General features: G+C 72.5%; 342 protein-coding genes, 5 pseudogenes and 1 riboswitch (1 of these 348 cut by a window edge). Of the genes and pseudogenes, 183 read left to right on the forward strand and 164 right to left on the reverse strand.

Annotation, left to right across the window (positions count from 1 at the left end):
- The first annotated feature begins 514 nt into the window (after positions 1 to 514).
- The 3 genes from O7612_RS10380 to O7612_RS10390 all read left to right on the forward strand — a co-directional run bounded on the left by O7612_RS10380 (position 515) and on the right by O7612_RS10390 (position 6,866).
- On the forward strand, positions 515 to 3,346 hold the full coding sequence (locus O7612_RS10380; RefSeq protein ID WP_348774278.1) for an AAA family ATPase: 2,832 nt from the start codon (positions 515 to 517) through the stop codon (positions 3,344 to 3,346).
- A 146-nt stretch (positions 3,347 to 3,492) separates the two neighbouring features.
- Positions 3,493 to 4,302, forward strand: coding sequence for an ABC transporter ATP-binding protein (locus O7612_RS10385; protein ID WP_282272598.1), 810 nt, complete (start codon positions 3,493 to 3,495; stop codon positions 4,300 to 4,302).
- Entirely contained in the window at positions 4,302 to 6,866 is a 2,565-nt protein-coding gene (locus O7612_RS10390; protein ID WP_282272600.1) for an ABC transporter permease, read from the forward strand. Before O7612_RS10385 ends, O7612_RS10390 begins: the two co-directional genes overlap by 1 nt.
- Positions 6,867 to 6,967: 101 nt before the next feature.
- Here O7612_RS10390 and O7612_RS10395 read toward each other — a convergent pair whose 3' ends face one another.
- The 3 genes from O7612_RS10395 to O7612_RS10405 are packed head-to-tail and all read right to left on the reverse strand — an operon-like array spanning position 6,968 to position 10,449.
- A complete protein-coding gene (locus O7612_RS10395) occupies positions 6,968 to 7,630 on the reverse strand; it encodes a response regulator transcription factor (protein WP_282272602.1) in 663 nt (220 codons plus the stop codon).
- Positions 7,594 to 8,898, reverse strand: coding sequence for a sensor domain-containing protein (locus O7612_RS10400; RefSeq protein ID WP_282272604.1), 1,305 nt, complete (start codon positions 8,896 to 8,898; stop codon positions 7,594 to 7,596). Before O7612_RS10400 ends, O7612_RS10395 begins: the two co-directional genes overlap by 37 nt.
- Positions 8,899 to 8,916: 18 nt before the next feature.
- Entirely contained in the window at positions 8,917 to 10,449 is a 1,533-nt protein-coding gene (locus tag O7612_RS10405; protein WP_282272606.1) for a serine/threonine-protein kinase, read from the reverse strand.
- 396 nt (positions 10,450 to 10,845) lie between these two features.
- Between O7612_RS10405 and O7612_RS10410 the strand changes: the two genes are divergently transcribed.
- Genes O7612_RS10410 through O7612_RS10425 form a run of 4 tightly spaced genes read left to right on the forward strand, consistent with a single transcriptional unit; the run spans position 10,846 to position 15,311 of the window.
- Complete coding sequence (locus O7612_RS10410) at positions 10,846 to 12,747, forward strand: 2-oxoacid:acceptor oxidoreductase subunit alpha (RefSeq protein ID WP_282272608.1); 1,902 nt, start codon at positions 10,846 to 10,848, stop codon at positions 12,745 to 12,747.
- Positions 12,740 to 13,789: a 2-oxoacid:ferredoxin oxidoreductase subunit beta gene (locus tag O7612_RS10415; RefSeq protein WP_282272610.1), complete on the forward strand. Its 1,050-nt coding sequence runs from the start codon at positions 12,740 to 12,742 to the stop codon at positions 13,787 to 13,789. The genes O7612_RS10410 and O7612_RS10415 overlap by 8 nt, the downstream gene beginning before the upstream one ends.
- Positions 13,786 to 14,424 carry a 4'-phosphopantetheinyl transferase superfamily protein gene (locus tag O7612_RS10420; RefSeq protein ID WP_282272612.1) on the forward strand — a complete coding sequence of 213 codons (639 nt, stop codon included), beginning with the start codon at positions 13,786 to 13,788 and terminating at the stop codon, positions 14,422 to 14,424. The genes O7612_RS10415 and O7612_RS10420 overlap by 4 nt, the downstream gene beginning before the upstream one ends.
- Before the next feature lie 47 nt (positions 14,425 to 14,471).
- Positions 14,472 to 15,311, forward strand: coding sequence for a metallophosphoesterase (locus tag O7612_RS10425; protein ID WP_282272613.1), 840 nt, complete (start codon positions 14,472 to 14,474; stop codon positions 15,309 to 15,311).
- Positions 15,312 to 15,315: 4 nt separating this feature from the next.
- On the opposite strand, the gene O7612_RS10430 is transcribed toward O7612_RS10425, so the two are convergent.
- Positions 15,316 to 16,737, reverse strand: coding sequence for an acyl-CoA synthetase (locus O7612_RS10430; RefSeq protein ID WP_282273870.1), 1,422 nt, complete (start codon positions 16,735 to 16,737; stop codon positions 15,316 to 15,318).
- A 252-nt stretch (positions 16,738 to 16,989) separates the two neighbouring features.
- Here O7612_RS10430 and O7612_RS10435 point away from each other — a divergent pair, with 252 nt between their 5' ends.
- Positions 16,990 to 17,496 (forward strand): DinB family protein, encoded by a 507-nt coding sequence (locus tag O7612_RS10435; protein ID WP_282272615.1) that lies wholly within the window; start codon positions 16,990 to 16,992, stop codon positions 17,494 to 17,496.
- Here O7612_RS10435 and O7612_RS10440 read toward each other — a convergent pair.
- Together O7612_RS10440 and O7612_RS10445 are read right to left on the reverse strand one after the other, a co-directional pair.
- Positions 17,469 to 17,669: a hypothetical protein gene (locus O7612_RS10440; protein ID WP_282272616.1), complete on the reverse strand. Its 201-nt coding sequence runs from the start codon at positions 17,667 to 17,669 to the stop codon at positions 17,469 to 17,471. The genes O7612_RS10435 and O7612_RS10440 overlap by 28 nt on opposite strands.
- Before the next feature lie 132 nt (positions 17,670 to 17,801).
- Positions 17,802 to 18,308: a DinB family protein gene (locus O7612_RS10445; protein WP_282272618.1), complete on the reverse strand. Its 507-nt coding sequence runs from the start codon at positions 18,306 to 18,308 to the stop codon at positions 17,802 to 17,804.
- A 114-nt stretch (positions 18,309 to 18,422) separates the two neighbouring features.
- Here O7612_RS10445 and O7612_RS10450 point away from each other — a divergent pair, with 114 nt between their 5' ends.
- On the forward strand, positions 18,423 to 19,316 hold the full coding sequence (locus O7612_RS10450; RefSeq protein ID WP_282272620.1) for a DUF72 domain-containing protein: 894 nt from the start codon (positions 18,423 to 18,425) through the stop codon (positions 19,314 to 19,316).
- Between the two features lie 210 nt (positions 19,317 to 19,526).
- Here the strand turns inward: O7612_RS10450 and O7612_RS10455 are convergent, their stop codons facing one another.
- The 4 genes from O7612_RS10455 to O7612_RS10470 all read right to left on the reverse strand — a co-directional run bounded on the left by O7612_RS10455 (position 19,527) and on the right by O7612_RS10470 (position 23,953).
- The gene (locus O7612_RS10455) at positions 19,527 to 20,150 is read right to left on the reverse strand and encodes a hypothetical protein (RefSeq protein WP_282272622.1); all 624 of its coding nucleotides are present in this window, start codon (positions 20,148 to 20,150) and stop codon (positions 19,527 to 19,529) included.
- A gap of 130 nt (positions 20,151 to 20,280) precedes the next feature.
- Positions 20,281 to 21,144, reverse strand: a complete 864-nt coding sequence (locus tag O7612_RS10460) for an alpha/beta fold hydrolase (protein WP_282272624.1) — start codon at positions 21,142 to 21,144, stop codon at positions 20,281 to 20,283.
- Between the two features lie 75 nt (positions 21,145 to 21,219).
- On the reverse strand, positions 21,220 to 22,461 hold the full coding sequence (locus tag O7612_RS10465; RefSeq protein WP_282272626.1) for a glycosyltransferase: 1,242 nt from the start codon (positions 22,459 to 22,461) through the stop codon (positions 21,220 to 21,222).
- A gap of 271 nt (positions 22,462 to 22,732) precedes the next feature.
- The gene (locus O7612_RS10470; protein ID WP_282272628.1) at positions 22,733 to 23,953 is read right to left on the reverse strand and encodes a globin domain-containing protein; all 1,221 of its coding nucleotides are present in this window, start codon (positions 23,951 to 23,953) and stop codon (positions 22,733 to 22,735) included.
- A 147-nt stretch (positions 23,954 to 24,100) separates the two neighbouring features.
- Between O7612_RS10470 and O7612_RS10475 the strand changes: the two genes are divergently transcribed.
- The gene (locus O7612_RS10475) at positions 24,101 to 24,541 is read left to right on the forward strand and encodes an Rrf2 family transcriptional regulator (protein WP_282272629.1); all 441 of its coding nucleotides are present in this window, start codon (positions 24,101 to 24,103) and stop codon (positions 24,539 to 24,541) included.
- A 201-nt stretch (positions 24,542 to 24,742) separates the two neighbouring features.
- On the opposite strand, the gene O7612_RS10480 is transcribed toward O7612_RS10475, so the two are convergent.
- Entirely contained in the window at positions 24,743 to 25,999 is a 1,257-nt protein-coding gene (locus O7612_RS10480) for a hypothetical protein (RefSeq protein ID WP_282272631.1), read from the reverse strand.
- Between the two features lie 239 nt (positions 26,000 to 26,238).
- Here O7612_RS10480 and O7612_RS10485 point away from each other — a divergent pair, with 239 nt between their 5' ends.
- Together O7612_RS10485 and O7612_RS10490 are read left to right on the forward strand one after the other, a co-directional pair.
- Positions 26,239 to 28,368, forward strand: a complete 2,130-nt coding sequence (locus O7612_RS10485; RefSeq protein ID WP_348774299.1) for a DNA topoisomerase IV subunit B — start codon at positions 26,239 to 26,241, stop codon at positions 28,366 to 28,368.
- Between the two features lie 41 nt (positions 28,369 to 28,409).
- The gene (locus O7612_RS10490) at positions 28,410 to 30,899 is read left to right on the forward strand and encodes a DNA topoisomerase IV subunit A (protein ID WP_282272635.1); all 2,490 of its coding nucleotides are present in this window, start codon (positions 28,410 to 28,412) and stop codon (positions 30,897 to 30,899) included.
- Positions 30,900 to 30,920: 21 nt separating this feature from the next.
- On the opposite strand, the gene O7612_RS10495 is transcribed toward O7612_RS10490, so the two are convergent.
- From O7612_RS10495 to pseB, 7 genes are all read right to left on the reverse strand, one after another.
- A complete protein-coding gene (locus O7612_RS10495; RefSeq protein WP_282272636.1) occupies positions 30,921 to 31,553 on the reverse strand; it encodes an alpha-ketoglutarate-dependent dioxygenase AlkB in 633 nt (210 codons plus the stop codon).
- Between the two features lie 13 nt (positions 31,554 to 31,566).
- A complete protein-coding gene (locus O7612_RS10500) occupies positions 31,567 to 32,718 on the reverse strand; it encodes a spore coat protein (protein WP_282273871.1) in 1,152 nt (383 codons plus the stop codon).
- A complete protein-coding gene (locus tag O7612_RS10505; RefSeq protein ID WP_282273872.1) occupies positions 32,715 to 33,437 on the reverse strand; it encodes a glycosyltransferase family protein in 723 nt (240 codons plus the stop codon). Before O7612_RS10505 ends, O7612_RS10500 begins: the two co-directional genes overlap by 4 nt.
- A 137-nt stretch (positions 33,438 to 33,574) precedes the next feature.
- Positions 33,575 to 35,356, reverse strand: coding sequence for a class I SAM-dependent methyltransferase (locus O7612_RS10510; RefSeq protein ID WP_282273873.1), 1,782 nt, complete (start codon positions 35,354 to 35,356; stop codon positions 33,575 to 33,577).
- A 41-nt stretch (positions 35,357 to 35,397) separates the two neighbouring features.
- Positions 35,398 to 36,234 carry a hypothetical protein gene (locus O7612_RS10515; protein ID WP_282272638.1) on the reverse strand — a complete coding sequence of 279 codons (837 nt, stop codon included), beginning with the start codon at positions 36,232 to 36,234 and terminating at the stop codon, positions 35,398 to 35,400.
- Between the two features lie 11 nt (positions 36,235 to 36,245).
- Complete coding sequence (locus O7612_RS10520; RefSeq protein WP_282272640.1) at positions 36,246 to 37,403, reverse strand: DegT/DnrJ/EryC1/StrS family aminotransferase; 1,158 nt, start codon at positions 37,401 to 37,403, stop codon at positions 36,246 to 36,248.
- Complete coding sequence (pseB, locus tag O7612_RS10525; protein WP_282272642.1) at positions 37,400 to 38,383, reverse strand: UDP-N-acetylglucosamine 4,6-dehydratase (inverting); 984 nt, start codon at positions 38,381 to 38,383, stop codon at positions 37,400 to 37,402. Before pseB ends, O7612_RS10520 begins: the two co-directional genes overlap by 4 nt.
- Before the next feature lie 254 nt (positions 38,384 to 38,637).
- Between pseB and O7612_RS10530 the strand changes: the two genes are divergently transcribed.
- Positions 38,638 to 40,386, forward strand: coding sequence for a hypothetical protein (locus tag O7612_RS10530; protein ID WP_282272644.1), 1,749 nt, complete (start codon positions 38,638 to 38,640; stop codon positions 40,384 to 40,386).
- Between the two features lie 125 nt (positions 40,387 to 40,511).
- On the opposite strand, the gene O7612_RS10535 is transcribed toward O7612_RS10530, so the two are convergent.
- Complete coding sequence (locus O7612_RS10535) at positions 40,512 to 41,021, reverse strand: GNAT family N-acetyltransferase (protein ID WP_282272646.1); 510 nt, start codon at positions 41,019 to 41,021, stop codon at positions 40,512 to 40,514.
- Between the two features lie 89 nt (positions 41,022 to 41,110).
- On the opposite strand from O7612_RS10535, the gene O7612_RS10540 reads away from it, so the two are divergent.
- The 4 genes from O7612_RS10540 (at position 41,111) to O7612_RS10555 (ending at position 44,120) form a co-directional block, all read left to right on the forward strand.
- Entirely contained in the window at positions 41,111 to 41,362 is a 252-nt protein-coding gene (locus tag O7612_RS10540; protein ID WP_282272648.1) for an acyl carrier protein, read from the forward strand.
- Complete coding sequence (locus tag O7612_RS10545; RefSeq protein WP_282272649.1) at positions 41,359 to 42,735, forward strand: AMP-binding protein; 1,377 nt, start codon at positions 41,359 to 41,361, stop codon at positions 42,733 to 42,735. Before O7612_RS10540 ends, O7612_RS10545 begins: the two co-directional genes overlap by 4 nt.
- Complete coding sequence (locus O7612_RS10550; RefSeq protein WP_282272651.1) at positions 42,728 to 43,474, forward strand: SDR family NAD(P)-dependent oxidoreductase; 747 nt, start codon at positions 42,728 to 42,730, stop codon at positions 43,472 to 43,474. Before O7612_RS10545 ends, O7612_RS10550 begins: the two co-directional genes overlap by 8 nt.
- A 79-nt stretch (positions 43,475 to 43,553) precedes the next feature.
- Positions 43,554 to 44,120: a hypothetical protein gene (locus O7612_RS10555; RefSeq protein ID WP_282272652.1), complete on the forward strand. Its 567-nt coding sequence runs from the start codon at positions 43,554 to 43,556 to the stop codon at positions 44,118 to 44,120.
- Between the two features lie 185 nt (positions 44,121 to 44,305).
- On the opposite strand, the gene pseI is transcribed toward O7612_RS10555, so the two are convergent.
- The 3 genes from pseI to O7612_RS10570 form a co-directional block, all read right to left on the reverse strand.
- The gene (gene pseI, locus O7612_RS10560; RefSeq protein WP_282272653.1) at positions 44,306 to 45,358 is read right to left on the reverse strand and encodes a pseudaminic acid synthase; all 1,053 of its coding nucleotides are present in this window, start codon (positions 45,356 to 45,358) and stop codon (positions 44,306 to 44,308) included.
- A 331-nt stretch (positions 45,359 to 45,689) separates the two neighbouring features.
- On the reverse strand, positions 45,690 to 46,919 hold the full coding sequence (locus tag O7612_RS10565; protein ID WP_282272654.1) for a glycosyltransferase: 1,230 nt from the start codon (positions 46,917 to 46,919) through the stop codon (positions 45,690 to 45,692).
- A gap of 65 nt (positions 46,920 to 46,984) precedes the next feature.
- Positions 46,985 to 48,310, reverse strand: coding sequence for a polysaccharide pyruvyl transferase family protein (locus O7612_RS10570; protein WP_282273874.1), 1,326 nt, complete (start codon positions 48,308 to 48,310; stop codon positions 46,985 to 46,987).
- A gap of 184 nt (positions 48,311 to 48,494) precedes the next feature.
- Between O7612_RS10570 and O7612_RS10575 the strand changes: the two genes are divergently transcribed.
- The 4 genes from O7612_RS10575 to O7612_RS10590 all read left to right on the forward strand — a co-directional run bounded on the left by O7612_RS10575 (position 48,495) and on the right by O7612_RS10590 (position 52,846).
- Positions 48,495 to 49,682, forward strand: coding sequence for an acyltransferase (locus tag O7612_RS10575; protein WP_282272655.1), 1,188 nt, complete (start codon positions 48,495 to 48,497; stop codon positions 49,680 to 49,682).
- A gap of 249 nt (positions 49,683 to 49,931) precedes the next feature.
- A complete protein-coding gene (locus O7612_RS10580; protein WP_282272657.1) occupies positions 49,932 to 50,330 on the forward strand; it encodes a hypothetical protein in 399 nt (132 codons plus the stop codon).
- A gap of 138 nt (positions 50,331 to 50,468) precedes the next feature.
- Positions 50,469 to 51,227: a hypothetical protein gene (locus O7612_RS10585; protein ID WP_282272659.1), complete on the forward strand. Its 759-nt coding sequence runs from the start codon at positions 50,469 to 50,471 to the stop codon at positions 51,225 to 51,227.
- A 343-nt stretch (positions 51,228 to 51,570) separates the two neighbouring features.
- A riboswitch (cyclic di-AMP (ydaO/yuaA leader) is annotated at positions 51,571 to 51,714 on the forward strand.
- Between the two features lie 262 nt (positions 51,715 to 51,976).
- The gene (locus tag O7612_RS10590) at positions 51,977 to 52,846 is read left to right on the forward strand and encodes a C39 family peptidase (protein WP_282272661.1); all 870 of its coding nucleotides are present in this window, start codon (positions 51,977 to 51,979) and stop codon (positions 52,844 to 52,846) included.
- 309 nt (positions 52,847 to 53,155) lie between these two features.
- Here the strand turns inward: O7612_RS10590 and O7612_RS10595 are convergent, their stop codons facing one another.
- The 4 genes from O7612_RS10595 to O7612_RS10610 form a co-directional block, all read right to left on the reverse strand.
- Positions 53,156 to 54,856 (reverse strand): CDP-glycerol glycerophosphotransferase family protein, encoded by a 1,701-nt coding sequence (locus tag O7612_RS10595; RefSeq protein ID WP_282272663.1) that lies wholly within the window; start codon positions 54,854 to 54,856, stop codon positions 53,156 to 53,158.
- A 24-nt stretch (positions 54,857 to 54,880) separates the two neighbouring features.
- On the reverse strand, positions 54,881 to 56,389 hold the full coding sequence (locus tag O7612_RS10600) for a bifunctional cytidylyltransferase/SDR family oxidoreductase (RefSeq protein ID WP_282272665.1): 1,509 nt from the start codon (positions 56,387 to 56,389) through the stop codon (positions 54,881 to 54,883).
- Positions 56,390 to 56,556: 167 nt separating this feature from the next.
- Positions 56,557 to 57,375, reverse strand: a complete 819-nt coding sequence (locus O7612_RS10605) for an ABC transporter ATP-binding protein (protein WP_067303417.1) — start codon at positions 57,373 to 57,375, stop codon at positions 56,557 to 56,559.
- Positions 57,368 to 58,261, reverse strand: a complete 894-nt coding sequence (locus tag O7612_RS10610; RefSeq protein WP_067303420.1) for an ABC transporter permease — start codon at positions 58,259 to 58,261, stop codon at positions 57,368 to 57,370. The genes O7612_RS10605 and O7612_RS10610 overlap by 8 nt, the downstream gene beginning before the upstream one ends.
- A 177-nt stretch (positions 58,262 to 58,438) precedes the next feature.
- On the opposite strand from O7612_RS10610, the gene O7612_RS10615 reads away from it, so the two are divergent.
- The 5 genes from O7612_RS10615 to O7612_RS10635 all read left to right on the forward strand — a co-directional run bounded on the left by O7612_RS10615 (position 58,439) and on the right by O7612_RS10635 (position 65,778).
- On the forward strand, positions 58,439 to 59,077 hold the full coding sequence (locus tag O7612_RS10615; RefSeq protein WP_282272669.1) for a TetR/AcrR family transcriptional regulator: 639 nt from the start codon (positions 58,439 to 58,441) through the stop codon (positions 59,075 to 59,077).
- 173 nt (positions 59,078 to 59,250) lie between these two features.
- Complete coding sequence (locus O7612_RS10620; RefSeq protein ID WP_282272670.1) at positions 59,251 to 61,473, forward strand: DUF6077 domain-containing protein; 2,223 nt, start codon at positions 59,251 to 59,253, stop codon at positions 61,471 to 61,473.
- A 214-nt stretch (positions 61,474 to 61,687) separates the two neighbouring features.
- A complete protein-coding gene (locus O7612_RS10625; RefSeq protein WP_282272671.1) occupies positions 61,688 to 63,442 on the forward strand; it encodes a CDP-glycerol glycerophosphotransferase family protein in 1,755 nt (584 codons plus the stop codon).
- 181 nt (positions 63,443 to 63,623) lie between these two features.
- Positions 63,624 to 64,280, forward strand: a complete 657-nt coding sequence (locus O7612_RS10630) for a response regulator transcription factor (protein WP_067303428.1) — start codon at positions 63,624 to 63,626, stop codon at positions 64,278 to 64,280.
- Positions 64,281 to 64,290: 10 nt separating this feature from the next.
- Positions 64,291 to 65,778 (forward strand): HAMP domain-containing sensor histidine kinase, encoded by a 1,488-nt coding sequence (locus tag O7612_RS10635; RefSeq protein WP_282272672.1) that lies wholly within the window; start codon positions 64,291 to 64,293, stop codon positions 65,776 to 65,778.
- Between the two features lie 3 nt (positions 65,779 to 65,781).
- Here O7612_RS10635 and O7612_RS10640 read toward each other — a convergent pair whose 3' ends face one another.
- The 3 genes from O7612_RS10640 to yaaA all read right to left on the reverse strand — a co-directional run bounded on the left by O7612_RS10640 (position 65,782) and on the right by yaaA (position 68,429).
- Positions 65,782 to 66,684, reverse strand: a complete 903-nt coding sequence (locus O7612_RS10640) for a TAXI family TRAP transporter solute-binding subunit (RefSeq protein WP_282273875.1) — start codon at positions 66,682 to 66,684, stop codon at positions 65,782 to 65,784.
- Between the two features lie 167 nt (positions 66,685 to 66,851).
- The gene (locus O7612_RS10645) at positions 66,852 to 67,520 is read right to left on the reverse strand and encodes a hypothetical protein (RefSeq protein ID WP_282272674.1); all 669 of its coding nucleotides are present in this window, start codon (positions 67,518 to 67,520) and stop codon (positions 66,852 to 66,854) included.
- A 96-nt stretch (positions 67,521 to 67,616) separates the two neighbouring features.
- Complete coding sequence (gene yaaA, locus O7612_RS10650) at positions 67,617 to 68,429, reverse strand: peroxide stress protein YaaA (RefSeq protein WP_282272675.1); 813 nt, start codon at positions 68,427 to 68,429, stop codon at positions 67,617 to 67,619.
- A 217-nt stretch (positions 68,430 to 68,646) separates the two neighbouring features.
- Here yaaA and O7612_RS10655 point away from each other — a divergent pair, with 217 nt between their 5' ends.
- Positions 68,647 to 69,687, forward strand: coding sequence for a phosphatase domain-containing protein (locus O7612_RS10655; RefSeq protein ID WP_282272677.1), 1,041 nt, complete (start codon positions 68,647 to 68,649; stop codon positions 69,685 to 69,687).
- Between the two features lie 33 nt (positions 69,688 to 69,720).
- On the opposite strand, the gene glgB is transcribed toward O7612_RS10655, so the two are convergent.
- The 4 genes from glgB to O7612_RS10675 all read right to left on the reverse strand — a co-directional run bounded on the left by glgB (position 69,721) and on the right by O7612_RS10675 (position 74,951).
- Entirely contained in the window at positions 69,721 to 71,823 is a 2,103-nt protein-coding gene (gene glgB, locus O7612_RS10660; protein ID WP_282272679.1) for a 1,4-alpha-glucan branching protein GlgB, read from the reverse strand.
- Complete coding sequence (locus O7612_RS10665; protein ID WP_282272681.1) at positions 71,811 to 74,039, reverse strand: alpha-1,4-glucan--maltose-1-phosphate maltosyltransferase; 2,229 nt, start codon at positions 74,037 to 74,039, stop codon at positions 71,811 to 71,813. Before O7612_RS10665 ends, glgB begins: the two co-directional genes overlap by 13 nt.
- Positions 74,040 to 74,244: 205 nt before the next feature.
- The gene (locus tag O7612_RS10670; RefSeq protein ID WP_282272683.1) at positions 74,245 to 74,559 is read right to left on the reverse strand and encodes a helix-turn-helix transcriptional regulator; all 315 of its coding nucleotides are present in this window, start codon (positions 74,557 to 74,559) and stop codon (positions 74,245 to 74,247) included.
- Positions 74,559 to 74,951: a type II toxin-antitoxin system RelE/ParE family toxin gene (locus O7612_RS10675; protein ID WP_067303446.1), complete on the reverse strand. Its 393-nt coding sequence runs from the start codon at positions 74,949 to 74,951 to the stop codon at positions 74,559 to 74,561. The genes O7612_RS10670 and O7612_RS10675 overlap by 1 nt, the downstream gene beginning before the upstream one ends.
- A 153-nt stretch (positions 74,952 to 75,104) precedes the next feature.
- On the opposite strand from O7612_RS10675, the gene O7612_RS10680 reads away from it, so the two are divergent.
- Together O7612_RS10680 and O7612_RS10685 are read left to right on the forward strand one after the other, a co-directional pair.
- Positions 75,105 to 75,413, forward strand: coding sequence for a hypothetical protein (locus tag O7612_RS10680; RefSeq protein ID WP_282272685.1), 309 nt, complete (start codon positions 75,105 to 75,107; stop codon positions 75,411 to 75,413).
- 67 nt (positions 75,414 to 75,480) lie between these two features.
- Positions 75,481 to 75,792 (forward strand): hypothetical protein, encoded by a 312-nt coding sequence (locus tag O7612_RS10685; protein WP_282272686.1) that lies wholly within the window; start codon positions 75,481 to 75,483, stop codon positions 75,790 to 75,792.
- A gap of 264 nt (positions 75,793 to 76,056) precedes the next feature.
- Here O7612_RS10685 and O7612_RS10690 read toward each other — a convergent pair whose 3' ends face one another.
- Positions 76,057 to 76,284 carry a winged helix-turn-helix domain-containing protein gene (locus tag O7612_RS10690; RefSeq protein ID WP_348774279.1) on the reverse strand — a complete coding sequence of 76 codons (228 nt, stop codon included), beginning with the start codon at positions 76,282 to 76,284 and terminating at the stop codon, positions 76,057 to 76,059.
- 173 nt (positions 76,285 to 76,457) lie between these two features.
- Positions 76,458 to 76,685: a winged helix-turn-helix domain-containing protein gene (locus O7612_RS10695; protein ID WP_282272687.1), complete on the reverse strand. Its 228-nt coding sequence runs from the start codon at positions 76,683 to 76,685 to the stop codon at positions 76,458 to 76,460.
- A 216-nt stretch (positions 76,686 to 76,901) separates the two neighbouring features.
- Between O7612_RS10695 and O7612_RS10700 the strand changes: the two genes are divergently transcribed.
- The 4 genes from O7612_RS10700 to O7612_RS10715 are packed head-to-tail and all read left to right on the forward strand — an operon-like array spanning position 76,902 to position 79,063.
- Entirely contained in the window at positions 76,902 to 77,099 is a 198-nt protein-coding gene (locus tag O7612_RS10700) for a hypothetical protein (RefSeq protein ID WP_282272689.1), read from the forward strand.
- Between the two features lie 16 nt (positions 77,100 to 77,115).
- A complete protein-coding gene (locus tag O7612_RS10705; RefSeq protein WP_282272691.1) occupies positions 77,116 to 78,318 on the forward strand; it encodes a helix-turn-helix domain-containing protein in 1,203 nt (400 codons plus the stop codon).
- 60 nt (positions 78,319 to 78,378) lie between these two features.
- Positions 78,379 to 78,618 carry an AbrB/MazE/SpoVT family DNA-binding domain-containing protein gene (locus O7612_RS10710; RefSeq protein WP_282272693.1) on the forward strand — a complete coding sequence of 80 codons (240 nt, stop codon included), beginning with the start codon at positions 78,379 to 78,381 and terminating at the stop codon, positions 78,616 to 78,618.
- A 25-nt stretch (positions 78,619 to 78,643) separates the two neighbouring features.
- A complete protein-coding gene (locus O7612_RS10715; RefSeq protein WP_282272695.1) occupies positions 78,644 to 79,063 on the forward strand; it encodes a type II toxin-antitoxin system VapC family toxin in 420 nt (139 codons plus the stop codon).
- A 48-nt stretch (positions 79,064 to 79,111) separates the two neighbouring features.
- Here the strand turns inward: O7612_RS10715 and O7612_RS10720 are convergent, their stop codons facing one another.
- The 3 genes from O7612_RS10720 to glgA are packed head-to-tail and all read right to left on the reverse strand — an operon-like array spanning position 79,112 to position 80,887.
- On the reverse strand, positions 79,112 to 79,369 hold the full coding sequence (locus O7612_RS10720; protein WP_067303462.1) for a Txe/YoeB family addiction module toxin: 258 nt from the start codon (positions 79,367 to 79,369) through the stop codon (positions 79,112 to 79,114).
- Entirely contained in the window at positions 79,366 to 79,641 is a 276-nt protein-coding gene (locus O7612_RS10725) for a type II toxin-antitoxin system prevent-host-death family antitoxin (protein ID WP_067303547.1), read from the reverse strand. The genes O7612_RS10720 and O7612_RS10725 overlap by 4 nt, the downstream gene beginning before the upstream one ends.
- A 43-nt stretch (positions 79,642 to 79,684) precedes the next feature.
- Positions 79,685 to 80,887 carry a glycogen synthase gene (gene glgA / locus O7612_RS10730; protein WP_282272699.1) on the reverse strand — a complete coding sequence of 401 codons (1,203 nt, stop codon included), beginning with the start codon at positions 80,885 to 80,887 and terminating at the stop codon, positions 79,685 to 79,687.
- A 95-nt stretch (positions 80,888 to 80,982) separates the two neighbouring features.
- Between glgA and glgC the strand changes: the two genes are divergently transcribed.
- The 5 genes from glgC (at position 80,983) to O7612_RS10755 (ending at position 88,058) form a co-directional block, all read left to right on the forward strand.
- Positions 80,983 to 82,215 carry a glucose-1-phosphate adenylyltransferase gene (gene glgC, locus O7612_RS10735; RefSeq protein WP_282272701.1) on the forward strand — a complete coding sequence of 411 codons (1,233 nt, stop codon included), beginning with the start codon at positions 80,983 to 80,985 and terminating at the stop codon, positions 82,213 to 82,215.
- A gap of 70 nt (positions 82,216 to 82,285) precedes the next feature.
- Positions 82,286 to 83,923 (forward strand): phosphoglucomutase (alpha-D-glucose-1,6-bisphosphate-dependent), encoded by a 1,638-nt coding sequence (gene pgm / locus O7612_RS10740; protein ID WP_282272703.1) that lies wholly within the window; start codon positions 82,286 to 82,288, stop codon positions 83,921 to 83,923.
- Between the two features lie 150 nt (positions 83,924 to 84,073).
- Positions 84,074 to 85,474, forward strand: a complete 1,401-nt coding sequence (locus tag O7612_RS10745) for a hypothetical protein (RefSeq protein WP_282272705.1) — start codon at positions 84,074 to 84,076, stop codon at positions 85,472 to 85,474.
- Positions 85,474 to 86,787 carry a hypothetical protein gene (locus tag O7612_RS10750; protein WP_282272707.1) on the forward strand — a complete coding sequence of 438 codons (1,314 nt, stop codon included), beginning with the start codon at positions 85,474 to 85,476 and terminating at the stop codon, positions 86,785 to 86,787. Before O7612_RS10745 ends, O7612_RS10750 begins: the two co-directional genes overlap by 1 nt.
- A 44-nt stretch (positions 86,788 to 86,831) precedes the next feature.
- Complete coding sequence (locus O7612_RS10755) at positions 86,832 to 88,058, forward strand: hypothetical protein (RefSeq protein WP_282272709.1); 1,227 nt, start codon at positions 86,832 to 86,834, stop codon at positions 88,056 to 88,058.
- Positions 88,059 to 88,165: 107 nt separating this feature from the next.
- Here O7612_RS10755 and O7612_RS10760 read toward each other — a convergent pair whose 3' ends face one another.
- From O7612_RS10760 to gmd, 3 genes are read right to left on the reverse strand one after another with little or no spacing between them, the layout of a single operon-like run.
- Complete coding sequence (locus O7612_RS10760) at positions 88,166 to 89,290, reverse strand: DegT/DnrJ/EryC1/StrS family aminotransferase (protein ID WP_282272711.1); 1,125 nt, start codon at positions 89,288 to 89,290, stop codon at positions 88,166 to 88,168.
- Positions 89,287 to 90,489 carry a glycosyltransferase gene (locus O7612_RS10765; RefSeq protein WP_282272713.1) on the reverse strand — a complete coding sequence of 401 codons (1,203 nt, stop codon included), beginning with the start codon at positions 90,487 to 90,489 and terminating at the stop codon, positions 89,287 to 89,289. Before O7612_RS10765 ends, O7612_RS10760 begins: the two co-directional genes overlap by 4 nt.
- Complete coding sequence (gene gmd, locus O7612_RS10770) at positions 90,486 to 91,499, reverse strand: GDP-mannose 4,6-dehydratase (protein WP_282272715.1); 1,014 nt, start codon at positions 91,497 to 91,499, stop codon at positions 90,486 to 90,488. Before gmd ends, O7612_RS10765 begins: the two co-directional genes overlap by 4 nt.
- A gap of 179 nt (positions 91,500 to 91,678) precedes the next feature.
- Between gmd and O7612_RS10775 the strand changes: the two genes are divergently transcribed.
- The gene (locus tag O7612_RS10775) at positions 91,679 to 92,974 is read left to right on the forward strand and encodes a glycosyltransferase family 4 protein (protein ID WP_282272717.1); all 1,296 of its coding nucleotides are present in this window, start codon (positions 91,679 to 91,681) and stop codon (positions 92,972 to 92,974) included.
- A gap of 10 nt (positions 92,975 to 92,984) precedes the next feature.
- Positions 92,985 to 94,109, forward strand: a complete 1,125-nt coding sequence (wecB, locus tag O7612_RS10780) for a UDP-N-acetylglucosamine 2-epimerase (non-hydrolyzing) (RefSeq protein ID WP_282272719.1) — start codon at positions 92,985 to 92,987, stop codon at positions 94,107 to 94,109.
- Here wecB and O7612_RS10785 read toward each other — a convergent pair.
- Positions 94,038 to 94,766 carry an acetyltransferase gene (locus O7612_RS10785; RefSeq protein WP_282272721.1) on the reverse strand — a complete coding sequence of 243 codons (729 nt, stop codon included), beginning with the start codon at positions 94,764 to 94,766 and terminating at the stop codon, positions 94,038 to 94,040. The genes wecB and O7612_RS10785 overlap by 72 nt on opposite strands.
- 247 nt (positions 94,767 to 95,013) lie before the next feature.
- Between O7612_RS10785 and O7612_RS10790 the strand changes: the two genes are divergently transcribed.
- Together O7612_RS10790 and O7612_RS10795 are read left to right on the forward strand one after the other, a co-directional pair.
- The gene (locus tag O7612_RS10790) at positions 95,014 to 96,228 is read left to right on the forward strand and encodes a glycosyltransferase family 4 protein (protein WP_282272723.1); all 1,215 of its coding nucleotides are present in this window, start codon (positions 95,014 to 95,016) and stop codon (positions 96,226 to 96,228) included.
- A gap of 119 nt (positions 96,229 to 96,347) precedes the next feature.
- Entirely contained in the window at positions 96,348 to 96,887 is a 540-nt protein-coding gene (locus O7612_RS10795; RefSeq protein ID WP_282272725.1) for an acyltransferase, read from the forward strand.
- Between the two features lie 60 nt (positions 96,888 to 96,947).
- On the opposite strand, the gene O7612_RS10800 is transcribed toward O7612_RS10795, so the two are convergent.
- The gene (locus O7612_RS10800) at positions 96,948 to 98,978 is read right to left on the reverse strand and encodes a hypothetical protein (protein ID WP_282272727.1); all 2,031 of its coding nucleotides are present in this window, start codon (positions 98,976 to 98,978) and stop codon (positions 96,948 to 96,950) included.
- Positions 98,979 to 99,217: 239 nt separating this feature from the next.
- Here O7612_RS10800 and O7612_RS10805 point away from each other — a divergent pair, with 239 nt between their 5' ends.
- The 4 genes from O7612_RS10805 to O7612_RS10820 are packed head-to-tail and all read left to right on the forward strand — an operon-like array spanning position 99,218 to position 104,029.
- A complete protein-coding gene (locus O7612_RS10805) occupies positions 99,218 to 100,171 on the forward strand; it encodes an NAD-dependent epimerase/dehydratase family protein (RefSeq protein ID WP_282272729.1) in 954 nt (317 codons plus the stop codon).
- On the forward strand, positions 100,168 to 101,583 hold the full coding sequence (locus tag O7612_RS10810) for a lipopolysaccharide biosynthesis protein (protein ID WP_282272731.1): 1,416 nt from the start codon (positions 100,168 to 100,170) through the stop codon (positions 101,581 to 101,583). Before O7612_RS10805 ends, O7612_RS10810 begins: the two co-directional genes overlap by 4 nt.
- Positions 101,568 to 102,770 carry a glycosyltransferase gene (locus O7612_RS10815; protein WP_282272733.1) on the forward strand — a complete coding sequence of 401 codons (1,203 nt, stop codon included), beginning with the start codon at positions 101,568 to 101,570 and terminating at the stop codon, positions 102,768 to 102,770. Before O7612_RS10810 ends, O7612_RS10815 begins: the two co-directional genes overlap by 16 nt.
- Positions 102,771 to 102,775: 5 nt before the next feature.
- Positions 102,776 to 104,029 (forward strand): glycosyltransferase, encoded by a 1,254-nt coding sequence (locus tag O7612_RS10820; RefSeq protein ID WP_282272735.1) that lies wholly within the window; start codon positions 102,776 to 102,778, stop codon positions 104,027 to 104,029.
- Positions 104,030 to 104,066: 37 nt separating this feature from the next.
- Here the strand turns inward: O7612_RS10820 and O7612_RS10825 are convergent, their stop codons facing one another.
- From O7612_RS10825 to O7612_RS10835, 3 genes are read right to left on the reverse strand one after another with little or no spacing between them, the layout of a single operon-like run.
- Positions 104,067 to 105,524: an O-antigen ligase family protein gene (locus O7612_RS10825; RefSeq protein WP_282272737.1), complete on the reverse strand. Its 1,458-nt coding sequence runs from the start codon at positions 105,522 to 105,524 to the stop codon at positions 104,067 to 104,069.
- Positions 105,525 to 105,578: 54 nt separating this feature from the next.
- Positions 105,579 to 106,583 (reverse strand): SDR family oxidoreductase, encoded by a 1,005-nt coding sequence (locus O7612_RS10830; RefSeq protein ID WP_282272739.1) that lies wholly within the window; start codon positions 106,581 to 106,583, stop codon positions 105,579 to 105,581.
- Positions 106,580 to 107,623, reverse strand: a complete 1,044-nt coding sequence (locus O7612_RS10835) for a polysaccharide biosynthesis protein (protein ID WP_282272741.1) — start codon at positions 107,621 to 107,623, stop codon at positions 106,580 to 106,582. The genes O7612_RS10830 and O7612_RS10835 overlap by 4 nt, the downstream gene beginning before the upstream one ends.
- 222 nt (positions 107,624 to 107,845) lie before the next feature.
- Between O7612_RS10835 and O7612_RS10840 the strand changes: the two genes are divergently transcribed.
- Genes O7612_RS10840 through O7612_RS10850 form a run of 3 tightly spaced genes read left to right on the forward strand, consistent with a single transcriptional unit; the run spans position 107,846 to position 110,897 of the window.
- On the forward strand, positions 107,846 to 108,694 hold the full coding sequence (locus tag O7612_RS10840) for a sugar transferase (protein ID WP_282272743.1): 849 nt from the start codon (positions 107,846 to 107,848) through the stop codon (positions 108,692 to 108,694).
- Positions 108,691 to 109,620 (forward strand): NAD(P)-dependent oxidoreductase, encoded by a 930-nt coding sequence (locus tag O7612_RS10845; protein WP_282272745.1) that lies wholly within the window; start codon positions 108,691 to 108,693, stop codon positions 109,618 to 109,620. Before O7612_RS10840 ends, O7612_RS10845 begins: the two co-directional genes overlap by 4 nt.
- A gap of 5 nt (positions 109,621 to 109,625) precedes the next feature.
- A complete protein-coding gene (locus O7612_RS10850) occupies positions 109,626 to 110,897 on the forward strand; it encodes a glycosyltransferase family 4 protein (protein ID WP_282272747.1) in 1,272 nt (423 codons plus the stop codon).
- On the opposite strand, the gene O7612_RS10855 is transcribed toward O7612_RS10850, so the two are convergent.
- Together O7612_RS10855 and O7612_RS10860 are read right to left on the reverse strand one after the other, a co-directional pair.
- Positions 110,860 to 111,294: a hypothetical protein gene (locus tag O7612_RS10855; protein ID WP_282272749.1), complete on the reverse strand. Its 435-nt coding sequence runs from the start codon at positions 111,292 to 111,294 to the stop codon at positions 110,860 to 110,862. The genes O7612_RS10850 and O7612_RS10855 overlap by 38 nt on opposite strands.
- Positions 111,295 to 111,421: 127 nt before the next feature.
- On the reverse strand, positions 111,422 to 113,866 hold the full coding sequence (locus tag O7612_RS10860; RefSeq protein ID WP_282272750.1) for a Tex family protein: 2,445 nt from the start codon (positions 113,864 to 113,866) through the stop codon (positions 111,422 to 111,424).
- Positions 113,867 to 114,177: 311 nt separating this feature from the next.
- Between O7612_RS10860 and dgt the strand changes: the two genes are divergently transcribed.
- Positions 114,178 to 115,689, forward strand: coding sequence for a dGTP triphosphohydrolase (dgt, locus tag O7612_RS10865; RefSeq protein WP_282272752.1), 1,512 nt, complete (start codon positions 114,178 to 114,180; stop codon positions 115,687 to 115,689).
- Between the two features lie 36 nt (positions 115,690 to 115,725).
- Here dgt and O7612_RS10870 read toward each other — a convergent pair whose 3' ends face one another.
- The 6 genes from O7612_RS10870 to O7612_RS10895 all read right to left on the reverse strand — a co-directional run bounded on the left by O7612_RS10870 (position 115,726) and on the right by O7612_RS10895 (position 123,077).
- Complete coding sequence (locus O7612_RS10870) at positions 115,726 to 116,871, reverse strand: MBL fold metallo-hydrolase (RefSeq protein WP_282273877.1); 1,146 nt, start codon at positions 116,869 to 116,871, stop codon at positions 115,726 to 115,728.
- Between the two features lie 134 nt (positions 116,872 to 117,005).
- A complete protein-coding gene (locus O7612_RS10875; protein WP_282272754.1) occupies positions 117,006 to 117,989 on the reverse strand; it encodes an SDR family NAD(P)-dependent oxidoreductase in 984 nt (327 codons plus the stop codon).
- Positions 117,986 to 119,170 carry a zinc-dependent alcohol dehydrogenase gene (locus tag O7612_RS10880; protein ID WP_282272756.1) on the reverse strand — a complete coding sequence of 395 codons (1,185 nt, stop codon included), beginning with the start codon at positions 119,168 to 119,170 and terminating at the stop codon, positions 117,986 to 117,988. Before O7612_RS10880 ends, O7612_RS10875 begins: the two co-directional genes overlap by 4 nt.
- A gap of 576 nt (positions 119,171 to 119,746) precedes the next feature.
- Complete coding sequence (locus O7612_RS10885; protein ID WP_282272758.1) at positions 119,747 to 120,508, reverse strand: succinate dehydrogenase/fumarate reductase iron-sulfur subunit; 762 nt, start codon at positions 120,506 to 120,508, stop codon at positions 119,747 to 119,749.
- Entirely contained in the window at positions 120,505 to 122,442 is a 1,938-nt protein-coding gene (locus tag O7612_RS10890; RefSeq protein ID WP_282272760.1) for a fumarate reductase/succinate dehydrogenase flavoprotein subunit, read from the reverse strand. The genes O7612_RS10885 and O7612_RS10890 overlap by 4 nt, the downstream gene beginning before the upstream one ends.
- A 2-nt stretch (positions 122,443 to 122,444) precedes the next feature.
- Positions 122,445 to 123,077, reverse strand: coding sequence for a succinate dehydrogenase cytochrome b subunit (locus tag O7612_RS10895; protein ID WP_282272762.1), 633 nt, complete (start codon positions 123,075 to 123,077; stop codon positions 122,445 to 122,447).
- Positions 123,078 to 123,205: 128 nt separating this feature from the next.
- On the opposite strand from O7612_RS10895, the gene O7612_RS10900 reads away from it, so the two are divergent.
- Positions 123,206 to 124,144 (forward strand): LysR family transcriptional regulator, encoded by a 939-nt coding sequence (locus tag O7612_RS10900; protein ID WP_282272764.1) that lies wholly within the window; start codon positions 123,206 to 123,208, stop codon positions 124,142 to 124,144.
- Here O7612_RS10900 and hrpA read toward each other — a convergent pair whose 3' ends face one another.
- Positions 124,145 to 128,200: an ATP-dependent RNA helicase HrpA gene (gene hrpA, locus O7612_RS10905; protein WP_282272766.1), complete on the reverse strand. Its 4,056-nt coding sequence runs from the start codon at positions 128,198 to 128,200 to the stop codon at positions 124,145 to 124,147. It lies immediately after the preceding gene.
- A gap of 388 nt (positions 128,201 to 128,588) precedes the next feature.
- Here hrpA and O7612_RS10910 point away from each other — a divergent pair, with 388 nt between their 5' ends.
- On the forward strand, positions 128,589 to 129,074 hold the full coding sequence (locus tag O7612_RS10910; RefSeq protein ID WP_282272768.1) for a cytidine deaminase: 486 nt from the start codon (positions 128,589 to 128,591) through the stop codon (positions 129,072 to 129,074).
- Between the two features lie 916 nt (positions 129,075 to 129,990).
- Here O7612_RS10910 and O7612_RS10915 read toward each other — a convergent pair.
- From O7612_RS10915 to trmB, 4 genes are all read right to left on the reverse strand, one after another.
- Positions 129,991 to 130,929 carry a hypothetical protein gene (locus O7612_RS10915; RefSeq protein ID WP_282272770.1) on the reverse strand — a complete coding sequence of 313 codons (939 nt, stop codon included), beginning with the start codon at positions 130,927 to 130,929 and terminating at the stop codon, positions 129,991 to 129,993.
- A gap of 643 nt (positions 130,930 to 131,572) precedes the next feature.
- The gene (locus tag O7612_RS10920; RefSeq protein ID WP_282272772.1) at positions 131,573 to 132,217 is read right to left on the reverse strand and encodes a hypothetical protein; all 645 of its coding nucleotides are present in this window, start codon (positions 132,215 to 132,217) and stop codon (positions 131,573 to 131,575) included.
- 120 nt (positions 132,218 to 132,337) lie between these two features.
- On the reverse strand, positions 132,338 to 134,851 hold the full coding sequence (locus O7612_RS10925) for a DEAD/DEAH box helicase (RefSeq protein WP_282272773.1): 2,514 nt from the start codon (positions 134,849 to 134,851) through the stop codon (positions 132,338 to 132,340).
- Between the two features lie 190 nt (positions 134,852 to 135,041).
- Positions 135,042 to 135,668: a tRNA (guanosine(46)-N7)-methyltransferase TrmB gene (gene trmB, locus O7612_RS10930; protein WP_282273878.1), complete on the reverse strand. Its 627-nt coding sequence runs from the start codon at positions 135,666 to 135,668 to the stop codon at positions 135,042 to 135,044.
- A gap of 213 nt (positions 135,669 to 135,881) precedes the next feature.
- Here trmB and O7612_RS10935 point away from each other — a divergent pair, with 213 nt between their 5' ends.
- Complete coding sequence (locus tag O7612_RS10935; protein WP_282272774.1) at positions 135,882 to 136,589, forward strand: hypothetical protein; 708 nt, start codon at positions 135,882 to 135,884, stop codon at positions 136,587 to 136,589.
- A gap of 254 nt (positions 136,590 to 136,843) precedes the next feature.
- A complete protein-coding gene (locus O7612_RS10940) occupies positions 136,844 to 137,455 on the forward strand; it encodes a class F sortase (RefSeq protein ID WP_282272775.1) in 612 nt (203 codons plus the stop codon).
- Positions 137,456 to 137,653: 198 nt separating this feature from the next.
- Here O7612_RS10940 and O7612_RS10945 read toward each other — a convergent pair whose 3' ends face one another.
- The 3 genes and pseudogenes from O7612_RS10945 to O7612_RS10955 form a co-directional block, all read right to left on the reverse strand.
- Positions 137,654 to 137,974, reverse strand: coding sequence for an antibiotic biosynthesis monooxygenase (locus tag O7612_RS10945; protein ID WP_282272776.1), 321 nt, complete (start codon positions 137,972 to 137,974; stop codon positions 137,654 to 137,656).
- Positions 137,975 to 138,144: 170 nt separating this feature from the next.
- On the reverse strand, positions 138,145 to 138,399 hold the full coding sequence (locus tag O7612_RS10950) for a hypothetical protein (RefSeq protein WP_282272777.1): 255 nt from the start codon (positions 138,397 to 138,399) through the stop codon (positions 138,145 to 138,147).
- Between the two features lie 248 nt (positions 138,400 to 138,647).
- A pseudogene (locus tag O7612_RS10955) lies at positions 138,648 to 138,827 on the reverse strand (hypothetical protein); the annotation flags it as partial.
- A 394-nt stretch (positions 138,828 to 139,221) separates the two neighbouring features.
- Here O7612_RS10955 and O7612_RS10960 point away from each other — a divergent pair.
- From O7612_RS10960 to O7612_RS10970, 3 genes are read left to right on the forward strand one after another with little or no spacing between them, the layout of a single operon-like run.
- Positions 139,222 to 139,980, forward strand: a complete 759-nt coding sequence (locus O7612_RS10960) for a helix-turn-helix transcriptional regulator (RefSeq protein WP_282272778.1) — start codon at positions 139,222 to 139,224, stop codon at positions 139,978 to 139,980.
- The gene (locus O7612_RS10965; RefSeq protein ID WP_282272779.1) at positions 139,977 to 140,339 is read left to right on the forward strand and encodes a DUF5753 domain-containing protein; all 363 of its coding nucleotides are present in this window, start codon (positions 139,977 to 139,979) and stop codon (positions 140,337 to 140,339) included. Before O7612_RS10960 ends, O7612_RS10965 begins: the two co-directional genes overlap by 4 nt.
- Positions 140,330 to 140,527, forward strand: a complete 198-nt coding sequence (locus O7612_RS10970; protein ID WP_282272780.1) for a DUF397 domain-containing protein — start codon at positions 140,330 to 140,332, stop codon at positions 140,525 to 140,527. Before O7612_RS10965 ends, O7612_RS10970 begins: the two co-directional genes overlap by 10 nt.
- A gap of 26 nt (positions 140,528 to 140,553) precedes the next feature.
- On the opposite strand, the gene O7612_RS10975 is transcribed toward O7612_RS10970, so the two are convergent.
- Together O7612_RS10975 and O7612_RS10980 are read right to left on the reverse strand one after the other, a co-directional pair.
- The gene (locus O7612_RS10975; protein ID WP_282272781.1) at positions 140,554 to 141,366 is read right to left on the reverse strand and encodes an exodeoxyribonuclease III; all 813 of its coding nucleotides are present in this window, start codon (positions 141,364 to 141,366) and stop codon (positions 140,554 to 140,556) included.
- A gap of 143 nt (positions 141,367 to 141,509) precedes the next feature.
- Complete coding sequence (locus O7612_RS10980) at positions 141,510 to 142,430, reverse strand: PAC2 family protein (protein WP_282272782.1); 921 nt, start codon at positions 142,428 to 142,430, stop codon at positions 141,510 to 141,512.
- A gap of 417 nt (positions 142,431 to 142,847) precedes the next feature.
- Between O7612_RS10980 and O7612_RS10985 the strand changes: the two genes are divergently transcribed.
- From O7612_RS10985 to O7612_RS10995, 3 genes are all read left to right on the forward strand, one after another.
- The gene (locus O7612_RS10985) at positions 142,848 to 143,747 is read left to right on the forward strand and encodes a peptidase M23 (RefSeq protein WP_282272783.1); all 900 of its coding nucleotides are present in this window, start codon (positions 142,848 to 142,850) and stop codon (positions 143,745 to 143,747) included.
- A gap of 251 nt (positions 143,748 to 143,998) precedes the next feature.
- Complete coding sequence (locus tag O7612_RS10990) at positions 143,999 to 144,148, forward strand: hypothetical protein (RefSeq protein ID WP_172898379.1); 150 nt, start codon at positions 143,999 to 144,001, stop codon at positions 144,146 to 144,148.
- 184 nt (positions 144,149 to 144,332) lie between these two features.
- Complete coding sequence (locus O7612_RS10995; protein ID WP_282273879.1) at positions 144,333 to 145,052, forward strand: EcsC family protein; 720 nt, start codon at positions 144,333 to 144,335, stop codon at positions 145,050 to 145,052.
- Between the two features lie 33 nt (positions 145,053 to 145,085).
- On the opposite strand, the gene O7612_RS11000 is transcribed toward O7612_RS10995, so the two are convergent.
- Entirely contained in the window at positions 145,086 to 145,940 is an 855-nt protein-coding gene (locus tag O7612_RS11000; RefSeq protein WP_282272784.1) for a GDSL-type esterase/lipase family protein, read from the reverse strand.
- 198 nt (positions 145,941 to 146,138) lie between these two features.
- On the opposite strand from O7612_RS11000, the gene O7612_RS11005 reads away from it, so the two are divergent.
- The 6 genes from O7612_RS11005 to O7612_RS11030 all read left to right on the forward strand — a co-directional run bounded on the left by O7612_RS11005 (position 146,139) and on the right by O7612_RS11030 (position 151,482).
- Positions 146,139 to 146,402 carry a DUF6343 family protein gene (locus O7612_RS11005; RefSeq protein ID WP_282272785.1) on the forward strand — a complete coding sequence of 88 codons (264 nt, stop codon included), beginning with the start codon at positions 146,139 to 146,141 and terminating at the stop codon, positions 146,400 to 146,402.
- A gap of 12 nt (positions 146,403 to 146,414) precedes the next feature.
- A complete protein-coding gene (locus tag O7612_RS11010; protein WP_282272786.1) occupies positions 146,415 to 147,827 on the forward strand; it encodes an NADP-dependent succinic semialdehyde dehydrogenase in 1,413 nt (470 codons plus the stop codon).
- A gap of 83 nt (positions 147,828 to 147,910) precedes the next feature.
- A complete protein-coding gene (locus O7612_RS11015; RefSeq protein WP_282272787.1) occupies positions 147,911 to 148,876 on the forward strand; it encodes a TIGR03885 family FMN-dependent LLM class oxidoreductase in 966 nt (321 codons plus the stop codon).
- 34 nt (positions 148,877 to 148,910) lie between these two features.
- Complete coding sequence (locus O7612_RS11020) at positions 148,911 to 150,488, forward strand: Na+/H+ antiporter (protein WP_282272788.1); 1,578 nt, start codon at positions 148,911 to 148,913, stop codon at positions 150,486 to 150,488.
- The gene (locus O7612_RS11025; protein ID WP_282272789.1) at positions 150,488 to 150,745 is read left to right on the forward strand and encodes a UBP-type zinc finger domain-containing protein; all 258 of its coding nucleotides are present in this window, start codon (positions 150,488 to 150,490) and stop codon (positions 150,743 to 150,745) included. The genes O7612_RS11020 and O7612_RS11025 overlap by 1 nt, the downstream gene beginning before the upstream one ends.
- A 161-nt stretch (positions 150,746 to 150,906) precedes the next feature.
- Positions 150,907 to 151,482 (forward strand): snapalysin family zinc-dependent metalloprotease, encoded by a 576-nt coding sequence (locus O7612_RS11030; RefSeq protein WP_282272790.1) that lies wholly within the window; start codon positions 150,907 to 150,909, stop codon positions 151,480 to 151,482.
- A gap of 84 nt (positions 151,483 to 151,566) precedes the next feature.
- Here O7612_RS11030 and O7612_RS11035 read toward each other — a convergent pair whose 3' ends face one another.
- A complete protein-coding gene (locus O7612_RS11035) occupies positions 151,567 to 151,977 on the reverse strand; it encodes a hypothetical protein (protein WP_282272791.1) in 411 nt (136 codons plus the stop codon).
- Positions 151,978 to 152,088: 111 nt separating this feature from the next.
- Entirely contained in the window at positions 152,089 to 154,698 is a 2,610-nt protein-coding gene (locus tag O7612_RS11040; RefSeq protein ID WP_282273880.1) for a glycoside hydrolase family 9 protein, read from the reverse strand.
- 253 nt (positions 154,699 to 154,951) lie between these two features.
- Between O7612_RS11040 and O7612_RS11045 the strand changes: the two genes are divergently transcribed.
- Positions 154,952 to 155,677, forward strand: a complete 726-nt coding sequence (locus O7612_RS11045; RefSeq protein WP_282272792.1) for a protein phosphatase 2C domain-containing protein — start codon at positions 154,952 to 154,954, stop codon at positions 155,675 to 155,677.
- Positions 155,678 to 155,827: 150 nt separating this feature from the next.
- On the opposite strand, the gene hrpB is transcribed toward O7612_RS11045, so the two are convergent.
- From hrpB to O7612_RS11060, 3 genes are all read right to left on the reverse strand, one after another.
- Complete coding sequence (gene hrpB / locus O7612_RS11050) at positions 155,828 to 158,353, reverse strand: ATP-dependent helicase HrpB (protein WP_282272793.1); 2,526 nt, start codon at positions 158,351 to 158,353, stop codon at positions 155,828 to 155,830.
- Positions 158,354 to 158,432: 79 nt separating this feature from the next.
- Positions 158,433 to 158,633 carry a DUF397 domain-containing protein gene (locus tag O7612_RS11055; RefSeq protein ID WP_282272794.1) on the reverse strand — a complete coding sequence of 67 codons (201 nt, stop codon included), beginning with the start codon at positions 158,631 to 158,633 and terminating at the stop codon, positions 158,433 to 158,435.
- Positions 158,634 to 158,671: 38 nt separating this feature from the next.
- The gene (locus O7612_RS11060; protein ID WP_282272795.1) at positions 158,672 to 159,517 is read right to left on the reverse strand and encodes a helix-turn-helix transcriptional regulator; all 846 of its coding nucleotides are present in this window, start codon (positions 159,515 to 159,517) and stop codon (positions 158,672 to 158,674) included.
- Positions 159,518 to 159,659: 142 nt separating this feature from the next.
- On the opposite strand from O7612_RS11060, the gene O7612_RS11065 reads away from it, so the two are divergent.
- From O7612_RS11065 to O7612_RS11075, 3 genes are read left to right on the forward strand one after another with little or no spacing between them, the layout of a single operon-like run.
- On the forward strand, positions 159,660 to 160,286 hold the full coding sequence (locus O7612_RS11065) for a GPP34 family phosphoprotein (RefSeq protein ID WP_282272796.1): 627 nt from the start codon (positions 159,660 to 159,662) through the stop codon (positions 160,284 to 160,286).
- A gap of 55 nt (positions 160,287 to 160,341) precedes the next feature.
- Positions 160,342 to 161,859 carry an APC family permease gene (locus O7612_RS11070; RefSeq protein ID WP_282272797.1) on the forward strand — a complete coding sequence of 506 codons (1,518 nt, stop codon included), beginning with the start codon at positions 160,342 to 160,344 and terminating at the stop codon, positions 161,857 to 161,859.
- Positions 161,856 to 162,449, forward strand: coding sequence for a GNAT family N-acetyltransferase (locus O7612_RS11075; RefSeq protein WP_282272798.1), 594 nt, complete (start codon positions 161,856 to 161,858; stop codon positions 162,447 to 162,449). Before O7612_RS11070 ends, O7612_RS11075 begins: the two co-directional genes overlap by 4 nt.
- A gap of 318 nt (positions 162,450 to 162,767) precedes the next feature.
- Here the strand turns inward: O7612_RS11075 and O7612_RS11080 are convergent, their stop codons facing one another.
- A complete protein-coding gene (locus O7612_RS11080; protein ID WP_282272799.1) occupies positions 162,768 to 163,592 on the reverse strand; it encodes a SigB/SigF/SigG family RNA polymerase sigma factor in 825 nt (274 codons plus the stop codon).
- 261 nt (positions 163,593 to 163,853) lie between these two features.
- Positions 163,854 to 165,443, reverse strand: a complete 1,590-nt coding sequence (locus tag O7612_RS11085) for a phospholipase D-like domain-containing protein (protein ID WP_282273881.1) — start codon at positions 165,441 to 165,443, stop codon at positions 163,854 to 163,856.
- Positions 165,444 to 165,579: 136 nt separating this feature from the next.
- Here O7612_RS11085 and O7612_RS11090 point away from each other — a divergent pair, with 136 nt between their 5' ends.
- Positions 165,580 to 165,708: a hypothetical protein gene (locus O7612_RS11090; protein ID WP_269458976.1), complete on the forward strand. Its 129-nt coding sequence runs from the start codon at positions 165,580 to 165,582 to the stop codon at positions 165,706 to 165,708.
- A gap of 217 nt (positions 165,709 to 165,925) precedes the next feature.
- Here O7612_RS11090 and O7612_RS11095 read toward each other — a convergent pair whose 3' ends face one another.
- Both O7612_RS11095 and O7612_RS11100 read right to left on the reverse strand, forming a co-directional pair.
- Complete coding sequence (locus O7612_RS11095; RefSeq protein ID WP_282272800.1) at positions 165,926 to 166,912, reverse strand: pirin family protein; 987 nt, start codon at positions 166,910 to 166,912, stop codon at positions 165,926 to 165,928.
- A gap of 10 nt (positions 166,913 to 166,922) precedes the next feature.
- On the reverse strand, positions 166,923 to 167,405 hold the full coding sequence (locus tag O7612_RS11100; RefSeq protein WP_282272801.1) for a MarR family transcriptional regulator: 483 nt from the start codon (positions 167,403 to 167,405) through the stop codon (positions 166,923 to 166,925).
- Positions 167,406 to 167,551: 146 nt separating this feature from the next.
- Here O7612_RS11100 and O7612_RS11105 point away from each other — a divergent pair, with 146 nt between their 5' ends.
- Complete coding sequence (locus tag O7612_RS11105; protein WP_282272802.1) at positions 167,552 to 168,079, forward strand: GNAT family N-acetyltransferase; 528 nt, start codon at positions 167,552 to 167,554, stop codon at positions 168,077 to 168,079.
- A 315-nt stretch (positions 168,080 to 168,394) separates the two neighbouring features.
- Positions 168,395 to 168,991 (forward strand): DUF1684 domain-containing protein, encoded by a 597-nt coding sequence (locus O7612_RS11110; RefSeq protein WP_282272803.1) that lies wholly within the window; start codon positions 168,395 to 168,397, stop codon positions 168,989 to 168,991.
- A gap of 558 nt (positions 168,992 to 169,549) precedes the next feature.
- On the opposite strand, the gene O7612_RS11115 is transcribed toward O7612_RS11110, so the two are convergent.
- The gene (locus O7612_RS11115) at positions 169,550 to 170,137 is read right to left on the reverse strand and encodes a general stress protein (protein WP_282272804.1); all 588 of its coding nucleotides are present in this window, start codon (positions 170,135 to 170,137) and stop codon (positions 169,550 to 169,552) included.
- 440 nt (positions 170,138 to 170,577) lie between these two features.
- Between O7612_RS11115 and O7612_RS11120 the strand changes: the two are divergent.
- Positions 170,578 to 172,341: pseudogene (locus O7612_RS11120) on the forward strand (glycoside hydrolase family 15 protein); the annotation flags it as partial.
- A 242-nt stretch (positions 172,342 to 172,583) separates the two neighbouring features.
- On the forward strand, positions 172,584 to 173,084 hold the full coding sequence (locus O7612_RS11125) for a metallophosphoesterase (protein WP_282272808.1): 501 nt from the start codon (positions 172,584 to 172,586) through the stop codon (positions 173,082 to 173,084).
- A 2-nt stretch (positions 173,085 to 173,086) separates the two neighbouring features.
- On the opposite strand, the gene O7612_RS11130 is transcribed toward O7612_RS11125, so the two are convergent.
- Complete coding sequence (locus O7612_RS11130) at positions 173,087 to 173,302, reverse strand: DUF3072 domain-containing protein (RefSeq protein ID WP_067308794.1); 216 nt, start codon at positions 173,300 to 173,302, stop codon at positions 173,087 to 173,089.
- A gap of 93 nt (positions 173,303 to 173,395) precedes the next feature.
- Here O7612_RS11130 and O7612_RS11135 point away from each other — a divergent pair, with 93 nt between their 5' ends.
- On the forward strand, positions 173,396 to 174,343 hold the full coding sequence (locus O7612_RS11135; protein ID WP_282273882.1) for an FAD-dependent oxidoreductase: 948 nt from the start codon (positions 173,396 to 173,398) through the stop codon (positions 174,341 to 174,343).
- Positions 174,344 to 174,414: 71 nt separating this feature from the next.
- On the opposite strand, the gene O7612_RS11140 is transcribed toward O7612_RS11135, so the two are convergent.
- Entirely contained in the window at positions 174,415 to 175,710 is a 1,296-nt protein-coding gene (locus tag O7612_RS11140; protein WP_282272811.1) for a cation:proton antiporter, read from the reverse strand.
- A 281-nt stretch (positions 175,711 to 175,991) separates the two neighbouring features.
- Entirely contained in the window at positions 175,992 to 178,112 is a 2,121-nt protein-coding gene (locus O7612_RS11145) for a SpoIIE family protein phosphatase (protein ID WP_282272813.1), read from the reverse strand.
- Between the two features lie 200 nt (positions 178,113 to 178,312).
- On the opposite strand from O7612_RS11145, the gene O7612_RS11150 reads away from it, so the two are divergent.
- Complete coding sequence (locus tag O7612_RS11150) at positions 178,313 to 179,188, forward strand: hypothetical protein (protein WP_282272815.1); 876 nt, start codon at positions 178,313 to 178,315, stop codon at positions 179,186 to 179,188.
- A 78-nt stretch (positions 179,189 to 179,266) separates the two neighbouring features.
- On the opposite strand, the gene O7612_RS11155 is transcribed toward O7612_RS11150, so the two are convergent.
- Both O7612_RS11155 and O7612_RS11160 read right to left on the reverse strand, forming a co-directional pair.
- The gene (locus O7612_RS11155; RefSeq protein WP_282272817.1) at positions 179,267 to 179,632 is read right to left on the reverse strand and encodes a DUF6401 family natural product biosynthesis protein; all 366 of its coding nucleotides are present in this window, start codon (positions 179,630 to 179,632) and stop codon (positions 179,267 to 179,269) included.
- 280 nt (positions 179,633 to 179,912) lie between these two features.
- Positions 179,913 to 180,842 carry a hypothetical protein gene (locus O7612_RS11160; RefSeq protein WP_282272819.1) on the reverse strand — a complete coding sequence of 310 codons (930 nt, stop codon included), beginning with the start codon at positions 180,840 to 180,842 and terminating at the stop codon, positions 179,913 to 179,915.
- A gap of 171 nt (positions 180,843 to 181,013) precedes the next feature.
- Here O7612_RS11160 and O7612_RS11165 point away from each other — a divergent pair, with 171 nt between their 5' ends.
- Positions 181,014 to 181,847 (forward strand): hypothetical protein, encoded by an 834-nt coding sequence (locus O7612_RS11165; protein ID WP_282272821.1) that lies wholly within the window; start codon positions 181,014 to 181,016, stop codon positions 181,845 to 181,847.
- 18 nt (positions 181,848 to 181,865) lie between these two features.
- On the opposite strand, the gene O7612_RS11170 is transcribed toward O7612_RS11165, so the two are convergent.
- Positions 181,866 to 182,078: a hypothetical protein gene (locus O7612_RS11170; protein WP_282272823.1), complete on the reverse strand. Its 213-nt coding sequence runs from the start codon at positions 182,076 to 182,078 to the stop codon at positions 181,866 to 181,868.
- Positions 182,079 to 182,239: 161 nt separating this feature from the next.
- Between O7612_RS11170 and O7612_RS11175 the strand changes: the two genes are divergently transcribed.
- On the forward strand, positions 182,240 to 183,466 hold the full coding sequence (locus O7612_RS11175; RefSeq protein ID WP_282272825.1) for an MFS transporter: 1,227 nt from the start codon (positions 182,240 to 182,242) through the stop codon (positions 183,464 to 183,466).
- 183 nt (positions 183,467 to 183,649) lie between these two features.
- Here O7612_RS11175 and O7612_RS11180 read toward each other — a convergent pair whose 3' ends face one another.
- The 4 genes from O7612_RS11180 to O7612_RS11195 form a co-directional block, all read right to left on the reverse strand.
- Positions 183,650 to 183,913: a hypothetical protein gene (locus tag O7612_RS11180; RefSeq protein ID WP_282272827.1), complete on the reverse strand. Its 264-nt coding sequence runs from the start codon at positions 183,911 to 183,913 to the stop codon at positions 183,650 to 183,652.
- Positions 183,914 to 184,183: 270 nt separating this feature from the next.
- On the reverse strand, positions 184,184 to 184,645 hold the full coding sequence (locus tag O7612_RS11185; protein WP_067313987.1) for an SRPBCC family protein: 462 nt from the start codon (positions 184,643 to 184,645) through the stop codon (positions 184,184 to 184,186).
- Positions 184,646 to 184,697: 52 nt separating this feature from the next.
- Positions 184,698 to 185,114, reverse strand: a complete 417-nt coding sequence (locus O7612_RS11190) for a DUF2795 domain-containing protein (RefSeq protein WP_282272829.1) — start codon at positions 185,112 to 185,114, stop codon at positions 184,698 to 184,700.
- A 65-nt stretch (positions 185,115 to 185,179) separates the two neighbouring features.
- A complete protein-coding gene (locus tag O7612_RS11195; protein ID WP_282272831.1) occupies positions 185,180 to 186,163 on the reverse strand; it encodes a YihY/virulence factor BrkB family protein in 984 nt (327 codons plus the stop codon).
- Positions 186,164 to 186,334: 171 nt separating this feature from the next.
- Between O7612_RS11195 and O7612_RS11200 the strand changes: the two genes are divergently transcribed.
- The gene (locus O7612_RS11200; RefSeq protein ID WP_282272833.1) at positions 186,335 to 186,736 is read left to right on the forward strand and encodes a ChaB family protein; all 402 of its coding nucleotides are present in this window, start codon (positions 186,335 to 186,337) and stop codon (positions 186,734 to 186,736) included.
- Positions 186,737 to 186,808: 72 nt separating this feature from the next.
- Here the strand turns inward: O7612_RS11200 and O7612_RS11205 are convergent, their stop codons facing one another.
- Positions 186,809 to 188,242, reverse strand: coding sequence for an aldehyde dehydrogenase family protein (locus O7612_RS11205; RefSeq protein WP_282272835.1), 1,434 nt, complete (start codon positions 188,240 to 188,242; stop codon positions 186,809 to 186,811).
- A gap of 70 nt (positions 188,243 to 188,312) precedes the next feature.
- Between O7612_RS11205 and O7612_RS11210 the strand changes: the two genes are divergently transcribed.
- The gene (locus O7612_RS11210; protein ID WP_282272837.1) at positions 188,313 to 189,917 is read left to right on the forward strand and encodes an NAD(P)/FAD-dependent oxidoreductase; all 1,605 of its coding nucleotides are present in this window, start codon (positions 188,313 to 188,315) and stop codon (positions 189,915 to 189,917) included.
- A gap of 162 nt (positions 189,918 to 190,079) precedes the next feature.
- Here O7612_RS11210 and O7612_RS11215 read toward each other — a convergent pair whose 3' ends face one another.
- Both O7612_RS11215 and O7612_RS11220 read right to left on the reverse strand, forming a co-directional pair.
- Positions 190,080 to 190,847 (reverse strand): polyprenol monophosphomannose synthase, encoded by a 768-nt coding sequence (locus O7612_RS11215; protein WP_282272839.1) that lies wholly within the window; start codon positions 190,845 to 190,847, stop codon positions 190,080 to 190,082.
- Positions 190,848 to 190,937: 90 nt separating this feature from the next.
- Positions 190,938 to 191,378: an SRPBCC family protein gene (locus tag O7612_RS11220; RefSeq protein WP_348774280.1), complete on the reverse strand. Its 441-nt coding sequence runs from the start codon at positions 191,376 to 191,378 to the stop codon at positions 190,938 to 190,940.
- 308 nt (positions 191,379 to 191,686) lie between these two features.
- Between O7612_RS11220 and O7612_RS11225 the strand changes: the two genes are divergently transcribed.
- The 8 genes and pseudogenes from O7612_RS11225 to O7612_RS11260 all read left to right on the forward strand — a co-directional run bounded on the left by O7612_RS11225 (position 191,687) and on the right by O7612_RS11260 (position 200,558).
- Entirely contained in the window at positions 191,687 to 193,330 is a 1,644-nt protein-coding gene (locus tag O7612_RS11225) for an HAD-IIIA family hydrolase (RefSeq protein ID WP_282272843.1), read from the forward strand.
- Positions 193,327 to 194,301, forward strand: a complete 975-nt coding sequence (locus O7612_RS11230) for a glycosyltransferase (protein WP_282272845.1) — start codon at positions 193,327 to 193,329, stop codon at positions 194,299 to 194,301. Before O7612_RS11225 ends, O7612_RS11230 begins: the two co-directional genes overlap by 4 nt.
- On the forward strand, positions 194,286 to 195,503 hold the full coding sequence (locus O7612_RS11235; RefSeq protein WP_282272847.1) for a glycosyltransferase: 1,218 nt from the start codon (positions 194,286 to 194,288) through the stop codon (positions 195,501 to 195,503). The genes O7612_RS11230 and O7612_RS11235 overlap by 16 nt, the downstream gene beginning before the upstream one ends.
- Positions 195,503 to 196,111 (forward strand): annotated as a pseudogene (locus O7612_RS11240) (SIS domain-containing protein); the annotation flags it as partial. The gene O7612_RS11235 and the pseudogene O7612_RS11240, both read left to right, overlap by 1 nt.
- Before the next feature lie 305 nt (positions 196,112 to 196,416).
- Positions 196,417 to 197,949 (forward strand): PfkB family carbohydrate kinase, encoded by a 1,533-nt coding sequence (locus tag O7612_RS11245; protein WP_282272849.1) that lies wholly within the window; start codon positions 196,417 to 196,419, stop codon positions 197,947 to 197,949.
- Positions 197,946 to 198,647 (forward strand): SDR family oxidoreductase, encoded by a 702-nt coding sequence (locus O7612_RS11250; RefSeq protein WP_282272850.1) that lies wholly within the window; start codon positions 197,946 to 197,948, stop codon positions 198,645 to 198,647. The genes O7612_RS11245 and O7612_RS11250 overlap by 4 nt, the downstream gene beginning before the upstream one ends.
- Positions 198,644 to 199,573: a glycosyltransferase family 9 protein gene (locus tag O7612_RS11255; RefSeq protein WP_282272852.1), complete on the forward strand. Its 930-nt coding sequence runs from the start codon at positions 198,644 to 198,646 to the stop codon at positions 199,571 to 199,573. The genes O7612_RS11250 and O7612_RS11255 overlap by 4 nt, the downstream gene beginning before the upstream one ends.
- Before the next feature lies 1 nt (position 199,574).
- The gene (locus tag O7612_RS11260; protein ID WP_282272854.1) at positions 199,575 to 200,558 is read left to right on the forward strand and encodes a DNA topoisomerase IB; all 984 of its coding nucleotides are present in this window, start codon (positions 199,575 to 199,577) and stop codon (positions 200,556 to 200,558) included.
- A 116-nt stretch (positions 200,559 to 200,674) separates the two neighbouring features.
- Here the strand turns inward: O7612_RS11260 and O7612_RS11265 are convergent, their stop codons facing one another.
- From O7612_RS11265 to O7612_RS11280, 4 genes are all read right to left on the reverse strand, one after another.
- Entirely contained in the window at positions 200,675 to 201,709 is a 1,035-nt protein-coding gene (locus O7612_RS11265) for a helix-turn-helix domain-containing protein (RefSeq protein WP_282272855.1), read from the reverse strand.
- Between the two features lie 261 nt (positions 201,710 to 201,970).
- A complete protein-coding gene (locus O7612_RS11270) occupies positions 201,971 to 203,773 on the reverse strand; it encodes a ribosome-inactivating family protein (protein WP_282272856.1) in 1,803 nt (600 codons plus the stop codon).
- A 173-nt stretch (positions 203,774 to 203,946) separates the two neighbouring features.
- The gene (locus tag O7612_RS11275; protein ID WP_282272857.1) at positions 203,947 to 204,270 is read right to left on the reverse strand and encodes a nuclear transport factor 2 family protein; all 324 of its coding nucleotides are present in this window, start codon (positions 204,268 to 204,270) and stop codon (positions 203,947 to 203,949) included.
- A gap of 153 nt (positions 204,271 to 204,423) precedes the next feature.
- Positions 204,424 to 205,254 (reverse strand): SDR family NAD(P)-dependent oxidoreductase, encoded by an 831-nt coding sequence (locus tag O7612_RS11280; protein WP_282272858.1) that lies wholly within the window; start codon positions 205,252 to 205,254, stop codon positions 204,424 to 204,426.
- Positions 205,255 to 205,312: 58 nt separating this feature from the next.
- Between O7612_RS11280 and O7612_RS11285 the strand changes: the two genes are divergently transcribed.
- Positions 205,313 to 205,969, forward strand: a complete 657-nt coding sequence (locus O7612_RS11285; RefSeq protein WP_282272860.1) for a TetR/AcrR family transcriptional regulator — start codon at positions 205,313 to 205,315, stop codon at positions 205,967 to 205,969.
- A 31-nt stretch (positions 205,970 to 206,000) separates the two neighbouring features.
- Here O7612_RS11285 and O7612_RS11290 read toward each other — a convergent pair whose 3' ends face one another.
- The 5 genes from O7612_RS11290 to O7612_RS11310 are packed head-to-tail and all read right to left on the reverse strand — an operon-like array spanning position 206,001 to position 210,685.
- Positions 206,001 to 206,570, reverse strand: coding sequence for a thiamine pyrophosphate-dependent enzyme (locus tag O7612_RS11290; RefSeq protein ID WP_282272861.1), 570 nt, complete (start codon positions 206,568 to 206,570; stop codon positions 206,001 to 206,003).
- Positions 206,567 to 207,070 carry a thiamine pyrophosphate-binding protein gene (locus O7612_RS11295; protein ID WP_282272863.1) on the reverse strand — a complete coding sequence of 168 codons (504 nt, stop codon included), beginning with the start codon at positions 207,068 to 207,070 and terminating at the stop codon, positions 206,567 to 206,569. Before O7612_RS11295 ends, O7612_RS11290 begins: the two co-directional genes overlap by 4 nt.
- A 9-nt stretch (positions 207,071 to 207,079) precedes the next feature.
- Entirely contained in the window at positions 207,080 to 208,228 is a 1,149-nt protein-coding gene (locus O7612_RS11300; RefSeq protein WP_282272865.1) for a glycine amidinotransferase, read from the reverse strand.
- A gap of 37 nt (positions 208,229 to 208,265) precedes the next feature.
- The gene (locus tag O7612_RS11305; RefSeq protein WP_282272867.1) at positions 208,266 to 209,603 is read right to left on the reverse strand and encodes a DUF6002 family protein; all 1,338 of its coding nucleotides are present in this window, start codon (positions 209,601 to 209,603) and stop codon (positions 208,266 to 208,268) included.
- A gap of 44 nt (positions 209,604 to 209,647) precedes the next feature.
- Complete coding sequence (locus tag O7612_RS11310) at positions 209,648 to 210,685, reverse strand: methyltransferase (protein WP_282272869.1); 1,038 nt, start codon at positions 210,683 to 210,685, stop codon at positions 209,648 to 209,650.
- A gap of 428 nt (positions 210,686 to 211,113) precedes the next feature.
- Here O7612_RS11310 and O7612_RS11315 point away from each other — a divergent pair, with 428 nt between their 5' ends.
- The gene (locus O7612_RS11315) at positions 211,114 to 212,274 is read left to right on the forward strand and encodes a glycine amidinotransferase (protein WP_282272871.1); all 1,161 of its coding nucleotides are present in this window, start codon (positions 211,114 to 211,116) and stop codon (positions 212,272 to 212,274) included.
- A 7-nt stretch (positions 212,275 to 212,281) separates the two neighbouring features.
- Here O7612_RS11315 and dpgD read toward each other — a convergent pair whose 3' ends face one another.
- A complete protein-coding gene (gene dpgD / locus O7612_RS11320) occupies positions 212,282 to 213,079 on the reverse strand; it encodes an enoyl-CoA-hydratase DpgD (RefSeq protein ID WP_282272873.1) in 798 nt (265 codons plus the stop codon).
- Between the two features lie 46 nt (positions 213,080 to 213,125).
- Between dpgD and dpgA the strand changes: the two genes are divergently transcribed.
- From dpgA to asnB, 10 genes are read left to right on the forward strand one after another with little or no spacing between them, the layout of a single operon-like run.
- A complete protein-coding gene (gene dpgA / locus O7612_RS11325; protein ID WP_282272875.1) occupies positions 213,126 to 214,202 on the forward strand; it encodes a 3,5-dihydroxyphenylacetyl-CoA synthase DpgA in 1,077 nt (358 codons plus the stop codon).
- Complete coding sequence (gene dpgB, locus O7612_RS11330; RefSeq protein WP_282272877.1) at positions 214,199 to 214,921, forward strand: enoyl-CoA-hydratase DpgB; 723 nt, start codon at positions 214,199 to 214,201, stop codon at positions 214,919 to 214,921. The genes dpgA and dpgB overlap by 4 nt, the downstream gene beginning before the upstream one ends.
- Positions 214,918 to 216,264: a (3,5-dihydroxyphenyl)acetyl-CoA 1,2-dioxygenase DpgC gene (dpgC, locus tag O7612_RS11335; RefSeq protein WP_282272879.1), complete on the forward strand. Its 1,347-nt coding sequence runs from the start codon at positions 214,918 to 214,920 to the stop codon at positions 216,262 to 216,264. Before dpgB ends, dpgC begins: the two co-directional genes overlap by 4 nt.
- Positions 216,261 to 217,550, forward strand: a complete 1,290-nt coding sequence (locus O7612_RS11340; protein ID WP_282272881.1) for a PLP-dependent aminotransferase family protein — start codon at positions 216,261 to 216,263, stop codon at positions 217,548 to 217,550. Before dpgC ends, O7612_RS11340 begins: the two co-directional genes overlap by 4 nt.
- A complete protein-coding gene (locus tag O7612_RS11345; RefSeq protein WP_282272883.1) occupies positions 217,547 to 218,731 on the forward strand; it encodes a cytochrome P450 in 1,185 nt (394 codons plus the stop codon). The genes O7612_RS11340 and O7612_RS11345 overlap by 4 nt, the downstream gene beginning before the upstream one ends.
- Before the next feature lie 15 nt (positions 218,732 to 218,746).
- Positions 218,747 to 218,938, forward strand: coding sequence for a ferredoxin (locus tag O7612_RS11350; protein WP_282272885.1), 192 nt, complete (start codon positions 218,747 to 218,749; stop codon positions 218,936 to 218,938).
- A gap of 53 nt (positions 218,939 to 218,991) precedes the next feature.
- Positions 218,992 to 220,179: a GNAT family N-acetyltransferase gene (locus O7612_RS11355; protein WP_282272887.1), complete on the forward strand. Its 1,188-nt coding sequence runs from the start codon at positions 218,992 to 218,994 to the stop codon at positions 220,177 to 220,179.
- Positions 220,176 to 221,462 (forward strand): hypothetical protein, encoded by a 1,287-nt coding sequence (locus tag O7612_RS11360; RefSeq protein ID WP_282272889.1) that lies wholly within the window; start codon positions 220,176 to 220,178, stop codon positions 221,460 to 221,462. The genes O7612_RS11355 and O7612_RS11360 overlap by 4 nt, the downstream gene beginning before the upstream one ends.
- 34 nt (positions 221,463 to 221,496) lie before the next feature.
- A complete protein-coding gene (locus O7612_RS11365; protein ID WP_282272891.1) occupies positions 221,497 to 222,756 on the forward strand; it encodes an MFS transporter in 1,260 nt (419 codons plus the stop codon).
- A gap of 18 nt (positions 222,757 to 222,774) precedes the next feature.
- Entirely contained in the window at positions 222,775 to 224,601 is a 1,827-nt protein-coding gene (asnB, locus tag O7612_RS11370) for an asparagine synthase (glutamine-hydrolyzing) (RefSeq protein WP_282272893.1), read from the forward strand.
- Positions 224,602 to 224,631: 30 nt separating this feature from the next.
- Here the strand turns inward: asnB and O7612_RS11375 are convergent, their stop codons facing one another.
- The gene (locus tag O7612_RS11375) at positions 224,632 to 224,964 is read right to left on the reverse strand and encodes a hypothetical protein (RefSeq protein WP_282272895.1); all 333 of its coding nucleotides are present in this window, start codon (positions 224,962 to 224,964) and stop codon (positions 224,632 to 224,634) included.
- Between the two features lie 178 nt (positions 224,965 to 225,142).
- Here O7612_RS11375 and O7612_RS11380 point away from each other — a divergent pair, with 178 nt between their 5' ends.
- The 10 genes from O7612_RS11380 to O7612_RS11425 are packed head-to-tail and all read left to right on the forward strand — an operon-like array spanning position 225,143 to position 236,955.
- Positions 225,143 to 226,471, forward strand: coding sequence for an ATP-grasp domain-containing protein (locus O7612_RS11380; protein ID WP_282272897.1), 1,329 nt, complete (start codon positions 225,143 to 225,145; stop codon positions 226,469 to 226,471).
- Between the two features lie 38 nt (positions 226,472 to 226,509).
- The gene (locus O7612_RS11385; RefSeq protein WP_282272899.1) at positions 226,510 to 227,313 is read left to right on the forward strand and encodes a DUF364 domain-containing protein; all 804 of its coding nucleotides are present in this window, start codon (positions 226,510 to 226,512) and stop codon (positions 227,311 to 227,313) included.
- Positions 227,307 to 228,383: a PLP-dependent cysteine synthase family protein gene (locus tag O7612_RS11390; protein ID WP_282272901.1), complete on the forward strand. Its 1,077-nt coding sequence runs from the start codon at positions 227,307 to 227,309 to the stop codon at positions 228,381 to 228,383. The genes O7612_RS11385 and O7612_RS11390 overlap by 7 nt, the downstream gene beginning before the upstream one ends.
- On the forward strand, positions 228,380 to 229,402 hold the full coding sequence (locus tag O7612_RS11395) for an enolase C-terminal domain-like protein (RefSeq protein WP_282272903.1): 1,023 nt from the start codon (positions 228,380 to 228,382) through the stop codon (positions 229,400 to 229,402). The genes O7612_RS11390 and O7612_RS11395 overlap by 4 nt, the downstream gene beginning before the upstream one ends.
- Complete coding sequence (locus tag O7612_RS11400; protein WP_282272905.1) at positions 229,399 to 230,637, forward strand: MFS transporter; 1,239 nt, start codon at positions 229,399 to 229,401, stop codon at positions 230,635 to 230,637. The genes O7612_RS11395 and O7612_RS11400 overlap by 4 nt, the downstream gene beginning before the upstream one ends.
- Complete coding sequence (locus O7612_RS11405) at positions 230,634 to 231,437, forward strand: class I SAM-dependent methyltransferase (RefSeq protein ID WP_282272907.1); 804 nt, start codon at positions 230,634 to 230,636, stop codon at positions 231,435 to 231,437. The genes O7612_RS11400 and O7612_RS11405 overlap by 4 nt, the downstream gene beginning before the upstream one ends.
- 58 nt (positions 231,438 to 231,495) lie before the next feature.
- Positions 231,496 to 233,064, forward strand: a complete 1,569-nt coding sequence (locus O7612_RS11410) for an ABC transporter substrate-binding protein (RefSeq protein WP_282272909.1) — start codon at positions 231,496 to 231,498, stop codon at positions 233,062 to 233,064.
- Positions 233,061 to 234,005, forward strand: a complete 945-nt coding sequence (locus O7612_RS11415) for an ABC transporter permease (RefSeq protein WP_282272911.1) — start codon at positions 233,061 to 233,063, stop codon at positions 234,003 to 234,005. Before O7612_RS11410 ends, O7612_RS11415 begins: the two co-directional genes overlap by 4 nt.
- Entirely contained in the window at positions 234,002 to 236,389 is a 2,388-nt protein-coding gene (locus O7612_RS11420; RefSeq protein WP_282272913.1) for an ATP-binding cassette domain-containing protein, read from the forward strand. The genes O7612_RS11415 and O7612_RS11420 overlap by 4 nt, the downstream gene beginning before the upstream one ends.
- An 11-nt stretch (positions 236,390 to 236,400) precedes the next feature.
- Positions 236,401 to 236,955 carry a GNAT family N-acetyltransferase gene (locus O7612_RS11425; protein WP_282272915.1) on the forward strand — a complete coding sequence of 185 codons (555 nt, stop codon included), beginning with the start codon at positions 236,401 to 236,403 and terminating at the stop codon, positions 236,953 to 236,955.
- A gap of 401 nt (positions 236,956 to 237,356) precedes the next feature.
- Here the strand turns inward: O7612_RS11425 and O7612_RS11430 are convergent, their stop codons facing one another.
- On the reverse strand, positions 237,357 to 237,722 hold the full coding sequence (locus O7612_RS11430; RefSeq protein WP_282272917.1) for a darcynin family protein: 366 nt from the start codon (positions 237,720 to 237,722) through the stop codon (positions 237,357 to 237,359).
- Complete coding sequence (locus tag O7612_RS11435; RefSeq protein ID WP_282272919.1) at positions 237,712 to 238,629, reverse strand: NAD(P)H-binding protein; 918 nt, start codon at positions 238,627 to 238,629, stop codon at positions 237,712 to 237,714. The genes O7612_RS11430 and O7612_RS11435 overlap by 11 nt, the downstream gene beginning before the upstream one ends.
- Positions 238,630 to 238,738: 109 nt before the next feature.
- On the opposite strand from O7612_RS11435, the gene O7612_RS11440 reads away from it, so the two are divergent.
- The gene (locus O7612_RS11440; RefSeq protein ID WP_282272921.1) at positions 238,739 to 239,677 is read left to right on the forward strand and encodes a LysR family transcriptional regulator; all 939 of its coding nucleotides are present in this window, start codon (positions 238,739 to 238,741) and stop codon (positions 239,675 to 239,677) included.
- Positions 239,678 to 239,870: 193 nt separating this feature from the next.
- Here O7612_RS11440 and O7612_RS11445 read toward each other — a convergent pair whose 3' ends face one another.
- A complete protein-coding gene (locus tag O7612_RS11445; protein WP_282272923.1) occupies positions 239,871 to 241,136 on the reverse strand; it encodes a PHB depolymerase family esterase in 1,266 nt (421 codons plus the stop codon).
- A 182-nt stretch (positions 241,137 to 241,318) separates the two neighbouring features.
- The gene (locus O7612_RS11450; protein WP_282272925.1) at positions 241,319 to 241,696 is read right to left on the reverse strand and encodes a hypothetical protein; all 378 of its coding nucleotides are present in this window, start codon (positions 241,694 to 241,696) and stop codon (positions 241,319 to 241,321) included.
- Between the two features lie 8 nt (positions 241,697 to 241,704).
- On the opposite strand from O7612_RS11450, the gene O7612_RS11455 reads away from it, so the two are divergent.
- Complete coding sequence (locus O7612_RS11455; RefSeq protein WP_282272927.1) at positions 241,705 to 241,896, forward strand: hypothetical protein; 192 nt, start codon at positions 241,705 to 241,707, stop codon at positions 241,894 to 241,896.
- A 142-nt stretch (positions 241,897 to 242,038) separates the two neighbouring features.
- On the opposite strand, the gene O7612_RS11460 is transcribed toward O7612_RS11455, so the two are convergent.
- Complete coding sequence (locus tag O7612_RS11460) at positions 242,039 to 242,596, reverse strand: dihydrofolate reductase family protein (protein WP_282272929.1); 558 nt, start codon at positions 242,594 to 242,596, stop codon at positions 242,039 to 242,041.
- Between the two features lie 304 nt (positions 242,597 to 242,900).
- Positions 242,901 to 243,383, reverse strand: a complete 483-nt coding sequence (locus tag O7612_RS11465) for a hypothetical protein (RefSeq protein ID WP_282272931.1) — start codon at positions 243,381 to 243,383, stop codon at positions 242,901 to 242,903.
- 204 nt (positions 243,384 to 243,587) lie between these two features.
- On the opposite strand from O7612_RS11465, the gene O7612_RS11470 reads away from it, so the two are divergent.
- Positions 243,588 to 243,725, forward strand: coding sequence for a hypothetical protein (locus O7612_RS11470; RefSeq protein ID WP_282272933.1), 138 nt, complete (start codon positions 243,588 to 243,590; stop codon positions 243,723 to 243,725).
- A 96-nt stretch (positions 243,726 to 243,821) separates the two neighbouring features.
- On the opposite strand, the gene O7612_RS11475 is transcribed toward O7612_RS11470, so the two are convergent.
- Both O7612_RS11475 and O7612_RS11480 read right to left on the reverse strand, forming a co-directional pair.
- Positions 243,822 to 244,604: a DUF427 domain-containing protein gene (locus tag O7612_RS11475; RefSeq protein WP_282272935.1), complete on the reverse strand. Its 783-nt coding sequence runs from the start codon at positions 244,602 to 244,604 to the stop codon at positions 243,822 to 243,824.
- Between the two features lie 152 nt (positions 244,605 to 244,756).
- Complete coding sequence (locus O7612_RS11480; RefSeq protein ID WP_282272937.1) at positions 244,757 to 246,403, reverse strand: MFS transporter; 1,647 nt, start codon at positions 246,401 to 246,403, stop codon at positions 244,757 to 244,759.
- 278 nt (positions 246,404 to 246,681) lie between these two features.
- On the opposite strand from O7612_RS11480, the gene O7612_RS11485 reads away from it, so the two are divergent.
- Together O7612_RS11485 and O7612_RS11490 are read left to right on the forward strand one after the other, a co-directional pair.
- The gene (locus tag O7612_RS11485; RefSeq protein ID WP_282272939.1) at positions 246,682 to 248,139 is read left to right on the forward strand and encodes an aldehyde dehydrogenase family protein; all 1,458 of its coding nucleotides are present in this window, start codon (positions 246,682 to 246,684) and stop codon (positions 248,137 to 248,139) included.
- 342 nt (positions 248,140 to 248,481) lie between these two features.
- A complete protein-coding gene (locus O7612_RS11490; RefSeq protein WP_282272941.1) occupies positions 248,482 to 248,868 on the forward strand; it encodes a hypothetical protein in 387 nt (128 codons plus the stop codon).
- Positions 248,869 to 248,883: 15 nt separating this feature from the next.
- Here O7612_RS11490 and O7612_RS11495 read toward each other — a convergent pair whose 3' ends face one another.
- Positions 248,884 to 250,020, reverse strand: coding sequence for an acyl-CoA dehydrogenase family protein (locus tag O7612_RS11495; protein WP_282272943.1), 1,137 nt, complete (start codon positions 250,018 to 250,020; stop codon positions 248,884 to 248,886).
- A gap of 183 nt (positions 250,021 to 250,203) precedes the next feature.
- Here O7612_RS11495 and O7612_RS11500 point away from each other — a divergent pair, with 183 nt between their 5' ends.
- A complete protein-coding gene (locus O7612_RS11500; protein ID WP_282272945.1) occupies positions 250,204 to 251,292 on the forward strand; it encodes a class I SAM-dependent methyltransferase in 1,089 nt (362 codons plus the stop codon).
- Positions 251,293 to 251,540: 248 nt separating this feature from the next.
- Here the strand turns inward: O7612_RS11500 and O7612_RS11505 are convergent, their stop codons facing one another.
- From O7612_RS11505 to O7612_RS11520, 4 genes are all read right to left on the reverse strand, one after another.
- Positions 251,541 to 251,828, reverse strand: a complete 288-nt coding sequence (locus O7612_RS11505; protein WP_282272947.1) for a phosphopantetheine-binding protein — start codon at positions 251,826 to 251,828, stop codon at positions 251,541 to 251,543.
- A gap of 45 nt (positions 251,829 to 251,873) precedes the next feature.
- Positions 251,874 to 252,491 (reverse strand): NAD(P)H-dependent oxidoreductase, encoded by a 618-nt coding sequence (locus O7612_RS11510; protein ID WP_282272949.1) that lies wholly within the window; start codon positions 252,489 to 252,491, stop codon positions 251,874 to 251,876.
- Complete coding sequence (locus O7612_RS11515; RefSeq protein WP_282272951.1) at positions 252,488 to 253,588, reverse strand: LLM class flavin-dependent oxidoreductase; 1,101 nt, start codon at positions 253,586 to 253,588, stop codon at positions 252,488 to 252,490. The genes O7612_RS11510 and O7612_RS11515 overlap by 4 nt, the downstream gene beginning before the upstream one ends.
- Before the next feature lie 157 nt (positions 253,589 to 253,745).
- Positions 253,746 to 255,041, reverse strand: coding sequence for a condensation domain-containing protein (locus tag O7612_RS11520; RefSeq protein WP_282272953.1), 1,296 nt, complete (start codon positions 255,039 to 255,041; stop codon positions 253,746 to 253,748).
- A 60-nt stretch (positions 255,042 to 255,101) separates the two neighbouring features.
- Here O7612_RS11520 and O7612_RS11525 point away from each other — a divergent pair, with 60 nt between their 5' ends.
- Positions 255,102 to 256,058, forward strand: coding sequence for a ferritin-like domain-containing protein (locus tag O7612_RS11525; RefSeq protein ID WP_282272955.1), 957 nt, complete (start codon positions 255,102 to 255,104; stop codon positions 256,056 to 256,058).
- A gap of 28 nt (positions 256,059 to 256,086) precedes the next feature.
- On the forward strand, positions 256,087 to 257,082 hold the full coding sequence (locus tag O7612_RS11530) for a methyltransferase (protein WP_282273883.1): 996 nt from the start codon (positions 256,087 to 256,089) through the stop codon (positions 257,080 to 257,082).
- Positions 257,083 to 257,154: 72 nt separating this feature from the next.
- Here the strand turns inward: O7612_RS11530 and O7612_RS11535 are convergent, their stop codons facing one another.
- The 3 genes from O7612_RS11535 to O7612_RS11545 all read right to left on the reverse strand — a co-directional run bounded on the left by O7612_RS11535 (position 257,155) and on the right by O7612_RS11545 (position 259,618).
- Positions 257,155 to 258,360 (reverse strand): cytochrome P450, encoded by a 1,206-nt coding sequence (locus tag O7612_RS11535; protein ID WP_282272957.1) that lies wholly within the window; start codon positions 258,358 to 258,360, stop codon positions 257,155 to 257,157.
- Positions 258,361 to 258,423: 63 nt separating this feature from the next.
- The gene (locus O7612_RS11540) at positions 258,424 to 258,849 is read right to left on the reverse strand and encodes a VOC family protein (RefSeq protein ID WP_067302551.1); all 426 of its coding nucleotides are present in this window, start codon (positions 258,847 to 258,849) and stop codon (positions 258,424 to 258,426) included.
- A 40-nt stretch (positions 258,850 to 258,889) separates the two neighbouring features.
- Positions 258,890 to 259,618: a 4'-phosphopantetheinyl transferase superfamily protein gene (locus O7612_RS11545; RefSeq protein ID WP_282272959.1), complete on the reverse strand. Its 729-nt coding sequence runs from the start codon at positions 259,616 to 259,618 to the stop codon at positions 258,890 to 258,892.
- A 212-nt stretch (positions 259,619 to 259,830) separates the two neighbouring features.
- Between O7612_RS11545 and O7612_RS11550 the strand changes: the two genes are divergently transcribed.
- From O7612_RS11550 to O7612_RS11570, 5 genes are all read left to right on the forward strand, one after another.
- Positions 259,831 to 266,310 carry a non-ribosomal peptide synthetase gene (locus O7612_RS11550; protein WP_282273884.1) on the forward strand — a complete coding sequence of 2,160 codons (6,480 nt, stop codon included), beginning with the start codon at positions 259,831 to 259,833 and terminating at the stop codon, positions 266,308 to 266,310.
- On the forward strand, positions 266,307 to 271,430 hold the full coding sequence (locus tag O7612_RS11555; RefSeq protein ID WP_282272961.1) for a non-ribosomal peptide synthetase: 5,124 nt from the start codon (positions 266,307 to 266,309) through the stop codon (positions 271,428 to 271,430). Before O7612_RS11550 ends, O7612_RS11555 begins: the two co-directional genes overlap by 4 nt.
- A 94-nt stretch (positions 271,431 to 271,524) precedes the next feature.
- The gene (locus tag O7612_RS11560) at positions 271,525 to 272,637 is read left to right on the forward strand and encodes a saccharopine dehydrogenase NADP-binding domain-containing protein (protein ID WP_282272963.1); all 1,113 of its coding nucleotides are present in this window, start codon (positions 271,525 to 271,527) and stop codon (positions 272,635 to 272,637) included.
- Entirely contained in the window at positions 272,634 to 273,767 is a 1,134-nt protein-coding gene (locus tag O7612_RS11565) for a Gfo/Idh/MocA family oxidoreductase (RefSeq protein ID WP_282272965.1), read from the forward strand. Before O7612_RS11560 ends, O7612_RS11565 begins: the two co-directional genes overlap by 4 nt.
- Positions 273,764 to 274,531 carry an alpha/beta fold hydrolase gene (locus O7612_RS11570; RefSeq protein WP_282272967.1) on the forward strand — a complete coding sequence of 256 codons (768 nt, stop codon included), beginning with the start codon at positions 273,764 to 273,766 and terminating at the stop codon, positions 274,529 to 274,531. Before O7612_RS11565 ends, O7612_RS11570 begins: the two co-directional genes overlap by 4 nt.
- Positions 274,532 to 274,579: 48 nt before the next feature.
- Here O7612_RS11570 and O7612_RS11575 read toward each other — a convergent pair whose 3' ends face one another.
- The 6 genes from O7612_RS11575 to O7612_RS11600 form a co-directional block, all read right to left on the reverse strand.
- Complete coding sequence (locus tag O7612_RS11575; protein WP_282272969.1) at positions 274,580 to 276,184, reverse strand: AMP-binding protein; 1,605 nt, start codon at positions 276,182 to 276,184, stop codon at positions 274,580 to 274,582.
- Entirely contained in the window at positions 276,181 to 277,197 is a 1,017-nt protein-coding gene (locus tag O7612_RS11580; RefSeq protein WP_282272971.1) for a methyltransferase, read from the reverse strand. Before O7612_RS11580 ends, O7612_RS11575 begins: the two co-directional genes overlap by 4 nt.
- A gap of 65 nt (positions 277,198 to 277,262) precedes the next feature.
- The gene (locus O7612_RS11585) at positions 277,263 to 277,640 is read right to left on the reverse strand and encodes an MmcQ/YjbR family DNA-binding protein (protein WP_282272973.1); all 378 of its coding nucleotides are present in this window, start codon (positions 277,638 to 277,640) and stop codon (positions 277,263 to 277,265) included.
- Between the two features lies 1 nt (position 277,641).
- Positions 277,642 to 278,739, reverse strand: a complete 1,098-nt coding sequence (locus O7612_RS11590) for an acyl-CoA dehydrogenase (RefSeq protein WP_282272975.1) — start codon at positions 278,737 to 278,739, stop codon at positions 277,642 to 277,644.
- Positions 278,740 to 278,769: 30 nt separating this feature from the next.
- Positions 278,770 to 279,927: an acyl-CoA dehydrogenase family protein gene (locus O7612_RS11595; RefSeq protein ID WP_282272976.1), complete on the reverse strand. Its 1,158-nt coding sequence runs from the start codon at positions 279,925 to 279,927 to the stop codon at positions 278,770 to 278,772.
- A 50-nt stretch (positions 279,928 to 279,977) separates the two neighbouring features.
- Positions 279,978 to 281,177, reverse strand: coding sequence for a cytochrome P450 (locus O7612_RS11600; RefSeq protein WP_282272977.1), 1,200 nt, complete (start codon positions 281,175 to 281,177; stop codon positions 279,978 to 279,980).
- Between the two features lie 158 nt (positions 281,178 to 281,335).
- Here O7612_RS11600 and O7612_RS11605 point away from each other — a divergent pair, with 158 nt between their 5' ends.
- On the forward strand, positions 281,336 to 282,610 hold the full coding sequence (locus tag O7612_RS11605; RefSeq protein WP_282272978.1) for a condensation domain-containing protein: 1,275 nt from the start codon (positions 281,336 to 281,338) through the stop codon (positions 282,608 to 282,610).
- 166 nt (positions 282,611 to 282,776) lie between these two features.
- Here O7612_RS11605 and O7612_RS11610 read toward each other — a convergent pair whose 3' ends face one another.
- Positions 282,777 to 283,130 (reverse strand): VOC family protein, encoded by a 354-nt coding sequence (locus tag O7612_RS11610; RefSeq protein ID WP_282272980.1) that lies wholly within the window; start codon positions 283,128 to 283,130, stop codon positions 282,777 to 282,779.
- Positions 283,131 to 283,335: 205 nt separating this feature from the next.
- Here O7612_RS11610 and O7612_RS11615 point away from each other — a divergent pair, with 205 nt between their 5' ends.
- A complete protein-coding gene (locus tag O7612_RS11615) occupies positions 283,336 to 284,349 on the forward strand; it encodes an acyl-CoA dehydrogenase family protein (RefSeq protein ID WP_282272981.1) in 1,014 nt (337 codons plus the stop codon).
- Between the two features lie 94 nt (positions 284,350 to 284,443).
- On the opposite strand, the gene O7612_RS11620 is transcribed toward O7612_RS11615, so the two are convergent.
- The 3 genes from O7612_RS11620 to O7612_RS11630 all read right to left on the reverse strand — a co-directional run bounded on the left by O7612_RS11620 (position 284,444) and on the right by O7612_RS11630 (position 290,390).
- Positions 284,444 to 288,454 (reverse strand): amino acid adenylation domain-containing protein, encoded by a 4,011-nt coding sequence (locus tag O7612_RS11620; RefSeq protein WP_282272982.1) that lies wholly within the window; start codon positions 288,452 to 288,454, stop codon positions 284,444 to 284,446.
- Between the two features lie 131 nt (positions 288,455 to 288,585).
- On the reverse strand, positions 288,586 to 288,819 hold the full coding sequence (locus tag O7612_RS11625) for an acyl carrier protein (protein ID WP_089004283.1): 234 nt from the start codon (positions 288,817 to 288,819) through the stop codon (positions 288,586 to 288,588).
- 44 nt (positions 288,820 to 288,863) lie between these two features.
- Positions 288,864 to 290,390: an aldehyde dehydrogenase family protein gene (locus O7612_RS11630; RefSeq protein ID WP_348774281.1), complete on the reverse strand. Its 1,527-nt coding sequence runs from the start codon at positions 290,388 to 290,390 to the stop codon at positions 288,864 to 288,866.
- Positions 290,391 to 290,606: 216 nt separating this feature from the next.
- On the opposite strand from O7612_RS11630, the gene O7612_RS11635 reads away from it, so the two are divergent.
- On the forward strand, positions 290,607 to 291,542 hold the full coding sequence (locus tag O7612_RS11635; protein WP_282272983.1) for an MBL fold metallo-hydrolase: 936 nt from the start codon (positions 290,607 to 290,609) through the stop codon (positions 291,540 to 291,542).
- Positions 291,543 to 291,600: 58 nt separating this feature from the next.
- Here the strand turns inward: O7612_RS11635 and O7612_RS11640 are convergent, their stop codons facing one another.
- The 5 genes from O7612_RS11640 to O7612_RS11660 are packed head-to-tail and all read right to left on the reverse strand — an operon-like array spanning position 291,601 to position 297,810.
- On the reverse strand, positions 291,601 to 293,010 hold the full coding sequence (locus tag O7612_RS11640) for an FAD-dependent oxidoreductase (RefSeq protein ID WP_282272985.1): 1,410 nt from the start codon (positions 293,008 to 293,010) through the stop codon (positions 291,601 to 291,603).
- Positions 293,011 to 293,057: 47 nt separating this feature from the next.
- A complete protein-coding gene (locus O7612_RS11645; protein ID WP_282272986.1) occupies positions 293,058 to 294,266 on the reverse strand; it encodes a cytochrome P450 in 1,209 nt (402 codons plus the stop codon).
- Complete coding sequence (locus O7612_RS11650; RefSeq protein WP_282272988.1) at positions 294,263 to 294,754, reverse strand: VOC family protein; 492 nt, start codon at positions 294,752 to 294,754, stop codon at positions 294,263 to 294,265. Before O7612_RS11650 ends, O7612_RS11645 begins: the two co-directional genes overlap by 4 nt.
- Before the next feature lie 23 nt (positions 294,755 to 294,777).
- A complete protein-coding gene (locus tag O7612_RS11655) occupies positions 294,778 to 296,160 on the reverse strand; it encodes an FAD-dependent oxidoreductase (RefSeq protein ID WP_282272990.1) in 1,383 nt (460 codons plus the stop codon).
- Positions 296,161 to 296,172: 12 nt separating this feature from the next.
- Positions 296,173 to 297,810, reverse strand: coding sequence for an AMP-binding protein (locus O7612_RS11660; RefSeq protein ID WP_282272992.1), 1,638 nt, complete (start codon positions 297,808 to 297,810; stop codon positions 296,173 to 296,175).
- A gap of 162 nt (positions 297,811 to 297,972) precedes the next feature.
- Between O7612_RS11660 and O7612_RS11665 the strand changes: the two genes are divergently transcribed.
- The 22 genes from O7612_RS11665 to O7612_RS11770 all read left to right on the forward strand — a co-directional run bounded on the left by O7612_RS11665 (position 297,973) and on the right by O7612_RS11770 (position 318,591).
- A complete protein-coding gene (locus tag O7612_RS11665; RefSeq protein ID WP_282272994.1) occupies positions 297,973 to 298,167 on the forward strand; it encodes a ferredoxin in 195 nt (64 codons plus the stop codon).
- Entirely contained in the window at positions 298,164 to 299,339 is a 1,176-nt protein-coding gene (locus O7612_RS11670) for a steroid 3-ketoacyl-CoA thiolase (protein ID WP_282272996.1), read from the forward strand. The genes O7612_RS11665 and O7612_RS11670 overlap by 4 nt, the downstream gene beginning before the upstream one ends.
- A gap of 1 nt (position 299,340) precedes the next feature.
- Entirely contained in the window at positions 299,341 to 300,534 is a 1,194-nt protein-coding gene (locus tag O7612_RS11675; RefSeq protein WP_282272998.1) for a CoA transferase, read from the forward strand.
- Positions 300,535 to 300,696: 162 nt separating this feature from the next.
- Positions 300,697 to 301,437, forward strand: coding sequence for a 3-oxoacyl-[acyl-carrier-protein] reductase (gene fabG / locus O7612_RS11680; RefSeq protein WP_282273000.1), 741 nt, complete (start codon positions 300,697 to 300,699; stop codon positions 301,435 to 301,437).
- The gene (locus O7612_RS11685; RefSeq protein ID WP_282273002.1) at positions 301,434 to 301,937 is read left to right on the forward strand and encodes a 3-hydroxyacyl-ACP dehydratase; all 504 of its coding nucleotides are present in this window, start codon (positions 301,434 to 301,436) and stop codon (positions 301,935 to 301,937) included. Before fabG ends, O7612_RS11685 begins: the two co-directional genes overlap by 4 nt.
- On the forward strand, positions 301,934 to 302,482 hold the full coding sequence (locus O7612_RS11690; protein ID WP_282273004.1) for a beta-hydroxyacyl-ACP dehydratase: 549 nt from the start codon (positions 301,934 to 301,936) through the stop codon (positions 302,480 to 302,482). The genes O7612_RS11685 and O7612_RS11690 overlap by 4 nt, the downstream gene beginning before the upstream one ends.
- Complete coding sequence (locus O7612_RS11695; protein WP_067310308.1) at positions 302,472 to 302,726, forward strand: acyl carrier protein; 255 nt, start codon at positions 302,472 to 302,474, stop codon at positions 302,724 to 302,726. The genes O7612_RS11690 and O7612_RS11695 overlap by 11 nt, the downstream gene beginning before the upstream one ends.
- Positions 302,727 to 302,730: 4 nt before the next feature.
- Positions 302,731 to 303,936: a beta-ketoacyl-[acyl-carrier-protein] synthase family protein gene (locus O7612_RS11700; protein WP_282273008.1), complete on the forward strand. Its 1,206-nt coding sequence runs from the start codon at positions 302,731 to 302,733 to the stop codon at positions 303,934 to 303,936.
- On the forward strand, positions 303,933 to 304,991 hold the full coding sequence (locus tag O7612_RS11705; protein ID WP_282273010.1) for a beta-ketoacyl synthase N-terminal-like domain-containing protein: 1,059 nt from the start codon (positions 303,933 to 303,935) through the stop codon (positions 304,989 to 304,991). Before O7612_RS11700 ends, O7612_RS11705 begins: the two co-directional genes overlap by 4 nt.
- A gap of 3 nt (positions 304,992 to 304,994) precedes the next feature.
- A complete protein-coding gene (locus O7612_RS11710; protein ID WP_282273012.1) occupies positions 304,995 to 306,113 on the forward strand; it encodes a beta-ketoacyl synthase N-terminal-like domain-containing protein in 1,119 nt (372 codons plus the stop codon).
- The gene (locus tag O7612_RS11715) at positions 306,110 to 307,024 is read left to right on the forward strand and encodes a beta-ketoacyl synthase N-terminal-like domain-containing protein (protein ID WP_282273014.1); all 915 of its coding nucleotides are present in this window, start codon (positions 306,110 to 306,112) and stop codon (positions 307,022 to 307,024) included. The genes O7612_RS11710 and O7612_RS11715 overlap by 4 nt, the downstream gene beginning before the upstream one ends.
- Positions 307,021 to 307,815 (forward strand): alpha/beta hydrolase, encoded by a 795-nt coding sequence (locus tag O7612_RS11720; protein ID WP_282273016.1) that lies wholly within the window; start codon positions 307,021 to 307,023, stop codon positions 307,813 to 307,815. Before O7612_RS11715 ends, O7612_RS11720 begins: the two co-directional genes overlap by 4 nt.
- Positions 307,812 to 308,750, forward strand: a complete 939-nt coding sequence (locus O7612_RS11725; protein WP_282273018.1) for a thioesterase family protein — start codon at positions 307,812 to 307,814, stop codon at positions 308,748 to 308,750. The genes O7612_RS11720 and O7612_RS11725 overlap by 4 nt, the downstream gene beginning before the upstream one ends.
- Complete coding sequence (locus O7612_RS11730; RefSeq protein WP_282273020.1) at positions 308,747 to 309,535, forward strand: DsbA family protein; 789 nt, start codon at positions 308,747 to 308,749, stop codon at positions 309,533 to 309,535. The genes O7612_RS11725 and O7612_RS11730 overlap by 4 nt, the downstream gene beginning before the upstream one ends.
- On the forward strand, positions 309,532 to 310,269 hold the full coding sequence (locus O7612_RS11735) for a class II aldolase/adducin family protein (RefSeq protein WP_282273022.1): 738 nt from the start codon (positions 309,532 to 309,534) through the stop codon (positions 310,267 to 310,269). The genes O7612_RS11730 and O7612_RS11735 overlap by 4 nt, the downstream gene beginning before the upstream one ends.
- Complete coding sequence (locus O7612_RS11740) at positions 310,269 to 311,834, forward strand: AMP-binding protein (protein ID WP_282273024.1); 1,566 nt, start codon at positions 310,269 to 310,271, stop codon at positions 311,832 to 311,834. The genes O7612_RS11735 and O7612_RS11740 overlap by 1 nt, the downstream gene beginning before the upstream one ends.
- A gap of 5 nt (positions 311,835 to 311,839) precedes the next feature.
- Positions 311,840 to 313,096: a cytochrome P450 gene (locus tag O7612_RS11745; RefSeq protein ID WP_282273026.1), complete on the forward strand. Its 1,257-nt coding sequence runs from the start codon at positions 311,840 to 311,842 to the stop codon at positions 313,094 to 313,096.
- Positions 313,097 to 313,129: 33 nt separating this feature from the next.
- Entirely contained in the window at positions 313,130 to 313,810 is a 681-nt protein-coding gene (locus O7612_RS11750; protein WP_067310278.1) for a peroxiredoxin-like family protein, read from the forward strand.
- 69 nt (positions 313,811 to 313,879) lie between these two features.
- On the forward strand, positions 313,880 to 315,250 hold the full coding sequence (locus O7612_RS11755; RefSeq protein WP_282273030.1) for an LLM class flavin-dependent oxidoreductase: 1,371 nt from the start codon (positions 313,880 to 313,882) through the stop codon (positions 315,248 to 315,250).
- 76 nt (positions 315,251 to 315,326) lie between these two features.
- Positions 315,327 to 315,923 carry a DUF4188 domain-containing protein gene (locus O7612_RS11760; protein ID WP_282273032.1) on the forward strand — a complete coding sequence of 199 codons (597 nt, stop codon included), beginning with the start codon at positions 315,327 to 315,329 and terminating at the stop codon, positions 315,921 to 315,923.
- Positions 315,924 to 316,376: 453 nt separating this feature from the next.
- Positions 316,377 to 317,054 carry a Crp/Fnr family transcriptional regulator gene (locus O7612_RS11765; protein ID WP_282273034.1) on the forward strand — a complete coding sequence of 226 codons (678 nt, stop codon included), beginning with the start codon at positions 316,377 to 316,379 and terminating at the stop codon, positions 317,052 to 317,054.
- 250 nt (positions 317,055 to 317,304) lie between these two features.
- Positions 317,305 to 318,591, forward strand: a complete 1,287-nt coding sequence (locus O7612_RS11770) for a hypothetical protein (protein ID WP_282273036.1) — start codon at positions 317,305 to 317,307, stop codon at positions 318,589 to 318,591.
- 246 nt (positions 318,592 to 318,837) lie between these two features.
- Here O7612_RS11770 and O7612_RS11775 read toward each other — a convergent pair whose 3' ends face one another.
- Positions 318,838 to 319,242 carry an MmcQ/YjbR family DNA-binding protein gene (locus tag O7612_RS11775; protein WP_282273038.1) on the reverse strand — a complete coding sequence of 135 codons (405 nt, stop codon included), beginning with the start codon at positions 319,240 to 319,242 and terminating at the stop codon, positions 318,838 to 318,840.
- A gap of 325 nt (positions 319,243 to 319,567) precedes the next feature.
- Here O7612_RS11775 and O7612_RS11780 point away from each other — a divergent pair, with 325 nt between their 5' ends.
- Entirely contained in the window at positions 319,568 to 319,738 is a 171-nt protein-coding gene (locus tag O7612_RS11780) for a hypothetical protein (RefSeq protein ID WP_282273040.1), read from the forward strand.
- A 170-nt stretch (positions 319,739 to 319,908) separates the two neighbouring features.
- Positions 319,909 to 321,555, forward strand: coding sequence for an ABC-F family ATP-binding cassette domain-containing protein (locus O7612_RS11785; protein ID WP_282273041.1), 1,647 nt, complete (start codon positions 319,909 to 319,911; stop codon positions 321,553 to 321,555).
- A gap of 65 nt (positions 321,556 to 321,620) precedes the next feature.
- On the opposite strand, the gene O7612_RS11790 is transcribed toward O7612_RS11785, so the two are convergent.
- The 7 genes from O7612_RS11790 to O7612_RS11820 form a co-directional block, all read right to left on the reverse strand.
- Entirely contained in the window at positions 321,621 to 322,514 is an 894-nt protein-coding gene (locus O7612_RS11790) for a hypothetical protein (RefSeq protein WP_282273042.1), read from the reverse strand.
- A 325-nt stretch (positions 322,515 to 322,839) separates the two neighbouring features.
- On the reverse strand, positions 322,840 to 326,628 hold the full coding sequence (locus tag O7612_RS11795; protein WP_282273043.1) for a tetratricopeptide repeat protein: 3,789 nt from the start codon (positions 326,626 to 326,628) through the stop codon (positions 322,840 to 322,842).
- Between the two features lie 48 nt (positions 326,629 to 326,676).
- Positions 326,677 to 328,299 carry a hypothetical protein gene (locus O7612_RS11800; RefSeq protein ID WP_282273044.1) on the reverse strand — a complete coding sequence of 541 codons (1,623 nt, stop codon included), beginning with the start codon at positions 328,297 to 328,299 and terminating at the stop codon, positions 326,677 to 326,679.
- A 4-nt stretch (positions 328,300 to 328,303) separates the two neighbouring features.
- Complete coding sequence (locus O7612_RS11805) at positions 328,304 to 328,831, reverse strand: hypothetical protein (protein ID WP_282273045.1); 528 nt, start codon at positions 328,829 to 328,831, stop codon at positions 328,304 to 328,306.
- A 96-nt stretch (positions 328,832 to 328,927) separates the two neighbouring features.
- Entirely contained in the window at positions 328,928 to 330,259 is a 1,332-nt protein-coding gene (locus O7612_RS11810) for a CHAT domain-containing protein (RefSeq protein ID WP_282273046.1), read from the reverse strand.
- 53 nt (positions 330,260 to 330,312) lie between these two features.
- A complete protein-coding gene (locus tag O7612_RS11815) occupies positions 330,313 to 335,301 on the reverse strand; it encodes a tetratricopeptide repeat protein (RefSeq protein ID WP_282273047.1) in 4,989 nt (1,662 codons plus the stop codon).
- A 15-nt stretch (positions 335,302 to 335,316) separates the two neighbouring features.
- Positions 335,317 to 335,628: a trypco2 family protein gene (locus tag O7612_RS11820; protein ID WP_282273048.1), complete on the reverse strand. Its 312-nt coding sequence runs from the start codon at positions 335,626 to 335,628 to the stop codon at positions 335,317 to 335,319.
- Between the two features lie 308 nt (positions 335,629 to 335,936).
- On the opposite strand from O7612_RS11820, the gene O7612_RS11825 reads away from it, so the two are divergent.
- Both O7612_RS11825 and O7612_RS11830 read left to right on the forward strand, forming a co-directional pair.
- On the forward strand, positions 335,937 to 338,219 hold the full coding sequence (locus tag O7612_RS11825; protein ID WP_282273050.1) for an AAA family ATPase: 2,283 nt from the start codon (positions 335,937 to 335,939) through the stop codon (positions 338,217 to 338,219).
- Positions 338,210 to 339,421, forward strand: a complete 1,212-nt coding sequence (locus tag O7612_RS11830; protein ID WP_282273052.1) for a restriction endonuclease — start codon at positions 338,210 to 338,212, stop codon at positions 339,419 to 339,421. The genes O7612_RS11825 and O7612_RS11830 overlap by 10 nt, the downstream gene beginning before the upstream one ends.
- On the opposite strand, the gene O7612_RS11835 is transcribed toward O7612_RS11830, so the two are convergent.
- From O7612_RS11835 to O7612_RS11855, 5 genes are all read right to left on the reverse strand, one after another.
- Complete coding sequence (locus O7612_RS11835; protein ID WP_282273054.1) at positions 339,414 to 340,814, reverse strand: extracellular solute-binding protein; 1,401 nt, start codon at positions 340,812 to 340,814, stop codon at positions 339,414 to 339,416. The genes O7612_RS11830 and O7612_RS11835 overlap by 8 nt on opposite strands.
- Entirely contained in the window at positions 340,757 to 341,797 is a 1,041-nt protein-coding gene (locus O7612_RS11840) for a caspase family protein (protein WP_282273056.1), read from the reverse strand. Before O7612_RS11840 ends, O7612_RS11835 begins: the two co-directional genes overlap by 58 nt.
- Positions 341,784 to 342,230: a hypothetical protein gene (locus tag O7612_RS11845; RefSeq protein WP_282273058.1), complete on the reverse strand. Its 447-nt coding sequence runs from the start codon at positions 342,228 to 342,230 to the stop codon at positions 341,784 to 341,786. Before O7612_RS11845 ends, O7612_RS11840 begins: the two co-directional genes overlap by 14 nt.
- 343 nt (positions 342,231 to 342,573) lie before the next feature.
- Positions 342,574 to 344,160, reverse strand: coding sequence for an MFS transporter (locus O7612_RS11850; protein WP_282273060.1), 1,587 nt, complete (start codon positions 344,158 to 344,160; stop codon positions 342,574 to 342,576).
- A 79-nt stretch (positions 344,161 to 344,239) separates the two neighbouring features.
- A complete protein-coding gene (locus O7612_RS11855; protein ID WP_282273062.1) occupies positions 344,240 to 344,875 on the reverse strand; it encodes a class I SAM-dependent methyltransferase in 636 nt (211 codons plus the stop codon).
- 97 nt (positions 344,876 to 344,972) lie between these two features.
- Here O7612_RS11855 and O7612_RS11860 point away from each other — a divergent pair, with 97 nt between their 5' ends.
- The 4 genes from O7612_RS11860 (at position 344,973) to O7612_RS11875 (ending at position 351,830) form a co-directional block, all read left to right on the forward strand.
- Positions 344,973 to 345,563 (forward strand): XRE family transcriptional regulator, encoded by a 591-nt coding sequence (locus tag O7612_RS11860; RefSeq protein ID WP_282273064.1) that lies wholly within the window; start codon positions 344,973 to 344,975, stop codon positions 345,561 to 345,563.
- Positions 345,564 to 345,728: 165 nt separating this feature from the next.
- Positions 345,729 to 346,061 carry a CU044_2847 family protein gene (locus O7612_RS11865; RefSeq protein ID WP_282273066.1) on the forward strand — a complete coding sequence of 111 codons (333 nt, stop codon included), beginning with the start codon at positions 345,729 to 345,731 and terminating at the stop codon, positions 346,059 to 346,061.
- A gap of 35 nt (positions 346,062 to 346,096) precedes the next feature.
- The gene (locus tag O7612_RS11870) at positions 346,097 to 350,425 is read left to right on the forward strand and encodes a trypsin-like peptidase domain-containing protein (RefSeq protein WP_282273068.1); all 4,329 of its coding nucleotides are present in this window, start codon (positions 346,097 to 346,099) and stop codon (positions 350,423 to 350,425) included.
- Between the two features lie 190 nt (positions 350,426 to 350,615).
- Complete coding sequence (locus tag O7612_RS11875; protein WP_348774282.1) at positions 350,616 to 351,830, forward strand: chitosanase; 1,215 nt, start codon at positions 350,616 to 350,618, stop codon at positions 351,828 to 351,830.
- A 55-nt stretch (positions 351,831 to 351,885) separates the two neighbouring features.
- On the opposite strand, the gene O7612_RS11880 is transcribed toward O7612_RS11875, so the two are convergent.
- Positions 351,886 to 354,240 (reverse strand): AbfB domain-containing protein, encoded by a 2,355-nt coding sequence (locus tag O7612_RS11880; RefSeq protein ID WP_282273070.1) that lies wholly within the window; start codon positions 354,238 to 354,240, stop codon positions 351,886 to 351,888.
- A gap of 1,033 nt (positions 354,241 to 355,273) precedes the next feature.
- On the opposite strand from O7612_RS11880, the pseudogene O7612_RS11885 reads away from it, so the two are divergent.
- The 3 genes and pseudogenes from O7612_RS11885 to O7612_RS11895 form a co-directional block, all read left to right on the forward strand.
- Positions 355,274 to 356,524, forward strand: a pseudogene (locus tag O7612_RS11885) (glycosyl hydrolase family 28 protein); the annotation flags it as partial.
- Positions 356,525 to 356,608: 84 nt separating this feature from the next.
- A pseudogene (locus O7612_RS11890) lies at positions 356,609 to 357,040 on the forward strand (cellulose binding domain-containing protein); the annotation flags it as partial.
- Positions 357,041 to 357,593: 553 nt separating this feature from the next.
- Positions 357,594 to 359,000 carry an NAD(P)/FAD-dependent oxidoreductase gene (locus tag O7612_RS11895; RefSeq protein WP_282273071.1) on the forward strand — a complete coding sequence of 469 codons (1,407 nt, stop codon included), beginning with the start codon at positions 357,594 to 357,596 and terminating at the stop codon, positions 358,998 to 359,000.
- Positions 359,001 to 359,063: 63 nt separating this feature from the next.
- Here the strand turns inward: O7612_RS11895 and O7612_RS11900 are convergent, their stop codons facing one another.
- From O7612_RS11900 to O7612_RS11920, 5 genes are all read right to left on the reverse strand, one after another.
- Entirely contained in the window at positions 359,064 to 360,329 is a 1,266-nt protein-coding gene (locus O7612_RS11900) for a S8 family peptidase (protein ID WP_282273073.1), read from the reverse strand.
- Between the two features lie 225 nt (positions 360,330 to 360,554).
- Positions 360,555 to 363,098, reverse strand: coding sequence for a tetratricopeptide repeat protein (locus O7612_RS11905; protein ID WP_282273076.1), 2,544 nt, complete (start codon positions 363,096 to 363,098; stop codon positions 360,555 to 360,557).
- Between the two features lie 561 nt (positions 363,099 to 363,659).
- Complete coding sequence (locus O7612_RS11910) at positions 363,660 to 364,403, reverse strand: hypothetical protein (protein ID WP_282273078.1); 744 nt, start codon at positions 364,401 to 364,403, stop codon at positions 363,660 to 363,662.
- Positions 364,400 to 366,421 (reverse strand): CHAT domain-containing protein, encoded by a 2,022-nt coding sequence (locus tag O7612_RS11915; RefSeq protein WP_282273080.1) that lies wholly within the window; start codon positions 366,419 to 366,421, stop codon positions 364,400 to 364,402. Before O7612_RS11915 ends, O7612_RS11910 begins: the two co-directional genes overlap by 4 nt.
- Before the next feature lie 3 nt (positions 366,422 to 366,424).
- Positions 366,425 to 368,254 (reverse strand): caspase family protein, encoded by a 1,830-nt coding sequence (locus O7612_RS11920; RefSeq protein ID WP_282273082.1) that lies wholly within the window; start codon positions 368,252 to 368,254, stop codon positions 366,425 to 366,427.
- A 671-nt stretch (positions 368,255 to 368,925) separates the two neighbouring features.
- Between O7612_RS11920 and O7612_RS11925 the strand changes: the two genes are divergently transcribed.
- Positions 368,926 to 373,320: an Hsp70 family protein gene (locus O7612_RS11925; RefSeq protein WP_282273084.1), complete on the forward strand. Its 4,395-nt coding sequence runs from the start codon at positions 368,926 to 368,928 to the stop codon at positions 373,318 to 373,320.
- Positions 373,321 to 373,334: 14 nt separating this feature from the next.
- Here the strand turns inward: O7612_RS11925 and O7612_RS11930 are convergent, their stop codons facing one another.
- Positions 373,335 to 373,700, reverse strand: a complete 366-nt coding sequence (locus tag O7612_RS11930; protein WP_282273086.1) for a hypothetical protein — start codon at positions 373,698 to 373,700, stop codon at positions 373,335 to 373,337.
- Positions 373,701 to 373,720: 20 nt separating this feature from the next.
- On the opposite strand from O7612_RS11930, the gene O7612_RS11935 reads away from it, so the two are divergent.
- Both O7612_RS11935 and O7612_RS11940 read left to right on the forward strand, forming a co-directional pair.
- Positions 373,721 to 374,920, forward strand: coding sequence for a caspase family protein (locus O7612_RS11935; RefSeq protein ID WP_282273088.1), 1,200 nt, complete (start codon positions 373,721 to 373,723; stop codon positions 374,918 to 374,920).
- Positions 374,921 to 375,254: 334 nt separating this feature from the next.
- A complete protein-coding gene (locus O7612_RS11940) occupies positions 375,255 to 376,031 on the forward strand; it encodes a maleylpyruvate isomerase family mycothiol-dependent enzyme (RefSeq protein WP_282273090.1) in 777 nt (258 codons plus the stop codon).
- 59 nt (positions 376,032 to 376,090) lie between these two features.
- Here the strand turns inward: O7612_RS11940 and O7612_RS11945 are convergent, their stop codons facing one another.
- From O7612_RS11945 to O7612_RS11975, 7 genes are all read right to left on the reverse strand, one after another.
- Complete coding sequence (locus tag O7612_RS11945) at positions 376,091 to 377,299, reverse strand: iron-containing alcohol dehydrogenase (RefSeq protein WP_282273091.1); 1,209 nt, start codon at positions 377,297 to 377,299, stop codon at positions 376,091 to 376,093.
- 132 nt (positions 377,300 to 377,431) lie between these two features.
- Complete coding sequence (locus tag O7612_RS11950; protein WP_282273093.1) at positions 377,432 to 378,892, reverse strand: NAD-dependent succinate-semialdehyde dehydrogenase; 1,461 nt, start codon at positions 378,890 to 378,892, stop codon at positions 377,432 to 377,434.
- A gap of 125 nt (positions 378,893 to 379,017) precedes the next feature.
- Positions 379,018 to 380,094 (reverse strand): ABC transporter ATP-binding protein, encoded by a 1,077-nt coding sequence (locus tag O7612_RS11955; RefSeq protein ID WP_282273095.1) that lies wholly within the window; start codon positions 380,092 to 380,094, stop codon positions 379,018 to 379,020.
- A complete protein-coding gene (locus O7612_RS11960) occupies positions 380,094 to 381,161 on the reverse strand; it encodes an ATP-binding cassette domain-containing protein (RefSeq protein ID WP_282273097.1) in 1,068 nt (355 codons plus the stop codon). Before O7612_RS11960 ends, O7612_RS11955 begins: the two co-directional genes overlap by 1 nt.
- Positions 381,161 to 382,075 (reverse strand): carbohydrate ABC transporter permease, encoded by a 915-nt coding sequence (locus O7612_RS11965; RefSeq protein ID WP_282273099.1) that lies wholly within the window; start codon positions 382,073 to 382,075, stop codon positions 381,161 to 381,163. The genes O7612_RS11960 and O7612_RS11965 overlap by 1 nt, the downstream gene beginning before the upstream one ends.
- The gene (locus O7612_RS11970; RefSeq protein ID WP_282273101.1) at positions 382,075 to 383,025 is read right to left on the reverse strand and encodes a sugar ABC transporter permease; all 951 of its coding nucleotides are present in this window, start codon (positions 383,023 to 383,025) and stop codon (positions 382,075 to 382,077) included. The genes O7612_RS11965 and O7612_RS11970 overlap by 1 nt, the downstream gene beginning before the upstream one ends.
- Positions 383,022 to 384,407: an extracellular solute-binding protein gene (locus tag O7612_RS11975; RefSeq protein WP_282273103.1), complete on the reverse strand. Its 1,386-nt coding sequence runs from the start codon at positions 384,405 to 384,407 to the stop codon at positions 383,022 to 383,024. The genes O7612_RS11970 and O7612_RS11975 overlap by 4 nt, the downstream gene beginning before the upstream one ends.
- A gap of 361 nt (positions 384,408 to 384,768) precedes the next feature.
- On the opposite strand from O7612_RS11975, the gene O7612_RS11980 reads away from it, so the two are divergent.
- The 6 genes from O7612_RS11980 (at position 384,769) to O7612_RS12005 (ending at position 389,715) form a co-directional block, all read left to right on the forward strand.
- On the forward strand, positions 384,769 to 385,512 hold the full coding sequence (locus tag O7612_RS11980; RefSeq protein WP_282273105.1) for a GntR family transcriptional regulator: 744 nt from the start codon (positions 384,769 to 384,771) through the stop codon (positions 385,510 to 385,512).
- A gap of 90 nt (positions 385,513 to 385,602) precedes the next feature.
- Entirely contained in the window at positions 385,603 to 386,172 is a 570-nt protein-coding gene (locus O7612_RS11985) for a DJ-1/PfpI family protein (RefSeq protein WP_067304207.1), read from the forward strand.
- 19 nt (positions 386,173 to 386,191) lie between these two features.
- Positions 386,192 to 387,064: an alpha/beta hydrolase gene (locus tag O7612_RS11990; RefSeq protein ID WP_282273108.1), complete on the forward strand. Its 873-nt coding sequence runs from the start codon at positions 386,192 to 386,194 to the stop codon at positions 387,062 to 387,064.
- Between the two features lie 115 nt (positions 387,065 to 387,179).
- The gene (locus tag O7612_RS11995; protein ID WP_282273110.1) at positions 387,180 to 388,034 is read left to right on the forward strand and encodes a helix-turn-helix transcriptional regulator; all 855 of its coding nucleotides are present in this window, start codon (positions 387,180 to 387,182) and stop codon (positions 388,032 to 388,034) included.
- A gap of 187 nt (positions 388,035 to 388,221) precedes the next feature.
- Positions 388,222 to 389,169 (forward strand): NADP-dependent oxidoreductase, encoded by a 948-nt coding sequence (locus O7612_RS12000; RefSeq protein WP_282273112.1) that lies wholly within the window; start codon positions 388,222 to 388,224, stop codon positions 389,167 to 389,169.
- 42 nt (positions 389,170 to 389,211) lie between these two features.
- On the forward strand, positions 389,212 to 389,715 hold the full coding sequence (locus O7612_RS12005; protein WP_282273114.1) for a cupin domain-containing protein: 504 nt from the start codon (positions 389,212 to 389,214) through the stop codon (positions 389,713 to 389,715).
- Positions 389,716 to 389,753: 38 nt separating this feature from the next.
- Here the strand turns inward: O7612_RS12005 and O7612_RS12010 are convergent, their stop codons facing one another.
- The 4 genes from O7612_RS12010 to O7612_RS12025 all read right to left on the reverse strand — a co-directional run bounded on the left by O7612_RS12010 (position 389,754) and on the right by O7612_RS12025 (position 394,922).
- Positions 389,754 to 391,181 carry a glycosyltransferase gene (locus O7612_RS12010; RefSeq protein ID WP_282273115.1) on the reverse strand — a complete coding sequence of 476 codons (1,428 nt, stop codon included), beginning with the start codon at positions 391,179 to 391,181 and terminating at the stop codon, positions 389,754 to 389,756.
- Positions 391,182 to 391,304: 123 nt separating this feature from the next.
- Positions 391,305 to 392,318, reverse strand: coding sequence for a GDP-mannose 4,6-dehydratase (locus tag O7612_RS12015; RefSeq protein ID WP_282273117.1), 1,014 nt, complete (start codon positions 392,316 to 392,318; stop codon positions 391,305 to 391,307).
- A gap of 26 nt (positions 392,319 to 392,344) precedes the next feature.
- Complete coding sequence (locus O7612_RS12020) at positions 392,345 to 393,553, reverse strand: class I SAM-dependent methyltransferase (RefSeq protein WP_282273118.1); 1,209 nt, start codon at positions 393,551 to 393,553, stop codon at positions 392,345 to 392,347.
- Between the two features lie 622 nt (positions 393,554 to 394,175).
- Positions 394,176 to 394,922: an alpha/beta fold hydrolase gene (locus O7612_RS12025; RefSeq protein ID WP_282273120.1), complete on the reverse strand. Its 747-nt coding sequence runs from the start codon at positions 394,920 to 394,922 to the stop codon at positions 394,176 to 394,178.
- 186 nt (positions 394,923 to 395,108) lie between these two features.
- On the opposite strand from O7612_RS12025, the gene O7612_RS12030 reads away from it, so the two are divergent.
- Genes O7612_RS12030 through O7612_RS12045 form a run of 4 tightly spaced genes read left to right on the forward strand, consistent with a single transcriptional unit; the run spans position 395,109 to position 403,755 of the window.
- Complete coding sequence (locus O7612_RS12030; RefSeq protein ID WP_282273122.1) at positions 395,109 to 396,140, forward strand: ketoacyl-ACP synthase III family protein; 1,032 nt, start codon at positions 395,109 to 395,111, stop codon at positions 396,138 to 396,140.
- Positions 396,140 to 401,293: a type I polyketide synthase gene (locus tag O7612_RS12035; RefSeq protein WP_282273123.1), complete on the forward strand. Its 5,154-nt coding sequence runs from the start codon at positions 396,140 to 396,142 to the stop codon at positions 401,291 to 401,293. Before O7612_RS12030 ends, O7612_RS12035 begins: the two co-directional genes overlap by 1 nt.
- Position 401,294: 1 nt before the next feature.
- On the forward strand, positions 401,295 to 402,710 hold the full coding sequence (locus O7612_RS12040) for a glycosyltransferase (protein WP_282273126.1): 1,416 nt from the start codon (positions 401,295 to 401,297) through the stop codon (positions 402,708 to 402,710).
- Between the two features lie 16 nt (positions 402,711 to 402,726).
- Positions 402,727 to 403,755, forward strand: a complete 1,029-nt coding sequence (locus tag O7612_RS12045; RefSeq protein WP_282273128.1) for a GDP-mannose 4,6-dehydratase — start codon at positions 402,727 to 402,729, stop codon at positions 403,753 to 403,755.
- A gap of 79 nt (positions 403,756 to 403,834) precedes the next feature.
- On the opposite strand, the gene O7612_RS12050 is transcribed toward O7612_RS12045, so the two are convergent.
- Both O7612_RS12050 and O7612_RS12055 read right to left on the reverse strand, forming a co-directional pair.
- Entirely contained in the window at positions 403,835 to 405,592 is a 1,758-nt protein-coding gene (locus tag O7612_RS12050) for an MDR family MFS transporter (protein WP_282273129.1), read from the reverse strand.
- Positions 405,589 to 407,940 (reverse strand): UvrD-helicase domain-containing protein, encoded by a 2,352-nt coding sequence (locus tag O7612_RS12055; RefSeq protein WP_282273130.1) that lies wholly within the window; start codon positions 407,938 to 407,940, stop codon positions 405,589 to 405,591. The genes O7612_RS12050 and O7612_RS12055 overlap by 4 nt, the downstream gene beginning before the upstream one ends.
- Positions 407,941 to 408,274: 334 nt before the next feature.
- On the opposite strand from O7612_RS12055, the gene O7612_RS12060 reads away from it, so the two are divergent.
- The 6 genes from O7612_RS12060 to O7612_RS12085 all read left to right on the forward strand — a co-directional run bounded on the left by O7612_RS12060 (position 408,275) and on the right by O7612_RS12085 (position 418,702).
- Positions 408,275 to 409,459 carry a 3-hydroxyacyl-CoA dehydrogenase NAD-binding domain-containing protein gene (locus tag O7612_RS12060; RefSeq protein ID WP_282273134.1) on the forward strand — a complete coding sequence of 395 codons (1,185 nt, stop codon included), beginning with the start codon at positions 408,275 to 408,277 and terminating at the stop codon, positions 409,457 to 409,459.
- The gene (gene ccrA, locus O7612_RS12065; RefSeq protein WP_348774283.1) at positions 409,456 to 410,817 is read left to right on the forward strand and encodes a crotonyl-CoA carboxylase/reductase; all 1,362 of its coding nucleotides are present in this window, start codon (positions 409,456 to 409,458) and stop codon (positions 410,815 to 410,817) included. Before O7612_RS12060 ends, ccrA begins: the two co-directional genes overlap by 4 nt.
- Before the next feature lie 10 nt (positions 410,818 to 410,827).
- Positions 410,828 to 412,258: a carboxyl transferase domain-containing protein gene (locus tag O7612_RS12070; RefSeq protein ID WP_282273136.1), complete on the forward strand. Its 1,431-nt coding sequence runs from the start codon at positions 410,828 to 410,830 to the stop codon at positions 412,256 to 412,258.
- 708 nt (positions 412,259 to 412,966) lie between these two features.
- A complete protein-coding gene (locus O7612_RS12075; RefSeq protein ID WP_282273141.1) occupies positions 412,967 to 414,280 on the forward strand; it encodes a hypothetical protein in 1,314 nt (437 codons plus the stop codon).
- A gap of 67 nt (positions 414,281 to 414,347) precedes the next feature.
- Positions 414,348 to 417,098 carry an AAA family ATPase gene (locus O7612_RS12080; RefSeq protein WP_282273144.1) on the forward strand — a complete coding sequence of 917 codons (2,751 nt, stop codon included), beginning with the start codon at positions 414,348 to 414,350 and terminating at the stop codon, positions 417,096 to 417,098.
- 128 nt (positions 417,099 to 417,226) lie between these two features.
- On the forward strand, positions 417,227 to 418,702 hold the full coding sequence (locus O7612_RS12085) for an NAD(P)/FAD-dependent oxidoreductase (RefSeq protein ID WP_282273146.1): 1,476 nt from the start codon (positions 417,227 to 417,229) through the stop codon (positions 418,700 to 418,702).
- 237 nt (positions 418,703 to 418,939) lie between these two features.
- Here O7612_RS12085 and O7612_RS12090 read toward each other — a convergent pair whose 3' ends face one another.
- The gene (locus O7612_RS12090; protein WP_282273148.1) at positions 418,940 to 420,139 is read right to left on the reverse strand and encodes a cytochrome P450; all 1,200 of its coding nucleotides are present in this window, start codon (positions 420,137 to 420,139) and stop codon (positions 418,940 to 418,942) included.
- Positions 420,140 to 420,323: 184 nt separating this feature from the next.
- Between O7612_RS12090 and O7612_RS12095 the strand changes: the two genes are divergently transcribed.
- The 4 genes in view from O7612_RS12095 to O7612_RS12110 are tightly spaced (at most 38 nt apart) and all read left to right on the forward strand, a layout consistent with a single transcriptional unit that may run on beyond the window.
- The gene (locus O7612_RS12095; RefSeq protein ID WP_282273150.1) at positions 420,324 to 437,099 is read left to right on the forward strand and encodes a type I polyketide synthase; all 16,776 of its coding nucleotides are present in this window, start codon (positions 420,324 to 420,326) and stop codon (positions 437,097 to 437,099) included.
- Between the two features lie 38 nt (positions 437,100 to 437,137).
- Positions 437,138 to 447,322 (forward strand): type I polyketide synthase, encoded by a 10,185-nt coding sequence (locus O7612_RS12100; protein ID WP_282273151.1) that lies wholly within the window; start codon positions 437,138 to 437,140, stop codon positions 447,320 to 447,322.
- Positions 447,323 to 447,347: 25 nt separating this feature from the next.
- Positions 447,348 to 451,901 (forward strand): type I polyketide synthase, encoded by a 4,554-nt coding sequence (locus O7612_RS12105; RefSeq protein ID WP_282273153.1) that lies wholly within the window; start codon positions 447,348 to 447,350, stop codon positions 451,899 to 451,901.
- 23 nt (positions 451,902 to 451,924) lie between these two features.
- Positions 451,925 to 461,373, forward strand: the 5' portion of a protein-coding gene (locus O7612_RS12110) for a type I polyketide synthase (protein WP_348774284.1). It continues 1,609 nt past the right edge of the window; 9,449 of the gene's 11,058 nt are visible here — the first part of the coding sequence; the start codon lies at positions 451,925 to 451,927; its stop codon lies beyond the right edge, outside the window.

Below are 461,373 nucleotides of genomic sequence, written 5' to 3' on the forward strand. Positions count from 1 at the left end.
CTCTGTTCGGTTGGGTGGCGGTGTGTGAATGCCGTTGGTATGGGTGACGATCAGGGGTGACTTGGCCCAAAATTTCCGGTGTGGGACTGCCTGCGGGCTCCTTTTCCAGGTCAGTGCGCTGCGATGAAGTGAATCTTGTGGTCGTTCGCGCAGGTGGGAGGGGTGGGACGTTTTCTGGATCGGGTTGCCGTTACTGATTGGTAATTTGATGGCCGGCACCGAGAACCGACAAAACGACGCCCGGCTACGTAATATCGGTGACGAAGTATCGCCACCCCACTACCGTCTTGTACGGGTGTCTATGTATGCTGTGACCGCCGTCGAGGCGCGGCCAAAGGCGTCATTCAATTGACCATCTTCATTGAAAGACCCGGTTTGCGGGCTGACGTGGTCAGCGGCCGGGTTGGGCCTCGACGGACCGGGTGGCATCGAGCCGATCGGTTTCGTCGGGCGCCTGTCCCGTCAGGCGACAGCGCCCCGTTCGATGCGTCGTCGTTGACCTGGGGGGAGACGGGTGGAATTCGTGGAGAGAAGCCGCGAGCTTGACATCTTGCGGGGCCTTTACTCCGGAAGCGCCACAGGCCGGGGGCGGGTCGCACTGGTCAGCGGCCCCGGTGCCACGGGTAAGACCGAGTTGCTGCGGACCTTCGCCGAGCACGTCGAGGCGGCCGGTGGGCTGGTGCTGAGTGCCGCCTGCTCACGGGCGGAGCGGCTGCTGCCCGCCGCGGTGATGGGACAGCTGTTCCACAGTGTGCCGCTGCCGGCCGAGACCCTGCGGCGTGTCGGCGCGTTCGTCGAGCCCACGACGACCACGGTGGAGGGGGCCGCCGACATCGGCGCGGTCCGCGGGATGTGCGCCGAGCTGCTCGACATCGCCCGGGACCGGCCGCTCGTCCTGCTCGTCGACGACGTCGAGTTCGCCGACGAGACCACCCTGCAGACCCTGCTCTACCTGCAACGCCGGCTCACCGCGGCACAGATCCTGGTGGTGCTCACCGAGTCGCCCCAGCCACAGCCGTTCAACCCGGAGTTCCGCGCCGAACTCACCCGGCACGCCTGCTTCTGCAACATCCAGCTGTCCCCCCTGTCCGAGGAGGGGGTCGCCGAGCTGCTGGCCGGGTGGACCGACCGGGACACCGCCCGGGCGCTCGCCCCGGCGTACCACCGGATCAGCGGCGGCAACCCGCTGCTGCTGCACGCGCTCGGCCAGGACCGGCGCGTCGCCGGCGCGGTGGACGGCACCGAGCCGGTCGTCGGTGACCAGTTCGGTCAGGCGGTCCTGGCCTGCCTGCGACGGTGGGATCCGGCGATCCTGGAGATGGCCCACGGGCTGGCCCTGCTCGGCGACCTCGCCAGCCCGGTGCTGCTGGGTCGGCTGCTGGCCAGCAAGCCGGCCCGGGTCCAGTGGGTGCTCGACGCGCTGACCACCTCCGGTCTGCTGAGCGGGGGCCGGTTCCGCCACCCGGCGGCGCGTACCGCGGTGCTGCACGACCTGGCCCCGGACGCCCTGGCCGAGATGCATGCCCGCGCGGCGGAGCTGCTGCACGCCGAGGGCGCACCGGCCTCGGCCATCGGTGGTCACCTGCTCGCGGCGGGTGGCCTCGCCGAGCCCTGGGCCATCGCCGTGCTCCAGGAGTCGGCGACGCACGCCCTCGCCGAGGACCGGGTCGACGACGCGATGGAGTCGCTGAAGCTGGCCCACGAGATGTGCGACGACGCCCCTCGTCGGGCGGCACTGACCGCGATGCTGGCCGACTGCCAGTGGCGGGTCAACCCGGCGGCGGTGAGCCAGCACCTCCGGTCCCAGCGTGACGCGTTGCGGGCCGGGCACCTCTCCGAGCGGCACGCCGTGGCGCTGCTGCGCTACCAGCTCTGGCACGGCCACCGCCAGGACGCCCAGGAGACGCTGCGGCACCTGCGCGACGAGCGGCAGCGGCTGGACGCCGCCACCACCGCCGAGCTGGCCGGGTGCGCCGAATGGCTGCGGCTGCACTTCCCGGTCGCCTTCGCCGAACTCGACGCCGCCCCGGGCTTCCCGTCCACCGCCACCCCGGTCCGGTCAGACGGCTCCCTCGGGCCGGCCACCCCGTCGCTGACCGCCGTGCTCGCCGACGGGGTCACCGACGAGGTGATCGCCCGTGCCGAGCAGGTGCTCGGCAGCCACCTGCTGGTCGACGTCGGGCTGGAGTCGGCGTTGTGCGCGTTGCAGACGCTGGTCTACGCCGACCGGATGGACCGGGCGGTGCACTGGTGTGACGTCCTCGGTGCCGAGGCCGGGTCGCGCGGTGCCACCACCTGGCACGCCATCCTCTCCGATGTCCGGTCGCACATCGCGCTCCGGCAGGGCGACCTGCCGCTCAGCGAGCGGTTCGCCCGCGAGGCGCTGGACGCGCTGTCACCGCACAACTGGGGTGTCGCGATCGGCTCGCCGCTGTCCAACCTGCTGCTTGCCAAGATCGGCATGGACAAGCTGGACGAGGCCGAGGCACAGCTCAAGCACGTCATCCCGGATGCGATCCGGGACACCTGGTTCTGGCCGTTGTACCTGCGCGCCCGGGGGCACCTGCACCTCGCCGGCGGACGGGTGCACGCCGCCCTGGCGGACTTCGAGACCTGCGGGCAGCTGGCCACCCGGTGGGGGCTGGACCTGCCCACCCTGCTGCCCTGGCGGGGCGACCTGGCCCAGGTCTACCTGCGCTCGGGCCGCCCCGACCGGGCCCGGGGCATGGTGACCGAGCAACTCTCCCGGCCCGGTGCCGCGAACGCCCGGACCAAGGGCATCTCGCTGCGGTTGCTCGGGTCGGCCCTCGACGTCAAGCAACGGGTGGAGACCCTGCGCCAGGCGGCCAACCTGCTCCAGGAGGCCGGTGACCGTTTCCAGCTCTTCCTCGCCCTCGCCGCGCTCAGCAGCGCGCACTACGGGCGTGGGGAGTTCAACACCTCGCGGGTGGTGGCCCGCAGCGCGACGCAGCTGGCCAAGGACATCCAGGCGCAGGCGCTGTGCCGCCGGCTGCTGCCCGGGAACGACCCGGTCGGCGGCGACGAGGCGGACGCCGCGCCGGAGCACGAGGAGCTGTCCCGGCTCAGCGACGCCGAGCAGCGGGTCGCCACGCTGGCCGCGCTCGGTCACACCAACCGGGAGATCGGCAAGAAGCTGTACATCACGGTGAGCACCGTCGAGCAGCATCTCACCCGGGTCTACCGGAAGCTCAACGTCCGGCGGCGCACCGAGCTGTCACTCGGGCTCCCGATGGACGCCACCGGCTCTGGACTGCTGGCGGTGGCCCCGAGCGGGACCGAGCGCTCCTGGCCGCAGTGGGAGTCCACGGCGGTCCAGGCGAGCTGAGCCGCCGGGGCGGGAACCCGACCCCGAGACGTGGGTCTAGGCCTACCTGTCCGGGTCATTAGCTCCATAGAGCGCCGCCCGCCCGATCCATACGGTGAACACATACCCACCGCCAGCTGGCGACGTTCTTCTGCGGGGAGCATGAGGTGAACAGGAACAAGGACAATCGGACGCCGATGAGCGGGTCCGTCGACGCGGTCCGTCTGGGGGACGTCCGTAAGACGTACGGGCGTGGTGAGAACCGGGTCGACGCGCTGCGCGGTGTCACGATGAGCTTTCCGCGGGGCAGCTTCACCGCGGTGATGGGGCCGTCCGGCTCCGGTAAGAGCACCTTCCTGCACTGCGCGGCGGGGCTCGACGTGCCCTCGTCCGGCTCGGTAGTGCTGGACGGCAAGGAACTCAGCGGCATGAACGAGAACCAGCTCACCATCCTGCGCCGCGAGCGGGTGGGCTTCATCTTCCAGGCGTTCAACCTGATGTCGGCGCTCAACGTCGAGCAGAACGTCGGCCTGCCCTACCGGCTCTCCGGCCGCCGGCCCGACCGCCACTCTGTGCTGGAGGTGCTGGGCCGGGTGGGGCTGGCCGAGCGGCGCAAGCACCTGCCGAGCGAGCTCTCCGGCGGTCAGCAGCAGCGGGTCGCGATCGCCCGGGCACTCATCATGCGGCCCGCGGTCATCTTCGCCGACGAGCCGACCGGCGCGCTGGACACCCAGACCACCGTCGAGGTGCTGCAACTGCTCCGCGAGACGGTCTCCAGCGGCGGTCAGACGATCATCATGGTGACCCACGACCCGGTGGCCGCCGCCGCCGCGCACCGGGTGCTGTTCCTCGCCGACGGCCAGTTCATCGGTGAGCTGGAGGCCCCGACCGCCGACGTGGTTGCCGAGCGGATGACCCACCTGACCGCCTGGCAGCAGAACCGGGCGCCGCAGGCCACCGGCAGGGGTGGCTTCTGATGACGTACCTCGCGTGGCGCACCCTGCGCTACCGCAAGCTCGCGTTCATCGCGACGTTCGTCGCGGTGTTCTTCGGCGTGGCGCTGATCGTCGCCTGTGGCGGACTGATGGAGACGGGCATCCGGCTGGCCGTCCCGCCGCAGCGCCTGGCGGCGGCCGACATCGTGGTCAGCGGCAAGCAGACCTACGGGGTGCCCAAGAAGGACCCGCAGGACACCAAGGACATCAAGTCGGTGCCGCTGGCCGAGCGGTACTGGATCGACCCGGGTCTGGTGGGCAGGATCCAGGAGGTGCCCGGGGTCGAACGGGCGGTGGCGGAGGCGTCCTTCGCCGCCACGGTCGTCCGCGACGGCGCACCGGTGATCGTCGGCACCCAGTCACTGGGTCACGGCTGGGACTCGGCCCAGCTCGGGCCGTACCGGCTCGACGGGCAGCCGCCCACCCGGGCCGGTCAGGTCGTGCTGGACCGGGGCGTGGCCCGGCAGGCCCGCGTCAGGGTCGGTGACCGGGTCGACGTGGTGGCCGGCGGCGTCACCTCCTCCTTCCAGGTGAGCGGGATAGCCACGCCGCCCGGTGAGGCGGACCAGACGGCGCTGTTCTTCTCCGCCGACGACGAGCGGCGGCTCAACCCGCACACCGGTAGTGCCGACGCGATCGGCGTGGTGGCCAGGCCGGGCACCGACGTCGACGCCCTGCGCGGCCGGATCGAGCGCGCCCTCGCCGACCGCAAGCTGGTCGTGCTGACCGGCGACGACCGGGGGACGGCCGAGTTCCCCGAGGCGGTCGGCGGGCAGTCCCAGCTCATCCCGCTCTCCGGTGTCTTCGCCGGCATGACGGTCTTCGTGGCGATCTTCGTGGTCGCCAGCACCCTCGGCCTGTCGGTGCAGCAGCGGCAGAAGGAGATCGCGCTGCTGCGCTCCATCGGCGCGACGCCCCGGCAGATCCGCAAGATGGTGCGCCGCGAGGCCCTGGTGGTCGCGGTCGGTGCGGCGATCCTCGGGGTCGTACCCGGCGTGGTGCTGGGGCCGCTGCTGTTCCACATCGTCTCGGAGGCCGGGGTCATCTCGCCGGTGGTCGAGTTCCACCAGGGTTTCCTGCCGTACCTGATCGGTCCGGTCGTCGGGATCTTCGCCGCGCTGATGGCGGCCAACGTCGCCGGTCGGCGTCCGGCCAGGACCCGGCCCACGGCCGGCATCGCCGAGGCCGCCCTCCAGCGCAAGTGGGTGAGCTGGCCCCGGGTGGTGTTCGCCATCCTCTTCTTCGGGGGCGGGTTCGCCCTGCTGCTGGTGACGGCGATCGCGATGCGGGGGGCGGTGGCCTCGGCGACGGCCGGTCCGGCGGTGATGTGCTGGGCGATCGCCATCGCGTTGATCAGCCCGGGGCTGACCCGGCTGCTGGCCGCCATCCTCAGCGTGCCGGCGCGGGCGTTCTTCGGGCTCGCCGGCTACCTGGGCACGATCAACGTGCGGGTCCGCGCGGTCCGGGTGGCCTCCGCGGTCACCCCGATCATGCTGGCGGTGGGCCTGGCCCTGGCCAACTTCTACCTGCAGACCACCCAGAACGAGGCCGCCGAGCGCTACTACTCCGACAACCTGCGCGCCGACGTGGTGCTCAGCTCGACCACCGGCGGATTCCCCGCCGGCACGGTCGAGACGCTCCGCTCCGCGCCGGGGGTGCAGGCGGTGTCCGCGTACGTCACCAGCGCCGGCTGGATCAACAAGCCGTACGACGGGTCGCACGTCGAGTCGCCGTGGCCCCTGCAGGGGGTGAACGGGGCCAGCGCCGCGGACATCACCGGGGTGCGGACGACCGCCGGCAACCTGACCGACCTCACCGGCGCCACGGTGGCGCTGCCCGAGGTCGCCGGGAAGAACCTCGGCGTCGGGGTCGGCGACCAGATCACCCTGCGGCTCGGCGACCGCTCGGCGGTGGACCTGCGGGTGGTCGCGCTCTACCCGGCGAAGGAGGGGTTCGAGACGATCATGCTCCCGGCCGAGCTGCTGGCCGCCCACAGCACCACCGGGCTGGCCCGGCAGATCCTGGTCACCGCGAGGCCCGGCACCGACCGGGACGCCCTCGCGGCCAGTGTCCGGCAGAAGCTCGCCGGCCAGCCGGGCACCCTGATCGAGGACCGTGACGCGATCACCACGTTCGCCGAGCGGACCAAGACCCTGGCCTGGGTCAACTACCTGCTCGTCGCGCTGGTCGCCGGTTACACCATGATCTCGGTGGCGAACACCCTGATCGTGGCGACCGCCGGTCGCCGCCGGGAACTGGGCATGCAGCGGCTCATCGGGGCGACCCGGCAACAGGCCCTGCAGATGCTCGGGGTCGAGGCCGGCATGATCACCATCATCGGGGTCATCCTCGGCACCATCGCCTCCGTCGTCACCCTGCTGCCGTTCAGCGCCGTGGTGCTGGGTCGGCCCGTCCCCTCCGGGTCGATCTTCATCTACATCGCCGTGGTGGCCGGGGCGGCGGGGCTCACCTTCGCCGCCACCCTGCTGCCGGGACGGCGGGCGATGCTCTCCCGGCCGGCGGAGGCGGCGGTCGCCGTCGACTGACGCGGGGAGCACCAACGCGGCAGCGCGCCCGGTCGACCGACCGGGCGCGCTGCGCGTGGTCGGCGGGGTGGGCGCGCTGCGCGTGGTCGGCGGGGTGGGCGTCAGGAGACGTCGGCGCGGGTGCCGTTGAGGTACGCCAGCACGGCCAGCACCCGACGGTTGCTGTCGTCCGCCGGGGTGAGGTCGAGCTTGGTGAAGATGCTGGTCGTGTACTTGGCGACCGCACCCTGGCTGACGATGAGGCGCTGCGCGATGGCCGTATTCGAACATCCTTCGGCCATCAGCTTCAGCACCTCCCGCTCGCGGGGGGTGAGCGTGGACAGTGGTTCCCGGCGGGACCTGCCGGCCAGGAGCTGGGAGATCACCTGCGGGTCCATCGCGGTGCCTCCGTCGGCGACCCGTCGGATGGCGTCCACGAACTGGTCGGTGTTGAGCACCCGGTCCTTCAGCAGGTAACCGATGCCGCCACTGGCGTCGGCGAGCAGCTCCTTGGCGTACAGCTGCTCGACGTGCTGGGAGAGCACCAGGATGGGCAGGCCGGGAACCCGGCGACGGGCCTCCAGTGCGGCCTGCAGGCCCTCGTCGGTGAACGTCGGCGGTAGCCGCACGTCGACCACCGCGACCTCCGGGCGGAGGGTAACCAGGGCATCGAGCAGAGCCGGACCGTTGTCGACCGCCGCGACGATCTCGAAGTCGTAGGATTCGAGGAGCTGGACCATTCCCTGTCTCAGAAGGAAGAGGTCCTCGGCGAGAACAACGCGCACGGCAGCTCCAGGATCGCGACGGTCGGCCCACCTTCGGGACTACTGAGGACGAGCGTCCCGTCGAACGTAGCACAGCGTCGTTCGATGCCCCGGAGACCGGTGCCGAGCGAGGCGTCCGCGCCGCCCTGACCGTTGTCGATCACCACCGCCCGCAGCAGCCCGTCCGTGTGCCGCAGATCGATGCTGGCCCGGTCGGCGTTGGCATGCTTGACGACGTTGTTCAGCAGTTCGGAGAGGGCGAAGTAGACGGCGGACTCGGTCGGGGCGGCCATCCGGCCGGGCACGTCCGTGGTGACCTCGACCTCGATCGGGCTCTCCAACGCGATGGCCCGGATGGCGTCCTCCAGGCCCCGCTCGGCGAGCACCGGTGGATGGATGCCCCGGATCAGGCAGCGCAGTTCCTCCAGCGCGGTGGCGGTGGCGTTGCGCGCGTCGACCAGCAGGGTCTCCGCTGCGTCCGGATTGGTGCGCAACTGCCGGCTGGCCGCACCGAGCTTCATGCCGATCGCCACCAGCCGCGCCTGCGCGCCGTCGTGCAGGTCCCGCTCGATCCGGCGCAGCTCGGTGGCCTGGATGTTGATCACATCCGAGCGGGTCTCGGAGAGGTGCCGCATCCGGGAGGCGATCACCGACCGCTCACTCGGCCCGAGCAGGGACCTGGCGAAATACGCGTGCCCGGCGATCACGTGCGGGGCGGTGGCCGCCCAGATCCCGAACACCGCCAGGCTGACCAGCGCCCCGAGCGCCGCGTGCGGCCAGGAGTCCAGCGCGGTGAAGCCGTACCAGAAGTTCACCCCGGACTCGCGCATCAGCATCCAGAACCCGGTGGAGAGCAGCAGCCCCTCCACCGAGTAGACCAGCAGGGTGAGCGGCAGCAGCCCCAGCGCGAATCCGACCAGCGTGTTGAGCAGCAGGAACAGCAGGTCGCGCCAGGTCGCCGGGTCGGTGAGGATGGCCCGGCAGCGCTGTACCCAGCCGAACATCCCTGGTTCGAGCGGCGGTAGCGGCAGGTAGGGGGCGGCGATCGGCACCCCGCTGCGGGCGGCCACGTTGCGGCACAGCCCGGTCAGCCGGCGGACCAGCGGGGTGACCAGCGGCAGCAGCAGCACCCCGACACCGAGCAGGATGAACGCCGTGGCGAGGGCGGTGGTGATGAAGAGGGCCAGGCTGAGCGCGGCGGTGGCGACGAGCACCACGCCCCGCCCGGTGGCGGACAGGGCACGGGTCAGTGACCGCCCGGTGAGTCCGATGGCGACGGCGACGTCCATGTTCTCCGGCTCTCCCGGTCACGGTAGATCGATGGTGGTGCCCGCACTCAGCGGCGTGTCGTGGACGACGAGCTGACGGAACCCGGTGCCGACCGGCGTGTCGTAGACCAGGGATCCGCTGACCGTCGCGCCGGGCTTGATGTTCTTCGTCAACCGCTGGGTGTCCGGATAGTAGAGCAGGGAGCGGGCGTCCGGTGTGTGACCGTGGCCGTCCGTGTCGACCAGACGTTGGCTGAGCGGCCAGACGATCGCGCCCTTGTCGCCCCGGTTGACCACGTCCACATCGACCATGCAGAACACCCCGTCCGCCTGCTGGGTCAGCGGCCAGAAGCCGATCTCGCGCTGCCCACAGTGCACCCCACGGACGGTGAACTCCAGCGACCCGTCCCGCCCGGTCGCCCGGGCGGGGGTGGGGCTGGGCGTGGGGCTGGGCGTGGGGCTCGGGACGGCCGGCGGGGACGCACGCGGGCCGGCCTCCGGGGCGCTGCGGTCCCCGCCCTGGCGCAGCACGACGACGCCCAGGACCACGGCGGCCACCACCGCCACCACGCCGGTCAGCACCGCCGGCCAGGACGGCGGCGGTCGACGCGGCGGCCCGGAGACGGGCCGGGTCACCGGCCGACCGGCCAGGGGATGCCGCCGGGTCACCGGCTGGCCGGCGACGGGATGCCGCCGGGTGTCGTCGAGCGGCCCACTGGTCGCCACCGGCTCCATCGCCGACCGGATGCTCGCCGTGTCGGCGCTGCCCACCAGGATCAGCATCGCCTCCCGGGCGGTCGGGCGCTGCCGGGGGTCGGCGCGCAGCGCCCGCGCGACCACCGCCGCCAGGCCGGCGGGCAGCCCGCTCAGCTCGGGGTCGCCGAACGGGTGGACCCGGGGGTCGACCGGCAGCCGGCCGGTGGCGGCCCAGCCGACGAGGACACCCCAGGCGTAGACGTCGGCGGGCTGGGCCGGCGGGGAGCCGGCGAGACGTTCCGGGGCCAGCCAGCCCGGGGTGCCGTACGACGGACCGGTGGTCGGGTCGAGGGCTTCGATCAGGCTGGCCAGCCCGAAGTCGATGACCTTCGGCCCGAACGGGGACAGCAGCACGTTGCCGGGGGTCAGGTCGCCGTGGGCCAGCCCGGCGGCATGGATGGCGGTGAGCCCGGCGGCCACGCCGACCGCCAACGCCTCGGCCTGGGGACCGGAGAGCGAGCCGTGCCGGGCCACGTGTTCGTGCAGGGACGACCCGGTGACGTACTCGGTGACGAGGTAGGGGACCGGCCCCTGCGGGTCGGCGTCGAGCACCCGGGCGGTGCAGAAGTCGGCCACCCGGCCGGCGGCGGCGACCTCCCGGGCGAACCGCCGCCGGAACTCCGGCCGGGGCCGCAACTCGTCGTGGACGACCTTGAGCGCCACCCGGTCCCCGTCCGGCGCCTCGGCCAGGAAGACCACCCCCATGCCGCCCGCGCCGAGCAGGCGGCGCAACCGGTAGGGCCCGACCCGTTCCGGATCCCCCGGCCGCAGCGGCGACCCCGGCTCGGCCACTGCGCCGCTGGTCAGCTCGCCCATGTAGACGAGTGTCCCATGTCGGATCGAGGCCTGCGCCCCCTCAGCCGTCCCCGGTGGACACACCCCGTGCGGCGTCGCGCCACGCAGTCGGGTCGGGTCCGGCTAGGGGGTCGCTAAGGGTTGGCACGGCTGGGGGTGGAACTACCGTGCTGAGGGTTGGCACCGCCGGAGGCGGAACCTAACGTGTGGTCGCACGCGCTCACCGGCGCGTGCCGCGGCCGGCGGCCCGCCGGCTGACGACGGGGTCGCCGACCCCGGCGGTACGGGCGTCCGGACGCCGGGCACCGACGGCGCGACGACCGACGGGGCTGCCGCCGGCCGGGCACCGGTCCCGTCGCGTCGAGGTGCCGTGCCGTCGTGGTGCGCGCCGCGCAGGAGAGAGGGACGTGATCGCCCATGACCACAACGGCATGGTACGACGACGGGCAGTCGGCCGGCGACGCCGTGCCCACCACCAAGCAGATCCGTCAGTTGGACCGGGTGGTGATCCGTTTTGCGGGTGACTCGGGTGATGGGATGCAGTTGACGGGGGACAGGTTCACCTCGGAGACGGCGCAGTTGGGTAATGATATTTCGACGTTGCCGAATTTCCCGGCGGAGATCCGGGCGCCGGCGGGGACGTTGCCGGGGGTGTCGAGTTTCCAGGTTCATTTCGCGGATTACGATATTTTGACCCCGGGTGACGCGCCGAACGTGTTGGTCGCGATGAACCCGGCGGCGTTGAAGGCGAACCTGGCTGATCTGCGTCGGGGTGCGGACATCATCGTGAACACCGATGAGTTCACGAAGCGGAACCTGGTCAAGGTCGGGTACACGGTCAGTCCGCTGGAGGATGACTCGTTGGCCGGGTTCGTGGTGCATCCGGTGGCGTTGACGTCGATGACGGTGGGTGCCCTGGCGGCGTTGAACGTGGCGAAGAAGGACGCCGAGCGGGCGAAGAACATGTTCGCGTTGGGGTTGTTGTCGTGGATGTACTCCCGCCCGTACGACTCGACGTTACGGTTCCTGGAGAAGAAGTTCGCCCGGCGTCCGGACCTCGTCGCGGCGAACGTCGCGGCGTTTCGGGCGGGCTGGAACTACGGGGAGACCACCGACTCGTTCGCGGTGCGCTACGAGGTGAAACCCGCGCCGATGCCACCGGGCACCTACCGCAACATCACCGGTAACGCCGCCCTGTCGTTGGGTCTGGTCGCCGCCGGGGTGCGGTCGGGCCTGCCGGTGTTCCTCGGCGCGTACCCGATCACCCCGGCGTCGGACATCCTGCACGAGTTGTCGAAACACAAGAGCCTCGGTGTGGTCACCATGCAGGCCGAAGACGAGATCGCCGCGGCCGGCGCCGCCCTGGGCGCCTCCTACGGCGGCGCGCTCGGGGTCACCACGACCAGCGGCCCGGGTGTGGCGTTGAAATCCGAGACGATCTCCCTGGCCGTCGCTCTGGAGTTGCCCCTGGTCATCGTGGACGTGCAACGCGCCGGCCCGTCGACAGGGCTGCCCACGAAAACCGAACAGGCGGACCTGAACATCGCCCTGCACGGCCGTCACGGGGAGGCCCCGCTCGCGGTCATCGCCGCGAAGTCCCCGTCGGACTGTTTCCACGCCGCCCTCGAAGCCGCCCGTATCGCGGTGACCTACCGCACCCCGGTGATCCTGCTGTCGGACAACTACGTCGCCAACGGCTCCGAACCGTGGCTGCTCCCCGACGTCGCCGACCTGCCCGACCTCCGGGTCGACTTCGCCGCCGCCCCCAACCACGACGACGGCGTCACGTTCCTGCCCTACCTGCGTGACCCCGACACCCTGGCCCGCCCCTGGGCCGTGCCCGGCACCCCCGGCCTGCAACACCGCATCGGCGGCCTGGAGAAAGCCGACAAGACCGGCGACATCTCCTACGACCCCGCCAACCACGACTTCATGGTCCGCACCCGCGCCGCCCGCATCGACGCCATCGACGTCCCCGACATCACCGTCGACGACCCCGACGGCACCGCCCGTGTCCTCGTCCTCGGCTGGGGCTCCACCTACGGCCCCATCGGCGCCGCCTGCCGCGGACTACGCCACCGCGGCCTGCCCATCGCCCAAGCCCACCTGCGCCACCTCAACCCCCTACCCGCCAACCTCGGTGACGTCCTACACGCCTACGACCGGGTCGTCATCCCGGAGATGAACCTCGGCCAACTCGCCCAGGTCATCCGCGCCCGCTACCTGATCGACGCGATCGCCTACAACCAGGTCCGCGGCCTACCCTTCACCGCCGCCGAACTGGAGACGATCCTGGAAGAGGTCTGCAAAAATGCCTGAACCCACCCCGATCAAACTCACCGGCAAAGACTTCAAATCCGACCAGGAAGTCCGCTGGTGCCCCGGCTGCGGCGACTACGCCATCCTCGCCGCCATCCAACAATTCATGCCCGAACTCAACATCCCCCGCGAAAACACCGTCTTCATCTCCGGCATCGGCTGCTCATCCCGCTTCCCCTACTACATGAACACCTACGGGATGCACTCCATCCACGGCCGCGCCCCCGCCATCGCCACCGGCCTCGCCGTCACCCGCCCCGACCTGTCCATCTGGGTCGTCACCGGCGACGGCGACGCCCTGTCCATCGGCGGCAACCACCTCATCCACGCCCTCCGCCGCAACATCAACCTCAAAATCCTGCTCTTCAACAACCGCATCTACGGCCTCACCAAAGGCCAATACTCCCCCACCAGCGAAACCGGCAAAATCACCAAATCCACCCCCACCGGCAGCGCCGACGCCCCCTTCAACCCCCTCTCCCTCGCCCTCGGCGCCGAAGCCACCTTCGTCGCCCGCACCATCGACTCCGACCGCAAACACCTCCAAACCGTCCTCCGCGCCGCCGCCCAACACCACGGCTCCGCCTTCGTCGAGATCTACCAAAACTGCAACATCTTCAACGACGGCGCCTTCGACCCCCTCAAAAACCCCGACACCCGCGACCACCACCTCATCCCCCTCGAACACGGCCAACCCATCACCTTCGGCCCCAACCACCAACACTGCGTCACCCACCCACCCCACACCTTCAGCCTCGAAATCCACGACACCGCCACCACCCCACCCCACAACATCGTCACCCACGACACCACCATCACCGACCCCTCCTACGCCTTCGCCCTCTCCCGACTCCCCACCCCCAACCACCACAACACCCCCATCGGCATCTTCCGCCACATCACCCGCCCCACCTACGACAACCTCGTCCAACAACAAACCACCACCGCCAAAAACACCACCACCCACACCCCCGAACAACAACTCACCAACCTCCTCCACACCGGCGACACCTGGACCATCCGACCGCTGGCCGAGGCATGATCGAGCAACTCGTGCCGTCCGGCGCCGTCGCCGTCGAGGCGTTCGACGACACCGACACCGAACCGCTGCACCCCGAGGAGGCGGCCCTGGTGGCCCGCGCCGTCGAGAAGCGGCGACGGGAGTTCACCACCGCCCGCACCTGTGCCCACCGGGCACTGCGCGCCCTCGGCCAGCCGCCCGCCCCGGTGCTCACCGGGGACCGTGGCGCACCCGTCTGGCCGGCCGGCGTGGTCGGCAGCCTCACCCACTGCGACGGTTACCGGGCTGCCGTGGTCGCCCGCCGGGACGACGTCGAGACCATCGGCATCGACGCCGAACCCGACGCCCCGCTGCCCGACGGGGTGCTCGACGCCGTCGCCCTGCCCGACGAGCGGGCCATGGTGCGCCGGCTGACCGCCGACGCCCCCGGCCCGCACTGGGACCGACTGCTGTTCAGCGCCAAGGAGGCGCTCTACAAGGCGTGGTTTCCGGTGACCGGGGTCTTCCTCGGCTTCGACGAGGCCCGGATCACCCTCCACCCGGCAGACCGCACCTTCACCGCCCGCGTCCTCGTCCCCGGTCGCGGTCGGGACTTCGAAGGCTGCTACCTGCACGACGCCGGCCTGGCCCTGGCCGTCGTCGCCGTACCGAACTGAGCCACCCCAGGACCGGCAACCGACCTGGCTGAACGAGGGGACCACACATGAACGCCGGCATCTACGCGGTCAGCGACCTGCACGTGGCGTACCCGGAGAACCGGAAGATCGTGGAGAGCCTGCGGCCCGCCGCGGCCGGCGACTGGCTGATCGTCGCCGGTGACGTCGCCGAACTCTTCGCCGACGTCACCTGGGCGCTGAAACTGCTCAGCGAACGGTTCGCCAGGGTCATCTGGGCGCCGGGCAACCACGAGCTGTGGACCCACTCGCAGGATCCCGTCCGGCTGCGCGGCGAGGCCCGCTACCAGGCCATCGTGCGGCAGTGCCGGGAGCTGGGCGTGAGCACCCCCGAGGACGACTATCCGGTCTGGACCGGGGCCGGTGGCCCGCTGCTGGTGGCGCCGCTGTTCGTCGGCTACGACTACTCGTTCCGCGAGCCGGGGGTGACCAGCAAGGAGCAGTCCCTGGCCCGCGCCCACGCCGCCGGGGTGGTCTGCGCCGACGAGGTGTTCCTGCACCCCGACCCGTACCCGAGCCGGGACGCCTGGTGCCGGGCGCGGGTGGCCCGCACCGAGGCCCGACTCGCCGACTGCGACCCGGCGGTGCCGAAGGTCCTGGTCAACCACTACCCGCTGGTCCGGATGCCCACCGACATCCTGCGCTATCCCGAGTTCGCCCAGTGGTGCGGGACCGAACTCACCGCCGACTGGCACCGCCGCTTCCACGCCCGCACGGTGATCTACGGCCACCTGCACATCCCCCGGGTCACCTGGCACGACGGGGTCCGGTTCGAGGAGGTCTCCGTCGGCTACCCCCGGGAGTGGCGGCACCGGGCTCGCCACGACTCGTGGCTGCGTCCGGTGCTGCCCGCGCCCGCCCAGGTCTGACCCGTCACCCCTCGACCAGGCGCTTCTTCTGCACCTTGCCCAGTGCGTTGCGGGGCAGCGCGTCGACCAACCGGACCGCCCGGGGTCGCTTGTGCACCGACAGCTGCCGGGCGACGAAGTCCACCAGCTCCGTACCGGTCACCCCGTCGGCGACCACGAACGCGGTGACCTGCTGCCCCAGGTCCGGGTGCGGCAGGCCCACCACGGCCGCCTCGCGCACCGCCGGGTGGGCCAGCAGCGCCTCCTCCACCTCACCGGCCCCGATCCGGTAGCCACCGCTCTTGATCAGGTCGGTGCTCGCCCGACCGACGATCCGGTGCCACCCGTCCGGGCCGATGGTGGCGACGTCACCGGTCCGGAACCAGCCGTCGGCGCTGCGGCTCGCCGCGTCGGCGTCCGGCCGGTTCAGGTAGCCGTCGAAGAGGGTCGGCCCGGTGACCAGCAGCTCACCCATGGCGGCCCCGTCGGCCGGCAGGTCCCGGCCCTGCTCGTCGACGATCCGGGTGCGGACCCCGGGCAGGGCCAGCCCCACGGCACCCGGCCGGCGCGGGCCGTCCGCGCGGGCGCTCACCGTGATCAGGGTCTCCGTCATGCCGTACCGCTCGACCATCCGGTGCCCGGTCAGCGCGGCCAGGCCGTCGAAGACCGCGGTGGGCAGGGCGGCGCTGCCCGACACCAGCAGCCGGGCCGACCGCAGCGCCCGCGCGGCTGCCGGCGTCGCGCCGATCCGCGACCAGATCGTCGGTACGCCGAAGTACAGCGTCCCACCGGCCGCCGCGTACCGTTCCGGCTGCGGCCGGCCCACGTGGTGCAGGCGGCTGCCGACCCGCAGCGCACCGAGCACACCGAGCACCAGCCCGTGTACGTGGAACAGCGGCAGCCCGTGGACCAGCAGATCGTCCGGTGTCCACTGCCAGGCTTCGGCCAGGCCGTCCAGGCAGGTGGCGATCGCTCCCCGGGAGAGCAGCGCCCCCTTCGGGGCGCCGGTGGTCCCGCTGGTGTAGAGGATCAGGGCGGTCCGCTCCGGTCCGGGCTCCGGATACCCGGTCGCCGAGGTCCGCCGCAGGTCGACCGGTACGACCGGCAGCCCGGGTCCGTCCGCCGCCGGGCCACCGCCCGGGACTGCGCCCGCCGGCACGAGCAGCGCCCGCGCCGCCGAGTCGCGCAGGATGTGCTCCCGCTCGCGGGGGCCCGCGTCCGGCGGCACCGGCACCACCGCCGTACCGGCCAGCAGCGCGCCCACCACGCCGACGACGGTCTCCATCGTGGGGGTGGTCTCGATCGCGACCCGGTCCATGCCGTGCAGGTCGTCGGCGACCGCGGCGGCCCACTCCCGCAGCCGGGGCAGGGAGGCCGACCGGTCGCCGATCCGGATCAGATCGGGACGGTCGTCCATCGACGACGACATCGCGGCCAGCAGTGACACGTCCACGCCTCCCGGTCCCTCGGCCGTCCCGCGGGCACGCGGTCCGGTGCCGCCGACGCTAGTGCGGTGGACCGGTCCGCCACCATCCCCGGGGTGGGTCAAGGGTCGGCAGTGCCCGGGGCGGACACCTCCCGGCCTCCCGTCGACCGGGTGGTGGACGGGGCAGGGCGGCACCCCGGTCACCCCCGCGTGGTTTGCCGGGGTCCGTCAGCGGTATCCGGGTACGGTACGCCCCGTGCCGAGGAGGAACCGGTGAACGTCGACGACCTGCTGACCGCAGCCTACGGCCAACTGCCCGATCTGGTCCGCGCCGCGGTGGACGGGCTCAGCCCCGACGAGCTGTGCCGGGCACCCGGTGAGGGTGCCAACCCGGTCGGCTGGCTGGTCTGGCACCTCACCCGGATCCAGGACCAGCAGGTCGCCGAGCTGTCCGGAGCCGACCAGGTCTGGGTCTCCGGCGACTGGGCGGCCCGGTTCGGCCTGCCCGCCGACCCCGCCGACACCGGTTTCGGCCACACCCCGGAGCAGGTCGCCGCGGTTCGCCCCGAGAACGCGGAGGCGCTGGTCGGTTACCACGGGGCGGTGGCGGAGCGTACCGCCGCCTTCCTGGCCGGACTGCGACCGGCGGACCTGGACCGGGTGGTCGACGAGCACTGGGATCCGCCGGTGACGCTCGGGGTCCGGCTGGTCAGCGTGGTCTCCGACGATCTCCAACACGTCGGCCAGGCCGCCTACCTGCGGGGCCTGCTCCGGCCCTGACCGGCCCGGGCGGCCCGGAACGCCGACATCACCGCAGGCTCCCCACGCAGCTCGGCCGGGGTCGCCGCGGCGCGCAGCGCCGCCAGGAGCGCCCCGAGGGCGTCCTCCGGCCCGGCGGCCGGCCCGCTGAGCAGCCGTTCGGCGGTTTCCGGGTCCAGAGGGTGTCGGGTCATCTCGTGTTTCTCAGCGCCACCCCCGGGCGGGACGTCACGTCGGCCCGGCTGCCGGTGGCCCCGGTCACACCGGAGCCGGGATGACGACGGTGAAGACCACCCGGCGACCGCTCCCCGGCGGCCGGCCGGGGATCAGCCCATGGTCTTGGCCCCGTCGATCGACTCGCGGATGATGTCGGCGTGCCCGGCGTGCTGGGCGGTCTCCGCGATCACGTGCAGCAGCGTGCGGCGCACCGACCAGCTCGCGCCCGGCTCGAACCAGGGGGCCACCGGCAACGGGTGGCTCGCGTCCAGGTCGAGGGTGGCGATCAGCTCGTCGGTGCGGGCCGCCGTCCCGGCGTACCGGGCGAGCAGGTCGGTCAGGGTCTCGTCGGCGGACATCCGGAACATGCCGACCCAGTCGACCGGCTCGCTCTCCATCGCCTCGGCCCCGCCGACCATGAACCGCGCCCACCGGTGCTCCACCGAGGTCACGTGCTTGATCAGGCCACCCAGGCACAGCTCGCTGGCGGTGCTGCGGGTCGCCGCCTGCTCGTCGGTCAGCCCCTGCACGGTCTGCCGCAGGAAACCGCGGTGCTTGCCGATGGTCTGCAACAGGTCGGCCCGTTCGCCGGTGAGCACCCGGTCGGTAGTGGTCATCGCGGTAACCCTCCATCGTCGATGTCGTCGGGGACCACGCTAGGCCCACCCTCCGACACTCCCGGTGCCCGCCAGCGGTTGCCGATCCGGCCGCCGGACGGTGCACTGGACCACATGGGAGTGATCAGGGTCGGCACCTCGTCCTGGGCGGATCAGACGCTGCTACGGGCCGGCTGGTATCCCCGGTCGGCGCGCACCCCGGCCCAGCGGCTCGGCTGGTACGCCGGGCGGTTCGGGCTGGTCGAGGTGGACACCTCGTACTACGCCATCCCGGTGCCGGCCACCACCAGCGGCTGGGCGGCGGCCACCCCGCCGGGTTTCACCTTCGACGTCAAGGCGTTCAGCCTCTTCACCGGCCATCCGACCCCGACCCAGGTGCTGCCGAAGGACCTGCGACCGGTCGGCGGGCCGTCCCGGATCCGCCGCCGGGACCTGCCCGAGGCGGCGTACGACGAGCTGTGGAGCCGGTTCCGGGCGGCGCTGGAGCCGCTCGCGGCGGCCGACCGGCTCGGCGCGGTGCTGTTGCAGTTCCCGCCGTGGCTGGTGCGGGGGGAGAACGCCCGACGGCGGATCGTCGAGCTGGCCGACCGGTGCCGGCCGTGGCGGGTCGCGGTGGAGGTGCGGCACGGCTCCTGGTTCGACGGCCCGGCCGCGGCCGAGACGGTGACCTTCCTGCGTGACCACGACCTCAGCCTGGTCTGCGTCGACATGCCGCAGGGACACCCCTCCTCGGTGCCACCGGTGATGGTCGGTACGGCCGAGCCGGTGCTGGTCCGGATGCACGGCCACAGCGCGCACTGGGCGGACGGTTCCAAGGAGGACCGGTTCCGGTACGCCTACGCCGACGACGAGCTGCGCCGGTGGGCCGACCTGCTGGCCGACCTGGCCGACCGGTCCGGGGAACTGCACGTGCTGTTCAACAACTGCTGCTCGGGGCAGGCCCAGCGGGACGCCGCCCGGCTGGCCGAACTGCTCGCGGTGACCCCCACGGCGACGGCGGGCCGGTGAGCGGTCGCCGACGCCTGCCCACCGGTCGGTGACGGGCCACCGCCTTCTGCCGGCCGTCCGGTGACCGGGCCACCGCCCTGCCCACCTGTCGGTGACCGGGCCGGGTGCCCGCTGCCGGCCGCTCGGTGACCGGGTTACCGACGCGCCGGTGCGGGGCCCGCCGTCGTCGGCGCGACGGCAGGTCCCGCACCGGGCGGTCCCGGCCGACGGTCAGCCGGCCATCGCCATCCGGCGCCGCGCGCCGGTCGCGGCCAGGCGGCCCACCGTCACCGGGGCACCCATCAGCCCACCGGCACGACCGAGCATCCCCCGGAACACCTGGCCCGGCTTCTGCTGCTCACCCATGTACGCCGTGACCACCACCAACGCCCCGGTCAACGCGGGGATGGTCCACTGGAGGACCTTCATCTGCCGCTGCCGGTGCGCCACCTCGGCGGGCGTCTGGTAGTTGGGCTCGGTGGTCCCGGACACCGGCGGGTTGCCGGCGTTCTGCAACTTCATGCCGACCAGCCGGCTGTAGCCGGTCACCGCGAGCGCGCCGACGGTCAGCGCCGTCTTCACCGCGCTCATCCGGCCCACCCCGGACTGGGCCATCATCCGGGGGCTCTCGGTGGCCAGTTCGCCCACCGCGCCGGCCAGGTGCGCCCCGATCGCCGCCGCGTTGACCGGGGTCCACCGCGACCAGCCGGCGGAGGCCACCGGGAGCCGCTGGGTCGAGTCGCTGATCCGTGCCGCCGCCCCGTTGACGCCCAGCGCTCCCATCAGGGAGCCACCGAACCAGGCCGCCAGGCCCAGATCGTGCATCGAGCGCAGTGCGGTGTGTCGTTCGGACATCTGATCCCCCTCCACCGTGTTCGGGCGCAGCGGCATACCCGTCCCGGCGGCGGCTACGCGCCCGGCGGCGGGACGGTCGCCAGGGCCGCCGCCCGGCCCACCGGGCACGCCGGGTGGGGGTCGTCCGGGGTCAGCGTCGGGGCAGGCCCGCCGCGAAGTCGGCCACCCGCCGGGTCAACGGCAGCCCGGCCCGGACCCAGCCGAAGTGGTCCAGCGGGGCACCCGCCTCGGCCACCGTGTACCGGTGCCGGGTGACCGGCGCGGCGGTGAGCTTGGCGCAGAGATGGTCGACGGTCGGGTGCGGGGTGTACTGGTCGTCGTCGACACTGACCGCCAGCACCGGGAGGGTCAACCGGCCCACGGCCGCCTCGCCGTCCACCCCGTCCAGGGTGGGGAACCGGCCGGTCCGGCCGGTGCGCGCCCAGTCCCGGATCACCCCGCGCGCCTGCCGCCCGCCGAACCCCCAGCCCGGCCAGACCCCGAGCGCCCCGGCGACCGCCGCGATCCCCTGGGTGTACGGCAGCACGCCGTACCTCCGCCGGCCCGGGTAGGTGCGCCAGTACGGCATCCCGACGGCGAGCAGGGCGAGCCCGTCGACCCGGTCGGCACCGTGCAGGGCGAGGTGCAGCAGGGTCGCCTGACCGCCGAGGGAGTGCCCGAGCAGGAGCCTCGGTCGGCCGTCCAGCCGGGGCTTCAGCGCGTCGAGGACCGTGCCGACGTCGGTGGCCAGCTCGCGGTAGCCGTAGCGGCAGGCACGCGACGGGACAGGCGTGCTGGCGCCGGTGCCCCGCAGGTCGGCGACGACGACGGCCAGGCCGGCGTCGCGCAGTCCGGTGGCGAACGGGCGGTAGTACCGGGCCCGGACCCCCATCGCCGGCCAGATCACCACCGCCGGGGCGTCGGGGGCTCCGTCGGGCTCCGGGTAGACCTGGATGCCGATCCGGGCACCGTCGACGTCGACGAACTCCTGCGTGTACTCCGCGTCCCCACTCACCGGCTCATCCTACCGGTCGGTAATAACCGGGTCTGGTGACTCCCACCGGGCCGGATCCGGTCGTCGCCCGGCCGGTCAGGCCGCCGCGGCGGCCTGACCGGCAGCGTTCACCCCGGCCGCCTGACCGACGCCGCTGACCGCCGCGTAGACGGCGGTGAGCTGCTCCGCCCAGTGCCGCCAGGAGTAGCGGACCCGGATCCGGTCCAGCGCCGCCGTGGCGTACGAGAACCGGCGGACCCGGTCGGCGAGCAGCCGACGGATGGCGGTGCCCAGTGCCCGGGGGTCACGCGGCGGCACCAGGTCGCCGGTCAGCCCGTCGACGACACTGTCCGGGATCCCCCCGACGTCGGTGCCGATCACCGGTACGCCGCACGCCATCGCCTCCAGCGGGGTGCGGCCGAACGGCTCGTACCAGGGGGCGGCGACCAGGACGTCGGCGGAGCGGTACCACGCGGCCAACTCGTTCCGGGGGACCGTCCCGACCAGCCGGACCCGGTCGGCGACCCGGCAGGACCCGGCGAGCGCGGTCAGCCGGCGGGCGACGGCGTCGTCCGGCAGCAGCTCGGCGGGCGGCCCACCGACCACCACGCACTCGGCTCCGGGCACCGTGGGCAGCGCCCGGACGACGTCCTGGAAGCCCTGGCGTTCCCGCATCGGGCCGACGGTGAGGATCCGGGGTCGGTCCGGGTCGCGCGGCGCGACCGGCCCGGTCGGCCCGAACACCGTCTCGTCCACCCCCGCCGGTACCAGGGTCAGCTTCGACCGCGGCACCCCGAGCCGGACCAGTTCCCCCAGCTCGTCGTGCGACTGGACGACGACGCGGTCGGCGGCCCGGCCGAGCGCCCGCTCGTAGCCGATCCGCCCGAGGGGACCGGGGTCGCGGCCCCCGGCCCGGCGTCGGTGCGCGCTGCCCAGGTCGTGGTAGGTCAGCACCACCGGAGTGTCGGTACGGCGACCGGCGTGCAGGGCGGGCAGGCCGCTGAGCCAGAAGTGGGCGTGTGCCACGTCGGGCCGCCAGCCGTCCGGTCGCCACTGCCCGGCCAGCCACCGGCCGAACTCGCCCAGGTGGGGCAGGAGGTCGTCGGGCGACAGTGGTCGGGCGGGACCGGCCGGGACGTGCCACACCTGGTACCCGGCGTCGGTCCGCACGGTGTCGGGCAGCACGGCGGAGTCCCGGCGGGTGTAGATCCGCACCTCGTGCCCCTCGCCGGCCAGCGCGGCCGCCTGCTCCGCGACGTGCAGGTGCTGACCACCGGCGGCCTGCCCGTCGGCAGCGGCGAGCGGGCTGGCGTGCCCCGAGACGATCGCGATGCGCATGCTTTCCTCCTCCGTGGGCCGGTCGCCGGCGGGACCGGTCACTCCGGTCACCGGCCGTCGTCGCCGACCGGGTGCACCGGGCGACCGACGGGCCGACCGGCCACGGTTTCTTCGCGCCGATGCCCGGACGTCACGCGCCGCCTTGCATGCCGAACCAGTTGCCCAGCGGGGGGCCGGTAAACATCAACTTTGCGTGCCCGCCCCGCCGCTCTGCGTGCCCCCGGGTCCGGTAGGGCGAGGCCCGGCCCGACCGTATCGACCCGGTGGACGGTCAGCTCCCCCCGGGCAGCATCCCCGGCCCGAACACTTCGTAGGCGATCCGTTCGGCCGGTACGCCCCGGCGCAGCAGGCCGCCCCGCACCTGGTTCATGAACGGCAGCGGTCCGCAGAGGTGCACGTGCGTGTCCGGGGAGAGCGGGATCAGCTCCGGGTCGATCCGTCCCCGGGTCACCTCGGCGGCCGGGGGCAGGGCGTCGCCGGCGGCGGTGGGGGTCTCGTACCAGAGCCGCAGGCGCAGCCGGGGCAGTCGGGCGTGCAGGTCGACCAGTTGGGTCCGGTGGGCGTGGGCGGCGGCGTCCCGGTCGGCATGGGCCAGCACCACCGGCCGGTCCGGTGCGGTGGCCGCCAGGTGTTGCAGGGCGGACATCGCCGGGGTGAGACCGATCCCAGCGCTGACCAGCAGCAGCGGCCCGGTGCCGGGCACCGCGCTGACCTCGCCGAAGGGTGGGCTCAGCCGCAGGGTGTCGCCGGGGCGGACGTGTTCGTGCAGGGCCGTCGAGACCAGGCCGTCGGGGATTCCGCCGGTGCCCCGTACCCGCTTCACGGTGATCCGCCAGTGGTCGGCGTCGGGGCTTCCGGAGAGGCTGTACTGGCGGATCTGCCGGCCGAGCCCGCCGTCGAGGTCCACCGCGACCGAGACGTACTGCCCGGGGACGAAGCCCGGCACCGGGCCGCCGTCGGTCGGGACGAGGGTGAACGAGACGGTGTCGGTGGCCTCCGGGGTCACCGCGACGACCCGCCAGTCGCGCCACACCGCGCCGTCCCCGGCCACCCCGGCGGTGGTGTAGAGGCGGGCCTCCCGGGCGACGAGTTCGCAGGCCATCAGCCAGTACACCTCGTCCCAGGCGGCGGCGACCTCGGGGGTCACCGCCGCGCCGAGCACCTCGCCGACGGCGGCCATCAGGTGCCGTCCCACCAGCGGGTACTGGCCGGGGGTGATGCCGAGCGAGGCGTGCTTGTGGGCGATCCGTTCCAGGACCGCCGACCACGCCGCCCCGTCGGTGCCGGTGAGGTGCCCGGCGTACGCGACGACGGAGGCGGCCAGGGCGGCCTGTTGCCGGCCGGTCGCCTGGTTGCCCCGGTTGAACAGGTCGAGCAGCTCCGGGTGGGCGGCGAACATCCGGGCGTAGAACCGGCCGGTGATCTGGTCGGCGTGCGCCCGGACCACGGGCAGGGTGGCGGTGACGACGGCGGCTGACGACTCCGAGAGCACGGCTCCTCCTCCTGTTTGGCTACTGGGGACACTCAAACAGGAATCTGATAGTCCTCTTCAGGGCCGAAGGTCCCGGGTCCGTGGTCGTGGTGGTCACCGCCGTACGGCCCCTGTCCGGTGCCGGTGCCGCTGGCTAGGGTCGGGGTCGTGAAGCTCAACCGGTCGACCGACATGGCCCTGCGGATCGCCATGCTCACCGCCCCCGTGTCGCGCCGGACCACCATCGACGAGCTGGCCGACCGGCTCGACCTGCCCCGCAGCCACGTGGCCAAGGTGGTTCAGCGGTTGCAGCGGGTCGGGGTGCTGGTCACCGTCCGGGGTCGCTCGGGCGGGGTGGCCTTCGCCGAGGGGGCGGAGCGGATCACCGTCGGGCGGATCGTGCGGGCCTTCGAGGGGGAGGGCGAGGTGGTCGCCTGCGAGGAGTCCGGCTGTGTCCTGCGGGCCGGCTGCCGCCTGCGGGTGCAGCTCCGCCGCGCCCAGGCCGCCTTCCTGGCCGCGCTCGACGAGGTGCCGGTGGGGGAGCTGGTCGACGACCCGGCGGCCCCGCCGCTGCTCACCCTCGGGCCGACCGTCCCGGTGGCGACCTGACCGGACGTCGGAGGACCAGGGGCCACCCGCGCTGGTTGCGGCAGGAACACCCCCGGGCGGGGCGGCGTGTGCCGCCTGCGCGGTACGCGCGGCCCGCGACCCGGCCGTGGCGGTGGCCGGTGGTGGTCCGGCCGGCGGGAACGGCCCCGGTGGTCCGGCCGGTGGGAGCGACCACCAGGGCCGCTCCCACCGACCGTCGGCTCAGCTGACCCGGACCGTGCCGTCCGTCGAGCGGACGCAGGCGACCGTGCGGGCCGTGGTGGCCGCCGCCCCGGTCAGGCACCGGCCGAGCACCTGGTGCCCGGCGGCGCTCGGGTGCCAGGATTCCTGGCAGGTCTGGAAGTACGTCCCGCAGGTGTTCGCGATCCGCTGGATGTCCAGCTTGTCGTAGCCGGAGAGGCTGGTCACGAAGACACCCGAGGTGCCGTCCTGGAGCCGGATCGGGGTGGCCAGCGCGTTGCCGGGGCTGCCCGCCGACTCGCAGAGCCGGGCACCGTCGAAGGCCCGCTGCACGTTGAGGTAGACCAGGTCGGCGGCGGGGAACTCGGCGGACAGCGTGCTGCGGACCGAGCTGACCAGGGTGCCCAGGCCCTGCGAGAAGCGCTGGCCGGGGGCGAGACTGCCCCGGTGGATCGGGCAGCCGGCGGCGTACCGCTCGGCACCCAGGTCACGGAACTTGTCCCGGGTGTCGTCCCGGCTGTCCTCCTCCCAGTAGGTCGAGGCCAGCTCCGGCGGCAGCGGGTTGGTGTAGTCCTGGAAGACGATCCGGTGCTGGCCGTCGGCGTCGATCTGGTCGAGCGTGGTCAGGATCTGCCGGACCGCCGCGGTGGTCTCCGCCGTCGCGGCGGAGACCTGGGCGGCGGTGGCCAGGTCGGCGTCCGAGCAGGGCTCCTGCTCCACCGGTCCGCCCAGGTACGCCCAGAACTCCCACCACCCGGTCCAGGCGTCGGCGATGAACCGGTTGGCGCACTTCTCGGCCACGCTCCCGAAGGTGAACGAGCTGTTGTTGGAACCGAGGCCGACCAGCACCAGGTCGATGTCGTGGGTCCGCCCGACCGCGCGGAGCTGGTCGAGCTGGGCGGCCACCTGCCGGCCCTTGGCCCGGCTGGCCGAGGCGTTGGCGATGTCGTACGGCTGGCCGCCGGAGCAGGCGAGGTTGAACCGGTCGGTGATCCCCGGCAGGTCCGCCTTGAACAGTGAGGCGTTCGGTGATCGGTGGCAGAAGTAGGCGTTGCTGTTCGACGCCGACCAGCCGGGGAAGGGCTGGGCCACCCCGTTGAGGTCGGGCACCGGCGCGTACGCCCCGGCGCCCTCGCCGCTGATGAAGCTGTCGCCGAGGGCGACCGCGGCGGTGGGCAGGGCGGCGGTGGCCGGTGCGGCGGGGCCGACGGCCACCGGTGTGGCGGCCGCGGCGACGGTGAGGAGCGCCGCGAGGGCGGTCCGACGGAACCTGGACATGACGTCCCCCATCTGTCCATGGAAATGTGAAAGATCCTTTCGGCCGCGATCAGATCACCTGGCGAGATGGGCGTCAATGCCTCTTAACACGATCGTCGAATGGTGGACATGGTCTCCGCCGGCCCGGTGTCGGCCCGACCGGGGAAGTCCCGGCCGGCGGACGTGGTTGACCCGGACGGACGCGCGACCGCGTCCGACGTGGGGCTGCACGTCGCTGTCGGGGCGTACGGCTACGCTCGCTGCGGCACGCCGCGCGTGGAGATCTAGACGGTGAGCGGCACCACACCGCCGAGACCGGGGAGTACGACCAGTTGACCGCACAGCCTGAGACCCTCTACGGGGCCGACGACCTCACCCACCTGGAGGGCCTGGACGCCGTCCGCAAGCGTCCCGGCATGTACATCGGCTCCACCGACAGCCGTGGCGTGGGTCACCTCGTCAACGAGATCCTCGACAACTCCACCGACGAGGGTGTCGCGGGTCACGCCACCACCGTCACGGTGATCCTGCACGCCGACGGCTCGGTGCAGGTCGACGACGACGGCCGGGGCATCCCCACCGACGTGCACGCCAAGTCCGGCATCTCCGGGGTCGAGCTGGTGCTCACCCGGTTGCACGCCGGCGGCAAGTTCGGCGGCTCCGGCTACAAGACCTCCGGTGGTCTGCACGGGGTGGGCGCCTCGGCGGTCAACGCGCTGTCCCGCCGGTTCGACGTCACCGTCCGGCGCGGCGGCAAGGTGCACGCCATGTCGTTCCGGCACGGCGTGCCCGGCGTCTTCGCCGGGGACGGCCCGGACGCCCCGTTCACCCCCGGCCCCGGCCTCCAGGTCGTCGGGACGATGAAGCGGGGGCAGCGCACCGGCACGTCGATCCGCTACTGGCACGACGCCCGGTACTTCGAGACCGGCGCGCGGCTGGACGTCGACGCCGTCCGGATGAAGCTGCGCAACACCGCCTTCCTGGTCCCCGGGGTCGACTACCGGCTGCGTGACGAGACCGCCGAGGAGCCGGTCGAGGAGCGCTTCCACTTCCCCAACGGGCTCACCGACATGGTGGAGTTCCTGGCCCCGGCCGGTGACCGCCCGGTCTCCGGCACCCTGCTGGTCAGCGGTGAGGGGACGTACCGGGAGAACGCCGCCGATGCCAACGGGGTGATGCAGTCCAACGTGCAGCGCCGGGCCGAGGTCGAGATCGCGTTCCGCTGGGGGACCGGCTACGAGCGCACCGTCGAGTGCTTCACCAACACCATCCGTAACGCGCACGGCGGCACCCACCGCAAGGGTTTCGAGCGGGCGCTGAGCCGTACCCTGGCCGACGCCGTCCGCACCACCCGGGGGCTGCTCAAGCCCAAGGAGGACCCGCCCACCCTGGACGACGTCCTGGAGGGGATGACGGCGGTGGTGCACGTCCGCATCCCCGAGCCGCAGTTCACCTCGCAGACCAAGGACGAGCTGTCCACCGCCGGTATCACCAAGGTGCTCCAGACCCTGGTCGAGCAGCACGTCAAGGCCTGGCTGGAGGACAAGCGCAGCAGGGCCGAGGCGCGCACGGTGCTCCAGAAGATCGTCGACGCGGCCCGGGTCCGGCTGACCCAGAAGCAGCAGAAGGACGCGGCCCGGCGCAAGACCGCCCTGGAGGGCGCGTCGATGCCGGCCAAGCTGGTCGACTGCCGCGCCGCAGGCATCGACAGAAGTGAATTGTTCATCGTGGAGGGGGACAGCGCCCTCGGCACGGGGCGACTTGCCCGTTCTGCCGAATACCAGGCGCTGCTGCCGATCCGCGGCAAGATCCTCAACGTGCAGAAGGCCAACCTCCAGCAGGTGCTCGACAACGCCGAGTGCGCGGCGATCGTGCAGGTGCTCGGGGCCGGCTCGGGCCGTACCTTCGACCTGTCCTCGCTGCGCTACGGCCGGGTGCTGATCATGGCGGACGCCGACGTGGACGGCGCGCACATCCGGACCCTGCTGATCACCCTCTTCGCCCGTTACATGCGCCCGCTGATCGAGGCCGGTCGGCTCTACGCCGCGATGCCGCCGCTGCACAAGATCACCACGAAGGGGCGCAGCCCGCAGACCACCTACACCTACACCCAGGCCGAGATGGAGGCGACGGTCCGCAAGCTGGAGAAGGCCGGCCGGCAGATCGTCACCCCTATTCCCCGCTTCAAGGGGCTCGGTGAGATGGACGCCGACGAGTTGTGGGAGACCACGATGAACCCGGCCACCCGGGCGGTCCGCCGGATCACCCTCGACGACGTCGACGCCGCCGAGCGCATCCTCGAGCTGCTGATGGGCGAGAAGGTCGAGCCGCGCCGCAACTGGCTGATCGACTCCTCCGACCGGGTCGACCGGGACGCGATCGACGCATGACGAGCACCGTGGCCGCCGCACACCGGGAAGAGAGCTGAACGATGGCACGCCGTAAGGACGACCGCGCCAAGGTGGACCTGTCCGCCTTCGACCAGGCCGGCGCGCGGGTCTTCGACAACCCGCTGGTCACCGAGGTCTCCGACTCCTACCTGGAGTACGCCTTCTCGGTCATCCACTCCCGCGCCCTGCCCGACGCCCGCGACGGCCTCAAGCCGGTGCACCGCCGCATTCTGTGGTCCATGCACGAGCAGGGCCACCGCCCCGATCGGGGGCACGTGAAGTCGGCCCGGATCGTCGGCGACGTGATGGGCAAGTACCACCCGCACGGCGACACGGCGATCTACGACGCCATGGTTCGGCTCGCCCAGGACTTCTCCCTGAACACCCCGTTGATCGACGGGCACGGCAACTTCGGTTCCCCGGACGACGGACCGGCCGCCGCGCGCTACACCGAGGCCCGGCTCTCCCGGGAGGCGATGCTGCTGGTCGGGGAGCTGGGCGAGGACACCGTCGACGTCGAGCCCAACTACGACGGCTCGCTGACCCAGCCGACCGTGCTGCCGGCGGCCTTCCCCAACCTGCTGGTCAACGGGGCGTCCGGGATCGCGGTCGGGATGGCGACCAACATGATCCCGCACCACCTCGGCGAGGTGGTCTCCGCCGCCCGCTGGCTGATCAACCACCCGGACGCCGACCTCGACAAGCTGATGGAGTTCGTCCCCGGCCCCGACCTGCCCACCGGTGGCCTGCTGCTCGGGCTGGACGAGGTGCGCCGGGCGTACGAGACCGGGCGCGGCGTGGTACGGATGCGCGGCCGGGTCGAGATCGGCCCGCTGGAGGGCAGCCGGGGCCGGCAGGCGATCACCGTGGTCGAGCTGCCCTACGGCGTCGGCGCGGAGAAGGTCATCGCGGCGATCACCAACGAGGTCAACAAGACCAAGCGGCTCACCGGCATCGCCGACGTCAAGGACCTCACCGACCGGGAGAGCGGCACCCGGCTGGTCGTCGAGTGCAAGGTCGGCGTCAACCCGCAGGCGTTGCTGGCCGACCTCTACCGGCTGACCCCGCTGGAGCAGTCCTTCGGCATCAACAACCTGGTGCTGGTCGACGGCCAGCCGCGCACCCTCGGGCTGAAGGCGTTGCTGGAGGTGTTCCTGGCGCACCGCTACGAGGTGGTGACCCGGCGCAGCGCGTACCGGCGGCGCAAGCGCCAGGAGCGGCTGCACCTGGTCGACGGGCTGCTGATCGCCCTGCTCGACATCGACCGGGTGGTCAAGCTGATCCGGGCCAGCGAGGACGCCCAGGCCGCCAAGGACGGCCTGATGCAGAAGTTCAAGCTCTCCGAGATCCAGGCCACCTACATCCTGGACACCCCGCTGCGCCGGTTGACGAAGTACGACCGGATCGAGCTGGAGGCCGAGCAGGAGAAACTGCGCGGGGAGATCGCCGCGCTGTCGAAGATCCTCGACGACCCGAAGGTGCTCCGGAAGGTCGTCTCCGACGAGCTGGCCGCCGTGGTGAAGCAGTTCTCCGGGGCGCGGCGGACCACCCTGGTCGACGGGGACCTCAAGGAGGTGCTCGCCGCGTCCGCGCCGGCCGGGCCGCTGGAGGTGGCCGACGACCCCTGCCAGGTGATCCTCTCGGCGACCGGGCTGGTCGCCCGCACCGCGGCCGAGTCGGAGGAGGCGTCCGAGGGGCGTCGCCGCAACGGCCGGGTCAAGCACGACACGGTACGCGCCGTCGCGCACACCACCGCCCGGGGGCGGGTGCTCCTGGTCACCAGCGCCGGCCGGGCCTTCAAGGTCGACGTGTTGCCGCTACCGGTGCTGCCCGAGCAGGCCGGCACGGTGTCGCTGCGCGGTGGGATGGCCGCCGCCGAGCTGGTGCCGCTGGCGGCGGGGGAGACGGTCATCGGCCTGGCCCCGCTCGGCCCGACCGCGCAGGGCTCCCCGGGCCTGGCGGTGGGCACCCGGCAGGGTGTGGTCAAGGTGTGCACGCCGGAGTGGCCGGTGCGGTCCGACGAGTTCGAGGTGATCTCGCTGCGCGCGGGCGACGAGGTGGTCGGGGCCAGCTGGCTCGACGACGGCGGCGAGACGTTGGCCTTCGTGACCAGCGAGGCGTCCCTGCTGCGGTTCGCGGCGTCCGTGGTCCGCCCGCAGGGGCTCAAGGGTGGCGGGATGGCCGGGGTCAGCCTGCCGGCGGGCGCCCGGGTGGTGTTCTTCGGCGCGGTCCGCACCGACGACGCCGTGCACGGGGAGCCGATGGTGGTCACCTCGACGGGGGCGACGGTCAAGGTGACCCCGTTCGCGTCGTACCCGGCGAAGGGGAGGGCGACCGGCGGGGTGCGGGCGCAGCGCTTCCTCAAGGGCGAGACGGACCTGGTGGTGGCCTGGATCGGCGCGCGGCCGGTCGGGGCGACCGCGACCGGTGACCCGGTGGAGCTGCCGCCGGCCGATCCGCGCCGGGACGGCTCCGGCTTCGCGGTCATGCTCGGCCCCACCGTCGTCGGTCACCTCATCGAGCGCGACTGACCGCCGGCTGCCCCGTCGGTGTCAGGCGACGTCGACGGGGCGGAACTGGACGCTGACCCGGGGGCCGACGGCACGGGCGGTCTTGGGGACGGCGTGCTCCCAGGTGCGTTGGCAGGAGCCGCCCATCACCACCAGGTCGCCGTGGCCCAGCGGGAAGCGCAGCGTGTCGCCGCCGCCCCGGGGGCGCAGCAGCAGCGGGCGGGGTGACCCGAAGGACACGATCGCCACCATCGTGTCGGTGTGCGCGGAGCGGCCGATGGTGTCGCCGTGCCAGGCGACGCTGTCCCGGCCGTCGCGGTAGAGGCACATGCCGGCGGTGACGAACGGTTCGCCCAACTCGGCCGCGTAGTGCCGGCTGAGCGCGGTGCGGGCCGTGCCGAGCAGCGGGTGCGGCAGCGGGCGGTCGGGGCCGTACCAGCAGAGCAGGCGCGGGACGTCGACCTCGGCGTCGTACATGGTGCGGCGTTCGGCCCGCCAGGGGACGCCGGTGCGCAGGGTGTCGAGCACCGCGTCGGAGCCGTGCACCCAGCCGGGCAGGTGGTCGACCCATGCGCCCCGGGTGAGCACCCGGCGGCGCAGCCCGGTCAGCGGAGCCAGCGTCGGGCCGGCGTCGGCGAGGTCGAGCATCGACGGCTGGTAGGCGGCCTGCGGCATGCCCGACACCCTATCAGGGGTTTAGTACACCCGTACGATCGGCGATCCGGGCCAGGAGCGCGTCGGCCACCCGGGTCCGGCCGCGCCCGTCGACGGTGGCCCAGGCGCGGGCCGCGAGCGCCGCCCGTCGGCGCGGGGACGCCAGCAGCGTCCGCAGCGTCCGGGCCGCGTCCGCCCGCGCGGTCCGCCCGGCCAGCCCCGGCACGATGAGGTCCGGCAGCTCACCGAGGCCGGCGGCGAGCCCGTGCGCCACCACCCGGTGGTACGAGTCGCGCTGGTTGTCCACCACGCAGACCAGTGCGGCGGGCGCACCCAGACAGCACAGTTCCCAGGTGGAGGTGCCGGCGGCACTGACCACCAGGTCCGCCGCGCCGATCAGCGTGGGCAGGGCGTCGGTCGGCGCGACGGGGCGCAGCGACTGCCCCCGCCCCGGGACGACCTGCGCCAGCTCGGCCCCGATCTCCGGTCGCCCGACCACCACGGTCAGCTCGAGCGGGTGGCCGGTACCGAACAGCACCCGGGCCAGCACCGGGGCCGCGCCGACGGCGTCGGTGCCGCCGAAGAAGGCCAGCACCCGGGGACGCCGTGTCGGGGTGGCCGGCGGTGGGGCGGTCGGTCGGGCGGCGGTCACCGCGTCGCGCAGCAACGCGTACCGGACGCCGGCCAGCGTCCGCCCGCCGGGCCGGCCGACTGCGCCACCGTCCGGCGACCCGCCGGGGAGCGTGTGCGGCGGTCCGTCGGGGAGCCCGCCCGCAGGCCGGTGGGCCGGGTCGGGGGTGTCCGCGCCGAAGTTCTGGTCCAGGTAGAGGTCGGCGTCCTGCCCCCGGGTGTCGCCGTCGACGATGGCCAGGGTGACCACGCTGGCCGCCCGCAGCGCCCCGGCCCCCGCCGGGTCCAGCTCGTACGAGTCGAGCACCAGCGCGTCCAGGGCGTGCCGGCGGGCCGCCTCGACCAGCCCGTCGGGGGTGTCCGGACCGGGCCGGACCGGGATGCCGCGCGCGGTGAGCTGGGCGCTGGCCCAGCCGACCCGCTCGACGGACCCGAACAGCTCGACCCGGGCGCCCCGGGCCAGGAGTTCCTCGCCCAGGGCCAGGCAGCGGACCAGGTGCCCGACGCCGGTGCGCGGGCCGGCGTCGCAGCGCAACCCGATCCGTGGTGGGTTCAGGACTCCTCCAGCCGCTTCTGGCGTACCGAGGAGTTGAGGGTACGCAGGTCGGGCCGTCCGTCCAGCCAGTCGGCGAGCTTGGCCAGGGGCACGCTGACGTCGCCGAAGTGCTCGACGACCGCGCTGACCAGCGCCCAGTCCTGGTCGGTGTCGAGGGTGAGCCGCAGCGCCGACCGGTCCGGGGCGAGGGTCACCCCGAGTACCCGGAACAGCTCCGGTCGGGTGTACGCGTACGAGGTGACGTGTACCCGGTGGTGCCCGGTGGCGAGCCGGTCCAGGGTACGCAGCGTGTCCGCCCGGATGATCTCCACGTCCAGCCCCCGCGGCAGGGTACGGGCGATCGAGGTGCTGGCGTAGTCGAGCCCGGGGACCGCCCGGTACACCGCCGCCACCAGGCTGACGATCTCCGGGTCGAGCAGCGGGCAGTCCGCGGTGAACCGCATGACGGCGTCGCCGGGACGGCCGTCGAGCGCGCCGACGAACCGGCTCAGCACGTCGTCCACCGGTCCCCGGTGCACGGGTACGTCGAGCCGCGCGCACTCGGTGACCACCGCGTCGTCGGCCGGGTCGACGCTGGTGGCGACCACCAGGTCGGCGAGGACCCCGCTGTCCCGGGCGGCCCGGACCACCCGGCCGAGGACGCTGCGCCCGGCCAGCGGACGCAGCACCTTGCCGGGCAGCCGGGACGAGCCCATCCGGGCCTGCACGATCCCGACGATCCGCGGATCGGAGCCGGTCGGCCCGGCCGTGTCGCGTCCGGCCGTGTCGCGTCCGGCCGTGTCGGCGTTCCCGGGTCGGCCCGTAGCCGGGGTGCCGGCGCTGCCGGGGCGACCCGTCGGCGCGGTGTCCGGGCCGGTCACTGCTGCTCCTCCGCCGGCTTCGGGCCGAGCGCCTCGCGGGCCCGCCGCTTGGCCGCCCGTGCGCCGCGCTTGGCCAGCCGGGCCGGGGTGATGGCGAGCCGGCCCACCCGGTAGCTGAGCGAGCCGCTGAGCAGGTTGATTGTGGCGTCGGCGCGGCGCAGCGCCCGTTCCCGCGAGGTGAGCAGCTCCTCGGTCCACTTCAGCAGGGCGGCGAGCCGGGTCAGCTCCTCCCGCTGGCGTACCCAGGCCTCGCGCATCTGCTGGTAGCTGCGCGGCCCGGCGGGCGGGTCGGTGGCGGTGACCGTGCGCAGCGCGGTGGCGAGCGCCCCCCGCCCGTCGGCGTCCAGGCCGCGCAGCGCGGCGGCCACCGCCGCCTCGGTCTGCACGGCCGCGTCGACGGTGGCCCGGTCCAGGTCGTGCCCGGCGACCCCGCCGAGCACCACGGTCAACCCGGCGACGTCCAGGGTCGACGGCCACGGGTGGGCGTATCCGCCGGTGAGCAGGGCGACCGCGAACCGCCACAGCCCCCGGGCCAGGACCACCTGAGCGGCCAGCGGATCGGTGGCCTGCCAGCTCGGGTCGAGCACCGCGAAGGCGTCCCCGTCGACGACCACGTTGTCCGGATCGGCCAGCGCCGTCGCGCCGGTGATCCGCCTGTCCGGATCGGCCTGCCCGGTGAGCCATCCCGCGTAGCCGCGCAGCAGCCGGCGCAGGGCGTCCAGGTCGCGGCGCAGGCAGCCGTCGAGCAGCAGGGTCCGCAGCAGCCGGCCCGGTGGCACCGGCCCGGTGAGCGCGGCCGGATCCCGGTGGGCCGCCTCCCGGCTGGCGAACGGGGCCGGTCGGCCCCGGGTGTCACTGCCCCCGGTGACCGCCCAGTGCCAGCCGTCCGGACCGTCGGTCACCTCGACCACCCCGACCCCGGGCGGTCCGGTCTGCACCAGCACCACCGGCAGCGGTGCGCCGCCGGGCCGGTCGTGGTCGCCGGGGCGGTCGTCGTCGGTGGGGCGGTGGGCGGTGACCAGCCAGCCCGGGGCCAGCGCCGCGCCGAGCCCGGCGTGCAGCGCGTCGACCGCCAGCCGGGCCGGGTCCTGGAGCACCGTGCCGGCGTCGGAACCACCGGCACAGGCCCCGTGCAGCACCGCGTCGAGCAGCCCCGAGGCGGGTCGCCGCTCCAGGGCTTCGGTGGCGACCAGGGCCGTCGGGGCACCCCGTCCGGGGTACCCGGCGTAGCCGGCGTCGGGGGTCAGCCCCGCCGCGGCGAGCCGGGCCCGTAACTGCTCCCGGTTGGCCGGGCGGTCGGCGTCCAGCACCCCGCCCACGGTCCACGCCGCGTCGGTCCGGTCGGCGTACCAGGGGGAGGTGGCGACCAGCCGGGAGACGCCGAGCGGATTGTCCAGCCACAGCAGCAGCGTGCCGCCGGGACGCAGGGCGGTGGCCAGCCGGGTCAGCACCCCCGTCCAGCCCAGCCGGGTGCCCTCGACCGACTCGACGGCGTCCAGCCCGGCCCCGGCCACCACCACGTCGAAGGCGTCGGCCGGGGCGAGCCCGGCCGGTCCGCCGACGATCACCCGGGCCGCCCGGTCGGCCAGCGCCACCGCGTCGGGGTGGCTGCGCAGCAGGCAGGTCACCTCGGCGTGGGCGAGCCGGTCCAGCAGCGCCGGGTCGTGCGGCCCGGCGAGCAGCACCCGCGCCCCGGCCGGTACGACCCGGGCGGCCAGCGCGCCCAGCGGCCCCCCGTCGGGCAGCCGCTGCTCCGGCAGGTCGGACCAGGCCAGCATCTCCCCACCGGGCAGGACGACGGGGGCGGCGGTTCCAGTGCTCAACTCGGGCCTCCTGCGGGACGTGACCAGCCGAGCAGTTCACGCAGCTCGGCCGGGGTGCAGCGGTGGTCGGTGCCCAGCTCGGCGCGGGCGGTCGCGACGGCGGTCGGCAGGTCCACCGACTCGCCGTGCAGCTCCGGCCACTGCCGGCGGATCCGGGCGGTGCCGCCGAAGGTGGGGTCCTCCTTGGCCAGGATCATCGGGTCGCCGTAGACGGCCGGCTCGCAGCCGGCGGCGATGCCGTAGAAGATGGCGCTGGTCAGCCGGTTGGACGCCACCCGGGCGTGCCGGCGCAGCTCGGTGAGCTGCTTGTCGAGGAAGAGCGGGTCGGTGTCACGCCACCAGTGCCCCCGGTAGCCGTGGCAGATCACCCGGAAGCCGGCGTTCTCGTAGAGCCGGCGGACCCGGCGCATGCCGTACTCGTGCCAGTAGAGGCAGACGGTGACCGGGCCGGGTTCGGTGTCCCGGATCCGGGCGATCAGTTCCCGGTGGTCGCCCTTGACGTGCTGGCCCTCCCAGCCGTGGAAGGGGTACCAGATGGTGCCCTCCCGCACGGCCGGCGGCGGGTCGTCGCGGCGCAGGTCGAGCAGGTACGCGAAGGGCGCACCGGTGACCACCACGTTGCGCCGCCCCACCGACCAGGCCCGTCGCCGGGTCTGCTCCGACCAGAGCAGGCTGGGGGTGCGCTCGGCGTACGGGTGGCCGGGGGCGAGCCCGTCGCCGATGTTCCAGCCGTGCTGGACGTACCCGTTGATCCGGGGCGGGTGGCCGTCGCCCAGCCCGCAGTAGCGGGCCAGCACATGGGCGTGCCCGTAGAAGTGGTTCGCGTGGTGCATCGTTCCCCCGGTCAGGCGGCGGCGGGCGCGGTGACGCCGCGCAGCGCCGCGCCGAGCGCGTCGATCACCCGGTCCTGGTCGGCGTCGGTGAGGCCCGGGTACAGCGGCAGCGAGAGCTGCTGGGTGTAGAACGACTCGGCCACCGGGCAGGACCCGCGCCGGTAACCGAGGTCGGCGAAGACCGGGTGCCAGTGCACCGGCAGGTAATTGACCTGGACGCCGATCCCGGCGGCGCGCATCCGGTCGTAGACCTCCCGGCGGCGGCCGTCGAGGATCCGGACCGGGTAGAGGTGCCAGGCGGGGGCGGCCCACGACCGGCGGGCCGGGGGGAGCACCCCGTCCAGGTCGGCCAGGGCCTCGTCGTAGCGGGCCACCAGCCGGGCGCGGGCGGCGAGGAAGTCGCCGAGTCGGCGTAGCTGGCTGCGGCCCAGCGCGCAGAGCACGTCCGGCAGCCGGTAGTTCAACCCGAACTCGTGCACCTCCTGGTGCCAGCCGCCCTCGTCCGGCGTGCGCAGCTCGGCACGCTCCCGGACCAGGCCGATGTTGCGGAAGCGGCGGGCACGCTTCAGCAGCTCCGGGTCGGCGGTGGCGACCGCGCCGCCCTCGGCGGTGGTGAGGTTCTTGGTGGGGAAGAACGAGAAGGTGGTCAGGTCGGCCAGCGACCCGACCGGCCGCCCCCGGTAGCCGGCCCCGATCGAGTGCGCCGCGTCGGCGAGCAGCAGCGCGTCGGAGCCGGCCAGCGCGGCGCGCAGGGCGTCGTAGTCGGCCGGGTGGCCGGCGTAGTCGACGGCGGCGACCACCTTCGTCCGGGCGGTGGTCGCGGCGGCTGCCGCCGCCGGGTCCAGGGTGAACGTCTCGTCCTCGACGTCGGCGAAGACGATCCGCGCGCCGAGGGCGACCGCGCTGCTGGCGGTCGCCACGAAGGTCATCGGCGGCACCACCACCTCGTCGCCGGGCCCCACCCCGGCCGCCGCGTACGCGACGTGCAGGGCGGCCGTGCCGTTGGCCACGGCCGCGCAGCCGGCCCCGCCGGTCCAGCCCGCGAGGTCCGCCTCGAACGCGTCGACCTGGGGACCGGTGGTGAGCCAGTCGCTGCGCAGGGTGGCGACCACGGCGGCGACGTCGTCGTCGGTGACCGACTGCCGGCCGTACGGGAGCATCGCCGTCACGCCGTGAGGCCCAGCATGTCGCGCAGCTGCCGGACGCTCAACCACTCGTCGTTGCCGTCGGACTGGTAGGCGAAGCCGTCCGGCACCGGTTCGCAGTCGACCGGCGGCCGGTAACCCCAGGTGGCGATCGTCGGCTGGACGATGAAGCGGTCCTTCGCGCGCAGCGTCCGGCGGCTGTCGTCCGGGGCGATCATCTCCTCGTGCAGCTTCTCGCCGGGCCGGATGCCGATCTCGTGCGTGGTGGCCTCCGGGGCGACCGCCTCGACCAGGTCGAGGATGCGCATGCTGGGGATCCGGGGCACGAACAGCTCGCCGCCCTGCATCTGGTCGAAGCTGTCCAGCACGAACTGCACGGCCTGGTCCAGGGTGATCCAGAACCGGGTCATCCGCTTGTCGGTGATCGGCAGGCTCCTGCCCTCGTCGGCGAGCCGCCGGAACAGCGGCACCACCGAGCCCCGGCTGCCGACCACGTTGCCGTAGCGGACCACGGCGAACCGGGTGGGGTGCTGGGCGGCGTAGTGGTTGGCCGAGACGAAGAGCTTGTCGCCGACGAGCTTGGTCGCGCCGTACAGGTTGATCGGGCTGGACGCCTTGTCGGTGGAGAGCGCGATGACCTTCCGGACGCCGGCCTCGATGGCCGCGTCGACCACGTGCTGCGAGCCGGTGATGTTGGTGGCGATGAACTCCGACGGGTTGTACTCGGCGGTGTCCACCTGCTTGAGGGCGGCGGCGTGCACCACGTGGTCCACCCCGTGCATGGCCCGGGTGAGCCGGTGCCGGTCCCGGATGTCGCCGATGAACCAGCGCAGCCGGGGATCGTCGCCGAGTTGCTGGCGCAGCTCGTACTGCTTGAGTTCGTCGCGGGAGAACACCACCACCCGGGCCGGGTCGGCCACGGCGAGGACGTGCCGCAGGAACGCCTTCCCAAAGGACCCCGTACCGCCGGTGATGAGAATGGAGGACCCATTCAGCTCACTCAATTTGGTGCTCCCCAGCTCGTGGTTGGTGCGCCACCGGCTCGGGCCAGGCGACCGGACGGACGCTAGCCACGCCGGGTTAACACCCCGACGCTCCCGGGTGAACCGCCCGCGCTGCTCCCGTGAATGCCGGACCTCCGCCAGGCGAACACTTCCGACCCCGCCGCGAACGGGCTGACCAGCCCGGACGGTGCTGACTACAGTGGCCCGGCGCGACCGGTGGGCAACGGGTGCACCCCGACGGGCAGGAGGCGACGATGGTGTCCGGCACCGAGGTCAGGCGAGAGGCGGTCGTCGGCTCACCCGCGCGGCCGGCGGGCCGACGCCGCTGGCTGGTGCCGGTGCTGCTGACGGTGGGCTGGCTGCTGGGCGTCGGCTGGCGGATGTGGTCGTCCCGGCACGTGCCGCTGCCCATCGCGCACACCGACGAGGACAGCTACCTGCACACCGCCCGTGCGTTGGTCGGTGGGCCGGGCGGATTCAGCAGCGAGAACGGGCCGCTGCGCCGGGTCGGCTACCCGCTGCTGATCTCCCCGGCGTTCCTCGGCGAGCGGGACTTCGTCGACAGTTACCGGCTGGTGCACCTGGTCAACGCGGCGGTGAACGCGACGGTGCTGCCGCTGGCATACCTGCTGGTCCGTCGGCTGGTGCCGGTGCGCCGGGCGGTCGCGCTGGCCGCCGCCGCCGTCGCGGCGACCCTGCCGGCGACCGTCTTCTACGCCGGGGTGGCGATGATCGACGCGGTGCTGGCGCCGCTGGTGCTGGCCTGGCTGCTGGCCGTGCACCACTGGGTACGCCGACCCGGCCCGCTGGTCGCCGCCGGGGCCGGCGCCCTGGTCGGGGCGTTCCACCTGCTGCACTCCCGGGGCCTGGTGATCGTGGGGGTGCACGTCGGTCTGGTGCTGCTGCTGTTCCTGCGCCGGCGGATCGGCCCGCCGCAGGTGCTCGCCGCGGTGCTGCCGGTGCTGGCGGCGGCCCTGCTCAACGAGGCGGTCATCCGGCTGCTCGGCGACCGGGTGTACCTGCTGGGCGATCCCCCCGGTGGCGGCACCGTACGGGCGGTCGCCTCGGGGCAGGGGCTGCTGCGGGTGGGCGCGGCGGTCGCCACCCAGCTCTGGTACCTGGTGGTGATCACCTTCGGGCTGGCCGGCGTCGCCTGGGCCGGTGCCGTCCGCACCCTGCTCCGTCCCGCCTCCACCGGGAGCCGGGACGCCGCCGGGGCGACCCGTTGGACGCTCGGTGTGGCCCTGGTGACCAGCGTCGGGGTGGCGGCCGGCGCATCGGTGATCCTGGCCGGCATCACCACCAAGCCGCTGGACGCGATCTACGGCCGGTACGTGCAGATGCTCGCCCCGTTCTGGCTGCTGGTCGGGGTGGGGATGCTGGTGACCGCGACGCCCCGGGCGCGGTGGCGTCGCGCGGCGGTCGCGGCGGGGGTGCTGCTGGCCGGCGCGACGCTGGTCGCCGGCCGGCTGGCCTGGGTGGCCAGTCGGGGGCACGAGCTGCGCTACGGCGGGTTCGGCGCTCCGGACCTGATGGCGCTGACCGGTGGCTGGCGCGAGTTCCGACCGTTCACCGGGGCGGTGGTCGGGTTGGTCGGCTGCCTGCTGCTGGTCGTCGCGGTAGGGCGGCCCCGGTGGCGGGTGCCGGTGCTCGCCGCGCTGGTGGTGGTGAACCTCGGCACCATGCAGACGATCACCGACCGGCTGGTCCGTCCGATGGTCGCCGCGACCGCACCGACCCCCCGGGTGGCCGACGTCGGGGTACGCCCCGGTGACCGGGTCTGGGCGTCCCTCGGCGTGCAGTGGATCCTGCGGTTCAACCTCAGCCACCAGGTCACCTGGGCCGACGTGCGGTGGTTCGTCGAGAAGCCGCCGGCCGACGCCGACGTGGTCTTCGTCCGGTGGGCGCCCGGCGGGCCGGACGACTGGGACGGCGACCGGTACGGGTTCGTCCGGATGGGCGGCAACGTGGAACAGCACTGGGCCGCCTGGCGTCGCCGCTGAACCGCATGGCTGTATGGCTGTATGGCTGTATGGCTGTATGGCTGTATGGCTGTATGGCTGTGCCGACACGGGCTGGTAAACGTCGGATGGCCGCCCGGTTAATGGTCGTCGGACAATGGGGGAAATTAGCGTCGGCGACGATTCTCGCGGGTCAGTGAAATGGGTACGACCTCGACTTCCCTCCCGTTGTGCGTCACCCGGTGTCCGGTGCCCTCGACGAACCGGAAACGACGGTTCATCTGCCGGACGACCGTGTTGTGCGCCAACACCTCGCCGTCGAGCCGGTCCAGCGCGAGCACGTCGAAGGCGTAGTCCACCGCCGCCCGCATCACGCCCAGCCAGGCGGGCAGGGTGGCACCCCGCCCGGCCAGCCCGTCGGCGTCCAGGTAGAACCCCCAGGAGGCGGTCCGTGGCCTGTCGGGGCGCAGGTCGGAGAAGGTCACCACGCCAGCGGTCAGGCCGTCGTGGACGTACATCAGGATGCGGTGGGCCGGGTCGGCGCGGACCCGCGACCACCAGGCGGCGTGCTCGTCGGCGGTGATCCGGTGACTGGTCTTGCTGACCTGCCGGTTGGTTTCCTGATTACGCCAGGACAACATCAGGTTAACGTCGTCCGTCGTGGCCTCGCGCAGCACCGGTACCCCTTTGTGTTAACCGCATGGATCCCCACGGACCATACCCGGGTAAACGGTCCGGGGAATTGCCGGGCTGTACACTGCGCCGCATGGAAGAATTGAGCCGCGCGCAGATTCGCGACCTCATGGCGCAGGTGTTGCGGAACCAGGGCCGGGCGTTGCCCGACGACGACTCCGCAGACCTGCGGGAGATCGGTTTCCGTTCGCTGGACTTCTCGGAACTCGCCCTGCGGGTGGAGGACGTCACCGGGGAGGAGTTGAACTTCGACGCCCCCGGTCTGCGTCGGATCGCCACCGTCGGGGACGTCCTCGACTTCCTCGCCGAACTCCAGCGGCAGTGACCGTCACGACCGCACCGGCCGGGCTGGGCAACCGGGTCGTCGTCGCCGGGGTGGCCCGGAGCTGGCGGGACCTGCCCACCCCGGGGCTGCCGTCGCCCGGCGCGGTCGTCGCCGGGGCCGCCGACGCGCTCGCCGTCGCCCGGCGACACGCCACGGATGGCACCGAACTGCTGCTCGCCGGCCCCGGCCGGATCGACGCGGCGATGCGGGACGACCTGCGCGCCGCCGGCTTCGCCGTCACCGTGCTCACCGACGGGGTGACCCGGACCGTCGCGCCGACCATGCCCAGGGCGGCGGAGAGCGGCCGGCTCTGGCTGCTCACCTCCGGCTCGACCGGCCGGCCGAAGCGGGTGGGTCACACCCTCGACTCGGTGACCACGGTGCGCGGTGCCCAGCCGGAACGGACCTGGCTCTGCCCGTACGTCCCCGGCAGTTACGCCTGGTGGCAGGTGGTCACCCTGTCGCTGACCCAGCCCGGCCAGCACCTGGTGGTGGTCGACCCGCAGGAGTTGGACGACTGGCCGGCGCTGGCCGCCGCGCACGGGGTCGACGCCGCCTCCGGCACCCCCACCTTCTGGCGTCGCGCCCTGCACCGCGATCCGCGGGCGTTGGCCCGGGTGCCGCTGCGGCAGCTCACGCTCGGCGGCGAACCCGTCGACCAGGCCGTGCTGGACCGGCTCCGGGCGGTCTTCCCGGCCGCCCGGATCTCCTGGATCTACGCCTCCTCCGAGGTGGGCGCGTCGATCGTGGTGCACGACGGCCGGGCCGGCTTTCCGGTCGACTGGCTCGACCGGGTGACCCCCGGCCGCCCCACCCTCTCGGTGCGCGACGACGAACTGGTGATCACCTCCCCCCACCACGGGGTCGGGCTCGACGGACCGGTCCGCACCGGCGACCGGGTGCAGATCGTCGACGACCGGGTCATGATCACCGGTCGACTGGACTCCGACGAGATCAACGTCGGTGGCAGCAAGGTCTCCGCCGGGCTGGTGCGCGACGTGCTCACCGCCCATCCCGGGGTGGCCTGGGCGCGGGTGACCGGCCGGCGGGCCCCGGTACTCGGCCGGATGGTGGTCGCCGAGGTCGTCCCGGCCACCGCGCCGGAGGCCGCTCTGCCCGTCGTTCCGGCCACCGCGCCGGAGGCTGCTCCGCCCGTTGTCCCGGCCACCGCGCCGGAGGCTGCTCCGCCCGTTGTCCCGGCCACCGCGCCGGGTTCCGTCGCGTCGTCCGGTCCGGCGACGGCGGCGGCGTGGCCCGACGAGGGCACGCTGGTGCGGTGGTGCGCCGAGCGGCTGCCCGAGTACGCGGTACCGCGCCGGATCCGGCTGCTGACCGAGATTCCCGTCAAGGAGAGTCTGAAGAGCGATGTCTGACTCCGTACCCGTGCCACCCAGCACCGTCGTCCTCGTCTCCGGCGGGTCTCGGGGGTTGGGCCTGGCCATCGTCACCGACCTGCTCGACGCCGGGCTCACGGTGGCCGCCTTCGCCCGTACCGTCACGCCCGAGCTGGAGAAACTGGCCGTCGAGCAGCCCGACCGGGTGCACGTCGGCGCGGTGGACGTCACCGAACCCGCCGCCGTGCAGGGCTTCGTCCGGGCGGTGGAGGCACGGTTCGGCCCGATCGACGGGCTGGTGAACAACGCCGCCGTCGGGCAGGACTCGATGCACACGCACACCGCCACCGTCGACATCGCCCGGATCGTCGAGACCAACCTGACCGCGCCGTTGCAGCTCACCCGCCTGGTGGTCCGACGGATGTTGGGCCAGGGGCGACGCGGGCGGATCGTCAACGTCACCTCGATCTGCGCGCAGCGGGGCTTCCCCGGCCTGGTGGCCTACTCGGCGACCAAGGGGGGCATGGACGCGGCGACCCGGTCGCTGGCCCGGGAGCTGGGCGGGCGGCTGCTGGTCAACGCGGTGGCCCCGGGCTTCTTCGCCTCGGAGATGTCCGCCGTGCTGGGCAGCACCCAGCTCGACCAGATCGTCCGGCGGACCCCGACCGGGCACCTGACCGAGCCGGCCGAGGTGGTACCGGTGGTGCGGATGCTGCTGCGCGAGCAGACCAACATCAACGGCCAGGTCATCGTGGTCGACGGTGCCGCCTCGATCTGACCGCGCCGGCTCCGGCCGCCGCCCGGTCCACGGCCCGTCCAGGTCCGGGTCTGTCGGTGGCAACCCGCTGGGGTCCGGGGTGATCGGTGGCGTCCTGCCCGGGGCCGGAGCGGTGGGTGGCGTCCTGTCGGGGTCCGGGGCGGTGGGTGGCGTCCTGTCGGGGTCCGGGGCGGTGGGTGGCGGCCTGTCGGGGTCCGGGGCGGTGGGTGGCGGCCTGTCGGGGTCCGGGGCGGTGGGTGGCCACCCGCATTCGGCGGCGGGCACCCGGCCGGTGCCGGCGTTGCTGCGCGCCGCCGAACGGCACCTGCGCGTGGGCACCCCCGCCGAGCTGCGGCACGCGGTGACCCGGAGCCACCTCGACGACGGGCGCTGCGTCGGTTGGTACGGCACGGCCGCCCCCGGCTGGCGGGTGGCGATCGACGCCGAACGGGCTGCCGCCGACGTCCCGCCCGCGCTGGCCGCGCGGTTCGGGCCGGCCGACTTCTGGTCGCGGTGGACCCGGGCGGAGTGCCTGTGCAAGCTGGCCGACGTGCCGGTGGCCGCCTGGTGGCGGCGGCACGGTCTGGCCGTACCCCCGCACACCCGCGCGGTGTGGCGCACGCTGTGCCTGACCGATCTGGTGATCACGATCGCCTTCGCGCCCTGAGTGGCCCGCCCGGGTCAGTGGCACCACCCGGCTCCGGCTCCGGCTCCGCCCCGGCTCCGCCCGCTTCGCGCGCGGTCCGCCTAAGGTGCCGTGCGTGTTCATCATGATCACATTGCATTCACGGAGAGTTTCTCCGGCGTGTCGTGTGCGTGCCGGTCATTTGATCATGGGACGCGGGGATGCGCTCAGACGAGGTCCCAGGTGAGGGGGGTGCCGCGGGGGACGTCGGTGGCGAAGGTGCGGCCGAGCACCCGGTCGGTCTCCACCGGGGGCAGGCCACCGGCCGGCCGGATCGAGCGGACGTTGGCGGCGGTCACCTCGTCACCGGCCCGTACGTCGGCCACCACGAACAGCGAACGGCGGAACCGCAGCCCCTCCCGTTCCGCCGGGGTGGGACCGATGGCGGTGCCGCCGAGCGCGGCGTGTGCCCGCCCGGACTCGACCACCAGGGCGGCCAACTCGTCGGGGTTCAGCGAGAAGTCGGAGTCGACGCCGCCGTCGGTCCGGTCGAGGGTGACGTGCTTCTCGATGAAGCAGGCGCCCAGCGCCACCGAGGCCACCGGCACCCCGATGCCGGGGGTGTGGTCGGAGAGGCCGACCGGCACCCCGAAGGCGTCGGCGAGCACCGGAATCCGGCGCAGGTTGCTGTCCGCCGGTGGGGCCGGGTAGGAGGCGGTGCAGGCCAGCAGCACGATGCCGCCGGCTCCGCCGTCGCGGGCGGTGCGCACCGCCGCGTCGATCTCGGCCACCGTGGCCATCCCGGTGGAGATGACCAGCGGCTTGCCGGTGCCCGCGACCAACCGGATCAGCGGCAGGTCGACCAGCTCCGACGAGGCGATCTTGTACGCCGGGACGTCCAGCCCCTCCAGCAGCTCCACCGCCGACGGGTCGAACGGGGACGAGAAGACCGTCAACCCCCGCTCCCGGGCGCGCGTGAAGATCGGCTCGTGCCACTCGTACGGGGTGTGCGCCCGCTCGTAGAGCCGGTAGAGGTTCTGTCCGCCCCACAGTTCGTGCCCGCCCGAGATGCGGAACGCCGGGGTGTCCATGTCGATGGTGATGGTGTCCGGCCGGTACGTCTGCAACTTCAGCGCGTGCGCCCCGCTGGCCGCCACCGCGTCCACGATCGCCAGCGCCCGGCCCAGGTCACCGTTGTGGTTGCCGGACATCTCCGCCACCACGAACGGCCGTTCCCCGGCCCCGATCACGTGCGGCCCGATCTTCACTGTCATCGTCATATCCGACCCCTGTTCCCTGTGCTCGTTCCTCGTACCCGGTGGTCGTCACCCGGACGCCGGCACCCCGCGCCGCCGTCGACCGCCGGGGTGGACCGCCCGGCGTGTCGGCGGTGCCGGATCGGCCGGCGTGCCGGCGTGCTGGCGGTGGTGGATCGGCCGGCGTGCCGGCGGTGCCGGATCGGCTGGCGTGCCGGCGTGCTGGCGGTGGTGGATCGGCCGGCGTGCCGGCGGTGCCGGATCGGCTGGCGTGCCGGCGTGCCGGCGGTGCCGGATCGGCTGGCGTGCCGGCGTGCTGGCGGTGGTGGATCGGCCGGCGTGCGGCGGTGGGCGGTCACCGGCTGCCGCGACCCGCCAGCGCGTCCGTGCCGGCGGGGGAGTCCGCCGCGCGGGCCGGCTCGTCTGGCGGCGTGGCCGGCTCTGGCTCGTCGACCGGCGTGGCCGGCTCCGGCGGGGTGACCGGTACGGCCGGCTCCGGCTCGTCGAAAGGCACGGCCGGCTCCGGCGCGGTGACCGGGCGGCGCAGCCATCCGGCCAGCCGGTGCGCCTGGCGCAGCACGGCGTACGCGAGATAGTCGTCCCGGCCGACCAGCCGGTGCTTGAGCCCGGCCACGCCGCCCGGACGCGGGTAGCCGCCCGGCGGCAGGTGCCGACGGTAGTGCGCGGCGACCCGGTGGAAGAACCTCCGGCGCAGGTGCGGGTGCAGCCGGCCGTCGTTGCCGACCACCACCAGCATGTGGTTGACCATCAGGGTGAACAGCTCACCGCGCAGCCGCTGGTCCGGATACCGCCGGGCCACCCAGTCGAACAACCGGTCGTACTGGTCGAAGGCGTCGAAGTGGCGACCGCTGCGGGTGGAGGTGATCGCACCCTGCCGGCCCTGCCGGTAGAGGTAGCAGATCCGGTCCAGCACGGAGATCCGTTCCGCGCCGATGAGCAGCGGGTTGCTGAACGGGATGTCCTCGTACCAGCCGGGGTGGAAACGCAGTTCCAGGTCGTCGAGGTAGGCCCGGCGGACCACCTTGTTCCACGCGGTGTGCTGCACCCGCAGCAGCCCGGGGCGGTCGGCGAGGCGGACCACCCCGGGGATGCCGCGCAGCAGGTGACTGCTCGCGTCGACCTCCCGTCGGCCGTCGTCACGCACCCGCAGGTGGTCGAGCATCAGCACGTCGGGGCGGTGCGCCCGGAGCCGGTCCAGCACCGCCGGGACGGTGCCCGGCGGCAACCAGTCGTCGCTGTCGACGAACCAGACGTACTCCCCGGTGGCCACGTCCAGGCCGGCGTTGCGGGCCGGTCCCAGCCCGACGTTGCGGTCCAGGTGCACGACGCGTACGCCCGGATGGGTGGCCGCGTACGCGCGGAGCAGCTCGCCGCACCGGTCCGGTGAGGCGTCGTCGACGGCGACGATCTCGACCGTGCCCGCCGCGTCGGCCGGGACGTCCGTACGCACCGAGTCGAGGCACTGGTGCAGGTACGCCTCCACCCGGTGGACGGGGACGACGACGCTGAGCAGCGGGGCGGGCGCGGGCTGGTTGACCACCCCGCCACCCTGGTGCACGGGCATGGACGGCCACGGAACGTGACGTATCCGGTGGAGATGGAGTTGCTGAACAGCGACCGAGCGGCAGGTTAACGGCTCAGGATCCGCCGTACCGGTGCGGGAACCGCCCGCTTGACCCGCGCCCGCAGCCGCTGCTCCCGCAGCTCGCGCACGTCGTCGCCGAGGGCGGCGTTGCGGTCCCGGAGCCACTGGATGCGGGCCAGCAGCTCCTCGGGCGTGGACGCCACCGCCGGTCGGACGGCCGGCGGGAACCGTGTCTCGCGGACCTGTGCGTCGAAGCGGGCCGCGCTGTCCCCGTCGTCGAAGGCGTTGCCCAGGTCGTGCCGGGCCAGGAAGGCCCGCATCACCTCGTAGCGGGCCCGGTGCCCGGTGTTCAGGGCGGTGTAGTCGGCCTCGGCGTAGAGCTGTGCCGCGTCCACGTCGGCCGGCACCTGGCTCATCAGCCGGTGCGGGATGTCGAAGTAGCGGGCCAGTTCCAGGGTGCGCGAGTCGTGGGCGAACAGGTAGCCGGGGGTGCCGGAGACCAGCGCGGTGATGGTGCCGTGGATCCGGGTGCCGAAGGCGAAGTCGAAGCCGGCGAGGTAGTCCATCCAGGTCCACGGATCGAGGAACATCCGTACCTTGTCCTCGGTGAACAGCGGGTGCGAGGTGTGGATCGGGATGGCGCTGGTCTTGCCCCGGTCCTCGGGGGCGTCGCCGTAGAGCAGGGTGCCCAGCGTCTTGAGGTCCTGGGGGAGGTAGCGCAGGTTCGGGTAGCGGGCCTGGTGCGAGGCGATGATCTTCGCCATCGACTTGACGTACGGGGAGACGGTCAACGCCACCCGGGCGTCGGGCGTCAGGGTCGCCGCGGTCTTCTCCACCCGGAGCCGGTCGCCGTGCAGGAACATCGACGGGCAACCGATCACGTCGACGGCGGAGAAGCCCAGGGTCTTCAGGTACTGCGCGGTGATCTCCCCGCGCACGCCGATGCTCGGCCCCCGGTCCAGCACCGCCCGCACGAAGCGGGTGACCACGTCGTCGATCGGACGCAGGTACTCCCGGTCACCGGTGACGTCGGTCTGTACGCCGACACCGAGGACCACCACCGGGATCTTCAGCCGCTCGACCAGCTTCGTCATCAGCTCGACGCGGTGGGCGTAGCTGCGCCGGAAGGCGTTGGCCAGCGGGATGACGTACACGTCGTGCTGCTCGTTGATCCGGTCGACGTCGCGCAGGTCCACCTTGAACTCGGTGGAGGTGATCCGCGCGGTGGAGGTGCGCAGCAACTTGTGCGCGGCGTGGCTGAAGACCAGGTTGCCGTTGTTCTCCCCGATCCAGTTCCCCTCGTACGCCTCCTCAGGACCGCGTACGTCGAACGGGTCCTTCTTCGCCCGTATCAGGATCCGCTGGTGCACCAGTCTGCTCCGTTCCTCGTCGGTCGGGCGTGCCTCCGACGGGCCGCCGACCCCCACCCACGGGTACGTCGGCACCGGGGGGTTCCGCGATGTTAGGGCAGTGGAGGGATTTCGTACACCTTCCGCACATCCGTACCACCCCGGCGCGTCACCGGGGCCGGGGTGTGCCGGTAGGGTGCCCGGCGTGACCAGCGTGCCCACCACCGCGTCCCCGGCGTCGAGCCGGCTGCCGTCGCTGACCGGCCTACGGTGGATCGCCGCCATGCTGGTCTTCGGCTACCACGTCGGCACCATGCGGATCGTCACCCAGCCGGACGCCAAAGCGGTGGTCGACTGGTTGTTCACCCTCGGCCTGTCCGGGGTGCAGTTCTTCTTCATCCTCAGCGGCTTCGTGCTGGTCTGGTCGACCCGGGACGGCGACCGGCGGCGGGACTTCTGGCGTCGCCGGCTCGCCAAGATCTACCCCAACCACGTGCTGACCTGGGCGGCGGCGCTGCTGGTGATGTGGTGGTTCGCCGACCCGGTGGTGCCCCGCGCCGCGCTGGAGAACCTCTTCCTGGTCCAGGCGTGGGATCCCACCCCGGGCTACTTCTACAGCATCAACAACGTGAGCTGGTCGCTCTCCTGCGAGCTGTTCTTCTACCTCTGCCTGCCGCTGGTGCTGCCGGCGATCCGGCGGGCGCACTCCGGCCTGCTCTGGGCCGTGGTGGTGGCGGTGCCGCTGGTGATCCTGGCACTCTGGCCCGGTCAGGCGTTGCTGCCCGAGGGCACCAACTGGTGGTTCACCCAGGTCTTCCCGCTGGTCCGGTCCACCGAGTTCTGGCTGGGTGTGGCCGCTGCCGAGCTGCTGCGCCGGGGCCACTGGCGGGGCCCCGGCCTGCCGCTGGCCAGCCTGCTGTTCGTGGCCGTCTGGGTGGTGGCGCACTGGATCCCGGCCGAGATGTGGGCGGCGCTGCTGTCGGTGGCGTACATCCTGGTCATCCCGGCGGCGGCCCGCGCGGACGTGCAGGGACACTGGTCCCCGTGGCGGCACCGGACCCTGGTCTGGCTCGGCGAGGTGTCGTTCGCCTTCTACCTGGTGCACGTGCTGGTGATGATGACCGTGCTGCGGCTCACCGGGCACTGGGGGGTGGGGCTGCCCGGCTGGTCGGGGCCGCTGGCCGTGCTCGGCTTCCTGGTGGTGAACCTGGCGTTGGCCGCCGCCGTGCACCGCTGGGTGGAGACCCCGATGATGCGCCGTCTCGCCCCCCGCCGCCGCCCTCCACCCGCTCCCGCCGCCCCCGCTCCCGCCGGACCGGCCATCGTGCCGGGGCCGAGGGCGGCCGACGGCGGACGTCCCGTCGAGTACGTCGGGCCGCGCGACCCGCGCTGACCCCGCCGGCACCCGCCACCCCGCCGGCACCCATCACCCCGCCGGCACCCGCCACCTGATCGGCGCCCGCAACCACCGGCACCCGGCAGCCGCCATCCCACCGGCAGCCGCCACCCCGGGCGGGGGTCGACAGCGGCCGCCCGCAGCGATCGGGCTTCCTCCGGCGGACGCGACCGGGTCCACCATGGTGGGCGCGGCGACACGCCCGGCGATGCTGCGGGCCGGTCACCCCGGCGGTAGCGTGGTCACGTGTCCCCGGTCGCGTCCGTCAGTCCCCTGTGGTGGGTCGCGCGCGGGATGTCCCGGCTCCTGACCAGCCTTGCCGTCGCGCTCGCGTTCGCCGCCGCCGGCCCCGGGCTACCCGGCCCCGCGCTGTTCGAGCCGGCCGCGACCGCCCTGGCGCTCGACGCGTCCCCGTCCTCTCCCGCCGCCCCGACCCCGGCCGCCCCGGTCGGCAGGCCCGACGGCGTCCGCGCCGGTGACCCGGCGGTCGAGTGGACGACTGCGGCAACGGGGGAGCCGGTCGATACCGTGGCACTCACGGTGCCGGTCACCACCGCGCAGAGCCGGCCGGTGGCGGCCCTGGCCACACCGCTAGGGCGGGTGCCCGCCGCCACTGCCGGCCCCCGGGCACCTCCGGCGGGCTGACCCGGCCCGCACGGGGCCGATCCGCCCGTGCCGCACCGACGACGAACCTCACTCCGCACCGCCCGGCCGGTTCTCTCCGCAACGGTCCCGCCGCCGGTACGGCCTCCGCTTCCGCAACCCGCCCACGAGGTGTCGACCGTGAACACCGTGCTCTCCCAGTTCCTGATCGAGGTCCCGACCGCCACCGTGATCTGGTCCCTGCTGCTCGTCCTGGCCCTGACCGGGCTCGCCGTCCTGGTCGCCCGCCCCGAACCGGACCGGACGACCGACCTGGCCGCCGACGGCCCGCCGTCGGACGCCCCGCCTCCGCTCGCCGATCTGCGGCGCTACGCCGAGGAGGTGGCGGTGGCCGCTTCCGGGGCCGCCCAGACCGCCCGCCGTCGCCGGTCCGCGTGGCTGGCCGCGCAGGACGCCCTGGACCGGGCCTGGCAGGCGTACGACGAGGCGGACACGGTGGCCCGTCGGTTCGCCGGTGCCGGCGCACTGCCCCGCCCGCGTACCCCCCGCACCCCGATCGAGTACGCCGACCGGGAGCGGTGGTTGCACCAGGAGGCGGTGGCGGCGCACTGGCGGGGGGAGCTGTCGGTCGAACGGCTGCGGGACGTCTTCGCGCACCGCGACGGGTGGGATCCACGCCGGCACCCGGTGGAACACGAGGTGATGCTCGCCCGCGCCGTCCGCGAGGACCGTCGTACCGCGTACCGGGCCGCGGCCGGGTGGGAGCGGTTGGCGTGGCGGGACGCCGAACTGGCCGCCGAGGCGGCCCGGTCGCTGGCCGTCGAGGCGTACGCGGCGGCGCAGCGGCTGCGACCGGCCCGGATCCCGTCGCCCCGCCCCGTGACGTCGGCGGCCCGGCTGCCCCTCGCCGCCCGCTGGCGACCTGCCCGGGTGAACTGAGGTCGAGCGGTCGCGGGGGATCGACTCGGCCCGGCGACAGGTCGGCGGCCGAATCGTTACCTGTCGGTTGTGGTCGGCGTCACCCCGGGTAGGGATTCGGACACCGGGTCACAGTCGGTGACATCGAGCGTGGCGATCACCGGGGGTTACCGGCGGCCCGTCCGGTTCGCGCCCGGACGGGCCCGGACGCACCATCGGACCCGCTGCGGCAGGTCGGTGCCCGAGTGCCCCGGAAGACAGCTCGCCGGAGGATGTTTACGCAGCTCACAGGGGTTGGCGAGGGGAAAACCGACCAGTAGTGTCGCTGCGGTCCGGTGCGGTTTCCGATCGCCGAAGGTGACGCCGTGCCGACCCGCTCAATCGTGCGAGTCACGAACCGGGGACCCACACGCACCACTGGGGTGAATCGCCGGGCCACGGCCCGGGGTAGGGCGATCTTCCCGCCCGAATCCGTCAGCTAACCCGGTCGGCGGCAGCGGAAGGAGTTCCCTGCTCGTGCAGCATGACCCGACCCCCTCGGTAGTTCCTCCACCTCGGTGCCGGGGCACCGCCGGACCGTCGCGCCCGAAGCGCTGACCCGGCCGTCCGCCCCGCCGCCCGGCCCCTGTCGGGCGGCCTCCGCCGATCCGTCCGGCCCCGTCCGGGCGGTCCCGACCGCACCAGCGGCCCCTCCGACCGATCCGCGCGTGGCGTAGCCCGCCGCGTGCCGGTCCGGCGTGTCGCCGCCTCGCCCCGTGGAGGAACACCCCGTGAAGCATCACATGAAACGTCAGCTACGCCGCCTGACCACCCAGCGTCCGTACCAGGTGGTGGTCGGCTCGGCCGCGGTCCTCGTCCTGACCACCGGTGCCGCCGCGCTGGCGGCCGGTGTCGCCGGCGCCCCGACCGACCAGCCGCGTTCGACCGCCGTCGTCGCCGAGCCCGCCCCCCGTCTCGACGATGTCGCCAGCCGGGCTCAGGCCCGGGTCGCCGTCCCCGTTCCGGCGAGCCCGTCGGTCACCCCCACGACCAGCCCGTCAGCGAGCCCCACGCCGTCGCCGCGGGCCACCCGGGCGAAGGCCCGGCCCACCGCCGACCCGGACCTGGCCCGCCGGGTGGTGGCCCCGAAGCCGCCGTCGTCGAAGCTGCTCCGCTACGACTACCAGGCCCAGACCACCTACTACTACTGCGGCCCGGCTGCGGTGCGCAACGCGCTCAGCGCAGCCGGCATCGAGCGCGGCCAGGACGACCTCGCCGCCCAGTTGGGTACCACCGAGATGGGCACCAACTCGGCCGAGGACACCACCCGGGTGCTCAACGCCGTGGTGAAGGGCGACCCGTACCGGACCCGGATGTTCGCCGGCACCCCGAGCGACGCCCAGGTCGAGCGGCTGCGGGCCGACGTGGTGGAGACGGTCGCCGCCAAGCGGGCCGTGGTCGCCAACGTGGCCGGGGACGTCACCGACCTCGACGGTGGTTGGCACTCCTTCCCCGGCGGCCACTACGTCGCCGTGGTGGGATACCGGGACAACGGTCGCACCGTGCGGATCGCCGACTCGGCCGACCCGTCGCTGCCGGCGTACTGGGTCGGCGTGACCACCCTGGCGAACTGGATCGCCACCCGGGGCTACTCGGCCTGACCGACGCCCCACCCGCGAACCGGACCGCCCCGGCCGCCCGACCCCGGGCGCCGGGGCGGTCCGCTGTCGCAGGCCAATCCCGCCGGCGGACGAACGAGGTCGGATCCATGTTCCAGTGGCATCCGGCGCTCGCGATGCCACTCGACCATGGATCGAGCGTGATCTTGCCGAGGGAGACGCGCGGGGGGCGCGCGGGCGCGGGCGGGGGGTCAGGGGCGGGCGCGGGCGGGCGGGAGGTCAGGGGCGGGCGCGGGCGGGCGCGAGCGGGCGGGCGGGAGTGGGGGCGAGTGGGAGCGGGCGGGATGTGGGTCAGGGGTGGGGGGAGAGGGTGGCGGTGTTCCGGGCGGTACGCGGGGTCGGCGGGTTCCACTCCGGCTCCAGCTCCCGCCGGGCGGCGTCGAGGAAACCGTCGGCGTACGAGTCGGCCGGGAAGTCACCCAGGTAGCGACGGCGGGTCTGCCAGCGGGCCGCCATCAACGGGTCGGTGTCCAGCAGCCCGGCCAGCACCTCGTCGAGGTTGGACATGTCCCGGCGCAGTACGTAGCCGGAGGCGGCCAGCGGGAAGCGGGCCACGAACTCGTCCCCGTCGACACCCAGGTCGGTCACCGCGTACGGCTTGCCCGAATAGAGGTAATCCGAGATCACCCCGGAGACGTCGGAGATCAGGGCGTCGGAGCGGTTGACGCAGTCGGTCAGGCTCAGCTCGCGGCTGGCCGCCGCGCCCCACAGGTGCTCCCGACCGGTGCGGGACCGGTCGGCGGCGAGCAGTTCGGTGAGCCGGGCCAACTGCCGGGCCGAGGCCGGATTCTGCCCGGTGTACGGGTGGGCGCGCAGGATCACCGTGGCGCCCCGGTCGAGCAGCCGGCGCAGCAGCGGCTCGGCCACCGGCAGTGAGCAGTAGTTGGCGTCGGCGTGGTGGCCGGTCCAGGTGGGGGTGTAGAGCACGGTCGGGGCGGTGAGCGGACGGGCTTCCTGGCGTACCTCGATGCCCTCGACCTGGGGTCGACCGACCACGACGAACTTCTCGGCGGGGATCTCCACGCCGGCCCGCGCGTACCGCTCGATCGCCGCCGAACCGGCGACGAAGATCTTGTCGAAGATGGCCGAGACCGGGTTGGCGCTGGGGGCCTTGTCGCTGTCGCCGTGGTGCAGCTGCACGTGGGTGAGCTGGGTGAACCGGATGCAGTGGCTGTTCTTCGCCCCGTGGTTGACGTAGAACGCCACCCGTAGGCTGGGCACCAGCGCCTCGTCCATCGCCTTCAGGGTGGGGCAGTAGACCACCGGGGCGCGGGTGGCGGCGGCGATCGTCGGCAGGAACTCCGGCTCCCGCAGCAGCACCAGGAACGGTCGGCCCAGCCGTTCCAGGTAGGGCAGCCACATGGTGACCTGGTACTCCGAGCCGGGCGGAGCGGAGAAGTAGAGCAGGAACTCCGGCTGGTGCGCCCGCAGCGCCCGGGTCACCGGGCTGCCGCCGCCCGCCGGCCGGAACCGCCGCCGGGCCAGGTCCAGGCCGACCGCGCCGCAACCGACCGCCACCACCAGCACGACGGCCAGCGCGACCACGGCGGGCAGGGCGAGGGCGGCGGCCACCGCCACCACCGCGAGCAGCCCCAGCAGCACGCCGTCGAGCCGGGCGGCGACCAGCGGGGTCCACGTCCGTACCGGCAGGTTCGCCGCCCGGATCTCCAGGTTGCCGGCGTCCCGCAGCGGCCCCACCAGCAGCACCAGGCCCAGCAGCGCCAGCGCGGTCAGCGCCAGCACCGGGTCGAACCCGTCGTCGAGCCGACGGGTGTAGCCGACCAGGACGCCGGCGGCCAGCAGCACCGTCTCGGCGACGATGTCGGCGTCCGGGCGGACCCGGCGTTCGTAGCCGGCGGCGGCCAGCGCGGCCACCGCCAGGGCCAGGCCCCAGCCGGTGGCCCCGGTGAACGCCACCACCAGGAAGGCGACCACGGCCAGGCCGGTGGTCAGGCACCGCGCGATCAGTTTCCTGACCAGGTCACCACGCATGTCACACCGTTTCCGGGGTCGGGGTCAGCCGGCGTCGACGCTGTCGGGCAGCCGGTCGTGCTCGGCGGCGGTCGGCTGGGCCGGCACCGGGGCCGGCTCGCCGGGGGCCCGCCGTACGTCGATCACCTGGCCGGTGAGGTCGGAGATCAGCACGTCGAGCGAGGACTGGGCGACCGCCTCGGCGGCCAGCAGGGTGTGCTCCGGCTCCTCACCGAACGCCTTGGTGCGCATCGGGGTGGCGGTGCGCTCCGGGTTGATGCAGTTGACCCGCACCCCGAACTCGGCCCACTCGTCGGAGAGCGCCTGGGTCAGGTTGACCAGCGCCGCCTTCGTCGACGAGTAGAGCGCGTACTGGGCCCGGCCCCGGGTGTAGGAGCTGGACGTGTAGAGCAGCAGTTGGCCCTTGGTCTGCTGGAGGTACGGCAGGGACTGCCGGGCGGCGATCACCGGCCCGACGAAGTTGACCTGGAGCACCCGGTCCATGGTCTCCTCGTCCATCTCGGCCAGCGCGCCCTTCTCCAGGATGCCGGCGGTGACCACCACGTGGTCGATCCGGCCGGTGGCCTCGAAGGCGGTCTTCAGCGCGGCCTCGACGTCGCTGGTCTGCTCGACGTGGGTGCCGGTGCTGGAGCGGCTGAACGGGAAGACCTGTGCGCCGTACCCCCGGGCCAGCTCGGCCAGGTCGTGCCCGATGCCGTAGCTGCCGCCGAAGATGACGATCGTCCGACCGGCCAGCTCCTCGGTGTAGCTGCGGTGCGACAGCCGGGGGGCCTGGGCGGCGGCGAGCTGGAACAGCTTGTCGGCCAGGTGCACGTCGACCGGGTGGGTGACCTTGATGTTCTCGTCCGACCCGTCGATCACCTTGATCGGGGTGCCGGGCAGGTAACGCAGCACCACGCCGCAGTCGTCGGTGGCGGCGAAGTCCGGGTCGCCCTCGGCCCGCCGGTACGCCTCCCGGATGGTGCCCGAGCGGAACGCCTGCGGGGTCTGCCCCCGGCGCAGCCGGGACCGGACCGGGATGTCGGTGATGCACTCGTCCTCGTCGACCTGGATGATCGTGTCGGCCGAGGGGATGGCCACGTCGACGGCGGAGTAGCTCCACAGCGCGTTCACGCACTCGCGGACGATCCGGGCGCTGACCAGCGGGCGGACCGCGTCGTGGAAGAGGATGTTGACGTCGCCGTCGCCGACCGCGTCCAGCGCGATCCGGGTGGTGGCGTTGCGGGTGTCGCCGCCGGAGATCACCTTGCTGACCTTGCGGAAGCCGGCCTTGTCGACGATCTGCTGGGCGTCGGCGACGTGGCCGGCGGCCATCAGCACGATGATCTCGTCGATCTCCGGGGCGGCCTCGAAGACGGCCAGGGTGTGCTCGATGATCGGTTTGCCGGCGATCTTCAGCAACTGCTTCGGGATGCCCAGGCCCAGCCTGGTCCCGGTGCCTCCGGCCAGCACCACCGCCACCGTCCGCGAGGGCCGCCACGGTGCCGGGGTCTCCGGTGTGGCGTCCGGGCCAGTGGTGTGGTCCTGCGTCATTGCCGATCCTCACTCTCGGGATGTCTGCACCTGTTCCGGGGGTCGCCCTGAACGGAAGGTTGCGCCAGCGTGGCGACGGGATGAACCTTAACGCGCGGACCGCGCCGCCCCACGGGACGACGCGGTCCGTCGGGCACCGGGTCGATGCCGTACGTGCGCCCGGAATACTACTTGCCGTTGGCGAATGCCTCGTACGCCCGGATCACCTCGTCCGTGGGGCCGTCCATCCGGATCAGCCCCGACTCCAACCAGATCGTCCGTTCGCAGGTGTCGCGTACCGAGGAGAGCTGGTGGCTGACCAGGAAGACCGTGCCGGCCCCCTCGCGCAGTTCCCGCACCCGCTGCTCGCTGCGCTTGCGGAAGCCCTTGTCGCCGGTGGCGAGCGCCTCGTCGATCAGCAGCACGTCGTGCTTCTTGGCGGCGGCGATGGAGAACCGCAGCCGGGCCGCCATGCCCGAGGAGTACGTCCGCATCGGCAGGCTGGCGAAGTCGCCCCGCTGGTTGATCCCGGAGAACTCGATGATCTCCGGCGTCATCCGGGCCACGTCGTCGGGCTGCATCCCCATCGCCAGGCAGCCCAGCGTGACGTTCCGCTCCCCCGACAGGTCGTTGAGCAGGGCGGCGTTCACCCCGAGCAGGGACGGCTGGCCCTGGGTGTAGACCGCGCCCCGGTTGACCGGGAGCAGCCCGGCGATGGTCCGCAGCAGGGTGGACTTGCCGGAGCCGTTGCTGCCGATCAGGCCGATCGCCTCACCCCGGTACGCGGTGAAGGAGACCCCCTTGACCGCGTGCACCTCCTGGATGTTGGGCGCGGAGGAGCGCTTGACCAGCCGGCGCAGCGCGGCCACCGGTGTGCTCCCGCCCCCGGCGCCCTTGTGCACCCGGTAGATGACGTGCGCGTCGTCCACCACCACGGTGGGGATCCGCTCGACGACCCGGGGCAGGGTCACGGTGACGTCGTTGGACGTCTCGTACCGGTCATCCACGGCCGTACTCCTGTTCGCCGCGCCAGAAGTAGACGTATCCGGCGATACCGCCCAGCAGCGCCCAGCCCGCCGCCACCAGCCAGAGCTGGGTCAACGACTCGTTGAGCAGTGGCGCCTGCTCCAACAGGGCGTACCGGGCCAGCTCGATGTAGACCAGGATCGGGTTGAACTGGATGAGCGTCGAGGCCCACTCCGGCAGCCGGTCGAACAGCTTGACGCTGTAGAGCACCCCGGAGCCGTACATCCAGGTGCGCAGGATGAACGGCATGACCTGCTTGAGGTCGCTGGCCTTGGAGCCCATCCGGGCGACGACCATCACGACCCCGGCGTTGAAGGCCGCCTGGAGCAGCAGGGCCGGCGGCAGCATCAGCCAGCCCAGGGTGAGTGGCTCGCCGGTCACCAGCACGATGCCGATCAGCACGATCATCGAGGCCAGCAGCTGCTGGAACTGGGTCAGCGTGGCGGCCAGCGGCAGGCAGGCCCGGGGGAAGTGCAGCGCCCGGATCAGTCCCAGGTTGCCGCTGATCGACTGGGTGCCGGCCAGCACCGCGCTCTGGGTGAAGTTGAAGATGAACAGCCCGGTGGTCAGGTACGCGATGAAGTTCGGGATGGTGTTCTGCCCGAGCACCACGCCGAAGATCAGGTAGTAGACGGCGGCGTTGGTCAGCGGGGTGAGCACCTGCCAGATCTGGCCCAGCTTGGCGTTGCTGTACGAAGCGACCAGTTTGGCGTTGGCGTACGCGGCGGTGAAGTGCCGGTAGGCCCACAGTCTGCGGCTGTACTCGGTCAGGGAGGGGCGCTCGCCGGCGACCCGTAGTCCGTGCCGAGCGGCCAGCTGCGCCTGGGTCAGGCCCGTTTCGGGGTCGACCAGCGCGGTGGTGGCCATGGGAAGGGCGCTCCGATCTTTCGTACCAACGGGATGCGCGCGACGATGGATTCGGTGGGCTGGCGCGGTGCCGGGGCAGCCTCGTCGCTGCGTGGACGGTAGTCCATAACACGTCGGGACGCAACCGTACCGTCGTTGCGCTACATTGGCCCACGTGACAGGTGCGAAGAGTCCCCGATGACCAGCGACAAGAGGCGTGCGCCGGCCGGTGCGGCGGTGCTGAGGGGCGACATCACCAGGGCCATCCGTCGTGCGCTGATGCAGGAACTCGCCGCGGTCGGCTACGGGCGGCTCTCCATCGAGGCGGTCGCCCGGCGGGCCGGGGTCGGCAAGACCGCGATCTACCGGCGGTGGAGTTCGAAGCTGGACCTGGTGATCGAGACCGTGGTCGCCGCCGCCGGCAGCAAACTGCCGGCGTTGGACACCGGCAGCCTGCGCGGCGACCTGACGTTGCTGTTCCAGCTGGTCGCCCACGCGCTGAGCCATCCGTTGGCCTCGCAGATCATTCCCGACCTGCTCGCCGAGGCGGCCCGCAACCCGACCATCGACGAGACCCTCCAGCAGCTGCTGCGGGCCAAGCAGCAGGAGATCGGCGGACGGCTGATCAGTCGCGCCGTGGAGCGGGGTGAGCTGCCCGCCGACACCGACGCCGACGCGGCCGTCGACCTGATCGTCGGCCCGCTGTACTGGCGGCTGGCCATCGCCCGCACCCCGCTCACCCCGACCTACCTGGACCTGCTGGTGGAATCGGTGGCCATCGGGCTGACCGCGAACGGCACGGTGCCCCGGCAGCGGGAGGCGCCGGTGCCCCGGTGACCGGTTGCGCACCCCACCAGGTCACCTCCGCGACACCGCCACGCCGCCCACCGGCCGTCCCCGCAGGGCGGTTGCGGTTACCCTGCTTTCCGGACCGCAGCCGGGCGGCCGTCGCGGACCGCCGCCCGCCCGCCGCCCGACCCTCGCGCACCGTACGACGACAAGGACGAACCGTGCCGAACGCCGACCCCGTTGCCGTCGCGCCGCCGCCCCCCGCGCCGCCCTCCGCCGCGCCGGCCGCCGGCCGACCGCAGCCCGCACGTCGACTGCGGTCGGCGCTCGCCGCCGCCCCGGCCGTCGTCACCGACGCCGGGGTGCTGGGCTTCGCGCTGTGGACGGTGCTCTACCACGTGTCGTTCCTGTTCGACCTGCGCCCGTCGGTGACCTTCCTGAGCTGGCTCGCCTGCTGCGTCCTGCTGGCCGGGCTGGCCGGGGTGCGGGCCGTCCGCCGCAGCCGCACCACCGCTCCGGGTGCCCCGACGATGCCGGCCGGCGGCGACACCACCCCGACCGCGCCGGCCGGCGGCGACACCACCCCGACCGTGCCGGCCGGCGGCGACACCACCCCGACCGTGCCGGCCGGCGGCGACACCACCCCGACCGTGCCGGCCGGCGACACCGCGTCGTCCGGTGGGACCGGCCAGCCGCGTCGTTGGCTGCTGCCCGTGATCGCCGCCGGGGTGGTGGCCGCCGTCACCGCCGGCCTTGCCGGCACCCCGGCCGGCGACGTGCTGTCCTGGTGGATCCCGGCCGCCGCCGGTGCCGCCGCCGCCATCGGGACCATGCTGCTCACCCGCCGGGCCTGGCGGGCCGACGAGGCGGCCCCGCCCGCCCCGCCCCGCCCCACCGCCGGCCAGGCCGGGTACGCGCTGCTGGTCTCGGCCGGGGTGGCGATCTCCTCGCTCTACCTGGCCCGCAACACCCCGGACGATGTCTACTACGTCGGCAAGACGGTCTGGGTGGCCGAGCGTGACCTGGTGCCCACCAACGACTTCCTGTTCACCGAGAACGTCGCCCCGGCGATGGGCTCGCTGCCGCCCACCCCGTCGATCGAGGTGTTCGACGGCGCGCTCGCGCACGTGCTCGGCATCCACGGCGCGTCCGCCACCTGGTACCTCGCGCTGCCGGTGATGGCGGTGCTGGCCGTCCTGGCGCTGTGGCGGCTCACCCACCGGTGGGCGCCGCGCCGACCGGTGCTCGCGTTCAGCGTCGCGGTGACCTACCTCTACCTGGTGGCCGGCTCGGACGCCGCGCTCGGCACCTTCCACCTGCCCCGGCTCTACGAGGGCAAGGGGATGTTCGTCTCGGCGGTCATCCCGCTGATGTGGCTCTACCTCACCGAGTGGTTCGACACCCGGTCCCGCCGATCGCTGCTGCTCGTCTTCGCACTCTCGGTCACCGCTGCCGGTCTCACCACCACCTCGGCGATCATCCTGCCGATGCTGGTCGGCGCGGCCGGGCTGGCGATGCTGCTGGTCGGCCGGTGGAAGGACGCGGTGGTCGGCGGGCTGGCCGCGGTGGCGTACCCGGTGGGGGCGATCGTGGTGTCCCGGCTGGTGCTGGGCGGGATGGACGCGGCCGGCGCGGACGACGCCTTCTTCGACGCCGAGTACACCTACCGGCGCACGCTGCTGGTCGGGATCGTCGGGGTGATCAGCGGCCTGGCGCTGTGGTGCGGCCCGCTGCTGGCCCGCCGCCGCACCCCGGCGCTGCTGGCCGCCGGTGCCGCCCTGGTGATGAGCGTGCTGCTGGTGCCGGGCGTGCTGGAGACCCTCGGCGCGCTGACCGGCATCTCCGTGGTGCTCTGGCGGGTGCCGTGGCTGCTCGCCCTGCCGACCCTGATCGGCCTGCTCTGCACGGTGTCCGTCCCGTCGCCGTCGCGGCTGCTGCGCGGTGCGGTCGGTGCCCTGGTCGCCGCGGCGATGGTCACCTCGTTCGCCGTCTGGGCCACCCCGATGTGGTCGCCGGACAGCTGGGTGGAGACGCACACCCGCCCCACCTGGAAGCTGCCCCAGCAGCGGCAGAAGATCGCCTTCTGGATCGCCGGGCAGGACCGGCCGGACGGGCTGGTCCTCGCCCCCTCGACGATCATGCGGACCTCACTGATCGTCACCAGCCGGGTCCGGGTCGTCCTGCCCCGCGACTTCTACCTGGTGGAGTACGACCTGAACTCCGATTTCGCCAAGGACCGGCTGCTGCTGGCCCACTTCGCCGACGGGCGGGAAAAACCCGACCGGGAGCAGGTCGGCGGTGCCGTGGAGCGGCTCGGCGTGGGCACCATCTGCGTCTACGACGGCAACCGGTACGCCCGCGACATGGCCGTCGAGCTGGGCTTCGAGAAGCTGGCCAGCCGCCCCGGGCCGGGCGCGACGACCTGCTACGGCCGGTCGGGCTGAGCGACGGACGTCCGGTGCCGCCCGGGAGGTATCGTCGCGTCTGCCCGAAATGGACCTGGATACCCGAGCGACACCGGGACGTCCGCTCACGTTAAAGTCGCAGTCACCCGCAGGCCGCTCGGTCGGTCGCGGTGCTGCGGTCACGCCCGTCGGACGACGACGACGCAGACCGTCGGGCCCCGCCCGTCATCGATCTCGTAGGGAGCGTCCTCCTTTGTTCGGCACGTTACTGGAACGCACCGGCACCGCCGCCCGAGGCGCCCTGCTGGTGCTGTCCTACCTGGTCATGCTCGTCGCGGGCGGCTTCGGATGGGTGGCCCTGTTCGCCGTGGCCGGGCTGGTCGCGGTGGTCGGCGAGTACGCCGTCACCCGCTGGTCGCCGCCCTCGGAGACGCTGCTGGAGAAGGTCGGCCTCAACCGGGGCTACCGGCAGCTGAGCCGTGACCTGGCGACCGTGCTGCTGGTCGCCACCACGGTCCCGCTCACCCGGGCCGAGCTGACCTGGCTGCTGGTGCTCCCGGCGGCGGTCTGGGTGATCGCCGTCTTCGCGGGCGCCCTGAACACCATGATCGACCGGCGTAACCCGGTCTCCGCGCTGGTCCGCAACATCGAGCTGGGTCCGATCCGCTCGGCCCCCCGCCCGCCGGGCTGGATCGCCGACCTGGCCGGCGTGCAGCTCGCCGTGCTCAACGTGCTGCTGATCCCGGCTGCCGTGGTGTCGGCGGTCCGCGTCGACGCCACCCCCGTGCTCGCGGTCGCCGCGGTGGCCGCCGGGCTCGCCGCGCTGATCGGCGCGGTGGTCGCGGTGACCTGGCTGCGCGGCCGGGGCACCGGCAAGAGCCCGGTGCTGCCGGTGCTCCAGCGCTGGCTCGACGGCTACCGTCCCGAGGTCGCGCTCTACTTCGCCGGCCCGGCCAAGGACGTCTACCAGGCCAACATGTGGCTGGCCCCGACCGAGGCGCTGGACCAGCGGGCGGTCGTGCTGATGCGCAGCAGGGAGGCGTTCTTCGAGCTGGCCGACACCCGGCTGCCGGTGATCTGCGTGCCGACCGGGCCGGACTTCATGAACCTCGAACTGGGCACGGTCCGGGCCGCCCTCTACGCCGCGAACGTCGGCGCGAACATCCACATGCTCCGCGAGCCGGGTATGAAGCACGTCTTCGTCGGCCACGGCGACAGCGACAAGCAGGCCAGCGTCAACCCGTACAGCAAGGTGTACGACGAGGTCTGGGTCGCCGGCCTGGCCGGCCGGGAGCGGTACGCGCGGGCCGCGGTGGGCGTCCGGGACGACGACATCGTGGAGATCGGCCGGCCGCAGCTCGCCGGGGTGCACACCTTCGGCTCGACCGCCCCCGACCGGCCGTTCACCGTCCTCTACGCCCCCACCTGGGAGGGCTGGCTGGACGACGACCCGTACCACACCTCGCTGGTGCTGATGGGGGAGCGGATCGTCCGGGGTGTGCTGGCCTCGCCGCAGGTGCGGCTGGTCTACAAGCCGCACCCGTTGACCGGCTCCCGGTCCAAGGAGGCCAAGGCGGTGCACGAGCGCCTGGTGTCGCTGATCCGGGCCGCCGGTGGCGACCCGGACGCCAGCTCGCTGGACGGCCCCGGACACCGGGTGGTCACCGGCCGGGTGCCCGCGCTGTTCGACTGCTTCAACCAGACCGACCTGCTGGTCAGCGACATCTCCAGCGTGGTGTCCGACTTCGTGCAGAGCCAGCGGCCGTACGTGGTGGCCAACCCGAGCGGGCTGCCCGAGGACGAGTTCCGGCGGGAGTTCCCCACCTCCCGGGGGGCGTACCTGCTCTCCCGGGACTGCGGCGAACTGCCGAAGATCCTGGCGCTGACCCGGGCCGGCGACGACCCGATGACCGAGGCCCGGCGGGAGCTCAAGACCTACCTGCTCGGCCCGGCCGAGGCCAACCCGATGGACCGGTTCCAGGAGGAGATCGGCCGGCTCTGCCGCTGACCACCCGGGGCACGGGACCTGGGACGACCTCTCGTCCCAGGTCCTGTTCGTCGTCCCGGCCGTCCCGGTGGTCGGCCCGGAAGGGCACCCATCGTCCGCTCCGGGGTTCCCACCGTTTCCTCCGGCCCGGCGTTTCTGCCACGATGCGCTCGTCATCACGTACGACGAAGGGGAGTCACCGGTGCGCATCCTGCTGGTCGAGGACGACCGGCGGGTGGCCGCCGCCCTCGCCTCGGCGCTGACCCGACGGGGCTACGAGGTCGAGCACGCGGCCACCGTCGCCGCGGCGCTCTCCGCCGCCCCCTGTGACCTGGTGCTGCTCGACCTCACCCTGCCGGACGGGGACGGCACCGAGGTGTGCCGGGAACTGCGGCGGCGCAGCAGCCAGCTCGGCATCATCGCGGTCACCGCCCGGGGTGAGGAACGCGACCGGGTGCTCGGGTTGCGGCTCGGCGCCGACGACTACGTGGTGAAGCCGTTCTCCATGGTGGAGTTGCAGGCCCGGATCGAGGCGGTGCTGCGGCGGGCGGCCCACGCCCCGCCGGCGCCGGACCTGATCGAGGTCGGCCCGGTCCGCATCGACGTGTCCGCCCGGACGGTCACCGTCGGCGGCCGCCCGGCGGCGCTCACCCGTAAGGAGTTCGACATCCTGCTCTCGCTGGCCCGCCAGCCCGGCACGGCGGTGCCCCGGGACCGGATCCTGCTCGACGTCTGGGGCACCACCTGGGCCGACCGGCACACCGTGGAGGTGCACGTCGGCTCGCTGCGGGGCAAGCTCGGCGACCCCCGGCTGGTGGAGACGGTACGCGGGGTCGGCTACCGGCTCCGGGCCGCGTGAGGGGCAGCCGGTGCGTCGTCGACTGGTGATCAGCTATCTGCTGCTGATGGTGCTGGTGCTCCTGGCGCTGGAGACCCCGCTCGCGGCGACCCTGGCGTCCCGGGAGACCGACCGGGTCCGCGCCGACCGGCTGGCCGACGCGACCCGGTTCGCCTCGCTGGCCGGGCCGGCGTTACGCGGTGGCGGCGCCGGCCCGTTGACCGGGGAGCTGGTCAGCTACGACCAGTTGTACGGCATCGGCGCGGCGGTGGTCGACCGGGACGGCCGGACGCTGGTGGTGTCGGCCAGTTGGAACTCCGGTCGGGACACCCGGGCGGCCCTGGACAGCGCGTTGGCCGGGCAGCAGTTCAACGGACCGGACTCGGTCTGGCCGTGGGTGGACGGTCCGCTGGTGGTGGCGGTGCCGATCAACGACGGCGGTGAGGTGCTCGGCGCGGTGGTCACCGCCACCCCGGTGGCGAAGGTCCGGCGGACGGTGACCGCCTGGTGGCTGCTGCTCGCCGGGATCGGGCTGCTCGCGGTGCTGGCCTGCGTCTCCACCGCGTTCGGGTTGGCCGGTTGGGTGTTGCGTCCGGTGACCGAGCTGGACGCGGTGACCCACGAGATCGCCGAGGGGGACCGGGGCGCCCGGGTGCAGGACCGGTGGGGTCCGCCGGAGCTGCGCCGGCTGGCGGCCAGCTTCAACCACATGGCGGCGGTGGTCGCCGACGTGATGGACCGGCAGCGGGCCTTCGTCGCCCACGCCAGTCACCAGCTCCGCAACCCGCTGACCGCGCTGCGGCTGCGGGTGGAGGAGCTGGGACCGAGCGTGACCGACCAGGACGGCCGGGCCGAGCACCGGCTGGCCCTGGAGGAGACCGACCGGCTGGCGCTGGTCCTCGACGGGCTGCTCACCCTGGCCCGGGCCGAGCGTGAACAGAACGAGCGGGTGACCGTGGACGCGGCGGCGGTGGCCGCGTCCCGGGTCGCCGCGTGGCAGCCGCTGGCCCGGCACCGGTCGGTCACCCTGCGTCTGGCGACCTCCGGCCCGGCGTACGCGCGGACCGTGCCGACCGCCGTCGACCAGGCGTTGGACGCGCTGATCGACAACGCGATCAAGTTCAGCGGCCCCGGCGGGGAGGTGACCGTGGCGGTCCGGGACGCCGACGGGGGCACCGCCCTGGAGGTGCGCGACACCGGCCCGGGGATGACCCCCGGCCAGCTCGACCAGGCCACCGAGCGGTTCTGGCGGGCACCCGACGCGCAGAACATCGACGGTGCCGGCCTCGGCCTGACGATCGTGGCGGTGCTGGTGGACGCGTCCGACGGCCGGCTCACCATGCACCCCGGCGAACCGTGCGGCCTGGTCGCCGAGCTGTGGTTCCCGGCCCCGGCCGGGGGCGAGCCGCCGGCACCGGCCCCCGCTCCGGCCGGGGGTGACCCGCCGGCCCTGCCCGTCGGCCCGTCGGCCGCCACCACGGACGGGCCACCGGCAGCCGCGGGCACCGGGGTGGGCTGACCGTCAGGGTTTGGCGGACCGGTACCAGTCGGCCGCGCCGGGGTGCAGCGGCAACGGGGTGGTGGCGATCGCCGAGCGGGGACTCATCCTCCCGGCCGCCGGATGGGCGGCGGCCAGCTCGGCCCGGCGCTCCATCAGCAGCCGGGTCACCTCCCGCACCAGCGGCTCCGGCAGGTCCGCCCGGACGACCAGGTAGTTGGGGTTGGCGACCGTGGTGACCGGGTCCACCCCGTACACCGAGCGGGGGATGTCCCGGGAGACGTACACCTCCCGGTAGCTGCGGCGCAGCGGTTCGGTCCACTCGCCCAGGTCCACCAGCCGGATCGAGGTGGCGTCGGACAGCGCGGCCACCCCGCGGACCGGCAGGCCGCCGGAGAAGAAGAAGGCGTCGATCCGGCCGGCCCGCAGCGCCGCCACCGAGTCGTCCAGGCCGAGGTGTTCCCGGCGGACCTGGTCACCGCCGAGTCGGGCCACCTCCAGCAGGCGGGTCGCGGTGATCTGGGTGCCGGAGCCGGCGGCGCCCATCGAGACCCGCCGTCCGCGCAGGTCGGCGACGTCGCGGATCGGGCCACCGGCGGTGGTGACCAGGTGGAGCAGGTCGTCGTAGACGCGGGCCACCGCGAGCACCTTCGGTGGGTCGACCGGGCTGGTGTCGAGCACGTCGGCCTGGGTGAAGCCCAGCTCGGCGGTGCCCGAGCCGACGAGCTGGACGTTCTCGGCGGAGGCGGCGGTGACCACCACACTGGCCCGGACGCCGGGCAGCTCCCGGTTGAGGACGGTGGCCAGCGACTGACCGAAGGCGTAGTAGACGGCGGTCGGGCTGCCGGTGGCGATCCGGATCGGGACCGGCTCGTCGGGGGAGTCGCGGCAGGCGGTCAGCCCGCCGGCCGCGACGACCAGCAGCATCAGCAGTACCGCGCCGACGGAGGGGGACCGCCGGCCGCGTCCGGTCCGGCCACGACTCACGCGGTGCACTCTGCGCTGTCACCGCCTCCGGCGCAAGCTCAGCCGGTCGGGACGGTCGGCCCGGGAGTGCGATGGAGGAAGGAACGCGTGCGGCGTGCCGGGCGTCGTCAGGCTCCGCCGGGTAGCCGGGCCGGGGACAGCGCGGCCCGTTCCAGGATCCGCAGCCGGTCCGGGCCGTCGGCGACGCTCACCACCAGGCAGCCGGCCCCCGGCCGCAGCAGCGCCGGCACCTCCAGCAGGGACGCCGACCGGACCAGCACCGCGGCCAGCTCCCGGTCGGTCAACCGGATGCCGAGGATGTGCCGTCGTACGTGCCGGCCGCCGGCCATCAGCGCCGAGCGCCAGGCCGCCGCGGCGAGCCGGGTCCGCCAGGCGGCCCGGGGGGTGGAGGAACCGACGGCCGGGCCGAGCAGCTCCCGCCGTCCCTGCCGCCAACCCGTCTCGCGCAACACCGTGTACCCGGTGCGGCGGTCCGCCGGCACGTGCAACCGGTGCAGCTCGTAGCGGCGGCGCAGGCCACCGGTGACCACCTCGTGCTCGACCGGCACGTCGAGCCGGGTCAGCAGCTGCCGCATCCGTAGCGCGGCGTCCTCCCGGTTGAACTCCACCACGCCCCGCTCCGGTGGCGGGGTCGGGCCGGGGCGGGTGACCGTCGGTGCCGGCGTGCAGCGGACCAGGCAGGCCACCTCGAACGCGTCGGCCAGGGTCATCCAGTCCAGTGGCGGCGGGGTCGACGGGAGGCGCGGCCGGTCGAGCAGGCGGGGTTCGGGGGTCATCGGACCGCTCCTTCTCGGTTTCGGGTTCCCTTACGGTCGCCTGCCGGTCCCGCCGTCTCCAGCCATCCGTACCGGAATTGAGGAAATCTTGCGTTCCTACAGGTCGGTCACCACCACGTCGACCCGCCGGGGGCGGCCCGCCGTCACCGGCTGCTCCTCGACCGGGTACTTCAGGTCACGCAGGGCACCGACCAGAGCGGTCGCGGTGCGCGGCCGGGCGCCGGCCAGCAGCAGGTCACGGACCAGCCGACCCTTGGTCGCCTTGTTGAAGTGGCTCACCACCGTGCGTTCGCCCGGCCGGCGCTCGTGCAGCACCCGCACGGTGACCGTCCGCCCGGCCAGTTCCGCCGGAGGGGTCCAGGTCGCCGCGTAGGCGGCGGAGCGCAGGTCCAGCACCGGACCGCCGCCGGCCGCCGCCGTCAGCACCGGCGACAACACCCCGCGCCAGTACGCCGACAGCGCCCCCACCCCCGGCAACCGCGCCCCGATCGGGCACCGGTACGGCGGGATCCGGTCGGTGAGCCGTACCGCGCCCCACAGTCCCGAGCTGACCAGCACCGAGCGGCGGGCCGCCCGCAGCGCCCCCGGCGGCAGGGTGGCCAGGCCGAGCGCCTCGTAGAGCACCCCGGTGTACACCTGCCCGGCCGGTGCGGTGGCGGCCCGGTCCAGCCGGGCGTTGCGGGCCAGCTCGCCACGCTGGCCGACGGTCAACCCGAGGGCGGCCAGGGCGGCGTCCCCGGCACCGTCGGACCCGTCCGCCCGGCCGGCGGCGGCACTGAACGCCATCAGCGCGGTCAGCACCTCCGCGCGGGCCGGGGTCAGCTCGGGCAGTGAGAGCCGGGACAGGTCGAGCCGACGACCGGTGCCGGTGTCGGCCTTCCCCTCGGAGGGCGGCAGCAGGATGAGCACCCGCAAGAGCGTACGGGCCGGGGCCGGTGGCACGGCCGTATGACGCCCACCGGGTGGCGCACCCGACAACCGGCCGTCCCGTCCCACCGGGAGGCGCACCCGACAACCGGCCGTCCCGTCCTGCCGGGGGCGACCTGGGGCGGCCCGGCCGACCCGCCCCGGTGTGCTCCCTGTCGCTCGCCTGGCCGCTGCCGGAGTCCTGTGGCAGGGTTGCAGCGTGCCCTCCACCACCGCGAGCCAGCTGGCCGTACCCACCCTGCACCGGGCCGCGCGGATCGAGGACGCCCTGCACCAGCTGGTGGAGCGCCGGCTGCGGCGCACCGGCTGGCAGCCCAACATCGTCGCCTACGCCGGTTACGGCGCCCCCGGTTGGGCGCGGGTGCTGTGCCGGGTGCTGCTCAGCCGCCCCGACCGGCGCAGGGGCCGGCTGGAGAAGGTCCGCGGCTGGCGCAGCTTCGCCACCCTGCCCGCCAAGCACGTCGAGGTCACCATCGAGGCCGGGGACGGCGTGCACACCGCCCGCGCCGACCGCAGCGGTTTCGTCGACACCGTGGTCAAGGCCGACTTCACCCCCGGCTGGGCCTCGGTACGGTTGCGGGTCGCCGACGCCGAACCGGTCGAGGCGCTGGTGCGGGTCATCGACCCCAAGGTGCGCCTGGGCATCCTCTCCGACATCGACGACACGGTCATGGTGACCGCGCTGCCCCGGCCCATGCTGGCCGCGTGGAACACGTTCGTCCTCGACGAGCACGCGCGCACGGCGGTGCCGGGCATGGCGGTGCTCTACGAGCGCCTGGTCACCGCCCACCCGGGCAGCCCGGTGTTCTACCTGTCCACCGGCGCGTGGAACGTCGCGCCGACGCTGACCCGGTTCCTGTCCCGGCACCTCTACCCGGCCGGTCCGCTGCTGCTCACCGACTGGGGCCCGACGGCCGACCGCTGGTTCCGCAGCGGCCGGGAGCACAAGCGGGCCACCCTGGCCCGGCTGGCGGCCGAGTTCCCCGACGTCCGCTGGCTGCTGATCGGCGACGACGGGCAGCACGACCAGGAGATCTACCGGGAGTTCGCCGCCGCGCACCCGGAGAACGTCGCCGGGGTGGCGATCCGCCGGCTCTCCCCGACCCAGTCGGTGCTCGCCGGCAGCCTGCCCGTGCCGAACGACCGGCCGTCGTCGGCGGGGCCGGTGGGCCAGAAGTGGCTCTCCGCTCCCGACGGGGCGGGCCTGTGGAAGCTGCTCCGCGACGCCGGCCTGGTCTGATCCCCGGCCCGACCGGCGTCCCGTGCGGTCGGGTCAGTCGCGGCGCAGCCAGAGCACGCCGAGCGGGGGCACCCGCAGTGCCGCCGAGGCGGGCAGACCGTGCCAGGGGACGTCCTGGGCGTGCACCGTGCCGAGGTTGCCCACCCCGGAGCCGCCGTAGTGGTGGGCGTCGGTGTTGATCACCTCGGTCCAGGCGCCGCCGGCCGGCAGGCCGACCCGGTAGTCCTCCAGCGGGGTCGCGGAGAAGTTGGCCACACAGACCAGGGTCGCGCCGTCCGGGGCGATCCGGACGAAGGACGCCGCGTTGTTGGCGACGTCGTCCCCGGCGATCCAGCGGAACCCGGCCGGGTCGGTGTCCTGCGCCCACAGCGCCGGGGTGTCCCGGTAGGCGGCGTTGAGGTCGGCGACCAGCCGCTGCACCCCGGCCCGCGCCGGATCGTGCAGGAGGTACCAGTCCAGCCCGCGTTCCTCGCTCCACTCCCGGTCGTCGCCCAGCTCGCAACCCATGAAGAGCAGCTGCTTGCCCGGGTGCGCCCACATGTACGCCAGCAGCGCCCGGACGTTGGCCAGCCGCTGCCAGGTGTCGCCGGGCATCTTGCCGACCAGTGAGCCCTTGCCGTGCACCACCTCGTCGTGGCTGATCGGCAGCACGTAGTTCTCGCTCCACGCGTACGCCAGGGAGAAGGTGAGCTGGTGATGGTGGTGCTGCCGGTAGATCGGGTCCTTCGCGGTGTAGAGCAGGGTGTCGTGCATCCAGCCCATGTTCCACTTGAAACCGAAGCCGAGCCCGCCGTCGCTGGTGGACCGGGTCACCCCGGGCCAGGCGGTGGACTCCTCGGCGATCATCACCACCCCGGCGTGGTGCTTGTAGACGGTGGCGTTGACCTCCTGCATGAAGGCGATCGCCTCCAGGTTCTCCCGGCCGCCGTGTTGGTTGGGCAGCCACTGCCCCTCGGGGCGGGAGTAGTCCAGGTAGAGCATCGAGGCGACCGCGTCCACCCGCAGGCCGTCGACGTGGAACTCGTCGCACCAGTACAGCGCGTTGGCGACGAGGAAGTTGCGTACCTCCCGGCGACCGAAGTCGAAGACGTAGGTGCCCCAGTCGGGGTGCTCGCCGCGCCGCGGGTCGGGGTGTTCGTAGAGCGGGGTGCCGTCGAAGCGGGCGAGCGCCCACTCGTCCTTGGGGAAGTGCGCGGGCACCCAGTCGAGCAGTACCCCGATGCCGGCGGCGTGCAGCCGGTCCACCAGGTGCCGGAAGTCGTCCGGGTCGCCGAACCGGGAGGTGGGCGCGAAGTAGCCGGTGACCTGGTAGCCCCAGGAACCGCCGAACGGGTGTTCCATCACCGGCAGGAACTCCACGTGGGTGAAGCCCATCTCGGTGACGTACGCGGTGAGCTGTTCGGCCAGTTCCCGGTAGCCGAGGCCGGGCCGCCACGAGCCGAGGTGCACCTCGTACACGCTCATCGGTTCCCGGTGCGGCTGCCGGCGGGCCCGCTGCTCCAGCCACGTCGCGTCGGACCACTGGTAGCGGGACCGGTGCACCACCGAGGCGGTGGCCGGCGGCACCTCCGCGTACGCGGCCAGCGGGTCGGCCTTGTCCCGCCACCGCCCGTCGGCACCGAGCACCCGGTACTTGTACCGCGCCCCCTCCGGCGCCCCGGGCACGAAGACCTCCCAGACGCCGCTGGATCCGAGGCAGCGCATCGGCCAGCCGTCGTCCGGCCCCCAGCCGACGAAGTCGCCGATGACCCGTACCCCCCGGGCGTTCGGCGCCCACACCGCGAAGGCGACGCCGTCGTCGCGGACCCGCGCGCCGAGCGCCTCCCAGAGCCGTTCGTGCCGGCCCTCGCCGATCAGGTGCAGGTCCAGCTCGCCGAGGGTCGGCGGGTGGCGGTACGGGTCGTCGGTGACCGATCCGTCGACCTCGACCCGGTAGTCGAGCACGCTGCCCTCGACGCGGGCCTCGAAGACGCCCACGTCGTGCACCCGCTTCATCGGGTGCCGGTCGTCGCCGACGTGCAGCACCACGTCACCGGCGCCCCGCCGCATGGTACGGATGGTGGTCCACCCGTCGGCGGGGTGCGCGCCGAGCAGGGCGTGCGGATCGTGGGTCGCGCCGGCGATCAGCTGGTCCATCTGGCGTCCTTCGAGGCGGGGTCGGTCGGGGTGCTGCCGGTGGTGGGACGGCCAGCCCTGCGGCTGCCCTTCCCCGTGCGGCGGGCCGTGGTGGGGCGGGCCACGGCGGGGCCGGTTCCCGTCGGGGTGGCCGGCTGGCCGTCCTCCGGGGCGGGGGTGGTCGGCGCGGTGCCGCCGGAGAGTTCGTCGGGGACGTCGGCCACTGTCAGCTCGGCCGGCTCGGCCCCGGCCGGCTCCGGGGTGGGTGGTGCCGGCGGCCGGCGGACCGTGAGCACGTGGGCCGGTTGTAGGTACGGGTCGAGCCGGACCGCGTTGCGCTGGCCCCACTCGTAGCCGGCCCCGGTCAGTTCGTCGTGCACGGTGAACCGCTCGTGCCAGTCGAAGCCGAGGGCCGGCATGTCCAGGGTGGTGTTGCCCCACTGCACGGTGTGCGAGTCGAACGAGCAGACCACGATGATCGTGTCGCCGGTGTCCGGGTCGCGCTTGGACCAGCAGAGCAGTGTCGGGTTGTCGATGTCGTGGAAGACCAGGTTGCGCAGCCGGTGCAGGGCCGGGTGCTCGCGGCGTACCCGGTTGAGGGTGGCCACGAACGGGGCGAGCGAGCGGCCGTTCGCCTGCGCGCCGGCCCAGTCCCGGGGCCGCAGCTCGTACTTCTCGTTGTCGAGGTATTCCTCGGCACCGGGGCGGGCGACGTGCTCGAACAGCTCGAACCCCGCGTAGATCCCCCAGGACGGGCTGAGCAGGGCGGCCAGCACCGCACGGATCTTGAACATCGGCGGCCCGCCGTGTTGCAGGGACTCGTGCAGGATGTCCGGCGTGTTGGGCCAGAAGTTGGGCCGCATCCAGTCGACCGAGGCGACCAGCTCCTCGCAGTACTCCCGCATCTCGGCCGCCGTCGTGCGCCAGGTGAAATAGGTGTACGACTGGGTGAAGCCGATCTTGCCGAGCCCGTGCATGATCGCCGGCCGGGTGAACGCCTCGGCCAGGAAGAGCACGTCCGGGTCGGTGCGCTTGACCTCGGCGATCAGCCAGTGCCAGAAGTCGAACGGCTTGGTGTGCGGGTTGTCCACCCGGAAGATCCGGATGCCCTCACCGATCCAGTGCCGCACCACCCGCAGCACCTCGGCCCGGATGCCCTCGGGGTCGTTGTCGAAGTTGACCGGGTAGATGTCCTGGTATTTCTTGGGCGGGTTCTCCGCGTACGCGATGCTGCCGTCGGCGCGGGTGGTGAACCACTCCGGGTGCTCGGTGACCCACGGGTGGTCGGGGGCGCACTGCAACGCCAGGTCCATCGCCACCTCGAGGCCCTGCTCGGCGGCGGCGGCGACGAAGTCGCGGAAGTCGGCCGGCGTACCCAGGTCGGGGTGGATGGCGTCGTGGCCGCCCTCGGCCGCGCCGATCGCCCACGGCGAGCCGACGTCGTCGGGGCCGGCGGTCAGCGCGTTGTTGCGGCCCTTACGGTTGATCCGGCCGATCGGGTGAATGGGCGGCAGGTAGAGCACGTCGAAGCCCATCGCCGCGACCCCGGGCAGCCGGTCGATGGCGGTGGCGAAGGTGCCCGAGCTGGCCGGCGTGTCGACGGTGGCCGGCACCGCGCCCTCGGAGCGGGGGAAGAACTCGTACCAGGCGGAGAAGAGCGCCCGGGGGCGGTCCACCCAGAGCCGGTGCGGCGTGCCGGTGGTGACCAGTTCCCGCACCGGGTGCGCCCAGAGCAGGTCGGCCAGGTCGAGCGCCGGGGCGACCCGCCGGGCCAGCTCGGCCTCCTTGTCGCCCAGCGCGGCCACCGCCGCCTCGACCCGCCCGACGTCGCCGGCCGGTACGAGTGCCAGGGCGGCGGTCAACACCCGGACGCCCTCGGCCAGGTCGTTGGCCAGCTCGGCCGCCCCCTGCCCGGCGGCGACCTTCTTGGTCACCGCGTTCTGCCAGGTCAGGTAGGGGTCCTGGAACGCCTCGACGGTGAAGGTCCACTCGCCGACGGCGTCCGGCCGGATGGTGGCGTGCCAGCGGTCCTGCCCCGGTTCGCCCGGACGCATCCGGGTGAAGGGCCGGGTCGCGCCGTCCGGGCCGTGCCAGACCACGTTGCAGCCGAGCGCGTCGTGGCCTTCCCGGTAGGCGCGGGCCGACACCGGCACCAGCTCGTCGACCACCGCCTTGGCCGGGTAGCGACCGCAGGCGACGACGGGGGAGACGTCTTCGATCGGGAACCGTCCGCTCACCCGCTCAACCTACTGTGCGAGATCCCCTCGCGCTCGGCCCGGCCGGTCCGCCACCCGCTGGAAGGCCGGGTTTGCGCCTCTGACACGTATCGCCGTCCGGGTCGCCGACGCGGAAACCCGGGGTCAGCGCCTGGTGCGCCACATGCACGGCCGCGGGGGAGCGGGCGCGGTCGAGCCTCTCCGCCGACGACGCGATGGGCCGAGGTCAGGCAATCTGACGGAGGTCGCTGCCGTAGTCGAAGATGATCCGCATCCGGGCGCCCAGGGCTCGTGCGTACCGGCTCAGGGTGGCCACCTCGTTGGCCTCCAGGTCGCCGTTCTCGATCTGGCTCACCCGGCCGGGCGTCACTCCCATCAGTTCGGCCACCTGCCGCTGGGTGAGGCCGAGGCGCTTCCGCTCCTCGGCAAGGTGGAACGCGCTGACCCACGCCTCGGTGCGTGCGCGCTCCACGTCCAGCGCGTCGTCGTCGCCGTCGTGTAGATCGGCGCGGATGTCGTCCCAGTCATGGAAGTCGCTCATCAGCCCTGCCTCCGTTTCCTCTCGACAGCGAGCCAGCCTTCGTACGTGACCTCCGCGACGGGAATCGCCTTCTCGTACCATCGCGTCCAGTCTCCGGCCTTGTTGCCGGCGACCAACAGCACTGCCTGTGACCAGGGATCGAAGACGAACAGGACGCGAATGGCGACTTCCCGCCCAGACCTCGGCCGCAACTCCTTGAGGTTGCTGATGCTCGAACCCTTGAGAGTGTCGACCAAGGGTCGACCCAGACCCGGCCCGCTCTCGGCGAGCATGTCGATCGCCACGTTGACGGACCGGTACGCCCCCGGGTCGGCCCTGCTCAGAGCCCGTAACCAGTCACGGACATCGCCTGTCGTCCTGATCGCCCAGCGGCGGGCGGGCTCGCCGGTCATGGCAAAACTATAGCCCGAGCTATACCAGGCGTGCCGGCCGAACCCGGCTCTCCGGCGGGTACTCGCCCAGCTCCGGACACATGGCGTTGCGAGCTAATCACCGGGTGTGTATGGTCGGCCGGGTCAATCGACTGATCATGATCTGGAGGTCGGATGAATCGGCTCAAATCCCGCGTGGCGGCCCTCATGGCGGGTGCCGCGACCGCCGGCCTCGTCGCGGCCACGGTGCCCGGCACCGCCGCCCAGGCCGGCTACTACCAGTACCGCAAGTGCTCCGACGCGGCCTCGCTCTCCTTCTTCGTCGACAGCACCTCGTCCACCACCAGGTGGCCGCACCAGATCGGCTACAACAACGTGATGTACGCGGCGCAGGAAGCCAACGGCCGCTACCACGTCTCCCTCTGGGACACCTCCGGCAACACCAACGGCTGGGTCAGCACCGCCTGGGTCCGTCCCTGCTGAGCGACCCGACGTCGGCCGCGACATCGGCGCGGCCCGGATCCACCCACCCGACGACCCGGAGGTATCCATGAGCACGATCGGCAAGCGCGCGGCGGCCCTGCTGACGGTGACCGCCCTGACCAGCCTCGGCGCGACCGTGGTGACCGGTGGTGCCGCCCAGGCGGCCTACTACCAGTACAGCAAGTGCTCCACCGCCAGCACCCTGTCCGTCTTCGTGGACAGCACCTCGTCGACCACGAAGTGGCCGCACTCGGTCGGCTACAACACCCGGATGTGGGCGGCGCAGGAGGCCAACGGCCGCTACCACGTCTCGCTGTGGAACGACAGCGGCGACACCAACGGCTGGGTCAGCACCGCCTGGGTCCGGCCCTGCTCGTAGTTCCCCGGGGTTCGCGCAGGCGTCCGACCTGCCCGTAGCTCTCCGGCGGCTGCCGTGTGGCCGGCCGTGCGGTAGGTCCCTGCCCCCTTCAGGCCCCTGCCCCGCGCCGGATCCCCTCCCCGCGTCACTGTCCGGAGACACGCGTGCCCGGCTGGCATCTCTCTGCCGGCCGGGCACGTCGTATGTGCAGAGCGGCGGGGGCGGGGTGCCGTCTCCCGCTGCCGGGTAGCCCGCCGCCTCCGCTGCGCCCGGATGGGGCCCACGCTAGGTGGGGGGAGTCGCGGCGACGTACGGGCCGGCTTCCTGAACGCCGATGATGATCCCGTGGGCCTGTAGCAGCATCACCGCTCGCTGCACGGTCGAGACGCTTGCCGAGTAGAGCCGGGCCAACTCGGCGTAGGTGGGCAGCCGGCTCTCCGGTGGGTACTCGCCCTGCTGGATGCGGGCATGCAGGTCGGCGGCGATCTTCCGATAGCCCATCGGGATGGTCACGGAGCCTGCCTCCGTCCGGCAGTACTTTCGTCGGAGACCCGTATGCCTGTCGGGCATAAATATGCCTCACAGGCATACGACCTTCTGGAGAGTGGTGCGCCTGTCGGGGTTACGCAGCGTGCGGGCGGGCACCGCCATTCCAGGCTGTCGAGTGCCCGACAGTGGTCCACGCGCTACGCGGGGGGCTTCGGTGCCACGAACGAACCCTTGCCCTGGTGCACCTCGATCCAGCCCCGCTCATCCAGAATCCAGAGCGCTCGCTTGATTGGGTTGTCGGACGAGCTGTACTGCTGGGCGAGTTGGGCGATCGTCGGCAGTCTGTCGCCGGGTTTGAGCGTGCCGCTTCGGACTGACGCGATGACGTCGTCAACGACCTGTTCATAGACGGGTTTGCGGGGCATGGGACCACCTCTCGTCAGCCGGTCCAGAATCTCACCAGGCGCGACGCGGTGTGGACTCTGTGTTGACTCAGGCACCTGAGGGTCCTAAGTTGGTCCCTGTGAGGGGGCTTTCTCGTCAGCAGCGGAGTGCCTCCCGGCCGGAATCGGCAAACATGCACAACCAACCCGACCGCCGGCCGTGACCTGCATCTTTGGCGTAATCATGAGGAGGCATGGATGGGTGAGCGTTTACGTCGAGGGCTGCGGGGAGGGGCGTACCCGGTGCCGGGTGGTCCTGCTCCACTGCCCGACGGCGACCGGGTGCCCGTGCCGGTCCGGTCGCGCCACTCGGTGCTGCGTCGGCGGCGGTTCGCCTACGGTGTGGCGGTCGCGGTGTGCGTACTCGTGCTGCTCGTGGTGGGGGTTTCGCGGTGAGCGGGACGGGCCGGCGGTGAACGAGCTGCCGGTGGGTCGCCGGGTCGCCCAGTGGCGGGTGCGGCGCAACATGACGCAACAGCAGTTCGCCGACCATCTCGGCAAGTCGAAGAGCTGGGTCGACAAGGTCGAGCGCGGGGTACGCCGGCTGGAACAGGTGTCCAACCTCCGGATGGTCGCCGAAACGCTCCGGATCGATCTGGAGGTGCTGCTCGCCGGGTCGGCGGGGGAGTCGGCGCGACCGGAAGCCGCCACCACCGGGGTCGACGCGGTGCTGGCCGCGCTGGCCCGCTACCACGTCGAGCCGCCGGCCCGGCCGCCCGACATCGCGGAGCTGCGCACCCGCCTGGCCCACGCGGAGCAGAGCTACCGGCACGCCCGGTACCCGGAACTGCTCGTCCTGGTGCCCGGCCTGGTCGACGCCGTCCGCGCGGCGCGGGCACTGCGGCCCGGTCGGGCTACCGACGGCCTGCTGGCGCGGGGGTACGGCCTGGTCGCGCTGGTGCTGCTGAAGGTCGACCGGCCGGAGGTGGCCTGGCTGGCCGCCGACCGGGCGGTGGCCGCCGCGCAGCTCACGAAAGACCCGTGGGTGGCCGCCGCCGCCACCGTGCCGTTGGCCCAGGCCCTGCGCCACGGCGGTCGGCGGCGGGCCGCGATGGAGGCCGCCGCCGTCGCCGCCCACCGCCTCCTGCCGGGGCGCTCCCCGGGCACGCCACGGCCGACCTCGTCGACGACCGGTGACGACCCGTCAACCGACCCGGCGCTGCTCGCCACGCTGCTGCTCCAGGCCGGCCTGGCCGCCGCCGGGCGGGGTGACGGCCGGGCCGCCCGGGACCTGCTCGGCCGGGCCGGCCGGGCCGCCCGTGATGCCGGGGTCGAGGGCGGCGGTGCGGCGGTCGAGGCCGCGCGGGTGGTCGCCGAGGCCGCCCTCGGCGAGGTCACGGCGGCGACGGTACGCCACGAGCGGCTGGTGGCCGGCGACGAGTGGCGGTGGCTGCCCCCTGAGCACCGAGCCGCGTACCTGCTCGACGCGGCCCGTGCCTACGTGCTCGACGGCAACCTGCTCCGCGCCGGCCGGGCGGTGCTCGAAGCGGAGCGCACCGCCCGCGGCGAGGTGCACGACCGCCCGGCGGTACGCCCCCTGGTCGCCGTGGTGGCCCGGTCCGCCGCCGCCCCGCCCGCCCTGACCCGCCTCGCCGCCACCCTCCACGTCACCTGAGAGCAGCCAGACAGAGAACTGCGACACGTATCATGTGTATTACGTATCTAGGGGGCTGCGGTGAAGTTGAACAGCAAGGGTCAGGTGACGATCCCGGCGGAACTGCGAGTTCGGTACAACCTGCACGAGGGTGATGAGGTCGACGTGATCGAGGAAGGCGGCGCACTGCGCATCGTGCGCGTCAGTGACGCTGAGACCCGTGGTCAGCGTCTGGTCCGGCACATGCGTGGCAGGGGCAACGCCCCGGAGGTGCAGGGCATGTCGACCGAGGACCTGATGGACCTTCTCCGTGGGGAGTGAACGGATCCGGGCTGTTGCCGGTCGGGTGCCGGACACGGTTGCCACGCTGGTCGACACCAACGTCCTGCTGGACGTCTTCACCGAGGACCCGCAATGGGCCGACTGGTCGGGTGAGGCCCTGGCCGCCGCCCGAGACGCCGGCGTTCTGGTGATCAATCCGATCGTGTATGCCGAGGTATCCGTGCGGTTCGACGCTGTCGAGGAACTCGACGCCGCGCTGCCCGCCACGGATTTTCTCCGCGAGGAACTGCCGTACCCGGCGGGCTTCCTGGCCGGCAAGGCGTACGCGCGGTACCGCCGGCAGGGCGGCTCCAAACGTTCGCCGATCGCCGACTTCTACATCGGCGCGCACGCGGCGGTCTGCCGCTACCGTCTGCTCACCCGCGACAGCAGCCGCTACCGCTCGTACTTCCCGACGCTGAAGTTGATCGCGCCCGGCGAGTGACAGCCGTCCGTCGCCTGGCCCGTGCGGCGTTGGCGTAGGGCGGGGTGGCTATCTGTCGCCGTAGTGGTACCGGCAGGCGATGATCTCGACGTCGTCCTTGGTGATCCGGTAGACCAGCCGGTGTTCGCGATCGATCCGGCGGGACCAGAACCCGGAGAGCTCACCCCGGAGGGGCTCCGGCTTGCCGATGCCCTCGTATTCGTTGCGCATGACGTCCGCGATGAGATCGTTGATGCGTTTGACCAGCTTGCGATCCGTGTGGCTGAGGTACTGGCCCCATGCCGTCGCGGTGAAGACCAGCCTCACGCCACGTCCCGTACGGTCGTCGGGTCGACCAGTTCCCGCTCGGTGGCGTCACCCTCGTCGAGCTCCGCGATCGATCGGCGCAGGGCTGCCGCGTTGCCCGGACTGCGCAGCAGGTACTCGGTCTCCTTCATCGACTCGTACTCCGCCAGCGGCACGATCACCACCGGCTCGTGACCCGACCGGGTCACCACCACTTCCTCCGCGTCGTTGATGACGCTGTCGAGTTCGGCGGCCAGGTTCTGCCGTAGCTGGGTGAAGTTCACGGTCCGCATGACCACCTCCGAGGTAGGTACAGAAAACTGTACTTGACCCAGGTTATTCCAGGAGTGAGCGGTACAGCTCCAGGGTCTGGACGGCGATGGCGTCCCAGGAGAAGTGCTCGACGGCCCGCCGCCGGCCGGCGAGACCCAACGCCTCGGTGCGCTTCGGGTCGGCCAGCAGCTCGTTGATCGTCTTGGCGAGGTCGGCGACGAAGCGGTCCGGGTCCAGCGGGTTGCCGCTGCCGTCGCCGGCCTGCTCGATCGGCACCAGCAGCCCGGTCTCGCCGTCGGCGACCACCTCGGGGATGCCGCCGGTGGCGGTCGCCACCACCGCCGTCTCGCAGGCCATCGCCTCCAGGTTGACGATGCCCATCGGCTCGTAGACCGAGGGGCAGACGAAGACGGTGGCGTGGGTGAGGACCTGGATCACCTCGGGCTTGGGCAGCATCTCGGCCACCCAGACCACCCCGGACCGGGTGGCCCGCAGCTCGCTGACCAGCCCTTCCACCTCGGCGGCGATCTCCGGGGTGTCCGGGGCGCCGGCGAGCAGCACCAGCTGGGTGTCGGCGGGGAGTTCCTTCGCCGCGCGCAGCAGGTAGGGCAGGCCCTTCTGCCGGGTGATCCGCCCGACGTACACCACGCTGGGGCGGGCGGGGTCGATACCGAGCCGGTCCAGCACGTCGGTGCCGGGGTCCGGGGCGTACTGGGCGGTGTCGATGCCGTTGTAGACCACCCGGACCCGGTCCGGGTTCACCGCCGGGTAGGCGGTCAGCACGTCCCGGCGCATCCCCGCGCTGACCGCGACGATCGCGTCGGCGGACTCCATCGCCGTCCGCTCGCACCAGGAGGAGAGCGCGTAGCCGCCGCCGAGCTGTTCGGCCTTCCACGGGCGCAGCGGCTCCAGGCTGTGTGCGGTCACCACGTGCGGCACCCCGTACAGCAGCTTGGCGGTGTGCCCGGCCAGGTTGGCGTACCAGGTGTGGCTGTGCACCACGTCGGTGCCGGCACAGCCGGCGGCCATCGCCAGGTCGACGCCCATGGTGCGCAGCGCGGCGTTCGTGCCGCCCAGGTCGGCCGGCTCGGGGTACGCGGTGACGCCCGGCTCGTCGCGCGCCGCGCCGAAGCAGTGCACCCGGACGTCGGCGAGCCGGCGCAGCTCGCGGGCCAGGTACTCGACGTGGACCCCGGCCCCGCCGTACACCTCCGGCGGGTATTCGCGGGTCAGCAGGTCCACGCGCAGCGGGGCGGAGTCGGTCATGACCGGCACCCTAGTGCAGAATCCGGCCGCGCACCGGTCACGGAACTGTGCCCGTACGAGTGGTGAAGTCGCAGCGGTATGGATAGCGTCTGGTCATGGCTGCCAAGGTGCTCGCGATCGTCCTGGCCGGCGGAGAGGGCAAGCGCCTGATGCCGCTCACCGCGGACCGGGCCAAGCCGGCCGTCCCGTTCGGCGGGATGTACCGCATGGTCGATTTCGTCCTGTCCAATCTGGCGAACGCCGGCTTTCTCAAGATCGTCGTTTTGACCCAGTACAAGTCCCACTCGCTGGACCGGCACATCACCAAGACGTGGCGGATGTCGACGCTGCTCGGCAACTACGTCACACCGGTTCCGGCGCAGCAGCGCCGGGGGCCGTGGTGGTTCGCCGGCTCCGCCGACGCGATCTACCAGAGCTTCAACCTGATCAACGACGAGCAGCCGGACTACGTGATCGTCTTCGGCGCCGACCACATCTACCGGATGGACCCCCGGCAGATGGTCGACGACCACATCGCCTCTGGGGCGTCGGTCACCGTCGCCGGTATCCGCCAGCCGCTGTCGACGGCCGACCAGTTCGGCGTGATCGAGGTCGGCGAGGACGGCAAGCGGATCCGCGCCTTCCGGGAGAAGCCCACCGACGCAGTGGGCCTGCCCGACGCCCCCGACCAGATCTACGCCTCGATGGGCAACTACGTCTTCTCCACCAGGGCGCTCTGCGAGGCGGTGGAGCGGGACGCGGCCGACAAGACCAGCAAGCACGACATGGGCGGCAGCATCATCCCGATGATGGTCGAGCGGGGCGAGGCCAACGTCTACGACTTCCAGGACAACGAGGTGCCCGGCAGCACCGACCGGGACCGGGGCTACTGGCGGGACGTGGGGACGCTCGACTCGTTCTACGACGCGCACATGGACCTGATCAACGTGCACCCGGTGTTCAACCTCTACAACTTCGACTGGCCCATCTACACCGACCAGCCGCCGTACCCGCCGGCGAAGTTCGTCCACCAGTGGGGCGAGCGGGTCGGCCGGGCGGTCGGCTCGATGATCTCGCCCGGCGCGGTGATCTCCGGTTCGCTGGTGGAGAACTCGGTCGTCTCACCCAAGGTCAAGGTGCACTCCTGGGCGCAGGTCGACGGCGCGGTGCTGATGGAGGGCGTCGAGGTGGGTCGGCACGCCGTGATCCGCCGGGCCATCCTCGACAAGAACGTCTTCGTGCCCGAGGGCGCCGAGATCGGCGTCGACCTGGAGAAGGACCGGCAGCGCTACACCGTCTCCGACAACGGCGTCGTCGTCATCGGCAAGGGGCAGCGCGTCGAGCCCTGAGCCGGGTGTGACCCGGTCGCCGCCGGGGAAGACAGCGCTCCCGTCCCGTACCACCGAGGAGGTTTCCGCAGTGGCCCACCCCCGTGCCGGACAGCCCGCCGAGCCCGCCGACCTGGTCGACGTGCCCCGGCTGGTGACCGCCTACTACGCCGAGCACCCGGACCCGGACGACCCGGCGCAGCAGGTCTCCTTCGGCACCTCCGGTCACCGGGGGTCCAGCCTGCGCAACGCCTTCAACTCCGACCACATCCTCGCGGTCACCCAGGCGCTCTGCGACTACCGCCGGGAGCAGGGCCTGACCGGGCCGCTCTTCCTGGCCCGGGACACCCACGCGCTGTCCGCCCCCGCCGAGGCCGACGCGCTGGAGGTGCTCGCCGGCAACGGGGTGACCGTGCTGCGGGACAGCCGCGACGGCTACACCCCCACCCCGGCGCTGTCGCACGCCGTGCTCACCCACAACCGGGGGCGCACCGACGGGCTCGCCGACGGCATCGTGATCACCCCCTCGCACAACCCGCCCGACGACGGCGGCTTCAAGTACAACCCGACCAACGGCGGACCCGCCGACACCGACGTCACGAAGTGGATCCAGGACCGGGCGAACGCGATCCTGGCCGCCGGGCTCAAGGAGGTCAGGCGCATCCCGTACGCGCGGGCGCGGGCCGCCGACACCACCGGCACGTACGACTTCCTCGCCGGGTACGTCGACGACCTCCCCTCGGTGCTCGACATCGACGCGATCCGCGACGCCGGGGTGCGGATCGGGGCCGACCCGCTCGGCGGGGCCAGCGTCGGCTACTGGGGCGAGATCGCCGAACGGCACCGCCTCGACCTCACCGTGATCAACCCGCTGGTCGACCCGACCTGGCGGTTCATGACCCTCGACGGCGACGGCAAGATCCGGATGGACTGTTCGTCGCCCAACGCGATGGCGTCGCTGATCGCCGCCCGGGACCGGTTCCAGGTCTCCACCGGCAACGACGCCGACGCCGACCGGCACGGCATCGTCACCCCCGACGGGGGCCTGATGAACCCCAACCACTACCTGGCGGTGGCGATTGGCCACCTGTTCCGTACCCGGTCGCAGTGGGGTCCGGCGGCGGCCGTCGGCAAGACCCTGGTCTCCTCCTCGATGATCGACCGGATCGCCGCCGACCTGGGCCGGCCGCTGCTGGAGGTGCCGGTCGGCTTCAAGTGGTTCGTCCCCGGGCTGCTGGACGGCTCGGTCGGCTTCGGCGGCGAGGAGAGCGCCGGGGCGTCGTTCCTGCGCCGCGACGGCAGCACCTGGACCACCGACAAGGACGGCATCCTGCTCTGCCTGCTCGCCGCCGAGATCATCGCCACCACCGGCCGGACCCCGAGCGAGCACTACGCCACGCTGACCGACCGCTTCGGCGCCCCCGCGTACGCCCGGATCGACGCCCCGGCCGACCGGGAGCAGAAGGCGCTGCTCGGCCGGCTCTCCCCGGAGCAGGTCACCGCCACCGAGCTGGCCGGTGAGCCGATCACCGCGACCCTGACCAGCGCCCCCGGCAACGGTGCCCCGATCGGCGGGCTGAAGGTGACCACCGGGTCCGGGTGGTTCGCGGCCCGGCCGTCGGGCACCGAGGACGTCTACAAGATCTACGCCGAGTCGTTCCAGGGTCCGGAGCACCTGGCCCGCATCCAGGAGGAGGCGAAGTCCCTGGTCGACGGGGTTCTCGGCTAGTCCTCGCCAGCGCCGTCGCGCCCCGCCCAGCCGCCCGGAGCGGCCGGGCGGGGCGTGCCGCGTTTTCCGGCGTTTCCCCTCGGGAGCGTGTCGTGGCCTCGGCTGGCTCGTTGCGCATGAGGCGACCCGAAACAGTGAGGGGAACATCTGATGGTCTGGTCCAGGGTGGTCACCGACCCTGGACCGCGGATCGACGTCATCGACATCCGGGCGGTCCGTCCGTCCCGGGATGCCCGGTCGAGGCGGCAGCGGGAACTGGTCGGCGGGCTGTTGCGGTGCTATCCGGTCAGCTTCCTGGTGCTCGCCCCCTACGTGCTGCTGATCCTGCCGATGGCGGTGGTCAACGGGAACCCGCAGACCGGTTTCATCGTGTTCCTGGTGGGCCTGGCCCTGCTCGGTAGCGTCTCGGTGGAGACGGTGGGTCTGTTCTTCGGGCGTCCCGATCCGCAGTGGCGGCAGGGGATGCGACAGGCGACGGCCCGCTATCCCCGGATCTATCCGGTGGCGCGGCTGGTGACGCTGAGCAGCATCGTGGCCGACCTGCTGGGTGCCTACCTCGGGCGGGGGAGCATCGTCGCGCAGATCTCCGGGGAGTTGTCCGACGCGCCGCTGGTGGCGCTGACCAAGCTGTTCTCCGGGTGGGGCGCACTCGGCTTCGCGCTGCTGGTCGCCAGCCACCTGGGCGGCCGGCTGTCCCGGGCCAGACTGTACGGCTGGCTCGGAGCGCTCGTCACCACCCAGGCGGTCGTCACCATGCTGACCGCCCTCACCGCCCCTCTGATCGCCTTCCTCTTCTTCGTGGTCGCCGCCGGGGTGGTCTGTGGCGTGTTCCGGCTGCGGTACCTGCTGCTCGGCACGGTGGTGATGGTCCTGCTCTGGCCGGCCATCTTCGAGTACCGCAACGAGATCCGGCAGGACCAGGGCATCGCGGTGAGCGACGCCGTGACGGCAGCGGACCGGATCCGCCTGGACCGGCAGTTGACCCTCGTCGCGGGTATCGAGGTCCCCGTCGACCTCGGTCAACCCGGCCTCGTCGACCACCTCCGGTACGGGCTGGTGCCCCGGATCGTCGATCCCGACCGACCGGCCCTGTCCACCGGGCAGCAGATCAACCAGTTCCTCGGTGGCGGCCCGACGTCGGCTTCCAACTTCCTGTTGCTGGGCAACATCTGGTTCTTCGAGGGGCCGGTGGGGGTGCTGGGCGTGCACGCCTTCTGGGCGGGCTTCGTGGCGTTGCTGCTGCGGTGGCGGGCCCGGCCCGGGCCGGCCCGGTTGAGCCTGTTCTGCCTGGTCTTCTCCGACGTGCTGCTGTGGTCCGGCACCTACCCCGAGTCGACGATCGCCTTCCTGCAACACGTGGTGTCGGCCATGACGGTCTTCTTCCTGCTGTGGCTGACCCGCAGCGTCCGGCTGCGGTCGCCGCGCCGGCCGGGCCGCGTCGTGCTGCCTGTCGGTCGACGCCTTCCCCGGGGGGTGCACCGGGCCGATGGTCGCCCTGTCGCTCCCCGGGTCGGCGGCCGGCTCGTCGCGCGCCGTCAGCGGGGTGCCTGATGATCGGGAAGAGCGAGGCTGCCGCCCTGGTGGCCGTCGGCCCCGGAGTCGGGATCGGCAGGGGTGGGCCCGGGCCGGCCCGACAAGGACCCGGCGGATGGTCCCGACGGCAGCGGGAGCTGGTCGGCGGGTTGTTGCGGTGCTATCCGGTCAGCTTCCTGGTGCTCGCCCCCTACGTGCTGCTGATCCTGCCGATGGCGGTGGTCAACGAGAACCCGCAGACCGGTTTCATCGTGTTCCTGGTAGGGCTGGCCCTGCTCGGTAGCATCTCGGTGGAATCGGTCGGTCTGCTCTTCGGGCGTCCCGATCCGCAGTGGCGGCAGGGCATGCGGCAGGCGGCCGGGCGCTACCGCCATGTCTATCCGGTGGCCCGGCTGGTGACCCTGACCGGCATGGTCGCCAACGTCGTCGGAACCCACGTCGGTCGGGGGACCATCGTCACCCAGGTGTCCGGCGAACTGTCCGACACCCCCCTCGCGATGGTGTGCGCCCTCTTCTCGGGCTGGGGCACCCTGGGCTTCGCCCTGTTGATCGGCAGCCGACTCGGCGGTGCGCTCTCGTCAGGAGGGTTGTACTGCTGGGTGGCCGCACTCGTCGGCGTGGAGGCGTACGTCGCGATGCTGACGGCCCGGTCCGCGCCCCTGGTGGCCCTGGTGTTCTTCGTGGCGGCCGCCGGGGCGGTCTGCGGGGTCTTCCGGTTGCGTCACCTCCTGCTCTGGACGGTGGTGCTCCTGCTCGCCTGGCCCGCCATGTTCGCCCAGCGCAACTCGATCCGGGAGGAACGGGGGGTGACGGTGGACAGCCGGGTCACCGCCGCCGACCGGCTCCGCCTGGACAGTCAGCTCACCGCGGTGGCGCCCTTCGCGGTGCCGGTCGAGATCGGCCAGCCCGGTGTCACCGACTACTTCAGGTACGGGCTGGTGCCCCGGGTGCTCGACCCGGACCGGCCGGCGTTGTCCACCGGGCAGCAGATCAACCAGTTCCTCGGTGGGGGGCCGACGTCGTCGTACACCTTCCTGCTGCTGGGCAACGTCTGGTTCTTCGACGGGCCGGTCGGCGTGGTGGTCGTGCATGCCTTCTGGGCGGGCTTCGTGGCGTTGCTGCTGCGCTGGCGGGGTCGACCCGGTCCGGCCAGGTTGACGGTGTTCTGTCTGGTCATTTCCGACGTGCTGCTCTGGTCCGGGACCTATCCCGACTCCACCATCGGGTTCCTGCAACACGTGGTGTCGGCCGTACCGGTCTTTCTGCTGCTGGGGCTGACCCGCGGCACCTCCGCCCACCGGGACACGCTGCCGGTGGGTGCCGTCCGGTGACCGTTCCGGTCCGCTCCCGGGTCGGCCGCCAAGGTCCCCCGGGTGTGCCCCGCACGGGTCGTCGGGCCGTGTCGGCCCTGGTGGTCGGCGGGTTGTCCAGCGGCGGGAACCTGCTGGTGGCGATCACCGTGACCCGGCTGGAGTCGATCGGCGGGGTGGGCCGGTTCGCCCTCGCCTTCTCGTGCTACGTCCTCGTCTCCGGGTTGGTCCGGAGCATGGTGACCGAGGCCGTCCTGGCGGCGGGGACGGGGGTGCGTTCCGCCGCCTCCCGGGTGCTGCTGCTCGGCACGCTCTGCGGTGTGCCGCTCGCCGTCGCGGGTGCGGCGTACGGCTCGGCCTATCTGCTGCTGGTGGGCCTGGCCCTGCCGGGCCTGGTGCTCTACGACTACGCCAAGGCGACCGCCCTGGGCCTGGGCACCCCGGCGGGCGCACTGCTCCAGGAGGCCACCTGGACGGCGGTCACCTGCGCCGCCGCGCTGGGCGCGCTGTTCCGGCTGGTCGACGCGCCCTTCGTGGTCGCCGTCTGGGCGCTCGCCGGTGGCCTGATCGGCGTGCTCGTCGGACTGCGCCGGGGGTACGCCCGACGACCCGGTTGGGGTGCCGGTCGGACGGAGAGCCGCGTCGCGGTGGGGTTCGGCACCCAGTTCCTGCTGACCACCGGGTCGGCGCAGGTGTCGTTGAGCGCGGTGGCCGCCGTCGCGGGTACCTCGGTGGTCGGCGCGTTGAGCGCCGGCCGGACCCTGCTGGGGCCGGTGAACCTGGTCCTGTCCACCGCCGCCACGTTGACCCTGCCCTACCTGGCCCGTGGCCGGACCGGCTCCCGGGCGGCGCGGTCCCGGGCGGCCGTCCGGGTCACCCTGCTCGTGGCCGCCGGCGTCCTGCCGCTGACGGCCGCGATCGCCCTGCTGCCCGACGCGGCCGGCCGGACGCTGCTCGGCGGCAACTGGGACCTGGCCCGTGGTCTGCTGGTGCTGCTGGCCCTGGAGAGCCTGTTCGCGGTGCCGGCGGCCGTCGGCTTCGCCGGGTTACGGGTGGAGCAGGCGGGCCGGCGGGCGATCCTGCTCGGCGTCCTGCTGGGGGGTCTGCGGGTGCCGGTGGTCGTCGTCGCGGCGGTGCTGGGCGGTGCGACCGGCGCGGCGGGCGCGCTCGCGGCGCTCGCGCTGGTCAGCGCGGTCGCCTGGGCCGGCAGCTACCTGGCGCTGCTGCGGCACCGTGGGGCGCACCGCGCGTCGGCGCACCCCCGGCTCCTCCCGGCCCCGCCCGGCGGGTGAACCGGGCGGGCGGGGCCAGGCGTCAGCCCGATCGGGGCGGACCCGGGCGTCAGCCCGACCGGGGCGGACCCGGACGGCGGGTCGGGGCGCGGGGGCGGGGCGGGGGGTCAGGCGAGGGTCGCCAGGGCGGCCCGGACCCGCTCCACCACCGTCTTGAGCCCCGGGCCGGTCAGGTCGGGGTAGGTGGGCAGGTTGATGCCGCGCCTGCTCAGGTCGACGGTCACCGGGCAGTGCGCGGTCGGGTCGCGGTGCGCGGGCAGCTCGGGGATCGGCACGAAGAAGGGCCGGGTCTCCACCCCGAGCCGGTCGAGCGTGCGGGCCACCGTGTCCCGGGAGGTGGCGTCCCCCTGCGGTCCGACCAGGAAGGCGGCCATCCACGGCGCGCGGCGGACACCGGGGACCACCGGCTGCGCCGACAGCGCCGGCTCGTCGGCCAGCTGCGTCTCGTAGCCGGCGACCACCGCGTCCCGCCGGGCGATGATCTCGTCGGCCCGGTCGAGCTGGGCGCAGAGCAGCGCGGCGGCCAGGTTGGTCATCCGGTAGTTGAAGCCCAGCACCGGGAAGTAGTACCGCCGGTGCGGGTCCATGCCCTGGTTACGCAACAACCGCATCCGTTCGGCCAGTGTCGCGTCGGAGGTGGTCACACAGCCGCCCTCGCCCGAGGTGATCACCTTGTTGCCGAAGAACGAGAAGGTGGTGGCGTCGGCCAGCGCCCCGGTCGGACGTCCGTCGACGGTGGCGCCGAAGGACTCCGCCGCGTCGGCGACCAGGAGCAGGCCGTGCCGCTGGCACAGCGCGCGCAGGGCGGGATAGTCGGCGGGGTGGCCGTACAGGTCGACGGCGACGACCGCCCGGGTCCGCGGACCGATCGCGGCCCGGACCGCGGCGGGGTCGACACACCAGCTCCGCGGGAGCACGTCCACGCAGACGGCCCGCGCCCCGCAGTACGCGACGGCGTTCGCGGTCGCCACGTAGGTCAGCGCCGGCACGATGACCTCGTCGCCCGGACCGATCCCGGCGGCGGCGAGGACCAGGTGCAGGGCGACGGTGCCGTTGGCGGTCGCCACCGTCGTGTCGGCGCCGCACCGGCGGGCGAAACGGTCCTCGAAGTCGGTCAGGTAGCGGCCCTGGGAGGAGATCCAGCCGCTGCGCAGGGCGTCCACCACGTACCGCTCCTCCAGGGCGGACAGGCTCGGCCGGGCCACCGGATACCGGTCGTCGACGGTGCTCATGCCGCTCCCTCCCCGGCGAGTTCGGCGGCGAACGCGGATCTCGGCATCGGTCCCGGTCTCCCCTGCGCCACCCAGCGCAGCACGTCGAGGTAGTCGCCGCCGGTCGCCGTCCAGGTGCGGGCGGCCAGCCGGTTGTCGGCGTGCCGGGCGGCGGCGGCGTAGCGCGGCCGGTCGGCCAGCAGCCGCTGGACCGCCTCGGCCAGGGACGCCGGCTCGGTGGCCCGGAAGACGGTCGCCTCGGCTCCGGTGAACTCCAGTTGGGCCAGCAGCGGCTCGGCGTCCGCGCAGGCGACCGGCAGCCCCCAGCTGAACGCCTCCAGCATCGCCCCGCTCGCCGCCTCCCACAGCGACGGGATCACCACCGCGTCGGCGCGGGCGTAGAGGGCGTTCAGCTCGTCGAGGGTGACGAAGCCGGGAAAGGACACCCGGCCCCGCAGGTCGGGCCGCGCGGCGCGGGCGAGCAGGCGGCTGGCGTCCGGCTCGACCAGCGGCCCGGGACAGACCAGCCGGCACTGCGGGAGCAGCGCCATCGCCTCCAGCAGGGTCGCGTGGTTCTTGTGGGACGCGGTGGAGGACGGGTACACCAGCAGGCCCGGTTCGGGTCGGGCGGCGGCGCGGTCGGGCGCGGGCTGGAAGGTCGGGGTCGGGACGAGCGCGGTCCGGTGCGCCGCCTCGGGAAACAGCCGCAGGGCCTCCCGGTACGGGTGGGGCCAGGTGACCACGAGGGCGGACGCGCAGGCCACGTTCTCCCGGACCACGGCGGCGAAGCCGGGGGAGTGGAAGGCGGCCCGCAGGTGCCGCAGGTCGTGCAGGACGACGACGGACGGTCCGGGGCCGATCGGGGCGCCGTGGAACGGGTAGAGCGTGACGTCCGCCCCCCGCTGCCGGGGGACCGCCCGCTGCCGGACCGCGTTGACCGCCCGGCGGACGGCGAGGGAGTTGCGGACCCGGGCCGGGGTCCAGCGGCGCAGCACCCGCCCCGACGCGGTGTCCGAGCGGAGCGGTTGGGCGACCTCGGTCCAGTCCAGCCCGGTGGCGGGCAGCTGGTCGCGCCACCGGGGCAGGGTGCCGCGCAGGACGTTCACCCGCAGCTCGCAGGAGGTGTCGGCGGCCATGCCGGACAGCAGTCCGTAGGTGAACGCCTCGACCCCGGCGGCGTGCCCGGGACGGATCGCGGTGGCGTCGACGGTGACCCTCACCGGTCCACCCGCACCAGGCGTCCCATCCGTTCGTCCTCGAGGAGTTGCCGGTCGGCGTCCACCATCACCCGCACCAGGTCGCCGAAGAGGGTCTTCGGCGCCCACCCCAACCGCCGCCGGGCCTTCGTGTAGTCGCCGATCAGCGCGTCGACCTCGGCCGGTCGGAAGTAGACCGGATCGACCTCCACGTACCGTTGCCAGTCGAGGCCGACCCGGTCGAAGGCGGCCTCGACGAACTCGCGGACCGAGTGCCCCTCGCCGGTGGCCACCACGTAGTCGTCCGGGGTGTCCTGCTGGAGCGCCAGCCACATCGCCTCGACGTACTCCGGGGCGTAGCCCCAGTCCCGCACCGCGTCGAGGTTGCCCAGGTACAGCTTGTCCTGGATGCCGGCCTCGATCCTGGCCACCGCGCGGGTGATCTTGCGGGTCACGAAGTTCTCGCCCCGCCGTGGGCTCTCGTGGTTGAACAGGATGCCGTTGACGCAGAACATGTCCCACGACTCGCGGTAGTTGACCGCCGTCCAGAAGGCGTAGACCTTCGCGCAGGCGTACGGGCTGCGGGGGTGGAACGGCGTCTCCTCACGCTGCGGGGGCGGGGTGGAGCCGAACATCTCCGAGGACGACGCCTGGTAGAAGCGGCAGTCGACGTCGGCCGCCCGGGCCGCTTCCAGCATCCGGAGGGCACCCAGCCCGGTGACGTCCGCGGTGTAGCCCGGGACGTCGAAGGAGACGCGTACGTGGCTCTGCGCGCCGAGGTTGTAGATCTCGTCCGGCCGGATGTCGCGGATCAACGAGGTCAGCGAGGCCGGGTCGGACAGGTCGCTGTAGTGCAGGAAGAGCCGCGCCTCCCCGTGTCGGGGATGAACGTCGACCCGGTCGATGCGTTCGGTGTTGAACGAGGAGGACCTTCGCTTTATCCCGTGCACCGTGTATCCCTTGTCGAGCAGGAACTCGGACAGATAGCTACCGTCCTGACCGGTGGTGCCGGAAATGAGTGCCACTCGCGACATGGGGTTCCTCTCGTGCCGGATCGGATTGTTCGCGCGACTTCCTTATACCGGCTAACGGGCTGCTCACCACGAGTGTTGCGGTTATGCCCGGCACCTTCACGTAAATTGCCGGGCGCAGTTACCGGAATGGTTCTCGCTCGTTGGGCCACCCAGTTCCGTGTCTTCAGCGAGGAGCGAGGATGGCCGGCGACACCAGCTCCGCGACGGACGTCGACGAACGGTCGACCGGTGCCGGCGGAAGGAGTTTCCGGGTCCTCGTCACGGCCGGCTACTTCAGCCCCGGCTGGCGGGCCGGCGGTCCGGTCCGGTCCATCGCCGACGCGCTCGACACGGCCAGCGGCGAGGTCTCCACCATCCTGCTCACCCGCGACCGGGATCTCGGTTCCCGGACGGCCTACCCGGGGCTGTCCGGCACCTGGGTGCGACACGGCCGGACGGACGTCTTCTATCTCGGGGTACGGCGGCCGGCGCAGTGGTGGACGCTCTGGCGTGCGCTGCGCCGGACACGGTACGACCTGCTCTACGTGAACAGCGTCTGGTCGGTCTTCTCGATCCTGCCCATCGCCGCCGCCCGGCTCGGCCTGCTGCGGGCGGACCGCATCCTGGTGGCCCCCCGGGGGGAGTTCGGCGCCGCCGCCCTCGACCTGCACCGGTTCCGTAAGCGGGTGTTCCTGGCCGGCTGGCGGTGGATGCTGCGGGGGCCGCGGGTACTGTGGCACGCCACCGGCCCACACGAGGCCGCCGACATCCGGCGGATCCTGCCCCGGGCACGGATGGCCGTCGTCGCACCCGCCGCCGGCCCCGAGCCCCGCCCCGCCCCCGCCCCGCTGCCGGCCACCGACGAGGTACGCCTGGTCTTCCTCAGCCGGATATCGCCGATGAAGAACCTCGACCTGGTGCTCGCCGCGCTCGCCCACGTCCGGCTCCCGGTGCGGTTGGACATCTACGGGCCGGTGGAGGACGCCAGGTACTGGCAACGGTGTGAGGAGCTGTGGTCGGCCCTGCCGGATCCCTCCGTCGTGCGCTACCGCGGCGAACTCCGCCCCGAGCAGGTCGGCGACACCTTCGCCCGGTACGACGCGTCGGTCCTGCCGACCCGGGGGGAGAACTTCGGCAACGCGATCGCGGAGAGCATGGCGGCGTGCTGCCCGGTCGTCTGTTCCGACCGGACCCCCTGGACGACCGTGCTGCGCGGCGGTGGCGGGCAGGTGCTCACCGAGCTGACCCCGGTGGCGTTGGGCGCGTTGCTCTCCCGGATCGCCGCCGCCACACCCGAGCAACGGCAGGCGGCCCGGCAGGCGGCCGGGGAGGCGTACCGCCGGTGGCGGCTCAGCCGGCCCCGGGTCAGCGTCCTCGACCAGGCCCGGCAGGCGATCGGTGTCGCGGCGTGCCGGGTGCCCCCGCAGGGGCGGCCCCCGCAGGCACCGGCCGAGGCGTCCGTCCGGCGCTGCCCACCGGACCCCGAGCAACCATGAGGAGGCATCCGTGACCCGGGTGATGACCGTCGTCGGGACCAGACCGGAGATCATCCGGCTGGCCCGGGTGATCGACACGCTGGACCGGACCGTGGAGCACACACTGGTGCACACGGGGCAGAACTGGGATCCCGCCCTGTCCGACATCTTCTTCAGCGAGTTGGGCGTACGGCCCCCGGACCGTTTCCTGCGGGCCGACACCCGCTCGCTCGGCAACCTGCTCGGCGCGGTCCTGGTCGGCACCGAGAAGCTCATCGGTGAACTGCGGCCGGACGCGCTGCTGGTGCTCGGCGACACCAACAGCGCCATCGCGGCGCTGATGGCCCGGCGGATGAAGGTGCCCGTCTACCACATGGAGGCGGGCAACCGCTGTTTCGACCTGAACGTCCCGGAGGAGACCAACCGCCGACTGGTCGACCACGTCGCCGACTTCAACCTGGTCTACTCCGAGCACGCCCGGCGCAACCTGCTCGCCGAGGGGCTGCACCCCCGCCGGATCCTGCACACCGGCTCACCCATGCGGGAGGTGCTCGACCACTACCGGCCGCAGATCGACCGGTCCACCGTCCTGGCGCAACTCGCCCTCGAACCGGACGGCTACTTCGTCGTCAGCGCCCACCGGGAGGAGAACGTCGACCACCCGGAGCGGCTCCGCCGGCTGCTCGACTGTCTGTGCGCCGTACGCGACGAGTGGCGGCTGCCGCTGCTGGTCTCCACCCACCCGCGTACCCGCAAGCGCCTGGAGTCGCTCGCCGTCGACGGCACGCTGCTGGACGGGATCACCTTCCACGAGCCGTTCGGCTTCTTCGACTACGTGACCCTGCAACGACACGCCCGGTGCACGCTGTCCGACAGTGGCACGGTCAGTGAGGAGGCGGCGATCCTCGGGTTCCCGGCGGTGACCCTGCGCGAGTCCATCGAGCGCCCCGAGGCGATGGACTCCGGCGCGATCGTGATGACCGGCCTGGATCCGACCGGGGTGGTGGAGGGCGTCCGGGTGGTGGTGGCCCAGGTCGCGGCCGCGCCGGCCGGCTGCCCGGCCGACTACCAGGTGCCGGACACCTCACGCCGGGTGGTCGACTTCATCCTCTCGACCGTGCGTCGGCACCACGACTGGGCCGGTATCCGCCGCTGACCGCTGCACCGGCCGGGCGGGCACGCCGGTGACCACCGTGCCCGCCGGCACGTCCCGGGTCACGCACGCGCCCGCGCCCACCACGGCGTCCCGGCCGACCCGCAGTCCCGGCAGGACGGCGGCGGTGGTGCCGACCAGCACGCCGTCGTCCAGCCGGCAGTAGCCGGAGACCGCGGCGAGCGGGTTGACCGAGACGTGGTCACCGAGAACGGTGTCGTGCCCCACCGTGCAGTTCTGGTTGAGGTGCACCTGCCGGCCCAGCACCACGTTCGTCGTCACCCGGGCGCCACCGGCCGCGAACAGACCCTCCTGGAAGACACAGTCCGGGCCGATCTCCGCCGCCGGGTGCACCACCGTGGCGGCGGGCAGGCCGTACCGGGCGAGGACCTGGTCGGTCTCGCGGCGCAGCCGGGGATGCCCGACGCCCAGCGCCACCCGGGTGGTCGCCGGCTGGCCGGCGAGCCAGCGGGTCGGGCCGAGGAAGGGCACGCCGAGCCGGCGCACCTGCGCCACGTGCGACTCGGTGGGGTAGTCGTCGACGAAGCCGAGGACGCGCCACCGGGGGCCGTCGGTCGGTTGGCCGTTCAACAACCGAATTACCCCGAAAATCTCCCGGCCCATTCCGCCCGCACCTACGATCACTACGTCGGTGGTCACCCGTCGCCCCCTCGGCCGCGGAGAACGCCGGTCGCGTTCCGCCGTCCGCCCCCGCCCGACACCGGTGGTGTCGGCCCCGCGCGGGTGCCGGCAGGGGTCGAGGCCACGGCCCGCGGACGCGTCCGTCCCGCCGGCCCCGGCATCCGGTACCGGCGACGCCCGGTGGATGCCCGCATCGCTGTCCATGCGTTCCAGACGTTCCTGTGGGGTGCCGGTCTCCGGACGGCACGGTGAAGGTGGGCCGGTAGTGCACAAGCTGACAAGGACACCCTCCCTGGACGATGCCCCGGCGTCGCGCCGGTCCGCCGGTGCGGTGCGCACCTACCGGGTGATCGCGACCGCGGGGGTGTTCGAGCCGGGCTTCCGCGGTGGCGGCCCGATCCGTTCCCTGCGGTACATCCTGGACACCCTTCCGGGGGACCTCGACGTCACCCTGATCACCCGGGACCGGGATCTCGGCTCGCCTGCACCGTACCCCGGCCTGTCCGGACGGCTGCTGCGACGCGACGGGCGTTCCGCCGTCTTCTACCTGGACCCGTGGTCGCCGCGGCACTGGGTCCGGATGGTCCGGCACGTCCGTGCCCGGCCGGTCGACCTGCTCTACGTCAACAGCATCTGGTCGCTGTTCTCGGTGCTGTCGATCCTGGCGGTGGCGCTGCGCCTGGTGCGCGTCGGGGCCGTCCTGGTCGCCCCGCGCGGTGAGCTGTCACCCGGCGCCCTCGCCATCAGGACGGCCAAGAAGCGGTTCTTCCTCGCGTTGTGGGCGCCGGTGCTGCGGCGGCTGCGGGTGCGCTGGCAGGCGTGCAGCTGGTTGGAGGAGCGGCAGATCCGGGCGAACCTGCCGTGGGCGCAGGTGATGGTGAACGGCAACGAGAGCCCGATCCCGGCGCACCCGGCCCCACCGGTCGTGCCGCACGACGGGCCGTTGCGGTTGGTCTTCGTCGGCCGGATCTCGCCGATGAAGAACCTGGCCACCGCCCTGGAGGCGGTGGCCGGCACCACCCGTCCGGTGGAGTTCGACATCTTCGGCCCGGCGGAGGACGCGCGGTACTGGTCGCGTTGCCAACGGCTCGTCGCGGCGATGCCGGACCACGTCCGGGTCCGCTACCTCGGCGAACTCGCGGCGGCGGACGTCATGCCGACGTTCAGCCGCTACGACGCGTTCCTCTTCCCCACCCTCGGCGAGAACTTCGGTCACGTGATCCTGGAGAGCCTGGCGGCCGGCTGCCCGGTCGTCTGCTCGGACGACACGCCGTTCAGCGAGCTGATCCGCGACACCGGCGGGACGGTTGTCCGGCCGGCGACCGCCGCCCAGCTCAGCCGGGTGCTCGACACGCTGGCCGACCGGACGCCCGGGGAGCGGGCCGCGGCGAAGGTGACCGCCGGGCAGCGGTACCGGCACTGGCGGCAGGGGCACCGGGAACCCCACGTGCTGGCGCACGCCCGCGAGTTCTGCCGCTGAACCCACCGTCGGGCGGGCACCCCGTCACCGGGGCCGGACCCGGCTCGTTCTCCCCACGTGAGCGGACCGCCCTGCGCGGTCCGTCAGGCCGTAGCCGTACCTGCGATCGAGGACAGTCCGTGCCCAGTCGTGTTCGTGCGATCACCCGGCGCGTGCGGGACCATCTCGCCGCGTCGCGTGACCCGGCGGCGTTCGTCCGGTCCCTGGGGGTCAACCTGACCGGCCGGGTCAGGTTCTACGGGGTCAACCGGGCGATGTTCGGCTCGGAACCGTGGCTGATCACCATCGGCGACAACGTCTACGTCACCTCCGGGGTGCAGTTCGTCACCCACGACGGTGGCACGCTGATCCTGCGGAAGGACCATCCGGACCTCGACTGGACCGCGCCGATCGTGATCGGCGACGACGTCTACATCGGCATGCGCGCGATGATCCTGGCGGGCGTCACCATCGGCAACCGCTGCGTCATCGGGGCGGGCTCGATCGTCACCCGGGACATCCCGGACAACACCGTGGCGGCCGGCGTCCCGGCGCGGCCGTTGCGCAGCACCGACGAGTACCTCGAACGCCTCCAGGCCAAGTCGCTGGGCATCGGGCACCTGCCCGTGCCGGCCAAGCACGAGGCGATCAAGCGGATCTACGGCGTGCCCACCGGCTGAGGTCCCGCGACGGTGCGGCCGTCGGGCGGGTCGAGGTCCCGCGACGGTGCGGCCGTCGGGTCAGGCCCGCCGGTACGCCACCTGCGGCGGGGGGAACTGGTGGACACCGCCGACCGTGATCGCGCCCAGCGCACCGGTCGTGCCGGTCACCTCGTAGCCGAACCGGTCCCCGGCCATCGCCGCCGCCGTGGCACCCAGGTTCAGTACGGTGGCGGCACCGACGCCACCGGTGCGCACCGTGGGCGGGGTGACCTCGCTGACCTGCCACACGTGCCCGTACCAGTGCCAGCCGGCGGGCAGCGTCACCGCCGTGTCCAGCACGGACTCCCGCACCCCGACGGAGGTCACGGCGACGCTGCCGAAGTCGGCGATCGGGCCGAGGACGGCAGGGCGTCCGGTGGCCGGATCGTGGGCGTACACGCCGTGCCGCAGCACCCCGGTGCCGGTCCGGGTGACCTCCACGCAGGCCCGGTCGACCGGGGTCGGCTCGGCCAGGAAGAACGGGTGCAGCAGCAGCCGCTGGTAGGTGCCGGCGCAGCTGCTCTCCGCCGTCGGGCCGGACCGGGCGAGGAAGTACCCTCCCCGGGTCCGGGTGACCCCCGGCAGCGGTTGCGGCGGGGCGGCGTCGGGGTCCGCGCGCCACATCCCGTACCCGGGGGAGACCGGCACGGTGTACGGCACCCCGGCGACGGTGACCCGGTCGGGCACGGTGAGGTTGGTCGGACCCACCGGGACCAGCAGCCGGTGGAACAGCTGCGGGGCGGCCATCTGGGCCTGGGCGACCGCGCCGACCCGTTCGATCAGCACGAAGTCCTGGCCGCCGTCGGAGACCACGAGCTCGGTGGCGGTCGAGGGGGGTGTCAGGTAGCGGCGGTAGGCGGTGCCGGTCACCGACTCGCCGGCGGCCAGGGTGCGCCCCCAGACCAGTTGCGGATAGTTCTTCTTGAGGCTGGCGCTGATGAACCAGCCCTTGGCCGTGGTGTGGCGGGCCCGGATCTCGGGTGTGCCGTCCGCGACCGGCAGCAGCCCGACGGCGATGCCCCACTGCTGGACGCCCCCGCCGTTGACCACCCACTGGGTCATGCTGCTGGCGGGCATCAGCCGGTTGGTGAGGGTCGCCGGGGTGAAGTCGGTGAGGGCGGCGAGGCTGTCGATGTTCGCCCAGGCGGACCAGTTCAGGCCGCCGGCCGCGCCGACGTTCGGCATGGACTGCCGGCGGGTGCCGCCCGGCACCGGGGTCAACGGCGCGCACTGGGTCACCCCCGCGTTCAGGGTGAACCGGGTCAGGGCGGTCACCTGCTGGGTGACGAGCAGGCCGCCGCCGGGCGACCAGCGGTAGACGTTCGAGATCCGGCACAGCGACGGGATCCTCGGCATGATGGTGGCGATCGGGGTGCCGACGTTCGCCCGGGCCGTGTCGATCATCCCCTGGTAGGAGGGGATGACGTAGGACTCCCGGATCACCAGTTCCAGGCCCGTCGACCGGCCGTCGGGCACCGGTCGGCCGTCGAGTTCCACGGCGACCGTGTGGGAGTGGGTGACCGGGCGGATCTGCACGTCCGGGATGAGGCCGGTGATCGGCACGGTGGTCCGGTTGGTCGCCCCCGAGACGTGGGTGAGCGGCGCGGCCGGCTTGACCCGGGCGCCCTGGGCGATGCCGTCCACGATCGTGTACGGGTTGCCGAAGAGCAGGCTGCTGGCGCTGGTGACGGCGAGCAGGGTGAACACGCGTGTCCCGTCGCTCCACTGCGAACCCACGTCGGCGGTGGTCTTGCCATGGTTGGCCACGACAATCTGGTTGCCGACGTTGTAGCCGTGGTTGCCGCCGACGTACGACCAACCGGTGTTGATCGGGCAGTTGTCATCGGAGGTGTCGTGGATCCTGGTGCCGACGGCGGACATGACCGGCCACACCTGGGCGTCGGTCGCGGTGGCGGGCACCAGGCTCACCTGCGGCAGGCCGGAGTGCCACAGGCCGACCATGCTCTCGGCGTAGGCCAGGTTGACGGGCACGACCACGTCCCGGGTGGCGTCGATCCGCGACCTGACGGACATCAGGGCGTTGGACCGGTAGACGATCAGCTCCGCCATCCTGCACACCTCCACCGGGAAATCGCAACGGCCCTGTCACTCTGCGCGTTTGCCCAGGTCGTGGTGGTGGTCGGTCGGTTCCCGGACAGCAGCACCGGCCGTTCGGTGGAGCACGGTGAGACCGGTCCGGGCCGAAAGTCGCGCCCGGTGTCCTGAATGGGATGAATTTCCGGTTGCTGCCGTAACGTGCTGCGAGCCTGCTCGATGAACACGTGATGTGCGTCGTCGGGGGGTAGTTCATGCGCATTCTGATCACGGGTGGGGCCGGTTTCATCGGCGCCAACCTGGCCCGTGCCGCCCTGGCCGAGCCGGCCGTCAAGGAGGTCGGCATCCTGGACGACTTCTCGGTGGGGCTGCGCGGCAACCTCGACGGGCTGGACGTCGACCTCGTCGAGGGGTCGATCCTGGACCCGGCCACCCTGGACGCCGCGATGACGGGCCGGGAGGCGGTCGTCCACCTGGCCGCGCTGCCCAGCGTCCCCCGGTCGTTGCGCGACCCGCTCGCCTCCCACCACGCCAACGCCACCGGCACCCTGATGGTGCTGGAGGCGGCCCGTCGCCACGCCGTCGCGCACGTGCTGGTCGCCTCCTCCTCGTCGGTGTACGGGATGAACCCGGCGCTGCCCAAGGTGGAGCTGACCTGGACCCGTCCGATGAGCCCCTACGCGGCCAGCAAGCTCGCCACCGAGGCGTACGCGCTGGCCCACCAGGCGTCGTTCGGGTTGCCGACACTGGCCCTGCGGTTCTTCAACGTCTTCGGCCCCGGGCAACGGCACGACCACGCGTACGCGGCCGTCATCCCCCGGTTCACGCACGCCGCCCTGCGCGGCGAACCGGTCGTGGTGCACGGCGACGGCACCCAGTCCCGCGACTTCACCTACGTCGGCACGGTCTGCGAGGTCATCCTCGACGCGCTCCGCCGCCGGGTGCACCACCCGCATCCGGTCAACCTCGCCTTCGGCGCGCGGGCCAGCCTGCTCCAGGTCCTCGACGAACTGGAGGGCCTGCTCGGCCGGCCGATCGCCCGGGAGCACGTGGCGCCGCGCACCGGCGACGTGCCGCACTCGCTGGCCGACGACACCACCCTGCGGCGGCTCTTCCCCGACGTCACGCCGGTCGCCCGGGAGCAGGGCCTCAGGGCGACGAGCGAGTGGATGGCCGGGCGGCTGGGCGCAGCCGCCACACCGCGGTGACCCGGGCCGCCAGTCGGGCGGCACCGGAGCCGGCCGCCGTCGCCACCGGGTCGCCGACCGCCGTACCGGCCGCCGTCGCCCCGGTGCCGGCCCCGCCGTCCGGGCGGGACCGGGACCGCGCGGTCACCGTGGGGGTGGCCACCGCCCTGGTGGCGAAGGGGATCGGGCTGGCCGCGCCGCTGGCCGTCACCCCCGCCTGCTTCCGCTACCTCGGTGACCAGCGGTACGGCCTGTGGATGGCGGTCACCGCGCTCACCGGGATGGCCTGGTTCGCCGACCTCGGGCTGGGCAACGGGCTGCTGACCCGGCTCGGCCACCTGACCGACGACCCCCGCCAGCAGGCCCGCGAGATATCCAGCGCCTTCGCCACCCTCGGCGTGGTCGCCGTGCTGCTGCTGGCCGCGCTGGTGGTGGTCACCCCCGTGGTGCCCTGGGTGGAGCTGTTCGACGTGCGCGACCCGACCGTCGCCGCGCAGACCCCCGCCCTGGTCCTGCTCTGCTTCGGCGCGTTCGCGGTCAACATCCCCCTGTCGCTGATCCAACGCGTCCAGTACGCCCGGGGCCAGATGGTGCAGAGCAACGCCTGGCAGTCCGCCGGTGCGCTGGCCGCCATGGCGCTGGTGCTGGTCGCCATCGCCACCGGCCGGGGACCGCTGACCGTCATCGCCGCGGCGGTGCTGGCCGTGCCGGTGACCAACCTGCTCAACACGGTGACCTACTTCTGGTCCTGCGCCCCCGGCCACCGGCCGGCACCGGGTCTGGTGCACCGGGGCACCGTCACCGGTCTGCTCCGGCTGGGCCTGCGCTTCTTCGCGCTCACCACGATGTCGTCGATCGCGCTGAACGTGGACAACCCGCTGGTCGCGAACGTCCTGGGGCTGGCGGTGGCGGCGCACTACGCGGTGGTGGGGAAGCTGTTCGGCGTCCTGTGGATCTTCGTCGGGCTGGTCGGGATGACGATCTGGCCGGTCAACGGCGCGGCCCTCGCCCGGGGGGAGGTGGCCTGGGTCCGCCGCAACACCCGCCGCATGGTCGCGCTCTACGGGGTGATCGTGGGGACGGCGGGGTTGGTGCTGGTCGGCTACGGGCACCGGCTGATCGAACTCTGGATCGGCACCGTCGACCGGTCGACCATCCGGCTCCCCGTCCTCGTCGGGCTGGCGGGCTGGTCCCTGCTGGTCGCGGTCACCTCCCCGCTGATCATGGTGCAGAACAGCATCGGCCTGCTCCGGCCGCAGTTCGTCGGCTGGGCGTCGTTCCTGGTCCTGGCGACCGCGCTCAAACTCTGGGGCCTGCGCCAGTTCGGCCTGGCCGGGCTGCCCGCGGCGGCCTGCGTGGCGTACCTGCTCACGATGGTGCCGGCGGCGCTGGTGGGATACCGCGGCACCCTCGCCCGGTGCGGGCCGTCGTGACCGGCCGGCACCGGGTGCTGCGGGTGGTCGGCGCGCTGAACTTCGGCGGCACCGAGATGCGCACGGCCGAGCTGCTGCCCCGGCTGGCCGTCGCCGGCACCGAGCTGCACCTGGTGACCCTCAGCGACGTGATCGGGCCGGGACCGCTGGCCGACGTGGTCACCCGACACGGCGGCACGGTCACCGCGCTGCCCCTCGACCCGCGCTTCCCCACCCGGTTCCTGCGCCTGCTCGGGCAGCTCCGCCCGGACGTGCTGCACGTCGACTGCGCCAACTTCTCCGGCGTGCTGCTCGCACTGGGCGCGCTGCGCGGCGTGCCCGGCCGGGTCGCGCACTTCCGCGGCGACGACAACCGGCACCGCACCCTGCGGCGACGGGCCTACCGGTGGATCTCGGGGCGGCTGCTGCGGCGCTTCGCCACCGACATCCTGGGCGTCTCGCCCAGCTCGCTGACGTTCGGCTACCACCCGGGCTGGCGCGACGACCCCCGCTGCCGGGTGGTGCTCAACGGGCTCGACCTCGACCGGCTGCGCCGACCCAGCCCCGACGACCTGCGGGCACTGATCGGCGCGGCACCGGCGGACCTGCTCTGCGTGACCGTCGGCCGGGCCTCGCCGGAGAAACGCCGCTGGCTGCTGCCCCCGATCCTGGCCGCGCTGCGGGACCGGGGCGTGCCGGCGCACGCCGTGCTCGTCGGACCGGGCGACCCGGCGGACGACGACCGCGTCCGGACCGCGGCGGCCGAAGCCGGGGTCGCCGACCGGGTGCACCTGCTGGGTCCGCGGGAGGACGTGGGCGGGCTGCTGCGCCAGGCCGACGTCGTCGTCCACCCGTCCTGCCTGGAGGGGCTGCCCGGGGGAGTGCTGGAGCCCGTCGCGTTGGGCGTCGGCACGGTGGCCGCCGACCTGCCGGGGGTGCGCTTCATCGGCGAGCGGCTGCCCGGGGTGACCATCGTGGACGTCGACGCCCCACCGCAGCGGTGGGCGCGGGCGGTGCAGGAGGCGGCGGCGTACACCACGGCGACCGCCGCCGCCGTGGCCGCGGAGCGGTTCACCCGCAGCGCCTTCGCCATCGACACGGCCGCCGCCGTCCACCTGGAGATCTACCGGCGGTGGGCGTCGACGCGCCCGGGGCAGGCCCGGGAGTCACGAACGAGCAGCCGATCACCGGTCGGCTCGGGACGGTGAGCGAGATGACCGATCAGAGCGTGGTCGTCGACCGGCGACCGCAGCCGGACGACACGTCGACCGGGCGGGCCGTCCGGCCCCGTCCACTGCTCGTCGGCGCCTACGCCTTCCCGCACGGCGACGCCACCTCCAACCGCCTGCTGCAACTCGCCCGGTCCGCCGCGCCCGAGGGCACCCGCACACTGGTGGTCAACGACTGGCCCTGCGAGGTCGCCTTCCCGGTCCGGCCGCCCGACGCGGCCGGCGTCGACCTGGTCACCCTGCGGATCCGTGGCCTGCACCGGCTCACCCGGATGCCGGCCCGGCTGGCCCGCCCGGTCCGGGTGCTGCGGGCGGTGCGCAGACGCGGGGTACGCCGTGGTGACGTGAGCGTGGTGCTGCTGCCGATGGCGCTGATGACCCTCGGCAACTGGGCGGTGCTCCGGCTGGCGCTGCGCTGCCCGGTGGTGGTGGACGCCAGCGAACGCCACGACCGGCGGCAGTTCCGGCGCGGGTGGCTCACCCCGTACTACGTCCGGCACCGCTGGTCGACGTTCCTGGCCACCCGGCTCGTGCCCCGGGCCACCGCGGTCTCCACCACGCTGGCCGGTTACCTCGCCGGGCACGGGCTGGAGGTGCTGGTGGTGCCGCCGCAGGTGGACTGCGACGACTTCCCGGTCGGCCGCCCGCCCGCGCTCTCCACCGGGCTGCGCCTGCTGTACGCCGGCACCCCCGGTCGCAAGGACATGCTGGACGTGATCGTGCGGGGGATCAGCCGGCTCACACCGGAGCAGCAGCGCCGGGTCAGCCTGACCATCGCCGGCGTCACCCGTGCGGACGCCGCCGCCCGCTCGGACCTGGACGTCGCCCTGCTCGACGAGGTGTCGGCCGACGTGCGGTTCCTCGGCCGGGTCTCCCGCGACACCGTGTTGACGCTGCTCACGGAGTCGCACTTCTCGATGCTGGTCCGCCCCACCGGGGGATACGCGGCCAACGGCTTTCCGTCCAAGGTGCCGGAGAGCCTGGCCGCCGGTTGTCCGGTGCTGCTCAACCACACCAGCGACCTGGCCAGCTACGTGCACGACGGGGTCGAGGGGCTGGTGCTCGACGGCAACACGCCGGAGGACGTGCGGCAGGCGGTGGTCCGCGCGCTGCGGTTGCGCGACGAGCAGTGGACGGCGATGAGCCAGGCCGCCCGGTCGCGTGCCCGCGAGTCGTTCGACCACCGGGCCTGGCGCGACCGGGTGAGCGCCTTCGTGGCGGCCGGCGACCGGCGCTGACCCAGCGTCGGTCCCCGGGAGCTTCTCCGCCGGGGCCTCAGCGCAGCGCGGGGACCGGCCGACCCAGGGAGTCGTCCACCGGGTGGAGAATCCGGGGCGGCGTCGCCGACGGCCCGGACGCCTCGGCGTCGGCCGTGCCGACGCGGTCACCGGGCATGTGCAGCAGCACACCGGCGACCACGAACCAGAACACGTACGGGTAGGTCTGCCCGGTGCCGAAGATGGCCGACTCGGTGACCTGGATCAGCAGGCCGGTGACGACGAGCCAGACCAGGCCCGAGTCGGCCCGACGCACCGGTGCCCGCAGGGCGACCCGCCCGACGGCCAGCAGCAGCAACGCCAGCGGCGCCACGGCGGCGAGCCCCAGCTCCAACAGCAGTTGCAGATAGCTGTTGTGCACCACGCTCACCCCCGTCCCCAGCGACTCGTCGAGACTGGCGAGCGCGAACAGGTGGTTGCGGGAGGCGTACCCGAAGCCCAGGGTGGGGCGGTTCTGCCACCACAGGTCGACCGTCGCCTGCCACATCTCCGTGCGGCCGTTGGACAGGTCCCCGCCGGTGGGATCGGTGAAGCGCAGCACGAACCGCCGCATCCAGGTGCCCGCGAAGATGACCGGCAACAGGTTGAACAGGTAGGCCACCAGGAGGCCGACGGCCAGCCCCGCGCCCAGCCGGACCATCCGGCCCAGCCCGTGTCGCAGCACGACCCAGAGGGCGCCGACGAGCACGGCGATCAGCCCGGTACGGGACTGGGAGAGCAGCAGGCAGGCGGCGGTCGGCACCACGCCGAGCAGTTCCCACGACCGTCGGGACTGCCGGTAGACCGCCCAGCCCAGTGGGGTGGCCAGGGCGCAGACGATACTCAGCATGTTCGGGTTGTTGTAGATGCCCTCGAACCGGTCGGTCTGCGACAGCGCGGCGAAGAGCGTGCCGTCGGCGAACCCGAAGCCGAGGCTGACCAGGGCGGAACCGCTGAGGACCAGGTAGACCATCCGCAGGTCGGCCAGCATGACCGTCCGGTCCGGCCAGCGGTGCCGGACCAGCGCGTGCACCAGGGCGGCCAGCAGGAGCAGCGCCACCCCCCGTTGCAGGGTCTCCACCGGCACCACCGACCAGGTGAAGCTCACCGTGGCCAGACCCGCCATCGCCCAGAGCGCGGCGACCAGGATCCGGATCCACGGGTCCGCCCGGTCCGCTGCCCGGCGCGGCATCCGTAGCGCCCAGACGACCAGGGCGGCGACCGCCGCGTACCGGGGATAGAAGCTCGCCTCCACCAGGGTCGGCAGCCGGGACGAGGCGCAGACCAGCAGCACCATGGTCAGGCCCAGCAACCACCGCCAGCCGTCCATCTGCTGGGCGACCGCGACCAGCGCGAGCAGCAGCAGCGCCACCGCGCCGACCGCGACCAGGGGGTCGTTGACACTGGCGACGGTGATCGCCACCGCGCCGACGACCGCCCCGATGACCAGGCACAGTTGACCCACTCGGTTCCCCACGTGACGTCCTTTGACTCCGGCAGGCCGGCGGTGCCGGCGTGGTCGTGTGTTCGGTCAGAGCGGTACGCCGGCCAGGCCCGGCCGGGCCAGGTCGCCCGCCCAGCGGTCCCGGGCGGCGTGCATCGCCGCGATCATGTCCGGCCAGCCCGGCGGACGGTAGCCGGTGGCCCGGGCGAGGGCGTCCGCGCACATCGAGCGGTCGCAGACGAACCCGTCGTCCGGCACCAGCTCACCGCGCCACCCGTACACCTCGGCGACCAGCCGTAGCAGGTCGTACTTCGCGATCGGCGCGGCGGCGACGTGGTACAGCCCGGTCAGCTCCGGCCGGGGCAGGACCACCGCGCGCAGCAGCCGGGCGAACTCCACGGTCGTCACCCCGCTGTAGACGGCCCGGGTGAAGCCGCGGACCTGGCCCCGTTGGGCGAGGAACCAGTCCACCAGGGAACGGTGCGTGGTCAGCTCGTGCCCGATGATCGACGTGCGCAGGGTGAGCGCCGGGGCACCGGTCGCCTCGCCGAGGAGTTTGGACCGGCCGTAGAGGTCGGGCGGATCGGGCAGGTCCGCCTCGCGGTAGCCGCCCCGCCGGCCGGAGAACACGCAGTCGGTGCTGACGTGCACGAGCCGGCCGCCGACCTGAGCGCAGGCGTCGGCGAGCTGGTGGGGGAAGAGGGCGTTGAGGGTGACCGTCTGCACCGCGTCCTGCACGTCCGGCCGCTGCTTGATCACGCCGACGCAGTTGACGACGACGTCCGGTCGTAGCTCCCCGACAAGCTGCCGGACGTGACCGAACCGGGTCACGTCGACGTCCGGGACGATGCGGGCGAGCAGGTGCGGTGGAAACCGGTCGGCCCGGTCGGCGAGGTCACGGGCGAGACCGTGGACGTCGAGATCCGGATCGTCGGCCAGTTCCCGCAGGACGGCGTAGCCGAGCATGCCGGTGACGCCGACGACGAGGACCCGTCGGGTCGGGGGCCGGTGGTCGCCGGGCGGATCCGCCGGGTGGTCGCTGCGCCGCCGGGGAACCCGGTCGGGGCGGACGGCGTCGGTGCCCGGACTCACCTGGTCACCACGGCCGCCGTGGCGGCCTCGACCTGCGCGCGTACCTCGGGCAGCGTCAACAGCAGCGCCTCGATCTCGGGTACGGACAGCCGGCGGGCGTTGTGCGAGTGGAAGTCGGCGAGGCCGCCGTGCTCGACGTCCCCCTCCTCGAAGTAGAGGGAGTAGTTGAGGTCCCGGCTGTCCACCGGCACCCGGAGGAACTCACCGAGATCCTCGGCGAACGCGAGTTCCTCGCGGCTGGCCAGGGTCTCGTAGAGCTTCTCCCCGTGCCGGATGCCGAGCACGTTGAACTTCGCCGGCACCCCGAACAGGTTGCACAGCGCGGTGGCCAGGTCGCCGATGGTGCAGGCGTCGGCCTTGCGGATGAAGACGTCCCCCGGCTGGCCGTGGGTGAAGGCGTGCTCCACCAGCTCGACCGATTCGGGCAGCGACATCAGGAAACGCGTCATCGACGGATCGGTGACCGTCGGCAGCCCGCCCCGCAGGATCTGGTCGATGAACAACGGAATCACCGATCCGCGCGAGTACATGACATTGCCGTAGCGCACGCAGCAGACCCGGGTCCGGGCCGCCGCGTTGTTGCGGCAGTGCGCCTGGGCCACCTTTTCCATCAACGCCTTGGTCATGCCCATGGCGTTGACCGGATAGACGGCCTTGTCGGTGCTCAGCAGGACCAGCGTCTCCACGCCCACCCGTTCGCAGGCGTCCACCACGTTCGCGCTGCCGAGCACGTTGGTGCGGACCGCCTCGAGCGGGAAGAACTCGCAGGAGGGCACCTGCTTCAGGGCCGCCGCGTGGAAGACGAACTCCATTCCCCGGGCGGCCTTGAGCACGCTGTCGTAGTCGCGCACGTCACCGACGTAGTAGCGGACCCGGTCGTTGCCGAGGCGGTGCCGCATCGCGTCCTGCTTCGACTCGTCCCGGCTGAGGACCCGGACCTCGGCGGCCCCGGCGGCGAGCAGCCGGGCCACCATCGTCTGGCCGAACGACCCGGTGCCCCCGGTGATCAGGAAACGCCTGTCCGCAAGCGAGGAATTCATATCGCCCCCTGCCTTTTTCCCGGTGGACCATCCTCGGGAATAGCGATCTCGTCAAAGGTGACCATACTGTTGCAATAACGAGACCGGGCGCGCTTTCCGGTAAAGAGAGGAACTGTCACGTCTCACGTCCGCCGGGGGTGGTGCGCCGGCCATTGTCGACCCGCCCGGGGTGGCAAATGTGAAAGCGCCGGTCGGCCGCGGCAAAGGTGATAGATCTGTTCCATGTCCAAAGTTGCTGTCCATGCGGGGCAGTCGCGCGCCGGTGGCTCCGACCCGTCGACCCGCCACCGGGCCGAGCGAGCGACCCGGCGGCCGTACGACCGGTGGAAGCGGCTGTTCGACGTGGTCGGCGCGCTCCTCGTGCTGACCGTCGGCGCTCCCCTGCTCGCCGCCGTCGCCCTGCTGGTGCTGGTGACCCACGGGCGGCCGGTGCTGTTCCGGCACACCCGGCCCGGCCTGCGCGGCGAGCTGTTCGACGTGGTGAAGTTCCGCACCATGCGCCACCCCGACCCGGACCGGGGGCTGGTGACCGACGCGCAGCGCCTCACCCGGGTGGGCCGGTGGCTGCGCGCGAGCAGCCTCGACGAGCTGCCGGAGTTCTGGAACGTACTGCGCGGCGAGATGAGCGTCGTCGGCCCCCGCCCGCACCTGGTGCGCTACCTCGACCTCTACACCGCCGAGCAGGCCCGCCGGCACGAGGTGCGGCCGGGCATCACCGGCCTCGCCCAGGTCCGCGGGCGCAACGCGCTGAGCTGGGCGGCGAAGTTCGCCTCCGACGTCGAGTACGTGGACCGGCGGTCCTTCCTGCTGGACCTGAGGATCCTGCTGGCCACCGTCCGGGTGGTGCTGCTCAGGGAAGGTATCTCGGCCCCCGGCGCGGCCACCTGGCACGAGTTCACCGGCAACGACGACCCGGCTGCCCCGTCGGCCGCCGCCGACCCGGCTGCCCCGTCGGCCGCCGCCGACCCGGCCACTCCGTTGGCCGCCGCCGACCCGGCCACTCCGTTGGCCGCCGCCGACCCGGCCACTCCGTCGGCCGCCGCCGACCGGGATGCCGTGCCCCGCCGATGAGCCGGGTGCTGCTGCTGGGCGCCGGCGGATTCCTGGGCCGGCACATCCGTGCCCTGCTGGCCGAACACACCACCGTCCGGTCGCCGGACCGCACCCGGTGCGACCTGGTCCGGATGGACCTGCCCGAGCTGACCGCGCTGATCGCCCGGGAACGGCCGGACGTGGTGGTGACCGCCGCGGGCCGGATCGTCGGATCCGGGCACGACTTCGTGCAGGCGCACGTGGTGACGACCGCGAAACTGATCGAGGCGGTGGCCGTCGCCGCACCCGGGGCACGGCTGGTCCGGATCGGCTCGGCGGCGGAGTACGGTGTCGTGCCGTACGGCCACCCGGTGCGGGAGGAGCATCCGGGCACACCGGTGAGCGAGTACGGGTTGAGCCACCTCGCCGCGACCCGGCTGGCGGAGCTGGCGGGCGACGCCGGTCGCCTCGACACGATCGTGCTGCGGGTGTTCAACCCGGTCGGGCCGGGGATGCCGCCGGGCAACATGCTGGCCCGGGTGACCGCGATGGTCCGGGCGGCGACGGCCGGTGGGGCGGGCGACATCGCCCTGGGCCTGCACGACACCTACCGGGACCTGGTGGACGTCCGGGACGTCGCGGCGGCGGTGCTGGCCGCGACGCGGTGCGCCGCCGTGGGTGCGGAGCGGGTGGTCAACGTGGGCAGCGGCCGTGCGGTGGCGACCCGGGACGTGGTCCGGCAACTGGCCGACGTGGCGGGCTTCTCCGGCCGGATCCGGGAGGGCGGCTTTCCTCCGGACGCCACCCGCTCGGCGGCGGTGCCCTGGATGTGCGCCGACGTCGACCGCGCCCGCCGGGTGCTCGGCTGGACGCCGACCTACGACCTCGACGCGTCGCTGCGCGCCCTGTGGCAGGCCGACGGCGAACGGCCCGACCGGCCGGTGGCCGGCGTGGCGGCGGGGTGAGGTCGATGCGGATCGGCCTGCTCTCCCAGTGGTTCGACCCGGAACCGGGGCCGGCGGCCCTGCCCGGGATGCTCGCCCGGGCCCTCGCCGACCGGGGACACGACGTGCAGGTGCTCACCGGGTTCCCGAACTACCCGACCGGCCGGCTGGCCCCCGGCTACCGGCTGGCCCGCCGGCTCGACGAAGCCGACGGCCGGACCCGTGTCCGGCGGGTGGCCCTCTATCCCAGCCACGACCGTTCCGCCGCGCGCCGGGTGGCCAACTACGGATCCTTCGCCGTGTCCGCGCTGGTCTCCGGCACCCCGGCGTTGCGGGGCCTGGACGCCCTCTGGGTCGGCAACTCGCCGATCAGCGTCGCCCTGCCGATGTGGTTCGCCCGGTACGTACACCGGGTGCCGGTGCTGCTGCACGTGCTGGACCTGTGGCCGGACAGCGTGGTGGCGAGCGGTTTCCTCGGCACCGGCCGGGTGTCCCGGGCGGTCGAGCGGGGGATGGCCGCCTGGTGCGGGGGGATGTACCGCAGCGCCACCCGGGTCGCCCACGTGTCGCCGGGGGCGGCGGACCTGCTCGCCGGGCGGGGCGTGCCCCGGCACAAGCTCGTGCACATCCCGGTCTGGGCGGACGAGACGCTGGGCGTCCGCGCCGGCGACCTGCGTGCCGAACTCGGGCTCCGCGCCGACCAGGTGGTGCTGGTGTATGCCGGCGCGCTCGGTGAGGCGCAGGGGCTCGACTCGCTGATCGACGCCTGTGCCCGGGTCGGCGACCCCCGGCTGGTGTGCCTGATCGCCGGCTCGGGGACCACCGAGGAGCGGCTGCGCCGCCGGGCCGGTGCGGTCGGGGCGACGAACGTCCGGTTCCTCGGGCAGCTGCCCCGGGACCGGATGCCCGCGCTGATGGCCACCGGGGACGTCCACTACGTGAGCCTGCGGCCCGGCGGCATGTCCGCGTACACGATGCCGAGCAAGGTGCAGGCGACCCTCGCCGCCGGGCGGGCGCTGCTGGTCGCCGCGGAGGGCGACGCCGCCGCCGTGGCCCGCGACAGCGGCGCGGGGATCACCGCCCGGCCGGGCGACGCCGGTTCGATCGCCGACGCCCTGCGGGAGGTCTGCGACCTGGGCCGGGAGAAGCTGGAACTGCTCGGCCGGGCCGGTCGGGCGCACTACGACCGGGTGTTCTCCGTCGCCGCCGGTGCCGACCGGGTCGAGCGGACCCTGCGCGAGATGGTGGAGAACCCCGGGTTCAGGGCCAGTCGTCGCCGGCCGCGAGCCGGCGGGTGAGCAGGTCACCCAGCGGAACCGACTCGCCGTCCCGGCCGCCCCGGCCGATGACCAGGGGCGGCCGGGCCGGCGGCGGATCGACGCCGAACAGTCGGGCCCGCACGCTCGACGGCACGGTGAGCAGGTAGAACCGGCCCTCGACGTCGACCGCGCGCAGGCCGGCCCGGTCCACGTACCACCCGGTCAGTCCGGTCCGGTACCGGCTGCGCCCGTCGTAGCCCTGGGCCGCCAGCCGGGTGGTCCGCAGCCCGCGCCGGGTCGCCTCGGCCGTGAACCGGGCGACCAGCTCCTCCGCCTGCGCGTGTTCGCCGTCGCGCTGGCGGGCGTCGGCCGCCGCGTGCGCCCGCACCGCCCGCCGCTGCTGCTCCCGCCACTCCGGACCGCCGTCAGCACCCATGCCGCGACGGTACGCCCACCGCCGCCGACGACCCACCACCCGGCCCCGCCCGACCGGGGTCCGGACCCGGCACCGGCGGGTCGCCGCCCCGCCCGACCGGTGCCGGGCGGAGCGGCGCAGGCCGGGGTCAGGCCAGGCCGGCCCGGCGCAACGCCTCGGCCATCGCGTCGTTGGCGGGCGCCGGCCCGGAGCCGCCCCGGCCCTGCCGCTGCGCCCCGCCCTGCCGTTGCGCCGCCCCGCCCCGGGAACCACCCCGGTCCCCGCGCTGGCCACCGGCCCCGCCCGCGCCGCCCCGGCGACCGCCCGGGGTGTCGCCGCGCCCGCCCTGGGGGGCACCGCGCTCACGCCGCTCCCCGTCGGCCGGGGGACGGCCGCCGCCCGCCGGCACCTCGTCGTCCAGCCGCAGGGTCAGCGAGATCCGCTTGCGCGGCACGTCGACGTCGAGCACCTTGACCCGGACCACGTCGCCGGACTTCACCACGTCACGCGGATCCTTGACGAAGGTGTGCGACATCGCCGACACGTGCACCAGGCCGTCCTGGTGCACGCCCACGTCGACGAACGCGCCGAACGCGGCCACGTTGGTGACCACTCCCTCCAGCAGCATCCCGGGGGTCAGGTCGCCGATCTTCTCCACCCCCTCGACGAAGGTGGCGGTGCGGAACTCCGGTCGCGGATCCCGGCCGGGCTTCTCCAGCTCGGCGAGGATGTCGGTGACGGTGGGCAGGCCGAAGGTGTCGTCGACGAAGTCGGTGGCCCGCAGCCCGCGCAGGATCGCCGACCTTCCGATCAGCGAGCGGAGGTCCTGCCCGGTGCTGGCCAGGATCCGGCGCACCACCGGGTACGCCTCCGGGTGCACGCTGGACGAGTCGAGCGGGTCGGTGCCGCCGGGGATGCGCAGGAATCCGGCGCACTGCTCGAACGCCTTCGGGCCGAGCCGGGCCACCTTCTTCAGCTCGGCGCGGGTGCGGAACGGCCCGTTGGCGTCCCGGTGCAGCACGATGTTCTCGGCCAGCCCGGCACCGATGCCGGAGACCCGGGTCAGCAGGGGAGCGGACGCGGTGTTGACGTCCACCCCGACCCCGTTGACGCAGTCCTCCACCACCGCGTCCAGCGAGCGGGACAGCTTCACCTCGGACAGGTCGTGCTGGTACTGGCCGACGCCGATCGAGCGCGGGTCGATCTTGACCAGCTCGGCCAGCGGATCCTGGAGTCGGCGGGCGATGGAGACCGCGCCGCGCAGCGACACGTCCAGGGTGGGCAGCTCCTGCGAGGCGTACGCGGAGGCCGAGTAGACCGAGGCGCCGGCCTCGGAGACCATCACCTTGGTCAGGCCGAGCTGGGGATACCGCTTGATCAGGTCGGCGGCCAGCTTGTCGGTCTCCCGGCTGGCGGTGCCGTTGCCGATGGCCACCAGCTCCACCTGGTGCGCCCCGGCCAGCTTCGCCAGCGTCTCGACCGAGGCGTCCCACTGCCGGCGCGGCTCGTGCGGGTAGATCGTGTCGGTGGCGACCACCTTGCCGGTGGCGTCCACCACCGCCACCTTCACCCCCGTCCGCAGTCCCGGGTCGAGGCCCATGGTGGCGCGGCTGCCGGCGGGCGCGGCGAGCAGCAGGTCGCGCAGGTTGGTGGCGAAGACCCGGACCGCCTCCTCCTCGGCGGCCTGCCACAGCCGGGTGCGCAGGTCGGCGGCGAGGTGGATCAGGATCCGGGTACGCCAGGCCCAGCGCACCGTGTCGGCCAGCCACCGGTCGGCGGGCCGACCCGCGTCGGTGACGCCGAACCGGCCGGCGATGGCCGCCTCGTAGCGGGTCGGGCCGGTCGGCGGGGCGTCCGGGTCCTCCTCGGCGTCGGGGGCCATGGTGAGGTCGAGCACGCCCTCCTTCTCGCCCCGGAACATCGCCAGGATCCGGTGCGAGGGCAGCTTCGGGTACGGCTCGGCGAAGTCGAAGTAGTCGGCGAACTTCGCGCCGGTGGCCTGCTGGCCGTCGCGTACCCGGGAGACCAGCCGGCCCCGCGACCACATCTGCTCGCGCAGCGTGCCGATCAGGTCGGCGTCCTCGGCGAACCGCTCGATGAGGATGGCCCGCGCGCCCTCCAGCGCCGCGGCGGCGTCGGCCACCCCGCGCCCGGCGTCGACGAACCCGGCGGCCGTCTCCTTCGGCTCCCGCGCGGGATCGCCGAGCAGCGTGTCGGCCAGCGGCTCCAGCCCGGCCTCCCGGGCGATCTGTGCCCGGGTCCGCCGCTTCGGTTTGTAGGGCAGGTAGATGTCCTCCAGCCGGGACTTGGAGTCGGCCGCCATGATCTGCGCTTCCAACGCCTCGTCCAGCTTGCCCTGACCGCGGATCGACTCCAGCACCGCGGCCCGCCGCTCGTCCAGCTCCCGCAGGTAGCGCAGCCGCTCCTCCAGGGTGCGCAGCTGGGCGTCGTCGAGCAGGCCGGTGGCCTCCTTGCGGTAGCGGGCGATGAACGGCACGGTCGCGCCGCCGTCGAGCAGCTCGACGGCCGCCCGCACCTGGCGTTCGGCGACGCCGAGCTCGTCGGCGATCCGCTGATGGACTGACTGGGTCACGATGTTGATCCGCCTTCGTGTCGGGTTCCCTGCTGCATTCTGCCGCCCGCCCCCGACGCCGCGCGCCACCCCCGCCGGTGCCCGCCCCGCACCACCGTGCCGGTTGCCGAGCCCGCACCACCGTGCCGATTACCGAGCCCGCACCACCGTGCCGGTTGCCGAGCCGCCACCACCGTTCCGGTTGCCGGGTCCGCACCACCGTTCCGGTTGCCGAGCCCGCCACCACCGTTCCGGTTGCCGAGCCCGCACCGGCGTGCCGGTACCGGGCCGAGCCGGCGTGCGGGTCGGCCCGCTGCGCTAGCGTGGCGATCATGGACCAACCTGCGGATCCGCGCGCCCGTCGGCTCTTCGGTGGCAGCGCCCGAGCGCTCGGTGACCTCGCCGCCAGCCCGTTCCGGGCTGACCGGGACCGGATCGTCGCCTCACCGTTCTTCGCCCGGCTCGGCGGGGTGACCCAGGTGATCAGCCCGGTCGGCTCCGGCCTGCTGGTGCACAACCGGCTCACCCACAGTCTCAAGGTCGCCCAGGTGGCCCGCGCCATCGCCGAACGGTTGACCGCCGACCCGGCGCACCGGGACCTGCTGGACAAGCTGGGCGGCTGTGACCCGGACGTGGTGGAGGCCGCCGCCCTCGCCCACGACCTCGGTCACCCGCCGTTCGGGCACCTGGGGGAGCGGGTGCTCGACCGGCTGGCCCGGCAGCGGCTCGGGCTGGCCGACGGGTTCGAGGGCAACGCCCAGTCGTACCGGATCGTCACCAGCACCGAGATCCGTGGCGCGGCCACCACGGGCCTCGACCTGACCGCCGCCGTCCGGGCGGCGATGCTGAAGTACCCGTGGACCCGGCTGGACCATCCCGACCCGCACCCACGGCACCTGCGTCCCGCGCCCCGGGGTGCCGCCGCCCCGCCGGACGACCCGGACAGCGGCTCGCTGAAGTTCGGCGCGTACGGCACCGAGTTGGAGGATCTGCGGCAGGCCCGCGCGCCGTTCGCCGGCCGGATCGCCGACTGGCAGCAGACCGTCGAGGCGTCGGTGATGGACACCGCCGACGACATCGCGTACGCCATCCACGACGTGGAGGACTTCTACCGGGTGGGGGTGCTCCAGCAGGGCACCGTCGCCGCCGAGCTGATGGCCTGGCAGCGCGAGGCCGGGCACCTGCGCGCGGTCACCGACGCGGCGCTGGCCGGTGCCGCCCGCCGCCCCGGCTCGGCGATCGAGGCGCTGCGCCGGCAACTGCACCGCAAGGACACCTGGATCGCCGACGACGACGCGTTCGCCGCCGCCGTCGAGCACGTCCGGGAGGAACTGGTGGACGGGCTGCTGGCGCTCCCCTTCGACGGCTCGATCGAGGCCGAGCAGTACGTGGCCCGGTTCTCGGCCCGGTGGACCACCCGGCTGGTCGACGCGATCACGGTGACCGCCGCCCCGGACGTGCGCTCCGGGCACGTGCTGCTGGCCACGGCGCAGTGGCACGAGGTGCAGGTGCTCAAGTTCGTCCACCACCGGTTCGTGCTGGCCCGCCCCGACCTGGCCCTGCACCAGCGGGGCCAGGCCCGGCTGCTGGACACCCTGGTCGACGCGCTCTGGCAGTGGCTGCTCGACCCCGAGGAGGAGTCCCGGCTGCCCCGCCGGCTGCCCGACCTGGTGGAGCTGGCCGAGGCGGAGCTGCACCCGCGTACCCCGGACCGGATCGGCCGGGCCCGGGGCCGGGCCATCGTCGACTTCGTCGCCCAGCTCACCGACGGTCAGGCGGTGGCGATGCTGGACGTGCTGTCCGGGCGCTCCGGGGCGCTGTGGACCGACGCCTTCGTGCTCTGAGCGGCGGCCCACCGGGCCGCACCGGTCGCCTCCCGGTCAGGCGACCGTCTGCCACCAGCCGTCGACCGGCGGCGGGTCGTCGGCCACCACCCGCTCGCCGGGGCGGGGCACCGCCAGCCGTACGCCCCGCGCCTTGGCCTCGGCCCAGATCCGGTCCACCGGCTCGGACCAGTCGTGCAGGGCCAGGTTGAACGTCGCCCAGTGCACCGGGACGAGCAGGTCACCGCGCAGCTCCAGGTGGGCGGTGACCGCCTCCTCCGGGAACATGTGGATGCCCGGCCAGGCCCGGTCGTACGCGCCGATCTGCATCAGCGTCACGTCGAACGGCCCGTGCTCCGCGCCGATCTCGGCGTACCCGTCGAAGTAGCCCGAGTCGCCGGTGTAGAAGACCTTCCGGTGCGCTCCGGCGACCACCCACGAACTCCACAGCGTGCCGTCGCGCCGCAGCCCCCGACCGGAGAAGTGCTGCGCGGGGGTGGCGGTGATCTCCAGGCCGCCGACCCGGTGCCGCTGCGACCAGTCCAGCTCGATGATCCGGTCGGCCGGCACGCCCCACCGGTCGAGGTGCGCGCCGACGCCGAGCGGGACCAGGAACGGTGCCGACTGCCGCCGGACCAGCTCCCGGACGGTGGCCATGTCGAGGTGGTCGTAGTGGTCGTGGGAGATCAGGACCGCGTCGACGGCGGGCAGCTCGTCGAGGCGGACCGGGGGCGCGTGCAGCCGCTTCGGCCCGACGGCGGCCGACGGCGAGCACCGGTCGCTCCACACCGGGTCGATCAGCACCCGGTGCCCCTCGATCTCGACCAGCGCCGAGGCGTGGCCGTACCAGACGATGTTCAGCTCGCGGTCGACGTCGGTCGTCGGGGCCGGGGCGGGCCGCAGCAGCGGGACCGGGGCGGTCGGCCGGCGACGCTGCTGGCCGAAGAGCAGCTCGCGGAGCAGGCTGCGGTCGGGGTCGCCACCGGGCATGGTCCGCACGGCGGTCCGGTTGTGGAAGGTGCCGTCGCGGAACTGCGCGGAGCGGGCGGCCCGTTCCGCGCGGGCACCGGTCAGCCGGCCGCCCAGCGCCGCGGGCACGTCCCGCGCCGTCCACGCCAGCCCGGCGACCGCGGCCAGTCCCGCGAGCCGCCACAGCCGCCCGCCGAGCGTCCGCTCGACCGTTCGCTCCCCTGGTTCCCGCATGTGGCCGCCCCCCTCGCCGGTGTCCCCGCCGTACACGGTAGCCACCACCGGACCCTTCCGCCCACGCCGGCCCCCGGGGCGGCGCGCGGGTTCCCCCACCGGCCCGCCGATCCCGGGTCAGCCCGTCCCGGCGCTCACCGTCGCCGTCGTGCCGCGGCGAGCACCGTCGCCGTGGCGACGGCACTCCCGGCCGCGAGCGCCGTCGCGGCGGCCGGCGTGCCGACCCGGCGCAGCAGCGCGGACAGCTCCGGCAGCCACCCGCCGCGCACGGCCGCGCCCGCCGGGTCCGGGGCGAACACCACGCCGGCGTGCGGGGCGACCGCCCGCCCGGTCAGCCCGCCGCGTCGCATCAACGGCCCGACGAGCGCGTCGTAGACGCCGGGCAGGACGGTGAAACCGCCCCGCATGAGCAGGTTGACCCGTCCCACCGACACCTCCCGGCGGGGCCGGTCGGCGCAGTGCGCGATGGCGCGGGCCACCCGTTGCGGGGTGGTGACCGGCAGCGGTGGCCGGCCGGCCCGCCCGAGGTAGTTCGCCGCCCGCTGGTAGACCGGCGTGTCGACGCTGCCCGGGGTGACCAGGCAGACGTGCACCCCGGGCAGGTCGCGGGTCTCCTGCCGCACCGTGCGGACGAGCCCGTGCAGGCCCCACTTGCTGGTCACGTAGCCGCTCATGTAGGGCGCGGTGACGTGCCCGAGCACCGAGCCGGTGAGGATCAGGGTGCCCCCGCCGGCCGCCCGGAAGCACCGCAGCGCCACCCGGAGGACACCGGCCGCACCGAGCAGGTCGGTGCGGACCACCTGGTCGAAGACCTCCGCCGGGACGTCCTCGAACCGCCCGTACGCCATTACCGCCGCCGTGTGCACCCAGACGTCGAGCCGGCCGAACTCGCGTACCGCCGTGGTGACGAGGTCGTCGAGCGCGGCCGGGTCGGTGACGTCGGTGGGCACCGTGCGCACCTGGTCCGCCCCGGCGTCGTGGCACTCCCGGCGCACCTCGGCGAGGCTGGTGGGGGAGCGGGCGGCGAGGACCAGCCGGTCCCCGCGCCCGGCGAACTCCCGGGCCGCCGCACGGCCGATGCCGCTGGTGGCCCCGGTGACCACCACCACCCGGGTCACGGTGCGAGCACGACCTTGACGCAGCCGTCCTCCTTCTTCTGGAACATCTCGTACGCCTTCGGCGCGTCGACCAGCGGCATCCGGTGGGTCCGCAGGTCCTCCACACCCAGCGGGTCGTCGTCGCCGGCCAGCAGCGGCAGGATCTCGTCGGTCCACCGGCGCACGTGGCACTGGCCCATCCGTAGTTGGATGCCCCGGTCGAACATCTCCATCAGCGGCATCGGGTCCACCTCGCCGCCGTAGACCCCGGAGATCGAGACGGTGCCGCCGCGCCGGACCGCCTTGAGGGCGGCCTTCAGCACGGTCAACCGGTCCACACCGACCTTGTCGATCATCTTGTCGGCCAGCTTGTCCGGCAGCAGCCCGGCGGCGTGCTGGGCCAGCGTGCCGCTGGTGGAGCCGTGCGCCTCCATCCCGACCGCGTCGATCACCGCGTCCGGGCCGCGCCCGTCGACCAGGTCGATCAGCGTGCCGGGGACGTCGTCGAGCTGGCTGACGTCGAGCGTCTCGATGCCGTGCCGGCGGGCCATCTCCAGCCGCTCGGGCACCAGGTCGAGGCCGATCACCCGGCCCGCGCCGAGGTGCCGGCCGATCCGGGCGCAGAACTGCCCGACCGGGCCGAGCCCGAACACGGCCAGGGTGCCGCCGGGCGGGGTGTCGGCGTACTTCACCGCCTGCCAGGCGGTGGGCAGGATGTCGCTGAGGTAGAGGTAGCGCTCGTCGGTGCCGGTCTGCGGGATGGTGATCGGGCCGAACTGGGCCTGCGGGACGCGCAGGTACTCGGCCTGGCCGCCGGGGACCGAGCCGTAGAGCGAGGTGTAGCCGAACAGCGACGCGCCCTTGCCCTCGCCGGTCACCTGGGTCGTCTCGCACTGGGCGAAGAGTTGCCGCTCGCACATCCAGCAGTGCCCGCAGGCGATGTTGAACGGAACGACCACCCGGTCGCCGGGCTTGAGCCGGGTCACCCCGGAGCCGACCTCCTCGACGATGCCCATCGGCTCGTGCCCGAGGATGTCACCGGGCTTCAGGTACGGCCCGAGCACCTCGTACAGGTGCAGGTCGGAGCCGCAGATCGCGGTCGAGGTGATCCGGACGATCGCGTCGGTCGGCGCTTCGATCCGGGGGTCCGGGACCTCGTCCACCCGGACGTCGCGCGTGCCGTGCCAGGTCAGTGCCTTCATCGCTGCTGTCCCCTCTCGATGCCGTCGAGGGACTGCTACCCGAGCGGGGACGCTTGAACCGGCCACCGGCCGGTCAAGGTCGGCGACCCACCGAGCCGTGACCGTGCTGGATCACCGCCGTGACCCTCCCCGGTCACCGCCGTGACCGTCCCCGGTCACCGCCGTGACCGTCCCCGGTCACCGCCGTGACCGTCCCCGGTCACCGCCGTGACCGTCCCCGGTCACCGCCGTGACCGTCCCCGGTCACCGCCGTGACCGTCCCCGGTCACCGCCGTGACCGTCCCCGGTCACCGCCGTGATCGTGCTGGATCACCGCCGTGACCGTGCTGGATCACCGCCGTGATTGTGCTGGATCCTGGATGTAGTGGCCTCCGCACGCCGCGTGGCCACTACATCCAGGATCCAGCACGCGTGCGCGCGGGGCGCGGGGCGCGGAGGGCGCGGTGCGCGGGGCGCGCGGAGGGCGGGGCGTGGGGTGGGTGGCGTGGGGACGGGGTGGGGGTGACCGCCGCACCCCTCGGGCGGGGGTGCGGCGGTCGGTGGGTCCGGAGGCGGCCGGTCAGACCGTCGGCGGGTTCAGGAGCCGGGAGTGTCGCCGCGCTTGGCGGTGGCGGTGAGGTAGTCCCGGTTGAGCCGGCCGATGGTGTTCAGCGGGATGCCCTTGGGGCAGACCGCGGTGCACTCGCCGGCGTTGGTGCAGCCGCCGAAGCCGGCCTCGTCGTGCGCGTCGACCATGCCGATCACCCGGGTGTAGCGCTCCGGCTGGCCCTGCGGCAGCAGCGAGAGCTGGGTGACCTTGGCGGCGGTGAAGAGCATGCCGGAGCCGTTGGGGCAGGCTGCGACGCACGCCCCGCAGCCGATGCAGGCGGCGGATTCGAAGGCGGCGTCGGCGTCGGCCTTGGCCACCGGCGCGGCGTGCGCCTCGGGGGCGCTGCCGGTGGGCGCGGTGATGTAGCCCCCGGCCGCGATGATCTTGTCGAAGGCGCTCCGGTTGACCACCAGGTCCTTGACCACCGGGAAGGCGCGGGCCCGCCACGGCTCGATGTCGATCGTCTCGCCGTCGGTGAATTGCCGCATGTGCAGCTGGCAGGCGGTGGTGCCGCGCTGCGGGCCGTGCGCGTCCCCGTTGATCATCAGACCGCACATGCCGCAGATGCCCTCACGGCAGTCGTGGTCGAACGCGACCGGCTCCTCCCCGGCGAGGGTCAGCCGCTCGTTGAGCACGTCCAGCATCTCCAGGAACGACATGTCGGGGGAGACGTCGTCGACCGGGTAGGTCACCATCCGTCCCTTGTCCTGGGGGCCGGACTGACGCCAGATGCGCAGGGTCAGGTTCACTTGTAGCTCCGCTGCGTGGGGTGGACGTACTCGAACTTCAGGTCTTCCTTGTGCAGCACGGCCGGTTCACCGGTCGCGGTGAACTCCCAGGCCGCCACGTAGGCGAACCGGTCGTCGTCGCGCTGCGCCTCGCCGTCGGGGGTCTGGTGCTCGGCCCGGAAGTGGCCGCCGCAGGACTCCTCGCGGTGCAGGGCGTCGATGCACATCAGCTCGGCCAGCTCGAAGAAGTCGGCCACCCGGCCGGCCTTCTCCAGCGACTGGTTGAGCCCCTCGCCGTCGCCCGGCACCCGGACCCGCTGCCAGAACTCCTCGCGCAGCGCCCGGATCGCGTCGATCGCCTTGCGCAGCCCGGCCTCGGAGCGCTCCATCCCGCAGTGCTCCCACATGAGGTGACCCAGCTCCCGGTGGAACGAGTCGACCGTCCGGTCGCCGTTCACGGCCAGCAGCCGGGCGATCCGGTCCTCCACCTCGCGCCGGGCCTGCACCGCCGCCGGGTGGCTGGCGTCGACCTTGGCCAGCGGCCCGGACGCCAGGTAGTGGGCGATGGTGGTGGGCAGCACGAAGTAGCCGTCGGCCAGGCCCTGCATCAGCGCCGACGCGCCGAGCCGGTTCGCGCCGTGGTCGGAGAAGTTCGCCTCGCCGATCACGAACAGGCCGGGGATGGTGGACTGGAGGTCGTAGTCGACCCAGAGCCCGCCCATCGTGTAGTGCACGGCCGGGTAGATCCGCATCGGCACCTGGTACGGGTCCTCGCCGGTGATCCGCTCGTACATCTCGAACAGGTTGCCGTACTTGGCCTCGATGGCCTTGCGGCCGAGCCGGTCGATGGCGTCGGCGAAGTCCAGGTAGACCCCGAGCCTGGTCGGCCCGACGCCCCGGCCCTCGTCGCAGACGTTCTTCGCGGCCCGGGAGGCGATGTCCCGGGGGACCAGGTTGCCGAAGGAGGGGTAGATCCGCTCCAGGTAGTAGTCGCGTTCGTCCTCCGGGATGTCCCGGGGGGCGCGGTCGTCGTCCTTGTTCTTCGGCACCCAGACCCGGCCGTCGTTGCGCAGCGACTCGCTCATCAGGGTCAGCTTGGACTGGTGGTCGCCGGAGACCGGGATGCAGGTCGGATGGATCTGGGTGTAGCACGGGTTGGCGAAGTACGCCCCCTTGCGGTGCGCCCGCCAGGAGGCGGTGACGTTGCAGCCCTTGGCGTTGGTGGAGAGGTAGAAGACGTTGCCGTAGCCGCCGGAGGCGAGCACCACCGCGTCGGCCATCTCGGTGCTGATCTCGCCGGTGACCATGTCCCGGACCACGATGCCCCGGGCCCGGCCGTCCACGACGACCAGTTCCAGCATCTCGTGCCGGGTGTGCATCTCCACGTTGCCCAGGCCGATCTGCCGTTCCAGGGCCTGGTACGCGCCGAGCAGCAACTGCTGGCCGGTCTGGCCCCGGGCGTAGAAGGTGCGCTGCACCTGCGCGCCGCCGAAGGAGCGGGTGTCCAGCAGCCCGCCGTACTCGCGGGCGAACGGGACGCCCTGGGCCACGCACTGGTCGATGATGTTGACCGACACCTCGGCGAGCCGGTGCACGTTCGACTCGCGGGAGCGGAAGTCGCCGCCCTTGACGGTGTCGTAGAAGAGCCGGTGCACCGAGTCGCCGTCGTTGCGGTAGTTCTTGGCGGCGTTGATGCCGCCCTGGGCGGCGATCGAGTGTGCCCGGCGCGGGCTGTCCTGGTAGCAGTAGCTGCGTACCCGGTAGCCCTGCTCGGCGAGGGTGGCGGCGGCGGAACCACCGGCCAGGCCGGTGCCCACCACGATCACCGTCATCTTGCGCCGGTTCGCCGGGTTGACCAGCTTGGCCTCGAAGCGCCGGGTCTCCCAGCGCTTCTCGACCGGGCCGTCGGGAGCCTTCGTGTCGGCGATCGGGTCGCCCTCGGTGAAGAGTTCCATGATCAGGACACCAATCCGGTGAGTACGGCGAACGGGACCACCAGGTAGCCGGCGCAGAGCACGACGGCGAAGACCAGCGCGGCGGTACGCGCCCGCCGCTCACCCCGGGGGGTCTGCTGGCCGAGGCTGCGCAACGCGGAGAACACCCCGTGCCGCAGGTGGAAGCCGACGGTGACGATCGCCAGCGTGTAGAACAGCGTCACGTACCAGCGGTCCGGGGCGAAGTCGGCGACCACGTTGCCGTACGGGTTGCTGGCGTCGCCGACCGGGTTCAGGGTGCCGGTGGTCAGGTCCAGGATGTGGTAGATCACGAAGAGCAGGATGATCACTCCGCCCCAGCGCATGGTGCGCGCGGCGTAGCTGCCCTGGACCTTCTTGCGGTGGGCGTAGCGCACCGGGCGGGCGGCACGGGCACGTACGGCCAGCACGGTCGCCGCCCAGATGTGCCCGATCACGGCCACCACCAGCGCGGTGCGCAGGATCCACAGGAACCAGACGCCGGGCAGCAGCGGCTTGCCGACGTCGCGCAGCCAGTGGGCGTAGTGGTCGAACGAGGTCTCGCCGGCGAACACCTTGAGGTTGCCGAGCATGTGGGCGACGAGGAACAGCACCAGCAGGATGCCCGTCACCGCCATGACGGCTTTCAGGCCGACGTTGGATCGGATGGGCGACCGAGTTTTCGTGATGACCACCTGACCGACGCTAGGAGCCCTGCGATCAGTCGTCCAATGCATCGACCTCGCAGTCTCGATAGCCATAAGCTATGAAGATGCAGCTCCATCAGCTGAGGTACTTCGTTGCGGTGGCAGAAGTACGACATTTCACCCAAGCCGCCGACATCGTCGGCATAACCCAGCCGTCGTTGAGTAAGCAAGTTCACGCTCTGGAGACCGACCTCGGTGCCCCGTTGTTCGAGCGGGTACGCGGCAACATCGCGCTCACCGCCGCCGGGGAGGTGCTGCTGCCGTTGGCCAAGCGGATCCTCGCCGACGTCGACACCGCCACCCGGGAGGTGCAGGAGCTGGTCGGCCTGCGCCGGGGCCGGGTCCGGCTCGGGGCCACCCCCAGCCTGGCCACCTCGCTCGCCCCGCCGGTGCTGCGCCGGTTCCGTGACGCCCACCCCGCCGTCGACCTGCGGGTCGAGGAGGGCGGCTCCCAGGACCTGGTCCGTGACCTGCTCCGCGGCGACCTGGACCTGGCTCTGATCATCATGCCGGCCCAGGGGGCCGACCCCGGGCTGCGGGTGGATCCGATCCTGCGGGAGAGCCTGGTGGTCGCCTCGGTGCAGGCGCTGCCGGCGGCCTCGGCACACGGCGAACTGCGCATCACCGACCTGCGCGACCAACCGCTGGTGATGTTCCGCGAGGGCTACGACCTGCGCGACGCCACCATCCAGGCCTGCCGGGAGGCGGGCTTCGAGCCCACCTTCTCGGTCGACGGCGGCGAGATGGACGCGGTGCTCAGCTTCGTCGAGGCCGGACTGGGCATCGCCCTGGTGCCGGGCATCGTGGTCAGCCGCCGCCCCGGCATCCGGGTCACCCGGCTCGCCCCGCCCGGAGTGCGCCGGACCATCGCGGTGGCCCGTCGCCGCGACGTGGTGCCCACCCACGCCGGGCGGGAACTACGCCGCATCCTCCTCGACTACGTGCACGCCGCCACCAGCACCAGCGACCTGCCGCCGGGCGTGGAGCCGCTGCCCTGATCAGCGCCCCTCGGCGTCGTCCATCGCGCGGTAGATGCGCTGCTCGGAGACGGGATAGGGGGTGCCGAGGGCCTGCGCGAAGACGTTCACCCGCAGCTCCTCGATCATCCAGCGGATCTGCCGTACCGGCTCCGAGGCGCGGCGGGCCGGGGGCAGCGCGGCCACCATGTCCCGGTACTCCTGCTGCACGGTGGCGATCCGGTCCTGCTGAGACTTGTCCCGCTGCGGGTTGGCGGTCAGCCGGTCCAGCCGGCGTTCCATCGCGGTCAGGTAGCGCAGCAGGTCGGGCAGCCTGGCGTACCCGGTCTCGGTGACGAAACCGTCGTGCACCAGGCCGCTGAGCTGCTGACGCAGGTCGGCCAGGGCGGCCACCACCGCCAGGTTGCGGGTCGCGCCGAGCCGCTGCTCCACCGCGTACGCGGCGGCGAGCACCTGGCGGACCCGGCCCATCACCTCCACCACCGTGTCGACCAGGTCGGCGCGGACCCGGTCGCGCAGCGCGGCGAAGCCGTCGGCGTCCCAGGCCGGGCCGCCCGCGTCGGCGACCAGCTTGTCGATGGCGGCCCCGGCGGCGTCCGCGATGAGCTGCTGCACCCCGCCGTGCGGATTGCGGCTCAGGGCCAGCTTCGCCTCGTTGCTCAACCGGCCCTGGAGGAACTGCGCCGGGGACGGCACGGTCAGCCGGAGCAGCCGCCGGGTGCCCGCCCAGTGTGCGGCGGCCTGCTCGGCCTCGGAGTCGAAGACCTTCACCCCGACCGTGGCCCCCTCGTCCACCAGCGCCGGGTAGGCGGTCACCGCGTAGCCGGCCCGCACCTGCTCGATCGTGCGGGGCAGGGTGCCGATCGTCCACCCGGTCAGCCCGGTCCGGGCCACCTCGGGCGCGGCGGCGGCCACCACCTGGCGTACCTCCTGGCGGAGCTGGCGTTGCAGGGCCGGCAGGTCCTTGCCCTCGGCGACCGGCTTGTCCCCGTCGCCGATCACCCGGAACGTCACCCGCAGGTGCGCGGGCAGCTTCGCCGGCTCCCACGCCTCGCGGGGGACGGTCACCCCGGTCATCCGGCGCAGTTGCCGGGTCAGCGCGTCGAGCAACGGCTCCTCGCCGGGGGTGATCGCGGCGAGCGCGGCGCGGGCGAAGTCCGGTACCGGGACGAAGTTGCGCCGGACCGGCTTGGGCAGCGACCGGATCAGCGCGATCACCAGTTCCTCGCGCAGCCCCGGCACCTGCCAGTCGAAGCTCTCCGCCGGCACCTGGTTGAGCAGCGGCAGCGGGATGTCGACCGTCACGCCGTCGGTGGGCGCGGTCGGGTCGAAGGTGTACGTCAGCGGCAGGGTCACCCCGTCGGCCCGCCACTCGTCCGGGAAGTCGGCCTCGTCGACCCCGCCGCGCCCCGCGTTGACCAGCAGGTCCCGGGTGAAGGTGAGCAGGTCGGGCCGCTCGCGCCGGGCCTTCTTCCACCAGGAGTCGAAGTGCCGCCCGGATACCACGTCGGCGGGGATGCGCTGGTCGTAGAAGGCGAAGATGCTCTCGTCGTCGACCAGGATGTCCCGGCGGCGGGCCCGGTTCTCCAGCTCCTCGATCTCGGTGCGGAGTTTCTCGTTGTCCCGCCAGAACGGATGGTGGGTCTGCCAGTCCCCCTCGACCAGGGCGTGCCGGATGAACAGCTCCCGGCTCAGCGCCGGGTCGATCCGCCCGAAGTTGACCTTGCGGGAGGTGACCAGCGGGACGCCGTACAGGGTGACCTTCTCGTAGGCCATCACGGCGGCCTGCTTCTTCTCCCAGTGCGGCTCGCTGTAGCTGCGCTTGACCAGGTGCTGGGCCAGCGGCTCCACCCACTCCGGTTCGACCCGCCCGGCGACCCGGCCCCACAGCCGGGAGGTCTCCACCAGCTCGGCGGCCATCACCCAGCGCGGCGGCTTCCTGAACAGCGCCGAGCCAGGGAAGACGGCGAACTTCGCCCCCCGGGCGCCCAGGTACTCGTGCTTCTGGGCGTCCTTGAGCCCGATGTGCGACAGCAGACCGGGCAGCAGCGACTGGTGCACCTTCGGGGTGTCGATCTCCTCCGGCAGGTCGGCGGCGACCCCGCGCCGGCCCCCGTCGGGCGGGGCCTGCGTCGCGCCCCGCCGGCCCCGCCGCCCGTCACCCTGTTCCGGGGTACGCAGCACCTGGCGCAACTGGGCGACGATGTCCTGCCACTCGCGGACCCGCAGGTAGTTCAGGTACTCCGCCCGGCACATCCGGCGGAACGCGCTGGAGGACAGCTCCCGCTGCTGCTCCCGCAGGTACCGCCAGAGGTTGAGGAACGACACGAAGTCGGATTCTTTGTCGGCGAACCGGGCGTGTGCCTGGTCGGCCTGGGCCTGCTTGTCCGCCGGCCGCTCCCGGGGGTCCTGGATCGACAGCGCGGCGGCGATCACCAGCACCTCGGTGGCGCAGCCGTTGCGTTCGCCCTCGATGACCATCCGGGCCAGCCGGGGGTCGACCGGGAGCTGGGCCAGCCGCCGACCCAGCGGGGTGAGCCGCTTGGCCGGGTCGGTCTCGGTCGGGTCCAGCGCGCCCAGTTCGTGCAGCAGGTTGACCCCGTCGGTGACGTTGCGCCGGTCCGGTGGGTCGATGAACGGGAACGCGGCGAGGTCACCGAGGCCGATCGCGGTCATCTGGAGGATGACCGAGGCCAGGTTGGTGCGCAGGATCTCCGGGTCGGTGAACTCCGGCCGGGAGGCGAAGTCCTGCTCGTCGTAGAGCCGGATGCAGATGCCGTCGGAGGTCCGACCGCAGCGGCCCTTGCGCTGGTTGGCCGACGCCTGGGAGACCGGTTCGATGGGCAGCCGCTGCACCTTGAGCCGGCTGGAGTAGCGGGAGATGCGGGCCGAGCCGGGGTCCACCACGTACTTGATGCCGGGGACGGTCAGCGAGGTCTCCGCGACATTCGTGGCCAGCACCACCCGGCGGCCGGCGTGCGGGGCGAAGACCCGGTGCTGCTCGGCGGCCGACAGCCGGGCGTACAGCGGCAGGATCTCGGTGCCCAGCAGCGAGCGTTTCGACTGGGTCAGCTTGCCCAGTGCCTCGGCGGTGTCCCGGATCTCCCGTTCGCCGCTGAGGAAGACCAGGATGTCGCCCGGCCCCTCGGCGGCCAGCTCCTGCACGGCGTCGCCGATCGCCTGGATCTGGTCGCGGACGTTCTCCTCGTCGTCGTCGTTCTCCTCGTCGCCCTCGGCCACCTCGACCAGCGGCCGGTACCGCACCTCGACCGGGTACGTCCGCCCGGACACCTCGACGACCGGCGCGGGCCGCCCGTCGGCGTCGGCGAAGTGCTGGGCGAACCGGTCGGTCTCGATGGTCGCCGAGGTGATGACCACCTTGAGGTCGGGGCGGCGGGGGAGCAGCTGGCGCAGGTAGCCGAGGATGAAGTCGATGTTGAGGCTGCGCTCGTGCGCCTCGTCGATGATCAGGGTGTCGTACTGGCGCAGCATCCGGTCGGTCTGCAACTCGGCGAGCAGGATGCCGTCGGTCATCAGCTTGACCAGGCTGCGGTCGCTCACCTGGTCGGTGAAGCGCACCTTGTAGCCGACCACGTCGCCCAGCTCGGTGCCGAGTTCCTCGGCGATCCGGTCGGCGACCGTGCGGGCGGCCAGCCGGCGGGGCTGGGTGTGCCCGATCAGGCCGGTGATCCCCCGCCCCAGCTCCAGGCAGATCTTGGGTAGCTGGGTCGTCTTGCCGGAGCCGGTCTCGCCGGCCACGATCACCACCTGGTGGTCGCGGATGGCGGCGGCGATGTCGTCGCGGCGTTCGCTGACCGGTAACTGCGCCGGGTACGTGACGGTCGGCACGGCGGCCCGCCGGGTGGCCAGCCGGGCCTCCGCCCGGGACACCTCCCCGGCGATCTCGGCCAGCGCCTCGTCGCGCCGCTGCGGGTCGCGCAGCTTGCGTGCCCCGTCCAGCCGACGCTGGAGGCGACGCTGGTCGCGGAACATCAGCGGGGTGAGTCGGCGGTGCAGCTCACGGACGGTCACGGCGTCGGCGGGTGCGGCGGGGCCGGAGGCGGTTGGATTCTGCATGTCGTCGCCAAGGATAGGCAGCCGGCCGCCGGACCGCCCCCGGGTTACCCCGGCGGGTGCCGCGCGGCACCATGTCGTCCGCTTCCGGTGTGGGTCGGGACGCGTGGTGTCGTCGGCTTCCGGTGTGGGTCGGGACGCGTGGTGTCGTCGGCTTCCGGTGTGGGTCGGGACGCGTGGTGTCGTCGGCTTCCGGTGTGGGTCGGGACGCGTGGTGTTGTCCGCTTCCGGTGTGGGTCGGGGTGCGTGGTGTCGTCGGCTTTCGGTGCAGGTCAGGGTGCCCGCCGTCGGCCGGGTCGGATCCTGTCGCCGCCACCGGAGCGCTGCCCGGGAAACCGGCTGCCGGCGGGCTACGCTGACCGCCGACGACGCGATCGCGGGGGGCTGCCGGATGACGACGACGACCATGCTGCTGGACACCGACCGGGCGCTGGTCCAGGCCGCCACGGCGGTCGCCAAGCTGCGCTGCCGCAGCGCGAACCACACCGTGGCGGCGGCGGCCCGTACCGTCGACGGCCGGGTCTTCACCGGGGTGAACCTCCTGCACCCCACCGGTGGCCCCTGCGCCGAGATCGTGGTTCTCGGAACCGCCGCCACCCAGGGCGTGGGAAAGCTGGAGGCGATCGTCGCGGTGGGCGACCGCGGGCGCGGGGTGGTCCCGCCGTGCGGGCGGTGCCGACAGGTGCTGCTCGACTACCACCCGGGCATCCGGGTCATCGTCGGGCCGCTGGACGCGTTGCGGAAGCTGCCGGTCGCCGACCTGCTGCCGGAGCGGGACACCTGGGCCGACCAGCGGCTGGACGCCTCGGCGATCGTGCGGACCGGCCAGTGGCCGATGCCGACGGTCCCGACCAGCCGGCCCGCCTCGGAGGACTGACCCGGCGTTTCTCCTGCCCCGCACTCTCGGTGTGGAGTCCCCGTTCTCTCTGATCCTCGATCCGCGGTGTCGAACCGTGCGTCTTCGATGTCGGTGCCTCGACCGTCAAGATGGACGTGGCGGTGACCCCATCGTGTTCATGGGCTCGCCGCCATGTCCGTCAGGACGGACGCGGCGCCTGACGTCTCCGACGGTGTCTGAACGATCGGCATCGCCAACGAGCTCCTCCTGGCGACCTGGCCGGTACCTGATGGCCTGATCGACCTCGCCCGCCTCCTGAGAAGGCGGCCCTCCCGACACCCCGAGCGTCCTTCCCGACGGCCGGGAGTCCTCCGCGGAGTTCCGGAAACCAGCAAGATCACGCTCGATCCATGAATTAGCGGTCTCCCCTTCACCGAACACCACTATTTCCATGTTCGTGCATGATCTTCCGACCGTCGTGGGAAGACACGGGCACCATGGTGCGAACAGGGCCGGGGTGGGTGGCAGGTGGGGTGGGGGGTGTCGCTATCGGTTTGGTCAAGCGGGGGCGGGGGTCGTTGGGCGGGCGGCGGGGTGCGAGGGGCACGAGTGGGGCGGCGTGAGCTCACGAGCGGGGGGCATGTGTGGGCGGGTGGGGCGCGGGGCATGTGTGGATGCGCAGGCGGGTGGGCGGCGGGGGCGCGGCATGGTGGCGCATTGTGGCGGCGAAATGCCTGGTCAACGATGAGGCGGATAGGCAGGCGCGAATGGAGCGCAGTGAGGCTGCGGAGAGTGGTCGTGTGATGGGGTGTGTGGCGGAGAGTGCCCAGGCGGTGGGGTGTGTGGCGGAGAGTGGTCGTTTTAGGGCGGTGGGGGTGTGGCGCAGAGTGGTCGTGTCCAGGCGGTGTGAATGTGATGGAGAGCGGTCGTGCGGTGGATGCGGCGTGGTGGGAGATTACGCCCGGGGGCGGTGTCCGCGGCGACGTAGTGCGGCGCGTACCTCGGCGAGGAAGCCGGGAAAATCCTCGCGGAGCCGCCGGGCGGTCAGGTGCAGCACGATCCACTCCCCGCCGAGCAGCTGGTTCAGTCGACGCCGGTCCCGGTGGAACTGGTCGGCGTCGTTGTGCCACAGCCCGTCGTACTCGACGGCGACCTTGAACTGTGGCCAGGCGAGATCGAGCCGGGCAACGAACCGACCGTCGGCCGTGACGACCCACTGGGTTTCGGGTCGGGGCAGACCGGCCAGCACCAGGCGGACCCTCGTCCGTGACTCCTGCGGCGACTCGGCTCCCGGGTCGGCCAGGTCGGCGGCGCGGAGCAGGGCTCGCCACCCGCGTTGCCCGGCCCGCGCGAGGGCATAGTCCCGCAGGGTGGAAACGTCGGTGAGGCGGCCGGCCAACAGCGCGTCGATGACGACGACCGCCTCCACCACATCGCACCACCGGGCCAGGTCCCAGCAGGTACGTTCTGCCGACGTCACCGGCACCCCGGCCTGGTCGATCACGTCTTCGGCCGGGAGGTCACCGTGGTGCACCCGCAGGCCGACCGCCGGCCCGCGTCGCCGCCCGGCGGCCGGCTGCCCGCCCGCGACCGGACGCCGATGGTGTACGAGCACATCGATCGGTTCATCAGCGGACACGCCGGTGACACCGAACAGGGCTGCGGCGGACCGGCCGGCGATGGCGGCACCGGACGGCAGCAGCCAGCGGGTCGCAGCCGTGCACCGGTGGCGGTGGGTGACCCTGAGCTGGGCGTCGGCGTAGACGTCCCGAAACAGCGGTCGCCAGGCGGAGCTGCGCAGGTCGTTGCGGGTGAGCAGGCCGCGCGACACGGCCACCGATCCACGGAAGATGCGCCCCCGCAACTGCGGCGGGCGACGGGGAGTCTTCGGCACACCTCCACCCTGCCCGCCGCGTCCTCTCCAGTCTGTCCCCTGTGGACAACTTCGCTGCCCGCTCCTGCCGTAGTTCCCCTCCCCCCGCTCTCCCTGTGGATAACCCCGGGCCGACGGATGACGCCGTTGCCGCGAGGGGCAGGCGGTCGATGCGGCTGGAGATCACGCTGCAACCAGGATGTAGTGGTCTCCTGCCGTGGGGAGGCCACTACATCCTGGTTCGAGCACGATCTTGCGTAGAGGTAACCCGCCGCCGCGCCTGCGCCGGCGGGACCGGATCGAGGGGATATCCGCAGGGCGGGAACGCCGGCAGCGTCCGAGCCTCGTCGAGGCTCGGACGCTGCCGGGTGGTGCGCTGGGCTGGTTGAGGTCGGTCGTGGTGGGTTGGTGGGCTGCGGGTCGGGCGCTGGTCGGCCGGGGTGGGCTCTGCTCCTTTCCCGCCGGACCGGCCGCTGCCCGGGGTCAGGCTGAGGCCGGTCGCGGTGGGTCGGTGGGCTGCCGGGTGGGTGCCGATCGGTCCGGGTGGGTGCTGGCCGGTCCGGGTGGGTGCTGGCTGGTCCGGGTGGGCGCCGGTCGGTCCGGGTGGGCGCTGGCCGGTCCCGATGGGGGAGCGGAGCCGGCCCGGACCGGCCAGCACCCGCGGTCAGGCGGCGGTCGACCAGATGGCGCGGAAGGCGGCGGCCTCGCCGGCCAGCCACTGCTCGACCTGTGCCGGCTTGACGTGCTCGGGCGTGCGGTGCGCGACACCCCGCCGCACGTCGACCAGGACCGGCTCGGCGTGCGGCAGCACGGCGTCCATGTGCCGGGCCATCAGGTGCAGGGTGGCCAGGGCCGCCTCCTCGCTCGGCGGGGTCTCGTCGAAGTGCAGCCGGACGGCCTCGGCGTGACCGTCGGCGTACCGGATGCCGAAGTGGGGGTTGATCTTGACGGGCAGGTCACCGAGCATCGCGAGGGCGTCGCGGGTCTGCGCCAGGTCGATGCCGGCCGGCTCGCCGAGCGACTCCAGCCAGGCCGTCGCGCCGGGCACCAGGGCCTGGTAGAGCGGACGCCAGCGCGGCTTGACCAGATCGGCCACGCCGGCCAGGTGGCTGCCGCCGGTGTGGAAGGCGATGTCGGCCTTGAGCGCCTTGACGAACTGGCCGTGCGGGTTGAAGCCGTGCCGGCTGGCCCGCTGCCGGCGCAGGCCGCCGACGAAGGTGGCCTTGGTGGGGCCGGTGCGGTCGACGTACCGGGTGAAACCGAGGAGGGTGGCGTACGGCGTGAGGGGGGCATTGATGGGCGCGGTCACGAGCGTCCTCCCAGGTCAGGAACTCGATTAGTACATACATTCTAATCGACGGGGGTGACATCGCCCAGGGCAGAAAAGGGGCCGTCCGGACGCACCGGACGACCCCCTCCGAGAAAAAAATCAGAGCTGCCCGACGTCGGTCACCCGGACCACGGCGGCCCCCACCTCGTCCGAGGCGGCCAGGTCGACCTCGGCGCTGATCCCCCAGTCGTGGTCGCCCTCCGGGTCGTCCAGGATCTGCCGGACGGTCCACTTCTCCCGGCCCTGTTCGATCATGAGCAGCGCCGGACCCCGGGCGTCCGGCCCCACCCCGATCCCGTCGTACGCCTCGAAGTACGGCTCCAGCGCCTCGGCCCAGGCGTCCGCGTCCCAGCCGGTCGCGCCGTCCAGCTCGCCGAGGTCCCACCAGCGGCGCAGGGCGGCCAGCTCGACCCGGCGGAACAGCGCGTTGCGGACCAGCACCCGGAAGGCGCGGGCGTTGCGGGTGACCGCCGGCACGCGCTCCTCCAACGACGCGTGGGCCTGGGCCGCGTCGGCGACGTCGGACGGGTTGCGCAGCCGCTCCCACTCGTCGATCAGGCTGGAGTCGACCTGGCGGACCAGCTCGCCCAGCCACTCGATGAGGTCGATCAGCTCCTCGGTCTTGGCGTCCTCGGGCACGGTCTGCCGCAGCGTCTTGTACGCGTCGGCGAGGTAGCGCAGGACCAGGCCCTCGGACCGGGTCAGCCCGTAGAACTGCACGTACTCGCCGAAGGTCATCGCGCGTTCGTACATGTCCCGGACCACGGCCTTGGGGGAGAGCTGGTGGTCGGCGACCCACGGGTGCCCCTGCCGGTACATCTCGTACGCGGCGTGCAGCAGCTCCGCCAGCGGCTTCGGCCAGGTCACCTCGTCGAGCAGCTCCATGCGGGCCTCGTACTCGATGCCGTCGGCCTTCATCGCGGCGACCGCCTCGCCACGCGCCTTGAACTGCTGTGCGGCGAGCACCTGGCGCGGGTCGTCGAGGATCGACTCGATCACACTCAGCACGTCCAGGGCGTAGGACGGGGATTCCACGTCGAGCAACTCGATGGCGGCCAGGGCCAGCGGCGACAGCGGCTGGTTGAGTGCGAAGTCGAGCTGGAGGTCGACGGTGAGCCGGACCCGCCGGCCGGTCTCGTCGGGCTCGGCGAGCTGCTCGACCACCCCACCGGCGCGCAGCGCCCGGTAGATGGCCACCGCCCGGCGGATATGCCGGCGACGGGCGGCGGCGTCCTCATGGTTGTCGGTGAGCAGGTGCCGCATCGAGGCGAACGCGTCGCCCGGCCGACCGATCACGTTGAGCAGCATCGAGTGGCTGACCTGGAAACTGGAGGTGAGCGGCTCCGGCTCGGCCTCGACCAGGCGCTGGAAGGTCGGCTCGCCCCAGCCGACCGAGCCCTCCGGCGGCTTCTTCTTGACCACCTTGCGGCGCTTCTTGGGGTCGTCGCCGGCCTTGGCCAGCGCCTTCTCGTTGTCGATCACGTGCTCGGGGGCCTGCACCACCACCCGCCCGATGGTGTCGAAGCCGGCCCGCCCGGCCCGGCCGGCGATCTGGTGGAACTCGCGGGCCTTGAGCAGCCGGGTGCGCACCCCGTCGTACTTGCTCAGGCCGGTGAACAGCACCGTGCGGATCGGCACGTTGATGCCCACGCCCAACGTGTCGGTGCCGCAGATGACCTTGAGCAGCCCGGCCTGGGCCAGCGTCTCCACGAGCCGGCGGTACTTGGGCAGCATGCCGGCGTGGTGCACGCCGATGCCGTGCCGCACCAGCCGCGACAGCGTCTTGCCGAAGCCGGAGGTGAACCGGAAGTTGCCGATCGCGGCGGCGATCATGTCCTTCTCGGCCCGGGTGCAGACGTTGACGCTCATCAGCGCCTGGGCGCGTTCCAGCGCGGCTGCCTGGGTGAAGTGCACCACGTACACCGGGGCCTGCTTGGTTTCCAGCAGTTCCTCGAGCGTCTCGTGCAGCGGCGTCATCGCGTACGAGAAGATCAGCGGGACCGGCCGCTCGGCCGACCGGACGACGGCGGTGGACCGGCCGGTACGCCGGGTCAGGTCGTCGACGAACCGGGTGGTGTCCCCCAGGGTGGCCGACATCAGCACGAACTGCGCCTGCGGCAGCTCGATGATCGGCACCTGCCAGGCCCAGCCCCGGTCCGGCTCGGCGTAGAAGTGGAACTCGTCCATGATCACCTGGCCGACGTCGGCCCGGGCGCCCTCGCGCAATGCCAGGTTGGCCAGGATCTCGGCGGTGCAGCAGATGATCGGGGCGTCGGCGTTGACGCTGGCGTCGCCGGTCAGCATCCCGACGTTCTCCGCGCCGAACACCTCGCAGAGCGCGAAGAACTTCTCCGACACCAGGGCCTTGATCGGGGCGGTGTAGAAGCTCGTCCGGTCGTCGGCCAGGGCGGTGAAGTGGGCCGCGATGGCGACCAGGCTCTTGCCCGAACCGGTCGGCGTATTCATGATCACGTTCGCGCCGGAGACGATCTCGATGACCGCCTCCTCCTGGTGCGGGTAGAGGTCCAGTCCACGGCCGGACGCCCAGCCGGCGAACGCGTCGAAGAGGGTGTCGGGGTCGGCGCTTCGAGGCAGCGCGGCAGTCAGCGTCATAGCGCCCCCATCGTGCCCGCACCACCGCCCCCCACGCCAACCGGGCCACCGTCCGGGGCCGCCGTGCCGTCGCCCGCGCCCACCCGGCCCCGGCGGGCGACCACCCGGGCCGGGCGGCCGGAGCGGGGCCGGGTGGCGGGAGTGGGCCGGGCGGTTGGTCCGGGGCCGGGTGGCCGGTGCCCGGCGGGGTTCAGCGGCGGCGGTGGATCAGGTCGAAGACGGGACGGCCGGCGGTCAGGGCGCGGCGCTCGAACTTGGTCACCGGACGGTGGGCGGGGCGGGGGGCGTAACCGCCGTGCACGTCGTCCAGCCCGGGGTCGGCGGTCAGCGTCGACCGCATCGACGCGGCGTACTCGGCCCAGTCGGTGGCGCAGTGCAGGGTGCCGCCGACGGCCAGCCGGGAACGCAGCAACGCCACGTGCTCCGGCTGGATGATCCGCCGCTTGTGGTGCCGCAGCTTGGGCCACGGGTCGGGGAAGAAGACGTGCACCGCGTTCAGACAGCCCTCCGGCATGGCCCGGACCAGGTCCAACGCGTCGCCCTCGGCGATCCGGACGTTGCGCAGGCCGTGGCGTTGCACCAGGTCGAGCAGGTTGGCGATGCCCGGGGTGTGCACCTCGACCGCCAGGTAGTCGCGGTCCGGGTCGGCGGCGGCCATCGCGGCGGTGGCGTCACCCATCCCGGAGCCGATCTCCAGCACCACCGGTGCCCGCCGGCCGAAGAACCCGGCCGGGTCGACCGGCCCGTCGAGGTCGGCGATGCCGATCCCGTACGCCGGCTGGAGCCGGGCCAGCGCGTCGGTCTGCCGGCTGCTCATCCGGCCGCGCCGGGGGTGGAAGGTGCGGATCCGGGTGGCCGGCGGGGCCACCGGGACGGCGGGGTCAGGGTCGAGGGAGGTCACAGCGACCCGAGCGTACGCGACGGTTCCGCCGTATCGGATGTGCCGTCGGTCGGAGGGTGAGACGATTCATCCCGTACGGCAGGTCGACGCCCGGGTCGGTCGGGCGCTGCCCGGGACGCCGGAGGGGGAATGGTGTCGATCACGCTGCACCGGGCCGCGCTGGCGGTCGCCGTCGGTGCCCTCGTCCCCGCGCTGTGGCACGCCACCCCGACCTCGGCCGCCGCCCCGCTGGGGGCCGGCCCGCTGTCCGCCTCCCCGGCGGCTGTTCCACTGGCGGCTGCCCCGGCGGTGAACACCGTGCCGGTCGCTGTCGTGCCGGTCGCCGTCCCACCGGTGAACACCGTGCGGTTCGCCGCCGCGGTTCCCGGGCCGGGGCAACCTCCGCCGGACGACGAGGGCGGGAATCCCCAGCCGGCACCCGGCGTGGTCTTCGTCGAGGTGACCCCGGGCACCGTGGAGCCGGGTTACCTGGTCGGCATCCGGGCGAGCTGTCACGACAACTCGATCCCGGCGACCGTCGTCTCGGACGCCTTCGGCCGGGTCCAGGTGCAACCGCAGCAGGGGCTGCTCAGGGCCGCCCCGATGGTCCGGGACCGGACCCGACCGGGCAACTACCGGGTCAAGCTGGAATGCCCCGACGGGGCGACCGCCTCGACGGCGCTCCAGGTGGTCAAGAAGGTGAAGCCCAGCCCCGGCCCGCACACCGGCTTCGGCGGCACGGCCGGCGGCGGCCTGCCGGGCGGGCTGTTGGTGCCCGGCGGGCTGGCGCTGACCATCGCCGGGGCCGTCGTCGGGATCGTGGCGGCCCGCCGGCCGCGTGGCGTCGCCGGGAGCTGACCGTGCCCCCGCCGCCCGCCCCTTCGGGTTCCCGCCCCGGCCCGCTCCCGCCACCGGCTGCTCCGGGTTCCCGCATCGGCCCCCTCCCGCCGCCGGCCAGCCCGAACCCGCAGCACCACGACCCGGTCCGACAACCCGGTGGCCCGGTGCCGCCCGGTGGGGGCCCGCTCCCGCCGCCCGGCACGCCGACTCCGCAGCACCGCGTCTCCGGTCCGCCGGCCCCGTCCGGTGGGTCGGCCCGTCGCCCCTGGTCGGTGCCGCTGGCCGTGCTGCTGGTGCTGCTCGGGGTCTTCGCCACCGGCGCCGGGCTGGGCCGGACGGTCGGGCCGCTGGACCGGACCGGTGCGCCGTCGCCGCGTGCGGCGACCGGTGCCGGGCAGAGCCCCGCGCCGGCGAGCCTGCCGGCCAGCCGACCCGTCCGGCTCACCGTCCCGGCGATCAGGGTGGCCGCCCCGGTGGCACCGGTCGGTCAGGCCCGGGACGGGTCGATCGACGTCCCCCCGCTGGACCGGCACCACGAGACCGGCTGGTACGACCGTGGCCCGACCCCGGGTGAGCCGGGCCGGGCGATCATCGTCGGTCACGTCGACTCGAAGGACGGCCCGTCGGTCTTCTACGACCTGCGCCGACTCAAGATCGGCGACACGATCGAGGTGACCCGGGACGACCGCCGGGTGGTGGTCTTCCGGGTCGACTCGGTGGAGTTCTTCGACAAGTCGGCGCTGCCCGCCGACCGGGTCTACGGCGACAGCGGCGCACCCGCCCTACGGTTGATCACCTGCGGTGGCCAGTGGGTCGGCGGACGCACCGGCTACGCCGACAACGTGATCGCCTTCGCCTCGCTGGCCGACACCCGCACACCCTGACCCGCCCCGCCCCGCGGAACGACGCCGGTCCCGCGCCGGGCCGGTCCCGTCCCGTCCCGGGGAACGACGCGGGCACAGGGCCGGCGCGGTTCCGTCGTCCCGGGGAACGATGCCGGACCCGGGCCGACCACACCCGTCCCGGCGGGAGGAGACCGGCCCCGGGCCGACCACGCGGCGGCCCGCCCGGGGTGGCGTCGCTCAGCCCTTGCCGGTCACCTGCTGGACGACCTCGAACTCCAGCAGCGACGCGCCGGTGGCGACCGGCCGTTGCTGCCCGCCACCGGGGCCACCGGCGTGCGCGGCCCGGGACGGACCGGCCGCCCAGGCCTGGTAGGCATCCTCGCTCTCCCACCGGGTGTAGACGAAGTAGCGGCTCTCCCCGGCGACCGGGCGCAGCAGTTCGAAGCCGAGGAAGCCCGGGGAGTTCTCCACCGCGCCGGCCCGGGCGGCGAACCGCTTCTCCAGCTCCGCACTCGCACCGGGCGGGACATCGATCGCGTTGATCTTCACGACTGCCATCCCACCAGCCTAGCCGCGCCACCGCCCCGGGACGCCGGGCTCCCGACGCGGCTTCGCCACCACGGCCCCGGCCGCCGTCGTTCCCGCCGCGCCGACCGGGGACCGCGTGACCACGGGCGGTCGCGCGGGCGACGATGGCGGACGGGGCGGCGGCGGCCGGTGCTGAGGGGTCAGTCAGTGGGCCGGCGGGCCCAGGCCAGGAAGCGGTCGGTCACGTCGGTCCGGCGGCCGTTGTCGAGGTGGGTCAGGTGCTCGGTCGCCTCTGCCGACAGCCCGGCGAGCAGGGCGAGCAGACCGGGCCGGTCCCCGTCGTACCGGGCGAGCAGGGCGAGTTTCGCCTCGCCGCACGGCCACGGGTTCGCGTCGACCCGGCAGAGCCAGATCGGGCGTACCGGCGTGTGCCGGCCCGGCAGCGGGGCGGTCACCCGGTCACCGGTGGGTCGCCCACCGGGTCCGGCCGGCTGGCGCGGGGCGGAGTCGCCACCGTCCTGCGGCGCGGCACCGCCGGTTCCGGCCGGGCGGCGTTCCGCCCCGCCCGCCGCGCCGCCGCCCGGGGCTGCGGAGCCGTCGTCCCGGGCTGAGCAGCCGTCGTCCCGGGCTGCGCGGCTGTCCTCCCGGGCTGCGCAGCCGCCGGTCCCGGCTGCGGGGTGAGCCGGCGGGCACCCGCCGGCATCAGGTAGAGGGTCCGTCGCCGGACCGCGTCGCCAGCGGCATCAAGTTGGTACGCGTCGATCCACACCCAACCGTCGTACGTGTGCCAGTCGGTCCGCACCCGGATCACCCGGACCGTGATCGGCCGGCTGAACTGCACGCTCGCCTGTCTGGTCAGGTGCAACAGGTCCCCGGCGGCGATCGCTACCCCGGGCACTGTGGCCCCCGGTTCCGCCGGCCCGCCCAGCGGTGTGCCGGCACGGGGTCGGTGGCCCGGCCCGCCCCCCGGTACCGCGCAACCATCGGCCTGGGGACGACCGGACGCGCGGACGGTGGTGGCGGTGGCTTCGGGGTGAGTGGTCGGTTCGGTGCGGGCTTCGGCTGCTGTGCGGGCACGGCCGGATCCCTTCTGTCCGTGGGGTCTGGAGGAGGGGCCACCCAGTCCCTTCCCCCCGGGTGGCCCCTCGGCAGACGCGACCGGCGGGCATCTCACACCAGCCGGCGGCGTCGCTCTGGCAAGTACCATCACATTCGGTGTAGGACAAATTCACCGTCTGTATGCGATCATCTGGGGACGTCTAGGAAAGGTCCCTCCCATGCCGAGAAACGAAGCCTTGAGGGATGCGTTGACCTCTGCTGGGCTGACCATCAGCCAACTGGCGGAAAAGTGCGATGTCGATGCGAAGACCGTCGAACGCTGGGTCAGCCGGGGCAGGCTGCCGCATCCACGCACACGTGTGCGTGCGGCCGGTGTCCTGGGTAAGGATGTGGGCGTGCTGTGGCCTGAAGCTGTGCGTCGTGCGGTGAAGTTGGGAGCAGATCGTGAGTTGGTGGGCGTCTACGCGCGCCGTTCCGACCTGCCCCGGTCGCTGTTCCGGGAGTTGATCGGAGGAGCGCGCTCCCGCCTCTGGTTCGGCGGCTATACGAGCTATTTCGTCTGGTTGGAAGTGCCGAATGCTGCCGATATCATCGGTGCGAAGGCCCAGGCCGGCGCGGACGTCCGGTTCCTGCTGGGTGACCCGACGAGCCCGGTTACCGCTGGCCGGGACCGGATCGAGGCGACACCGCTCGACCTCGCGACACGGATCGCCATGACACGGGCCGAGATCGCCAAGTCGCCCACGCCGCTGGCCGTCCGGCTGTCCGACCGGCATGTCGGCATGTCGGTCTGGGTCTTCGACAACGACGCGATCGTCGCGACCCACATCGGTGCGGGGCTGGGACAGGACTCCGTCACGCTTCACTTTCGCCAACGGGAGAGTGGTGGGCCGTTCAGCAGGTACCTCGCGCACTTCGACGCACTGTGGGCCGACGCGGCGGCAGTGCAGCACGCCGGCACTGACGGGCAAGAGTGACGGGTTTCCTACTGGTCATCGACGAGGCGGTGCTCCGTCGGCCGGTGCGGGGGCGACCCGAGCTGATGCGCGAGCAGTGCGCGCACCTGGCCGAGTGCGCCGAACTGCCGACCGTGCAGGTGCACGTGGTCCCGGCGGACACCGGGATGTACGCCGGTCTTGGTGGGCCGTTCATCGTGGCCGACCTCGACGACGGGACGCGGGTGGCGCATGTGGACGGTCAGGTGCGGGCGCAGATCATCGACCAGCGTCAGGATATCGCTACCTTGGAACAGCGGTGGGCGCGCATAGTGGGGGAGGCCCTGCCCCGGGCGCAGTCCCTGGATCTCATTCGGAAGGTGGCGACGTCATGGACGTGACCGGTGCGCGGTGGCGCAAGAGCACCCGGAGCGGCAACAACGGCGGAGCATGTGTCGAGGTGGCGGACAACCTGCCCGGTGTCGTCCTCGTCCGCGACACGAAGGACCGCGACGGCGGGATGCTGACCTTCGCGCCGGCCGCGTGGCGCGGCTTCGTCGAGTTCGCCAAGGCGTCCGGGCACCGATAACCGCCCTCACCGGGGGCCGGCTCCCGCTAGCCAGCCTCGCCGGGGCCTCCCGTCCCCGCTGGTGGGAGATCGGTGTCGACCACGATCGGGGCGTGGTCGGAGGGCCCCTTGCCCTTGCGGGCCTCCCGGTCGACGTACGCGGAGCGGACCGTCGCGGCCAGCGGCGCGGAGGCGTACACCAGGTCGATCCGCATGCCCTTGTTCTGGTGGAACATGCCGGCCCGGTAGTCCCAGTAGGTGTACGGGTGCGGCCCCTTCATCGGGGTGGGCACCACGTCGCTGAGACCGAGGTCGCGCAGGGCGGCCAGGGCGGTCCGCTCGGCGGGGGTGACGTGGGTGGAGGCGGCGAAGAGCGCCGGATCCCAGACGTCGGCGTCGGTCGGGGCGACGTTGAAGTCCCCGCAGACGGCGACCGGCCCGCCGGCGGCCACCTCGGGCGCCAACGCGTCCCGTAGCGCGGCGAACCAGGCCAGCTTGTACGCGTAGTGCGGGTCGTCGACGGCCCGGCCGTTCGGGACGTACACCGACCAGACCCGGACCCCGGCGCAGGTGGCGGAGACGGCGCGGGCCTCGGGCTGCGGAAAGCCGGGTTCGTCGGGGAAGCCGGCGGTGACGTCGGTCAGGCCGACGCGGGACAGGATCGCCACCCCGTTCCACCGGCCGTCGCCGTGGCTGGCCACCTGGTAGCCCAGCGCACCGACCTCGGCGACGGGGAAGGCCCCGTCCGGGCACTTGGTCTCCTGGAGGCAGAGCACGTCGGGGGCGGTGCCGGCGAGCCAGTCCAGCAGCCGGGGCAGCCGGGCCTTCACCGAGTTCACGTTCCAGGTCGCCAGGCGCATGTGCCCAGCCTGCCGCATCACCGCCGGCCGTGCCGGGTCGGCCCGCCGGGCGGCCACCGGGACGGGTGGCCATGGGGGCGGACGGCCACCGGGACGGGTGGCGGCGTCCCCGGTCGGGGTCGCCGCCGTCGGCGTACGGGCGGTCAGGGGTTGGGGGTGTCTCCGGGCCGGGTCTGCTCGGCGAGGTAACGCTCCAACTCGGCCCCCAGTTCGTCGGCGGTGGGCAGGGGGCCGGTCTCGGCGGCGAGCAGGTTCTTCTCGCCCCGACCCCGGGCGAACGCGTCGTACTGTTCCTCCAGGGCCTTGACCAGCGCGACGGCCTCGTCGGTCTGGGCGACCTGCCGGTCGATCTCCACCCGGACCACCTCGGCGGCGGAGCGGAGGCTGTCGTTGGGCAGCAGCAGCCCGGTGCTGCGCGACACCGAGGCGAGCAGCACCTCGGCGGCGGCCGGGTACTCGGTCTGGGCGACGTAGTGCGGCACGTGGGCGGCGAAGCCGAGGGCGTCCCGGCCGAGTTGGCCGAGCCGGTACTCCAGCAGGTGCCCGACGCTGCCGGGGACCTGCACCCGCTGCAACCACGGTTCGTAACCGGCGATCAGCTCCCGCCGGGTGGCGTGCGCGGTGACCCCGGTGGGTCGGGTGTGCGGGACGGCCATCGGTATCGAGTTGAGCCCCACGGTGAGCCGGACGTCGAGCCGGGCGGCCACCGCGCCGACCGCCGCCACGAAACGCTCCCACTGCAGGTCGGGCTCCGGGCCGGTGAGCAGGAGGAACGGCGTCTCGTCGTCGTCGTTGATCAGGTGCAGCGCCAGTTCGGGGGCGTCGTACTCCTCCCAGTGGTCCTCGACGAAGGTCATCACCGGTCGCCGGGACCGGTAGTCGAAGAGCTGGTCGACGTCGAAGGTGGCGATGGTGCGGGCGTCCAGCGAGGTGAGGAGCTGCTCGCGGGCGAGTCGACTGGCGTTGCCGGCGTCGACGAAGCCGGTGAGCGCCTGGATCAGTACCGGCTGGCCGAGGTCGGGCAGATCGTCGGTGAGCTGGTAGAGCTCGTGTGGGTCGAGCACCGGTCGGACCTCCTGAGGAAACGCGCGTACGGGTGGCTCGCACGGACCGCACCCGGTTCGGGGAACGTACCCGGCGCTGCTGTCCATTCCATCACTGGGCGCAACGTGACCGATCCGGCTATCAAACCCGGAGGAAGCCGCCAATTCGTCGAGCGGGTCGGGGCTGCTGGTCCGGACGGTTCCGTCCTGTCAGCCAAAAGGCGGACATGGTGGATCATGGTGGCGGCCGGGGCGGTCTGTCCCTTTGGCGAACCGGGACGGCGGTCCGCCGGAGGTCTGACCGCAATGCCCGGTACGGGAGGTCTGTCGGCCCGGTCACCCGTCCAGGGTCCGCGTCCCGGGGGACACCCGGCGATTGTGGCGAGGCCCACTCCGTGCCGGTGGGTCACCGGGAAAGAGCCCGCCTAGCCTCGGCGGATGCGTGACGACGACACCATCGACGACCAGAGCGCGCCCTCGGGCATGACTGGCCGTTCGGACGACACCCCCTCGTCCGTTCAGGTCGGCGTTCTCCGTGAACCCCGTTCTTCCCGTACCCGCCGTGGCGGGCTCCGTAACCTCCTGCACCGGCGTCCGGCCGGCACCCGGGTGGCCATCGCCACCGGCGTGCTGTGCTGCCTGGGCGCGGTCGCCGCCACCGGCGTGGCGGCCCTGCCGGACGAGCGGGCCGACGACCGGTCCGGCACCGAGGCCGCGCTCGCCGAGCGCGGCCGGCAGGCCGCCTCCCGTGGCGAGGTGCGCACCCCCGCCGCCACCGTGCCCGACACCCCCGCCGCCACCCCGAGCACCGCCACTCCGACCACCGTCGCCCCGACCCCCGCCGCGACCAGGACCACCCGGCCCCGACCGAAGCCGAAGCCGAGGCCGACGCCGAAGCGGATCGTCCCGGTGGCCGGTCTCGACCGGGCCCAGATGGACAACGCCCAGAAGATCGTCAAGGCCGGTCGGGCGATGGGCGTGCCCCGCCGGGCGCTGGTCATCGCGGTGGCCACCGCGATGCAGGAGAGCAACCTCTACAACTACGCCAGCGGCGTGCTGCCCGAGTCGCAGAACTACCCGCACCAGGCGATCGGGTGGGACCACGACTCGGTCGGCCTGTTCCAGCAGCGGCCCAGCAGCGGCTGGGGCGAGGTCGGCCAGTTGATGGACCCGGCGTTCGCCACCCGGGCGTTCCTCACCGCGCTGCTGGAGATCCCCGGCTGGGAGGATCTGCCGCTGACCGTCGCGGCCCAGGCCGTGCAGATCTCCGCCTACCCGGACCTCTACGCGCAGCACGAGTGGCGGGCGACCGAGGTGGTTGCCGCCATCCTGGTCTGACCCGTCCCGGTCCTGGCGGAACCGCCCGGAACCGGCCCGCCCGTGCTCGACCGGGCGGGCCGGTCCGGTTTCCCGTGCCCGACCGGCGCGTGCCCGACCCGCCCGGGCCTCGCCGGTTCGCGCCCGACCCGCCCGGGCCTCGCCGGTTCGCGCCGGGCCCGCCCGGACGTTACCCTCACCGGACACAGTGGACGGTTCACGATTGCTCGGATCGGGTACACATGACCCAGGACATCCGATCGGAGGACGACATGTCAGCACTGATGCAGCGGATCAGCGCCTTCCTGCGCTCGCCCAAGGGGCAGCAACTGGTCGACCGGGGCCGACGCGAGCTGGCCAAGCCGGAGAACCAGGCCCGGCTCAAGCAGGCGGCCAGCAAGCTGTCGGGCCGTCGCCGCTGACCGTCCCTGACCGAACACACTCCCGGGAGCCTCTGTGACCGATGCCGTGCCCGTCGACGACGAACCGACCGCCCCTCTGCCGCCCGTCGCGGCGGACCGTCCGGCCGTCGGAGTGACGCCGGCCGCCCCGGCGTCGACAGCCACGGTCCCGCCGGTGCCGGCCCCGACAGCGTCGGTCCCGCCGGTGCCGGTCCCGGCGGTGCCGGGTGCGCCGGCCGGCGATCCGACCGACGCCCCCGAAGCGCCGCCCGCCCGGCTCTGGGACCGGATGCGGGAGGATCCGCAGTACGCCCCGGAGCACCTGGCCCTGGAGGCGGTCCGCCGGCTCGGCCCGGAGGCGGCCCGGTGGATCGCCAGGGCGCGGGCGGAACGCCCTGACGCCACCGCCGACCAGCTGGCCGACCAGGCGATCCGCCGCTTCGTCAACCGCGCCCGGCTCTCCGGCGCGGTCTCCGGCGCCGCCGGGCTGCCGGGGGCGGTCATCGACGTCGGTGTGCTGGCCTGGACCCAGGCCCGGCTGGTGCTGCACGTCGCCGCCGCGTACGGGGCGGACCCGGAGCACCCGGACCGCGCCACCGATCTGCTCGTCCTGCAGAAGGTGCACAAGGCGGCCGAGACGGCCCGGCTGGCCCTGGGCGTCGCCGCCGGTCGGGAGCGGGCCGGCGCGCTGTTCGGTCACGCGGCCCAGAACCCGCTCGGTCGGGTGATGCTGCAACTGGGTGTCCGGCTGGCCCGGATGGCCGGGGTGCGGGCGGCGAAGCGGGTCTTCGCCAAGGTCGTGCCGGGGGCCGCCATCATCCTCGGCACCTGGGCCAACTCATCGGCCACGAAGGATCTCGCCGAGCGCTCGCAGGCGCTCTACCGGGAACACCGCAGCGGGGTGCCCCAACCCCGCCGCCCCTGATCCGACCCGCCCCGGGCCGCCGGGCCGGCGACGTCAGAGTCGCCAACCGGCGGCCGGGAAGGTCGCGTCGGCGAGCCGGTTCTGCCCGGCCACGTTGGGGTGGAACCAGTCCAGCGCGTTGACCTCGTCCAGGCTGAACCGTACCCGGTGCACCGCCCCGCCGTCGTAGCGGCATCGCGACCCGTACGCCCGGCAGGCCGCCTTGAGCTGGCTGTTGTAGTCGTCGATCCGTTCGGCGAAGCGGGACCGTCGGCTGCGGTCGGCGGCGGCGTCCGAGGTGGGGTTCGCCAGCAGGGCCGGGCAGATGCCGGTCTTCCAGATCCGCACCGCCCGGGAGTCGGTGTGCCCGATCTCCCAGAGCCGGTTGAGGTCGGGCACGCTGGCCACCAGCACCCGCGCCCTGGGGCGGCCCTCCCGGAGCACCTGGAGGGCCTGGTCCACCTGGTCGCGGAAGGTGGCCGGGGTGGTCATCCGGTCGATGTCGTCCCGGCAGGCGTCGTTCGCGCCGATCAGCACCGTGACGTAGTCGGCCTTGTCCCGGACGGCGGCGGCGGCCTGCCCGGCCAGCGCCTCGGCGCGGGCACCCGGCACGGCGTGGTTGCGGGCCCGGTTGCGGATCGGCGCGTCGGCGTCGAGCAGCCGCCGGTAGTGGCTGTCCACCCGGATGCCGTCCCCGGTGGACCAGGAGTTGCGTTGGCACGAGGTGAGCACGAGGCAGGAACCGAAGCCGGTGGTGATCGAGTCGCCGAGGGCGGCCATGGTGGTGGGCAGGCCGGTCGGGGTCGACCCGCTCCTGGTGGGCCGGGGGGAGGCGTCCCCGCCCTCCTCGCAGCCGAGGGCGACGAGCGCCAGCAGGCAGGCCACGGCGGCGACCCAGCGTCGAGGCATGCGTCTTCCCCCGGTCCGGCAGCGCAGAGCGACAGCGCGGTCACTCTACGGCCCGGGTGGGGCGGGACGGTCCGCTCGTGTCGGGTTCCGGGCAGAGTAAACATGTAGAAACATGAATCTGATACCGGTATGGGGTCGGCGCGGCAATCCGCGCGTCGTGGCCGGTTAGCGGGGTCCGTCCGGGGGTAGCCCGGGACGATGACGAGATCGCAGCCCCGGCGTGCCCGTGGCACGGTCGGCCACGCCTACAGCGCGTTGAACCTCCGGCTGGTGCTGGCCCTGTTCGGCCTGGTCACCATGGGCGTGTTCGCCGCCCTGGCGTTCCGGGCCGGCCTGGCCTGGCTGGGCGTGCTCTGCGTACTGTTCGTCGTCGTGGCGGTGGTCGACCTGATCGTCATCCAGCGCCGTCGCGCCGCCCGTCGCCGCGAGCAGCCGGGCGCGCGACACTCACTCTTCGAGTGACAGGAGTACGAGATGCCCATAGCCACCACCAACCCCGCCACCGGTCAGGTGCTCAAGTCGTACGACCCGATGTCGGCCGAGCAGATCGACGCCGCCATCGAGCGGGCCGACCTGGCGTTCCGGGACCTGCACCGGAGCACGATCGACCAGCGGGCGCAGTGGATGAACACCGTCGCCGACCTGCTCGACGCCGAACGTGACGAAACCGCCCGGCTGATGACCACCGAGATGGGCAAGACGTACGCCGCGGCGAAGGCCGAGGTCACCAAGTGCGCGACGGCCTGCCGGTTCTACGCCGCCCACGCGGAGCGGATGCTCGCCGACGAGCCCGCCGACGCCGCCGCGGTCAAGGCGAAGCGGGCGTACGTCCGCTACCAGCCGATCGGGGCGGTGCTCGCGGTGATGCCGTGGAACTTCCCGCTCTGGCAGGTGATGCGGTTCGCCGCGCCGGCCCTGATGGCCGGGAACACCGGCCTGCTCAAGCACGCCTCCAACGTGCCGCAGACGGCGCTCTACCTGGAGGACGTGTTCCGCCGGGGCGGCTTCCCCGAGGGCGCTTTCACCACCCTGCTGGTCGGCTCCGACGCGGTCGACCGGATCCTCAGCGACCCCCGGGTCCGGGCCGCCACGCTGACCGGCAGCGAGGGCGCGGGCCGCTCGATCGCCCAGATCGCCGGCCGGGAACTCAAGAAGACGGTGCTGGAACTCGGCGGCAGCGACCCGTTCGTGGTGATGCCCTCGGCCGACCTGGACCGGGCCGCCGAGGTGGCCACCACCGCCCGCTGCCAGAACAACGGCCAGTCCTGCATCGCCGCCAAGCGGTTCATCGTGCACACCGACGTCTTCGACGCGTTCGCCGGGAAGTTCGCCGCGAACATGGCCGCGTTGCGGGTCGGTGACCCGATGGACGCCGACACCGACGTCGGCCCGCTGGCCAGCGAGAGCGGCCGGGACGAGATCGACGCCCAGGTGCGCGACGCGGTGGCGCACGGCGCGACGGTGCTCTGCGGTGGCGAGAAGCCGACCGGCGACGGCTGGTTCTACCCGCCGACCGTGGTGACCGACCTGAACCCGCAGATGCGGATGTGGGCCGAGGAGGTCTTCGGGCCGGTCGCCGGGCTCTACCGGGTGTCGTCGTACGACGAGGCGATCGAGGTGGCCAACGGCACCCCCTTCGGGCTGGGCGCGAACGCCTGGACCACCGACCCGGCCGAGCAGGAGCGGTTCGCCGTCGACCTGGAGGCCGGCAACGTCTTCGTCAACGGCATGACCACCTCGTACCCCGAACTGCCCTTCGGCGGGGTGAAGAACTCCGGCTACGGCCGGGAGCTGTCGGCGCTGGGGATGCGGGAGTTCTGCAACACCAAGACCGTCTGGGTCGGGGAGGGGGCGGCCTCCGCCGGGGCCGGCGCGCACGCCGAGTGACCGGGTGCCGCCCGCCCGCCCGTGCCGGGTAGCGGGCGCGGCAGAGCTTTAACCGGACACCGTCATGGGTACGGAAGGACGCCATGACGGTGTTCGGCTTCCACGCCTCCCACGAGCAGATCCATCCGAGCCGCCTGCTGGAGGCGGTGGTGCACGCCGAACGCGCCGGCTTCGACGCCGCGATGTCGTCGGACCACTTCTCGCCGTGGAGCACCCGGCAGGGCCAGTCCGGGTTCGCCTGGTCCTGGCTGGGGGCCGCGCTCCAGGCCACCGGGCTGCCGTTCGGCGTGGTCAACGCCCCCGGCCAGCGCTACCACCCGGCGATCATCGCGCAGGCCATCGGCACCCTGGGCGCGATGTACCCGGGGCGGTTCTGGGCGGCGCTGGGCACCGGTGAGGCGAGCAACGAGCACATCACCGGCGACGGCTGGCCGCGCAAGGACGTGCGGACCGCCCGGCTGCGGGAGTGCGTGGAGGTGATCCGGGCGCTGCTGGCCGGTGAGGAGGTCAGCCACGACGGCCTGGTCCGGGTGGACCGGGCGAAGCTGTGGACCCGGCCGGAGGAACCGCCGGCGCTGATCGGGGCGGCGGTCAGCGTGGCCACCGCCCGCTGGTGCGCCGAGTGGGCGGACGGCCTGATCACCGTGAACGCGCCGACCGCGCACCTGCGCGAGATGATCGACGCCTACCGGGACGCGGGCGGTCGCGGGCCGCTGCACCTGCAGGTGCACGTGAGCTGGGCGCCCGAGCAGGCCGAGGCGGAGTCGATCGCGTACGAGCAGTGGCGCAGCAACATCTTCCCGCCGCCGGTCTGCTGGGACCTGGACACCGCCGAGCACTTCGACGTGGTCAGCGAGCGGGTACCGATGGAGCAGGTCGCCGAGGTGGTGAACGTGTCGGCGGACCTGGGCCGGCACGTCGGCTGGCTGGAGGAGTACCTGTCGCTGGGCTTCGACCAGATCGCCCTGCACCACGTCGGGCAGGAGCAGCGCGCGTTCATCGACACGTTCGGTGCGGAGGTGCTGCCGAAACTGCGCGCCGCCGGCTGATCACCGCGCGCCGGTACCCCTAGGCTGCTATCTCATGGAAGCTCTGTTCGAGGTCGTGGTCTTCCTGGCGATCGCGACCTTCGGCGCAGCCTTGGCCCGCCGGCTGGGGCTGCTCGCGCCGATCCTGCTGGTGGTGCTCGGTCTCGGGCTCTCCTACCTGCCGGGCTTCCCCCACGTCCGGCTCGATCCCGACCTGGTGCTGGTGGGCATCCTGCCGCCGCTGCTCTACGTGGCGGCGCTGGGCACCTCGGTACCGGCCTTCCGGCTCAACCTGCGGCCGATCCTGCTGCTCGCGGTCGGACTGGTGATCTTCACCGCGTTCGTGGTGGGCACGGTGGTGCACCTGTTCCTGCCCGACCTGCCGTACGCGATCTGCGTGGCGCTGGGCGCGGTGGTGGCCCCGCCGGACGCGGTCGCGGCCACCGCGGTGGCCCGGCGGGTGGGCCTGCCCCGGCGGCTGGTGACCATCCTGGAGGGGGAGAGTCTGGTCAACGACGCCACCGCGCTGGTGCTGCTGCGGGTGGCGATCGTCGCGGCCACCGCCAGCGCCGGCTCGGTCAGCTTCGGGTACGTCGCGCAGGAGGTGGTGGTCGCCACCGGTGGCGGGGTGCTGGTCGGGCTGCTGGGCGTGGTGGTCTTCGGGTACCTGCACAAGCGCACCACCGACCCGCTGCTGGACAACGCGTTGTCGCTGATCGTGCCGTTCGCGGTGGTCTTCGCGGCCGAGGAGATCCACGCCTCCGGGGTGGTGGCGGTGGTGGTCACCGGGCTGGGGATCGGCCACAAGATGCCGCTGCTGCTGTCGGCCGCGTCCCGGTTGCAGACCGGCGCGTTCTGGCGACTGGTCCAGTTCCTGCTGGAGGGGCTGGTCTTCCTGCTGGTGGGCCTGCAACTGCCCGAGGTGTTGCAGGATCTCGACGAGCCGACCGGCCGGCTGGTGGGGATCACCGCGGCGGTGCTGGCGGCGGTCTTCCTGACCCGGTTCGTCTGGGTCTTCCCGGCCACCTACCTGGCCCGCCTGGTGCCCCGGGTGCGGCAGCGGGATCCGGCCCCGCCGGTGCAGTTCCCCATCGTCATCGGCTGGGCCGGGATGCGCGGGGTGGTGACCCTGGCCGCCGCGCTGGGCCTGCCGTTGACCCTGGCCGGCGAACAGCCCTACCAGCGGGCGCTGTTCATCTGGCTGGCCTTCGCAGTGATCATGGCGACCCTGCTCGGGCAGGGGGCGACCCTGCCGTGGGTGGCCCGCCGGTTGAGACTGCCCCCGGACGACCCGGTGGCCGACGCGCTCTCCGCCGCGACGGTGCAGCAGCAGGCGGGCCGGGCGGCCCGGGAACGGCTGGACGAGTTGGCCGGGGGCGCTCCCGAGGCCGTGGTGGAGCGGCTGCGCGGGCTGGTGCAGAGTCGTACCAACCTGGCCTGGGAACGGCTCGGCGGCACCGACCGGGAAACCCCGTCCCAGGCGTACGGTCGGTTGCGGCAGGAGATGATCGACGCCGAGCGGGAGGTCTTCCGGACCGCCCGCGACGAGGGACGGATTCCCGAGGAGGTGCTGGTGCGGGCCTACCGTGACCTGGACCTGGAGGAATCGTTGTTGCGACGGGAGAGCGACTGATGAGCTGTGCGCACCTGACCGGGGCGGGGACCGCCGAGCCGACCGTCACCGACGGCTGCCCGGAGTGCATCGCCGTCGGCAACGCCGACTGGGTGCACCTGCGGTCCTGTCTGGAGTGTGGTCGGACGGGATGCTGCGACTCGTCGCCGTACCAGCACGCGACGAAGCACTTCGAGTCGAGCGGGCACCCGGTGATGCGCTCGATCGAGCCGGGGGAGTCCTGGCGCTGGTGCTTCGTCGACGAGGAGATCGGCTGACGGGCGGCGCGGTGCCCGCTCCGGGGTGTCGACCGGGGTGGCTGACCGGTCCCCGGCGGTCGTGACCGTGCGGCCGGTTCCGGCGGTATGACGCATCCGTTATTCGACCCCGGATCGACAGCCGATCTAACATCGGTGAACTTCTATCGATGGGAGGTCGGATGCTCCGACGACGAGAGTTCCCGCGTACCGCCGGAACCCTGCTGGCACTGGTGCTCGCGGCGACCGGCGCGGTCACCGCGCCCGGCACCGGCGCCTCCGCCGCCGTGCGGACCGTCTACTACGACGCCAGCCGGGCCGGGGAGTTCCGCACCAACTTCGACCAGGCCGCGACGATCTGGAACAGCTCGGTGACCAATGTCCGGCTGGCCGCCCGCACCCCCGGCAACATCACCATCTACGTCGACACCGGCTGGCCCCGGGCGCAGACCACCAGCCTGGGCAACGGGCGGGTCTGGATGGGCACCCAGGCCGTCGACCAGGGGTACGACCGGACCCGGATCGCCACCCACGAGATCGGTCACATCCTCGGCCTGCCGGACAACCGGACCGGCCTGTGCACCGACCTGATGTCCGGCAGCAGCGCCCCGGTCTCGTGCCGCAACGCCAAGCCGAGCGCCGCCGAGGCGTCCCGGGTCAACGCCCTGTTCGCCGGTTCGCTCACCGCCCCCGCCGCCACCACCCACACCTGGATCCCCACCCTCCCCGCTACCGCCCTCGCCGCTGCATCCCGGTGATCAAGAGGTTGCGTCAAAGTTGATCACTACTTTGACGCAAACCTCTTGACCACCGGGGCGGGTGTGGGGGTGGGAGCGGTGGGGTCAGGGGGTGGGGTGGTGGGTCAGGGCGGTGATGAGCCAGTTCAGGACGGGGGTCAGGGTGGGCGGTGGGGTCCACCCGTTGACCGTCGCCAGGAGTTCGAAGTACCGCTCGGTCCGTGGATCGTTCGCGATCTCCAGGCGGGCCAGCAGTGCACTGCGGCAACCGGCGTCGTCGACCCGGTCGAAGACCTCGCCGTACGCGGCGACCAGCGCGGCCACCACGTGCCCGGCACGGGCCGACTCCGGCGCGATCCCGGCGGCGCGGGCCAGCTCGACGGTGTCGTGCATCCGGTGGGTGAGGTCGCGGACCATCGCCACGACCTCGGGGTGTGCGTCGCCGACGGTCTCGTCGACGAACTCGTGGACGATGCGCCGACGTTCGGCTTCGGAGATCGTGCTCAGCTCGGGCATGGGACTCGTCTCCACTACTGGGCCGGACGGGGGTGCGCCGGGCGGTCGGGGGACGACCGCCCGGCGCGCTCGGACCCCGGGGGGTGACCCGGGGCCCGAGGTGTGTGCCGGTCAGGACACGGTGCAGGCCGCGCCGTTGACGGTGATCAGTTCCGGCGACGGGTTGGCCAGCGTGCCGGTCTTGGCGAGCAGGCCGAAGGTCACGCTGCCGCCCGGCGCGATCTTCTTGTTGTACGACTCGTTCTTCACGGTCACGGTGGCCCCGGACTGGGTCACCTTGGCCGTCCACGCCTGGGTGACCTTCTGGTCGCCGTTGTAGGCGTACCGCAGGGTCCAGCCGTCGATCGCGGTGTCGCCGGTGTTGCGGAGGACGATCTGGGTGTTGGAGCCGTCCGGCCAGGTGCCGTGCACCTGGTAGGTGACCGCGCAGGTGCTCGGGGCCACCGCCTTGGCGTCACCCTGGTCGGCGAGGAACGACGCGAGCCAGGCCAGCGCGGAGTTCCAGTTGATCGCCACCTCGTTGGTCGAGTACGAGTTGATGTCGTCGACGTAGCAGAACATCGGCGCACAGCCCTTGAGCAGCTGGGCGACGAACGGGTCCTGGAGGGCGGCGTTCGGGCCACCGGCGAGCGAGCCGGCCGGCGGGTTCGGCATGGCCGGGTTGAGCTGGTTGCCGAAGATCCGGCTGTGCTGGTTGCGGGCGTTCTGCTCGCCCCAACCGGTCACGTACGAGATGTTCAGCGCGTTGCGGCCGAGCAGGTAGTCGGTCGCCTGCACCGCGCCGTCACGGTACTTGGCGTCCCGGGTCAGGTCGAAGGCGGTGGCCAGCACGACCATGTTGTTGATGATGTTGCTGTTGCTGCCCCAGACGTAGCTGGCGGCCTCACCCGGCACCGGCAGGCCGTACGCCTGGGCGTGCAGGGTGGTCAGGTACTTGTCGGCGGCGGCGGTCACCGAGGCGCGGACCCGGGCCCGGTCGGCGGCCGGCAGGCCGTTCGGCACGGTGGCCAGGTCGAGCCGGCCGACCGCGGCCACGCTCTGCCAGCTGAACGCGCCGCCCGTGGCGAACACGTCGCCGGTGTGGTGGGGCGAGGCGGTCAGGTCGTCCAGGTACGCCTTCTTGCCGGTGGTCAGGTACAGCTCGGCGGCGGCCCAGTAGAACTCGTCGGTGACGTTGTTGTCCTCGTAGGCCCCACCGCCGATGCCGTCGCTGGGGTCGGCGTAGACCGCCGGGTGTGCCTTGGCGGCGGCGTACGCGGTCGACGCGGCGGTGCCGCAGCGGGTGGCGAACGCGGCGTCGTAGGGGGCGAAGAGGCGCTGGCACTGCGCGGCGACGGCGGCCAGGTTCAGGGTGGCGGCCGTCGACGGCGGGTGCAGCTCACGCGGCTGCGCGTCGTCCTGCGGGGCGAGCGGCAGGCCGGTCCACGCCTTGTCGTGGATCTTGTGGTGGACCATCCCGGCCAGCGGCTTGCCGGCCGGCACCTGCATGCGGAGCAGGAACTCGATCTCCCAGCGGGCCTCGTCGAGGACGTCCGGCACGTCGTTGCCGCGCTCGGGCACCCGCAGCGTCGAGTCGCCCAGCGCGGCGCCACCGGCGGCGGTCTCCGCCGTCTTGGTCCGCTCGAAGGTGCTCAGCAGCTGGTAGGCGGAGATGCCGCCGTTGACCACGTACTTGCCGTGGTCGCCCGCGTCGTACCAGCCGCCGCGCACGTCCAGCGAGTAGTCGCAGACGCCGGGCTGGCACGGGACCTGGGTGTCGCCCTGGTTGGGGGCGACCCCGAGGTGGCCGGCCGGGCGGGCGTACTCCTCGCCGATCAGGTCACCGTCGATCTCGATGCCGCTGCGCTGGGCGTAGAAGAACTGCATCGCGTCGGCGCGCAGCCGGTCGTAGAGGTCGCCGGAGATGTCGAACGGGTGGCTGGTCTCCCCGTCGGCGACCAGGGTGTAGCCGGTGCCGGGCGTGCGGTACGACGAGAAGTCGACGGTCTGCACGTTCTGCCCGGAGGCGGTGTCCACCCCGCGCGGGGTGGACGTGCCGCTGGCGACGACCGTGCCGGCGGCCGACTTGAGCTGCCAGGGCAGTGCCTCGGTCGACTCGGTCACCACGGTGGCGTTCTTGGGGCCGCCGGGCAGGTAGCCGACCTGGTTGACCCGGACCCGGGGGCCGGTGTCCGGCACGTACGGCGGGGCCGCCTCGCCGCCGCGCAGCGAGACGTTGTCCAGGCAGAGGCGCTGCTCGGCGGCGGCCCCGCCGACCTGGAAGATGAGCTGGGCGTTGGGGTTGTCCTCCGGGACGGTGAAGGTCTGCTCGACCCGCTTGGTCGTCGGGTTGGCGACGGCCGGGACGCTCGCGTACGACGTGTAGGGGGCGCTGCCGAGCTGGAGCACGGCGTTGACCGAGAGCCCGGGGGTGGCCGAGATGTCGAAGCCCAGCTTGTATTCCGCGCCGGCGTTGAGCCGGACTCCGTCGTGACCGATGCCGGCGTCCCACGGGTTGGCCAACCCGGCGGGGACGGTGACGCAGAGCCCGCCGTCGACGATCTCGAGCGGGCCGGTGCCGTAGGAGAACCAGGGCGAGACGCCCTCGCTGAAGTCGCCGTTGGTGATCTGCTCGGGGGCGTCCGGGGGCACCTCGGCGTGGGCCACGCCGGCGCCGAGGCCGGTGAGGATGAGGGTCGTCGTTGCCAGTACCGCGAGATGCCGCCGACGTCGTCGGGTCAGGATCACGGGATTCCTTTCCGGGCGGTGGAGGTGTGGTAACGCTGTCCATCAATGGGAGCGCTCCCAGTATCAGCCAGATGTTTCCAGCGCGTCTCGTCCCTGTCAATCGATTCGACTGGATGACCTTCGGCCTGGTCGGGACGGGCCGGAGCGGCCCGGATCGACGCCCGGGGCAGTGAGATTCGCCGCGCCACGCGCAGTCGTCCTGATCTCCTAGAGACAACAACGCCCTCCGCCTGGCAGGCTGCCACCCATGACCCTGAAGCTTCGTTCCGTCGGGACGAGCGACCGCGGGCTGATCCGCAGCGGAAACCAGGACGCCCTGCACTCCGGCGCCTGGCTCGTCGCCGTCGCCGACGGCATGGGCGGGATGGCGGCCGGCGACCTGGCCAGCCGGATCGCCATCGACGCGGTCGCCCCGCTGGACGTCGAAACCCCCGAGGACGCTCTGGTGGCGGCGTTGCAGACCGGCATCGAGCTGGCCACCGCGCGGATTCACCAGGCGGTCCAGGAGGACCGGGAGCGGCAGGGCATGGGCACCACACTGACCGCCCTGCTCTTCTCCCGCACGGGGAGCTGCCTGGCGCTCGCGCACGTCGGCGACTCCCGGGCCTACCTGTTCCGCGAGGGCACCCTCAAGCAGGTGACCCGCGACGACACCTTCGTCCAGATGCTGGTCGACCAGGGCCTGATCAGCCCCGAGGAGGCGTCCAGCCACCCCCGGCGGGCCGTGGTCACCCAGGCGTTGCAGGGCGAGGAGGTCTCCCCGTCGTACGCGACGATGGTCCCCCGGGCCGGTGACCGCTGGCTGCTGTGCAGCGACGGCCTCTCCAACGTGGTCCGCCTGGACACCCTCACCGAGGTGCTGCGGGAGACCCCGGACCGGGAGGACTGCGCCCGCCGGCTGATCGACCTGGCCCTGCGGGCCGGTGGTCCGGACAACATCACCGTGCTCATCGCCGACGTCGTCGACGAGTGAGGCCGGTCATCACCGGCTCGACGGGTCCAGGCCGGTCATCACCGGCTCGACGGGTCCAGGCCGGTCAGCGCCGGCTCGACGGGTCCAGGCCGGTCAGCGCCGGCTCGACGGGTCCAGGCCGGTCATCACCGGCTCGACGGGCGCGGCCGGTCAGCGCCGACGGTGCGTGGTGTGCCGGGTCGGGACGGCCGTGGTCGGGTCCTCGGGCCAGGGGTGACGCGGATAGCGCCCCCGTAGCTCCCCCCGCACCTGCGGATACCCGGTACGCCAGAAGGACGCCAGGTCGGCGGTGACCGCGACCGGCCGACCGGCGGGGGAGAGCAGGTGCAGCCGCACCGGCACCCGGCCGTCGGCCAGTCGGGGCGCGTCGGCCCAGCCGAACGTCTCCTGGAGCTTCACCGCCAGCACCGGCGCGGCCGGGTCGGTGTAGTCGACGCGTACCCGGGAGCCGCTGGGCACCGCGATCCGCTCCGGAGCCAGCTCGTCCAGCCGGCCCGCCTGCGGCCAGGGCAGCAGTCGCCGTAGCGCCCCGGTCACGTCGATCCGTGCCAGGTCGGCGCGGCGGCGCGCGGTGGCCAACTCCGGCCCGAGCCACCGGTCGGCGGCGGCGAGCAGCGCGGCGTCGGAGACGTCCGGCCAGTCGTCACCCCCGGCCTGCCGGCAGAACGCCAGCCGCTGGCGCAGCGACCGGGCCGCCGGGGTCCAGGTCAGCAGGTCCAGTCCCGCCTGGCGCAGCCCCTCGGCGAGGGCGGCGGCCACCAGTTCCGGCGCCGGCCGCGTCAGCGGACGGCTGACCAGCTCGATCGCGCCGAGCCGGGACACCTGGCGGGCCAGCACGTCGCCGTCGGTCCAGCCGACCTCCTGGGCCTCGGTCAGCAGGGGACCACCGGCCTCGCGGGCGGTCGCCTCGTCGACCGGGGCGGCCAACCGGACCCGCGCGGTCGGTGCGCCGGGCGACCGGTCGGCGACCGCGACGGCCAGCCAGCCCGTGCCGGTCAGCGCCGACCCGGCCGCCAGTTCCGCCCCGGTCCCGCCCGCCATCAGGTACGACGTCCCGCCGGCCCGGCGCAGCCGGGCCAGCCGCTCCGGGTAGGCCAGCCCCACCAGCAGCCCGGCCGCCAGGTCGTCCGGCAGCCACCCACCGCCACCGCCGTTGCCGCCGCCCCGTCCGGTGGCGGGCAGGGCGGCACGCAACCGGCGCACCTCGGCCCGCCAGCGGGCACTGACGCCGGGGTCCGCCCCGTCGCGCAGTCGCCGCCAGCCCGCGGTCAGGTCGTCGTGCCGTCCGGTCAGGCCGTCCTCGGCGAGCAGGGCGACCAGTTCGGCGGCCCGGTCCGGGCCGACCCGGGTCGCGCCGTCGAGCAGCGCCCGGGCCAGCCGGGGGTGGGTGCCGGTGGCGGCGATGGCCCGGCCCCGGGCGGTCACCCGGCCGTCGGCGTCGATCGCGCCGAGGGTGGCCAGCGTCTCCCGGGCCACGGTCAGCGCGGCGTCCGGCGGCGGGTCGGGCAGCGCCAGCCCGGTGCCGTCCGGGCTGCCCCAGGCGGCCAGGTCCAGCGCGAACCCGGTCAGGTCGGCGGTGGCGATCTCCGGCTCGGGCTGGGCGGCGAGCCGGCCGTGGGTGGCCTCGGACCAGCAGCGGTAGACCACACCGGGGGCCTGTCGTCCGGCCCGGCCGGCCCGCTGGGTGGCGGCGGCCCGGGACACCGGCACGGTCACCAGCGCGCCCAGTCCGCGGGCCAGGTCGGTGCGGGCCACCCGGGACAGTCCGGCGTCGATGACCACCCGCACCCCGGGCACCGTCAGGCTGCTCTCCGCGACCGAGGTGGCGAGCACCACCCGGCGTCGTCCGGCGGGGCGCAGCGCGGCGTCCTGCGCGGCGGCGGGCAGCCGCCCGTGCAGCGGCAGGACGGCCACCCGGTCGGCCAGGTCGGCCAGCCGGCGGGCCACCGCCCCGATCTCCCCGGCTCCGGGCAGGAAGACCAGCAGGTCCCCGTCCTGCTCGTGCAGGGCCCGCCGGACGGTGCCGGCCACGTGGTCGAGCAGCGCGGGGTCGACCCGGCCCGCGCCCGGCGGCGCGACGGGGCGCGGTGGCGGCGTCCAGACCCGGTCCACGGGGTGCAGGGCCGCCTCGGCGCGGATCACCGGGGCGGGGGTGTCGCCGCCGAGCAGCGCGGCGAACCGGTCGGCCTCGGGGGTCGCCGACATCGCCACCAGCCACAGTTCGGGACGCAGCGCCGCGCGGGCCTCCACGGTGAAGGCCAGCGCGAGATCGGCGTCGAGCTGCCGCTCGTGCACCTCGTCGAGCAGCACCGCGTCCACCCCGGGCAGGTCCGGGTCGCGGAGCAGCCGGCGGACCAACAGGCCGGTGGTGACCACCTCGATCCGGGTGCCGGGGCCGACCCGGCGGTCACCGCGGACGGCGTACCCGACCCGGCCGCCGACCCGCTCGCCGAGCAGGTCGGCCATCCGTCGGGCCGCCGCGCGGGCGGCCACCCGCCGGGGTTGGGCCACCAGCACCGTGCCGGCCACCCCCTCGGCCACCGCGAGCGGCGCGAGGGTGGTCTTGCCGGTACCGGGCGGGGCCACCAGGACCGCGCCGCCGGTGCCGGTCAGCGCCCGCAGCAGCGGCGGCAGCGCCGGTCGGACCGGCAGGTCGAGTGGTACGTCGGAGAGCACGACTGCCACTGTGGCACGCCGGGCCGCGCGCCCCGCCCGCGCCCGTCGCCGTCCACCGGGCCGGGATCCCGCCCGGGGGTCAGTCCCGGCGTACCGCCTCCATGCTGGTGACGAAGGCTGTCCAGGCGTCGGCGGGGAAGACCAGTGCGGGACCGCACCGGTCCTTGCTGTCCCGCACCGCGATCCGGTCGGCCGTGGTGGCGACCTCCACGCAGTTGCCGTTGCCGCTGCTGCGACTGCTGGTCCGCCAGTCCATCGTGGACAGAGGCAGCGCCTGCATCCCTTACCTCACGTTCAGCCGGGCGTGCCGCGATGCGATCACGCAAAGTGACGAGCAGCCTCCTCGATGCGGGTCAGAGACTCCGCCGGACCGAGTGCCATCCGGCACAGCTCCTCGTGCACAAGCCTATACCCGCGCACGTGTCCTGCTTCCTCCAGCGCCAGACCCAGCGTGAGATTGTCCAGGTAGACCACGGAATGGTCGGCCGCGTCGGCAAACGTGAGGATCACATAGGGGGTGCTCATCGCCGGGTGGCCGCCGGCGGCGAACGGAAGTACGTGGCACGTCACGTTAGGTAATTGAGCGACCTGGCTCATCCGGGTCAACTGTTCGGCCATGACGGCCCGACCGCCGACCGGTCGCAGCAGCACCGCCTCGTTGAGCACCACCGACAGGTCGACCGGGGGAGACTGCCGGTGCAGCACCTCCTGCCGGCGCAGCCGGGCGGCCACCTTGCGCTCCAGCCCCTCCTCGCCGGCCGTGCGGCGGAACATCTCCCGGGCGTACGCCTCGGTCTGCAACAGTCCCGGAACGGACTCCGCCTCGTACGTGCGCAGGCTCTCCGCCTCCGCCTCCAGGCCCACGTAGAACTCGAACCACTCGGGCAGCACGTCGCTGTAGTTCTGCCACCACCCGCGCTGCTGGGCGCCCCGGGCGATCTCGATGAGCGCCTCGGCGTCGTCGCCGGTCACCTGGTAGAGGGCCAGCGCGGCCCGCACGTCACGGGGTTTGATGCCGATCTGGGCGTTCTCGATCCGGGACAGGTTGCTCTTGGACATGTCGAGTTGGCGGGCCGCCACGTCGAGGGTCATACCTGTGCGTTCCCGCAGTTGGCGGAGTTCACGGGCGATACGGCGGCGGCGAACGGTGGGGCTGACGGTCACCCTCCGAGTCTGTCACGACAAGATCCCCAGGTCACCCGAGCACGGAGTGCAACCATGGAATCCGGGAGTTGCAAATCGGCCTGTGTGGAGGCATCCTGTCACCCGGCGTGGATCACCTGTGGACAATGCGTGGGAGGCTCGTTTGCTGGTCGCCGACGAGTTCTTTCTGATCGCGCACAACGACAGCCGTGGCAAGGCGAAGCTGCACCCGAGCGCCACCGGCCTCGGGCTCGCCGCCGGCCTGCTGGCCGAGCTGATCCTGTTCGGACAGATCACCGTCTCCGGTGGACTCGTCACCGTGCTCGACCGGCGTCCCCCGGCCGACGCGCTGGCGCACACCGTGCTCGACCAACTGATCGGTGAGTCGCAGCACCAGGCGGTGCGCACCTGGCTCGCCTTCCTGTCCCAGTCGTCGACCACGTCGGTGGGGGAGCGGCTGGCCCGCGCCGGGGTGCTGCGCCGGCAGGAGAACCGCCGGCTGCTGCGGACCACGGTCAGCTACGTGCCGATCGACCTCAACGCCGCCGCCTGGCCGGCGACCCGGTTGCGCGCCCTGATCGAGCGGCCGGAGCAGCCCCTGGTGTCGGACACCACCCTGCTCGGGCTGGTGGCCGCGGCCGGGCTGACCCGCGAGGTGCTGTGGAGCGCCGGCCCGCGCGCCCACCACCGCCTGACCACCCTCATCCAGTCGCTGCCCGCCCCCCTGCAGGAACTGGTCGTGCACACCGAGGCCGCGGTCGGCGCTGCGGTGCTGCGCGGCATCCCCTGATCTCGCCGCGCCACCCCTCTTCCCCCCTCATCTCCCCTCTTTCCGGAGCAGCCCCATGCCCCAGCCGACAGTCGCACGACCCAGCAACGTCAGTGACGCCCTGGCCCGTGGCCGCCTCGGCGTGCCGTCGGTCATCTTCTTCGTCCTCTCCGCCGCCGCGCCGCTGACCGTGGTGGCCGGCGTGGTCACCACCGGCTACGCGGTCACCGGCATCACCGGCATGCCGCTGGCCTTCCTCGTGGTGGGCGCCGTCCTGGCGCTCTTCTCCGTCGGCTACGTGGCGATGGCCCGCCGGGTGGAGAACGCCGGCGCGTTCTACGCCTACGTCTCGCGGGGCATCGGCCGGCCGGCCGGCGTCGGCGCGGCCTGGGTCGCGCTCATCGCGTACAACGCACTCCAGGTCGGCCTCTACGGCGCGATCGGCGCGGCCGCCGCCCCGGTGCTCGGCACCCTCTTCGGCGTCGAACCGCACTGGGCCGTGGTGGCCCTGGCCGCCTGGGCGCTGGTCGCCTTCCTCGGCCTGCTGCGGGTGGACGTCAACGGCCTGGTCCTGGCCGTGCTGCTGATCGCCGAGATCGTGGTGATCCTCGTGTTCGACCTGGGCCAGCTCAGCCACCCGGTGGGCGGCTCGACCAGCTTCGCCGCGCTGGCCCCGTCGAACCTGCTGGTGCCCGGGGCGGGCGCGCTGCTGGTGCTCGCCATGACCGGGTTCGTCGGGTTCGAGTCCTCCGTGGTGTTCAGCGAGGAGAGCAAGGACCCGAAGCGGACGGTCCCGCTGGCCACCTACCTCTCGGTGGCGATCATCGCCGGGCTCTACGCGCTCTCCTCCTGGTCGATGACCGTCGCCGTCGGCCCGGAGAACATCTCCGCCACCGCCGGTGAGCAGAGCATCGAACTCATCTTCAATCTGGCCGCCGCGCACTTCGGTGACACCGCGGTCACCATCGGCCAGGCGCTCTTCATGACCTCGGTGCTGGCCGCCATGATCTCGTTCCACAACACCACCGCCCGGTACGCCTTCGCGCTGGGCCGGGAACGGGTGCTGCCGGCCGCTTTCGGGCAGACCTCGCCCCGCACCGGGGCGCCCCGGGTCGCGTCGCTGGCGCAGAGCCTGCTCGGCCTGCTGGTGATCACGCTGTACGCGGTCAACGGCTGGGATCCGGTGGTGCAGCTCTTCTACTACGCCGGCACCGGCGGCGGCTTCGGGGTGCTGCTGCTGATCGCCAGCACGAGCGTCGCGGTGATCGTCTACTTCGCCCGGTCCGACACCGCGGAGTCGCTGTGGCGGCGGGCGATCGCCCCGGCGCTGGCCACCGTCGCGCTGGCCGCCATGGTCGCGGTCGCGGTGGCGAACTTCGCCACCCTGCTCGGCGTCGCACCGGACTCGCCGCTGCGCTGGATCATCCCCGGGGTCTACCCGGTCGCCGCGCTGGTCGGCCTGCTCTGGGGCCTGGTGCTGCGGTCCCGCCGGCCCGACGTCTACACCCGGATCGGGCGGGGTGCGGAGAGCGTGTCCACGACGCTGTTCGCGCCGCCGGTGGACGGCCCGGTGCCGGTGGAGGCCCGGCGGTGAGCCCGGTGCCCGTCGAGCGGCTCGGTGCCGTCGACACCCGGCTCGTCGCCGAGCGGATCGCCGAGGCGTTCCTGGTGCTGCCGGCGACCCGCTGGCTGGTTCCGGACGAGGCGAAGCGGGAGGCCGTGTTCGCCGACAACTTCGAGATCCTGGTCGACCACGCGATGCGGCACGGGCTGGTCTTCGGCACGGTCGACCGGGACGCGGTGGCGGTCTGGTTGCCGCAGGTCGGTGACGAGTCGCCGGCACCGGTGGACTACGACGACCGGCTGGTGGCGGCCTGTGGGGAGTGGACCCCCCGGTTCCGGCACCTCGACGAGCTCTTCGCCGCCAACCACCCGCACCCCGACCACCACCACCTGGCGCTGCTCGCCGTCCGGCCGCAGCGGCAGGGGCAGGGGTTGGGCACCGCGCTGCTGGAACACCACCACGCCTGGCTGGACGCCCACGGGATGCCCGGCTACCTGGAGGCGAGCAGTGAGGCCAGCCGGGACCTCTACGCCCGGCACGGCTACCGCCCCCGGGAGGTCTTCCGGCTGCCGGACGGCACGCCGTTCTACCCGATGTGGCGCGACCCGGTGAACGGCTGACCGGGAGCGACGTTGAGGAGGCTCCGATCCGGGCGGGTCGGAGCCCCCTCGCGGCCCGGTGGCCGGTTCCGCCCGGGCCGTGTCGGGCCGCTCCCGTCCGGGCCGTGTCGGGGTGGGCCGGCTCTGCCCGGGCCGTGTCGGGTTGGGCCGGCTCTGCCCGGGCCGTGTCGGGGCGGCCCAGGTTCCGCCCGGGCCGCCTCGGGGTGGGCCGGTTCCGCCGGCTTCCGGGGACGGCGAAGGCCCGGCCGGCGAACCGCCGACCGGGCCCTGTGGTCGCCGCGGTCACCGGACCCGCAGGCCCGGCGACCGCGCCACCTGCTAGTAGGTGCCGTCGAGCTGACCGCGCAGCTTGGTCAGCGCGCGGGCGAGCAGCCGGGACACGTGCATCTGCGAGACGCCGATCTGGTCGGCGATCTGCGACTGGGTCAGGTTGCCGTAGAAGCGCAGCGTGAGGATCTTCTGCTCGCGCTCGTCGAGGGTGGCCAGCGCCGGGCCGAGGGCGACCCGCAGCTCGGCCAGCTCGAACTCGTTGTCCTCGCCGCCGAGCATGTCGCCCAGCTCGGTGGCGCGGTCACCGTCACCGGTCGGGGTGGACAGCGACACCGCGTTGTACGCGCGGGCGCCCTCCAGCCCCTCCAGGACCTCTTCCTCGGTGAGCTTGAGGTGGGCGGCGATGTCGGCGACCGTGGGCGAGCGGCCCAGGGTCTGCAACAGCGAGCTGTTGGCGTCGGAGATGGCCAGCCGCAGCTCCTGGAGCCGACGGGGTACCCGGATGTCCCAGGTGCGGTCCCGGAAGTGCCGCTTCAGCTCCCCGATGATGGTCGGGATGGCGTAACCGGCGAAGTCGACGCCGCGCGACGGGTCGAACTTGTCGATCGCCTTGATCAGGCCGACCGCGGCGGTCTGGGCGAGGTCGTCGGTGGGCTCGCCCCGGCCGCTGTAGCGGTGGGCCAGGTGGTTGGCCAGCGGCAGCCAGGCCTCGATCGCCCGGTCCCGCAGCGCGGCCCGGGACGGGTGGCCGGTGGGCAGCGCGGCCATCGCGTTCAGCAGGTCGGCGGCGCTGTCGGTGAGGGCGCGGGGGTCCAGCTTCTCGGTGGTGGACGGCGTTGTGCTCGCCTGCTCGCTCATGGTGGGCGCGGTCATTGGTGGTCCTCCCTGCACCTCGTCCGCGGACAAAAAGACGCGACGCTGTGGTTTAGCTTCAGATGGGCCGTTCGGAAGCCACCATAGCCTGATCGGTGAACCGAAATCTAGCCGAACGGCTGATGTACTTAAGTGATTTACGTTCACTAAACGTAAAAACCGGACAGGGCATGCACGAATTGTGATCGTCCGCACCGCCGTACGGATGGTCCCGGGTCGTCCCTCCCCGCGCCGGGACGCCCGCCCGGACGCACCGCGTCCTCACCAGGTGCCCTTGCGCCGGGCGTGCAGCGGGCGGCCGTCGGGGTCGTAGACCAGCCGGTACGCCGGCAGCGCCCAGAGCCGGGTGTACCAGGGCAGCCGCTCGGGCCGGTGCGGGCGCAGCCGGCCCGGCGGCCGGGGGCCGACCCGACCGCCGTCGTGCCACCGCTGGAGGGCGTCGGCGGCCGAGGTGATCGCCTCGACCGCGCTGGCCGGGTCGAGCAGGTCGGCGTCGTCGGCACCGTCCGGATCCCGGTCCAGGTGCTCGCGCCACAGTCGCAGCCGCAGGTCCCGGGCGAACACCCGGGCGCCGTCGCCCCGGCCGGCGGGGTCGACGGGGGACCGCTCGTCGCGGGTCTCGTCGAGCACCGCGCAGGACAGTTCGCTGTCGTGTGTCCAGGACCGCCGGTTGAAGTTGTCGCTGCCCACGCTCGCCCACACGTCGTCGACCACGCAGATCTTGGCGTGCACGTAGACCGGCCCACCCGCCCGGTTCTCCACGTCGAAGACGTGCACCCGCTGCGGGGCGGCCCGTTCACACAGCGACAGCGCCTGCTCCCGGCCCACCATGTTCGGCGGCAGCGCCAACGCGCCGTCGACGTCCGGGTAACGGGGGACCACGGCGACCAGGTGCAGGTCCGGGTTGTCCCGCAGCGCCTGGGCGAACAACTCGGCCACCTCGGTCGACCAGAGGTACTGGTCCTCCAGGTAGATCAGCCGACGGGCCCGGCGAACCGCCTTGGTGTAGCCCCGGGCCACCGTCCGTTCCCCGTCGGGGGCGAAGGAGTACCGGGGGCGGACCGCCGGGTAAGTGCGCAACACCTGGATGCGGTGCGGGCCGCAGGGCGGCGGGTCGGCCGGCTGGTCGGGCAGCGGATCGGGGCTGAGATCGGAGCCCCGGAACCGGTCCCGCAGGTAGGCCAGCGGGTTCTCCGAGTCCAGCGGCATCGGGTCGGTCCACCGCTCGCGGAACGTGGTGTCCAGCGCGCCGACCGCCGGCCCCCGGATGGCGAGCTGCACGTCGTGCCAGGGTGGGCGCGGGCCGTACTTCGGCGACATGGCCAGGGGCTGCGGGTCGCCGAGATGCTCGGCGTCGTCGCGTCGGCTGTGGCACAGGTCGATCCCGCCGGCGAAGGCGATGTCCCGCTCCGGCGCGTCGGGATGGCGCAGTACCACCAGCTTCTGGTGGTGTGACCCGCCGCGCCGGACGCGCTGGTCGAGCAGCACCTCGCCACCGGCGGCCCCGACCGCCTCACTGAGGCTGCGGTTCTCGGCCTCGCTGTAGGACAACGCGTCGAGGTGCGAGCGCCAGAGCAGCCCCTTGACCACCACGCCCCGCTGGGCGGCCCGGGCGAAGATCTGGGCGACGGTCGGGCCGTCCGGGCGCATCCGTTCGTCCGGGTCGCCCCGCCAGTCGGTGAAGAAGAGATGGTCGCCCGCGCCGAGCGCCTCCACCTCGCTGACCAGGCGGTCGAAGTACGCCGCGCCGTGAATCAGCGGCTCGGCGAGGTTTCCGGTCGTCCAGACGGGTAACCCCGAGGCCGGGTTGGCGCGTTCCTCAGCGGTCAGGAACCAGTCCTCGATCGCCACGTTCCAGCCTCCCGAGGTCGACGACGTCCTCACACCGGTAGGACCTCTGCCGTCGGTACCCACTCCGGGTCACCCGGAACCGTCCGGTGGATGGCCTACCGCGCCCGCAGACCGCGAACGCCGAGGAGGCACCGCAATGCCCGCCGAGACGACGAACTCCGCGACCGAGCACCGCCCGCAGGCGGTCGAGAGCGAACGCGGCGCGATCCTCGCGGTGCTGCTCATGGTGATCCTCGGGGTGGCCGGGATCTTCGCGGTCTCCTGACGGCAGGCGCCCACGTAGGCGGCCGGCGCGGCCCCGGTCAGGTGCCGGACCAGACGGACGGGCCGTCGCGCCGCCCGCGCCGCGACGGGCGTCCCGGGTTGTCCCGGGACGCCCGTCGGATCGGCCGGGTGTGCAGCTCAGGGCGGTCGGCCCTGGCCGCCGGTGTGCGCGCGTGCCGTTCGGCGGCGGTCGCCCGACCCCGGTGTGCGGGTGGTGCTCAGGGGCGGTCGCCCTGGCCGCCGGTGTGCGGCAGCCGCTCCGCCGGCACGACGCCCAGCTTGCCGGCCTGGAAGTCCTCGAAGGCCTGCATCAGCTCGGCACGGGTGTTCATCACGAACGGCCCGTAGTGCGCCACCGGCTCCCGGAGGGGCTTTCCGCCCATGATGTACAGATCCAGGGCCGGCGCGTTGCCGTCCTGCGTGCCGTCCGCGGTCACCCGCAGCGCGTCACCCGGCCCGTGCACCGCCAACTGGCCGCTCTGCAACGGTCGCCGGTCGGTGCCGACCGTGCCCCGCCCGGAGAGCGCGTAGACCAGGGCGTTGAAGTCCGACCGCCAGGGCAGGCTCAGCTCCGCGCCGGGCTGGAGGGTGACGTGGGCGATGGTGATCGGGGTGTGCGTCGACCCCGGCCCCCGGTGCCCGGCCACCTCACCGGCGATGACCCGGATCAGCGCGCCGCCGTCCGGCGTGGTCAGCAGCGCCGACTCCCGGCCCCGGATGTCCTGGTAGCGCGGCGGCATCATCTTGGCCACCCGGGGCAGGTTGACCCAGAGCTGGAGGCCGTGGAACAGGCCCCCGCTGGCCACCAGGTGCTCCGGCGGGGCCTCGATGTGCAGCAGGCCGCTGCCGGCGGTCATCCACTGGGTGTCGCCGTCGGTGATGGTGCCGCCGCCGCCCTGCGAGTCCTGGTGGTCCATGATCCCGTCGATCATGTAGGTGACCGTCTCGAAGCCCCGGTGCGGGTGCCACGGGGTGCCCTTCGGCTCACCCGGCGCGTAGTCCACCTCGCCCATCTGGTCGAGGTGGATGAACGGGTCGAGATCGGACATCGGCACCCCGGCGAAGGCCCGGCGGACCGGGAAGCCCTCACCCTCGTAGCCGCTGGGGGCGGTGGTCAGCCGGCGGACCGGCCGGTAGGTGGTGGTCTCGTCGAGCCGGGGCAGGCGGGGCAGGACGAGGACGTCGTCGACGGTGATCGCGGGCATCTCGGGCTCCTCAGGTGTCGCGGTGGGTGGACGACGCGTCCCGGTCGGCGCGCAACCGCCGACCGAGCCGATCGAAGACCCGGGTCAGGGTGGTGACCTCGGCGGCGTCGAGGTCGTCCATCAGGTGCCGGCGGACCGAGGCGAGGTGACCCGGCGCGGCCTCGCGCAGGGTCAGCAGGCCGGTGGCGGTGAGCACCGCCTCGCTGCCCCGGCGGTCCCCGGGGCAGGACTGCTTGGCGACCAGACCCCGCCGTTGCATGGTGGAGATCTGGTAGGTGAGCCGGCTCGGGGAGAAGACCAGCCGGCTGGCCAGCTCGCCCATCCGTAGCCGGTGGTCCGGCGCCTCGGAGAGCAGGACCAGCACGTGGTAGTCGGCGAAGCTCAGCTCCCCGTCGGTGCGCAGATCCTCTTCGAGCTGCGTGAACAGCCGCTGGCTCGCTTCGATGTACGCGCGCCAGCAGGCCATCCGCTCGCTGTCCAGGCCCTCCGTCATGTTCCGAACGATAGCACTATTTAAAATTTAAACAAGACTCTCGGTGCTGCTGTGAGCAGTGCGACAGCACTTCTTGAGGTGAGGAAATTCAGTATTTGAAGAAGGAGGCTGCCGAGGGTCACCGGGTGACCTGCGAGACTGCCCCGGTGGAACCCGTGGAGATCACCGCCCCCGGCCTGCTCCTGCGCCCCTGGCGGGCGACGGACACGTCGGCCCTCCTCACCGCCCTGCGCGACCCCGAGATCGTCCGCTGGAACGGGCAGGGAGTGACCGACCTGGCCCAGGCCGACGCGTGGATCGTCCGGCGGGCCGACTGGAGCGACGGCAGCCACGTGTCGCTGGCGGTGGCCGACGACACCGACTCGACGCTGCTCGGGTCGGTGTCGGTGCACCAGATCCGGCACGACAACGCCGCCGTCGGCTACTGGACCACCGCCCCGGCCCGGGGCCGCGGCGTCGCCGGCCGGGCACTCCGTGCGCTCACCGACTGGGCCTTCACCCACCTCGACCTGCACCGGATCGAGCTGTGCCACGCGGTGGCCAACACCGCCTCCTGTCGGGTCGCCGGACGGGCCGGCTACCGCCTGGAGGGGACGCTGCGCGAGTCCCACCGCTACGGCGACGGCCACCGCCACGACGAACACCTGCACGCCCGCCTCGCCACCGACCTCTGACCCCCAACCCCACCACCCACCCCGTGCCCTCCAGCCCCGGCCCTGGCCCCAACCCCACCCACCCTGTGCCCCCAGCCCCGGGCCGACCCCCACCCACCGCATGCCCTCCAGCCCCGGTCCCGGCCCGACCCCCACCCGCCCCCACCGTTCGTCCGTGATCAAGAGGTTCACATGACCTGAACCTCTTGATCGCCGAGGGCATCGGCCGCCGGATCAGCGGGGCAGGGGAGGACCACCGGGTCGCCGGGGACGGGAGAGGGCCGCTGGATCAGTGGGGACGGGTGAAGGTGGCGGGGGGCTGGTTAGGGTCGACGGGTGGACGATCTGGACGTGCTCGACTGGCGGGAACGCACCGCCGCGCTGTACCTGTCCGACGACGACCTGACCGGGTTCCGGGCGGGCCGCGACGAGCTGTTCCGGACGCATCCGGCCAGCCCGATCCCCGGCGACGACCGGGCCGGCTTCCCCGGGCTGGACTGGTTCCCCCCGGATCCGACGGCGGTGGTCGAGGCTGCGCTGCGCCCCGCCTCCGGCACCGAGAGCATCGACACCGGCGGCCCGGACAGGGTGGTGCGCTACCGCCGCCTGGCGGTCGCCGACACGCCGTGGGGACCGCTGACGCTGTGGTGGATCGAGGCGTACGGCGGCGGGCTGTTCGTGCCCGTCCGCGACGGCACCAGCGGCCGGGAGACGTACGGCGGCGGGCGGTACCTCACCGACACGGTCAAGGGCACCTTCGGGCGGGGCCTGACCCTGCTGCCCGGCCGGCGGGTCCGCCTCGACGTCAACTATCTCTACAACCCGAGCTGCGCGTACGACGACACCTGGGCCTGCCCGCTCGCCCCGCCGGAGAACCGGGTCGACGCCCCGATCCGGGCCGGTGAACGGGCCTACTCTCGCCACGACCGCTGACCCTTCCGCGTCCTCGGATCCGCCTGCCTCCCCGCGAAAGACGGCCCTCCCCGCGCCAGGGGTGGTCCTCCACACAAGGGGCTGCCCTCCGCGCCGGAGGTGGTCCTCCGCGCCGCGCGGCCGGCAGGGTGTTCCCGCCGACCGGTGGCGTGGCGTCGTCCACGGGTCGACGTCGCCTTCTGGCCGAGCTGCCGGACGGTGCGCGGCTGGCGCACCAGGACGGTCCGGCCAGGGCGCACATCACCGACGACGCGGCAGAGATCGCCAGCCTGGAACGTCGGTGGGCTCGCATTGTCGGCGAGGCCCTGCCGCGGGCGTTGCTCGCCGCAAGATCGTGCTCTATCCACGATGTAGTGGCATCCAAGCTTTACGAGGCCACTACATCGTGGATAGAGCACGATCATGGCTGGTGGGCGGTTGGCGCACCAGGACGGTCCGGCCGGTGCCCGTCACCGACGACGCGACCGCCGCCCCGGCGCTGGGCGCGTCGGGGCGGCGGTGGACCGTCGCCGCCCGGGCCGCCGCCGACGCGGCCCCGGCGGGAGAGAGCCCGGTCGGTCAGCGGGCGGTGGCTCCGGTCGGGGTCAGGTGCATCCGGCCGAGCGCCTGCCGCGCCTGGTCGGCCAGTGCGGCGTCCACGGTGACCGCGTACTGGCCGGCGCGCAGCGAGCTGGCCGAGGTGAAGTCACGCTGGCCACCGGACATGGCGTGCGCGACCGCGCCGAACACGGCTCCCCAGATCGCGCCGATCACCAGCCCGACCAGGATCACCGCGAGCCAGTTGCCGACGGTGAAGATGCCGAACAACAGGCCGATGAAGAGACCGAACCACGCGCCGGTGCCCGCGCCCAGCAGGGCGGCCCGTCCCGTGGTGAGCCGGCCGAGCACCGTCTCCACCAGGGTGAGGTTGGTCCCGACGATCGCGGTGTGCTCCACCGGGAACCGGTTGTCCGCCAGGTAGTCCACCACCCGCTGGGCGGACGGATAGTCCGGGTACGCGCCGATCGTCACCGTGGGCGGGCCAGCCTGCGGGCCGTGCCCGTCCCCCGGGGGCGTCGCCGGTCGTCCGGCCGGACCGGACGGGAGGTGGTCGCCGCCCGGCATCCCGGGTCGCCAGGTGGCGCTCGGGTTCGCTGCTCTGGTCATGGCATCCTCCTTCGTCAACGACCGGCGTTCCCGGGGGTCCGGCGGCCTAACACCGGGCGGCCAGGCAATCCGGGGCACCGGGCGCTCCGGCGATCGGGAGCACCGGGCGGCCAGGCGGTCCGGCGGTCGGGGGCACCGGGCGGCCAGGCGCACCGGGCGATCCGGCGCACCGGGCGATCCGGCAATCCGGGGCACTGGGCGTTCCGGGACACTGGGCGGTCCGGCGGTCCGGCGGTCCGGGGCACCGGGCGGTCCGGCGGTCCGGGGCACCGGGCGGTCCGGTGGTCCGGGCTGGTCCGCCCACGACCCGTGGCCCGGCCTCCCGCGCCGGTGTGCGACATCCGGTGGCCGGGCCTCCCGGGCCGGTCGCCGACGACCCGGTCCGGGAGGACCTGTCGGGGCCGAGGCATGTGGCACCGGGTGCCCGGGTAACCCGGCACGTGGACAGCGGACGGATCAGCGAGCACGGCTTCCTGGCCGACGGCCGCAGCGCGGCGCTGGTGGACCGGCACGGCTCGGTCAACTGGTGGTGCCCCGCCCGGTTCGACAGCCCGTCGGTGTTCGGGCGGATTCTCGACGACCGGGCCGGTCACTGGTCGATCGCGCCCGAGGCCGACGACGTCCGGGTGTCCCGCTCCTATCTGGACGACTCGCTGGTGCTGCGGACCGTCTTCCACACCGGCACCGGATCGGTGGCGGTCACCGACGCCCTGGCGTTGGAGCCGGGCGCGCGTGGGCACGACATCGGCCTGCGCTCGCCCCGGGCGCTCGTCCGGGTGGTCGAGGGGCTGTCCGGCGTGGTGCCGGTGCGCGTCGAGTTCGTACCCCGATTCGAGTACGGCCGGGTCACCGCGTACCTGAAGCGGTCGGCCGGGCTGATCGACGCGGTGGCCGGCGCGTGCCGACTCAGCCTGCGCTCCGACGTGCCGCTGGCCTGCCGCGACGGCAACGCGACCGGTCGGGTGCCGGTCCGGGCCGGGGACACCCTGCGGTTCACCCTCGGGTACGCCCCGACCTACGACGGCCGCGATCCGGCTCTGCCCGACGCCGACCGGGCGGTCGCCGACGCGGTGGCCGGTTGGCGCTCCTGGGCCGACCTGCACGACTACCGGGGCCGCTACCGCGAGCAGGTGCGGCACAGCGCGATGGTGGTGCAGGGCATGACCTACCAGCCCAGCGGCGCGGTCGTCGCGGCGGCGACCACCTCGCTGCCGGAGCGACCGGGTGCGGACCGCAACTACGACTACCGGTTCGTCTGGGTCCGCGACTTCAGCCTCACCCTCCAGGCGCTGTGGCGCTCGGCCTGCCCCGACGAGGCCGACCGGCAGTTCTCCTGGGTGGCGCGGGCGATGGGTCGGATCGACGGCGGCCGGGTGCCGATCATGTACGGCGTCGAGGGCGAACGGGACCTCACCGAGCACCCCCTCGACCACCTGCGCGGGTACGCCGACAGCCGGCCGGTGCTCGTCGGCAACGACGCCTGGCGACAGCGGCAGAACGACGTGCTCGGCGAGGTCCTCGACGCCGCCTGGCTGATGCGGCACTACCTGGACCCGATGTCGCCCGACGTGCGGCACCTGCTGTGCGCCCTGGCCGACCAGGCGGCCCACAGCTGGCACCTGCCCGACTCCGGGATGTGGGAGACCCGCGACGCCGAACGGCACTACCTGTCGTCGAAGGTGCAGTGCTGGACGGCGTTGGACCGGGCGGTGCGCTTCGGCACCCGGCTGGGCGAGCCGGCCGACGTACGGCGGTGGGCGCGGGCCCGCGACGAGGTCCGCGCGGCGGTGCTGGAGCGGGGCTGGAACGACCGGCTCGGCGCGTACACCGGGGCCTTCGACTCCGACCGGTTGGACGCCTCGGTGCTGCTCATGCCGCTGGTCGGTTTCCTGCCGGCGGACGACCCGCGGATGCGTTCCACCATCGACGTGGTGGAGCGGCGGCTGTCGCGTAACGGCCTGCTGCGCCGCTTCGACGGTGACCCGGCCGGCTTCCTGATCTGCTCGTTCTGGCTGACCAGCTGCCTGGCCCTGGCCGGCGAGCAGGAGCGGGCCGTCCGGCTGTTCGAGCAGCTCGCCGGCCGGGTCAACGACCTCGGCCTGTACGCCGAGCAGATCGACCAGGACACCGGCGAGCAGGTGGGCAACTTCCCGCAGGCCTTCTCGCACATCGGCCTGATCAACGCGGCCGGATTGCTCACCGACGTGGCCGAGCGGCGGCGCGAGGTCTCGGCCGCGGACCGGCCGCACCTGGTGGCGACCGGGGCCGACGTCGTGGCGACGTCGACGCGCGCCGTGCCGACCGGCACGGCACCGACGGAGGGGGCACGCTGACGACCGGAGGTCACGGAGGTCATGGACGGCGACCTGATGCAGAATCAGGGCCAGGGCGCCTGGGCCGGACGGCCGCGCCCGGCCCCCGCCCCCGGCACCGGAAGGCCCGCCCGATGCGGCTGCTCATGATCGCGGACACCCACCTGCCCCGTCGCGCCCGGGACCTGCCGGACCAGGTCTGGGCGGCGGTGGACGCCGCCGACGTGGTGCTGCACGCCGGCGACTGGGTGGACGTGGCCCTGCTCGACCGGTTGGCCGACCGGGCGCGTCGACTGGTCGCCGTGTACGGCAACAACGACGGCCCCGACCTGCGGGCCCGGCTGCCCGAGGTGGCCGAGGTGGAGCTGGCCGGGCTGCGGGTGGCCGTGGTGCACGAGACCGGGCCGAAGACCGGGCGGGAACAGCGCTGCGCGGCCCGGTTCCGCGACCGGGACCTGCTCGTCTTCGGTCACTCGCACATCCCGTGGGACAGTGTCGCCCCGGGCGGCCTGCGGCTGCTCAACCCGGGCTCACCCACCGACCGGCGGGCCCAGCCGCACGCCACGTACCTGACCGCCGAGGTGGCGGCGGGGCAGCTCGACCGGGTCGTGCTGCACCGCCTGCCACCCCGCTGAGGTCACCGGCCCCGGCCGGTCTCCTCCTGCAACTCGTCGATCCGCCGGGACGCCTCCGCCTTGGTCAGGTCGTCCGGCACCTCCTCGCCGGCCTCCCGGGCGAGGGTGTGCAGGTACGACTCCTGGGCGGCGGTGGGCGGCTCGTCGCCGGTCACCCACTCCTCCGGGTCCTTGATCGCCCCACGTGGGTCGGGCTGCTGGCTGTTGCGGTCGGTCATCACGTCACCTCTCCTCGAACAGCCGTGCCAATACCCCGCCGGTCGCTCGGTCATGCCGCTCCCGGTGCATACGATCGACCGGTGGACTCGGATGTGATCGTGGTGGGTGCCGGCATCGCCGGCGTGGCGTGTGCCGGTGAGCTGGTCCGGGCGGGCGTACCGGTGGAGATCCGGGAACGCGGCCGGGTGGTTGGGGGCCGGATGGCCAGCAAGCGCTTCGACGGTCGCCCGGCCGACCTGGGGGCGGCGTACCTGACCGCCGACGACCCGGACTTCGTCGAGGTCGTCCGGCGCTGGCAGGCCGCCGGGCTGGTGCGGGAGTGGACCGACACCTTCGTCGCGTACGGCCCGGACGGCCGGCGGGAGGTGCCCGGACCGGTCCGCTGGGCCGCCCCGCGCGGCCTGCGTTCGCTGGTCGAGGCGCTGGCCCGGGAGGTGCCGGTGACCGTCGACCGGTGGGTGTCGACGGTCGAGCCGGGGCCGGTGGTGGACGGTCGGCCCGCCGCCGCGGTGGCGCTGTGCATGCCCGGCCCGCAGGCCGCCCTGCTGGTCGACCCGGCGCTGACCGGCGTCACCCGGGCCGCGGTACGGCAGCGGTGGTCACCGGTGCTCGCCGGGGTGCTGCACTTCCCGGCGCGGCGGTGGGCCGACTTCCGGGGCGCCTTCGTCAACGACCATCCGGTGCTCGCCCTGGTCTGCGACGACGGCGACCGGCGTGGGGACGCCGCCCCGGTGCTGGTTGCGCACACCACGCCGGAGTTCGCCGCCGGGCACCTGGCCCAGCCCAGCGACGCCGGGCCGGCGATCGAACAGGCCGTCCGCGACCTGCTCGGCCTGCCGGAACCGGCCGCGCAGGTGCACGTCCACCGGTGGACGTACGCCCGGCCGGTCGAGCCGGTCGCCGACGAGGGCTTCTTCCTCGACGACGACCGGGTCGCACTGGCCGGGGACGCCTTCGGCCGGCCCCGGGTGCAGAGCGCCTGGCGGTCCGGCCGCGACCTGGGCCGGGAACTCGCCCGGCGACTCGCCACCACCGGCTGAGCCGGCTGGTCAGCCCCGGGCGGGCGGCTGAACCGGCCGGTCAACCCTGGGTGGTCGGCTCAGCCGGCCGGTCAGCCGCGGGCGCCGTCCAGTGCCGGCTCGTCGTGCCGATCCCGCTCGGACGGGTCGGCGGTGCGCTCGCCGGCCCGGTCCAGCAACTGCATCACCGGCGTGGCGGCCATCCCGTGCACCACCACCGAGACGACCACCACCAGGCCGACCGTCGCCCAGATCAGGTCCGCCTGGGCGAAGTCCGCCTTGGTGGTGGCGTACGCCAGGTAGTAGAACGAGCCGACGCCCCGGATGCCGAACGACGCGATCACCCAGTGCTCGGCCGGTCGACCCGGTGCGCCGCGGAGCGACAGCCAACCGACCAGCGGCCGGACGACGAAGACCAGGGCCAGCCCGACCGCCGCCGCCTGCCAGGTGAGCGGGGCGAGCAGGCCGGTGATCACCGCGCCGCCGAAGAGCAGCAGCAGCAGGACGGTCAGCAGGCGTTCGGTCTGCTCGGCGAAGTCGTGCAGCACGGCGTGGAACTCGTGGGTCCGCTCGGCGGCCCGGATCGCCCGCGCGGCGACGAAGACGGCCAGGAACCCGTACCCGCCGACCACCTCCACCAGCCCGTACGCCAGGAAGGTGGCGGCCAGCGCGAGGAAGCCCTCGGCGTGCCGGGCCAGCCGCAACTCGCTCGGAGCGCGGAAGAAGAGCTTGCCCAGCAGCCAACCGATCAGCAGGCCGCCGCCGACACCGACGGCCAGCTTGTAGAGCACGTCGACGGTGAACCACTCGGCGAACCAGCCGGCCGGGGCCAGCCCGGCGGTGGCGATCGCGATGGCCGCGTAGACGAACGGGAAGGCGAGGCCGTCGTTGAGGCCGGCTTCGGAGGTCAGCGCGAAGCGCACCTCGTCCTCGGAGTCCTCGGCGTCGGTGGGTTCGCCCACCTGGACGTCCGAGGCGAGCACCGGGTCGGTCGGGGCGAGGGCCGCGCCGAGCAGCAGCGCGGCGGCCGGCACCAGCCCCGCCCACCACCAGCCCAGCAGCGCCACCGCCGCGATGCAGATCGGCATCGCGATGGCCAGCAACCGCCAGGTGGACGACCAGCGTTTCCAGCTCAACGGTCGGTCGATCTTCAAGCCGGCACCCATCAGCGCCACGATCACGCCGATCTCGGTCAGGTGGGTGGCGACCTGCGGGTAGCGCAGCGGGTCCGGCGCGGGCAGGCCGAGGGGCAGGGCGAAGACCAGCATCCCGAGGCCGAGGAACGCTATCGGCATGGACAGCGGGCGGCGCTCCAGCAGTCGGGGGAGCACCCCGGCCAGCAGGGCACCCGCCCCCACCAGCGCGAACTCGACATCGACCAGTTCCACCCCGACCACCTCTCACCCCCGGCCACGGGTGTGGGCGGGGGTGGGACTGTGCCCCGTCGATGGCCGGGCTAAGCCTGGGTGTCCGGCTTGTCCCCGAGCCGCTGCCCAGGCAGGCAAGATCGCGCTACTTCCAGGTTGTAGTGGTCTACGGCCGTGGCGAGGCCACTACTCCATTGTTCGAGCGTGACCTCGTACGGACTCCGGCGGGGACGGCCGACGCCGCCGGCGAGGGATCGGTCCGCAGCCGGGGGCCGACCGGGTGCGCCGGCGGGGAGTCCCGATCAGGCCGGGGGCAGCAGGATCTCGAACCAGACCGTCGAGCCGCGTACGGTCGGGTCGGTGCCCCAGGCGTCGGAGAGCTGTTCGATCAGCCCGAGCCCCCGGCCCCGGCTGCTCAGCGTGTCGGTCTGGGCCCGGGTCACGGTGCCCCGGGTGCCGGAGTCGGCCACCGACACCAGCAGCCGTTCCGGGCTGAGGTCGATCTCCACCCGGGCGGCGGTGCCGGCGTGCAGCAGCGCGTTGGTGGTCAGCTCGCTGGTGCACAGCACCGCCGCGCCGATCACCGCCTCGGGCACCTGCCACTCGGCGAGCTGCGCGGTCATCCAGTGCCGGACCCGGCTCGGCGCGGTCGGTTCGGCCGGCATCTCCATCCCGGCGGAACGGCTCGGCCGGAGCGCGTGTTCGACCGCGAGCACCGCCACGTCGTCCTCGGTGGTGCCGCCCACCGCGCCGGTGGCGACCGCGCAGAGCGCCCGGGGGTCACCGCTGGTCGCGCCGGCGACCGCCGCCACCAGCCCGGCCATGCCGGCGGTGAGGCTCTGCCGCCGCCGCTCGACCACCCCGTCGCTGTAGAGCAGCAGGGTGTCACCGGGGACGAACGGCACGGTGGCGGTGCGGGGCCGGCAGCCCAGGCCCAGCGGTGCGCCGGTCGGCAGCTCGACGAAGGTGGCGGTGGCGACGCCGTCCGGCCCGCTGCGCCGGATCAACGGCGGGGGGTGCCCGGCGCTGGCCAGGGTGATCTCACCCCGGTCGGCGTCGACCACCCCGAAGGCCACCGTCACGAACAGTTCGTGGGTGCCGGTCTCGGTGCCCAGGCTGGCCACCAGCCGGTCCAGCCCGGCCAGCACCGCGTCCGGTCGGGGGTCGGTCAGCGCCAGCGCCCGCAGCGCCGCGCGCACCTGTCCCATCCGGGCCGCGGCCTGCACGTCGTGCCCGGCGACGTCGCCGAGCACCACGCCCAGGTCGCCGGAGGGCAGCAGGAAGGCGTCGTAGAAGTCGCCACCGGCGGCGTTGCCGTCGACACCCGGGTCGTACCGGGCGGCGATCCGCAGCCGGGGCAGCGCCGGTAGCTGTTCCGGCAGCATGCTGCGTTGCAACAGCTGCGCCGTGCCGTGCTGGGTCTCGAACCGGCGGGCCCGCTCGGCCGCCTGGCCGATCAGCTCGGCCGAGGCGGCCAGCAGCGCCCGCTCCGCCGCCGACCAGCCGTGCGGGGCCTGGTAGCCGACGGCCAGTCCGCCCCGGATCACCGACGAGCGCAGCGGCAGCGCGGCCAGCGACCGGATCTTCTGGTCGTGCCGGTCGACCGCGGTGTCCCGCAGCGGTTGGCCGTCCCCGGCGAAGAAGGGCACCCCGCTGCGGGCGCCGACCACCACCGGCGAGGTGGTGTCCGGCGGGACGGGTCGCCACAGCGGTGGCAGCCGCTCGTCGGCCTCGTCGAGCAGCTCGCCCCGGATCCGGCGGACCAGCCGCCAGGCGGGGCCGTCGTCGACCGCGAAGGACACCTGGTCGGCGTCGAAGGAGTGCAGCGCGTAGCGCAACGTCACCCGGGCCACGTCGTCCAGGGTGAGGGTGCCCGACAGCGCCGCGGCGAAGTCGGACAGGCTCTGCAACTGCTGGGTGAGCTGGCTGGTCTGGGCGGCGACGGTGAGCACGCCGACGATCCGGCCGGTGCTGTCGCGTACCGGGGAGTGCCCCCGGGTGAAGACCGCGTGGTCGCCGGTGGCCTGCTGGTGGACCGGGAGCACCGATTCCCGCTGGAGGAACGACTCGCCGTGCCGGTAGGCCCGTTCGATCACCTCGCCGACGCCGGGGGAGTGCCACAGGTCGGCGTACACCTCGGGGGCCGGTCGGCCCAGCGCGCCGGGGTGCCGCTCGCCGATCACCTCCGCGTACGCCTGGTTGTAGAGCAGGACGAGGTCGTCGCCGTAGTACAGCGCCATCGGCACGGGGGAGGACAGGATCACGTCCACCAGCCCGCGGACCGTCACGTCCCAGCCCTGGGGCGGACCCAGCGGGGTGTCGGCCCACGGGTGTGCCCGCACGGCCGCCACCTCCGGTGAGACCCCGGCGGAACCCGGTACGGGGGCTGATGACGTCGGGGCCCGCCCGACCGTGCCTGGCATGTCCGCAGCCTATCCGGAGCCGTCCCGGGGTGAACCGATCGTGCCCCGCGCGACCCGGGCGACGCCGCTGCCCGGAGTCGTTCGTGCAGTTCACGAGCTATTTGGTGCGGCATGTCGGGAAAATCCGTACGGGTTCTGCGGCGTGCTGCTCCGACGGACGGGTAACCGGGCGGCGCAGTCCATTGGACAGGAGGGACATCATGCCGGAAACCCTTGCGGTCAGGCAGGTCGACATCGGTAGCGCCTTGACCGACATGTGGCGGTCGGTGCTGCTGTTCGTACCGAGGGCCATCGCGTTCGTCGTCATCCTCGTGGTGGGCTGGCTCATCGCCCGCGCGGTACTCAAGATCGTGGACGCGGCGCTGGAACGGGTGGGCTTCGACCGGGCGGTCGAACGGGGCGGGATCAGACGCGCGTTGGAGAGAACCAGGTACGACGCCAGTGACATCCTGGCGCGACTCGCGTACTACGCGGTGCTGCTGTTCACCCTGCAGTTCGCCTTCGGGGTGTGGGGACCGAACGCGATCAGCGACCTCATCCGGGGGGTGGTGGCCTGGCTGCCGCGGGCGTTCGTCGCGATCGTCATCGTGGTCGTCGCCGCCGCGATCGCCAACGCCGTCCGGGACCTGGTCTCCGGGGCGCTCGGCGGCCTGTCGTACGGCAAGGTGCTGGCCGACCTGACGGCCGTCTTCATCCTGGCCCTCGGGGTGATCGCCGCGCTGAACCAGGTCGGCATCGCCACCACGGTCACCACGCCGGTCCTGATCGCGGTGCTCGCCACCGTGGCCGGCATCCTGATCGTCGGTGTCGGTGGTGGTCTGGTCAAGCCGATGCAGTCCCGCTGGGACGGCTGGCTCGACCGGGCGGCCGAGGAGTCGCGGGCTGTCCAGGAGCACCGGCGGGCCCGCACGGCCGGGCAGGGCGACATGAACCGGCAGATGGCCGACCGGGCCGGCGAGCGGACGCAGGGCACGCCGCGCGTCGAGGAGGCCCGGACGATGGCCGGTGGTCGGGGCACCTACCAGTCGGGTGCCCCGGGTGACGAGACCCAGCAGTTCGGTCGACCGGGTAGCTGAGTCCCGGCGTACCACCGGGAGGGTGTCCGCGGTGCGGACGCCCTCCCGTGCCGTCCCGAGGGCGACGGGCCGGGGTCGTCAGGCCGGTTCGAGGTGCCGGGGATCGAGGGTGCGGGCCAGCAGGCAGACCGCGACCAGGCGGGTCAGCGCCCAGTCCGGGGCGGTGAAGTCGGCCGCGCCGTCGGGGAGCAGGCCGTGGGCGCGGGCGGTGTCGTGGAGCCCTTCGGCGTAGCCGGCCAGGGCCGCCACGGTCAGCGGCCGGCGGTCACCGTCGAGGCTGTCCCGGACCGCCGCGGCGTGCTGGTCGACCAGCGCGAGCAGGCCGGGCCGGGCTGCTGCGGCGGCGAGGCCGGGAGCACCGACCGAGGCGGTGAGCAGGGCCAGCCGGGAGCGCGCCGCGCTCACGGCGGTCCGGGTCGCGACCTGGGGGTACGGCACTCGCATGGGGACCGAGGTTAACCACCGGGTAACCGGCACGGAGTCGGTCGCCCGGCCGGTACCGACGCCCCCTCCGGCCGACCGGCCTCCCCCACGGGGACCGACCCGGTCCCCGGCGGACAGAGCGGAAACCGTGCGCACCGGTCGCCTCCGCCGCCGGGGCGGGCAGCATCGGGACGGCCACGCCATCCGGGCGTCGACCGGACGACGACCCCGGGGGCGGATCCGGGGCCGCCCCGGACGTCCCGCCCGGCCGGGCCGGCGGGGGACCGGGTGCCGGCCGCTCTCAGGGGGTCAGCGACCCGAGCAGGACGGTGCCGGTGCAGGGCAGTTGCCCGACGTTGCCGACGGTCAGGAGGTACTGCCGCTGGGTGGTGCCGTCCGGGTCGACCCGTTGGACGTACTGGCTCCGGGTCACCTCCAGCTGACAGGCGGTGCCGCCACCGGCACCCGTCGGGGACAGCCCGGGCAGGTAGACCGCGCTCAGCGGGTTGGCGTTGTTCCAGGTCCAGCTCGCCGAGGCGCCGACGGCCAGGGTGCCGGTCGACCACGAGGCCGACGGGCCGGTCTGGGCGAGCTGGAACTGCCCGGAGCAGGCGATCGTGCCGATGTTGCGGAGCACGAAGTAGAACTTCCGTACCCCGTCCGTTTCCTGCCGGTACCAGCTGCGGGTGACCTCGAGCTGGCAGGGGGCCGTCGCGGTCGCCCCGGTCGGGGTGAGCCCCAGCAGGTACGACACCGTCGGGGCGATCTGCTCCACCCAGCCGTAGTTGCCGCTGGCCCCGGGCGTCAACGTGCCGGTCGACCAGGTGTGGGTGGGCGTGCGCCAGGACAGCAGGACGGTGGCCGCGCAGCTTAGCGTGCCGCTGTTGCGGACCACGAAGTGGAAGCGCCGCTCGCCGCCGGGCTGCCGGGAGTACCAGCTCCGGGTCACCTCGAACGCGCACGGGGCTGCGGAGTTGGCCCCGGTCGGGGAGAAACCCACCTGGTAGGCGGCGTCGAGCGGGTTGGCGTTGTTCCACACCCAGCCCTGGGTGGCACCGGCGGCGACCGGGCCGGTGGACCAGGACGCCTGCTGCGCGGCGCTGCGGGTGACCGCCCGGTCCCGGGCGTCGTGTTCACCGCCGGGCGGGGCGGCCGAGGCCGGCACCGGGGCGGACAGCACGGCCGCCAGCAGGACCGGCAACCACAGCCACACCGTCGGTCGTCTGGTCATGGTGGGCGCTCCTCGACGGTCGGGCCGGCGGTGCGGAGATCCGGACGGCATGACGACAAGGTCGCACAGGCACGGCCGGCGTGGCGGGGCCGATATCCGACAGTGCGCGACCGTCCCCGGGGCGGCCCGTCGTCGCTACAGTCCAGGTCCCGCCCGGAAGGAATCCCGCCGATGGCAATGTCTCGTACGGTCCGCCGGTGGTGGGGCGTGCGCCTCGCCGGCACCATCGTGGTGGCGCTCGCCGCGCCGCTGCCGCACGCCGGGTCGGCGGTCGCCGGCACCGCGCTCGGCGACGGCGAGGTGCTCATCGCCCGCACCGCGCAGGACTACACCTACCGCACCTACCAACGGCGCTGGTCCGTGGTCGCCGTGCAGCCCGCCGCGACCGCCGACTGGGACCTGACCCTGCGGGACGCCGACGGCGTCACCCTGGCCACGAGCTGGTACGGCCTCGGGCGGACCGACTTCGTGGTGGTCGACTCCACCGCCGGGCACCGGCCGCTCGGCGGATACACCGCCTCGGTCAGCGCGTACGCGCCCGGCCCGTACTGGGTGCAGCAGCGCACCGACACCGTGACGCTCACCCTGCCGCCGGTGACCCACTCCGGCACCACCGGAGCCGCCGACCCCGACCTGGCCTTCTCCAGCCTGGTCGACCAGGAGGTGGTGACCGTCGCCGACCTCTACCTGACGGCGGGGGAGTCCTTCTGGGCCAACACCACGACCGCCGCGTCCTCGCTGCTGCTGGCGGAGAGCGACCCGGCCGATCCGGCGACCTTCGTCCAGAGCCGGGCCACCGTCGCGGCCCGGCAGCACACCCAGGTCCTCGACGGCTGCACGCTCTATACGGCGCAACGCACCGGGTGGCACGCCCTGGTCCAGATCGGCGACCGGTCGCCGAGCACCCACGTGCCGACCCAGGGCACCGGGTACGCCCTGCACCGGGTCGATCCGGCCCGACCGCTCGGTTGCCCGCAGCGGGAGTTCCCCGGCCCGACCCCGTGACAGGTGGGGCCGGACGGGTCAGTCCGCGGAGGTGGCGTCGGCCGGGCGGCGACGGCCGGCGTCGTCGGCGATGATCACGGTGGCCACCATGAGCGCGACGCAGAGGCTGAACAACCACGAGTCGTCGGTGGCGAACCTGGCGGCGACCGGAGCCTGGACGGCGGCGAGCAGGAAGCCGAGCCAAGCCAGTCGGCGCTGACGAGGGGTGAGGAAACCGGAGCCCTGTTGCATCCCGAAAGTCTTGCGCGACCGCCTCGGATTGCGGTCAGCCGAACGGTGGATTCTGGACGACCTGTCCGGATTCCCGCCCGTCAGGGCGTCCCGGTCTGCCGGTTCGGGGGAGGCGATCGTCACCTCGACCTGTTAGCGATGATGCGGCAGGATGAGCTGTTGTGGCCGTCGCCCCGCCCCGCACCTCGCTGCTCGTGCTCGCCTACCTCGCCTTCGTCAGCCTCGGCCTGCCCGACGGCCTGCTCGGCGTCGGTTGGCCCTCGATCAGCGCCGAACTCGGCGTGCCGACCGGAGCGGTCGGACTGATCCTCACCGCCGGCACGATCGGCTACCTCACCTCCAGCGTGCTCGCCGGGTTCACCCTCGCCCGGCTCGGCGTGGGCCGGCTGCTCGCCGGCAGCACCCTGCTGGCCAGCCTGGCCCTGACCGGGTACGCCACCGCGCCGACCCTGACCGTGCTGATCTGCTGCGCGCTGGTGCTCGGCCTCGGCTCCGGGGCGGTCGACTCCGGGCTCAACGCCTACGCCGCCGGCGCGTTCGGCCCCCGGCACATGAACTGGATCCACGCCTTCTTCGGCCTCGGCGTGGCGATCGGTCCGCTGGTGATGACCGCGATGCTGACCACCGGCGCGGGCTGGCGCTGGGCGTACGCGGTCACCGCCGTCACCCAGCTCGCCCTGGCCACCGCGTTCGCGCTCACCGTCCGCGCCTGGCGGGACCGTACCGGCGGGTCGGCGGCGTCGGTCGCCGCCGGGGACGACGACCCCACCGCGCGGCCGGGAGACCCGGCGCAGGCCGGGGTCCGGATCCGGGAGACGCTGCGGCTGCCCGCCGTGTGGTTCGGCGCGCTCGCCTTCGCCGTCTACGTGTCGATCGAGGTGTCCGCCGGGCTCTACTCGTTCCTGCTGCTCACCGAGGGGCGAGGGCTGCCCGACGTGACCGCCGGGGTGTGCGTCTCCGGCTACTGGGGCAGCCTGTTCGTGGGCCGGGTGGTGCAGGGGCTGGTCGCCGAGCGGCTCGGCACCGCGCGGGTGCTGCGGGGCAGCCTGCTGGGGATGGCGGCCGGGGCGGCGCTGATCGCGCTGCCCGCCCCGGGCGCGGTGACGGTGGCCGGCCTGCTGGTCCTCGGCTTCGCCGCCGCGCCGGTGTTCCCGCTGCTCACCCTCAGTACCGCCGAGCGGGTCGGCCGGGAGCACGCGGACCGGGTGATCGGCGTGCAGATCGGCGCCGCCGGGCTCGGAGCGGCGCTCATCCCGGCGGGGATCGGGGTGCTGCTCGGCGTCACCTCGGCGCGGCTGCTCGGGCCGGCGCTGACGGTCCTGGCGGTGGCGCTGCTGGCGGCGCACGCGGCGGCCAACCGCCGCGCCGTCCCGTCGCTCCCGCCCTGACCCGCCAGAGGTCTGACCCGCCCGCTGTCCCGTCGCCCGCTCCGCTGCGCCGGCCCGACAACCGCCGCTCCGCTGCGCTCGGCCCGACAACCGCCGATCCGCCACGGCGTTCCGTCGTCCACCGGCTGATCCGGGGTGCGCCGGCCGGCGGGGTCCGGCGGCGGTCGGGACGCGACGCCGGGGTCACATCGTGTCGGGGCCGGTCCGTCCGGTCGTGGAGGGGCGGTAGGCGCGCTCGGTGTCGGTCATCTCCCGTCGTTCGGCCGCCGGGCCGGCTCCCCGGTCCACCGGCTCGGGACCGTGCCCGAAGGCGGCCTCCTCGCCCGCGTCGTTGCCGGTCGCGTCGTCGGCCTGCCCGTCGATGGTGGACCGCGCGATCGCCCGGTCCAGCTCCTCCAGCGGCGTCTTCTGCTCGTCCCGCCAGACCCTGCCGTCGTCGTCCGTCATGTCATCGCGGTACCCCGCCCCGATGATCGCAAACGGCCGGTCCGCGAGAGGGGCCACCGAATCCGGGACCGCGCCACCGCGTCGGGACCGTTGACGGCCGCCGGGACCGTTGACGGCCGGCCGCCGGGACCGTTCGCGGCCGTCGGGACCGTTGACCGCCGCCGGTGACGCTGGTGGCCACGGGAAACGCTGACGGCCGCCGGGGGGCCGGCGGCCGTCGGTGGATCTCCGGGATCCGGTGGGATCCGGGGTCGGTGTGCGGGGTGGGGATCAGGGCTGCGGGCGGTCCACCGACCCGCGCCACGCCCCGGTCTCCTGACCGCGACGCTCGATGAACTGCTTGAACCGCTCCAGGTCGCCCTTGGCCCGCCGGTCGACCACGCCCAGCTTGTCGCCGGCCTGCTCGACCACGCCGTGCGGCTCGAAGTCCATCTGGAGGGTCACCCGGGTGTTGCTCTCGTCGAGGCGGTGGAACGTCACCACGCCGGCCTGCTGGGTGCCGCCGGTCGACTTCCAGGCCACCCGCTCGTCGGGCAGCTGCTCGGTGATCTCGGCGTCGAACTCGCGCTTGACCCCGGCGATCTCCACCGTCCAGTGGGTCATCGTCTCCGACAACTGCCGGACCTCCTGGACCCCCTCCATGAAGTGCGGGAACTCCTCGAACTGGGTCCACTGGTCGTATGCCGTCCGTACCGGTACGGACACGTCCACGTGCTCGATAACGCCGCTCATGTCACATCCTCCTCTGCCCGCTGGTGGTGGTCCGGATCGTGGGCCGATCCGGTCACCAGCGCGTCGTCTCGTTGCGGTGCCCGAGTGCGGCCCACACCTCGGAAATCGTCTGGTACCGGGTGCCCTCCGGCAGGCGTTCGAGGGCGGCCACGAGGTCGTCCGGGGCGTCGTTCTCCCGGGCGTTGGCGATCAGGGCCAGTCGGTCGCCGGGCAGGGCCGCCATCGTGATGAACCGGCCCAACCGGCTGCGTGCCTCCACGTCCTCCGAGGTCATCCCCTGCGGGGTGCCGGTCCGCAGGTCGCCCGCCGGGGCCGTGGTGGCACCCGGCTGGTCCTCGCCGGCCGGCTCCGCCTCCCGGAACTCCTCGACCCGCGAGCCCCCGGTGCCCGGCCCCTGGACGAGGCCGCTGACCTCCTGGCCCATCTGGTCGTCGACCCTCGGTGCGTGCTTGCTGCTGCCACGGTCCATGTCTGGTGTGCTACCCGCAGCCGTGCCGGGGAAACGCCGAACCGGACAGCGGACCCGGCAACCGGTCACGAAGCGGCGGTGGACTTCGGCGGCAGCACCGGCTCGCCCGGATCCTCCCGGCCCGCCTGGAGCTGCCGTCCCCGCTGCAACTCGGCGTTGATCTGCACCCCGAACATCAGCGCCGAGTTGGACAGGTACAACCACACCAGGAAGGCGATCACCGCGCCCAGGCTGCCGTAGGTGACGTCGTACGAGCCGAAGTTGGCCACGTAGAGGCCGAAGCCGAAGGAGACGACGATCCAGGAGAACAGGGCCACCGCCCCGCCCGGGGTGAGCCAGCGGAACCGGGGCTGCCGGACGTTCGGCGCGATCCAGAACATCAGCGACAGCAGGGTCATCATCACCAGGGCCAGCACCGGCCACTTCGCGACGCTCCACATCGTCCGGGCCAGCCCACCGGCACCCACCAGGTCACCCACCGCGTCGGCAACCGGGCCGCTGACGATCAGGCCCACCGCCACCACCGCCAGCAGCACCAGCGACAGCGCGGCCAGGCCGATCTGCAACGGGCGCAGCCGGTAGAACGGGCGGCCCTCCGCGACCCCGTAGATCGCGTTGGAGGCCCGGGTGAACGCGCCGATGAACCCGGACGCCGACCACAACGCGCCCGCCAAGCCGAAGCTGAGCAGCACCTTCGTCCCGCTCTGCTGCTCGACCACCGTGCGCACCACCGAGACGAAACCCTCGTTGCCGACCACCGAGCCGGCCCCGATGTCGCGGGCCAGGTCCAGCACCGTGTCCACGGTCCGTTCACCGTCGGACACCAGCCCGACCAGGGCCACCACCACGACGGTGGACGGGAACAGGGCGAGCACCCCGTAGTAGGTCAGCGCCGCCGCCCAGTCGGCGCAGTTGTCCCTCACGAAACCCTGCCCACTGCGGACCAGCACGCCCCGCCAGGTGGACCAGCTCAACTGACGCACCCGGCGGGGCATCGGTACCCCCGGCCCGTCACCGGCGACCGTGGTCGGCTCCGTCGTCGCTGCCATGTCCGGCTCCTCGTCCACCCGACGACCCCGGCGGACCCGACGTCCGGCGCGCGTCTGGGCCGGGCGGTACCCGACGGCCGAAATCGACAAACCCGACGCCGGTGTTTGCCGGTGCGGGCGCCGGGAACCGTGCAGACAGGAAGTCAGACAACCGGTGCGGAGGAGGACGAGATGCCCGGACGCGAGGTACTGCCCAGCACCCTGCGACGCTCCCCGGAGAAGGCGCGACGCACCTGGGTGAAGACGCACGACTCGGCGGTCGAGACCTACGGCGAGGGGGAGCGGGCGCACCGCGCCGCCTTCGCCGCCGTCAAGCACAGCTTCGAGAAGGTCGGCGACCACTGGGAGCCGAAGGGACGCAAGGGCCCCAGCGACCGGCAGGCGGCCGGCGGCGGCCCGGCCCGACGTGCCCCCACCGCCGGTGGGGTGGACGCCAACGCCACCAAGGACCACCTGATGCAGGTGGCCAGGAAACTGGACGTGCCCGGCCGTAGCCGGATGACCAAGCCGGAACTGGTCAAGGCCATCGAGAAGGCCAACGACCGGGCCACCCGCAAGGCCCGCGGCGACTGACCGGGGGTACGCGCGGCACGCGGGCCGCCCCGATCCGGGGCGGCCCCCGCCCACCAGCCTGGGCGGCCCGGTTCACCAGTGGCCGCCGCCCGGTGCCTCCAGGTGGACCGCCTTGACCGTGGTGAACTCGTCCAGCAGCTCCGGGCCGTACCCGAAGCCCTGGCCGCTGCCCCGGCGTGGCTGCGCGGCACCGCCCGGGGCGCCCCCGAACACCGCGTTGACCTTCACGGTGCCCACCGGCAGCTCCCGCCAGGCCCGTTGGGCGTGGCTCATCGACCCGGTCAGCACCGTCGCGGCCAGCCCGTACGGCGAGTCGGCGGCGCACCGCAGCGCCTCGCTGAACGAGTCCACCGTCACCACCGCCGCCACCGGCCCGAACGTCTCCTCCCGGACCAGGGGCATCTCCTGGCGGCAGTCGGCGACCACCGTCGCCGGATAGAACGCCCCCGGCCCCTCCGGCAGCACCCCGCCGACGCGCAGCGTCGCCCCCTGCGCCACCGCCGCCGTGACCTGGCCGTGCACCCGGTCGCGGTGCCGCCGGTCCACCACCGGACCCAGCTCGGTGGCCGGGTCGCGCCCCGGCCCGACGACCAGCGCCCCGGCCCGCTGCACCAGCGCGTCGAGGAAGTCCTCGGCGACGTCCCGGTGCGCGTAGATCCGCTCGACCGCCACGCAGAGCTGCCCGGCGTTGGCGAACGCGCCCTGGGCCGCCTGGGCCGCCGCCCAGCCCGGATCCACCCCGGCGTCGACCACCAACGGGTCGCTGCCACCGTTCTCCAGCAGCGCCTTGGCCCCGGTGCGGGCGCAGGCCGCGGCGATCGTCCGGCCGGTCGCGGTGGACCCGACGTGCGCGACCACGTCCACCGGCTGCGCGGCCAGCGCCGCACCCACCTCCGCGCCCCCGGTCAGCAGGGAGAGCACCCCCGCCGGGAGCACCCCGTCGAGGAGCCGGGCCAGCAGCCAGCCGGTGACCGGGGTGCGCTCGCTCGGCTTGTACAGCACCACGTTGCCGGTGACCAGGGCCGCGCCGAGCAGGCCGCAGGAGACCGCCACCGGGTCGTTCCACGGGGTGATCGCGGCGACCACCCCGCGCGGCTGCGGCGTCATGAAGTCGAGCGCCTCGGTGCCGCCGTGCAGCGTCCGGCCGCCACGCACCGGGGCCAGTTCGGCGTACTGGCGCAGGGTACCGACACCGGCCGCCACCCCGCCCCGGGCGTCGCCCAGCGGCTTGCCCATCTCCGCCGTCGTCGCGGCGGCCAGTTCGTGGGCCGACGCCGCCACCGCTTCCGCCGCCTCGTGCAGCAGGTGCGCCCGCTGCGCGGTCGGGGTGGCCGCCCATTCGGCCGCCGCCTCGCGGGCCGCCCCGACCGCCTTGGCCACCTCGTCGGCCGTCGCCACCGGCACCGTGCCGACCGGCGTGCCGTCGGCCGGATCGTGGACGGTCAGCTCGCCGCCCGTGCCGCCGGCACCCCATACCCCACCGATGAGTTGCTCCACCCGGTACATGCGGCGGGATGCCCGGCTCCCGGCGAAGCAAACACGTTTCGCCCGGTTGCCGGCCGGGTAGCCGGATCCGATGATCCCGCCCGGCACGGACACCGCGGACGCCGTCGTCATCGGCGCCGGCCACAACGGCCTGGTGGCCGCCAACCTGCTCGCCGACGCCGGCTGGGACGTCCTGGTGCTGGAGGCGACCGCCGCGCCCGGCGGGGCGGTCCGCTCCGCCGAGGTGACCGCCCCCGGCTACCTCAGCGACCTGTACAGCTCCTTCTACCCCCTCGGGTACGCCTCCCCGGTGCTCGGCGGTCTCGACCTGCCCCGGTACGGGCTGGACTGGACGCACGCCCCCGACGTGCTGGCCCACCTGCTGCCCGACGGCCGGGCCGCCGTGATCAACCGGGACATCGACCGCACCGCCGCCTCGCTGGAGGAGTTCGCCCCCGGCGACGGCGACCGCTGGCGGCACGCCTACGCCGACTGGGCGCAGGTGGCCGGACCGATGCTCGACGCGATCACCACCCCCTTCCCCCCGGTCCGCGGCGGGCTGGGCCTGCTGCGCCGGCTGCGGGTCGGCGGCGCGCTGCGGCTGGGCCGCCGACTGGTCCTGCCGGTGCGCAAACTCGGCTCGGAGCTGTTCACCGGGGAGGGCGGCCCGGCGCTGCTGGCCGGCTGCGCCCTGCACACCGACCTGTCCCCCGAGGAGGCCGGTTCCGGCGTCTACGGCTGGCTGCTGGCCATGCTCGGCCAGCAGGTCGGCTGGCCGGTGCCGGTCGGCGGCGCGCAGCGGATCACCGACGCGCTGGTGGCCCGGCTCGCCGAGCGGGGCGGCCGGATCTCCTACCGGGCCGAGGTCGACCGGGTGCTGACCGCCCGGGGCCGGGCGGTCGGGGTCCGCACCGTCGGCGGGCAGCTGTGGCGGGCCCGCCGGGCGGTGCTCGCCGACGTGCCCGCCCCCGCCCTCTACCTGGACCTGGTGGGCGCGGCGCTGCTGCCACCCCGGCTGGTGGAGGACCTGGCCCACTTCCGGTGGGACGGCTCCACCCTCAAGGTCGACTGGGCGCTGTCCGCCCCGGTGCCGTGGACCAACCCGGCGGTGGCCGGCGCGGGCACCGTGCACCTGGGCGCCGATCTCGACGGGCTCACCACCTACTCCGCCGAGCTGGCCCGGGGTGAGCTCCCGACGACCCCGTTCCTGCTGGTCGGGCAGATGACCACCGCCGACCCGACGCACTCGCCGGCCGGCACCGAATCGCTGTGGGCGTACACCCACCTGCCGTTCCGGCGGGACTGGCGGGCCGAGGACATCGCCCGGCAGGTGGAACGGATGGAGGACGTGCTGGAGGCCGCCGCCCCGGGTTTCCGCAGCCGGATCGTCGGTCGGCACGTGGCCGGGCCGGCCGAGTTGGAGAAGGGCGACCCGAGCCTGGTCGGCGGGGCGTTGGGCGGCGGCACCGCGGCGGCGTACCAGCAGCTGTTCCTGCGCCCGATCCCCGGCCTGGGTCGGGCCGACACCCCGGTCGACCGGCTCTACCTGGCCAGCGCGTCGGCGCACCCCGGCGGCGGGGTGCACGGCGCACCCGGGGCGAACGCCGCCCGGGCGGCCCTGGCCCGCGACCGTGCCGTCACCGGCGGCCTGTACGCGGGCCTGATCGACGCCGCGCACCGGGCGGTCTACCGCTGACCCGCGCTTGCGGGGCGGCGGCCCGGCCCGGGGTCGCCCCGCGATCTCCCCAGCCGGCCGTCCCGGGGAGGGTCCGCCCCGGTGCCTGCACCGACCGGTCGTCCCGCAGGCAACGCCCCGGCACCGGCCCGGCTCGTGCTGACCGGGCCGGGCCGGGGGCGATCAGGAGTCGAGGTTGCGGTGCCGGGTGCGCAGCTTGAACGGCATCAGCGCACTCTCCACCTTGGTCGCGGTGGTCATCTTGGACGCGCCGTCGCGGCGCTCCTCGAACCGGATCGGCACCTCCAGGATGGTGTGCCCCAGCTTGGTGGCCAGATAGTGCATCTCCACCTGGAAGCTGTAACCGTTCGACTGCACCCGGTTCAGGTCGATGTCGCGCAGCGCGTCCGCCTGCCAGATCTTGAAGCCGGCGGTCAGGTCCCGGATGCGCACCCGCAGCAGGGTGTGCACGTAGAGGTTGGCCCAGCCGCTGAGCGCGCGACGGTAGAGCGGCCAGGCCTCGTCGAGCTGGCCGCCGGGCACGTAGCGGGAGCCGATCACCACGCCGGCCTGGGTGGAGAGCAGCGCGCCGAGCATGCCGGGCAGCGCCTCCGGCGGGTGCGACAGGTCGGCGTCCATCTGCGCCACGTACTCCGCGCCGCCGTCCAGTGCCCGGCCGATGCCGTCCACGTACGCCCGACCCAGGCCCTCCTTGCCGGCCCGGTGCACCACCTGGACCCGCTCCGGGTGCTCCAGGGCCAGCTTGTCGGCCACCTCACCGGTGCCGTCCGGCGAGTTGTCGTCGGCGACGAGCACCTTCAGGCCGGGCAGCGGAAGGGCCAGCAACCGGTCGACCAACACCGGGAGGTTGCCCGCCTCGTTGTAGGTGGGGACCACGACGGTCAGGCGTGCGTCCCGCCACGGTGACGGCAGCTCCACGGGTTCGATCATTTCGGACATCCTCAGTCGGCGGACGGCATTCCCCCACAGGGTAGCCAAAGCCCGGCGGGGAGCCCGCCGTGGCACCCGCGAGCGTCCGGGTCACCCTCCGGCGCGCTCGTCGGCCTTCTGCCGGGTGGCGATGTCGGAGAGCCGGCGCAGGGTCTCCCGGTTGCGCTGGTGCAGCACCAGGTCGTTGAGTTTGGTGCGGAACCAGCGCAGCGGGCCGGCGGCGAAGTCCTCGCCGATCCGCACCCGGGTCGCGCCGTCACCCTCCGGGGTCAGGGTGAACACCACGGTCGCCTCGCCGGCCGGCCACAACCCGGCCCGCAGCACCAGCCGGTGCGGCGGATCGCAGACCAGCACCGTGGAGGCGTCCTCCAGGGAGAACGGCCACGGCCCGGCCCGGTGGTGCAGCCGGGTGCCCACCCGGGGCCACTGCGCGTCGACGTCACGCACGTGCACCGTGCCGACCACCCAGTCGCTGTACGTCCAACCGTCGGCCAGCACGTCGAAGACCTGCTGCGGGGGTGCATCGATCACTTTCTCCACAATCGCCACCGCTGGGCAGTACCCCCGTCGGCACCGGCTAACCCGACGCGTTAGCTGCTCCGGGCCGACGGGTAACGCTGCCCGGGCGGGGCGGACGGTGCCGGGCGTGCGCCCGGGCGGGGCGGACGGGTGACGCGGTGGACCCGCGGCGGCCCGGCGTACCGGCCGGTAGGGCCAGGTTTACTCCCCGGGGCCCCGGGAACCCGCCGCCCGTGCGACGGGACGCGGAGCCATATCAGCGCAGGTCAGGCCGGGTTGACCCGGTACCCGACCGGGGCCGCTCCGCGCTGTTCGACGCGGTGCTGCTCGACCGGGACGGCACCCTGGTCGAGGACGTGCCCTACAACGGCGATCCCGACAAGGTCCGGCCGCTGCCCGGGGTCCGGGCGGCGCTGGACCGGCTGCGCGCCGCCGGCCTGCGGCTCGGCGTGGTCTCCAACCAGTCGGGGCTGGCCCGGGGGCTGTTCACCGTCGCGCAGCTCCGGGCCGTCAACGCCCGGGTGGAGGAACTGCTCGGCCCCTTCGACACCTGGCAGTGCTGCCCGCACGACGAACGGGCCGGCTGCGCCTGCCGCAAACCGGCCCCGGGCATGGTGCACGCCGCCGCCCGGGCACTCGGCACCAGCGCCGACCGCTGCGTGCTGGTCGGGGACATCGGTGCCGACCTGGCCGCCGCCGAGGCGGCCGGCGCGACCGGGGTGCTGGTGCCCACCCCGACCACCCGGGCCGCCGAGGTGGCCGCCGCCGGGCAGGTGGCCGTCGACCTGACCGCCGCCGTGGAGCTGATCCTGGACCGGGCCGCCCTGGTCACCGGCCCGCCGACGCGCCGGGCCGGCACCGTGCTGGTGGCCCGCAGCGACTCCGCCGGGGACGTCCTGGTCACCGGCCCGGCCGTCCGCGCCGTCGCGGCGAACGCCGAGCGGGTCGTGCTGCTCTGCGGCCCCCGGGGCCGGGACGCCGCCGCCCTGCTGCCCGGGGTCGACGAGATCGTCGAGTGGCCGCTGCCCTGGATCGACGGCGCACCCGCCCCGGTCGATCCCCGGGACATCGGCCGGCTCGTCGAACGGCTGCGTGCCGTCCGGGCCGACGAGGCGGTCGTCTTCACCTCGTTCCACCAGTCGCCCCTGCCGCTGGCGCTGCTGCTGCGGCTGGCCGGCACGCCGAGGATCAGCGCGATCAGCGACGACTACCCCGGTTCCCTGCTCGACGTCCGGCACCGGGCCCCCGACGGGGTACCCGAGCCGGAACGGGCGCTGTCGCTGGCCGCCGCCGCCGGCTTCGCGTTGCCCGACGGCGACGACCCCCGGCTGCGGGTACGCGCCGACCGGGTGCCGTCCGCCCCGGCCGGGCTCGGCGGCCCCGGCTACCTGGTGCTGCACCCCGGTTCGGCGGTGCCGAGCCGGGCCGTGCCCCCCGAGTTGGCCGCCCGGATCGTCCGGTCGCTCACCGCCGCCGGGCACCGGGTGGCGGTCACCGGTGGACCCGACGAGACCGCGCTGACCGCCCGGGTGGCCGGTGACACCGGCATCGACCTGGGCGGCCGGACCGGCCTGGCCGAGCTGGCCGCCGTGCTCGCCGGGGCCGGCGCGCTGGTGGTCGGCAACACCGGCCCCGCCCACCTGGCCGCCGCGCTGGGCGTACCGGTGGTCAGCCTGTTCGCCCCGACCGTCCGGTACGGACAGTGGGGGCCGTACCGGGTGCCGACGGTCCGGCTCGGCGACGCCGCCGCGCCCTGCCGGGACAGTCGGGCCACGGTCTGCCCGGTACCCGGCCACCCCTGCCTGGCGGCCGTCGAGCCGGGCCGGGTCCTCGACGCGGTACGCCTGCTGGGCGTCCCCGTCGTCCCGCCGTCGACGGTGCCGGCCGGGACGTCGGCCGGCGCGGGCGGGGTGCCGCGCGGCGGGGTGACGCCGGTCAGCGCCGGGCGGGGGAGAACCCGATGAACATCCTGCTCTGGCACGTGCACGGCTCGTGGACCACGTCGTTCGTGCACGGCCGGCACCGCTACCTGGTCCCGGTCACCCCGGACCGGGGACCGTACGGGCTGGGCCGGGCGCGCACCTACCCGTGGCCGGACAGCGCCGTCGAGGTGACCCCGCGGCAACTGCGCCGGGAGGCCGTCGACGTGGTGCTGCTGCAACGCCCCGAGGAGTTCGACCTGGCGTGCGACTGGTTGGGGCGGCCGGTGGGTCGGGCGGTGCCGGCGATCTACGTCGAGCACAACACCCCGAAGGGCGACGTGCCGAACACCCGGCACCCGATGGCCGACCGGGACGACCTGCTGCTCACCCACGTCACCCACTTCAACGAACTGTTCTGGGACAACGGCACCACCCGTACCGGCGTGGTCGAGCACGGCGTGGTGCCGCCCACCGTGACCTGGACCGGTGAACTCGACCGGCTCGCCGTGGTGATCAACGAGCCGGTCCGCCGTGGCCGGGTCACCGGCACCGACCTGCTGGCCCGGTTCGCCGAGATCGCCCCGCTGGACGTGTTCGGCATGCGGGTGGCCGGACTCGCCGACCACCTGGGCCTGCCGGCCGACCGGCTGACCAGCCACGAGGACGTCCCCCAGCACCGGATGCACGCGGAGCTGGCCCGACGGCGGGCCTACCTGCACCTGTGCCGGTGGACCTCGCTCGGATTGAGCCTGATCGAGGCCATGACGATCGGCATGCCCGTGGTCGCGCTGGCCAGCACCGAGGCCGTGGAGGCGGTGCCTCCCGGGGCGGGGGCGCTCGCCACCCGGGTGGACACCCTGCTGGCCGCCGCCGCCCGGTTCGTCGCCGAGCCCGCCGAGGCCCGACGGGCCGGTGCCGAGGCGCGGGCCGCCGCCCTGGGCCGCTATGGACTGGACCGTTTCCTCGCCGACTGGGACCGCCTGCTGGAGGAGGAAGTATGCGCATCGCGATGATCTCCGAGCACGCCAGTCCGCTCGCCGTGCTGGGCGGTGCGGACGCCGGTGGGCAGAACACCCACGTCGCGGAACTCTCCGCCGCGCTGGTCGCGGCCGGGCACGACGTCCGGGTCTACACCCGGCGCGACGCGGTCGACCTGCCGGTCGCCGTCCGGGCCCCGGACGGGTACGAGGTGGTGCACGTGCCCGCCGGCCCGGCCGAACCGGTCGCCAAGGACGACCTGCTGCCGCACATGACGGAGTTCAGCCACTGGCTCACCGCCCGCTGGCGCGGCGGGGACTGGACACCGGAGGTGGTGCACGCGCACTTCTGGATGAGCGGGCTGGCCGCGCTGGCCGCCGGCCGGCGCGACGGGGTGCCGGTGGTGCAGACCTACCACGCGCTGGGCACGGTCAAGAAGCGTCACCAGGGGGTGCAGGACACCAGCCCGGCCCGCCGGATCGGCTATGAGCGGGAACTGGGCCGCTCGGTCGACCGGGTTATCGCCCAGTGCCGCGACGAGGTGGGGGAACTGGTCCGGCTCGGCGTCCCCCGGTCCCGGATGACCGTCGTGCCGTCCGGGGTGAACCTGGACACCTTCGCCCCGCTCGGCCCGGCCGTCGAGCGGGACGCCGACCGGCCCCGGGTGCTCACCGTCGGCCGGCTGGTGGAACGCAAGGGATTCCAGACGGTGATCCGGGCGATGGCCCTGGTGCCCGACGCCGAGTGCCTGGTGGTCGGCGGCCCACCCGCCGGGCTGCTGGAGACCGACCCGTACGCCCGGCGGCTGCGGGCGCTCGCCGGCACCTGCGGGGTCGCCGACCGGGTCCGGCTGGTCGGGGCGGTGCCCCGGGAGGAGATGGGCCGCTGGTACCGGTCGGCCGACGTGCTGGTCGCCGCCCCCTGGTACGAGCCGTTCGGGCTGACCCCGCTGGAGGCGATGGCCTGTGGCGTGCCGGTCGTCGGTACGGCGGTCGGCGGGATCCGGGACACCGTGGTCGACGGGGTGACCGGTGACCTGGTCCCGGCCCGTGACCCGCAGGCCCTCGGCGCCGCGCTGGCCGGTCTGCTCGACGACCGGATCCGCCGGTTCGGCTACGCCACCGCCGCGTTGCAGCGGGCCCGCCGCAACTACTCGTGGGCCACCGCCGCCGACCGGTTGACCGAGGTGTACGCCGAGGTGGCCGCCGTGCACCGGCCGAGCCGGGTGGTCGCCTGATGACGACGTCGACCCGGGCGGCGCAAGCCGGCTTGCTGGGCGTGCACCTCGACCTGCTGGCCGAGGCGCTGCTGCCGTACCGCGCGGCGGAGCCGCTGCTGGCCCGGTGGGGCACCGACCTGGCCGGCATCCTGGTCGGCGGTGGCCGGTTGCTGGTCGCCGGCAACGGGGGCAGCGCCGCCGAGGCCCAGCACCTGACCGCCGAACTGGTCGGCCGGCTGCGCGACGACCGGCAACCGCTGTCGGCGATCGCCCTGCACGCCGAGACCTCGGCGTTGACCGCGATCGGCAACGACTACGGCTACGACGAGGTCTTCGCCCGTCAGGTGCGCGCCCACGGCCGGCCGGGTGACGTCCTGCTGCTGATGTCCACCAGCGGGACCAGTGGCAACCTGCTCGCCGCCGTGGCGGCCGCCCGGGAGGTCGGGCTGCGCTGCTGGGCGTTCACCGGCCCCGGGCCGAATCCGCTCGCCGGGGCCTGCCACGAGGCGCTCGCCGTCGCCTGTCCGGACAGCCAGGTGGTGCAGGAGCTGCACCTGGTCTCCACGCACGTGCTCTGTGAGTACGTCGACCGGGCGCTGCCCACCGCGCTGGCCGCCCTGGCCGGACAGGCGGCGGCGGTGGCCGCCGGCCGCCGCGACGGCGCCGCGCGGGCACCGGTCGACGCTCCCGGCCGACCGGTGGACGACCGGTCCGTCGTGCCGGCGGACGGCGCGTCGGTGGACGACCGGTCCGTCGTGCCGGCGGACGGCGCGGCGGTGGACGACCGGTCCGTCGTGCCGGCGGACGGCCCGGCGGCGGGCGACCGGTCCGTCGTGCCGGCGGCGGCGGGCGGCCCGCCGGTGCGGGCCGGGGTGGAGGTGGTGGTCGACGGGACGGATCCGTCGGCCGAGGGGCGACGGGGAGGCACGGCGTGAGAGGTCCGCTGGTGGTCATCGGCGACACCCTGCTGGACCGGGACGTCGAGGGGGTGGTGAACCGGCTCTGCCCCGACTCGCCGGTGCCGGTGCTGGACGAGACGGCGTCCGCCGACCGGCCCGGCGGGGCCGGCCTGGCCGCGGTCTTCGCCGCCGCCGGGGGCACCGAGGTGGCGTTGGTGACCGCGCTCGCCGACGACGCCGGGGCGGCCCGGCTCAGTTCCCTGCTCGCCGCCGCCGGAGTGCAGGTGTACGCCCTGCCGCTGGGCGGGACCACCCCGGAGAAGATCCGGCTGCGGGCACACGGGCGGGTGCTGCTGCGCCACGACCGGGGTGGTGCGGCGGGGGAACCCGGGCCACCCGGCGACGCGGTGCTCCGGCTGATCGCCGGGGCGTCGGCGGTGGTGGTCAGCGACTACGGGCGGGGGGTGGCCCGGCAGCCGGCGGTGCGGGCGGCGCTGGCCGCGACCGTCGCGCCGGTGGTCTGGGATCCGCATCCCCGCGGCCCGGTCGCCGTACCCGGGGTGCAGCTGGTGACCCCGAACGAGTCGGAGGCCCGGGAGCTGGCCAAGGTGCCGGCCGGCGGTTCCCGGCTGGCGGTCGCCGCGCAGGCCGCGCAGGGGTTGCGGGACCGCTGGCGGGCCGGCGCGGTGGTGGTCACCCTCGGTGGCGACGGCGCGTTGCTCTGCTCCGCGGGGGCGACCCCGCTGATGGTCTCCGCGCCGGTCGACGCGCAGGGGGACACCTGCGGGGCGGGGGACCGGTTCGCCTCGGCGGCCGGGTTGGCGCTGGCCCGGGGCGCGGTGGTCTCCGAGGCGGTCCAGGCAGCGGTCGGCGCGGCGTCGGCGTACGTGGCGGACGGGGGAGTGGCGGCCGCCCTGCCGGCACCGGTGCGTACCTGCCCGCCGGTGCTCGTCGGCGGCGGGGAGCGGATCGGGGCCGCCGCCGCCGGTGCCGTGGTGGCCGAGGTACGGGCGGCCGGTGGGACGGTGGTGGCCACCGGCGGCTGCTTCGACCTGCTGCACGCCGGGCACGTGGCGACCCTCCAGGCCGCCCGGCAACTCGGCGACTGCCTGGTGGTCTGCCTCAACTCCGATGCGAGCGTCACCGCGTTGAAGGGTCCGGACCGGCCGGTGACCCCGCAGGGCGACCGGGCCCGGCTGCTCGCGGCGCTGAGCTGCGTCGACGCGGTGGTGGTCTTCGACGAGCCCACCCCGCACGCGGCGTTGGGCTGGCTGCGACCCGACATCTGGGTCAAGGGCGGGGACTACGCCACCGGCGTCGGTGACGGACCCGGCCTGCCCGAGGCCGACCTGCTCCGCCGGTGGGGCGGGGACAGCGTGGTGGTGCCGTATCTGGACGGGCGCTCCACCACCGACCTGATCGCCGTGGCCCGCGGTGGCCGCCGGAGCACCACAGCGGCCGGCGGCACACCACCACCGGGACCGGCCCGTACGTCGGGGGGACCGGTGACGCCGGCCGGCTCGTCGGTGGGTACGGCGGAACCGACAGCGGAGGGGGCACGATGAGCAGCAGTCCATCCGGCGCCGGCCGGACCGTCCTGGTCACCGGCGGGTCGAGCGGGCTCGGCGCGGCGGTGGTCACCGCCGTCACCCGGGCCGGCGGGCGACCGCTGGTGCTCGACCGGCGGCCTCCCGGCGACGGGGTGCCGTGGGTCGAGTGCGACCTGGCCGACACCCGGGCCGCCGAGGAGGCCACCCGGGAGCTGGCCGGGCGCTCCGGCGGGTTGGACGCGGTGGTGACCGCCGCCGGCATGGACGTGCCGGGCCGGCTCGCCGACGTGCCCCGCGAGACCTGGGAGCGGATCGTCACGGTGGACCTGCTCGCTACGGTGGCGGTGGTCCGGGCCGCCCTGCCCTATCTGGAGGTGTCCCGGGGCAACGTCGTCACGGTCGCCTCCACCCTGGGCGTCAAGGCCGTCGGCGACGCCACCGCGTACTGTGCGGCGAAGTTCGGGGTGGTCGGCTTCACCCGGTCGCTCGCCGCCGAGCTGGCCGGCAGCGTCGGGGTGACCCTGCTGGTGCCCGGCGGGATGCGGACCGCCTTCTTCGACGACCGTGAACCGCAATACCGGCCAGGTCCGGACGCCAAGCTCAACGACCCGGCCGACACCGCCGCCGCGGTCATGTTCGCGCTGTCCCAACCACCCGGCTGTGCGGTACGGGAGCTGGTGGTCTGTGCCGAACAGGAGACCTCCTACCCGTGATCGTGGTGTTGCGGGCGCTCGGCGTGGGGGATCTGGCCACCGCGGTACCCGCCCTGCGTGCGGTGCGGGCCGGTTACCCGGACGAGGAACTGGTGCTGGCCGCGCCGGCCTGGCTGGGACCGCTGGTCGGGCTGGTCGGCGGTGTCGACCGGCTGCTGCCCACCGACGGACCCGGCCCGCCGCCCTGGCCCGGCCCGCCGCCGCGGCTGGCGGTCAACCTGCACGGGCGGGGGCCGCAGTCGCACCGGACGCTGGCCGGCGCGGGCCGGCTGCTGGCCTTCCGGTGCCCGCCGGCCGGGCATCTGGACGGCCCCGACTGGCGCGACGACGAGCACGAGGTGGACCGGTGGTGCCGGCTGCTCGACTGGTACGGCATCCCGGCGGACCGCTCCGACCTGGCGTTGCGACGACCCCCGCCGGGGCGGATCCCGGCGGGGGTGACAGTGGTGCATCCGGGCAGCAAGGTCGAGGCGAAGCGGTGGCCGGCGGACCGGTTCGCCGCACTGGCCGGGCGGCTGGCCGGGCGGGGGCACCGGGTGGTGGTGACCGGCTCGACCGGCGAGCGGGAGCTGGCCGCCCGGGTGGCGGCCGGCGCGGGGCTGCCGGAGTCGGCCGTGCTGGCCGGGCGGACCGACCTGGGCGAGCTGGCCGCACTGGTGGCCGCGGCCCGGCTCGTGGTCAGCGGGGACACCGGGGTCGGTCACCTCGCCACCGCCTACCGGACCCCGTCGGTGCTGCTCTTCGGCCCGGTCCCGCCGGCCCGCTGGGGGCCGCCCCCGGACCGGCCCTGGCACCGGGCGCTCTGGGCGTCGGGGGAGGATTGCGGCGGTTCGTCCGGGGTAGGAACGGCGTCGAGGTGGGCGGCGCTCCCGGTCGACCGGGTGCTGGCCGCCGTGGACGAGGTCGAGGAAACGGTACGGGTCTGAGGTGCGACTGCGGCGCAGTGATCCGGGTCGGGCGGGGTACGGGCGTCGCCGACGCGGCAAGGGGTGGACCTTCCTGGACCGGCACGGCACGCCGGTCCGGGATCCCGAGGTGCTGGGCTGGCTCGGCGAGCTGGTGATCCCGCCCGCCTGGTCCGACGTCTGGATCGCGCCGTACCCCAACGGGCACATCCTGGCCACCGGGACCGACGCGGCCGGCCGCCGGCAGTACCTCTACCACCCGCAGTGGCGACGCAAGCGGGACGAGGCGAAGTTCGACCACGTGCTGGAGGTGGCCCGGCGGCTGCCGACCCTGCGCGAGCGCATCACCGGCGACCTCACCAGCCGGGGACTGAACCGGGACCGGGTGCTCGCCACCGTCGCCCGGCTGCTCGACATGGGCACCTTCCGGGTCGGCAACGAGCAGTACGCGGTCGGGGAGGACGCCACCTTCGGCGTGTCCACCCTGCGTCCGGAACACGCCCGGTCCCGGGGCGGCTGCGTGGTGTTCGAGTTCCCCGCGAAGGGCGGCATCGAGCAGGTCCGCCGGATCGAGGATCCGGAGCTGTGCCGGGTGCTGACCAACCTGCGTCGGCGGCGGCGGGCCGAGGAACGGCTCTTCGGCTACTGGGACGGGCGGGCCTGGCGGGACGTGCGCAGCGACGAGGTGAACGGCTACCTGCGCGACGCCAGCGGTGGCGAGATGACCGCCAAGGACTTCCGGACCTGGCACGCCACCGTGCGCGCCGCCAGCGAACTGGCCACCGTGGGCACGCACCGTTCCGTCACGGCCCGTCGCCGTGCGGTGGCCGGGGTGATGCGGGAGGTGGCCGACCTGCTCGGCAACACGCCCACGGTGGCCCGGACGTCGTACGTGGATCCCCGGGTGGTCGACCTGTACCACGACGGCGTGGTGCTGCCGGTGCCCCCCGAAGCCTCCCGTGAGCAGGTCGAAAGAGCGGTGCTGGAACTGCTGGAGGAGGCCTGACCGGCCCCGCCGGGGACGGCACCGGGGCGGGCTGCCCGTGACGGTGTGTCACGGACGCCACGCCGCGGTCCCCCGTTACCGTCGGGCCGTACGGTCGGGTGACCCTCGGCCCACCGTCAGTATGTCGGCCCCGGGTTGACTCCGGACGCCGGGTTGTTGACCATCCGTGCCTGTTGGAGGTGCAACGTCCGGTACTCCTGGGGTGTCAGCTGATGGGCGGCGCGGAAGACCCGGCTGAAGTGTGCCTTGTCCGGGAACCCCCAGCGGGTGGCGATGGCCTGGACCGGTCGGTGCGCCAGCGCCGGATCGGCCAGGTCCCGCCGGCAGCGCGCCAGGCGCAGCTCACGGATGTACGAGGCGACCGTGGTCTGCTCCTGCTCGAAGAGCCGGTGCAGGCTGCGGACCGAGACGTGGTGCGCCTCGGCGACCGAGCCCGGGGTGAGGCCGGTGTCCCCCAGCCGCCGCTGGATGTGCTCCCGCACCTGGGCGAGCAGCGCCCGGCGGCGCACCTCGCGGGGCACGTCGTCCTCGGCGACCAGGTGCCGGCCGAGCATGGTGGAGATCAGGTCCAGCGCCACCCCGCCGAGGCGTTCGGCGTCGGCCTGCCGGTACTGCTCCGGAAACGAGGTGATCCGGGTCAGGTACTGGGCGACCAGCGCACCCAGCCCCTCGGTGGCCGACATCCGGCCCGCCAGCAGTGGACTCAGCCGTTCCGGCGGCACCGGCAGCACACCGTACGGGATCAGGGCGACCACGGAGGCGGCGTACCGCTGGTCACCCTCGTCACCGAAGTGACTGACCTCGTGCGGGCGCGAGCCGTCGTAGAAGGTGAACTCACCGGCGTCCAGCCGGCTCAGCCGGCCGGCCTGCCCGACGACGCCGGTGCCGTTGAGGGTGAGGGCGAGCAGGTGGTAGTCCACCTCGGAACGCCGGACCAGCTTCGCGGTGCGGACCGCCTCCAGCGACGGGTAGCGGTAGCGCAGCAACCGGATCCGGCCCAGATCGATGATCTCGGCGCTGGCCCGGAAGTCGTGCTGGTGGTCGGAGCGGATCCGCAGCGGCGTCGAGGTGCGGGCCACCAGGTCGAGCCACATTCCGAACCGTTCCGACGGCGGCAGTCGCTCCGTGTCGATCACTGTGCGGTGCACCATGTCCGGCCTCCCCGTCGGCGGGCACTGAACCCCCATTCTGGACGAGGAGACCACGCGCCGTGGCCGGCCGGTCCCGACCGGCCACGGCGACTGCGCAGTTCCCCGCTACTGTGCATTCGCCCGAGCCCCCGGTGCCGGAGCTGCCCTTTCGCTGGGAGCTCGGGCGAGACCTCGGGCACCGGCGCCCCGGGTATTTCCCGGATCCCTGCGGGCGGCCGGCCTTCGCTGTCGTGCCTGACCGGCGTGGGGACGGGGTCGGTGTCAGATGACCTCGCTGCCGGACGCCACGATGCGGAAGAGTTCGTACAGGACGGTGACGTTGCCCTTGCGGCTGGGGTTGTCGGCGACGCCCTTCGTGCCGTAGGCGAACGTGCTGCCGTTGAGCTGGTCGTCGGCGAAGTCGTCCAGGTCCTTGACGTCCATTTCGAATGTCGGCAGCGTTCCTGAGGAACTGCTGGTTCGTTGCTTGTTGACGTAGCCCGGGTAGGCGACGCTGGTGTCCTCCTGGGTCAGGTCCTCCAGTTCCTGGTGCCACACCAGTTCGTCGACGCTGGCTTCCGCGGGCGGCTGGACGAGTTTGATGAAGCCGTAGGGTTCGGGGCCGGAACCGTCGTCGGTGGACTGTTCGAAACGTATCTGGTACACCGAGGTGTAGAAGTCCCGCTGGTAGTTCCGGCATCGGTCCCGGAAGTCCTGGTCGGTGCATTCGATGAGCTGATGGACCTCGTATTCGATGGTCACGCCCGCCTCGGGGTCGCCGGGCGACCTCAGTTCGGCCTTGCCGCCCGTGCCGCAGACGTTGACAACCGCCGGATTGTCACTCGTCGGGGTCAACTGGTCGTCGAGGTTGCCGTCGCGGTCGGCGACGTTCCCGGTGAAGCAGACCTCGCCGGTCTCGCTGCTGAAGATGCGGTCGAAGAAGCTCAGCTTCCGGCCGAGGGTCGGGACGAAGTCGGCGTCCGGGTAGCTCCAGAATCTGCTCCACTCGTGGGCGCCTGACCTGTTCTTCGGGGTGAAGCCGTAGCTGACGTCCAGGTAGCCGTAGGGCTCCGGGACGTGGCCCGCGTCACCTGGCTGGTAGAACGTGATCCCGCTGATCGTCACCACGTAGCGGGCGGGATCCGCCAGGCAATCGTCGAGCGGGCCGGTGGCATTGCCGGACGCGCGGATCCGCCGCTGGTCGTCGAGCGGCCTCATGTACCGGCAGCCACGCGCGATGTCGAGGACGGCGAGCGCCCGCTCCGCGCTGTCGAACCGTCGACCGTTGACGATGATCGAGGCGATTCTCCCCTGGCGGTCCCGCCACTGATCGTAGTAGGCCAGGACGGACAGGTCCCGCCACCTGTGCACCAGGTCGGCGAGGTAGGCGTCGAAGGTGCGTGAGTTGAGCCAGTTGTCGACGAGGAATTGCCGGACCTCCCGGAAACGGGCTGCCTCCGCGACCATCTGGATGGTCACCAGTAGGGCATGAGCGACTTCCTGGCTGTGCGCGTCCGCGAACACCAGTGTGGTGACCGCGTTGCGGAGATCGCTGCGGCCCAACCGGACCCGGTCGAACCGGGGGAGCCCCGCCCGGTCCGCCAGCTCCTGGTATACGGAGCCGTACCGGAGTCGGACCGCGGTGGCCCCGGGCGGCAGGTAGTCGTTGGACCGGTCGCCCCGATCGCTGAAGTAGAAGTACGTCCTGACGTCCGGCCGGTAGTAGCCCACCACATAGAGGTCGTCCCGACTAATGATCAGGTAGACGCTGTCGCCCAGATAGCTCAGCTCCACCGGGAAGACGCCGTGACTGTTGAACTCCGTCATGACCACGAGCGGATCAGGTTGGTCGGAGATGGGTCCGGCGTCGAACTCGGCCTTGATGTCGTTCAGCAGCTCCACGTACTCCGTCGAACTGCCGTCGTCCAGATCGAGGCTGGGATAGTCGTCGACCGCGCTCGCCGGAGCGGCTGGTACGAACAGCAATGCGGCGATGAGGGCGCAGAAGGTCGTCATCGCCGCGATCCAGCGGCGCCGTCCCTGCGGGCCGGTCGGCGCGAGCGGTCGGGCATACGGGAATTCCATCGACACTCCTTGATGAGGGAATGTCTCACCCTAGGAATCAGGACACGCTGTTGTTTGGTTCCTGTCCATTTTTGACCGTTGTCGGGAATCGGCTACCCGGACCAGGCCCGTGGCTCCTCCTCGTGCGGAGCCACGGGCCTGTCCCAACCCGGGCCACCCCGGCCGGTGACGGATCAGACCGGGGCGATCGTGAGGTCGGTGACCTGGTCGTCCTGGATGGCGAACACGAACGAGAAGGACAGCGGCCCGCCGGGGAAGTCGCCGTCCCCGGAGGCCACCAGCCGGTCGTCCGCGAACGAGGTCGGCGTCAGCACGATCCTGGGGGTGATCAGGTGACTCCCGATCCACTCGCGGATCTCGGTCCCGCCGGTCCAGGTCTTCCCGTCATCGCGCACGGTGGCCCCGTCACCGAAGACCGCGGCCAGCGCGTGCGCGTCGTGCGCGTTGGTGGCGGCGACGAAGTTCTCGACGGCGGTGGGCAGCGTGACGTCGTTCATCTCTACTCTCCGGTTTCTCGGGTGCCGGCACGCGAGGGCGTGCTGGTGTGTTCGTACGGGGGCGTTTCGTCGGGTCGGCCGGGTGGTGACCCACCTCGACCGACGGGAGTCCTCGTGGTCGATCGGGTCGCCGGTACCACCGTGGCGACAGGCTCAGAAGTCCGCACCGCGGGAGAGCTTCTCGTTCGCGCGCAGCTCGGCGAGTGCGTTCTCGTGCATCGCGACGACGGCGTCGTAGCCGGAGTTGCCGAGCACGATCCGGTGCGGTGGAACGGGTGCGTTCATCGCACTGATCACGGCCTGCACGCCGCGGACCGGGTCGCCCGCCTGCCTGCCGTCGGCGTTCACGAACGCCGCCTTGACGGCCTCGACCATCGGCAGGTAGGCGTCGACGGTCTCGGCGACCGGCTCGTCGCGGAAGTAGGAGAAGGCACCGGTGCGGAAGGCTCCCGGCGCTACGGCGAGGACGCGCACCCCGAACGGCTCGACCTCCTGGCGCAGTGTCTCGGTGAGTCCCTCGATCGCGAACTTCGCCGCCGCGTAGTAGCCGAACCCCTGTGCGCCGACGAGACCGGCGACCGAGGACATGTTCACGATCCAGCCGTTGCCCCGTGCCCGCATACCCGGCAGGACCGCGCGGATCACCTCGACGACGGCGAACAGGTTGAGGTCGAACGTGCGGCGGATCGTCTCCTCGGGGGCTCCCTCGATCGAGCCGTACCAGCCACGGCCCGCGCTGTTGACGAGCACGTCGATGCCGCCGAACCGTTCCTCCGCCGTCCTGACCGCCGAACGCACCTGGTCGGAATCGGTGACGTCGAGCGGGAGGACCAGCACCCGGTCGCCGTACTTCCCGGCCCATTCCTGGAGTTCGGAGGGTCGACGCGCGGTCACCGCCACCTGGTCCCCCTGGGCCAGGGCGGCCTCGGCGTAGACCAGACCGAACCCTCCGGGTGTCCCACCCGTGACGAACCAGGTCCTCATGGGCTTCTCCTCTCGCTATAGAAAGCAATGTAGCGCTATATGCGCTACCATAGCAAGCGTGAGGAACGCACGGGATCGTCTCCTGCTGGCCGCGGCGGAGATGCTGGAGAGCGGCGCAACGGTGTCCACGCGGGCGGTGTGCGAGCGCGCCGGGGTGCAGGCCCCGACGCTCTACCACCACTTCGGCAGCAAGCAGGGCCTGATCGACGCGGTGGCGAACCACGGCTTCACCCAGTACACGGCGGTCGAGAACTCGGGCGACCCGCTGGACGACCTGCGCGAGGGCTGGGACAGGCACGTGCGGTTCGGGCTGGAGCACCCGTCGTTCTACGGGCTGCTCTACGGCCGCGCCGAGCCGGGGAGAGCCTGTGCCGTCACTGCCCCCGCGCACGCCGCGTTGCGGGAGCGGTTCACCGCCGCGGCGACCCGGGGCATGCTCAAGGTGCCGGCGGACGACGCCGCCGAACAGCTCTTCGCCGCCAACGTCGGCATCACGCTCACCTTGATCAGCCAGACGGAGCCGGACTTCGGGCTGTCACGACGCGTCCGCGAGGCCGCGCTGGCCGGCGTCCTGCACACGCCCTCCGCCGACGCCCCCGTGACCCGGGCGAGCGCCGCGTTGACGTTGCGCGCCCTGGTCGACGACGACCCGGGTGACCTCACCCCCGGCGAACGCGGACTGCTCGACGAACTGCTGGAGCGCCTGGCCCGCTAGCCGGGCCGACCGCCCGGCGCGGACGCCCCGGTCACCGTGGCGAGGTGAGGTGTCCACTGAAGCGGAGCTGGTGCTGCGCGAGTTCGGCGTCGATTCGCGGCGGTGCGCCGGCCTCGTCCTCCTCGGTGAGTTCGCAGTGGACGAACGTGGGGCTCGTGCACGTCCTCACCTCGCTGTGCAGCAACTCCCGGAACTTGCTCAGGTCGTCGACGTGCCAGACGCCGGTGTATCCGGCGGCTTCGGCCAGGGCGGTGAAGTTGATGCGTCGCGACGGGACCTGCTGGCCGCCGGTGGACGCGTACCGGCCGTCGTCGAGGACGAGGTGCAGGAGGGGGAGGTGGGGCAGCGCGCCGGCGGTGAGCAGGCAACCCGGGTTCATGGCCAGTGCGCCGTCACCGTCGACGACCACCACGAGCCGGCCCGTCGACAACGCGATGCCGGTGCCGATGGACGCCGCGAGGCCCATGCTGCCGGTCATGTAGAAGTGGTTCGGCCGGTCCGACACGTTCCTGGCGATGCGGCAGGAGTAGCCGGTGGTGAAGATGATCGGGTCGGCGGACGTCGCCTCGATCAGCGCGCGGATCGCCGCTGTCTTGTTCATGCCTGCCACCCGAGCAGGGCCGGCGGGACGAGCAGGGCCGCCGGTTGCCGGCGCTCGACCACGAGCCTGCCGGCCCAGTCGGCCTGCGCCGCCAGGTTCTCCTCCTCGAGGTGGACGGTCGGGATCCCCGCCTCGCGGAGCAGTGGTTCGGTCAGACGACCCATGACGATGTTCTCCGTGGTGAAGTCCGGGGGGACGCCGCGCAGGCTGACGATGAGGAGCATCGGGATCCGGTACGGCACGACGAGGGACGCGAGGGCGTTCACCGACTGACCGAGGCCGGAGTTCTGCATCAGGACCACCGGGCTCCTCCCCGCCATCGCGGCGCCGGCGGCGACACCGACCGCGTTGTCCTCGCGCGAGACGGTCCACAGGTTCGCGGTGGCCTCGAGCCGGCTGTAGAGAGGCGCCAGGATGCCGCAGGGAGTGCCGAAGAACGGGGCGAACTCGCGCTCCAGCAGTGCGTCGGACAGGGCCGATGCGCAGTCGGGAACCGCCATGAACCCCTCCTAGCTGAGGTAGTCCTCGGCCCCGCCGGTACGGACGGTGTCGAGGGTGAAGCAGTGGAAGCCGCCGCCGAACAACCGGCGGTGGCGGTGCTGCGCCGGTACCACCGTGAACCCGTGGTCCTCCAGGGTGCGGATCAGCGTCTTGCAGGCGTCGTTGACCAGCACGGTGTTCTCGTCGATCGACAGCAGGTTCAGGTCGATGTACGGGCTGGCGGGGATGGGGTCGTCGTTGTCGTACTGCGGGTAGTCGCTGACGTCGGGCACCGGGGAGACGATCAGGTCCCACGTGCGCAGCCGCTCCGGCAGGAAGTCCAGTACCCGCTCGGACCTGATGAGCAGGGTGCCCGGTCGCAGCGGGATCACCACGCTGTCGATGTGGCTCTGGGTCAGTTTGTGCATGCGGTGGACGCGGAAACGCCCGGCCAGGTGCCGCTCCAGCCAGTCGTACGCCAGGGCGTGGTTGGCGTTGGAGATGTTCACGATCAGGTCGCGGCCGAGCCGTAGACAGTTCGCGCCGTCGATCATGATTTCCGGGCCGACGTCGTACGCGGACGGCCGGGGGTCGACCGGCACCTCGATGTTGGGGGCCGCGTTCGCGACGTTCTCCGGGTCGAACGAGGCGTCGGTCATCATCGGCCGGGGCATCGTCGTCCAGCGGGCGCCCTCGGCGAAGTACCTCATGAAGATCGGCTTGAGGAACTGCGTCTCGAAGTACCTCGCCCGCAGGGTCGGCGGCGTCTCGATGATCTCGTCGCCGAGGATCAGCGTGTTGTCCCGCACGTTCAGCGGGGGCGTGACCGGGGCCGACCACGCGGGGGTCGCCACGTCCGCGGGTCGCGGGTCGAGTGGCATCGGCCTGAGCACCCGCACCCCCAGGGACTCGAGGATGGCCGCGATGCCCTCGACGTCCTCGATCAGTTCGCCGAGGAAGCGCTTCTTCGTCGCGAGCCGGTGCGGTTCGTTGCGGCTGGCCCGGGATGCGCCGTCGTACCAGTCGGTGATGCTCGGGTAGTACCCCTTGGCGCCGGTGAGGTTGTCGCTGACGAACATGTCGAACGACAGGTCGTCGATGCGTTCGAGGTAGTTCGTCGCGGAGCCGAGGACGACCTCCTTGAGCGGTGAGAAGTCGTCGTAGCTGTTCAGGCGCATCGGGAAGATCCCCTCCTGGTGAGGCGGTGGCAGGCGGTCACAGTGCGGTGGCTTCGAGCACCACGTTCTTGAGCGAGTCGTCGTCGGTGTCGACCTCGTGCATGTCGCGGAGGGTCACCTCGTCGAAGTCGCCCGTGGAGTAACAGCCGGAACCGTGCACGACGATGTCGTCCTCCGGCACCAGGTTCCGGTCGATGGCGTTCAGGATCCCGGTCACCGCCATGATCAGCGACCACTCGCGGAGCGCGGTCGGATTCGCCGGGACGGACACACCCGCCTCGCCCAGCAGGGCGCGGGCCTGGCCGTACCGTTCGAGGCACTCGGCGAGTGAGACGACCACGCCGCCGCCGCCCTGGTCGTGGATGAGCGAGTTCATCCGAGTGGAGGTCACCGGGGTCCTGGTGTAGAACGTCGGGTCGAGCGTCTCCCGGGGGTCGAAGGTGACGGTCGGGAAGTGCGGGTCCTCCTGCTGGACGTAGCGACCGGACTGCGGGTCGTAGGAGTAGTCGGGCAGGTGGCTGCTGTCGAACTCGCCGTCGTGGTAGAGGCTGATCACCATGTCCGGCGCACCGAGATGCTGCACGAGGAAGTAGCGCGAGGGGAGGCCGGTCCCGCCGAACCGTTCCCGGCCGTACGCGTGCCCGAGCAGTCCGTACGCGCTGGACACGGCGTGCACGTGCAGCCGCGGTCCGGCTGCGGCCGGGGGGAAGAACTCGTCCTCCGCCAGCGCCCGCACCACGTCCGCGGCCAGGTAGTTCTCCAGCTGGAGGGTGTACCAGAGATGGGTCTCGGCGCTCTTCTCCAGGGCCTCGCCGTGGGTGTCGACCATGTTCCGCGCGATCGTCTTCACGGTGCCCGGCACCTCGCCCCGGTAGACCGCGATGGGGTTGCGCGCGCGCAGGTGCGGGTCGGTGAGCAGTTCCGACGCCCGGATCTTGTGCACCGAGCCGGCCGGTACGACGACCGCCACGTTGAGCTGGTCGGGCGTGACCAGTCCGGTGCTGATCGCCCGCAGCACCGCGTCCCGCATGGCGACGGCCTTGTTGGCGGAGGACGGCGTGATGATCGTGACCCGCTCGCCGGTGCGCTGGATGTACCGGACCGCGCGGGCGACGATGACCAGTGAGGCGAAGGTCTTCGTCGTCATCGTCCCGGGGTTACGGGTGAGGTCCAGCAGTGTGAGGTTCCTGCCGCGGTACCGCCCCAGCCGGGTGTGCCTCAGTTCGGAGGCCGACAGGTACTCGCGCATCGCGGGCGTCAGTTCGGGCAGCTCGACACCGGGCGTGAACTCGCTCGACGCTGAATTGCCCGACAGTGTTCGCAATGCATCCTGAACCTGCGGGTAATAGTGTGCGAGAGCGTTCTCGAGAAGCATGTGGACAGCCTTCCGGAATTCCGCGCTGATTTCGGTGGTCGATGCTATTTGGTGCCCATGCTGAGGCCGTGCTCGAAGGGCAGATCGCGGACGGTGGTCACGTCGCGGAAGCCCACCTGGCTCAACCAGCGCTCGTAGTCCGCTGCCGGATAGGCCATGCCCTGCCCGCTCGCCAGCACATTGAAGTACAGGCCGAGGCGGGCCGAGAAGATGCCACTGGTCTCGTCGTCGGAGACGTTGTAGCCGTAGAGGAAGACACGCCCACCGGCCGGCAGGACGTCATGGGCCTTCTTCAGCATCGCCAGGATCTGCTCGTCGGAGAAGATCTCCAGTACGTGGCTGAAGAGGACGGCGTCCGGGCCGAGGGGGAAGTTGTCGGTGAACATGTTGCCGGCGAGAAGGTCGACCCGGTCGGCCACCGGGGTCGTCTTGCCGTCGGCGATTCGGGACACGCTGGGAATGTCGAAGATCGTCGACTTGAGCTGGGGGTGGCGTGCCGCGAGGCGGATCGACGTCGTGCCGTCGCCGCCGCCGACGTCGAGCAGGTGCCGCACCTCGGTGAACTCCGGCCGTTCGACCAGCGCGTCGACGGAGCGCAGGGTGAAGGCGCTCATCGCCCGGTGGAACACCGCCTCGAGGTCAGGGTTGCGGGAGAGCCGCTGGTAGAGCGTGGGTTCGTCGCCGGGGTAGGCGTCGAGGGCGGTGTTGGTACCCGCGCGCAGCGCCTTCGTCATCTGCCCGAAGGCGGGGTAGTAGACCTCCTTCCAGCCGACGATGATGTGTGCCCAGCTGTCCTCGTCGTCGGAGGCGAGGAGGTCCTGGGCGACCGCCGAGTTGGCGTACCGGCCGTCCCGCCTGGTCAGCAGTCCGGTCGAACAGACCGCCTGGAGGAGGACCCGGAGCTGATGGGGCGGGAGTTTCGTGAACTGGTGGATCTGGTCGAACGTCGCCTCCGTCCGGTCGGCGAGGAGATGGAAGACCCCCAACTCGACGGAGGTGGCCACCGCGTTGAACAACGCGGGAGCGTTCATCAGGAACTGGAAGCGCTCATAGACCGGATCGCCATCGTGGGCGGCATGCATTAACCCCACCTCTCCCGTGCAGGCTGGCAAGAATTCCCGATGGAAAGTATTTTTCCGCGACATGCCGCAGGCGATCGGTCGCGCGGATGGTTGTCGCGTTTGAAATGCGGATTCGTGTCGCGGAGACCCCCGTTCACCTCTCCTGATCGTGCCTGATCATTGAGAAGTTTGAATAGATTGACCGCGTTGGCGAGCCTACCCGAAGGCCGAAAGGCCCAGCATCCCAATTGGTGTGACGTGGATCACATTTACGGAGGTGATTGTCTGTGATTAAGTGGTTACGAACCCCTCAGGCACCTAGATCGACTAATGGAAGGTGCCTTGTGGGTCATCGTCTCGGCGCACCCCTCGACATCGCCGGTGAGACCGAACTACTGGTACCGCGGGTGTCCGGCGCGGACTAATTGGATGCGGCCCCGGGGGAGTGCATGCAGCTCAACAGCTTTGACGAGTGGTCGCCGCTGAAGGAAGTAATTGTCGGCTCGGCCGACAACTACGTATCGCACGACCGTGAGCTGTCATTCGACCTGTTCTTCCACGACAACATCAGGGAGAACCGGTCCTTCCGGACCGAGTGGTACTACCCCCGCCTGGCGGCCCGCGCGGCCACCGGACCGGTGTCGGAACCCGGCCGGGTGCCGATCAAGGCACGGTACGTCGCCGAACTGTGCGAGGACCTCGACGGCATCGCCAAGACCCTCGAATCCCTCTCGGTGACCGTCCACCGGCCGACCACCCTGGACACGTCCACGGTGGAGGTCACCACACCGGCGTGGTCGGCGGCCGTCGTCCCACCGCTCAACGTGCGGGACAACACCCTGATCCTGGGCGACGAGATCATCGAGACGCCACCGATGATCCGGTCGCGGTACTTCGAGACCCAGCTACTCAAGCCGATCTTCGCCGAGTACTTCCGGCGGGGTGCGCGGTGGACCGTCATGCCGCGGCCGATGATGACCGACGCCTCGTTCGACCTGTCCTACGTCCGGACCGGCACGGCGGGCGGCCCGACCGAAGCGATCGGGGATCCACGCCCGTCCCCGTACGACGTGGGGTTCGAGATGATGTTCGACGGCGCCCAGTGCCTGCGACTGGGCCGGGACATCGTCGCCAACGTCTCGACGGCCAACCACGCCCTGGCCTGCGACTGGCTCGAACGTCACCTCGCGGGACGGTTCCGCGTCCACCGGGTGTACCGGCTCAGCGACAGCCACATCGACAGCATGGTGCTGGCGCTACGGCCGGGCACCCTGCTGGTGCGCTCCGCCGAGGTGATGGAGAAGCTCCCCGCGCCGCTGCGTGCCTGGGACCACATCGTCGCGCCCGAGCCCGACGGCGACAACTTCCCCCGCTACGACGACGACGACCTCATCCTCACCAGCCCGTTCATCGACCTCAACGTGCTCTCCGTCGACCCGGAGACGGTCCTGGTCAACGAGGCGTGTCCGGAGCTGGTCCGCACGTTGGAACGGCACGGGTTCACCGCCGTGCCGGTCCGCCACCGCCACCGCCGGTTGTTCGGTGGGGGCTTCCACTGCTTCACCCTGGACACCGTCCGCCAGGGCGGCGCGGAAGACTACCTAAGCTGATGGGCGGTCAGCGGCCCTGCCACCGTGGCTCGCGTTTCTCGACGAACGCGAGCGGACCCTCGACGGCGTCCATGCTCCCCATCCGTTGTTCCTCCCAACGGAACCGGGTCGAGAACGCGGTCTCCAACGCCATGGTGGGCGACTTCGTCGCCGCCTCCTTGATCGCCCGCACGGAGAGCGGCGCGCACCGCAGGATGTCGGCCACCCACCCGTCGACGCAGGCGTCGAGCCCGTCGGCGGGCACCACCTCGTTGACCAGGCCGAGTTCGAAGGCCCGCTGGGCGGTCATCGGCCTACCGGTCAGCAGGTGTCCCATCGCGGTGCGCCAGGGCAGCTGCCTGGTCAACCGGAACACGCCGCCCGCGCCCGCCATCAGGCCCAACCGGGCCTCCGGCAGCGCGAACGTGGCATCGGTCGACGCGACCACGATGTCGCAGGCCAACGCCAGCTCGAAGCCACCGCCCATCGCGTACCCGCGGACCTTGGCGACGACCGGCTTGGCCAGGTCGAACCGCTCGGTGAGCCGGGGCCAGCCCGGCTTGCCCCGGCTGCCGAAGGTCGCGGTGCCCGCGGTGCCCGCCCGCACCCGGCCGGCCAACTCCTTGAGGTCCTGCCCGACGGAGAAGGCTCTGTCGCCGGCGCCGGTGAGCACGGCGACCCACAGTTCGTCATCGGCCTCGAAATCGTCCCAGACCCGGGCGAGTTCCTGGTGCATCCGCAGGTCCATCGCATTGAGCACCTCAGGCCGGTCGAGGGTCACGACGGCGACATGACCGTTCTTGTCGTAACGCACTCCACGGGACATGGCAGCGAGTCTAGCCGGCTCGACTTTCATGGGAAGGAATAGGTCCATGCGGCTCGGGGTGAAGGAGCGGGTCGATTCCCCGCGCATTGTCGGCGTCGGCACCGCGGTACCGGACACGTCATACAGCCAGGGTGAGCTGCTCGACGAATTCCGGATCACCGACCCGCGGATCCGGTCGGTCTTCCTCAACAGCGCGATCGAACGCCGGGGGCTCACGCTGCCGCCCCGCGGACCCGACGGTTCGCGGTGTGTGGAAAGCCAGGGCGACCTGCTGCGCAAACACGTCGCCAACGGTCTCGCCATGGGCACGGGAGCCGTCGCGGCGTGCCTCGACGCCGCCGGCGCGACGCTGTCCGACGTGCGTTACCTGTGCTGCGTCTCCTCGACGGGATTCATCACGCCCGGATTCTCCGCCCTGCTGATCAAGGAACTCGGTCTCAGCGTGCACTGCTCGCGGCTCGACGTGGTCGGCATGGGGTGCAACGCGGGCCTCAACGGCCTGACCGCGGTCGCCGGCTGGGCCACGGCCCGCCCCGGCGAGCTGGCGCTCATGGTCTGTATCGAGGCCTGCTCGGCGGCGTACGTCTTCGACGGCACGATGCGTTCGTCGGTGGTCAACAGCCTGTTCGGCGACGGTGCCGCGGCGGTGGCGGTGCTCCGGCCGGACGGCGACGTCCCCCCGGGCCCCGCGCTCCTGCGCTTCTCCAGCTGCATCATCCCCGATGCCATCGACGCGATGCGGTACGACTGGGACGACGGCCACGGCAAGTTCAGCTTCCACCTCGACCAGGACGTGCCGTACGTGGTCGGCGCGCACGCCGAGACCGCGCTCGCGAAACTGCTCGACGGAATGGATCTGCGACGCTCCGACATAGCGCACTGGATCATCCACTCCGGTGGCAAGAAGGTGATCGACTCCGTACGCGCGAACCTCGGCCTGTCCCGACACGACGTACGGCACACGACCGGCGTTCTGCGGGACCACGGGAATCTGTCGAGCGGGTCCTTCCTCTTCTCCTACCAGCGTCTGCTCGCCGAGCAGCGCGCAGCGCCCGGAGAGTTCGGCGTCCTCATGACGATGGGACCGGGATCAACTATCGAAATGGCCCTGGTGGCCTGGTGACGGAAGGGGAGGCCGCCACGATGAGCAGGCACCTCGAATTGACAGGCGTCTCCGACGGGCTCGGGCTCGTCCTGACGGTCGACGTGACGCGACCGCTCGCGGAACTGACCGATGCCGTGAACGCGACCTGCGAGCAGGTGGAGAAACGCGCCGGGCGGACGGTCGTCGTCCTGCGGCTCGACGGCACGGCGGCGCAGAGCCGGGTGTGGCCGGGCGAGGTCGGGATCCGCGACGTCAACCGGTGGGAACGGGCGGTCCGCAGGCTCGAGCGGCTGCCGGCGGCGAACGTCGTGGTGGCCAGCGGCCCCTGCGGCGGGCCCGCGCTGGACCTGCTGCTGGCGGTCGACTTCCGCATCGGCGCACCGGACCTGGTGCTCCTGCTGCCCGTCAACGACGGGCACTTCTGGCCGGGCATGTCGGTCTACCGGCTGGTCCAGAACCTCGGCGTCGCCAGGGCCCGCCAGATCGTGATCTGGGGAATGGACATCTCGGTGGCGAAGGCCTCCGAACTCGGCCTGGTCGACCAGGTCAGCGAGGACCTCGACGACGCCGTGCACACCGCGACCGTGTTGATGGGCCGGGTGTCCGACCAGGAACTCGCGGTGCGCCGGCAACTGCTGCTCGAAGCGTCCGCCGCCGAGTACGACGACGCGCTCGGCGTGCACCTGGCCGCGTGCGACCGCGAACTGCGCAGGCTGGCCGTGGGGGCCGCGTCGTGACCACGACCGGCGCCCCGGTGTGGGAGGCGGCGGCCCCGGACCTCTCCGGCGTGCTCGACGACGACGCGCGGGCGCTGGCCGGGTACGTCGCCGCGGGCGAGCGGGCGCTGGCCGGGCTGCCCCCGAAGGCAGGACGTGACGGCCCGCAGCGGCAGGCCGCGGACCGGGTCCACACCGCCTGCCGGGCGGCCCGTCGCACGTTCCTCGCCCGGCACGTGGACGCCGTCTACGACCTGCTCACCGACGGTCGCACCAGCCATCTGCGGCTGCCCGCACTCGTCCGGGCCGCAGCCGAGCGGTTCCCGGGACTCGTGCCGTCGACCGCCCAGATGGCCGCCGAACGGCGGCACGTGCAGGCCGACAAGGAAGGCAGGGAGATCGACCAGGGCATCTTCTGCGCCGCGGTGCTGCGGTCGGCCACGGCCGGGCGGCACCTGATCGACGCGATGCTGAGGCCCACACCGCGCGCGCTCGGGCTGCTCGCCGACTTCCGGCGCACCGGTGTGGCGGAGTTGGACGCCGTCCTGGTCGAACGCCGGGGACACGCCGCCGAGGTCACCTTCCGCAACGCCCACTGCCTGAACGCGGAGGACGCCGGCCTGATCGCCGACCTGGAGACGGCGGTCGACCTGACCCTGCTGGACGACCAGGTGCGCGTCGGGGTGCTGCGCGGCGGGGAGGTGGACCACCCCCGCTACCGGGGCCGGCGGGTGTTCAGCGCGGGCATCAACCTCAGTGAGCTGCGCGACGGCGCGATCCCGTTGCTGGAGTTCCTGCTGGGCAGGGAACTCGGCTACGTCAACAAGATGTGCCGTGGCCTGCTGGTCGACGTGGCCGCGGGCACCTGGTCGGACCGTACCGTCGCGAAGCCGTGGCTCGGCGTCGTCGACTCGTTCGCCATCGGTGGTGGCATGCAGCTGCTGCTCGTCCTCGACCGCGTGATCGCCGAACCCGACGCCTACTTCAGCCTCCCGGCGGCCGAGGAGGGCATCGTGCCGGGGCTGGGCAACCTCCGGCTCACCAGGCTCACCGGGGCGCGGCTCGCCCGCCAGGTGGTCCTGGGCGGGCGGCGTATCCCCGCGGCGAGCGCGGAAGGCCGGCTGATCTGCGACGAGGTCGTCGAGCCGCAGGACATGCGGGACGCGATCGACCGCGCGGTGGAGGAACTCGGTGCCCCGGCCGTGGCCGCCAACCGACGGATGCTCGTGCTCGCGGAGGAGCCACTGGACGTGTTCCGCGAGTACCTGGCCGAGTTCGCGTACGCCCAGGTGCTCCGGGCCTACAGCGACGACGTCCTGGCCAAGGTCGAGCGGCGTTGGCAGCGCAGGGGAGCGCGCCGATGAGCGCCGCGTGGCTCGACCAGGACTCCCTGCACCCGTCGCTGCGGGATCCGCTGCTGGGGTCGATCGGCTTCCTCAACGAGGTGATGGGCCGGTTCCCGGACGCGATCTCCTTCGCCCCCGGCGCACCGCACCCGGACTTCCTCACCGAGATCGACATCCAGCGGTACACCGGACGTTTCCTGACCCACCTGCGTGACGAGGGTCGTACGCCCGCCCAGGCGCAACGGCTGCTCTACGAGTACGGACCCGGCCGGGGGATCATCAACGGCGTCGTGCGCGACGCCCTGCACCGGGACCACGGCATCGACGTCGACCCGGACGCCATCGTGATCACCGTGGGGGCGCAGGAGGGCATGCTCCTGGTGCTGCGCGCGTTGTTCCGCTCCGGCAGCGACGTGCTCGCGGTCGTCGACCCCTGCTTCGTCGGGATGACCGGGGCCGCACGGCTGCTCGACATCGAGCGCCTCGCGATCGGGGAGACCCCGGCGGGAATCGACCTCGACGCGCTCGCGACCGGCTGCCGCAACGCCCGGCGGGCGGGCAGGCGGATCCGGGCGTGCTACGTCGCGCCCGACTTCTCCAACCCCGGTGGCAGCCGGATGACCCTGGCCGCCCGGCGGGAGCTGTTGGCGCTCGCCGCGCGCGAGGACTTCTACGTGCTGGAGGACGACGCGTACGCGTTCACCGCGCCGTCCGACGAGCAACTGCCGCCGCTCAAGGCGCTGGACGAGGCCGGGCGGGTCATCCACATCGGCACCTTCGCCAAGGTGTGCTTCCCCGGCGCCCGGGTCGGGTACGTGGTCGCGGACCAGCGCGTGGGTCACGACGGGAAACGGCTCGCCGACGAACTCGCCACCATCAAGACCATGGTCACGGTGAACACGTCACCGCTGTGCCAGGCGGTGATCGCGGGCATGCTGCTGGAGCACGGCCGGTCCCTGCTGGAACTCTCCAGGCGCAAGTCCGCGCTCTACCGGCGCAACCTCCACCACCTGATCGGAGCGCTCGACACGCACCTCGGTGACGTGCGTCCGGACCGGGTGGCGTGGAACCGGCCGCACGGCGGCTTCTTCGTCCGGATGCGCCTGCCGGTCCCGGTCGACGTCGACCTGCTGGAGCGGTCGGCGAGCAAGTACGGCGTGCTCTGGACCCCGATGGCCCAGTTCTACCTCGGTGGTGGGGGCGAGCGGCAGCTGCGCCTGTCCTGCAGCTACCTCGACACCGACCAGATCGACACCGGGGTGCGACGGCTGGCCGATTTCGTGAAGGAAGAGGTGAGGGCATGAAGCCGGTTCCGTTGCCGACGGCGCGGATCACCCCGTTCGACCCGCCGGCCGAGCTGGCGGAGTACCGCCAGGAGACACCGATCCGGCCGATGGTGTACCCGGACGGGCACGTCGGCTGGCTGGTGACCAGTCACACACTGGCCAGGAGGCTCCTGTCCGACCAACGGTTCAGCGCACGCTCGGAGTTCAAGCGGGCACCGGTGGCGCGACCGAGCGCGGATCCGTTCTTCGGTGCGCCGGCGCTGCCCGGCTGGCTGGTGGACATGGACGCGCCGGAGCACACCCGGCTGCGGCTGCAACTGGCCGGGAAGTTCACCGCCAGGCGGATGAAGGACATGCGGCCGTTGCTGGAACGGATCGTCGACGACCAGCTCACCGTCATGGAGAAACACGGGCCTCCCGCCGACCTGGTGTCGTCGTTCGCGCTGCCGGTGCCGTCGCTGGCGATCTGTGAGCTGCTCGGGGTGCCGTACCACGACCGGGCCGAGTTCCAGCGCAACAGCGCCACCCTGTTCAGCCTGGAGGCCAGCGCGGAGGACGCCTCGCGGGCGATGGACGAGCTGTACGCGTTGCTGCGGAAACTGGTCGTGGACCGGGACACCGACACCGGCGGGCTGCTGGACATGCTGGCGGCGGAGGGCACGCTCGCGATCGAGGAGATCGTCGGGATCGGGGTGCTGCTGCTCACCGCGGGGCACGAGTCCACCGCCGGCTCACTGGGGCTGAGCGTCTTCACCCTGCTGTCGCACCCGGCCCACCTGGCCCGGCTCCAGGCGGAGCCCGAGGTGATCGACAACGCGGTGGAGGAGCTGCTCCGATATCTGACGATCTTCCACTTCGGGGTACCGCGCACCCCGCTGGAGGACGTCGAGTTCGAGGGGCACCTGCTGCGGGCCGGCGAGTCGATCACCATCTCGCTGCCCGCGGTGAACCGGGACCACCGCTGGTTCGCCGAGCCGGACCGGTTGGACTTCGACCGCAGGACGGCCGGGCACATGGCGTTCGGCTACGGCATCCACCAGTGCCTCGGCCAGAACCTGGTGCGCATGGAGATGCGCGTCGCCCTGCCGGCGATCATCCGGCGCTTCCCCCGGCTGGCACTGGCCGTCACGCCGGACGAGGTGCCGTTGAAGACGAACGTCAGCGTCTACGGCGTCCACGAGCTGCCGGTCACCTGGTGACGAAGGAGGGAACACGTGCGCATCCAGGTCGACAGCGACTCCTGCGTCGGCTCCGGGCAGTGCGCGCTCGCGCTGCCGGAGGTCTTCGACCAGGACGACGCCGACGGCAGGGTCGTGCTGCTGGACGACCGGCCGCCCACCGAGCTGCACGGCGCGGTGCGCGAGGCGGCGAGCCGCTGTCCGGTCCGGGCGATCACGGCGCAGTGACGAGAAACCGATCCAGTGTCGAGGAGCCGATCCAGTGACGAGGAACCGATCCAGTGTGTGAACCGCTCGCCCCGGCCCGCGTACCCCTTCTTCGACGGCTGCGCCTGCACGCCGGCTACCACTGGCGCAACAGCGGGCACCCGCTGCTGACCACGGCCCGGGTCGCCTGGGACACCAGGGACTGGGCACGGTTCCCCGCCGTACGCTCGGATCTCGGCGGCCTGTCGATCTCGTACTCCGGGCTGCCGGAGGGCCTGGCCTACACGCTCGACTTCACCGAACAGCGCCGCGGTGCGGACGGGGAGCGGGCGGCGGTACGCCGCACCGCCACCCTGCGGGGCCGCGACCTCAGGTCGGCCGACCGGCTGCCGGACGCCGACATCACGATCCTCGGCACCAGTGCGGCGCGGGCCCGACGGATGCCCGCCGCCGCGTCGCTGGTCCTGCCGATGCGCGTGCACTTCGTGGTGGACTTCGACGACGACGCGGAGGCGGTGCTCGGCCGGATCTCGAAGAACGAGCGACGCAACTTCCGCAGGAACGCGCGTCGGCACCGGTGGAGTGGCGAGATCGTACGGGACGCCGCGTGGTTCGACCACTTCTACGAGCACTACTACAGCGCCACGATGCGCAACCGGCACGGCGACCGGCAGCGCACGGAATCCCGGGAGTCGGCGTACGAGTGCCTGTTCCGCGCCGGCCGGCTGTTCGTGCTCACCGAGGACGGCGAGCGTGTCGCCGGACGGATATGCCACTGGAACCCCGGGACCGGCGTGCTGACGTCGCGGCTGGTGGGAGTGCGCGACGGTGCCGACGTGTACTACGCGAACGGCGCGTTCAAGGCGATGAACGTCCTGCTCATCGAGTGGGCGGCGGCCAACGGGGTGCGTCAGCTCGACTTCCAGGGGACGGAGCCCTTCCTCAGCAAGGGCACGTACCAGTCGAAGCGCCTCTTCGGTACGCGCGTGGTCCTGCCGCCCAACCACTTCGGTGGCAAGCGGTTGTGGCTGCGGGTCCGACGGGACACCCCGGCGGTGCGCGACTTCCTGGTGGCGAACCCGTGTGTGGCGGAGACGGAGCAGGGCGTCCTGGAGGCCGTCTACTTCCACGACGCCCGACGGCCCCCACGGCTCGACTACCCCGCGAACTCTCCGGGCGTGCGGGGCGCCCGCCACGTCGACCTCGACGACTTTCTCGCCGCCGTGCCCGAAGGATCGTCGACGAGGAGCGTCAGCGCATGACCACCAGCGGACTGTCGTCGGCGCGGGTGGCCGGGGTCCTCGCCGAGCACCTGCGGGACATCCCCATGGGTGGCTTCCCCATCGCGGCCGAGCCGGTCGTCATGCCGTCGGCCGAGTACCGGGAACTGCTGGCGGTCACCCGCCGCCTGGTCGAGCTGTCGCAGCAGACGGTGCTGCGCCTGGCGCCGGACCTGGCGGGCCGGATGGCCGCGCTGCGGGTCGACCCGGCCGGATACCAGCGGGCGAACCCGGACGAGGCGTTCGAGCTGCGGCACGCCGGTGACGTGGTCCGCGCCGACGTCGTCATCGGCGGGGACGGCCCGCGCTTCGTCGAACTCAACGTGGGCGCCGGCATCGGCGGCATGGTGCAGTTCGAGCAGCAGCGCCGCGCCTGGCAACGTGTCCGGTCGGCGGCGGGGCTGCCGCCGCTCGTGGGCGAGGACATCTTCGCGCTCTTCGCCGCCCTGCTCAGGAGAACCTGCGTCGAGCTGGGCCTCCCGCCCGGCGCCCTGCTGATCGGCACACTGGCGGATCCCGGCAAGCGTGGCCGGGTCAACGACATGCAGGTCCAGCTGTTGGGCGAGCACGGCCTGCCCGCCCGCTTCGCCCGACTGCCGCACCTGCTCGACGAGATCCGGCCGACCGACCTGCTGGGCGTCGTCCAGTTCTGCGAGGACGAGGCGGAGCAGCTCGGCTGGGACGCGACGCCGCTGCTGACCGCCATCAAGAGCGGGATGCACGCGACGCCGTCGCAGACCTCCCGGCTCGTCGACTCGAAGAAGGTCCTGGCCTGGCTCTCCGAGGGCCTGCCGTGGATGTCCGGGCGGGACCGGGAGCTGGTACGCCGCTTCGTGCCGTGGAGCAGGGTGCTGGGCGAGCGCCGGGTGCGCTGGCGGGGTCGCGGGTACGAGCTGCCCCGGCTGCTCGTCGAGCGGCAGGAGGACTTCGTGCTCAAGGGCGCCGCCGGCCTGTCGTCGCTGGAGGTGTTCTTCGGCGCGAACACCGCGCCCGAGCGTTGGGCCGAGCTGGTGCGGACCGGCACGGAATCCGAGTACTACGTGGCGCAGGAACTCGTCACGCCTGTCCGCCACCCGGTGCGGGTGATGCTGGACGAATCCGGTCGCACCGACGAGGTGCTCGCCAACCCGGTGATCAGCCCGTTCTGCGTCGGTGGCGTGCCCACCGGTTGTCTCATGCGGTTCGACACGGCCACCGGGCCGGGCGCGGTCACCGTGAAGAGCGGCGCCATGCTCGGCTGCCTGCTGGGGTCGGCCGACCGATGACCGTGCTGTGGTGTCGACCGGAAGGTGCCCGGTGATGAGTGTCGGCGTACGGGAACGCGAGGACGCGCGGCAGGGCTGGCGCGATTTCCGGTGGCTGTGGGGCGGCCAGAGCGTCAGTCTCGTCGGCGACCAGGTGCTGATGCTCGCCCTGCCGTTGGCGGCGACGCAGGCGTTGGGCGCCAGCGCGTTCGACGTCGGCCTGCTGGCGGCGGCGGTGAAGCTGCCGTACCTGGTGATCGGGCTGCCCGCCGGCGTCTGGGTGGCGCGGGTGGGACTGCGCCGGTCGATGATCGGTGCGGACGGGATCCGCGCGCTGGCCGTGCTGTCGGTGCCGCTGGCCGGCTTCGCCGGGGTGCTGAGCTTCGCGCACCTGGTGGCGGCCGCGCTGGTGACCGGCGTGTGCAGCGTCTTCTTCCAGATCGCCTACCAGTCGTACGCGCCGTTGCTGATCGCCGACAGCGACCGGCTGCACGCGGCCAACACGCGGCTGACCCTGTCGGAGTCGATGGCGTTGCTGCTGGGACCGGGTCTGGCGGGCCTGGTGGTGGGCCTGACCGGAGCGGTGCGGGCGATGCTCGCCGACTCCGCGACGTTCCTCGTCAGCATGGTCACGTTGCTGCTGATCCGCCACCGGGCGGCGCCGGTGCCCGTGGTGGACCGTAGGCCGGTCTGGCAGGAGGTCGGCACCGGGATCCGGTTCGTGCTCCAGCAGCCGCTGCTCCGCCTGATCATGGCGTCCGGCCTGGTCTACAACTTCGGCATCGCGATGTACATGGCCATGGTGGCGATCTTCGCGGTCAACCACCTGCACCTGTCTCCGGTCGTCTTCGGTCTCGCGGTCGGCATCGGCGGAGCCGGCTTCCCGGTGGGCACGCTGCTGGCCCGGTGGCTGACCCGGCGGTTCGGCATCGGACCGACCCTCGGGATCGTCACCGTGCCGATCGTGGCGGGGCTCGCCACCACGGTCTGCGCGTTCGGCGAGTACGCCGCGGTGATGATCAGTGTCGGCACGTTCGTCTACGGGGCGGGCTCGGGGGCCTTCAAGACCAACGCGTTGACGATCCGCCATCTGGTGACCCCCGACCACCTGTCGACCCGCGCCACCGCGGTGCACCGGTTCGTCACCTGGGGCGTCATGCCGGTGGGGGCGGTCGCCGCCGGCATCGTCGGCGACCGGTTCGGGCTGCGGGTCGTGATGGTGACGTCGGTGGCCGTCGTCGCGACGTGCCTCGTTCCAGCACTGAGCAGACCGATGCGCCGAGCGAAGCGTCTGACCCGGCCCACGGCCGCGTGACTTTTGGGGAGAGAGCACATGTGTGGAATCGTGGGCTGGGTCGACTTCACCCGTGACCTCGGCGAGGACGTCGAACTCATCCGGGAGATGACCGGGACGATGCGGCGGCGCGGTCCCGACGACCACGGCGTGTGGGTCGACCGGCACGTCGCGCTGGGGCACCGCCGGCTGGCCATCATCGATCTCGTCGGTGGCCGTCAGCCGATGGTCGCGCCGGACGCCGCGACCGTCCTCAGCTACAGCGGCGAGGTCTACAACTTCAGGGAACTCCGTGCCGAACTACAGGGGCGGGGGCACGTCTTCGTGGAGCGCTCCGACACCGAGGTGGTGCTGCACGCCTACCGCGAGTGGGGTCCGGCCTGCGCCGAGCGCCTGGTCGGCATGTTCGCGTTCGCGGTGTGGGACGCGCCGAAGAGGAAACTCGTGCTGGTCCGCGACCGGCTCGGCATCAAACCCCTCTTCTACGCCCCCCTGCCGCACGGCGTGCTCTTCGCGTCCGAGCCGAAGGCCATCTTCGCCAACCCGGCGTTCCGCCCGGTGGTGGACGAGGCGCTGCTGCCGGTCCTGCTGAACCGGCGGCTCGCGCTGCCGGGCCAGACCCCGTTGCGGGGACTGCACGAGGTGAAGCCGGGGCACGTCGTGACGGTGGACCACGCGGGCGTACGGCAGGAGTGCTACTGGCGGCTCACCACCGACCCGCACACCGACGACCTGCCCACCACCGTGGGCAACGTGCGGGACCTGCTCCACGAGGTGGTGCACCAGCAACTGGTCGCCGACGTGCCGATCGCCACGCTGCTCTCCGGCGGGCTGGACTCCACGGCCACCACCGCGATCGCCGCGCGCGCCTTCGCCGCGCGGGGCGAGGGCAGGCTGGCCACCTTCTCGGTGGACTTCCCCGAGGACGAGGCGTCGTTCCGCCCGACCGTGCTGCGGCCCGAACGGGACGCGCCGTACGCCCGGATCGCGAGCGAGCGGATCGGTACGGACCACACGGTGGTCGCGCTGTCGGCCGCGGCGGTCGCGGACGCCCGCCCGTCGGCCATGCGCGCCATGGACCGGCCGATCAGCGGCCAGTTCGACGCCTCGATGTACCTGCTCTTCGCGGGGGTACGGGACCGCACCGACGCCCGCGTGCTGCTCTCCGGCGAGGCGGCCGACGAGGTCTTCGGTGGATATCCGTGGTTCCACGACCCCGCCACCCTCGGCGCGGACACGTTCCCGTGGCTGGGCGACGCCCCCCGGCTGTGGCGGTGTCTGGCGCCCGACGTGGTCAGGCGGATCCGGCCCGACGATCTGGAACGCGACCACTACCGGCGACTTCGTGCCGCCGTACCCCGGTTGCCCGGTGAGGACCCGGCGCAGGCGCGGGTCAGGGAGGCCCTCTTCCTCAGCCTTCAGGGGCCGCTGTCCGTGCTGCTGGAACGCAAGGACCGGCTGAGCATGGCCTCGGGCCTGGAGGTCCGGGTGCCGTTCTGCGACCACCGACTGGTGCAGTACGTGTGGAACACGCCCTGGTCGATGAAGACGGCCGACGGCAGGGAGAAGAGTCTGTTGCGGATGGCCGTGGCCGACCTAGTGCCCGAGGAGGTCCTGCTGCGCAGGAAGAGCGCCTACCCGGCGATGCACGATCCCGGGTACGACGCCCAGGTGCTGGGCGCGGTCAACAAACTCGTCGTCGACGAGACCTCGCCGCTGTACGGCTACCTCGATCCCGAGCGCGTCCGCGCACTGATCGAATCGGGGAACCGGACCATGACCCACGTCAACGCGGCCCACCTGGTGCTGCCGTTGCTGGAGATCGACACCTGGATGCGGGCGTACGGCATCGGGGTGGGCCGGTGACGACGGGCCGACGGCCAGCCCGGTGCCCCGCTACCCCGGAAGCGGCGGGCACTCCAGGACCTCGATCCAGTTGCCGGGGAACAGTCGCAGGTGGGGGTGGCCGGAGAAGATCCGGACAGCCTCGTCGTGCGAGTTCGCCTCGATGATGGCGTAACCCGTCTTGCTGTCCGTGAAGTCGTCGCTCCCGCCGGCGGTGACCCGCTTCTTCCTGAACAGCGGTGCGCCGTTGTCGACGAGCGCGCCCTCGTGATCCTGCGCCCACCTCGCCCAGGCGTTCATGAACGCGGCCTGCTGCTCGTCACTCACCTCGGACTTGGCGGCGTCATCGGCGGCACCGTGGTAGAGGGCAAGGAATCTGCTCACCTCCGTAGGTTAGTGGATCAGCCAGCCGCCCTCGGCGCGTCCGACCCGGGCTGAGCACCGCGGCACCGGGGCGACACCTCGTGCCGGCCTCGCGGTGCCGGGCGGACCCCTGCCCGTGCCTGCGGCGGCTGCCCTGTCGGCTCCCGGATCCCCCCGGGCGTGTCGCTGGCTATCGCAAATGGAAACCGTTATCGTCTTCTGGTCCGGAGTCGTCGAGCGTCGGGAGTGCGCGATGGGCCATGTGTTGCTGGTCGAGAGCTGGGTCGGTGCGATGAGCACCCTGCTGCCCCGGGCGATCCGGGAAGCGGGCCATCGGTTCACGTTCCTCACCAGGAACCTGCACCACTACCTCCGCCAGAGCGACGACCCGCAGGCGCATCCGTTGCTCGACGCCGACAACGTGATCACCACCGAGACCAACGATCCGCGACGGCTGCTGCCGCACGTCCGCCAGCTGCACGAGGTGCTCCGCTTCGACGGTGTCGTCACGTCCTGCGACTACTACCTCGGCACGGTGGCCCGGCTCGCCGCGGACCTGGGCCTGCCGGGCGCACGACCGGAAGCCGTCGAGTGCGCCTACCGCAAGGACCTGGCCCGGCAGCGGATGCAGGCGGCCGGCCTGCCCGGCCCGGCGTTCGCCGTCACCGGGGACTGGGCGGGCACCGAGGAGGCCGCCCGAGCCCTCGGCTTCCCCCTGGTCGTCAAACCCGTCGACCTGTGCGCCGGGATGTTCGTCCGGCTGGTGACCGACCGGACCCAACTGCGCGACGCGTTCGACGCCCTCGACGCGTTCCCGGTCAACGCCCGGGGTCAACGACGCTCACCGCTGGTACTCCTGGAGGAGCTGCTGACCGGACCCGAGGTCAGCGTCGAGACCGTCACCGTCGACGGGACGACGACCGTGCTCGGCGTGACCGACAAGAGCCTCGCCGGTGCGCCGTGGTTCGTGGAGACGGGGCACATGTTCCCCGCCGCCCTCGACCCCCCGACGGCCGACGCGGTGCGCGAGATGGCCGTCGCCGCCCTCGCCGCGGTCGGATTCGACCGGGGGGTGGCGCACACCGAACTACGACTCACCCCCGCCGGACCGCGGGTGGTGGAGATCAACCCCCGCCCGGCCGGCAACCGGATCACCGAGCTGGTCCGGCGGACCACCGCGGTGGACCTCCCCATGGTGTACGCCCAGCTCGCCGTGGGTGAGGAGCCGGACATCACGGTGGCCGACACGGGCGTCCGCAGCGCCGCCGTCGCGTTCCTGCTGCCACCCCGCGCCGGCACCCTCGCGGCGGTCGAGGGGGTGACCACAGTGGCCGCCGCTCCGGACGTCGTCGAGTGGGCGGTGAAACCCGTCGGGCACCGCACCGGCGACGCGGTGAGCAACAACGACTACCTCGGTCACGTCATGACGGTCGACACCACCGGTCCCGGCGCCCGGACCCGGGCCGACGACCTGGTCGCCGGCCTCGGCGTCCGGTACACCGACGAGCTGGCCGAGGCACTCCCGTGACGCCGCCGCCGGCCGGGGCCGGCACGCAGCTGACGTCGGTGCCGGATCTGATCGACGCGGTCCGGGCGGGCCGCTTCGGCCCCGACCCGACCACCGCCCGGGTCACCGTCGCGTTCACCACCCGGCAGGGTGCCCGGCACGCCGGCCGCGCCCGTGGCTACCGCAACCACGTGTTCAGCCTGCGGGTGGACGCCGCCGTCGGCTCCTGCGCGACGGAACCCGACACGCTGCCCGACGAGGTCGCCTACGACTGCGTCGGCGCCAGCGTCGCCGACCTGCTCACCCATCCCGTGCCGGCGGTCCGCGTCGCGGCCCTGGACGCCTACCTCGCCACGGTCCACCCGCACCCGCACGCCGCCTGCGACCCGGTGACCATCCCGGCCGGGACGTCACTGGCCAAGTCGACCGCCCGGGCCGCCGCCGTGGTGGACCTGCTCCCGGTGGGACCGGGGCAGCGGGTCCTGGTCGTCGGAGTGGTGAACTCCCTGCTGGCACAGCTGCGTCGCCGGGGCGTCAGCTACCTGCCGTGCGACCTGGCCGGCGGCAGCACCGAGTGGGGGGAGCCGTGCCTACCGGACGCCGCCGCGGTGCTGGAGGAGTGCGACGCGCTGCTCGTCTCCGGCATGACCCTGGGCAACGACACGTTCGCGCCGCTGCTGCGGCACGCCCGCACCACCGGGAAACCGATGGTGGCCTTCGCCCAGACCGGCAGCGCCGTCCTGCCGTGTTTCCTCGGCGCGGGGCTGAGTGGCCTGTCCGCCGAGCCGTACCCGTTCTTCTGGCTCGACGGCGCAGCGACGACGGTCTACCACTACCGTGCCGCAGCCGGGTCACCGTGCTGACCGCCCCCGCGCCGGCCACCCGGGCACCGCACCTGCTGGGCCTGCTGGGCCGCTCCCCGGTCACGTTCGTCGACACCCCGCTGCCGCACCCGCACGGCGGCTTCCACGCCAAGGTGGAGCACCTCAGCCCGGGAGGCATGAAGGCCCGCGCCGCCGTGGCCATGCTGCGGGCCGCCCGACGGCGCGGTGACCTCCGCACGGGCGCCACCGTCGTGGAATCCACCAGCGGCACGTTCGGTCTCGGCCTCGCGTTCGCCGGGCAGGCCCTCGGTCATCCGGTCGTCCTCGTCGTGGACCGCGAGATCGAACGGCCGATGCGGGCGCTGCTGACGGCGCACGGGGCCACGGTCGAGGCCGTGGAGCACCCGCACCCGGTCGGTGGTTGGCAGCAGGCCCGCCTGGACCGGCTGCACGAGGTGCTGGCCCGCACCCCCGACGCCTACTGGCCCGACCAGTACCACAACCCGGACAACGCCACCGGCTACCGCACCCTCGCCGACGAACTGACCGGTCAGGTCGAGGCGGTGGACGTGCTGGTGTGCAGCGTCGGCACCGGCGGGCACAGCGCCGGCCTGGCTGGAGCGCTGCGCCGGCACTGGCCCGGTATGCGGCTCGTCGGGGTCGACACCGTCGGCTCGACGATCTTCGGGCAGCCCGCGCGGCCACGGCTGATGCGCGGCCTGGGCAGCAGCATCTTCCCCCGCAACGTCGACTACGCCGCCTTCGACGAGGTGCACTGGATCGGCCCGGTGGAGGCGGTGGACACCTGCCGCCGGCTGGCCCGCGCGGCGTTCGTCACCGGCGGCTGGAGCACCGGGGCCGTCGCCCGGGTCGCCGCCTGGGTCAGCCGGATGCAGCCCGGCGCCCGGGTGGTCACGATCTTCCCGGACGGCCCCCACCGCTACCTCGACTCGATCTTCGACGACGCCTACTGCGCCCGCCACGGGCTGTTCGCCCCGGCTCCGGACCATCCGATCGAGATCCCGTACCCGGACGCCGTCGAGGTGACCCGGTGGAGCCGCTGCCGGACCGTCCTCGATCCGCTGCGCCAGCCGGCGGTGCCGGCATGAGGCTCGACTGGCGCAGCTACCCGCTGCGGCTCCGCGAACCGCTGCGGATCTCCCGCGCGACGATGCCCGGCCGGACCGCCGTCCAGCTCGACCTGTCCCACGACGGCGGCACCGGTCACGGCGAAGTGGTGACCAGCGTCTACTACGGCCTGGACCTGGCCACCATCTGCGGACTGCTGACCGGGCTGCGGCACCGGGTGCGTGCCTACGGTGAACCCGAGACGCTGCTCGCCGAGCTGCCGGCGCTCGCCGCGCAGCTGCCCGCCGGCGTGCTGGCAGCCCTGGACGCCGCCGTCCACGACCTGCTGGCCCGGCGGGCCGGAGCACCGTTGCACCGGTGGCTCGGCCGACCCACCCCCGCCCCGGCCGCCACCGCCCGCACCATCGGCCTCGTCGCACCCGGGCACGCCCACACCACCGCGCGGGAGCTGGCACGACGCGGCTTCCAGCTCGTCAAGATCAAATGTGGGGACGCGGCGGACCTCGCCCGGATCGCGGCGGTCCGCGCCGCGATGCCGCACGCACGACTCCTGCTCGACCCCAACGGCGCCTGGACCCCCGAGCAGACCGTACGGCTGCTCGACACGCTGCGACCCCACACCATCGACGCCGTCGAGCAGCCCATCGCACCCGGCACCCCGCACCTGCTCGCCTGGATCAGTGCCCGTACCGACGTGCCGCTCATCGCCGACGAGGACGCCGCCACGGCGGACCATCTCCACGCCCTGGTGGGCGCGGTGACCGGTATCAACGTCAAGATCGCCAAGTGCGGCGGCGTCCACGCCGCCCAGCAGATCGCCGCCACGGCCCGGACCCACGGCATGGATCTCATGCTGGGCTGCCTGGTGGCCAGCTCGCTGGGCATCGCACCGGCGGTGCACCTCACCGACGACGCCCGCTGGATCGACCTGGACGGGCACCTGCTGCTCGCCGACGACCCGTGGACCGGCATCGGCGGCCACGACGGCATCCTCCGGCTGACCGGCGAACCCGGCCTCGGCGTGCGGGCGGCCCGATGAACACCTGGACCACCCTGCGCAGCTTCCCGCTGCCGATCCGACTGCTGGTGGTCAACCAGTTCGGTGTCAACGTCGGCTTCTACCTGCTGCTGCCCTACCTCGCCGGCTACCTGGCCGACGACGTCGGCCTCTCCGCCGCCGTGATCGGCATCGTGCTCGGTGTGCGGAACCTCAGCCAACAGGGCCTGTTCCTGCTGGGCGGCTCGGCCGCCGACCGGCTCGGTGCCCGGGGCGTCATCATCGCCGGCTGCGCCCTGCGCGCCGTCGGCTTCGGACTGTTCGCCCTCGGCACGGCACTGCCGGTGCTGCTGGCCGCCTCGGTCCTGTCCGGACTGGCCGGTGCGTTGTTCAACCCGGCCGTCCGCAGTTACCTGGCACAGGCCGCCGCCGACCGGCGGGCCGAGGCGTTCGCCCTGTTCACCGTCTTCGCCAGTGCCGGTGCGCTGCTCGGACCGCTGCTCGGCTCCGCGCTGCTCCTGGTCGACTTCCGGGCCGCCGCGCTGACCGCCGCCGCGCTGTTCGCCGCGCTCACCGTGGCGCAGGCGGTCTGGCTACCCGCCCCACCCGCCACCACCCGCGGAGCGACCGTCTGGCAGGACTGGCGCACCGGCCTCACCGACCGCCGCTTCCTGGCCTTCAGCATCGCACTGGCCGGCATGTTCGCCCTCCAGACCCAGCTCTACCTGATCCTGCCGGTGCAGGCCGAACACCTCACCGGGCACCCGGCGGCGGTCGCCGTGCTGTTCGTCGCCTCCACCACCGTGACGCTCACCCTGCAACTACCGCTGAACCGCCGGCTCCGCCGCCGGAACCGTGGCGCGAGCATCACCGCCGGAATGGCGGTCATGGGCGCCGGGTTCCTGCTGCCGCTGCTGCGCGTACCGTCGCTGTCGCCGGTGCTGCGGCTGGTGCCGGTACTGGCCGCGGCCGTCCTGCTCACCCTGGGGGTGATGATCGCCCAGCCGTTCGTCCTGGAGCTGATCCCCGCCTTCGCCGGACCCCACCTGACCGGCACCTACTTCGGCCTGTTCTACCTGGTGTCCGGGGTCCTCGCCGCCGGCTGCACCGCCGCCGTCGGCGCGACCGTGGGCACCGCCACGGGGACCGGGGTGCCACCGGCGGCGTGGCTGCTCACCGCCGCCGTCGGGGCGGCCTCGGCGGGCGCGGTCTGGCTGCTGCGCCTCGACGGCCGCCGTACCGCAACCTCCACACCGACCCCGGCGGGCGTGTCATGAGCGACGGGAACCTCCTCACCGACAACCCGGAGCTCTACGAACAGCAGTTCCCCGACCCGGACCACCGTGCCGCCCGGTTCGTCGACGACCTCGTCCGCCGGTTCGCCGACCGCGTCGACCGCACGCCCCGGCTGCTCGACGTCGGGTGCGGCACCGGCCGCGACGTCGGACACCTCACCACCCTCGGCTACACCGCCGTCGGGCTGGACACGTCGGTGCCGATGCTCACCTACGCGCGGCGTCGCCACCCGGCCGTCCGGTTCGTCCACGCCGACCTGCGCGACTTCGACCTGACCGGCCCCTTCGACGTCGTCACCTGCCTGGACAGCGCCATGCTGTACTGCCACACCAACGCCGACCTCACCGCGTTCCTGCGCTGCTGCCACCGGCACCTGCGCCCCGGCGGGCTGCTGCTGGCCGAGATGCGCAACGGCGCGTTCTTCCTCGGCGGCACCGAACTCCTCGACGGCCCCCGCACCCGCACCGTGACCTGGCGCGGCGTCCCCTACACCTCCGCGACACGGCTGTGGATCGACCACGGCGGGCAACTGCTGCGCCGCGAACGGGTCTGGACCTGGCCGGCCTGCCCGCGACCGCTGGTGCAGACCTCGGCCTGGCGGCTGCTGTTCCCCGCCGAGCTGCGCTACCTGCTCGACACCACCGGGTTCGACGTGGTGGCCCTCTTCGACACCCCCGGGCCCCGCACCGACCCGCCCTGGCAGCCGACCGCCGCGCTGTCGCCCGCGCTGTCCGGCGACCGGCTGCACCTGGTCGCGCGCCGCCGCGCCGACCCGGCCTGACCTCCCCCCGCCGCAACACCGCGGCACGACCTCCGCCGCCTTGATGAAAAGGAAATTCATGATGGACAAACTGCCCACGGGTACGCCGACAGTGTCCCGCCGCGGCCTGCTCGGCGGCGCCGCCGCCGTCTCCGCCGCCCTGCTGACCGGCTGCGGTGCGCGGCCCGACCCGACCGGAACCCCCGCCGGGCCACCCCGGCGGGGCGGCCGGCTACGGGCGGCGTTCGCCGGCGGCGGCGTCAACGAGACGCTGGACCCGCACCTGGCCAACCTGTTCAACGAGGCGTCCCGGGCCAAGGCGATGTTCGACAAACTCGCCGACTACGGCCCCGACGTCTCCATCCGACCCCGTCTCGCCGAACGCTGGGAGCCCAACGGCGACCTCACCCGCTGGCGGATCACCCTGCGCGAGGCGACGTTCCACGACGGACGGCCGGTCCGCGCCCCCGACGTGCTGCACAGCTACGCCAGGATCACCGACCCGAAGAAGGCGTTCCGGGCCAGGGCCAGCCTCGGCCTGCTCGACCTGCCCCACAGCCGTGCCGTCGACGACCGCACCGTGGAACTGGCCCTCACCCGCCCCTTCGCCGAGTTCCCCAACGCCCTGGCCGCGTTCGGCGCGTACATCGTCCCCGAAGGCACCGACACGTTCACCCGACCCGTCGGATCCGGACCGTTCACCTTCGACTCCTGGCAGCCCGGCCGGACACTGCTGCTCAAGCGCTACGACGGCTACTGGGACGGTGCCGCCCACCTCGACGAGCTCGAATACCTGATCAGCAACGAGGAATCGGCCCGGGTCAACGCCCTGCTCGCCGGCCAGGTCGAGTACGCCCACGACATCACCCCCACCACCGCCCGCACCCACGCCGGCAGCACCCGGCTGACCGTCACCCGGATGCCGAACAGCACCATGCAGTCGTTCGCCATGAAGGTCGACCGGCCACCGTTCGACAACCGGGACCTCCGCGAGGCCATGTTCCTGCTCACCGACCGCCAACAGCTCGTCGACACCGTCCTCGGCGGCTCCGGACAGATCGGCAACGACCTGTTCGGCAAGGGCTACCAGCACTACGCCGCCGACATCACCCAGCGCCCCCACGACCTCGACCGCGCCCGCTACCTCGTCGACAAGGCCGACGCCCGGGGCCTGCGGATACGCCTCGACACCGCCGCCGTGGCCAGCGGCTTCGTCGAGGCCGCCAGCGTCCTGACCGACCAGGCCCGACAGGCCGGCCTGATCATCGACACCGCGCTGGGCAACAGGGACACCTACTGGAAGGACATCCTCGACACCGGAGCGTTGGCCTCGTACCGCTCCGGCGCCATGCCCATCGAGACACACATCTCGCAACGGCTGCTGACCACCTCCACCACCAACGCCACCCGGTGGACCCGGCCCGACTTCGACGCCCTCTACACCCGCGCCGTCACCAGCACCGACGAGGTGACCCGCCAGCAGGCGTACGGTGACATGCAGCGCGTCCTGCACGCCGAAGGCGGCTTCCTGATCTGGGGCTTCGCCGACTTCCTCGTCGCCACCGCCCCCCGCGTCGCCGGCGTGTCCGCCCAGGCCCCGGCCAACACCCTCGACTGGGCCCGCTTCGACAAGGTCTGGCTGGGGTGAGCCTGTCCCGCTACGCCACCGGGCGGCTCCTGCTCGGCCTCGGGCAGGTCGCCGGGATCACCACCATCGTGTTCGCGCTCACCGAGGCACTGCCCGGTGACGCCGCCGTGGTGATCGCCGGCGACCAGCCCGACCCGGCCCGGATCACCGCCATCCGGGAGCACCTGCACCTCGACCGGCCGGCCTGGCAGCGCTACCTCGACTGGCTCACCGGCCTGCTGCGCGGCGACCTCGGCGTGTCCCTGGTCTCCGGACGGCCGATCGCCGACCGGCTCGCCGACAGCGCCGGCGTCACCCTGCTCCTGGCAACGGTGACCCTGCTGGTGCTCGTCCCGCTCGCCGTCACCCTGGGCATGCTGGCCGCCCGCCGCGAAGGGGGACCACTGGACCGGACGGTGTCCGCGGTGTCGGTCGCCCTGTACGCGGTGCCGGAGTTCGCCCTGGCGATCCTGCTCATCGCCGTCTTCGGCGTCCGCCTCGGCTGGCTGCCACCCACCGCCTTCGGCACCGACCTGCTCGCCCGGCCGTCGGTGCTCGTCCTGCCGCTGCTCGTCCTGCTCGCCCGACCCGTCTGCACCATCAGCCGACTCACCCGCGCCGGCCTGCTCGACGCGCTACGGGCCGAACACCTCCGCCACGCCCGACGCCTCGGCATCACCGGCAGCCGGCTCTGGCTGCGCCACGCCCTGCCCGACGCGCTGGCACCGGTCGTGCAGCAACTCGCCCGCACCACCGACTGGCTCCTCGGCGGTGTCATCGTCGTCGAGGCGGTGTTCGTCATCCCCGGACTCGGCACCGCCCTGGTCGACGCGGTGGCCACCCGCGACGTGCCCACCGTGCAGGCACTGTGCGTCCTCGTCGCCGTCACCACGGTGCTGGTGAACCTGGCCGCCGACCTGGTGGCCTTCCGGCTCGCCCCGCGTACCCCGGTGGGCCGATGAGACGGCCACGCACCCTGACCGCGGCGGTGCTGCTCACCGCGCCGCTGGGCCTGGCCGTGGCCGGCCCGCTGCTGGCCGGCGAGCCGACCGGCCGCACCTTCCCGTTCGCCGACGACGGGCCGCTGGGCACCGACTTCGTCGGCCGCGACGTCGCCCAGCAGGTCCTGCTCGGCGGCCGGTCCGTGGTCACTGTCGCCGTCGCCGCGACCCTGCTGGCGTACCTCGTCGGGGTACCGCTCGGGCTGCTGGCCGCGTCCACCCGCCGCCGGTGGGTCGACGAACTGCTCATGCGCCCCCTGGACCTGGCGCTGGCCGTACCGTCGCTGCTGCTGCTGATCCTGCTGGCCGCCACCGCACCACCCGGACCCCTCACCCTGGTCGGCATCGTCGCGTTGATCGGGCTACCGGAGATCACCCGGATCACCCGCGCCACCGCGCTGCCGCTGGCCCACGGCCCGGCCATGGAGGCGATGCGCCTGTACCGGGAAACCTGGTGGCGACGCGGCCCCGGCCACGTCGGCACCGGCATCCGCCGGGTCCTGCTCGCCGACGCCGGCGTCCGGTTCGTCGGTGCGACGTACCTGGTGGCCACCGCCAGCTTCCTGGGCATCGGCGTCGCCCCCGACGCCGCCGACTGGGCGGTCATGGTGGACCGCAACCGCGCCGGACTGTTCCTGCAACCCTGGGCCGTCGCCGTGCCGGCCACCCTCCTCGTCGCCCTGGCCGTCGGCCTCAACCTGGCCACCGACCGGGCGCTGACCACCCGTCGCACCGACCCGTCACCCCGGCCCGCACCCACCACGACCGCCCCCCGTCCGTCGACGGCCGCAACCCTGCTGGAGGTACGCGACCTCACCGTCACCGCCGGCGACACCCGCCTGGTGGACGGCGTCTCCTTCGACCTGCCCGGCGGTCGGATCCTCGCCGTCATCGGCACCTCCGGCAGCGGCAAGACCACCACCGGCCGTGCCCTGCTCGGCGGGACCACCCCGGGCACCACCCACACCGGCACTGTCACCCTGGCCGGTACCCCCGTCACCCCCCACACGCCACCACCGCCCGGCACCGTCGGCTACGTCCCCCAGCAACCCGGCACCGCGCTGCACCCGGCCCGCCGCGTCGGCGCCGTGCTCGACGAGATCACCCGGCACCACCTTCCCGGCACCGGCCGCAGCGCCCGCAGCCGCGCCGTCGCCGCCGTCCTCGAACGGGTCGACCTGCCCACCGACCGCCGGTTCCTGCGCCGCTTCCCGCACCAGCTCTCCGGCGGCCAGCAGCAACGCCTCGTCATCGCCCACGCCCTGCTCGCCCACGCCGTCCTGCTCGTCGCCGACGAACCCACCACCGGGCAGGACGCCCCCACCCGCACCGACGTCGCCCGGGAACTCACCACCCTCGCCCGCGACGGCCTCGCCGTGCTCCTGCTCAGCCACGACCTGCACCTCGTACGCGCCGTCGCCGACCAGATCCTCGTGCTGCACCAGGGAGCCGTCGTCGAACACGGCCCCGCCGTCGACGTGCTCACCACCCCCCGCCACCGCCACACCCGGGACCTGCTCGCCCCGCCACCGCGCCGGCCACCGTCGGCGGCACCGCCGGACCGACCCCTGCTGCACGTCGCCGGCCTGACCGCCACCCACCGCGACGGCAGCCGACGACGCGACGTGCTCCGCGACGTCACCCTGACCGTCCCCGCCGGGCGGTGCCTGGCCGTGGTCGGCCGGTCCGGCAGCGGCAAGACCACCCTCGCCCGCTGCCTCGCCGGCCTGCACCCCGCCCACACCGGCGTGCTGACCCTCGACGGACGACCCCTCGCCCGGCACCTCGACCACCGCCGCCCGGACGACCTCGCCGCCATCCAGTACGTGTTCCAGGACGCCCGCGCCAGCTTCGACCCCCACCGGACGGTCCTCGACCAGACGGCCGCCCCGGCACGACGTCTGCACCACGCCCCACCGGAGCAGGCCCGCCGCACCGCCCTGGACCTGCTCGCCCGGGTGGGCCTCGACGAGGCCACCGCGACCCGACGCCCCGACCGGCTCTCCGGCGGCCAACTGCACCGCGCCGCGCTCGCCCGGGCGCTGGCCAGCAGGCCCCGGGTGCTCGTCTGCGACGAGACCACCGCCGGCCTCGACCGGCTCACCCAGCACGGCATCCTCACCCTCCTCGACGAACTGCGGCACCGTATCCGGCTGACCGTCGTGGTGATCACGCACGACCGGGACGTGGTGGCGCACCTCGCCGACCACGTCGTCGTCCTCGACGACGGAACCATCGTCGACCGTGGCCCGGCCGACGACCTGCTCCACCGCGCACACCACCCGCTGACCCGCGCCCTGCTGCCCACCCACCCGGCGGACGACACCGCACCCACCCACCTGTGACCGGAGGAACCATGCCGCACCACCGCGTCGGCCCGTACGAGGTCAAGCCGGCGGAGCGCCGGCACGTCGACGGGGCGCGCAGCGTCATGCTCGACACCTTCTACCGCGACTTCGGCTTCGGCTACCGCCCCGAATGGCACGCCGACGTCATCGATCTCGACGGCACCTACCTCACCCCCGACCGGCACGCCCTGTTCGTCGCGACCACGGGCGACGAGGTCGTGGCGACCACCGCCGTACGCGCCGCCGCGCCCCACTGCCCACCCCACCCGCGTTTCCTCGCCGAGCGCTACCCCGACGACACCACCGCGCAGCTGTTCCGGGTCTACGTGCGGCCCGGACACCGACGTTGCGGTCTCGCCCGGGCACTGGTCGCCCTCGCCGTCGACTTCGTCACCCGGCAACTCCGCTACCAGGCGCTCTACCTGCACACCGACGCCCGCGTGCCCGGTGCCGAACCGTTCTGGCGGAGCCTGGCGACGCCGGTCCACGACGCCCGCGACGGCCGCGACGACACCTGCCAGACGATCCACTTCGAGATCCCGCTGCCCGGCCGCGCCCGGTAGCCGCCCCGTCCCCGGCGGGGGTGCCGGACCCACGTCCTGATCCACCGGCCAGCGGGGGCCACCGGTCGGACCGTGCCGCCCGGCTTGATCTGGAGCGCACTCCAGGTGGCAGGGTCGACGCCGTGGCAGGGAACAGGGGAGTGGCCCGTAACCAGGTCGTGCTCGCCTGGCTGCTGCGCCAGGGCATCCGGCCCATCGTCGGCGTGAGTGACCTCGCGCAGCTCGACGAGGCCGTCGACGCGGTGTCGTGCCGTTGGAGGACGAGCACCTGGCCCGGCTGGCCGGTGCCCGCTGAACAGGAATGGGAATGCCCGCGTCGTCCGGAGGCACCGGGTGGATCGGCTTCCGCCGGGCCGGTGCCTCCGTCGGGCGAGGGCGGCACCGGCCGGTCCGGCGGCGCGTCAGGTGGCGAGGGTGGCCAGCGGCTCCAGGCCGTAGGTGCGGGCGTAGCCGTTCTCGGTGCCCACGACCAGGTCGACGACCTGAAAGTAGCGGTCCCAGAAGGGGGTCTCGCGCAACGCGTCGATCAGCAGGCGGTAGGCGTCGTGGTCGTCGGCCTCCCAGACCCAGATGTCGGTGACCCGCGCCGAGTAGAACTCCGTGTCGTAGAAGCGGGAGCGGACACCGCGGGTGCGGGCCTGGAGGACGGGGAGAACGTGGGTGGTGAAGGCCTGGACGCGTTCGGTCACGGTCATCGCCAGCCACTCGGGCGTGGTTTTGACCAGCATGAATGCGGTGACCGGCGGCTCGGTTCGGTCAGTGGGCATCGGCGGTCTCCTGCGGGGTGAGGACGGCGGGCCTGAGCGTCCGGGCGCACCACTGCGCGAACGCGGTGGCCGTTCCCGCCTGCGGTGCGCGGTCGACGCCCGCGTCCAGGCCCGCATCCTTGGCGCGTTTCATGTCGACCATGGCCTCGACGAACACCGCGTTGAGGCCGTAGCCGAGCATGGTGGAGCGCAGTTCGTCGAGCGACTGACGCTGGTAGCGGACCGGACGGCCCAGTTCCTCGGTCATGATGCGGGCCAGGTCGTCGGGCGAGAGGTCCTGAGGGCCGAGCACAGGGACGGTGCCCGCACCGGTCCAGGAGCGGTCCAGCAGCAGCCCGGCCGCGGCGGCGGCGATGTCGGCGACGGCGACCATGGGGGCCGGACGGTCCGCGGCGGCGGTGTCGGTGAAGACGCCGTCGTCGCGGATCGCGTCGACCTCCTCCAGCAGGTTCTCGTAGAAGGACGGGCAGGCCAGGGCACGGTAGGCGACGCCGGAGCCGGCGATGAGGTCGTCCATCGCCAGGGAGGCGGTGACCAGCCCGGCCCGGGCGGCCTGCGGGGTGCCACGGCCGAGCGCCGAGACGCCGACAACATGACCGACGCCGTGGGCGGCGAAAGCCCGCGCGGCCGGGCGGGTGAAGCCGCGGTAGGCGTCGTCGGGCGTGACGGAGGCGTCCGGCGGCACCAGCCAGAACACAGCGTCCGCCCCGGCGAAGGCACGATCGACGGTTGCGGCGTCGCCGTGCGAGCCGACGACCACCTCGACCCGTCCACGGACGCCTTCGGGTAGCCGGGCCGGATCCCGGACGACGACCCGCAACTCCTCACGGCCGGCGGGTGCGGCCTCGATCAGCAGCGACAGCAGGTGCCGCCCGATGTTCCCGGTGGGACCGGTAATCACGATCATGAAACCTCGATTGTCGGATCGGCAGGACCCACCCATCGTGCGGACGGGCACCGCATTGCCACAATGGGAACTTCAGCATCCAATCATTGCCTGAAGTGGAATAACTACGGTGAGCAGCCCAGCCCCGAACCTCGATGCCAACCTCGCCGTCGCTCTCGACGCCCTGCTGACCGAGCAGAACGTCACCCGCGCCGCCGCGCGGTTGCAGACCTCCCCCGCGGCGATGAGCCGTACCCTGGCCCGGCTGCGCCGGGTGCTCCGAGATCCACTACTGGTGCGGGCCGGACAGCGGATGGTGCCCACTCCGCGCGCCGAGGCGCTGCGCGACGAGGCCGGCGCGGTGGTGCGCCGGCTGGAGGCGTTGCTCGCCCCGAGCGGCGGAATCGATCCCGCGGCACTGCGGCGCACCTTCACCGTCCAGGCCGCGGACCTGGTCGGTGCCGCAGTCGTGCCCGGTCTGATCCGGCTCGCTCGACGGCGGGCGCCGGGCGTCTCGCTGCGGGTGCTGGCCGAGGAGTGGGAGGCCGGCCCCGCGCTGCGTGACGGACGGATCGACCTGGAGATCGGGGCCATCGACCACGTCGATCCGGAGACGCGCGTCGAAGAACTCGTCACCCTGACGATGGCGGCCGGTGTCCGGGCCGGGCACCCACTCACCGAGGGGACGCTGACCGCCGCCCGGCTCGCCGCGGCCGAGCACGTGGCGGTCAGCCGCCGCGGCCGTTTCACCGGGCCGCTGGATACGGCCCTGGCCGCGCAGGGGCTCAGCCGGCGGGTCGGCGCCGTCCTGCCCGGACACCTGGCCGCGATGACGCTGGCCGCGGCCGAGGACGTGGTCTGCCTGGTACCGACGGCGCTGCCGGGTGAGCCTCCGTCACGGCTCAGCGACGCGGCGCACGCGCTGGGACTGCGCCTGCTGGAGATTCCGTTGCCGCTGCCAGCACTGACGATCGGTATGGCCTGGCACCCACGGCACAGCGCCGACGGCGCCCACCAGTGGCTGCGTGACGCCGTGCGCCACGTGCTCCGTCCCGTCGGCGAGGAATAGCCGGGGCCGGAGTTCGCGTGCCCCCGACCTGCCGGACCAGCCTGGGGCCGGAACGCCGGACTCCCGCACCGGGTCGGGTCGGTGTGCCGGCCGCTGCGCCGAGGACCGGCGTGTCAGGCCGCGTCCACCTGCCCGTCGGGGAGGGCCGCACCCGTCAACGGGGTGGCGAGCCGGTGGGTGCGGACGCGGCGGATCACCGGCGACGGCGGGCCATCCACTGCCAGAGGTGGGTGCCGTGGTGGCTCGGGTCGTTACGGGCCACGTAGATCCAGGAGAAGTGACCGGGGAACTGGTAACCGTTCCAGACGACATGGTCGTAGAGGGTGACCAGTGATCCCGGGATGAGGTCGTGGGCGTGGACCGTGTTGGTCCCGGGTGGCACGGTGCCGTCGTCGAGCGAGGTGACCAGCCAGGTCGGGGTGCGGATCCCCGCCAGCTCCGCGTCGGTGATCAGCGGCGGGCCGTCGCCACCGAGCGGCTCGACGACGCCGCAGACCGGCACCGACGCGGCGAACAGGTCGGGGTAGGCGACCGTCATCTTCAGAGCCATGTAGCCGCCGTTGCTGCAACCGGCCACGTAGATCCGGTCGGGGTCGACGCGCTCACGGCGGACGAGGTCCTCGACGATCTCGCGGATCAGCGGGGCGAACCGGGGACCGTCCTCCATCCAGTAGGAGGTGCTCTGGGGGGCGACGACGTACGCCCCGGAGAAGATCCGTTGTGCCTCCGGGGTGGCGAAGCCCAACGCGCCACGGTTGGCGCGCAGCGTGGTCTCGTTGTCGTAGTAGCCGTCGGGCAGCGAGGCGCCCTCACCGGCACCGTGCAGCCAGAGGACCAGCGGTCGTCCGCCGGGGCGTGCTGAGCGCTTCGGGGAGTACAACCGGTACTTCAGGCCGGAGCCCGAGACGTGGTGGCTGAAGGCGTCCACCTCGGGGTTCGACAGTCGCCCCTGCACGAAGTCGGTGATGGTGACGGGTGGGCCGTGCCGCCGCACGAGCGGGCTGTTCTGCGTGATGGTGTAGACGAGGTCCAGCCGGACGTTGCGGCCCTTGCTCAGGATGTAGCCGAGGGTGCCACCGCCGAGTTGACCTTCGCCGTGGCTGAGATCGAGCACGATGTTCCCGCGCCGGTCGAGCCGGGCCTTGGTCACCGTACGGTCCAGGTCGTACTCGCTGAAGATCAGATCGCCGGGGGCGATCGGAACGGGGCTGGTGGCCCTGGCGTGCACGGTGAACGTGCCGGGGTGGAGCCCGGCGGTGTCGATCGGCCCGAGCCGTGCGGTGTGCAGGGTGACCGAGGTGACCTGTTCACCGCCGTCGAGCGTGGTCGCGTCGAGGGTGAAGCTCACGCTGGCGGGGCGGTGACCGTCGGCGTGGGCGGCCGGGCCGGGCAGCGCCATGCCGACCGCGACGCCGGCCCCACCGGCCAGGACGGAGCGGCGAGTGACGGACGTTGACATGCGGCCCCCGGGGAGCTAGGTAGACGCTCATCGATAGAAGGTCAACCTAGCGCCGCAGAGATCCGCTGGCAACCGGTGCCGGCTCGGATGATCGAGCGGCGGTCGCGACGGTGGCCACCCCGGGACTCTCCACACGCGGTGCGCCGCCCGGCCCGCCCGGCAACCACGGGCACCCGCCACGGTCACGGACGCCGCGCCGTGATCAGGACGTATCCCGGAAAGCCACCCCGGCCACGCTCGTCCGCACCCGCCTCGTCCCGGAACAGCCAGTTGGTGATGCTCGTGCCGTACAGCCGCGCGATGTCGGGGTGCAGCCGGCTGTACTCCCGAAGCTGCTCCTGGGCCGGGGGAGGGAAGACCGCGCGCCCGGTGACGTCCCGGATGTCGAGCACCGCGAACCTCGCCTCCCGCAGCAACGGTCCGTAGTCGTCGATGGCGACGAGGTTGACGACCTCCGCCGGCTCGTCGTAGCCGGGCCGGCGGAAACAGTCGGCCAGCGCCAGCCGCGATCCCGGCCTGCGGAGGCAGATGCTGGGTGTCCGCCTCGTCCGGGCGGTCACACACCGTCGTGCTCGTCCGCCGCGGCGGGCTGGTCGTCCTCGACAACACGGTGTTCTTCGGCCGGGTGGTCGACGAGGAACACCAGGACCGGGACACCGCCACCATCCGGGAGCTGAACGTCTCGCTGCTCGCCGACGACCGGGTCGACCTGGCGATGCTGTCCTTCGCCGACGGCCTCACCCTGGCGGTGAAGCGCTGAGGGACGTCGGATGCCGACTGACGGGCGCGGGCCGCCCCGGCAGGCCGCGCAGCCGTTGCCGTGCGGTCGCGTACGCGCTGCGCGCCGGCATGATCTGCGGCGCGCGGGCCGGGTACCGCCGGCCTGCCGGCGCGGTTCGGGGTCAGTCGGCGCGGCGGTAGTGCACGATCAGCGCACCGTTGCGCAGCGGCTCCGCCGAGACCAACTCGAGCCGACGCGTGCCGGGCAGCCCGTCCTGGTACAGGGTCGGACCGTGGCCGGCGATCCGGGGTTGGACCATCAACCGGTACTCGTCGATCAGGTCCAGCCGGTCCAGCTCGGTCGCCAGCCTGCCGCTGCCGAGCAGCACCCCGGCCGGAGTCGCGTCCTTGAGCCTCTGCACGCCCGCCCGCAGATCACCGGTGACGTGGTGGCTGTTGGTCCACGGGAAGTCCGTGCGCGTCGACGACACCACGTACTTGGGCTTGGCCTCCAGCTTGGCCGCCCACTCGCGCAGCGCCGGGGGGGCGTCCACGTCGCCGCGGGCGACGGCCGGCCAGGCACTCTCCATCATCTCGTAGGTGACGCGCCCCCACAGCATCGCCCCGCTCTCGTCCATGAGTCGGGTGAAGAAGGCGTGCGTCTCGTCGTCCGCGATCCCCTCCTCGTGGTCGACACAACCGTCCAGGGTGACGTTGAGGCTGAAGGTCAGGAGTCCCATGATCGGCGAGTCTAGTGCCGCCACGGCGTCGGCCCGGGGACGCTCGGCACCTCGACCCGCGCCGCGGGCGGCAGCCGTACGTCAGCGACGAGGTGCCGCGACCGCCGCCACGCCACGCGCCATCATCCGTAGCGCGAGAGCGGCCATGAGGCGCGCGGGCACCATGCGCCCCGACCCTCCGTTCGACCCTGACATCCGTGTCAATGTCAAAGGTAGCGGCAGCCGCGTGACCTGTGCCGGGACACCCGTCCCGCAGCCGGTGTCGGGCGCTCGGCCGGCGATGACGGGACGACGCGCAGGGCTGTCAGCGGTGGGTGCCGCGGGCGGAACCGATCACCAGAAAGGTGTTGTCCGGCCACGCGTACGAACCGGTGCCACCCGGCTCGGCCGGCCGGAGGAAGACGATCCGCACGAGCCGGGGCCACCAGCGGGTCGGCTCCGACCAGGAGCACTGGACCCGTCGCTCACCTGTGTCGGCACAATCCCCGACCTGTCGCCATGCGTCGAGCTGACCGGCGACCCCGGACCGGACCTGGTCCCACGTGGTAGCCGGTGGCAGAGCATAGGTGTCAACCTCCGGCACGCCGCGGTCGTTGTGCAGATCGGTGAAGACCTCCGACGTCCGGTTGTCGACGACCGTCGTGTACCCGCCTTCGGGCAGCACCGTCGACGCCCCCGTCGGCGCTGCGACGGGTACCGGCTCGCCGGCCGTCGTCCAGCGCACTCCGGCCACCACCGCCACGCCCAGCAGGAGAAGCACCCCGACTGTCGCAAGAAGCACGCGCACGACCGGAAGTCTATGGGTACGGGGCCAGCGGCCATGCCTCTGCCGACGGCCGCCGTGGGGTCTCCGAGCTGGCCGACGCCGTCGAAAGCCTGGTCAGAGAAGCTCACTGAGCCGCTATGACCGGGCGACCGGTGATCCGTCGTCCGCCCTCGGGCGTCGCCGTCCGGGCTCCTCGCCGGGGGCGGTGCCCGGGCTGGCGTCGAGGTGGGCGGCGATGCTTTCCGGGAGCGGGTAGACCTGCTCGACGGGCAGGTGGGCTGCGGCGGCCTGGTCGTCGCCCCGGCGCAGAGGGCGATCTGCGGCGGGTACGCCTGGTACACGGTGACGGTCGCGGTCGAGTAGCGGGCGCGGATCTGGCGTACGGGAACGGACACCGGCCGATCCTCGACGGTCAGGACCCGGCCGGTCCACCGGATTCCGCCGCCCCGGCGACGCCCGTCACGGCAGCGCGCTGGTCGGACCGGCCGACTCGCCGTCGACCAGGATCGTCACCCGGTCCGGGTAGAACGCGGTCAGTCCGGCGATGTTGGCCACGCCGGGCAGCGGCTCGGGATAGAACCAGGCGATGGATTCTCCCTCCGGCCCGGGTACGTCGCGCAGCGACCAGTACGAGGCGATTCCCTTGTACGGGCAGCGGGTGTGGTGGTCCGAGGGCAGCAGCAGGTCCCGGGCCAGGTCGTCGGCCGGGACGTAGTAGCGGGTGGGCAGTCCGGTCTCGAAGAGCAGCACCGGTCGACGGGTGTCGGCGAGCACGACGTCCCGGTGCTTCACCACCACGTGCCGGGAACTCGGCAGCGAGTCGACGCGGGAGAAGGGATCCCGGGGGTGCACGAACACCTCCTCGTCCTCCTCGTACCATCGCTCGATGCCCTGGCCGAACCACTCCCGCCAGGCCAGGCACACGGTCTCGGCGAAGACGTCGCCGGGGTAGGTCCACGCGGCGTTGGGAAGGGTGAGACCGTCGACGGTCAGGTCGTGGAAGCTGCTCCCGGCCCGGGTTCCGGGCGTCGGGGGCCGGGCGGCGGGCCGTAGTGTCGCACCGACCACGTCGGTCAGGGGGAAGACCCAGAAGGGTACCGGCAGCCCGGGTTCCCAGACCAGCAGCGGCCGTCGGCTGTCCACGACGACGATCTCGCCGACGGTGCCCCGGACCCGACGTTCGCCGGGGTGGTAGGTGAGCCGGTCCCCGGGTGGGGCGAAACGTGGTGCGGGCACGAGCATGGTGACCCCCTCGGCACACGTGTCTCAGCACGTGTTCGTCCATCATGGCTGGTGTCGGCGGGTCGCTGCCGCCCTCCCCGGGCCGCCGGCTTCCGTCCCGTCGCTCGGGTCCGCCGTCGCGATCGGCGGCGGACCCGAGCGACGGGCGGGGCTCAGCCCCGGTGCTCGACGCGGCGGGGGAGCAGGAAGCTCGCCGCGATGGCCAGTGCGAACACCACGATCTGGTAGACCAGCGCGCGCTCGGTGGCCTGCTGGTACGCGGTGCGGTTCGCGGTGAACTGCAGGTCGTCGTGCCGGTCGGCGACGTCCGCGCCGGCCTGCGACGACACGGCACGGCAGACGTCCAGGTCGGCGATCGGGTTGGCGGCCTTGATCCGCTCGGTGAGACAGGTCCGGGCGTCGGCGGCGGCGGACTCGGCGGTCGCCACCGGCACCCCGCGGGCGGTCAGCTCGTCCCTGACCGTGTTCCGCAGGTCGTCGCCGACGGCGGTGGACTGGACCGCCAGGGCGATGAAGAAGACCATGCTGCTCAGGGCGATGCCGATGGCGGCACCCATCTGCTGAACGGTGTTGAACACCCCGGAGGCCGCACCCGCGCTGTCCAGTGGCACGTCGTTGAGGGTGTAGGTGAGCAGCGGGGCGAAGGTCATACCCATGCCCGCGCCGCCGAGGACGAGGCCGGGGGCGAGCGCCCAGGGATTGGCCGCGTCGACCTGGTGGATCACCGTGATCAGGATGACCATCGACGCGATCAGCATGAGCAGGCCGAGTTGCAGGCCGAGCCGACCGATCTTCGGGGTGATGCGGCGGGCGGAGATGGCGGTGAACAGGGGGACCGCGAAGCCCCACATGATGCCGATCAGGCCCGCCTTGATCACCGAGAAGCCCTGCCCGAACTGCAGGTAGAGGGTGTTGACCAGGAAGAACGGCATGACGCCGCTCATGAACAACAGGGAGACGGCGAGGCCGCCCCGGAAGGAGCGGTGCGAGAAGAGCGACATCGGGATGAGCGGCGATTCCGTCCGCCGGCGTTGCACCGCGACCAGGACGGCGAAGGTCGCGATCGAGGCGGCCAGGCTGACCAGGGTCCACGCCGGCCAGCCCTGCTCCGGACCGGTGATGAGCGGGAACACCAGCAGCAGCATGCCGACACCCACCAGGGCGGCGCCGGTGACGTCCAGGCGTTGGGCCGATTTGCCCTTGGACTCCGGGACCAGCTTCGCGGTGATCAGGAGACACACCACGGCGATCGGAATGTTCACCAGGAAGACCGTGCGCCAGGTGAGGTTGGCGACGTTGACGGCGGTGAGCAGGGCGCCCACGATCGGGCCGGCCACCGTGCCGACGGCGAAGACCACGCTCAGTCCGGCGAAGGCCCGGCCCCGCTCGGCCGGCGGGTACATGACCTGGAGGATCGACAGCACCTGCGGCACCATGAGCGCGCCCATGCCGCCCTGGAAGAAGCGGGCCAGGATGAGCTGCTCGGGGTTGTCGGCGATCCCCGCGATGAGCGAGGCGGTGGCGAACCCGATCATGCCGATGATGAAGATGCGCTTGCGGCCGTAGATGTCGCCGAGCCGGCCACCGGTCACCAGCATGGTGGCGAAGGCGAGGGCGTACCCGCCCACCATCCACTGCATGTTGGAGCCGGTGGCGCCGATGTCCTCCTGGATGGTCGGCAGGGCCACGTTGACGATCACGATGTCGAGCAGGTCGAGCAGCAGGCCGACCAGGACGGCGAAGAGCGCGATGGCCCGCGCCCGGCCGGCGATCGGAGCCGGTTCCGCCGCCGGCTCCACGGCCGGCGTCGCAGGCGTCTCCGCAGGACTGGGGGACGGTCGCGTCCTCGGTGGTGTCATTCGCGTACCTTCCATGATCGTTCTTTCGGGTTTCGGCCGGCTGGGAAGGGGTGCGACCAGCGCGGACATCGCTGCCACTTCGGTTGCTGAGGGACAGGCTATCTGCGGCGTGTAGGAGTGTCTATCAGAGATGCCCGCTAGTGTCCTACGAGTCTTTTATGGGATTCTGAAAAGACACGTACGACCGGTGATGCCGACGCGAGGAGCACACGATGGGAATGAGCGAACCCCCCACCCACCTGGTGCCCGAGCCGGCACTGTGGATCGGCGGCGACCGGGTGGTCGAGTCCTCGGGTGGCCGGACGGAACACGTCTACGCCGCGACCGGGCGGCCGACGACGGAGGTGGTGCTCGCCGGACCGGCCGAGATCGACCAGGCCGTGGCCCTGGCCCGGGAGAGCCTGCCCGGGTGGCGGGACAGCTCGGCCGAGGTGCGACGCGACACGCTGCTGCGGCTGGCCGACCTGCTGATCCGGCACGCCGAACCGCTGGCCGCGCTGCAGAGTCTGGAGATCGGCCTGCCGATGCAGCTCGCCCGGCGGATGCCGGCGTTGGCTGCCGACCACGTGCGGTACTACGCCGGGTGGTGCGACAAGATCGGCGGCGAGGTGGTGCCCACCTGGCCCGGACGCAGCCTGGACTACACCCTCGACGAGCCGTACGGCGTGGTGGCCGGGATCATCCCGTGGAACGGCTCACTGATGTCGATGGCGCAGCTGCTCGGCCCGGCGCTGGCGGCCGGTAACGCCGTCGTGGTCAAGCCGTCGGAGCTGGCGCCCTTCGTCGGGCAGCGGTTCGTCGAGTTGGCGGTCGAGGCGGGGGTGCCGCAGGGGGTGGTGGTGGTCGTGCCCGGGGGGCCGCCGGCCGGAGCCGCCCTGGCGGGGCACCCCGGCGTCGACAAGGTGCACTTCACCGGCAGCGCGGCCACCGGCCGGCAGGTGCTCGCCGAGGCGTCCCGGAACCTGACCCCGGTGGCGCTGGAACTGGGCGGCAAGTCCCCGCACGTGATCTTCGACGACGCCGATCTCCGGTCGGCGGCGCGGTACGCGATGAGCGGCGTGGTGGCCCTGTCGGGACAGGGCTGTGCGAACGGCACCCGGCTGCTGGTGCACTCCGCCGTCCGTGAGCAGGTGCTCCAGACACTGACCTCGCGGCTGCGCCGGATCCGGGTGGGCGACCCGGTCGACGAGACGACCGTGATGGGTCCGGTGGTCTCCCGGCGGGCGTGTGACCGGATCGTCGGGGTGATCGACCGGGCACGCTCGTCCGGGGCGCGGTTGGTGACCGGCGGCGGGCGTTGTGGCGGGGATCTCGCCGACGGGTTCTTCGTGGAGCCGACGGTCTTCGTCGACGCCGACGGCGACGGCGAACTCGTCCAGGAGGAGGTGTTCGGACCGGTGTTGGCGGTGTCGGGCTTCGACACCGAGGAAGAGGCGGTGCGGCTGGCCAACGCCACCCGGTACGGCCTGGGGGCGTACCTGCACACCAACGACCTGCGGCGTGCCCACCGGGTCAGCCGGGCCGTCGCGGCCGGCAGCGTGTGGGTGAACGGGGCACCGGGTCTGATGCCGTCGGCGCCGTTCGGCGGAGTGAAGCAGAGTGGTTCCGGACGGATCGGCGGGGTCGCCGGTCTGCGGGAGTTCCTCCGACCGAAGAACGTGTGGATGTCGGTGTGAGCGTCGCCACCAATACATGATCTTTGTGACAGGAGGAGGCTTCGGTGCGTGGTTTTCTGGTGTCGCTCATACGTGAAGTGTTTTCCTGACAACTATCAATATCGATGGTTGTCGTGAAGGTAACCTTCTGTTAAGTTAGTGTCACTTAGGGCCGAGATGGGTGTGCTGTACGCATGCCTGAAGGGCCAACCAAACAAGCCATGTTTTAGATTGTGTCTTGGCGTCTTGCAGACACCGGCTGTTGGTCAGGGAAGAGGGACAGAGACGATGGCTCAATACATAGTCACGATCACCCCGGTACTCGGTCAGGAAGACGCGGGAGAGGATGCCTCCCGCACCACCATGCGAGTGTTCGCCGAAGAGGGTCAGGTCTACATCAAGGAGCTGACCGTACGCGTCGCGGACGACGTCAAGCTCGGTGCCGCCGACCTGCTCCAGGTCGACCTGGAGCTGCTGATGCAGGCGTTCGCCGCGAAGCGCCCCAGAGCCGTCGTCGCCTCGACCGAAGCCGTGGAGACCACGGCGCCCTACCGGGTCGCCTCGACAGCCCGGGCCGCCAAGTCGGACCGCGCCTACCGCCGCATGCCGGACCCGAGCGAACTCAAGGACATCTACGTCAAGAACCGCACCGTCATCGGTGTGGCCCAGCACTACGGCGTGCCCACCCACACGGCCCAGGGGTGGATCACCCGGCTGCGACGCAAGGGTGTCATCCCCAGCGCGAAGTGAGCCCCGCCCCGCCCGTCACAGCGGACCGCCGTCGCCGCCCTCACCGACTAGGTGCGCACCGAAGGCCGTGTACGAGTGGCGACTGGCCACGAAGTGCTGCCGAGCGGTGTTGGCGTCACGGAGCCGCCGGGACAGGGGAGACGAGTCGTACACCGCGGTGCCACCGGCCAGCTCGAAGGCCGTGTCGGTCGCCCGCACCGCCAGCGCCGTCGCCTGCGCGGCCGCCGCCCGGACCTGTGCCCGCCGCAACGCCGCGTCCGGGCCCGCGTCGGCGCCCCACTCCTGTCCGGCCTGGTCGTAGAGCAGCGCCCGGCCCGCCTGCGCCACCATCCGGGCCTCGCCCAGCCGCTCCTGGAAGGTGGTCGAGGCGGCGAGCCGCGTCGCGCTGAGCGCCGGCCGCTTACCGCCGGTCGCCAACTCGACGACGTCCCGCAGCGCCGCCTGGGCGATGCCCGACGCGGCGGCGGCGATGATGAGGCTGGACTGCGCGATGCTCATCGCCGCCCGCTGTGCGCCCGCCGTCCCCGGCGTCAGGGTCACCGCCCGCCCGTCGGGACAGAAGCCCCCGGAGACGGCCAGGTCGTGGCTACCCGTGCCGCGTAGGCCCAGGGTGTGCCAGGTGTCGACGACGGTCACGTCCGCGGCCGGCAGCACCATGATCCGGGTGGCGGGCCGGCCGTCGGCCAGCGCCACCGAACGCCCCCGCACCAGGACGCAGTTCAGGTAGACCCACTCGGCGCGCTCGCAGCCGGTGACGAACGGCCACTGACCGGAGACCCGCCACCCGCCCTCGACCCCGGTGGCCCTGCCCTTGGGCGCCACCGAACCGGCGGCGTAGACGTCCGGACCGTCGGCGAAGACCGTCGCGACGGTCTCCTCCGCGGCGCAGCCGATGATGAGCTGGGACAACGCGACCTGACCGACCAGCCAGGCCACCGAGCCGTCCGCCGTGGCCAGGGTTTCCACGACCCGCAGCGTGTCCGGCACGCTGAGGCCCGAGCCACCGTGCGCCACCGGTGCGAGCATGCGCAGGCAACCCGCTTCGCGCAGCCCGTCGTACAGGGGGTCCGGAAGCCCACGGCCCCGCTCCACCTCGTCGGCGTGTTTGGCGACCTCCGGAAGGAGGTCACGGACCAGTTGCCACGTCGTCATGCCGATCCTCGCCCTCGGGTCTGGCGTGCGGTACGAGTGCCGAGCCGAGCCTGCTCCGCCACCGCAGAGGCTCGGAAACGACCGATGACCATCCTACTGTCTACCTGTATCGTGCAACAGGCATGGGAGTGTTGTCTGTAGACACTCTGGAAACACAGCTTGCGCTGATCGGGGAGGTGTCGCATGACAGTGTCTGACGGGCAGACACACGTGTTCGCGATGAGAATGTGGAAGTCTCTCCTCGCCACGCAGGAACTCCTCTCGGCGTACCTGGGGGTCAAGCTCGGGTTGTACGAGGCGTTGGCCGCCGCGCCGGGACCGGTGACCCCGGACGAGCTGGCCCACGCCGCCGACGTCGCCCCCCGGTACGCCCGGGAGTGGCTGGAGCACCAGGCCGTCTGCGGCATCGTCGAGACCGACGACGTGCGGGCGCCGGCCGAGCGCCGCGCGTACCGGCTGCCGGCCGGGCACGCCGCCGTCCTGACCGTCTCGGACGACCCGATGTCCCTGGCCTCGCTGGCCGTACTGCCGCTCGGTGGCGTCGCCGCCGCCCTGCCCGACCTCGTGGCCGCCTACCGCAGCGGCGCGGGCGTGCCCGACGACGTGTTCGGCGTCGACTGGCGCGACGGCCACTCCGGCGCCAACCGGGCGCTGTTCGCCCACCAGCTCGCCGGCTGGATCGCCGAGCAACTGCCGGACGTGCACGCCCGCCTCGGCGTGCCCGGTCGGCGCATCGCCGACGTCGCCTGCGGCACCGGCTGGTCGAGTATCGCGCTCGCGCGGGCGTACCCGCAGGCCGAGGTGACCGGCCTGGACCTCGATGCGGCCGCGCTGCGGCAGGCCGAGCGGCACGCCGCCGAGGCGGGTGTGGCCGACCGGGTCAGCTTCGCCTGCCGGGACGCCGCCGACCCCCAGCTGGCCGGCGGGTACGACCTGGTGTGCCTCTTCGACGCCCTGCACGAGGTGTCGCAACCGGTCGCCGTGCTGCGGGCCTGTCGGCAGTTGCGGGCCGCCGAGGGGGCCGTACTCGTGATGGACGCCAAGGTCGCGCCGGCCTTCACGGCCCCCGGCGACGACGTGGAACGGTTCCAGTACGGCACCAGCGTGCTGCACTGCCTGCCGGCGAGCCGTACCGGCGAGGACTCCACGGGCACCGGCACGGTGCTGCGTCCCGGAACGGTGCGCGAGCTGGCCTCGCGGGCGGGCTTCTCGGGGATGAAGGTCCTCGCCGTCAACGACCGCTTCCACCGGCTCTACCGGCTGACCGGCTGAGACCGTCGCCCCCGTGCCGCCCGCCGGGCGGCACGGGGGCGCGACGAGCACCCGCTTCGGTGGCGACGGCGGCGTCCCTGACGACCTGCCGCACCTGGTGACGGCCGGGTCGCCGACGACCGTCTCGTCCGGCTACGGTCCGCGTCGCCGACGTCCGTTCGCTTCGGTGGCGACGGTCGGCGTCGCCGGGACGGCCCGACGCCGGTGCGGGAGGGGCCGGGCGGCCCGGCCCCTCCCTGACCCCGTGCTCAGGAGCCGTCGCGCTCCGCGAGCCGCTCCACCACCAGGTCCTGCACGGCCTGCACGGTGGTGATCTTCCGGGCGGTGTCCTCGTCGATGGGGTCGAGGTCGAACTCGTCCTCGATGGCGAACGCCACCTCCATCAGGGCCAGCGAGTGGTAGCCCAGATCCTTGATGAGGTGGGAACCCGCCGTCACCACCACGCCGTCCTTCGGCGCCATGTCGGAGATGATCGCCGCCACGGTGGCGCGGATCTCCTCCTCGGTACGGCGGGCGGGCGCGGTCTGCTCGGTCATGGTCGATCTCCTCTGTGTCGCTGGCGTGACGGATGAACGGGTCGCTCAGGAGGCCCGAGCGCCGGTCAGCGGGTGGACCTCGGGGGCGGACAGGTCGTGGTGGCGCAGGTGGCGGGCCACCGCGCCCAGTGCGGACGCCCAACGGCGCGACCACGCCGCGACGACCTCTGGCACGTCCTCGAACTCCTCTTCGAGGATCGACAGGCAGGGCACCGGGACGACCGCGCCGAGTTCCTGCAGCAGCGGGCGCAGGTACTGGTCTCCGGCGCCGCGGTGCTTGGCCCAGCCCGCGGTCATCGCGCCGACGCCGACGCAACCGGCCAGCCCGTCGAGGGGAAGCATGTCCAGGAACAACTTCAGCAGCCCGGTGTAGGTCCCCTTGAACGTCGGGCTGACCACCACCAGCAGGCCCGGACGGCGGACCAGGTCCAGGGCGCGTTCGGTCTCCGGACCCAGCGGCACGCTGCGGCTGGCGCGCAGCGGCAGCCCGGCGCCGATGTCGGCGAGGTCGACCACGTCCGGCCCGGCCAGCTCGACACCCTCCGCGGCGAGGGCGAGCGACAGCTCGTCCACCAGCCGGACGGCGATGCCGGCGGTCCGCGAGCCGGCCCGGGGGCTGCCCAGCAGCAGCGTCGTCTCCACCAGCGTGCCGTGGCCCGTCATGACGCCTCCTGCCCGAGCAATCCCTGACGCCGCAGCAGCGGCAGCACACCTTCGGCGAAGTTGTACGCCTCTTCGAGGTGGGGCTGCCCGGAGAGGATGAGGTGGCGCATGCCCAGCGCGTGGTACTCGGCTATCCGCTCGGCCACCTGCTCGTGGCTGCCCACCAGCGCGGCGCCCGCACCCGGGCGGACCAGCCCGTAGCCGGCCCACACGTTCGGGTACACCTCCAGCTCGTCGGTCCGTCCGCCGTGCAGGGCGGCCATCCGGCGCTGCCCCTCCGAGTCGGTGCGGCTGAACCGTCGCTGGGCGTCGGCGATCCGGCTGGGCTCCATGCCGTCGAGCAGCCGGCGGGTCACCGCCCACGCCTCCTGGGCGGTGTCCCGGCTGATGACGTGGAACCGGGTGCCGAACTCGACGCTGCGGCCCCGCTCGGCGGCCAGCTCGCTGACCCTGCCGGTGAGCTCGGCCAGCCCCTCCGGGCGCTCGCCCCACGCCAGGTAGACGTCGGCGTGCGCCGCGGCCACCCGTTGCGCCGCCGTGGACGAGCCACCCAGCAGGATCGTCGGGCGGACGTCGTGCGGCCGGCTCAGCATCCCGGCCTTGATCTGGTAGTGCTTGCCGTGGAAGTCGAAGGGCTCGCCGCGCCAGGCGCGGTGGAAGACGTCGAGGTACTCCTCGGTACGGTCGTACCGCTCGCCGTGGTCGAGCCAGTCGCCGTAGCGCCGCTGCTCGTCGGCGTCCCCGCCGGTGACGATGTTGAGCATCAGCCGGCTGCCGGAGAGCCGCTGGAACGTCGCGGCCGACTGGACGGCGACCATCGGCGGCAGCGCGCTGGGTCGGCAGGCGATCATGAAGTGCAGGTGGCGGGTCTGCTGCGACAGCGCCGCGGCGACCAGCCAGGGGTCCTCACAGAACAGCCCGGTCGGCACCAACGCGCCGGCGAAGCCGAGCCCGTCGACGGCCTGGGCGACCTGGCCGAGATAGTTCAGCTCCGGCTCCCGTCGGATGTTCCTGGTCCGGTCCACCCCGTCCGCGCTCTTGGCCACCTCCCGGCCGTCGCCGTGCAATGGCAGGAACCAGTGCAGTCGCAGTGTCATCAACGGTCCCTTCCGCCGTGAGCCGGTCGACCGGCCCCGGATTGACCTGCCATCCCCGTGTGCACTTGCCTTTCCTGCTATCCACGTGCATTTACGAGTATGTTCTGGGAGGTTCTCAGGAGGCGTGTGATGCTGTCAATACCGCCGCCGTGACTGGTTACCGCCGGGCCGGCAGCCTGGCGTCCGGACGGTGCGCCGCCGCTGCCGCCACGTCCAGGTAGCCGGCCAGGAACTCCTGCCCGAGCGCCGGGTCGGCCCAACCGCCGGCGCGGAACAGCACGGCCTGCACCCGGTGCTCGCCCACCGGGGCCAGGGCCAGCTCGAACGGGAAGCGGCTGCCGATCTCGGTCGGGACCACCAGCTCGAACCGCGCGCCGCCGCCGGTCAGGTCGTGGCGCAGCGGCGACATCACGTTGAACATCACGTCGTCGGCCCGCCCGCCGCCGGTGTCCACCAACCCGGTCGGCAACAGGTGGAAGGGCAGGTCCTGGTACGCGAACGCGCTGATCACCGCGGCGTGCAGGTGGCGTACCAACCCGGCGAAGCTGTCCTGCCGGGCGACCTGGGCGCGCAGCAGCACCATGCCGGCGAGCAGGCCCACGGTGTCGCGTACCTCGGGCCGGGACCGGTTGGCGAACATCGACGCCACCGCCAGGTCGGGCTGACCGGTCAGCCGGTGCAGCTGGCTGTGGAAGGCGGCCAGCAGCACCGTGAACATGGTGGTCTTCTCCCGCCTGGCCAGCTCCCGCAGCCCGGCCACGGTCGCCGCCGGCAGTTCGGCCGCGACGGACCGGGGCGCTGCCGTACCCGCGCCGTCGGTGTCCGCGGCCGGGTAGAGCGCGTCCAGCCGGGGGATCTGGCTGCCCGCCAGCTGCTGTCGCCAGTACCGCTGGTAGCGGCCCAGCCGGTCCGAGGCCAGCAGCTCCTGTTGCGCCTGCGCGAAGCGGGACATCTGCCAGCCCTGCGGGGTGGGGACGTCGGCCCCGCGGCAGGCGGCGTCGTAGCAGGCGACCAGGTCCCGCAGCAGGATGCCGGTGGACCACGCGTCGGTGACCAGGTGGTGCAGGTTCAGGCAGAGCAGGTGCTCGGTCGCACCGACCCGCCACACGCTCGCCCGGGTCGGCCACTGCCCGGGGTCGATCGGCGTCTGGAGTTCCCGGGCCAGCGTTGCCTGCGGCGACTCACCCGCCGGCACGTCGGCCCAGGTCAGCGGCTGTGGGCGCGGCGGGTGCACGCGCTGCACGAGCCGCGCGCCGCGACCGTGGAAGGTCGTCCGCAGCGCCTCGTGCCGCGCCACCAGCCCGTCGACCGCCGCCTGCAACGCCGACCCGTCCAGGTCGCCGACGATGCGGCAGACGACCGGGCAGTTCAGCGCGCCGAAGTCCGACCGGTAGTGCTTGATCATCCACAGCAGCCGCTGGGAGACCGAGGCTGGTGTCTCGCGTGCTTCCACAGATAGCACCATAGCCTTTGCCGTTGGCTTTGCGTGCCTGGCGAACTAGTCTTTACTGCTATGAGTGAGTTGGTAGTGCGTTCCACCCAGGACGCCCGGCTCAACTGGGACTACGAGCCCTCCGACACCCGCACCGCGTCGCTCTACCAGCGGGCCAAACAGGCGCAGTGGAGTGTCGACGAGATCGACTGGCAGCTCGACGTCCCCTTCGGGGCGCCGCTGCCCGACGACTCCACCTTCGCCATGGCCGGGTTCGCCGCCTCCCCGCTGGCCCCCCGCGGCCGGCTGGCCTGGGACGAGTTCCGCTGGGAACTCCAGGCGTGGATGGTCAGCCAGTTCCTGCACGGCGAGCAGGCGGCCATGGTGGTCGCCGCCCGGCTGGTGGAGATCGTCTCCGGGCTGGACAGCAAGCTGTACGCCGCTACCCAGGCCGTCGACGAGGCACGCCACGTGGAGGTCTTCTCCCGCTACCTGCGCGAGAAGATCCAGCGGCCGTACCCCATCTCCGAACCGCTGGAACTGCTGCTGACCGACATCCTCGAGGACAACCGCTGGGACGTCATCTCGCTGGGCATGCAGATCATGGTCGAGGCGCTGGCGATGGCCGCCTTCCGGCTGGCCCACAGCACCTTCCACGACCCCCTGATCAAACAGATCACCGGGCTGGTGGCCCGGGACGAGGCCCGGCACGTGTCGTTCGGCGTCCTGACGCTGCGCGGCCTGTACGACGAGATGACCTCCCGGGAGCGCACCGAGCGGGAGGAACTGGTGCTGGAGTCCGCCGCCCTGATCCGCCGCCGGTTCCTCCTCGGCGACATCTGGGAACGCATGGAGATCCCGATGACCGAGGGACTCGACTTCGCCGCCCGTAACGAGCTGATGGTCGCCTACCGGCAGGCCATCTTCTCCCGGGTGGGCCGGGCGCTGGACCAGATCGGACTGATGACCCCCCGGGTACGGGACGGCCTCGTCCGGCTGGACCTGATCCAATTCGTGGAGGGCAGGCGTGGTGGCTGAACGAACGGGCGTCCGGCAGCGGCCGCCGATGGACCTGGCGTCGCTGATGCGGCTGGCGGAACTCACCGACGTCATCGTGCCGATGACGGTGCGGGCGGTGAGCGACCTGGGCGTCGCCGACCTGCTCGCCGACGGGCCCCGGCCGGTGGCCGAACTCGCCGCCGAGGTCGGTGCGCACGAACGGTCGCTGTGCCGGGCGCTGCGGGCGCTGGCGTCCAGGGGCATCTTCACCGAGCCGGAGCCGGAGGTGTTCGCCCTGACCCCGTTGGCCCAGCCGCTGCGCAGCGACCATCCGATGTCGATGCGCGCCGTCTACACCCTGCTCGCCTCCGACGTGCAGGCGTGGGCGGAGCTGCCGCACAGCCTGCGCACCGGCGAGGCCGCCTTCGACCGGGCGCACGGCACCGACTACTGGAGCCACCTGGCCGGCGACCCGCAGGAGAGCCGACGGGTCGACCGCTGGATGCACGCGATCACCCGGCTGCACCTGCGGACCGTGCTGCCCTGTCACCCGTGGGGGGAACTCTCGCACGTGGTCGACGTCGGCGGCGGCGACGGCGGCTTCCTCGCCGGGCTGCTCGGGCGCTATCCGGCGATGCGCGGCACCCTGCTGGACCTGCCGCACGTGGTCGCGGCGGCGGACCGGGTGCTCACCGAGGCCGGGGTACGCGACCGGTGCGGGATCGTCCCCGGCAGCTTCTTCGACGAGCTGCCCGGCGGCGCGGACGCGTACCTGCTCAAGACCGTGCTGCCCGGGTTCGACGACGAGCAGGTGGTGGCGGTGCTGCGGCGGGTCCGGGAGGCGATGCGGCCGGACAGCCGCCTGCTGTTGCTGGAGGCCGTCCTGCCGCCGGGGGACACCTTCGACGTGGCGAAGCTCTACGACGTGCACACGCTGGTGCTCACCGGCGGCACCCACCGCACGGCCGACGAGACCGCCGCCCTGCTGGACCGCGCCGGGCTGCGGCTGCACAGCGTCCGGCCGACCCCCACGCTGACCATCCTCGCCGCCACCCCCACCTGAACCGGTCCCGACGGGCCCCGGGGGCCTCCCCGGTCCACGACCGGGCAGGCCCCCGGGCCACAGCGGGGGACGTCAGACGGGCTTGACGGCCAACGGCACCTGGGCGAAGGCCCGGAACGGCGTGTCGGTCTCCCGGACCAGCGCGCCGGCCTGCTCCACCGAGCGGGTGCGGCGCAGCACCCAGTCGAAGACCACCTGGGCCTCCGTGCGGGCCAGGAACGCCCCCAGACACAGGTGCCCGCCGCCGCCGAACGTGACGTGCGGATTCGGGTTGCGGGTGACGTCCAGCGTGCCGGGGGAGCCGAAGACCGCCTCGTCGTGGTTGGCCGAGCCGAGCATCAGCACCAGCACCCGCCCGGCCCGGATGGTGCGCGAGCCGACCCGTACCGGCTCCCGGACCAGCCGGGCGGTGCCCTGGATGGGCGCCTCGAAGCGGAGGAACTCCTCCACCGCACCGGGCACCAGACCGGGGTCGGCCCGCAGCAGGGCGAACTGGTCCGGCGCCCGCAGCAACGCCGCGAACCCGTTGGTGATCAGGTGCACCGTCGTCTCGAAGCCGGCGAAGAACGAGAAGACGGTGTTGTCCACGATCTCCTCGTGGCTGAGCCGGTCACCGTCCTCGTCGACCTGCAACAGCGTCGACAGCAGGTCGTCGCCGGGAGCCTCGCGGCGCTCGTCGAGCAGACCGCCGATGTACGAGCGCAGCCACTCCACCGACTCGTGCGCCGCCCCCCGGGCCTGCTCCGGCACGATCGCGCTGAACGCCCGCCCGAGCCGTACGGCGTGCTGCCGGACGTCGGCGTGGGCCTCGGGCGGGATACCCATCAACGTCGACACCACCAGCACCGGCAGGGGGTACGCCAGGTCGCGCACCACGTCGTAGTCGCCGCGCTCCAACGCCGGGGTCAGCAGGTCGTCCACGGTCCGCTCGATGTAGCCGCGCATCCGGCGCACCACGGCCGGGGTGAAGGCGCCGCTCATCAGCCGCCGCAGCCGGACATGGTCCGGCGGGTCGCGGTAGAGCATGATCCGCTGGAAGAAGCGGCTGGCCGCCCCCTCGCCCACCGACAGGTGGTGGTACGCCTCCGGAAACTCGCTGCCCAGCCGGGGGTCCTTCTGCAGGGTCACGACGTCGGCGTGCCGGGTCACGCCCCAGCTGCCGGGGCCGAACCGGCACAGCGGCCCGGCCTCACGCAGCCGGGCGTAGGTCGGGTAGGGATCTTCCAGGACGGCGGGGTCGAGCGCGTCGAACCGGGGCGGCAGGCCGGAGGCATCCATACCTGCCAGTCTTGGCCCGAACCCGCCGCCTGGGCAAGTCTTTACGCGTGTTTACCGAAAACCCTATGCCGAGGCTTTCCGGGGCAGGTAGCTGCCGAAGCACCAGACGTGCCCCTCCAGGTCGTAGGCTCCGTAGTCACGCGATCCGTACGAGGTGTCGTGCAGGTCGTAGACCAGCTTGGCACCGGCCTGCACCGCACGTGCGTGGTGCTTGTCGACGTCGGCCGCGTCACCGACGCAGATGTAGATGCCGCCGCTGGTGGCCGGCAGGTCGCGGGGGCTGACCATGCCCAGCGTGTCGTGCGGACCGCCGCCGCCGAGCTGGATCGTGGAGTCTCCCCAGCTCAGCTCGGCGTGCACCACCTCGCCGTCGACCTCGGTGATGTCGAAACGCTCCAGGCCGAACGCGTCGACCAGCCAGTCGACGGCGGCGGTCGGGTCCTGGTAGCGCAGGAAGGGAATGACCGGGGAGAACGATCGGTCCGACATGAAACCTCTTCTCGGGTAGTCCATCCATGCGGTGTGGACATCATAGGCGACTCGCCTTTTCGCAAGGGTCGACATCGCACTCGACGACCGTCAACGGGCGGCCCAACGTGGCCAGCGCACCCCGGTAACCGTCGCCGACGGCCAGGTCGCTCAGGTGCACCTCGATCTGCGGTGGCGGACGGTTCGCCCAGCTCAGCAGGCGTGCGGGGGCGTCCGGGGCGCTGACGGTGAGGTCGGCCGGGGACAGCACCAGACCGTCCCCGGTCGCCTTGAGGATGGCCTCCTTACGGGTCCAGTACCGGATGAACCCGGCGAGTCGCCGCTGCTCGGGCAGGTCGTCGAGCACCCGACGCTCCGCCGTCGACAGTGCCGAGACCGGAATCCGGCCACCCCGCAACGCCACCCGCTCGATGTCCACCCCGCACACGGTGTCGCGGGCGATCGCCACCACCACCCGCGCCGCCGAGTGGGACACCGACACGTGCAGCACACCCGTGGCGGTGTGCACCTCCAGCCGACCGTGCGGACCGGCGCAGTGCCGGCAGGTCGACGAGAAGACGACGTCCCGGGGAGCGGTGTCGGCGTGTCGGGCGGCCAGCAGCCGCGCCACGACCCGGCCGGTCACGAAGCGTGCCCGGGCCTGCTCATGGGCCAGCGTCCGGGCGCGCGCCCGTTCGGCGTCGTCGAGGAGGGCGGACAGTGGTCCGGGGACCGGCGCTACCGGGCACCGCCAGATCAGGCACTCGTCGCCGCCGAGCCGATCGTCCACGCCGTGCCCCCGTCCGCCGGCGTCTTCCGCCTCGCCTTGGTGGCGAGTCTTTACTAGTGTTGCCGACTATCTCTAGACCCGAGTCGAAAGTCGCTGATAGCTTAGCGCCAGCCGACCGGAGACGTCATACCGGAGACGTGGTAGAGCCGCACCGAGGAGACGCGACATTGGACGCTGCCGCCGACACCGAAACGACCCTGACCCTCGACGGCATGCGGGCAGACGTCGCGGAGGCTCTCGGCTGCCCGCCACCGTCGGTGGGCGACGACGACGATCTGCTGATGCTCGGCCTGGACTCGATCGCGCTCATGCGGCTGGCCAGCCGCTGGCACCGTCAGGGCGCACCGGTCACCTTCAGCACCCTCATCGAATGGCGCACCCTCGCCCAGTGGTGGAGCCTGATCGAGGAACGTCACACCGAAGCCCGCCCGGCCCCCCTGCCGCCCGTGGCGGTCGACGAGTCCGCGCCGTTCGGCCTGGCCACCATGCAGCACGCGTACTGGGTGGGCCGGGCCGACGGGCAACCGCTGGGCGGCGTCGGCGCCCACTTCTACAACGAGTTCGACGGCACCGGCGTCGAGCCCGACCGGCTCGACGCCGCCGTCCGCGCCGTGCTGCGGCGACACGGGATGCTCCGGGCCGAGTTCCACCCCGACGGCACCCAGCGCATCCGGCCGGAGAGCCCGTGGCCCGGCCTCACCGTGCACGACCTGCGTGACCTCCCGGCACCACGCTGCGAGGAGGAACTGGCGCGGCTGCGTCACCGGCTGTCCCACCGGCGGCTGCGGGTCGAGCAGGCGGAGACCTTCGACATCCAGCTGTCCCTGCTGCCCGGCGACGCCACCCGGGTGCACGTACACGTCGAGATGCTGGTCGCCGACGCGCACAGCTTCCGCCTCATCCTGTCCGACCTGGCGGCCTTCTACCGCGACCCCGACCGTCGGACATCTCCGGTCGGCCTCAGCTACCCCGCCTACCTGGCCACCGTCGCCGCCCGCCCGGACGAGGCCCGCGACCGCGCCCGGGAGTACTGGCGTGAGCGCTTGGACACCCTGCCCGGCCCGCCCCAACTGCCGACCGCCGTCGACCCGGCCAGCGTCACCAACCACCAGGTGGTCCGCCGCTACCACTGGCTCACCCCGGCGCAGCAGGCCGAACTGGAGCGGCGTGCGGCGTCGGCGGGGGTCACCCTGTCGATGGTGTTCCTCACCGCCTTCGCGGAGGTGCTCGCCGCCTGGAGCAGCACCGGCCGCTTCGTGCTGAACCTGCCGATGTACGACCGCCGCCCCGTCCACCCCGAGGTCGGCGAGGTCGTCGGCGACTTCACCAACCTGATCCTGCTGGAGATCGACACGACCGGTTCGGCCGGCTTCGTCGACCTCGTCCGTCGGCAACAGGACCGGCTGCGCAGCGACGCCGCCCACGCCGCGTACAGCGGGGTCGACGTGCTGCGCGACCTGTCCCGCGCCCGCGGCGGCCAACCCGTCGGCGCACCCGTCGTCTTCACCAGCGCGTTGAGCCTCGGTGAGCTGTTCGACGCCGAGGTCCGCAACTGCTTCGGCACGCCCGGCTGGACCATGTCCCAGACCCCCCAGGTCTGGCTCGACTACCAGATCACCGAGCGGGAGGACGGCCTCTACCTCAACTGGGACGTCGTGGACGAGCTGTTCCCCGACGGGTTCGTCGCCGACATGTTCGCCGCCTACCTGGGCATCGTCGACTGGCTGCTGGACCCGGCCACCGACTGGTCCGCGCGGGCCCCGATCGCGCTGCCCGCGCACACGTCGGCCGCGCGGGCGGCGGCCAACGACACCGCCGGACCCACCGACGACCGGCCCCTGCACGGCGACGTGTTCGCCCTCGCGGCCCGCGAGCCCGACCGGCCGGCGGTCCTGTCCGGGACCGACCCGACGGGCGTGCTCAGCTACGGCGACCTCGCCGGCCGTGCGCAGGCGCTCGCCGACGAACTGACCGGCCGGGGCCTGACCCCCGGCGAGGCCGTCGCCGTCACCCTGCCCAAGGGCCCCGACCAGATCGTGGCCGTGCTCGGCGTGCTGCGGGCCGGCGGTGTCTACGTGCCGATCGGTGTCGACCAGCCCGACGCCCGGCGTGAGCTGATCCGGGCCACCGCCCAGGCCCGCCTCACGGTCACCACCGCACCGGCCGGGCCCGGGTCACCCGACCCCTCGACGGTGCTGACCGTCCCCGCCGTCGGGGTGCCGCCGCGCGCCGACGCGCCGACGGTCGATCCCGAACAGGACGCCTACCTGCTGTTCACCTCCGGCTCCACCGGCACCCCGAAGGGCGTACGGGTGCCCCACCGGGCCGCCCGGAACACCCTCGACGACCTGGTCCGACGGTTCGACATCGGCCCGGACGACCGCGTCCTCGCGGTTTCGGCACTCGACTTCGACCTGTCGGTGTTCGACATCTTCGCCCTGCTCGGCAGCGGCGGCGCCGTCGTCACCGTGGACGAGGACACCCGCCGCGACCCGGCCGCCTGGCTCCGCCTGGTCCACCGGCACCGGGTGACCGTCTGGCAGTCCGTACCGGCCCTGCTCGACCTGCTGCTGACCCAGGCCGAGGCGACGGACGACGGCGCACTGCCGCTGCGCCTCGCCGTCCTCGGCGGCGACCGGGTCGGTCTCGACCTGGCCGGTCGGCTCGCCCGGCTGGCCCCGGACAGCCGGCTGTACGGCCTCGGCGGCACCACCGAGACGGCGATCCACTCCACCGTTCAACTCGCCCCGGTCGACCCGCCGTCGCACTGGCGGTCGGTGCCGTACGGCGTGCCGCTGCGCAACCAGCTGATGCGGGTCGTCGACGAACACGGCCGGGACCGGCCGGACTGGGTGCCCGGCGAACTGTGGATCGGCGGCCGGTCGGTCGCCGCCGGCTACGCGGGCGACCCGCGGCGCACCGCCGACCGCTTCGTCGACCACGCCGGACAGCGCTGGTACCGCACCGGCGACCTGGCCCGGTACTGGCCCGACGGCACGGTGGACTTCCTCGGGCGCACCGACTTCCAGGTCAAGATCCGGGGACACCGGATCGAACTCGGCGAGATCGAGGCCGCGCTGGAGCGCGATCCCGACGTCTCCCGCGCCGCCGCCCACGTGGTCGACGGCACCAGCCTCGCCGCCGCCGTCACCGTCACCCGCGCCGACGCGGACCCAGGGGCGATCCGCCAGCGGGCCGCCGACCAGCTGCCGCCGTACATGGTGCCGGCCGTCGTGGTGGTCCTCGACGCGTTCCCGCTGTCCGCCAACGGCAAGATCGACCGTGGCCGGCTCCCCGACCTGCTCGCCACCCGATCCGCCGTCGCGGGCACCCCGCCGCGCGGCGCGGTCGAGACGACCGTGGCCGCCCTCTGGTCGGAACTGCTCGCCGTGCCCGAGGTGTCCCGGGAGGACAACTTCTTCGCCCTCGGCGGCGACAGCCTGGTCGCCACCCGCCTGCTGACCCGACTACGGGAGGCCGGCATCACCGGCGCCGAACTGCGGCACCTGTTCCACGCCCGCGACCTGGCCGGCTTCGCCCGGCCGCTGCGCGCCGAGGGCACGACGGACACCCACGCCGGACGGCGTGAGCTGACCGCCGACCCGGACCACCGGCACGACCCGTTCCCGCCCACCGACGTGCAGCGCGCGTACTGGATGGGCCGCACCGACGACTTCGCCCTCGGCGGGGTCGGCTCCCACTGGTACTGGGAGTTCGACGGTGGGGACGTCGACCTCGACCGGCTGGGCCGTGCGGTCAACACCCTCATCATCCGGCACGAGATGCTCCGCGCCGTCTTCGACGACAACGGCGACCAGCGGATCCTGCCCGAGGTGCCGCCGTTCACCATCACCGTCCACGACGGGCACGAACACCTGGCGACACTGCGCGAACACCTGTCGCACCGGATCCCGGACCCGTCCCGCTGGCCGCTGATCGACATCCAGGCCGTCCGGCACCCCGGCGGCACCCGGGTCGCGTTCAGCTTCGACTACATCGTGCTGGACGCACTGAGCATCGTCGTCTTCTTCTCCGAACTGTCCACCCTCTACCGCGACCCCGACGCCGCGCTGCGGCCCCTGGGCGTGTCGTTCCGCGACTACGTGCTCGGCGCCGCACCGCCGCCGGAGGTGGTCGGGCAGGCCCAGGCGTACTGGCGCGGACGGCTCGACGACATCGCCCCGCCCCCCGCGCTGCCGCTGGCCGTCGACCCGGAAACCCTGGTCGCACCGAGGTTCGTCCGCCGGGAACGCAGCCTCACACCCCGGCAGTGGGCGGCGATCACCCGCCGCGCCCGCGACCAGCGGCTCACCCCGGCCGCCGTGCTCGCCACCGCCTACGCCGAGGTGCTCAGCGCCTACAGCGGACAGGACGCGCTGACCCTCAACCTGACCATGTTCCAACGCCACGACGTGCACCCGGACATCGGCGCGATCCTCGGTGACTTCACCTCACTGGTGCTGGTCGGCTACCGGGGCGCGGCCGGCCGGTCGTGGCGGGAGACCGCCCACCTGTTCCAGCAGGACCTGTGGGCCGGGCTGGAACACAACGACGTCTCCGCCCTGTGGGTGCTGCGGGAGCTGGCCCGCCGCCGCGACGGCGGCACGGTGAGCATGCCGATCGTGTTCACCAGCGCCCTCGGTGTGGCCGCCGACCTGGTCAACATGCGGTTCCCGTTCGGCGAACTGACCTGGGGCGTCTCGCAGACCCCGCAGGTGTGGCTGGACAACCAGGTGATGGAACGCGACGGCGGCCTCACCTTCAACTGGGACAGCGTCGACGAGCTCTTCCCCGACGGGCTGCTCGACGCCATGTTCGACGCCTACCACCGGCTGCTGTGCTGGCTCGCCGACGGCGAGTGGGACCGGCCGCTGCCGGACATGCTGCCGCCGGCCCAGCGCGCGGTCCGGGCCGCCGTCAACGCCACCGACGCGCCGGCCCCCGACCACACCCTGCACGGACCGTTCTTCGAAAACGCCACCCGCGATCCCGACCGGCTCGCGGTCGCCTACGGCGAGACGTCGGTCAGCTACGGCGAACTGGCGACCCGGGCGCTGCGGATCGCCGGGGCGCTGCTGCGCGCCGGGGTGGAACCGGGCGAGGCCGTCGCCGTCACCGTGCCCCGCGGACCGGACCAGGTCGCCGCGGTGCTCGGCGTGCTGGCCGCCGGGGCGTCGTACGTGCCGGTCAGCGTCGACCAACCCGCGGCCCGCCGCGACCGCATCTACGCCAAGGCGCAGGTGACCGCCGTGGTGGGCCGGCCCGGTGTGCACCACCTGCCGACCGTGCCCCCCGACGTGGCGGGACCTGCGCTGCGCGGGCCGGTGACGGTCGACCCGCGGGCGCTGGCCTACACGATCTTCACCTCCGGCTCCACCGGCGAGCCGAAGGGCGTGGAGATCACCCACCGGGCGGCCGTCAACACGGTGACCGACGTCAACTCCCGCTACGGTGTCGGACCGGACGACCGGGTGCTGGCCATCTCCGCGCTCGACTTCGACCTGTCCGTCTACGACGTGTTCGGCCTGCTCGGCGTCGGCGGGGCGCTGGTCGTGCCGGCCGAGGAGGAACGCCGGGAAGCGCGCCGCTGGGCGGAGCTGGTCCACCGGTGGAACGTCACCGTCTGGAACTCGGTGCCGGCCCTGCTGGACATGCTGCTCGTGGCCGCCGGTGAACACCCGCCGGCCAGCCTGCGGGTGGCCCTGCTCTCCGGCGACTGGATCGGCCTGGACCTGCCCGACCGGCTGGCACACCTCGCCCCGCACGCCCGGTTCGTCGCCCTCGGCGGCGCCACCGAGGGCGCGATCTGGTCCAACGCCCACGAGGTCGGGGCGGTACCGGAACACTGGCGTTCCATCCCCTACGGCCGCCCGCTGCGCAACCAGCGGTACCGGGTGACCGACCCGCGCGGCCGGGACTGCCCGGACTGGGTGCCCGGCGAACTGCGCATCGGCGGCGCGGGCGTGGCCTCGGGCTACCGCAACGCCCCGGAGCTGACCGCCCGGCAGTTCTCCGTCGACGCCGAGGACCGCCGCTGGTACCGCACCGGCGACCTGGGCCGCTACTGGCCGGACGGGACACTGGAGTTCCTCGGCCGGGTCGACTTCCAGGTGAAGGTGCGCGGGCACCGGATCGAACTCGGCGAGATCGAGGCCGCCGCCGAGGCCCACCCGCTCGTCGGGCGGGCGGTGGCGATGGTCGTCGGGCAGGCGCCGACCCAGCACATCGGCCTCGCCGTCGTCCCCGCCACCGAGGGCGCGGAGGCCGACCTGGCCGGCTGGCTGGCCGAGCGGCTGCCCGCCTACATGGTGCCCGAGTACGTCGTGACGGTGCCGCAGCTGCCGCTGACCGGCAACGGCAAGGTCGACCGTCAACAACTCGGCACGCTGCTGCGCGCCGACCCGCTCGACGACGACGCCGAGCCCCCCAAGGGACCGACCGAGGAGACCCTCGCCGCGCTCTGGTCGCAGCTGCTCGACCAGCCGGTCGTCGACCGTCGGCACAGCTTCTTCGCCCTGGGCGGGGACAGCCTGCTGGCCACCCGCCTGCTGGAGACGCTGCGGCAACGGCTCGGCGTCGCCATGACCCTGCGGCAACTGTTCGCCGTACCCGTGCTGGCCGAGCTGGCGGCTGCTGTCGACGAGCAGCTGCGCACCTCAGCCGACGAAGACGTCGAGGAAGGTGTCATATGAGCAACGACCCCCGCATCCCTGTCCAGCGGCTGGTCACCGACCTCGAACGGGCCGGCCTACGGCTGTGGGCCGAGGACGGCGCGCTGAAGTTCCGGGCGCCCGCCGGCTTCATGACCGACGAGCGGCGTGCCCTGCTGCGGGCCCGCCGCGACGAGATCCTCGCCCACCTGGCCAACGGCGGCATGCCGCGCGTCGTACCGGACTCCGAGCACCGGCACGAACCGTTTCCGATCACCGAGGTGCAGTCGGCGTACCTGCTGGGCCGCGGCTCGACCTTCGCCTACGGCGGCGTCGCCTGCCACGGCTACGGCGAGCTGCACTACCCGGATCTGGACCCGGAACGGATGACCCGCGCCTGGCAGGCGCTGATCGCCCGGCACGACATGCTCCGGGCGGTGATCGACATCGACGGCTCGCAGCGGGTGCTGCCGCAGGTCGAGCAGTACCAGGTCGCCGTGCACGACCTGCGGGGACACGACCGGGAGGCGTTCGACCGCGGGGTCGCCGAGGTGCGCTCGGCGATGGACCACCGGGTGTTCCGGCCCGACGTCTGGCCGCTGTTCGAGGCGCGGCTGACCCGCGGTGACGACGAGGCCGTGCTGCACGTGTCGGTGGACTTCCTGATCGCCGACTTCGTCAGCATCCAGATCATCCTCGACGAGCTGCACCGGCTCTACCACGACACCGGGCCGCTGCCCGAGCTGGAGATCGGCTTCCGGGACTACCTGCTGGCCGAGCGGAACTGGTCGGCCGGCCGCCGGGAGACCGACCGCGACTACTGGCTGCGCCGGGTGGACGACCTGCCGCCCGGCCCGGAACTGCCGGTCACCGCCCGCGCCCGGCAGACCGACGGCCGGTTCCGTCGACTGGCCACCACCCTGACCCCCGAGCTGTGGGAGGGGCTGCGCAAGCACGCGGGACAGCACGACGTCAGCCCGTCGGGGGCGGTGCTCGCCGCGTACGCGTACGTCATCGGCGCGTGGAGCCGCCGCCCCACGTTCACCCTGAACGTCACGCTGCTGAACCGGCTGCCCCTGCACCCGCAGGTGCCCGCCGTCGTCGGCGACTTCACCGGCGTGGAGCTGCTCGCCGTCGACCAGCGCGGGGCGGACACCTTCGACCGGTGGGCCCGCACCGTGCAGGCCCAGCTGTGGCAGGACATGGACCACCGGGCGTTCTCCGGCATCGAGGTGATGCGGGAGGTCACCCGGCGACGGGGCGCCGAGGCGGCGCTGTTCCCCGTCGTCTTCACCAGCGCGATCGGACTCGGCGAGGCCGGCGCCACGGAATCGGTGTCCCAGGGACGGCTCGGCTACGGGATCAGCCAGACCCCGCAGGTCGTCATCGACTGCCAGAACTCCGAGCGCGACGGCGGGCTGTCGACCAACTGGGACGTCCGCGAGGGCGTGCTGCCCGACGGCGTGGCCGACGACATGTTCGCCGCCTTCGAGCAGTTGCTGGGTCAGCTCGCCACCGACGACCAGGCGTGGCAGCGTGCCCCGTCGAGCCTGCTGCCGCCGCGGCAGCGTCGACGCCGCGAGGAGGTCAACGCCACCGCCGCCCCGTTGGTCCGGGCCCGCCTGCACGACGCGGTCTTCGCCCAGGCCCGGCTCACCCCGGACGCCCCGGCGGTCGTGCACGGCACGACCACCCTGAGCTACCGCGACCTGGCCGCCCGCGCCACCGGCGTCGCCGACCGGCTCGTCGCGTCCGGCTGCGCCCCCGGCGACCTCGTCGGGGTGACCCTGGAACGCGGCCCGGCGCAGGTCGTGGCCGTCCTCGGCGCGCTGCTCGCCGGTGCCGTGTACGTGCCGGTGGACACCGTGCAGCCCGCCGCCCGACGCGACACGATCCTCACCGGTGCCGGCGTACGGCACGTGTTGACCTCCCGTGCCCTGACCGCCGGGCAGTGGCCGTCCGGGGTGACCCTGCTGGCGGTGGACGAGGTGCCACCCGCCGACCCGCCCGGCGAACCGGGCGGAGCGCAGCCCGCCGACCTGGCGTACGTCATCCACACCTCGGGCTCCAGCGGAACGCCCAAGGGCGTCATGATCAGCCACGAGGCGGCGCTGAACACCGTCCTCGACATCAACGCCCGGTTCGCCGTCGGCCCGCGGGACCGGGTGCTCGGCCTGTCCCACCTCGGCTTCGACCTGTCGGTGTACGACGTCTTCGGCCCGCTGTCCGTCGGCGGCGCCCTGGTCATCCCGGACGCCGAACGGCGGGCCGACCCGTCGCACTGGGCCGACCTGGTGGCCACCCACGGCGTGACGGTGTGGAACTCCGTGCCCGCCCAGCTCCAGATGCTCTCCGGGTACCTCGGGGTGGCCGGCACCGCGCTGCCGTCCCTGCGACTGGCGATGCTCTCCGGCGACTGGATCCCGGTGGCCCTGCCCGACCAGATCCGCGCCCAGGTGCCCGGCCTGACCGTGGTCAGCCTCGGTGGGGCGACCGAGGCGTCCATCTGGTCGATCCACTACCCGATCGGCACGGTCGGCGAGGGTTGGGCCAGCATCCCGTACGGCCGACCGCTGACCAACCAGACCTTCCACGTCCTCGACCCGCTGCTGCGGCCCTGCCCGGACTGGGTCACCGGCGAGCTGTACATCGGCGGCTCCGGCCTGGCCGCCGGCTACCTGCACGACCCCGAGCGCACGGCCGAGCGGTTCATCGTGCACCCCGCCACCGGTGAACGCCTGTACCGCACCGGAGACCTGGGACGGTACCTGCCCGACGGCGACATCGAGTTCCTCGGCCGGGAGGACCACCAGGTCAAGATCCGTGGCCACCGCATCGAGCTGGCCGAGATCGAGACCGCCCTGCAGGGCCACCCCGACGTCGCCGCGGCGGCGGTGCTGGTCGCCGGCGACCAGCCGCTGGAACGCACGCTCGTCGCCTTCGCGCAGCCCGCCACCGCGACACCCCCGGCCCCGCGGGTGTCCGAGCTGACGGCCGTCGCGGTCCGGGCCGGCGACACCGCGCTCGACGGCGTCGACCCGGACCGCTACCTGGAGTACGCCCACCGGCTCGACCAGGTGGCCCTGCCCGCCATGCTGGACACCTTCCGTCGCGCCGGCATGTTCACCACCCCCGGGGACCGGCGGACCGCCGCCGAGATCGTCGCCGCCACCGGGGCCGCGCCCCGGCACCACCGGCTGCTGCACCGCTGGCTCGCCGCCCTGGTCACCGAGGGACTGCTGACCGTCGACGGCGACCACTACCGGCTCACCGGCACCGTCGCACCGGACGCGCTGGACACCGCGTGGGCTGCGGTGGACGCGGTCGCGCTACCGGGCGAGGAGCGCCTGCTGGACTACTTCCGGGCCAGCATCCACCACCTGCCGGCGCTGCTGCGCGGCGACGAGGATCCGCTGCGGCTGCTCTTCCCCGAGGGCCGTCTCGACGTCTCCGAACAGCTCTACGAGGAGGCGGTGTTCAACCGCTGGGCCAACCGGGCCGCCGGGGCCGTCGTGGCGGAACTCGGCACCCGCTCCCGGCGTCCCGGCCCGCTGCGCGTGCTGGAGGTGGGCGCGGGTGGCGGCGGCACCACGGCGGCGGTCCTCGACGCGCTCGCCGGGCAGGACATCGACTACCTGTGCACCGACCTGTCCCCCTACTTCGTGGGGAAGTCGCAGGCCCGCTTCGCCGAGGTGCCCGGCGTCCGGTTCGGCCTGTACGACCTGGACGGCGACCCCACCGAGCAGGGCCTCGCACCCAACTCCTTCGACCTGGTCGTCGCGGGGGACGTGCTGCACACCACCGCCGACGTCGACCGGGTCCTGGAGCGGCTGCGCGGGCTGCTCGCCCCCGGTGGATGGCTGGTGGCGCTGGAGATGACCCGCGACCACTACCAGATCATGACGTCGCTGGAGCTGCTGGTCCGCCTCGACGACGCCACCGGCGACTTCACCGACGACCGCGCCGGGACCGGGGCGGTCTTCCTCACCCGTGACCGGTGGCGCGACATCCTCGACCGGGCCGGCGCCGACGCCGACGTCTGCCTGCCCGCCGAGGACACCTTCGTCGGACGGATGGGCATGTGCGTGCTCGCCGCCCGGTTCAAGGCCGACCGTGCCCCCGCGCACCCCCGGACGCTCACCGACCACCTGCGCGCCGCGCTGCCCGAGTACATGGTGCCGGGCACCGTGGAGATCCTCGACGAGCTGCCGGTCACCGACAACGGCAAGATCGACCGTCGGTCCCTGGCCGGGCGACTGGGCCGCCGGCAGAGCAGGACACAGACCGGCCTGGCCGGGGTGGCCCCCGAGACCGACCTCGAACGCGACCTGGTCGCGATGTGGAGCGAGGCCCTGGGCACCCCGGTCGGCCGCGACGGCAACCTGTTCGAACTCGGCGGGGACTCGCTGGTGGCCGCCCAACTGGCCGGGCGGATCATCGAGGAGATACCGCTCGCCCGCACCCTGTTCTTCGACGAGGTGCTGCGCAACCTGTTGGAACTGGCCACCGTCGCCCGGCTCGCGCAGTGGCTGACCGCCGCCGCCGAGGCGGGGGAGCAGCCCACCGAGACCGGCCCGCAACGCCGGGCCGACCTGCTCGTCGCCGTCCACGCCGAGGGCACCGGCGTACCCCGGATCTTCCTGCCCGACGAGACGGGATCGGCCGACGGGGTCGCCCCGCTCGCCGCGGCGTTGCGCCCCGCGGCACCGGCCTGGGTGTTCACCGGCGCGGGGCTGGACCTGCTGCCCTCGGTGGACAACGCCGCCGCCGCGTACGCCCAGGCGGTCGTCGACGCCGACCTGCCCCAGGTGGAACTGCTCGCCCACGGACCGATGGCGGTCCTCGCCATCGAGGTGGCCCGCAACCTGACCGAACGCGGGGTGCTCGTCGAAGGTCTGCGCCTGGTCGCCGGCCACCGCCCCGACCCCGGCACCGGGGACGGGCCGACCGCCGGGGTACGCGACGCCCTCGCCCGCCACGAGCCGTCCATCTACGCCGGGGACATCACGGTGGTGCGCCCGGCGCGGGACGCGGAGACCGAGTTCTGGGAGGACCTCTGCCTCGGCAACTTCGACGTGGTCGACACGGACCTGTCGACGGAGCAGCTGCGCTGGTCCGCCGAGCCGGTCGCGCTGTCCACCGCGTTGGGTCCGGCGCGGTGAGCCACCCGGTCCCCGGCACCGGCGGGCCGGGCACCCGTACCCGACGCGGCACCGGTGACCCCGGCGCGTCGCACCCGGCCGGCGGAGGCACCCGGTGACCCGGCCGGTGGTCGGCGTGGTCGGCGCGGCCGGCGCGGTGGGCACCGCCGCCGTCACCGAACTGCACCGGCACCGCCGCTACGCGTTGCGCCTCGCCGGCCGCCGCCGCGCACCCCTCGACGCGCTGCGCGGCGGGCTGCCCGCCGACGGCGACCCCCCGCCCACCGTCGAGTTCCTCGACCTCGCCGACACCGACGCCCTGCGGCGCTACTGCGCCGGCTGCGACGTCGTGCTCAACTGCGCCGGGCCGGCCCACCTCGTCGAGGACCGGGTGGCGCGGGCCGCGCTCGCCGCCGGCGCCGACTACGTCGACGCCGCCGGAGACGACGTGCTGTGGGAGCAGGTCCGCACCCTGACGACGGGAGCACCGCAGCGCACCGCCGTCATCAGCGCCGGCATGATGCCCGGCCTGAGCGCGCTGCTGCCCCGACACCTCGCCGCCACCACGCCCGCGCCGCCGCGCGCGTTGCTGGGCTACCTCGGCGGCCGGGACCGGTTCACCGCCACCGCCGCCGCCGACTACCTGCGGGTGGGGGAGGGGTTCGGTCAGGCCGGGGCGGCGCTGACCGGGGGCGTGCGGGCCGCCCGGCCACTGCCCACCCGTACCGACGTCGAGCTGCCGTTCTTCCCCGAACCGGCCACCGCCGTGCCGTACCTGAGCACCGAGCTGGAACGGGTCGCCCGGAGCCTGGGCGTCGCCGACGCCACCTGGTACTCCGTCTTCGCCGGCCCGCACGTGGCGCAGGTGCTGCGGCAGCCCCCCGGCGGTGGGGACGCCCCCGAGTCCCTGCGCCGCGCCGCCGAACTCGACACCTTCGGACACCCGACGTACCAGCTGATCGTCGTGGAACTGACCACCGCGGCCGGTGACGCCCGGACCCTGGTGCTGCGCGGGACGAGTGCCAGCGCGCTGACCGGCGTGTTCGCCGCCGTCGCCGTGGCGGCGCTCACCGGGGGGAACCTGCCCGCCGGCCCGCACCACGCGGGTGAGGCGCTCGACCCGCGGTTCGCCGTCGACCTGCTCACCGGCTCCGCCGAGGTGAGCGACCTGAGCGTGTACGACAGTGACGCCGCCGGTGTCGGCGGCCACGTGGAGGAGGCACTGTGAGGCAACGTCCCCGGGTCGTCGTCTGCGGCGCCCGTTTCGGCCAGGTCTACCTGGAGGCGTTCCGCAACCCGGACCTGCCCTTCGAGCTGGCCGGCGTGGTCGCCGCCGGCAGCGAACGCTCCCGGGCCTGCGCCCGCCGCTACGGCGCACCGCTGTACACCGATCCGGAGCAGCTGCCCGACGACATCGACATGGCGTGCGTGGTGATCCGGGGCGGCCTGCTCGGCGGCCGGGGCTCGGACCTGGCCCGCGCCCTGATGGCCCGGGGCATCCACGTGCTCCAGGAGCACCCGCTGCACCACGACGAGCTGGCGGAGAACCTGCGCACCGCCCGCCGGCACGGCGTCGTCTACCACCTGAACCCGTTCTACACCCACGTCGCCCCGGTCCGCCGGTTCGTCGCGGCGGCACAGGAGCTGACCCGGCGGCAACGCCCGCTCTACGTCGACGCGGCGGCCGGGTTCCAGCTCGCGTACTCCCTGCTGGACATCCTCGGCCAGGCCCTCGGCGGGGTGCGCCCCTTCGTCTTCGGTGACCTGCCGGAGTCGACGCCGCCGGTGCGCGCCGCGACCACCCTGGACATCCCGTTCCGCAGCCTCGACGGGGTGCTGGCCGGGGTGCCCGTCACCCTCCGGGTGCAGAACCAGATGGACCCCGCCGACCCGGACAACTACGCCCACCTGATGCACCGGATCAGCATCGGCACGGAGGCCGGGAACCTCACCCTGGTCAACACCCACGGACCGGTCGTCTGGTCGGCCCGCCCCGACTTCCCCCGCGAGGTCGCCGACCCCAACGCCGACCCCCACTACGCCACCATGCCGGACGACGCCCAGGCCCCCAGCGCCGTGGTGCTGGGACCGGCCACCGTGCCGTCGTACCGGCACATCTTCCGCAGCCTGTGGCCGGCCGGCATCGCGCACGCCCTCACCGAGCTGCGCCAGGCCGTCGAGGAACGGCAGGATCCGTTGCGCCGGGGCCAGCACCACCTGTCGCTGTGCAAGCTGTGGCAGGACCTGACCCTGCGGCTCGGGCCGCCGGAGCTGCTCTCCTCCACCCCGCCCCGGGCGTTGACCGACGACGACCTCGCCGCGATCGCCGCCGCCGGTGACAAGGCGGCCGGCTCGTGACGACGAACGCGCAGACCACCTCCTGGTTGCGCCGCTACCGGCCGCGTCCGGCCGCGACCAGGCGGCTGGTCTGCTTCCCGTTCGCCAGCGGCAACGCGACCTTCTACCGGCAGTGGGCGGTACGGCTGCCTGCCGAGGTGGAGGTCGTGGCGGTGCAGTACCCCGGCCGGCTGGACCGCATCCACGAGCCGTGCGTGACGGACATGGACACGATGGTCGACGGGATCGTCGCCGCGTTGCAACCGCTGCTGCGCGACGACCTCACCCTGTTCGGGCACAGCATGGGTGCCGCCGTCGCGTACGAGGTGGCGCACCGGCTCGAACACGGCCTCGGGCTGCCGCCGCGCCGGCTGATCGTCTCCGGCCGTCCGGCCCCGCAGCACCACCGGCCGGGCGTCAAGCACCTCGGCAGCGACGAGGACCTCTGGGACGAACTGCGCCGCCTCGGCGGCACCACGGACGAGACACTGGCCCACCCGGAGCTGCGTAGCGCCCTGCTGCCCACCCTGCGGGCCGACTACCGCCTCGTCGAGACGTACCGGCCCACCCTCGGCGCACCGCTGTCGGTGCCGGTCACCGCGATCACCGGCGACGACGACCCGGAGGCGCACGTGCCCGAGGTCGCCGACTGGCGACGCCGCACCACCGGGGAGTTCCACCTGCGGGTGCTGCCCGGACACCACTTCTACCTGATCGACCGGCAGGCCGAGGTGCTCGACCACCTCCGCGAGGCGTTCGGACCGACCACCGCCCGGCCCCGCTGACACCGCCCGGCCCCGCTGACACCGGGCGGCCCCGCTGACACCGGGCGGTCACCGCGCCACGGGCTCCCCGGTCGACACCGCCGCGCCGAGCCGCCCGGCGAGATGGTCCTGCCACATCAGGCGGCGGCGGGGCTTGCCACTGCTGGTCCGGGCGACCGCGCCCGCCGGTACGACCAGCGACGTCACCGGTACCCCCTCGGCCACGGCCTCGGCGGCGGCACGGGCCGTCGGCAACCATCCCGGCTCGGGCCGGACCAGCAGCAGGACCACCCGGGGCGCGTCACCGACCTGCCCGAGCAGGGCGGTGATCCGCCCGACCGGCGCCCCGCAGGCCGCCGTCGCCGTCGCCTCGACGTCCTCGGCGAGCAGCATCCGGCCGCGCACCTTGACACCGTCGCCGAGGCGACCCAGCACGAACAGCTCACCGTCGTCGAGGAAGCCGGCGTCGCCGGTGCGCAGTTCGCCGTCGACCAGCCGGGTGCCGCTGGCGGAACCGTCCGCGTCCGCCGGCAGGTAACCCGCGGCCACCGCGGGGCCCCGCACCACGATCTCACCGACCGTCCCGTCGGCGACGCTCCGCCCGTCGTCGTTCACCACCGTCACCCGCGCGCCCGCGAGCGGACGTCCGCAGCCCACCACCTCGCCCTGCTCGACGGTGACGGTCCGCCAACCGGTGTCCAGCGGCAGGCCGGTCACCGACAACGTCGCCTCGGCCAGCCCGTACGCCGGCAGCAGCGCCTCACGGCGCAGCCCGTGCGGGGCGGTGAAGCGGGCGAACTCCGCCAGCAGCGCCGGCCGGATCCGCTCCGCGCCGACGATCACCGCCCGCCATCCGGAGAAGTCCATCCCGGCCAGCGCCGACCGGGGCACCCGCCGCACGATGTGGTCCAGCCCGAAGGCCGGCAGCGCGGTCAGCCGGGCCCCCCGCACACCGAAGCACTCCAGGTACCGCAACGGCCGCCGGACGAAGTCACCGGGCGACATCAGCCACAGGTCCGCCCCGGTGGCCACCGGGGCCAGCAGGCAGCCGACCAGCCCCATGTCGTGGTGCACGGGCAGCCAGGAGGCGGTCGGGTCGTCGGGTGTCATCCGGAGCCACCGCTGGATGCCGGCCACGGTGGCCGCCAGCGCCGGATGGGGCACCCGCACCCCGCGCACCAGGCCGCTGCTGCCCGAGGTGAACTGCACCAACGCGAGCCCGCCCGGCTCCGGCGTCCGCCGGTCGGCCACGGCCCCGGTGAGCAACCCCTCGCCGTCGTACGCCGGCACACCCTCCCCGGCGCACACCTCGGCCACCAGCGACAGCGTGGGGTCGTGCACGACCAGCCGTGGCGTGCTCGCCCTCAGCACGCCCCGCAGGTGCCCGGCCCAGCGCTCCCGGTCGCCGAAGGGCGGCGGTGGCGCCACCGGCGAGGCGGCGGCACCGGCCAGCATGCTGCCGAAGAGCAGCCCCACGAACCGGGGGCCGGTCGTCTCCACGATCGACACCACGTCGCCCGCGCCCACCCCGGCGTCGCGTAGCGCCGCCGCGTACCGGCGCGACAGCGTCGCCAGTTCGGCGTACGACCACAGCCGCCACGACCCGTCGGGCTCGGCGAACCGGATGCCGCGCCGCTCGTCGGGCCGGTCCAGCCAGCCGAGCGGGCCGGTCACGCCGGCGCTGCCTCGATGATCGGGAACATCGGGGTGGAGACGCTGCGGACCAGCTCCAGCCCGGCCCGGTTGAGCAGTTCGCCCTGGTGGGCGAGGGTCCGCGCGCCGCCCGCGGTCAGCGTGTGCATGAGCAGGTCCATCCGGCGGGCCAGGGCGGGCACCTCGGCCTCCTGCCGCCCGGCCTCCATGATGAACAGCCGGCTGTGCGGCTTCATCGCCGCGCGGACCCGGCCGAGGATGCCGACGACCTCGTCGTCGCTCCAGCTGTAGAGGATCCGCTTGAGCACGTACGCGTCGCCGCCGGGCGGGATCGGCCCCTCCAGGAAGCTGCCCGCCACCACCTCCACCCGGTCGGCGACCCCGGCGGCGGCGAGCACCCCGGGGGCGTTGGCCACCACGCCCGGCAGGTCGAACAGCACGCCCCGGCTGCCCCGGACCCGGCGCAGCAGGCTGGACAGGAAACCACCGTTGCCGCCGCCGACGTCGACGATGCTCTCGAAGCGCCGCCAGTCGCAGGCCCGCAGCACCGCCAGCAACTCCATGCCGGTGACCCCGCTCATCACCCTGTCGAACGCCTCGCCGTCCTCGGGCTGGGCGCGCAGGTGGTCCCACATGGACCGGCCGTGCACCACGTCGAACGCGGGGCCGCCGGTGCGGATCGACTCGGCGAGGCCCTCCATCGCCCGGGTGCACGCCACCGGCGACAGGAAGATCTCGCGGGCCGAGTACGGATGCTGCTCGCGCAGCAGGTCCGACAGCGGGGTCAGCGCCACGCTGTCCGGCTCGACCAGCTCGAACACGTCCCGGGTCGCCAGGTACTCCAGCGTCTTGCGCAGCGTCGGCTCGTGCGTCCCGGTCGCCTGGGCCAGCCGGGACATCGGCACCGGCCCGTCCACCAGATGGTCGGCCACGCCGAGCAGGCACACGGCGCGGATGGTGTACGGCAGGAGGTAGTCGCCGAGTTCGAGGAGTTTGAAGATCGAATCGGCGTCGATGGTGCGCCTGGTGCCCACGGGTGTCTCCGTCCCTTCGCGTGAGGTGCCGACGGCCCCTGGCCGCCGGAGTCGCGTGGCGGGCGTCAGGAACCGGCCTCGTCGAACTCGGCCTGCAGCTTCCTGGACGCGAGCCGGCGCCATGCATCGGTGATCAGCTCTCGCAGTTGCGTCGGGTCGACGGTCGCCAGCTCGACGAACGTCCAACCGCTCTGCCCGTACTTGTTGTTCGGCGCCGAGAAGGTCGCCGGGTCCTGGTTGATGAGCGCCTGCTGCTCGGCGACGTCGATCCGCATCCCCATCACCCCGGGCCTGGGCAGGGTGCAGAAGATCTTGTTGCTGACCCGGAAGTCGGTCACGTCGAAGTGGGCCGACTGGTGCGCTCCGGGGAGCGACAGGGCGATGCTGCTGACAGTCTCGGGGGTGACCACTGCGGACTCCTCGTCGTCGATGGAAGGCGTCACGCTAGCGCCCCTCGGGCGTGGTCGGGGTGAACTCGCCCGGATCGTCGGGCCGGAGCAGCCGATCGGCCACCCGGTCGTGCGGATCGTCGCCGAACCCCGGGAAGGCCTCCAGCCACAGCGCACGGCGCAACCACCGGTGCAGCGGGAACTCCCACGTCACCCCCATCCCACCGGTGACCTGGACGGCGGTCTCGCAGGTGCGGACGGCCGCGCCCCGCGCCACCAGCACCGCCTCGTCGACCGCCTGCGCGCCCGCCGGTGACGCCTCGTCGCGCACCAGCCAGGCCGCCCGGTACGCCAGCGACCGGGCCGACTCGGTGTCGACGTACGCGTCGGTCAGCTGGTGCGCGACGGCCTGGAAGCTGCCGATCGGCCGTCCGAACTGCTCCCGCGTCCGGGCGTGGGCGACCGCCATCTCCAGCGCGCCCGACGCGACCCCGACCGCCTCGGCGGCCAGCAGCACCCCGCCGCGCAGCCGCGCCCGTCGGGCCACCTGCGGGGTGCCGGCCGGCTCGACGAGCAGCCGGGCCGGGGTGCCGTCCCACCGCACCCGGGCCATCCGACGCAGGGTGTCCAGGGTCGACAGCTCCTCCACGACCAGCCCGGTCGACCCGGTGTCGCAGGCGAACACGGCCGGTCCCTCGTCGGTGCGGGCGCGGACCACGACGCAGCGCACCGCCCCCGCCTGGGGCACCGCCGGCACCTGCCCGGTGAGCAGCCAGCCCTGCCGCGACCGGGTGGCGTGCACCGTCCCCGCGCCCGGTGGCGCGGCGTCCTCCGGGGCGCCGTCGGCGAAGGTCGCCGGCAGCCCCAGGGGTTCCCCGGCGGCGCGCAGGTAGGGCGCGGCCAGGGCGACGGTCGTCCACCACGGCGTCGGGTGCAGGCACCGCCCGCTCTCCTCGGCCAGCAGCGCCAGCTCGACCATGCCGAGGTCGTCGTCCAGCCAGCCCTGCCGGCTCAGCTCCGGCCAGGCCCCCGCCTCGCTTCCGCCGGGCCCCTCCGCCAGGGCACACACCCGCGTCGCCGGATAGCGCCGCTCAAGGTGGTCACGCGCGGCCCGCCGGATCTCCTGCTGCTCGTCGGTGAGGGCAAAGTCCATGGTCTTCTCCGTGTCGTCGCGGGCCGGTGGTCACTGGCGGGATCTGGGCAGGCCCAGCACGCGCTCGGCGACGATCCCGCGGAGGATCTCGGAGGTGCCACCCTCGATCGTGTTCGCCCTGCTGCGCAGCCGCTGCCGCTGCCAGTACCCGTGCCAGGCGGCGTCGCCGCCGTCGAGCAGCGCGGCCGGACCCTGGACCCGCAGCGCGAGCGCGCAGACCCGCTGGTGCAGCAACGACCATTCGAGCTTGAGGATCGACGCCTCGGCGCCGGGTTCGCCGGAGCGGCGCAGCGCGGCCAGCGACCGGTAGCCGGTGTACCGCAACCCCTGCAACCGCGCGTGCAGCACGGCCAGCTCGCGGCGTACCGCCGGGTCGTCCGCCGCCCCGACCTCGCGCACCAGTCGCAGCAACCGGTCGAACTGGGCGACCAGCCGGGCGGTGAGGGTGATCCCGAAGGTGCCGCGCTCGTGGGCCAGCGTGGACAGCGCCACCGACCAGCCCCGGCCCACCTCGCCCACCACGTCGGCGTCACCGACCGGCGCGTCGACCAGGACGATCTGGTTGAAGTCGGTGTCGCCGTTGAGCTGCCGCAGCGGCGACACCTTCACCCCGGGCGCCCGCATGTCCAGCAGGAAACAGGTCAGCCCCCGGTGCTTCGGCTCGGCGGGACCGGTGCGGGCCAGCAGCAGGCAGTGGTCGGCCAGATGGGCGTAGGAGGACCAGACCTTCTCCCCGTCCAGCAGGTAGCCGTCCGGTTCCGCCCGTCGGGCGGCGGTGCGGACCGCCGCCAGGTCCGAACCGGCGTCCGGCTCGGAGAACCCCTGGCAGAACAGGGTACGACCGGACAGGATGCCGGGCAGGTACCGCGACTTCTGCGCGTCGGTGCCGTGGGCGATGAGCGTCGGACCGACCATGTTCATGCCGATGATGTTGATGTGGTCCGGCGCCCCCGCGCGGGCGGTCTCCTCGACGAAGATGGCCTGGTAGGCGGCGCTGAGCCCCCGGCCGCCGTACTCCCTGGGCCAGGTGATGCCGGCGTAGCCGGCCTCGGCGAGGTCGCGGCTCCACTCCCGCAGCTCGTCGGTGCTCCACGACCGGGACGGGTCGTCGTCGGGCAGCCGGGACCGGAGCCACTCGCGCAGCCCGGCGCGGAACGCGGCCTCGGCCGGGTCGTCGTGCAGATTCACCGCGGTCCTCACTTCCTGGTGCGGGTCCGGACGCCGCCTGCTGGTCGCCGTCACGCCGGGCGCACCACGAGCGGCACCCGGTCGTACGTGCGGAAGTTGAAGCGCGGCCGACGTACCGGTTCGCCGTCGAACTCGATGGCGCTGGTCCGCCGCAGCAGCCGGTCGAACACGGCGACGCCCTCGGCGCGGGCCAGGGCGGCGCCCAGGCAGTGGTACACGCCGGCGCCGAAACTGAGGTGCTGGTTGGGTCGGCGGCCGACGTCGAAGCGGTCCGGCTCGCCGAACTGCGCGGGATCCCGGTTCGCCGACCCGACCAGCAGGTAGAGGACGCGACCGGGGCGGACGACCCGTCCGGCGACCTCCACCGGTTCGAGCGGGCTGCGCATGGTCACCTGGATCGGCGCCTCGTACCGCAGCATCTCCTCGACCGCGGTGGCGGTGTCGACCTCGCCCGCCCGGAGCCGGGCCAGCTGGTCACGGTGTTCCAGCAGGGCGACGATGCCGTTGGTGATCATGCCCATCGACGTCTCGAAGCCGGCGTAGAAGACCGTGATCGCGTTGTCGACGATCTCCTCGCGGCGCAACCGCTGCCCGTCCGACTCGGTGGTGGCCATCCGGGTCAACAGGTTGTCGCCGCCGGGGCCGTCCTCGACGAGGTCGCCGAGGTAGGCCCGCAGCCACCGCAGCGAGCTGACCGCCTCGCGGGTGTCGTGGTCGCCGTCGAACGCGACGTCGCTGAAGGCCCGGACCAGCTGCGCCGCGTGCGGCCACAGCAGGGACCGGTCGGCCGGCGGCACCCCGAGCAGGTCGCAGATGACCGTCAGCGGGAAGGGCAGCGCGAGGTCGGCGACCAGGTCCGTCCGGCCCGCCGCCAGGACGGGTTCGAGCAGGTCGTCCACGATCGAGGTCATGTGCTCGCCGAGCCGTCGGACCAGGCCGGGGCTGAACGAGCTGACCAGGACCCGGCTGGCGAGCCGGTTGCGCTGGCCGAGGTTCTGCCCGGACAGGAAGCCGCTGAGTTCCGGATCGCCGACGGTGAAGCGGTAGTACTGCTCGGGCAGCGTCTTGGTCAGCCGCTGGTCCTTGAGCAGGGCGGCCACCTCGCGGTAACCGGGCACCACCCACTGCCCCGGTCCGTTCGCCAGCACCGCGCCGGTGCGGCGCAGTCGCTCGTAGGTGGGGAACGGGTCGGCCAGCAGCTGCGGATCCGAGACGTCGAAGCTGAGCCGTGGCGCGCGAACGGCTGTCATAGGGGCCTCCCGACGGGACCGGTACGGGCGTGCACGCCCCCCGTCCGCCGCCGATTATTCGGGCTTCGCAAAACTCGTGTCAAGGAGTGTTTGCAGAGACTGTCGAAGTATCTTCAGGATACTCGTAACGACGCGTCCGCTGGGGTAGCGTCGCCGGCATGCGAGAGGAACCGGCTTCGGTTGGTCAACGCCTCCTGTGGCTGATGGACCACTACCGGGGGCAGCAGCACACACTCAACGAGCAGGTGGTGTGGCACCTGCGCGGCGACTGCGACGTCGCCGCCCTGCGCCGCGCGGTGGACCGGTTGCACGAGCGGCACGAGTCGCTGCGTACGACGTTCGTCGCCCGGCGTCGCCAGCTGGTCCAGGTGATCAACCCGCCCCGCTCGGTCGAGCTGCGGTGCGTGGACGTCTCCGGACACGCCGATCCCCGACGGGCCGCCCGCGAACACCTGGTGGCCGAGTTGTCCACCGCCGTGGACTTCGGTGTGTGGCCCACCCGGCCCACGCTGATCACCGTCGGGCCCCGGCACCACGTCTTCGTGCTGACCATGCACCACTACGTCAGCGACGACTGGTCCAACGCGCTGCTGTCCCGCGACATCCGCGCGCTCTACGCCGACGAGGAGCTGCCGGAGGTCGGCTGGCAGTACGCCACCTGGGGGGCCTGGCAGCGGGAGCGGATCTCCGGACCGGACCGGGCGGCGTTGTTCGACCACTGGCGGGGGCAGCTCGACGGAGCGCGGCTGGTCGGTCTGCCCGAGCGCGCCGAGACCCCCCGGGGGGCCGACGAGCCGGCCTGGGTCTCGGTGGAGCTGACCATCGACCCGCACGTCACCCAGGGGCTGCACCGGCTCGCCCGCCGGCAACGCACCACCGTCTTCCCGGTGATGCTCGCCCTGTTCTACCTGGTGCTGCACCGGGCCACCGGACAGTCCGACCTGACGGTGGCCTCGCTGTTCGCCAACCGCAGCCGCCCGGAGGTCCGCGACACCGTCGGCTTCTTCGTGTCCATGGTGCTGCTGCGCGGCCGGGTGACCGCCACCGAGCCGTTCGTCGACCTGCTGCGGCAGGTGCGCAACATGGTGATGGAGGGGCTGCGCCACCAGGAGCTGCCGGCCCAGTTGCTGCCCCCGGGGACGGTGACCGGGGAGGGCCGCACCGACGACGTCATGTTCCAGCTGCTCGGGTCGTTCGTGCCGAGGGCCGACATGAGCGGCGACGAACTGGACGACCTGGAGGCGCAGCTGGAGCGCAGCCGGTTCGCGCTGGAGTTCGTCGTCGTTCCGCAGGGCGACACGCTCACCGCCGTCCTCATGTGCGACCGCGACCGGTTCACCCCGGACTGGGCCCGGCAGCTGGTCAAGGACTACGTGGAACTGGCCGCGGCGGTCGTGGCCGACCCGCAGCTCCTGCCTGGCACGCCGTCCTGAGTGGCCGTCGGGCCGGCGGTGGCCCGGTTCTCCGGGTCCGTGTCCCGGGCTGGTTCGCCGCCCGGTCCGCGTCCCGGGCTGGATCGCCGCCGGGTCCGCGTCCCGGCCCGGCGTGACCGCCGGTGGTGGTCGACGACGTGCCGTCGACCACCACCGCGATCGCCGGTCAGTCGGCCTTGGGCCGTTCCCGCAGACCGAAGGCGACGCCCTGGCTGTCGCGGCACTCGGCGAACGCGCCGTACTGTGGGCTCGGGGGCCGCAGCGGTCCCACCTCGCCGCCCAGCTCCCTGACCCGCTCCACGGCCGCGGCCAGGTCGTCCACGGCGAAGTAGACGATGATGTGCGGCGGGTCGGTGTCGGGGTGGGAGCCGGCCTCCAGGCCCGCGGGCGCGTCCGGCATCTCGATGTACGACCCGTGGGTGAGCATCGTGAACTTCCAGCCGAACAGCGCCTCGTAGAAGTCCCGGGTGCGTTCGGGAACCGGAACTGCAAACTCGATGAACGACGGTTCTCCTGCCACGGTGCCCTCCGGATGGGTGATCTGTCAGGGGAGATGTCCTAGCATCATAAGGGGCACTGCCTCGTCTTTGACAGACACGCCAAGATACTTGTAAAGGCGAGTCCCGGTGGCTGGCGGACCGGCCACCGTGGTAGCCGCCGCGGCCACCCGGCCCGTCGGCCCGCACCACCGGCCCCCCGGGGCCTCGCGAACGGAGGGCACCGCAATGACTGTTTCGACCGAAGAGTCCACCAGCCTGCGCCAGGCACGCGAGATCGCCGACGAGGTGTTCTTCCCGGCCGCGCTGGCGGTCGACAGCGCCGACCGTGTCCCCCTGTCCCACCTGGACCTGCTCGCCGAGCACGGCTTCTACGGGCTGGCCGCGCCACCCGGGTTCAACCGCCTCGACCTGCCCGGCTTCCCCGCGGTGTGCCGGGCCATCGAGACCCTCGCCAGCGGGTGCCTCACCACCACCTTCCTCTGGGCACAGCACCACAACGCGGTGATGGCGGCGGCCAACACCGGCAACGCCGCGCTCCGGGAGGCCTGGCTGGAGCCGCTGGCCACCGGGCACCGCCGGGCCGGGCTGGCGATCGGCGCGGCGGTCCGGCCCGGCCCGGCGGCGCTGTCGGCCACGCCGGTCGACGGCGGATTCCTGTTCACCGGCGACGCCCCCTGGGTGAGCGGCTGGGGGCTGGTCGACACGATCTACGTGGCGGCCCGACAGCCCGACGACACACTGGTGTTCGCCCTGGTGGACGCCGCGACGAGCGACACGTTCACCGTCGAGCCGCTACGGATGTCGGCGGTGAACGCCAGCAGCACGGTCACCGTCACCTTCGCCGACCACTTCGTACCCGCCGACCGGGTCACCAACCAGATGCCGCTGGAGGCGTGGCGGCAGCGGGATCCGGCGACGCTGCGCTTCAACGGCTCCCTCGCGCTCGGCGTCGCCGACCGGGCGATCGAGCTGGCCGACGAGCCGCGGTTGCGCCCGCAGCTCGACGCCGCCCGGGACGGCCTCGACTCGGCCGACCCCGGGACCATGCCCGCCGCCCGGGCCGCCGCCTCGGAGCTGGCGCTGCGGGCCAGCGCGAACCTCGCCGTGACCGCCGGCAGCCGGGCGGTCCTGCTCGACGAGCACGCCCAACGCCTGGTCCGGGAGGCGACCTTCCTGCTGGTCTTCGGCTCCCGTCCGGGCATCCGCGACGCCCTGCGCACCGCGTTCACCACCGCCTGACCCGGTGGACCGGGTCAGGCGGTGACACACCTGCGCCGCCACCCCGACGGCCGTGCCCCGCGACGCGTACCACCGGCGTCGCGGGGCCCGGCCGTCACCGCATGCCGTCGACCAACCGGGCCACCTCCCCGGCGTGTTCCCCGTCGACCACGGTGAAGTGGTCAGCCTCCAGCATGTGCAGCCGGACCGGGAGGTGGGCGGCGGCGTGCCGCAGCGGGGACAGGTACCCCGACGCCGGGCCGACGAGCCCCCGCGACGCCTCCACCACGTCCACCTCCACCCCCTCCTCGGCGACGATGGAGTACCGCAGCAGCGCCCGGGTGTTGGCCTCGAACACCCCGTACATCGCCTGCAACTCGGCGTACGTCCACGCGGTGAGCTCCTTGAGCTGCGGGGGCGGCGACTGCCACGTCCGGCGGAGCGTCTCCAGGGCGGCGTTCGGGGCGCACGGATCGCTGGCCACCTCCACCGGCGTGCCGACGAGGTTGTGCAGGAACGCCTTCACCAGGGAGGCGTCGTCGACGGTGGGGTGGCTGCCGCAGCCCACCCACGGGTCGACGAGCAGCACCGAACACCGGCGGCCCTGCCGCCGCAGCTGCCGGGCCATCTCGTACGCCACCACCCCGCCCAGCGACCAGCCGGCCAACCGGAGCGGCCGGTCCGTCGGCTCGTCTGCCAGCTCCGGCGCGAGTTCCGCCAGGTACCGGGTGGCCAACTCCTCGATGGTCACCCCCGGCCGGGCCGGGGAGGGCGCGGTCAGGCCCAGCACCCGGTACCGCTCGCCCAGCTCGGTGAGCAGGGGACGGTAGCAGAGCAGGTCGCCGCCGACCGGGTGCACCAGGACCAGCGGCCGGTGCCCGTTGTCGGACAGGACGACCAGGCTGCGCGTCGGCTCCGGGCGGCACGCCGCGTCGAGGACGGCGGCGAGTTCCGCGACGGTGCCCGCGGTGTAGAGCGTGGCCAGCGGCAGCCGCCGCCCGAACTGCTGCTCGATGCGGTTCATCAGCCGGGCGGCCAGCAGCGAACTGCCACCGTAGGCGAAGAAGCCGACGGAGCGGCCGACCTCCGGCACCTCCAACAGCTCCTGCCACACCGTGGCCAGGCTCCGCTCGGTGCCGGTGCGGGGCGCGTCGTCGCCGACGTGCGAGGTCGCCCCCACGGCGGCGGCCCGCTCGGCCAGCTCCCGCCGGTCGACCTTGCCGTTGGCGGTCAGCGGCAGTCGCTGATCCACGTCGATGCTGCGCGGCACCATGTAGCCCGGCAGGCGGGACGTCAGGTGTTCGGTCAGCTGCGGGACCAGCTCGCCGGCCGGGGTCTGCGAGGCCACGAAGGCGACGAGCGACACGGCCCGGCCGTCGGTGCGGGTGACCACGGCGGCGTCGCTGACCTCCGGGTGCGCCACCAGCGCGGCCTCGATCTCGCCGAGTTCCACCCGGAAGCCGTTGACCTTGACCTGCGGGTCCTCCCGGCCGAGGAACTCCAGCGTGCCGTCGGGCCAGTAGCGGGCCCAGTCACCCGTGCGGTAGATCCGTTCCTGCTGCCGCGGGTGCACCAGGAACGACGAGGCCGTCAGTTCCTCGTCGCCCAGGTAGCCCACGGCGAGGCCGCGCCCGCCGATGAACAGCTCACCCGGCACCCAGTCGGGGCGGTCCCGCAGCCGGGCGTCGAGCACCTGGAAACGCTGGTTGCGCAGCGGGTGACCGTACGGGATCGAGATCCAGTGCGACGGCACCCGCACCGGCACCGGGTGGTAGTTGGACCAGATGGACGCCTCGGTCGCACCGCCGAGACTGGCGCACGCCGCGTGCGGGGCGATCTCCGCGAGTTCCGCACCCAGGTTGATCGGCACCCAGTCGCCGCTGACCATCGCCAGCCGCAGCTCGCCGAGCGGTGCCCGGCCGCTGGTGCGGACGAACTCCACGAACATCGCCAGGTAGGCCGGCACACTGTTCCACACCGTCACCCCGGTGGCCTGACACAACTCGTAGAGGTGGGTGACCTCCCGCTCCTGCCCGGCGGTCGGGACGACCACCGCCCCGCCCGCGGCGAGCATCCCGAACACGTCCCACACCGACAGGTCGAACGTGTAGTCGGAGACGGCGAGCACCCGGTCGCGGGGGCTGAGCCCGAACCGCTCGTTGATGTCGACGAGTGTGTTGACGACACTGCCGTGCGAGATCATCACGCCCTTCGGCGTGCCCGAGGTCCCGGAGGTGAAGATGACGTACGCCAGCGAGTCCGGGCTGACCTCCACCGCCGGAGCAGCCGCGCCGTCCTGCCGGGCGACGGCGGTGGCGATGTCGATGGTCCGCGCGCCCGGGTACGGCTGCTCACCCTGGACGCTGCGGTCGGCCAGCAGCACCCGCAGTCCGCAGATCTCGGCCACCTGCTCACGCCGACGGCGGGGCCACTGTGGTGAGACCGGCACGTACGCCGCGCCGGCCATCAGCACCCCGAGCAGGGCGACGATCTGGTGCGCCCCGCGCAGCGCCTGCACGCCGACCAGCTCGCCCGGCCGGACCCCGGCCTGGACCAGCTCCGCGGCGAGGGCGTTGGCCCGGTCGCACAGCTGGCCGTAGGTGATCTCCCGCCCCTCGCTGATCACCGCGGGCCGGTCCGGCTGCCGTTGCGCCTGCTCCTCGAAGAGCTGGTGCATGGTGGCCACCCGGGCCGGCGCGGCGGTGTTGTTGACCTGCTCGCGGATCTTGAGCTGGGCCGCCGGGGTGAGGTCGAACGACTCCGTCCCCCACGCCGCGTCCTCGGTGGCCAGCCGGACCAGCAGCGACCGGTAGGCCGCGAACATGTCGTCGATCATGCCCGCCGGGTACAGGTCGTCCGCGCTGTCCCAGGTGGTGACGAGGGCGTTGCCGGCCACGAAGACCTGGTGGTCCAACGCGACCTGGGGGGTGCGTACCCGGCCCTCCAGCCGCTGCCAGCCGAGGTGCTCCAGGAAGACCCCGCTGTCCGGCTCCCCGACGCCGAGCATGCTGGTGAACACCACCGGCATCAGGGCGTTGCGGGCGTTGCCCGTGCGCTGGTTGAGCTGCCGGATGACGGAGACCCCGCCGAAGGACGAGTGCGCCATGTCCTGGAGCAACTGCCGCCGCCAGGCACGGGCCCGGTCGAGGAAGGTGTCGCCCGGACTCTGCCGGCACTCCATCAGCAGGGTGCTGCTGAAGTTGCCGATGAGCTTGTCGACCTCCGGGTGGAACGGCAGCCGGTCGCCGTACATGATGTTGATGGTGAAGTCGGCGTTCTTCGACCAGTGCCGCAGCACCTCGCAGAAGGCCGTGCCGAGCACCATCGTGCCGGTGAGCCGGTTCTTCCTGATCCGCGCGGCCAGGCTGGTCCACTGCTCCGGGGTCAGCTTGAAGACCCGACGTACGAGGCGGGGGCTGGGATCGCTGGTCGTCCGGCGGCGGGGCAGCTCCGGCGCGGCGGGCAGGCTGTCGAGGCGGTCCAGCCAGTAGCGCCGCGCCCGCTCGTGCGCCTCGCCGTCGGTGCGTCGCTCGCACTCGTTGCGGTACTCCCGGAAGGTGTACCGCAGCGGTGGCAGCGACTCACCGTCGAGCAGGGCCCGCAGCTCCTGGGCGAAGATCTCGCCCGAGAAGCCGTCGATGGCCAGCAGCCGCGCGCACACCTGCACCACGATGTGGGTGTCCAGCGCGAAGACGAAGATCTCGAACGGAGCGTGTCCGACGCGTCGTGGTGGTCCCTCGTCGTAACAACGCTCGCGGTTGCGGGTGAGCAGCCGCCGGCAGACCTGTTCCGGCTGACCGCGCAGCGACCGGTAGGTCAGCGGCACGGGCAGCTCGTCCTGGACGTGCAGCAGGCCCGCCTCGTCGAACGACGCCCGGAGCATCTCGTGCCGGGCCATGAGCTGGTGCAGGGCCGCGCTGAACGCGCGGACGTCCAGCTCCTGGCAGGCGTACTCCTCGAAGAAGAGGGCGGGACCGCCGAGCTGGAAGTTGCCCAGCTCGCCGAGCAGGTACGCGTACTGCAGGTCACTCAGCGGCGCCGAACGCCCGCCTGCGGCGTCCGCCCGGGACGGTGCCGGCGGGGCGCTGGCTGAGGAGGGGTGGTGCTCCGGTCTGGCGATGTCCATGACGTTCCCTCTGGGTGCGGGTTGAACGAAGCGGTACGAGTGCCCCGCCGGAGGTGCGCTCCGGACAGTCTCTGAAGATGCGGTCGACCAGGGATCTCCGGCGACCGGACGAGGGAGCGGTGCGGCGACGGCTACCGGGCGGCTGCCCTCAGTTCGTCCACCACACCGGCCAGTTCCGCCGGGGTGGGCCGGTCGAAAACCTCGATCATCGGTAGTTGCACGCCGAAGACGATGTTCACCCAGTGCACGATGGCCGCCGCCGCCATCGAATCGCCCTCGAGGTCGTCGAAGAAGTCGGTGTCCGGCCCCACCGGGCGACCGGAAACGTTCTTCCAGATGTCGAGCATCTGCTCTTCGCTTGTCACGATGCCTCCCCACAACGTGCCCGGTCGCCGAGCGCGGCCGGTGCTCACTTAGCAGCAGGTGCCGGCCCCCACTGGTGGCTGCCGAGGTCATTGACCAGTGTTTTTGTTTCGAGAAAGGCGTCTACGCCCGCTCTGCCCATTTCCCGTCCCCAACCCGAGGCCCGCATCCCGCCGAAGGGCAACGCCGGATCGAGCACGTGCCAACTGTTGATCCACACGGTGCCGGCGCGCAGCCGGCGGCCGACCTGGTGGGCCAGGCCGGGATCGCGGGTGAAGACGCCGGCGGCGAGCCCGTACGGGCTGTCGTTGGCCATCGCCACCGCCTCCTGCACCGTGTCGAACGGCTCGGCCACCAGCACCGGGCCGAAGACCTCCTCCCGGACCACCGGCGCCTGCGGGTCGGCACCGGTCACCACGGCCGGCGCGCAGAAGAAACCGGGAGTGTCCGGCGGGTGGCCGCCGCTGACCTGCGCCCCGCCGTCGCGGGCCGAACGCAGGTAGGACAGCACCCGGGCGCGGTGTTCCGCGGAGATCAGCGGCCCCATGTCCGTGTCCCGGTCCAGGCCGTCGCCGAGCCTGATCGCCGCGGCCCGCTCCCGGATGCCCGCCACGACCTCGTCGAAGACCGGCCGCTGCACGTACAGCCGGGAACCGGCCACGCAGGTCTCGCCCTGGTTGTAGAAGATCGCGTGCGCCGCACCGGCCATCGCCCGGGGCAGGTCGGCGTCGCCGAACACGATGTTCGGTGACTTGCCGCCCAGCTCGAGGGTCACCCGGCGGAAGTCGACCGCCGCGGTCCGGACGATGCTGCGACCGACCTCCGTCGATCCGGTGAAGGTGATCTTGTCGACCCCGGGGTGCGCGGCGAGCGCCGCGCCGGTGCCGCCGTCGCCGGTGACGACGTTCAGCACCCCCGGCGGCAGGCCGGCCTCCTGGGTGAGCTGGGCCAGCGCCAACGCGGACAGCGGCGTCTGCTCGGCGGGCTTGAGCACCACGGTGCAGCCCGCCGCCAGGGCGGGCGCCACCTTGGCCGCGGCCATGTAGAGCGGGAAGTTCCATGGCACGATGGCCGCCACCACACCCACCGGCTCCGGCACGGTCAGCGCGAGGTGCCGCTCCGGGCTGCCGGTGTAGAGCGGGACGTGCTCACCGTTCAACCGGCCGGGCCAGCCGGCCATGTAGTGGAAGACCGCCGCGGCGGCCGGCACGTCGCCCGCCCGGGCCACCCGCAGCGGCTTGCCGTTGTCGAGGCAGTCGAGCAGGGCCAGCCGGTCGGCGTGTTCGCCGATCAGGTCGCCGATCCGGTGCAACACCCGCGACCGGGCGGCCGGAGACATCCGGTGCCATCGGGAGCCGGGCCGACCGGCGGCCCCCGCCGCGGCGACGGCACGGTTCACGTCGGAGGCACCCGCATGCGCAACCGTCGCTAGTGTCTCTCCGGTAGAGGGACGAAACGACGTTAACAGACGGTGGTTGTCGGCGGGCGTCCACTTGCCTCCGATGAACAGCTCGTGAGGCATATCCTCCAGACAGGACAAATGTAGCCTGTCGGTGTGTGTGGTCGCCGACATGCGAGAGACGCTAGCGCAAATACCAGCCTCGGCATACCCTCGATCGGACTTAACTGATGGCGCGAGTGTTGCCAGGTACAGGGTCTGCGGGCGAGAGCATCGAGGTGCATGATGAGATATCCGCGGAGTGTTTATCACGTCTTTGACAGGATACTTGCCAAGAAGCGAGGCAGGCGACGTTGGCCCGCCAGCTTCGCCGATCGGCTGACCCATCCGGTGCCCGGTTCCCCGGCGGTCCGCAAGCTGATCGCCGAGGGCGGGATGCGGCCCGACCTCAGCCAGGTCGACCAGATTCCCGTTCACCCCGGCGTCGACGCACTGCCACCCGCCGGCCCCGGCGACGTGGTGGCGACATGGGTCGGGCACGCCTCGTTCGTGCTCCAGATCGGCGGCCTCGTCGTGCTCACCGATCCGGTCTGGTCCCGGCGCATCCCCGGGGTACGACCCCGGTTCACCCCGCCCGGCCTGCGCTGGGAGGCTCTCCCGCCGGTGGACGCCGTGGTCATCAGCCACAACCACTTCGACCACCTCGACGCCCCCACCATCCGTCGGCTGCCGCGGCACGTCCTGATGCTGGTCCCCGGTGGACTGGGCTGGTGGTTCCGCCGGCTCGGCTTCACCGCCGTCACGGAGCTGGACTGGTGGGAGAGCGCCCGCCTCGGCGCGGTGGAGTTCCAGTTCGTTCCGGTGCACCACTGGAGCCGCCGGACCCTCTTCGACGGCTGCCGCAGCCTGTGGGGCGGTTGGATGCTGACGGCCGACGCCGACCCGGCCGTCGACGCCGCGCCCCGGCGCGTCTTCTTCGCCGGGGACTCCGCCTACGGGCCGTACTTCGCGGAGATCGGGCGGCGCTGCGGCCCACCGGACCTCGCCCTGATGCCGGTCGGCGCGTACCTGCCCCGCTGGTTCATGAAGCCGCTGCACATGAATCCGGCGGAGGCCGTACGCGCCTGCGGCGACCTGGCCGCCCCGCGGATGGCCACCATGCACTGGGGGACCTTCGCGCTCTCCGCCGAGGCGCCGCTGGAGCCGCTGCACCAGGCCCGGCAGGCGTGGCAGGCCAGCGGGCGGGCCGCCGAGGACCTGTGGGACCTGGCGGTGGGGCAGAGCCGCACCCTGCACCGTACCCCGGCCGTGCCGGCCACCGACTGAACCGGCGGCCGGCACGCGACGCCGAGCGGCGTACCCGCCGGCGTCGCGTGCCGGACGGTCAGTCGCCGGCGCGTCCCGAGGCGGCCTGCCCGGCGGACGCGGTACGCCGCGCGAAGAACCGCTTCGGCGCCAGCGCGGCCCGGTAGGGCAGCAGCAGCGGCAGCCGGTCGCCCACCCGCTGCCGCCAGATGAAGAACTCGCCGCCCTTGTCGCCGAACGGGGCCGGCAGGAACTTGGGCTGGTTGACCGTGACGAACGCCAGCTCCGTGAACTCCGTCTTGCGACGCAGCACCAGGTCACGCAGGATCTTCCCGCCCGTGTGGCTGGCCGCGATCCCGCTGCCGGTGTAGCCGTGGCCGTAGACCATGCCCGAGTCGGTCCGGCCGAACTGCGGGATGAAGCTGTGACTCCAGCTGATCAACCCGCCGTTGCCGTGGCTGAACCGCACGTCGCGCCACTGCGGGAAGAACTCCCGGAACGACTCGCCCAGCTTGTCGAACGCCTCGTCGTTGCGGCGGTGGCGGGGGTCGGTGTCCCGGTTGCCGAACATGTACCACAGGCCGCCGGCCCAGAGCACCCGGTTGTCGGCCGTCAGCCGGGCCGCGGTGGAGAACGACAGCGAGTTCGCCACCCCCTCCCGCCCCGGCCAGGCGACCCGGCCCAACTGCTCGTCCGTCAGCGGCTCGGTGACCAGCAGGTAGTTCCACACCGGCATCTGGCGCGCGTACAACTCGGGGAACGCCCCCTGCATCGCCTCGGTGGCCACGACCACCTGGTCGGCGGTGATGGTGCCGTGCGGGGTGGTGATCCGCCACTTCCCGTCGACCTTCTCGACGGTCTGCGCCGGGGTCTGCTCGTGCAGCAGCACACCCTGCTCCTGCACCACCCGGGCCAGCCCGCGCACCAGCCGGTACGGGTTGAGCAGCGCGCCGCTGACCTTCAGCGCGCCGAGGACGGACGGCGAACCGATCCGCTCCTGCGCCTGCTCCCGGTCGAGCAGGCGGAACGAGGTCACCCCGGCCCGCTGGGCGCGCTTGATCTGCAACTCCAGCCGGGCGAGCTGCTTGGTGTCGGTGGCCACCTGGAGGATGCCGGTGTTCTCGTACTGGGCGTCGATGCCGTTCTGTCGGCAGAACCGGCCGATCTCCAGGATCGACCGGGCGACCGCCCGGTACACCCCGCCCGCCTTCTCCGCCCCGTAGTACCAGAGCATCCGGCGCAGCACCTTGCCGGCGGTCATCTGCACGAACCCGGCGTTCATCCCGGAGGCCCCGTCGCCGACGAACTTCGCCTCCACCACCCGCACCGACATGCCCGGTTCGGCCTGCTTGAGGAAGTGCGCCGCCCACAGCCCGGTGTAGCCCCCGCCGACGACGCACACGTCGCAGGAGGCGTCGCCGTCCAACGGCGGGCCGACCTCGGTGGGTTCTGTGGAGTGCCAGTAGGTCTCCGTGGACAACTGCGCCATGCGGGTCTCCTTATCGACTGCTGTCGCGGGGGTGGGCGGGTGACGCGTCACGCGGGGCGGGCGGCCAGCGGGAGGCGCTCGAAGGAGCGCAGGCTTCCGTGCTGGCGGCGCAGGGCGTCGCCGTCGAGCGCGATGTCGCGGAACCCGGTGGCGAGCGCGGTGAACGTCAGCTCGCCCATCAGCCGGGCGAGCGCGGTGCCCAGGCAGTGGTGCAGGCCGCCACCGAACCCCAGGTGCGGGTTCGGGGCACGGGACAGGTCCAGCTCCGCCGGCCGGTCGAAGACCGCCGGGTCGCGGTTGGCCGCGCCGAGCAGCAGCATCACCGACCGGCCCGCCCTGATCTTGTGGCCACCGATCTCGATCGGCTCCCGGGCCACCCGGATCGCGTTCTGGATCGGCGAGTCGAACCGGAGGAACTCGTCGACGGCCGGGCGGACCAGGGTCGGATCCCGGCGCAGCCGGTCCAACTGGTCGGGGTGCCCCAGCAACGCCATGCAACCGTTGGAGACCAGCCCCATGGTCGTCTCGAACCCGGCGTGGAACAGGAACAGCAGGTTGTCGACGATCGCCGCGACGTCACCCCGCTGTCCGGGCGGGGTCGCCGCGACCATGCCGGCCAGGGTGGTCCCGCCGGCCGGCGCGTCGCGCAGCAGCGCGGTCACGTACCCGCGCAACCAGGCGACGGCGGCGTCCACGCCGTCGCGCTCGTCGGGGCGGAGGTTGGCCGCGTCGAAGACCCGGGCCAGGTCGATCACCCGGGGCAGCACCTCCTCCCGGTCGGCGTCGGGGATGCCGATCAGCCGGCAGATCACCGTGACCGGCAGCGGCACGGCCAGGTCCGCGACGAGGTCGAGGCGACCGGTCTCGCGGGCCGGGGCGAGCAACCCGTCCACCAGCGCGGCCACCGCCGGGGTCATCGCCCGCACCTGGGGGGTGCCGAACGCCTGGCCGAGGATCCGGCGGGCGTGGGTGTGCTCCGGCGGATCCTGGGTGAGCACGATGCGGGAGGGGAACTCGGCGGCCGGTCCGTCACCCAGGGTCAACCGGATGAACTCCCGGGGGAAGTGGCTGGCGAGCCGGCCGTCGCGGAGCAGGGCGCTGACCGCGGCGTGGTCGACCACCAGCCACTGGCCGAACTCGCCCCGCAGGACCGGACCCAGGGCACGCAGCCGTTCGTACTCCGGATAGGGGTCGTCGGCGCAGGCCAGGTCGACCGCGGCGATCCGGGGCCGGGCGACGGCGTCGGGCAGCGTCACTGCCGCCCGCCGACCCGCTCGGCCCGCCGGGCCCGGTGGTGCTCCCGCATCCGTTGCATGAAGTAGTCGGCGTTGAGCCAGTACAGCTCCAGCCAGATGTTGTCCGGATCGCGCAGCCACACCCCGTGCCCGGCCTCCAGGAACAGTTCCTGGACCCCGCCGTGCTCGACGCCCACCGCGTCCAGGTGCGCCACCCAGGTGTGCAGGTCGTCCCGCTCGGGGACGTGGAACGCCAGGTGGTGCAGGCCGACCCGACGCTCGTCGAACGGCTCGGCGACCGGCCGGTCGCCCTGCCCGAGCACGATTGAGGTCAGCGCCCGGGAGTGCAGCAACGTGCGGAAGGTGAAGCCCGACTCGACCGGCCGGGCGTCGCGCACGACGGTGAACCCCAGCGCCCGGCAGTACCACTCGGTGCTGCGGTCGAGGTCACGGACGGTCAGGTTGATGTGGGTACCGCCGTTGAGCGGCGGTGCGACGTCGTTGGCCACGGAGTTCCTCTCGCGAAAGACGGTCACAGGACGGTGCGCATGACGGCCCCCGCCAGCGGCGCGGTACGCCGGAACCGGTCCTCGTACCGGTCCGCGACGGTGGCCAGCGCGCTGACCCCGCGTACGCCGATGGTCCGCAGCGGTTCCGGCTCCCAGCGGCGCGACCGGTGCCCGGTCCAGAACAGCCGGGTCTCGGGTCGTTTCACCCCGGTCACCAGGGCGGCGAGCGTACGGCCGGCGAGGTTGCTCAGCGCGATGCCCTCGCCGCCGTAACCACCGGCGTGACCGAGGCCGCTGTCGCGGTCGTACACCACCGCCGGCTCGCCGTCGCGGTGCAGCCCGTACGCCCCGCTCCAGCGGTGACTCACCGGCACGTCGGCCAGGGCGGGGAAGCTCTCGGCCAGCGACTCGCGCAGCCGGGCGAAGACCCGCTCGCCGGAACCACCGGTGGGGTGCGGCCGGGAACCGGCGCGGTAGCCGGCCCCCCGACCGCCCACCAGCAGCCGGTCGTCGGCGGTGCGCTGGAAGTAGGCGAACTGGTGGCGGGAGTCCGCGACGGTGACCCGGTCCCGCCAGCCGGCCTCGCGCCAGCGCCGCTCCGGCAACGGCTCGGTGGCCAGCAGCCGGGAGATCACCGGCAGCACCCGGCGGGCGTGCCCGGCCAGACCGGCGGTGTACGCCTCCGTGGCGCACAGCACGCTGCGGGCGCGGACCGTGCCCCGGTCGGTGACCACCACGCCGGGCCGCAGGGCGAGCGCCCGGGTGCCCTCGACCACGGTCACCCCGCGCCGCTCCACCGCCCGTGCCAGGCCGGCCGCGATGACCGCCGGGTGCACCGCCGCGCACTGCGGCGTGAAGCCGCTCAGCAGCGCCCCGGCGACGCCGACCCGCTCGGTGGTCTCGGCGGCCGACAACAACGTCATGTCGGTGATGCCGAGCTTGTGGCGCATGTCCTGCCAGGCGCGCAGCCGGGCCACCTGCGGCGGGGTACGGGCCACGTAGAGCGAGCCGTCACGTCGCCACCCGCAGTCGACCTCCTCGGCGGTGAGGACCCGTTCGATCTCGTCGAGCGTGCGCTGGCCCGCCCGGTAGAAGCGCATGGCGTCCATCGGGCCGTAGCGGCGCACGAGATTGGCCAGCAGGGCGGGCATCTCCGTGGTGCACCAGCCGCCGTTGCGTCCGCTGGCCCCGTACGCCACGTGTTCCGCCTCCACGAGCAGCACGGACAACTGGGGCGCCAGCTCGGTCAGGTAGTAGGCGGTCCACAGGCCGGTGAAGCCGGCGCCGACCACGACCACGTCGGCCCGCACGTCGCCGGCCAGGGCGGGCCGCACCGTCCGCAGGGACGCGGGCAGAGTGTCCAGCCACAGGCTGGCCGGTCGGGCCTCGTCGGGGGAGGGAGTCATGCCGGGCCGCCGCTACCGGCCGGCGACGGTGGTCAGGTCGCCGAGGACCGCCGCGGCCAGGGCGCGCTTGTCGACCTTGCCGACGTTCGTCAGCGGCAGTGCCTCGACCACCGCCAACCGGTCCGGCAGCTTGTAGTCGGCCAGCCCGCGGTCCCGCAGCAGTTTGCGCAGTTCCGCCAGGGTGGGCGCCGGACCGTCGGCGACGACGACCGCGCAGGTCTTCTCGCCGAGCTGCCGGTCGGGGACCGGGACGACCGCCGCCGCGCGGACCCGTTCGTGGGTCAGCAGGTGCCCCTCCACCTCGTCGGCCATCACCTTCTCGCCACCCCGGTTGACCACGTCCTTGATCCGCCCGGAGATGACCAGACGGCCCTCGGGATCGATCCGGGCCAGGTCGCCGGTCCGCAGGAAGCCGTCGGGGGTGAAGGTCGTCCGGTTGTGCTCGGGTACGGCGAAGTAGCCGCGCAGCACGCACGGTCCGCGCGCCAGCAGCTCGCCGACCTCGCCCGGCGTGACGGGCCGGCCGGTCGGGTCGACGACGAGCAGCTCGTCGTCGGCGCACATCGGGGTGCCCTGGGTGGTCGCCGCGGCCTCGTCACCGTCGTCGGGCCGGGTGAAGCAGAGGACCCCCTCCGCCATGCCGAACCAGTGGGTGAGCGTGGCGCCCAGGGCCGGGCGGACCGCGCGGGCCAGGTCGGGGTGCAGGACGGCCCCGCCGACCTCGATGACCAGCTCGGGCAGGTGCACGTCGAACATCGGGGCGGTCTCCACCCACAGCGACAGCACGGCCGGCATGACGGTGGTGAGGGTGACCCGTTCCTGGGCGATCAGCGGGAAGACCTCGTCGGGGCTGGGGCTGGCCGCCAGCACCGCCCGGCCGCCGACCCGCAGCGCCCCGAACACGCCCGGGCAGCCCAGGGCGGCGTTGTGCGCCACCGGCACCGCCGCGAGGTAGGCGTGCCGGTGGTCGAAGGACATCGCCGCGGCGGTGGCGCGCAGCTGGAAGGCGTAGTCGTCGTGGGTGCGGGGGATCAGCTTCGGTAGCCCGGTCGTCCCGCCGGAGAGCAGGAAGAACGCCACGTCCTGCGGGTCGGGGCGGGGCAGCTCCCGGGCCGGGGCGCGCACCTGCGACCAGGCGAGGAACGGCCCGGGATCCCCGACCACCAGCACGTGTCGCAGGGTGGGGCAGGCGTCGCGGACCTCCTGCGCCACCGCGCGGTGGTCCACTCCGGGCGCCCGGTCGCCGGTGACCAGGGCGACGGCCCCGACGTACTGCGTCAGGTAGGTCAGCTCGGCCCGGCGGTGCGCCGGCAGGGCCAGCACCGGCAACGCGCCCACCCGGAACAGCGCCACGCAGGTGACCAGGAACTCGACGGTGTTGGGCAGCTGCACGACCACGCCGTCGCCGGGGCGCACGCCCAGCTCGGTCAGGCCCGCCGCCAGCTCGTCGGCGCGGGCGTCGAGTTCGCCGTAGGTGTGCCGGCCGTGCCGGGTGACCACGGCGGTGCGGCCGGGGTCACGGGCCTCGCCGTCCCAGTCGGCCCACGGACGGAGCAGGTCACCGAGGACCTCGCCACGCCAGTAGCCGGCCTCGCGGTATCGGTCGACGAACTCCGCCGGCCAGGGGGTGAAGCCTTCACGAACAGCCACGGGGCCTCCCGTACGCCGGTCACCTGGGGTATCCGTAGGCACCGTATCGACGCTCCAGAAGACACACAAGGGTCTGTGCAAAGACGATGCTCGTATTTTCCAGATACGAGTCCCTGCACTACCGTGGAAGGCCAGTGCCGGGACCGAGAGAGGACGGCCGCGATGCGGGTACGTGTGGACTTTGACAGCTGTGACAGCAACGGCCTCTGCGCCGCCGAGGCGCCGACGGTCTTCGAGGTACGCGACGACGACTTTCTCTACGTGCTCCAGGAGAACCCGCCGCAGGAGCTGTGGCCGGAGGTGACCCGGGCCGCCAACGCCTGCCCGAAGTTCGCCATCACCCTGGAGGACCAGTGACCCCAGCGGACCGCGAGCCGGTGGTGGTCGCGGCGGTCCGCACCCCGATCGGCAAGCGGGGCGGCGCGCTGGCCGGGCTGAAGGGCGTCGCACTGCTGCGCCACGTGCTGCGGGCGGTCGTCGACCAGGCGGGCATCCAGCCTGATGCCGTGGAGCAGGTGGTGGGCGGGTGCGTCACCCAGGTCGGCGAGCAGAGCCTGAACGTCACCCGCAACGCGTGGCTGAACGCCGGCTGGGATCCCGCGGTCGGTTGCACCACGGTGGACGCCTCGTGCGGCTCCGCCCAGCAGGCCAACCACCTGGTCGCCGCGCTGATCGGCAGCGGCGGCATCGACGTCGGCATCGCCTGCGGGGTCGAGTCGATGAGCCGCGTCCCGATCGGATCCAACCTCTACAACGGACCGGGCCACTACAAGACCGCCGACTACCCGTGGGACGACCCGCCGAAGGCGCAGTTCGGGGGTGCCGAGCGGATCGCCGCCCGGCAGGGACTCACCCGGGCCGACGTCGACGCGTACGGGGTGCTCTCCCAGGCGCGCGCGGCGGCGGCCTGGGCGGCCGGACACTTCGACCGGGAGGTGGTCGGCATCGACGCCCCGGTGCCGGGGGACGACGACGGCGCCGGCCACCGCCGGGTCGACCGGGACGAGGGGCTGCGCGCGACCACCCTGGAGGCGCTGGCCGCGCTCCGGCCGAACGTGCCCGACGGGGTGCACACCGCCGGCACCACCTCGCAGGTCTCCGACGGCGCTTCGGCGATCCTGTGGATGTCCCGCGCCCGGGCCCGCGCGCTGGGGCTGCGGCCCCGGGCGCGGCTGGTCGCCCAGGTGGTCACCGGAGCGGACCCGTACTACCTGCTCGACGGGCCGGTGGCGGCGACCGGCCGGGCGCTGAAACACGCCGGGATGTCCCTGGACGACCTCGACCTGATCGAGGTCAACGAGGCGTTCGCGGGCGTGGTGCTCAACTGGACGCAGCAGTACGACACCGACCTGGAACGGGTGAACGTCAACGGCGGGGCGATCGCGTTGGGTCACCCCCTCGGTTCCAGTGGCACCCGCCTGCTGGTCACGGCGCTGCACGAGCTGGAGCGACGGGACGCGCAGACGGCGCTGGTCACCATGTGCTGCGGGGGCTCCCTGGGCACCGCGACGATCCTGGCGCGGGTGTGACGTGCGGCGCGAGGAGTTCTACCGGGAGGCCCGCGACGACCTCGACGGCCCCCTGCACGGCCTGTCCGTGCTGGACGTGACCAAGGTGTGGTCCGGCCCGCTGGCCACCAGCCTGCTCGCCGACATGGGGGCGGACGTGGTCCGGGTCGAGCTGCCGTACGGCCGCGACGGCGAGGTGCCGCCGGAGATCCCCGGCACGGGCCTGTCGTGGTTCCGCGAGACGGTGAACCGGAACAAGCGCAGCGTGGGCCTGGACCTGCGGCAGCCCGCCGGCCGGGAGGCCTTCCTCGGGCTGGTGCGCGACGCGGACGTGGTGGTGGAGAACTACAGACCCGGCACGCTGGACGGCTGGGGGGTCGGCTACGCCGACTGCCGCCGGGTCCGGCCGGACGTCGTGTTCGTCTCCATCACCGGTTGGGGCCAGTTCGGCCCGGACGTGGACCGGCCGGCGTACGACCCGGTGGTGCAGGCCGCGAGCGGCTGGATGGCGCTCAACGGCGACCCGGCGGGCCGTCCGGTGCGGGCGCCGACCTTCCTCGCCGACGAACTGGCCGGCCTGCACGCGGCCGTCGGGGCGCTGGCCGCCCTGGCCCACCGCGACCGCACCGGCGAGGGCCAGCACCTCGACGTGGCCATGCTCGACAGCCTGCTCGCCAGCAGTTGTGGGCTGTTGACGCTGGCCGCGACCGGTGCGCCGCCGGCCCGGTGGGGCAACGAGACCGACTTCGCGGTCCCGTCGAACGTCTACTCCTGCCGTGGCGGCGAGGTCTACCTGTCCGTCGCCCTGGACAAGCACTGGCGGGCGCTGGCGGAGACGATCGGCCGGCCGGAACTGGCGCACGCGCCCGGCTACGGGCGGGGCGCGCAGCGCCGCCGCAACCGTGCCGAGGTCGACGCCCTGGTGGCCGACTGGTGCCGCGGCCGTACGGTCGACGAGGTGATGGCGGCGTTCCGCGCCGCGCACCTGGTCGCCGAGCGGGTCCGCACCCTGGCCGAGGTGGCGGCCGATCCGCAGGTGTCGGCGCGGGACATGCTCCAGCCGACGGTGCTGCACAACGGCACGGTCGCGCCGCTCACCGGCCCGGCGGTGAAGTTCTCCCGCACCCCGACCCGGATCCGCCGGGGTGCGCCGGCGGCCGGCGCGGACAGCCGTGACGTGCTGCCCGGCACCGCCCCGGACCCCGACGGGCGATAGTGTCCGGCTAGCTTTTGCAGAGTATCTGGCTGCGCTTTGCGTGTCTCTTGCTGCTTCTATTGATGTCGGGCCGAAGATGCTTCAACATAGGAGTGCAAGATACGAGTTCCCGTCGCCGATCGGGGGCACCCGGCGTGGGTGCGACGGGCAGAGGAGGCGTCTGTGAGCGAGCGACCGCTGGCACTGGTGACCGGCGCCTCGCGGGGCATCGGCCGCGCGGTGGCCGTCCGGCTCGCCGAGCAGGGCTACGGCGTTGCCTGCTGCTACAGCAGGCCCAGCGAAGCCGCCGAGAAGACCGAGGCGCAGGTCGCCGCGATCGGCGTCCCCAGCTACTTCGCGCCCTGCGACGTCGCCGACGACCAGGCGGTCGACGCGTTCATCACCGAGGCCGAGGCGCGGTTGGGCCCGATCGGGCGGCTGGTGAACAATGCCGGCATCACCCGGGACAGCCCGCTGGTGCTGGCCCGCCGCCCCGACTGGCAGGCGGTACTCGACATCAACCTCGGCGGCACCTGGAACTTCTGCCGGGCCATGGCCTTCCGGTTCATGAAGCGCCGTGCCGGCGTCATCGTCAACCTCTCCTCCATCGCCGGCATCCACGGCAACGTCGGGCAGACGGCGTACGCGGCCAGCAAGGCGGGCATCATCGGGTTGAGCCGCTCGCTGGCCAAGGAGGTCGCCCGCTACGGCGTGCGGGTCAACGTGGTCGCACCCGGCTTCATCGAGACCGACATGACCGACGCGCTGGACGCCAAGGCCCGGGAGCAGGCCCTCGGCATGATCGGCCTGCGCCGCTTCGGCCGCCCCGAGGACGTCGCCGCGATGGTGGGCTTCCTCCTGTCCGACCAGGCCGACTACATCACCGGCCAGGTGTTCCAGGTGGACGGGGGGATGGTCCTGTGACCGCGACGACGACAGCGCCGGCCTGGCGGTCCGCCACCCGGGTGCCGTACGCCGCCCCGCTACCGGCGGTCGACCGGCTCCAGGCGACCGCGGGCGACGACGGCGGCTGGACGGTCGTCGCCCGGGTCGCGGTCGATCCCCGGGATCCGAACCTCGCCGGCCACTTTCCCGGCCAGCCGATCTACCCGGGCGTGTTCGTGGTGGAGACCCTGTGCCAGGCGATGACCCAGGCCGTTCCCGGCCCGCCCCGGCTGCGGACGGTCACCTCGATCCGGTTCCTCGCGGCGCTGCTCGGCGGCGACGAGATGGAGCTCACCCTCGACGTCCGGCCGACCACCCCGGCACCGTCCGACCCGGCGGCACCGACCACCCCGTCGGACCCGGCGACACCGGCCACCTCGGCACCGGCCGGCTGGCAGGTCCGTGGCGTCGCCCGACGCACCGACGGGACGGTCACCGCGCAACTGCGGGCCGTCTTCGACGCCGGAGCCGACGCGTGAACGCCGCCGAGATCCGGGCGATCCTGCCGCAGCGTCACCCGTTGCTGCTGGTCGACCGGGTGACCAGCCGGGACGGCGACACCATCGAGACGGTCAAGGCGATCACCGCCACCGAACCGTGCTACGCCCATCTCGGTGACGACGCCACCGCCGGGGACTACGCCTACCCGGCCTCGCTGCTCATCGAGTCGTTCGGGCAGAGCGCGGCGCTGCTGTGGCTGGCCGGTGCCGCCCCGTCGCAACGCGTCACCGACGACACCCTGCTGCTCTTCGTGGGCGCCCGGGACTACACCGTCACCGGTCACGCGTACCCGGGCGACATCGTCCGGCACGTCGTACGCCTGGAGCGTGTCGTCGCCGACACCGCCTTCGCCACCGGCGAGAGCTGGGTCGGCCAGCGGCGCATCGCCACCGTCGGCTCGCTCATGGCCGCCCGTCGTCCCCGCGCCGCCGTCGGCGAACAGCCGACCGGCCCGCAGGGCCGGGACGCCGACCGCACCATCCCTGCTAACACCAGTTCCCAAGGAGGCCGACATGTCCGGTGAGAACGAGCGGTACGAGCAGCTCCGGGAGATCATCGCCGAGGTGTTGGAAGTCGAGACCGACGAACTGACCGACACCGGGGACTTCGCCGAGGAGTACCAGGCGGACTCGCTGCGGGCCATCGAGATCCTCGCCCGCATCGACAAGGAGTTCAAGGTGGAGATCCCGCAGTCGGAGCTGCCCGAGCTGCGTAACCTCAAGACCACCTACGAGGCCGTGGCCCGGCACGCCGGCTGGCAGGACTGAGACCGTGCGGCGTGTGGTCGTGACCGGCCTCGGCCCGGTGTCGAGCATCGGAACGGGGGTGACGGCGTTCGGCGCGGCCCTGCGTGCGGGCCGCTCCGGCATCTCCCCGATCACCAGCTTCGACCCGTCCGGGTTCCCGTACCGCAACGGCGGTGAGGTCCGTGACTTCGACCCCGCCGCCTGGCTGCGCCGGCTGCCCACCGCACGGTGGGGCCGGTCCAGCCAGTTCGCGGCCGCCGCCGCACGACTCGCGGCGGACGACGCGAAACTCGACCTCGACACGGTGGACAGCACCCGGGCGCATGCCGTGATCGGCACGACCAGCGGCGAGTCCGTCGTGCTGGAGGCGCTCACCGCACGACTGGTCGAGGCGGGCTTCGACGCGATGCCGCCGCAGCTGGTCGAGCAGCTGCCCGCCGGCCGGCTGGCGCACGCGGTCAGCGAGGAGCTGGGTCTGCGCGGCGACTCGCTGACCCTCGCCACCGCGTGCTCCGCCAGCAACTACGCCATCGGGTACGCCTACGACCTGCTCGTCACCGGCGAATCCGACGTGGTGTTCGCCGGCGGCGCGGACTCGGTCTGCCGGTGGGCGCACGCGGGCTTCTTCCGGCTGGGCGCGCTCACCGAACACGCCTGCTCGCCGTTCGACCGCGACCGCTCCGGCATCATCACCGGCGAGGGCGGCGCGGTGCTGGCGCTGGAGACGTGGGAACACGCCGAGGCGCGCGGCGCGCACATCTACGCGGAGGTGCTCGGCTACGGCCTCAACTGCGACGCCAACCACCCGGTGGCCCCGGACCGGGACAGCATCGCCGCGTGTATCCGCACCGCCCACCGCAACGCCGGCGTCACCCCGGACCAGGTCGACTACATCTGCGCCCACGGCACCGGCACCCCGGCCAACGACCTGGTCGAGGCACAGGCCGTCCTCGACGTGTTCGGACCGCAACCGCCGCCGATCAGCTCGATCAAGTCGATGATCGGGCACACCATGGGCGCCGCCAGCGGCTTCGGGGCGATCGCCTCCGCGCTGGCCATCGAACAGGGTTTCCTGCCCCCCACCGTCAACTGGACGCACCCCGATCCGCAGCTGACCGGCATCGATCCCGTGCCGAACGAGGCCAGGTCGGCAACCGTCCGGATGGTGCAGAACAACGGGTTCGCCTTCGGCGGGAACAACGCGATCGTGGTGCTGGGAGCCGCCCGATGAATCCCCTGACCATCAACGGCCTCGCGACGCTGAGCGCCGCCGGCGACCGTCCGGAGGCGCTCGCCGAGCGGGTCGCCGACCTCGCCGGAGCATCCCATCCCGGTGTCCCGGTGGGTGCGCTCGTCACCGAGGCGCTGCCCCGCCCGCAGGGGCACGCGCTGCTCGACTTCGACGTCCGGGCCCGGCTCGGCCGCCGCGGCACCAGTTTCTACGACCGGGCCACCGCGCTGGCCGTGGTGGCCTGCGGTGACGCCCTCGACGACAGCGGGTTGACGGTGGACGACACCAACCGGACCCGGATCGGCGTGGTGCTCGGCACCACCGTCGGCAGCCTGAAGTCCACCAGCGACTACACCCGCGAAACCCTGGTGCAGGACAAGCCGTACCTGGTCAACCCGATGCTGTTCCCCAACACCGTGATGAACTGCGCCGCCGGCCAGGCCGCCATCCGGCACCGGCTCAAGGGGGTCAACGCCACGGTCACCGGCGGGCCGCTGGCCTTCTTCAACGCCCTGCGGTACGCCGGCAACGCGATCCGTCGCGGCTACGTCGACACCATGCTCGTCGGCGCGGTGGAGGAGTTCTCGGCGCACCGGGCCTGGGCGTCCGCGCTCGGCCCCACCGGCGGCGGGATCGCCGCGGGGGAGGGCGCCGCGGTGTTCGTGATCGGCGGCCCCGCCGACTCCGGCGGCCCCGCCGTCTGCGCCGCGACCACCGGGTACGGCCCCGACGGCACGGCCGAGCAGGCCCTCACCGACTGTGTGGCCCGCGCCCTGCGCGCGGCCGGGGCCGCACCGGGCGACGTCACGCTCCTGGCCACCAGCGAGACCGTCACCGCCGGCCCCCGTCCGCAACGCGACGCCGCCCTGCGGGCGCTCGACGGGCACCGGCCGGCCGAACTCGTGGTGAGCCGGGCGGCGGGTGACTGCGGTGCCGCCCTTCCCGCCCTGGCCCTGGCCGCCGCGCTGCGTGAGCCCGGCACCCGGTCCGGCCTCACCCTGCTCACCGCCCACGGCACCGACGGCGGCGTCGGCGCCGCCCTGGTCCGGCGGTAGGGCATGGCGGCGCTGATCGCGGCGAGCAGCCTCCGCACGTGCTTCGGCGACGGCGCGCGTACCTTCGCCGCCCTGCTGGACGGACGCAGCGGAGTGGGTGGCCTGCGGCACCCCCTCACCGGCCAGCTCAACGTGACGGCCGGCTACCAGATCGACGAGCCCGGCCCGGAGGTGGCCCTGCGGGCCGGCACCTGGCTGCGGGAGTGCGTCGACGAGGTGCTGACCCGGACCGCCGTCGACCCGCGCCGCCACCGGGTCGTGGCGCTCGTCGGCACCGGGCTGCGGGAACTGGCCGCCGTGGAGGAGTCGGCCCGCACCGGTGCCACCATCACCCCGTCCCGCCTGCACTTCGGCCCCGCCGTCCGGGACGCCGCGCCCGCGCTGGCCGAGGTGGTGACCATCGCCAACGCGTGCAGCGCGGGCGGGCACGCCCTCGCGCTCGCCCAGGATCTGATCGAGACCGGTGAGGCCGACGCGGTCGTCGTCGGCGCCGCCGACACGATGACCGCCTCCATGCTCGCGATGATCGGCAAGGTCACCCCGTCGCCCACCACCCGGGTCCGCCCGTTCGACCGCGACCGCACCGGTGTCCTGCTCGGTGAGGGCGCCGCCGCGCTCGTCGTGGTCGGCGACGGGTGGGACGGACCGGCCGTCGGTCGGCTCCTCGCCACCGGGCTGTCCTGCGACGCCGTGCACGAGACCGCCCCCGACGTCGACGGGATCTGCCGGGCCGTGAACGACGCCTGGACCCGGGCCGACCGCCACCCGCGCGAGGCGGACCTGGTGGTGGCCCACGGCACCGGCACCGCCCTGAACGACCCCACGGAGTGCGCCGCCCTGCTGCGCTGCCTGCCCCGGCCGGAAGCGCCCCTGGTCACCGCCGTCAAGGGTGCGGTCGGTCACCTGTCGGGTGCCGCCGCCCTGGCCAACGTCGACGTGGCACTGCGCTGCCTGGCCAGCGGCACGGTTCCGCCGGTCGTCGGGCTGACGAACCCGCTGCCCGAGGGCGACGGACTCACCTTCGTCCGGGACGTCCACGCCCGACGGGACGTCACCCTCGCCCAGGTCAACGCCTTCGGCTTCGGCGGCGTGAACGCGGTGACGCTGGTGGAGGCGCGATGACCGGCACGCCGGCCAGCACCGTCGCCGTCACCTCCTACAGCATCCACCTGCCCGCCGACGCACGCTTCGCCACCGCCACCGCCACCGCCACCGCCACCGCCGGCCTGCCGCCGGTGCCGCCCGGCTGCCCGGCCGACCAGGCGCACACCCTGCTCGGCCGCAAGGGGCTGCTGTACAAGGAACCCGCCACCCGGCTCGCGCTGTGCGCCGTGCACCGGGCACTGGGCCTGCCCGACGGCGCACGCCCCGACGTCCCGCTCGACCCCGGCACCGCCGTCGTGGCCGCCGGCAACCTCGGCAACGTCGCCACCGTCGTCGAGGTGGCCCGCGCCGTCGCCCGCGAGGGCAGCCGGGGGGTCAGCCCGATGGCCGCACCGAATGCGTCCAGCAACGTGATCGCCAGCAGCATCGCGATGTGGTTCCGGCTCGGCGGCCCGAACCTGATGGTCTGCTCCGGCGAGACCGCCGGCCTGGACGCGCTCGCGCTGGGCGCCCTGCTGCTGCGCGCCCGCCGGGCCGACCGGGTGCTGGTGGTCGGCGCGGAACCCGACGACGAGACCGCGGTGACGGTCCGGGGCGGCCCACCGCTGCGCGCCGGGGCCGCCTGCGTGGTCCTGGAACCCGTCGCCCGCGCCGTCGCCCCACTGGCGACGGTGACCGTCGGACCGACCGTGCGCCACCGCGCCGACCTGCCCCCGTGGCCGGTTCCGGTCGTGGTCGGCCCCGGCCACCTCGACCCGGCGGCCACCTGGGGCGACTGCTACGGATTCCAGGGAGTGCTCCAGACGGCGCTCGCCACGCGGCTCGTCGCCGAGGGCGCGGACGGCGTCGCGGTGCTCTGCGGCGGCACCGACGACGGCTGGCGCACCGCAGTGCTCGCCCCGGTCGCCACCGCCGGGGGGCAGCCGTGACGACGACCGTACGGCAGTTGCGCCCACCCACGCCGGACGGCCCGCTCGTGGCGTTCGCCCACGGGCTCGAGGACTCCTGGGCGAGCTGGCTGCCGTTGAGCGCGGTGCTGCCGTCCGACTGGCACCCGGTCGCCCTCGACCTGCCCTGGCGGCCCGGCAACGACTACCGGTGGCGCAACCGGCCCTCGGCGCAGTGGCTGGCCGACGGCCTCGACGGCCTCGACCGGCGGCCGGACCTGCTCGTGGCCCACTCCTACGGCGCCAACGCCCTGCTCGAGCTGCTCTGTGCCGGCGACCGGCGGGTGCCGGACACCGTGATCCTGATCTGCCCGCTGTACCGCCCACCGGACGTCGTGGTGACCTGGCGGTTGTTCGAGCGCGCCCGACGCTCCTTCGAGCAGCACATCCACGACTCGCTGCGCAGCCGGCTCGGCACCCGGCTGCGCGCCCTGGACCCCGACGTGGTGGAACGGATGATCGCCAAGGCGTTCGACCGGGTCGGCCCCTCCGGGTTCCTGACCGTGTTCGACCAGTTCTGTGCCAGTGCCTCGATGCGGCTGGACCGGGTGACGGCCCGGGTGCTGGTACTCGCCGGCGGGTCCGATCCGACGCTGTCCCCCGAGGCCGCGCGGACCCTGGCCGACGCCATGCCGCACGCGGTGCTGTCGGTCGGCGAAAGCTACGACCACTTCTGTTACGCCCGCCAGCCGGAGGATGTCGCGTCCCGCCTACGGGCCTTCCTCGACGTGACCCCCGTCGTCAGCGGTCATCCCGAAGGAGCAGCCCCGTGAGCACCCTCGCCCCGCCCGCGCCCACCCCGAGCGTCCTGGTCAGCCGACCGCGCTACGAAGGCGCCAACATCCGTACCTGGATCGGCTTCAAGCACTTCATGTACCTGGTGGAGGAGGCCGTGCTGAACTGGCTGCGCGATCAGGGCCACGGTGCCCACGCGCTGTTCCACCAGCACGGCCTCGGCACCGAGATCGTCGACTGCTCGGTGCAACTGCCGGCGGTGCTCGAGGTGGACGACGAGGTCCGCGCCGAGGTGGTCGCCGGCACCGGGCGGCGGCTGCGGGTGCAACTGTCGGTGAGCCGTGGCGGCCAGGACGTCGTGGTGCTGCGCGGACACGTCACCGTCGCGCTGCTGCCCGAGACCGACGCGCCGACCCACCGGCCCGCCCCGGCGGCGCTCGCGACCTGGGAGGCGGCCACCCTCGACGCGGCCTCCGGCCTGCGTTCGGAACTCGCGTTGCCGGCCGGCGGCGACCCCGCGTCCGTGTTGACACCGGACGGCTCGGGCGCCTTCCTCTGGTCCTGGCGGGCGCCGTACTTCTACTGCCACTTCTCCGACCGGGTGCAGCACTCCGGCTACGTGCGCGCCCTGGAGGAGGTCGTCGAGCGGTTCCTCGCCGACCGGGGCATCTCCGTGGGACGCATGCTGGCCGAGCGCGCCTGGATCCCGGTGGTCTCCCGGGCCCGGGTACGGCTGGCCGAGCCGGCCCACATGGAGGAGACGGTGCACACCGTCTTCACGGTCGACGACGTGCTCCGGGAGATGATGTTCAGCGGCCGGATGGACTGCTGGGTCCAGCGGGGCGACCGGCTGGTCCTGGTGGCCACGGCGACCATCCTGCACGGCTACGCGATCAGCCGGGGACCGGACGCCGGCCAGCTCGCCCGGCTCGACCCCGAGGTGTGCGCGATCCTCACCGGGGACCGGTCGTGACCCGCCCACCCGCCCGCCCGCGGCTGTTCTTCTCCTTCCGCAGCCCGTACAGCTGGCTGACGATCCGACGGCTGCGCGCCACCGTGCCGACGGCGTTCACGGACCTCGACTGGTTCCCCTACTGGGATCCGGACGCCCGGACCGCCGAGGCGCTCGCCACCCGCGGCGCGGAGTTCCACTACGTGCAGATGAGCCGGGCGAAGCACCTCTACCTGCTGATGGACACCAAACGCCTGGTGCAGCACGAGGGCGTGCCGATGGCGTGGCCGATCGACGTCGACCCGCACTGGGAGGTGCCGCACCTCGGCTGGCTGGCCGCCCGCCGCGCCGGCCGGGCGGAACCCTTCTACGACGAGGTGGTCGCCGCCCGCTGGGAGCGGGGCGAGAACATCTGCGACCCCGGGGTGGTGGCCGGCTGCGCCGAGCGAGCCGGCGTGGATCCGGCCGTGGTCACCGGAGCGGTCGACGACCCGCAGCTGCGTGCCGAGGGGGCGGACTGCCTCGAACGGGCCTACCTCGACGACATCTTCGGCATCCCCTACCTCAAGTGGGGACGGCACCGGTTCTGGGGCCTCGACCGACTGGACGGCTTCCTGGAGCTGTGGCGGCCGGACCCGGCAGCCGCCGGCAACGGCTCCGGTACGGCAGCCGCCGGCAACGGCTCCGGTACGGCGGCGGCCGTCGTCGCGGGGGCCGTTCCGGCCGAGGTGGGGCTTCCCGACCGGGCGGAGGCGATCGTCGCCGCCGGCGGTTACGACACCGACACGACGGGTGGTTGCGGATGAGCTTCCCTCCTGACACACCGGCGCTCCGCCAGCAGCGCATGGCACACCTGGCCGGCACGCTGCGGTTGTTCGCCGAACTCGGCTACGACGAGGGCGCGGGTGGACACATCACCGTCCGGGATCCGGAGCGGCCCGACTGCTTCTGGATCAACCCGTTCGGTATGTACTTCGGCCACGTGCGGGTCAGCGACCTGCTGCTGGTCGGCGCCGACGGGCAGGTGCTGGGCGGCAAGGGCCGGATCAACCCGGCCGGCTTCGTCATCCACTCGGCGGTGCACGCGGCCCGGCCCGACGTGGTCTGCGCCGTGCACACCCACTCGGTGTACGGACGGGCGTTCTCCACCCTGGGCCGGCTGCTCGACCCGCTCACCCAGGACGCCTGTGCCTTCTACGACGACCACAGCCTGTTCGACGACTACACCGGCGTGGTGCTCGACGCGGAGGAGGGCCGGCGGATCGCCACCGCACTGGGCACCGGCAAGGCCGCCATCCTGCGCAACCACGGCCTGTTGACCGTCGGCGGTTCGGTGGCGGAGGCGGCCTGGTGGTTCGTCGCCATGGAACGCTCCTGTCAGGTGCAGCTCGTCGCCGAGGCGGCCGGCAAGCCGGTGCCCATCGGCCCCGAGGACGCCGAGCGCACCCGTGCGGTGATCGGCTCGCCGGCCATCGGCCGGTACAACTTCAAACCCCTCTACGAGGGTGTCCTGCGCCGCCACCCGGACCTGCTGGACTGATGATGCCGAGTCGTCAGGACCCGCCCGCCCTCCTCGCCGCCCGACTCACGGCGACCCCCGACGCGCCGGCGCTCGCCGCCGAGGACGGCGTCCTCACCTGGGCACAGCTGGGCCAGCGGGTGCACCGGTGGCGGGCGGTGCTCGCCGACGCGGGCGTCAACTCCGGCGACGCGGTGGCGCTGATGCTCGGCAACCGCCGGGAGACCCTGGAGGCGCTGCTGGCCTGCCTGCACTCCGGCGTCACGGTGGTGCCGGTCAACTGGCACCTCACCGCCCCGGAGGTCGCCTACCTGCTGGCCGACGCCGGGGCGCGGCTGCTCGTCGTCGATCCGCCGCGCGCGGAGGTGGGTGCCAAGGCGGCGGCCGAGGCGGGCACCGTCCGGGCGGTCGTCACCGGTGACCAGCCGGCGTACGGCCTCGCGCCGGTGGAGCCGTTGCTCGCCGCGACCGACCCGCGGACGGCCCCCGCCGACCAGGAGTGCGGGCAGTTGATGATCTACACGTCGGGCACGACCGGCCGTCCCAAGGGCGTGCTCAACGGTCTGTTCGTCACCGGAGCGCCGTTCGCCCGGGCCACCCGCCTGCTCGAGTACGCCACCGGCACGCTCGGCGTGCCCACCGACGGGCGGGTGCTGCTGGTCGGACCCTGGTACCACTCCGCCCAACTGTTCTACGCGCTGCTGCCCCTGCTCAACGGCGCGACCCTGGTCGTCCGGGAGCGGTTCGACCCGGCCGCGACGCTGGCCACCATGGCCGCCGAGCGGATCACCGAGTGCCACCTCGTGCCGACCCAGTTCGTCCGGCTGCTGCGCCTCGACCCGGCCGTCCGGGCCGCGTTCTCCCCGGCCAGCCTGCGCCGGATCTGGCACGGCGGCGGGGCCTGCCCGCCGGACGTCAAGCGGCGCATGATCGAGTGGTGGGGTCCGGTGCTGGTCGAGTACTACGCGGCCACCGAGGGCGGGGTGGTCACCCTCATCGACTCGGCCGACTGGCTCGCCCACCCGGGCAGCGTGGGGCGGGCCGTGCCACCGAACCAGATCGTCGTCGTCGACGACGACGGCCGGGAACTCGGCCCCCACCAGCGGGGCCGGGTCTTCATCCGCCGGCCCGGCCGCAGCTTCCACTACCACAACGCGGCGGGCAAGACCCGCGCCGCGTACCTCGCACCGGGTGTCTTCACCTACGGCGAGGTGGGTCACCTCGACGAGGACGGCTACCTGTACCTCACCGGCCGCGCCCAGAACATGGTCGTCTCCGGCGGCGTGAACGTCTACCCGGCCGAGGTCGAGCAGGTGCTGGTACGGCACCCCGACGTGCGGGACGCGGTGGTGCTCGGCCTGCCCGACGAGGAGTACGGCGAGCGGGTCGCCGCCGTCGTCGAGTGGGAGCCCGACGGCGGGCGACCACCGTGGTCGGCGCTGGACGCCCACTGCCGGCGGCACCTCGCCGGGTTCAAGGTGCCCCGCTCGTGGCGGTCGGTCGACGCCGTGCCCCGCGAGCCGACCGGCAAGGTCCGGCTCGACCAGTTGCGCACGCTCTGCGGAGACGACCGATGGGAGCGGTGAGCGGGATGCCCACGACCGAACCGACGTCCACCGAGGACATCGCCCACCCCGCGACGTACGCGCGGGCGGTGCCGCACGCCGAGTTCGAGCGCCGCCGCCGCGAGGAGCCGGTCGGCTGGGTGCCGGAGCCGGCGCTGTGGCGGCACAGCTCCGCCGGGCGGATCCAGCAGCGCGGATCCGGGTTCTGGGCGGTGACGACCCACGAGGCGGTCATGGAGGTGTCCCGGCAGCCCGAGGTCTTCTCCTCCGCCCGGCGCGGGGCGTTCCTGCACGACCCGCGTACCCCGGCCGACCTGGACTTCATGCGCCAGCTGCTGGTGAACATGGACGCCCCGCAGCACGTGCGGATCCGTCGCATCGTCACCTCGGTGTTCACCCCCCGCGCCGTACGCTCGCTCGCCGACACCGTCACCCGGCACGCCCGGGAACTGGTCGACGGGGTGCTCCAGCGGGACACCTTCGACGCCGTCACCGACCTGGCGGCCGAGCTGCCCCTGCTCGTCCTCGCCGACCTGCTGGGCCTGCCGCGCGGGGACCGGCACCTGCTGTACCGGTGGAGCAACAACCTGGTCGGCTTCGACGACCCGGAGTACGGCGGCGGGGACGTCGAGGTCTACCGGCAGACGTTCGCGGAGGCGTTCCAGTACGCGCTGGCCGTGGCCGTACGACGGCGGGCCGCGCCCCGCGACGACCTGATCAGCCTGCTCGCCACCGCGGAGGTCGACGGACGGCGGCTGACCGACCGGGAGTTCTGCCAGTTCTGGATGCTGCTGGTGGTCGCCGGCAACGAGACGACCCGACACCTGATCTCCGGTGCCCTGCACCTGCTGCTGCACGACGAGCAGCTGCGCGGTCGGTGGCTCGGCGGGCCGCTACCCACCGCCACCGCCGTCGACGAGTTCCTCCGGGTGGTCACGCCGATCATGCAGTTCCGGCGGACCGCCACCCGGGACACCACCCTGGCCGGCACGAAGATCGCCGAGGGCGACAAGGTGGTCATGTTCTACGTCTCGGCCAACCGGGACGCCGGGATCTTCGCCGACCCGCACCGGGTGGACCTGGAGCGGACGCCCAACCCGCACCTCAGCTTCGGCATGGGCCCGCACTTCTGCCTGGGCGCCCACCTGGCCCGGATGGAGGCGGCCGCGCTGCTCGACGCCGTCGCCCCCCACCTTCCCCGACTTGCCACCACGGGCCCGGTCGTCCGACTGGAGTCCAACTTCGTCAACGGCATCAAGGTGATGCCCGTGGGCTGGACCTGAGACCCGGGTCCGGACCACTGGAGAGGAGAGTCGATGTCCCTCAACGAACGGCTGCGGGAGTACAAGGCCCGTCAGGAGGCGGGCGAGGTGCCACCGATCACGCCGGCCCACCTTGAGGTGATCTACCGGGAGGCGGAGGCCCTCGCCGCCTCGGACGCCGAGGACCGGGTGCTGAAGGCGGGTGACCCGTTCCCGTCCTTCGAACTGCCCGACGAGAACGGCGACGTCGTCTCCTCCGCCGACCTGCTGTCCCGGGGACCGCTCGCGGTGGTGTTCTACCGGGGCATCTGGTGTGACTACTGCAACTTCGAACTGGAGGCGCTGGAGGAGATCTATCCGCAGATCAGGGAGCTGGGGGCCGACCTGGTGGCGGTGTCGCCGGTCACCATGCCCAACCTGCGGGCGGCCATCCGTCGCAACAAGATCTCGTACCGGATCCTCAGCGACCGGGGCAACGCCTACGCCAGGCGGTTCAACCTGACCTACACGATGAACCAGGACCTGCTCGACGTGTGGGGCGGCTTCGGGATGGACTTCTCGAAGATCAACGGCGACGACAGCAACAGCATGACGATGCCGGGGGTGTTCCTCGCCGGCACCGACGGTGTGCTGCGCTTCGCCTCGGCGCACGCCCGCCACTGGGAACGCACGGAGCCGGCCGACCTGCTGGCGGCCATCGAGCAGCTCAGCCTGGACCGCACGGCCCGGTCCTGACCAGCGTCACCGCCTCGCGCCGCCATCCGGGCACCGGGTGGCGGCGCGAGGCGGTGCGAAGGGGGAGACATGCACCTGAACGTGTTCACCGAATGCTCGCCGTCGCCCCAGTTCGTCGGGATGTGGCGGGCGCCGGGCGACACCACCGGCACCGGCTACCGCTCGCTGGACTACTGGACCGCGGTCGCCCGCCGGCTGGAGGCGGCCTGCGTCGACGCGCTGTTCTTCGCCGACATCCACGGCACCTACGACGTGTACCGGGGCTCGTGGGCGACCGCGGTCCGGCACGCCGTGCAGATCCCCTCGATCGACCCGGTGCCGGTCGTCGCGGCGGCGGCGGCGGCCACCACCGACCTCGGCTTCGCGGTCACCTACTCCACCACCTACCACCAGCCGTACGAGTGCGCCCGGCTGTTCTCCACCCTCGACCACCTCACCCGGGGCCGGATCGGCTGGAACATCGTCACCTCGTACCTGCGCTCCGCCACCGACAACGGACTCGGCGAGTATCTCGACCACGACCTGCGCTACGACCGGGCCGACGAGTACCTGGAGGTGGTCCGGGCACTGTGGGAGCGCAGCTGGGACGACGGCGCGGTGGTCCGCGACGTCGACGGGGACGTCTTCACGGACCCGTCGCGGGTACGCGCCATCGACCACCGGGGCGACTGGTTCACCGTGCGCGGACCGCACCAGTGTGAGCCGTCGCCGCAGCGTACCCCCGTGCTCTACCAGGCGGGCGCGTCGGGACGGGGCCTCGCGTTCGCCGCCCGGCACGCGGAGGTGGTCTTCCTGACCATGGCCGACCCGCAGGGTGGAGCCGAGACGGTCCGACGGCTACGGCAGCGGGTGGCCGACGCGGGTCGCGACCCACGGGGCGTCCGCGCTTTGCAGGGCACCATGGTGATGGTGGGCGCCGACCGGGCCGACGCCAAGCGCAAGGCCGCGCAGTACCACCAGTTGTGGAGCCCGGAGGGGCAGCTGGCGAAGTGGTGCGGCTGGATGGACGTGGATCTGGCGGCGTACCCGGAGGACACCCCGGTCGACGCGGTGAAGAACCAGGGCAGCCAGTCGTTCCTGGGCTTCCTGCGCGGGCTGAGCCCGGAACGGTCGTGGACCATCGGCGACGTGCGGTATCTGGTGTCCCGCCCCCGGCGGGCCCGGCGGGACGCGCCGATGACACTGTTCGGCACGGCCGAGGAGGTGGCCGACCGGATGGAGCAGTGGCTGGAGGTGGCCGGGGTCGACGGTTTCAACCTGATCCCGTGCAGCCCCTCGGACGGCCTGGGCGACATCTGCGACCTGCTCATCCCGGAGCTGCAACGGCGCGGGATGTTCCGTACCGCCTACCGGGGCGGCGAGACCCTGCGGCAACGCTACTTCGGGCCGGACGCCCCCTCGCCCGCGCCCGGCGTCGCCGAGGCTTCCCACGTGTCTTGAAGTGTCTTGTTCGGTGACAAGTGTCATTGCTAGTGTTCCGTAGTATTCGATCCGTCTCTCGAAAGGATGTCCCGGCATGGGCAAGAAGCCAGTCGTGGGCCCGAGGATGACCGCCGAGATCGAGGGCGACTTCGCCGTCTTCATGACGGGCATGCGCGTCAACAACTTCTTCAAGGTCAAGCGTTGGCTGCCGACCTTCTGGTCGATGGGCGGCGTGCTGAAGGCCATGTGGGCCGACCAGGAGACGAGCGGCGCCCTGCACGCGCACGCCTACTGGGGCAACCGCGGTGCGGTCATGATCGTCTACTTCCGCAGCATCGAGCACCTGGAGCGGTTCGCCAACAACCGCGAACTGGCGCACTCCAAGGCCCTGCAGGACTACTTCCGACGGATGAAGGACAACCCCGCCGTCGGCATCTGGCACGAGTCCTACGTGGTCCACGACGGTGAGTACGAGGCCGTCTACAACCACATGCCGGAGGCCACCGGCCTCGCCGCGGCGGGGGAGTGCGTGCCGGTCAGCCGCCGGGGCAACAGCGCGTCCGCCCGCCGGGCCACCGGCGCGCAGGTCGCCGCCGCCGCGGCCGCCGCGCCGGGCCGTGACCTGGAGCCGTTGACCCCGGTGGTGGACGAGATCTTCCCGGCGGCCCCCGCCGACCGCAGCGCCGCCTGACGACTCCCGGCCCGACCGCGGCGGCGGGGACGTCCCCCGATCCGGCCGCGGCGCCGCCTGACGACCCCTGGTCCGGCCGCCGCGCGCGGTCCGGCGGGGTCGCCGTCAGGGTGGCCGTCCCCCGCCCCCGTTACGCGTCGTCTCCCGGCCCCGGCACGCGTCCCGCCGGCCCCGGGCGGGCAGGTATGGCAGGTGACCGGCCTGCCCGACGACGCTTGCGGGGGCGGGTGTCCTCGTATCCGGAAGCCCTCCCGGGCATGTCCGCGTCCCCGGCAGCCCGGTCTCATGGCGGTGGAGCCGGTCGCGGTCCCGCCACCGGGGTGGCCGACACCCACGACACCCGGACGACTCTGTACTCGTCTTTCCGGGTATTTATGAGTCTCCCTGCCTAGTGTCTGCCGTGAGGCTGTGATTCTCTCTAGGAGTGCTCTGCCGGGTGGAAGGTGGGCCGACATGACACAAGCCAAATCCCTGTCGAGGCTCGACATCTCGGACTTCCGGGCGCTGGCGGGGCGGGTGCCCGGGACCTCGCTGATCGAGGTCTCCCGCAACAGCCACGTCTACCACGGCGGGACCTGCGACGATCACGTCTACGTCGTGGAACGTGGCCAGGTGAAGACACAGATGGTGGCCGCGAGCGGCAAACGCTGCCTGCTCTCGGTGCATGTGGTGGGCGACCTGTTCGGGGAGATCGCCCTGCTCGGCCTGGAACGCCTGGACTCGGCGATCGCGCTGACCCGGACCGTCCTGCTGCGGGTGCCGGCGGCGCGGGCCGCCGCGGTGCTGGCCGCGGACGGTTCCGGCGACGTGCTCGCCCGTCACCTCAGCATCCGGCTGAGGCAGCAACAGCAGCAGGTGGCGGACATGGTGACGTTGCCGAGTGAGTTGCGCCTCGCGGTCCGCCTGCTGGATCTCGCCGAGCGGTTCGGGCAACGCGGCCCGGACGGCACCCGGGTGGACATCGCGTTCACCCAGGAGGACCTGTCCGAGATGGTCGGCACCACGCGGACCCGCATCGGCCAGTTCCTCAAGCGATTTCGCGAACTGCGGGTGGTGGACTTCACCACCCGGTCGCACCTGACCATCCACGAGGAGCGCCTCACCTCGTGGATCTCCAACCCGACGCACTGACTGCTCATTACTGAGCAGACCGCCGGACCTTCGGCGGTGGAAGATCTTCCCAGGAAGACCCATCGTCCAGGGAGGTCACATGAAGAAGCTTGTCGTTCGCAAGCTGGAGCCGATCAAGACCAGTGCCAACGCGGACTGCGTGCCCGCGGCCGCCTGACACAGGGTTCACGATCGGCGGGGATCGGGGTGAGTGATCGCTCCGGTCCCCGCCGATCGCCGTATGCACCACGGAACTGGAAGGAATCGCCCCATGGCCGTCAACACGGCTGAGTCCGTCGTCACCGTCCGTCCGTTCGTCTCGACCGTCGACGGCTCGGACGTCATCATCGGCGACACCGGCCGCAAGGTCTATCTCGCCATTCCGGCCGGGGGGCTGGACATCCTGAACGCGCTCGCCGAGGGTCGGACCATGGCCGAGGCGGCCCGTATCTACGAGCGCAAGCACGGCGAGAGCGTGGACATCGAGGACTTCGTCGCCGTGCTGGCCGACGAGGGCTTCGTCGTCCGCGGCGAGGAGCCGGTAGCCGCCACCGAGCCGGCCCACCAGCACGCGCACCAGATGATCCGGCGGTGGAGCTTCGACTGGATCCCGCAGGCCACCGCGCGCCGGCTCACCGGCCCCGCCGTGATCCTGCCCGGCCTCGCGGTCATCCTCGCCGGCGTGGCGTTGGTGATCGCCGACCCGGGGATGATCCCCGGCTCCCGGGCGCTGCTGTTCGAGGGCGGGAACTTCGCGGTGCTCACTGTGGTCAGCGTGACCCTGGCGATGATCGGGTTGTCGCTGCACGAACTCGCGCACGCGATGGCGGCCCGGTCGGTGGGTGTGTCGGCGACGCTCGGCATCAGCAACCTCATGTACGTCCTGGTCGCCCAGACGGACATCAGTGGCATCTGGATGGCCTCCAAGCGGGCGCGGTACAAGGCGTTCCTCGCCGGGTTCTTCGTGGACGCGTTCTTCGGCTCCCTGCTGATCGCGTTCATCTACGCCACCCGGCACGACCTGATCGCCGTGCCCGGCTGGGCGAGCCTGCTGGCCAGCGCGGCCCTGCTCACCTTCCTGGTACGCATCGGCTTCCAGTTCTTCTTCTACCTGCGGACCGACGTCTACTACGTGATCGCGACCGCCCTGAACTGCCGCAACCTCATGTCGGACACCGAGCGGTTCCTGTCCAACGGGTTCAAGCGGCTGACCTTCCGCCGGGACAAGGTGGTCTCGCAGGCCGGCGTCCCGCGCGGCGAGATGCGCAAGGTGCGGGTGTACGCGGCGGTGTGGGTGTTCGGGCGGATCTTCGGGCTGTTCGCCCTGGTGTTCACGATCCTGCCGTTGCTCTGGGTCTACCTGGAGCAGTTCGTGCTGCTGGCGTTGGGCGAGCCGACCCGGTTCTCGTCGGCCGACTTCGCCACGGTCGCGATCCTGGCCGGGCTGCTCAACGGCGGCGGCCTGGCGATGTGGGGCCGCAACCTGTGGCGCGGCTGGCGTCGTCGGCGCGCGGAGGACGCCCGGACGCTTGCCCGGCAGACCGCCACCGCCGGCTGACCGTCCGCGCGCGGCGGACACCCGGACGGCAGACCGCCACCGCCGGCTGACCGTAGGGGACGCTCGCCCGAACCGCCGGCCGACCCGCCGACCGCGACGCCGGGCACCGCACGGTGCCCGGCGTCGCGGCTTCGGCCGGGGGACCGGGCGGCGCTCACCCGGTCGACGGTGGCACCGGGGTACCCGTTCGCCCGGCGGGACGCCGCGCCGTCGTGGCGGTCACCGCCGCGCTGGCCATGGCCGGCCTCACGCCGGGGACCGCCGGGAGTCCAGCCGGGCCACCCGGCGTGCCCCGGCCGTCCGTCGGTAGCTGGCGTCGAGCAGCTCCTCGACCTCGTCCCAGTCGGTGCCGGCGGTCAGGTCCAGCCCGATCCACCCGTAGGGGCCCAGGTAGGCCGGCACGTAGCAGCGGTCGTCCTCCACCAACGCCGCCCGCTCCCCGGGATCCACCAGCACGAGCACCGAGTGTTCGTGCTGCCGGTAGACGCCGTCGACCTTCACCGACCCCCCGTAGTACGCGAAGACCTTGGTGGTGAAGAAGGCGGGATGTCCGTGGGAGATCTTCTCGGCCGCGTCGGGGAAGCTCAGGGCGAGCGCCCGCAGCCTGTTCAGGAGTGGGTCTGCGTCGTCGAACATGATCGGGTGCGGCATACCGGAAGGGTAAGCACACCATGGGCGACCGTGGTGCCCGACGGGCGGCAAGTGGCACCGGTCCCCGAGGCCGGCGTGCTGCCGTCCCGGTTCCGTGACAGTGGCCCGGCCAGCGCGTCCCCGTGACGTCGGTTGACGGTCGGTAGGAGCGGGGATACGATCCGTTCCATGATCTACTGACACCACGCCCCGCCCGTGCCGGTGGCGACCCTGCCTACCAGGGGACGCCCGGACGGGCATCCGGATACGAATCGCCTCTCAGGTTCGATCTTTTCTGGTGGCAGGTGTCCACATGTCCGACAGTGTCTTTCCTTGCGTCCGTGACGTGGCGAAATCCCATGCTGACCGGCAGGTCTTCGCCGGGACGTCGTTGTCCGCCTCCCCGGGCCGGCGCAGCGGTCTGCTGGGGGAGGACGGCGTCGACACGTCGACGGTGCTCCGGCTGCTCGCCGGGTGGCGGAATCCGACGCCGGCGAGTCCACCCTGTTGCCCGTGATCGCCGGTCGCCTGACCCCTGACAGTGGGGAGGTGCGGTGGGGAGGGCGCCGGGCTCTGCCTGATCAGCGGCCGGATCGCCGGAGTCGGCCACCCCTGTGCGGACCACGCCCGGTTCTGTTCCTGAACGCGGGGTGTTCCGTCCTCCGCGCCCGACGATCGGAGGTTGCCATGTCGGATCAGCTCACGCTCCGCGACGTCAGCAAGTCGTTCGCCCACCGCCGCGTGCTCGACGCCGTCTCCCTCACCGTCGCGCCCGGCGAGCGGGTCGGCATCGTGGGGGAGAACGGCTCCGGCAAGTCCACGCTGCTGCGGTTGATCGCGGGCCGGGACCGTCCGGACGCCGGGGAGGTCGTCGTGACGGCGGACGGCGGGGTGGGACACCTGGGGCAGGTGGTCGACCTGCCGGACGACGCGACCGTCGGCGACGCGGTCGATGCCGCACCCGGCGGGATCCGCGAGCTGGAACGGCGGATCGCCGCCGCCGAGCGGGACCTCGGGTCCGCCTCGACCGCACGGATGGCCGAGTACGGCGCGCTGCGTACGATCTTCGAACTGCGCGACGGATACCGGGCCGACGCCAGGGTCGAGGCGGCCATGTCCCGGCTCGGCATCGGCGACCTCGACCGGGACCGTCGGCTCGGCACGCTCTCCGGCGGTCAGCTCGCCCGGCTCGCGCTGGCCGGGGTGCTCTCCGCCGAACCGGAGCTGCTGCTGCTCGACGAGCCGACGAACGACCTCGACCAGCAGGCGGTGTCCTGGCTGGAGAACCGGCTGCTGGGTCACCACGGCACGGTCGTGGTCGTCACCCACGACCGGCTGCTGCTGGAACGGGTCGCCACCGCGATCATCGAGGTCGACGGCGACCGGCGGACGGTGCACCGGTACGGCGACGGCTACGCCAGCTACCTCGCTGAGAAGCGAGCCGCCCGGCAGCGCTGGGAGCAGGCGTACGCGCGGTGGACGGGCGAGATCGCGCACTGGACGCGGTGGGGCGCGACCACCGCCCACCGGGTGGCGCCCGGCCGGGCGATCAGGGACCACAACAAGTGCCAGTACAACGGTGACGGCAGGCGGGTGCAGGAGTCCATCTCCACCCGGGTCCGCAGCGCGGCGGAGCGGCTCGAACGGCTGCGGGCCGAGCCGGTGCCCGAGCCGCCCGAGCCGTTGCGCCTGCACGCCCCGTTGGACGCCGGTGACCGGGAGGGGCCGGTGCTGCACCTGCGCGGCGTACGGGTCGACGGGCGGCTCGACGTGGACGACCTGGTGCTGCACGCCGGCCAGCGGCTGCTGGTGTCGGGCCCCAACGGGGCGGGGAAGTCCACCCTGCTCGAGGTGGCATCGGGCCGGCTGCGCCCGGACCGGGGCACGGTCGACCGCCTCGGGCGGATCGGGTACCTGCCCCAGGACGTGCCGTCGCCCCGTGCGGACGTCAGTCTCCTGGTCGCCTTCGGCCAGGGCCGGGTGGGCACCGTCGAGGAGCACGGGGAACGCCTGCGGTCACTCGGGCTGTTCCGTCCGGCCGACTTCCGTACCCCGGTCGGGGCGTTGTCGGTGGGGCAACGGCGTCGGCTGGCGCTGGCCCGCCTGCTGGACCACGACGCCGACCTCCTGCTGCTCGACGAGCCGACGAACCATCTGTCCCTGGCGCTGGTCGAGGAGTTCGAGGCGGCCCTCGCGGCCTACACCGGGGCGGTCGTCGTGGTCTCGCACGACCGGATGCTGCGCGAGCGGTGGCGGGGCGGCGAACTCGCCCTGGCGGCCGGGCGGTTCGTGCGGCTGGTCGCCGATGACCGGTTCCGCGTCGACGCGGGATAACGGTCTGGTCGTGAGCGTCGCCACGGCGCGCTTCCGGTGCCGGCCTGAGACCGCTCGGCAGCGGCTCAGTCGTCGTGGGTGGGGGGGCGTCGTCGGCGGCGCTGACCGCCGTCGCCGGGGGCGGCGATGCCGAGTCGACGTTCGACGATCCGGCGGCGGACCGCGCCTGCCGACTGCTGCACCTCGTCGGCGAGGATGGTGCTCTGGTAGCGGCTGTGGCGGTACAGCAGGGTCAGCAGGCCGACGGCCAGGAATCCGATCACCAGCGTGGCCGCGGCCAGGAAGAGCCAGGCACTACGTCGTCGGTCCACCAGGTGCGGGAAGGCGGCCACCGCCGTGGCGGCCAGGGTCGCCACCGCCCAGCCGAGCACCACCGTGGTGGTCTTCCCGTGCTCGCGCAGCCAGCGGCCGGGTCCACGGTCCCGGCGCTGACGCAGGGCCGGTAGAACCTGGTCCAGCAGAAGCGCCAGGGCACGGTCGAGCGCGGCCGGGTCCGGCTGTTCCGCGTCGGCGTCGTGACGGACGACCCGGCGCAGCGTGCTCCGGATCCTGACAGGGTTGTCCGCGGGTATGTCGTCCGGTGGCCACTGCTCGTCGAACCGACGTTGCCGGACACTGTGGATGGCGGCCCAGGTGGCCATTCCGGCCGGGATCGGCATGCCGAGCACCCAGCCCAGGTAACCCGGCCAGCCGACCTCCTGGGTGGCGGTGTTGATGCCGTAGCCGCCCACCGCGGCGAGGAGCACGGCCACGACCGGCTGCTGGACGCTTCGGAAGTACTCGTGCTCACGCATTCCCTGGACCAGTATGTTCGCCCGTTCGATTCGATGCCGGAGCAGGTAGACGAGGAGCACACTGACGAAGACCGCTGTCATCAGCAGCACCGACCACACGGCGGCGGCGAACAGTACCGGTGGTTCGTCGGCGGACGGCGCGGCGGTCACGAGAAGCCTGGTCACGTACGCCGATGTTAGGCGATCGGACAAACGTCACCGTCTACTGCGGACACTGACCCTCATACCCCTCGCCGGGCTGGTCAACCCTGGTATCCGGAATGCGACCAGAATCAGGAATGCCTCCTAGGACGGTGTGGGCGGAGTGCGCCCGGGAACAGCACGCGGCGAATCGCCGGTGAAGCTGAAACCATGGTCAGCCGGGCAGCCGCCGCCGATAGCGGCAACACGAACGTCCTCCGTCATCGACGGATTCGGGGCGCATCACCCCAGGTCGGTAGCAGCCTCTGCCACGGTCGATCGACCGTCGACGAGCGGAGCGCCGGCGGTGTCACCCGATGAGGTGTCGGATCTCGTCGACGGTGGCGGCGGACGCACGCCGCAGTGCCACGTAACCAGGGTCGTGCCCGGCCATCTCGTCGTAGCCGGCGCGGAGCCGGTCCAGTGCCTCGACGGCGGCAGCGCCGGGCGTGCCGTCGCGGAGGGTGGCCAGGTGCCGGCGTTCGGCCTCCAGGAGGGCGGCGAACCGGTCGTCGACCGGGGCGGTGGGTCGGATCTCCGCGACGGCGACCAGCTCCACCAGCGCGCGGGACTTGGCCCGCTGCACCGTCGCGTACGCCTCGCCGACCGCGCCCCGCGCCAGCAGGCAGCGCACCAGCCCCTGGTAGGCCCCCTGTCTGCCGCGCACGTAGCTGATCCGGGAGCGGTCGTCGTGCGGTCGTTCCTGGCGGCTGGCCTCGATCAGGTCCACCGCCTCGGCGTACAACGGCTCGGCCTCGGCCAGCTCGCCACGCGCGGCGTACAGGCGGGCCAGGCTCTGCGCGGCAGCGGCGGCGGAATCGAAGTGCCCGGCCGGACGGGAGATCGCGAGGCTGTCCCGGTACGCCGCCACCGCCTCGTCGACCCGGCCCAGCGACCCCAGCCGACCGGCCAGGTTGGCCAGGGTGGTCGCCTGATCGAGGCGGTCCCCGGTCGACTCCTTGACCCGGAGCACCTCGGCCAACAGGTCGAGCACCTCGGCGTCCTGCTCCGGTGGCATCAGATGGGTCAGGTCGTTGGTGGCCCGCGCCCAGCCCTGCTCGTTGTTGTTCGCGCGGTACAGCGCGGCGGCCCGGCGCATCAGCAGCATCGCCACCGAGCGGGCACCGCCCTGCACCGCGATCCGGTCCAGCGGCAGACCGAGCGAGGGCAGCGGGTCGAGCAGCCGGAGCATCTCATCGCTGCCGACCGACCCGAGTTCCCCGGTGGCGAGCCGACCGAAGAACCCGCCGAGGGTGTGCAGTGCGGCCGCCTGGGAGTTGCGATGGCCGGTGCGTACCGCTGTCGACCAGGCACGTTCGTAGGCTTCCACCGCCGCCGGCAGGTCACCCAGCTCCTCGTACAGGTTGCCCATGCCGGCCTGGATCGGCCCCTCGGCGAGGGTGCTCTTCGGACCGGGAACCCGGCGGACCACGGCCAGCGCCTGCTGGAGGTCGGCGAGGGCGCGGTGGTGGTGGCCGATGGTGGCCCGCACCCGGGCTCGTCCGGTGTACGCCTCCGCCAGGAGGATCTCCTGGCCGTCGGGTGCCGCCCCCCACGCGTCGACGAGCCGGTCGTAGCCGGCCAGCGCCGCCCGGAGTTCACCCCGCTGTCGATGGACCGCGGCCAGGATCGTCGTCGCCACCAGGGCCTCGCCGTGCGCACCGGAGCCGTCCGTGAACATCTCCTGGGCGGTCCGGGCCCGGTCGAGCGCCCGGTCGAGGTTTCCACCAGCGGAGCTGACCATCGCGTCGGCCAGCATCAGCCGCGCCCGGGCGTATTCGCTCTCCGTCGGCAGCCGGTGGGCCAGCACCACCCAGCGGCGGGCCTGCTCGACCTCGGCGGCCGGGACGTCGATGCCGAGCGGAGCCGGAGCGCGCTGCGGGAGGGCGTGACCGACCAGCGCGGACGTGCCGGCATAGGCCCGCCGGGCCGCGTCGAAGGCCGTCGAGCGGATCAGATGAGGCACGATCGGCTCGACGGCCACCCGCCCCCTGCCCGCCGACACCTCCGGGGGCTGGCGTCGGCCGCCACCGGGCGGTCCGGCGACCGCGAGTTCCACCAGGCGCTCGGCGGGAGCCAGGGCACTGGCCGCGTCACCCCGGCCCAGCAACTGGGAGACCACCACGTTGAGCAGCGACACCGCCATCTCGACTGCTCCCTCGCCGACCCAGCGGTCCACCGCCCGGCAGACCCGCCGCAGCACGTCGTCCACCGCCACCCCGTGCTCGAGGGCGCCCCGGAGTTCGTCCGGGCCGAGGCCCGGTTCCCGGTCGAGTGCGGCCCGCACCCGCAGCGCCACCGTCTCGGCGGCACCGGGCGACGTCGACGGGGCGAGCCGGATCTCGTCGACGACGGCCCGGACCAGCGCCGCCTGCGGGCCGGTCAGGTTCGCCGTGAGTGCCCTGACGTCGATCCGACGGGCCGCACGGCGCGCAGCGCGACGGTCGGCACGGCGGCCGGCGGAAGCGCCGAGGGAGGTGGCGAGTCCGTTCAGGACGATGGTACGAACCGCCGCGAACAGCGGCCCGGAGCCGGGGAGGCCGGCGCCGGCGTCCAGCCACCTCCACACCTCCGTCAGCGCGGCAGGACGACCGTGCGCGGCGGCGGCGATGGTCCGGACGAGTTCGCGGTGCCGTTGCCGTGCGTCGTACAGCGCCGCCGGCAGGTCCGTCGGAGTCGCCAGCAGGCGGGTCCGCCCGGCCAGGGCGTCCGAGGCATGGCCGACGATCCGGGCGTCGCTGTCGCCCAGGCCGGTGACGAGCCGGCCCGGATCACGGACGCCGTCGGCCATGGCCCGCAGCGCGGCAACCAGCCGCGTGCACTCCGGACTCTGTTCCTGGAGGGCCAGGTACTCGTCCAGGGCGCGGCGGGCCTGGTCGTCGCCGTCGACCGCGGCCACCAGGGTGGCGATCGCCGGCTCCCAGCGGCGCAGCGCCCTGGCGGCGGACCGGCCGCCGGCCGCCGACCGCCCGCGCAGGAGCGGCACCAGTTCGGCGAGGACCGTGGCGACCCCGTCGGCGTCGAGGCCGAACTCCGCCGTCAACGCCACGAAGTCGACCCCCTCCACCCGGTCCACCTCGGCGACCAGCCATCCGACGCTCACCGCGTCGAGCAGGTCGTCGCCGGGCGCTCGGGCGACGATGTCGTCGACCGTCGCGTCGAGTTCGGTCTCGTCGTCGGTGAGGCGGTGCACCACAGCGGCGGCGAGCCCGTGCGCCAACCGCTGTGCCGCCGCCGATGCGGGCAGGTAGCCGGCGAGCTGCCGGTGCGCGGTGGCGACCGGGTGCCGGTCCGGATGGCGGTAGGCCGCACCGAGGGCGGCCAGTTGCAGCGCGACGGCCGCTTCCCGGTCCCCCCGCGCCCAGGACACCTGCCCCCGGCCGCCCAGCACCCGGATCAGGCCGGGCCCGTCGTCGGCGTCGGTGAAGACCTCCTGGCAGTACAACAACACGGTGTCGGCGGCATCGAGTTCACCGACCTCCCGCAGCGCGGCCGATCGGCTGAGCTGTGCCCTGGCGACCTCGACCGGTGCCGCCCGTCGGGCGTCGAGGAGGTTCAGGTGCAGGTCGCTGAAGTAGAGCGCGTCACGCCACCGCCTCAGGGCGACGACGGTGCTGCGGCCGGCATCGACCAGCGCCTCCAGTACCTCGTCCCGGCTGACCACCTCGTCGACCCCGCTGTCGACCCGGTGCGCGACCCCGTCGACGGCCGAGGCAGGATCGGGCAGCAGTTCGAGCAGGAGTTCCGCGATCCGGGGCAGTGCCTCCTCGTCGTGGCCCAACTCGTGCAGCAGGCGTAGCTGCTGCACCTCGGCGGCGTGTCGGCTCCACGGCCCGACCGGCGCCCTGGCGGCCAGGTCACGGGTCTGCTCGTTGGCGGCGAAGGCGGCCCGGAACCGACCGGTCCGGACCAGCACCTCGGTCAGGTGAAGGCCCGCCTCGAACGCACCGCGCAGGTCCGCTTCGCGCAGCCGGTCGGCGAGCAGCCCCCGCAGCATCCGTTCCAGCTCCGGCAGCGGCAGCTCGTCCAGTAGACGCCGCAGCCCCTCCGGGCCGGATCCGTCGTGCCGGCCGGTCCGGGCATCGCTGTCGCCGGTCATCGGGCTCCCTCCGTCACTGGTCATCGGGTTCCCTCCGTCGCTGGTCGGTCAGTCGACGACCACGTGCACCGCACCACCGGCGGTGAGGGCCAGCAGCCGGTCGACCCGGGCGCTGGAAACGGCCACCACCAGGGGGTACGGATCGCGGTCGAGCCGGTCGAGCACCAGTACGTCGACGAAGCGCTCCGGTGGTGCCGCCGGCCCGGTCTCCGGTGCCGGCGGCACCACCACCAGGGTCACCCGGGCGCCCCGCCCGATCCGGTCGGCCAGGCCGGCGGCGGGCAGCGCCACGATGGTGCGACCGACCAGCATCCCGTCGGGCAGCTTTGGCCCCAGGTCCCCGGTGCGCAGCGGGCGGCCCTTCACCACCGGACGGACGGTGTAGCGGCCGAGCGAGTCGACGATTTCCTTGTTGTCCGGTCGTCCCCGCACGTCGGCGGCGGTCAGCACGTGGAACGCCGGCAACGACCGGGCGGCCACCGGGGTGCCACCGGGCCGGCCCGCGGCGACCACGGCCGCCACACCCCCGAGCAGCAGGACGACCACGAGCGCGGCCGCCCGTACCGGAAAGAGCCGGCGTCGACCGGCGGTCCCCGGCACGGCATCGCCCGGGGGAGCGTCGGCGGGCGACGGCACGGCGTCGTCCGGGGGAGCGCTGGCGGGTGAGGGGGCGGTGTCGCCCGGGGGAGCGCTGGCGGGTGACGGGGTGGCCGGTTCCGGCTGCCGGGGCGCCCCGGACGGCAGCGGGGACGCCGGCCGGTGCGGCCCGCCGACCTCCGCCGGCTCGACGGGCTGCGGGTAGCGCAGGGCGGAAGCCCGGTCACTGTCCGGCCAGCCGGCGTACCAGACCTTGCCGAGTTGGAGCCACTGCTCCCGTTCCGCGCCGAAGCTCGGTGGCAGCTCCAGCCGCATCGCCTCCAGCAACGCGAACCGGTGCACGTCGAACGCGGTCCGGACCAGCTGTGCGTACGGCACCGCCGCCCGCGCCGCCGCCCGGTAGCCCAGCAGGGCCACCCCGATGCCTCCCCACACGCAGGCGAGCGCGCCGTACCAGGGCAGGACCGCCGCCGCCAACCCGCCACCGAGTAGGGCGAAGCCGGCACCGAGGACACTGATGGTCACCGCCGCCTCCAGGCCGGTGGCCGCGCTGGAGAAGGCGGCGACGAACTGCTCGGGCAGCACCACGTAGAGCCTGGGCCAGGCGGCCACCCCGTCCAGTCCGTACCGGTCGGCGTGCTCCTCGGCGGCGCGCAGCGTGTTGCCGAGCCGGGTGGGCAGCACCCGGTCCGCCCGGCGCGGATAGCCGAGGAAGAGCGTCGGGTCGCCGCCCGTCCGACCGGCGTGCACCCGCTGGTGGCGGGCGGTCATCTGCCGACCGAGCCAGGTCAGGCCGGGCAGCGCCGGCCAGTATCCGCTGAACAGCCGGAGCAGGTCGGTACGGTAGCCGGCCAGCAGTTGCCCGAGCAGGATGGTCAGCAGAGCCAGCGCGACGACCAGCGCGGAGCTGCCCTCGGTGCCGAGGCCGCCCCACCAGACGCGGGCGGCCCCCCACCCGACCCCGGCCACGACCACCGTGCCCAGCGCGCCCACGAAGACCAGCAGCGGTAGCCAGACTGTGGTCAGCCGCCGACGATCCAGCAGCGCCGTCGCGGACTCGAAGAGGACGCCCACCGGGTCACCACCAGACCGCTCGGAGCTGGTGCCCGCCGGCCACGCAGTCCTGCTCCGTCTCCGGGAACTCGTCGAAGTGGTTGAGCGCGCCGCAATACTGGCAGAAGACCCGGATCGGCAGCGTCGGGGGCCGCAACGACCCGGCCAGCAGCGAATCGTCCATGCTGACGTGCGCACTCAGCGGTTCGCTGCCGTAGGTCGGCCACGCGGCACGCCCCAGGTGCCGCAGCACCTGTTCGGCGAGGGCCTCGGCGGAAACGACACCCATCGGACGCCCGGACTCGTCGACCACCACCAGCGCCGGGAGCTCACTCAGCAGCCGGATGAGAGCATCCGACGTCAACAGCTCGTCCACCGGCGTCGACGCCGCGATGAGCAGGGCCGGACCCCGGCCGCCCGGGCCGGCCACCCAGCGTGGTGTCCCCCGCCCGTCGACGCCCAGGGTCAGCTCGTCGGCCCGCTCCGGCGGCCCGTGCTCGGTCTCGACGATCCGATGGTCGGTGAGCATCACATCCCGTGCGGTCAGGCTCATGCTCCCGTTTCCTTTCTGCTTGGCCGGTCCGGCCCAGGGGCCGCACCGGTCGAGGACCGTCCTGCCACGGCGGGACGGTTGTCGCGTCGCACCCGCTCAGTCCCAGTCTCCGACGAGGACGAACGGTGCCCAGAAGAAGAAGCTGTCGTACAACCGACGGTCGAGGTCGACCGGGACACCCTTCCCGGCCCTGGCCAGGAAGCGCGCCCGATACAGGACACTCTCCACCCGCCGGCGGTCCCGTGCCGTGCCGGCCAGGCTCAGGGCCACCTGCGCGGTGTCGGTCGCGCCGGCGAAGTCCCGCGCCACGAGCCGGATCCGCGCCTCCGCGAGGGCGAGTCGCGCCGCCGCCGGATGGCTGGTCCCGGCGCTGTCCCGGGCCTGCCCGACGTACGCGAGGACGTCGGCGACGGTCCGCCGACGCAACCACGACTGGGCCCGGTGGAGCGCCACCACGGCCGGCGACCCGTCGCCGAGGCCCCGGTAGAACTCGTCGAGCAGCATCGCCGTGGAGAGATCGTCGACCTTCCAGAGGCTCACCAGCACGGCCGGCGCACCGGCATGGAGCAGCGCCCGGATCAGGCCGAGCAGTTCGTCTCCCGGCCGGGTGTCGGAGACACCGGTACGACACGCGGCCAGCACCACCAGCGTCCCGGTCAGTCGTAGGCCGAACATGTCGGTGGCGGTGAGGCGACCGTCGGCCAGCTCGACGCCGGAGGCCATCGGCTCCTCGGGATCGAAGACGCCGTGCGCGCCGATGTGCAGGATTCCCGGCGGTGGCCGGTGTCCGGCACCGGCGGTCGCCGCGTCCGGGGCCGGGCGGCCGAGCCGACGCAGCAGTGCGGCCCGGCTGGCCCCGGCACCCTCTAGCCGGTCGCAGTCGAACCGTCCGGTGAGCGCGGTGGCGTGCACCATGCCGAAGGTCAGCGGTTCGGTGCCGGGCGGGTCGGCGACCACCAGCGCGGTCGACCGGACGCCACGCCGGTTGGCCCGGCAGTAGCGCAGCACCGAGGCGCTCGGCGTGTAGACCACCGGGTACGCGTCGGCCAGCCGCACACCCCGACACGGTACGGCGTGCAGCGGTACCCGGTGCAGCGGCCCGTGCGGCACCAGGCAGATCCGGTCGCCGGGTCGTATCCGGTCGAGGACCGGTGCGACCAGACCCACCAGGACCGGATGGTCGAGGAGAGCGTCCGCCTGCTCCAGTGCGGCCGGATCCCCGGCCACCCGGTCCAGCGCGAGCGCGAACCGCACCACCAGCGCGGCGAGCTCCCCGGTGTCCACCGGCAGGCTCACCAGCTCCGGCTCGGCGCGTTCCGCGGTGACGAGGAAGATCAGTGCCTGGTCCCCGGTGAGGTAGTACTCGACCAGGACCAGCCGCCCGGTCGGGGGATCGCTCGTCTCGGAGGGGGACGTGCGCGGGTCCATGGTTCGGCTCCCGTCGGTAGGTGGGTGGCTGCCCGGGCATGGCTGTGGGGGCGCTACGGTCCGTCGATCTCCCGACGTACGCTGTGCGCTTCGTCGTGCCGCCCCAGGTGGGCGAGCACGTTCGCCAGCACGGCCAGGCCGGCGCGCAGTGATCTGGTGTGGACGGCAGGTCCCTGGGCTGCTCTCCGGCGATAGATCCCGACCGACTCGGTGAGGGCGGCCAGCGCCTCCTCCCACCGGTCGAGGCCGGTCAGGATGCCACCGAGGTTGCGTAACGACAGGGCGAGGTCGGGTTCGAACGCGCCGGGGTTGGTCGTGGCCAGCCGTCGGCGTACCTCGACGGCTTCGGTGGTGGCGGTCAGTGCCTCCTCCCGCAGCCCCAGGCCGCTGAGCATCGCGCCGAGGTTGTTCAGCGACAGGGCGAGGTCGGGTTCGAACGCGCCCGGGTTGGCCGTGGCCAGCCGCCGCCGCACCTCGACGGCCTCGGTCGTGGTGGCCAGCGCCTCCGGCAGTCGCCCCAGCTCCGACAGCCGGACGCTGAGATTGTTCAACGAGGTGGCGAGGTTGGGCTCGAACGCGTCCGGGTTCCCCGCGGCCAGCCGTCGGTAGACCGCCACCGCCTCGGTGGCGGCGGCCAGCGCCTCCTCGCCCTGCCCCAGCTCTGACAGCCGGATACCGAGGTTGCTCAACGACATGGCGAGGTCGGGTTCGAACGCGCCCGGGTTGACCGCGGCCAACCGCCGCCGGATCTCCACGGCCTCGGTGGTCGCGGTCAGCGCCTCGGCCCGCCGCTCCAGCTCCGACAGCCGGACACCGAGGTTGTTCAACGACATGCCGAGGCCGGCTTCGAACGCGCCGGGGTGCACGGCGGCCAGTCGCCGGTAGACCTCCACGGCTTCGGTGGCGGCGGTCAGCGCCTCCTCCCATTGCCCCAGCTCCGCCAGCATCGTGCCGAGGTTGTTCAACGACTTGGCGAGGTCGGGTTCGAACGCGCCCGGGTTCCCCGCGGCCAGCCGCCGGTAGATCTCGACGGCTTCGGTGGTGGCGGTCAGGGCCTCCGCCCGCCGCCCCAGCCGCGACAGCCGGATCCCGAGGTTGCCCAGCGAGGCGGCGAGGTCGGGTTCGGACGCCTCCGGGTCGGCCGCGGCCAGCCGTCGGCGGATCTCGACGGCCTCGATGGTGACGGTCAGCGCCTCCGCCCACCGTCCCAGACCGGCCAGCACGGCACCGAGGTTGTTCAACGACATGGCGAGGTCGGGTTCGGACGCCTCCGGGTCGGCCGCGGCCAGCCGTCGGCGTACCTCGACGGCCTTGATGGTGACGGTCAGCGCCTCCGCCCACCGTCCCAGACCGGCCAGCGTGGTGCCGAGGTTGTTCAACGACATGCCGAGGCCGGCTTCGAACGCGCCCGGGTCCGCCGCGGCCAGCCGCCGGTGGACGTCGACAGCCTCGGTGGTGGCCGCCAGTGCCTCCTCCTGCCGGCCGAGTTCCGACAGTCGGATGCCGAGGTTGTTGAGGAAGCCGGCGAGGTCACGGATGTGGGCGGGTTCGTCGGCACGGGCCAGGGCGCGCTTGAGGGCGACGGCGTGCTGGCAGTAGGTGAGGGCCTCGGCGCGGCGGCCGATTCTGCTCAGGCGCAGCTCCAGGTGCCAGGCGGTGGTGGCCAGCTCCGCGGCCACGGTGGTGTCACCGAGCAGGTGGGCCTGCTGGTAGTGGTGGTAGGCCTCGCGGAGGTCGTCGACGTCCTCGTCGGCGGACTGCGGCCACGTCGCGACGCGCCACCGCCAGTAGTCGGCGGCGCGTCGGTGTGCCCGGGTCAGGGCGGTGGCGTCGCCCCGGGACCGTTCACGTCGGTGGAGCTCGGAGGCGGTCCAGCGGTGGACGAACACGTGTGCCTGACCACCGGGGGTGGTCGCGGTGAGCAGGCTGCTGGCCGTGCAGGCACCCAGCGGCGGGGCCAGGTCCACCTCCACGCGGACCGGCGGTGTGGGGCGTACCGCCAGGTGCGGTTCGAGCAGCGCCCGCACCGGCGCGGGTAGCCGGGTCGGGTCGATCGGCCCGGGTGGAACCTGTGCCCGGGTGAGGATGTCCTGGACGGTCTGCCGCGCGGTGTGGACGGCGGTGGTGTTCGCGGCGTCCGGGTCGGGTACGCCGAGCTGGAAGGCCAGGGCGTGGTGGTCGACGGCCCGGCGGTAGATGGAGGCACCCCACAGCAGCGCGCGGGCGTGGGGTGTGCCGTCCAGGTCGGTGAGCAGGTCGTCGAGCAGGACGTCGTCGGCGGCCAGCGCGGCGGTCTCGGCCAGCGCGGCGTCGAGGTCGCCGTACTCGGACAGGTAGCGGTCGATGTCGGCGGTGGGGTGGCCGCGGGCGGCCAACCGGGCCGTGGCGGCGTTGAGGAGGCGGATCCGCACGTCGGCGAAGCGGGCCTGTCCGCCGGCCAGCAGCGCGTCGAGGTACTCCAGGCAGCGGGGATGCCCACCGACGGCCCGCCACACCTGGTCCAGGTGGGCCTCGTCGAGCCGGTCGAGCTGGGGCAGTGCCCAGGCCAGCTTCAGGGTCTCGGCCGCCGACAGCGGCCCGACCTGCTGGAACGTCAGCGCGTACTCGGCGTGCCCGGGCAGGGTGAACCGGTAGCGGCTGGTGACCAGCAGCCGGGCGGCGCCGGCCGTGGCGGCCAGCCCGGCCAGCAGCGCCGCGAGATCCGGGTCCGCCACCTCACGGCGTCCGCCGTCACCGGCCGGGGTCAGGTTGTCCTCGAAGTTGTCGACGACCAGCAGCAACGGGACCGTCGGCAGCACCTGACGGTCGAGGATCTCCAGCCGACGCCGCCAGCTCAGGTTGCCGTCGTGGGCCTGCCGGAGCCCGGCCAGCACGCCGGGGGCGGCCCAGACCGGGCGGGAGAGCCGCAGGGCGTCGGTGACGGCCTCCAGGATCGCGGTGATGACCTGGTCCACACCGACCTGGTTACGCACGACCGCCACCAGCCGGGCGGTGTCCACCTCGACGATCCGGGCGATCAGCTCGTCGGCCAGGGTGGTCTTGCCGACCCCGCCGACACCGTGCAGCACCACACCGGCCGTCGACCGGCCCAGGAGCCGGGCCGGCAGCCGCCGCTGCTCCCACCGACGCCCGACGACGTCACCGGGCTGACGGCGCAGCACCCCGGCAGCCGTCGGGGTGGTGACCCCGACCAGGCCGGGCCGGGTCGGGTCGATCACCGGGAACGAGCCGACCCCGGCCAGCACGCTGACCGCCGCCCACTCACCCAGTCCCGGCGTCCGCCCCGCACCGTCCACGATCGACTGTTCCAGCTCCTGCTGGACCTCGCGGCGGGCCTGCGCCGCCGCGGCGATCACGTCCGCGCCGGGGTCGGCGGCCACGTTCTCGTAGATCTTGGTGAACATGCGGGTCGCGTACACATCGGTGATCGCGGTCTGGCTCGCGATCACCACGCTCGCGCCGGCCGCCAGCAGACCCGCCGCGAACGACCCCCCACCGACGGACGACACCCCCGCCTCGGCACCCGTGTAGCAGGCCGCCAACACGACCACCGGCGGCATCCGACCCACCGGGACCGCCTCCCGCACGAACTGCCCGACATCCACCCGCCGGGCCGCGCCGGTCTCGTCCTCCACCTCCAGCACACCCGGCCCACCGTGACCGGACAGGTGCAGCACGTGCGCCGGCCACTCGGTCAACGCGGTCCGGATCTCCCTCGTCGTCGCGAAGTGCACGATCCGGACCTCGGCCTCGTGTGCCCGTGCCCCCCGCACCGCCCGCACGACGTTGCGCAGCTCCCGTTCGTAGTCGAGCAGCCCGCCACCGCCGGACAGCGGCGAGGAGATCGCCACCACGATCCGCAACGGACCACCCGTCGGTGCCGCCACCACCGCCCCGACCCTGCGGTACAGGCGAACCGCACCGTCCAGGGCCAGCGCCGACTCCGCACCCGGCAGCCACAGCGTCTCCCACGGCAGCCGGGCCAGCTCGCCGTCCACCTGCACACCCAGCCGCACCGGCTGGTCCCGCCCCCGGGCCCGCGCGTACTCCTGCCGCAGACCCGTGACGACGGCCTCCGGCAGCAGATCCGCCGCCAGCAGCCGCCCCACCGTCCCGGCCGCCGCCCCGACCGGATCCCCCACCGGCGCCGCCACGCCCCGGACCCCCACCAGCTCCGCCCGCGCCCGGACCAACCGGGCCACCGCGTCCGCCAGCGCGGGCGACACCCCCCGATGCCGGCCCGACACCACGACCTGCCCGCCGGTCAGCTCGACCTCACCGTCGCCGCCGACCCGCAGCACCAGATCCGCCGCCGCGGGCGCCGCGACCGCCCCGGCCGGGCCGTCGCCGTCCTCGGCGGGCACGTCCACCAGCGGCTCGACCCCCGGACCCAGCAGCTCCCCGGGGCCACCCTGGCCGGAGAGACAGGACTCGATCCGGACCGCCGTCAGGAACCCCAGGCCCTCCCGCCGGTGATGGGCCGACACCACGCCCACCACACACCCGTCGACCCACACCGCGGCGCCCGACATCGCCTCCCACGGCGAGACATCCGCATCCGGATCCGCACCGGGCGGATCGACCCGGATCTCGAGGGTCCGTGACTTCGGATTGGACAACCCGGCGATCGACCCCACCGCATGGTGCGCCTCCCGCACGAGCGCACCGTCGGACGCCCGGCGCAGCTTCCACCGGGGAAACCCGACGACGTGCGCGGTGACCCGTCGCGCCGTCGCCGTCAACCGCCCGAACCGGACCGGCGTCACCGACACCCCGTCCACCCGCGCCAACCGCACCAATGCCACGTCCGCCGCCGGGTCACACCACGCCACCGTGCCCGGAGCCGACCACTCGCCCGGCCGCTCCGCGTCGAAACGCACCGTCACACCGGCCCCGCCGGTCACCACGTGTGCCGCCGTCAGGACCAGATCATCGCGGACCCGGTAACCCGACCCGCGCCCCGCCGAGCCGTCCCCCCGGGCGACGATCACCTCGGCGACCCGGTGCGCGGCCAGCGCCTCCCACCGTCCCCGCCCGGACACCTCACCACCCACCGGTCACCGCTCGCCCTGCTCCACCGCACCGGAGATCAGCGGCGGACGGTCCGGCTCGCCCGCCCGGCGTGGCTGCAACACCACCGTGATCCGCTGGGTCACCACCGACGCCCGCCTCGCCCCCCACTCCGCATCCACCACCATCAGCTTCGCCTTCACCCCGGGCTGCGACGACTTCTCCACCACCACCGTCAACTCCAGCTCCACCGGCCCGGCCTCGAAACGCAGGTCCGTGTGCTCGCCCGCCCACATCGCACGACTCAACTCGTGCCGTAGCTGCCAGATGAGATCAGCCAGCTCGATTCCGTCGTCCACCCCGACCCCCATCCTCCATCTCGGACCCGACAGTCAACCGCACACCGGCCACCCGCGCCCGTGCCGGACATGACTGGATCCGCCCGGAGTCCAGGATCCGACAGGGGCGGCCGGCACCGCCCACCGGCACCGCCCGGTGCCGACGTCGATCCCCGCGACGACACGGCTCCGCAGGTCGGTCGCCGTCCCGGCCCGGGTGGACCCCACCCGCACCACCGTCGACACCCGTGGCACGCCTCTCTGACCGCGCGCCTACCGTGGGGCCGGACCGGCGGTGCGCCGGTCCGCCCGAGCAGACAGGGAGTGCCGTGAACGAGGACGCTGTCTACGCCGCCGCCCGCAGGGTGCTCGACGTGGGTCTGGCCGGTGACGGGTCGGCCTTCACCCCCGGCCGGGCGGTGTGGACGGCTCAGGCGGCCGACCAGCTGTACGCCCGGTTCGTCCAGCAGCCCGACGCGGGCCGGGGCAGCTTCGTCCGCAAGCTCCAGGGGCAGCTCGCCGGGGCGTCGCCGACGGCGGTGCAGCTCATGGGCGAACTGATCTACCTGCATCTGCTCCTGCCCCGGGAGATCGGCGGACCGGCGAAACGTGCCGTGATATCCGGGGCGCTGTCCCTGCTGCCCGATCCGGTCGACATCCCCGCCGACCTGGACGCGGTCCTCGACACGGGCGTGGTCCGCGCCGGTACCGCCTACCTGACGCAACGGGACCGCCAGCTCGCCTGGCTCGTGCGGCTCGTGCGGGCCTGGAAGCACCTGAGCGCCGACCGTCGGCGGGCGGCCCTGGGCGACCCCTGGGAGTTCCGGGGCGTGCTGGACGGACTGCCGATCAACAGCGCCTACAGCCAACGCAACATCCTGCTGAACCTCGCCTTCCCCGACACCTTCCCGGCCGTCGCCTCCCGGCGGCACAAGAAACTGATCGTGGACGCGTTCGCCGACGAGCTGCCGCACCGGACCGGCGACGTCGACCGGGATCTGGCCGGACTACGCACGGTGCTGTCGGCCCGGGACGGAACCCCGGTTCACTTCTACCGGCCACCCTGGGTCGACCGGTGGCGTCGGCAGGCCGCCCCGACCGGCGACGGCACGGGGCGACGCGGCTGGCTGGTACGCGGGGCGAAGGTGCACGGGCACAACCTGGTCGGGCAGTGGCTCGCCGAGGGGTTCTGCTCGATCGCCTACCCGGGGGTGCCGGAGCTGAGTCCGGGCCTGTCGAAGGTGGAACTGGACCAGCGGTTACGGGAGGCGTTGCCGGACTTCTCGCCGTCCCAGCGCGGCCTGCACGTGGGCGTGCTCGACCGGTTCCTCAACCGGATGAGCATCGGTGACGTGGTGGTCACCGTCGACGGAGCCAGGGTGCACGTCGGCACCGTCGCCGGCCCCGCCACCTGGCTGGACACGCCGGGCGGCCGGTCGAACCGGCGGCGGACGGTCAGCTGGGTGGATCCTGACGCACCGCTGACGCGCGACGAACTGTCCGCCGGGGCGCGGAACAAGCTGTCCGGGCAACTGACCGTGTCGGACCTCGGCAGCTACGTCGCCGAGTTCGCGGCCCTCGCCGACCTGGACGACCCGCCGGCGGTGCAGGACGCCATCGACCCGGCCGCGGTGGCCGGGGCGGCACTGCCCGAGGTGGCCGGGGCGGAACTGCCCGAGGTGGCCGGGGCGGAACTGCCCGAGCCCACCGACGAGCTGGCCGCCGAGCTGCTCATCGACCGGGAATGGCTCAGCGAGACGGTCGACCTGCTGCGGGAGAAGAAACAGATCGTGCTGTACGGGCCACCCGGCACCGGCAAGACCTACCTCGCCCAGGCGCTGGCCCAGTTCCTCACGGGGCAGGCCGACGACGCCTACCGGCTCGTCCAGTTCCACCCCTCGTACTCGTACGAGGACTTCTTTGAAGGTTTCCGCCCCCGGGCCACCGCCGACGGCGGACTCGGCTTCGCCCTCGAACCGGGGCCGCTCAGGCAACTCGTCGCACAGGCGAAGGACGATCCGTCACAGGTCCACCTCCTGATCATCGACGAGATCAACCGGGCGAACCTGGCCAAGGTCTTCGGCGAGCTGTACTTCCTGCTCGAGTACCGCGACCGCGGCATCCAACTGCAGTACTCGCCCACCGAGGACTTCGCCCTCCCGCCGAACGTCTACCTGATCGGCACGATGAACACCGCCGACCGTTCCATCGCCCTGGTGGACGCCGCCATGCGCCGCCGGTTCTACTTCCAGCCGCTGTTCCCCGGCGAGCGGCCCCTGGACGGACTGCTCCGCGCCTGGTTGACGAAGCACGACCTCCCCGCCGACCGCGCGGACCTGCTCGACGAGCTCAACCGCGTGATCGGCGACCGGGACGCCGCCGTCGGCCCGTCCTACCTGATGACGACCCGGGCCGCCACCGACAAGGGGCTGGCCAGGATCTGGCGGAACGCGATCCTGCCCCTGCTGGAGGAGCGCCACCTCGGCGACGGGGTCGACGTCGACCTCCGCTACGGTCTCGACGCACTGCGCAGACGTCTGGAGCAGCAGACCGCCCCCACCGGGGTTCCACCGGCCGGCGAACAGACCGGCGACCCGGCGCAGTGGCACTGATCAGCCTCCGGGAGCACCAGACGCACGAGGGCGAGCCGACGACGTCGGCGCTCGCCCGGGCGATGGGTGCCACCGGGCTCGTCGACACCTCACTCACCCTCGACGGGCGGCTGCGGCTGCGGTCCGGTTCCCGGGTGGGCGCGGTCCGCGTCACCGCCGCCGACGAGCACCTGGAACTGCACGTACGGCCGAAGGTCGGCATCGCGCGGCTGCTCTGGCTGCTCGGCCACGCCCGCGACCCCGGCGGCTGGCGTACCGAACCCGTCGGCCTGACCCCCGACCAGGATCTGGTGCCCGCGATGGCGGTCGCCTTCGCCACCGCCGCGTCCCGGGCTCTCGCGCCCGGGGTGTTGTCCGGGTACCGCACCGTCGAGGAGGCGACGCCGCTGGTACGCGGCCGGATCAGGGAGGCCGACCAGCTACGCGCCCGGCCGGGGCTGGCCCTGCCGGTGGAGGTGCGCTACGACGACTACGACCCGGACGTGCCGGAAAACCGGATCCTGCTGTCGGCGGTACGCCGCCTGCACCGGCTGCCCGGCGTTCCCCCGGCCACCCGCAACGCCCTGCACCGTGTCGCGGGGGCACTCGCCACCGTCACCCCCCTCACGCCGGGTGTCCCCGTGCCCCGGACCGTGCCCAACCGGTTCACCGACCGCTACCAGCCGGCCCTACGGCTGGCCCGGCTGATCCTGGCCGGGGCCGGCATCGAACACGTCCCCGGGTCGACCCTCGCGACCGGCTTCGTGTTCGACCTCAACACCGTCTTCGAGGACTGGCTGACCACCGCCCTCGGTGGGGCGATCACGACCCGCCACGGCGGGACCGTCGCCCGCCAGCACCCGGTGCGCCTCGACCACGACCACCTGCTGCCCCTGGTACGACCGGACATCACCTGGTGGGACGGGCGACGGTGCCTGGCCGTCGTGGACGCCAAGTACAAGTCGCCCGGCACCACCCCGCCCCGCGACGACGTCTACCAGCTGCTCGCCTACTGCACCACGCTCCGGTTGACCCACGGCCACCTCGTCTACGCCGCGCCCGGAGCAGGGCCGGCGAGCTACCGACTGCACGGCAGCGGGGTGCGGATCAGGGTGCACCGGCTCGACCTGTCGGCTCCGCTGCCGCACCTGCACGAGCAGGTAGACCGGATCGCCGAGGCGGTGGCGACCACGCACCGCGACGCGGCCGACCGGCTCAGTTGAGTGCGCTGTTCATCTCCCGTTCAAAGTTCGGATCGAGTGGCGTCCCGCGGACGACGACGGGGTACAGATACGTGAGGATGACTTTCGAGACCTCGTAGTAGTCCGGTGTGATGGGGCGGGGCCTGGCCTCCTCGACTGCCGCGAGCAACTCGTCCAGGTACCGGATGCGCTGCACCTGCGGTGACTTGTACGTCGACCTGGTGGTCGGTACGAAGCGTCCGTCGAGCAGGAGCCGCTGCTGCGTCTCGGAGCTGGTGAGGAACTTGATCAGTTCGATCGCCTGGGCCTTGTGCCGGCTCTTCTCGGCCACCGCCAGGTTCTGCCCGCCGAGGATGCCGGGTCCGAACAGCCTGCGGACCTCGGGTTGCGGCTGGATGTCGCCGAACCACACCGGCCAGTTGCGCATGGCGGCAGCCTCCTTGCGCCCGAAGGCCAGCGCGGTCTTCTCCTCGGCGGACCTGCCGGAGCCGGGGGGATACCAGAGCTGACCATCAGCCACCTTGCCCCGCACCACTGTCAGCGCCTTCTCCCACTCCGCCTGGACGACCACTGAGGGGGTGCCGTCCTTGTTCAACAGATTCTGATTGACCGCCAGTAACTGTTCGAGGATGTTCACCACGAAAGCCTCGTCCTGGCTGAGCTGGATGGCGACCCCCCGGTGCGCTGCCGGGCCGGCGGCCAGTGCCTCGGGCAGCTCCGCTGCTGTCTTCGGCACGGTGGTGCCCGCCGGAAAGAACAGCAGACCGACATCCGAGTTGTACGGCAGTGCATACAACCTGTTCTGCCAGTTGCAGGTCAGCAATGGGTTGGGGAGGAAATCCCCGAGCATGCCTTCGGTGATCGGATTGGGAATGTCCGGTGCCTTCTCGTCCAGTGTGACGAGCAGTGGACTCCCCTGCGCCTTGGCGTCCGCGAACTCCGCCAGGTGGACGGAATCAAGGTTCACGATGTCGACGCGCTCCGGTGCCGCGGGATCGAGATAATCACGGAACTTGGCGCGTTGAACGTCGGTGTTGCCTTCGACTTCGAGGATGTCGGCCGGAATATCCGGGTGCCTGACGTTCCAGTCGTTGACCGCCTGCTCCCGGGCCTTGTTCTTGCTTTCGTCGGCTCCGCTGGCGATGAGCAGTTTCTCCCCGGGCGGAAGCGGCGCGAACGGGTCGGTCGTCGGGTCGGCCACCGGCGACACGCGCGTCGGCGCGGGTGTGGATCCGGGTGACCCGGACGTGGGGAGGAAGGTGGCCGAGAACGCGGTCATGACGACCCCGATGACGGTCGCCGCGGCGAGCGGGAGAAGGGGAGGCGACAGCGACCCTGATGGTCTCATCGGCAGGTTCATGAGATCGTCCGGCTTCCCGTGGCGCTGGGTCGACGGCCGGTGCGCGTCAGCCACGCGCCGGTGGCGAAGAAGGCCGCGCAGGCCAGCAGGCCGGTGACGACCCCGGCGCGCAGCGCCCAGACCTCGGAGTGGCCGGACCGCACGATGGCGGCGCAGGCGACCCCGATGGCGAGTGACCAGAGCAGGCCCCAGGCCAGGTACGGCAGCGTCAGCCGGGGATCGGGCGCGGCCGGCTGCGCCTCCGGCTCCGTGAGGCTGTCCAGCAGTCCGGCGATGGTCGCCGGGTGGGCGTAGTTCTTGAAGATCGGCCGCCGGCCGGCGTACCCGTGGGCCTGTCTGGTCGGCAGGGGGAGACCGCTGGCCTCCAGTCGTTCGTGGGTCCGTGCGGCGACCTCCTCGATGCTCACGAACGGCCCCGCGCCCGGCACGCCGTCCTTGCCCAGCACCCCGACGAGTTCGTTGGTGAAGGCCGTGAGTCCGGTCGCGGAGTCGGCGCGGGCGGCGCGGTTGGGACCGGTGGCGGCGAGCACGAACGTGCCCTCGATCGCGAGGTGACCGTTCAGCGCCCCCATGGTCCGGGTCGCGTTGCCGGCGTAGCAGCAGTCCAGCACCAGGATCTTGTTCGGGGCGCCGCAGTGGATGAGGGCGTCCCGCAGGTGCCGGTACTCCAGCGCCGTCGCCTGTCGGTCCTCGGCCGAGCCGGAGTGCGTGAGGTACAGCTCGTCCGGGTTCGTCGACGAGCAGAACCCGTGCCCGGCGTAGTACACGAACAGGGTGCCGCGGCACTGCGTGCCGGCGCTCTCGATGGCCGTCAGGATCTCGTCCGCCGACGTCGGGTTCATCACCGCCAGGCACCGCACCGGTTCCAGTCCCCACGGCACGTCCTGCCGCAACATGGACCCCAGCTTGGCCACGTTGGCGGAGACGCCGGGGAGGTTCCGGCCACGGTAGGACGGGTGCCGGTAGGTGGCGGTGCCGACGAGGACGGCGTGCGACAGGGCGGGATCGCCCACCGGATGCCGCTCAGCGTTCGTCATCGTCGGCATCCGTCGGTGATCCCGACACCGTCCCGGCCACCGGCGGCGAGTTCCGACCGGAGGGGACCACGTGGTCGCCGATGATGGTGACGTTCCCCTGGTAGGTGATCGTGACCACGAGATCGCCCCGGCCCTTGGCCGCGCGGGCGTCCCGCCACGCCTCGACCGCCACGACCAGTTGGCCCAGCCCGAGCCCCGACTGGAGGATCACCAGCAGGGTGTCCAGGTCCCCGACGCCCATCAGGGTGGCGTCCGGATCGTCCTCCGGCCGCAGCCGGGAGACCGGCCACCCGCCGCCGAGCATGGTGTTGCCCCGCAGCCAGCTGGCCAGCGCGTCGAGTTCGCGGTCCGCCCCGCGTCCGGCGACCTGCAGGCGCACCGAACCCGCCGGCCCGGTGGCGGGGACGTCAGGTGTCGGTGTGACAGCACCCATGTGAATCAGCTCCTGAATGCCGATCTGAAAAGACCGTGACTTTATCATCTCGCCCGGTGTCAACAGGACTTTCAGCTCGGTCACTGTATGATCGTTCGGCAATGATCAAATGATCTTTGCCTGGATGCCGGGAACATAACATGAAAAATCTTATATCAGGTATACAAAGGTGAATGTGTGGGCGGGACTGTCCGCCGCTCCGGGTCGGGAATCCGACAGCTGGTCGACGGATGCCCGGCCGGGGCTACCCGGAATGGATCAGGCGGGGGATCACCGTCCGGGACGGCCGCAGGATCTCGCCGGGCCGGGCGACGCCCGCCGGTGTGGCGGGCGTCGCCCCGGGTCACCCGACCACGGCGTCACCGGTCGGAGGCGCTGCTGCCGGTGGGGTGGGCACGGTGCGTCGCGGACCCCGGGCCAGGACGTGGACGAAGAGGACCGTCATGACGGCGACTCCCGTCCACATGGCCTGACGCCAGCCGTCGACGAACGACTCCTGGGCGGCCCGGATGAGGGCGGGTGCCTGCGGACCGGCGGTGTCGGCGGCGTCCAGGGCGTTGGCGATGCCCTCGCGGGCGGTGTCGGCGGTGCCGGAGGGGACCGCGTCGAGGCGGGGGTCGATGGCGGTGCGGTAGCCGACGGCCAGGACCGCTCCGAGCAGGGCGACGCCGAGTGCGGTGCCGAATTCCCGGGTGACGTCGTTGAGGGCGGACGCGACGCCCTGTCGTTCGCGGGGCAGGGCGGAGGTGATGGCCTCGGTGGCGGGGGTCTGCGTCAGGCCCATGCCGAGTCCCATGGCGAGCATGCCGGGCAGGATCGCCGGGTAGCCGCCGTCGACGGAGACGAGCGACGCCATCGACGCCAGCCCGGCACCGCCGAGCAGGACCCCGGTCGCCATCGTCGCGCGGGCACCGGCGCGGGCCGCCACCCGGGGGGCCAGGCCGGCGGCGAGCATCATCGCCGCCGCCATGGGCATGAGCGCCAGGGTGGCGCGCAGTCCGGACCATCCGAGGACGGCCTGGAAGTAGGGGAACAGCACGACGAAGATCCCGGCCTGGACGCCGAACAGGGTCAACAGCGCCAGCGAGCCGCTGGCGAGCCGTCGGTCGCGGAACAGGCGCACGTCGAGCAGGGGCGCCGCCCGGCGGAGTTCCCAGGCCACGAAGCCGGCCGCGGCGACGACGCCGACCAGCAGCGCGGCCACGGTGACCGGTGAGGTCCAGCCGTGGACCGGACCCTCGTGCAGGACGTAGATGAGGGCGACCACGGCGAGCACCGAGGCCAGCGATCCACCGAGGTCGAAACGGTGCCGCGACTGCTCGCGGGAGTTCGGCACGGCGCGCAGGGCCGCGCCGGTGGCCGCCACCACGAGCACGACCGGCAGCAGGAACAGCCACCGCCAGTTCGCCCAGTCGACGAGCACGGCGGACAGGTACATGCCGAGGATGCCGCCGCCGCCCGCGACGCCGGTCCAGACACCGATGGCCTTGGACCGTTCCCCGTCGGGGAACGTCGAGGTGATGACGGCCAGGGTGACCGGCATGATCATCGCGGCGCCGACACCGGCGAGCAGCCGGGCGGCGATCATCATCTCGGACGAGATGGCCAGGCCCGCCGCCGCGCTCGCCAGGCCGAAGACCGCCAGGCCGGCGAGCAGGACCGGTCTACGGCCCATCCGGTCCCCGAGGGCACCGAGTGGGAGCAGCAGCGCGGCCAGGCTGAGGGTGTAGATGTTGATCATCCAGAGGACGGTGCTCTGCGACGCGTCGAACTCGACGGCGACCTGCGGCTGGGCGACGTTGAGCCCGGAGACCGAGGCGATCACCGCCATCAGGGCGGTGCACACCGCGATCAGGATCGCGCGGCGCTGACGCGGGTCGTGGATCGTGGTGTCGGCGACGCTCACCGCGGAGCGTTCTGGGGTGGGCATGGGTGTCTTCCTTCCGCAGGGCGTGACGGGGTGCGGCGCCGGGGTGGACCTCGGTCCCGGCGTCGACGAGGTGGTGGGGTCAGGGGCGGCGGGTCGCGCGTACGACGACGTCGTGCAGCGTGACCGACCGGCCGTCGGGTCGGGGGACCGGACGCCGGTGCTGCTCGGCGGTGACGATCTCCCATCCGACGGTGTCCAGGCCGGTGGTGATGTCGACGAGGGTGACCGTCGCCTCGGCGGGATGGCCGTGGCCGTGCCCGTGGTCGGACCGCCCGGTGTGCCGGTGGCCGACGATCAGCAGGGTGCCGCCGGGGGCCACCCAGTCGCAGAGGCGCCGGTAGAAGGCGAGTTGCGGCATCGCGGGGTGCGCATAGTGGGTGGTGACCAGGTCGAAACGGGTATCCGGCTCCCAGACGGTCAGGTCCGCCTCCACCCATCGGACGGCCTCCGCCGGCCCTCCGGCGGCGCGCTCGGCGGCGCGGGCGAGGGCGTCGGCGGAGATGTCGGCGGCGGTGACCCGCCAGCCGTGGGCGGCCAGCCAGATCGCCTCGGCACCGGCGCCGCACCCGGCGTCCAGGGCGGTGCCCGGTGCCAGGTCGGCGGTCTCCCGGGCGAGGTACGGGTTCGGCGGGTTGCCGGCCATCGAGCCGGGCCGGTCGCCGTGGGTCTGCTGCCAGTGCTGTTGCCAGTAGGCCCGGTCGAAGCTGTGCGTCATCTGGACTGCCCTCTCCCCGTCGTCTCCGGTCGTGGTCCGATCCTGGGCGGCCCGACGAAGATGCGCAAAGTTTCTTGCCGAATGGCAAAATGGCCGGGTGGACAAGAACCTGGAACGCACCCTCGACGCGGTGGGACCGCGGTTGAAGCAGCTGCGGCTGCGCCGTAACGTCACCCTCACCGAGCTGGCCGAGGAGACCGGCATCTCCGCCAGCACCCTGTCGCGCCTCGAAGCCGGCCTACGGCGTCCCACGCTCGAGCAGATGCTTCCGCTGGCCCGTGCCCACAGCGTCACCATCGACGAACTCGTCGACGCGCCACTGACCGGCGATCCCCGCGTCAACCTGCGTCCCATAGCGGCCGGCGACGGGTCCACCATCCTGCCGCTGACCCGCCGGCCCGGCGGTATCCAGGCATACAAGTTCGTCCTGCCGGCCGGCGTCGACGACCGCGTGCCCGACCTGCGCACCCACGAAGGCTACGACTGGGTCTACGTGCTCAACGGCAACCTGCGCCTGGTCCTCGGCGAGGAGGACCTCGTCCTGCGGCCCGGGGAGGCCGCCGAGTTCGACACCCGCACCCCGCACTGGTTCGGCGCCACCGCCTCCGGACCCGTCGAGTTCCTCAGCCTGATCGGCAGGCAGGGCGAACGCGCACACGTCCGCGCCGCACCGGGGACACCCCACTGAGCGGTCGGCCGACGGCCGCCGCGCCCGTCGGCCGACCGGCGACGGGTGTCCACTGCGGTCGGTCACCGCTTGTTAGGCTGACGTCGGTGACGGTCAGTCACCCGAGGGGAACCGGCCGTCCGGCCTGGTGCCGGTCACCCCGGGGGCGACGGGAAATGGAGTGACATGGTCGAGTTCCTGGCGGTCCCGCTGGAAGACGGCGGGACGGTGCTCGTGGAGGTCGACGAGGTGGAGGGCCGTTCCGGTGTGGTGAAAGCCGGCCGTCCCGGTGAGGTGCTGGCCCGGGCCGCGCAGAGCATGGAGGCCGCGTTGCAGCCCGTGACGGCGGCGGCCCGCGCCGCGCTCGGCGAGCTGCGCAGGGTCCAGCCCGACGAGGTCACCATCGAGTTCGGCGTACAGTTCCGCACCGAGCTCGGCGCGGTGATAGCCCGGTCGAGCGGCGAGTGCAACCTCAAGGTGACCATGCGGTGGAGCGCCCCTGCCGAGCGGACCGACTGAGTCCGATGGACGGTCCGGCGGACCGACTGAGTCCGATGGACGGTCCGGCGGACCGGTTGAGTCCGATGGACGGTCCGGCGGGCCGCGGCGACGACGGGCGATCGGACGGGGCCGACGCCTCGGGGGACTTCGTCCAGGGCGTGGTCCAGATCCTGGACGACGGGGGTCGGACGGCCGGGGCCGGGTTCCTGGTGGCCGACGGACTGCTCGTCACCTGCGCCCACGTCCTCGCCAGCGGCCCGGGCACCGCCCCGGACGGCCCGGTGCTGGTCCGTTTCCTCCGCCTGGACGACCAGCCCCGGCGGGCCCGGGTGTCCGAGCCGCACTGGCGGACGCCCGGCGCGGGCGACGTGGCGTTCCTGCGGATGGCCGATCCGGTGCCGGTGACGGCCCGCCCGCTTCCGCTCGGCACCGCCGGTGCGGGGCGGCGTGCGGTGAAGACGTACGGCTTCCCCACCAACGCCCCGGACCATGGCCAGTACGGGTACGCGGTGACCGGCGACCGGATCCGCAGCGGCAACGACGTCGAGCTGCTGCAACTGACCGACTGCACCGAGGTGACCGAGGGGTTCAGCGGGGCGCCGGTGGTCGACGAGCGGACCGGCCTGGTGATCGGGATGGTCGACTCGATCGCGGCCCCGGACCGGCACGGTCGTGGCCGCTCCACCGGCTACGTCACCCCGACCGAGACCCTGCGGGCGATCCACCCGGACCTGCGGCTTTCCCAGGTCTGCCCGTACCCGGGACTGCGTGCCTTCACCACCGCGGACGCGGCGTGGTTCCACGGCCGGGACCGGGCGGTCGCCGCGGTGCTGGCCAGCATCGACCGGTATCCGCCCTTCGTCGCCCTGCTCGGGCCGTCGGGCAGCGGCAAGTCCTCCCTGGTGCGCGCCGGTGTGCGGCCGGCGCTGGACCGGGCCGGCCTGCCCGGCAGCGACCGCTGGGACTGGGTGGTCGCGCGGCCCGGCCAGGACCCCTACCTGAACCTGACCCGGGCGGGTCTGCCGGACGCCGGGGCCGGACTCGCCCCGGCGGTGGGTCGCTGGCGGGACCGGAATCCGGACGCCGGACGGCTGGTGCTGGTCCTCGACCAGTTCGAGGAACTGCTGCTGGCCACCGCGGCCGAGCCCCGGGACCGCCTGTTGCGGGAGCTGGTGGAGCTACCCGACCGGGCACCCGCCGCCACCGTGCTGCTGACCCTCCGCGACGACTTCTACAGCCGGTTGGCCGCCGCCGCTCCGGCGCTGATGACCCTGGTGGAGCGGGGGCTGGTGAACGTGCCGGCCCGGGTGGCGGCGGTGGATCTCGCCGCCATCGTCGAACGGCCGGCGCGGGCCGTCGGACTGGAGGTGGAGCCCGGCCTGACCGAGCGGATCGCCCGCGACGCCGCCCGGGTCACCGAAGCGTCGGGCGCGGCCGGGAGCGCGCCGACCACGGTCCTGCCGCTGCTCTCCTCGGCGCTGGCCGAACTGTGGCGTCGCCGGGACAACGGCCGGCTCACCCACGCGGCCTACGACCGGATCGGCGGCGTCGCCGGCTGGTTGGACCGGTGGTGCGACCAGGCGTACGCGGACGCCTGCCGGACGCTGCCCGCCGACCGGTCGCCGCTGGCCCGCCAGCTCATCACCGCCCTCGTGCGTCCCGGGGACGAGGGTGCCGCAGTGCCCGCCACCCGGCAGCGGCGCACCCTCGCCGACCTGGGTGCCGCCGGCCCGGGGCCGGACGTCGCGGAGGCCGCCGCGGTGGTGACCGTGCTGGCCGACCGGCGGCTGGTGACCACCGGCCGGGATCCCACCACCGGCGTACCCGTGGTGGAACTCGCCCATGAGGCCCTGATCCACCAGTGGGCCGCGCTGCGCCGCTGGCTCGCCGACGACCACGACTTCCTCACCTGGCGGCGGGGCGCGGAGGCGGCCCGCGCGCAGTGGCGGGCCAGCACGCCGGGGCGTCCCGGACCCGACCCGGAGCTGCTGCTGCACGGCACCGCCCTGGCCGCCGCCCTGGACTGGGCCGGCCGTCGGCCGCAGGACATCCCGCCGGACCTGGCCGGGTACGTCCGGCTCAGCGCCGCGGCCCAGCAGGACCGACTGCGCCGGGAGCGCCGTCGCGTCGCCGTACTGGCCGGTCTGCTGGTCCTCGCGGTGCTGCTCGGCGGGTTCGCCGTCGTGCAGCGGCAGGATGCCCGGCACCAGGCGGCGCAGGCCGTGGCGCAGGCGCGGCGGGCGGACGCCCGCCGGCTGGCCGGGGAGGCGGGTGGGCTGGCCGACCGGCAGCCGGACCTGGCACTGCTGCTCGCCCTGGAAAGGCTGCGGACGGACCCTGGCCGGGAAGCCTGGTCGACCCTGGCGTCCCTGCTGTCCCGCCCGCAGGCACCCTCCCGGGTGCTGTACGGGCACCGGGCCACCGTCAGCGCAGTGGCCGTCAGTCCGGACGGCAACCTGCTGGCCAGCGTGGAACCGTCGCTTCTCGACGGTCGGCTGCTGCTCTGGGAGCCGCGCACCGGGCGACAGGTGGCGGCACTGGCCGGCGGCGTGACCGGCCAGGCCGTCGCCTTCAGCCCGGACGGCCGGTACCTCGCGAGCATGGGTGGGGAGGGCGTCGCCCTGTGGGACCTCAGCCTCGACGTGCCAACGGCGCACCGGCTGACCGACCGTGGGGGGTTCCTCGGCGCGGTGGCGTTCAGCCCGGACGGTCGACTGCTCGCCGGCCTCGACGGCGACGGTGCCCTCCAGCTCTGGGACGTGGCCAGCCGCGAGCCGTCCGGCGGGCCGCTCGACGCGAGGTCGGGCAACCTCACCGACCTCACCTTCAGCCCGGACGGCCGGCTGCTGGTCAGCGCCAGCGAGGTGGGCATCGTCGACTACTACGAGGTGTCCACCCGCCGGGTCGTCGACCGGCGGCGCATCGTGCGGGGTGCGCTCGCGGTGGCGTTCAGCCCCGACGGGAAGCTCCTCGCGGTCGGCGGCGACGAGGGCGTGGTGCACCTGCTCTCCCCGGACGGTCGGCAGACCGGTGAGATCCGGCTCGCCGCCCCGCTGCGTGACCTGGTGTTCCGGCCCGGTCGGTCGACCCTGGTCACCGCCGACTCCCTGGGCGCGGTGCAGGAGTGGGATCCGAGGACCCGGCAGCAGTCCGGACCGACCCTGACCGGGCACGTGGGCGGCGTCGAGTCGCTGGCGGTCGACCGGGACGGCTCACTGCTGGTCTCCGGCGGAGAGGACCGGCAGATCCGGATCTGGGACTCGCCCGCCCGACAGCCGCTGGGGGCCACCGTCACGGCGGACGCCAGCCGGGTGAACGACGTCGTCTTCAGCCCGGACGGCACGAGGCTGGCCACCGGCGGGTTCGACGGCAGCGTCCGGATCTGGGACGTGGCCAGCCGCCGGCAGGTCGCCGGTCCCTGGAGCCCCGACGGGAAGATCCTGGACCCGAACGAGGTGTTCAGCGCGAACTCGCAGCACCAGGTGGTGTTCGCTCCGGACGGCCGGTCGCTGACGAGCCGGACCAGCGGCGCGATCTACCGCTGGGAGATCCCCTCCGGGAAACTGCTGGCCTCCCGCCCCGTGCCCGACTCCAGCGGAACGACGGTCCGACTCGCTCCGGACGCCGAACGGTACGCCGTCAGGTCCGAGGAGGGCGAGATCACGGTGCGGGAGGTGGCCACCGGCCGACCGGTGGGTTCGACGCAACCTGGCGAGAACGTGTCCTCGCTGGTCTTCCGGGCCGACGGCCGTCAGGCCGCCGCGGACGGCGGGAAGGTCGGCCAGGTGCGGATCTGGGACGTCGGCAGCGGTGACCGGATCGCCCAGGGGCAGATCGTCGGCGACGGTCCGGGCGGCTTCACCACCGAGGATGCCCGCGTCCTGGCGATCAGCCCGACCGGCGACGCGCTGCTGACCGGGAGCTTTCCGCAACGAGATACCGCTCGGATCTGGCGCCGCTCCGACGCCGAGCTACGGGATCACCGCCTGCCCGAACAGGCGGCGGTCAATGCGGCGGCGTTCAGCCCGGACGGCCGCCTCTTCGCCACCGGCGGCGAGGACCGGTCGGTCGTCTTCTGGGCCACCGCCACCGCCGAGCCGGTCGCCGACCCGCTCACCCCGCACCTCAGGCAGGTGAACGCCGTCGCCTTCAGCCCGGACGGCGAGCTGCTGGCCAGCGCCGCCGACGACGGCACCGTCCGGCTCTGGGCCACCCCGGGCACCTGGGTACGCCAGGCGTGTGAGCTGGCCGGTCGGAATCTCAGCCGCGTCGAGTGGGACCGTCACCTCCCCGGCCGGCCGTACGTCCGCACCTGCGCGGAGCAGCCGGCCGGCGACGGAGCCCCCGCGCAGGCCCCGGTCGCCGGCTACCCGTCGCCGTAGCGGACGATCACCGGGGCGGCTGACGCCTCCGTGCGCGGGGGCCGGCTCGACGTCGATTGACAGCCGATGGGGGTGCTGCTATTTGTTAATACAGTTTACTGATTATCGCGGTGCCCGCCGGGGCGCACGTCGCGTCCGGGTACCGACCACCGGCCGGCGGCCCGCCGCCCCTTCCCCGAGGAGCGCCCTGGTGCGCAGAAGAACAGTCGCCTACGCCGTGGGCACCCTGCTGACCGGCATCGCCGCGGTCGGCTACGGCCTGCCGTCGGCCAGCGCCGCGACCGCCGGCCCAATCACCGGTCTGGCCGGAAAGTGCGTCGACGTGGCCGGCGCCAACCCGGCCAACGGCACCGCCGTGCAGCTCTACGACTGCAACGGTACGGCGGCCCAGACCTGGACGGTGGGCAACAGCGACGGCTCGATCCGAGCGCTCGGCAAGTGTCTCGACGTCACCGCCGCGTCGACCACCGACGGCACCAGGATCCAGCTGTACGACTGCAACGGCACCGGTGCCCAGAGGTGGACCGCCGCCAGCGGTGGCGCCCTGGTCAACACCGCCTCGGGCAAGTGCCTCGACGTGACCGACCGGAGCACCGCCAACGGTGCCCGACTCCAGATCTGGACCTGCGGCGGCACCACCAACCAGCAGTGGACCCTCCCCGGCGGCGGCACCCCCACCCCCACCCCGACCGCCACCGCCCCGACCGGCGCCAACCTCGACGACCCGGCGAAGAAGGACGTCGCCATGCAGCTCGTCTCGGCGGCGGAGAACTCCTCGCTCGACTGGCGGGCCCAGTTCTCCTACATCGAGGACATCGGCGACGGGCGCGGCTACACCGCCGGCATCATCGGCTTCTGCTCCGGCACCGGCGACATGCTCGACCTGGTCGAGGCGTACACCAGCACCAGGCCCGGCAACGTGCTGGCCGGCTACCTGCCGGCGCTGCGCGCCGTCAACGGCACCGCGTCGCACGCGGGACTCGACCCGAACTACCCCCGCGACTGGCGCACCGCCGCCACCGACCCGGTGTTCCGGGCCGCGCAGGAGGCCGAACGGGACCGGGTCTACTTCAACCCGTCGGTGCGGGACGGGAAGAACGACAGGGTCCGGGCACTGGGCCAGTTCGCCTACTACGACGCGGCGGTCATGCACGGGTACGAGGGCATGCGCCAGATCCGCAGCCGCGCCCTCGCCCGGGCGAAGCCCCCGGCCCAGGGTGGCAACGAGCGGACCTGGCTCAACGCCTTCCTCGACGAGCGGGTCATCGAGATGCGCAAGGAAGAGGCGCACTCCGACACCTCCCGTGTCGACACGGCACAGCGGGTGTTCCTCGACAACGGCAACTTCGACCTGAACACGCCGCTGGTGTTCGCGGTCTACGGAGACCAGTTCCGCATCGGCTGATCCTCCCGGCACGGTCCGGGACGCCGAGCGGTACCGGCGTCCCGGACCGCCCCGGTCACGGTGCCCAGGGTGTCGTGACGTTCCAGGTGCTGTCCGCGGCCCACAGCGCGGGGGAGTTCCACGCCGCGCCGCCCGTGCCGTTGCTCAGCCAGACCTGCGCGTCGTAGTGCCGCAGGTACCTGCCACGGAAGTTGTAGGACTCCAACGAGACCCCGCTCCCGCTGACCCCGACCCGGGCGCACCAGGTGGCGTCCGCGCGGAGCAGCGCCGAGCCGTCGTCCGGCGAGTTGCGCACGCGCGACTCCTGGTGCCGGAGGAACTGCCCCGGGAAGTTGACCGACTCGAACGAGTAGCACGCCGCGTCGGCCAGTCCGGCCCGGACCGTGTACGTCGCATCGTTCCTGAGCAGCGCCGAGCTGTCCGCGTTCACCACCTCCGTGTAGGCGAGGCTGTCCCGGTGCCGCAGGAACCGGTCGGTGTACCCGGGCGTCGTCACCTGCAGCGAACGACGGGTGTTCAGGGGCAGCGCCACCGGCGCGGAGCTGCCGACGGACCTCGACGCCGCGATGAGCGACAGGTTCGCGGCCCGGACCCGGGCCTGGTCCATCTTGACCACCCGCCGGTCGTAGGTGAGGAACCCGTTCAGCTCACCCTCCTGGTCGGTGATCTCGGTGTAGACCGAGGCGCTCAGCCCCTTGCCGAGCATCAGGTTCTGGGTGCCCTGCACCAGGCCGACGTAGCGGTCGGTCAGCGCGGTGGAGTTCGGCTGCCACTCGTAGGCGAAGAAGCTGCCGTTCGGGCTCCACTCGTGTCCGGGCGCGTGCAGGCCGAGGCCGCCGAACTCGCCGAGCACGGCGATCCGGCTGCTCGACGGCACCGGGGAGTCCGGCCCCAGGTAGACGTGCCAGTCGTCGATGTCACCGGTGCCGGGATCCCCCAACGACTGGCAGCAGTTGTGGCCGCTGTGCGCGTTGACCAGCCGGGTCGGGTCCTGGGTCTTGACGGCCTGGGCGACCCGGCGGGTGTCGGCCAGCGCCCGCTCACCCCACCCCTCGTTGTAGACGGTGTAGACGACGACGGACGGCGAGCTGCGATGCTCGTTCACGATCTCGCGGGCCTCGGTCTCGAGCTGCGCCTGCTGCGCGTCGGTCGCGTTGATGTCCTGCGCGGTCAGGGACGGGACGTCCTGCCACACCAGCAGGCCGAGCCGGTCGGCGTGGTAGAACCAGCGCTGCGGTTCGACCTTGATGTGCTTGCGCACCATGTTGAAGCCCAGGTCCCTGTGCTTCTGCAGGTCGAAGGCGAGCGCGGCGTCGGTGGGCGCGGTGTAGAGCCCGTCCGGCCAGAACCCCTGGTCGAGGGTGCCGGTCTGGAAGACGAACCGGCCGTTGAGCTTGGGCCGCAGCACACCGTTGACCATGCCGGCGCTGATCTCCCGCATGCCGAAGTAGTGGGTGGTCCGGTCGACCTGGCTGCCGGCGGCACTGCGCAGGGTGATGCGCAGGTGGTACAGGAACGGGTCGTCGGGCGACCAGCGGCGGGCGGCCGGCACCGGCACCGCGAACTCGGTGAAGCCGCCGGTGGCGGAGCCGACCACGGTGCTGCCGTCGAGGGCCTCGGCCAGGACGCTGTGACCGCTGACGTCCCCCCGGGTGGAGACCCGGACCCGCAGGGTGTCGTCGGCCAGCCGGGGGGAGAGGTCGACGCCGCTGATCGACGCCGTCGGCACCGGTTCCAGCCACACCGTCTGCCAGATGCCCGAACTCGGGGTGTAGAAGATCCCGCCGGGCTGCTTGGTCTGCTTGCCGATCGGCGGCAGACTGCCGTTCTGCCGGCTGTCCGTCGGATCCCACACCTTCACCACGATCTCGTTCCCGCCGCTGCGCAGCGGCGCGGTGATGTCGACGGTGAAGGCGTCGTAGCCGCCGGTGTGAGCGCCGACCGCCACGCCGTTGACCCAGACGGTGGTCTGCCAGTCGACCGCGCCGAAGTGGAGCAGCACCCGGCGTCCGCTCCAACTCCCGGGCACCGTCACCAGGCGGCGGTAGAACAGGTAGTTGCGGTTGTCCCCGGCGGCGCGCTGCACCCCGGACAGTGCGCTCTCCACCGGGAACGGCACGTTGATCCGCTCGGGCAGGTCGGTGTCGAACTGCGGGGCGTCGTCGGTGGCGGACTGGCGCAGTTGCCATTCACCGTTGAGGTTGAGCCAGTCCGACCGGGTCATCTGCGGTCGCGGGTACTCCGGCAGTGGCGTGCCGGCGAGCGCCTGAGCGGTCCAGGGGGTGGTCAGTGGCGGGTTCTTGGCCGGTACGGCGTGCGCCGACGTGGCCGGCGTGGTGAGCAGGCCGACGACCAGGGTGACGACGAGCAGGAGGGGTGTGGCGAAGCGGGCGGGAGCGGGACGTGTCATGCCGTCTCCAGGGGACGGGCCGTCAGGGCCGGGCTGCGCCGCTGGCGGCTGGCAGTGGGTGTCGGGGGCGGCCGATCGGGTCACGTCCGGTCCCCGGGCCGGGCGGAGACGTCGGTGGGAACTCCGGGAGCGGTCGGTGGCGTCACCTGCGGTCCGTACCGACGTTATCGGACCCGGAGGGTCGACGCACCGATTCTTGTTGATCGATGCGTGGTGTCGTCGTGTGCTCCACCGTCGGGGCCGGGCCGGGGTCCGGCCCCACCCCGTCGGGCTGGCGTCCGACGCCCGACCGGCACACGCACGTCACCCCGTCCCGGCTGCCGGCCGCCCGCCCGGTCGCTGTCGGAGCTGCCGGGTACGCGGATAGAAAATTTCACCACATGCATCGATAGTTTCCGACCCCCTGAGGGCAAGTCATTGACGATTGTCCATTTCAACACGTAGTGTCGTGCTGAAAGTTTTCTCTTGATGGAGAGCCGGCCCGGCTCGACGGCCCCGCGACACAGAAACAGGTCGATGGCCAGGGCGAAACAGGAAGACCCGCCCCGGGCCACCGTCGCCACCGGGGCGTCGCCACGAAGTCGCTTTCCGGCCGACCACCGTGGTCGGGGCACACCACCACCCGATCGTCCCGACCGGCGGCCGTGACCGGGCTCCACCGAGCCCGGTCACGGAGCGAACCTGCACCGGTTCGTCCTCGGCGAGCGGTCGCCCGGTGCCCGCGTGGGCCGACTCCGTCCCTCCGAGAAAGGTGCCCATGAAGAACAGACGTCTCGCGATCTGGATAACGGTCGCGCTCCTCGCCCTCGGTGGCGTCGGGGCGGGCGCCGTGGTGGCGCCGGTCTACGGTGCGCCCACGGCGGCCGGGGCCGGTGCGCCCGGTCTGGCCGCCGCCGGCTGCGTCGCGGATCCCGCCCTGCGCGGCGCGACGAAGAGCCCGTTGTACACCGTCACGGCGGACGGCACGCCGCTGTTCGTCGAGAAGATGACCAAGTACGCCCCGGAGATGCAGGTGCACTACGCCCACTGCTCGATGGCGGGGGCGGGAACGGCGACCTTCTCGGTCACCGTGGCCGAAGGCTTCAGTTCGTACACCGTCAGCCCCAAGAGCCGGAAGCTCGCCGTCGCCCGCAGCGGCAACACCATCAGCTTCACCAGCGGCCCGAACTACCTGATCGTCCAGTTCGACACCAAGGAACTGCTGTTCGTCCTGATCGACGCGCCCGAGACGAACGCGCCCCAGGTGGGTGACGCCAACGTCAAGAACCTGGCCGACTACGGCGTCGACAACACCGGGGCGACGCTGGTCACCTCCAAGATCCAGAGCGCCATCAACGCCGCCTCCGGGGCGACCCGCAACGTCCTCTACGTGCCACCGGGCCGGTACCTGGTCGGTGAGCTGTGGATGAAGAGCAACATGACGCTGTACCTGGCCGCCGGCGCGGTCCTCTACGGCTCGAACCAGAAGGCGGACTTCAACACCGGCAGCGGTGGGGTGAACATCGAGGGTATGCAGCACGCCTCGCTGCGGATGTACCAGGTGCGCAACGCCAAGCTGCTGGGCGGCGGGGTCATCGACGGCAACGGGAAGTACCTGCGGGCGCAGGGCATCAACCTGGCCGTGCTCAAGATCGAGGAGAGTTCCGACATCCTGGTCGACGGTGTGACCGTCCGTGACTCCAGCTACTGGAACACGCTGGTCTACCGCAGTGACAGGGTCACCATCAGGAACTACAAGCTGATCAACTGCCGGCCGAACTCGGGGTACAACAACACCGACGGCGTGGACTTCGACGAGTCGACCAACAGCCTGCTGTCCAACGCGTTCCTCTACACCGGCGACGACAACATGGCGACCAAGAACGAGTTCGCCAGCGGCATCGTCAACACCAGGAACGTCGTCCACGAGCACGTCGTCTGCTACAGCAACTCGGCCTGCGCGAAGATCGGCACCAAGACCGAGGGGACATCCATGGACGGTGTCGTCTTCCGCGACATCGACGTGGTGAAGGCGGGACGCTCGATGGTGATCGACGCGGTGGACACCGCCGTCGTGTCGAACACCCGATGGGAGGACATCAGAGTCGAACAGACCGACAGCCTGATCGACCTCCAGGAGGACCGCCCACCGTCCTGGCGGACGGTGAAGAACACCTCGACGATCCGCAACGCCTACTTCACGAACGTCTCCTCGGATGTGAAGAAGGTCGTCAACCTGCACGGACGCTCGTCGAGCATCAACATCAGCGGCGTGCACTTCAGCAACTTCACCGTCCAGGGCCGGCCGGTCACCAGCCAGACCGACACCGACGCGAGCTGGAACATCAACGCCTACGTCTCGAACATCACCTTCTCGACCACGCCTCCGACGACGCCCCCGCCGACCACGCCCCCGCCGACGACGCCTCCTCCGACCACGCCCCCGCCGACGACGCCCCCGCCGACCACGCCGCCCCCGACCACGCCGCCGCCGGGTCCGTCCGGTGCCTGCGAGGTGGGGTACACGATGAACTCCTGGAACGACGGTTTCACCGCCAGCATCCGTATCACCAACCGGGGCACCTCGGCGATCGACGGGTGGACCCTGGCGTTCACCCTGCCCGGCGGCCAGGTGCTCACCAATGGCTGGAACGCCACGTACACCGGCTCCAGCGGTCAGATCTCCGCACGCAACGTCTCCTACAACGCGACGGTGGCACCGGGCGGGTCCACCGACATCGGCTTCCAGGCCACCCACAGCGGTAACACCGGCAAGCCCGACTCGTTCACCCTCAACGGCATCAGCTGCGCCCTCTCCTGACCGGGGCGTCGAATCGGCCGGTGTGACCGCCCCCGATCGCGGGGACGGTCACACCGGCCGCCGCGCTGAGCAGCGCTGTTCCCTGCCGAAGCGGCATCCGGCCGGGAGGCCGGGCAGGAGCCGTCCGGCTGCCGACGGACGTGCCGGCCACCGGGCCGGCGCGTTCCGGCGGTGCCGCGCCCGGTGGGCGGCCTATTGCGGGCATTGAGCTGGGGGAATCCCTGGGTTCCCGGCTCAGGCGTGCGGCGACGCGGTTACCGAAGCCATATTCATGTACGATCGTCTATCGATGCCGTACGAGGATAGGAATCTTCTGGTGCTGCTTCGTTCGCAATTGTATTTGTCTCATCCGGCGCACAAGTATCGGTGTGGGATTACCACCGGGGCCGACGGTCCACGCCACCCCTGATTCCGGCCGCGCCCCGACCGGTATTCCGTCGAGCCCGGGCGGGCCGGCTTTCCCGGCCGGCCGGGCGCGGTCCGACCTCGGAAATGACGTCGTCGTCACCTTGTCGGCGACCCGCATACGCCAGAACGGCAGGGTGGTGGTGGCATGAAGGTTCTCGTCATCGGTGGTGGCCCGGCAGGGAGCACCGCGGCAACGGCAATGGCCCAGGCCGGACTCGACGTGCGGCTCATCGAGAGCGCCCACTTTCCGCGATACCACGTGGGGGAGTCGCTCACGCCGTCGTGCCGGGTCGTGCTCGACGCGATCGGCCTGTCGAAGATCGTCGACGACTACGGCTTCGTGAAGAAGAACGGAGGCGTCATCCACTGGGACGACGACCAGTGGGCGTTCGACTGGTACCAGCAGGCCGGCGTGCAGTCATGGCAGGTGGACCGCAGCGAGTTCGACGCGCTGCTGCTGGAGCACGCCCGCCAGAACGGGGTCGCCGTCAGCACCGGTGTCACCGGTCGGTCCGTCCGGTTCGCCGACGGTCGACCGGTGGCCGTGGAATGCTCGCCGGAGCACGGCGAGCCGTTCACCGTGGACGACTTCGACTTTCTGGTGGACGCCACCGGGCGCAACGGGCTGCTCAGCGCCCGGCACTTCGGCAACCGGGAGCCGCTGAGCAACCTACGGAACGTCGGCATCTGGGGCTACTGGACGGGAGCCCGGCTGCTGCCGGAGACGCCGACCGGAGGTATCAACATCATCTCCTCGCCGGAGGGCTGGTACTGGGTGATCCCGATGGCCGGTGGGAGGATGAGTATCGGTTACGTCACCACCAAGGACGCCTTCGCGCGTGATCGTCACCAGCATCCGTCGCCGGATGAGCTGTACCGGCACCTGATCGCCGTCTCGCCCACCATCGCGGGTCTGACCGAAGGGGCGGAGTTCCTCGGCACCACCAGGGTCGAAACCGACTACTCCTACATCGCGGACCGGTTCTGCGGACCGGGTTACGCGATCGTGGGTGACGCGGCCTGCTTCCTCGACCCGCTGCTGTCCACCGGCGTCCACCTCGCGCTCTACAGTGCGCTGACCGCCGCCGCGTGCGTCGCCTCGATGGAGCGTGGCGAGGTCAGCGAGACGGAGGCCCTGAAGTTCTTCGAATTCGCCTACCGTCGCGCGTACATGCGGCTCTTCGCGCTGGTGACCATCATGTACGAGCGTTACCTCGGCAAGGACGGGTTCTTCCTCACCTCGGACCGGCTGATCGGAGAGGAGCAGTCCGTACAGCCGGACGAGGCTGTCTCCTCCCGGTCCTTCGCGGAGATCATCGGTGGTCTGTCCGACCTGCGGGAAGCGGCCGACTCGTCCACCCGGGTCATCACCGACCAACTGCGGTCGGAGGCGTTGCGGGCGCAGCTGCGGGCGGTGCGGGCACCGGACTCCGAGGGACCGGATTTCACCCCCGTCCGCGGCAACCCCCTCTCCGACGCGGAATCGGCCGACTACCGCCTCGTCACCACTCCACGCCTGGGCCTGGAACGGATCCGTGCGGTACGTTCCTGAGCCCGTCCGGGGTTGCCACCCGTCGCTCCGGCGGCCCGACCGGGTCGGGCCGCCGGAGGCCGGTCAGAGCGTCGGCGATCCGTAGAGCAGGCGGTTCGGCGAGCCGCCGCCGGGATTGGTCACCACGCCCACAGTGGCGCTGTCGACCAGGAAGGAGTGCACCTGGGCCGGCGTCCAGGTGGGACTCTTGCCCCGCACCCGGGCGGCCATTCCGGCCACGTGCGCGGAGGCCTGAAGGGTGAGATCAGCGGACGTGACGGCGGTGTCGGAGGCCGACGAGGCCGACACGATGTCCACACCGGGGGCGAAGAGGTCGACGCAGGGGCCGAAGTTGGAGTAGGCCGGCCGGGCGTCCTTCGACTGGACCGACGCGACGGTGAGGACGGCGGGCACCGAGCCGGGCGAGTCGAGGCAGGCGTCGTGGGTGGCGTCGCCGGCGGGTGTGGTGATCACGATGCCGTCGCCGACGGCGTTGGCGACCGCCGTGTTGAGTGCGGTGCTGAATCCGCCGGCCAGGACGAAGTCTCCGACGGCGGGTGGGCCCCACGGCGTGTGGTCGGCGACCACCCAGTCGACGGCGCCGATCAGCGCGCTGAGAGTGCCGTTGCAGCTGGGCAGGCCGACCGAGACCAGCGTGACGTCCTTGGCCACCCCGTACGTGGTGCCGCCGATGATGCCGGCCACGTGCGTGCCGAGCGACGTGAAGCAGTTCATGGCGTAGCCGTGGTAGGCCTGGCCGCCGAACTCCTGGTGGGTGGTGCGGATCCCGGGGCCGATGACGTAGACCCGGACTCCGGTGCCCTTGCTCACGAAGTTGTAGGTGGTGTCGAGACCGGCGGGCGCGTCGATCCGGTCCAGGTTCCAGGGCGCGTCCGGCTGGGCGATGGTCGTCCGGGCCGGCGTCTCGGGGACGTCGACGGTCTGGTTCTGCTCCACGTAGGCCACCGCCGGATCGGCGGCGAGTCGCCGGGCGACCGACGCCGAGGTGCGTACCGAGAAGCCGTTGAGGGCGTCGTCCCACACCTGGTCCGGCACAGTGCCGAACCGACCGGCCAGCATCCGGGCCGTGCCGGTCACCGCGGACTGCCGGCCAGCCGCGGGGCCACCGACCGCGCCGTCCTTCAGGACCACGATGTACTCACCCGGCACCGCGGTCGCCCTGCCGGCCCCGAGGATGGTGCCGACGGCACCCGGCATCGTTGTCGAGTCGGTGGCCGAGGCCGCCGGCTGGGCGACCGTGACGGCGGCCAGCAGGGCGGCGACGAGGGCGACGACGGTACGGCCAGGTCGACGTAGACGAATCGACTTCACTCTCTCCAGCAATTCCATCGACAGCTCCTTCTTGTCATGGCGATATGACACCAGAAATGTGGCATACGGCCCGATTGCTGTTCCGGACTCTACCGCGAGGGGCTATCACAAAGAGGGTTGTCGATTGACTTGAGCATTGTTTTCGGGCAGTTTTGACAATGACTGAAAGAATATGATCCGGATGTATCAAAGGGGCCGTGCCTCGACTCGTCCACGGTGGTGCCCACCGGTCGGGTGGGTCCGTCATCCGATGGCGCTGGCCGGGCTGCCGTCGTCCTCCAGGCCGAAGCGTTCCATCCGGGCCGCGGCGGCATGGTCGCCCGCGCGGCGACGGAGCCGAATCAGCAGGGGGAGGCCGTCGCGGTCGCCATGGTCCGTGGCCAGTAGCGCCCAACTCTCCGCCTGCGCCCTATCGCCCTGCTCTCCAGCCAGTTCAGCCAGCGACACCAACGCCGCGGTGATCCCGTGGTCGGCGGCTCTGCGGTACAGGTAGACGGCACCGACGAGATCGCCGGCCTGGTGGCGCAGACCGGCCAGCGACCACAACCCGGTCACGTCGCCCTGCGCGATGGCCCGCCGGTACCACTTCTCGGCGGCGTCGACGTCACCGTCGCGCTCGTGCAGGGCGGCCAGCGAGAGCAACGCGGCGACACTGCCCCGGTCGGCCGCCCGCTGGTACAGGTGGCGGGCGGCGGGTCCGTCACCCATCCGTTCGCGCAGCGCGGCCAGGGTCATCAGCGCGGACGGAGTCCCCCTGTCGATCTCCTGCTGGAGCTTGTCGGCCCGGTCGCCGAGGCCGCTGCGGCGCAGCAGATCGGCCAGGGACCACAGCGCGGACGCATCGCCGTGGTCGGCACCCCGCTGGTACAGGCCCCTGGCGGTGTCGATGTCGCCGCGACCTTCACGGGTCGCGCCGAGCGTACCGAATATCGTCGCGTCGCCCCGGTCAGCCGCCAGGCGTGCGACCTGCTCCGCGCCGGCCGGGTCACCCAACCGGTCGCGGGTGACCGCGAGAATCCTGAGGGCCGAGATCAGGCCCCGGTCCGCGGCCCGTAGTGCTGAGACCAGCGCGCCGGCCGGATCCGCGGTCTGCTCCAGCAGCGAGACCACCCGGTACCACGACTGTGCGTCTCCCCGGTCGGCGGCCTGCTGGTAGAGGTCGATCGCGCCGGGCAGATCCCCGTCCCGTTCCCGCAACTCCGCGCTCGCGGCCAACTGACCGGCTTCGTCGACCGTCGTGGCCCGGTCGTGCCGCAACGCGGCTGCGCCGTCCTGATCCCCGGCCTGTTCGCGCAGGGCCGCCAAGGCCCACCGGGCTTCGTCGTCCCCGCCGTTCACCGCGAGGGCATAGAGCGCGGCGGCACGCCGGTACCGGCCACGCCGCTCCGCATGGTCGCCGATGGCCCGTAGGGTGACCGGGTCGCTGACGGAGGTCGCCACTGCATCCCAGAACCCGGCCGGCGGAAAGGCCGCCGCGCGCTCTGCCGCGCCACGTTGCTGGAGATAGTCGGCAAGCCGGTAACAGACGGCGGACGCGGTGCCAGGTTCGGTGGGGCGGGGACGGATGCGGACCAGCGGGCCTGCGATGCCATGGCACGGTCTGGCGGTGTAGGCGAGAGCCTCCTGCCACCAGTCGTCGGTCAACTGGTTCCACTCGACATCAGCCAGGTAGCTCGGTGCCGCCAGGGCGAGCAAATCGTGCGGCAGCGAAAGCGGGTGTCCGAGGCGGCGCGCGTCGACCGCGGCGGTGAGCACGGCCCGCACCGGTGGTGGGGCGTTGCGGTACCGCTGCATCAGCTCGGGCACACCGGCCAGGTACTGGGTGATCCGCCCGGCCTCGGCGTTGGTGGCGGCATCCCGCAGACGCTCGTCGGACGTCGCCGCGAGCTGCCGCACCTCCTCTGCTGCCCACACGTCCGGTACCGCGATGTCGGCACCGTTCAGCAGTTCCCGGGCCTGCGCGTGCAGGTCGAGATCGTTCGCGGGTGGGGGACCTGTCAGCGAGTCCCAGTAGTACGGCCAGATCGTTCCCAGGACCAGCACCGGTCCCCGGGCCGGATCCCGCAGCAGGGTCCGCAGCCTGGCCGCCACCCGCTCGCCCAGTCGGGGATCGGTGGTGAGCAGGTAGTGCTGCGCCTCGTTGAACCAGACCACGGTGTACCCGGGGACCTGCGCGAGCTGCTGGTCGGCGGCGTCGGGCCGGGTGGGGTCGAACGGGTGCCAGACCCGCCACTGCGCGGGCAGGCGCTGGATCGCCTCCCAACACGCACGTGTCTTTCCCGTCGAGGACGCCCCCACCAGCATGGCGATCCGGCTCCTGCCCGAGGCGGCGTCCCCGACGATCTTCGCCAGCTCGTGGTCGTGCCTGCGCTCGACATACGGCGGTAGCGGCGGTAGCGGTCGATCCAGCTGGATCGCGGGGTGAACCTCGAGCGCCAGCGGGTCGCACTGCCGGACCGGCCGCCCGATCCGGCTGTCGACGGGTGTTCCGGCGGCCCGCGTCCAGAGCGCACCGATGTCCGCGGCGAGGACGGCGGTGTCCCGGCGACCGGCGGCGTGCGCGAGGACCACCGCTGTCGCGATCGTGTCCGCACGCCCCGGCGGGAGACGGCCGTCTCCGATGATCCGGTTGATGGTGTCGCGGCCGGGAGCGCCCGGGAGATCGAGTTCGTCGGCCAGACTGGCCACGTCGGCGGCGATCACGTCCAGGGTGGGCCGTCCGGCGTCCACGTACAGGCGATAGATCGCGTCCTTGAGGTCCTTGAGCGCTCCCGGCTCCACCGGCATCCGCCTGATGCCGCGCGCCCGGCGTCGCCCAGAGCCTCGACTGTCGCTGTCCATCGCTGTCCATCGTCACCGATCGCGGCGGCGCGTGCACACCCTCCACCCCGACCGCACCCATCGCCACCGGGCCGGCGCCTATCGGCTGCCGGTGAGGATGAGTCGAGCCGCACCGAGAGAACTGGGAGACCATCCATGAAGGACAGGAACAAGCGCCGCCGGCCGACCCGAGACAGCCGGCTCATGCTTACCGTGGTCGGCAGTGCCGTCGCCGGAGCGGCGCGCGCCCTCGTCGGATGGCTGCTCGACCAGTGGGGTTAGCCGAACACACAGCGGCACTCGCACCGAATCCCGCCAGCGATGCCGTGGCGTGCGACTCCGGCGGGTCACCGCAACACCTCGTCGATGAGCCCGAGCGTTGGGGCGTGCCGAGGTAGCGCCTGTCGGATCAGGCCGGGCGTTGCCGGAAAGCCTGTCACCAGGTCGTGCATGGCCTCGGCACGTGTCAGCCCGATCGAGTCGGCCAACGTATGACCAGCCCTGCGGGAGGAGAAGGGATCTGGAAGGTCAGATCTGGTGGGGACCGGACCGTCGAGGCGGTGAGGAAAGGCCGCCGACTGAGGGATTCAGCAGCCCGGCCACATGTGTCACGGTCGCGATCAGACGGAGCAGTTCGTCGTCTGGTGGGGCGCCAGCCTCCAGCCTGACCGCCAGCGCCCGGAAGGCGTCGTCCAGCTCGTGCAGGGCCGGGTCGACGTCGTTCTCGGCGACCGCCTCGATGAGCACCCGGGCGCTGCGGTTCAGTTCGTCCCGGTACACCTCTACGATGCCCGGCCAGCCTCGGTGGACCCAGTCTGGCCACTCGTCGCGCAGCCGCTCGGCGTCCAGGCACATCCGCAGGCGATGGAACATGACGCCCAGATCGTAGTAGCGACGTCGATCCGGGCGTAGGTGCCCGCCGGTGACGTGTATCAGAAGTTCGAAGGTGTCCCGGATCGAGCGGCGACGTCGGCTGGCCGGTCGGTCGGCGAGGACGCTCGGCTGAGTCCAGGCGACCAAGTCCCTGACGGCGTGGTCGGCGGCGTCGACCAGCATGCCGGGGACGCGTAACTGCCGAAGATGGTACACGGACCATCGGCGTACCGTCCCGAGTTCCTCCACCGCCTCGGGCGGCAGGGTGAAGGCCATGTAGTAGAGCTCACCGAAGATCTCGTAGAACTGCTCCAGGTCGAACCCCAGCCACAGCTCCCACGGTGGCTCCGGCGCCGCTGCGGTAGGCGGGTTCAGATCCCGGTCGGCGGATTCGTTCACGGCGCACCGAACACCTGGAACGCGGTCACGGTGTCCCCGGTGCCGACCGCGGCGGTGGCACGCCTCAGGGATTCCGCAGGCTGACCGGTTGCGGCGTGGTGCCGGTGGAAATGGTCCATCAGGTCGGCGGTCACCGCGTCGTCGACCTTCCGCAGGGGTGCGACGACGGTGCGGGCACCGGCGGCGAGAAAGGCTCCGGGCAGCCCGACGTACTCAGAGCCGGAGAGGACCTCACCGGTCCCGGCGTGGCAGGCGCCGAGCACCACCAGCGCGGCCGAGAGGGCGATTCGGCGTACATCGGCGTACCAGAGGAGCGCGCCGTCGGCCAGCCGTAGGCCGGAGTAGTCGGGGTTCTCCGGCAGATAGAAGCCGTGGCAGGCCAGATGTACGACATCCGCGCCGCTGGCCTCCTCACGATAACGGTCCGGGGTGGCCTCCGCGCCGGTGTGGACCCTGGATTCGGTGTAGTTCCGGGCGATCGCCGTACCTTCGTGGTGCGCGTACGGCAGCGAGCCGTCCGGGTCGGCGAACGCGAGTAGGGTCGACGCGGGCCGGGCCGGGCTCTCCAGGACCCTCGCCAGGATGCTCAGGCTCGGCACCAGGCCGACCCGGTACCGTGCGGTGAGCGTCGCGTCCACAGGTTCCGCCCATGCCCCGGCGGCCGGGACCACGAACAGCCGTGCGTCCGGCGCCACCCGGGCATCTACCGGCTCCTCGGTGACACCGTTCCGATCGATGATCCACCTGTCCCGGACCAGCACCGCGTCGCTGCCGTCGAGCAACTCGCGTAGCTTCTGGACAGTCACCGGCGACGGACTCTCCCCGGTGGCCCTGACCCGCTGCGCGGCGATGCGTTCCCGGTCGCGGTGCCGCTTCAGGCCGACGGTGAGCAGGCGGCGGTTTGCGTCGGTCGGCCGCGCTGCGAACAGCCGGACGAGATCGTCGAGCGTTCCGTCGCTCGCCGGAGTGGCGGCGGCCAGCAGTGACCGGCTGGCGTTCCGCTCCAGGATGTCGATCGCCTCCGCGCCGGCCACGCAGCGCGCGAGCGCCTCGTAGACCGGCGTGTACACGGCAGACAGACCACGGTGGATCGTTGCGGAGCTGGTCGTCGCCCTCATCCGCTCCGCCCTCGCGGCCAGCGGCTCCAAGCGCTCCCGCACGGCCGGCGACGGTGGCTCCCCGGCGACGGTAGGGGGCAGGGCGGACAGGTCGCCGGTGTACCCGGTGGCGACCGCCAAGCGATGCTCGCACAGCGGGAGCCAGGTCACGGCGTCCGAGCCGAGCTTGGCCATATTGTTCAGGCACCACTCCAACTGGACCCGGGTGAACGTCGGATCATCGCTCTGCACCGCCAGTACGTAGGTATGCCACCACGGCAGGCCGCGCGGATCGACCACCCCGAGCCGGCCGAGAGTATCCGTCAGCAGCGGTCCGTCCCCCAGCCCGAGCGCGGCCACCAGCAGGCGGCGCAGCGCCGCGGCCAGGCCGACATCGTCCCGAGCGCGGGAGAGCGCGTGGACGGCGCGGTCAGCGTGGTACGCCAACCGTTCGAGGGAACCGGGCGCGGGCCACACCGTACGGAGAATCAGGTCGCAGAGCATGCCCTCGGCACGTCCCTCCGACCGAAGGTCACCGGCCTCCCGGCTCGCCTCGGCGGCCCGGACCAGGACCGATTCGGCTTCCTCGACCCGGTCCTGGTGAATCAGCGCACGCGCATCCGCAAGCCCGTCGATGCCTGCTTGCCCAGCCGGTGCAGCCCGCTCCCCGGGCTCTTCCCGAGGTGACAGCTGGCTCAGGACGTTCCGCAGCGCCTCCAGGTGCCCGCGCGAAAGGCCGGAGGCGGCAACGTCCCCGATCAGCTCGTCGACGAAAGCCAGCGCGGCGGGGGTACGCAGCGCCAGCTCGGCCTGCAGCACCTCCGCCATCTCCGCCCGGCCGGATACGTGCATGAGCGCACACACCGCGTAGACGGCCTCGTGCCGCGCTTCCAGGTGCTCTTCCAGGAACGTGATCCGCACCGGTCACCGCCCGCACGAACAGGCGGTGCCACCCGGGCACAGCACGAAGGTCACCTGCCGGACGGTGAATCGTGCTGTGTCCGGCCCGGTCCAGAACTCGCGCATGCCGGAGCGCAGCAGCGCGGCGAGCGTGCCGGTGGTACCCGAGCCTCCACCACCCCGCTCGGTGACCCCTTCCCGGGTCAGCCCGCGCAAGTCCTGCGGTACGTCGGAGAACACCGCCACGAGTGTCTCGCAGCGCCCGGAGACTGCCGGGACCGCTGCGGGCCAGAGCAGCGGCAGGCCCGGGTCTCGGCCGCCGGGTCGCTCGCCGATGACCCGGGTGTCCCCGGGGGCCAGCGCCATTCCAGCCGGTTCGGACTCGTTCAGGACCGAGACTCGGCCGGCGAGGCCCAGGTCGAGCACGCTCACGTAGACGGTGCCGGTGCCGGTGCCGTTGACCACAGCGAGGTGAATCCGGTCGCCCGGGTGCAGAACCATGCCGTCCGTGACCGGGCCCGAAGGGCCGTCGAGACGCAGTTCGACGGGCGTGGACAGGTCGCCGGGCTCGTCGCCGAGGCTGCGCAGCCGGGCCGAAGTGACGAGGCTGTCGACGTGGCGGCGCAGCCGATCCAGGTCGGGCAGCGGGTCGCGGTGCAAGGGGAGACCAGCGCCGTCGTAAAGCCGGTATCCGGCGGAGACCGTCACGATTGCGGCTTCGTCGCCGTCCGTCACGACACGAACTCCCGGAATGGACCTGAGGGTCGCGACGGCCGCATCGTCTGCGGAGGCCACCCGCACGCACGCATCCTGGCCGGTGCTCCGCCAGGGGTGCGCGACTCCCTTGATCGTGACCCCGGGTGCAGCAGTCAGGGCGGCCGCCGCACCCTCCACCCGACTGACCCGGACGATCGGCGCGGCCGAGTCCGGTGGTCGGCCGGTGGGAGAGAGCAGGAGCTCGTCGCCGGGACGGATGCCGTGTACCCGAGCACCATCGATCCACGCTTGGCCGGTCACCCGGTCCACTCGGATCGGGTGCGGACGGCCGGAGTGGCGGACAGTTGTCGTGAACGCCACCCGGTCGGCCGGACCCGCTGCCTCCGGATGCTGCAACGGGTTGCGGGCCATGATCGCCAGACGTGCCCGCTCGATCGCCTCAGTCCAGGTCACGTACGGGTCGTCACGCAGGATCGGCGCCAGTGCTGCGGTGAGGTAACCGTGGACCCCGCCCAGCTCGGCGGACCAGCCCTCCATCGCAATCTCCAGGGAACCGCACGCCACCACCCGTACCGCATCTGGATTGGCATCGTTCCACGGGTAGTCCGGATGCGCGGCCTGCAACCGGCCGAAGGCGTCTGCCGCTTCTCGCCACCGTCGCGTCACGGCCGGGACTGGCCAGTCTGCCTCCCAGCCCCGAACCCGGGCCCCTTCACCGCGCGCCATCCGCGACGAGTGACAGCAGTCGAGGATCGCCGTCACGTTAGGGCTGCGCAGCGTCAGCCGCCACAGTAGGACGCTCAACTCGTCCGCCAGGATGCCGCGGAAGTCCTCCGTCCCGCCCTCGGCGATGTCGGTAGGAAGGAGGAATCGCAGCTCTCGGGGTGCGCCTGCCAATTCCGTCGTCGCACGCCCGCCGTGCCCCGAGTAGTAGACGACCACCCCGTCACCCGGCTCGATCGCCGCGATCAAGGCCTCGAATGCCGAAAGAACCCCGGCTCGGGAGGCCGCTTCCCCACGTAGCGAGCTGACGTCGAAGCCTCGTGTTTTCAGGACCTCGCCGACCAGGTCGGCGTCGTTGTGGCACCCGGACAGGTCATAGGTCTGGCTCGCGATGACCAGAGCGCGATCCGCCATGTCGCTCCACAATCCCCACTGTCGGCTGCGCGGTCCGCCACAAGGGTAGGGGTCGTATGCGGTGGGTGGCATTCCCGCATCGTGTTCCGATCCGGACAGTCCTCAATCCGACACGCCGGCTCTGCTGTTCGTCCCTGGTAGCGGGAGCCGAGGCCGCAGGTCCGTGCCACGCTGTCGCGGTCAGAGCGCACCCGGACATCGGGTGCACCGCTCTGGCCCGGGTCCTCGGAGCCAAGAGTGCAGTACCCCGCGATCTGCATCCCTTTCGACGGGGGTGGGAGCGGTGCGCGTCCGAGCGGAAACGCCAGCGAGGGGTGATCTCCGGTGCCGGGTGTCGGTCGCCATTGTCGGGTTCAGGCAGTTCAGTGTCGACCTCCGACGACCAGTGGGAAGCTCATCGGTCGTGGCGTTGGGTAACCGCCGGTTGTCGACTCTCGTCATCGTCGGAGTGCACTCGTCCATTCCGACGCCGTCCAGTCGGGAGGTGACGTCGCTCGACTATTCTCGCCACTCGCAGGCAAGTCCGGTCCAGTGTGGAGGTCGGGTCGAAGGTGAGGTGGCTGACCAACCGGGGTACGGCTCGGGAGATTGAGCGGCTGAAAGCCGGTTTCGCCCAGCCTGGACTCTCCGGCAAGGCTCTCGACCGGGCGGTTGCCCAGTACGGCCGAACCGTGCGCGCTCTACTCGACGAGGACAGCGCGCAGGCCGCGGCGATCTTCCGGGAATACGACGCACGTGTGCCACGTGGGCGGTACGAACTGGCCTTCGACCCGCGGGACGACGAGTGGCTCGGCGGCTTGATCCGTCGCGACGACCTCGAGTCGGTCACCGTGGCCTTCGAGATCGCCTGCACCGTGGGTCTACTCGACCGTCGGGTGGAGGCGCGCGATCGGCTCGCCGCGCTGGTGGGTCGCAGCAACGACGCGAATGCGTTGATCCACTGGCTGCTGCGCTGGCAGGAGCTGGGGATCCTGACCACCGGCACCACCGAACTCGCGATCGGCTCGTACGTCAAGCGGGCGACGCTGGCGCAGGACCGGCAGCTGTGGACCACCTACTTCGCCGACGTGGCCCAAGACGAGGTGCCGGACCTGTTCGAGGTGCGGGTCTTCCTGGGCCACGGGCGTGCGGCGGTCGGCCTCGCGCGTAGCCCTCGCCAGCAGCAGGAGGCCATGGAGTGCTGCCTGACCTCGCCCCGGATCGAGGACGCCGAGGCCGGGCTCGGGCTTGCCCGCACCACGGGCGCGGACGCCCGGGCCGCACAGCTGGCTGATCGTCTGGGTGACCTGCACGCGCACGACGGTGGGCACCGGGTGGCCATCGCCTACTATCGCGCTGCCGGCAACGACTCACGGGTAAGCCGATGCCACGAGGCGCTCGGCGAGCTGCGCGAGGCGGTGTGCACCTGCCCGGCAGGCGAGCCTGAGCGCCTCGCCGACCTTGTCGTCAGGAGCCAGTCCGCGGTGGCGGACCTGCTGCATCAGCAGGATTTCCTTGCGGCGGCGCGCCAGCTCGATGAACTCACCGGGCAACTCGGCCGGACGCAGGAGGTTCCGGCGGTGCTCGACTGCCGCACCGCGCTCACCCTGCAGCGTGACGCGGTGACGGCGCTCGGACGGCGGCACTACGGCGCGGTGGTGGACCGGTGCGAGGCGACCCGCCGCCAGGAGGTCTTCGCCGAGTGGAGCCTCTTCGAGGAGGCGGTAGGCGAACTGTCGCCGGCGGCCGAGCGGGCCGAGGACGCGAACGACCCTGCCCGTGCGGTGGGTCTCTTCCATCGGGCCGGGCGGCACGGTGAGGTGCTGCGACTGAACATGCACGACCCGACACCGGAAGGTCTCGCCGCTCGGGCCGCCTCCCGCGAGGCCGGTGGGGACCTGGTCGGCGCGGCCCGCATCTACGACGAGGCCGGGCTGCTGGCCGAGGCCGCTGACCGCTACTTCCGCGCGGAACGTTACGTCCAAGCCGCCCGCTGCCTGTTGCGCTGGCTGCGTGACGACGCCGTCGAGGACCCACGCCTGGCGGAGTGCCTGCGGCAGAGCGGTGACGTCGCCGAGCTGGTGCACATCTGCCTCAACGCCGTCGAGCAGCGCGGCTCGCAGACCCGGGCGTTGGAAGAGTTGCGGCGTCTGAGTACCGATGTCAAGGTCCCCGAGCAGCTGCGGTACGAGGCCGAGACGACTCTGTCCCGGGTCGACGGCGAGGCACGCCGGCAGTTCGAGCAGCACATCGAGGCCTGGGTCAGGGAGGCTAGGGCCACCGTCGACGCGCGGTTCTCCCGGATCTGGGGCCTGGATCTGGGCACCAGCACCTGCTGCGCGGCCATCTACGACACCGCGGTGAAACAACCCGTGCCCTCGACCTGGGGTGGCCCCCTCCAGTTCGCGTCCACCCTCGGCATCGACGACGCAGGGGAGGAACGGGTCGGCCTGAGCGGGCACGGTCTGCTGCAGGCGGACATCGTCGACTACATCAGCGGCTCGAAGCGCCGGATGGGAACCGGGAAGGTCGACCGGGTACGCAATCGTCTCTACCGACCGGAGCAGGTCGCCGCCCATCTGATCTCGCACGCCCGCGAGCAGGTCGAGCGGTACCTCGCGGAGCAGGTACGCGAGGAGATCGGGCGGCGGGCCAGCGCGGAGCTGGGCGAGGTCAGGTCCGAATGGCTGGACTGGGCCGACCGGCACCACGACCTCACGGTCAGCCGCGACCGGCTCGTCGTCACTATCCCGGCGTACTTCTCCACCAATGCCAAGAGCGCTACCCGGGCCGCCGGGGAGATCGCCGGCGTCACCATCGAGCAGCTGATCCACGAGCCGACCGCGGCGTGCATCGACGCCACCCGGGAGCGCCGGCTGAAGAACGGCGTGGTCGTCGCCGACCTGGGCGGCGGCACGCTCGACTTCAGCATCCTCGACGTGGGTGACAACGTCTTCATGGTCAGCGCGGTCCGGGGCAACAACCAGCTCGGCGGGAACGACTTCAACGCCGCCATCGTCGAGCTTCTCGAACGCCAGTTGCGTTCCCGTGGGCTGTTGATCCCGGTGGGGAAGCGTGCCCGCCGGCAGCTCGACGTCGCGGCGGAGATGCTGAAGGTCGAGTTGTCCGAGCGCACCGAGGCCGACTACACGCTGGTCGGTTTCAACGGCTCCGACGTCACCGTGCGACTGACCCGTGACGAGCTGGCGGGCAGCGTCAGCGCCCCGTTGCAGCAGCTGCGCGATCACTGCGTGGAGCTGCGCGCCTCCTGGGGCACCGCACCGGACAATCTGCTGCTGATCGGCGCACCGATGCGGTCGCCGCTGATCCAGCGGGTGTTCGAGGACGCCCTGGGCCTGCGCAGCACCCGGGTGACGGACAACCGGCTGGCGGTGGCGAACGGTGCAGCCATGCTCGGTGCGTCCCGCGACGGCAAGCTCGACGACGAGCAACTCATCATGGACGTGACCCCCTTCGATCTCGGCATCCGGGTCGCCGTCAACGATCAGGATTTCGATCTGTCCGTGTTGATCGCAGCCGACAGCACCATTCCGGTCAAGCGCTCACAGGACTTCACCACCCGGTACGACAACCAGGAGAAGGTCCTGGTCGAGGTCTTCAACAGCCACCTGGGCGGCGACGAGACCAAGATCGGTGAGTTCGAGTTGGCAGGCATCGAGCCGGCGCCGCGGGGCACCCCGGTCATCAAGGTGACCTTCGCCATCAACACCAGCTGCCTGCTCACGGTCACCGCCCTCGACGTGCGGACGGGGGTCTCCCGGTCCCTGGAGATCACCGATCCGACGCTGCTCACTCCCGATCAGGTCGCCGAGCTCAAGCGCGACTACCTGCAGAAGAAGGAATGGGAGAAGCTCGGTCACGAACTCACGGCCCTCATGGACGAGTCCGACCGGGTGACGGCGGCGCACCTCCAGGACGAGTTCCGTGGCCGGCTGGAACGGTTCGCCCCCGGCGCGGGCGTGCGCCCCGACGAGCGCACCGAGCGCGTCCTGGGCGAGATGTTCGCCGGCGCCCGGCTGATCGAGGCGGAAGTCCTGGCCTGGCTCCCCCCGTTGCGTGACCTCACGCTCAAGACGCGGCAGCACCTTGCCCGGCATCGCACCGAAGGTGCGACGGCCGGCCTCCAGACCGGGCTGCTGCTGAAACAGCAACTGACGGAGATGCTGGAGCCCCTCCGGCCGGGATTGGCGAAGCTGGCGCATTGGAACGCGGTGCTGCACGGGCTGGAACTGGCCGAGCCGGATCCGGTGCTGCGGTTCCGTCGGCACGTGGACTCGGCGGAGTACGTCGCCGCGCTGAAGATCGCCGGTGGCACGGAGTGCTCCCTGGTGGAGGCCGACGACATCCGACGTCACCTGCACTGCCTGGCGCACACCGACGATCTCGACGGCTACCGCGCGACGCTGACCTCGCACGCGAACCTGCTGGTGGTGACTTCGGTCAGCAAGCTCCGACCGGAGAGCTTCGCCGGTGTCATCGACGCGGCGACGGCGACGGTGCGCGTTCCTTCGGGTGGGCCGCACCCCGGTGAGGGTGACGGTTTCCTGGTTTCGGATCGGCACCTGATCATCGATCGGCACCTGTTGGGCGACACCACGGACGGGGCCGGGGTGATCGTCGAGCTCGACTCGGGTCGGGTGGCCGTGGAGAAGCTCTTCGTACCGGAGGATTCCGCCGTCGACCTCGCGGTGCTGCGGCTGGCCGCCCCGGTGAGCGCAGTGCCGCTGCGCCTCGGCTACCCGCGACTGGTCAGCATCGGTGACGAACTCTGGGCCGGCGGGACGAGCACCGCGCAGCCGCCGCGTCGGTGCGTGCACAGCGCGGTGGTTGACGACCTACGCTCACTCGGCGGCCACCTACCCATGATCAAGCTCGGCGAGTCGGCGACGCGACTGACCGGGACCGGCCCGGTCGTCACCGATCTGGGCGAGGTGGTCGGCGTGGTCACCGCCCGGCACCGGCAGGTGGCCGCCGCCGGCACCTTCGCCTTCTCGGTCGCGGCGATCCTGCCACTGCTCCGGGACGCCGGCTGGCAGCGGTTCGAGTCACCCGAACCACCGCGCTGATGAAGCGACGTCGATCAGTCCTTGTCGGCGTCCCGGGCCGGGTCGAGCTGTCGCGTGATGAACGACGCGATCTTCTCGGGATCCTTCAGGTGTCCGGTGTCGATCTCCACGGACCGCTCGCCGTGCCGTACCCGGATCCTGGTCCGGCGGTGCCGCGTACCCAGCCAGACACCGACCGTGGTGGCGACGGCCGTCAGCAGAGCCTCGTGGTCCGACACCACCTGCAGACTGTCCGACAGGAGGCCCATTGCCCCGGGTTCGGCCGCCCGGTTCGACACCGGGGCGATGCGGGCCGTGCGCAGGGTGTCGTCACGACGGCACCAGTCCGCGAGAGCGAAGATCTCCGGCTCGGTCGAATCGATCGTGATGGTCGTCGGCACCGACTCATCATATCCGGGCCATGAAACACGCGGTCGTGACCGAAGGGCTGGCCATGCTCGACGACATACGGGCACTCCGCTATCCGTCCGTCGGGGAATTCGACGCACTCCTGCAGCGCCTCGCCGTCGCCCAGCGGGAAGCCATCGGTGCCGGTGACTACCAGATCGCCTTCCTGCTGGAGGACTGCGCGACCGAGCTGGGCGGGCACCGCCCCGACATCGAGTCGGCGGCCGAAGTCCGTGCCGCGCGGGCGGTGCAGCGCAAGGCCCACGAGATCCTGCGCGCCAGCCGCGACGGCCGTCCCCCCACAACCGACGATCTGGAGGGAACGATCCATCGCCTCCGGAGCGCGGGTGCGGCCATGCTCGCCGTACAGCACTTCATGCTCGCCGCCGAACTGGCCGACCTGCGCGCTGACCTAGGCCGCCTGACCGCCCTGACCGACGACGAGGTTCCGCCGACGGCCACGGTCATCCACAGCAGACTTCCCAGGGCTGAGGACTCGGTCGCCGTGCTGATCGGATCCGCCGAGTACGCCAGTAGCGACATCGTCGACCTCACCGGGGTGCGCAACAACCTGAGCGACCTGTCCCAGATCCTCGGTGACCACGACCACGGCGGTTTCGACCCCGCCAGGATCCACCAGATCCTGAACCCGGACCTGACCGCGGCGAGACGGGTCGCTGCGCTGAGCGCGGAGGTCACCGACACGCTCGTGGTGTATTTCGCCGGCCACGGCACGGTGGGCCCGGACGGCGAGCTCTACCTGGCGCTGCCGGAGAGCACCCCCGGCTACGAGCACTTCGACGGCCTGCCGTATGCCAAGATCAGGCAGGCGATCCTGGACAGCCCGGCCCGCCAACGTGTGGTGATCCTCGACTGCTGCTTCTCCGGCCGGGCGATCGATGCCATGGGTTCGAGCACCGCGCTGCTCGACATGGCCGGCACCTACATCTTGACCAGCACCTCGGCGGTCCGGCCCTCGTACGCACCAGCGGGCGAGCGCAACACCACCTTCACCGGCGCCCTGTTGGAGGTGATGCGCCACGGCGTCGACAACGGCGAGAGCCTGCTGCGCGTCACCGAGATGTACCGGCCGGTGTGGCGTCACCTGCGCAGACTCGGCCGGCCGGCTCCGGAGCAGCGCCTCACCGGAGCCGCCGAAACCCTGGCCCTGGTCCGCAACCCGGCCGCCGGCAGGCCCGTCGCCGGGAGCTGACGCCCGGATACACCGGTTCGTCTCGCTCGTCGGCGACAACCCTGCGACACGGCGCAGCCCGGGACACCCTCCCTCCTGCGGGCGGCCGGGCCGGGCGCGGTAGGACCGGCGGGGGTGGGCCATCGACCACCGGGTGGAGACGGTCCGGGCGAAGCTGGGCCTGGGGGAGACCGTCCATGCGACGGACGACCGTTCCACCGCCCGGGCGGCACGGCTGGCGGCTCCGTCCTGAGCGACGACACGGATCCCGAGCAGGCGGATCCACCACCCGATCCCGCCGCCGGCGACAGTAAATCCGCTGGCGTCCGGCGCGCGGCGGTAGTACAAACCTGCCGTGGACGAGACCCTGGGATTCGCCGATCTGTTGCGGCTGATGGACGAACGGTCGCACGCTTTCCGGGCGGCGGTGGCCGCGGCGCCCAGCCTCGACGTGCAGGTGCCGACCTGCCCCGAGTGGACGCTGTTCGACCTGGTGCGGCATCTGGGCGAGGGCCGTCACCGGTGGGCGGTCACCGTGGCCGCAGGACCCGCCGGGGCGCCCCCGCAGGTGTCCGCTCCGGCGGCGCCCCGGGAGCGTGCCGCCCTGCTGGCCTGGTTCACCGCGTCGACGCGGGAGCTGCTGGACGCATTGCGGGAGGCCGGCCCGGACCGCGGCTGCTGGACGTGGTGGGGCCCGTCGCAGTCGCCGCAGACGACCGGCGCGGTCGCCCGGCACCAGCTCCAGCAGGTCGCCGTGCACACCTACGACGCCCAGGTCACCGTGGGTGACCCGCAGCCGCTGCCGGTCGCGGTGGCCCTCGACGGTGTCGACGAGTTCCTGACCACCTGCGTCGCGACGACGTTCCCGTGGCCGCACGAGCCCGCGGTCATCGACTACCACGCCGTCGAGGGCCGTTCCTGGCGGATCTGGTTCTCCGCCGACGGCGCCCGGACCGCCCGCCTCCCCGACCCGGTCGCCGCCGAGGTCCCGGCGGTGACCTGGGCCTCCGCCCGCGGGACGGCCCACGAGCTGGTCATGTTCTGCTACGGCCGCATCACGATGGACGCGCTGCGGATCGAGGGCGACCGGCGCGTCTTCGAGCAGCTCATCGCCTGGGAGCCGGGGGAGTAGGACACGCCGCCGGGCCACCGGGCGCGGGGTGGTGCCGGCGGGGAGCACCGAGTGTGCGGTCAGGTCCGGTCCCCGGTCCAGGCCGCTTCGAGGATCGCGGTCAGGCTGGCGGTGTCGGTCGGGCCGGGATGGTTCTGGATCAGGCGGGTGACGCCACCGGCCATCTCCGCGAAGCGTGGGAGGTCGGCGCGGGCCACGCCGATGTCCGCCAGGGTGGCCGGGATGCCGATGTCGGCGAGCAGCCCGTCGAGCCAGGTGAGGAACGTGTCGGTGGCCTCGGCGTCGGAGGCGTCGGCCACGTCGAGCCCGCACACCCGGGCGAGGTCGGCCAGCCGGTCGCCGACGGCGTCCCTCGCCGCGTCCAGCGCGTAGGGCAGCAGCAGCCCGACGCCCAGGCCGTGCGGCGTGTGGGTGGCCGCGCCGATCGGGTACTGGAGCGCGTGCGGGGCCGCGTTGCCCGCGTGGGAGAAGGCGAGCCCGGCGAGCATCGACCCGTAGGACATGTCCGCGCGGGCCTCGGTGTCGCCGCCGTCCCTGACCGCCCGACGCAGGCTGCGGGCGATCCGCTCCGCGGCCAGCAGCGCGTAGTGGTCGGTGACCGGGTTGCGGCCGAGGAAGACCTGCTCCACCGGGTCGCGTGGTCCGTGCGGCCGGGGTCGCGCGGTGTAGCTCTCCACCGCGTGACAGAACGCGTCGATGCCGGAGTGGGCGGTGACGGTCGCCGGGCAGGTGTAGGTGAGCTCGGGGTCGACGATGGCGAAGTCCGGCACGATGTGGACGCTGGACACCCCCACCTTCAGCGCGCGGTCCGGGTCGGTCAGCACCGAGACGGGAGTGAGTTCGGAGCCGGTGCCCGAGGTCGTCGGGACGGCGACGAGAGGAATCGTCGGCCCCGGCACCCGCGACTCACCGTAGAAGTCGCGTGGCGTCCCACCGTGCCGCCGGATGACCCCGACGATCTTGGCAAGGTCGATCACCGTGCCGCCCCCGATGGCGAGGATCACGTTCGCGTCCACCTCGGCGGCGGCCGACACGGCCAGGTCGACGTCGGTGAGCGGCACGTCCGGCGTCGCGTCGGAGAACACCGCGACGGCCTCGACCCGCTCTCGCACGGCGGCCACGATCCCGGCGACCCCCGGCTGCCCCAGCAGCACCCGGTCGGTCACGACCAGGACGCGCGAGCCGCTCTCGGCCACCACCCGGGGGATGTTCTGCGCGACCCCTTCACCCACGATGAGCTGGCGTGGGCCGCGGACGGTCTCAAGCATGGCGGTGCCTCTCCGGAACGTCGGCGGCGATCTGCTGGGCGGGCGTGCCGGCCACACACGCGACCGGGACGGCATCGGCGAGGTCGGCCGCCGGGGTGGCGCGGGCGCCGGGCGGCCGGAGCAGGGGGCCGGTCACGGTAGGTCGACCGCCGCGTAGGTGAGGTCGAGGTACTCGAGGATTCCCTCGTGCGAGCCCTCCTTGCCGATCCCGGACTGCTTCACGCCGCCGAACGGGGCCGACGGGTCCGAGATCAGCCCACGGTTGACACCGAGCATCCCGGTGTCCAGCCCCTCGGCGAACCGGAGCGCCCGCCGCAGGTCACGGGTGAAGACGTAAGCGGCCAGACCGTGCTCGGTGTCGTTGGCCTTCGCCAGCACCTCGTCGTCGGAGGTGAACGCGATGACCGGCGCCACCGGGCCGAAGATCTCGGTCGCCAGCATCCGCGCGTCGTCGGGCACGTCGACGAGGACGGTGGGCGGGTAGAAGTGACCCGGCCCGCCCGGACGTTTGCCACCCACCAGGACCCGGGCGCCCCGGTCGACCGCGTCGGTCACGAGCCCGTCGATCGTGGTGACCGAGGCCTCGTCGATCAACGCCCCGACGTCCACCCCGTCGTCGAGGCCGTGGCCCACCGACAGCGCGCCCATCCGCTCGGCGAAGCGCGCCGTGAACTCCTCGCGTACCGGCTCCTCGACGTAGATCCGGTTGGCGGCGATGCAGGACTCCCCGATGTTGCGCATCTTGGCCACCATGGCGCCGTCGAGCGCGACGTCCAGGTCGGCGTCGGCGCACACGATCAGGGCCGCGTTGCCGCCCAGCTCCATCGAGGTACGCAGCACGTTGTCCGCCGCCTGGCGGAGCAGTACCCGCCCGACCTCGGTCGACCCGGTGAACGACAGCTTGCGGGTCCGCCGGTCGGCCAGCAGTGCGGAGACCACGTCGCCGGAACGCCGGGTGGTCACCACGTTGACGACGCCCGCAGGGACGCCGACCTCCTCCATGATCCGGGCCAGCAGCAGCATGGTGAGCGGTGTCTGGCCCGCCGGCTTGGTGATCGTGGTGCACCCGGCGGCCAGCGCGGGGGCGATCTTGCGGGCGCCCATGGCCAGCGGGAAGTTCCAGGGCGTCACGAAGACGCACGGCCCGACCGGCTTCGGCACGGTGAGGATGCGGTATCCGCCGGCGGGAGCGGTGCTGTAGCGCCCCTCGACGCGGACCGCCTCCTCGGCGAACCACCGGAAGAACTCGGCGCCGTAGCCCACCTCCGCCCGCGCCTCGGCGAGCGGCTTGCCCATCTCGAGCGTGATCAGCCGGGCGATCTCCTCGGACCGCGCGGTCAGCGCCCGGTACGTCGCGGTCAGCAACTCCGACCGCTTGCGCGGCGGGGTCGCCGCCCACTGCGCCATCGCCCCGCTCGCCGCGTCCAGCGCGGCGAGACCGTCGGCGACCTCGGCGTCCGCCACCTCGGCGATGGTCCTGCCGGTGGCCGGGTCCTCGACGGCGAAGGTGGCGCCGTTCGCCGCGTCGCGCCAGTCGCCGCCGATGCGCAGCCGCCGGTGCTCGGGAGCCAGGACGTCCATCGGATCACTCATCGCGTCGCCTCCTGTTGATCCTCGTGGTGATGGCCGGGGGCGGACCCGGGCGGTCGCGCCCCCGTACGGTCGGACCGGCCGCGCCCGTCCCCCGGGGGGCGTGTTCGCCACCCGGGTCGGTGCGGCTACCGCCCGGCCTCGGACAGCGACAGCCCGGTGCCCGCGTCGAACAGGTGTGCCCGGTCCAGGTCGACCGTGACGAGCAGCCGCTCGCCCGGCGTACCGGTGATGGTGGGTCGTGCCTTGATCTTGAGGATCTCCGTTCCCACCCGGACGTCGACCACCGTGCGGTCACCCAGCGGTTCGAGGCCGTAGAGCTCCCCCGGCAGCGACGCGGACCCCCGCGTCTCGACGGACAGGTCCTCCGCCCGCAGGCCCAGCAGCAGGGCCTGCCCGTCCCGCGCCGTGGTGGCGCGGGGCCGCGGCAGCGTCCAGCCCGCCGCACCGACCAACCGGTCCCCCTCGGCGCGGCAGGCGAGCAGGCTGATCGGCGGGCTCCCGACGAACCCCGCGACCCACTGGTTGGCGGGACGTTCGTACACCTCGGTCGGCGTGCCGACCTGTTGCACCCGCCCTTCCTTGAGCACCGCCACCCGGTCGGCCATCGACAGCGCCTCGACCTGGTCGTTGGTCACGTAGACGAAGGTCGCGCCGAGGCTGCGGTGGATCCGGGTCAGCTCGGTACGCATCTCGACCCGGAGCTTGAGGTCGAGGTTCGTCAGCGGCTCGTCCATCAGGAACGCGCGCGGGCTGCGGACCAGCGCCCGCGCCAGGGCGACCCGCTGCATCTCACCGCCCGACAACTGCGCCGGACGCCGCTGCAGCAGCCGTTCGATGTGCAGCAGGCTCGACATCCGCTGCACCGCGTCGGCGATCTCGCCGGGGGAGCGGCGGCGCGCCCGCAGCGGCGAGGCGATGTTCTCGTACGCGGTGTGGCGCGGGTAGAGGGCGTAGTTCTGGAAGACCATGGCCAGGTCGCGGTCGGCCGGGGCGTCGCCGGTCGCGTCCCTGCCGTCCAGGTGCACCGATCCGGCGTCGGGCCGGTCCAGGCCGGCGATGGCCCGCAGGGTCGTCGTCTTGCCCGCGCCGGAGGGGCCGAGCACGACGAAGAACGAGCCGTCCGGCACGTCCAGCGTCACCCCGTCCAGGGCCTGGACCCGGCCGAAGGACTTGCGCAGCCCGCGCACCGCCACGGTTCCCATCAGGCCACCAGCCTTTCCGTGTGCGTGTCGTAGACCGCCGGGATGCCGCCGGTGTGCCGCAGCCCGACCGGCGCGTCGGCGGCGAACCGCACGGTCGGTGCCATCCGGACCCGTACCTCGCGCCGGCCACCGTGGTCCACCACGTAGATGATCTCGTCGCCCAGCCACTCCACCGACACCACCCGGCCCGGGACCGACCCGTGCGTCCCCGGTGCCGTGACCTCCAGGGCCTCCGGGCGGACGCCGGCGACCAGCGGACGGTCGCGGGGCAGGTCCGGCGGCGGGGTGAGGACCAGTCCGCCCTGACCGCGCAGCTTCCCGTCGGCCACCTCCACCTCGATCAGGTTCATCGGCGGGGAGCCGATGAACGCCGCGCAGAACAGGCTCGCCGGCCGGTCGTAGACCTCCAGCGGCGTGCCGATCTGCTCGACCCGACCCTTGTTGAGGATCGCGATCCGGTGACCGAGCGACATCGCCTCCACCTGGTCGTGGGTGACGTAGACCATGGTCGCGCCCAGCTCCCCCTGCAGGTGCTTGATCTCGGTACGCATGTCCGCTCTCAGCTCCGCGTCCAGGTTGGTGAGCGGCTCGTCCATGAGGAAGGCGCGCGGTCGGCGTACCAGGGCGCGGGCGAGCGCCACCCGCTGCTGCTCGCCGCCGGACAGCTGCCGTGGCCGCCGGTCGAGCAGCGGACCGAGCCGCATCAGCCGGGCGGCCTCGGCGACCCGCCGCTGCACCTCCGGCTTGGGCAGCCCCTCGGCCCGCAGCGGGAACGCCAGGTTGTCCCGGGTCCGCAGGTGCGGGTAGAGCGCGTAGAACTGGAACACCATCGCGATGTCACGCTCGGCCGGTGGCAGGTCGTTGACCAGCGTGTCACCGATGCGGATGTCACCGGTGGTCTGCCGCTCCAGACCGGCCACCGCCCGCAGCGTGGTCGTCTTGCCGCACCCCGAGGGGCCGAGCATCACGAACAGCTCGCCGTCGCCGATGGACAGGTCCACGTGGTCGACCGCCACCGTCCCGTCCGGGTACCGCTTGTGCAGGGCGGTCACGTCGATGCCCGCCATCAGCGTCGCACCGCCCCGAGCGTCACACCGGCGACGAGGTGCCGGCGCACCAGGTAGGCGAAGACGAGCACCGGCAGGGCGAAGACCACCGAGGCGGCGGCCACCAGACCCCAGTCCACGGTGGTGCCGCCGATCAGGCCGGCGATGGCGGGCGGCGCGGTCCGCACGTCGTCGCTGGAGGTGAGGAAGATGGCGAACACGAACTCGTTCCAGGAGAAGATGAGCGCGAAGACCGCCGTCGCGGCGATGCCGGGGACGAGCAGCGGCAGGGTGAACTTCCAGAACGCCTGGAGGCGGGTGTAGCCGTCGAGCATGGCGGCGTCCTCGTACTCGGCGGGCACCTCGTCGACGAACCCCTTCATCATCCAGATGGTGAACGGGACGTTGAACGCGGCGTAGATGAGGATCAGGCCGAGCTTGGTGTCGATCAGCCCGACCTGCCGGTACATCAGGAAGATCGGCACCACGACCACCACGGGCGGCATGAACCGGGTGGACAGGATGAAGAACAGCTGGTCCTTCTTGGCCCGCAGGGCGAAGCGCGAGTAGGCCCAGGCCGCCGGCACCCCCAGCACGGTGGCCAGCACGGTGGAGACCCCGGCGACCACGACGGAGTTGAGGAACGCCACGGACAGCGCCGAGCGACCGCCGTCGGGGGCGACGAAGACGTCCCGGAAGTGGTCCAGGGTGACCTGGAAGTCGACGAACTTCGCCGGGACGGCGTAGACGTCGCGGTTGTCCTTGATGGACGTCTCGATCATCCAGAGCACCGGGAAGAGCATCACCACGGCCAGCGCGGTCAGCAGCGCGACCTCCAGCACGGCGCGGCCCCGGCCGCGACGGCGGCGGCGGGCGGGGGGTGGGTGGTCCCGGGCCGCACCGGTGGACCCGGCCACGTCGACGGAGACGGCCATCAGTCCTCCTTGAGCTTGTTCAGATAGCGCAGGTAGAGCTGCGTGAGGACGATGACGACGAGGACCATGAGGATCCCGTACGCCGACGCGGTGCCGGTGTTGAAGCCCAGGAACGCGACCTTGTAGACGTGGAACGACAACGTCTCGGTGGAGACGCCCGGACCCCCGCTGGTGAGGATGTAGACCAGGTCGAACAGCCGGAACGCCTCGATGGCCCGGAACAGCACGGCGATGAGCAGCAGCGGCCACACCAGCGGAAGGGTGATGGTGCGGAACCGGAACCACTCGGACGCCCGGTCGATCGAGGCGGCCTCGTACAGGTACTTCGGCACCGCGGTCAGGCCCGCCAGGGCGATCAGCATGATGAACGGGGTCCACTGCCAGGTGTCGACCACGATCAGGGACAGCAGCGCCGTCCGCTGCTTGGTCAGCCACTCCACCTGCCCGAGGCCGAGCGAGCCGAGCATGCTGTTGACCACGCCGAACTGCGCGTCGAGCATGAACCGCCAGAACAGCCCGACCACCACCGGCGACAGCATCATCGGCACCAGGAACAGGGTGGTCAGCACCCCCCGCCCGTGGGTGCGCCGGGAGATCAAATAGGCGATGGAAAAGCCGAGCACGGTCTGCAGGGAGACCGCGCCGACCACGTAGATCAGGGTGGTCAGCGCCCTCAGGTGGACCTGCGCCGACGTCAGGATGGCGGTGTAGTTGCCGAACCCGACGAAGTGCGCGGGACCGCCACGGGTGGCCGAGTAGTCGGTGAAGGACAGGTACAAGGCCCACAGCAACGGGAACACCGACATGCCGAGCAACAGCAGCAGCGCGGGGGAGACGAAGGCCACGGCGAGCCCGCGGTCGCCCAGTCGGCGGGACCGACCCGGCGCAGGCGGCGTCGCGGACGCCACCTGCCCGGGGTGGTCGGTCGTCGGGGGTGCGGGCTCACTCACAGTCCGCCGCCGCCCTTGCGGTTGCCGGAGTCGAGCACGCTCTGCTGCTCCCTGGCGATGTCGTCGAGCGCCTCCTTCGGCTTCTTCGCGCCGTTGAGCGCCGCGTTGACGTTGGTGTTCTCGATGTCGACGAGGCGGGCGTACTCGGGCACGTTCCACATGTCCCGCATCCGTGGCACCGAGTCGGTGTACACCTGGTTGAACGGTCCGGCGTTGAGGAACTCGGGCGACTGCAGGGCGTCGGTACGCGCCGGCACGCCACCGGCCGCGGCCCACTTCTTCTGGACGTCGGCCCGCTCGAACCACTTCATGAAGTTGAGGGCCTCCGCCTGGTTCGCCTTGGGGGAGTACGCCGACACGTGCATCCCCATCCCGCCGAGCGGGACCAGGTTCGTCTTCTGGGTCGGCAGGGTGGCGAAGCCCAGCTTGGTGAGGATCTGCTCCCGGGTGGTGCCGAGCGTCGACTGCTTCGGGTCGAGCAGGCCGCCGCTCGCGGCGATCCAGTTGAACGCGATGCACGCCTTGCCCTGGGCGACGGCCGCGTTCACCTCGTCGATGAACCAGTTGCCGGAGCCCTTGGCGGTCAGCGGCTTCATCTTGTTGACCAGGACGTCCATCGCCTCCTGGCCGGCGGCGTCGTTGAGGACGCCGTCGATCTTGCGGCTCTTGGCGTCCCAGAGATTGCCGCCGTAGACGCCGTTGACCGTGTTGTAGGTGACGGCCGCCGCGTCGGAGCCGTTGGCCTGGTGGAACGCCAGTCCGCTGACGCCCGGGTTGTCCGCCTGGCACTTCTCGGCGACGGAGATCATCTGGTCCCAGGTCTGCGGGGGCTTGTCGCCGATCAGGTCCTTGCGGTAGATCATCGTCCAGGTGTCGCCGAGCAGCGGCAGGCCGTACAGGCTGGCGTTCTCGTCGCGTTTGCCGGTCTCGGCCTGGGGGAACTGGCCGTAGGCCGCCAGCAGGTACGGGTTGTAGGCCTGGACGTCGATGTTCTGCTTGACGAAGTCGGTGAGGTCGAGGATGTTGCCGTTCGTCACGGCCTCGCCGATGTGTTGCGAGTCCAGGATCGGGATGTCGAAGTCGGTCTTGCGCGCGGCGAACTGGGTGAAGATCGCGTCGTGCCAGTTCGCGTTCGGCACGGTGTTGACCTTGATGGTCGCGTTCGGCCGCTCTTTCTTGTACTCCGCGTTCGCGAAGGCCTCCAGCGCGTGGGCGGGGGGCCAGTCGAACCAGATGAAGCTGAGGGTCAGCGGGTCCGTGGTGAGTTCGGGGATGGTCGCCGGCGCCTTGGGGGCGCTCGCCTTCGCGTCGTCGTCCCCGCTGTCGCCGCAGGCCGTGATGGTGGTGGCCACCAGCAACATGGCGGCGGTCGCCAACTGCACCTTCCGCACCGGAGCCGACATTCGTCCTGTTCGCCTGGGATGCCGCATCTTGTCGCCTGCTTTCTGGATGGGGACTTCTGAGCCTCGCTATGTGCTTCGCCGCGCGGTCGCTGGGTTGTTCGGGCCTGGTGCCGGGGGTGTCGCGGGGCCGACCCGCGGACCGGCGTCACGGGTACGCCGAGCGGGCTCGTCAGAGCTCGGGATGTTCGAGGTGCAACGATGGCGGGCGGTTCCGCGATGGTGCCGGACGGCGGGCGTCCGGCACTTTTCCTATACGATCCGGTGGGGGCGTCAGCATGTCGCAGCGTGGTGACCGATGTCAACAGGTTCCCGGGCACGCCAGAGAGGACCGCACGTCACGATGGACGACGAAGCGATGACCGCCCGGGGCCGCCGGGCCGGGCCGGGCGGACCGCCGCCGGGAAGGTCCGGCGGCCGGCTCGCCGACGAGGTGTACGACACGCTGCTCGGACAGCTGATGTCGCTGCGGATCGAGCCGGGCTCCCGGGTCACGATCGACGTCCTGGCCCGCGAGCTGGGGGTCTCCCAGACCCCGATCCGGGACGCCCTCAACCGGATGGAGGCCGAAGGGCTGGTCGTACGGGTGCCGCACGCCGGTTACCGGATTCCCCCGCAGATCACCCGGCACCGCTTCGAGGACATGCTCGAGGTCCGCCTCCTGCTCGAACCGGCGGCGGCCCGCAGGTCCGCCGAACGCGCGTCCTCGGCGCAGGTGGCCGGTCTGCGCCGGATGCTGGAGGAGATGGCGGAGCTGGAGGGGGGCGCCGGACCCACGGCCTACGGCGCCTTCGGGCTCCGCGACGCCGCCTTCCACGACCTCGTCGCCCTGAGCGCGGAGAACCAGGTCGTCCGGGAGGCGCTCGCCCGCCTGCACAGCCACGTGCACCTCTTCCGGCTGCACCACGACACCCAGGTCACCCACCTGGCGATGGCCGAGCACGAGGAGGTGGTGGCCGCGATCGCCGCGCGTGACCCGGACGCCGCCGCCTACGCGATGCGGCGGCACATCCTGCGCTCCGGCGAGCGGTTCCGGCGGTTGTTCGACGAGGCCGAGAGCGGGGACACCGTGGCGGTCAAGGCTTGACGGGCGGGCGGGGCCGAGGAATGCTGGCTCCACCAGATCGGATCGGATCTGATCTACCCACCACCGCCCCCTGGATGCGAGGAGAAGCAGGTGCCCAGAGCACTGCTCCTGACCGGCGACGCCGCCGAGGAACTCGACACCATGTACCCCTACTACCGCGTCCAGGAAGGCGGCTGGGACGTCGACGTCTCGTCCCGGACGATGCGGGACGTGCAGCTCGTCATCCACGAGTTCGACCCCGACTCCGACGCCTACGTGGAGAAGAACGGCCGGAAGCTGCCGGTCGACGTGCCCTGGGCCGAGGTCGACGTCGAACGCTACGACGCCCTGATCATCCCCGGGGGACGTGCCCCGGAGTGGATCCGGGTCGACGCCGACGTCCGGCGGATCACCGAGCACTTCTTCGCGCGCAACCTCCCCATCGCGCTGGTCTGCCACGGCGCGCAGGTACCCGCGGTGTACGGGCTGCTGAAGGGCCGCCGGACGGCGTGCTTCCCGCCCATCACCGGTGACATGGAGAACGCGGGCGCGACGGTCGTCGACGCCCCCGACGTGGTGGACGGCAACCTCGTCTCCTGCCGGGGCTGGCCCGACATGCCGCAGTTCGGCAGGGCGATGATGGAGGTCTTCACGAAGTCCGTCGACCCCGCGTCGGCATGACCCGAGCCGGCCTGCCCCGGTGACGGAGCTGCGGACGGTCGACGTCGACGGCTCCCCCGTCCACGTCATGGTCAGCGGCGGGAGCGGTGCCGGACCCACGGTGCTGATGCTGCACGGCTCCGGACCCGGCACCACCGGGTCCGGCAGCTGGGCCGCGACGGCGCAGGCGCTCGGCGGGTCCTGGCACCTGGTGGCCCCCGACCAGGCCGGGTTCGGCCGCACCCCCGTCCCGGCCGGCTCCCGGGGTGGGCTCCGGCTGTGGACGGCGCAGGCGGCGGGCCTGATGGACGCCCTCGGAGCCGGGACCTACGCCGTGGTGGGTCACTCCATGGGTGGTGCCGTGGCGCTGGCCCTGGCGGCCGCGCGCCCCCGGCAGGTCACCCGGGTCGTGGCGGTCTCGACGATGGGTGCCCCCGGGGCGCCGCTCTCCGCCGACCTCGACGCGATCTGGGCCGCCCCCGCCGGCCCGGCCGGGGCCCGGGACATGCTCAGCCGCCTCGTCCTCGACCAGGCGCTCGTGACCGACCAGGCCGTCGCTGACCGGGCGGCGGCGATGCGGGCGGGGGCGGCCGCGTACGCGTCGTTGTTCCCGCCACCCCGGGCGCGCTGGGCCGACGACCTGGCCCTCCCGGCGCGGACGCTGGCCGCGGTCCGCGCGCCCGTGCTGCTCGTGCATGGCGCCGACGACCGGGTCACCCCGCTCGGGACGGCCGCCCAGCCCCTGCTCGCCCACCTGGCCGACGTCCGGCTGCACGTGCTCGGCCGGTGCGGGCACGTGCCGGCGGTCGAGCACCCGCACGAGTTCCGGCACCTGCTGTCGTGCTTCCTGCACGACGAACGTGCCCCTGACCGCCGCGTGACCACGGCACCGCCCCGGCCCCGGCCCCGGTGACGTCGGCACCGCCCCGGCCCGGCTGACGCCGACACCGACCCGGGGCCGGGTGTGGTGGGACACCGCTGCCGGGCGTGGCGGTGGCGGCGCACACCGCCCGGGGCACACTGGGGCAGTGGGAGGTCACGAGTTCGGTGCCGCGGTGCGCCAGTTGCGGGAGAGCACGGCCCCGGCGGCCGTCGGGCTACCGGTCGGCCGGCGGCGGGTGCGGGGGCTGCGGCGGGAGGAACTCGGCGAACTCGCGGGGATGTCCGCCGACTACGTACGCCGGCTGGAGCAGGGGCGCAGCCATCCGTCAGCCGGCGTGGTGAACGCCATCGCCCGCGCGCTGCGCGTCGGGCGGGCGGAGTACGAGCGGCTCTGCGCGCTGGCCGGGTACGCCGCCGTGGCCGGCCAGGTGCCGAACGAGATCGGACCGGGCGCCCTGGGCCTGCTGGAGCGGTTCCCGGACACGCCGATGTTCGTCTCCGACGCGGCGATGAACCTGGTCGCGGTGAACAGCGCGTTCCTGGCGCTGGGGCACTGGGAACCCACCGGCGGGCCGTGGGAGTGGAACATCGCGTGGCGGACGTTCTGTGACCCGTGCCGCGCGTTCCGACAGTCCGCGACCGAGGCGACCGTGCACGAGGCGGTCCTCGTCGCCCGCCTGCGGAGCACGCTGCTGCGCTATCCCGGTGACGTGTCGCTCGCCGCGCTGGTGGACGAGATGCGCAGCCGCAGCCGTCCGTTCGACACCCTGTGGCGCACGCCCCGACCGGTGACGACCTACGCGAGCAGCGCCGCGTTCCACCAGCCGGTGGGTGACCCCGTCACCCTCGTCGGCAGTCTGCTCGCCATCCCGGGCGACGACCTGGCGGCCCTGCTGCTCACCGCGGCGCCGGGCTCGACCGACGCGGCGCGGCTCGCGGAGATCGTCGGTGGCACCGGGGGACCGGCCGTCATCAGGGTGGGCCAGTCCGGCCCAGGCTGAGCACGCCGGATCCTGCGAGATTGGGTGACGCCTCCAGCGACGCGGATCCGGTGGCCGCCTCCGGGCGACGTCGGGAAAGCGGACTGGACGCCCGCGCACCCCCGGCGGTGTCACCGGGGCCGGCCCGGGGTCGGGACCGCTGCGGGTACGAGGCACACCGACGGCACTCACGGAAGCAGGTTCGACGATGAAGGCAGTGCGGTTCCACGAGTTCGGCGGTCCCGAGGTGCTGCGCCAGGACGACGTCGAGCGGCCCGTCCCCGGTGCCGGTCAGGTCCGGATCCGCGTCGCCGCGACGTCGTTCAACGGCGTCGACGCCAACATCCGTGCCGGTTTCATGCAGGGTCCGATCCCGGTCGTGCTGCCGCACACCCCCGGCATCGACGTCGCCGGCACGGTCGACGCGGTCGGCGCCGACGTGGACGACGTCGCGGTCGGCGACCGGGTGATCGGGTTCCTGCCGATGACGGACGCCGGAGCGGCTGCGGAGTACGTGACCGCACCGGCGGAGATCCTGACCGGGGCGCCCAGGAGCATCCCGCTGGCCGACGCGGCGGCGCTCCCGCTGGTGGGCCTGACCGCGTGGCAGGCGTTGTTCGACCACGGCAAGCTGGTCGCAGGCCAGCGGGTGCTGGTCAACGGTGCCGGTGGCGCGGTCGGCGGCTACGCCGTGCAACTGGCGAAGGAGGCCGGTGCCCGGGTGATCGCCACGGCCAGCCCGCGCAGCGCCGACCGGGTCGCCGCCGCCGGCGCCGACGAGGTGATCGACCACACCGCCACCGACGTGACGGCGACGCTGACCGAGCCGGTCGACCTGGTGCTCAACCTCGCGCCGGTCACCCCGGAACAGCTCGCCGCGCTGGTGACGCTGATCCGGGACGGCGGGACGCTGGTCAACACCACCGTCTGGATGCCCGCTCCCGCCGACGAGGAGCGCGGTGTGCGCGGCATCGACCTGTTCGTCCGCAGCGACGCCGACCAGCTCGCCGACCTGGCCGCCCGGGTGAACACCGGCGAGCTGCGCGTCGAGGTCGCCCGGCGGGTGCCGCTGGCCGACCTGCCGGCGCTGCACGCCGACGCGGCCGGGGGCGCGCTGCCCAGCGGCAAGGTCGTCGTCGTGGTGGCCGATGCCTGATCACCCGCCGACCCGTCCGACCACGCACCGAGGGAGCCGACCATGACCCTTCCCGCCGACGACCCGTCCCGCCCGCTGACCGTGGCGGACCCCGACGACCCCGGTACGACGTACGTCTCGCTGGTGGGCAACACCTACGGGATGCTGATCACCGGTGCGCAGACCGGCGGCCGGTACTGCCTGATCGACATGCGGGTGCCCGACGGGGGCGGTCCGCCGCCGCACCGGCACGACTTCGAGGAGATGTTCACCGTCCTCGACGGCGAGATCGAGTTCACCTTCCGGGGGGAACGGCACACCGTACGGGCCGGGTCCACCATCAACGTCCCGGCCAACGCGCCGCACCACTTCCGCAACGTCTCCGGCGCACCGGCCCGGATGCTGTGCATGTGCACCCCCGCCGGGCAGGACGAGTACTTCACCCGGATCGGCGACGTCGTGGCGGGCCGGGACGCGCCACCGCCGGTGCTGACCCCGGACGAGCTGGCGCAACGCCGTCGCCTTGCGGTGGAACTGGCCCCGGCGTACCGCTGCGAGTTCCTGTAGCGGGCACTCTGCCGGCGGGGTCGGCGTGGACGCGACGCTCACGGTCGCAGCGACGCGGCCGACCGACGGCTCGGGGCGCAGGCCAGCACCACGTCGGCCGCCCGGGCCACCCCGCCGGCCTCGCTCAGGCGGCGACCCAGTCGTTCCGCGCGGTCGCGGAACCCGTCGTCGTCGAGCAGCCGGCGCAGCCCGTCGACGATCTGGTCCACGTCGGCTCCGTCGACGGACAGGCCGACCCCCGCCTCGACCACCCGGGCCGCCAGGTCGTGACAGTCCATCCAGAAGGGCAGGATCAGCAGCGGTTTGCCGAACACCAGGCCCTCGTTGACCGCGTTGCCCCCGCCGTGCCCGAAGAACACCCGCACCCGGGGATGCGCCAGCAGGCCCAGCTGCGAGGGCACCCAGCCCACCACCTTCAGGTTGTCGGGCGGGGGGTCGGGCAGCGCGTCGGAGAAGGCCGAACCGGCCGCCCGGGACACCTTCCACAGCACGCCGACGTCCGGGTCGAGCCGGGTACACGCCGCCGCGACGGCGGCCACCAGTTCACGGGTCGGGCGCATGACCGTGCCGAACCCGATGTAGACCACCGAGCGGTACGACTCGAGCCAGGCGTCGATCCCGGCGTCCCCGGAGCCCGCGGTGGTGGCGCGCGGCATCAGGGTACCCACCATGTGCAGGTGGTCGGGGGCCGCCGGGAACCGGTACTCGAGCCCGAACACGGAGAAGGACAGGACGGCGGCGGCGGCGTCCGCGTACCGCGACGGCACGGCCGCCGCGTTGGCGATGCCGGCCCTTCTCCGTCGGCGTGTCGCGGCCAGCATGGGGAGCAGGTTGCGCGGGCGGGCGTACGTCGCCATCGCCCCCAGCCGGAACGCCACGTTCGCGAGCCGCTGGCGGCGGCTCATCCGGAGCGGGAGCCCGGAGAACGGTGTGGGGAAACTCCACGGCAGCCGGTCGAGGTACACCCCGCTGATCGGCACCGGCACGCTCAGCACGTACGGCACGCCGAGGGTGACGGCCGCGTCGATGGCCCACGGGGTGCACAGGTCGATGACGGCCACGTCCGGCCGGACCCGGGCGAACTCCGCGACGGCCCGGTCGTACTGCTGCGCGGTGTACTCGTGGTCGACGTTCTTGTCGAGGAAGGCCGCGAGGTTGCGCAGCCGTGACGGGGAGCTCATCGACGCGAGTGTCGCGTCGTCCCACCGGCTCGGATCCAACGCGGCCTTGTAGTGGCCGAGCGACACGAAGCGCACCCTGTCCGGCCCCGGTATCCGCTCGACGGCGTCGCGTCCCTCCTCGGTGGAGGCGAACCACAGCTCGGCGACGCCGCGTTCGTTCAGCTCCTGCGCGATCTCCAGCAGCGGCCTGATCAGCCCGGTGCTGGGCAGCGACGCCAGGAGTACCCGGACCGCCCGCTCGGGCGGTCCGGCGGGCGGGGGGATCTCGTCGGGCGCAACGTTCATCGGGCGTCTCCCACTCCGGCTTTCCGTAGCTGTGGTCGGGCGGACAGTGGCCGAGGCCGGGCGGACGGCGGGTGGACGGCGGCCGTGGTCGGGGGGTGGACCGTGCCCGCCGTCGCGGGCGCTCTACCGGGGCAGCACCGGGAGCAGACCGGCCATTCTCGACCCGTCCCGCCGGCCGAGGACCGATTCCCAGTGTTCGATCATCTCGTCGAGCAGCGCCTCGAAGGTGTACTCCGGCTCCCACCCGAACGTCGAGCGGAAGAGCGAGGAGTCACCCCGCAGATAGGTGAGTTCCGAGGGGCGCATGAACCTGGCGTCCTGCACCACGTAGTCCCGGTAGTCCATGCCGAGTCTGCCGAAGACGTGCTCGCAGAGTTCCCGGATGGAGTGCGTGTGGCCGGTGGCGATCACGTAGTCGCCGGGCACCTCGTGATTGACGATCATGTGCATCCCGCGTACGTAGTCCTTGGAGTGGCCCCAGTCCCGGTGCGAGTCGAGATTGCCGAGCACCAGTTTGTCGGCGAGCTTGTGCCTGATCTGGACGGCCGTCTTCACCACCTTGTTGGTGACGAAGTTCGACCCTCGCCGCGGGCTCTCGTGATTGAACAGGATGCCGTTGACCGCGAAGAGGTCGTAGCTTTTACGGTAGTTGCGGACCGCGTGGTAACCGAAGACCTTGGAGCACCCGTACGGACTGACCGGGTTCATGGGTGTCGTCTCGCGCTGGAAGCCGTCCGGGTCCACCGAGTTGCCGAACATCTCCGACGAGCTCGCCTGGTAGAAGCGCGCCTCCGGGGCGACCCTCCGGTAGACCTCGAGCAGGTTCAACAGCCCGGTGGCGTTCGCCTGGACGGTGAACTGCGGGATGTCGAAGCTGATCCGGACGTGACTCTGGGACGCCAGGTTGTAGATCTCGTCCGGCGCGGCCAGTCGCATGCAGCGTTCGAGCGACGCGCTGTCGAGCAGGTCCCCGTATTCGAGATGCAGGTCACCGAGCGAGCCGATCCGGGAGATCTGGTGTTCCGGCACGGAGTTGCGGCGGACGATGCCCCAGACCTCGTAGCCCTGGGCGAGCAGGAACTCCGACAGGTAACTGCCGTCCTGCCCGGCGATCCCGGTGATCAGAGCCCTCTTCATGATAATCCCTTCAGACCTGTCGCCGTCTACTCGGTGGAAGGCACTTCGCCGGCGACGATGAACCTGCCCCGGTACCCTTTTCCTCTCAATTTCCGGATGATGATGTCCTTCAGGTTCGCGGTCAGGACGAGCGCGTAGTCCGGCTGCCGGTCGAGCAGCTCCTCATCGGCGGTCACCGGGATCAGCGAACCGGGGGCGAGTTTCCCCTGCTTCAGCGCCGAGCCGTCGGTGATGTAGTCGAGCAGGTCCGGTCGGATGCCGCAGTAGTTGAGGATGGTGTTCCCCTTGGCGGACGCCCCGACCCCGGCGATCGTCGCCCCCTGCGACCTGAGGTCGTACAGCAGGGACACGAGCCGGCGCTTCGACTGCGCCAACCGGGCCGCCCAGTCCGTGTAGGTGTCGATCGAGTAGAGACCGGCGGCGGCCTCCTGCGCGAGCAGCCGCTCGACGTTGGGCGAGACCGGGCGGACGCCGGTCCGGCCGGCGTAGACGAGGATGGAGCCGCCCTGGGTCGTGGTCTCCTCCACATCGAAGATCTCCAGCCCGTAGCGGTCGAACAGCACCGTCAACGGTCGCAGGGAGTAGAACCGGAGATGCTCGTGATGGATGAGGTCGTACTGCATCCCGGTGATGACGTTCTGGAGATGGTGCGACTCGCTCACGAAGACGCCGTCCTCGGCCAGCAGTGTCACGACGCCGCCCATGAAGGCGTCCAGCTCCTTGATGTGCGCGAAGGCGTTCATCGTGGTGATCACCCTGGCCGGTTGCCAGGTCGCGAGGATGTGCTTGGCGGTGGCCTCGGTGAAGAAGTCGACGATGGTGGGCACGCCCTTCGCCGTCGCCCCGGCGGTGGCCGACGAGGGGTCCACACCGAGCACCCGGACCCGTCCGCCGTACTGTTCGAGCAGGGTGCCGTCGTTGCTGGCGAGATCGACCGCCAGGTCCTCGGTCCCGAGCTGGAAACGCTCGACCAGCGAGGCGGTGAGCCTGCCGAAATGCGGTTTCGAGGCGGGATTGGATTCCGTCGTGTAGACGAAGTCCCGGAAGAGGAGATCGGGATCGACCTGGTAGCCGATCTGGGCGAGCCAGCATTGTCCGCAGACGTAGAGATCCAGCGGGTAGACGGTGAACGGCTCGGTCGCCTCGGCCGGTGTCACGAAGACGTCCGGCAGGGCGTGGTGCCCGAGCGACACGACGTGTACGAGTTTCCTGCTGGAGCAGATCTGACAGTTCATCCGGCTGACCCTCTCGCCCCGTGTGGCTTCTCGATCCTGGCTTCATGTCATGGCCGACGACGGCCCGGCGCGCACCGCCCGGTCGCGCGGTGCGGACCCGTCGGTCGAGTGGCCCGCCGCTGGTCAGCCACACCCCGCTGACCCGGTGAAGAGCAGGTGGTGCTCCGGCCGGGTCACCCCGCGCACCGCGGCCCCCACCCGGCGGACAGCGCTGCGGAAGGGCATGAAGGTCCCCGGCCACCAATGCCGGTGGTCAGCGTCCGTCTGGTCATGTCGCCCATATTCATCGGGCGACGGCGAAAACCGGAACCCCTAACTGGGTGGGACAGCTAGGGGGACCGTTCAATCGCCGCAGTCAATTCTCGTGGGCGCGCTCCTCCGCGGCGGACTAAGGGCTTTTCTAGGGGTCACGCACATCGACCGACACCGTATTGTCGTTACCGCGAGGGTCGGCGGGACGACCATTGCGTCTCTTTCCACCGGCCCGGCCCCCGATACGGGTACGCCGGCCGTCCACCCCCCGGGACGGCCGGCGTACCGCGCCGGGGCGTGGCCCCGTAGACGTACGGCGGGGAAGATCCGGATGCCGGATCCCGCCGGGGGCGTCCGAGCGGCGGACGCTTCAGGCCCCGGCGAGGATGCGGGCCACGACGCCGTTCACGTCGTTGCGGTGGTCGTTGAGATAGAAGTGCCCACCCGGGAAGACGAGCACCTCCGCCGCCCCGGTGGTGTGCGAGCGCCACCGGTGGGCCTCGGCGAGCGACACCCGGGGGTCGGCGTCGCCGGTGAGCACGGTGATCGGCGCGCTCACCGCACCGTCGGACCGCCCCCGGTACGTCTCGATCGCCCGGTAGTCGGCCCGGACCGCCGGCAGGATCATGCGCAGGATGTCGTGGTCGCCGAGCATGTCGTCAGCGGTTCCGCTCAGCATGCGCAGCTCCGCCACGATGCCGTCGTCGTCGCGCAGGTGCACCTGTTCGACGCGGCACGTCGACGGCGCCCGTCGACCGGAGACGATGAGGTGCCGAGGGCCGACCCCGAGCTCCGCCTCCATCCGTAGCGCCACCTCGAAGGCCAGCGCCGCGCCCATGCTGTGGCCGAAGAAGGCGACGGGCCGGTCGGCCAGGCCACGGACCGCCTCGAAGATCCGGTCCGCCAGCTCGTGCAGATCGTCGACGCAGGCCTCGAACCGGCGGTCCTGCCGGCCGGGGTACTGCACCGGCAGCACCTCCACGGCCGGCGTCAGACTCCGCGACATCGGGAAGAAATAGGTGGCCGACCCGCCGGCGTGCGGGAGGCAGAAAAGCCGGATTCCCGCCTCGGGAGACTGGTGGAATCGACGAATCCAGAGGCTCTCTTCCTCGGTCATCAGACGCGCTTTCCGGTCGGCCGTCGTGTTTGCCGCATATTCCTATCGCGTTCCCCGTCGCGGTCGCCACCCCTAGAAGACACGTGCCTGCGCAGCTTAGGGGTGTTGCGCCGATCGGCACTGCTCGTACGTTTCCTGACAGCGGATTCTTCCCGTCGAATTGCATTTGCCCGAGGAGGCGTGTCCGTGCGCACACCAGATGTTTACATCGGCGGGATGGGCGCCTTCCTGCCGCCGACGGTGACCGTGCAGGAGGCGGTCGACGACGGCCGCTATCCGGCGGAGGACGTGGAGATCCACCAACTCGGGGGCGCCGCGGTCGCCGGTGACCTGCCGGCGCCGGAGATGGCCCTGCGCGCCGCCCAGCAGGCGGTCAAGCAGTTCGGCCGCCCGGCGACCGAGCTGAGTCTGATGATCTATGCCAGCACCTGGCACCAGGGACCGGACGGCTGGCTGCCGCACGCGTACCTGCAGCGCCACCTGACCGGGGGAGAGGTCCCCGCGGTCGAGATCCGCCAGGGGTGCAACGGCATGTTCAGCGCCATGATGCTCGCGGTCGGCCACCTGCGGGCGGACGACCGCCACCGGCACGCCCTGCTGGTCGCGGCGGACAACTACGGCACCCCGATGATGGACCGCTGGCGGATGAACCCGGGCACCGTGGCCGGCGACGCCGGTTCCGCCCTCGTGCTCACCAGGGATCCCGGCTTCGCCCAGCTGCTCGCGGTGTCGTCGGTGACCGTGCCCGAGGCCGAGGAACTGCACCGGGGCGGCGAGCCGCTGTTCCCGCCGACCGCCACGGTCGGCCGGTCGCTCAGCTTCGCCGGTCGCTTCCAGCAGCAGGTGATGGCCCGCAGCGCCGGGATGGCCGCGCTCGCCAGGGCGCAGGAACTCATGATCAGTACGGTGGCGGACACGGTCGCCGAGTGCGGCCTGGCGCTGTCCGACCTCGACCGGGTCGCGTTCATGAACTACTCCCGCGAGGTGGTGGAGCAGCGGTGCATGGCGCCGCTCGGCCTGCCGATGGCCAGGTCGTCGTGGGACTACGGCCGGACGATCGGCCACTGTGGGGCCAGCGACCACGTCCTGTCGCTCAAGCACCTCGTGGACACCGGGCAGCTGCTCCCGGGCCAGCACATGCTGCTGCTCGGCACCGGGCCGGGAATCAACCTGGCCTGTGCCGTGGTCAAGATCCTCCGCACGCCGGAGAGTGCCTGATGACGAAGGTCACCGACCCCCGGCCGGCCGCACCGGTCGCCGTCGTCGGCGTCGGCTGCCGCCTGCCCGGGGACGTGCACGGGCCGGAACAGTTCTGGGCCCTGCTCGGCGAGCAGCGCAGCACCGTCGGCGACGTCCCGTGGGAGCGGTGGGCGCCGTACGCCGCCCACGGCGCGGAGTTCACCTCCGCCACCAGGCGGGCCATCGCCCGCGGCAACTTCATCACCGGCATCGAGGAGTTCGACACCGAGTTCTTCGGCATCACGCCGCGTGAGGCCGAACTCATGGACCCCCAGCAGCGGATCCTGCTCGAAGTCACCTGGGAGGCGCTGGAGCACGCCGGGATCGTGCCGCGTTCCCTGGCCGGCACCGACGCCGGCGTCTTCGTCGGCCTGTGCAGCGGTGACTACGGCAGCCGGTTGCTGGAGGACCTGCCCGGCATCGAGGCGTGGACCGGCATCGGCGCGGCCAGCTGCGGAACCGCCAACCGGATCTCGCACGTCCTCGACCTGCGGGGACCGAGCATCGCGGTGGACACGGCCTGCTCCGCCTCGCTCGTGGCGGTACACCTGGCCTGCCAGAGCCTGCGCCTCGCCGAGAGCACCGTGGCCATCGCGGCGGGCGTCAACCTGATCGCCTCCCCCGGACAGTCGCTGACCCTCGGCGCGGCCGGCGCGCTCGCGCCCGACGGCCGCTCGAAGCCGTTCGACGCCAGCGCGGACGGCTACGGCCGCGGCGAGGGATGCGGCGTCGTCGTCCTCAAGCTGCTCGCCGACGCCGAGCGCGACGGCGACCGGGTGCTCGCGGTGGTCCGGGGCAGCGCCGTGAACCAGGACGGCCACACCAACGGCATCATGGCCCCGTGCGGCGCGGCGCAGGAGCACGTGATGGTCCGCGCCTGCGCGCAGGCCGGCATCGACCCGGCCACCGTCGACTACGTCGAGGCGCACGGCACCGGCACGCGCCTCGGCGACCCGATGGAGGCGGGCGCGGTCAGCGCCGTCTTCGGCGCGGGGCGTGCCGACGACGAGCCCTGCCTGGTCGGGTCCGTGAAGTCCAACATCGGCCACCTGGAGGGCGCCGCGGGCGTGGCCAGCGTCATCAAGACCACGCTGGCCCTGCGACACGCGGTGGTGCCGGCCAGCCTGCTGCCCACCGGACCCAACCCGGAGATCGCGTGGGCCGACTCGGGGCTGCGCCTCGCGGAGTCGGCCGAGCCGTGGCCGCGCCGGCCGCACCCGCGCCGCGCCGGTGTCTCCGGCTTCGGCTACGGCGGCACGGTCGCGCACATCGTCATGGAGCAGGCACCGGAGACCGTCGTCGAGCCGGAGCACCGCGACGACGACGAGGTGCGGCTCTATCCGCTGTCGGCGGCCGGCGGCGCGGCGTTGCGGCAGGCCGCGGCCGAGTTGGCCGAACACGTCGACAGCCGCACCGACGTGCCGCTCGACGCGGTCGGGCGAACCCTGGCCCGGCACCGTACGCACCAGTCCCACCGGGCGGGCATCGTCGCCGGTGGCCGGGCGGAACTGGTCACCGGCCTGCGCCTGCTGGCCGCGGACCGGCCGGCCGACGGGGTCGTCACCGGTGTCGTCCGACCGGGACAGGCCCCACGGCGGCGACTCGTCTGGGTCTTCTCCGGGCACGGCTCGCACTGGAGCGGCATGGGGCGGGAGCTGCTGGCGACCGAGCCCGCGTTCGCCAGGGTCATCGACGTCCTCGATCCGGTGTTCGCCGCCGAGAGTGGATTCACCGCCCGGGAGCTGATCCGCAGCGGCACCTTCGAGACGGTCGACCGCATCCAGCCGATGATCTTCGCGATGCAGGTGGGTCTGGCGGCCCTGTGGCGCAGCCGGGGCGTCACCCCGGACGCCGTCATCGGCCACTCGATGGGCGAGGTCGCCGCCGCCGTCACCTGTGGCCTGCTGAGCGTCGAGGAGGGGGCGCGGGTCTCGTGCTGGCGCTCGCGCCTGCTCACCCGGGCCGAGGGCCGGGGCGACATGGTGATGGTCTCCCTGTCGTTCGACCAGGCCGCAGAGCGGCTCGCCGGGCGGGCCGACCTGTCACCGGCGATCGCCGCGTCACCGGTGTCGACCGTGCTCGCCGGTGACCTGCCCGCGGTGCAGGAGGTGCTCGACACCTGGCCGTCCGAGGGCATCGAGGCCCGCCGGGTCTCGGCCCGCATCGCCTTCCACAGCCCGCACATGGATCCCCTCCTGGAGGAGCTGACGCAGCTGTGCGCGGGGCTGCGCCCCGGCCGGCCGACGATACCGATGTACTCCACGGCGCTGCCCGACCCGCGCGCCGTCCCGTCCAGCGACGGCCCGTACTGGGCGACCAACCTGCGTCAGCCGGTGCGGCTCGCGGCCGCCGTCGGCGCCGCCGCCGCCGACGGCTTCGACGCCTTCCTCGAGGTGTCCGCGCACCCGCTGATCGCCCACTCGGTGGGCGAGACGCTGGCCGAGCAGGGCATGGACGAGGCGTTCACCGGCATCTCGCTGCGTCGCAACCGCCCGGAGGCACGGACCTACCTCGCGGCGGTGGCGGCGGCGCACTGCGCCGGCATCGACGTCGACTGGTCGAGCCTGCAACCCGGCGGCTTCCTGACCGACCTGCCCACCACCGCCTGGCAGCGACGGCGACTGTGGCGTGAGACCAGCGACGGAACGCAGACCCGGCAGCGTGGCCACGACGTCGAGAGCTACACCCTGCTGGGCACCAGGCAGACCATCGCGGGCAGCCCGACGGTGGTGTGGCGCACCGGGCTCGACGACGACAACCGGCCGTACCCGGGCAGCCACGCGCTCAACGGCGTCGAGATCGTCCCCGCCTCGGTGCTGGTGAGCACCTTCATGGCGGCCGGGGCGGACGCCGCGGGACGGCCCGCGCACCTCGGCGGCCTGGTGATGCGTCAGCCGCTGATCACCAACGACCACCGGGAACTCCAGGTGGTCCGCGACGGCGGCGCGCTGCGGCTCGCGTCGCGGTCGCCGGCCGGCGACACCTGGCTGGTCAACGCCCAGGCCGAGATCGCGACGGACATCGACGTCGACGGCGGCCCGATCGGACCGGACGTCGGCGACGACGCCGGGTTCGCCGACCCGGGGCTGGTCCGGGAACGCCTGGCGGCCGTGGGCGTGCCGGCCACCGGCTTCGAGTGGACCGTGCAACGGCTGCGGCGCGGCACCGGGGTGCTCGTCGCGGAGGTGAAGGCGCCACACGGCCGTACGGGCGTCGGAAGCTGGGCGGTCGCCTTCGACGCGGTCATGTCCATCGCCCCGGCGGTGTTCCCCGGAGCCCCGCTGCTGCGGATGGCCGTCGACACCGACCTGATCGCGGTCGACGGCGACGCACCGGAAACGGTGACGGTCACCGTGCTGCTCGCGGACGAGCGCCTCGGCCTCACCCACGCGGTCGTGACCGACCCGACCGGCCGGCGCATCGCGCGGGTCGACGGCCTGCGCTACACCGAGATCGGCGAGACGGCACCGGCGACCGATGCGCGGCGCGCGGTGCACGCGACCGTGTGGCGGCCGCCGGACGGCACCGCCGCACGTCCCGCGGCCCGGACCGCCGTCCTGGTCGGTTCCGGGCTGGCCGGGCTCGCCGACGGGCTCTCGGCCGTGGGCGTCACGTGTCACACGGCGACCGACGCGGCCGGTGTCGACGCCCTCGGCCCCCACCTCGACGCGACGGCCGAGGTGCTGGTGAGCCTGGTCGACCACGTCCGCCCGGTGAGCGTGGCCACCGGGCTCGCGCAGCGGGAACTCGACGCCGTGGCCGAGGCCCTCTGCCGGCTGCCGCAGGAGCGCCGCCCCCGGCTCTGGTGCCTGACCTCCGGTGTCCGGGACAGCAGTCACTCGGCACACGTCCGGCAGGCGCCCCTGTGGGGCCTGGTCCGCGGCCTGCGGGCCGGACGTCCCGGCCTGCGGGTGGCCGCCGTCGACCTCGGTCCGACGTGGGACGGGTCGGCGGCGGAGGCGTTCCTGGCGGCGCTGGACCGGGCGGCGGACGAGGACGTGCTCGCGCTCGACGCCGACGGGCCGGCGGTGCCGCGACTCACCCGGGTGGACCTCGACGGCACCGGCGCACCACCCCCGGTACGCGCCGACGGCACGTACGCCGTCGTCGGGGCCTTCACCCCGGCCGGGACCGCCGCCGCGCACTGGCTGGCCGGGCTCGGCGTCGGGCGGCTGGTCCTGCTCGACGACACGGCGCTGCCTCCCCGCGCGCAGTGGGACTCCACCGGGGACCTCGGTGCGGAGATCGCCGTCGTCCGTGCCCTGGAGGGGCGCGGTGTCGCGGTCTTCACCGCCACGGTCGACGCGGCCGTCTGGGCCCGCACCGGCAGCCTCGTGCCCGAGGTGTGGGACCTCCCACCGGTACGCGGTGTGGTGTACGCGGCGCCGGACACCCCCGCCCCGGACGTCCGGGCGGCCCTCGCGGTGATCGACTCCCTGCACGCGGCCCACCCGCCGCAGGCCCTCGACTTCCTGCTCTTCACGGTGCCGCTGGAGGCCCGGGTGTGGCCCGAACCCGGCGACGCGAGGGCGGCCGTCGCCCCGTACGTCGACTCGCTCACCGCGCACCGGGTGGCGAGCGGCTGCCGGGGGACCTGGAGCATCGGCTGGCCGACCGGCGACCTGCCGGGCACCGCCGCGGTGGATCCGGGCCTGGTGTTCGAGGCGGTCGGACACGCGTTCGGCCATGGCCCCGGCGCGTACACGGTGGTCAGCCCGACGTCCGGGGACGAACCGCGACCACCGCTGCTCGCGGCCCTGACCGCCGACGAGGGCCCGGCCGCCGACGGCCCGGCCGACGCCGCCGACCCCGGGGCCGGCAACCTCGACGGCCTCCCGCCGGACGAGCTGCACCGGGTCGTCGCCGACGAGACCGACCGGCTGATCGCCGGCGAGATGCGGCTGGCGGCCGGCGAACTCGACCGGCGGCGGCCCCTCGTCGAGCAGGGCATGGACTCGGTCATGACGGTGGTCGTCCGTCGACGGCTGCAACGGCGTTTCGGCCACGACCTGCCCACCACGCTGCTCTGGCAGCAGCCGACGGTGACCGCCATCGCGGGGTTCATCACCGAGCTGCTGCTCGCCGCGCGCCCCGGATCCGGGGACGGCGAGATCCTGGCGAAGGGAGCCTGACGTGGGCGACGACGGTACCCGGGGCCGGCTGCTGTTCACCAGCCTGCCCAGCGCGGGACTGATCAATCCGCTGCTGGCGATCGCCCAGGAGCTGGTGCGACGCGACGTGGACCTCTGGTTCGCCTGCACCGACGAACGGGCGGCGGAGATCCGCCGGGTCGGCGGGGCCGGCGGCGGGACCGTGCGGTTCGTCTCGCTCGGCCGCTACCGCCCCCACCTCTGGCCGGCCAACTGGGACCAGGAGACCCTGCGGGCGATGACCACCGGTCGGCGGGTACGCGACTTCGCGGCGTTCATGGACACGAACGTCGACCACGGGTACACCGAGGAGCTGTACCGCAGGGCGCTGGCCGCCATCGACGAGGTCCGGCCCGACCTGATCGTGGCCGACTCGTGCACCGGCTGGGCCATCGACGCCGCGATGAAGCGGAACGTCCCGTACGTCCTGACGATCGCCGTGCCGGTCAGCAGCTTCTACGTGGACACGCTGCCGTGGAGCTACCCGACGCCGGGGTCGGGGCTGCCGGCCCGGATGTCGCCCCGGCAGCGGGTCGAGAACGTGCTCTTCCGGCTGGGCACCCGGGCGGTCCTGGCCAGTCCCCGGCGGCTGCGCCCCTCGCTGGCGGCGCTGCGCCGCCGCCGGGACGAGGGACTGCCGAACGCGGCGGGTCTCCCGTCGCACTACGCCCGCGCCGCGGCCGACGTGCTCGGCTGCTCGGTGTTCGGGCTGGAGTACCCGTTCCCGGCCGCGTCGCCGAACCTGCACATGGTGGGCGCGGTGCTGCCCGGCGACTCCGGCCAGGTCACCGCGGATCCGTCCCTGGACGCCTGGCTGGACGCCCACCCGTCGATCGTCTACATCGGGTTCGGGACCTTCATGCGTCCCTCGGCGGGTCAGGTGGCCGCGCTGGTCGAGGCGGCCCGCCGGCTCGGTCCCCGGCACCACGTGCTGTGGAAACTCGACGAGACCCGGCAACGGATGTTGCCCGCCAACCTGCCGCCGAACCTGCGGGTCGAGGCGTGGCTGCCCTCCCAGCTGGCCGTCCTGGCGCACCCGCACGTGCGGGTGTTCTTCAACCACGGTGGCGGCAACGCGTTCCACGAGGGGCTGGTGCACGGCAAACCGTTGCTGGTCATGCCGTTCTGGATGGACTGCAACGACTTCGCCGCCCGCGCGGCCGACAGCGGCGCCGGGCTCGTGGTGCGCAACGTCGACACGCCGGACATCGACGACATCGTCTCCAAGATCACCGAGCTGGTGACGGATCCGGCGTACCGGCGACGCGCCGAGTACTGGGCCGGCGAGCTGCGCTCCGCGGGCGGCAGCGCCGCCGCGGCGGACCTCATCCAGCGCCGGCTGGGCCTGCTCGGCACGACGGCCGACGCCGCACCCGCAGACCGAACCCCACCGAGCTGACCACGCAGGAGGAACCGTGTCGCGCCGAGCATTGATCACCGGCATCACCGGCCAGGACGGGTCGTACCTGGCCGAGCATCTGCTGGAGCAGGGGTACGAGGTCTGGGGCCTGGTCCGGGGCCAGGCGAATCCGCGCCGGTCACGGGTCAGCCGCCTGGTGCACGATCTGCGTTTCGTAGAGGGGGACCTGCTCGACCAGAGCAGCCTGATCGCCGCCATCGACCGGGTCCAGCCCGACGAGGTCTACAACCTGGGCGCGATCTCGTACGTGCCGCTCTCCTGGCAGCAGGCGGAGCTGACCGGTGAGGTCACCGGCCTCGGTGTGCTGCGCATGCTGGAGGCGCTGCGGGTGGTGTCGGGCGTCGGCTCGTCGGGCACACTCTCCCGGCAGGTCCGCTTCTACCAGGCGTCGTCGTCGGAGATGTTCGGCGAGGTTGCCGAGACCCCCCAGTCCGAGAGCACCGTCTTCCACCCGCGTAGCCCGTACGGCGTCGCCAAGGCCTACGGGCACTTCATCACCCGCAACTACCGGGAGTCGTTCGGGATGTACGCCGTCTCGGGCATCCTGTTCAACCACGAGTCGCCGCGCCGGGGCCTGGAGTTCGTCACCCGGAAGATCTCGCACACGGTTGCCAAGATCAAACTCGGCATGGCCGGTGAGCTCAAACTCGGCAACCTCGACGCCCGGCGCGACTGGGGCTTCGCCGGTGACTACGTGAGCGCCATGCACCTGATGCTCCAGCAGGACGAGCCGCGCGACTACGTGGTCGGCACCGGCGTCGTGCACTCGGTGCGCGACGCGGTCCGGATCGCCTTCGGCGCGGTCGGCCTGGACTGGTCGCGGTACGTGGTGGTCGACGAGGAGTTCGTCCGCCCGGCGGAGGTCGAGACGCTGTGCGCCGACCCCACCCGGGCTCGGGAGGAACTCGGCTGGCAGCCGAAGCTGAAGTTCGAGGAGCTGATGACGATGATGGTCGAGGCGGACCTGGCCCACCTCACCCACGCCCAGAAGTACGACGAGTACTCCGCGCACGTCGACTGGTGACGGTGCCCGCACGGTGACGGCCGGCCCGGGAGGGACCGGCCGGCACCGTGCGGGCACCGGCAACGCGGTGCCCCGGGCGTCAGCCCGCCGACGGCCGGCTCTGCTCGCCGGGCTGAACCGGCTGCGCCCCACCGGGTACCCGACCCGGCCCGCCGGGACCGTGCCCGTCCGGACCGTGGCCGTCCGGACCCTGCCCGTCCGGACCCTGCCCGTCGGTTCCGTGGCGGTCCGCCTGCCCGCCCGGACCCTGATCGCCGGGACCGGGCCCGCCCGGACCCTGATCGCCCGCGCGTCGCGGTCCGGGCGGCATGCCGAACTGCGACGCCAGTGGACGGTTCCTGAGCAGCGCCACGGTCAGCAGGATGAGCACCGCCACGGGTACGGTGAGGGCGAAGATGTCGCCGGTCGCGACCGCGTAGGCCTGGGCGATGACGGCGCGGACCGGCTCCGGCAGGGATCCCAGGTCCGGAAGGCTCCCGCCGGCGTCGCCGGTGCCGCCGCCCTGCGGCGACCGGGACTCGATCACCGACCGGACCCGGTGGGCGAGCACGGCGCCGAGGACGGTGACCCCGACCGAGCCGCCCAGGCTCCGGAAGAACGACAACGTCGACGTCGCCACCCCGAGCTGCCGCATGTCCACCGAACTCTGCGCGACCAGGACCAGATTCTGCATCAGGCTTCCGACACCGAGCCCGAGCACGACGACCGCCGCCACGAACCACCCGAGGCCGGAGTTCTCGTCGACCATGGCGAGCATGACCGCGCCGCCGCCGGTCAGCACGGCACCGGTCACGAGGACCGCCTTCCACTGGCCGGTGGAGGTGATGAGGTGTCCCGCCACCGTGGACGCGACCACGACGCCCAACGCCAGGGGAAGACTCAGCAGGCCGGTCTGGCCGGGTGACAGGCCCTGAGCCAGTTGCAGGTAGGGCGGGACGAAGACGGACGCGCCGAACAGCACGACACCGACGAGCATGCTGGCGAGGGTGGTGAGGACGATCGTCCGGTTGCGGAACAGGCTCAGCGGCAGGATGGGCTCGGGACTGCGCGCCTCGACCAGGACGGTCAGCCCGAGGGCCACCACACCGACGGTCACCAGCACGACGGTCCACCCCGAGCGCCAGGCGAACACGTCACCGGCCAGCGAACACCAGACGAGCAGGGCGCTGGCGGCGACGACGATGAGGGCGGCGCCCAGGTAGTCGACGTGCACCTGCCGGCGCGTCGTGGGCAGGTGGAAGGTCCGCTGCAGGACGATCATGGACAGCAGCGCGAAGGGTGCGCCGAAGAAGAAGCACAGCCGCCAGCCGAAGCCGGGCACCTCGGCCAGGGCCCCGCCCAGCGGCGGGCCGACGATGGTCCCGACGGCGAAGACCGCGCCGAACAGGCCCATGTACTTGCCGCGCTCGCGGGGCGGGACGATCACCGCCATCACGACCGGCACCATCGCGGTGAGCCCGCCGGCCCCGACGCCCTGCGCGACCCGGCTCACGATGAGCACCCCGATCGAGCCGGCGGCCCCCGCGACGAGCGACCCGATCAGGAAGAGCCCGAGAGAGGCCTGGAGCAGCCACTTCTTGTGGTAGAGGTCGGCGAGCTTGCCCCACAGGGGGACCGAGACGGTCATGGCCAGCAGTTCCGCCGTGACGATCCAGGTGTACGCCGACTGCGAGCCCCCGAGCTGCGTCACGATGCTCGGCAGCGCCACCGTGACCACGGTCGGTGCCAGGACCGCGACGAACATCCCGAGCAGCAGCCCGTTGACGGTCATCATGACGCTCTTCGCCGGCACGGGCTGCTGTCCCGGTGCGGTGGGTGATTCCGGCACGGTGCTCATCGCGCTCCTTCGTCCGCTCGATCGTGGGCTGCCCCGACGGTGCAGTCCGTGGTGTCGCGGTCGCCCAGTTGCCGCAGCACGGCCGGCAGATCGCCGCGGTGCAGCACGCCGAGCCGCCTGGTGGTGCGGGTCAGGGCGACGTAGAGGTCGCTCAGGCCGCGTCGGGACTCGCTGACGATGCCGGCGGGGTCGACGACCAGCACCGAGTCGAACTCGAGTCCCTTGGCCTGCCGGACGTCGAGCACCACGACGCCCGCGCCGAGGGAGACGCCGTCGCCGACGACCACCTCCGCCGTCGTCCCGTCCCGGATGGCGTCACCGAGCGGGTGGACCAGCTCGGTCGGCGTGATCACGGCGACCTGCCCGCCGCCGACCGCCGCGCACTCCGCGCGGACCGCCTCGGGCACGGCCAGCCGGTAGCTCTCGACCTGCCCGCGCCACGGGGTGATGCCGGAGGTACGGGCCGAGCGGGGCGGCTTGAGCTCGGGGCTGATCGCGGCCAGCACGTCGGCGGCGACGGCCATGACCTCGGCCGGCGTCCGGTAGTTGACGGTCAGCTCGGTCATCCGCCACCGGTCCGCGACGTACGGCGCGAAGACGTCGCCCCACGTGGTGGTTCCGCTCGGGTCGCTGGTCTGCGCGACGTCGCCGACCACGGTCATCGAGCGGCTCGGGCTGCGACGCATGAGCAGCCGCCACACCATCGGGGACAGCTCCTGCGCCTCGTCCACCACGATGTGTCCGAACGCCCAGGTGCGGTCGGTGGCGGCCCGCTCGGAGACCGACAGGTAGCCGTCGTCGTCGTGCCGGTCGGCCAGCGTCGACGCGTCGATCAGGGCGGTGGCCTGGAGGACCTCCTCGTCGATCTCGTCCTCCTCGTAGTTGAGGATCTGCAGCACGCCCTGGGCGTACTCCAGGTCGGCCCGCCACTGCGCGGCCTCCCGCGCCCGCTCGGCCCGGTCGTCCCAGCCGAGCAGCTCCGCGGCCTCGTCGAGCAGCGGTACGTCGCCCGGGGTCCACGGTGCCGACGGGTCACGCCGCAGCAGCTCCCGCTCGGCCGGAGCGAGGTCCGGGGTGGCCGCCTCGATCCGTTCCGGCGAGGCGTAGAGGTCGGCCAGGAGCTGCTCCGGCGTGAGGATCGGCCACAGCTCGTGCAGGGCCCGGTGCACCTCCGGCGACCTGCCCAGGTCGAACCGGATCTGTTTGATGTCCTCGTCCGCCAGCAGGTGGCGGCCGATGAGTGAGGCGACCTGGTTGGTCAGTGCCTCGATGATCTCGCGGACGAAGTACGGCCGGGCCTCGTTGTGCGGGCGCAGCGTGTCGCGGGCCAGCCGTTTCGCGTTCGCGGTGAGCTTGTGGGTGAGCCGCAGCCGGTCGCCCTCGAAGAGCACCTCCTTGACCGGGGGGGTCTCCTGGCGGTCGTAGACGGCGTTCGCCATGACCTGCACCATCGAGATGCGACCCTTGATCTCGGCCACCTCGTCCGGCTCGCTGCCGGTGGCGACCACGCCCGGGTAGAGGTCGCCGACCATGCAGAGCAGCGCGCCGGTCTCGCCCAGCGACGGCAGGACCTGGCTGATGTAGCGCAGGAACGTCGCGTTGGGGCCGAGGATCAGCGCCCCGCGCTTCTCGAGCCGCTCCCGGTGCGCGTAGAGCAGGTACGCCACCCGGTGCAGCGCGACGGCCGTCTTGCCGGTGCCGGGGCCGCCCTGCACGACCAGCACGCCGTTGATGTCGGCCCGGATGATCTCGTCCTGTTCGGCCTGGATGGTGGCGACGATGTCCTGCATCCGGCCGGTGCGGTGGGCGGTGAGCGCGGCCATCAGCGCGGCCTCGTTGGTCAGCGAGGTGGTGCTGTCCGGCGGGGCGCTCTCGACGTCGAGGATCTCGTCGTCGACGCCGGTGACCGTACGGCCCTTCATCCGTAGTTGCCGGCGTCGGCGCACACCCTCCCGGGTGATCGCGTTGGCCAGGTAGTACGGTCGGGCGGCGGGGGCCCGCCAGTCCATGAGCAGCGACGACTGGTCGTCCTCGTCGACCAGCCCGATGCGGCCGACGTAGCGACGCTCACCGTCGTCCATGTCCAGCCGGCCGAAGCACAGCCGCTCGTCGATGCCCTGCAACTGCCGGATCCGCTCCCGGTACAGGGTGGCGGAGGCGTCCCGCTCGGCGCGGGCCGACGGGTTGCTCGCGTTGTCGAGCTGGGTCCGGGTCAGCCGCTGCGTGGCGACGTCGCGCAGCTTGTCGACGTGGCGGTAGAGCATCGCCACGTAGCGGCGCTCGTCCTCTAGCGTGTCGTTGGCGGAAGCGGCGAACGCTTCCGAGGGAACTGTTGACAACAGCGCCACCCCATGGTAGGATTTAAAGCACAGGACTTTTGTGCTTCGTCCACATGCTACCGCACTGCCCGGTCTCCTGTCGCGCCTGACGGACGTCGCGCGCCGTGAAATCCCCACCCTCCATTCCGATCGGCAATTCCGCCGGTCTTTCCCGGCGCGGAAGAATCCACCGGGTAAACGCGATGAATCCACCGCGCGGCCAGGGGTGCTATTCATGTTCCACCCCTAGGTGAGAACGAATCACACCGCGCTTGTAGGGGTTACCGCTGCCCGCCGCCGCCTCTTAGAGTCCGCATTGATCCGGCAGTTCGGCCGCGCGGAACAACGCGATCAAGGGGTGGCGATGACGGTACAGGAGCATGGGATCGCTGCCGGGCACGTGTTGCTGCTGCGATATCTGAACCGGGCCGCGATCCTGTGTGGACAGGATTATGTCACCGGCTCGGACATCGACACCGCGATGCGCCTCGGTTGCGGTCTGACCGCCGGCCCACTGGCCATGGTGGACGACATCGGCCGCGACCGGGTGCTGGAACTGATGGCGGCGGCAGCCGTGCCCCCGGCGCCACTGCTGACCACCCGGGCATGGCCGGGTCGGCCCGACCGGGATTCTCCCCGTTCCGGCCGACCCGCCGCGCCGGAACCGGTGGCCGCCGCGGTGCCGTCCTCGGTCGGCATCGTCGGCTCGGGGACGATGGCCGTCGGGATCGCGCAGGCCCTCGTGGTCCACGGCCTGCGCACCACCCTCGTGGCCCGCCGCGACGAACGGGCGGAGACGGCCCGGCGTGGCGTCGCGGCGGCGCTCGACAAGGCCGTCGCCCGTGGCCGGGTGGCCCCCGCGACGGCCGCGGAGGCTGCCGGCCGGCTCCGGACGAGCGTCGCGCTGGACGACCTGGCCGACTGCGACCTCGTCGTCGAGGCGGTGGTGGAGGAGGAGGACGCCAAGCGTGCGGTCTTCGCCGCCCTCGACCGGGTCTGCCGGCCCGGCACCGTCCTCGCGACCACCACCTCCAGCCTGTCGGTGGCGGACTGCGCCGCGGCGACCGGCCGCCCGGCCGACGTGGTGGGGATGCACTTCTTCAACCCGGCGTCGGTCATGAGGCTGGTCGAGGTCGGCCACACCCCGCACACCGCCCCACGGACCACCGGGGTGGCCCGCGCCCTCGCCCGCCACCTGGGCAAGGTGCCGGTCTGCTGCCCGGACAGGTCCGGCTTCATCGTCAACTACCTGCTGTTCCCCTACCTCAACGACGCCGTCGGCATGGTGGAGCGCGGCGAGGCGGGCGTCGCGGAACTCGACCGGGAGATGGAGGAGGCTCACGGCTTCCCGCTCGGTCCCTTCGCCCTGCTCGACACCATCGGCCTCGATGTCTCCCTCGCCATCCTGCGCCGCCTGCACCAGCAGTTCGGCGACCCGGCGACCCGGCCCGGGGCGATGCTCACCCGGCTCGTCGCCGAGGGCCGGCTCGGCCGTAAGACCGGAGCCGGCTTCCATGCCCAGCGCCCGGGCCGGGGGGCAGCCCGATGAACCGGGCCTTCGTGGAGACCCTGGAGTCGGTCGGGACCGGCCGCGCCGCCGTCGAGGCGCTCCCCGTGCCGCCGAGCTACCGGGCGGCCGTGCTCCTGGAGGAGGAGCAGGAGATGTACGCCGCGGTCGCGGTGGCGGACCGGCAGCCCGGCAAGGCGCTGCACCTCAGGGAGGTGGCGACCCCCGAGCCCGGGCCGGGCGAGGCGCTGGTCGCCGTCATGGCCAGCTCGATCAACTACAACACCGTGTGGAGCGCGCTGTCCGCCCCGGTGCCGACGTTCCGGTTCCTCAAGCGGTACGCCCGCACCGGTGGCCTCGCGGCCCGGCACGACCTGCCGTACCACGTGGTGGGTTCCGACCTCTCCGGAGTCGTGCTGCGGACCGGCCCGGGGGTACGCCTGTGGCACCCGGGCGACCGGGTGGTCGCGCACTGCCTCTCGGTCGAGCTGGAGGAGCCGGAGGGCCACGACGACACGATGCTCGACCCGCAGCAACGGATCTGGGGGTACGAGACCAACTTCGGCGGCCTCGGCGAACTCGCCCTGGTCAAGGCCAACCAGCTGATGCCCAAGGCGGCGCACCTGACCTGGGAGGAGGCCGCCGCGCCGGGACTGGTGAACTCCACCGCCTACCGGCAGCTCGTCTCCCCGCACGGCGCGGTCATGCGGCAGGGCGACAACGTGCTGATCTGGGGCGCGGCCGGTGGCCTGGGGTCGTACGCCACCCAGTACGTGCTCAACGGGGGCGGCACCCCCATCTGTGTCGTCTCGAACGCGCAGAAGGCCGAGATCTGCCGGGCGATGGGCGCCGCCGCCGTGATCGACCGCAGCGTCGAGCGGTACCGGTTCTGGGCCGACGACCAGACCCCGGATCCGCGCGAGTGGCGGCGGCTCGGCGAGCGGATCCGCGAGCTGACCGGCGGCGACGACCCGGACATCGTGTTCGAGCACCCCGGGCGGGAGACGTTCGGCGCGTCCGTCTACGTCGCGCGGCGGGGCGGCGTCATCGTGACCTGCGCCTCCACCTCCGGTTTCCGGCACGAGTTCGACAACCGGTACCTGTGGATGCACCTCAAGCGCATCGTCGGCTCCCACTTCGCGAACTACCGGGAGGCCTGGCTGGCGAACCGCCTGGTGACGCGGGGCCGGATCCATCCGACGCTGTCGGCGGTCTATCCCCTCGACCGGGTGGGTCAGGCGGTCGACGAGGTGCACGGCAACCAGCACCACGGCAAGGTGGGCGTGCTCTGCCTCGCCGATGAGGGAGGGGGCGTCTCGGACCCGGAGACGCGGGCCCGCCACGAGAACGCGATCAACCGGTTCCGGACCGTCGGCCCCGTCGCCGCCCCGGAGAAATGAGGCTCCGCAGATGACGACGGCCGAGCTGAGCGACGCGGCGGATCCGGGCACGGACGATCCCCGTGCCCCGCTGACCCGCCTGGCGCGACTGGCCGACCCCGGTTCCTTGCGGCTCTTCGGTCCGCACGACGCGGTCCGGGCCGGGCACGCCCGGATCGGCGGCAGCCCGGTCGTGCTCTTCTGCACCGACGCCACCCGGGCCGGCGGCTCGCTCGGCGTCGAGGAGAGCACGCAGATCGTCACGGCCATCGACCTCGCGGTGCGGGACCGGCTTCCCGTGATCGGGCTCTGGCACTCCGGCGGAGCCCGGCTGACCGAGGGCATCCAGTCGATGGACGGGGTCGGGCGGATCTTCGCCGCGATCATCCGGGCCTCCGGGCGGGTGCCGCAGATCTCGGTCGTGCTGGGTCCGGCGGCGGGTGCCGCCGCGTACGGCCCGGCGCTCACCGACATGGTGGTGATGGCCGACGCCGGCCGGATGTTCGTCACCGGCCCCGACGTGGTCCGCTCGGTCACCAGCGAACAGATCGACATGGAGGGGCTGGGCGGCGTCGAGGCCCACGGGCGCAAGTCCGGCGTCGTGCACGTCGCCGCCGCTTCGGAGACCGAGGCGTACGCCGCCACCCGTCACCTCGTCGGGGTGTTCACCCGCCCCGGCTGGTTCGACCTGTCCTCGGTCACGGACGACGCGGGCCTGGTCGACGTCCTGCCGGCGTCGGCACGACGCGCCTACGACGTCCACCCGCTGATCGCGCGCCTGCTCGACGGGCCGGGTGACGAGGAACCCGCCTTCCTGGAACTGCAACCGCGCTGGGCGCGCAACATCGTGGTGGGCTTCGGTCGTCTCGCGGGTCGGGCGATCGGCGTGGTGGCCAACAATCCGCTGCACCGCGGCGGCTGTCTCGACTCGCTCAGCGCGGAGAAGGCGGCCCGGTTCGTCCGTACCTGCGACTCGTTCGGCATTCCGCTGCTGGTGCTGGTCGACGTGCCCGGCTACCTGCCCGGCGTGAACCAGGAGTGGGGCGGGGTGATCCGGCGCGGCGCCAAGTTGCTGTACGCCTTCGGGGAGGCGGTCGTGCCCCGGGTGACCCTCGTGGTGCGCAAGTCGTACGGCGGCGCCTACATCGCGATGAACTCCCGCTCGCTCGGTGCCACCACCGTGCTCACCTGGCCGGACGCCGAGGTCGACGTGATGGGTCCGGAGGCGGCGGTGGGCATCCTGCACCGGCGGACCCTGGCTGCCGCGCCGGAGGCCGACCGGGAGCGTCTGCGCCGGGAACTGGTCACCGAGCACCGCCGCATCTCCGGTGGCACCCGGCGGGGACTGGCGCTGGGCATGATCGACGAGGTGATCGACCCGGCCGCGAGCCGCCGGCGGATCGCCGAGGTGTTGGCCACCGCCGCGGCGGGCCGGGGCGGTCACGGCAACATTCCCCTGTGACCGCGGCCGGGCGCCGTCGACCACGCGCGTCGACACCGGGCGGTCACCCCGATGCGGCCGGCGACGCGTCGGGGCGGACGTGCCGGGCCCGGACACCAGGCGGAACCCGGGGCCGCCGTCCGGGACGAGGCGGCCGGTGGGCGCGTCCGGCATGGTGCCTCCGTGGTCGTCTGGTCCGGGCTGCTCCGGCGCGCGGGGCCGCATCGAAGCTAACCTCGGACGCGACGGTCGTTAACCCCTAGACCCGCCGGGCCAGGGGTACCACAATCTGGTACGCAGTACCCGGTTCCGGCGTTTGCCCTGCATGCCGGGTCATCGCCGCCCTTCCCGAGCCAAATATTGTTGCTCTGGGTGATGCCTGGCACACCGACAGCGAGTAGGTTGGTCTGACTGACTGATCAGCGTCAATCTGGGAGGGGGATGTCAGGGTTAGCTGTACTGACGTCCGATCGGCCCGGTGTGGTGACCCGTGGTGTGGGCAAGTGCTTCTACCGTCAATGATTAACGTCAATGTAATATGCTGTGCGTCCAATACGTGTCGGGGAGTTGGGTAATTCGTCGTTACCTCGTGTGAACTGGGAAAACATGGCCCCTATGGTTGCTGGGATCTAGGGGTTACCCCTGCCGGGTCGGCGGTGATAGTCATTACCTCGGTATGTCCCGTGGCGACGATCGACCAAGGATGTGGTTGTCTTGATGGATAGCAGAATGGCTGCGATCGGGGATTTGACAAACGCGGCGGGTGTGGACGACGAGGCTACCCTGCGAATCGCGAACCGGTTGCAGCACCACTACGTCCTGGAGTTGCTGTACCAGGAGATTCTGCTGGACATCCTGCCGTACGACGGCCGGGCGGAACTGGTCGTGCAACACGACCTCGAGATCGCCCGCCACGTGGTCGGCTACCTCGTCCGCGCCGAGCGGGACACGGTGACGGTCGAGCCGCTGCCCTGGAGCCAGGACCTTTCCCGGGCCGGTGCCGCCGACGCCGACGTGCGCATCCACCAGGACCTCCCCGCCTTCGCGGGGATGCTGCGCGCGGTCTTCGGACCCGCCGCCTGCGGCGACCCGGCGCAGCTGGCGGACATCCTCGCAACCGGCGACCGGGGAACCGGCCTGCCGTGGGGCGAACTGTTCGCGAACCGGAGCCGCCGCAACGCCGACCTGGCCGGTCTCGCCCTGCGTTTCGGGTCCGACAAGTGGGGCGCCCGCTGGTACGCCCGCCAGTACCAGCGCTTCTTCGAGGCCTACCGCGACCGGCCGGTGCGTATCCTCGAGATCGGCATCGGCGGCTTTCAGGAGGCCGATCGTGGCGGCGCCTCACTGGAGATGTGGAAGCGCTATTTCCCGAGGGCGCTGGTCTTCGGGATCGATATCGAGGACAAGCGCTTCCTGGAGACGCAGCGGCTCCGCACGTTCCGCGGCAACCAGGCCGATCCCGAATTCCTGGCCACGGTGCTGGAGGAGACCGGCGAGCTGGACATCGTCATCGACGACGGCAGCCACTTCTGTTCCGACCAGATCAGGTCCTTCGAGTACCTCTTCCCGAGGCTCGCCGCCGACGGCCTCTATGTCATCGAGGACATGGAGACGTCGTACTGGCCCGGATTCGGCGGGTCGAGCAGCGACTTCTCGAATCCCACCACCGGCGTCGGCTATCTCAAGGAGATGGTCGACGGCCTGAACTACGAGGCCCTGGTGTCGGACACGACCTACCGGCGCAGGCCGACCGATCGCAGCGTGGTGGGCATCCACTTCTTCCACTCCATGGCGATCATCGAGAAGGGCGTCAACGAGGACGGCGGTCTCGGCGCGATGATCCCCGACGAGGTGAAGCGCCAGGGGCCCCGCTACCTCATGCCCGACTATCCGGTGCCGCCGGAGTTCGAGTCCGCCCCGGACGCGGCGAGCCCCTCGACCAGTACGTCGAAGAAGCCGGTGGCCAGCGGCCCGAAGACCCCCACCGGAACCCGGCCGGCCGCGGCGGACAAGCCGGGGGTAAGCGCGACCAGCGGCAAATGACAGCTGCGGCCGCCGGTGCCGTCGGGCCACCGGCAACCGCAGCGACATACGGGGAAGCGGGATGTCCATGACGCTGACAGAGCGAACCAACGAACTTCTTGCCCTCGACGAGATGCTCTCGGCATGTCGGAGCGGAGTGGGCCAACTGGCTCTGATCAGTGGACCGGTCGGTTGCGGGAAGACGGAGGTGCTGGACGCGTTCGCGGAACGGGCGCTGCGGGCCGGCGCGCTGCTCTTCAGCGCCACCGCGAAGAGGTCCGGGGCCGAGGTGCCGTTCGACGTCCTGGTGCAGCTGTTCGGGGCGGGCTCTGCCCCGGGGCGGCTCCGGGCGCAGATGGACAAGCTCGTCGACGCCGTCCCGTCGACGAACCCGGCGGAGGTCGCCGGCGCGCAGGCGTTACGCGTCCTCTATGCCGAACTGCTGACCTGGACCGCCGACCGCCCTGTGGTGATCATGGTCGACGACGTCCAGTGCGCCGACCGGGAGTCCCTGCGGGAACTGCTCGACCTCGCCTCGCGGTTGCGGCGGACCTCGGCGCTGCTCGTGTTCACCCAGTCCGACGACGAGAACGCGGCGACCGCGTTGGTCCAGGCCGAGCTGTTGAGGAACGACCACTGGCGACGTATCGACCTCACCCTGTTGTCGGGCGAGGGGGTCGCGGCCCTGGTGCGTGCCCAGACGGACCCGGCCGCCCTGCCGCTGTCCGGCGCGGACATCCACCGGCTCACCGGAGGCAATCCGCTGCTGGTCCGCGCGCTGCTCGACGACCTGCGCGGGGCGGATCCACGTCGTCCCGACGTCGCGTTCGGTCAGGCCGTCGTGGCCTGCCTGCACCGCAGCTCGCCGGACTCCCTGGCCGTCGCGCGCGGCATCGCGGTCCTGGGCCGGCCCACCGGCGTCCCGCTCCTGGCCGACCTGGTCGAACTCGGCCGGGAGCAGACCCGGACCGCGCTGCGCCGGCTGGAACTGGCCGGGCTGGTGACCGGCGGGGACTTCCGCAACCCGGCGAGCGGGGCCGCCGTCCTGGCGGACCTGTATCCCCACGAACGGCGCAGGCTGCACGAACGCGCGGCCGAGCTGCTGTACGTGCAGGGCGCCTCGGCCTCGACGGTGGCCCGGCACCTGCTGGAGACGGACGGGACGCGGCAGCGGTGGACCCAACGCCTGCTGCGCGAGGCCGCGGAGGTCGCCATCGCCTCCGACGACCTCGACTTCGCCTGTGACTGTCTCAGCCTGGCGTTCGAGAGCTGCCCGGACGACCACGAGCGGGCCTCCGTGCTCGCCCGGTTGGCCGGGGTCGTGTGGCGGCGCAACCCGGTCGCCGCCGTCCGCCACGTGTCCCTGCTGATCGAGCCGTCCCGCCGCGGCCTGCTCTCCGACCGGCAGGTCAGCGCGGTGGCGAGGTCGCTGGTCTGGCACGGCATGACCGGGGAGGCGATGGAGGTCATCGACGCGACGGGCCGTACCGGCGGGGCGGGTGGCGAGCGGCGCGACGCCGAACTCGGCATGATCCGCCGGTGGCTGCGGTCCTGGCACCCGCCGCTGTCCAGGATGGTGCCCGAGGTGCCGCGGCGACCGGGGACGCCCGACGGTGCGGAGCTGGCCGACGAGCACCTGCTCGGCGCGGCGCTGCTGTCGGAGGTGCTGACCCGTGGGGCCGTGGACGTCGTGCGCCGTGCCGAGGACATCCTGCGCGGCTGTGGCTGCGAGGTCGACGAGGCCACCCTGGAACCGGCCGAGTCGGCGTTGCTGGCCCTGCTCTACTCCGATCACGCGGACCGGGCGCTCACCTGGTGTGATCCGCTGCTCGCGGCGGCGGCGGAGCGCTACGCGCCGACGTGGAACGCCCGGCTCGAAGCCGTCCGTGGGGAGATCGCGCTGTACCAGGGCGACCTGCCCGACGCCGCCCGGTACGCGCGTGCCGCCCTCGACCGGATCGCCCCGCGCGGGTGGGGCGTCGCGGTGGGGGCACCCCTGGCCACCGTCATCCAGGCGACCACGATGATGGGGGACCTCGACGCGGCCGGTGCCTACGCCAAGGCACCGGTGCCGCAGGAGATGTTCAAGACCCGGTTCGGTCTGCGCTACCTCTACGCGCGCGGCCTCTACCTGTCCGCGTGCGAGCGCTGGCACGCCGCGATGACCGATCTGCTGACCTGCGGGGAACTGGCCGCCGAGTGGGAGATGGACGTACCGGCCTTCGTCCCCTGGCGGGGCGCCGCCGCCCGGGTGTACCTCAAGCTGGGGGACCGGGACCGGGCACAGAAGCTGGCCGGGGCGCAGCTGAAGGGAACCCGGCAGGGGCTGACCCGGACGGCGGGCATCTCGCTGCGCGCCATGGCCGCCTGTAGCGGCACCCACGGACGCCTGCAACTGCTCCGCGAGGCCGTCGAGGTGCTGCACGCCTGCGGCGACCGCTTCGAACTGGCCAGCGCGCTGGCCGACCTGCACCAGGTGCACCAGGCGATGGGGGAACGGCAGCGGGCGAACGCGGCGTTCCAGCAGGCGCTGCGACTGGCGACCGAGTGCCGGGCCGAGCCGCTGCGCCGGAGCCTGTTGCACCAGTCCTCCGACGAGCACGCCGAATCGATGGTGACGAAGCAGCCCAACGGCGGGCTGGTGAAGCTGAGCCGGGCCGAACGACGGGTCACCGCCCTGGCGGCCACCGGGCACACCAACCGGGAGATCGCCCAGAAGCTCTACATCACCGTGAGCACCGTCGAGCAGCACCTCACCAAGGCGTACCGGAAGCTCAAGGTGACCAACCGGGCCGACCTGGCGGCGGCGTGCATGCCCACCATGGCGGATTCGGCCTGACCGCCGACTCCGGCGCACCGGGTCTGGGGCACGTAGGGGTTGGGCATCGAATTATGCCTGAATAGGGTCAATGAGGCATGACCGGGATCGATGTCCCGGCCGCAGATCCCGAGAGAATGGCGGACGCGATGCCGAAGGTGATTGTCATCGGTGGTGGCCCCGGCGGTTCGACCGCCGCCGGGCTTCTCGCACGGGGCGGCACGGAGGTCAAGCTGCTCGAACGCGCGGAATTCCCGCGCTATCACATCGGGGAGTCCATCACGACCTCCTGCCGCGCGATCATCGATTACGTCGGGGCGCTGGACAAGGTGAACGCGTGTGGTTTCACCTCCAAGACCGGCGTGCTGATGCGGTGGGGCCGGGAACAGGACTGGGTCATCGACTGGACGGCGCAGTTCGGGTCGGACACCCGCTCCTGGCAGGTCGACCGCGAGATCTTCGACAAGGTGCTGCTGGACAACGCGGCTGACAGCGGTGCCGAGGTCGTGCAGCAGGCCACCGTCAAGCGCGTCCTGTTCGACGGTGACCGCGCCGTCGGCGTCGAGTGGCAACCGGCCGGCGGTGAGCTGCGGGTCGAGACCGCCGATTACGTCGTCGACGCCTCCGGCCGCGCCGGACTCGTCTCGGCCCAGCACTTCCACAACCGACGGCCGCACGAGATCTTCCGCAACGTCGCCATCTGGGGATACTGGGAGAACGCCGAACTGCTGCCCGGGAGCCCGGCCGGGGGGATCAACGTCATCTCCTCCCCGGACGGCTGGTACTGGCTCATCCCCCTGCGTGACAACCGCTTCAGCGTCGGGTTCGTGACGCACAAGACGAATTTCGTGGAGCGGCGTCGGGAGTTCGACTCGCAGGAGGCGATGCTCACCGCGATGATCGACGAGTCGGACACCATGAGGCGGGTGCTCGCCCAGGCGACCCAGCTCCCCGACGTGCGGGTGGAACAGGACTTCTCGTACGCCGCGGACAAGTTCTGCGGTGACGGCTACTTCCTGGTCGGCGACTCGGCGTGCTTCCTCGACCCGCTGCTGTCCACCGGGGTCCACCTGGCCATGTACAGCGGCATGCTGGCGGCGGCGTCGATCCTGTCGCTGGACCGGGGTGAGGTCAACGAGCCGGAGGCGCAGGCGTTCTTCGAGTCGCTGTACCGCAACGCGTACCATCGCCTCTTCACCCTGGTCATCAGCTTCTACCAGCAGCACGCCGGCAAGGACCGGTACTTCGCGCTGGCCGACACGCTGAGCCGGGGCGAGCAGGGCGACGGTACCCGGAGCGCCGACCTGGCCTTCGGTGAGATCATCGCCGGCCTCACCGACCTGCGGGAGGCGGCCGACCGGGCGGGCAAGGCGGCGGCGCCGATCGCGGAGACCATCGACGCGGCGGCGACCGGGGGCGCCAAGCCGGTGCAGGAACTGCTCGGCGCCGCCGAGCAGGCCCGGCGGCGGGCCGAGGAGGCCGCGCCGAACCACCGCCTGACGATGGCACCGATGTACATCGACGCCAACGACCTGTACGACGCGGCCAGCGGCCTCTACCTGGTGACCGAACCGCGGCTGGGCATCAGCCGGGTGAGTTCGGGAGCGACGGTCCCGGCCGGCTGAGTCGTCGCCGCTTCCCCGGGTGCGCCCGCCCGCCACGGCGGGTGGGCGACCCGGTCAGGACCATCGCCGAGGCCTCCTGCTCCGCCCTCTTCCCGCCCCTGCCGCGCGGTGTGCGACGCCTCCCGCGCCGGAACCGGTGGTGCCGGGCGGGGAGCCCCCGGCACCTGGGCCGCACCGCCGACGTGCTGACGCGTGCCCCACCGCCGGGACACGCGTCAGCGCCTGCCGGGGCCGGGCTCAGTCCCACCGCACGGGCAGCCGGTGCACGCCGTAGATGGTCATGTCCGCGGCGACCTCGACCTGCTCCGCCGGCACCGCCAGGCGCAGGTTCGGAAAACGCGCGAAAAGCCGGGTGTACGCGATCCGCATCTCCATTCTCGCGAGCTGGGCACCCAGACACTGGTGCGCCCCGTGGCCGAACGCGAGATGGCCGGCGGCATTGCGTCCGATGTCGAACGTGTCGGGTCCGGGGAATTTCTCCGGGTCACGATTCGCCGCGCTCAGGGAAAGCGTGACGCTCTCGCCCCCACGGATCGTCACGCCATCGATCTCGACGTCTTCGAGAGCGGTCCGGACCGGTCCGATATGGATGATGGTGAGATAGCGCAGCAGCTCCTCCACCGCCCCGTCGGCCAGTGTCTCGTCCGCCGTGAGAGCCGCCAACTGCTCAGGCGCGGTCAGCAACGCGAAAGTGCCCAACGCCAGCATGTTGGCGGTGGTCTCGTAGCCCGCCGAGAACAACAGGAACGCCATGCTCTTGAGTTCCTGCACCGTCAGTTCCGGCAGCGCCGCCAGGCTGCTGAGCAGATCGTCGGCCGGTCGTGCCCGCTTGTCCAGCACCAGTTCCTCGACGAAGCGGTCGGCGCTGCGGTGCGCCGCGACGATGGCCTCCACCGACGAGGTCATGTTGAGCAGCGTGGCCACGTCGCGCTGGAACTGTTCCCGCGCCGCGTACGGCACGCCGAGCAGCTCGCAGATCACCTGCGAGGGGATCGGCATCGCGAACACCCGCAGCAGGTCGGCCTGGGTGCCGGAATCCGCCATCGTGGCCAGCTGCGCGTCGACGATCTCCGTGATCCGCGGCTCCAGCTGCCGGAGCCGGCGCACGGTGAACTGGCTCATCAGCAGCCGGCGGTACCGGGTCTGCTCGGGTGGGTCCAGCCGGATGAAGTTGCCCGGGTCGGCCGGCACGCGTGGCTCCGGAACCGGCAACGGAATCGGGGACCGCAGGAGTTCCTGCCGCGAGCTGAACCGGGAGTCGGCAAGGACCGAGCGGGCCGCGGAATGACTGGTGACCAGCCATCCGACGTGGCCGTCAGGAAATGTCATGGGTGAGACCGGACAATTCCGTCGCAGTTCTCCCAGCGGTTCGGGTGGATCAAACGGCGAATTGCGCGCGGTCGGCAGCGCGGGTGCTTCTGGTACTACCCCGGTCATTTACGCTCCCCAGTCGAGATGGTCGAACCATAGCGATCCGAGCGTAGAGCCGAAGTGACGTCCGTCAGTACTCCGGAAAATTCTTGCCCAGTCCTTAGGGGTTTTCTTAGGGGTGTCCGGTCGGTAGCCGCCGTGTGAGGCTCGATCTGCGTCGTGGTCATTTGAGAAGGAGCCGTGGTAGCGGATGTACGCCAGCCCTGCAGAGCATTCCCTGCCGTGGATCCTGCCCGGAACCGGCTCACCCGCCCGGCGGGCGCGCATCATCCGGGACCTCCTGTCGACCGGGGACCACGCCCCGCCACGGGAGGTGGCGCACGCCCTGGCGCGGCTCGCCGTCGAGCGCGGTTCCCGGACCTCCCGTACGGCCGTCGTCGCCGACGCGCACGACGACCCGGCCGCGACCCTGGACGCGCTCGCCGCCGGCGGGGACACCCCCGCACCGGTGGTCGGCGAGCCGACCGACGACGACCGGGTGGCGTTCGTCTTCCCCGGTCAGGGCGCCCAGTGGGACGGCATGGCCGCGGAGCTGCTGGACACGTCACCGGCCTTCGCCCGACGCGTCGACGAATGCGCGCAGGCGATCGAGCCGTTCGTCGACTGGCCCGTCGGCGACGTGCTGCGCGGCCACGCGCCGGCCGACCTGCTCCGACGGACCGACGTCGTCCAACCCTCGCTGTACGCCGTCACCCTCGGCCTGGTCGAGGCCTGGCGGGCGGTCGGCGTCGAGGCGTCCGCGGTCATCGGGCACAGCATCGGCGAGGTGCCCGCCGCCGTCGTCGCCGGCGTGCTCGACCTCGACGACGGCGCCCGGGTCATGGCCCGCTGGAGCCAGGCCCAGCAGACCCTGGCCGGAGCGGGCGCGATGGTATCCGTCCTCGCGCCGCCCGATGCCGTCCGCCGGATGCTCGACCGCTGGGAGGGCCGCCTCGTCGTCGGCGTCGTCAACGGCCCCACCTCGGTCGTCGTCACCGGCGACGCCGACGCGGCGGACGAGTTCCGGCGGGCCTGCGACGAGCGGGGCATCCACGCCCGCACCGCCGCGGTCGCCCACGCCGCCCACTCGGCGCACATCGACCGCATCGTCCCCCGGATGACGGCGGACCTGGCCGGCATCCGTCCGCGTCCGGCCACGCTGCCCATGTTCACCGCCGCGCTCGGCGGACCGCTGGGCGCGACGCCCGCCGACGTCGACTACTGGTGCCGCTGCCTCCGCGAGGTCTCCCGCTTCGACCTGGCCACCGAGGCGGCCCTGGCCGCCGGCTACCAGCTCGCCCTGGAGGTCAGCCCGCATCCCGTACTCACCGCCGCGATGGTGCAGACCGCCGAGCGCGCGGACCGTCCGTTGGCCGCCGTCGGCTCGCTGCGCCGTGGCCAGGGCGGGCTCCGCCGGCTGACCACGTCCCTGGCCGAGCTGTGGGTGGCGGGCGGACCGCTGGATCCGGCGGCGGTCTACGGCGACGCCGCCGCCACCTTGCCCGCCGACCTCGGCCGACGGCTCTACGAGCGACCGGCCGGGGACACCGTGCCGGGGCCCTCGACCCTGGCTGCCGAACTGATCCTCCTGGACCGCGCCGAGCAGCGGGAACGCCTGGTCGACCTGATCCGCCACGAGTGCGCCGGGCTCGGCGTGGACACCTTCGCCGAGGACCGGACGTTCAGCCAGCTCGGCTTCGACTCCGTCACCGGCATGGCCGTACGCGACCGGGTGGTGGCGGCGACCGGACTACGGATCCCGGTCACCGCCATCTTCGACCACCCCAGCCCCGGCCGCCTCGCCGAGTTCCTGCACACCGAACTCGTCCCCGGCTGGGAGGACACCCCGGCCGACGGGGCCGCCCCGGAGCCGGCCGACGACGACCCCGTCGTCATCGTCGGCTGGGGCTGCCGCCTGCCCGGTGGAGTGACCGACCCCGAGGAGCTCTGGCCGCTGCTCGTCGAGGGTGCCGACCTGGTCGCCGAGTTCCCCACCGACCGGGGCTGGGACAGCGAGGCCGCCCACCACGAGCCGCCCACCGGGCCGGGCCGCTACTACCAGCGGGAAGCCGGCTTCCTCTACGACGCCGCCCTGTTCGACGCGGACTTCTTCGGCATCTCCCCGCGCGAGGCGCTGGCGATGGACCCGCAGCAGCGCCTGCTGCTCGAGACCACCTGGGAGACGATCGAACGGGCGGGCATCGACGCCACCACCCTGCGCGGCAGCCGGACCGGGGTGTTCGTCGGCGCCATGGGCATGGAGTACGGCCCCCGGCTCGACGAGGGCTCCGGACACGAGGGCTTCGCCTTCACCGGCAACACCATCAGCGTCATCGCCGGCCGCATCTCCTACACGTTCGGGTTCGAGGGTCCGGCGGTGACCGTCGACACGGCGTGCTCGTCGTCGCTGGTCGCCCTGCACCTGGCCGTACAGGCGGTACGACGGGGCGAATGCCCGCTGGCGGTGGCCGGCGGCGTGACCGTGATGCCCAGCCTCGGCATGTTCATCGAGTTCAGCACCCACGGCAACCTCGCACCGGACGGGCGGTGCAAGTCGTTCGCCGCGGCCGCGGACGGGTTCGGCCTGTCGGAAGGTGCCGGCGTGCTGCTGGTGGAGCGGCTGTCGGACGCCCGGCGCAACGGTCACCGGGTGCTGGCCGTGGTGCGGGGCTCGGCCGTCAACCAGGACGGCGCGTCGAACGGGCTGACCGCCCCGAACGGCCCCGCCCAGCAGCGGGTGATCCGTCAGGCGCTCGCCTCGGCGGGCCTGTCGGCGGCGGACGTGGACGTGGTGGAGGCCCACGGGACCGGAACCCGGCTCGGCGACCCGATCGAGGCGCAGGCCGTCCTGGCGACGTACGGGCAGGATCGTGACCGGCCGCTGCTGCTGGGGTCGATCAAGTCGAACATCGGCCACACGCAGGCGGCCGCGGGCGTCGCCGGGGTGATCAAAATGGTCCTGGCGATGCGCCACGGTGTGGTGCCCCGGTCGCTGCACGTCGACGCGCCGAGCCCACAGGTGGACTGGTCGGCCGGTGCGGTGGAACTGGCGGCGCGCACCGGTGACTGGCCGCGGGTGGACCGTCCCCGTCGCGCCGGAGTCTCGTCCTTCGGGGTCAGCGGTACCAACGCGCACGTCGTCCTGGAGCAGGCGCCGCGGACCGTGGCGGAGCCGGCCGTCGAGGTCGACACCGACGGTCCGACGGTGTGGACCGTCTCGGCACGATCGGCCGGCGCGCTGCGGGCACAGGTCGGCCGGCTGGCCGCGTACGTCGAGCGGCGGCCGGAGGTGTCGGCGCAGGCCGTGGCGTCCGGGCTCGCCGCGCGGGCGGTGCTGCCCCACCGGGCGGTCGGGGTCGGCGTCTCGGTCCCGGACCTGCTGGCGAGCCTGCGGGCCGCACCGCAGCCGGCCGCCACGGGCGAGGCGACCGTGGGGTGGCTGTTCCCGGGTCAGGGGTCGCAGCGACCGGGAATGGGGCTGGGCCTGGCGGCGCGCTTTCCGGTCTTCGCGCAGGAGTTCGCGCGGGTGTGCGGCCTGCTCGACGAGTTCCTGCCGCGACCGTTGCGTACGGTGGTCGCCGAGGGTGGCCCGCTGCTGGACCGGACCCGGTATGCCCAGCCGGGTCTGTTCGCGGTGCAGGTGGCGCAGGTGGCGCTGCTGCGTTCGTTCGGCATGCGGCCACGGGTGCTGGTCGGGCACTCCGTCGGGGAGTACGCCGCGGCGGTCACCGCCGGGATCCTGGACCTGGCGGACGCGTGCCGCATGGTGGCGGCGCGGGCGGCCCTGATGGACGCGCTGCCCACCGGTGGGGCGATGCTCGCCGTGCAGGCCGGCGAGTCGGCCGTGGCGGGCCTGGGGCTGGACGTGGCGGCGGTCAACGGCCCGGACCAGGTGGTGCTGTCCGGCACGGAGGCCGCGGTCGACGCCGCCGCGGAGCGGTTGACGGCGGCCGGGGTACGGGTACGCCGGCTACGGGTCTCGCACGCGTTCCACTCCGGGTTGATGGAACCCGTGCTCGCCGACTTCGCCCAGGTGGCCGCATCGGTGGAGTACCGGCCCGCACGGGTGCCGATGGTGTCCAGTCTGGACGTCGGCGCGGAACTGACCGAGCCGGACTACTGGGTGCGTCAGATCCGGCACACCGTCCGGTTCGCCGACGCGTTGGCCGCGGTGGACAGCGGTACGTGTGTGGAGGTGGGGCCGGACGCGACGTTGACGGCGATGCTCCCCGACCGCCGGGTGGTGCCGGTGTCGCGCCGGGACGCCGACGAGGTGGTCACCTGGCTGACCGCCCTGGGCACCCTGCACACCGCCGGGGTGACGGTGGACTGGACACCGGTGTCGCCCGCCGTGACGGCACCCGACGACCTGCCGACGTACGCGTTCCAACGGCAACACTTCTGGCTGCCGCCGCGACCCGTCACGGCGGCGGCCCCGGACGGCGACAGCGGGTTCTGGGAGGCCGTGGAGCGCGGCGAGATACCCCTCGACGAGAACCTCGCCCCCCTGCTGCCGGCCTTCACCGCCTGGCGGCACCGGCAGCGGGAGGAAGCCGAACTGCGCCGCTGGTGCTACCGCGAGACGTGGACCAGCGTGCCGCGGCTCGACCGCACCCGACGCTCCGGCCGCTGGCTGGTGGTCACCGACGACCGCGACCCCGACGCCTGGGGCGGCCTCGCGGCCAGCGCGCTGACCGCCACCGGTGCCGACGTCACCACCCTGACGGTGGAGCCCGGGTCGCCGCCGGACCCGATCGGGGACGACTACGACGGGATTCTCGCGCTGTGCGACCTCGGCGGCGAGGACGACCCGGCCGCCGCCGTGCCCGCCGGCCTCACCACCGTACTGACGCTGCTCCAGGCCCTCCCGGACGCGACGCCCGGTCGCCTGTGGGTCGGCACCACCGGCGCCGGTGAGCGCCCTGCCGCCGCGGCCACCTGGGGCTTCGGGCGGGTGGCAGCCCTCGAACACCCCACCCGGTGGGGTGGCCTCGTCGACCTTCCCGCCGCCGGCCGGGCCGCCGCCGACCGCCTCGTCGACGTGCTGCTCTCCGACAGCGGCGAGGACCAGGTCGCCATCCGGACCGGCGGCGTCCTGGCCCGCCGGCTGGAGCGGCTGCCGCAGACCGGGCACGCCGCCGACGACACGCCGTGGACCCCGCACGGCACGGTACTGGTCACCGGGGGGACCGGTGCGCTCGGAGCGGCCGTCGCCCGATGGCTGGCGCAGCGCGGCGCGGACCACGTCGTCCTGCTCAGCCGGCGCGGCCCGGACGCGCCCGGTGCCGCCGACCTCATCCGGGACCTGCGGGAGCACGGCTGCGACGTCACCGTCCTCGCCTGCGACGTCGCCGACCGGAGCCAGGTCGCCGACGCGCTGCGCACCGTCGGCGCGGTCACCGCGGTGTTCCACACCGCGGGGGTCCTCGACGACGGAGTGATCGAATCGTTGTCGCCGTCCCGCTTCGAGACCGTCCTGGCAGCCAAGGCGCACTCGGCACGCCTGATCGACGAGCTGACCCGGGACCACCCGCTGACCGCGTTCGTGCTCTTCTCCTCGGTCGCCGGCACCATCGGCACCCCCGGTCAGGCCAACTACGCCGCCGCCAACGCGTACCTGCACGCCCTCGGCCGCTTGATGCGCCGGGCCGGACGCCCGGCGGTGGTGATCTCGTGGGGTCCGTGGGCGGGCGCGGGCATGGCCGACGGCGTACGCGAACTCCGCCGCACCGGCTACACGGCGCTGCCACCACACCGGGCACTGGCGGCGCTCGGCCACGTCCTCGACCGCGGCGAGACGTCGGTGACGATCGCCGACATCGACTGGGAGAGGTTCCCGGCCGCCTTCACCGCCAGCAGGCCCAGCCCGTTGCTGAGCACCCTGGCCACCGCCGCGCCGCCGGCACCGGACCGGCGACCGGTCGCCGAACTCGGCAGACTCGCCCCGGCGGCCCGCCGGGCACGCCTCACCGCCCTCGTCGGCGAGCACACCGCGCTCGTGCTCGGCGAGACCGACCCGAGCCGGATCGACCTGGAACGGGCTTTCAGGGACCTCGGCTTCACCTCGCTGAGCGCCGTCGAACTCCGCAACCAGTTGGCGACGGCCGTTGGTGAAACCCTCTCCGCGACCCTGGTCTTCGACTATCCGTCGCCTGTGGTGCTGGCTGGTCATCTGGATGAGCTGTTGTTCGGTGGTGCGGCTGTGGCTGCGGCTGTGGCTGTGGGTGTGGGTTCGGGTTCGGGTTCGGGGGTGGTGGAGGGGGATCCGGTGGTGATCGTGGGTATGGCGTGTCGGTATCCGGGGGGTGTGTGGTCGCCGGAGGATTTGTGGGATCTGGTGGTGGGGGAGCGGGATGCGGTGGGTGGTTTTCCGGTGGATCGGGGTTGGGATCTGGGTGGGTTGTTTGATGCGGATCCGGATCGGGTGGGGACGAGTTATGCGCGTGAGGGTGGGTTTTTGTATGGGGCTGGGGATTTTGATGCGGGGTTTTTTGGTGTTTCGCCGCGTGAGGCGTTGGCGATGGATCCGCAGCAGCGGTTGTTGTTGGAGGTGTCGTGGGAGGTGTTGGAGCGGGCGGGTATCGATCCGCTGTCACTGCGCGGTAGCCGCACCGGGGTGTTCGTCGGCAGCAACGGCCAGGACTACCGCCCGGCCGACGCGAACGTTCCTCCCGAGGTGGAGGGTCACCTGCTGACCGGAAATGCCGCCAGCGTGGTCTCCGGTCGGGTGTCGTACACGTTTGGTTTTGAGGGTCCGGCGGTGACGGTGGATACGGCGTGTTCGTCGTCGTTGGTGGCGTTGCATTTGGCGGTGCAGTCGTTGCGGTTGGGTGAGTGTGATCTGGCGCTGGCGGGTGGGGTGACGGTGATGGCGACGCCGGGGGTGTTTGTGGAGTTTTCGCGGCAGCGGGGGTTGGCGGTGGATGGGCGGTGTAAGTCGTTTGCGGCGGGGGCGGATGGGACGGGGTGGTCTGAGGGGGTGGGGGTGGTGTTGGTGGAGCGGTTGTCGGTGGCGCGGGAGCGTGGGCATCGGGTGTTGGCGGTGGTGCGGGGTTCGGCGGTGAATCAGGATGGTGCGTCGAATGGGTTGACGGCGCCGAATGGTCCGTCGCAGCAGCGGGTTATCCGGCAGGCGCTGGCGTCGGCGGGGTTGTCTGCGGTGGATGTGGATGTGGTGGAGGGGCATGGGACGGGGACGCGGTTGGGGGATCCGATTGAGGCGCAGGCGGTGTTGGGGGTGTATGGGCAGGGTCGGGTGCGGCCGTTGTTGTTGGGGTCGGTGAAGTCGAACCTCGGTCATACGCAGGCGGCGGCGGGTGTGGCTGGTGTGATCAAGATGGTGTTGGCGATGCGGCATGGTGTGGTGCCGAGGTCGCTGCACGTTGACGCGCCGACCCCGCAGGTGGACTGGTCCGCCGGTGCGGTGGAGTTGGCGGCGGTGAGGACGGAGTGGCCGGGGACGGGCCGGCCGCGTCGGGCCGGGGTGTCGTCGTTCGGGGTGAGTGGCACGAACGCGCACGTGATCCTGGAACAGGCACCGGATCCGGAGTGGGTGCCGGTGCCGTCGAATCCGGGTTCCGCTTCTGGCTCGGATTCTAGTTTCGGCTCGGTTTCTGTTTCTTCTCCTTCTTTCTCTGCTGCTGGTTCTGGTTCTGTTGTGGCATTGTCGGATTCGGATTCGGATTCGGATTCGGATTCGGGTGTGCTTTGTGGGGATGTTGTTGTGCCTGCGGGTACTGATGTCGCCTGCGTTGCTGATGCGGATCGTCCGGTGGTGTGGTTGGTGTCGGGGCGTTCGTGGGAGGGGTTGGTGGGGCAGGTGGAGCGGTTGGAGGGTTTTGTGTCGGGGGGTGGTTCGGGTGTGGGGGTGGGTTCGGTGGCGGTGGGTTTGTGGGGTCGGGCGTTGTTGCCGTTTAGGGCGGTGGGGGTGGGTGGTTCGGTAGAGGAACTGTTGGATAGTCTGCGGGGTTCGTTGGTTTCGGGTTCTGGTTCGTTGGTTGCGGGTTCGGGTTCTTCGGGTTCTGCTTCGTTTTCTGGTTCTGGTTCTGCTTCGTCTTTGTCTTCTGTTTCGTCTTCTGGTGTGGTGTTTGTGTTTCCGGGTCAGGGGTGGCAGTGGGAGGGGATGGCGTGTCGGTTGTTGGTGGAGTCGGGGGTGTTTGCGGAGTCGATGGGGGAGTGTGATCGGGTTTTGCGGGGGTGGGTGGGGTGTTCGGTGGTGGGGGTGTTGTTGTCGGGTGGGGTGGTGGGTGGTGATGTGCGGGTGGTGCAGCCGTTGATGTGGGCGGTGATGGTGTCGTTGGCGCGGGTGTGGGGGTCGTTGGGGGTGGTTCCGGTGGGGGTGGTGGGTCATTCGCAGGGTGAGGTGGCGGCGGCGGTGGTGGCGGGGGTGTTGTCGTTGGAGGAGGGTGCGCGGGTGGTGGCGGTGCGGGCGGGTGTGGTGGGGGAGTTTTTGTCGGGTGGTGGTGGGGGGATGTTGTCGGTGTGGTTGTCGGTGGAGGAGGTGCGGTTGCGGTTGGTGGGTGTTTCGGGGGTGTCGGTGGCGGCGGTGAATGGTCCGGGGTTGTGTGTGGTGTCGGGGGATCGTGGGGTGTTGGGGTCGGTGGATTGGGGTGGGGCGCGGGTGCGGTGGGTGGATGTGGATTATGCGTCGCATTCGGTGGGGGTGGATGTGGTGGAGGGGGTGTTGCGGGAGCGTTTGGGTGTGGTGGGTTTTCGGTCGGGTGTGGTGCCGTGGTATTCGACGGTGAGGGGTGGGTTGGTGGATGGTGGGGGTTTGGATGGTGGGTATTGGTTTGAGAATTTGCGGGGGGAGGTGTGTTTTGAGGCGGCGGTGCGGGCGGCGGTGGGTGATGGGGTGCGTGGGTTTGTGGAGGTGTCGGGTCATCCGGTGTTGTTGGCGGGGGTGGTGGATGTGGTGCCGGGGGGTGTGGTGACGGGGACGCTACGTCGTGGTGAAGGTGGCATGAAAGATGTGTTGCGGGCGGCGGGTGTGTTGCATGTGGCGGGGGTGGCGGTGGATTGGGGTTCGGTGATGCCGGTGGGGGTGCCGCCTGCTGAGGTGCCGACGTATGCGTTTCAGCGGGAGCGTTTCTGGCTGGACGGTGATACCGGAGACAACGGCAGTGGCAGTGGTAGTGGTGGTGGTGGGGTGGTGCGGTTGGGTGATGGTGGTGTGGTGGTGTCGGAAAGGATTTCGGTGGGGGTGGGTTCGTGGTGGGGGGATCATGTGGTGAATGGGGTGGTGTTGGTGCCGGGGGCGCAGTTTGTGGAGTGGGTGGTTGGTGCGGGGGATGTGGTGGGGTTGTCGGTGGTGCGGGAGTTGATGGTGCAGGTGCCGTTGGTGTTGGAGGGGTCGGGGTTTGTTGAGGTGCAGACGGTGGTGGGTGGAGACGGCCGGGTAGCGGTGTACTCCCGCGGTGACGGTGATGATTCGTGGGTGTGTCACGCGACGGGTTTGTTGGCTGAACATGCCGATGTGAATATGCCAGGTGTTGTGGATGTCTCGGGGGGCGGTTCCGCTGTGGCCCCGGTGCTGTGGGGGGCGGGTGCGGTGTGGCCGCCGGTGGGCGCGGTTGCGGTGTCTGTCGACAGTTTTTATGAGGGGTTGGCGGTTCGGGGCTATGAGTATGGTCCGGTGTTTCGGGGTGTGCGAGCGGTGTGGGTGGACGGTGGTGAGGTCTTCGCTGAGGTGGAGTTGCCGGTATCGGAGCATGAGGGTGTCGGGCGGCTGGTGATCCATCCGGCGCTGTTGGACGCGGCGTTGCACCCGGCGGTGGTCGTAGGCGGGGGGGCTGGTGACGGCGGACCGGTGGTGTTGCCGTTTGCATGGCAGGACGTGGTGGTGCATGCGACGGGTGCGACAGCGGCACGGGTGTGGATGCGGGTTGATGGTGATCGGTTGTCGGTGGTTTTGACCGATGGTGGTGGTGGGTTGGTGGCGACGGTGGGGTCGTTGGTGCTGCGGCCGATGTCGGATCAGCTGCCGGTCAGGGCGGCACGGGATCTTTACACCGTCGACTGGATCGACACCGGCCAGCTTAGCCAACCTACCCAGATCGACCACACCGGCCAGGTGAGTGATACCGGCCAGCTTGGTCATGTTGACCAGCTCGGCCAGGTGAGTGGTACCGGCCATGGTGGCAAACTCAGCCAGGTCGGGGAGGCGAGCCAGGTCGGCCATGCCGGCCAGGAAAGCCAGTTCGGTGCGGTCGACCTCGGTGGGGTGGCGGCCGGGTTGCCGGTGTGGGATTGCGCGGGTGTTGGTCTGGCTGATGTTTTGGTCGGGGTGCAGGAGCGGTTGGTTGCTGATGAGCGGCGGTGGTTGGTGTTGGTGGCGGGTGGTCGGTCTGTTCCGGATGCGGCGGCGGTGTGGGGTTTGTTGGCGTCGGCGCAGACGGAGCATCCGGGCCGGCTGGTGCTGGTCGATGCGGCGGATCCGGTGGTGGCGCGGGCGGCGGTGGGGGTGTGTGGTGAGCCGCAGCTTTGGGTGGATGACGACGGTCGTGTCCGGGTGCCGAGGTTGGTGCGGGCCGTGCCGCCTGAGGGCGGGCGACGGTCGGACTTGAGTGCCGGTCCGGTGTTGGTCACGGGTGGTACTGGCACGTTGGGTGGTTTGTTGGCGCGGCATTTGGTGGGTGAGTACGGGGTGGACGATCTGGTGTTGGTGTCGCGGCGTGGTCCGGATGCGCCGGGTGCTGAGGCGTTGACCCGGGATCTGCCGGGGGTGCGGGTGGTGGCGTGTGATGTGGCTGATCGGGTGGCGTTGGCGGCGTTGCTCGATGAGGTTGGGCCGCGGGTGGTGATCCACGCGGCGGGAGTCTTGGATGACGCCACGATCGGCAATCTGACGCCGGAGCGGTTGGAGGTGGTCTTTGCTGCGAAGGCCCGCAGTGCGTACCTGTTGCATGAGTTGACCCGCGATCGGCAGCTCGATGCGTTGGTGTTCTTCTCCTCGGCCGCTGGTGTGTTCGGGTCGGCGGGTCAGGCCAACTATGCGGCGGCGAACGCCTACCTCGACGCCCTGGCCCGGCAACGGCGGGCACAGGGACTACCCGCGCAGTCACTCGCCTGGGGCCTCTGGGACAGCGAAAGCGCGATGACCGGCTCGGCCGATCGCGAGCGCCTGGAGCGGTCCCGGGTAATGCCGATCGGTGACGAACTCGGGCTGCGGCTGTTCGACGCCGCACTCCGGGTGGACGCTCCCGTGGTGATGCCGGCGCGCTTGCGCCTGACCGGTTCGGCAGAGGTGCCCCCGCTGCTGTCACAGCTGGTCACGGTGATGCGTCCCATGGCCGCGACTGGCGAGGGGGACGCCACCTGGGCCCGCCGCCTCGCCGTCCTTGACGTGGAGCACCGCCGTGCCGACATCCTGCGGCTGGTGTGCGGACAGGCAGCTGCGGTTCTCGGCTTCCGAGACGAGGGACGGATAGAGCCCCGCTCGGCCTTCCGGGACATGGGCTTCGATTCCCTGACTGCTGTAGACCTGCGCAATCGTGTCGCTGCGCAGTTGGACGTACGGCTGCCGGCCACGCTGGTGTTCGATTTTCCGTCGCCTGTGGCGCTGGCCGCCCACCTCGACGAGCTGATGTTCGGTGCGCCGCAGCCCCCGGAGGTGCCCGCGACGACGACCGCGACACAGGAGGACCCGATCGTCGTCGTCGCGATGGCGTGCCGGTTCCCCGGCGGTGTGTCCTCACCCGAGGATCTGTGGCAGCTGCTCACGGACGGCGCCGACGCGATCGGTGATCTGCCCACCGACCGGGGCTGGGACCTGGCCTCGCTCTACGACCCGACCGGAGAGAAGCCGGGGACCGCCTACACCCGACACGGCGGGTTCCTGTACGACGCTGCGGATTTCGATGCTGATCTGTTTGGTGTTTCGCCGCGTGAGGCGTTGGCGATGGATCCGCAGCAGCGGTTGTTGTTGGAGGTGTCGTGGGAGGTGTTGGAGCGGGCGGGTTTGGATCCGTTGTCGTTGCGGGGGAGTCGGACGGGTGTGTTCGCGGGGTTGATGTATCACGATTACGGGTCGCGGGTGCGGTCGGTTCCGCCGGAGTTGGAGGGTTATTTCACGAACGGTAATGCGGGGAGTGTGGCGTCGGGTCGGGTGTCGTACACGTTTGGTTTTGAGGGTCCGGCGGTGACGGTGGACACGGCGTGTTCGTCGTCGTTGGTGGCGTTGCACCTGGCGGCGCAGTCCCTGCGGGCCGGGGAATGCGACATGGCACTCGCCGGCGGGGTATCGATCATGGCGACGCCCAGCGTCCTTGTGGAGTTCTCCCGGCAGCGTGGGTTGGCCGCTGACGGCCGGTGCAAGTCTTTCGCGGCCGCCGCCGACGGCGCGGGTTTCTCCGAGGGTATCGGTCTGGTGCTGCTGGAGCGGTTGTCGGTGGCGCGGGAGCGTGGGCATCGGGTGTTGGCGGTGGTGCGGGGTTCGGCGGTGAATCAGGATGGTGCGTCGAATGGGTTGACGGCGCCGAATGGTCCGTCGCAGCAGCGGGTGATCCGGCAGGCGCTGGCGTCGGCGGGGTTGTCTGCGGTGGATGTGGATGTGGTGGAGGGGCATGGGACGGGGACGCGGTTGGGGGATCCGATTGAGGCGCAGGCGGTGTTGGGGGTGTATGGGCAGGGTCGGGTGTGGCCGTTGTTGTTGGGGTCGGTGAAGTCGAATATTGGTCATACGCAGGCGGCGGCGGGTGTGGCTGGTGTGATCAAGATGGTGTTGGCGATGCGGCATGGTGTGGTGCCCCGGTCGCTGCACGTTGACGCGCCGACCCCGCAGGTGGACTGGTCCGCCGGTGCGGTGGAGTTGGCGGCGGTGAGGACGGAGTGGCCGGGGACGGGTCGGCCGCGTCGGGCCGGGGTGTCGTCGTTCGGGGTGAGTGGCACGAATGCGCACGTGATCCTGGAGCAGGCACCGGATCCGGAGTGGGTGGTGGGGCCGTCGGATTCGGACTCGGATTTGGTTGCTGGTTCGGTTGTGGTTTCTGGGGATGTTGTGCTGCCTGCGGGTGCCGCTGCTGGCAGTGGTAGTGGTGCGGTTGGTCCGGTGGTGTGGTTGGTGTCGGGGCGTTCGTGGGAGGGGTTGGTGGGGCAGGTGGAGCGGTTGGAGGGTTTTGTGTCGGGGGGTGGTTCGGGTGTGGGGGTGGGTTCGGTGGCGGTGGGTTTGTGGGGTCGGGCGTTGTTGCCGTTTAGGGCGGTGGGGGTGGGTGGTTCGGTGGAGGAACTGTTGGAGGGTTTGCGGGGTTCGTTGGCTTCGGGTTCTGGTTCGTTGGTTGCGGGTTCGGGTTCTTCGGGTTCTTCGTCTTCGTCTTCTGCTTTGTCTTCGTCTTCTGGTTCGTTTTCTGGTTCTGGTTTGGATTCGCGGGCTGGTTCTGTTTCGTCTGGTTTTGGTTCGCGGGCTGGTTCGGGTGGTTTGGGTTCTGGTGTGGTGTTTGTGTTTCCGGGTCAGGGGTGGCAGTGGGAGGGGATGGCGTGTCGGTTGTTGGTGGAGTCGGGGGTGTTTGCGGAGTCGATGGGGGAGTGTGATCGGGTTTTGCGGGGGTGGGTGGGGTGTTCGGTGGTGGGGGTGTTGTTGTCGGGTGGGGTGGTGGGTGGTGATGTGCGGGTGGTGCAGCCGTTGATGTGGGCGGTGATGGTGTCGTTGGCGCGGGTGTGGGGGTCGTTGGGGGTGGTTCCGGTGGGGGTGGTGGGTCATTCGCAGGGTGAGGTGGCGGCGGCGGTGGTGGCGGGGGTGTTGTCGTTGGAGGAGGGTGCGCGGGTGGTGGCGGTGCGGGCGGGTGTGGTGGGGGAGTTTTTGTCGGGTGGTGGTGGGGGGATGTTGTCGGTGTGGTTGTCGGTGGAGGAGGTGCGGTTGCGGTTGGTGGGTGTTTCGGGGGTGTCGGTGGCGGCGGTGAATGGTCCGGGGTTGTGTGTGGTGTCGGGGGATCGTGGGGTGTTGGGGTCGGTGGATTGGGGTGGGGCGCGGGTGCGGTGGGTGGATGTGGATTATGCGTCGCATTCGGTGGGGGTGGATGTGGTGGAGGGGGTGTTGCGGGAGCGTTTGGGTGTGGTGGGTTTTCGGTCGGGTGTGGTGCCGTGGTATTCGACGGTGAGGGGTGGGTTGGTGGATGGTGGGGGTTTGGATGGTGGGTATTGGTTTGAGAATTTGCGGGGGGAGGTGTGTTTTGAGGCGGCGGTGCGGGCGGCGGTGGGTGATGGGGTGCGTGGGTTTGTGGAGGTGTCGGGTCATCCGGTGTTGTTGGCGGGGGTGGTGGATGTGGTGCCGGGGGGTGTGGTGACGGGGACGCTACGTCGTGGTGAAGGTGGCATGAAAGATGTGTTGCGGGCGGCGGGTGTGTTGCATGTGGCGGGGGTGGCGGTGGATTGGGGTTCGGTGATGCCGGTGGGGGTGCCGCCTGCTGAGGTGCCGACGTATGCGTTTCAGCGGGAGCGTTTCTGGCTGGACGGCAGCATCGGAAACAACGACAGCGGTGGTGGTGGGGTGGTGCGGTTGGGTGATGGTGGTGTGGTGGTGTCGGAAAGGATTTCGGTGGGGGTGGGTTCGTGGTGGGGGGATCATGTGGTGAACGGAACGGTCCTGGTGCCGGGAACGCAGTTTGTGGAGTGGGTGGTTGGTGCGGGGGATGTGGTGGGGTTGTCGGTGGTGCGGGAGTTGATGGTGCAGGTGCCGTTGGTGTTGGAGGGGTCGGGTTTTGTTGAGGTGCAGACGGTGGTGGGTGCTGATGGTCGGGTGGGGGTGTATTCCCGGAACGGGGATGGTGGTGGTGGGGATTGGGTGTGCCACGCGACGGGGTTGGTCGTGGAGAACACCGATGTGAATGTGAATGTGGATGAGGTGTGGCCGCCGGTGGGGGCGGTTCCGGTTTCGGTGGAGGGTTTCTACGAGCATCTGGCCGGTGTGGGTTTGCAGTACGGCCCGGTGTTCCAGGGGTTGCGGGCGGCGTGGCGGGTTGGTGCGGAGCTGGTCGCCGAGGTGGCTCTGGACGATGTGGGTCGTGCGGAGGCGGACCGTTTCGGGGTGCATCCGGCGTTGTTGGATGCCGCGTTGCACCTCGCGGCGTTGCACGAGCCCGATGGCCCGGCGGAGCCGCTGCTGCCGTTCGCGTGGCAGGACGTCACCGTGCACGCCACGGGCGCGACAGAAGCGCGGGTGTGGATGCGTGTCGACGGCGACGACGTGTCGGTGACCCTGACCGACATGGACGGAGCACCGGTGGTCACGGTGGGTTCGTTGGTGTTGCGGGCACTACCGAACCGGCTGCCGGTCAATGCGGCACGGGATCTTTACACCATCGACTGGGTGGATGCCGGTCGGCTCGGCCAGGTCGGCCACGCCGGCCAGGTCGGTGCGGCCAGCCCCGGTACGGGGGAGGCCGAGCTGCCGGTGTGGGACTGCGCCGATGTCGATCTTTCGGCTGCTCTGGTGGGGGTGCAGGAGCGGTTGGTCGCTGACGGGCGGCGGTGGTTGGTTCTGGTTCCGGGTGGTCAGGTGAGCCCGGATGCGGCGGCGGTGTGGGGCTTGTTGGCGTCGGCGCAGATCGAGCACCCTGACCGGTTGGTGTTGGTCGACGCGGTGGATCCGGTGGTGGCGCGGGCGGCGGTGGCGTTGTGCGGGGAGCCGCAGCTACGGGTGGATGACGACGGTGTTGTGCGGGTGCCCCGGTTGGTGCGAGCCAGCGTGACCGAGGGCGGGCAACAACCGGACTTGAGTGCGGGTCCGGTGTTGATCACTGGTGGTACCGGCACGTTGGGGGGTCTGCTTGCCCGGCATCTGGTGCATGAGTACGGCGTGGACGACCTGGTGTTGGTCTCGCGGCGTGGTCCGGACGCTCCGGGTGCCGACGGGTTGGTGCGGGATCTGCCGCAGGTGCGGGTGGTGGCGTGTGATGTGACGGATCGGGAGGCGTTGGCGGCGTTGCTCGACGAGGTCCGGCCTGGTGTGGTGATTCACGCGGCGGGGCTCCTGGACGACGCGACGGTGGGCAACCTGACGGTGGCTCAGCTTGATGCGGTGTTCAGGACCAAGGCTGTCGCCGCACGGCACCTGCATGAGTTGACCGACGGGTCGTGTGCGTTGGTGTTTTTCTCGTCCGCGTCGGGGGTGTTCGGTGCGGCGGGGCAGGCCAACTACGCGGCGGCGAACGCCTACCTCGACGCCTTGGCTCGCCAGCGGTGGGCGCAGGGGCTGCCCGCCCAGTCGCTCGCCTGGGGCCTCTGGGAGACCGCCAGCACCATGACCGCGGCCCTCGACACGACCAGGGCGTACCAGGGTGTCCGGCCGATGTCCGACCAGCATGCCCTGGCACTGTTCGACGCGGCCCTGCGTACCGACCAGCCCGCTCTCGTGACGGCCACCCTCGACCTGCGACCGCAGGCCGACCCGTCGCCGCTGCTGCGATCGTTGCTGCCGCCCGCCCGACGGACGGCCGCCGCCGACGCGCCGGACCGGGCCGCGGCGATGCGGGCGCGACTGGCCGGTCGGGACGCCGACGGTCAGCTCTCCGGCCTGCTCGATCTGGTCCGCGGGGAGACCGCTCAGGTGCTGGGACACTCCTCGCTGTCGAGCATCGGCGCCGGTCGGCCGTTCAAGGATCTGGGCTTCGACTCGCTCACCGCGGTCGAGCTGCGTAACCGCCTCAGGACGGTGACCGACCTGAGCCTGCCGGCGACCCTGGTGTTCGACCACCCGACGCCCGCCGCCCTGGCGGGGCACCTGCGCACGGAACTGTTCGGTTCCGTTACTCGACCGTCCATTGTGGATCAACTCGCTGAGCTTGAGAGCACCGTGGCCGCGGTGGTCGGCGGCAGCGAAGAAGAGCTCGACGCGGAGCTGTGCGACGACATCACCGTACGGCTCAAGGCACTGACCGCGATGTGGGGCGACCTGCGACGACGGGACGACGGCACGGACATCGGCGGGCGGTTGGACGACGCCAGCGACGACGAGATCTTCCAGTTCATCGACAGCAAATTCGGCGACTCCTGACGGCCATGGCCCGCCCTCGCAGAGATCCGGGAAATCACATGTCGAACGAAGCGAAGCTCCGAGAGTATCTGCGGCGGGTCACTGCCGAGCTGCACAGCACCGACGAACGCCTGCAACGGCTCCAGGCCAGGGCGACCGAACCGATCGCCATCATCGGTGTCGCCTGCCGGTTCCCGGGCGGTGTCAGTTCGCCGGACGACCTGTGGCGTCTGCTGGTGGAGGGCCGCGACGTCGTCTCGACGTTCCCGACCGACCGGGGATGGGACGTGTCCTCCCTCTACGACCCGTCCGGCGAACGGCCGGGAACCATCCACGCCAGGGAAGGCGGGTTCCTCTACGACGCCGCGGACTTCGACGCCGAGTTCTTCGGGATCTCGCCCCGTGAGGCGCTGGCCATGGATCCGCAGCAGCGGCTGCTGCTGGAGACGTCCTGGGAGGCGATCGAGCGGGCCGGTATCGACCCGCACGCGATGCGGGGCACCCGCACCGGTGTCTTCGCCGGCCTGATGTACCACGACTACGCCGCCCGGCTGCCCGAGATGCCGGCGAACGTCGAGGGGTACCTGGGCCACGGCAATGCGGGCAGTGTCGCCTCCGGTCGGGTCGCGTACGCGCTGGGCCTGGAAGGGCCGGCGGTGACCGTCGACACGGCGTGTTCGTCCTCGCTGGTGGCGCTGCACCTCGCGGCGCAGGCCCTGCGGTCCGGGGAATGCTCGCTCGCGCTGGCCGGCGGCGTCACCGTGATGTCCACGCCCGACGTGTTCGTCGAGTTCTCCCGGCAGCGGGGCCTGGCCAGGGACGGCCGCTGCAAGCCGTTCGCCGCCGCGTCGGACGGTGCCGGGTTCTCCGAGGGCGTCGGGCTGGTCCTCGTCGAACGGCTCTCCGACGCGGTCCGCCATGGCCGCGAGATCCTCGGCCTGATCCGGGGCTCCGCGGTCAACCAGGACGGCGCGTCGAACGGACTGACCGCCCCGAACGGTCCGGCACAGCAGCGCGTCATCCGGGACGCCCTCGTGGCTGCCCGGCTCGGCACCGGCGACGTCGACGCGGTAGAGGCGCACGGCACCGGCACCAACCTCGGCGACCCGATCGAGGCACAGGCGCTGATCGCCACGTACGGCCAGAACCGGCCGGCCGACCAGCCGTGCTGGCTCGGCTCGGTCAAGTCGAACCTCGCGCACACCCAGGCCGCCGCCGGCATCGCCGGCGTCATCAAGATGGTGCTGGCGATGCGGTACGGGATGCTGCCGCAGTCCCTGCACATCGACGAGCCGACACCGCACGTCGACTGGGAAGCGGGATCGGTCGCCCTGCTCCGGGAGGCGGTGCGGTGGCCGGAGACCGGCCGCCCGCGCCGGGCCGCGGTGTCGTCGTTCGGCATCAGCGGCACCAACGCCCACGTGGTGCTCGAACAGGCCCCGGCGGCTGCCGCCCCCGAGCCGGGCACCGGGGTGGACGGGCCACTGCCGTGGGTGCTCTCCGCGCGCGGCGGGCCGGCGCTGCGGGCGCAGGCCGGGCGGCTGCTCGACCTGCTGCGCGACCGGCCCGACGCCGACCTCACCGACCTGGCCTACTCGCTGGTCACCACGCGGGCCGCGCTGGAGCGCCGGGCCGTCGTCTGCGGGCGTTCCCGGACCGATCTCGTACGCGGCCTGGAATCCCTGCTCCGGCAGGAGCCCGCGCCGCAGGTCGTCACCGGCGAGGCCGAGGGGGAACGGCGGGTCGTCTTCGTCTTTCCCGGGCAGGGTGCCCAGTGGGCGGGCATGGGTGCCGAACTCCTCCGCTCCTCGCCGGTCTTCGCCCGCGCCGTCGCCGACTGCGAGACCGCGCTGACGCCGTACGTCGACTGGTCGCTGCGTGACGTGCTCACCGGCGAGCCCGGCGCTCCCGGCTACGACCGCATCGATGTCGTGCAGCCGGCGCTGTTCGCGGTCATGGTGGGACTCGCCGCCCTGTGGCGCTCGCACGGGGTACGGCCGGCGGCCGTGGTCGGATCGAGCCAGGGTGAGGTGGCGGCGGCGTACGTCGCCGGGGCGCTCAGCCTGGAAGACGCCGTCCGGATCATCGCCGAGCGTAGCAAGCTGTTCGCCGAGGCGCTGGTGGGCAACGGTGCCGTCGCTTCCGTCGCGGCCACCGCCGAGCAGGTGGCGGCGGTGCTCTCCGGCTGGCCGGGCTCGCTGAGTATCGCCGGTGTCAACGGGCCACGGTCCACCACCGTCGCCGGGGACGTGGCGACGCTGACGGCGTTCGTCGCCGACCGCGAGGCCGCCGGCTGGCAGGCACGGATGGTGCCGGCCACCGTCGCGTCGCACTGCGAGCAGGTCGACCCCCTGCACGACCGGCTCGTCGGACTGCTCGACGGGGTCTCGTCCCGCACCGGTGAGGTGCCGTTCCATTCCACCGTGACGGGCGGCCCGCTGGACACCGCCGAACTCGGGCCGGAGTACTGGTTCCGCAACGCCCGGCGACCGGTCGACCTGATCGGCGCGGTGCGCTCCCTGCTGGCCGACGGGTACGACGCGTTCATCGAGGTCAGTGGGCATCCGGTCCTGTCCACCCCGGTGCAGGAGACCGCCGAGGAGGCCGGCGCGGACATCCGGACGTTGCACTCCCTGCGGCGCGACTCCGGCGGCGCGGACCGTTTTCTGCTGTCGCTGGCCGAGGCGTACGCCTGCGGGGTGCCCGTGGCCCTGGAGACCCTGTTCGAGGGCTCGGGGGCACGGCGGAGCGCGCTGCCGACGTACCCGTTCCAGCGGGAACGTTTCTGGCTGGACGCCGACCCGGCCGCGCCGACGGAGGACGCCGGCCGTCCGGACGGGGAGTTCTGGTCCGCGGTCGAGGCCGGCGACGTCGACCGGCTGGCGACCGACCTCGGCGTCGACGCCGACCAGCAGCGTACGCTCGCCGGGCTGTTGCCCGCACTCAGCTCGTGGCGACGGCGGCAGCGCGAGCGCGCCGGTGTCGACCAGTGGATGTACGACGTGGCCTGGGTGCCCAGGCCGGTGCCGTCCGGGCGGCTCGGCGGCCGGTGGCTGCTGATCACGCCGGACGACGACCGGCCGGGCTGGGTGCCGGTGGTCTCCGCCGCCCTCGCCCGGTCCGGTGCCGAGGTGGTGACGCTCGCCTCGACCACCGATCCGCTCGGGGAGGGGCACTTCGACGGGGCGCTCTCCCTGCTCGGCCTGGACGAGTCACCCCATCCCACCGCCGACGTGGTGCCCCACGGGCTCGCGGCGACCCTGGACCTGCTACGGACCCTGCGCGCCGCGCCGACCCCCGTACCACTGTGGACCGTCACCCACGGAGCCGTCGCCGTCGGCGACACCGAACACGTCACCCGGCCCGCCCAGGCCATGCTGTGGGGACTGGGCCGGGTCGCCGCCCTGGAGACGCCCCGCTCCTGGGGCGGCCTGATCGACCTGCCGGACACGCCGGACGTGAACGCCGCCAGCCGCCTCACGGACGTGCTCGCCGGTGGGACCGTCGACGACGACCAGGTCGCCATCCGGGCCGGCGGTGTCCTCGCCCGCCGCCTTGTCCGCAGCCCCGTCACCGGTGCCGCGTCCTGGCGACCGGACGGCCTCGTGCTGGTCACCGGTGGTCTCGGCGGGGTCGGTGCCAACGTCGCCCGATGGCTGGCGGGGCAGGGCGCCCCTCACCTCGTGCTGACCGGACGACGCGGCGCCGCGACCCCCGGCGCCGCCGAGCTGGCTGCCGAGCTGACCGCGCTCGGCGCGACGGTCACCGTCGTGGCCTGCGACGTCGCCGACCGGGACCAGGTCGCCCGGATGCTCGACGACCTCGACCCGGACGTTGCACTGACGGCGGTCTTCCACGCCGCCGGGGTCGGCGACACCGGCTCCCTCACCGAGACCGACCCCACGACCCTCGGGCACCTGCTCGCGGCGAAGGTCGACGGCGCGCGGCACCTCGACGAACTGACCCGCGACCGGCCCCTGACCGCGTTCGTGCTGTTCTCCTCCGGCGCCGGCATCTGGGGCGGCAGCAACCAGGGCGGGTACGCCGCGGCGAACGCCTACCTCGACGCCTTCGCCTCCTGGCGGCGCGGACACGGCCGCACCGCCACCGCGATCGCCTGGGGCACGTGGGACGGCCCCGGTATGGCCGACGGCGCGGCCCGCGACCAGCTCAACGACTGGGGCCTACGGACCATGCCGGTCGAACGGGCGACGGCGGCGCTCGGTGCGGTGCTCGGCGCGGACCGCACCACCACGACCGTCGCCGACGTCGACTGGGAGCGGTTCGTCGGCACGTTCGCGGTGGCCCGGCGGACCTCGTTGTTCGACGGCATCGCCGAAGGCGGCACGAGCGCCCCCGGACAGCCCGACACCGAAGCCACCCGGACGGCCGGGGAGCTCCGGGGCCTCGACCCGGCCCAACGGCGGGAGGCGCTGCTCGACCTGGTGCTCGGCCACACCGCGACGGTGCTCGGGCACGAGTCGGCGGACCGGCTGGACGTCCGGCGTGCCTTCAAGGAGCAGGGCTTCGACTCGCTCACGGCGGTCGAACTGCGCAACCGGCTGTGTCGGGCCACCGGTCTCGCCCTGCCGACCACCGTGGTCTTCGACCACCCCACCCCGGCCGGGATGGCCGATCACCTGCAGGCCGAACTCTTCGGTGCCACCCTCCCGGCGCCGACCGGTGACGGGCTGAGCACCGCCACCACCGACGACGACCCCATCGTCATCGTGGGGATGACCTGCCGGTTCCCCGGCGGCATCTCCTCTGCCGAGGAGCTGTGGCAGGTGTTGATGGAGGAGGGCGACGTCATCTCGCCGTTCCCCACCGACCGGGGCTGGGACCTCGACGCCCTGTACCACCCGGACCCGGAACATCCCGGTACCACCTACCTGCGTGAGGGAGGCTTCCTCGACGGGGCCGCCGACTTCGACGCCGACTTCTTCGGGATCTCCCCGCGCGAGGCCCTGGCCATGGACCCGCAGCAGCGGCTTCTCCTGGAAACCTGCTGGGAACTGCTCGAACACGCCCGCATCGACCCCCACACGATGCGCGGCACCCCCACCGGCGTCTTCGTCGGCAACAACGGGCAGGACTACACGATCGGCCTGCGGACCATCCCCGAGGAGGTCGAAGGTCATCTGCTGATCGGCAACGCGGCCAGCGTCGTCTCGGGTCGGGTCGCCTACACCTTCGGGTTCGAGGGGCCCGCGGTGACCGTCGACACGGCGTGCTCGTCGTCGCTGGTCGCCATGCATCTGGCCGTACAGGCACTGCGCGCAGGCGACTGCCGGATGGCCGTCACCGGCGGCGTCACCGCGATGTTCAGTCCACGCGCCTTCGTGGAATTCTCCCGGCAGCGTGGGCTGGCCGCCGACGGTCGGTGCAAGTCCTTCTCGGCCACGGCGGACGGCACCGGCTGGTCCGAAGGTGTCGGCCTGGTGCTGCTGGAGCGCCTGTCCGACGCCCGGCGTGCGGGGCACCGGGTGCTGGCGGTGGTACGCGGCAGCGCCCTGAACCAGGACGGCGCGTCCAACGGTCTCGCCGCGCCGAGCGGGCCGGCGCAACAGAAGGTGATCCGGGAGGCGTTGCGGTCGGCCGGCCTGTCCCCCGCGGACGTCGACGTGGTGGAGGCACACGGGACGGGAACCCGGTTGGGAGATCCGATCGAGGCGCACGCGGTCCTGGCGACGTACGGCCAGGACCGGGAACGGCCGCTGCTGTTGGGGTCGGTGAAGTCGAATCTGGGTCATACGCAGGCGGCAGGTGGCATCGCCGGTGTGATCAAGATGGTGTTGGCGATGCGCCATGGTGTGGTGCCGAGGTCGTTGCACATCGACGCGCCGAGTGCGGAGGTGGATTGGTCGGCGGGTTTGGTGGAGTTGGCGGTGGAGCGGAGGGTGTGGCCCGAGGTGGGTCGGCCGCGTCGGGCGGGGGTGTCGTCGTTCGGGGTGAGTGGCACGAACGCGCACGTGATCCTGGAGCAGGGGCCGGAGCCGGAATGGGTGCCGGTGCCGTCGGCCTCTGATTCCGTTTCGGGCTCGGCTTCTGCTGCTGCGGGTGTGGCTTCGGGGTTGGTCTCGCGTTCTACTTCGGACTCGCATTCGGGTTCGGTTCTGGTTTCTTCTCACTCTTCTTCTGTAGCTGGGTCTGGCTCTGTTTTGGTGTCGTCGGATTCGGATTCGGATTCGGATTCGGATGCTGGTGCTGGTGCTGGTTCGGTTGTGGTTTCTGGGGATGTTGTGCTGCCTGCGGGTGCCGCTGCTGGCAGTGGTAGTGGTGCGGTTGGTCCGGTGGTGTGGTTGGTGTCGGGGCGTTCGTGGGAGGGGTTGGTGGGGCAGGTGGAGCGGTTGGAGGGTTTTGTGTCGGGGGGTGGTTCGGGTGTGGGGGTGGGTTCGGTGGCGGTGGGTTTGTGGGGGCGGGCGTTGTTGCCGTTTAGGGCGGTGGGGGTGGGTGGTTCGGTAGAGGAACTGTTGGAGGGTTTGCGGGGTTCGTTGGTTTCGGGTTCTGGTTCGTTGGTTGCGGGTTCGGGTTCTTCGGGTTCTGCTTCGTTTTCTGGTTCTGGTTCTGCTTCGTCTTTGTCTTCTGTTTCGTCTTCTGGTGTGGTGTTTGTGTTTCCGGGTCAGGGGTGGCAGTGGGAGGGGATGGCGTGTCGGTTGTTGGTGGAGTCGGGGGTGTTTGCGGAGTCGATGGGGGAGTGTGATCGGGTTTTGCGGGGGTGGGTGGGGTGTTCGGTGGTGGGGGTGTTGTTGTCGGGTGGGGTGGTGGGTGGTGATGTGCGGGTGGTGCAGCCGTTGATGTGGGCGGTGATGGTGTCGTTGGCGCGGGTGTGGGGGTCGTTGGGGGTGGTTCCGGTGGGGGTGGTGGGTCATTCGCAGGGTGAGGTGGCGGCGGCGGTGGTGGCGGGGGTGTTGTCGTTGGAGGAGGGTGCGCGGGTGGTGGCGGTGCGGGCGGGTGTGGTGGGGGAGTTTTTGTCGGGTGGTGGTGGGGGGATGTTGTCGGTGTGGTTGTCGGTGGAGGAGGTGCGGTTGCGGTTGGTGGGTGTTTCGGGGGTGTCGGTGGCGGCGGTGAATGGTCCGGGGTTGTGTGTGGTGTCGGGGGATCGTGGGGTGTTGGGGTCGGTGGATTGGGGTGGGGCGCGGGTGCGGTGGGTGGATGTGGATTATGCGTCGCATTCGGTGGGGGTGGATGTGGTGGAGGGGGTGTTGCGGGAGCGTTTGGGTGTGGTGGGTTTTCGGTCGGGTGTGGTGCCGTGGTATTCGACGGTGAGGGGTGGGTTGGTGGATGGTGGGGGTTTGGATGGTGGGTATTGGTTTGAGAATTTGCGGGGGGAGGTGTGTTTTGAGGCGGCGGTGCGGGCGGCGGTGGGTGATGGGGTGCGTGGGTTTGTGGAGGTGTCGGGTCATCCGGTGTTGTTGGCGGGGGTGGTGGATGTGGTGCCGGGGGGTGTGGTGACGGGGACGCTACGTCGTGGTGAAGGTGGCATGAAAGATGTGTTGCGGGCGGCGGGTGTGTTGCATGTGGCGGGGGTGGCGGTGGATTGGGGTTCGGTGATGCCGGTGGGGGTGCCGCCAGCCGAGATGCCGACGTATGCGTTTCAGCGGGAGCGTTTCTGGCTGGACGGCAGCATCGGAAACAACGACAGCGGTGGTGGTGGGGTGGTGCGGTTGGGTGATGGTGGTGTGGTGGTGTCGGAAAGGATTTCGGTGGGGGTGGGTTCGTGGTGGGGGGATCATGTGGTGAACGGAACGGTCCTGGTGCCGGGAACGCAGTTCGTGGAGTGGGTGATTGGCGCCGGCGATGTGGTGGGGTTGTCGGTGGTGCGGGAGTTGATGGTGCAGGTGCCGTTGGTGTTGGAGGGGTCGGGGTTTGTTGAGGTGCAGACGGTGGTGGGTGGAGACGGCCGGGTAGCGGTGTACTCCCGCGGTGACGGTGATGATTCGTGGGTGTGTCACGCGACGGGTTTGTTGGCTGAACATGCCGATGTGAATATGCCAGGTGTTGTGGATGTCTCGGGGGGCAGTTCCGCTGTGGCCCCGGTGCTGTGGGGGGCGGGTGCGGTGTGGCCGCCGGTGGGCGCGGTTGCGGTTTCTGTTGACAGTTTTTATGAGGGGTTGGCGGTTCGGGGCTATGAGTATGGTCCGGTGTTTCGGGGTGTGCGAGCGGTGTGGGTGGACGGTGGTGAGGTCTTCGCTGAGGTGGAGTTGCCGGTATCGGAGCATGAGGGTGTCGGGCGGCTGGTGATTCATCCGGCGTTGTTGGATGCGGCGTTGCACCCGGCGGTGGTCGTAGGCGGGGGGGCTGGTGACGGCGGACCGGTGGTGTTGCCGTTTGCGTGGCAGGACGTGGTGGTGCATGCGACGGGTGCGACAGCGGCACGGGTTCGGATGCGAGTCGATGGAGACCGCCTGTCGGTGACGCTGACCGACAGCGACGGCAGACCGGTAGCGACAGTGGGGTCATTGGTACTGCGGCCACTACCGGACCGGCCACCCGCCAAGACACCGCGAAACCTCTACACCATCGATTGGATCGACACCGGCCAGCTCAACCACACCGACCAGCCCGGCCAGGCCGATGAGGTCAGCCACGCCGGTCAGCCCGGGCAAGCCAGCCAGGTCGGTGAGGTCAGCCAGTTCGGTGGGGTGGCGGCCGACCTTCCGGTGTGGGACTGCGCGGGTGTCGGTCTAGCGGACGTCTTGGTCGGGGTGCAGGAGCGGTTGGTTGCTGATGAGCGGCGGTGGTTGGTGTTGGTTCCGGGTGGTCAGTCTGTTCCGGATGTGGCGGCGGTGTGGGGGTTGTTGGCGTCGGCGCAGACGGAGAACCCAGGCCGGCTGGTGCTGGTCGATTCGGCGGATCCGGTGGTGGCGCGGGCGGCGGTGGCAGTGTGTGACGAGCCGCAGCTCCGGGTCGACGACGACGGCCGCATCCGGGTGCCGAGGTTGGTACGGGCCGCGCCTCCCGAGGACGGGCGACGGCCGGACGTCGGTGCCGGTCCGGTGTTGGTCACCGGTGGTACCGGCACGTTGGGTGGTCTCCTGGCCCGGCATCTGGTGGGTGAGTACGGGGTGGACGACCTGGTGTTGGTGTCGCGGCGTGGTCCGGATGCGCCGGGTGCCGAGGAGTTGACCCGGGATCTGCCGGGGGTGCGGGTGGTGGCGTGTGATGTGACTGACCGCGAGGCGTTGGCGGCGCTGCTCGACGAGGTTCGGCCGCGGGTGGTGATCCACGCGGCGGGAGTCTTGGATGACGCCACGACCGCCAACCTCACTCCGGAGCGGTTGGAGACGGTCTTCGCCGCCAAGGCCCGCAGCGCGTACCTGCTGCACGAGCTGACCCGCGACCGGCAGCTCGACGCGTTCGTCCTCTTCTCCTCCGCGTCAGGGGTGTTCGGGTCGGCGGGTCAGGCCAACTACGCGGCGGCGAACGCCTACCTCGACGCCCTGGCCCGGCAGCGACGGGCACAGGGGCTACCCGCGCAGTCACTCGCCTGGGGGCACTGGTCGCAGGACAGCGAACTCACCGGTCGGCTGAACAGCGCCGACCGCCACCGGCTGGTTCGCCACGGTGTCCTGCCGATGAGCGACGAGGAGGGTCTGGCCCTGTTCGACGCGGCCCTCCGGTCGGGCTCTCCGCTCCTCGTACCGGTCAAGCTGGACCTGACCATGGACGCCGGGCGGACGGTGCCGCCGCTGTTGTCCGGCCTGCTGACCGGGAGCCGCCGGACCCTGACTGTCGCCGGATCACCGGGCGACCTCGCCCGGCAGCTCGCCGACCTGGAACCGGGGACGCAGTACGAACGTGTCCTCGACACCGTGCGGTCACTGGCCGGCCGGGTACTCGGCCACGGCCCGAAATCGGCCATCGGACCGGACCAGGCGTTCCGGGATCTGGGCTTCGACTCGCTGCTCGCTGTGGAGCTGCGTAACCGGCTGAACGCCGAGACCGGCCTGCGGCTGCCCGCCACGCTCGTGTTCGACCATCCCACCCCGGCCGCCGTCGCCGCCCACCTGTGCAAGGAACTGGGGCTCGCAACGGGCGCGGAGACACCCGAGGAGGCGGAGGAACGCGAGTTCCGGCAGAAGTTGGCCGGTATCCCGATGGCCCGGCTCCGGAGTTCGGGAGTGCTCGACCTGGTGCTGCGGTTGGCCGGCGCCGAGGACACGGCCGAACCCGGCGAGTCCATCGACGATCTGGACGCGGAGAGTCTGCTGCGGCTCGCCGCACAGCAGACGTCGTCCTGATCCGACAGCACGGGGTGGAGGCAGGATGAACACGTCGCAGGACCAATTCGTCGAGGCGCTGCGTTCCTCGCTCAAGGAGAACGAGCGGCTGCGGGTACAGAACCGCCGGCTGCTCGACGCGGCGACCGAACCGGTGGCGATCGTCGGAATGGCCTGCCGGTTCCCGGGTGGGGTGCGGTCCCCCGAGGACCTGTGGACGCTGCTCGAACGGGAGGGCGACGCCATCGCCGCCTTCCCGACCGACCGGGGCTGGCAACGGTTGGCCCGGTTCGACCCCACCGGGAGGCTCCCGGGATCGGTGTCGGCACGCGAGGGCGGGTTCCTGTACGACGCTGCGGATTTCGATGCTGATCTGTTTGGTGTTTCGCCGCGTGAGGCGTTGGCGATGGATCCGCAGCAGCGGTTGTTGTTGGAGGTGTCGTGGGAGGTGTTGGAGCGGGCGGGTTTGGATCCGTTGTCGTTGCGGGGGAGTCGGACGGGTGTGTTCGCGGGGTTGATGTATCACGATTACGGGTCGCGGGTGCGGTCGGTTCCGCCGGAGTTGGAGGGTTATTTCACGAACGGTAATGCGGGGAGTGTGGCGTCGGGTCGGGTGTCGTACACGTTTGGTTTTGAGGGTCCGGCGGTGACGGTGGATACGGCGTGTTCGTCGTCGTTGGTGGCGTTGCACCTGGCGGCGCAGTCCCTGCGGGCCGGGGAATGCGACATGGCACTCGCCGGCGGGGTTTCCGTCATGTCCACCCCCATCGTCTTCCAGGAGTTCTCGAGACAGCAGGGAATGGCGGCGGACGGCCGGTGCAAGTCCTTCGCGGCCGCCGCCGACGGCGCGGGTTTCTCCGAGGGCGTCGGTCTGGTGCTGCTGGAGCGGTTGTCGGATGCCCGGCGTCGGGGGCATCACCTCCTGGCGGTCGTACGCGGTTCGGCGGTGAATCAGGATGGTGCGTCGAATGGGTTGACGGCGCCGAATGGTCCGTCGCAGCAGCGGGTTATCCGGCAGGCGCTGGCGTCGGCGGGGCTGTCTCCGGCTGACGTGGATGTGGTGGAGGCGCACGGGACGGGGACGCGGTTGGGGGATCCGATCGAGGCGCAGGCGGTCCTGGCGGCGTATGGGCAGGATCGGGATCGGCCGTTGTTGTTGGGGTCGGTGAAGTCGAATATTGGTCACCCACAGGCGGCGGCGGGTGTGGCTGGTGTGATCAAGATGGTGATGGCCATGCGGCACGGTGTGGTGCCGAGGTCGCTGCACGTCGACGCGCCGACCCCGCAGGTGGACTGGTCCGCCGGTGCGGTGGAGTTGGCGGCGGTGAGGACGGAGTGGCCGGAGACGGGCCAACCGCGCCGGGCCGGGGTGTCGTCGTTCGGTGTCAGCGGCACGAATGCGCACGTGATCGTGGAACAGGCGACCGAGGCGGAGCCCGAGCCGGTTGCCGAGCCGGACGGTGTGACGGTGTGGACCGTGTCCGCGCGTTCGGCCGATGCACTGCGGGCACAGGTCGACCGGTTGGCCGCCGGGGTCGAGGAGCGGCCGGAGATGTCGGTCCACCAGGTCGCGGCGGGGCTGGCGCGGCGGGCGCTGCTGCCGTACCGGGCGGTCGGGGTCGGCGCCTCGGTCCCGGAGTTGCTGGGGAGCTTGCGGGCGGCACCGCAGCCGGTCGCCGCGGGTGAGACGACGGTGGGCTTTCTGTTCTCGGGGCAGGGTTCGCAGCGGTGGGGTATGGGGTTGGCTCTGGCGGCGCGTTTTCCGGTTTTCGCCGCGGAGTTCGCGCGGGTGTGTGGGTTGTTGGATGTGTTTCTGCCGCGGCCGCTGGGTGAGGTGATCGGCGAGGGTGGCGGATTGTTGGACCGGACGTTGTTCGCTCAGCCCGGTGTGTTCGCGGTGCAGGTGGCGCAGGTGGCGTTGTTGCGGTCGTTCGGGGTGTGTCCGGGGGTGGTGGTGGGGCATTCGGTGGGTGAGTATGCGGCGGCGGTGGTGGCGGGGGTGCTGGATTTGGAGGACGCGTGTCGGTTGGTGGCGGTGCGGGCGCGGTTGATGGATGCGTTGCCGGTGGGCGGGGCGATGTTGGTGGTGGAAGGCGACGAGTCGGTGGTGGCGGGTCTGGGTTTGGATGTGGCGGCGGTGAATGGTGAGGGTCAGGTGGTGGTGTCGGGTGTGGGTTCGGTGGTGGACGCGGCTGCGGAACGGTTGTCCGCTGGCGGGGTGCGGGTACGACGGTTGCGGGTGTCGCATGCGTTTCATTCGGTATTGATGGAGCCGATGTTGGCGGAGTTCGCGCGGGTCGTGGGTGAGGTGGAGTTCCGGCCGGCGCGGGTGCCGTTGGTGTCGAGTGTGGAGGTGGGGACGGATGTGACGGTGCCCGGTTATTGGGTGCGTCAGATTCGGGAGACGGTGCGGTTCGGGGATGCGGTGGGGGTGGTGGGTGCGGGGGTGTGCGTGGAAGTGGGACCGGATGCGGTGTTGTCGGCGGTGGTGGGTGATCGTCGGGTGGTGCCGGTGGCACGTCGGGATGCCGATGAGGTCGGCTCCTTTCTGGCTGCGGTGGGGGTGTTGCACACGGTCGGGGTGGCGGTGGACTGGTCTTCGGCGGTCCCGGCGGTCGGGCGGCCGTGTGATCTGCCGACGTACGCGTTCCAACACCACCGCTACTGGCTCGACGCGGACGACTCCCCGGCGGCGCGGACCTCCACCGACGACCTGCTCTACGCCGAGAGCTGGCGACCCGCGGCCCTTCCGCCGGCCGATCTCACCGGTGTGAACTGGCTGCTGCTCACCCCGGGCGAGCGCGTCGACGCCGGATGGGCCGCAGCGCTCCGCGACGGTGTCGAGAGCGGTGGCGGCCGGTGCACGGTGGTGGAAGCCGCCGGCCTGGACCGGGTCGCCCTGGCCGACGCCCTGCGCGACAGTGAAGCCGATCGCGTGATCTCTCTGCTGGGCTTCGACGACGCGCCCGCGCCCGTGGTACCGACCGGGCTCGCCGCCACCCTGCACCTGCTCCAGGCGCTCGACGACACCGGCCTGGACACACCCCTGTGGTGTCTGACCCGCGACGCCGTCGCGGCCGGACCGGTCCACGCCCCGGCACAGGCGGCGGTCTGGGGACTGGGCCGGACCGCGGCACTGGAACATCCGTACCTCTGGGGCGGCCTGGTCGACATCTCCGGACGACCCGACGCCGAGGCGACCCGACACGTCCTCGCCACCGTCGCCGCCGCGGTCGAGGACCAGGTGGCGGTCCGGCCGGGCGGCGTACTCGTGCGGCGACTGTCCCGGGCGGCCACCGGGCCGACATGGCGGACGGAGGCCTGGCGGCCCGGTGGCGACATCTGGATCACCGGCGGCACCGGCGGCGTCGGCGCGCACCTGGCCCGCTGGCTGTCCGAGCGGGGTGCCGGTCGCCTGGTCCTGCTGAGCCGACGTGGACCCGCCGCTCCCGGAGCCGGCGATCTCGTCGCCGAACTCGGGGCGCGGGGGACCACGGCGACGGTGGTGGCCTGCGACGTGGCCGACCGCGCCCAGCTCACCGGTCTCCTCGACCGGATCGGGCCGCCTTCGGCGGTCTTCCACGCCGCCGGCGTGCTCGACGACGGCGTCCTCGCCGCGCTCACCACCGACCGCCTGGCGACGGTGTACGCGGCGAAGGCCGGCGCGGCCCGTAACCTCGACGAGCTGACCCGGGACCTGAACCTGGACGCGTTCGTCCTGTTCTCCTCGGTAGCCGGCACCGTCGGAGCTGCCGGTCAGGGCAGTTACGCCGCCGCCAACGCCTACCTGGACGCGCTGGCGGCGGCCCGGCAGGCGGCCGGGCGTCCGGCGCTCGCCGTTTCCTGGGGCGCCTGGGAGGCGACGGGCATGGCCGGCCGCACCGACGGCATGGCCGCCGCCGGCGTACGGCCGATGGAACCGGAGGTGGCGCTCGACGCTCTCGGCAGGGTCCTCGACCGCGGCGAGGCGACGGCCCTCGTCGCCGGCATCGACTGGGACACTCTCGCCGCGCGCTTCACCGCGAGCCGGCCGAGCCCGCTGCTCACCGAGTTGACCGGCGGGGGCAGCGCGCCCACCGGTGGTACGACCGAGGTTCCGGTCACCCAGCAGTGGGCGGCACTCGACGCTGCCGCACAGCAGCAGGCACTACTCGGACTGGTGCGGACGCACGCGGCCACCGTCCTCGGTCACTCCGGACCGGACCGGATCGATCCCGACCGGCCGTTCCAGGAACTCGGCTTCACCTCCCTGAGCGCGGTGGAACTGCGTAACCGGCTCGGTGCGGCGCTCGGCAGGCAACTGCCGACGACGCTCGTGTTCGACCACCCGAACCCGGCCGCGCTCGCCGCCGAACTGCGCCGGGCGACGTTCGGCGAGCCGACGGCCACGTCGGTGCCCGACGAGCTCGACCGGCTGGAACGGCTCCTCGACACGGTGGCCCTCGACGGGGCGACCCGGGCTGCGGCCGGCTCCCGGCTCCGCGCACTGCTCGACCGGCTGACGACCGGCGACCACGAGGCCGGCGCCCGGCTGCCCGAGGACACCTCCGACGACGACCAGATCTTCGACTTCATCCAGAACCAGCTGGGCATTTCCTGACCCGCGAGGAGCGACCGCAGATCATGAACGCCGAGGAGAAACTCCGCTACTTCCTCAAGCGCGTGACGAACGAGCTCCAGCAGACACGCGACCGGCTCAGCGAGGTCGAGGAGGCGGGTCGGGAGCCGATCGCCATCGTGGGCATGGCGTGCCGGTTTCCCGGTGGTGTCAGCTCACCCGAGGACCTGTGGACGCTGCTCGAAGCCGAACGGTCGGCCGTCACCGATTTCCCCGCCGACCGGGGCTGGGACGTCGAGACCCTCTACGACCCGGAGCCCGGCCTGCCCGGTCACACCTACACCCGCACCGGCGGGTTCCTGGACGACGTCGCCGGCTTCGACGCCGCGTTCTTCGGGATCTCGCCGCGTGAGGCGCTGGCCATGGATCCGCAGCAGCGGCTGCTGCTCGAGACGTCGTGGGAGGCGATCGAACGGGCCGGGCTCGACCCGCAGGCGCTCCGCGGTAGCCGGACCGGCGTCTTCGCCGGGCTGACCTACCACGACTACGCGACCGGGCTCGCCGAGGTGCCCGACGAACTGCAGGGGTTCCTGGGCAACGGTAACGCCGGGAGTGTGGCGTCGGGTCGGGTGTCGTACACGTTTGGTTTTGAGGGTCCGGCGGTGACGGTGGATACGGCGTGTTCGTCGTCGTTGGTGGCGTTGCATTTGGCGGTGCAGTCGTTGCGGTTGGGTGAGTGTGATCTGGCGTTGGCGGGTGGGGTGACGGTGATGGCGACGCCGGGGGTGTTTGTGGAGTTTTCGCGGCAGCGGGGGTTGGCGGTGGATGGGCGGTGTAAGTCGTTTGCGGCGGGGGCGGATGGGACGGGGTGGTCTGAGGGGGTGGGGGTGGTGTTGGTGGAGCGGTTGTCGGTGGCGCGGGAGCGTGGGCATCGGGTGTTGGCGGTGGTGCGGGGTTCGGCGGTGAATCAGGATGGTGCGTCGAATGGGTTGACGGCGCCGAATGGTCCGTCGCAGCAGCGGGTGATTCGGCAGGCGTTGGGGTCGGCGGGGTTGTCTGGGGTTGATGTGGATGTGGTGGAGGGGCATGGGACGGGGACGCGGTTGGGGGATCCGATTGAGGCGCAGGCGGTGTTGGGGGTGTATGGGCAGGGTCGGGTGTGGCCGTTGTTGTTGGGGTCGGTGAAGTCGAATATTGGTCATACGCAGGCGGCGGCGGGTGTGGCTGGTGTGATCAAGATGGTGTTGGCGATGCGGCATGGTGTGGTGCCCCGGTCGTTGCACATCGATGCGCCGACCCCGCAGGTGGACTGGTCCGCCGGTGCGGTGGAGTTGGCGGCGGTGAGGACGGAGTGGCCGGGGACGGGTCGGCCGCGTCGGGCCGGGGTGTCGTCGTTCGGGGTGAGTGGCACGAACGCGCACGTGATCCTGGAGCAGGCACCGGAGGTCGAGGGGACGTCAGCCGGAGTGCCTGACGGCCCGGTGGCGTGGATGATCTCCGGCCGATCGGCGGCCGCGGTGCACGCCCAGGCCCGGCGGATCGAGGAGTTCGTGCGATCGCGGCCCCACCTGCCGGTGTCGGGGGTCGCGGCGGGACTGGCGCGGCGGGCACTTCTGCCGTACCGGGCCGTCGGGGTGGGTGAGACCGCCGACGAGCTGCTGGGTGGCCTGGGAGAGCCGGTCGCTGCGAGCTCCGGTGTGGAGGTGGGGTTCCTGTTCTCCGGGCAGGGTTCGCAGCGGTCGGGTATGGGGCTGGGGTTGGCGGCGCGTTTTCCGACCTTCGCGGAGGAGTTCGCGCGGGTGTGCGGGTTGTTGGAGGGATTTCTGCCGCGGCCGTTGGGGGAGGTGGTTGCCGAGGGCGGTGCGTTGCTGGACCGTACCCGGTATGCGCAGCCGGCTCTGTTCGCGGTTCAGGTGGCGCAGGTGGCGTTGTTGCGGTCGTTCGGTGTGCGGCCGAGCGTGGTGGTGGGGCATTCGGTCGGGGAGTACGCGGCGGCGGTCGCCGCCGGGGTGCTGGATCTGGCGGACGCGTGTCGGTTGGTGGCGGCGCGGGCCGCCCTGATGGACGCGTTACCCGCTGGTGGGGCGATGTTGGCGGTGCGGGCCGGTGAGACGGTGGTGGCGGGCCTGGGGTTGGACGTGGCGGCGGTCAATGGACCGGACCAGGTGGTGCTGTCCGGTGTGGAGGCCGCGGTGGATGCTGCCGCGGAGCGGTTGTCGGCTGCCGGGGTGCGGGTGCGGCGGTTGCGGGTGTCGCATGCGTTTCACTCCGCGTTGATGGAGCCCATGCTCGCCGAGTTCGCGCGGGTGGCGGAGTCGGTGGAGTTTCGGTCTGCGCGGGTGCCGATGGTATCGAGTGTGGAGACCGGCGCGGACATGACGGTGCCGGACTACTGGGTGCGTCAGATCCGGGACACGGTGCGGTTTGCCGATGCGATGGCCGCGGTGGATACGGGCATGTGTCTGGAGGTGGGTCCGGATGCGGCGTTGGCGGCGATGCTGCCCGATCGTCCGGTGGTGCCGGTGTCGCGTCGGGATGTCGACGAGGTGGTTGCCTGCCTGACCGCTGTGGGTGTCCTGCACACCACGGGGGTCGCGGTGGACTGGACACCGGTGTCGTCTGCTGCGGCGGCACCAGACGACCTGCCCACGTACGCCTTCCAACACCGCCGCTACTGGCTCGACGCGGGCGGCTGGCGCGGAAGCACCGTGCGGCTCGCCGACGGCGGGGTGGTGGTGTCGACCCGGATATCGACGGCCCGGCAACCATGGCTGGCCGACCATGTCGTCGACGGCTCGGTGCTGGTGCCGGGAACCGGGTTCGTCGACTGGGCGATCCATGCCGGTGACCTGGTCGGCGCACCCGTCCTACGGGAGTTGACGGTGCAGGCCCCGCTCGTGCTGGACGCGGCCGGCACCGTCGACGTGCAGACCACCGTCGACGGCCGGCGGCAGCTCAGCATCCACGCCCGCCGTGGCGTCGACCAACCCTGGACCTGCCACGCCACAGGTCAGCTCGCGGACGCCACCGAAGGCGGCACCCCGCAGGCCGATGCGACCTGGCCACCGGCGGGTGCGACGCCGATGTCGGTGGAGGACTTCTACGAGCGCCTGGCCGGCGCGGGTCTGCAGTACGGTCCGGTGTTCCAGGGGTTGCGGGCGGCGTGGCGCGTCGGGGCGGAGCTGGTCGCCGAGGTGGCTCTGGACGATGCGGGTCGCGCGCAGGCGGACCGTTTCGGCGTACATCCGGCGTTGTTGGATGCGGCGTTGCACCTCGCGGCGCTGGACTCCTCCGGTGGTCCGGCGGAGCCGTTGCTGCCGTTCGCGTGGCAGGACGTCGCCGTGCACGCGACGGGTGCGACGAAGGTCCGGGTCCGGATGCGCGTCGACGGGGACACCCTGTCGCTGACGTTGAGTGACACGTCCGGTGCTCCGGTGGCCACGGTCGGCTCGCTGGCGCTGCGGGGTCTGCCGGATCGGCTGGCGGTGGCACCGGTACGGGACCTCTACACCGTCGACTGGGTGGATGCCGGTCAGGTCGGTGAGCGGGAAGCCGACCTTTCGGTATGGGACTGCGCGGGTGTCGGTCTGGCTGGTGTTCTGGTCGGGGTGCAGGAGCGGTTGGTTGCTGATGAGCGGCGGTGGTTGGTGTTGGTGCCGGGTGGTCAGGTGTGTCCGGATGCGGCGGCGGTGTGGGGTTTGTTGGCGTCGGCGCAGACGGAGCATCCGGGCCGGCTGGTGCTGGTCGACACCGTAGACCCGGCGGTGGCGCGGGCGGCGGCGGCGGTGTGTGACGAGCCGCAGCTTCGGGTGGATGACGACGGTCGTGTCCGGGTGCCGCGGTTGGTGCGGGCCGTGCCGGCCGAGGGCAACGTAGGGGTTGATTTCGGTGCCGGTCCGGTGTTGGTCACCGGTGGTACCGGCACGTTGGGTGGTCTCCTGGCCCGGCATCTGGTGCGGAAGTACGGGGTGGACGATCTGGTGTTGGTGTCGCGGCGTGGTCCGGATACGCCGGGTGTCGATGGGTTGGTGCGGGATCTGCCGGGGGTGCGGGTGGTGGCGTGTGATGTGACTGATCGGGTGGCGTTGGCGGGGTTGTTGGGTGAGGTTCGGCCGCGGGTGGTGGTTCATGCGGCGGGGATCTTGGATGACGCGACGGTGGGTAATTTGACGGTGGCTCAGGTGGAGTCGGTGTTCCGGGTGAAGGCTGTGGCTGCTCGGTATTTGCATGAGTTGGTTGATGGGTCGTGTGGGTTGGTGTTCTTTTCGTCGGCGTCGGGGGTGTTCGGGTCGGCGGGGCAGGCCAACTATGCGGCGGCGAATGCCTATCTGGATGCGTTGGCGCGGCAGCGTCGGGCACAGGGGCTCCCCGGCCAGTCACTCGCCTGGGGCCTCTGGGCGTCGGCGAGCACACTCGCCCGATCGGCGGACCGCGATCGTCTGGCCCGGTCGGGCGTGCTGCCGATCGACGACGAGCAGGGCCTTCGGCTGTTCGACGCGGCACTGCGAGTCGACGCGCCGGTGACGGTGCCGGTGCGGCTGCGCCTGAACAGTTCCGTGAGCGTACCGCCACTGCTGTCGCGCCTGGTACCGACTCCGCGGCGTACCGCGTCGGCCGGCGATCAGGACCGGTCGGTGACGGAACGGTACGCCGGATGGGAGCCGCAGCGGCGACGGGCCGAACTCGTCCGTCAGGTCTGCACGATGGTGGCCGGGGTGCTCGGCTTCGGTGGTGGCGACCAGGTCGACGCCGGACAGGCGTTCCGCGACATGGGCCTGGACTCCCTCACCGCCGTGGAGCTGCGCAACCGCCTGACCACGTGGACCGGGGTACGGCTTCCGGCGACCCTGGTCTTCGACTATCCGTCGCCTGTGGTGCTGGCTGGTCATCTGGATGAGCTGTTGTTCGGTGCTGCGGCTGCGGCTGTGGCTGCGGGTGTGGGTGTGGGTTCGGGTTCGGGTTCGGGTTTGGTGGTGGAGGGGGATCCGGTGGTGATCGTGGGTATGGCGTGTCGGTATCCGGGGGGTGTGTGGTCGCCGGAGGATTTGTGGGATCTGGTGGTGGGGGAGCGGGATGCGGTGGGTGGTTTTCCGGTGGATCGGGGTTGGGATCTGGGTGGGTTGTTTGATGCGGATCCGGATCGTGTGGGGACGAGTTATGCGCGTGAGGGTGGGTTTTTGTATGGGGCTGGGGATTTTGATGCGGGGTTTTTTGGTGTTTCGCCGCGTGAGGCGTTGGCGATGGATCCGCAGCAGCGGTTGTTGTTGGAGGTGTCGTGGGAGGTGTTGGAGCGGGCGGGTATCGATCCGCTGTCACTGCGCGGTAGCCGCACCGGGGTCTTCACCGGACTGATGTACCACGACTACCTCGGTCGCATGACCCAGATTCCGCCGGAACTCGAAGGGCACATGGGCAACGGCAACGCCGGCAGCATCGCCTCGGGTCGGGTGGCGTACACGTTCGGGTTCGAGGGGCCGGCGGTCACCATCGACACAGCGTGCTCGTCGTCGCTGGTCGCCCTCCACCTGGCCGTCCAGTCCCTGCGGTCCGGGGAATGCGATCTCGCGCTCGCCGGAGGCGTTGCCGTGATGGCGACGCCGGGGGTGTTTGTGGAGTTTTCGCGGCAGCGGGGGTTGGCGGTGGATGGGCGGTGTAAGTCGTTTGCGGCGGGGGCGGATGGGACGGGGTGGTCTGAGGGGGTGGGGGTGGTGTTGGTGGAGCGGTTGTCGGTGGCGCGGGAGCGTGGGCATCGGGTGTTGGCGGTGGTGCGGGGTTCGGCGGTGAATCAGGATGGTGCGTCGAATGGGTTGACGGCGCCGAATGGTCCGTCGCAGCAGCGGGTTATCCGGCAGGCGCTGGCGTCGGCGGGGTTGTCTGCGGTGGATGTGGATGTGGTGGAGGGGCATGGGACGGGGACGCGGTTGGGGGATCCGATTGAGGCGCAGGCGGTGTTGGGGGTGTATGGGCAGGGTCGGGTGCGGCCGTTGTTGTTGGGGTCGGTGAAGTCGAACCTCGGTCATACGCAGGCGGCGGCGGGTGTGGCTGGTGTGATCAAGATGGTGTTGGCGATGCGGCATGGTGTGGTGCCGAGGTCGCTGCACGTTGACGCGCCGACCCCGCAGGTGGACTGGTCCGCCGGTGCGGTGGAGTTGGCGGCGGTGAGGACGGAGTGGCCGGGGACGGGCCGGCCGCGTCGGGCCGGGGTGTCGTCGTTCGGGGTGAGTGGCACGAACGCGCACGTGATCCTGGAACAGGCACCGGATCCGGAGTGGGTGCCGGTGCCGTCGAATCCGGGTTCCGCTTCTGGCTCGGATTCTAGTTTCGGCTCGGTTTCTGTTTCTTCTCCTTCTTTCTCTGCTGCTGGTTCTGGTTCTGTTGTGGCATTGTCGGATTCGGATTCGGATTCGGATTCGGATTCGGGTGTGCTTTGTGGGGATGTTGTTGTGCCTGCGGGTACTGATGTCGCCTGCGTTGCTGATGCGGATCGTCCGGTGGTGTGGTTGGTGTCGGGGCGTTCGTGGGAGGGGTTGGTGGGGCAGGTGGAGCGGTTGGAGGGTTTTGTGTCGGGGGGTGGTTCGGGTGTGGGGGTGGGTTCGGTGGCGGTGGGTTTGTGGGGTCGGGCGTTGTTGCCGTTTAGGGCGGTGGGGGTGGGTGGTTCGGTGGAGGAACTGTTGGAGGGTTTGCGGGGTTCGTTGGCTTCGGGTTCTGGTTCGTTGGTTGCGGGTTCGGGTTCTTCGGGTTCTTCGTCTTCGTCTTCTGCTTTGTCTTCGTCTTCTGGTTCGTTTTCTGGTTCTGGTTTGGATTCGCGGGCTGGTTCTGTTTCGTCTGGTTTTGGTTCGCGGGCTGGTTCGGGTGGTTTGGGTTCTGGTGTGGTGTTTGTGTTTCCGGGTCAGGGGTGGCAGTGGGAGGGGATGGCGTGTCGGTTGTTGGTGGAGTCGGGGGTGTTTGCGGAGTCGATGGGGGAGTGTGATCGGGTTTTGCGGGGGTGGGTGGGGTGTTCGGTGGTGGGGGTGTTGTTGTCGGGTGGGGTGGTGGGTGGTGATGTGCGGGTGGTGCAGCCGTTGATGTGGGCGGTGATGGTGTCGTTGGCGCGGGTGTGGGGGTCGTTGGGGGTGGTTCCGGTGGGGGTGGTGGGTCATTCGCAGGGTGAGGTGGCGGCGGCGGTGGTGGCGGGGGTGTTGTCGTTGGAGGAGGGTGCGCGGGTGGTGGCGGTGCGGGCGGGTGTGGTGGGGGAGTTTTTGTCGGGTGGTGGTGGGGGGATGTTGTCGGTGTGGTTGTCGGTGGAGGAGGTGCGGTTGCGGTTGGTGGGTGTTTCGGGGGTGTCGGTGGCGGCGGTGAATGGTCCGGGGTTGTGTGTGGTGTCGGGGGATCGTGGGGTGTTGGGGTCGGTGGATTGGGGTGGGGCGCGGGTGCGGTGGGTGGATGTGGATTATGCGTCGCATTCGGTGGGGGTGGATGTGGTGGAGGGGGTGTTGCGGGAGCGTTTGGGTGTGGTGGGTTTTCGGTCGGGTGTGGTGCCGTGGTATTCGACGGTGAGGGGTGGGTTGGTGGATGGTGGGGGTTTGGATGGTGGGTATTGGTTTGAGAATTTGCGGGGGGAGGTGTGTTTTGAGGCGGCGGTGCGGGCGGCGGTGGGTGATGGGGTGCGTGGGTTTGTGGAGGTGTCGGGTCATCCGGTGTTGTTGGCGGGGGTGGTGGATGTGGTGCCGGGGGGTGTGGTGACGGGGACGCTACGTCGTGGTGAAGGTGGCATGAAAGATGTGTTGCGGGCGGCGGGTGTGTTGCATGTGGCGGGGGTGGCGGTGGATTGGGGTTCGGTGATGCCGGTGGGGGTGCCGCCTGCTGAGGTGCCGACGTATGCGTTTCAGCGGGAGCGTTTCTGGCTGGACGGCAGCATCGGAAACAACGACAGCGGTGGTGGTGGGGTGGTGCGGTTGGGTGATGGTGGTGTGGTGGTGTCGGAAAGGATTTCGGTGGGGGTGGGTTCGTGGTGGGGGGATCATGTGGTGAATGGGGTGGTGTTGGTGCCGGGGGCGCAGTTTGTGGAGTGGGTGGTTGGTGCGGGGGATGTGGTGGGGTTGTCGGTGGTGCGGGAGTTGATGGTGCAGGTGCCGTTGGTGTTGGAGGGGTCGGGTTTTGTTGAGGTGCAGACGGTGGTGGGTGGTGATGGTCGGGTGGGGGTGTATTCCCGGAACGGGGATGGTGGTGGTGGGGATTGGGTGTGTCACGCGACGGGTTTGCTGGCTGAAACTGTCGACGTGAGTATGCCGGGTGAGGTTGGCGGTGTTGTGGAGGTGTCGGGGGGCAGTTCCGCTGTGGCACCGGTGCTGTCAGGGGCGGGTGCGGTGTGGCCGCCGGTGGGCGCGGTTCCGGTTTCTGTCGATGGTTTTTATGAGCGGTTGGCGGGTGTGGGTCTGGAGTATGGGCCGGTGTTTCGGGGGTTGCGGGCGGCGTGGCGGGTAGGTGGGGAGTTGGTGGGGGAGGTGGCTTTGGACGACGTCGGTCGTGGGGAGGTGGGCCGTTTCGGGGTCCACCCGGCATTGCTGGACGCGGCGTTGCATGTGGCGGGGTTGCGTGAGTCGGGTGGTCCGGTGGAGCCGTTGTTGCCGTTTGCCTGGCAGGACGTGGTGGTGCATGCCACGGGCGCGACAGAGGCACGGGTGTGGATGCGGGTCGAGGGGGACACGCTGACGGTGACCTTGACCGATAGGGACGGGGCACCGGTGGTCACGGTGGGTTCGTTGGCGTTGCGGCCGTTGTCGGACCGGCTGCCTGTTAGGGCAGCACGGGACCTCTACACCGTCGACTGGGTCGACGCCGGCCGGATCAGTCAGGCCGGTGAGGCGAGCCAGGCCAGCCAGGTCATCGAGGCTGGCCGCCCCGGCCAGCCCGGCCAGGTCGGTGAGGTCAGCCAGTTCGGTGGGATGGAGGCTGACCTTTCGGTGTGGGATTGCGCGGGTGTCGGTCTAGCGGACGTCTTGGCTGGGGTGCAGGAGCGGTTGGTTGCTGATGAGCGGCGGTGGTTGGTGTTGGTGGCGGGTGGTCGGTCTGTTCCGGATGCGGCGGCGGTGTGGGGTTTGTTGGCGTCGGCGCAGACGGAGCATCCGGGCCGGCTGGTGCTGGTCGATGCGGCGGATCCGGTGGTGGCGCGGGCGGCGGTGGGGGTGTGTGACGAGCCGCAGCTTTGGGTGGATGACGACGGTCGTGTCCGGGTGCCGAGGTTGGTGCGGGCCGTGCCGCCTGAGGGCGGGCGACGGTCGGACTTGAGTGCTGGTCCGGTGTTGATCACCGGTGGTACTGGCACGTTGGGTGGTTTGTTGGCACGGCATTTGGTGGATGAGTACGGGGTGGACGACCTGGTGTTGGTGTCGCGGCGTGGTCCGGACGCCCCGGGTGCCGAGGAGTTGGCCCGGGATCTGCCGCAGGCGCGGATCGTCGCTGGTGACATCAGTGACCGGGACTGTCTTCGGGCGTTGCTCGACGAGTTCGCTCCGCGGGCGATCATCCACGCGGC

The organism is Micromonospora sp. WMMD987 (assembly GCF_029581435.1).
Taxonomy (GTDB): domain Bacteria; phylum Actinomycetota; class Actinomycetes; order Mycobacteriales; family Micromonosporaceae; genus Micromonospora; species Micromonospora rifamycinica.

Excerpts from the sequence above, each read along its gene's own strand:
- O7612_RS10390 (WP_282272600.1), top strand. The coding sequence starts at position 4,302 with ATGACGTACCTCGCGTGGCGCACCCTGCGCTACCGCAAGCTCGCGTTC.
- O7612_RS10400 (WP_282272604.1), bottom strand. The coding sequence starts at position 8,898 with ATGGACGTCGCCGTCGCCATCGGACTCACCGGGCGGTCACTGACCCGT.
- O7612_RS10405 (WP_282272606.1), bottom strand. The coding sequence starts at position 10,449 with ATGGGCGAGCTGACCAGCGGCGCAGTGGCCGAGCCGGGGTCGCCGCTG.
- O7612_RS10410 (WP_282272608.1), top strand. The coding sequence starts at position 10,846 with ATGACCACAACGGCATGGTACGACGACGGGCAGTCGGCCGGCGACGCC.
- O7612_RS10415 (WP_282272610.1), top strand. The coding sequence starts at position 12,740 with ATGCCTGAACCCACCCCGATCAAACTCACCGGCAAAGACTTCAAATCC.
- O7612_RS10420 (WP_282272612.1), top strand. The coding sequence starts at position 13,786 with ATGATCGAGCAACTCGTGCCGTCCGGCGCCGTCGCCGTCGAGGCGTTC.
- O7612_RS10425 (WP_282272613.1), top strand. The coding sequence starts at position 14,472 with ATGAACGCCGGCATCTACGCGGTCAGCGACCTGCACGTGGCGTACCCG.
- O7612_RS10440 (WP_282272616.1), bottom strand. The coding sequence starts at position 17,669 with ATGACCCGACACCCTCTGGACCCGGAAACCGCCGAACGGCTGCTCAGC.
- O7612_RS10445 (WP_282272618.1), bottom strand. The coding sequence starts at position 18,308 with ATGACCACTACCGACCGGGTGCTCACCGGCGAACGGGCCGACCTGTTG.
- O7612_RS10450 (WP_282272620.1), top strand. The coding sequence starts at position 18,423 with ATGGGAGTGATCAGGGTCGGCACCTCGTCCTGGGCGGATCAGACGCTG.
- O7612_RS10455 (WP_282272622.1), bottom strand. The coding sequence starts at position 20,150 with ATGTCCGAACGACACACCGCACTGCGCTCGATGCACGATCTGGGCCTG.
- O7612_RS10465 (WP_282272626.1), bottom strand. The coding sequence starts at position 22,461 with ATGCGCATCGCGATCGTCTCGGGGCACGCCAGCCCGCTCGCCGCTGCC.
- O7612_RS10480 (WP_282272631.1), bottom strand. The coding sequence starts at position 25,999 with ATGTCCAGGTTCCGTCGGACCGCCCTCGCGGCGCTCCTCACCGTCGCC.
- O7612_RS10490 (WP_282272635.1), top strand. The coding sequence starts at position 28,410 with ATGGCACGCCGTAAGGACGACCGCGCCAAGGTGGACCTGTCCGCCTTC.
- O7612_RS10495 (WP_282272636.1), bottom strand. The coding sequence starts at position 31,553 with ATGCCGCAGGCCGCCTACCAGCCGTCGATGCTCGACCTCGCCGACGCC.
- O7612_RS10510 (WP_282273873.1), bottom strand. The coding sequence starts at position 35,356 with ATGCTGGCCTGGTCCGACCTGCCGGAGCAGCGGCTGCCCGACGGGGGG.
- O7612_RS10515 (WP_282272638.1), bottom strand. The coding sequence starts at position 36,234 with ATGCACCACGCGAACCACTTCTACGGGCACGCCCATGTGCTGGCCCGC.
- O7612_RS10530 (WP_282272644.1), top strand. The coding sequence starts at position 38,638 with ATGGTGTCCGGCACCGAGGTCAGGCGAGAGGCGGTCGTCGGCTCACCC.
- O7612_RS10540 (WP_282272648.1), top strand. The coding sequence starts at position 41,111 with ATGGAAGAATTGAGCCGCGCGCAGATTCGCGACCTCATGGCGCAGGTG.
- O7612_RS10550 (WP_282272651.1), top strand. The coding sequence starts at position 42,728 with ATGTCTGACTCCGTACCCGTGCCACCCAGCACCGTCGTCCTCGTCTCC.
- pseI (WP_282272653.1), bottom strand. The coding sequence starts at position 45,358 with ATGACGATGACAGTGAAGATCGGGCCGCACGTGATCGGGGCCGGGGAA.
- O7612_RS10565 (WP_282272654.1), bottom strand. The coding sequence starts at position 46,919 with ATGCCCGTGCACCAGGGTGGCGGGGTGGTCAACCAGCCCGCGCCCGCC.
- O7612_RS10595 (WP_282272663.1), bottom strand. The coding sequence starts at position 54,856 with ATGCGTGGTGACCTGGTCAGGAAACTGATCGCGCGGTGCCTGACCACC.
- O7612_RS10600 (WP_282272665.1), bottom strand. The coding sequence starts at position 56,389 with ATGACGCAGGACCACACCACTGGCCCGGACGCCACACCGGAGACCCCG.
- O7612_RS10610 (WP_067303420.1), bottom strand. The coding sequence starts at position 58,261 with ATGGCCACCACCGCGCTGGTCGACCCCGAAACGGGCCTGACCCAGGCG.
- O7612_RS10615 (WP_282272669.1), top strand. The coding sequence starts at position 58,439 with ATGACCAGCGACAAGAGGCGTGCGCCGGCCGGTGCGGCGGTGCTGAGG.
- O7612_RS10640 (WP_282273875.1), bottom strand. The coding sequence starts at position 66,684 with ATGCTGCTGGTCGTCGCGGCCGGCGGGCTGACCGCCTGCCGCGACTCC.
- O7612_RS10645 (WP_282272674.1), bottom strand. The coding sequence starts at position 67,520 with ATGACCCCCGAACCCCGCCTGCTCGACCGGCCGCGCCTCCCGTCGACC.
- glgB (WP_282272679.1), bottom strand. The coding sequence starts at position 71,823 with ATGGACCAGCTGATCGCCGGCGCGACCCACGATCCGCACGCCCTGCTC.
- O7612_RS10670 (WP_282272683.1), bottom strand. The coding sequence starts at position 74,559 with ATGAGCGACTTCCATGACTGGGACGACATCCGCGCCGATCTACACGAC.
- O7612_RS10675 (WP_067303446.1), bottom strand. The coding sequence starts at position 74,951 with ATGACCGGCGAGCCCGCCCGCCGCTGGGCGATCAGGACGACAGGCGAT.
- O7612_RS10680 (WP_282272685.1), top strand. The coding sequence starts at position 75,105 with ATGAATCGGCTCAAATCCCGCGTGGCGGCCCTCATGGCGGGTGCCGCG.
- O7612_RS10685 (WP_282272686.1), top strand. The coding sequence starts at position 75,481 with ATGAGCACGATCGGCAAGCGCGCGGCGGCCCTGCTGACGGTGACCGCC.
- O7612_RS10695 (WP_282272687.1), bottom strand. The coding sequence starts at position 76,685 with ATGCCCCGCAAACCCGTCTATGAACAGGTCGTTGACGACGTCATCGCG.
- O7612_RS10700 (WP_282272689.1), top strand. The coding sequence starts at position 76,902 with ATGGGTGAGCGTTTACGTCGAGGGCTGCGGGGAGGGGCGTACCCGGTG.
- O7612_RS10725 (WP_067303547.1), bottom strand. The coding sequence starts at position 79,641 with ATGCGGACCGTGAACTTCACCCAGCTACGGCAGAACCTGGCCGCCGAA.
- glgA (WP_282272699.1), bottom strand. The coding sequence starts at position 80,887 with ATGACCGACTCCGCCCCGCTGCGCGTGGACCTGCTGACCCGCGAATAC.
- glgC (WP_282272701.1), top strand. The coding sequence starts at position 80,983 with ATGGCTGCCAAGGTGCTCGCGATCGTCCTGGCCGGCGGAGAGGGCAAG.
- O7612_RS10745 (WP_282272705.1), top strand. The coding sequence starts at position 84,074 with ATGGTCTGGTCCAGGGTGGTCACCGACCCTGGACCGCGGATCGACGTC.
- O7612_RS10750 (WP_282272707.1), top strand. The coding sequence starts at position 85,474 with ATGATCGGGAAGAGCGAGGCTGCCGCCCTGGTGGCCGTCGGCCCCGGA.
- O7612_RS10760 (WP_282272711.1), bottom strand. The coding sequence starts at position 89,290 with ATGAGCACCGTCGACGACCGGTATCCGGTGGCCCGGCCGAGCCTGTCC.
- gmd (WP_282272715.1), bottom strand. The coding sequence starts at position 91,499 with ATGTCGCGAGTGGCACTCATTTCCGGCACCACCGGTCAGGACGGTAGC.
- O7612_RS10775 (WP_282272717.1), top strand. The coding sequence starts at position 91,679 with ATGGCCGGCGACACCAGCTCCGCGACGGACGTCGACGAACGGTCGACC.
- O7612_RS10800 (WP_282272727.1), bottom strand. The coding sequence starts at position 98,978 with ATGGCGGAGCTGATCGTCTACCGGTCCAACGCCCTGATGTCCGTCAGG.
- O7612_RS10805 (WP_282272729.1), top strand. The coding sequence starts at position 99,218 with ATGCGCATTCTGATCACGGGTGGGGCCGGTTTCATCGGCGCCAACCTG.
- O7612_RS10820 (WP_282272735.1), top strand. The coding sequence starts at position 102,776 with ATGACCGATCAGAGCGTGGTCGTCGACCGGCGACCGCAGCCGGACGAC.
- O7612_RS10835 (WP_282272741.1), bottom strand. The coding sequence starts at position 107,623 with ATGAATTCCTCGCTTGCGGACAGGCGTTTCCTGATCACCGGGGGCACC.
- O7612_RS10840 (WP_282272743.1), top strand. The coding sequence starts at position 107,846 with ATGTCCAAAGTTGCTGTCCATGCGGGGCAGTCGCGCGCCGGTGGCTCC.
- O7612_RS10845 (WP_282272745.1), top strand. The coding sequence starts at position 108,691 with ATGAGCCGGGTGCTGCTGCTGGGCGCCGGCGGATTCCTGGGCCGGCAC.
- O7612_RS10850 (WP_282272747.1), top strand. The coding sequence starts at position 109,626 with ATGCGGATCGGCCTGCTCTCCCAGTGGTTCGACCCGGAACCGGGGCCG.
- O7612_RS10855 (WP_282272749.1), bottom strand. The coding sequence starts at position 111,294 with ATGGGTGCTGACGGCGGTCCGGAGTGGCGGGAGCAGCAGCGGCGGGCG.
- dgt (WP_282272752.1), top strand. The coding sequence starts at position 114,178 with ATGGACCAACCTGCGGATCCGCGCGCCCGTCGGCTCTTCGGTGGCAGC.
- O7612_RS10870 (WP_282273877.1), bottom strand. The coding sequence starts at position 116,871 with ATGCGGGAACCAGGGGAGCGAACGGTCGAGCGGACGCTCGGCGGGCGG.
- O7612_RS10880 (WP_282272756.1), bottom strand. The coding sequence starts at position 119,170 with ATGAAGGCACTGACCTGGCACGGCACGCGCGACGTCCGGGTGGACGAG.
- O7612_RS10890 (WP_282272760.1), bottom strand. The coding sequence starts at position 122,442 with ATGGAACTCTTCACCGAGGGCGACCCGATCGCCGACACGAAGGCTCCC.
- O7612_RS10895 (WP_282272762.1), bottom strand. The coding sequence starts at position 123,077 with ATGGCGGTGACGGGCATCCTGCTGGTGCTGTTCCTCGTCGCCCACATG.
- O7612_RS10900 (WP_282272764.1), top strand. The coding sequence starts at position 123,206 with ATGAAGATGCAGCTCCATCAGCTGAGGTACTTCGTTGCGGTGGCAGAA.
- hrpA (WP_282272766.1), bottom strand. The coding sequence starts at position 128,200 with ATGCAGAATCCAACCGCCTCCGGCCCCGCCGCACCCGCCGACGCCGTG.
- O7612_RS10910 (WP_282272768.1), top strand. The coding sequence starts at position 128,589 with ATGACGACGACGACCATGCTGCTGGACACCGACCGGGCGCTGGTCCAG.
- O7612_RS10925 (WP_282272773.1), bottom strand. The coding sequence starts at position 134,851 with ATGACGCTGACTGCCGCGCTGCCTCGAAGCGCCGACCCCGACACCCTC.
- trmB (WP_282273878.1), bottom strand. The coding sequence starts at position 135,668 with ATGAGCAGCCGGCAGACCGACGCGCTGGCCCGGCTCCAGCCGGCGTAC.
- O7612_RS10935 (WP_282272774.1), top strand. The coding sequence starts at position 135,882 with ATGGTGTCGATCACGCTGCACCGGGCCGCGCTGGCGGTCGCCGTCGGT.
- O7612_RS10945 (WP_282272776.1), bottom strand. The coding sequence starts at position 137,974 with ATGGCAGTCGTGAAGATCAACGCGATCGATGTCCCGCCCGGTGCGAGT.
- O7612_RS10960 (WP_282272778.1), top strand. The coding sequence starts at position 139,222 with ATGCCGAGAAACGAAGCCTTGAGGGATGCGTTGACCTCTGCTGGGCTG.
- O7612_RS10970 (WP_282272780.1), top strand. The coding sequence starts at position 140,330 with ATGGACGTGACCGGTGCGCGGTGGCGCAAGAGCACCCGGAGCGGCAAC.
- O7612_RS10975 (WP_282272781.1), bottom strand. The coding sequence starts at position 141,366 with ATGCGCCTGGCGACCTGGAACGTGAACTCGGTGAAGGCCCGGCTGCCC.
- O7612_RS10985 (WP_282272783.1), top strand. The coding sequence starts at position 142,848 with ATGCGTGACGACGACACCATCGACGACCAGAGCGCGCCCTCGGGCATG.
- O7612_RS10990 (WP_172898379.1), top strand. The coding sequence starts at position 143,999 with ATGTCAGCACTGATGCAGCGGATCAGCGCCTTCCTGCGCTCGCCCAAG.
- O7612_RS11000 (WP_282272784.1), bottom strand. The coding sequence starts at position 145,940 with ATGCCTCGACGCTGGGTCGCCGCCGTGGCCTGCCTGCTGGCGCTCGTC.
- O7612_RS11005 (WP_282272785.1), top strand. The coding sequence starts at position 146,139 with ATGACGAGATCGCAGCCCCGGCGTGCCCGTGGCACGGTCGGCCACGCC.
- O7612_RS11010 (WP_282272786.1), top strand. The coding sequence starts at position 146,415 with ATGCCCATAGCCACCACCAACCCCGCCACCGGTCAGGTGCTCAAGTCG.
- O7612_RS11015 (WP_282272787.1), top strand. The coding sequence starts at position 147,911 with ATGACGGTGTTCGGCTTCCACGCCTCCCACGAGCAGATCCATCCGAGC.
- O7612_RS11020 (WP_282272788.1), top strand. The coding sequence starts at position 148,911 with ATGGAAGCTCTGTTCGAGGTCGTGGTCTTCCTGGCGATCGCGACCTTC.
- O7612_RS11025 (WP_282272789.1), top strand. The coding sequence starts at position 150,488 with ATGAGCTGTGCGCACCTGACCGGGGCGGGGACCGCCGAGCCGACCGTC.
- O7612_RS11030 (WP_282272790.1), top strand. The coding sequence starts at position 150,907 with ATGCTCCGACGACGAGAGTTCCCGCGTACCGCCGGAACCCTGCTGGCA.
- O7612_RS11035 (WP_282272791.1), bottom strand. The coding sequence starts at position 151,977 with ATGCCCGAGCTGAGCACGATCTCCGAAGCCGAACGTCGGCGCATCGTC.
- O7612_RS11045 (WP_282272792.1), top strand. The coding sequence starts at position 154,952 with ATGACCCTGAAGCTTCGTTCCGTCGGGACGAGCGACCGCGGGCTGATC.
- O7612_RS11055 (WP_282272794.1), bottom strand. The coding sequence starts at position 158,633 with ATGCAGGCGCTGCCTCTGTCCACGATGGACTGGCGGACCAGCAGTCGC.
- O7612_RS11070 (WP_282272797.1), top strand. The coding sequence starts at position 160,342 with ATGCCCCAGCCGACAGTCGCACGACCCAGCAACGTCAGTGACGCCCTG.
- O7612_RS11080 (WP_282272799.1), bottom strand. The coding sequence starts at position 163,592 with ATGACCGCGCCCACCATGAGCGAGCAGGCGAGCACAACGCCGTCCACC.
- O7612_RS11090 (WP_269458976.1), top strand. The coding sequence starts at position 165,580 with ATGCCCGCCGAGACGACGAACTCCGCGACCGAGCACCGCCCGCAGGCG.
- O7612_RS11095 (WP_282272800.1), bottom strand. The coding sequence starts at position 166,912 with ATGCCCGCGATCACCGTCGACGACGTCCTCGTCCTGCCCCGCCTGCCC.
- O7612_RS11100 (WP_282272801.1), bottom strand. The coding sequence starts at position 167,405 with ATGACGGAGGGCCTGGACAGCGAGCGGATGGCCTGCTGGCGCGCGTAC.
- O7612_RS11115 (WP_282272804.1), bottom strand. The coding sequence starts at position 170,137 with ATGACCAGAGCAGCGAACCCGAGCGCCACCTGGCGACCCGGGATGCCG.
- O7612_RS11125 (WP_282272808.1), top strand. The coding sequence starts at position 172,584 with ATGCGGCTGCTCATGATCGCGGACACCCACCTGCCCCGTCGCGCCCGG.
- O7612_RS11130 (WP_067308794.1), bottom strand. The coding sequence starts at position 173,302 with ATGACCGACCGCAACAGCCAGCAGCCCGACCCACGTGGGGCGATCAAG.
- O7612_RS11145 (WP_282272813.1), bottom strand. The coding sequence starts at position 178,112 with ATGCCAGGCACGGTCGGGCGGGCCCCGACGTCATCAGCCCCCGTACCG.
- O7612_RS11150 (WP_282272815.1), top strand. The coding sequence starts at position 178,313 with ATGCCGGAAACCCTTGCGGTCAGGCAGGTCGACATCGGTAGCGCCTTG.
- O7612_RS11155 (WP_282272817.1), bottom strand. The coding sequence starts at position 179,632 with ATGCGAGTGCCGTACCCCCAGGTCGCGACCCGGACCGCCGTGAGCGCG.
- O7612_RS11160 (WP_282272819.1), bottom strand. The coding sequence starts at position 180,842 with ATGACCAGACGACCGACGGTGTGGCTGTGGTTGCCGGTCCTGCTGGCG.
- O7612_RS11165 (WP_282272821.1), top strand. The coding sequence starts at position 181,014 with ATGGCAATGTCTCGTACGGTCCGCCGGTGGTGGGGCGTGCGCCTCGCC.
- O7612_RS11170 (WP_282272823.1), bottom strand. The coding sequence starts at position 182,078 with ATGCAACAGGGCTCCGGTTTCCTCACCCCTCGTCAGCGCCGACTGGCT.
- O7612_RS11180 (WP_282272827.1), bottom strand. The coding sequence starts at position 183,913 with ATGACGGACGACGACGGCAGGGTCTGGCGGGACGAGCAGAAGACGCCG.
- O7612_RS11185 (WP_067313987.1), bottom strand. The coding sequence starts at position 184,645 with ATGAGCGGCGTTATCGAGCACGTGGACGTGTCCGTACCGGTACGGACG.
- O7612_RS11190 (WP_282272829.1), bottom strand. The coding sequence starts at position 185,114 with ATGGACCGTGGCAGCAGCAAGCACGCACCGAGGGTCGACGACCAGATG.
- O7612_RS11195 (WP_282272831.1), bottom strand. The coding sequence starts at position 186,163 with ATGGCAGCGACGACGGAGCCGACCACGGTCGCCGGTGACGGGCCGGGG.
- O7612_RS11200 (WP_282272833.1), top strand. The coding sequence starts at position 186,335 with ATGCCCGGACGCGAGGTACTGCCCAGCACCCTGCGACGCTCCCCGGAG.
- O7612_RS11205 (WP_282272835.1), bottom strand. The coding sequence starts at position 188,242 with ATGTACCGGGTGGAGCAACTCATCGGTGGGGTATGGGGTGCCGGCGGC.
- O7612_RS11210 (WP_282272837.1), top strand. The coding sequence starts at position 188,313 with ATGATCCCGCCCGGCACGGACACCGCGGACGCCGTCGTCATCGGCGCC.
- O7612_RS11215 (WP_282272839.1), bottom strand. The coding sequence starts at position 190,847 with ATGATCGAACCCGTGGAGCTGCCGTCACCGTGGCGGGACGCACGCCTG.
- O7612_RS11230 (WP_282272845.1), top strand. The coding sequence starts at position 193,327 with ATGAACATCCTGCTCTGGCACGTGCACGGCTCGTGGACCACGTCGTTC.
- O7612_RS11235 (WP_282272847.1), top strand. The coding sequence starts at position 194,286 with ATGCGCATCGCGATGATCTCCGAGCACGCCAGTCCGCTCGCCGTGCTG.
- O7612_RS11250 (WP_282272850.1), top strand. The coding sequence starts at position 197,946 with ATGAGCAGCAGTCCATCCGGCGCCGGCCGGACCGTCCTGGTCACCGGC.
- O7612_RS11265 (WP_282272855.1), bottom strand. The coding sequence starts at position 201,709 with ATGGTGCACCGCACAGTGATCGACACGGAGCGACTGCCGCCGTCGGAA.
- O7612_RS11270 (WP_282272856.1), bottom strand. The coding sequence starts at position 203,773 with ATGGAATTCCCGTATGCCCGACCGCTCGCGCCGACCGGCCCGCAGGGA.
- O7612_RS11275 (WP_282272857.1), bottom strand. The coding sequence starts at position 204,270 with ATGAACGACGTCACGCTGCCCACCGCCGTCGAGAACTTCGTCGCCGCC.
- O7612_RS11280 (WP_282272858.1), bottom strand. The coding sequence starts at position 205,254 with ATGAGGACCTGGTTCGTCACGGGTGGGACACCCGGAGGGTTCGGTCTG.
- O7612_RS11290 (WP_282272861.1), bottom strand. The coding sequence starts at position 206,570 with ATGAACAAGACAGCGGCGATCCGCGCGCTGATCGAGGCGACGTCCGCC.
- O7612_RS11295 (WP_282272863.1), bottom strand. The coding sequence starts at position 207,070 with ATGGCGGTTCCCGACTGCGCATCGGCCCTGTCCGACGCACTGCTGGAG.
- O7612_RS11300 (WP_282272865.1), bottom strand. The coding sequence starts at position 208,228 with ATGCGCCTGAACAGCTACGACGACTTCTCACCGCTCAAGGAGGTCGTC.
- O7612_RS11305 (WP_282272867.1), bottom strand. The coding sequence starts at position 209,603 with ATGCTTCTCGAGAACGCTCTCGCACACTATTACCCGCAGGTTCAGGAT.
- O7612_RS11310 (WP_282272869.1), bottom strand. The coding sequence starts at position 210,685 with ATGCATGCCGCCCACGATGGCGATCCGGTCTATGAGCGCTTCCAGTTC.
- O7612_RS11315 (WP_282272871.1), top strand. The coding sequence starts at position 211,114 with ATGCAGCTCAACAGCTTTGACGAGTGGTCGCCGCTGAAGGAAGTAATT.
- dpgD (WP_282272873.1), bottom strand. The coding sequence starts at position 213,079 with ATGTCCCGTGGAGTGCGTTACGACAAGAACGGTCATGTCGCCGTCGTG.
- dpgA (WP_282272875.1), top strand. The coding sequence starts at position 213,126 with ATGCGGCTCGGGGTGAAGGAGCGGGTCGATTCCCCGCGCATTGTCGGC.
- O7612_RS11340 (WP_282272881.1), top strand. The coding sequence starts at position 216,261 with ATGAGCGCCGCGTGGCTCGACCAGGACTCCCTGCACCCGTCGCTGCGG.
- O7612_RS11345 (WP_282272883.1), top strand. The coding sequence starts at position 217,547 with ATGAAGCCGGTTCCGTTGCCGACGGCGCGGATCACCCCGTTCGACCCG.
- O7612_RS11360 (WP_282272889.1), top strand. The coding sequence starts at position 220,176 with ATGACCACCAGCGGACTGTCGTCGGCGCGGGTGGCCGGGGTCCTCGCC.
- O7612_RS11365 (WP_282272891.1), top strand. The coding sequence starts at position 221,497 with ATGAGTGTCGGCGTACGGGAACGCGAGGACGCGCGGCAGGGCTGGCGC.
- asnB (WP_282272893.1), top strand. The coding sequence starts at position 222,775 with ATGTGTGGAATCGTGGGCTGGGTCGACTTCACCCGTGACCTCGGCGAG.
- O7612_RS11380 (WP_282272897.1), top strand. The coding sequence starts at position 225,143 with ATGGAAACCGTTATCGTCTTCTGGTCCGGAGTCGTCGAGCGTCGGGAG.
- O7612_RS11395 (WP_282272903.1), top strand. The coding sequence starts at position 228,380 with ATGAGGCTCGACTGGCGCAGCTACCCGCTGCGGCTCCGCGAACCGCTG.
- O7612_RS11400 (WP_282272905.1), top strand. The coding sequence starts at position 229,399 with ATGAACACCTGGACCACCCTGCGCAGCTTCCCGCTGCCGATCCGACTG.
- O7612_RS11405 (WP_282272907.1), top strand. The coding sequence starts at position 230,634 with ATGAGCGACGGGAACCTCCTCACCGACAACCCGGAGCTCTACGAACAG.
- O7612_RS11410 (WP_282272909.1), top strand. The coding sequence starts at position 231,496 with ATGATGGACAAACTGCCCACGGGTACGCCGACAGTGTCCCGCCGCGGC.
- O7612_RS11420 (WP_282272913.1), top strand. The coding sequence starts at position 234,002 with ATGAGACGGCCACGCACCCTGACCGCGGCGGTGCTGCTCACCGCGCCG.
- O7612_RS11425 (WP_282272915.1), top strand. The coding sequence starts at position 236,401 with ATGCCGCACCACCGCGTCGGCCCGTACGAGGTCAAGCCGGCGGAGCGC.
- O7612_RS11430 (WP_282272917.1), bottom strand. The coding sequence starts at position 237,722 with ATGCCCACTGACCGAACCGAGCCGCCGGTCACCGCATTCATGCTGGTC.
- O7612_RS11435 (WP_282272919.1), bottom strand. The coding sequence starts at position 238,629 with ATGATCGTGATTACCGGTCCCACCGGGAACATCGGGCGGCACCTGCTG.
- O7612_RS11445 (WP_282272923.1), bottom strand. The coding sequence starts at position 241,136 with ATGTCAACGTCCGTCACTCGCCGCTCCGTCCTGGCCGGTGGGGCCGGC.
- O7612_RS11460 (WP_282272929.1), bottom strand. The coding sequence starts at position 242,596 with ATGGGACTCCTGACCTTCAGCCTCAACGTCACCCTGGACGGTTGTGTC.
- O7612_RS11475 (WP_282272935.1), bottom strand. The coding sequence starts at position 244,604 with ATGCTCGTGCCCGCACCACGTTTCGCCCCACCCGGGGACCGGCTCACC.
- O7612_RS11485 (WP_282272939.1), top strand. The coding sequence starts at position 246,682 with ATGAGCGAACCCCCCACCCACCTGGTGCCCGAGCCGGCACTGTGGATC.
- O7612_RS11490 (WP_282272941.1), top strand. The coding sequence starts at position 248,482 with ATGCGAGTGTTCGCCGAAGAGGGTCAGGTCTACATCAAGGAGCTGACC.
- O7612_RS11495 (WP_282272943.1), bottom strand. The coding sequence starts at position 250,020 with ATGACGACGTGGCAACTGGTCCGTGACCTCCTTCCGGAGGTCGCCAAA.
- O7612_RS11500 (WP_282272945.1), top strand. The coding sequence starts at position 250,204 with ATGACAGTGTCTGACGGGCAGACACACGTGTTCGCGATGAGAATGTGG.
- O7612_RS11505 (WP_282272947.1), bottom strand. The coding sequence starts at position 251,828 with ATGACCGAGCAGACCGCGCCCGCCCGCCGTACCGAGGAGGAGATCCGC.
- O7612_RS11510 (WP_282272949.1), bottom strand. The coding sequence starts at position 252,491 with ATGACGGGCCACGGCACGCTGGTGGAGACGACGCTGCTGCTGGGCAGC.
- O7612_RS11515 (WP_282272951.1), bottom strand. The coding sequence starts at position 253,588 with ATGACACTGCGACTGCACTGGTTCCTGCCATTGCACGGCGACGGCCGG.
- O7612_RS11525 (WP_282272955.1), top strand. The coding sequence starts at position 255,102 with ATGAGTGAGTTGGTAGTGCGTTCCACCCAGGACGCCCGGCTCAACTGG.
- O7612_RS11530 (WP_282273883.1), top strand. The coding sequence starts at position 256,087 with ATGGACCTGGCGTCGCTGATGCGGCTGGCGGAACTCACCGACGTCATC.
- O7612_RS11535 (WP_282272957.1), bottom strand. The coding sequence starts at position 258,360 with ATGGATGCCTCCGGCCTGCCGCCCCGGTTCGACGCGCTCGACCCCGCC.
- O7612_RS11540 (WP_067302551.1), bottom strand. The coding sequence starts at position 258,849 with ATGTCGGACCGATCGTTCTCCCCGGTCATTCCCTTCCTGCGCTACCAG.
- O7612_RS11550 (WP_282273884.1), top strand. The coding sequence starts at position 259,831 with ATGCGGGCAGACGTCGCGGAGGCTCTCGGCTGCCCGCCACCGTCGGTG.
- O7612_RS11555 (WP_282272961.1), top strand. The coding sequence starts at position 266,307 with ATGAGCAACGACCCCCGCATCCCTGTCCAGCGGCTGGTCACCGACCTC.
- O7612_RS11590 (WP_282272975.1), bottom strand. The coding sequence starts at position 278,739 with ATGGACTTTGCCCTCACCGACGAGCAGCAGGAGATCCGGCGGGCCGCG.
- O7612_RS11600 (WP_282272977.1), bottom strand. The coding sequence starts at position 281,177 with ATGACAGCCGTTCGCGCGCCACGGCTCAGCTTCGACGTCTCGGATCCG.
- O7612_RS11605 (WP_282272978.1), top strand. The coding sequence starts at position 281,336 with ATGCGAGAGGAACCGGCTTCGGTTGGTCAACGCCTCCTGTGGCTGATG.
- O7612_RS11615 (WP_282272981.1), top strand. The coding sequence starts at position 283,336 with ATGACTGTTTCGACCGAAGAGTCCACCAGCCTGCGCCAGGCACGCGAG.
- O7612_RS11620 (WP_282272982.1), bottom strand. The coding sequence starts at position 288,454 with ATGGACATCGCCAGACCGGAGCACCACCCCTCCTCAGCCAGCGCCCCG.
- O7612_RS11630 (WP_348774281.1), bottom strand. The coding sequence starts at position 290,390 with ATGTCGGCGACCACACACACCGACAGGCTACATTTGTCCTGTCTGGAG.
- O7612_RS11640 (WP_282272985.1), bottom strand. The coding sequence starts at position 293,010 with ATGGCGCAGTTGTCCACGGAGACCTACTGGCACTCCACAGAACCCACC.
- O7612_RS11655 (WP_282272990.1), bottom strand. The coding sequence starts at position 296,160 with ATGACTCCCTCCCCCGACGAGGCCCGACCGGCCAGCCTGTGGCTGGAC.
- O7612_RS11665 (WP_282272994.1), top strand. The coding sequence starts at position 297,973 with ATGCGGGTACGTGTGGACTTTGACAGCTGTGACAGCAACGGCCTCTGC.
- O7612_RS11695 (WP_067310308.1), top strand. The coding sequence starts at position 302,472 with ATGTCCGGTGAGAACGAGCGGTACGAGCAGCTCCGGGAGATCATCGCC.
- O7612_RS11705 (WP_282273010.1), top strand. The coding sequence starts at position 303,933 with ATGAATCCCCTGACCATCAACGGCCTCGCGACGCTGAGCGCCGCCGGC.
- O7612_RS11710 (WP_282273012.1), top strand. The coding sequence starts at position 304,995 with ATGGCGGCGCTGATCGCGGCGAGCAGCCTCCGCACGTGCTTCGGCGAC.
- O7612_RS11715 (WP_282273014.1), top strand. The coding sequence starts at position 306,110 with ATGACCGGCACGCCGGCCAGCACCGTCGCCGTCACCTCCTACAGCATC.
- O7612_RS11735 (WP_282273022.1), top strand. The coding sequence starts at position 309,532 with ATGAGCTTCCCTCCTGACACACCGGCGCTCCGCCAGCAGCGCATGGCA.
- O7612_RS11740 (WP_282273024.1), top strand. The coding sequence starts at position 310,269 with ATGATGCCGAGTCGTCAGGACCCGCCCGCCCTCCTCGCCGCCCGACTC.
- O7612_RS11745 (WP_282273026.1), top strand. The coding sequence starts at position 311,840 with ATGCCCACGACCGAACCGACGTCCACCGAGGACATCGCCCACCCCGCG.
- O7612_RS11750 (WP_067310278.1), top strand. The coding sequence starts at position 313,130 with ATGTCCCTCAACGAACGGCTGCGGGAGTACAAGGCCCGTCAGGAGGCG.
- O7612_RS11755 (WP_282273030.1), top strand. The coding sequence starts at position 313,880 with ATGCACCTGAACGTGTTCACCGAATGCTCGCCGTCGCCCCAGTTCGTC.
- O7612_RS11760 (WP_282273032.1), top strand. The coding sequence starts at position 315,327 with ATGGGCAAGAAGCCAGTCGTGGGCCCGAGGATGACCGCCGAGATCGAG.
- O7612_RS11765 (WP_282273034.1), top strand. The coding sequence starts at position 316,377 with ATGACACAAGCCAAATCCCTGTCGAGGCTCGACATCTCGGACTTCCGG.
- O7612_RS11770 (WP_282273036.1), top strand. The coding sequence starts at position 317,305 with ATGGCCGTCAACACGGCTGAGTCCGTCGTCACCGTCCGTCCGTTCGTC.
- O7612_RS11775 (WP_282273038.1), bottom strand. The coding sequence starts at position 319,242 with ATGCCGCACCCGATCATGTTCGACGACGCAGACCCACTCCTGAACAGG.
- O7612_RS11785 (WP_282273041.1), top strand. The coding sequence starts at position 319,909 with ATGTCGGATCAGCTCACGCTCCGCGACGTCAGCAAGTCGTTCGCCCAC.
- O7612_RS11795 (WP_282273043.1), bottom strand. The coding sequence starts at position 326,628 with ATGACCGGCGACAGCGATGCCCGGACCGGCCGGCACGACGGATCCGGC.
- O7612_RS11805 (WP_282273045.1), bottom strand. The coding sequence starts at position 328,831 with ATGAGCCTGACCGCACGGGATGTGATGCTCACCGACCATCGGATCGTC.
- O7612_RS11810 (WP_282273046.1), bottom strand. The coding sequence starts at position 330,259 with ATGGACCCGCGCACGTCCCCCTCCGAGACGAGCGATCCCCCGACCGGG.
- O7612_RS11840 (WP_282273056.1), bottom strand. The coding sequence starts at position 341,797 with ATGACGAACGCTGAGCGGCATCCGGTGGGCGATCCCGCCCTGTCGCAC.
- O7612_RS11845 (WP_282273058.1), bottom strand. The coding sequence starts at position 342,230 with ATGGGTGCTGTCACACCGACACCTGACGTCCCCGCCACCGGGCCGGCG.
- O7612_RS11850 (WP_282273060.1), bottom strand. The coding sequence starts at position 344,160 with ATGCCCACCCCAGAACGCTCCGCGGTGAGCGTCGCCGACACCACGATC.
- O7612_RS11855 (WP_282273062.1), bottom strand. The coding sequence starts at position 344,875 with ATGACGCACAGCTTCGACCGGGCCTACTGGCAACAGCACTGGCAGCAG.
- O7612_RS11865 (WP_282273066.1), top strand. The coding sequence starts at position 345,729 with ATGGTCGAGTTCCTGGCGGTCCCGCTGGAAGACGGCGGGACGGTGCTC.
- O7612_RS11870 (WP_282273068.1), top strand. The coding sequence starts at position 346,097 with ATGGACGGTCCGGCGGACCGGTTGAGTCCGATGGACGGTCCGGCGGGC.
- O7612_RS11880 (WP_282273070.1), bottom strand. The coding sequence starts at position 354,240 with ATGACACGTCCCGCTCCCGCCCGCTTCGCCACACCCCTCCTGCTCGTC.
- O7612_RS11895 (WP_282273071.1), top strand. The coding sequence starts at position 357,594 with ATGAAGGTTCTCGTCATCGGTGGTGGCCCGGCAGGGAGCACCGCGGCA.
- O7612_RS11900 (WP_282273073.1), bottom strand. The coding sequence starts at position 360,329 with ATGGAATTGCTGGAGAGAGTGAAGTCGATTCGTCTACGTCGACCTGGC.
- O7612_RS11905 (WP_282273076.1), bottom strand. The coding sequence starts at position 363,098 with ATGCCGGTGGAGCCGGGAGCGCTCAAGGACCTCAAGGACGCGATCTAT.
- O7612_RS11920 (WP_282273082.1), bottom strand. The coding sequence starts at position 368,254 with ATGGCGGATCGCGCTCTGGTCATCGCGAGCCAGACCTATGACCTGTCC.
- O7612_RS11935 (WP_282273088.1), top strand. The coding sequence starts at position 373,721 with ATGAAACACGCGGTCGTGACCGAAGGGCTGGCCATGCTCGACGACATA.
- O7612_RS11945 (WP_282273091.1), bottom strand. The coding sequence starts at position 377,299 with ATGCTTGAGACCGTCCGCGGCCCACGCCAGCTCATCGTGGGTGAAGGG.
- O7612_RS11950 (WP_282273093.1), bottom strand. The coding sequence starts at position 378,892 with ATGAGTGATCCGATGGACGTCCTGGCTCCCGAGCACCGGCGGCTGCGC.
- O7612_RS11955 (WP_282273095.1), bottom strand. The coding sequence starts at position 380,094 with ATGGGAACCGTGGCGGTGCGCGGGCTGCGCAAGTCCTTCGGCCGGGTC.
- O7612_RS11960 (WP_282273097.1), bottom strand. The coding sequence starts at position 381,161 with ATGGCGGGCATCGACGTGACCGCCCTGCACAAGCGGTACCCGGACGGG.
- O7612_RS11965 (WP_282273099.1), bottom strand. The coding sequence starts at position 382,075 with ATGGCCGTCTCCGTCGACGTGGCCGGGTCCACCGGTGCGGCCCGGGAC.
- O7612_RS11980 (WP_282273105.1), top strand. The coding sequence starts at position 384,769 with ATGGACGACGAAGCGATGACCGCCCGGGGCCGCCGGGCCGGGCCGGGC.
- O7612_RS12000 (WP_282273112.1), top strand. The coding sequence starts at position 388,222 with ATGAAGGCAGTGCGGTTCCACGAGTTCGGCGGTCCCGAGGTGCTGCGC.
- O7612_RS12005 (WP_282273114.1), top strand. The coding sequence starts at position 389,212 with ATGACCCTTCCCGCCGACGACCCGTCCCGCCCGCTGACCGTGGCGGAC.
- O7612_RS12010 (WP_282273115.1), bottom strand. The coding sequence starts at position 391,181 with ATGAACGTTGCGCCCGACGAGATCCCCCCGCCCGCCGGACCGCCCGAG.
- O7612_RS12015 (WP_282273117.1), bottom strand. The coding sequence starts at position 392,318 with ATGAAGAGGGCTCTGATCACCGGGATCGCCGGGCAGGACGGCAGTTAC.
- O7612_RS12020 (WP_282273118.1), bottom strand. The coding sequence starts at position 393,553 with ATGAACTGTCAGATCTGCTCCAGCAGGAAACTCGTACACGTCGTGTCG.
- O7612_RS12025 (WP_282273120.1), bottom strand. The coding sequence starts at position 394,922 with ATGACCGAGGAAGAGAGCCTCTGGATTCGTCGATTCCACCAGTCTCCC.
- O7612_RS12035 (WP_282273123.1), top strand. The coding sequence starts at position 396,140 with ATGACGAAGGTCACCGACCCCCGGCCGGCCGCACCGGTCGCCGTCGTC.
- O7612_RS12050 (WP_282273129.1), bottom strand. The coding sequence starts at position 405,592 with ATGAGCACCGTGCCGGAATCACCCACCGCACCGGGACAGCAGCCCGTG.
- O7612_RS12060 (WP_282273134.1), top strand. The coding sequence starts at position 408,275 with ATGACGGTACAGGAGCATGGGATCGCTGCCGGGCACGTGTTGCTGCTG.
- ccrA (WP_348774283.1), top strand. The coding sequence starts at position 409,456 with ATGAACCGGGCCTTCGTGGAGACCCTGGAGTCGGTCGGGACCGGCCGC.
- O7612_RS12070 (WP_282273136.1), top strand. The coding sequence starts at position 410,828 with ATGACGACGGCCGAGCTGAGCGACGCGGCGGATCCGGGCACGGACGAT.
- O7612_RS12075 (WP_282273141.1), top strand. The coding sequence starts at position 412,967 with ATGGCTGCGATCGGGGATTTGACAAACGCGGCGGGTGTGGACGACGAG.
- O7612_RS12080 (WP_282273144.1), top strand. The coding sequence starts at position 414,348 with ATGACGCTGACAGAGCGAACCAACGAACTTCTTGCCCTCGACGAGATG.
- O7612_RS12085 (WP_282273146.1), top strand. The coding sequence starts at position 417,227 with ATGCCGAAGGTGATTGTCATCGGTGGTGGCCCCGGCGGTTCGACCGCC.
- O7612_RS12090 (WP_282273148.1), bottom strand. The coding sequence starts at position 420,139 with ATGACCGGGGTAGTACCAGAAGCACCCGCGCTGCCGACCGCGCGCAAT.
- O7612_RS12095 (WP_282273150.1), top strand. The coding sequence starts at position 420,324 with ATGTACGCCAGCCCTGCAGAGCATTCCCTGCCGTGGATCCTGCCCGGA.
- O7612_RS12100 (WP_282273151.1), top strand. The coding sequence starts at position 437,138 with ATGTCGAACGAAGCGAAGCTCCGAGAGTATCTGCGGCGGGTCACTGCC.
- O7612_RS12105 (WP_282273153.1), top strand. The coding sequence starts at position 447,348 with ATGAACACGTCGCAGGACCAATTCGTCGAGGCGCTGCGTTCCTCGCTC.